Source organism: Xanthomonas sp. LMC-A-07, from assembly GCF_030208825.1.
GTDB classification, from domain to species: domain Bacteria; phylum Pseudomonadota; class Gammaproteobacteria; order Xanthomonadales; family Xanthomonadaceae; genus Xanthomonas; species Xanthomonas campestris.
The window spans coordinates 342,534-796,663 of record NZ_JARVTF010000005.1 but is presented as its reverse complement, the minus strand read 5'-3'; the positions used below and the strand labels follow the sequence as shown (position 1 = coordinate 796,663).

At 65.6% G+C, this 454,130-nt stretch carries 369 protein-coding genes, 1 tRNA gene, 10 other RNA genes and 9 pseudogenes (1 of these 389 only partly in view); 186 read left to right on the top strand and 203 right to left on the bottom strand.

Features of this window, described 5'->3' with window-relative positions:
• Positions 1 to 176 (top strand): transposase (locus tag QRM89_RS06440; protein WP_285447564.1); only part of this gene is annotated, 176 nt, incomplete at its 5' end.
• A 448-nt stretch (positions 177 to 624) separates the two neighbouring features.
• Here QRM89_RS06440 and QRM89_RS06435 read toward each other — a convergent pair.
• From QRM89_RS06435 to QRM89_RS06380, 12 genes are all read right to left on the bottom strand, one after another.
• A complete protein-coding gene (locus tag QRM89_RS06435; protein ID WP_285447551.1) occupies positions 625 to 1,236 on the bottom strand; it encodes a YbhB/YbcL family Raf kinase inhibitor-like protein in 612 nt (203 codons plus the stop codon).
• Between the two features lie 428 nt (positions 1,237 to 1,664).
• Positions 1,665 to 3,737: a tetratricopeptide repeat protein gene (locus QRM89_RS06430; protein ID WP_285447550.1), complete on the bottom strand. Its 2,073-nt coding sequence runs from the start codon at positions 3,735 to 3,737 to the stop codon at positions 1,665 to 1,667.
• 57 nt (positions 3,738 to 3,794) lie between these two features.
• On the bottom strand, positions 3,795 to 4,781 hold the full coding sequence (locus QRM89_RS06425; RefSeq protein ID WP_014509471.1) for an alpha/beta fold hydrolase: 987 nt from the start codon (positions 4,779 to 4,781) through the stop codon (positions 3,795 to 3,797).
• Positions 4,782 to 4,835: 54 nt separating this feature from the next.
• The gene (locus tag QRM89_RS06420) at positions 4,836 to 5,639 is read right to left on the bottom strand and encodes a 1-acyl-sn-glycerol-3-phosphate acyltransferase (RefSeq protein ID WP_019237116.1); all 804 of its coding nucleotides are present in this window, start codon (positions 5,637 to 5,639) and stop codon (positions 4,836 to 4,838) included.
• A gap of 116 nt (positions 5,640 to 5,755) precedes the next feature.
• Positions 5,756 to 6,184 (bottom strand): hotdog fold thioesterase, encoded by a 429-nt coding sequence (locus QRM89_RS06415; protein ID WP_011035435.1) that lies wholly within the window; start codon positions 6,182 to 6,184, stop codon positions 5,756 to 5,758.
• Positions 6,185 to 6,431: 247 nt separating this feature from the next.
• Complete coding sequence (locus tag QRM89_RS06410) at positions 6,432 to 8,414, bottom strand: phospholipase D family protein (protein WP_285447549.1); 1,983 nt, start codon at positions 8,412 to 8,414, stop codon at positions 6,432 to 6,434.
• Positions 8,411 to 8,983 (bottom strand): YceI family protein, encoded by a 573-nt coding sequence (locus QRM89_RS06405; RefSeq protein ID WP_042596682.1) that lies wholly within the window; start codon positions 8,981 to 8,983, stop codon positions 8,411 to 8,413. Before QRM89_RS06405 ends, QRM89_RS06410 begins: the two co-directional genes overlap by 4 nt.
• 3 nt (positions 8,984 to 8,986) lie before the next feature.
• Entirely contained in the window at positions 8,987 to 9,463 is a 477-nt protein-coding gene (locus tag QRM89_RS06400) for a histidine phosphatase family protein (protein WP_011035432.1), read from the bottom strand.
• Between the two features lie 15 nt (positions 9,464 to 9,478).
• The gene (locus tag QRM89_RS06395; protein WP_011035431.1) at positions 9,479 to 10,111 is read right to left on the bottom strand and encodes a ParA family protein; all 633 of its coding nucleotides are present in this window, start codon (positions 10,109 to 10,111) and stop codon (positions 9,479 to 9,481) included.
• A 381-nt stretch (positions 10,112 to 10,492) separates the two neighbouring features.
• The gene (locus tag QRM89_RS06390) at positions 10,493 to 11,557 is read right to left on the bottom strand and encodes a hypothetical protein (RefSeq protein ID WP_285447548.1); all 1,065 of its coding nucleotides are present in this window, start codon (positions 11,555 to 11,557) and stop codon (positions 10,493 to 10,495) included.
• A gap of 67 nt (positions 11,558 to 11,624) precedes the next feature.
• On the bottom strand, positions 11,625 to 12,542 hold the full coding sequence (locus tag QRM89_RS06385) for an AEC family transporter (RefSeq protein ID WP_103701208.1): 918 nt from the start codon (positions 12,540 to 12,542) through the stop codon (positions 11,625 to 11,627).
• A gap of 319 nt (positions 12,543 to 12,861) precedes the next feature.
• Positions 12,862 to 13,500, bottom strand: coding sequence for a hypothetical protein (locus QRM89_RS06380; protein WP_103701207.1), 639 nt, complete (start codon positions 13,498 to 13,500; stop codon positions 12,862 to 12,864).
• 161 nt (positions 13,501 to 13,661) lie between these two features.
• Between QRM89_RS06380 and QRM89_RS06375 the strand changes: the two genes are divergently transcribed.
• Positions 13,662 to 17,372, top strand: coding sequence for an indolepyruvate ferredoxin oxidoreductase family protein (locus tag QRM89_RS06375; protein ID WP_285447547.1), 3,711 nt, complete (start codon positions 13,662 to 13,664; stop codon positions 17,370 to 17,372).
• A gap of 186 nt (positions 17,373 to 17,558) precedes the next feature.
• Here the strand turns inward: QRM89_RS06375 and QRM89_RS06370 are convergent, their stop codons facing one another.
• From QRM89_RS06370 to egtB, 3 genes are read right to left on the bottom strand one after another with little or no spacing between them, the layout of a single operon-like run.
• Positions 17,559 to 17,831: a DUF3253 domain-containing protein gene (locus tag QRM89_RS06370; protein WP_228419745.1), complete on the bottom strand. Its 273-nt coding sequence runs from the start codon at positions 17,829 to 17,831 to the stop codon at positions 17,559 to 17,561.
• 17 nt (positions 17,832 to 17,848) lie between these two features.
• Positions 17,849 to 18,835, bottom strand: coding sequence for an L-histidine N(alpha)-methyltransferase (gene egtD / locus QRM89_RS06365; protein ID WP_040940342.1), 987 nt, complete (start codon positions 18,833 to 18,835; stop codon positions 17,849 to 17,851).
• Positions 18,832 to 20,121, bottom strand: a complete 1,290-nt coding sequence (gene egtB, locus QRM89_RS06360; RefSeq protein WP_070689302.1) for an ergothioneine biosynthesis protein EgtB — start codon at positions 20,119 to 20,121, stop codon at positions 18,832 to 18,834. The genes egtD and egtB overlap by 4 nt, the downstream gene beginning before the upstream one ends.
• Before the next feature lie 65 nt (positions 20,122 to 20,186).
• Between egtB and QRM89_RS06355 the strand changes: the two genes are divergently transcribed.
• Positions 20,187 to 21,368, top strand: coding sequence for an aminotransferase class V-fold PLP-dependent enzyme (locus QRM89_RS06355; protein ID WP_285447546.1), 1,182 nt, complete (start codon positions 20,187 to 20,189; stop codon positions 21,366 to 21,368).
• Positions 21,369 to 21,742: 374 nt separating this feature from the next.
• Here the strand turns inward: QRM89_RS06355 and QRM89_RS06350 are convergent, their stop codons facing one another.
• Genes QRM89_RS06350 through QRM89_RS06335 form a run of 4 tightly spaced genes read right to left on the bottom strand, consistent with a single transcriptional unit; the run spans position 21,743 to position 25,597 of the window.
• On the bottom strand, positions 21,743 to 23,215 hold the full coding sequence (locus tag QRM89_RS06350; protein WP_285447545.1) for a glycine betaine ABC transporter substrate-binding protein: 1,473 nt from the start codon (positions 23,213 to 23,215) through the stop codon (positions 21,743 to 21,745).
• A complete protein-coding gene (locus QRM89_RS06345) occupies positions 23,212 to 23,949 on the bottom strand; it encodes an ATP-binding cassette domain-containing protein (protein WP_103701201.1) in 738 nt (245 codons plus the stop codon). The genes QRM89_RS06350 and QRM89_RS06345 overlap by 4 nt, the downstream gene beginning before the upstream one ends.
• 60 nt (positions 23,950 to 24,009) lie before the next feature.
• A complete protein-coding gene (locus QRM89_RS06340) occupies positions 24,010 to 24,351 on the bottom strand; it encodes a calcium-dependent protein kinase 21 (protein WP_175611743.1) in 342 nt (113 codons plus the stop codon).
• Positions 24,352 to 24,391: 40 nt separating this feature from the next.
• Positions 24,392 to 25,597 (bottom strand): fatty acid desaturase, encoded by a 1,206-nt coding sequence (locus tag QRM89_RS06335; RefSeq protein ID WP_285447563.1) that lies wholly within the window; start codon positions 25,595 to 25,597, stop codon positions 24,392 to 24,394.
• A 154-nt stretch (positions 25,598 to 25,751) separates the two neighbouring features.
• Between QRM89_RS06335 and QRM89_RS06330 the strand changes: the two genes are divergently transcribed.
• The 3 genes from QRM89_RS06330 (at position 25,752) to QRM89_RS06320 (ending at position 29,267) form a co-directional block, all read left to right on the top strand.
• A complete protein-coding gene (locus tag QRM89_RS06330; protein ID WP_050911161.1) occupies positions 25,752 to 26,588 on the top strand; it encodes an ATP-binding cassette domain-containing protein in 837 nt (278 codons plus the stop codon).
• A 273-nt stretch (positions 26,589 to 26,861) separates the two neighbouring features.
• Positions 26,862 to 27,878 carry a TIGR00266 family protein gene (locus QRM89_RS06325; RefSeq protein WP_076053091.1) on the top strand — a complete coding sequence of 339 codons (1,017 nt, stop codon included), beginning with the start codon at positions 26,862 to 26,864 and terminating at the stop codon, positions 27,876 to 27,878.
• 351 nt (positions 27,879 to 28,229) lie between these two features.
• Positions 28,230 to 29,267, top strand: a complete 1,038-nt coding sequence (locus QRM89_RS06320; protein ID WP_011035416.1) for a patatin-like phospholipase family protein — start codon at positions 28,230 to 28,232, stop codon at positions 29,265 to 29,267.
• A gap of 287 nt (positions 29,268 to 29,554) precedes the next feature.
• Here QRM89_RS06320 and QRM89_RS06315 read toward each other — a convergent pair.
• From QRM89_RS06315 to QRM89_RS06305, 3 genes are all read right to left on the bottom strand, one after another.
• Positions 29,555 to 29,629, bottom strand: a non-coding RNA gene (locus QRM89_RS06315) — sX9 sRNA.
• Positions 29,630 to 29,802: 173 nt separating this feature from the next.
• Entirely contained in the window at positions 29,803 to 32,019 is a 2,217-nt protein-coding gene (locus QRM89_RS06310; RefSeq protein WP_285447544.1) for a TonB-dependent siderophore receptor, read from the bottom strand.
• A gap of 261 nt (positions 32,020 to 32,280) precedes the next feature.
• On the bottom strand, positions 32,281 to 32,763 hold the full coding sequence (locus QRM89_RS06305; protein ID WP_076053082.1) for an Lrp/AsnC family transcriptional regulator: 483 nt from the start codon (positions 32,761 to 32,763) through the stop codon (positions 32,281 to 32,283).
• 127 nt (positions 32,764 to 32,890) lie between these two features.
• On the opposite strand from QRM89_RS06305, the gene phhA reads away from it, so the two are divergent.
• Positions 32,891 to 33,781 (top strand): phenylalanine 4-monooxygenase, encoded by an 891-nt coding sequence (phhA, locus tag QRM89_RS06300; protein ID WP_285447543.1) that lies wholly within the window; start codon positions 32,891 to 32,893, stop codon positions 33,779 to 33,781.
• A gap of 426 nt (positions 33,782 to 34,207) precedes the next feature.
• Positions 34,208 to 34,852 carry a DUF4375 domain-containing protein gene (locus QRM89_RS06295; protein ID WP_285447542.1) on the top strand — a complete coding sequence of 215 codons (645 nt, stop codon included), beginning with the start codon at positions 34,208 to 34,210 and terminating at the stop codon, positions 34,850 to 34,852.
• Between the two features lie 265 nt (positions 34,853 to 35,117).
• Here QRM89_RS06295 and QRM89_RS06290 read toward each other — a convergent pair whose 3' ends face one another.
• From QRM89_RS06290 to QRM89_RS06245, 10 genes are all read right to left on the bottom strand, one after another.
• A complete protein-coding gene (locus QRM89_RS06290; protein WP_285447541.1) occupies positions 35,118 to 36,236 on the bottom strand; it encodes a GDSL-type esterase/lipase family protein in 1,119 nt (372 codons plus the stop codon).
• A gap of 212 nt (positions 36,237 to 36,448) precedes the next feature.
• Positions 36,449 to 37,111, bottom strand: coding sequence for an RpiB/LacA/LacB family sugar-phosphate isomerase (locus tag QRM89_RS06285; protein WP_042596644.1), 663 nt, complete (start codon positions 37,109 to 37,111; stop codon positions 36,449 to 36,451).
• A 159-nt stretch (positions 37,112 to 37,270) separates the two neighbouring features.
• Positions 37,271 to 38,026 carry a 2-dehydro-3-deoxy-D-gluconate 5-dehydrogenase KduD gene (gene kduD, locus QRM89_RS06280; RefSeq protein ID WP_011035409.1) on the bottom strand — a complete coding sequence of 252 codons (756 nt, stop codon included), beginning with the start codon at positions 38,024 to 38,026 and terminating at the stop codon, positions 37,271 to 37,273.
• Between the two features lie 75 nt (positions 38,027 to 38,101).
• Entirely contained in the window at positions 38,102 to 38,956 is an 855-nt protein-coding gene (kduI, locus tag QRM89_RS06275; RefSeq protein ID WP_011035408.1) for a 5-dehydro-4-deoxy-D-glucuronate isomerase, read from the bottom strand.
• A 778-nt stretch (positions 38,957 to 39,734) separates the two neighbouring features.
• Positions 39,735 to 40,793: a LacI family DNA-binding transcriptional regulator gene (locus QRM89_RS06270; protein WP_014509500.1), complete on the bottom strand. Its 1,059-nt coding sequence runs from the start codon at positions 40,791 to 40,793 to the stop codon at positions 39,735 to 39,737.
• 140 nt (positions 40,794 to 40,933) lie between these two features.
• Positions 40,934 to 42,514 carry a family 43 glycosylhydrolase gene (locus tag QRM89_RS06265; protein WP_285447540.1) on the bottom strand — a complete coding sequence of 527 codons (1,581 nt, stop codon included), beginning with the start codon at positions 42,512 to 42,514 and terminating at the stop codon, positions 40,934 to 40,936.
• A 98-nt stretch (positions 42,515 to 42,612) separates the two neighbouring features.
• The gene (locus QRM89_RS06260) at positions 42,613 to 43,896 is read right to left on the bottom strand and encodes a TRAP transporter large permease (RefSeq protein ID WP_005989684.1); all 1,284 of its coding nucleotides are present in this window, start codon (positions 43,894 to 43,896) and stop codon (positions 42,613 to 42,615) included.
• Positions 43,896 to 44,417, bottom strand: coding sequence for a TRAP transporter small permease (locus QRM89_RS06255; protein ID WP_161960236.1), 522 nt, complete (start codon positions 44,415 to 44,417; stop codon positions 43,896 to 43,898). Before QRM89_RS06255 ends, QRM89_RS06260 begins: the two co-directional genes overlap by 1 nt.
• A 10-nt stretch (positions 44,418 to 44,427) precedes the next feature.
• Positions 44,428 to 45,426 (bottom strand): TRAP transporter substrate-binding protein, encoded by a 999-nt coding sequence (locus tag QRM89_RS06250; protein WP_011035404.1) that lies wholly within the window; start codon positions 45,424 to 45,426, stop codon positions 44,428 to 44,430.
• A gap of 36 nt (positions 45,427 to 45,462) precedes the next feature.
• Positions 45,463 to 46,284: a 2-keto-4-pentenoate hydratase gene (locus QRM89_RS06245; RefSeq protein ID WP_285447539.1), complete on the bottom strand. Its 822-nt coding sequence runs from the start codon at positions 46,282 to 46,284 to the stop codon at positions 45,463 to 45,465.
• 140 nt (positions 46,285 to 46,424) lie between these two features.
• Here QRM89_RS06245 and QRM89_RS06240 point away from each other — a divergent pair, with 140 nt between their 5' ends.
• The 3 genes from QRM89_RS06240 to QRM89_RS06230 are packed head-to-tail and all read left to right on the top strand — an operon-like array spanning position 46,425 to position 50,060.
• Positions 46,425 to 47,480 carry an alpha/beta hydrolase gene (locus tag QRM89_RS06240; protein ID WP_285447538.1) on the top strand — a complete coding sequence of 352 codons (1,056 nt, stop codon included), beginning with the start codon at positions 46,425 to 46,427 and terminating at the stop codon, positions 47,478 to 47,480.
• On the top strand, positions 47,477 to 49,099 hold the full coding sequence (locus QRM89_RS06235) for a carboxylesterase/lipase family protein (RefSeq protein WP_285447537.1): 1,623 nt from the start codon (positions 47,477 to 47,479) through the stop codon (positions 49,097 to 49,099). Before QRM89_RS06240 ends, QRM89_RS06235 begins: the two co-directional genes overlap by 4 nt.
• A 22-nt stretch (positions 49,100 to 49,121) precedes the next feature.
• Positions 49,122 to 50,060 (top strand): rhamnogalacturonan acetylesterase, encoded by a 939-nt coding sequence (locus QRM89_RS06230; protein ID WP_285447536.1) that lies wholly within the window; start codon positions 49,122 to 49,124, stop codon positions 50,058 to 50,060.
• A gap of 202 nt (positions 50,061 to 50,262) precedes the next feature.
• Here QRM89_RS06230 and QRM89_RS06225 read toward each other — a convergent pair whose 3' ends face one another.
• The 12 genes from QRM89_RS06225 to QRM89_RS06170 all read right to left on the bottom strand — a co-directional run bounded on the left by QRM89_RS06225 (position 50,263) and on the right by QRM89_RS06170 (position 65,359).
• On the bottom strand, positions 50,263 to 51,411 hold the full coding sequence (locus tag QRM89_RS06225) for an aldo/keto reductase (protein ID WP_285447535.1): 1,149 nt from the start codon (positions 51,409 to 51,411) through the stop codon (positions 50,263 to 50,265).
• A gap of 129 nt (positions 51,412 to 51,540) precedes the next feature.
• Positions 51,541 to 52,005: a metallophosphoesterase family protein gene (locus tag QRM89_RS06220; RefSeq protein WP_285447534.1), complete on the bottom strand. Its 465-nt coding sequence runs from the start codon at positions 52,003 to 52,005 to the stop codon at positions 51,541 to 51,543.
• Positions 52,006 to 52,177: 172 nt separating this feature from the next.
• Positions 52,178 to 53,713, bottom strand: coding sequence for a PepSY-associated TM helix domain-containing protein (locus QRM89_RS06215; RefSeq protein ID WP_285447533.1), 1,536 nt, complete (start codon positions 53,711 to 53,713; stop codon positions 52,178 to 52,180).
• Positions 53,710 to 53,982: a hypothetical protein gene (locus QRM89_RS06210; RefSeq protein ID WP_057671043.1), complete on the bottom strand. Its 273-nt coding sequence runs from the start codon at positions 53,980 to 53,982 to the stop codon at positions 53,710 to 53,712. The genes QRM89_RS06215 and QRM89_RS06210 overlap by 4 nt, the downstream gene beginning before the upstream one ends.
• Positions 53,972 to 54,313: a hypothetical protein gene (locus QRM89_RS06205; RefSeq protein WP_285447562.1), complete on the bottom strand. Its 342-nt coding sequence runs from the start codon at positions 54,311 to 54,313 to the stop codon at positions 53,972 to 53,974. The genes QRM89_RS06210 and QRM89_RS06205 overlap by 11 nt, the downstream gene beginning before the upstream one ends.
• Positions 54,314 to 54,638: 325 nt before the next feature.
• Positions 54,639 to 54,710: non-coding RNA, sX9 sRNA (locus QRM89_RS06200), on the bottom strand.
• A 125-nt stretch (positions 54,711 to 54,835) separates the two neighbouring features.
• Positions 54,836 to 57,034 carry a 1,4-alpha-glucan branching protein GlgB gene (glgB, locus tag QRM89_RS06195; protein ID WP_285447532.1) on the bottom strand — a complete coding sequence of 733 codons (2,199 nt, stop codon included), beginning with the start codon at positions 57,032 to 57,034 and terminating at the stop codon, positions 54,836 to 54,838.
• A complete protein-coding gene (gene treS / locus QRM89_RS06190) occupies positions 57,031 to 60,381 on the bottom strand; it encodes a maltose alpha-D-glucosyltransferase (protein ID WP_076053058.1) in 3,351 nt (1,116 codons plus the stop codon). The genes glgB and treS overlap by 4 nt, the downstream gene beginning before the upstream one ends.
• The gene (locus QRM89_RS06185) at positions 60,378 to 63,494 is read right to left on the bottom strand and encodes a maltotransferase domain-containing protein (protein WP_285447531.1); all 3,117 of its coding nucleotides are present in this window, start codon (positions 63,492 to 63,494) and stop codon (positions 60,378 to 60,380) included. Before QRM89_RS06185 ends, treS begins: the two co-directional genes overlap by 4 nt.
• A gap of 528 nt (positions 63,495 to 64,022) precedes the next feature.
• The gene (locus QRM89_RS06180) at positions 64,023 to 64,310 is read right to left on the bottom strand and encodes a hypothetical protein (protein WP_285447530.1); all 288 of its coding nucleotides are present in this window, start codon (positions 64,308 to 64,310) and stop codon (positions 64,023 to 64,025) included.
• Between the two features lie 81 nt (positions 64,311 to 64,391).
• Positions 64,392 to 64,928 carry a hypothetical protein gene (locus QRM89_RS06175; protein WP_285447529.1) on the bottom strand — a complete coding sequence of 179 codons (537 nt, stop codon included), beginning with the start codon at positions 64,926 to 64,928 and terminating at the stop codon, positions 64,392 to 64,394.
• A gap of 11 nt (positions 64,929 to 64,939) precedes the next feature.
• Positions 64,940 to 65,359, bottom strand: a complete 420-nt coding sequence (locus QRM89_RS06170; RefSeq protein WP_285447528.1) for a hypothetical protein — start codon at positions 65,357 to 65,359, stop codon at positions 64,940 to 64,942.
• A 334-nt stretch (positions 65,360 to 65,693) separates the two neighbouring features.
• Between QRM89_RS06170 and QRM89_RS06165 the strand changes: the two genes are divergently transcribed.
• Complete coding sequence (locus QRM89_RS06165) at positions 65,694 to 66,404, top strand: glycosyltransferase (RefSeq protein WP_146049887.1); 711 nt, start codon at positions 65,694 to 65,696, stop codon at positions 66,402 to 66,404.
• A gap of 170 nt (positions 66,405 to 66,574) precedes the next feature.
• Positions 66,575 to 67,246, top strand: a complete 672-nt coding sequence (locus tag QRM89_RS06160) for a hypothetical protein (protein WP_103702406.1) — start codon at positions 66,575 to 66,577, stop codon at positions 67,244 to 67,246.
• A gap of 474 nt (positions 67,247 to 67,720) precedes the next feature.
• On the opposite strand, the gene QRM89_RS06155 is transcribed toward QRM89_RS06160, so the two are convergent.
• On the bottom strand, positions 67,721 to 68,287 hold the full coding sequence (locus QRM89_RS06155; protein ID WP_285447527.1) for a hypothetical protein: 567 nt from the start codon (positions 68,285 to 68,287) through the stop codon (positions 67,721 to 67,723).
• A 314-nt stretch (positions 68,288 to 68,601) separates the two neighbouring features.
• On the bottom strand, positions 68,602 to 68,955 hold the full coding sequence (locus QRM89_RS06150) for a SymE family type I addiction module toxin (protein ID WP_103702857.1): 354 nt from the start codon (positions 68,953 to 68,955) through the stop codon (positions 68,602 to 68,604).
• 517 nt (positions 68,956 to 69,472) lie between these two features.
• Here QRM89_RS06150 and QRM89_RS06145 point away from each other — a divergent pair.
• Positions 69,473 to 70,162, top strand: a complete 690-nt coding sequence (locus tag QRM89_RS06145) for a hypothetical protein (RefSeq protein ID WP_103702855.1) — start codon at positions 69,473 to 69,475, stop codon at positions 70,160 to 70,162.
• A complete protein-coding gene (locus QRM89_RS06140) occupies positions 70,159 to 71,610 on the top strand; it encodes an XVIPCD domain-containing protein (RefSeq protein WP_285447526.1) in 1,452 nt (483 codons plus the stop codon). Before QRM89_RS06145 ends, QRM89_RS06140 begins: the two co-directional genes overlap by 4 nt.
• Before the next feature lie 106 nt (positions 71,611 to 71,716).
• Here the strand turns inward: QRM89_RS06140 and QRM89_RS06135 are convergent, their stop codons facing one another.
• The 3 genes from QRM89_RS06135 to QRM89_RS06125 form a co-directional block, all read right to left on the bottom strand.
• On the bottom strand, positions 71,717 to 72,094 hold the full coding sequence (locus tag QRM89_RS06135) for a hypothetical protein (protein WP_146049906.1): 378 nt from the start codon (positions 72,092 to 72,094) through the stop codon (positions 71,717 to 71,719).
• Between the two features lie 984 nt (positions 72,095 to 73,078).
• Positions 73,079 to 73,303 carry a hypothetical protein gene (locus QRM89_RS06130; RefSeq protein WP_103702849.1) on the bottom strand — a complete coding sequence of 75 codons (225 nt, stop codon included), beginning with the start codon at positions 73,301 to 73,303 and terminating at the stop codon, positions 73,079 to 73,081.
• Positions 73,304 to 73,423: 120 nt separating this feature from the next.
• Complete coding sequence (locus QRM89_RS06125) at positions 73,424 to 73,774, bottom strand: SymE family type I addiction module toxin (protein WP_285447525.1); 351 nt, start codon at positions 73,772 to 73,774, stop codon at positions 73,424 to 73,426.
• Positions 73,775 to 74,421: 647 nt separating this feature from the next.
• On the opposite strand from QRM89_RS06125, the gene QRM89_RS06120 reads away from it, so the two are divergent.
• Together QRM89_RS06120 and QRM89_RS06115 are read left to right on the top strand one after the other, a co-directional pair.
• Positions 74,422 to 75,846: a TIR domain-containing protein gene (locus tag QRM89_RS06120; protein WP_285447524.1), complete on the top strand. Its 1,425-nt coding sequence runs from the start codon at positions 74,422 to 74,424 to the stop codon at positions 75,844 to 75,846.
• A gap of 190 nt (positions 75,847 to 76,036) precedes the next feature.
• Positions 76,037 to 76,330 (top strand): annotated as a pseudogene (locus tag QRM89_RS06115) (XVIPCD domain-containing protein); the annotation flags it as partial.
• Positions 76,331 to 76,628: 298 nt separating this feature from the next.
• Here the strand turns inward: QRM89_RS06115 and QRM89_RS06110 are convergent.
• From QRM89_RS06110 to QRM89_RS06055, 12 genes are all read right to left on the bottom strand, one after another.
• A complete protein-coding gene (locus tag QRM89_RS06110) occupies positions 76,629 to 77,339 on the bottom strand; it encodes a hypothetical protein (RefSeq protein WP_285447523.1) in 711 nt (236 codons plus the stop codon).
• 67 nt (positions 77,340 to 77,406) lie between these two features.
• Complete coding sequence (locus tag QRM89_RS06105; protein ID WP_168959223.1) at positions 77,407 to 78,150, bottom strand: abortive infection family protein; 744 nt, start codon at positions 78,148 to 78,150, stop codon at positions 77,407 to 77,409.
• A gap of 76 nt (positions 78,151 to 78,226) precedes the next feature.
• Complete coding sequence (locus tag QRM89_RS06100) at positions 78,227 to 78,622, bottom strand: toll/interleukin-1 receptor domain-containing protein (protein ID WP_251762189.1); 396 nt, start codon at positions 78,620 to 78,622, stop codon at positions 78,227 to 78,229.
• Between the two features lie 421 nt (positions 78,623 to 79,043).
• Entirely contained in the window at positions 79,044 to 79,568 is a 525-nt protein-coding gene (locus tag QRM89_RS06095; protein WP_285447522.1) for a pYEATS domain-containing protein, read from the bottom strand.
• Between the two features lie 347 nt (positions 79,569 to 79,915).
• The gene (locus QRM89_RS06090) at positions 79,916 to 80,116 is read right to left on the bottom strand and encodes a KTSC domain-containing protein (RefSeq protein WP_059030905.1); all 201 of its coding nucleotides are present in this window, start codon (positions 80,114 to 80,116) and stop codon (positions 79,916 to 79,918) included.
• Positions 80,117 to 80,169: 53 nt separating this feature from the next.
• A complete protein-coding gene (locus QRM89_RS06085) occupies positions 80,170 to 80,553 on the bottom strand; it encodes a hypothetical protein (RefSeq protein WP_059027529.1) in 384 nt (127 codons plus the stop codon).
• Positions 80,554 to 80,613: 60 nt separating this feature from the next.
• The gene (locus tag QRM89_RS06080; RefSeq protein ID WP_285447561.1) at positions 80,614 to 80,823 is read right to left on the bottom strand and encodes a hypothetical protein; all 210 of its coding nucleotides are present in this window, start codon (positions 80,821 to 80,823) and stop codon (positions 80,614 to 80,616) included.
• Between the two features lie 187 nt (positions 80,824 to 81,010).
• Positions 81,011 to 84,871: a LamG-like jellyroll fold domain-containing protein gene (locus tag QRM89_RS06075; RefSeq protein WP_285447560.1), complete on the bottom strand. Its 3,861-nt coding sequence runs from the start codon at positions 84,869 to 84,871 to the stop codon at positions 81,011 to 81,013.
• 113 nt (positions 84,872 to 84,984) lie between these two features.
• Positions 84,985 to 86,028: a pectate lyase gene (gene pelA / locus QRM89_RS06070; protein WP_115572191.1), complete on the bottom strand. Its 1,044-nt coding sequence runs from the start codon at positions 86,026 to 86,028 to the stop codon at positions 84,985 to 84,987.
• Positions 86,028 to 87,005 (bottom strand): pectinesterase family protein, encoded by a 978-nt coding sequence (locus tag QRM89_RS06065; RefSeq protein ID WP_285447521.1) that lies wholly within the window; start codon positions 87,003 to 87,005, stop codon positions 86,028 to 86,030. Before QRM89_RS06065 ends, pelA begins: the two co-directional genes overlap by 1 nt.
• A 12-nt stretch (positions 87,006 to 87,017) precedes the next feature.
• Complete coding sequence (locus QRM89_RS06060; protein ID WP_011035378.1) at positions 87,018 to 90,218, bottom strand: TonB-dependent receptor; 3,201 nt, start codon at positions 90,216 to 90,218, stop codon at positions 87,018 to 87,020.
• Between the two features lie 178 nt (positions 90,219 to 90,396).
• Positions 90,397 to 93,165 carry a TonB-dependent receptor gene (locus QRM89_RS06055; protein ID WP_019237087.1) on the bottom strand — a complete coding sequence of 923 codons (2,769 nt, stop codon included), beginning with the start codon at positions 93,163 to 93,165 and terminating at the stop codon, positions 90,397 to 90,399.
• Between the two features lie 286 nt (positions 93,166 to 93,451).
• On the opposite strand from QRM89_RS06055, the gene QRM89_RS06050 reads away from it, so the two are divergent.
• Positions 93,452 to 94,474 carry a sugar kinase gene (locus QRM89_RS06050; protein ID WP_042595547.1) on the top strand — a complete coding sequence of 341 codons (1,023 nt, stop codon included), beginning with the start codon at positions 93,452 to 93,454 and terminating at the stop codon, positions 94,472 to 94,474.
• 154 nt (positions 94,475 to 94,628) lie between these two features.
• Positions 94,629 to 95,882 carry an SGNH/GDSL hydrolase family protein gene (locus QRM89_RS06045; RefSeq protein WP_042595546.1) on the top strand — a complete coding sequence of 418 codons (1,254 nt, stop codon included), beginning with the start codon at positions 94,629 to 94,631 and terminating at the stop codon, positions 95,880 to 95,882.
• Between the two features lie 36 nt (positions 95,883 to 95,918).
• Here QRM89_RS06045 and QRM89_RS06040 read toward each other — a convergent pair whose 3' ends face one another.
• Together QRM89_RS06040 and fabV are read right to left on the bottom strand one after the other, a co-directional pair.
• On the bottom strand, positions 95,919 to 96,206 hold the full coding sequence (locus QRM89_RS06040; RefSeq protein WP_042595570.1) for a hypothetical protein: 288 nt from the start codon (positions 96,204 to 96,206) through the stop codon (positions 95,919 to 95,921).
• A 211-nt stretch (positions 96,207 to 96,417) separates the two neighbouring features.
• The gene (gene fabV / locus QRM89_RS06035; protein WP_042595545.1) at positions 96,418 to 97,626 is read right to left on the bottom strand and encodes an enoyl-ACP reductase FabV; all 1,209 of its coding nucleotides are present in this window, start codon (positions 97,624 to 97,626) and stop codon (positions 96,418 to 96,420) included.
• Between the two features lie 546 nt (positions 97,627 to 98,172).
• Between fabV and QRM89_RS06030 the strand changes: the two genes are divergently transcribed.
• Entirely contained in the window at positions 98,173 to 101,514 is a 3,342-nt protein-coding gene (locus tag QRM89_RS06030; protein WP_285447520.1) for a winged helix-turn-helix domain-containing protein, read from the top strand.
• On the top strand, positions 101,511 to 101,921 hold the full coding sequence (locus tag QRM89_RS06025) for a hypothetical protein (RefSeq protein ID WP_042595542.1): 411 nt from the start codon (positions 101,511 to 101,513) through the stop codon (positions 101,919 to 101,921). Before QRM89_RS06030 ends, QRM89_RS06025 begins: the two co-directional genes overlap by 4 nt.
• A 209-nt stretch (positions 101,922 to 102,130) precedes the next feature.
• Here the strand turns inward: QRM89_RS06025 and QRM89_RS06020 are convergent, their stop codons facing one another.
• From QRM89_RS06020 to QRM89_RS06010, 3 genes are all read right to left on the bottom strand, one after another.
• Complete coding sequence (locus QRM89_RS06020) at positions 102,131 to 102,514, bottom strand: hypothetical protein (protein WP_161963463.1); 384 nt, start codon at positions 102,512 to 102,514, stop codon at positions 102,131 to 102,133.
• A gap of 406 nt (positions 102,515 to 102,920) precedes the next feature.
• Positions 102,921 to 103,553: a response regulator transcription factor gene (locus QRM89_RS06015; RefSeq protein WP_042595540.1), complete on the bottom strand. Its 633-nt coding sequence runs from the start codon at positions 103,551 to 103,553 to the stop codon at positions 102,921 to 102,923.
• On the bottom strand, positions 103,550 to 104,653 hold the full coding sequence (locus QRM89_RS06010) for a sensor histidine kinase (protein ID WP_285447519.1): 1,104 nt from the start codon (positions 104,651 to 104,653) through the stop codon (positions 103,550 to 103,552). Before QRM89_RS06010 ends, QRM89_RS06015 begins: the two co-directional genes overlap by 4 nt.
• A gap of 281 nt (positions 104,654 to 104,934) precedes the next feature.
• Here QRM89_RS06010 and QRM89_RS06005 point away from each other — a divergent pair, with 281 nt between their 5' ends.
• The 4 genes from QRM89_RS06005 to lldD all read left to right on the top strand — a co-directional run bounded on the left by QRM89_RS06005 (position 104,935) and on the right by lldD (position 109,257).
• Positions 104,935 to 105,501: a PEMT/PEM2 methyltransferase family protein gene (locus tag QRM89_RS06005; RefSeq protein WP_285447518.1), complete on the top strand. Its 567-nt coding sequence runs from the start codon at positions 104,935 to 104,937 to the stop codon at positions 105,499 to 105,501.
• A gap of 228 nt (positions 105,502 to 105,729) precedes the next feature.
• Positions 105,730 to 106,155: a DUF2141 domain-containing protein gene (locus QRM89_RS06000; protein WP_285447517.1), complete on the top strand. Its 426-nt coding sequence runs from the start codon at positions 105,730 to 105,732 to the stop codon at positions 106,153 to 106,155.
• Between the two features lie 27 nt (positions 106,156 to 106,182).
• Positions 106,183 to 107,697, top strand: a complete 1,515-nt coding sequence (locus QRM89_RS05995; protein WP_285447516.1) for a carotenoid oxygenase family protein — start codon at positions 106,183 to 106,185, stop codon at positions 107,695 to 107,697.
• 399 nt (positions 107,698 to 108,096) lie between these two features.
• Complete coding sequence (gene lldD / locus QRM89_RS05990) at positions 108,097 to 109,257, top strand: FMN-dependent L-lactate dehydrogenase LldD (protein ID WP_285447515.1); 1,161 nt, start codon at positions 108,097 to 108,099, stop codon at positions 109,255 to 109,257.
• A 348-nt stretch (positions 109,258 to 109,605) separates the two neighbouring features.
• On the opposite strand, the gene ligD is transcribed toward lldD, so the two are convergent.
• The 3 genes from ligD to QRM89_RS05975 are packed head-to-tail and all read right to left on the bottom strand — an operon-like array spanning position 109,606 to position 113,789.
• The gene (gene ligD, locus QRM89_RS05985; protein WP_285447514.1) at positions 109,606 to 112,446 is read right to left on the bottom strand and encodes a non-homologous end-joining DNA ligase; all 2,841 of its coding nucleotides are present in this window, start codon (positions 112,444 to 112,446) and stop codon (positions 109,606 to 109,608) included.
• A gap of 6 nt (positions 112,447 to 112,452) precedes the next feature.
• The gene (locus QRM89_RS05980) at positions 112,453 to 113,394 is read right to left on the bottom strand and encodes a Ku protein (protein WP_285447513.1); all 942 of its coding nucleotides are present in this window, start codon (positions 113,392 to 113,394) and stop codon (positions 112,453 to 112,455) included.
• Complete coding sequence (locus QRM89_RS05975) at positions 113,394 to 113,789, bottom strand: hypothetical protein (protein WP_343237670.1); 396 nt, start codon at positions 113,787 to 113,789, stop codon at positions 113,394 to 113,396. The genes QRM89_RS05980 and QRM89_RS05975 overlap by 1 nt, the downstream gene beginning before the upstream one ends.
• 150 nt (positions 113,790 to 113,939) lie before the next feature.
• On the opposite strand from QRM89_RS05975, the gene QRM89_RS05970 reads away from it, so the two are divergent.
• Entirely contained in the window at positions 113,940 to 114,113 is a 174-nt protein-coding gene (locus QRM89_RS05970; RefSeq protein ID WP_285447512.1) for a hypothetical protein, read from the top strand.
• Between the two features lie 302 nt (positions 114,114 to 114,415).
• Here the strand turns inward: QRM89_RS05970 and QRM89_RS05965 are convergent, their stop codons facing one another.
• Entirely contained in the window at positions 114,416 to 114,769 is a 354-nt protein-coding gene (locus tag QRM89_RS05965; RefSeq protein ID WP_043877681.1) for a DUF779 domain-containing protein, read from the bottom strand.
• Positions 114,770 to 115,026: 257 nt separating this feature from the next.
• Between QRM89_RS05965 and QRM89_RS05960 the strand changes: the two genes are divergently transcribed.
• Positions 115,027 to 115,572, top strand: a complete 546-nt coding sequence (locus QRM89_RS05960) for a hypothetical protein (protein ID WP_285447511.1) — start codon at positions 115,027 to 115,029, stop codon at positions 115,570 to 115,572.
• A gap of 65 nt (positions 115,573 to 115,637) precedes the next feature.
• A complete protein-coding gene (locus tag QRM89_RS05955; RefSeq protein ID WP_115006558.1) occupies positions 115,638 to 116,972 on the top strand; it encodes a peptidoglycan-binding domain-containing protein in 1,335 nt (444 codons plus the stop codon).
• A gap of 133 nt (positions 116,973 to 117,105) precedes the next feature.
• Here the strand turns inward: QRM89_RS05955 and adh are convergent, their stop codons facing one another.
• The 4 genes from adh to QRM89_RS05935 all read right to left on the bottom strand — a co-directional run bounded on the left by adh (position 117,106) and on the right by QRM89_RS05935 (position 122,394).
• Positions 117,106 to 118,635, bottom strand: a complete 1,530-nt coding sequence (adh, locus tag QRM89_RS05950) for an aldehyde dehydrogenase (RefSeq protein WP_285447510.1) — start codon at positions 118,633 to 118,635, stop codon at positions 117,106 to 117,108.
• Positions 118,636 to 118,863: 228 nt separating this feature from the next.
• Positions 118,864 to 119,337, bottom strand: a complete 474-nt coding sequence (locus QRM89_RS05945) for a hypothetical protein (RefSeq protein ID WP_014506036.1) — start codon at positions 119,335 to 119,337, stop codon at positions 118,864 to 118,866.
• A gap of 365 nt (positions 119,338 to 119,702) precedes the next feature.
• Positions 119,703 to 119,993, bottom strand: a complete 291-nt coding sequence (locus QRM89_RS05940) for a hypothetical protein (protein WP_161960228.1) — start codon at positions 119,991 to 119,993, stop codon at positions 119,703 to 119,705.
• 274 nt (positions 119,994 to 120,267) lie between these two features.
• Positions 120,268 to 122,394: a TonB-dependent receptor gene (locus tag QRM89_RS05935; RefSeq protein WP_285447509.1), complete on the bottom strand. Its 2,127-nt coding sequence runs from the start codon at positions 122,392 to 122,394 to the stop codon at positions 120,268 to 120,270.
• A gap of 158 nt (positions 122,395 to 122,552) precedes the next feature.
• Between QRM89_RS05935 and QRM89_RS05930 the strand changes: the two genes are divergently transcribed.
• The 5 genes and pseudogenes from QRM89_RS05930 to QRM89_RS05910 all read left to right on the top strand — a co-directional run bounded on the left by QRM89_RS05930 (position 122,553) and on the right by QRM89_RS05910 (position 126,119).
• A complete protein-coding gene (locus QRM89_RS05930; protein WP_011035355.1) occupies positions 122,553 to 123,755 on the top strand; it encodes an amino acid aminotransferase in 1,203 nt (400 codons plus the stop codon).
• A gap of 176 nt (positions 123,756 to 123,931) precedes the next feature.
• A complete protein-coding gene (locus QRM89_RS05925) occupies positions 123,932 to 124,948 on the top strand; it encodes a class 1 fructose-bisphosphatase (RefSeq protein WP_014506031.1) in 1,017 nt (338 codons plus the stop codon).
• A 189-nt stretch (positions 124,949 to 125,137) separates the two neighbouring features.
• Positions 125,138 to 125,278 (top strand): annotated as a pseudogene (locus QRM89_RS05920) (LuxR family transcriptional regulator); the annotation flags it as partial.
• Between the two features lie 79 nt (positions 125,279 to 125,357).
• Complete coding sequence (locus QRM89_RS05915; RefSeq protein WP_103699774.1) at positions 125,358 to 125,744, top strand: hypothetical protein; 387 nt, start codon at positions 125,358 to 125,360, stop codon at positions 125,742 to 125,744.
• Between the two features lie 120 nt (positions 125,745 to 125,864).
• A complete protein-coding gene (locus QRM89_RS05910; RefSeq protein WP_042595526.1) occupies positions 125,865 to 126,119 on the top strand; it encodes a DUF2164 domain-containing protein in 255 nt (84 codons plus the stop codon).
• Between the two features lie 150 nt (positions 126,120 to 126,269).
• Here the strand turns inward: QRM89_RS05910 and QRM89_RS05905 are convergent, their stop codons facing one another.
• On the bottom strand, positions 126,270 to 126,911 hold the full coding sequence (locus tag QRM89_RS05905; RefSeq protein ID WP_285447508.1) for a TetR/AcrR family transcriptional regulator: 642 nt from the start codon (positions 126,909 to 126,911) through the stop codon (positions 126,270 to 126,272).
• 177 nt (positions 126,912 to 127,088) lie between these two features.
• Here QRM89_RS05905 and QRM89_RS05900 point away from each other — a divergent pair, with 177 nt between their 5' ends.
• The 11 genes from QRM89_RS05900 to QRM89_RS05850 all read left to right on the top strand — a co-directional run bounded on the left by QRM89_RS05900 (position 127,089) and on the right by QRM89_RS05850 (position 143,336).
• Positions 127,089 to 128,003: an NmrA family NAD(P)-binding protein gene (locus tag QRM89_RS05900; protein ID WP_115529599.1), complete on the top strand. Its 915-nt coding sequence runs from the start codon at positions 127,089 to 127,091 to the stop codon at positions 128,001 to 128,003.
• Position 128,004: 1 nt separating this feature from the next.
• The gene (locus QRM89_RS05895) at positions 128,005 to 129,159 is read left to right on the top strand and encodes an epoxide hydrolase (protein ID WP_285447507.1); all 1,155 of its coding nucleotides are present in this window, start codon (positions 128,005 to 128,007) and stop codon (positions 129,157 to 129,159) included.
• Positions 129,160 to 129,354: 195 nt separating this feature from the next.
• Complete coding sequence (locus QRM89_RS05890) at positions 129,355 to 130,983, top strand: TldD/PmbA family protein (RefSeq protein WP_285447506.1); 1,629 nt, start codon at positions 129,355 to 129,357, stop codon at positions 130,981 to 130,983.
• Positions 130,984 to 131,831: 848 nt separating this feature from the next.
• Positions 131,832 to 133,466, top strand: a complete 1,635-nt coding sequence (locus QRM89_RS05885) for a TldD/PmbA family protein (protein ID WP_019237062.1) — start codon at positions 131,832 to 131,834, stop codon at positions 133,464 to 133,466.
• A 14-nt stretch (positions 133,467 to 133,480) separates the two neighbouring features.
• On the top strand, positions 133,481 to 134,815 hold the full coding sequence (locus tag QRM89_RS05880; RefSeq protein ID WP_014506027.1) for a TldD/PmbA family protein: 1,335 nt from the start codon (positions 133,481 to 133,483) through the stop codon (positions 134,813 to 134,815).
• The gene (locus tag QRM89_RS05875) at positions 134,812 to 135,633 is read left to right on the top strand and encodes a DUF4159 domain-containing protein (protein WP_285447505.1); all 822 of its coding nucleotides are present in this window, start codon (positions 134,812 to 134,814) and stop codon (positions 135,631 to 135,633) included. Before QRM89_RS05880 ends, QRM89_RS05875 begins: the two co-directional genes overlap by 4 nt.
• A gap of 303 nt (positions 135,634 to 135,936) precedes the next feature.
• Positions 135,937 to 136,929 (top strand): MoxR family ATPase, encoded by a 993-nt coding sequence (locus QRM89_RS05870; RefSeq protein ID WP_285447504.1) that lies wholly within the window; start codon positions 135,937 to 135,939, stop codon positions 136,927 to 136,929.
• A gap of 13 nt (positions 136,930 to 136,942) precedes the next feature.
• On the top strand, positions 136,943 to 137,839 hold the full coding sequence (locus tag QRM89_RS05865; RefSeq protein ID WP_012436920.1) for a DUF58 domain-containing protein: 897 nt from the start codon (positions 136,943 to 136,945) through the stop codon (positions 137,837 to 137,839).
• A gap of 148 nt (positions 137,840 to 137,987) precedes the next feature.
• Positions 137,988 to 139,169 carry a BatA domain-containing protein gene (locus QRM89_RS05860; RefSeq protein ID WP_285447503.1) on the top strand — a complete coding sequence of 394 codons (1,182 nt, stop codon included), beginning with the start codon at positions 137,988 to 137,990 and terminating at the stop codon, positions 139,167 to 139,169.
• The gene (locus tag QRM89_RS05855) at positions 139,166 to 141,421 is read left to right on the top strand and encodes a hypothetical protein (protein ID WP_285447502.1); all 2,256 of its coding nucleotides are present in this window, start codon (positions 139,166 to 139,168) and stop codon (positions 141,419 to 141,421) included. The genes QRM89_RS05860 and QRM89_RS05855 overlap by 4 nt, the downstream gene beginning before the upstream one ends.
• Positions 141,422 to 141,569: 148 nt before the next feature.
• Positions 141,570 to 143,336 (top strand): carboxypeptidase regulatory-like domain-containing protein, encoded by a 1,767-nt coding sequence (locus QRM89_RS05850; protein ID WP_285447501.1) that lies wholly within the window; start codon positions 141,570 to 141,572, stop codon positions 143,334 to 143,336.
• Positions 143,337 to 143,413: 77 nt separating this feature from the next.
• Here QRM89_RS05850 and QRM89_RS05845 read toward each other — a convergent pair whose 3' ends face one another.
• Positions 143,414 to 144,052: a DUF938 domain-containing protein gene (locus QRM89_RS05845; RefSeq protein ID WP_228437274.1), complete on the bottom strand. Its 639-nt coding sequence runs from the start codon at positions 144,050 to 144,052 to the stop codon at positions 143,414 to 143,416.
• A gap of 181 nt (positions 144,053 to 144,233) precedes the next feature.
• On the opposite strand from QRM89_RS05845, the gene QRM89_RS05840 reads away from it, so the two are divergent.
• A complete protein-coding gene (locus QRM89_RS05840; protein ID WP_285447500.1) occupies positions 144,234 to 144,590 on the top strand; it encodes a hypothetical protein in 357 nt (118 codons plus the stop codon).
• Between the two features lie 83 nt (positions 144,591 to 144,673).
• Here QRM89_RS05840 and QRM89_RS05835 read toward each other — a convergent pair whose 3' ends face one another.
• Entirely contained in the window at positions 144,674 to 145,492 is an 819-nt protein-coding gene (locus QRM89_RS05835) for an EcsC family protein (RefSeq protein ID WP_162274428.1), read from the bottom strand.
• Between the two features lie 147 nt (positions 145,493 to 145,639).
• Here QRM89_RS05835 and QRM89_RS05830 point away from each other — a divergent pair, with 147 nt between their 5' ends.
• Positions 145,640 to 146,098, top strand: a complete 459-nt coding sequence (locus tag QRM89_RS05830; protein WP_228443220.1) for an SRPBCC domain-containing protein — start codon at positions 145,640 to 145,642, stop codon at positions 146,096 to 146,098.
• Between the two features lie 15 nt (positions 146,099 to 146,113).
• Here the strand turns inward: QRM89_RS05830 and proP are convergent, their stop codons facing one another.
• The 6 genes from proP to QRM89_RS05800 all read right to left on the bottom strand — a co-directional run bounded on the left by proP (position 146,114) and on the right by QRM89_RS05800 (position 152,556).
• A complete protein-coding gene (gene proP, locus QRM89_RS05825) occupies positions 146,114 to 147,604 on the bottom strand; it encodes a glycine betaine/L-proline transporter ProP (RefSeq protein WP_285447499.1) in 1,491 nt (496 codons plus the stop codon).
• 817 nt (positions 147,605 to 148,421) lie between these two features.
• Positions 148,422 to 148,754, bottom strand: a complete 333-nt coding sequence (locus QRM89_RS05820; protein WP_115006539.1) for a thioredoxin family protein — start codon at positions 148,752 to 148,754, stop codon at positions 148,422 to 148,424.
• Between the two features lie 15 nt (positions 148,755 to 148,769).
• Entirely contained in the window at positions 148,770 to 149,168 is a 399-nt protein-coding gene (locus QRM89_RS05815) for a host attachment family protein (protein WP_042595503.1), read from the bottom strand.
• A gap of 105 nt (positions 149,169 to 149,273) precedes the next feature.
• On the bottom strand, positions 149,274 to 150,389 hold the full coding sequence (locus QRM89_RS05810; RefSeq protein WP_161963522.1) for an alpha/beta hydrolase: 1,116 nt from the start codon (positions 150,387 to 150,389) through the stop codon (positions 149,274 to 149,276).
• Positions 150,390 to 150,598: 209 nt separating this feature from the next.
• Positions 150,599 to 151,639 (bottom strand): AI-2E family transporter, encoded by a 1,041-nt coding sequence (locus QRM89_RS05805; protein WP_285447498.1) that lies wholly within the window; start codon positions 151,637 to 151,639, stop codon positions 150,599 to 150,601.
• A gap of 482 nt (positions 151,640 to 152,121) precedes the next feature.
• The gene (locus QRM89_RS05800; RefSeq protein ID WP_119960686.1) at positions 152,122 to 152,556 is read right to left on the bottom strand and encodes an NUDIX domain-containing protein; all 435 of its coding nucleotides are present in this window, start codon (positions 152,554 to 152,556) and stop codon (positions 152,122 to 152,124) included.
• A 244-nt stretch (positions 152,557 to 152,800) separates the two neighbouring features.
• On the opposite strand from QRM89_RS05800, the gene QRM89_RS05795 reads away from it, so the two are divergent.
• From QRM89_RS05795 to QRM89_RS05785, 3 genes are all read left to right on the top strand, one after another.
• Positions 152,801 to 153,457: an SDR family oxidoreductase gene (locus tag QRM89_RS05795; RefSeq protein WP_285447497.1), complete on the top strand. Its 657-nt coding sequence runs from the start codon at positions 152,801 to 152,803 to the stop codon at positions 153,455 to 153,457.
• Positions 153,458 to 153,568: 111 nt separating this feature from the next.
• Positions 153,569 to 154,633 (top strand): M4 family metallopeptidase, encoded by a 1,065-nt coding sequence (locus QRM89_RS05790; RefSeq protein WP_285447496.1) that lies wholly within the window; start codon positions 153,569 to 153,571, stop codon positions 154,631 to 154,633.
• Positions 154,630 to 154,941 carry a protealysin inhibitor emfourin gene (locus tag QRM89_RS05785; protein WP_014506009.1) on the top strand — a complete coding sequence of 104 codons (312 nt, stop codon included), beginning with the start codon at positions 154,630 to 154,632 and terminating at the stop codon, positions 154,939 to 154,941. The genes QRM89_RS05790 and QRM89_RS05785 overlap by 4 nt, the downstream gene beginning before the upstream one ends.
• 863 nt (positions 154,942 to 155,804) lie before the next feature.
• Here QRM89_RS05785 and QRM89_RS05780 read toward each other — a convergent pair.
• Positions 155,805 to 156,245: an SRPBCC family protein gene (locus tag QRM89_RS05780; protein ID WP_014506007.1), complete on the bottom strand. Its 441-nt coding sequence runs from the start codon at positions 156,243 to 156,245 to the stop codon at positions 155,805 to 155,807.
• Between the two features lie 157 nt (positions 156,246 to 156,402).
• Here QRM89_RS05780 and QRM89_RS05775 point away from each other — a divergent pair, with 157 nt between their 5' ends.
• Positions 156,403 to 157,554: an HDOD domain-containing protein gene (locus QRM89_RS05775; RefSeq protein ID WP_285447495.1), complete on the top strand. Its 1,152-nt coding sequence runs from the start codon at positions 156,403 to 156,405 to the stop codon at positions 157,552 to 157,554.
• A 142-nt stretch (positions 157,555 to 157,696) separates the two neighbouring features.
• On the opposite strand, the gene QRM89_RS05770 is transcribed toward QRM89_RS05775, so the two are convergent.
• Together QRM89_RS05770 and QRM89_RS05765 are read right to left on the bottom strand one after the other, a co-directional pair.
• On the bottom strand, positions 157,697 to 158,560 hold the full coding sequence (locus tag QRM89_RS05770) for a PIN domain-containing protein (RefSeq protein ID WP_285447494.1): 864 nt from the start codon (positions 158,558 to 158,560) through the stop codon (positions 157,697 to 157,699).
• A gap of 380 nt (positions 158,561 to 158,940) precedes the next feature.
• Positions 158,941 to 159,906, bottom strand: coding sequence for a hypothetical protein (locus QRM89_RS05765; RefSeq protein ID WP_285447493.1), 966 nt, complete (start codon positions 159,904 to 159,906; stop codon positions 158,941 to 158,943).
• A 159-nt stretch (positions 159,907 to 160,065) separates the two neighbouring features.
• Between QRM89_RS05765 and QRM89_RS05760 the strand changes: the two genes are divergently transcribed.
• Together QRM89_RS05760 and QRM89_RS05755 are read left to right on the top strand one after the other, a co-directional pair.
• A complete protein-coding gene (locus tag QRM89_RS05760; protein WP_115006527.1) occupies positions 160,066 to 161,589 on the top strand; it encodes a helix-turn-helix transcriptional regulator in 1,524 nt (507 codons plus the stop codon).
• Between the two features lie 134 nt (positions 161,590 to 161,723).
• Positions 161,724 to 161,912, top strand: a complete 189-nt coding sequence (locus tag QRM89_RS05755) for a CsbD family protein (protein WP_285447492.1) — start codon at positions 161,724 to 161,726, stop codon at positions 161,910 to 161,912.
• A 398-nt stretch (positions 161,913 to 162,310) separates the two neighbouring features.
• Here QRM89_RS05755 and QRM89_RS05750 read toward each other — a convergent pair whose 3' ends face one another.
• Positions 162,311 to 162,937, bottom strand: coding sequence for a dihydrofolate reductase family protein (locus QRM89_RS05750; protein ID WP_285447491.1), 627 nt, complete (start codon positions 162,935 to 162,937; stop codon positions 162,311 to 162,313).
• Positions 162,938 to 163,100: 163 nt separating this feature from the next.
• Here QRM89_RS05750 and QRM89_RS05745 point away from each other — a divergent pair.
• From QRM89_RS05745 to QRM89_RS05730, 4 genes and pseudogenes are all read left to right on the top strand, one after another.
• Positions 163,101 to 163,463 (top strand): annotated as a pseudogene (locus tag QRM89_RS05745) (XVIPCD domain-containing protein); the annotation flags it as partial.
• A gap of 399 nt (positions 163,464 to 163,862) precedes the next feature.
• The gene (locus tag QRM89_RS05740; protein WP_161962875.1) at positions 163,863 to 164,084 is read left to right on the top strand and encodes a hypothetical protein; all 222 of its coding nucleotides are present in this window, start codon (positions 163,863 to 163,865) and stop codon (positions 164,082 to 164,084) included.
• 253 nt (positions 164,085 to 164,337) lie between these two features.
• Entirely contained in the window at positions 164,338 to 164,949 is a 612-nt protein-coding gene (locus QRM89_RS05735; RefSeq protein WP_285447490.1) for a hypothetical protein, read from the top strand.
• A gap of 4 nt (positions 164,950 to 164,953) precedes the next feature.
• Positions 164,954 to 166,762 carry an XVIPCD domain-containing protein gene (locus QRM89_RS05730; RefSeq protein WP_285447489.1) on the top strand — a complete coding sequence of 603 codons (1,809 nt, stop codon included), beginning with the start codon at positions 164,954 to 164,956 and terminating at the stop codon, positions 166,760 to 166,762.
• A gap of 471 nt (positions 166,763 to 167,233) precedes the next feature.
• On the opposite strand, the gene QRM89_RS05725 is transcribed toward QRM89_RS05730, so the two are convergent.
• Positions 167,234 to 167,989 carry a hypothetical protein gene (locus QRM89_RS05725; protein ID WP_285447488.1) on the bottom strand — a complete coding sequence of 252 codons (756 nt, stop codon included), beginning with the start codon at positions 167,987 to 167,989 and terminating at the stop codon, positions 167,234 to 167,236.
• 107 nt (positions 167,990 to 168,096) lie between these two features.
• Here QRM89_RS05725 and QRM89_RS05720 point away from each other — a divergent pair.
• Positions 168,097 to 168,303: pseudogene (locus QRM89_RS05720) on the top strand (oxidoreductase); the annotation flags it as partial.
• 265 nt (positions 168,304 to 168,568) lie between these two features.
• A complete protein-coding gene (locus QRM89_RS05715) occupies positions 168,569 to 169,087 on the top strand; it encodes a hypothetical protein (protein WP_285447487.1) in 519 nt (172 codons plus the stop codon).
• Positions 169,088 to 169,157: 70 nt separating this feature from the next.
• Here QRM89_RS05715 and QRM89_RS05710 read toward each other — a convergent pair.
• Positions 169,158 to 169,232: non-coding RNA, sX9 sRNA (locus QRM89_RS05710), on the bottom strand.
• Positions 169,233 to 169,316: 84 nt separating this feature from the next.
• Here QRM89_RS05710 and QRM89_RS05705 point away from each other — a divergent pair.
• Positions 169,317 to 170,015 carry a hypothetical protein gene (locus QRM89_RS05705; protein ID WP_285447486.1) on the top strand — a complete coding sequence of 233 codons (699 nt, stop codon included), beginning with the start codon at positions 169,317 to 169,319 and terminating at the stop codon, positions 170,013 to 170,015.
• Between the two features lie 155 nt (positions 170,016 to 170,170).
• Here the strand turns inward: QRM89_RS05705 and QRM89_RS05700 are convergent, their stop codons facing one another.
• Positions 170,171 to 170,833 carry a hemolysin III family protein gene (locus tag QRM89_RS05700; RefSeq protein WP_042595485.1) on the bottom strand — a complete coding sequence of 221 codons (663 nt, stop codon included), beginning with the start codon at positions 170,831 to 170,833 and terminating at the stop codon, positions 170,171 to 170,173.
• A 172-nt stretch (positions 170,834 to 171,005) separates the two neighbouring features.
• On the opposite strand from QRM89_RS05700, the gene QRM89_RS05695 reads away from it, so the two are divergent.
• Both QRM89_RS05695 and QRM89_RS05690 read left to right on the top strand, forming a co-directional pair.
• Positions 171,006 to 173,501 (top strand): DEAD/DEAH box helicase, encoded by a 2,496-nt coding sequence (locus tag QRM89_RS05695; RefSeq protein WP_161963454.1) that lies wholly within the window; start codon positions 171,006 to 171,008, stop codon positions 173,499 to 173,501.
• On the top strand, positions 173,498 to 175,282 hold the full coding sequence (locus QRM89_RS05690) for a ribonuclease H-like domain-containing protein (protein WP_285447485.1): 1,785 nt from the start codon (positions 173,498 to 173,500) through the stop codon (positions 175,280 to 175,282). The genes QRM89_RS05695 and QRM89_RS05690 overlap by 4 nt, the downstream gene beginning before the upstream one ends.
• 59 nt (positions 175,283 to 175,341) lie before the next feature.
• Here QRM89_RS05690 and QRM89_RS05685 read toward each other — a convergent pair whose 3' ends face one another.
• The gene (locus tag QRM89_RS05685; RefSeq protein WP_285447484.1) at positions 175,342 to 176,499 is read right to left on the bottom strand and encodes an ROK family protein; all 1,158 of its coding nucleotides are present in this window, start codon (positions 176,497 to 176,499) and stop codon (positions 175,342 to 175,344) included.
• Positions 176,500 to 176,597: 98 nt separating this feature from the next.
• Between QRM89_RS05685 and QRM89_RS05680 the strand changes: the two genes are divergently transcribed.
• Complete coding sequence (locus QRM89_RS05680) at positions 176,598 to 179,255, top strand: TonB-dependent receptor (RefSeq protein ID WP_285447483.1); 2,658 nt, start codon at positions 176,598 to 176,600, stop codon at positions 179,253 to 179,255.
• 10 nt (positions 179,256 to 179,265) lie between these two features.
• The gene (locus tag QRM89_RS05675) at positions 179,266 to 180,051 is read left to right on the top strand and encodes a DUF1868 domain-containing protein (protein ID WP_285447482.1); all 786 of its coding nucleotides are present in this window, start codon (positions 179,266 to 179,268) and stop codon (positions 180,049 to 180,051) included.
• A 50-nt stretch (positions 180,052 to 180,101) separates the two neighbouring features.
• On the opposite strand, the gene QRM89_RS05670 is transcribed toward QRM89_RS05675, so the two are convergent.
• The 3 genes from QRM89_RS05670 to QRM89_RS05660 form a co-directional block, all read right to left on the bottom strand.
• On the bottom strand, positions 180,102 to 181,217 hold the full coding sequence (locus QRM89_RS05670; protein WP_285447481.1) for a saccharopine dehydrogenase NADP-binding domain-containing protein: 1,116 nt from the start codon (positions 181,215 to 181,217) through the stop codon (positions 180,102 to 180,104).
• A gap of 56 nt (positions 181,218 to 181,273) precedes the next feature.
• Positions 181,274 to 182,140 (bottom strand): hypothetical protein, encoded by an 867-nt coding sequence (locus tag QRM89_RS05665; protein WP_285447480.1) that lies wholly within the window; start codon positions 182,138 to 182,140, stop codon positions 181,274 to 181,276.
• A gap of 138 nt (positions 182,141 to 182,278) precedes the next feature.
• Positions 182,279 to 182,737: a hypothetical protein gene (locus tag QRM89_RS05660; RefSeq protein ID WP_285447479.1), complete on the bottom strand. Its 459-nt coding sequence runs from the start codon at positions 182,735 to 182,737 to the stop codon at positions 182,279 to 182,281.
• A 140-nt stretch (positions 182,738 to 182,877) separates the two neighbouring features.
• Between QRM89_RS05660 and QRM89_RS05655 the strand changes: the two genes are divergently transcribed.
• The gene (locus QRM89_RS05655; RefSeq protein ID WP_285447478.1) at positions 182,878 to 183,216 is read left to right on the top strand and encodes a hypothetical protein; all 339 of its coding nucleotides are present in this window, start codon (positions 182,878 to 182,880) and stop codon (positions 183,214 to 183,216) included.
• 620 nt (positions 183,217 to 183,836) lie between these two features.
• Here the strand turns inward: QRM89_RS05655 and QRM89_RS05650 are convergent.
• From QRM89_RS05650 to QRM89_RS05635, 4 genes are all read right to left on the bottom strand, one after another.
• Positions 183,837 to 185,570: a M56 family metallopeptidase gene (locus QRM89_RS05650; RefSeq protein WP_285447477.1), complete on the bottom strand. Its 1,734-nt coding sequence runs from the start codon at positions 185,568 to 185,570 to the stop codon at positions 183,837 to 183,839.
• 3 nt (positions 185,571 to 185,573) lie between these two features.
• Positions 185,574 to 185,960, bottom strand: coding sequence for a BlaI/MecI/CopY family transcriptional regulator (locus QRM89_RS05645; RefSeq protein WP_042595475.1), 387 nt, complete (start codon positions 185,958 to 185,960; stop codon positions 185,574 to 185,576).
• A 510-nt stretch (positions 185,961 to 186,470) separates the two neighbouring features.
• Positions 186,471 to 186,545, bottom strand: a non-coding RNA gene (locus QRM89_RS05640) — sX9 sRNA.
• Positions 186,546 to 186,659: 114 nt separating this feature from the next.
• The gene (locus QRM89_RS05635; RefSeq protein ID WP_225042586.1) at positions 186,660 to 187,067 is read right to left on the bottom strand and encodes a helix-turn-helix domain-containing protein; all 408 of its coding nucleotides are present in this window, start codon (positions 187,065 to 187,067) and stop codon (positions 186,660 to 186,662) included.
• 164 nt (positions 187,068 to 187,231) lie between these two features.
• On the opposite strand from QRM89_RS05635, the gene QRM89_RS05630 reads away from it, so the two are divergent.
• Positions 187,232 to 187,987 carry an SDR family oxidoreductase gene (locus QRM89_RS05630; RefSeq protein WP_228441125.1) on the top strand — a complete coding sequence of 252 codons (756 nt, stop codon included), beginning with the start codon at positions 187,232 to 187,234 and terminating at the stop codon, positions 187,985 to 187,987.
• Between the two features lie 446 nt (positions 187,988 to 188,433).
• On the opposite strand, the gene QRM89_RS05625 is transcribed toward QRM89_RS05630, so the two are convergent.
• Positions 188,434 to 189,645 carry an MFS transporter gene (locus QRM89_RS05625; protein ID WP_343237669.1) on the bottom strand — a complete coding sequence of 404 codons (1,212 nt, stop codon included), beginning with the start codon at positions 189,643 to 189,645 and terminating at the stop codon, positions 188,434 to 188,436.
• Positions 189,646 to 189,775: 130 nt separating this feature from the next.
• On the opposite strand from QRM89_RS05625, the gene QRM89_RS05620 reads away from it, so the two are divergent.
• Positions 189,776 to 190,387 (top strand): TetR/AcrR family transcriptional regulator, encoded by a 612-nt coding sequence (locus tag QRM89_RS05620; protein WP_285447476.1) that lies wholly within the window; start codon positions 189,776 to 189,778, stop codon positions 190,385 to 190,387.
• 36 nt (positions 190,388 to 190,423) lie between these two features.
• Here the strand turns inward: QRM89_RS05620 and QRM89_RS05615 are convergent, their stop codons facing one another.
• Positions 190,424 to 191,314, bottom strand: a complete 891-nt coding sequence (locus tag QRM89_RS05615; protein WP_285447475.1) for a LysR family transcriptional regulator — start codon at positions 191,312 to 191,314, stop codon at positions 190,424 to 190,426.
• A gap of 134 nt (positions 191,315 to 191,448) precedes the next feature.
• On the opposite strand from QRM89_RS05615, the gene QRM89_RS05610 reads away from it, so the two are divergent.
• From QRM89_RS05610 to QRM89_RS05600, 3 genes are all read left to right on the top strand, one after another.
• On the top strand, positions 191,449 to 192,126 hold the full coding sequence (locus QRM89_RS05610; protein ID WP_285447474.1) for a type 1 glutamine amidotransferase domain-containing protein: 678 nt from the start codon (positions 191,449 to 191,451) through the stop codon (positions 192,124 to 192,126).
• A complete protein-coding gene (locus tag QRM89_RS05605) occupies positions 192,123 to 192,428 on the top strand; it encodes an antibiotic biosynthesis monooxygenase family protein (RefSeq protein WP_285447473.1) in 306 nt (101 codons plus the stop codon). The genes QRM89_RS05610 and QRM89_RS05605 overlap by 4 nt, the downstream gene beginning before the upstream one ends.
• A 298-nt stretch (positions 192,429 to 192,726) precedes the next feature.
• A complete protein-coding gene (locus QRM89_RS05600; protein WP_285447472.1) occupies positions 192,727 to 193,620 on the top strand; it encodes a LysR family transcriptional regulator in 894 nt (297 codons plus the stop codon).
• Positions 193,621 to 193,959: 339 nt separating this feature from the next.
• On the opposite strand, the gene QRM89_RS05595 is transcribed toward QRM89_RS05600, so the two are convergent.
• Together QRM89_RS05595 and QRM89_RS05590 are read right to left on the bottom strand one after the other, a co-directional pair.
• Positions 193,960 to 194,574 (bottom strand): NAD(P)H-dependent oxidoreductase, encoded by a 615-nt coding sequence (locus QRM89_RS05595; RefSeq protein WP_057670940.1) that lies wholly within the window; start codon positions 194,572 to 194,574, stop codon positions 193,960 to 193,962.
• A gap of 334 nt (positions 194,575 to 194,908) precedes the next feature.
• A complete protein-coding gene (locus QRM89_RS05590; protein ID WP_285447471.1) occupies positions 194,909 to 195,799 on the bottom strand; it encodes a pirin family protein in 891 nt (296 codons plus the stop codon).
• An 808-nt stretch (positions 195,800 to 196,607) separates the two neighbouring features.
• Here QRM89_RS05590 and QRM89_RS05585 point away from each other — a divergent pair.
• The 4 genes from QRM89_RS05585 to QRM89_RS05570 all read left to right on the top strand — a co-directional run bounded on the left by QRM89_RS05585 (position 196,608) and on the right by QRM89_RS05570 (position 200,222).
• On the top strand, positions 196,608 to 197,054 hold the full coding sequence (locus QRM89_RS05585) for an Rrf2 family transcriptional regulator (RefSeq protein WP_285447470.1): 447 nt from the start codon (positions 196,608 to 196,610) through the stop codon (positions 197,052 to 197,054).
• 67 nt (positions 197,055 to 197,121) lie between these two features.
• Positions 197,122 to 197,766 (top strand): NAD(P)-binding domain-containing protein, encoded by a 645-nt coding sequence (locus QRM89_RS05580; RefSeq protein WP_285447469.1) that lies wholly within the window; start codon positions 197,122 to 197,124, stop codon positions 197,764 to 197,766.
• 614 nt (positions 197,767 to 198,380) lie between these two features.
• Complete coding sequence (locus tag QRM89_RS05575) at positions 198,381 to 198,725, top strand: hypothetical protein (protein ID WP_012436881.1); 345 nt, start codon at positions 198,381 to 198,383, stop codon at positions 198,723 to 198,725.
• A 918-nt stretch (positions 198,726 to 199,643) separates the two neighbouring features.
• Complete coding sequence (locus QRM89_RS05570) at positions 199,644 to 200,222, top strand: methyltransferase domain-containing protein (protein ID WP_014505967.1); 579 nt, start codon at positions 199,644 to 199,646, stop codon at positions 200,220 to 200,222.
• A 118-nt stretch (positions 200,223 to 200,340) separates the two neighbouring features.
• Here the strand turns inward: QRM89_RS05570 and QRM89_RS05565 are convergent, their stop codons facing one another.
• The gene (locus QRM89_RS05565; RefSeq protein ID WP_228433620.1) at positions 200,341 to 201,696 is read right to left on the bottom strand and encodes a DNA topoisomerase IB; all 1,356 of its coding nucleotides are present in this window, start codon (positions 201,694 to 201,696) and stop codon (positions 200,341 to 200,343) included.
• Positions 201,697 to 201,752: 56 nt separating this feature from the next.
• Here QRM89_RS05565 and QRM89_RS05560 point away from each other — a divergent pair, with 56 nt between their 5' ends.
• The 5 genes from QRM89_RS05560 to QRM89_RS05540 all read left to right on the top strand — a co-directional run bounded on the left by QRM89_RS05560 (position 201,753) and on the right by QRM89_RS05540 (position 209,491).
• A complete protein-coding gene (locus tag QRM89_RS05560; protein WP_012436878.1) occupies positions 201,753 to 202,133 on the top strand; it encodes an I78 family peptidase inhibitor in 381 nt (126 codons plus the stop codon).
• 201 nt (positions 202,134 to 202,334) lie between these two features.
• Positions 202,335 to 206,807 carry a glutamate synthase large subunit gene (gene gltB / locus QRM89_RS05555; RefSeq protein WP_285447468.1) on the top strand — a complete coding sequence of 1,491 codons (4,473 nt, stop codon included), beginning with the start codon at positions 202,335 to 202,337 and terminating at the stop codon, positions 206,805 to 206,807.
• Positions 206,808 to 207,018: 211 nt separating this feature from the next.
• Positions 207,019 to 208,500, top strand: coding sequence for an FAD-dependent oxidoreductase (locus tag QRM89_RS05550; RefSeq protein WP_103699819.1), 1,482 nt, complete (start codon positions 207,019 to 207,021; stop codon positions 208,498 to 208,500).
• A 14-nt stretch (positions 208,501 to 208,514) separates the two neighbouring features.
• Positions 208,515 to 208,868 carry a hypothetical protein gene (locus tag QRM89_RS05545; RefSeq protein WP_103699862.1) on the top strand — a complete coding sequence of 118 codons (354 nt, stop codon included), beginning with the start codon at positions 208,515 to 208,517 and terminating at the stop codon, positions 208,866 to 208,868.
• Between the two features lie 194 nt (positions 208,869 to 209,062).
• The gene (locus QRM89_RS05540; protein WP_285447467.1) at positions 209,063 to 209,491 is read left to right on the top strand and encodes a hypothetical protein; all 429 of its coding nucleotides are present in this window, start codon (positions 209,063 to 209,065) and stop codon (positions 209,489 to 209,491) included.
• A gap of 588 nt (positions 209,492 to 210,079) precedes the next feature.
• On the opposite strand, the gene QRM89_RS05535 is transcribed toward QRM89_RS05540, so the two are convergent.
• Complete coding sequence (locus QRM89_RS05535) at positions 210,080 to 211,138, bottom strand: NAD(P)-dependent alcohol dehydrogenase (protein ID WP_011035287.1); 1,059 nt, start codon at positions 211,136 to 211,138, stop codon at positions 210,080 to 210,082.
• Positions 211,139 to 211,450: 312 nt separating this feature from the next.
• Here QRM89_RS05535 and QRM89_RS05530 point away from each other — a divergent pair, with 312 nt between their 5' ends.
• From QRM89_RS05530 to QRM89_RS05515, 4 genes are all read left to right on the top strand, one after another.
• Positions 211,451 to 212,515: a glycoside hydrolase family 5 protein gene (locus tag QRM89_RS05530; RefSeq protein WP_285447466.1), complete on the top strand. Its 1,065-nt coding sequence runs from the start codon at positions 211,451 to 211,453 to the stop codon at positions 212,513 to 212,515.
• 629 nt (positions 212,516 to 213,144) lie between these two features.
• Positions 213,145 to 214,197 (top strand): glycoside hydrolase family 5 protein, encoded by a 1,053-nt coding sequence (locus tag QRM89_RS05525; protein ID WP_285447465.1) that lies wholly within the window; start codon positions 213,145 to 213,147, stop codon positions 214,195 to 214,197.
• A 408-nt stretch (positions 214,198 to 214,605) separates the two neighbouring features.
• The gene (locus tag QRM89_RS05520) at positions 214,606 to 215,655 is read left to right on the top strand and encodes a glycoside hydrolase family 5 protein (RefSeq protein WP_285447464.1); all 1,050 of its coding nucleotides are present in this window, start codon (positions 214,606 to 214,608) and stop codon (positions 215,653 to 215,655) included.
• 417 nt (positions 215,656 to 216,072) lie between these two features.
• The gene (locus tag QRM89_RS05515; RefSeq protein WP_014505953.1) at positions 216,073 to 216,519 is read left to right on the top strand and encodes a PepSY domain-containing protein; all 447 of its coding nucleotides are present in this window, start codon (positions 216,073 to 216,075) and stop codon (positions 216,517 to 216,519) included.
• A 211-nt stretch (positions 216,520 to 216,730) separates the two neighbouring features.
• Here QRM89_RS05515 and QRM89_RS05510 read toward each other — a convergent pair whose 3' ends face one another.
• Entirely contained in the window at positions 216,731 to 218,515 is a 1,785-nt protein-coding gene (locus QRM89_RS05510) for a M28 family metallopeptidase (RefSeq protein ID WP_285447463.1), read from the bottom strand.
• Between the two features lie 57 nt (positions 218,516 to 218,572).
• Positions 218,573 to 219,229, bottom strand: coding sequence for a hypothetical protein (locus QRM89_RS05505; protein ID WP_042595442.1), 657 nt, complete (start codon positions 219,227 to 219,229; stop codon positions 218,573 to 218,575).
• A gap of 158 nt (positions 219,230 to 219,387) precedes the next feature.
• Here QRM89_RS05505 and QRM89_RS05500 point away from each other — a divergent pair, with 158 nt between their 5' ends.
• Complete coding sequence (locus QRM89_RS05500; protein WP_306310162.1) at positions 219,388 to 220,617, top strand: peptidoglycan DD-metalloendopeptidase family protein; 1,230 nt, start codon at positions 219,388 to 219,390, stop codon at positions 220,615 to 220,617.
• A 25-nt stretch (positions 220,618 to 220,642) separates the two neighbouring features.
• Here QRM89_RS05500 and QRM89_RS05495 read toward each other — a convergent pair.
• A non-coding RNA gene (locus tag QRM89_RS05495) (sX9 sRNA) lies at positions 220,643 to 220,716 on the bottom strand.
• A 300-nt stretch (positions 220,717 to 221,016) separates the two neighbouring features.
• Here QRM89_RS05495 and QRM89_RS05490 point away from each other — a divergent pair.
• The gene (locus tag QRM89_RS05490) at positions 221,017 to 222,504 is read left to right on the top strand and encodes a S41 family peptidase (protein WP_057670926.1); all 1,488 of its coding nucleotides are present in this window, start codon (positions 221,017 to 221,019) and stop codon (positions 222,502 to 222,504) included.
• 933 nt (positions 222,505 to 223,437) lie between these two features.
• Here the strand turns inward: QRM89_RS05490 and QRM89_RS05485 are convergent.
• From QRM89_RS05485 to QRM89_RS05475, 3 genes are read right to left on the bottom strand one after another with little or no spacing between them, the layout of a single operon-like run.
• Positions 223,438 to 224,424: a D-2-hydroxyacid dehydrogenase family protein gene (locus tag QRM89_RS05485; protein WP_228425577.1), complete on the bottom strand. Its 987-nt coding sequence runs from the start codon at positions 224,422 to 224,424 to the stop codon at positions 223,438 to 223,440.
• Positions 224,424 to 224,744, bottom strand: coding sequence for a DUF1820 family protein (locus QRM89_RS05480; RefSeq protein WP_042595434.1), 321 nt, complete (start codon positions 224,742 to 224,744; stop codon positions 224,424 to 224,426). The genes QRM89_RS05485 and QRM89_RS05480 overlap by 1 nt, the downstream gene beginning before the upstream one ends.
• 28 nt (positions 224,745 to 224,772) lie before the next feature.
• Positions 224,773 to 225,465, bottom strand: coding sequence for a rhomboid family intramembrane serine protease (locus QRM89_RS05475; protein WP_012436869.1), 693 nt, complete (start codon positions 225,463 to 225,465; stop codon positions 224,773 to 224,775).
• A gap of 219 nt (positions 225,466 to 225,684) precedes the next feature.
• Here QRM89_RS05475 and QRM89_RS05470 point away from each other — a divergent pair, with 219 nt between their 5' ends.
• Both QRM89_RS05470 and QRM89_RS05465 read left to right on the top strand, forming a co-directional pair.
• Positions 225,685 to 227,025, top strand: a complete 1,341-nt coding sequence (locus QRM89_RS05470; protein ID WP_068574604.1) for an outer membrane protein transport protein — start codon at positions 225,685 to 225,687, stop codon at positions 227,023 to 227,025.
• A gap of 638 nt (positions 227,026 to 227,663) precedes the next feature.
• A complete protein-coding gene (locus tag QRM89_RS05465; RefSeq protein WP_285447558.1) occupies positions 227,664 to 228,365 on the top strand; it encodes a 2OG-Fe(II) oxygenase in 702 nt (233 codons plus the stop codon).
• A 101-nt stretch (positions 228,366 to 228,466) separates the two neighbouring features.
• Here QRM89_RS05465 and QRM89_RS05460 read toward each other — a convergent pair whose 3' ends face one another.
• Positions 228,467 to 229,561: a PA0069 family radical SAM protein gene (locus tag QRM89_RS05460; protein ID WP_228433599.1), complete on the bottom strand. Its 1,095-nt coding sequence runs from the start codon at positions 229,559 to 229,561 to the stop codon at positions 228,467 to 228,469.
• A gap of 285 nt (positions 229,562 to 229,846) precedes the next feature.
• On the opposite strand from QRM89_RS05460, the gene cls reads away from it, so the two are divergent.
• From cls to QRM89_RS05445, 3 genes are all read left to right on the top strand, one after another.
• Complete coding sequence (cls, locus tag QRM89_RS05455) at positions 229,847 to 231,307, top strand: cardiolipin synthase (protein WP_011035272.1); 1,461 nt, start codon at positions 229,847 to 229,849, stop codon at positions 231,305 to 231,307.
• 74 nt (positions 231,308 to 231,381) lie between these two features.
• Positions 231,382 to 231,651 carry a hypothetical protein gene (locus QRM89_RS05450; RefSeq protein ID WP_042595429.1) on the top strand — a complete coding sequence of 90 codons (270 nt, stop codon included), beginning with the start codon at positions 231,382 to 231,384 and terminating at the stop codon, positions 231,649 to 231,651.
• Between the two features lie 7 nt (positions 231,652 to 231,658).
• Positions 231,659 to 232,429: a pyridoxine 5'-phosphate synthase gene (locus tag QRM89_RS05445; RefSeq protein WP_285447462.1), complete on the top strand. Its 771-nt coding sequence runs from the start codon at positions 231,659 to 231,661 to the stop codon at positions 232,427 to 232,429.
• A 77-nt stretch (positions 232,430 to 232,506) separates the two neighbouring features.
• On the opposite strand, the gene QRM89_RS05440 is transcribed toward QRM89_RS05445, so the two are convergent.
• The 12 genes from QRM89_RS05440 to dnaA form a co-directional block, all read right to left on the bottom strand.
• On the bottom strand, positions 232,507 to 232,917 hold the full coding sequence (locus QRM89_RS05440; RefSeq protein ID WP_285447461.1) for a biopolymer transporter ExbD: 411 nt from the start codon (positions 232,915 to 232,917) through the stop codon (positions 232,507 to 232,509).
• Between the two features lie 1,218 nt (positions 232,918 to 234,135).
• Positions 234,136 to 234,546 (bottom strand): biopolymer transporter ExbD, encoded by a 411-nt coding sequence (locus QRM89_RS05435; RefSeq protein WP_011035269.1) that lies wholly within the window; start codon positions 234,544 to 234,546, stop codon positions 234,136 to 234,138.
• A gap of 3 nt (positions 234,547 to 234,549) precedes the next feature.
• On the bottom strand, positions 234,550 to 234,972 hold the full coding sequence (locus QRM89_RS05430) for a biopolymer transporter ExbD (protein WP_011035268.1): 423 nt from the start codon (positions 234,970 to 234,972) through the stop codon (positions 234,550 to 234,552).
• A 46-nt stretch (positions 234,973 to 235,018) separates the two neighbouring features.
• A complete protein-coding gene (exbB, locus tag QRM89_RS05425) occupies positions 235,019 to 235,780 on the bottom strand; it encodes a TonB-system energizer ExbB (RefSeq protein ID WP_011035267.1) in 762 nt (253 codons plus the stop codon).
• An 85-nt stretch (positions 235,781 to 235,865) separates the two neighbouring features.
• Positions 235,866 to 236,423 carry an energy transducer TonB gene (locus tag QRM89_RS05420; protein WP_014505935.1) on the bottom strand — a complete coding sequence of 186 codons (558 nt, stop codon included), beginning with the start codon at positions 236,421 to 236,423 and terminating at the stop codon, positions 235,866 to 235,868.
• A 267-nt stretch (positions 236,424 to 236,690) separates the two neighbouring features.
• The gene (locus tag QRM89_RS05415) at positions 236,691 to 237,887 is read right to left on the bottom strand and encodes a tetratricopeptide repeat protein (protein WP_225042558.1); all 1,197 of its coding nucleotides are present in this window, start codon (positions 237,885 to 237,887) and stop codon (positions 236,691 to 236,693) included.
• A 138-nt stretch (positions 237,888 to 238,025) separates the two neighbouring features.
• Positions 238,026 to 238,832, bottom strand: coding sequence for a M48 family metallopeptidase (locus tag QRM89_RS05410; RefSeq protein WP_011035264.1), 807 nt, complete (start codon positions 238,830 to 238,832; stop codon positions 238,026 to 238,028).
• Between the two features lie 62 nt (positions 238,833 to 238,894).
• A complete protein-coding gene (locus QRM89_RS05405) occupies positions 238,895 to 239,731 on the bottom strand; it encodes a CPBP family intramembrane glutamic endopeptidase (RefSeq protein ID WP_012436860.1) in 837 nt (278 codons plus the stop codon).
• Positions 239,732 to 239,798: 67 nt separating this feature from the next.
• Entirely contained in the window at positions 239,799 to 242,243 is a 2,445-nt protein-coding gene (gyrB, locus tag QRM89_RS05400) for a DNA topoisomerase (ATP-hydrolyzing) subunit B (protein WP_011035262.1), read from the bottom strand.
• A gap of 94 nt (positions 242,244 to 242,337) precedes the next feature.
• On the bottom strand, positions 242,338 to 243,462 hold the full coding sequence (recF, locus tag QRM89_RS05395) for a DNA replication/repair protein RecF (RefSeq protein WP_285447460.1): 1,125 nt from the start codon (positions 243,460 to 243,462) through the stop codon (positions 242,338 to 242,340).
• An 881-nt stretch (positions 243,463 to 244,343) separates the two neighbouring features.
• Positions 244,344 to 245,444 (bottom strand): DNA polymerase III subunit beta, encoded by a 1,101-nt coding sequence (gene dnaN / locus QRM89_RS05390; protein ID WP_011035260.1) that lies wholly within the window; start codon positions 245,442 to 245,444, stop codon positions 244,344 to 244,346.
• A gap of 275 nt (positions 245,445 to 245,719) precedes the next feature.
• Positions 245,720 to 247,048: a chromosomal replication initiator protein DnaA gene (gene dnaA / locus QRM89_RS05385; RefSeq protein WP_011035259.1), complete on the bottom strand. Its 1,329-nt coding sequence runs from the start codon at positions 247,046 to 247,048 to the stop codon at positions 245,720 to 245,722.
• 242 nt (positions 247,049 to 247,290) lie between these two features.
• On the opposite strand from dnaA, the gene rpmH reads away from it, so the two are divergent.
• The 5 genes from rpmH to mnmE all read left to right on the top strand — a co-directional run bounded on the left by rpmH (position 247,291) and on the right by mnmE (position 253,811).
• Positions 247,291 to 247,431 (top strand): 50S ribosomal protein L34, encoded by a 141-nt coding sequence (rpmH, locus tag QRM89_RS05380; protein WP_002805908.1) that lies wholly within the window; start codon positions 247,291 to 247,293, stop codon positions 247,429 to 247,431.
• Positions 247,432 to 247,469: 38 nt separating this feature from the next.
• On the top strand, positions 247,470 to 247,916 hold the full coding sequence (gene rnpA / locus QRM89_RS05375) for a ribonuclease P protein component (RefSeq protein ID WP_285447557.1): 447 nt from the start codon (positions 247,470 to 247,472) through the stop codon (positions 247,914 to 247,916).
• A 15-nt stretch (positions 247,917 to 247,931) separates the two neighbouring features.
• On the top strand, positions 247,932 to 249,653 hold the full coding sequence (gene yidC, locus QRM89_RS05370; RefSeq protein ID WP_285447459.1) for a membrane protein insertase YidC: 1,722 nt from the start codon (positions 247,932 to 247,934) through the stop codon (positions 249,651 to 249,653).
• A gap of 89 nt (positions 249,654 to 249,742) precedes the next feature.
• Positions 249,743 to 252,448, top strand: coding sequence for a tetratricopeptide repeat protein (locus QRM89_RS05365; protein WP_285447556.1), 2,706 nt, complete (start codon positions 249,743 to 249,745; stop codon positions 252,446 to 252,448).
• Positions 252,449 to 252,470: 22 nt separating this feature from the next.
• Entirely contained in the window at positions 252,471 to 253,811 is a 1,341-nt protein-coding gene (gene mnmE / locus QRM89_RS05360; RefSeq protein ID WP_285447458.1) for a tRNA uridine-5-carboxymethylaminomethyl(34) synthesis GTPase MnmE, read from the top strand.
• A 91-nt stretch (positions 253,812 to 253,902) separates the two neighbouring features.
• Here the strand turns inward: mnmE and QRM89_RS05355 are convergent, their stop codons facing one another.
• A complete protein-coding gene (locus tag QRM89_RS05355; RefSeq protein WP_285447457.1) occupies positions 253,903 to 256,947 on the bottom strand; it encodes a carboxypeptidase regulatory-like domain-containing protein in 3,045 nt (1,014 codons plus the stop codon).
• Between the two features lie 773 nt (positions 256,948 to 257,720).
• Positions 257,721 to 258,563, bottom strand: coding sequence for a phosphatase PAP2 family protein (locus QRM89_RS05350; protein WP_285447456.1), 843 nt, complete (start codon positions 258,561 to 258,563; stop codon positions 257,721 to 257,723).
• Between the two features lie 195 nt (positions 258,564 to 258,758).
• Here QRM89_RS05350 and QRM89_RS05345 point away from each other — a divergent pair, with 195 nt between their 5' ends.
• Together QRM89_RS05345 and QRM89_RS05340 are read left to right on the top strand one after the other, a co-directional pair.
• Positions 258,759 to 261,074: a TonB-dependent receptor gene (locus QRM89_RS05345; protein WP_285447455.1), complete on the top strand. Its 2,316-nt coding sequence runs from the start codon at positions 258,759 to 258,761 to the stop codon at positions 261,072 to 261,074.
• A 173-nt stretch (positions 261,075 to 261,247) separates the two neighbouring features.
• A non-coding RNA gene (locus QRM89_RS05340) (sX9 sRNA) lies at positions 261,248 to 261,322 on the top strand.
• On the opposite strand, the gene QRM89_RS05335 is transcribed toward QRM89_RS05340, so the two are convergent.
• Positions 261,315 to 261,390: non-coding RNA, sX9 sRNA (locus QRM89_RS05335), on the bottom strand. The genes QRM89_RS05340 and QRM89_RS05335 overlap by 8 nt on opposite strands.
• A gap of 77 nt (positions 261,391 to 261,467) precedes the next feature.
• On the opposite strand from QRM89_RS05335, the gene QRM89_RS05330 reads away from it, so the two are divergent.
• From QRM89_RS05330 to QRM89_RS05320, 3 genes and pseudogenes are all read left to right on the top strand, one after another.
• Complete coding sequence (locus QRM89_RS05330; protein ID WP_285447454.1) at positions 261,468 to 262,568, top strand: glycerophosphodiester phosphodiesterase; 1,101 nt, start codon at positions 261,468 to 261,470, stop codon at positions 262,566 to 262,568.
• A gap of 141 nt (positions 262,569 to 262,709) precedes the next feature.
• Positions 262,710 to 262,818 (top strand): annotated as a pseudogene (locus tag QRM89_RS05325) (glycerophosphodiester phosphodiesterase); the annotation flags it as partial.
• A 153-nt stretch (positions 262,819 to 262,971) separates the two neighbouring features.
• Positions 262,972 to 263,064, top strand: a pseudogene (locus QRM89_RS05320) (glycerophosphodiester phosphodiesterase); the annotation flags it as partial.
• A 131-nt stretch (positions 263,065 to 263,195) separates the two neighbouring features.
• Here the strand turns inward: QRM89_RS05320 and QRM89_RS05315 are convergent.
• Positions 263,196 to 263,984 carry a rhomboid family intramembrane serine protease gene (locus QRM89_RS05315; protein ID WP_285447453.1) on the bottom strand — a complete coding sequence of 263 codons (789 nt, stop codon included), beginning with the start codon at positions 263,982 to 263,984 and terminating at the stop codon, positions 263,196 to 263,198.
• Positions 263,985 to 264,633: 649 nt separating this feature from the next.
• Positions 264,634 to 265,590, bottom strand: coding sequence for a TerC family protein (locus tag QRM89_RS05310; protein WP_285447452.1), 957 nt, complete (start codon positions 265,588 to 265,590; stop codon positions 264,634 to 264,636).
• 262 nt (positions 265,591 to 265,852) lie between these two features.
• Between QRM89_RS05310 and QRM89_RS05305 the strand changes: the two genes are divergently transcribed.
• The 3 genes from QRM89_RS05305 to QRM89_RS05295 all read left to right on the top strand — a co-directional run bounded on the left by QRM89_RS05305 (position 265,853) and on the right by QRM89_RS05295 (position 267,796).
• Positions 265,853 to 267,022 (top strand): class I SAM-dependent rRNA methyltransferase, encoded by a 1,170-nt coding sequence (locus QRM89_RS05305; RefSeq protein WP_011039292.1) that lies wholly within the window; start codon positions 265,853 to 265,855, stop codon positions 267,020 to 267,022.
• Positions 267,023 to 267,231: 209 nt separating this feature from the next.
• A complete protein-coding gene (locus QRM89_RS05300) occupies positions 267,232 to 267,549 on the top strand; it encodes a hypothetical protein (protein ID WP_116891478.1) in 318 nt (105 codons plus the stop codon).
• A gap of 172 nt (positions 267,550 to 267,721) precedes the next feature.
• A non-coding RNA gene (locus QRM89_RS05295) (sX9 sRNA) lies at positions 267,722 to 267,796 on the top strand.
• Between the two features lie 120 nt (positions 267,797 to 267,916).
• Here QRM89_RS05295 and QRM89_RS05290 read toward each other — a convergent pair.
• Positions 267,917 to 269,788, bottom strand: coding sequence for an Svx/AvrXca family virulence/avirulence protein (locus QRM89_RS05290; protein ID WP_285447451.1), 1,872 nt, complete (start codon positions 269,786 to 269,788; stop codon positions 267,917 to 267,919).
• Positions 269,789 to 270,099: 311 nt separating this feature from the next.
• On the opposite strand from QRM89_RS05290, the gene QRM89_RS05285 reads away from it, so the two are divergent.
• From QRM89_RS05285 to QRM89_RS05245, 9 genes and pseudogenes are all read left to right on the top strand, one after another.
• Positions 270,100 to 271,350: a dipeptidase gene (locus QRM89_RS05285; RefSeq protein WP_285447450.1), complete on the top strand. Its 1,251-nt coding sequence runs from the start codon at positions 270,100 to 270,102 to the stop codon at positions 271,348 to 271,350.
• A gap of 411 nt (positions 271,351 to 271,761) precedes the next feature.
• Positions 271,762 to 273,072, top strand: coding sequence for an MFS transporter (locus QRM89_RS05280; RefSeq protein ID WP_285447449.1), 1,311 nt, complete (start codon positions 271,762 to 271,764; stop codon positions 273,070 to 273,072).
• Between the two features lie 25 nt (positions 273,073 to 273,097).
• Positions 273,098 to 274,273 (top strand): glycerate kinase, encoded by a 1,176-nt coding sequence (locus tag QRM89_RS05275; RefSeq protein ID WP_285447448.1) that lies wholly within the window; start codon positions 273,098 to 273,100, stop codon positions 274,271 to 274,273.
• A 60-nt stretch (positions 274,274 to 274,333) separates the two neighbouring features.
• Positions 274,334 to 274,407, top strand: a non-coding RNA gene (locus tag QRM89_RS05270) — sX9 sRNA.
• Between the two features lie 58 nt (positions 274,408 to 274,465).
• Positions 274,466 to 275,644: a sugar diacid recognition domain-containing protein gene (locus QRM89_RS05265; protein WP_285447447.1), complete on the top strand. Its 1,179-nt coding sequence runs from the start codon at positions 274,466 to 274,468 to the stop codon at positions 275,642 to 275,644.
• Positions 275,645 to 275,827: 183 nt separating this feature from the next.
• Positions 275,828 to 277,624 carry a diguanylate cyclase gene (locus QRM89_RS05260; RefSeq protein ID WP_235438539.1) on the top strand — a complete coding sequence of 599 codons (1,797 nt, stop codon included), beginning with the start codon at positions 275,828 to 275,830 and terminating at the stop codon, positions 277,622 to 277,624.
• Between the two features lie 105 nt (positions 277,625 to 277,729).
• Positions 277,730 to 278,119 carry a DUF2628 domain-containing protein gene (locus QRM89_RS05255; protein WP_011039284.1) on the top strand — a complete coding sequence of 130 codons (390 nt, stop codon included), beginning with the start codon at positions 277,730 to 277,732 and terminating at the stop codon, positions 278,117 to 278,119.
• A 540-nt stretch (positions 278,120 to 278,659) separates the two neighbouring features.
• A pseudogene (locus QRM89_RS05250) lies at positions 278,660 to 281,533 on the top strand (TonB-dependent receptor).
• A 97-nt stretch (positions 281,534 to 281,630) separates the two neighbouring features.
• Positions 281,631 to 284,105: a GH92 family glycosyl hydrolase gene (locus QRM89_RS05245; RefSeq protein ID WP_285447446.1), complete on the top strand. Its 2,475-nt coding sequence runs from the start codon at positions 281,631 to 281,633 to the stop codon at positions 284,103 to 284,105.
• 431 nt (positions 284,106 to 284,536) lie between these two features.
• Here QRM89_RS05245 and QRM89_RS05240 read toward each other — a convergent pair whose 3' ends face one another.
• The 4 genes from QRM89_RS05240 to QRM89_RS05225 form a co-directional block, all read right to left on the bottom strand.
• Complete coding sequence (locus QRM89_RS05240; protein ID WP_012439724.1) at positions 284,537 to 285,952, bottom strand: amino acid permease; 1,416 nt, start codon at positions 285,950 to 285,952, stop codon at positions 284,537 to 284,539.
• Between the two features lie 352 nt (positions 285,953 to 286,304).
• On the bottom strand, positions 286,305 to 286,685 hold the full coding sequence (locus tag QRM89_RS05235) for a hypothetical protein (RefSeq protein WP_011039280.1): 381 nt from the start codon (positions 286,683 to 286,685) through the stop codon (positions 286,305 to 286,307).
• Positions 286,686 to 287,074: 389 nt separating this feature from the next.
• Positions 287,075 to 287,305, bottom strand: a complete 231-nt coding sequence (locus tag QRM89_RS05230) for a hypothetical protein (RefSeq protein ID WP_228880240.1) — start codon at positions 287,303 to 287,305, stop codon at positions 287,075 to 287,077.
• A 103-nt stretch (positions 287,306 to 287,408) separates the two neighbouring features.
• Positions 287,409 to 288,329 (bottom strand): LysR family transcriptional regulator, encoded by a 921-nt coding sequence (locus QRM89_RS05225; protein ID WP_285447445.1) that lies wholly within the window; start codon positions 288,327 to 288,329, stop codon positions 287,409 to 287,411.
• Between the two features lie 95 nt (positions 288,330 to 288,424).
• Between QRM89_RS05225 and QRM89_RS05220 the strand changes: the two genes are divergently transcribed.
• The 6 genes and pseudogenes from QRM89_RS05220 to QRM89_RS05195 all read left to right on the top strand — a co-directional run bounded on the left by QRM89_RS05220 (position 288,425) and on the right by QRM89_RS05195 (position 294,045).
• Positions 288,425 to 289,432 carry a zinc-binding alcohol dehydrogenase family protein gene (locus tag QRM89_RS05220; protein ID WP_103699846.1) on the top strand — a complete coding sequence of 336 codons (1,008 nt, stop codon included), beginning with the start codon at positions 288,425 to 288,427 and terminating at the stop codon, positions 289,430 to 289,432.
• A 33-nt stretch (positions 289,433 to 289,465) separates the two neighbouring features.
• Positions 289,466 to 289,663: pseudogene (locus tag QRM89_RS05215) on the top strand (zinc-binding alcohol dehydrogenase family protein); the annotation flags it as partial.
• 449 nt (positions 289,664 to 290,112) lie between these two features.
• Positions 290,113 to 291,645 carry a DNA recombination protein RmuC gene (rmuC, locus tag QRM89_RS05210; RefSeq protein ID WP_285447555.1) on the top strand — a complete coding sequence of 511 codons (1,533 nt, stop codon included), beginning with the start codon at positions 290,113 to 290,115 and terminating at the stop codon, positions 291,643 to 291,645.
• An 805-nt stretch (positions 291,646 to 292,450) separates the two neighbouring features.
• Positions 292,451 to 292,828, top strand: coding sequence for a hypothetical protein (locus tag QRM89_RS05205; RefSeq protein ID WP_285447444.1), 378 nt, complete (start codon positions 292,451 to 292,453; stop codon positions 292,826 to 292,828).
• 83 nt (positions 292,829 to 292,911) lie between these two features.
• A complete protein-coding gene (locus QRM89_RS05200; RefSeq protein WP_115529556.1) occupies positions 292,912 to 293,457 on the top strand; it encodes a glutathione peroxidase in 546 nt (181 codons plus the stop codon).
• A 234-nt stretch (positions 293,458 to 293,691) separates the two neighbouring features.
• Positions 293,692 to 294,045 (top strand): lysozyme inhibitor LprI family protein, encoded by a 354-nt coding sequence (locus QRM89_RS05195; RefSeq protein WP_285447443.1) that lies wholly within the window; start codon positions 293,692 to 293,694, stop codon positions 294,043 to 294,045.
• 152 nt (positions 294,046 to 294,197) lie between these two features.
• Here the strand turns inward: QRM89_RS05195 and QRM89_RS05190 are convergent, their stop codons facing one another.
• The 6 genes from QRM89_RS05190 to QRM89_RS05165 form a co-directional block, all read right to left on the bottom strand.
• Positions 294,198 to 295,253, bottom strand: coding sequence for a VacJ family lipoprotein (locus tag QRM89_RS05190; protein ID WP_285447442.1), 1,056 nt, complete (start codon positions 295,251 to 295,253; stop codon positions 294,198 to 294,200).
• An 11-nt stretch (positions 295,254 to 295,264) separates the two neighbouring features.
• Entirely contained in the window at positions 295,265 to 295,558 is a 294-nt protein-coding gene (locus QRM89_RS05185) for an STAS domain-containing protein (RefSeq protein WP_012439719.1), read from the bottom strand.
• Positions 295,548 to 296,213, bottom strand: a complete 666-nt coding sequence (locus QRM89_RS05180; protein WP_070694076.1) for an ABC transporter substrate-binding protein — start codon at positions 296,211 to 296,213, stop codon at positions 295,548 to 295,550. Before QRM89_RS05180 ends, QRM89_RS05185 begins: the two co-directional genes overlap by 11 nt.
• On the bottom strand, positions 296,210 to 296,752 hold the full coding sequence (gene mlaD / locus QRM89_RS05175; protein WP_014509648.1) for an outer membrane lipid asymmetry maintenance protein MlaD: 543 nt from the start codon (positions 296,750 to 296,752) through the stop codon (positions 296,210 to 296,212). The genes QRM89_RS05180 and mlaD overlap by 4 nt, the downstream gene beginning before the upstream one ends.
• A gap of 108 nt (positions 296,753 to 296,860) precedes the next feature.
• Positions 296,861 to 297,610, bottom strand: coding sequence for an MlaE family lipid ABC transporter permease subunit (locus QRM89_RS05170; protein ID WP_014509647.1), 750 nt, complete (start codon positions 297,608 to 297,610; stop codon positions 296,861 to 296,863).
• Positions 297,610 to 298,404, bottom strand: a complete 795-nt coding sequence (locus QRM89_RS05165) for an ABC transporter ATP-binding protein (protein ID WP_285447441.1) — start codon at positions 298,402 to 298,404, stop codon at positions 297,610 to 297,612. Before QRM89_RS05165 ends, QRM89_RS05170 begins: the two co-directional genes overlap by 1 nt.
• A gap of 239 nt (positions 298,405 to 298,643) precedes the next feature.
• Here QRM89_RS05165 and QRM89_RS05160 point away from each other — a divergent pair, with 239 nt between their 5' ends.
• Complete coding sequence (locus tag QRM89_RS05160; RefSeq protein ID WP_040942156.1) at positions 298,644 to 298,931, top strand: hypothetical protein; 288 nt, start codon at positions 298,644 to 298,646, stop codon at positions 298,929 to 298,931.
• Here QRM89_RS05160 and QRM89_RS05155 read toward each other — a convergent pair.
• The 4 genes from QRM89_RS05155 to QRM89_RS05140 form a co-directional block, all read right to left on the bottom strand.
• Positions 298,924 to 299,436: a GNAT family N-acetyltransferase gene (locus QRM89_RS05155; RefSeq protein ID WP_285447440.1), complete on the bottom strand. Its 513-nt coding sequence runs from the start codon at positions 299,434 to 299,436 to the stop codon at positions 298,924 to 298,926. The genes QRM89_RS05160 and QRM89_RS05155 overlap by 8 nt on opposite strands.
• Before the next feature lie 64 nt (positions 299,437 to 299,500).
• Positions 299,501 to 300,040, bottom strand: a complete 540-nt coding sequence (locus tag QRM89_RS05150; RefSeq protein WP_285447439.1) for a tail fiber protein — start codon at positions 300,038 to 300,040, stop codon at positions 299,501 to 299,503.
• Between the two features lie 60 nt (positions 300,041 to 300,100).
• Positions 300,101 to 300,628 carry a tail fiber protein gene (locus tag QRM89_RS05145; RefSeq protein ID WP_012439714.1) on the bottom strand — a complete coding sequence of 176 codons (528 nt, stop codon included), beginning with the start codon at positions 300,626 to 300,628 and terminating at the stop codon, positions 300,101 to 300,103.
• Positions 300,629 to 300,702: 74 nt separating this feature from the next.
• Positions 300,703 to 301,248 (bottom strand): tail fiber protein, encoded by a 546-nt coding sequence (locus QRM89_RS05140; RefSeq protein WP_014509642.1) that lies wholly within the window; start codon positions 301,246 to 301,248, stop codon positions 300,703 to 300,705.
• A gap of 316 nt (positions 301,249 to 301,564) precedes the next feature.
• Between QRM89_RS05140 and QRM89_RS05135 the strand changes: the two genes are divergently transcribed.
• The 5 genes from QRM89_RS05135 (at position 301,565) to QRM89_RS05115 (ending at position 316,928) form a co-directional block, all read left to right on the top strand.
• A complete protein-coding gene (locus tag QRM89_RS05135; RefSeq protein WP_285447438.1) occupies positions 301,565 to 306,184 on the top strand; it encodes a putative Ig domain-containing protein in 4,620 nt (1,539 codons plus the stop codon).
• Between the two features lie 298 nt (positions 306,185 to 306,482).
• Positions 306,483 to 309,887, top strand: coding sequence for an exodeoxyribonuclease V subunit gamma (gene recC, locus QRM89_RS05130; RefSeq protein WP_285447437.1), 3,405 nt, complete (start codon positions 306,483 to 306,485; stop codon positions 309,885 to 309,887).
• Positions 309,884 to 313,864 carry an exodeoxyribonuclease V subunit beta gene (gene recB / locus QRM89_RS05125; protein ID WP_285447436.1) on the top strand — a complete coding sequence of 1,327 codons (3,981 nt, stop codon included), beginning with the start codon at positions 309,884 to 309,886 and terminating at the stop codon, positions 313,862 to 313,864. Before recC ends, recB begins: the two co-directional genes overlap by 4 nt.
• Before the next feature lie 361 nt (positions 313,865 to 314,225).
• Entirely contained in the window at positions 314,226 to 316,469 is a 2,244-nt protein-coding gene (recD, locus tag QRM89_RS05120) for an exodeoxyribonuclease V subunit alpha (protein ID WP_285447435.1), read from the top strand.
• A 168-nt stretch (positions 316,470 to 316,637) separates the two neighbouring features.
• Positions 316,638 to 316,928, top strand: coding sequence for a HigA family addiction module antitoxin (locus QRM89_RS05115; RefSeq protein ID WP_070694053.1), 291 nt, complete (start codon positions 316,638 to 316,640; stop codon positions 316,926 to 316,928).
• 194 nt (positions 316,929 to 317,122) lie between these two features.
• Here QRM89_RS05115 and QRM89_RS05110 read toward each other — a convergent pair whose 3' ends face one another.
• On the bottom strand, positions 317,123 to 317,323 hold the full coding sequence (locus QRM89_RS05110; RefSeq protein WP_285447566.1) for a hypothetical protein: 201 nt from the start codon (positions 317,321 to 317,323) through the stop codon (positions 317,123 to 317,125).
• Positions 317,324 to 317,471: 148 nt separating this feature from the next.
• Entirely contained in the window at positions 317,472 to 317,804 is a 333-nt protein-coding gene (locus QRM89_RS05105; protein ID WP_285447434.1) for a hypothetical protein, read from the bottom strand.
• A 272-nt stretch (positions 317,805 to 318,076) separates the two neighbouring features.
• On the opposite strand from QRM89_RS05105, the gene QRM89_RS05100 reads away from it, so the two are divergent.
• The 6 genes from QRM89_RS05100 to QRM89_RS05075 all read left to right on the top strand — a co-directional run bounded on the left by QRM89_RS05100 (position 318,077) and on the right by QRM89_RS05075 (position 323,321).
• Positions 318,077 to 318,676, top strand: coding sequence for a hypothetical protein (locus QRM89_RS05100; protein WP_285447433.1), 600 nt, complete (start codon positions 318,077 to 318,079; stop codon positions 318,674 to 318,676).
• Positions 318,677 to 319,227: 551 nt separating this feature from the next.
• Positions 319,228 to 320,043, top strand: a complete 816-nt coding sequence (locus QRM89_RS21350; RefSeq protein WP_343237671.1) for a peptidoglycan-binding domain-containing protein — start codon at positions 319,228 to 319,230, stop codon at positions 320,041 to 320,043.
• A gap of 382 nt (positions 320,044 to 320,425) precedes the next feature.
• Positions 320,426 to 320,983 (top strand): hypothetical protein, encoded by a 558-nt coding sequence (locus QRM89_RS05090; protein WP_228425605.1) that lies wholly within the window; start codon positions 320,426 to 320,428, stop codon positions 320,981 to 320,983.
• A gap of 14 nt (positions 320,984 to 320,997) precedes the next feature.
• Positions 320,998 to 321,504, top strand: coding sequence for a hypothetical protein (locus QRM89_RS05085; RefSeq protein ID WP_285447431.1), 507 nt, complete (start codon positions 320,998 to 321,000; stop codon positions 321,502 to 321,504).
• A complete protein-coding gene (locus tag QRM89_RS05080) occupies positions 321,437 to 322,171 on the top strand; it encodes a peptidoglycan-binding domain-containing protein (protein WP_285447430.1) in 735 nt (244 codons plus the stop codon). Before QRM89_RS05085 ends, QRM89_RS05080 begins: the two co-directional genes overlap by 68 nt.
• A gap of 41 nt (positions 322,172 to 322,212) precedes the next feature.
• Positions 322,213 to 323,321, top strand: a protein-coding gene (locus tag QRM89_RS05075) for an IS3 family transposase (RefSeq protein WP_285447429.1) whose coding sequence is annotated in 2 segments (ribosomal slippage) — positions 322,213 to 322,474 and positions 322,474 to 323,321 — 1,110 coding nt in all. Because the reading frame shifts where the segments join, the coding sequence is not laid out codon by codon here.
• 147 nt (positions 323,322 to 323,468) lie between these two features.
• Here QRM89_RS05075 and ssrA read toward each other — a convergent pair.
• Positions 323,469 to 323,865, bottom strand: a transfer-messenger RNA (tmRNA) gene (ssrA, locus tag QRM89_RS05070).
• A gap of 133 nt (positions 323,866 to 323,998) precedes the next feature.
• Between ssrA and QRM89_RS05065 the strand changes: the two genes are divergently transcribed.
• Positions 323,999 to 326,458: a S8 family serine peptidase gene (locus QRM89_RS05065; RefSeq protein ID WP_285447428.1), complete on the top strand. Its 2,460-nt coding sequence runs from the start codon at positions 323,999 to 324,001 to the stop codon at positions 326,456 to 326,458.
• A 247-nt stretch (positions 326,459 to 326,705) separates the two neighbouring features.
• Here QRM89_RS05065 and smpB read toward each other — a convergent pair whose 3' ends face one another.
• Complete coding sequence (gene smpB, locus QRM89_RS05060) at positions 326,706 to 327,209, bottom strand: SsrA-binding protein SmpB (RefSeq protein WP_011036652.1); 504 nt, start codon at positions 327,207 to 327,209, stop codon at positions 326,706 to 326,708.
• 60 nt (positions 327,210 to 327,269) lie between these two features.
• Here smpB and QRM89_RS05055 point away from each other — a divergent pair, with 60 nt between their 5' ends.
• Both QRM89_RS05055 and QRM89_RS05050 read left to right on the top strand, forming a co-directional pair.
• Positions 327,270 to 327,701 (top strand): type II toxin-antitoxin system RatA family toxin, encoded by a 432-nt coding sequence (locus QRM89_RS05055; protein WP_011036653.1) that lies wholly within the window; start codon positions 327,270 to 327,272, stop codon positions 327,699 to 327,701.
• A 2-nt stretch (positions 327,702 to 327,703) separates the two neighbouring features.
• Positions 327,704 to 328,000 (top strand): RnfH family protein, encoded by a 297-nt coding sequence (locus QRM89_RS05050; RefSeq protein WP_115004310.1) that lies wholly within the window; start codon positions 327,704 to 327,706, stop codon positions 327,998 to 328,000.
• Between the two features lie 221 nt (positions 328,001 to 328,221).
• On the opposite strand, the gene bamE is transcribed toward QRM89_RS05050, so the two are convergent.
• Positions 328,222 to 328,617 carry an outer membrane protein assembly factor BamE gene (gene bamE / locus QRM89_RS05045; protein ID WP_011036655.1) on the bottom strand — a complete coding sequence of 132 codons (396 nt, stop codon included), beginning with the start codon at positions 328,615 to 328,617 and terminating at the stop codon, positions 328,222 to 328,224.
• Between the two features lie 103 nt (positions 328,618 to 328,720).
• On the opposite strand from bamE, the gene fur reads away from it, so the two are divergent.
• On the top strand, positions 328,721 to 329,131 hold the full coding sequence (fur, locus tag QRM89_RS05040) for a ferric iron uptake transcriptional regulator (protein ID WP_005988392.1): 411 nt from the start codon (positions 328,721 to 328,723) through the stop codon (positions 329,129 to 329,131).
• A 654-nt stretch (positions 329,132 to 329,785) separates the two neighbouring features.
• Here the strand turns inward: fur and recN are convergent.
• Complete coding sequence (gene recN, locus QRM89_RS05035; RefSeq protein WP_011036657.1) at positions 329,786 to 331,450, bottom strand: DNA repair protein RecN; 1,665 nt, start codon at positions 331,448 to 331,450, stop codon at positions 329,786 to 329,788.
• Positions 331,451 to 331,588: 138 nt separating this feature from the next.
• Here recN and hrcA point away from each other — a divergent pair, with 138 nt between their 5' ends.
• The 6 genes from hrcA to QRM89_RS05005 all read left to right on the top strand — a co-directional run bounded on the left by hrcA (position 331,589) and on the right by QRM89_RS05005 (position 338,858).
• Positions 331,589 to 332,620, top strand: coding sequence for a heat-inducible transcriptional repressor HrcA (hrcA, locus tag QRM89_RS05030; protein WP_029628994.1), 1,032 nt, complete (start codon positions 331,589 to 331,591; stop codon positions 332,618 to 332,620).
• 100 nt (positions 332,621 to 332,720) lie between these two features.
• Positions 332,721 to 333,239, top strand: coding sequence for a nucleotide exchange factor GrpE (gene grpE / locus QRM89_RS05025; protein WP_285447427.1), 519 nt, complete (start codon positions 332,721 to 332,723; stop codon positions 333,237 to 333,239).
• A gap of 141 nt (positions 333,240 to 333,380) precedes the next feature.
• Positions 333,381 to 335,306 carry a molecular chaperone DnaK gene (gene dnaK, locus QRM89_RS05020; protein ID WP_285445454.1) on the top strand — a complete coding sequence of 642 codons (1,926 nt, stop codon included), beginning with the start codon at positions 333,381 to 333,383 and terminating at the stop codon, positions 335,304 to 335,306.
• A 160-nt stretch (positions 335,307 to 335,466) separates the two neighbouring features.
• Entirely contained in the window at positions 335,467 to 336,597 is a 1,131-nt protein-coding gene (gene dnaJ / locus QRM89_RS05015) for a molecular chaperone DnaJ (RefSeq protein ID WP_014507316.1), read from the top strand.
• Positions 336,598 to 336,825: 228 nt separating this feature from the next.
• A complete protein-coding gene (gene pdxY, locus QRM89_RS05010) occupies positions 336,826 to 337,734 on the top strand; it encodes a pyridoxal kinase (protein ID WP_114997662.1) in 909 nt (302 codons plus the stop codon).
• Positions 337,731 to 338,858 (top strand): prephenate dehydrogenase, encoded by a 1,128-nt coding sequence (locus QRM89_RS05005; protein ID WP_285447426.1) that lies wholly within the window; start codon positions 337,731 to 337,733, stop codon positions 338,856 to 338,858. The genes pdxY and QRM89_RS05005 overlap by 4 nt, the downstream gene beginning before the upstream one ends.
• Before the next feature lie 378 nt (positions 338,859 to 339,236).
• On the opposite strand, the gene QRM89_RS05000 is transcribed toward QRM89_RS05005, so the two are convergent.
• The 16 genes and pseudogenes from QRM89_RS05000 to QRM89_RS04925 form a co-directional block, all read right to left on the bottom strand.
• Positions 339,237 to 339,434: a hypothetical protein gene (locus QRM89_RS05000; RefSeq protein ID WP_042598765.1), complete on the bottom strand. Its 198-nt coding sequence runs from the start codon at positions 339,432 to 339,434 to the stop codon at positions 339,237 to 339,239.
• Positions 339,435 to 339,706: 272 nt separating this feature from the next.
• A complete protein-coding gene (locus QRM89_RS04995; protein WP_115555735.1) occupies positions 339,707 to 341,110 on the bottom strand; it encodes a TolC family protein in 1,404 nt (467 codons plus the stop codon).
• Positions 341,107 to 342,192 carry an HlyD family efflux transporter periplasmic adaptor subunit gene (locus tag QRM89_RS04990; protein WP_228440412.1) on the bottom strand — a complete coding sequence of 362 codons (1,086 nt, stop codon included), beginning with the start codon at positions 342,190 to 342,192 and terminating at the stop codon, positions 341,107 to 341,109. The genes QRM89_RS04995 and QRM89_RS04990 overlap by 4 nt, the downstream gene beginning before the upstream one ends.
• Complete coding sequence (locus QRM89_RS04985) at positions 342,176 to 343,867, bottom strand: ABC transporter ATP-binding protein (RefSeq protein ID WP_115004320.1); 1,692 nt, start codon at positions 343,865 to 343,867, stop codon at positions 342,176 to 342,178. The genes QRM89_RS04990 and QRM89_RS04985 overlap by 17 nt, the downstream gene beginning before the upstream one ends.
• An 88-nt stretch (positions 343,868 to 343,955) precedes the next feature.
• On the bottom strand, positions 343,956 to 344,855 hold the full coding sequence (locus QRM89_RS04980; RefSeq protein WP_115004321.1) for a hydrogen peroxide-inducible genes activator: 900 nt from the start codon (positions 344,853 to 344,855) through the stop codon (positions 343,956 to 343,958).
• Between the two features lie 95 nt (positions 344,856 to 344,950).
• A complete protein-coding gene (locus QRM89_RS04975; protein ID WP_285447425.1) occupies positions 344,951 to 346,717 on the bottom strand; it encodes an ABC transporter transmembrane domain-containing protein in 1,767 nt (588 codons plus the stop codon).
• Positions 346,714 to 347,316, bottom strand: a complete 603-nt coding sequence (locus QRM89_RS04970) for a YigZ family protein (RefSeq protein WP_012438728.1) — start codon at positions 347,314 to 347,316, stop codon at positions 346,714 to 346,716. The genes QRM89_RS04975 and QRM89_RS04970 overlap by 4 nt, the downstream gene beginning before the upstream one ends.
• A 208-nt stretch (positions 347,317 to 347,524) precedes the next feature.
• The gene (locus tag QRM89_RS04965) at positions 347,525 to 348,118 is read right to left on the bottom strand and encodes a TIGR00730 family Rossman fold protein (protein WP_014507326.1); all 594 of its coding nucleotides are present in this window, start codon (positions 348,116 to 348,118) and stop codon (positions 347,525 to 347,527) included.
• Between the two features lie 219 nt (positions 348,119 to 348,337).
• A complete protein-coding gene (gene lpdA / locus QRM89_RS04960) occupies positions 348,338 to 349,780 on the bottom strand; it encodes a dihydrolipoyl dehydrogenase (RefSeq protein ID WP_115576814.1) in 1,443 nt (480 codons plus the stop codon).
• Between the two features lie 112 nt (positions 349,781 to 349,892).
• Positions 349,893 to 351,101, bottom strand: coding sequence for a dihydrolipoyllysine-residue succinyltransferase (sucB, locus tag QRM89_RS04955; protein ID WP_285447424.1), 1,209 nt, complete (start codon positions 351,099 to 351,101; stop codon positions 349,893 to 349,895).
• A 42-nt stretch (positions 351,102 to 351,143) separates the two neighbouring features.
• Positions 351,144 to 354,047: a 2-oxoglutarate dehydrogenase E1 component gene (locus QRM89_RS04950; protein WP_181921467.1), complete on the bottom strand. Its 2,904-nt coding sequence runs from the start codon at positions 354,045 to 354,047 to the stop codon at positions 351,144 to 351,146.
• A gap of 105 nt (positions 354,048 to 354,152) precedes the next feature.
• Positions 354,153 to 355,064, bottom strand: coding sequence for a GNAT family N-acetyltransferase (locus QRM89_RS04945; protein WP_285447423.1), 912 nt, complete (start codon positions 355,062 to 355,064; stop codon positions 354,153 to 354,155).
• A gap of 104 nt (positions 355,065 to 355,168) precedes the next feature.
• Positions 355,169 to 356,584: pseudogene (locus tag QRM89_RS04940) on the bottom strand (cupin domain-containing protein); the annotation flags it as partial.
• A gap of 309 nt (positions 356,585 to 356,893) precedes the next feature.
• Positions 356,894 to 357,394 (bottom strand): DUF3060 domain-containing protein, encoded by a 501-nt coding sequence (locus tag QRM89_RS04935; RefSeq protein ID WP_285447421.1) that lies wholly within the window; start codon positions 357,392 to 357,394, stop codon positions 356,894 to 356,896.
• An 88-nt stretch (positions 357,395 to 357,482) separates the two neighbouring features.
• Positions 357,483 to 358,850 carry an adenylosuccinate lyase gene (purB, locus tag QRM89_RS04930; protein WP_042598778.1) on the bottom strand — a complete coding sequence of 456 codons (1,368 nt, stop codon included), beginning with the start codon at positions 358,848 to 358,850 and terminating at the stop codon, positions 357,483 to 357,485.
• Between the two features lie 35 nt (positions 358,851 to 358,885).
• Positions 358,886 to 360,208 (bottom strand): hemolysin family protein, encoded by a 1,323-nt coding sequence (locus tag QRM89_RS04925; RefSeq protein ID WP_285447420.1) that lies wholly within the window; start codon positions 360,206 to 360,208, stop codon positions 358,886 to 358,888.
• Between the two features lie 286 nt (positions 360,209 to 360,494).
• Between QRM89_RS04925 and QRM89_RS04920 the strand changes: the two genes are divergently transcribed.
• Positions 360,495 to 361,898, top strand: coding sequence for a class II fumarate hydratase (locus QRM89_RS04920; protein WP_285447419.1), 1,404 nt, complete (start codon positions 360,495 to 360,497; stop codon positions 361,896 to 361,898).
• Between the two features lie 104 nt (positions 361,899 to 362,002).
• Here QRM89_RS04920 and QRM89_RS04915 read toward each other — a convergent pair whose 3' ends face one another.
• From QRM89_RS04915 to QRM89_RS04885, 7 genes are all read right to left on the bottom strand, one after another.
• Positions 362,003 to 362,425 carry a hypothetical protein gene (locus QRM89_RS04915; protein ID WP_119959883.1) on the bottom strand — a complete coding sequence of 141 codons (423 nt, stop codon included), beginning with the start codon at positions 362,423 to 362,425 and terminating at the stop codon, positions 362,003 to 362,005.
• A 98-nt stretch (positions 362,426 to 362,523) separates the two neighbouring features.
• The gene (locus QRM89_RS04910; RefSeq protein WP_014507341.1) at positions 362,524 to 363,057 is read right to left on the bottom strand and encodes a DUF2884 family protein; all 534 of its coding nucleotides are present in this window, start codon (positions 363,055 to 363,057) and stop codon (positions 362,524 to 362,526) included.
• A gap of 27 nt (positions 363,058 to 363,084) precedes the next feature.
• Positions 363,085 to 363,909, bottom strand: a complete 825-nt coding sequence (locus QRM89_RS04905; RefSeq protein ID WP_285447418.1) for a DUF2807 domain-containing protein — start codon at positions 363,907 to 363,909, stop codon at positions 363,085 to 363,087.
• A gap of 9 nt (positions 363,910 to 363,918) precedes the next feature.
• A complete protein-coding gene (locus QRM89_RS04900) occupies positions 363,919 to 364,905 on the bottom strand; it encodes an ABC transporter permease (protein WP_011036684.1) in 987 nt (328 codons plus the stop codon).
• The gene (locus tag QRM89_RS04895; protein ID WP_285447417.1) at positions 364,902 to 365,777 is read right to left on the bottom strand and encodes an ABC transporter ATP-binding protein; all 876 of its coding nucleotides are present in this window, start codon (positions 365,775 to 365,777) and stop codon (positions 364,902 to 364,904) included. The genes QRM89_RS04900 and QRM89_RS04895 overlap by 4 nt, the downstream gene beginning before the upstream one ends.
• Positions 365,774 to 366,136 carry a GntR family transcriptional regulator gene (locus tag QRM89_RS04890; RefSeq protein WP_011036686.1) on the bottom strand — a complete coding sequence of 121 codons (363 nt, stop codon included), beginning with the start codon at positions 366,134 to 366,136 and terminating at the stop codon, positions 365,774 to 365,776. Before QRM89_RS04890 ends, QRM89_RS04895 begins: the two co-directional genes overlap by 4 nt.
• 2 nt (positions 366,137 to 366,138) lie before the next feature.
• A complete protein-coding gene (locus tag QRM89_RS04885; RefSeq protein ID WP_012438718.1) occupies positions 366,139 to 366,387 on the bottom strand; it encodes a hypothetical protein in 249 nt (82 codons plus the stop codon).
• Between the two features lie 134 nt (positions 366,388 to 366,521).
• On the opposite strand from QRM89_RS04885, the gene QRM89_RS04880 reads away from it, so the two are divergent.
• The 11 genes from QRM89_RS04880 to QRM89_RS04830 all read left to right on the top strand — a co-directional run bounded on the left by QRM89_RS04880 (position 366,522) and on the right by QRM89_RS04830 (position 376,400).
• Entirely contained in the window at positions 366,522 to 367,079 is a 558-nt protein-coding gene (locus QRM89_RS04880; protein ID WP_012438717.1) for a glutathione peroxidase, read from the top strand.
• A gap of 21 nt (positions 367,080 to 367,100) precedes the next feature.
• Complete coding sequence (locus tag QRM89_RS04875) at positions 367,101 to 367,301, top strand: hypothetical protein (RefSeq protein WP_225041553.1); 201 nt, start codon at positions 367,101 to 367,103, stop codon at positions 367,299 to 367,301.
• The gene (locus QRM89_RS04870; RefSeq protein WP_225041547.1) at positions 367,231 to 368,133 is read left to right on the top strand and encodes an FKBP-type peptidyl-prolyl cis-trans isomerase; all 903 of its coding nucleotides are present in this window, start codon (positions 367,231 to 367,233) and stop codon (positions 368,131 to 368,133) included. The genes QRM89_RS04875 and QRM89_RS04870 overlap by 71 nt, the downstream gene beginning before the upstream one ends.
• A gap of 24 nt (positions 368,134 to 368,157) precedes the next feature.
• On the top strand, positions 368,158 to 369,504 hold the full coding sequence (locus QRM89_RS04865; RefSeq protein ID WP_014507346.1) for a UDP-glucose/GDP-mannose dehydrogenase family protein: 1,347 nt from the start codon (positions 368,158 to 368,160) through the stop codon (positions 369,502 to 369,504).
• Positions 369,497 to 369,733, top strand: a complete 237-nt coding sequence (locus tag QRM89_RS04860; protein WP_011036690.1) for a SlyX family protein — start codon at positions 369,497 to 369,499, stop codon at positions 369,731 to 369,733. Before QRM89_RS04865 ends, QRM89_RS04860 begins: the two co-directional genes overlap by 8 nt.
• Before the next feature lie 18 nt (positions 369,734 to 369,751).
• Positions 369,752 to 370,429, top strand: a complete 678-nt coding sequence (locus QRM89_RS04855) for a DUF2058 family protein (protein WP_343237668.1) — start codon at positions 369,752 to 369,754, stop codon at positions 370,427 to 370,429.
• A 254-nt stretch (positions 370,430 to 370,683) separates the two neighbouring features.
• Positions 370,684 to 371,538, top strand: coding sequence for a transporter (locus QRM89_RS04850; RefSeq protein WP_285447415.1), 855 nt, complete (start codon positions 370,684 to 370,686; stop codon positions 371,536 to 371,538).
• Positions 371,539 to 371,745: 207 nt separating this feature from the next.
• Positions 371,746 to 372,891: a LacI family DNA-binding transcriptional regulator gene (locus tag QRM89_RS04845; RefSeq protein WP_322634381.1), complete on the top strand. Its 1,146-nt coding sequence runs from the start codon at positions 371,746 to 371,748 to the stop codon at positions 372,889 to 372,891.
• Between the two features lie 13 nt (positions 372,892 to 372,904).
• A complete protein-coding gene (gene fucP / locus QRM89_RS04840; RefSeq protein ID WP_076055745.1) occupies positions 372,905 to 374,215 on the top strand; it encodes an L-fucose:H+ symporter permease in 1,311 nt (436 codons plus the stop codon).
• Positions 374,212 to 375,198: a carbohydrate kinase gene (locus QRM89_RS04835; RefSeq protein ID WP_285447414.1), complete on the top strand. Its 987-nt coding sequence runs from the start codon at positions 374,212 to 374,214 to the stop codon at positions 375,196 to 375,198. The genes fucP and QRM89_RS04835 overlap by 4 nt, the downstream gene beginning before the upstream one ends.
• On the top strand, positions 375,195 to 376,400 hold the full coding sequence (locus QRM89_RS04830; protein ID WP_285447413.1) for an AGE family epimerase/isomerase: 1,206 nt from the start codon (positions 375,195 to 375,197) through the stop codon (positions 376,398 to 376,400). Before QRM89_RS04835 ends, QRM89_RS04830 begins: the two co-directional genes overlap by 4 nt.
• A gap of 414 nt (positions 376,401 to 376,814) precedes the next feature.
• On the opposite strand, the gene metH is transcribed toward QRM89_RS04830, so the two are convergent.
• From metH to QRM89_RS04815, 3 genes are all read right to left on the bottom strand, one after another.
• Complete coding sequence (gene metH, locus QRM89_RS04825; RefSeq protein ID WP_285447412.1) at positions 376,815 to 379,571, bottom strand: methionine synthase; 2,757 nt, start codon at positions 379,569 to 379,571, stop codon at positions 376,815 to 376,817.
• Positions 379,572 to 379,653: 82 nt separating this feature from the next.
• Complete coding sequence (locus QRM89_RS04820; RefSeq protein ID WP_285447411.1) at positions 379,654 to 380,793, bottom strand: homocysteine S-methyltransferase family protein; 1,140 nt, start codon at positions 380,791 to 380,793, stop codon at positions 379,654 to 379,656.
• Positions 380,790 to 381,785: a metalloregulator ArsR/SmtB family transcription factor gene (locus QRM89_RS04815; RefSeq protein WP_285447410.1), complete on the bottom strand. Its 996-nt coding sequence runs from the start codon at positions 381,783 to 381,785 to the stop codon at positions 380,790 to 380,792. Before QRM89_RS04815 ends, QRM89_RS04820 begins: the two co-directional genes overlap by 4 nt.
• Positions 381,786 to 381,938: 153 nt before the next feature.
• On the opposite strand from QRM89_RS04815, the gene QRM89_RS04810 reads away from it, so the two are divergent.
• Positions 381,939 to 383,057, top strand: a complete 1,119-nt coding sequence (locus tag QRM89_RS04810) for an acyl-CoA dehydrogenase family protein (protein ID WP_238150632.1) — start codon at positions 381,939 to 381,941, stop codon at positions 383,055 to 383,057.
• A gap of 313 nt (positions 383,058 to 383,370) precedes the next feature.
• Positions 383,371 to 384,894, top strand: a complete 1,524-nt coding sequence (locus tag QRM89_RS04805; protein ID WP_285447409.1) for a platelet-activating factor acetylhydrolase IB subunit — start codon at positions 383,371 to 383,373, stop codon at positions 384,892 to 384,894.
• 551 nt (positions 384,895 to 385,445) lie between these two features.
• Here QRM89_RS04805 and QRM89_RS04800 read toward each other — a convergent pair.
• Positions 385,446 to 385,532 (bottom strand) — tRNA-Leu (locus QRM89_RS04800).
• 121 nt (positions 385,533 to 385,653) lie between these two features.
• Between QRM89_RS04800 and rnr the strand changes: the two genes are divergently transcribed.
• From rnr to QRM89_RS04780, 4 genes are all read left to right on the top strand, one after another.
• Positions 385,654 to 388,179: a ribonuclease R gene (gene rnr, locus QRM89_RS04795; protein WP_285447408.1), complete on the top strand. Its 2,526-nt coding sequence runs from the start codon at positions 385,654 to 385,656 to the stop codon at positions 388,177 to 388,179.
• Positions 388,180 to 388,305: 126 nt separating this feature from the next.
• The gene (locus QRM89_RS04790) at positions 388,306 to 388,779 is read left to right on the top strand and encodes a GFA family protein (protein WP_042598795.1); all 474 of its coding nucleotides are present in this window, start codon (positions 388,306 to 388,308) and stop codon (positions 388,777 to 388,779) included.
• 316 nt (positions 388,780 to 389,095) lie between these two features.
• Positions 389,096 to 389,845, top strand: coding sequence for a 23S rRNA (guanosine(2251)-2'-O)-methyltransferase RlmB (gene rlmB, locus QRM89_RS04785; protein ID WP_011036704.1), 750 nt, complete (start codon positions 389,096 to 389,098; stop codon positions 389,843 to 389,845).
• 246 nt (positions 389,846 to 390,091) lie between these two features.
• Positions 390,092 to 393,124 (top strand): ligand-binding sensor domain-containing diguanylate cyclase, encoded by a 3,033-nt coding sequence (locus QRM89_RS04780; RefSeq protein ID WP_285447407.1) that lies wholly within the window; start codon positions 390,092 to 390,094, stop codon positions 393,122 to 393,124.
• A 183-nt stretch (positions 393,125 to 393,307) separates the two neighbouring features.
• Here the strand turns inward: QRM89_RS04780 and rnt are convergent, their stop codons facing one another.
• The 9 genes from rnt to QRM89_RS04735 all read right to left on the bottom strand — a co-directional run bounded on the left by rnt (position 393,308) and on the right by QRM89_RS04735 (position 402,003).
• Positions 393,308 to 393,958, bottom strand: coding sequence for a ribonuclease T (gene rnt / locus QRM89_RS04775; RefSeq protein WP_223647782.1), 651 nt, complete (start codon positions 393,956 to 393,958; stop codon positions 393,308 to 393,310).
• A gap of 139 nt (positions 393,959 to 394,097) precedes the next feature.
• Complete coding sequence (locus QRM89_RS04770) at positions 394,098 to 394,502, bottom strand: RcnB family protein (RefSeq protein WP_285447406.1); 405 nt, start codon at positions 394,500 to 394,502, stop codon at positions 394,098 to 394,100.
• 135 nt (positions 394,503 to 394,637) lie between these two features.
• Positions 394,638 to 395,348: a phosphate signaling complex protein PhoU gene (phoU, locus tag QRM89_RS04765; RefSeq protein ID WP_042598798.1), complete on the bottom strand. Its 711-nt coding sequence runs from the start codon at positions 395,346 to 395,348 to the stop codon at positions 394,638 to 394,640.
• 120 nt (positions 395,349 to 395,468) lie between these two features.
• Positions 395,469 to 396,299: a phosphate ABC transporter ATP-binding protein PstB gene (gene pstB / locus QRM89_RS04760; RefSeq protein ID WP_011036709.1), complete on the bottom strand. Its 831-nt coding sequence runs from the start codon at positions 396,297 to 396,299 to the stop codon at positions 395,469 to 395,471.
• A 22-nt stretch (positions 396,300 to 396,321) separates the two neighbouring features.
• A complete protein-coding gene (pstA, locus tag QRM89_RS04755; protein ID WP_011036710.1) occupies positions 396,322 to 397,185 on the bottom strand; it encodes a phosphate ABC transporter permease PstA in 864 nt (287 codons plus the stop codon).
• A complete protein-coding gene (pstC, locus tag QRM89_RS04750) occupies positions 397,185 to 398,159 on the bottom strand; it encodes a phosphate ABC transporter permease subunit PstC (RefSeq protein ID WP_011036711.1) in 975 nt (324 codons plus the stop codon). The genes pstA and pstC overlap by 1 nt, the downstream gene beginning before the upstream one ends.
• 112 nt (positions 398,160 to 398,271) lie before the next feature.
• Positions 398,272 to 399,363, bottom strand: coding sequence for a phosphate ABC transporter substrate-binding protein PstS (pstS, locus tag QRM89_RS04745; protein WP_103699696.1), 1,092 nt, complete (start codon positions 399,361 to 399,363; stop codon positions 398,272 to 398,274).
• A gap of 177 nt (positions 399,364 to 399,540) precedes the next feature.
• The gene (gene pstS / locus QRM89_RS04740; RefSeq protein ID WP_285447405.1) at positions 399,541 to 400,560 is read right to left on the bottom strand and encodes a phosphate ABC transporter substrate-binding protein PstS; all 1,020 of its coding nucleotides are present in this window, start codon (positions 400,558 to 400,560) and stop codon (positions 399,541 to 399,543) included.
• Between the two features lie 192 nt (positions 400,561 to 400,752).
• Entirely contained in the window at positions 400,753 to 402,003 is a 1,251-nt protein-coding gene (locus QRM89_RS04735; protein ID WP_285447404.1) for an OprO/OprP family phosphate-selective porin, read from the bottom strand.
• A 339-nt stretch (positions 402,004 to 402,342) separates the two neighbouring features.
• On the opposite strand from QRM89_RS04735, the gene QRM89_RS04730 reads away from it, so the two are divergent.
• The 3 genes from QRM89_RS04730 to QRM89_RS04720 all read left to right on the top strand — a co-directional run bounded on the left by QRM89_RS04730 (position 402,343) and on the right by QRM89_RS04720 (position 405,027).
• Complete coding sequence (locus tag QRM89_RS04730) at positions 402,343 to 402,663, top strand: hypothetical protein (protein ID WP_192886189.1); 321 nt, start codon at positions 402,343 to 402,345, stop codon at positions 402,661 to 402,663.
• Positions 402,664 to 402,774: 111 nt separating this feature from the next.
• Positions 402,775 to 403,455 (top strand): carbonic anhydrase, encoded by a 681-nt coding sequence (locus QRM89_RS04725; protein WP_014507368.1) that lies wholly within the window; start codon positions 402,775 to 402,777, stop codon positions 403,453 to 403,455.
• 12 nt (positions 403,456 to 403,467) lie between these two features.
• Positions 403,468 to 405,027 carry a SulP family inorganic anion transporter gene (locus QRM89_RS04720; protein ID WP_070692868.1) on the top strand — a complete coding sequence of 520 codons (1,560 nt, stop codon included), beginning with the start codon at positions 403,468 to 403,470 and terminating at the stop codon, positions 405,025 to 405,027.
• A 201-nt stretch (positions 405,028 to 405,228) separates the two neighbouring features.
• Here QRM89_RS04720 and nth read toward each other — a convergent pair whose 3' ends face one another.
• From nth to QRM89_RS04705, 3 genes are read right to left on the bottom strand one after another with little or no spacing between them, the layout of a single operon-like run.
• Positions 405,229 to 405,912, bottom strand: a complete 684-nt coding sequence (nth, locus tag QRM89_RS04715) for an endonuclease III (RefSeq protein WP_115004347.1) — start codon at positions 405,910 to 405,912, stop codon at positions 405,229 to 405,231.
• Entirely contained in the window at positions 405,909 to 406,277 is a 369-nt protein-coding gene (locus QRM89_RS04710) for a hypothetical protein (protein WP_115004348.1), read from the bottom strand. Before QRM89_RS04710 ends, nth begins: the two co-directional genes overlap by 4 nt.
• Before the next feature lie 10 nt (positions 406,278 to 406,287).
• The gene (locus QRM89_RS04705) at positions 406,288 to 407,070 is read right to left on the bottom strand and encodes an enoyl-CoA hydratase-related protein (RefSeq protein ID WP_285447403.1); all 783 of its coding nucleotides are present in this window, start codon (positions 407,068 to 407,070) and stop codon (positions 406,288 to 406,290) included.
• A gap of 164 nt (positions 407,071 to 407,234) precedes the next feature.
• On the opposite strand from QRM89_RS04705, the gene QRM89_RS04700 reads away from it, so the two are divergent.
• From QRM89_RS04700 to QRM89_RS04685, 4 genes are all read left to right on the top strand, one after another.
• Positions 407,235 to 407,933: an FKBP-type peptidyl-prolyl cis-trans isomerase N-terminal domain-containing protein gene (locus QRM89_RS04700; protein ID WP_004429231.1), complete on the top strand. Its 699-nt coding sequence runs from the start codon at positions 407,235 to 407,237 to the stop codon at positions 407,931 to 407,933.
• A 90-nt stretch (positions 407,934 to 408,023) separates the two neighbouring features.
• The gene (locus tag QRM89_RS04695) at positions 408,024 to 408,821 is read left to right on the top strand and encodes a CoA pyrophosphatase (RefSeq protein ID WP_115004350.1); all 798 of its coding nucleotides are present in this window, start codon (positions 408,024 to 408,026) and stop codon (positions 408,819 to 408,821) included.
• Positions 408,818 to 409,705: a sulfurtransferase gene (locus QRM89_RS04690; RefSeq protein ID WP_115004351.1), complete on the top strand. Its 888-nt coding sequence runs from the start codon at positions 408,818 to 408,820 to the stop codon at positions 409,703 to 409,705. Before QRM89_RS04695 ends, QRM89_RS04690 begins: the two co-directional genes overlap by 4 nt.
• A gap of 73 nt (positions 409,706 to 409,778) precedes the next feature.
• Positions 409,779 to 410,729 carry a DUF1684 domain-containing protein gene (locus QRM89_RS04685; RefSeq protein ID WP_285447402.1) on the top strand — a complete coding sequence of 317 codons (951 nt, stop codon included), beginning with the start codon at positions 409,779 to 409,781 and terminating at the stop codon, positions 410,727 to 410,729.
• A gap of 9 nt (positions 410,730 to 410,738) precedes the next feature.
• Here the strand turns inward: QRM89_RS04685 and QRM89_RS04680 are convergent, their stop codons facing one another.
• A complete protein-coding gene (locus QRM89_RS04680; protein WP_042598805.1) occupies positions 410,739 to 411,314 on the bottom strand; it encodes an N-acetylmuramoyl-L-alanine amidase in 576 nt (191 codons plus the stop codon).
• Positions 411,315 to 411,337: 23 nt separating this feature from the next.
• Between QRM89_RS04680 and QRM89_RS04675 the strand changes: the two genes are divergently transcribed.
• The 9 genes from QRM89_RS04675 (at position 411,338) to QRM89_RS04635 (ending at position 421,191) form a co-directional block, all read left to right on the top strand.
• The gene (locus QRM89_RS04675) at positions 411,338 to 411,829 is read left to right on the top strand and encodes an MOSC domain-containing protein (RefSeq protein ID WP_042598806.1); all 492 of its coding nucleotides are present in this window, start codon (positions 411,338 to 411,340) and stop codon (positions 411,827 to 411,829) included.
• Positions 411,826 to 412,353: a hypothetical protein gene (locus tag QRM89_RS04670; protein WP_285447401.1), complete on the top strand. Its 528-nt coding sequence runs from the start codon at positions 411,826 to 411,828 to the stop codon at positions 412,351 to 412,353. Before QRM89_RS04675 ends, QRM89_RS04670 begins: the two co-directional genes overlap by 4 nt.
• 44 nt (positions 412,354 to 412,397) lie before the next feature.
• Complete coding sequence (locus QRM89_RS04665; protein ID WP_115005598.1) at positions 412,398 to 412,904, top strand: N-acetyltransferase; 507 nt, start codon at positions 412,398 to 412,400, stop codon at positions 412,902 to 412,904.
• Between the two features lie 174 nt (positions 412,905 to 413,078).
• Entirely contained in the window at positions 413,079 to 414,038 is a 960-nt protein-coding gene (locus QRM89_RS04660) for an SAM-dependent methyltransferase (protein WP_285447400.1), read from the top strand.
• Positions 414,039 to 414,403: 365 nt separating this feature from the next.
• On the top strand, positions 414,404 to 416,017 hold the full coding sequence (locus QRM89_RS04655; protein ID WP_285447399.1) for an ATP-binding cassette domain-containing protein: 1,614 nt from the start codon (positions 414,404 to 414,406) through the stop codon (positions 416,015 to 416,017).
• A 170-nt stretch (positions 416,018 to 416,187) separates the two neighbouring features.
• Positions 416,188 to 418,323, top strand: coding sequence for a bifunctional 23S rRNA (guanine(2069)-N(7))-methyltransferase RlmK/23S rRNA (guanine(2445)-N(2))-methyltransferase RlmL (gene rlmKL, locus QRM89_RS04650; RefSeq protein ID WP_285447398.1), 2,136 nt, complete (start codon positions 416,188 to 416,190; stop codon positions 418,321 to 418,323).
• Positions 418,324 to 418,534: 211 nt separating this feature from the next.
• Positions 418,535 to 419,311 carry an NAD kinase gene (locus QRM89_RS04645; RefSeq protein WP_011036730.1) on the top strand — a complete coding sequence of 259 codons (777 nt, stop codon included), beginning with the start codon at positions 418,535 to 418,537 and terminating at the stop codon, positions 419,309 to 419,311.
• A 174-nt stretch (positions 419,312 to 419,485) separates the two neighbouring features.
• A complete protein-coding gene (locus tag QRM89_RS04640; RefSeq protein ID WP_012438679.1) occupies positions 419,486 to 420,451 on the top strand; it encodes a 5'-nucleotidase in 966 nt (321 codons plus the stop codon).
• The gene (locus QRM89_RS04635; RefSeq protein ID WP_285447397.1) at positions 420,448 to 421,191 is read left to right on the top strand and encodes a transferase; all 744 of its coding nucleotides are present in this window, start codon (positions 420,448 to 420,450) and stop codon (positions 421,189 to 421,191) included. The genes QRM89_RS04640 and QRM89_RS04635 overlap by 4 nt, the downstream gene beginning before the upstream one ends.
• 36 nt (positions 421,192 to 421,227) lie before the next feature.
• On the opposite strand, the gene QRM89_RS04630 is transcribed toward QRM89_RS04635, so the two are convergent.
• The 13 genes from QRM89_RS04630 to asnS form a co-directional block, all read right to left on the bottom strand.
• Entirely contained in the window at positions 421,228 to 421,800 is a 573-nt protein-coding gene (locus QRM89_RS04630; protein ID WP_014507386.1) for a DUF2939 domain-containing protein, read from the bottom strand.
• 112 nt (positions 421,801 to 421,912) lie between these two features.
• On the bottom strand, positions 421,913 to 422,599 hold the full coding sequence (locus QRM89_RS04625; protein WP_115004364.1) for a DUF2461 domain-containing protein: 687 nt from the start codon (positions 422,597 to 422,599) through the stop codon (positions 421,913 to 421,915).
• Entirely contained in the window at positions 422,596 to 424,041 is a 1,446-nt protein-coding gene (gene sbcB / locus QRM89_RS04620) for an exodeoxyribonuclease I (RefSeq protein ID WP_115004366.1), read from the bottom strand. Before sbcB ends, QRM89_RS04625 begins: the two co-directional genes overlap by 4 nt.
• A gap of 369 nt (positions 424,042 to 424,410) precedes the next feature.
• Positions 424,411 to 425,781, bottom strand: coding sequence for an NAD(P)/FAD-dependent oxidoreductase (locus QRM89_RS04615; protein WP_285447396.1), 1,371 nt, complete (start codon positions 425,779 to 425,781; stop codon positions 424,411 to 424,413).
• A gap of 49 nt (positions 425,782 to 425,830) precedes the next feature.
• The gene (kynU, locus tag QRM89_RS04610) at positions 425,831 to 427,102 is read right to left on the bottom strand and encodes a kynureninase (protein WP_285447395.1); all 1,272 of its coding nucleotides are present in this window, start codon (positions 427,100 to 427,102) and stop codon (positions 425,831 to 425,833) included.
• Positions 427,103 to 427,134: 32 nt separating this feature from the next.
• Positions 427,135 to 429,264 (bottom strand): FUSC family protein, encoded by a 2,130-nt coding sequence (locus tag QRM89_RS04605; protein ID WP_285447394.1) that lies wholly within the window; start codon positions 429,262 to 429,264, stop codon positions 427,135 to 427,137.
• A 62-nt stretch (positions 429,265 to 429,326) separates the two neighbouring features.
• Positions 429,327 to 429,857, bottom strand: coding sequence for a 3-hydroxyanthranilate 3,4-dioxygenase (locus QRM89_RS04600; RefSeq protein ID WP_114997753.1), 531 nt, complete (start codon positions 429,855 to 429,857; stop codon positions 429,327 to 429,329).
• 75 nt (positions 429,858 to 429,932) lie between these two features.
• Positions 429,933 to 430,595 (bottom strand): carbonate dehydratase, encoded by a 663-nt coding sequence (can, locus tag QRM89_RS04595; RefSeq protein WP_011036740.1) that lies wholly within the window; start codon positions 430,593 to 430,595, stop codon positions 429,933 to 429,935.
• A 93-nt stretch (positions 430,596 to 430,688) separates the two neighbouring features.
• Positions 430,689 to 431,327 carry an FMN-binding negative transcriptional regulator gene (locus tag QRM89_RS04590; protein WP_285447393.1) on the bottom strand — a complete coding sequence of 213 codons (639 nt, stop codon included), beginning with the start codon at positions 431,325 to 431,327 and terminating at the stop codon, positions 430,689 to 430,691.
• A gap of 1 nt (position 431,328) precedes the next feature.
• A complete protein-coding gene (locus QRM89_RS04585; protein ID WP_012438669.1) occupies positions 431,329 to 431,664 on the bottom strand; it encodes a hypothetical protein in 336 nt (111 codons plus the stop codon).
• Positions 431,661 to 431,966 (bottom strand): hypothetical protein, encoded by a 306-nt coding sequence (locus QRM89_RS04580; RefSeq protein ID WP_011036743.1) that lies wholly within the window; start codon positions 431,964 to 431,966, stop codon positions 431,661 to 431,663. Before QRM89_RS04580 ends, QRM89_RS04585 begins: the two co-directional genes overlap by 4 nt.
• The gene (locus tag QRM89_RS04575; RefSeq protein ID WP_274348668.1) at positions 431,963 to 432,313 is read right to left on the bottom strand and encodes a hypothetical protein; all 351 of its coding nucleotides are present in this window, start codon (positions 432,311 to 432,313) and stop codon (positions 431,963 to 431,965) included. The genes QRM89_RS04580 and QRM89_RS04575 overlap by 4 nt, the downstream gene beginning before the upstream one ends.
• Before the next feature lie 28 nt (positions 432,314 to 432,341).
• Positions 432,342 to 433,736 (bottom strand): asparagine--tRNA ligase, encoded by a 1,395-nt coding sequence (gene asnS / locus QRM89_RS04570; protein ID WP_042598821.1) that lies wholly within the window; start codon positions 433,734 to 433,736, stop codon positions 432,342 to 432,344.
• 188 nt (positions 433,737 to 433,924) lie between these two features.
• Here asnS and QRM89_RS04565 point away from each other — a divergent pair, with 188 nt between their 5' ends.
• From QRM89_RS04565 to zipA, 7 genes are all read left to right on the top strand, one after another.
• Positions 433,925 to 434,263, top strand: a complete 339-nt coding sequence (locus QRM89_RS04565) for an iron-sulfur cluster assembly accessory protein (RefSeq protein WP_014507399.1) — start codon at positions 433,925 to 433,927, stop codon at positions 434,261 to 434,263.
• A 351-nt stretch (positions 434,264 to 434,614) separates the two neighbouring features.
• On the top strand, positions 434,615 to 435,049 hold the full coding sequence (gene rpsF / locus QRM89_RS04560) for a 30S ribosomal protein S6 (protein ID WP_011036747.1): 435 nt from the start codon (positions 434,615 to 434,617) through the stop codon (positions 435,047 to 435,049).
• 11 nt (positions 435,050 to 435,060) lie between these two features.
• Entirely contained in the window at positions 435,061 to 435,291 is a 231-nt protein-coding gene (gene rpsR / locus QRM89_RS04555; protein WP_005991243.1) for a 30S ribosomal protein S18, read from the top strand.
• 327 nt (positions 435,292 to 435,618) lie between these two features.
• Complete coding sequence (gene rplI / locus QRM89_RS04550) at positions 435,619 to 436,068, top strand: 50S ribosomal protein L9 (protein WP_005991240.1); 450 nt, start codon at positions 435,619 to 435,621, stop codon at positions 436,066 to 436,068.
• Positions 436,069 to 436,437: 369 nt separating this feature from the next.
• Entirely contained in the window at positions 436,438 to 437,391 is a 954-nt protein-coding gene (locus tag QRM89_RS04545) for an alpha/beta hydrolase-fold protein (protein ID WP_285447392.1), read from the top strand.
• 178 nt (positions 437,392 to 437,569) lie between these two features.
• Positions 437,570 to 441,073 carry a chromosome segregation protein SMC gene (smc, locus tag QRM89_RS04540; protein WP_285447391.1) on the top strand — a complete coding sequence of 1,168 codons (3,504 nt, stop codon included), beginning with the start codon at positions 437,570 to 437,572 and terminating at the stop codon, positions 441,071 to 441,073.
• Between the two features lie 56 nt (positions 441,074 to 441,129).
• The gene (gene zipA, locus QRM89_RS04535) at positions 441,130 to 441,864 is read left to right on the top strand and encodes a cell division protein ZipA (protein WP_285447390.1); all 735 of its coding nucleotides are present in this window, start codon (positions 441,130 to 441,132) and stop codon (positions 441,862 to 441,864) included.
• Positions 441,865 to 442,044: 180 nt separating this feature from the next.
• Here zipA and QRM89_RS04530 read toward each other — a convergent pair whose 3' ends face one another.
• Positions 442,045 to 443,169, bottom strand: a complete 1,125-nt coding sequence (locus QRM89_RS04530) for a pyridoxal phosphate-dependent aminotransferase (protein ID WP_285447389.1) — start codon at positions 443,167 to 443,169, stop codon at positions 442,045 to 442,047.
• Between the two features lie 187 nt (positions 443,170 to 443,356).
• Here QRM89_RS04530 and ligA point away from each other — a divergent pair, with 187 nt between their 5' ends.
• The 6 genes from ligA to QRM89_RS04500 form a co-directional block, all read left to right on the top strand.
• On the top strand, positions 443,357 to 445,858 hold the full coding sequence (gene ligA / locus QRM89_RS04525) for an NAD-dependent DNA ligase LigA (RefSeq protein WP_285447388.1): 2,502 nt from the start codon (positions 443,357 to 443,359) through the stop codon (positions 445,856 to 445,858).
• Positions 445,855 to 446,829 (top strand): EF-P lysine aminoacylase EpmA, encoded by a 975-nt coding sequence (gene epmA / locus QRM89_RS04520; RefSeq protein WP_285447387.1) that lies wholly within the window; start codon positions 445,855 to 445,857, stop codon positions 446,827 to 446,829. Before ligA ends, epmA begins: the two co-directional genes overlap by 4 nt.
• 111 nt (positions 446,830 to 446,940) lie before the next feature.
• A complete protein-coding gene (locus tag QRM89_RS04515; protein ID WP_012438660.1) occupies positions 446,941 to 447,627 on the top strand; it encodes a DUF3011 domain-containing protein in 687 nt (228 codons plus the stop codon).
• 47 nt (positions 447,628 to 447,674) lie between these two features.
• On the top strand, positions 447,675 to 448,739 hold the full coding sequence (mtnA, locus tag QRM89_RS04510; RefSeq protein ID WP_119959855.1) for an S-methyl-5-thioribose-1-phosphate isomerase: 1,065 nt from the start codon (positions 447,675 to 447,677) through the stop codon (positions 448,737 to 448,739).
• Positions 448,740 to 448,948: 209 nt separating this feature from the next.
• On the top strand, positions 448,949 to 451,648 hold the full coding sequence (gene gyrA, locus QRM89_RS04505) for a DNA gyrase subunit A (RefSeq protein WP_285447386.1): 2,700 nt from the start codon (positions 448,949 to 448,951) through the stop codon (positions 451,646 to 451,648).
• Between the two features lie 192 nt (positions 451,649 to 451,840).
• Positions 451,841 to 454,130 carry the 5' portion of a glucose/quinate/shikimate family membrane-bound PQQ-dependent dehydrogenase gene (locus QRM89_RS04500; protein ID WP_285447385.1) on the top strand. It continues 182 nt past the right edge of the window, so 2,290 of the gene's 2,472 nt are visible here — the first part of the coding sequence; the start codon lies at positions 451,841 to 451,843; its stop codon lies beyond the right edge, outside the window.

The window sequence follows — 454,130 nt, the reverse complement described above, 5'->3', positions numbered from 1 at the left end:
CCAAGCGCAGCGAACTGCACACCTTCAAGGTCATGCCCAAGCGATGGATCGTCGAGCGTAGTTTTGCTTGGCTGGAGAAGAACCGAAGGCTATGGAAGAACTGCGAGCGCAAACTCAACACCAGCCTGCAGTTCATCCATTTGGCCTTCTTGGCACTATTACTCAGAAGATCGTGAACAGGCTCTAAGACGTAGGAGCGCGCTTGCGCGCGAGGGGCGTTCACGGGGTTGCTGCCTAAGCGCACGATGTGGGGTGAGCTGCGCAGCAGATTCGCGCCTAGGCATCCCCATGGATGCCTTGCCGCGATCACGCGCTGCGGCTGAGGGATCCGCCAAGCGAATTGCTACGTCATCCAGGGGTCACGCACCGCTGAATTAAAGGCCATTTGCAGCAGCATCGGCTACTGCACGCCGATGCTGCTGGAGCCAACCAACACGATGGCTGTTGCTGCGCGATTGCAGCGCGGCACGATTGCTGGGAATGCCCTCGCGCGCAAGCGCGCTCCTACGTAAGGCGACGGGGCGTCCAAGCGACTTGTTTTCTCGGCGCGGGAGCGACGCTTGCCGACGCTTCCGGCCGCCGAGCAGAGTTACGGCGCGTGATTGGGAATGCTGTTTCCGTGGCTTAGCGCAGCGCAGGATTCAGCGTGTAGGTGCCGTGCAACGCCGCCTCGGCCAGCACGTGTCCCTGCATCGCGGCCAGCAAATCGGCGGCGGTGAACAGCGTCGGCAGTTCGAGTTGCGCCACGTCCAGCGCGAACACACGGAAGAAATAGCGGTGCATGCGCAGATCGTTGAACGGCGGATACGGGCCGTCGTAGCCCAGGTAGTTGCCGGCCATGTCGGGATTGCCGGCAAACCACTGGGTGTAGGAGTTCAGGCCCTGGCGCGCGCCGGCCGGGCCCGCCGGCTGCTGCTTGCCCTTGGCCACAAAGCCATCGCTGCAGCTGCCGGCCGCAATCTCACGCACGCTTGCGGGGATATCGGCCATGGCCCAATGCACGAAATCGGTGCGTGGCTGATCCACCGGGATCTGTACATCCTCGCGGCCCACCGTCTCCGGCACGGTGGGCACATCCGGGTCCAGGCACAGCAGCGCGAAGCCGCGCGTGCCTTCGGGCACCTCGCTCCAGGCCAGATGCGGGTTGCGGTTGGGCGCAAAGCCCTCCGGCGTGCCGGCGGCAAACTCGGTGGGGATCGGCTTGCCGTTGTCGATGCTGTGGCTGGTCAGACGCATGCAGGGTCTCCGTGGAATCGGGGTCACCAGGGTGCCTGGCTCGGCGCGGCAGCGAAAGCCATCGCGATGGAACCTTGTGTGGCGCAGCCGGGTGGGGTGTGACAGGCCAGGGCCAAGTTGGCTCAGTGCGCGTGTGATCCGGTCACAGCACTTCGGGAGCGAGCGAGACGATCTTCATGAATTTCCCGGAACGCGGTTCGCGCGTAGGAGCGGCCTTGGCCGCGAGGGCTTTACCGGTAACGCCTCATCGCGGCCAAGGCCGCTCCTACGAAAGCGAGGTGCGTGCCTGGCGGGCCGAGGCCGGCGCTATTCGTCCAGCACCGGCCGCATCCATCGCGGAGCGGCGGCAGGACGGCGGACGAGCAGGCGGCAAGCGGCAAGCGGCAAGCGGCAAGCGGAGCCAGTCTAGGCCCTGCCCGCCGCCGCGCTCAGTCCTGTGGGTATCCGAAGCGCACCGCGATCAGGGTGAGCAGGTCGAATTGCGCGCCCAGCACGCTGCGGTAATCGCGCCAGCGGCCGGCGGCCAGGCGGGCCGGGCCGCGCGGTTCGATCAGCGGGAAGGTCAGGCCGAATGCCTGTTCCAGCGCGGTCGAGATGCCCTGCGGGTCGCTTTCGATGCCGTCCAGGCGAATGATGCGATGCGGGTACAGGTCGCGTTCGTGCAGCACCGCCACCTGTTCCAGCATGGTCAGCAGCCAGTCGGTGGCCTGCTGTGGCGACTGCAACGCCAGCGGCGCGGGCGCGCCGGCCGAAAGCCAGTCCAGCAACATGTCGCGCGGGTCGCGCAGCGCGATTGCCAGACGGCCCTCGGGCAGGTGCGGGCGCAGCGCGGTCAGCAAGGTGTTGTCCCACCACAGCAGCCAGTCGATGACGTTGCCGTCGTCGATGCCACGGCGCGGCAGCTGCGCCTTCCAGCCTTCCACCAGCGCCAGCGGCGCCAGCTCGCCGTTGCCCAGTTGCTCGACGGTGCGGTAGCTCTGCAGCGCATCGGACGGCGGCGTGTTGCCGTAGCGGTCGCCACGCACCAGCGGAGTGGCGGCGTCCATGACCGCGATCAGGCGTTCGACATGCGAGCCGGGCGGGCCCCAGACGAACAGCGGGCGCGCGCTCACCGTGTCCGGAATGTTGCCCACCGGTGGCCACTGCATCGACGGCTTGGCGGCTTGCGGCGGCAACGGCAGGCGGTGCTGGGCCTGTTCGCGGTGGAACTGCATCCAGGTGGCCAGCGCGGCGTCGGGCTGGCCGGCGCGATCCTGCACGTTGCCCAGCCACGGCCGCAGCACGGTCTGCTGCGGGGCGGGCAACGATTCGATCAAGGATTCGACACAGGCGATCGCCGCCGGCGGGTCGCGCTGCAGCAGGGCTTCGACAATGCGCTGCTCGCCGCTGATGCGGCCCGGCTCCACCGCCACGATCTGCCGCGCCACCATTTCTGCCTCGTCGGCATGGCCTTGCATGTCGTGCACGCGCATCAGTGCCTCCAGCGCCGGCAGGTGCTCGGGCATGCCCAGCAGCCAGCGCTCGATCACCGCCTGCGCCTGCGGCCCGCCCACCGGCTCCACCGCCAGGCGCGCCAGCCACAGGTCGTGCGCATTGCTGGAGGTGGCCAGCGCCGCGTCCAGGGTGTCGCGGGCATCGTCCACCGCACCAAGCCGCTCCCAGGCGCTCAGCAGCGCGTGCAGGGTGCGACGATCGGCCGGCCAATGGGCCAGCGCCAGGCGCAGGTGCGCCACCGCCTGGTCCGGACGGCCGGCCTGCAATTCCATCTCGCCGGCCAGCCGGCGCATCGCCGGGATGTCGCCGCCGGGCTGGGCCAGCACGCCCTGCATTGCACTTAGCGCATCGTCCAGACGGCCCTGGCGCTGTGCCAGCTGGGCGATGAAGGCACGCAATGCGGTGCCCGGCGGATTCAGTTCGATCACCCGCTCGAACGCGCGCTCGGCAAAGGCAAAGTGTTCTTTTTGCAGATACGCAAAACCCAGCGCGAACATCACCCGTGCATCGTCGGGCAGCTGCTCGGCCGCACGCGTCAGCAGTGACAGCGCGCGATCACTCTGGCCGCGGCGCATCTCCACCACGCCATCGACCGCCAGCAACTGCGGATGCTCCGGTGCCAGGCGTGCGGCGGTGCGGCTGAGCCGCTCGGCCTCGTCCAGGTCGCCACGCGCCACGGCCAGATGCGCCTGCATCACGTAGGCATTGAACTGGTTGGGGTCCAGCGTGGTGCTGCGCGACAGCGCGGCATCGGCACCGGGCACATCGCGCACGGCCAGCAACAGCCCGGCGCGCAACAGGTGCAGGTCGGCGTCTTCCGGGGTGAGTTCCAACGCGGCCTCGATGCTGGCCAGCGCCAGCACCGGCTGCCCCTGCTGCTGCAACGACAGCCCCAGCCAGCGGTGCGCGGCCGACAGGTCCGGTGCACTGGTCACCCACTCGCGGGCCAGCGCCACGGCGTCATCGGCGGCATTGCGGCGCAGGGCTTGGAGAATGGCGTCTTGCATGGCGGCGGGGTGTCCAGGACAAACCGCTATTGTAACGATGCGCGCTGCGCTGCCGACCTAGGCGATGCCGCTCAAGCGTTCGGCCACCCAGCGCTCGGCAAAGCCGTCGCCGCGGGCATTTTCCAGGAAGCCGCAATGCCCGCCCCAGCGCGCGATTTCCAGGTGCGCGTGGGCCGGCAATTGCCAACCGGCGAAATCGGCAAACGGAATCACCGGGTCGTCTTCGGCCATCAGGATGTCGGCCGGCACCTGCAGCCCGGCCAGGCGGTCGCCGGCAATGGAATAACTGTCGAAATACGCTTCCAGCGAGCCATGCCCGGTGTGTTGCACCGCCAGCCACGCCATCAGGCCGCGCATGTCCAGCGCCAGGGTGGCGTCGTCGTAGCCGTGTTGTTCGGGAAACAGCTTGCGCTTGCGCAGCAGCGATTCACGCCATTTGCGGCGGAAATACCAATCGTAGAACTGCGGGCCGTCTTCCAGCGCCTGCATGGTCGCTGCCGGATCCAGCAGCGGGCACACCGCGGCTACCCGCGTCAGCGGGAGACCGGCCGCCGGCGCACGCAGGCCCAGCCGCAGCGCGAAATTGCCGCCCAGCGAATAGCCGGCCGCCAGCAGCTGCTGCGACGGAAAGCGCCGCCATAGATCGGCGGCCGCGTTGACCACTTCGTCCACCCGATCCGAATGGAACAGGTCCACGTTGAGGTGGTGGGTGCCGCCGTGGTCGCGGAAGTTCAGCCGGAACACCTGGTAGCCGAGCCCGAGCAGGCGCGCGGCGGTGAGCCGCATGTAGTTGGATTCGGCGCTGCCTTCCCAGCCATGCAGCAGCAACACGGTGCCACGTACCGGTGCATCGCCCGGCGGCACGCTCATCCAGCCCTGCAAGCGCACGCCGTCGCCGCCGTCGAGGATGTGCTCGCTGGTGCGCGCGCCGGCAGCGGCCAGCAACTGGCGGCTGCGGATGCGGCGCAATGCACTGCTGCCCAGCACCGATTGCACATGCGGATTACGCAGCCAGCGCGGCGGCTGATAGTCGGAGGCGTTCATGCGCGCGTTGGCGCAGCTGGCGCGACGGCTGGCAGCGGCAGGCGCATGGCCGCCTCAGGACTCCATCGCGGCAAGGATGCGCTGGCGCGAGGTGTCGGCCAGACGGCGCCGCCCGTCGATATCCAGCGCGCCGATCGGCTCGAGAAAATGCACTTCCGCCAGCCGTGAGCGCTCACCGAGCAGCCGCACGATATTGGCAAAGAAACTCTCGCGCTCGCCGAACGCCACAACGGCCTGTGCACTGCCGCGCTCGCCGTAGCGCAACGCCACCGGCTGCACCGGCACACCGGCTTCGACCGCCGCCTGGAAGATGCGTGCATGGAACGGGCCCACCTCGGTACCGCCGCGGGTGCGCCCTTCCGGGAACACACCCACCGGCTTGCCGCTGCGCAGGCGCAGCAGCATTTCCTGCAGCACCCCGCCCAACGACTCGGTGTTGCCGCGCTGGTGGAAGATGGTCTGCCCCTTGGTGGCCAGCCAGCCCACCAGCGGCCAGCCAGCGATTTCGCGCTTGGCCACAAAGCCCATCACCCGCTGGCTGTGCAGCATCGAGATGTCGACCCAGCTGACGTGATTGGCCACGAACAAGGTGGCGCCGGGCAACGGGGTGCCGAAACGGCGCAGGCGAAACCCGAAGATGCGCATCAGGGTGCCCTGCCACCAGCGGATCATGCGCTCGTCCAGGGTGTCGTCGCGGCCGGTGCGGATGCGCGCCAGCGGCGGCGCCACGACACACAGCATGGTAATCGGCAGGCAGACCGTCAGGTGCACGAGCAGCAATGGCACCCGATACAGATAACGGAACCAACGCAGCGCGCCGCCGGCATCGCGCGTGGCGGGCAGGGATGACTCGCTCATTCGAGGAACAGGACCGGAACGGGGAAGGAAGGCGCCACTATTGTGACAGCAGCACGGCCGCCGCGCAGTGCCGGGAGCGGGCGGCGCTGTTCCACCCATGCGCACGCCGGGCGCGCTCAGCCATTGGTGCGCGCCACCACCGCCAGGGTCAGGCGCGAGACACACACCCGTTTGCCGGCCGGGTTGTCGATGGTGATGTCCCAGACGTGGGTGCTGCGGCCCACATGTACCGGGCGCGCGGTGCCGATCACCACGTCCTGATAAGCCGCACGCAGGTGGTTGGCATTGATTTCCAGGCCCACGCACATCTGGGTCGTCATATCCACGCACAGGTTGCCGGCACTGCTGCCCAGGGTTTCGGCCAGCACCACCGAGGCGCCGCCGTGCAGCAGGCCATACGGCTGCTTGGTGCGCGTATCCACCGGCATGGTGGCGCGCAACCAGTCGTCGCCGGCTTCGGTGAACACGATGCCCAACTGCGCGATCAAGGTGTCGCGGCTGGAGGCGTTGAGGGCAGCGAGGTCGACGGGTTCACGAAAGCGCATGGGCATGGGATCGAGTTGGGGAATCGGGAATCGGGAATCGGGAATCGGGAATCGGGAATCGTAAGAGCATCCAGGAGCCCGCGCGATGATTCAACTGCCTGGTCATTTAGGCCACACGGTGCGATGCGATTGCCTGCACGCGCGCATGTGCGCTGCGTTTTTTCAGCGCATGCGGCGGCGCTGCTGCGTGATGCACGTGCGGGGCGCCTGCACGCGCAGTCCCATGTACTGCAGCGGGTACTGCCGATCAGAGGATCGGCACCAGCCCGGCGCCGAAGGCGGTCAGCATCCGCACCAGCAGCCACTTCGGGCCAACATTGACCTCGGGGAAATCGCCTACCGCCACGTAGCACTGGCGGAACTGCGGGTCCTGGCGCTTGAGCGGGAACGGGCAGCCCGGGCCCGGCTGGAATTCGTAGTTGGTGGCGTAGCGCCACGGCCAGAAATCCAGCACCGGCAACGCTTCGGACACCTTGCCCACGCTGTAGTTCAAGCCGCTGAGCACCGGCGGCTTTTCGCGCGGCGCTACCGTCCAGGCGTTGTCGGGGGCGATGTCACGCTCGATGCTGGCGGCCAGCGCCTGTGCAAAGCGCGGATCGTCGATCACCACCGCCGCCTCGGTGTTGTAGTTCTCGCTGCGCGGATCGAAGTTGTGCGTGCCGATCACGCCGATGCGGCGGTCCACCACCAACGATTTGGCGTGCAGCCCCATGCGCGCACCGGCGCGCGTCACCGGCAACGGCTTGTTGACCGCGCGGGTACCCAGGAACGAGGGCCGGGTCTCGGTGCGCAGCACGCGGCGGTCGACATCGCTGCCGCCGGGCGTACGCCCGCCACCACCACTACCACCGCTGCTGCCACGCACCGCATTGCCGGCCGCACTGCCGCCGATCAGGCGATTGCTGCGGTCGTTCTCGGCGGCCTCGCCCGCGGCGGCCGTCAGCGGGTCGGGCAGCAGGTTGGCGTAATCCACCGGCGCATCCAGCGGGAACGGCTTGAACTCATACACGTTGAAGCCCAGCTCGCGCATGTTGCGGCGTTTGAACTTGTACGACAGCGCATACACGATGGGGTTATCGGTGGCCGCCAGGCTATTGGTGGACACCACGATGCGCGGTGGCTGCGCGCGCTTGCGCAAGGTGCGGAAGATTTCCTGCGCGGGATCGGACAACACCAGATACGGCGTCTGCAGCAGCACTTCCTGCTGCGCTCCGGCGATCAGGCTGTCCAGCTCCGGCGCGGTGGACACCGCCTTGGCGCCGTGTTCCTTGCGGTGTTTCTGTGGCAAGTCGGCCACGTACAGCACACGCTGCACCGGCATTGCCGGGGCCACGAAGGCAGCCTGCACGAACTGCGGATCGTTGGCTTCGCGGTCCACCCGCGCCACCCGCTCGGGCCGGCGGAACTTGGCCGGCGGCATGGCCTGTGGGCCGTCGTCCAGCAACAGCCGCCCGACATCGTTGAGCCGCTCGGCCGGGACACTGCGGCGCGCGTTCCAGAATGCATCGAAGTTGACCGCCATCGCGCGCACTTCCGGCCCGGCCAGAATCACGTCGCGGTCGCGGAAGTTGTACTCGCTGTCCCAGTCGAAGTAGTCGTCCTGGTAGTTGCGTCCACCAACCACGCCGAGCACATCGTCCACCACAAGCAGCTTGTTGTGCATGCGCTGATTGAAGCGGCGGAAACAGCACACCACGCTGCCGGCGTAGTCGAAGTAGTTGAGCTTCACCTTGCCGAAGGTGGGGTTGTAGATGCGCAGCTGCAGGTTTTCGTGGCTGCTGGCCAGCGCGCCCAGGATCTGCAGATCGGCGATCGCCGAGAGCTGATCGATCAGGATCCGCACCTTGACCCCGCGTTGCGCGGCGGCGGTCAGCGCGTCCAGCACCATGCGGGCGCTGTCGTCCTTGTCGAAGATGTAGGTCTGCAGGTCGATGCTGCGGGTGGCGCTGCGGATCAGGTTCAAACGCGCAACCAGCGATTCCTCGCCGTGGTCCACGATGGTGGCGTAGTGGCGTGGCGCTGCAGCGGTGGAGGCGGCGATGGCGTCGCCACCCAGTGCGCGCAGCGGCGAGGGCTGGGCGCAGCGATCGGCCTGGGTGCAGGTGACCACGGTGCTGCGCGCGGCCACGGCAATGCCGGCGGCGCGGTGACGTTCGGTTTGCGACAGGCCGGCGCATCCGGTGCCGAGCAACAAGGTTGCCAGCACAAGGATCCTCAACAAGGACGTCACGGGCGCCGGACCTCCTGCAGCCGCCCACGTAGAATGAACGTCACCCTGTCGCCCAGGGCCATCTGCCACGCATTCATTCCGTAACGTCCACGCAGGACCGTACCTCGACTGATCACATCGCAATCATAGCCCGGCCGCGCGCATTCAGCCGGCACCACATGCAGGGTCTCCACATGGGTGATTCCGCGGATGGTCAGGTTGCCGGTGATCTCGCCGCCTTGCTTCACCACCTCGGCGGAGTACGGAAACGACTCGAATTCCACCACCGGATACTGCGCCACGTTGAAGAAATCCTCGCCGCGCATCCACGCGGTGTAGCGGTCCTTGCCAGGGATTTCCACCTGTGCGGCATCCAGACGGAAGCGCACCTGCTGGCGCCCGTCCGCCGATTCGGTCAGTTCACCCCGGAACCGCGGGAACAATCCCTCGATCTTCATCCCGAAGCGGGTTCTGATCTCGAACCCGAAGCGCGATTGCACCGGGTCGATGGCATGCACCTTCTGCTGGGCCACGCAGGGCAACGCGACCCACAGCGCGAGCCAGGCTACCCAGCGCAGCGACAGTGGCACGGATCAAGGCCACCAGAAGGCGGTCAGCCGGGCGATGCCAGGTTCGATGGCCGCATCCAGCGGCAAGGCCAGCAGGGCGATCGAAGCGGTGGGCATGCCGCGGTAGTCGCCGGTCTGGCCGCTGTGCATCAGCGCGGCCAGGCGTTCCAGGCCGGGGTTGTGGCCCACCAGCAGTAGCCGTTCGGCCTCGCGGTGCTCGTCCAGCACGCTGGCCAAGGTGCCCGGGGTGGCCTCGTAGATGCGCTCGTCCAGGCGTTGTTCGATATAGCCGGTGAGCTCGAGCACCGCCTCCAGGGTTTCGCGGGAACGCCGGGCCGGCGAGCAGAGCACGCGGTCGGGCACCAGGTGTTGTTCGCGCAGCCAGCGGCCGGCGGCTTCGGCCTCGGCAATGCCGTGCGGCGACAAGGGTCGGTCGAAATCTGCCTGGCCGGTGTCGGCCGGTTCGGCGTGGGCGTGTCGGAGCAAGATCAGTTCGCGCATAAGAGCTTTCCGGTCCTAGGCTTTCTTGAGCCACTTCAACAGCGGCTCCCAGTCCTGTTGATGGTCGCGCACCTGCGCAGAGCGGTAGTCGAACAAGCTGCGCCCCAGCCCGGCCATCACCACGTAGGCCTGGGTGTCGCGCAGCTGCGTCACCAGCGGATACGGCCAGCTGCCGATCATCTCGGCGGCCTGTTGCGAGGTCTGGGTCCACGGCCGGGCGCGGTTGAGCACCAGGCCCACGGGCAGCTTGCGCTGGTGCACGCGCGGCACCTTGGCCAGGGTGTTGAGGAAGCCGACCACCGCTTCGATATCCAGCGCAGAGGACAGCACCGGCACCACGATGGCGTCAACATGGTCCAGGAAGCCGCTCAGGTCATCGGCCATCGCGCCGGCCGGCGCATCGATGATCAGCTGGTCGGTGCCATCGGGCACGGCGGCCTGCCAGTTGCGGCGCCGGGTGGCGTCGATTGGCAGGACCGCGCTTTCCAGACTGGCGCGGCGTTCCGCCCAACGGGTGGACGAGCCCTGTGGATCGGCATCTGCCAGCACGGTGCGCTGGCCTTGCAATGCCGCGTGTGCGGCGAGGTTGGTGGCGATCGTGGTCTTGCCTACGCCGCCTTTGGAGCCGGCCACCAGGACTGTCTTCATGCACGCCTCGCTTCCGGGAGCAAGCCGGCAGCGTACACCGCGGCCGGGTGAGGAAGTAGTCGAAACACGTTAAACGCACCACGGCGTTGTCTATCGCAGTGCAGCATCGTGTGGGTGCGGGAATGCAGGCGTTGGCACCAGCCATCATGCGTAGCGCTTGCCCAGCGCTGCGGTGATACCTCCAAAATGCAACGCCCGAGCCAGCGAGATCAGCGGACACGGGCACAATGGTGTGGGTGTGGCTGATCGGCAGCGCACATGCGCACGCACGCGCAGCGCGCCCGAACCAGGCGCCCTGTCGATCGGTCTGCAGTTGAAGACCTGCTCAACCGCAAGACAACCGCGCTGCCTGCTGCTCCGACGCGCGTGCTGCGCGCGGCCTTACTGCACCGAAGCGCTCGGCTGCCAGCCGGCCGGCGGTTGCGTGGCAATGCCCTGGCGCTGCAGCAGCGCACGCAAGGCCGGCACTTCACCGTGCGCCAGCACCGCATCCCCATCGGACACCAGGCCTCTACCAGCGCCGGCAAGGCCCTGCTGTTGCTGCTGCAGCCATGCCAACTCACGTACCCGGGCCTGCCACCGCGTGGCATCGGCGCCACTGCTGAGGCTGGCCATGCGCTTGGCACCGATCAGTGCGGTGGCCAGCGTGGACTCGTCCTTGGCCACATTGCCCAGCACCGCCATGCATTCGTCGCGCAGCGCTGGAGTCACCGTGGCCGGATCGCAACGGCGTACCACCGGGCTCAATGCCGGCAATGCGTGCGCGGACCACGCCGCCATTGCAAACAGCATCGCGGTGTCTGCGCCGGTGGAGGGCAGGCCACGTGCATCGAGCTGCGAGCGCAGGCTGACCGAGGTCAGCACCGGCCATTGCACATCGGCATAAGCAGCGTGCAAGGCCTGGCCCAGGGCCAACGCGCCACTGTCGAAATGGTCTGCCTGCACCGCGGCCTGCCAGGCGCGCTCGGCGGCGGCGGCATCGCCACGCCGTTGCGCCGCTGCGTAGGCGCGCAGATGCACATCGGCGTTGCCGGCATCGGCCTGCTCCAGGAAGGCGAGCGCGGCGAGCGGGTCGCAGCGCAAGCCAGCGGGGCAGCCCAGCGCTTCCATCCGCGCCACCAGCAGGTCGCGCGGCCGCGCGTCCAGCGCGCGTTGCAGCCAGGCGCGCTGGAGCGGCGCGTAGCCGGCGCGCGCAGCGTCGGACTCGGCATCGGTTTCGGTGTCGATCCACAACAGGCCGGCCAGATAAAGCGGCCCGGGCTTGCCGCTGTCAGCCATGCTGCGCAGACGTGCCTGCAGCGTCTCGCCGACCTGCTGTCCCCACTGCTGCACCAGCGGATCGTTGGTGGGATCAGCCGTGGGAGTAGCGGCGGGCGCGGCGGAGGCCATGCACGCGCTGCCCAGCCAGAGCAGCACCGTGCTGCCAATCAATCGTGAAGTCCGCATCCGTGTGCCTTGTCCTGTGAGGGCGCGCATGCGCCGCCGGCCAGCATTTCATGCACAGGCACGCGCATCAAGCCGCCAGCCGCGCCAGCAGCCATGCCCAGGCCGGCAGGGTGAGCAGCGACAACAGGATGCTGTAGCCCACCATCGCCGCCGCCAGACGTGGCGCCAGGCGGTGCGAAATCGCCAGCGCCGCGGCGGTAATCATGGTCGGCATGGCCGATTCGAGCACATTGGTCTGCAGCATCTGGCCCTGCAGGCCGAGCGCCCACGACAGCGGCAATGCCAGCACCGGCATGACCGCCAGCTTGAACAGCAAGCCCAGCGCCAGTGGCTTGAGTTCCTGCGCCGGCAAGCGCAATTGCAGCGAAAACCCGACGGCCAGCATCACCAGCGGCAACATCGCATCGGCCAGGCTCTTCAGTCCCGAACCGATCCAGGCCGGCGGCTGTTCGGGCATCAGCGTCAACGCAAAGACCAGCGCCCACAGCGGCGGAAACCGCAGTACCCGCGCCAGGATCATCCGCGCGGTGGGTGGGGTGTCGCCGCTGTAGCGCGCCAGCACGTACAAACCAAAGGTGGACAGCAGCACGAAGGTGCCGAACTGGTCGTAGACCACCGCATACGGCAAGGCGTGGTCGCCGATCAGCGCGCGCACCATCGGAAAGCCGATGAAACTGGAGTTGGTGAATACCACGCACATCAGCAGCGCGGCGTATTCGTCGCGGCGCACGCCGAGCAGACGGCTGCAGCCCCACAGCATCGGCACGATCAGGGCGGTGAGCAGCCAGGGCGTGGCGATGACGCCGCCCAGCGAGGCATCCAGGTGCAGCCGCGGGACATAGGTCAGCACCGAGGCCGGCAGGCAGATGTACAACACGATGCGGTTGAGCACATCGGCGCTGTTGTCCGGCAGCACGCGCAGCCGCGCAAACACCAGCCCGAGCGCCAGCATCGCCAGGATCAACGCAAATGCATCCACCGCCATGGCGTGGTCATGTCTTCGAAACGGGTGTGCAGGATGGCATAGCGCGCGTGCCGGGCTTGCGACCGACTGCAGCGCGGAACGACGCACTTCACCTGGTCTGCGCGTTATTCAGCACAGAGCGCCGATGACACCGCCTGGATGACAACGCTGGCGTGCGCAAGCCACCTGCCCGGCGAGTGATGGCGCAACGAACGCCACCACGGCCTGCACGAATGCAGACGACGCACAGCGCGATTTCAGCGCCGGACTGCAGCGCCGCGCTGTATCGCCAATGCGGCGTTACCCGCGCGCTGCAGATTCACTGCCGCGCGCGTTTGGCTTACGGGAACGCGGGCGGGTTGGCCTGCCAGGCGGCGAAGACCTCGGCCAGGCTGGCGCGGTCGGCCTCGCGCCACTCCGGCAGCAGGCTTGCGTAGTTGGCGGTGCTGCCCCAACGGTCCGGCCAGGTGCGCACGGCAGCGGCGTACCACTCGACCGCTTCCTGCTTGCGTCCGGCGCGCCACAGCCCCAATGCCAGCGTGGTGGGCAACCATGCCGGCGTGGCCGGGCGGCCGTTGGCCAGGTTGGCCCAGTGCTGCAGGGCCTTGTCGGCCTGGTCGGCGCGCAACAGGTCCCAACCGTAGTTCCAGCTGATGGCGCGGTATTGCTGGCTGCCGTTGGACACCAGTGCCAGCGCGCCCTGGTAGAGCTCGTCGCCTAACTGTGTGCGGCCACCGGCATAGGCCAGCGCGGCAAGCTGTGCACGTGGCTCGGCGGCGCGTGCGTCACGCTGCACCATGCTGGCCAGCCGATCCACGACCGCATCGCCCTGCCCCTGCACGGCCACCACCGGTTTGGTCGTGGCACGGTCCTCGTCGAAATAGAACTCCTTGGGCTTGGGCAGGCTCTGCGCCTGCGCCATCGACCACACGCCCCCGAGCAGGGCCAACGCGGCGACCCATGCGTATTGCTTCTTCACTGGCTTTATCCCCTGACAGCAAACGACCCCTTCCCGTCCCCATCCTAACCGCAGCGCGGCGGCTGTGCATCCGCAGGCGGACGGGCGCGTGAAAGGCGACTGTTACAATTTGCACGCCGTTTTGGAATCCCCAGGTTCCAGCCACCCTTTCCGGGCACGCCATGACCAGTACCGCTGCACTTTCATCCCCCGCCTCTGCCAACACGCCGGAGATCGGCCGTGTGGATGCGGACTACACGCTGGAACACAAATACACGCGCGCCGACGGCCGCATTTATTTGTCCGGTGTGCAGGCGCTGGTGCGGCTGCCGCTGATGCAGCACCTGCGCGATGTGGCCGCCGGGCTGGATACCGCCGGGTTCGTCAGCGGCTACCGCGGCAGCCCGCTGGGCGGGCTGGACCTGGAACTGTGGCGGGCGCGTGCGCATCTGGAGGCGGCCAAGGTCACCTTCACCCCGGGCCTCAACGAGGACCTGGCCGCCACCATGGTGTGGGGCACGCAGCAGACCAACCTGTTCCCGGGCGCCACCGTCCAGGGCGTGTATGGCATGTGGTACGGCAAGGGCCCGGGCGTGGACCGCAGCGGCGACGTGTTCAAGCACGCCAATGCCGCCGGCACCTCACCGTTTGGTGGCGTGCTGGCCCTGGCCGCCGACGACCATGCCTGCCGCAGCTCCACCTTGCCGCATGGGTCCGAAGACGAATTCGTCAGCGCAATGATGCCCATCCTCAACCCGGCCGGCGTGCAGGACATCCTGGACATGGGCCTGCTCGGTTGGGCGATGAGCCGCTATACCGGGCGCTGGGTGGGCTTCAAGACCATCGCCGAAACGGTGGAATCCTCTGCCTCGGTGGACGTGGACCCGTTCGCACGCCAGATCGTGCTGCCGGACGACTTCGCGCTGCCGCCAGGCGGGCTGAGCATCCGCTGGCCGGATCCGCCGGTGGATCAGGAGATGCGCCTGCACCGCTATGCGGTGGCCGCCGCGCAGGCATTCGCGCGGGCCAACGGCATCGACAAGCTGGTGCTGGATTCGCCGCAGGCGCGGCTGGGCATCGTCACCACCGGCAAGAGCTATCTGGACGTGTTGCAGGCGCTGGAATACCTGGGCCTGGATGCGCAGGCCTGCGCGCAGATCGGCATCCGCGTCTACAAGGTGGGCATGACCTGGCCGCTGGAGCCGGTGGGGATCACCGCGTTCGCGCGCGGGCTGGACGACATCGTGGTGGTGGAAGAAAAGAAAGCCTTCATCGAGCGCCAGATGAAGGAGCTGTTCTACAACTGGCCGGCCAGCGCCGGCGCACGACCGAGCATCGTGGGCAAGTACGACGAACACGGCGCGTGGATCCTGCCCTCCACCGGTGAGCTCACCCCGGCCACCATCGCCGCGGTGATCGGCAAGCGCATCCAGCGCTTCCCACTGCCGTCGGCGGCCATTGCTGCATCGATCGAACAGCGCCTGCGCTGGATGGAGGCCAAGGAAGCGGAGATGGCGCTGCCGCGCGCGCTGTTCCCGCGCGTGCCGCATTACTGCTCGGGCTGCCCGCACAACACCTCCACGGTGGTGCCGGAGGGCTCGCGCGCGCTCGGCGGAATCGGTTGCCACTACATGGTGACCTGGATGAACCGCTCGACCGACACCTTCACCCACATGGGTGGCGAAGGCGTCACCTGGTCGGGGCAGGCGCCGTTCACCGCCACGCCGCACGTGTTCCAGAACCTGGGCGATGGCACCTATTTCCACAGTGGCTCGCTGGCGATCCGCCAGTCGGTGGCCACCGGCGTCAACATCACCTACAAGATCCTCTACAACGACGCGGTGGCAATGACCGGCGGGCAGCCGGTGGACGGCACGCTCACCGTGCCGGACATCGCGCACCAGCTGCGTGCCGAAGGCATCCACGAGATCGTGGTGGTGAGCGATGACATCGGCAAATGGACGCGCCGGCGCGAGCGGTTCCCCAGCGAGGTGGCCTTTCATGATCGCAGCGAACTGGATGCGGTGCAGCAGCGGCTGCGCACCATCAAGGGCGTGTCGATCCTGATCTTCGACCAGACCTGCGCCACCGAAAAACGTCGCCGTCGCAAGCGCGGCAAGCTGATCGATCCGCCCAAGCGGGTGATGATCAATTCGCTGGTCTGCGAAGGCTGCGGCGATTGCGGCGAGAAGAGTTTCTGCGTGTCGGTGCTGCCGAAGGACACCGAATTCGGGCGCAAGCGCGAGATCGACCAGTCCAACTGCAACAAGGATTATTCCTGCGTGTCGGGCTTCTGCCCGAGCTTTGTCACCGTGCATGGCGGCGCACCGCGCAAGGGCAAGAAGCGCGATGCCAGTACGTTGCTGGACGCCCTGCCCGAACCGCCACAACGCACCACGCTGGAGCAGCCCTGGAACATCCTGATCACCGGCGTCGGCGGCACCGGCGTGGTGACCATCGGCGCGTTGCTGGGCATGGCCGGCCATCTCGAAGGCAAGGGCGCCACGGTGCTGGACCAGACCGGCCTGGCGCAAAAGGGTGGCGCGGTCACCACGCATATCCGCATCGCGCGGCAGCCGGCCGACATTCACGCCGTGCGCATTGCCGCCGGCGAAGCAGACCTGGTGCTGGGCTGCGACATGGTGGTGGTCAACGATTACTGGGCCTTGTCCAAGGTGCGCGACGGCCGCACCCAGGTGGTGCTCAACACCTACGAAGCGATGCCGGGCAGTTTCACCACGCAGCCGGATCTGCAGTTCCCGGCAGCCGAGATCATTGCGGGGGTACGCACTGCTCTCGGCGGGCAGGAGCCCTTGCTGCTGGACGCCACGCAATTGGCCACCGCGCTGCTGGGCGATGCCATCGCCAGCAATCTGTTCGTGCTCGGCTATGCCTGGCAGCACGGCCTGGTGCCGTTGTCGCACGCGGCATTGATGCGCGCGATCGAGCTCAATGGCGCGGCGGTGGCGATGAATCAGCAGGCCTTCGCCTGGGGGCGTTTGGCCGCGGTCGATCTGCCGGCCGTACAACGCGCCGCAGGCCTGGCACCTGCGCTGGACACGGCCGCCCCCGCGCATGCCGCCACGCCGCCATCGCGCGGGCCGGGCAGCTGGGAAGACCACGACATGAGCGGCCAGAGTGCGCCGCGCGCGCTGGCGCAGACCAATGCCGACACCCTGCACGCTGACGGCGATGCGCCGGTGCATCCATTGGATGACGAGCAGCTGGCGCAGTCCCTGGACGAGGCGATCGCGCGGCGCGTGTACTTCCTCACCGACTACCAGGATGCCGCCTACGCCCAGCAGTACCGTGCGCTGGTGGAGCGCGTGCGCACGCACGAGGCGCAACGCGCACCGGGCAGCACCGCACTGAGCACGGCGGTGGCGCGCTACGCCTTCAAGCTGATGGCCTACAAGGACGAGTACGAGGTGGCGCGGCTGTATACGCGCGGCGACTTCCAGCGCCGTGTGCAGCAGCAGTTCGAAGGCGACTACCAGCTGCGCTTCCATCTGGCGCCGCCGTTGTTCGCCAAGAAGGATGCAAACGGGCAGCCCATCAAGCGCGAATATGGGCCGTGGATGTTCAGTGCGTTCAAATTGCTGGCACGGTTGAAGTTCCTGCGCGGCGGCAAACTGGACGTGTTCGGCTACACCGCCGAACGTCGCGGCGAGCGTCAGTTGATTGCCGATTATTTGGCAACGGTGGACACGCTGCTGCAGCGCCTGGACAACGACAACGTGGGCCTGGCCGCGCAGATCGCCAGCATCCCCGAACACATCCGCGGCTACGGGCACGTCAAGGACGCGCACCTGCACGAGGCCAAGGCGCGCGAAGCCGCCCTGTTGGCGCAATGGCGCAACCCCAAGGCACTGCATGTGGTGCAGGCGGCCTAAGCCGCTAACGCGTTACGGATGAGGGATGCGTGGCGTCGATCGTGCGCCACAGGCAGTGGCGGTTTGGCTGCGCGGTCAGCGGGTTTGCGTGACCGATGCGAGGTCTTGGGTTTGAGGTCGCGTTGGATCACGTCCTGGCTTCCAGACCGCGCGTGTACCGCCTGCACGCGATCGCAAGCGCATCAGTTATCGCGGGAAGCGTGGCCCGCGCATCAGGCGGATCGGGCCGCGTACCGTGTCCAGATCCACAGGCTGGCCACGCTGCGTGATGCGCACCACACCCTCGCCCACCAGTGCGGCCGCGGTGGCGCGCACCTGCGGCATCAGCGCGCGCCAGATCGTGGCATCCTCGCTGAGTGCGCGTGCCACCTCCGACGGGCAGATCGAGTGCTGCGGCTCACGCCGTGCGAGCAGGTCGACGATCAGCGCCGCCATCTGCGCGTCGTCAGGTGCCTGCACCGCGTGCGGCCGCGGCGTCAGAGCGGGCGTAGCAGCCGCAGGCCGAACCAATCCTTGGCATCGTTCCAGCCATGCGTCACCTTGAGGCCGGCCGCGGCGGCCAGTTCAGCGAAGCGGGCGTCGGTGTACTTGTAGCTGTATTCGACCTGCATCGCCTCGCCTTCGGTGAAGGTGAATTCCTGCCCGCCCACGTGCACACGTTGCGCGCGCTGGCTGACCAGGAAGGTTTCGATGCGGCCGCGTTCGCGCGCATACACCGCGCGATGGCGGAAACCCTCCAGGTCGAAATCACTGCCGATCTCGCGGTTGAGCCGTGCCAGCAGATTCACCGTGAATTCGGCGGTGACCCCGGCAGCATCGTTGTACGCCGCCTCGATCAGCGCGGCATCCTTGTCCAGATCGATACCGATCAAGGCGCAGCCATCGGCGCCCATGGTCTGGCGCATCGCATCCAGCAATTCAATCGCGGCGGTGTCGGTGAAATTGCCCAGCGTCGAGCCGGGGAAGAACACCACGTGCCGGCGTGCCGGGCGTTGTGCGGCCGGCAGCTGCAGCGGCCGGGTGAAGTCGGTGCACACCGGCAACATCTGGATCTGCGGAAATTGCTCGGCCAGGCGCGCGGTGCTTTCCAGCAGCGCGGTCCGCGAGATTTCCAGCGGCGTATAAGCCACCACATCGCGCAGGCCCTGCAACAGCAATTCGGTCTTGCGGCCACTGCCGCTGCCATACTCCACCACGTGCACGCCCGCGCCGATCGCCTGCGCGATCGAGCTCATGCTAGCCTCGAGCAGGCTCAGTTCGGTGGTGGTGAGGTAGTACTCGGGCTGGCGGGTGATCGCTTCAAACAACTGCGAGCCGCGCGCATCGTAGAAATATTTCGACGGCAGCGTCTTGGGCGTCTGCGACAGGCCGGCCAGGGCATCGGCGGTGATGTCGTCCGGCTGCGGGCGCAGGTCGGTCAGCGCGGCATGCGCGCGTTGGGTGGCGTGGGCGGCGGCGTTCACGGCAGATCCTTGGCTAGGCGCACGCCGGCAAATTGCCAACGCGCATCGGAGGGGAAAAAGTTGCGGTAGCTGGCGCGCACATGGCTGGCAGGCGTGGCACAACTGCCGCCGCGCAAGACCCATTGCGCGTTCATGAATTTACCGTTGTATTCGCCCAGTGAGCCGGGCCAGGGCGCGAAGCCGGGATACGGCAGATACGCGCTGCCGGTCCATTCCCACACATCGCCGAACAGCTGTTGCAGACCGGTGTCCACCGCATCGGCCGCGCGCGGATGCAGGGCATCGCTGTCGACGAAATTGCCGTGCACGGCAATGCCGGTGGCGGCCTGTTCCCATTCGGCTTCGGTGGGCAGGCGTGCGCCGGCCCAGCGCGCGAATGCGTCGGCTTCGAACAGGCTCAGATGGCACACCGGCGCATGCGCATCGCGCACGCGCCAGCCTTCGAGGGTGAACTCGCGCCCGTCCGCATCCCAGTACAGCGGATGCTGCCAGCCCTGCGCCTGCACCATTGCCCAGCCATCGCTGAGCCAGGCGCCGGCGCTGCGGTAGCCACCGTCATCGATGAACTGCTGGTATTCGGCATTACTGACCACACGGTGCGCCAGTGCATGCGCACCGACCAGCACGCGGTGGCGCGGCGATTCGTTGTCGTAGGCGAAGGCCTCGGCCTGCGGCCACGACGCTGCGCCAATCTCCACGATCTGCTCGTCGCGCGCATGCCAGCGCAAGGCGCTAGAGGCCGCCGCCGGCACGGGCTGGGCCTCGCGGTAAGCCGGCTGCAGCGGATTGCTCCACAGCGCATGTTTGATGTCGGTCAACAACAGTTCCTGGTGCTGCTGCTCGTGCTGGATGCCCAGCTGCACGATGGTGCAGGTGGCCTCGTCCAGCAGGCCATCGCGCAGGCGGCGCTGCATCTGCGCATCGACGGCCGCACGGTAGTCACGCACCTGTTGCAGCGATGGCCGCGACAACACACCCCGGCGCGCGCGCGCATGCATCGGGCCCACGCTTTGGTAGTAGCTGTTGAACAGGAAATCCCACGCCGGGTCGAACACCACGTACTGCGGGTCGGTCTGCAGCACGAAGCGCTCAAAGAACCAGGTGGTGTGTGCCAGGTGCCATTTGCTGGGGCTGGCATCGGGCATGCTCTGCACCATCGCGTCTTCCGCGCTCAAGGGTGCGGCAAGACGATCGCTGAGCGCGCGGGTCTGCGCGTAGCGTTCCAACAGCGTCAGCTGCTGTTGCTGGTGATCGACCAGCAGGGGTGATTGTGCAGACATCGCCATATGCTTGGGGAGCGACCGTGAACGCGCCGTGTGGGCGGCATGTCGCTGCGCGTTAAGCTGTGCGCATGAGCGCCGCGCCGTTGTCCCGTTCGCTACCCACACCCCTGGATTGGTCGCAGCGGGAGCAGGCATTCGTGCTGCCCCCGGCCGTGACGTATCTGGATGCCGCCGCACGCGGGCCCATGCTGCGGGCCGTGCAAACGGTGGCGCACCAGGCCATCGATGCGCTGGCCACGCCATGGCAGTTGTCGTTCGCTGCATGGGTGGAGCAGATCGAGCAACTGCGTGCGTTGGCCGCGGGCCTGTTCGATGGCGATACCGATGCGGTGGCGCTGGTGCCCTCGGCCGCACACGGGCTGGCCACGGCCGCGCGCAACCTGCACCTGCAACGCGGCGAGGCCGTGTTGGTGCTGGAAGGACAGTTCCCCTCCAACCTGCTGATCTGGCAGCGCCGCTGCGCCGAGGTGGGCGCGCAGATCGTCGCGGTGCCGATGGCAGCGGAGGAGCCCTTGACCGAGGCGGTGCTGCGGGCGATCACCGAGACTGCGGCGCTGCGCGTGGTGAGCCTGCCGCACGCCTATTGGCTGGATGGCCGGCAACTGGACCTGGACCGCATCAGTGACGCCGTGCACGCGCGCGGTGCGGCGCTGGTGCTGGACCTGAGCCAGAGCCTGGGGGTGTTGCCAACCGATCTGCCGCGCTGGCGGCCGGATTTTGTGGTCAGCGTGGGCCATAAATGGCTGCTGGGCCCGATGGGCCTGGCGTGGCTCTGGGTGGCGCCGCGCTGGCGCACACGCGGTGTGCCGATCGAAGAACACTGGAGTGGCCGCGATGCAGGTAGCAGTTGGGAATTTCCCATCGCCGCAGCGCCCGACTACCGCACCGGCGCGCGCCGCTACGACGCCGGTGGCGTGGCCGACCCGCTGCGCCTGGCCATGGCGACCGCCGCCTTGCAGCAGATCGCCGCCTGGCAACCGGCACGGATCGCGCACGCATTGGGCGCGCTCACCGCGCAGTGGGACGCCGCGCTGCAAGCGCAGGGGCTCGCCAGCTGGTGCACGCCAGGCCATGCGCCGCATCTGACCGCGCTGCAACCGCCGGCTACGCAGCTGGAGTCGGTAGCCGCCACGCTGCGTGCGCTGGGTGCGGTCTGCACCCAGCGACACGGGCGCTTGCGCATTGCCCCGCACCTGAGCGTGACCGGGCAGGCGCTTGCAGAGCTGGTGGCTGCGCTGCCGCGTGGGTGAATGGTGGGTTGCCGACGTGCGGCGCGGGTGGCCCAGGGGCCAGTAGGAGCGCGCTTGCGCGCGATGAGGCGTTATCGGTAACGCCTCATCGCGCGCAAGCGCGCTCCTACGTGGTTCATGCGGTAGTTCGGATTTGCTGAGTAGCGCACGCGGTGAGCGTTTTTTGCGGGTGCTTCTGTCTGTCATCATCCGCTGAGCTTTGATCGTGCCGGCATCCCACCTTTGTAGGAGCGGGCCTGACCGCGATGAGGCTTGCCCTGCAAACCGCTCCTGGGCGACTCATGCCCCGATGCGCGTAGGAGCGCGCTTGCGCGCGATGGGGCGTTACCGATCAAGCTCCGTCGCGCGCAAGCGCGCTCCTACCGTGCAGTTGCTCAACTGCGCTGACTCAGGCGTAGCCCGCGTGGGGTGACCCAGCGCTCCAGGCCTTCGAACAGCGCCTGCACCAGCAAGGCCAGCACGGCGGCGGGAATGGCGCCTTCCAGGATCAGGCCGATATCGTCCAGGCGGATGCCGGTGAGGATCGGCTGGCCGTAGCCGCCTGCGCCGATCAACGCGCCCAGGGTGGCGGTGCCCACATTGATCACCGCCGCGGTCTGGATGCCGGCCACGATCGTGCGGCGCGCGATCGGCAGTTCGATGCGCCACAAGCGCGTCCATGCCGGCAGCCCGATCGCTTCGGCGGTCTGGCGCAACTCGCGCGGGATCGAGGTCAGCCCGGCATGCGTGTTACGCACGATCGGCAGCAAGCTGTAGAGAAACAACGCCGCAATCGCCGGTTTGGCGCCGATGCCGAACAAAGGGATCATGAACACGAACACCGCCAGCGACGGCAAGGTCTGCAGTACGCCGGTCAGCGACAGCACCAACTGACCAAGCCGCGGCCGGCGCGCGGCCAGCACGCCGAGCGGCAATGCGATCACTAAGGCCAGCCCCAGCGAGATGCCCACCAGGGCCAGGTGCTCCCAGGTGTGCTGCAGCAAGCGCGCAACGCGGCCATCGGTGGCCGATACCGGCGCCACGCCCAGCCATTGCGCGGCCACTGCGGCTTCGCTCTTGCGCTCCAGCTTCACCTGCGCGTTGAGCCGCTGCATGGTGGCTTCGTCGATGCGCCCCTGCAGCCCCTGCAGCGTGGCCACCATCGTCGGCGCACGCTGGGCCAGATCCTTGCGATACAGGAACACCGCCTGGTATTCGGAGAAGTAATGGCGGTCGTCCTGCAACACCTGTAGCTGGTAGTACGCAATTTCCGCATCGGTGCTGTACAGATCGGTGACCTCGATGGCCCCGCTCTGCAGCGCGCGGTAGGCCAGGTCGTGATCCAGCCCGGTGGCGCGCTGCGGCAATGCATAGGCGCCGCGCACGCCGGGCCAGCCATCGGCACGGTGCATGAATTCATTGCTCAGGCCGATCTTCAGGTCCGGATGCCTGGCTAGATCGGACAGGCTGCGAATGCCCAATGCCTGCGCGCGCTCCCGGCGCATGCCGAACGCATAGGTATTTTCGAAGCCCAGCGAGTCGGTCATTGCCAGGCCGCGTGCATCCAGTGCGGCGCGCAGTTCGGCGTGGCTGGCCTTGGGCAGCTGCAGCAATTCCTGCGCCAGCGTGCCGGTGTAATCGGCGTACGCATCGATCTGCCCGGTCTCCAGTGCGCGCCAGAGAATGCGCGTGCCACCGAGCTGGGCGCGGTGCTGCACCTGCACGCCATCGCGCTGGCCAGCGGCGGTGGCGATCTCGCCCAGGATCACCGCTTCGGTGAAGTTCTTCGAGCCGATGGTGACCTGCGCGGCCTGCACCACAGCGCTGCAGTTCAATAACGCAAAAGCCATCAACAGCGCGCGCATCATGCGGCATCACCGATGCTGCGCTGCGCGGTGAGAAAGCGCTGCACGAACGCATCGGCCGGCTGTTCCAGCAGCGTGCGCGCACTGCCCTGCTGTACCACCTTGCCGGCGCGCATCAGCACCAGCGTGTCGGCCAGATACGCGGCCTCGGCAACGTCGTGGGTGACCAGCACCACGGTCTTGCCGAGCTGCGCGAACAACTCGCGCATCTGTGCCTGCAGGTCGTAGCGCACGATCGGGTCCAGTGCACCCAGTGGCTCGTCCAGCAGCAGCGCCGGCGGGTCCAGCATGAGGGCGCGGATCAGGCCCACGCGCTGGCGCTGACCACCGGACAACTCGGCCGGGTAGCGCGCCAGCAGCGCGGGCGGCAGCTGGCACAGCGCGCACAAGGTCTCCAGGCGTTGCGCAATGCGTTGCGGTGCCCAGCCCAGCGTCTGCGCCAGCAGCACCACATTGCTGCGTGCGTCCAGATGCGGGAACAGGCCGCCCTCCTGGATCACGTAACCAATGCGCTGCCGCTGCGCCTGCAGCGCGTCGCGCCGTAGCGGCGCGCCATCGAAGGTGACGCTGCCGCTGTCCGGCCATTCCAGGCCCACCAACATGCGCAGCACGGTGGACTTGCCGGCGCCGCTGGGGCCGATCAACGCAGTGGTGACACCGCTGGCGAACGACAGGCTGACCTGGTCGAGGGCGATGGCCTGGCCGTAGCGACGGCTGACCTGGTCGAGAGTGAACATGCGGCCGAGCTTGCCGGGCGCCGCGTCAGACGGGCGCGAAGGCGCACGTGCGTGCAGGTTTCACCGCGGCGGTGCCAGCAGCTCGCGCGCGCTCAAGTACCCATCGCCATTGGCATCCTGGCGTGCGAAACGCTCCACCAGCGTGGCACGGTGTGCGGCGCGGGTGATCGGCTTGCCGCGCCGGCCCGGCAGCTCCTCGCCTTGCAGCACCCCGTCGTGATCCAGGTCGCGCTGATCGAAGGCGTAGCTCATCCAGGCCAGATATTCATCGCGGCTGACCCGGCCATCGCCATCGGTGTCCATGCGTTGCAGATACTGCTGGCTGTCCTGCACCTGGGCCTGCGCGGCCAACGCCACTGCGCACAGTGCCCCACAGGCCAGCACACGAGGCAGCGCGTGCATCAGCGCACGCACGCAAACGCCCGCGCGCGCAACGCTCGTGTTACGTGCCACTCAGCGCATAACCCTTGAGCCGTGCCGCATACGCCTGCAATGCCGCGTTGCCGCTGGCTTCGGCTTCATGGCACCACTGCTGCAGCTGCTTGAGCCGCTCGGACGCATCGTGGCTGCGCGCTTCCAGCACGGCGGTGAGGCGCGCGCGGTATTCCACCAGCGTGCGCATGCGCGGGCGTTGCGCCACCCAGTGTTGCAATTGTTCGCGCGCATCGGGCTTGAGCCAGCGGCCATCGTCCACCAGGCCCTTGCGCAGGCGGCGCGGCAGCAACTGGCGCAGCTTGGCGCCGGTGGCGGCGGCCTCTTCGCGCAGGGCCGGCTTGAGCACGTTGCGCTGGTAGTCGGTCATGGCCTGGAAGCGGTGCGACAACAGCGCCTTGAGCGTATCGGCATCGGGCACGGCGATATTCGGGCGGATGTCCAGCGACGGCGCCACCCGCAGCACCTTGGCCAGGCCCAGCGCCTGCAGGCAGCGGATCGCGATCCAGCCGATGTCCAGCTCCCAGCGCCGCATCGAAAACCGCGCCGAACTCGGGAAGGCGTGGTGATTGTTGTGCAGTTCTTCGCCACCGATCCACAGCGCCCACGGGGTCAGGTTGGTGGAGGTGTCGGCGGACTCGAAATTGCGATAGCCCCACCAATGCCCCAGGCCATTGACCACGCCGGCGGCCCAGAACGGAATCCACGCCATCTGGATCGCCCACAGTGCGATACCGGGCAGCCCGAACAGCACGCTGTTCACCACCAACAGCGCGATCGGGCCGGCGTTGGCGTGCGGCGTGTACAGATGCCGCTCGATCCAGTCGTTGGGCGCGCCCTTGCCGTATTGCTCGATGTCGGCCTGCTGCGCGCGTGCTTCGCGGTACAGCTCCACGCCGCGCCAGAACACCTGGCCGATGCCCTTGGTCTGCGGGCTGTGCGGGTCTTCCTCGGTTTCCACCTTGGCGTGATGCTTGCGATGGATCGCCACCCACTCGCGGGTGATCATCGAGGTAGTGAGCCAGGTCCAGAAACGGAAGAAATGCGCAATGACCGGGTGGAAATCCACCCCGCGGTGCGCCTGGCTGCGATGCAGGTACAAGGTCACCGCGAAGATGGTGAGTTGGGTGAACACCAGCAGCACGGCCAGCATCCCCCACACGCCCAGGCCGGCGATGCCGGAGGTCAGAACGTCGATGATCGAATCGGACAACATCGGCATCTCCAGGCAGTGCGCCATCGTGTCGGTGGATACAGACATGATGGGGGCGATGGCGGCAAACTTCACCCTTCGGATGCGTAGGGTGCCTCCTACATTCCTAAAGCGGTTCACACGTCTCGTTTCCTTACCGTTACCCGATCCCACCTGCATGTCTGTTGCCGTCGACTCCTCCGCCACACCCGATGCCCCGCCACTGATCGAGCTCGACCAGGCCAGCGTGATCCGCGGCCAGGTGCGCGTGCTGCACGCCTTGCGCCTGCGCATTGCGCTGGGCCAGCACACCGCCATCCTGGGGCCGAACGGCTGCGGCAAATCCTCCTTCATCAAATTGATCACGCGCGAGCTGTATCCGCTGGCGCGTAGCGATGGCCAGCCCGCGGTGAAAGTGCTGGGGCAGACGCGCTGGCAGGTGGACCGCCTGCGCGCGCATCTGGGTATCGTCAGCGGCGATCTCAGCGGCAATCTGGCGCAGATGCCCGAGCTGGATGTGGAAAGCGCCGTGCTCTCCGGGTTTTTCGCCAGCTACGTGGTGCCGCCGCACCGCGAGATCAGCGACGACATGCGCGCACGCGCACGCGAAGCACTGGCGCTGGTGCGCGCATTGCCGTTGCTGGAGCGCCCGTACGCGGAGCTGTCGGCCGGCGAGACACGGCGCGTGCTGATCGCGCGTGCGCTGGTCAATCGGCCACAGGCGCTGTTGCTGGACGAACCCTCCACCGGCCTGGATCTGGTGGCGCGGCAGCACCTGCTCGACAGCATGCGTCACCTCGCCCAGCAAGGCATCACGCTGGTGCTGGTGACCCACCACATCGAGGAAATCGTGCCGGAGATCGATCGGGTGATCCTGCTGCGCGCCGGCAGTGTCCTGGCCGATGGCAGCCGCGCGGACATGCTCACCGACGACCGTTTGTCTGCAGCGTTCGATGGCCCGGTGCGGGTGCAACGCGATGGCGAGCGCTACTGGGCGACGGTGGGCGCTGGCTAAGCGCAGCGATCAAAACGACTGCGCAGCCGCCAGGCGGGCGTTACGTTTTGTTAGCCGCTCTAAGGTTTGCGGTGCAGTGCGATGCGCGGGCTGAGCTGGCGGCCGTGCCATGCGCATTGGCGGCGGCAATGTGCACGCGGCGGGTCGTGCATGTCTGCCCGAAGCGGCGCCCCAACCCTGCCCAACCGGTGCGCCGCGCCATGACGTTGGGCAGGGGACAGCGGGCCGGCCACTGCGCTTAGACTCGGCGCACCGCAGACAGGAGTCGTCCCGATGGCACAGTGGTATTTCCATATTCCCGGACAGGCCGACCGGATCGGCCCGCTCGATGACGCCAGCGCCCGCGCGCATGCGCAGCGCCAGCCCGACGCGCTGGCCTGGCGCGACGGCCTCGACGGCTGGACACCCGCCCGCCAGCTGGCCGAATTGCAGGGCGCCGGCAGCCTGCCGCCGCCGTTGAGCGGCACAGGCGCCGCACGCGCGGACGAGATCGATTACCGCATCGTCGGCAACGACATGCAGTTCGTCGAGGTCGAACTGGACCCGGGCGAGAGCGCGATCGCCGAAGCCGGTGCGCTGATGTACAAGGACGCCGCGGTGCAGATGGACACCGTGTTCGGCGATGGCTCGCACGACGGCCAGGGCGGCAGCAGCGGCGGGCTGATGGGCAAGTTGCTCTCGGCCGGTAAGCGCGTGGTGACCGGCGAAAGCATGTTCACCACCGTGTTCACGCACGCCGGCAGCGGCAAGGCCAAGGTGGCGTTCGCCGCGCCCTACCCCGGCACCGTGTTGGCGTTGCGGCTGTCCGAACACGGCGGCCGCCTGATCTGCCAGAAAGACAGCTTCCTGGCGGGTGCGCGCGGCGTATCGCTGGGTATCGCCTTCCAGCGCAAGATCCTCACCGGCCTGTTCGGCGGCGAGGGATTCATCATGCAGAAACTCGAAGGCGACGGCTGGGTGTTCGTGCATGCCGGCGGCACCGTGGTGGAACGCGACCTGGCGCCGGGCGAACGCATCGACGTGGACACCGGTTGCGTGGTCGCCTACCACGCCAGCGTGGACATGGACGTGCGCCGCATCGCCGGCCTGAAGAGCATGTTCTTCGGCGGCGAAGGCGTGTTCCTGGCCACCCTCACCGGCCCGGGCAAGGTGTGGATGCAATCGCTGCCGTTCTCGCGCATGGCCGGCCGCATGCTGCAGGCCGCCCCGCAGGCCGGTGGCCAACAACGCGGCGAAGGGTCGGTGCTGGGTGGACTGGGGCGCTTGCTGGATGGCGACAACCGGTTCTGATCGCAGCAGACTGGTTGACCGCGGCTGGTGCGACGCGTTGCCGTAAACGCACCAACCGCGGTTGACCGAAGCGCTCTGATGCGGCGCTGATGCGGCGCGGTCTACGCACCGTCGGCATGTGCACTCCAGAGCGCCTGCAGCGCACGCGCAGGCACGCACGCGACGCCGCGTGCGGGTGAAGGCACGCGGCGACACAGTGATTGCTCCCGAATGCGCATCGCCACGCAGGTGGCAGCGCGCTCCGTGCTACATCCCTGAGACAGCCCGGCTGCCGAGGGGACCAATGGGACGCGCGGCGTTAGGGGGTGCGCGTGTATTCTCCCTCGCCTTTCCAACTACGTTTCCGTCGCCATGACTGCGCTCCGTCGCCCACGCTCCCTTGCCTTGCTGTCGCTGATCGGCCTGCTTTCGGCCTGTGGTGGCGAACCGCGTCCCGCCACACCCGCGCCCGTGGTGCAGGCGCCGTCTGCCACTGCGCCCAAGCCGGTGAAGATCGGCGTCGCGCTCGGTGGCGGCGCGGCCAAGGGCTTTGCGCATATCGGCGTGATCAAGATGCTGGAAGCCAACGGGTTTGCACCGGTGGTGGTGTCGGGCACCAGCGCCGGCAGCGTGGTGGGCGCGCTGTACGCCAGCGGCATGGACGCGTTCCAGATGCAGGAAAAGGCCGTGGCGCTGGACCAGACCAGCATCCGCGACGTGCGCTTGTTCTCCGGTGGCCTGGTGCAGGGCCAGAAGCTGCAGGACTACGTCAACGAACAGCTCGGCGGCAAGCCGATCGACAAACTGCGCAAACCATTCGCCGCGGTCGCCACACGGCTGGAAGACGGTGAGCGCACGGTGTTCGTGCGTGGCAATGCCGGCCAGGCGGTGCGCGCGTCCAGCAGCATTCCCGGCGTGTTCGAGCCGGTGACCATCGGCCAGTACCACTATGTGGACGGCGGTGTGGTCAGCCCGGTGCCGGTGGATGCGGCGCGCCAGCTCGGCGCCGAATTCGTGGTGGCGGTGGATATTTCCAGCAAGGCCAGCGGCAAGAATCCCGGCGACCTGTTGGGCACGGTCAACCAGTCGATCTCGATCATGGGCCAGCGCCTGGGCGAGGCCGAACTCAAGCGCGCCGACGTGGTGATCCGCCCCAAGGTCAACGACATCGGCTCGGCCGATTTCAACCAGCGCGGCGCCGCAATCCTGGAAGGCGAACGCGCGGCAATGGCGGTGATGCCGCAGATCCGCGCCAAGATCGCGCAACTGCAGGCGCAGCGCAGCAGCGCCACCCGCAGTGCGGCCGAACAGGCCAAGGCGGCAAAGCAGGAGGCGTACAAGCGCTGCCTGGAAGAACGCTCGCGTTGGCAGAAGTTGCGCGGCAAGGATGAGGAATGCGTGGCGCCTTGATGCGCGTGTTGGTGCGGATGTAGATGCGCGCGGGTCGTACGTCACAGGTCGATCAGCGAAGTACGCGCAAGGTTGATGTGGGCGGTTTTGGCGAGAAGCGATAGACGTCTGTCGTGATAGGACGTGCGTGTGTGGGGATGCGCGTGAACGAACCGCGCGTGTGGCGGGACGTGGTCGCGGCCTAGGCCGCTCCTACAACGGCACGGCGGTTCCGGGTGTGGTGATGGTGTGTCGGGACGGCTTCGCGGCCTAGGCCGCTCCTACGACAGCCGGCGCGTTCTTAGAGCGGCTAACAAAACGTAGCGAGCAGTCGTCAGGTGGGTGCGGACGGCGCGGAGGAACCGGAGTGTACGTGGGTACATGCCGATTCCGAGCACCGGCCTCGCCCGCCTGGCGGCTGCGCAGTAGTTTTGATAGCTGCTCTTAGGGCAATGCGCGCCGTTGGCACACCTGCAACAGCCGCAAGGCCGCCCCTGTAGGAGCGGCCTTGGCCGCGATGCGTTACCGATGACCCCGCAACATCAACCGCAACGCCTCAATACCGCCAACGCAGCGACACGCTGACAAACCGCGGCTCGCCGTAGTTCTGGTAATCCAGGTTGGCCCAGTAGGTCTTGTCAAAGGCGTTGCGCACCGCCAGCGTGGCGGTCCATTGCTCGCTGATGCGGTAGTTGGCGTTGAAATGCACCAGCGCATACGGGTTCTGCACCACGGTCACCGGGGTGGTGGCGCCGCTGCCATCGCCGGTGGGGCGCGCAATGTTGAAGCCGCGGACCGCGCTCTGCCAGCTCACCCCGCCACCGATACTCAGCCGGTCCCACGCGCCTGGCAGGCGCACCTGGGTGGACAGCTGCAGGTAGTTTTCCGGCAGGTTGGCGTAGATCGCATCCGTAGGCGCGCGGGTGACCTTGACGTGGGTGTAGCCGGCATTGATGGTCCAGCCGGGCAGGATCTCGCCGTTGATATCCATTTCCCAGCCACGGCTCTTGGTGCCGTTGACACCGATATAGGCGGAATTGCCGTCCGGTAGCGAGGACTCCGGTTGGGTCATGTCGCGCACAGCAAAGTTGTCCTGCTTTGCCTCAAACACGGCGGCAGTGGCCATCGCATGGCCGTCGAGCAATTGCGCCTTGATGCCGGCTTCCAGGTTGGAACCTTCCACCGGCGCGAGCAGGTTGTTGTCCTTGTCGCGGAAATTCTGCGGGTTGAAGATTTCGGTGTAGCTGGCGTAGAGCGACACGTCCGGCACGATGTCGTACACCAGCCCGACGTACGGGGTGACTTCATCGCTTACTTCGTAGCGGCCGCTGGTGCCGGTGTAGGCGCCGCTGGTATTGAAGGCCTGGGTGCGGGTTTCCCACGAACTCAGGCGTGCGCCGGCGATCAGCGACAACGGGTCGGCCAGACGAAACCGTGTGGAGGCATACACGCCGCGCTGGGTGGTGCGCCCCTCGCTCCGCCGGCCGTTGCGTGCATAGGTCACTTCGGACGCATTGCCGTCCCAGTTGCGGATGTTGGGAATGAAATAGCAGCGCTCGGGCGGACCAAAGGCATTGGGGCAGGTGGCCCAGTCGTCCGGATAGGTCTGCGCCACGCCGTACGAGGTGGATTGGAGATCCTGCCAGCTGCCGCCCACCACCACATCGTGCTGCCGCCCGAACAGCGAGAAACCGCCGGACAGATACACATCCACGCTGTCGCGGGTGTCTTCGGTCTCGCCTACACCAGTGCGCAGGAACATGCCGCTGCCGTCGGCGGCCGGATACCCGGTGCCGTACACACGCAGGCTCTGCACGTTTCCCTTGGTGTGCGCGGCGTTGACGCGCAGCAACCAGTCCTCGCCGATGCGTTGTTCCAGGTTGGCGAACGCGGTGCTGGTTTCGCGCTGCCAGCGCGTCCACTCCGGTGCCAGATTGGTCGAGCGGGATAGATTGGCCAATGTGCCATCGGCCGCAAAGAACGGCACCGTGCCCCAGGTCGAACCGACCGGGGTGTTGTCCTGGCGCTGATAGCCGACGGTGAGGGTGGTGCTCTCGGTCAGGTCGCCTTCCAGCACCGCCATGCCGGACATTTTGGTGTCGTGGTAGCGGTCGTAGTAGTAATCGCGGTCCTGCCAGGCCGCCACCACGCGGCTGCGCCAGCGCCCGTCGCTGGTCAGCGGCGCGTTGACGTCGGCCTGCATGCGGCGGAAATCCCAGGTGCCGGCACTGACCGCGAACGAGGCATCGAACTCCTTGCCAGGGCGCTTGCGCAGCAGGTTGACCGTGGCCGAGGGAATGCCGGCGCCGGTGAGCAGGCCATTGGCGCCGCGGATCACCTCAATGCGGTCGTAGAAGACGGTGTCGTATTCCTGGTTGGTCGCACCGCTATAGGTGGGCAGGCCGTCCACCTGGAAGTCGGTGATCTGGAAGCCGCGCGCGAAATACAGCGGGCGCTGGGTGTCGTAGAAGGACACGTTGACGCCAGTGACGTTGCGCATCACATCGTCGATGCTGAAGAGCGATTCGTCTTCCAGCCGCTGCAGCCCGATCACACTCACCGACTGCGGGGTTTCCTGCAGGGTCAGCGGCAGGCGCGTGGTGGTGGCCGGCTGCGCGCGGCTCACCGTGCCGTTGACGCTCACCGCGTCCAGCGTCTTGGCGTTGGCATCGGCATCGGCCAGGTCGGCGGCACGCGCGGCGGCGGGCGTCATCGTCAATGCGCACAACAGCGCAGCGGACAGCGTGGCCAGAGGAAGGGTCTTGGCAGGCATCGGGGGTCTCATCGATCGGGCAGACGCAGCGCGTCAGTGACAGGAAGCGGCAGGCACGCGTCGGCATCCACCCGGACGACAAGCTGGCTGGCCCGGTGGGCTGGCGGTTCGACGGGGGACACGGCTGGACGCTGCCAGTGTTATGCAAATGTAAATCGTTATCGTTTGTTGGGCAAGCGCACGCAACCGGGTGCGGCGCTGTGCCGCGCTCGCTGGCGCGAGGACACCGCTGGCAACCCCGGCGGTCTAAGCCCCACGCGCTTACGCCAGATGCGAGAGCGGCAAGCCTTCCGGGGCCTTCACCGTGCGCAGTACGAAGCTGGAATTCACATCCGACACGCCGGTGGCGTTGAGCAGGCGGTCCAGCAAAAACCGCGAGAAATGCTCCAGATCGCGCACCTGCACCTGCAGCAGGTAATCCATGTCGCCGGTGAGTGCCCAGCAGGCCACCACCTCGTCCCAGCCGCGCACGCCGGCGGCGAAGTGCTCGATGTCCTGCTGGCCGTGCTGTTCTAGCTGTACCCGCACGAAGGCCTGCAGGCCCAGGCCCAGCGCGCGCGCATCCAGGCGCGCGCCGTAGCCGGCGATGATGCCGGCCGCTTCCAGCCGCTGGGTGCGCCGCAGGCAGGCCGAGGCCGAGAGATTGACCTGCGCGGCCAGCTCGGCGTTGCTGCTGCGCCCCTGCGTCTGCAGCAACGCGAGCAGGCGCAGATCGGTGCGGTCCAGGGCGATTGGTTGATCCATATGTTGTGCAGCAACAAGTGATGACGCACGAATCTTGCGTCTAACGGCCGCCGGTGCGCAACATTCGCAATCCCGTTGCGTGCCCATTTGGCTAAGGTGAAGCCATCCGTTTCGGGAACCACACCGCATGAACACTGCGCCGCGCCGCGTCGAGAACCAGCTCACCGACAAGGGCTATGTGCCGGTCTACACCACCGCGGTGGTAGAGCAGCCGTGGGATGGTTACAGCGCCGACGACCACGCCACCTGGGGCACCTTGTACCGGCGGCAGCGCGCGCTGCTGGTCGGGCGGGCCTGCGATGAGTTCCTGCAGGCGCAGGATGCGATGGGCATGGACGACACCCAGATTCCGCGCTTTGACGCGCTCAACGCGGTGCTGCAGGCGACCACCGGCTGGACGCTGGTCGGTGTGGAAGGGCTGCTGCCGGAGCTGGATTTCTTCGATCATCTGGCCAACCGGCGCTTCCCGGTGACCTGGTGGATCCGCCGCCCGGACCAGATCGACTACATCGCCGAACCGGACCTGTTCCATGACCTGTTCGGGCACGTGCCGCTGCTGATGAATCCCCTGTTTGCCGACTTCATGCAGGCCTATGGGCGCGGTGGCGTCAAGGCGCACGGGATTGGCCCGGACGCGTTGCAGAATCTTACCCGGCTGTACTGGTACACGGTGGAATTTGGGCTGATTGCCACGCCGCAGGGGCTGCGCATCTACGGCGCGGGCATCGTCTCGTCCAAGGGCGAATCGCTGCATTCGCTGGAATCGGCGGCGCCGAACCGGGTGGGCTTCGATCTGCAGCGGGTGATGCGCACGCGCTACCGCATCGACAGTTTCCAGAAGACCTACTTCGTCATCGACAGCTTTGCGCAGCTGATGGACGCCACCGCCCCGGACTTCACCCCGATCTATGCCGTGCTGGCGCAACAGCCGCAGGTGCCGGCCGGCGAGGTGCTGGCAAGCGACCACGTCCTGCAGCGCGGCAGCGGCGAAGGCTGGAGCCGCGACGGCGACGTGTGAGGGGCTGGTGGCGCTGGCGTGTTCGGCGTGGCGTGTTGGCGTCGGCGCCGCTTCGTCGACGATGAGGATGACGACGGTGCGCTAGCGCCTGCAATCTTGTGCGAAAGATGTCTTTCTGAGGTCTGTAGAGCGTTACCAACTTCGCTGGTACGCGCCGCATGCAGCATCACTGCATCACTGCAATCCCTACAGCCTTTAGGAACTACGTCGGCGAAGGTACTAGCAGGCGAATGCACCCGCATTGCTGTTCCTTGCGCCACGCGGCCGCTCCACCGCCGCTGCAGGGTTCGACCGTGGCGGATCGCCGGGCAGCCAAAGCGTCAGTCAGCGGGTCGAAACACCGCAAGCGCGCTCGACCTCGGCGCACCGACTCGACAGCACCCCCGGCCCGCACTAAGGTCGGGATTCCCCACACCGTTGCTGCCCATGGACCTGACGCACCTCCGCATCCGGCGCTTGGAGCTGGACGACACGCGCCTGCTGTTTACGCTGGACAACGGCATGCGCATCGACGAGCCGATCCAGGCGCAGCGGCTGCTGGCCAAGGCCACGCCAGCGCAGCGCGCGCAGTGGCAACTCACCGACGACAGCCATGGCGTGAACTGGCCGGCCGTGGCGCCGCCCAGCGCGCAGGGGCTGCTCAACATGCCGATGCTGTTGTGGCGCCGACGCACCGCACGCGCACAGGCGCGGCTGGTGGCGATGCGCGGGCGCTTCGATGCACTGACGCCGGGCGAGCGCGAGCTGGTGGCATTGGCCCGCCTGGACGCGGACATGAGCGACAGCGGCTACGCGCGCTACTTCGACCACTGGGATGCGCTGACCCGCAGCTGTGCGCTGCAGGCGCTCACCGCGATGGGTGCAAGCCAGGTGCGCCAGGCGATCGATGGCCTGGGCGCGGTGTTCGAGCGGCTGGAAGAAGACCCGGATCTGCTCAGCATCGAAGACATTCTCGATGCGATGAGCGAGACCGACCGTCAGCGCGTGGATGGCTGGGAAGAGGTGTATTACCGCCAGTCCAGCGCGCTGGCGCGATTGGGGTTGATCCACTACGGGGTGGACAAGGCCTGAGGCAGTTGCGTTGGTGGTTGAGCCGCGCCGCAGACCACTTCGATGTGGCAGTCCTGCGGCCGCACTGCACCGGACAGCCTGCGGTTGATGCACTCGGCTGCGCGACATGCAACTTGCAACTTGCAACTCGGTAACGCGGTAACGCGGTAACGCGGTAACAACGTACACGCGCTGCGTGCTCGGCGAACGGCGCATTCTTTTCGGCAACGCATCGCGACATCGAGCTATGCGTCGCACTGCACCGAGCCTCGGCACCGCAGGTGCCTCAGGATTTGGCAGCCAGATACGTCAGCAGGATCACCAGATCCTCCTCGCCCACTTGCTGCAGCGCATGCGTGCTGCCGGGGCGGGTGAGCAGTGCATCGCCGGCGCCCACTTCGTACTGTTGGCCATCCAGCGCGTACAGGCCGCGACCGCTGACGACGTAGTAGATCTCGTCCTTGTCGTGCAGATGCAGGCCGATGCCGGCGCCCTTGTGCAGCACGCGCTTGCGCAACACGAACTTCAGCTCCGGCGCGTCGGCAAAGAACGGATAGGCGGTGGTGGGGCCGGCGCCGCCGTGTGGGCCGGGTTGGCTGCGCGGCAGATCGCGCTCATGCACCACCAGCGAGGGATGCGCCTGCGCGGCGCGGCGCGCAGCGGTGTCCGGCGCCGCGCCGCAATCGGCATCGCGGCGGAGCTGAGGTTTCAGCGCCGGCTGCAGTTGCACCCAGCCGTGCACGACCAGGCACGCAATGGCGGTGGCGCCGGCCTGGCTGAAGTGGGTGCCATCGGTCTTGGCTTGTTCGGGCACGAACAGGAAATACGGTTTGGCCGCCTGTTCGCCGAGCGCGCGGATCCAGTCGCTGGAGCTGGCGTTGAGATCGATCAGGCCCACCTGCTCCTGCGCGGCCAGTTGCTGCATGGCCAGGGTGTAGCGGCCGTGGGTGTCGAGCAGCGCGCCGAAGTCGTAGAGCAAGCGTGCGGCCGGGGTGATCAGGATCGGCGTGGCGCCTTTGTCGCGCGCGGTGGCAATAAAGCGGCGCAGGAACTGCAGGTAGTCGCCTTGCGGATCGGTGTAACGCGTGGCGTCTTCGCGCTTGGCGTCGTTGTGGCCGAACTGGATCAGTAGCACGTCGCCGGCACGGATGTCCTTGGCGATGGCATCCAACCGCCCTTCGGCGATAAAACTACGTGTGCTGCGCCCGCCCTTGGCGTGGTTGTGGACCTGCCACTGCGCGGGGTCGAACCAGCCTTGCAGCATCTGGCCCCAGCCAGCTTGCGGTGCGCGATCCGGGCCGTACTCGGCGGCGGTGGAATCACCGGCGATGAAGATGTGGTGTGGATTGGCGCGGGCGATGTTTGCCAAGAGCAGCAGCAACGATGCGAAGAGAAGCAGACGCATGGTGGCTCCGGAAAAATGTTTAGGACAGCGCGGTGTCCCTTCTCCCATCGGGAGAAGGTGCCCGAAGGGCGGATGAGGGTGCGACTGCATTGGAAATGTTGGACGGTACTGCCGTCGTCTCAAGCTTTCTTCGTTTGGAGTTGCTGTCTTCCGCCGTACCCTCACCCCAACCCCTCTCCCGGCGGGAGAGGGGCTTTAGCGCAGCGGGCTGGTTAAGCAGCTGCTGCAGCGGCTTCGCTCTTGCCGAGCAGGCCGGCGACGAAGCTGCGGATCTCCGCGTCCTGGGCGTTGTCGAAGAAGCACTGCTGGAAGCGCGCACCGCCGATCGCCTGCTTGATCAGCTCCGGGTCGATCGCGCGCAGGCCGTCCAGGTAAGACTTGGCGGTGGCCTGCTTGACCTGGGTCAGGATGCCGGCGTTGGCGGCCTGCGATTCGCGACGCTCGGCCGGGTAGCCCAGGCCACGCTCGCCGCTGAAGGCCTTTTCGAAGATGTAGCGCACGTTGATTTCCGCGCCCCAGCCGTAGCCCTTGGCGAACGCCAGCGACAACGCGTTGCCGTTGTTGACCTGCGCGAACAGGTAGGCGTCGGTCGGCTCGATGCAGTAGCCGCAGAACACGCCCGGGTGTGCGTTGAGCGACATCATCGCGCCCTGGCCGGTGCCGCAGCCGGCGACCACGAAGTCCACGGCCTTGGCGTTGAGCAGCAGGCTGGCGACGATGCCCAGGTGGATGTAGGTCAGGCGGTGGTCGTTGTCGCCGTCCATGCCGACGTTGAACACGTCATGGCCCTGCTCACTGGCGACGTCGTTGAGCTGCTGCAGGATCACCGGGTTCTTGGCGGCCTGGCTAAACTCATTCATGAGTGCGATTTTCATGGGAATGCTCCGATTTCGTTGGGGAAGTTGGTTGGAATGTGGTTGATGCGTGCCTGCGTGGCGGACGTCATGCATGTCGGGCTCGTGCGCGTGCATACCGACCCTCATCCGCCCTGCGGGCACCTTCTCCCGGTGGGAGAAGGAAACGACGCATTTTTCTCAGCGCGCCAGCCAGCCGCCGTCGACCGGGATGATCGCGCCGTTGACGTAGTCCGAGGCGCTGCTGGCCAGGAACACCGCCGCGCCGCCGAGGTCGGCCGGCACACCCCAGCGCGCGGCCGGGATGCGGTCCAGGATGGACTTGTTGCGGTCCTGGTCGGCACGCAGCTGCGCGGTGTTGTCGGTGGCCATGTAGCCGGGGGCGATGGCGTTGGCGGTCACGCCCTTGCTGCCCCACTCGTTGGCCAGCAGGCGGGTGATGCCGGCGATGCCGGACTTGCTGGCGGTGTAGGACGGCACGCGGATGCCGCCCTGGAACGACAGCATCGAGGCGATGTTGATGATCTTGCCGCTGCCCTGCGTGATGAAGTGGCGGCCGGCGGCCTGCGACATGAAGAACGCCGATTTCAGGTTGACGTTCATCACGTCGTCCCAATCCTGCTCGCTGAAATCCACCGCATCGGTGCGGCGGATCAGGCCAGCATTGTTGACCAGGATGTCCAGGCGGCCCAGGCCGGCGAGGGTTTCATCGAGGATGCGCTGCACCGGCTCGATGCTGATCAGGTTGGCTTCGATGGCGACGAAACGGCGGCCCATCGCCTTGACCTTTTCTTCGGTCTCGGTCGGTGCCTGGATGCCGGCGGCGGCGATGTCGGCGCCCGCCTCTGCCAGTGCCAGCGCGATGCCCTGGCCCAGGCCAGTGTTGGCACCGGTGACCAGTGCGACCTTGCCTTCGAGACTGAACGGATTGCTCATTACCTTATCGCTCCAGATGCGGCATGCCGCGTTCGATGATGGAGCCGCCGCACCCGTTGGCGCGGCGGCGGGGCATTACTTGAGCTGGCAGATATCCAGCACGTGCATGTCGGTGTAATCGAGGTTTTCGCCGCCCATCGCCCAGATAAAGGCGTAGTTGCTGGTGCCGGCGCCCATGTGGATCGACCACGGCGGCGACACCACCGCTTCGTTGTTCTGCATCACGATGTGGCGCTGCGCGTCGGGCTCGCCCATGAAGTGATACACGCGGTCGTTGGCGCCCAGATCGAAGTAGAAATACACCTCGCTGCGGCGGTCGTGCAGATGCGGCGGCATGGTGTTCCAGACGCTGCCCGGCTTGAGCACGGTCAGGCCCAGCAGCAGCTGCGAAGACTGGCAGGTGGCCGGCACGATGTACTGGTAGATGGTGCGCTCGTTGCTGGTTTCCAGCGCGCCGCGCTCCAGTGCCACCGCGTCCTTGATCGACAGCTGCTTGGTCTCGAAGCGCGCATGCGCCGGGGTCGAGGCCAGGTAGAACTGCGCCGGGTTGGCGGCATCGGCAGACGCGAAACTCACCTCGGTGCTGCCCATCGCCACGTACAGGCCGTCCTTGGGCCCGAGCGTGTAGGCGGTGCCGTCCACGGTGACGGTGCCGGTGCCGGCGCCGACATTGATGACGCCCAGCTCGCGCCGTTCCAGGAACGGGTGGCCGGCCGCCGAGGCGGGCTCGGTCTGCTTGGGCAGTTCCAGCGTCTTGCCGACCGGGGCGGCGCCACCGAGCACGAAGCGCTCGTAATGGGTGTATTTGAGGGTCACCGCATCGGCGACGAACAGGCCGTCGAGCAGGTAGAGCTCGCGCAGGGTGTCGTTGCTGGCGCCCTTGAGGGCGTCCGGATGGGTGGCGTAATGGGTCTTGCAATAGAGGGACATGCGCATCTCCGGTGGCAAGCGAGGGGGAATGAAAGCCCGCACCGCGCCATTCTACCGGCTCTGGTAAACCGGTGTCATTGCGCAGTGCACGAAAGCGGCGCGTGGGGCTGGCAGCTGCCTGCTTCCCTCCGGGAGGGGGGCCACTTCCTTCTCCCCTCGGGAGAAGGTGGCGCGTAGCGCCGGATGAGGGTGCGAGGAAGCGCGCAGTGTTGGGGCGCGGCTTGGTTTGGTCGGGTGGAGGCTTATGCGCCTCCTACCTGAGCTCATGGCTGAGCTTTCTCAGATGGCGGTCTGCCGTCGTACCCTCACCCCAACCCCTCTCCCGGAGGGAGAGGGGTTTTGATTCCTTCTCCCCTCGGGAGAAGGTGGCGCGTAGCGCCGGATGAGGGTACGAGGCTGCGCGCGTTGTTGTGGCGCGCAGGTGGGTTGGCGCGAGTGAAGGCTTACATGCTCTCCACCTGAGCTCATGGCTGAGCTTTCGCAGATGGCGGTCTGCCGCCGTACCCTCACCCCAACCCCCGCTCCGCGCCCCGGCCCGCGCTTGCGGCGCGGGCGCTCCAAGGCACGCGCGCCCATGGCGCGTAAGCCGTGCCTTCTCGCCCCGGAGGGAGAGGGGCCCACTCCCTTCTCCCCTACGGGAGAAGGTGGCGCGTAGCGCCGGATGAGGGTGCGCCTCGGTGGATTGCCAACGCCTGCCCTGACCAGCGCGTCGCCACGCGCCGTCACAAGTGAATCGCCAGCGCTTTGCTTGGCGTCCCTCCCCAGGCTTTGACCTCCCTCAATCTTCCGGCGGTTGGCAGGAGTCGCGCACGATCAGGTGCGGGCGCACGCTGGCGGTGGGCAGCTGCGGGGCGTTGTCGGGCTGGATCAGCATGGCGGCGGCGGTGCGGCCGGTGTCGCGGGTGTGGCGGCGCACCGAAGTCAGCGGCGGCCACAGGCGCGAGGCCAGCGAGCTGTCGTCATAACCGATCACCGACAGCTGGCGCGGGATGTTGATGCCGGCGCGCAGGGCCACCTTGTAGATACCGGCGGCCATTTCGTCGTTACCGGTGAAGATGGCGGTGGGGCGCTTTTTGCCCAGCAGCAGCTTTTCGGCCGCGGCCACGCCCGATTCGAAGGTATAGCCGGCTTCCACGATGCGCTCGGGCGGCAGTTCGATGCCACGCCGGGTCAAGGCGTCGGCAAAGCCGGCGGTGCGCTCGATCGAGGAGCGATAGGCGCTGGGGCCGGTGACCAGGGCGATGTCGCGGTGGCCGAGCGAGAGCAGGTAGTCGGCCGCCTCGGCCGCGCCGTCGCGGTCGTGGGTGATCACCGTCTGCGAGGTGGTGTCCAGCGCGATCGAGGCGATGCGGGTGTAGCGGCAACCGATCTCGGCCAGCATGTCGGCCAGCGCCTGGTCCTCGGAGGCACGCGGCACCAGGATCACCCCGTGCAGCTTCTGCGCCTGGGCAAACCGACGCACGCCTTCGATATAGCCCGGGCTGCGGCTGTCGCAAGGGTGCACCACCAGCTCGAAGCTGGAGCCACGCAAGGCGTCCAGCGCGCCGTATTGCATGTCCACGATGTACTGCGCGGTGGGGTTGTCGTAGACCATGCCGATCAGGAACGAGCGCCGGAACGCCAGCCCGCGGGCGAGCGGGTCGGGCGCGTAGCCCACCTCGCGCATCAGCGCCTCGACCTTCTCGCGGGTGTCCTGCCGCACCAGCGGCGAGTTGTTGATGATCCGCGAGACGGTCTTCTTGGACACGCCCGACATCCGCGCGATGTCGTTGATCGTTGCTACCTTGCCCTTCGGCAGGCCGGGCATTCCCTCTTCGGGATTCTTGCGGGCGGGCATAGCGGTCAACCGTTCGAGTTGATTGGATTCTACCGGCCAGCGGGCCAGCAGGCCCTAGCGGAGCCTGCCGATGTCCCGTTTCGCACCCTGTGGCGGGCTGCGGCCAGTGGCGCCGCGGCATGCCTGGCAATGCAGAACGGTCAGTCCAGAGCGCGGTAGCGGAAGTTGCGGAACTCCACCTGGCCCTGTCCGGCGGCGTACAACGCCGGTTTCAGTGCCAGGAACTTGCCGGCCACGTTGTGGTGGTAGCCGGACACTTCCATCTGCACCGGGTACTTGGTCCACCTGGTGCCGTCGGTGCTGGTGTGGATGGTGACGATGTGGCGGTTGTTGGTGACGCGCAGCCACAGCGCGCCGCCCTTGCTGCTGGGCGGCAGCTTGGCCGGGCGTTCTTCGCCGTAGCGGTGCATGACGAAGTTTTCGCCATTGCTGCCCACCCCGGCGTAGAGCTTGTCGCTGTAGAACAGCAGCGCCCCGCCCTGCCCGCCCGGTGCCACGGTCATCTGCACCTCGAACTGGTAGGCCTGGTCGGTGGCGATCACCGTCAGCGGCGAGGCATCGCGCGGCGCGCTGCCCTTGCCCTGCAGGCGCAGCACGCCATCGCCCACCTGCAGGCGCTTGGCTTCATCGGCGGCCGGGTTGAAGAACGACCACTGCGGCCCGAGCGTTGCGGCGCGGAAGTCGTCCGACAATGCCAGGCCGTGCGGCAGGGCCTGGCCGCTGGGCTTCTTCAACGGCGTACCCAGGTCGCCGCCCTTGGCCACGAACCAGCCATCGGGCGTCCACTCGATGGGGTCGAGCAAGGCCTGCCGGCCCAGCGTCCAGAAGCCGTGCTCGTAGCCGTGGTAGAGCATCCACCAGCGCTGGTCGGTGCCTTCCACCAGGGTGGCGTGGCCACGCGACCACCACGGCTCGTCGGCGCTCTTGGTACGGGTGATCGGGTTGTTGGGTGCGTTCTGCCAGGGGCCGTGGATCGAGCGCGAGCGCGCGGTGATCACCATGTGCCCGGTCGGCGGGCCGGCGGTGCCGCCCACCGCGGTGGTCATGTAGTACCAGCCGTTATGGCGGGTGATCTTGGGGCCTTCCTGGGCATAGCCTTCCACGTCCCAGCTTTCCGGGTATTTCCAGCCGTCGTAGACGTGCTTGGGCGTGCCGACCACCTTCAGGCCGTCGTCGGACAGCTGCACATAGTCGCCGCCACTCAGAAACAGGTAGCGCTTGCCGTCCTCGCCCACTGCGTGGCCGGGGTCGATGTACTTGCCCAGACCGATGTCGATCGGCTTGCTCCACGGGCCCTTGATGTCATCGGCCCACACCACGAAGTTGCTGCGCTCGCCCTGGTCGCCACGCCGCGCCGGGAAATAGATGTAGTAGCGCTTGCCGTGCTTGATCAGGTCCGGTGCCCAGATCGCGCCGACGTTCTGGGTGATGGCATGGCCCAGCGGCTGCCAGTTGACCAGATCGCGCGAATGCCAGATCGGCAGGCCCGGGTAGGCGTCGAACGAAGACAGCGTGAGGTAGTAGTCCTGGCCGTCCTTGAGCACCGACGGGTCGGGATGGTCGCCGGCCAAGACCGGGTTGAGGAAGGTGCCATTGCCTTGATCGGCGATGCGCTGGTGCTCGATGCCGCGCTTCCAGTCGGCGGCGGTGGCCAGGCTGGCGCACAGCAGCAGCCCGGTGGTCAGCCAACGCAGGGCCAGGGGGGTGGTTCGAAACCGCATGCTCTCTCCTTGTCCCCGGTGTGCGGGGCGATGCAGCGGCCGGCATCTGGAGCGCCGGCCGCTGGATGAAGGCGGGAGACTCCCGCCGGCACTGGCGCTTACGCGCGCAGTGCCCTGGGCAACCAGAGCGACAGCTCCGGGAAGAACGCCACGATCAGCAACACGCACAACGCCGCCAGCCAGAACGGCCAGATGGTGCGCATGCTTTGGGCCACGGTGATTTCGCCGATCGAGGTACCAATGAACAACACCGAGCCGATCGGCGGAGTGATCAAGCCGATACCGCCGGCCAGCACCATCACCAGACCGAAGTGGATCGGGTCGATGCCGTAGGCCTTGACCACCGGCAGGAAGATCGGCGTGCAGATCAGGATCTTCGGTGCCAGGTCCATGAACATGCCCAGCAGCAGCAGCATCACCACGATCATCAGCAGCACGGTGTTCTTGCTGTCGGCAATGGCCTGCAGGAACTTCACCGCCGCCGCCGGCACTTGCAGGTACGCAAGCAACCAGCCGAATACTGCCGCGGTGGCGATCACGAACAGGATCACGCCGGTGGTGCGCGCGGCGTGCGTCACCGCCGCGAAGAACTCGGCCCAGCGCAACTGCCGATACAGCAATGCGGTGACGATCAACGCATACACCACGGCGATGGCCGCACTCTCCACCGCGGTGAAGATGCCGGCGCGGATACCGATGAAGATCAACGCCACCAGGCCCAGGCCCGGCAGTGCGCCGAACAGGCGCAAGGCCACCGCACGCCAGCCCGGGAACGGCTCGGTGCCATAGCCGCGATGGCGCGCCACCGCATAGCCAGTGACCATCATGGCGGCGGTCATCAGCAACGCAGGCACGATGCCGGCTGCGAACAGATCGGCGATCGACAAGCCACCGCCGGCCGCGGCCGAGAACAGGATCAGGTTGTGCGAAGGCGGCACCAGCAACGCCACCAGCGCGGCGGTCATGCTCACGTTCACCGCGTAATCGCGGTCGTAGCCGCGCTTGATCATCTGCGGAATCATCGTGCCGCCAACCGCCGAGACATCGGCAATCGCCGAGCCCGACACGCCGCCGAAGAACAGCGACGACAGCACGCTGACCTGGCCCAGGCCACCGCGCACACGCCCCACCAGCGATGACGCCAGCGCAATCAGGCGTTCGGAAATGCCACCACGCAGCATCAGCTCGCCGGCGAAGATAAACAACGGAATCGCGATCAACGACGCCGAGCCGCTACCGGCGGAAATCTGCTGCACCAGCACCACCGTAGGCAGGTCCAGATACAGCAACGTGGCCAGTGCGGCCGCGCCCAGGGCGTAGGCCACCGGCACGCCGATCAGCAGCAGCACCACAAAGGTTCCCAACAACATGGCGATGCCCATCAGCGCACTCCTCCGGTGTGGATCGGGCGCAGCACACGCCACAACTTGTACAAGGCAAACACCACCATCAGCGCACCGCCAATGGACAGCGGCAGGTAGTTGATGCTCTGCGGCATCTGCGCGCCGGCCATCTTGATGTCCAGCCCGTCCAGCAACAGGACCGCACTCCACCAGGCCAGCACCGCGCCGATGGCGATGATCATCACCGGGCGAATCACGTCGAACACGCGGCGCACCAGCGGCGGCATGTGTTCGCCGAGCAGATAGAAGCCGAAATGGCGGTTGGTATGCACCCCGGCGGCGGCGGCCAGGCTCAGCGCGGTGCTGAGCAACAGCAGCGTTACCGGCTCGGTCCAGCTGGGCGAGTCGTTGAGCACGTAGCGGGTGAACACCTGCCAGCCCTGCACGACCACCAGGCCAAGCAGCGCAATGGCTGCCACGCCGATGGCGAAGTTGGAAACGCGGTCCAGCGCGCGCTGCAATGGCGCGACCGGCACGTTGACGGATGCGGGTTCGGTCATCGGGTCACCTCTATGCAAAATCGCGGATGCGGCGGTACAGCGCTTCGATCTCCGGCTGGCGCCGGTACTCGGCCAGCAGCGGCGCGGCGGCGGCGCGGAACGCCGGCATGTCGACCTGATTGAGCTTGACGCCGTAATCGATCACCTGCTGCCGCGCGGTGGCCTCGGAGGCATCCCACAGCGTGCGCATCACCGGTACCGACGCACGCGCCAGTTCCACCACCAGGCCACGATCGGCCGGGCTCAGCGATTCGAAGCTCTTGCGCGACATCACCAGGATGTCCGGCGCATACGAATGCTCGCTCTGCGACCAGTAGCGCGCCGCTTCGAAATGGCGGCTGGACTGGAAGCTGCGCATGTTGTTTTCCGCACCGTCGATCATGTGCGTTTCCATCGCCGAGAACGTCTCGCCCAGCGACATCGGCGTGGGGTTGGCGCCCAGCATGCGCATCAGCTTGAGGAAGATGTCCGAAGAGGCCACGCGCAACTTCAGGCCCTTGAGATCTTCCGGGCGGTGCAGCGGATGCTTGGTGTTGTAGAAGCAGCGCGCGCCGGAATCGTAGATGGCCAGGCCGACCAGATCGCGCTGTTCGAAGCTGCGCAATACGCTGTCACCGACATGGCCGTCGATGGCGCGGCGCAGATGCGGCACCGAGTCGAACACGTATGGCAGGCACAGTGCCTGGGTCAGCGGAAAGGTGTTGTTCAACGCACCGGAGTAGACGCGGGTGATGTCGATGGCGCCGAAGCGCGCCATGTCGATCGCCTCGGACTCGCGGCCCAGCTGGCCGGAGTGGTACTGGCGCAGCTTCAGCCGGCCATTGGTGCGTGCTTCGAGCTGCTTGCCGAACCAGCGCACCGCTTCCACGGTGGGGTAGTCGCCCACGTGCACGTCGGTGGCGGTGAGCAGCTGCCCGCCGGGAATCGGTGTGGTGGCACCGGCGCCCAGCCAGGGACTGGCGGCGGCGGCGCCGAGCCCGGCACCGAGGAAATGTCTGCGAGTGATCATTGGCGCCCTCCCAAGCGTCTGGTCACTGCATCCGCGTTATTTAGCGGACACAGCCGTACAGGAAATGTCGCCGAAGCCGGCAAAGCGAATCAGGGCGCGCTGTCCCACTTCGATATCATGGATACCGGTGGCATTGCCCGTGGCGATGAGATCACCGCGCTTGAGCGGGCGCCCGCGCTGAGCCGAACGGCTGAGCGCAAAAGCGTAGGCCGCACGCAACCCGCCGGGCAGCGTGGTGGCGCCGCCCGTGCCTACCACCTGGTCGTCGATCAGGGTCTGCGCGGTCAGCGAGGCCTCGTCGCGGCCCAGCCAGTCGGTGATTTCCGGCCCCAGGATCAGCCCGTTGTTATTGCCGAAATCCGAGACCACCACGCGCGGGCCCAGCTTGTTGATGGTGGCCAGCGGGCTGCTGGCGATCTCCACGCCAATGAACAATGTGGCCGGCACCTGGGCGGCCTGCTCCGGGGTGAAGCGGGTCTGCTCGGCCGGGGCATCGGCGTCGAGCATCAGCACGTACTCCGCTTCCACCGCGCCAAAGCCGCCTTGGTAGATCGGGAATTCGGTTGTACCACCGGTGGCATTCCACAGCTTGTTGGCGAAGATCGGCCCCAGCAGGCGCTCGTCGCCGGAGTGGTCGCGGCGCTCGGCGGCGATATAGCCCACCTTCCAGCCGACCACCTGGTCGTCCCACTGGCTGATGGCGATGTCCTGCACCTGGTAGGCAGTCACCAGATCGTCGGGGATTTCTCCTGGAAAGTCGGGCAGCGACGCGCCTGCACGGCGGGCCTCCACGAAGCGCTGGGCAATCTTGGACAGCGTGGACGTGGACGAAGGCGGGGTGGCGGCGTCGTTGCTCAAGGGTGTCTCCCTGATGGATGTTTTGTTGCACTGCCAATCGACAGCGGCACGGTGTGCTGTATATGGTAAACCGGTGTCATTGGCAATGTGCAGTGCGGCAAACATGTGCACTGCAGCGAAGCAAACCCTGGGAGGGGTCTATGCAATACACCGATCGCAGGCACGCCCGGCGTGCCGTTTCCGTTGTCGTACAAGGCTGCCGGGGCATGCTACTCAGCCTAGCCTTGCTCAGCGCAGGCGCCGCCGCCGCGGCCCCCGACGAGCGCCCCAGTGCGGACAGCGCCGCCGAGCAGGCCAGCCGTATTCCGTTGTGGCCGGCCGGAATGGCACCGGGGGACACCGCGCTGCCGCAACCGCAGCGCATCGTGGAGCGCAGCAGCGATGCGGCCGTGCCGGACCGCTACATCCAGTCGATCAGCGCGCCGTACATGGTGGTGTACCGCCCTGCCCGGCCTAACGGCACCGCGCTGCTGGTCACGCCCGGCGGCGGCTACCAGCGCATCGTGCTGGACAACGAAGGCACCTCGCTGGTGTCGGGGTTTGTTGACCGGGCAGGCATCACCCTGTTCGTGCTGCGTTACCGCCTGCCCGGCGAGGGCCACCCCAACGGCGCCGACGTGCCGCTGGCCGACGCACAGCGCGCGCTCCGGCTGATCCGCGCCAATGCCGCGCGCTATGGCATCGATGCGCAGCGCGTTGGCGTGATGGGCTTCTCGGCCGGCGGGCATGTGGCGGCCAGCCTGGGCACCCGCTATGCCGCGCAGGTGTATCCGGCGGTGGACCGCGCCGACACGCTGAGCGCACGCCCGGATTTCCAGCTCTTGATCTACCCGGTGATCGACATGGACGCCGCCAACGCGCACATGGGCTCGCGCGAACGCCTGCTCGGCAACGCGCCCAGCGACGCCAAGCTGCGCGCGTATTCGCCGCAATGGCACGTGGATGCACGCACGCCGCCCACCTTCCTGCTGCATGCCCAGGACGACACCGTTGTTTCGGTACGCAACAGCCTACTCATGCACGATGCACTGCTGCGCGCCGGCGTGCCGAGCGAGCTGCATGTGTTCCCGCAGGGCGGCCATGGCTTCGGCACCCGCGGCACCACCGGCCTGACGCTGGCCGCGTGGCCGCAGCTGGCCCAGGCCTGGATCCAGCAGGTCAGCGCACCTGCCGCGCCGCAGGATGCGCCGCGGTGACGCGCGCCACCGGCGTTGATCCGCGCCGCCGCCTGCTGGTGTGTGGCGGCCTGCTGGCCGGCGCTGCCGCCGCAGTGCCCGGTCTGAGCGCCGCCGCCGCACCGGCACCGCCGCGCGACACCAGCACACCGGTGGCACGCGTGCGCAGCGGCCAGGTGCGCGGTGTGCGCAGCCAGGGCATCTGCGTGTTCAAGGGCATTCCGTATGGGGGCGACACCGGGCCACGGCGCTTTCAGGCCCCGGTGCTGGAAACGCCGTGGGACGGCATCCGCGACGCCACTGCCTACGGTGCGGCCGCGCCGCAGCCCAAGGCCAGCGAACCCACCAGCGAAGACTGCCTGTTCCTCAACGTGTGGACGCCGGCGCTGCGCGATGGTGGCAAGCGGCCGATCCTGGTCTACATCCACGGCGGCGGCTATACCACCGGCTCCGGCAGCGACCCGCTGTACGACGGTACCCGTCTGTGCACGCGCGGCGATGTGGTGGTGATCACCGTCAATCACCGCCTCAATGTGTTCGGGTATCTGTACCTGGCGCAGCTCGGCGACGCGACGTTTGCCGACTCCGGCAATGCCGGCCAGCTCGACCTGATCCAGGCCTTGCAGTGGGTGCGCGCGCATGCAGCGGAATTTGGCGGCGATGCGGGCAATGTCACCGTGTTCGGCCAGTCCGGCGGCGGTGCCAAGATCGCCACACTGATGGCGATGCCGGCCGCACGCGGGCTGTTCCACCGTGCCTGGACCATGAGCGGCCAGCAGGTCACCGCCGCCGGCCCGCGTGCGGCCACCCAGCGCGCGCAGCTGTTGCTGGATGCGCTGAAACTTGCACCCGACACGCTGGCGCGCATTCGCACCCTGCCGGCGGCACAGCTGCTGGCCGCCGCGCAGGTGCGCGACCCCTCGCGGGTGGAAAACAGCGCGCTGTATCTGGGTCCGGTGCTGGACGCACGCGCGTTACCGGTGCATCCGTTCTGGCCGACCGCACCGGTGCAGTCGGCGCGCATCCCGATGGTGATCGGCAATACACGCGATGAAACGCGTGCGTTTCTGGGCAACGATGCAGGCAACTTCGCGCTGACCTGGGACACGTTGCCGGCCAAGCTGGAAGCCCAGCAGTACGTGGACCTGCTGCCGCAGGTGGTGATTGCGCACTACCGCCGGCTGTATCCGCATTACACGCCGTCGCAAGTGTTTTTCGCGGCCACCACGGCGGGGCGTTCCTGGCGCGGCGCCATCGAAGAAGCCGAGGCACGCGCACGCCAGGGCGCACCGACCTGGGCATATCAACTCGACTGGGGCTCGCCACTGGACGGCGGCAAGTTCGGCGCCTTCCACACGCTGGATATTCCGCTGGTCTTCGACACCATTGCCCAGCCGGGATCGCGTACCGGCGATAGCCCCGCCGCGCAGCAGATGGCCGACCAGATGAGCACGGCCCTGCTCGCGTTCGCACGTCACGGCGACCCCAATCATCGCAGCCTGCCGCGCTGGAAACAGTACTCGCTGGAGCGCCGCGAGACGCTGCTGTTCGATGTGCCCAGCCAACTGGCGAACGACCCGCGCGGCGGCGAGCGGGAGCTGTATCAGCAAGCCCCCTTCATTCAACGCGGCACGTTCTGACCGCCCTGCTCTACGGTGATCCATGCGTATGTTTTCTTTCGCGGTGTTGACGCTATTGGCCATGTGCATGGCGTTGTCGGCGCAGGCGGCCGCTGCAGCAGTGGTGCAGGATCCCACCGTGCCCGTGCCCGTGCCCGCGACATCCACCACGCCGTTGGCCGCCAGCAAGATCGTGCTGGTGGGCGATTCCACCACCGCCGTACAAGGTGGCTGGGGCCCGAGTTTCTGCGCGCAGCATGTCACCTCGTTTCTGAGCTGCCTCAACCTGGCACGCGGTGGCCGCAGCACGTCCAACTACCGCGCCGAAGGCTCGTGGGAGATCGCGCTGAAGGAACTGCGCAGCGGCGGCTATCGGCAGGTGGTGGTGCTGATTCAGTTCGGCCATAACGATCAACCCGGCAAGCCGGGGCGCTCGACCGATCTGGCCACCGAATTCCCGGCCAACCTGCGTCGCTACGTCAACGAAGCGCGTGCGGCCGGAGCGCTGCCGGTGCTGGTGACGCCGCTGACGCGGCGGCAATTCGAACGCGGTCAGTTGATCGACGACCTGGCGCCGTGGGCAGCGGCCACGCGTGCGGTGGCGCGTGAGCTGCAGGTGCCACTCATCGACCTGCACGCGCGCAGCCGGGCGCTGGTGCAAGGCATGGGCCCGGTGCTGGCAATGCGGCTGGCGCAGCGCCCGGCAGAGCCGGCGCAACTGGTTGCCGCGCAATCGGGCACCACCATCGGCAAGACGCCGGCGCAGACGGCTGCGCCCTCCTCGGCGCCTGCGGCAGTGGCGAAGCCCACCACCACCGCTGCCACCGCGCAGGACAACGCCAGCGCAGAACCGATGGGCCAGGCCAAGCTCGCGTTCGACTACACGCATCTCGGCGCCGATGGTGCGGACCTGTTTGCGGCGATCGTGGCCGATGAGTTGGCGCAGCATGTGCCTGCGTTGCGGCCGTTGTTGATTCCGTGATGTTCTGCGTTATTGCTGCTGTAGTGCAACAGCTCACTGCAGATGGGCGCGCTGCCACGACTGCGGGCATGTCGCTTGAAGTTCGGTTGCTCCTTGCCGTGCTGCGACGACCTCGTCAGCACTGCAATGGAGACAGCGCGCTACATCTAACAGCGCGCCGCTAACCTTCTCCAAACCACCTCGCAGCAGCAGCGCGGTCAGATCACCCAGCCGCCGGCACCGGCGCATCCGCTTCGATCACCTGCGCGCGCTTGAGGTCTTCCCAGAGCGCGGCAGGAATCGCCACCCGCATCGAGGCCGCGTTGGCCTGCGCCTGTTCGGCCGTGCGTGCGCCGGGAATCACTGCCGACACCACCTCCGGTGCGGCAGCAAACTGCAGCGACACCGTGCGCAGATCCACGCCGTGTTTGTCGCAGATCGCCAGGGCCTTCTGGCGTTTGGCCGGCGCCCACTCCGGCACCGTGCCTTCGTACAGATAGCGGTCGCGCCCGGCCAGATAGCCGGCCAGCAGCGGCGCGCCCACCACCACCGACGCGCCGTGCCTGGCGATCTTCGGGAAGGTGTCATGCAAGGCCTGCGCGTGGTCGAGCAACGAGTACTGGCAGGCCAGCAAGAAGATATCCGGGTCGGCTTCTTCGATTGCACGCAAGGCCGGTTCCGGGCGATTGACGCCAAAGCCCCAGGCCTTGATCAGGCCCTCCTTGCGCATCCTGGTCAGCTCCGGCATCGCGCCCTTGGCCGCCTCGGCAAAGCGCTGTTCCCAGGGCATGCCGAGGTCTTTTTCGTTCTCCGGCGAGAGATCGTGGATGTACACGATGTCGATCTGCGACACCCCCAGCCGTTGCAGGCTGTCTTCGATCGAGCGGCGCACGCCGGCGGCGCTGTAGTCGTAGCGGTAATCGAACGGCGACGGTTGCTGCCACATGGTCTTCGGTGGCTTGTCGGTCGCGGTCAGCAAGCGCCCCACCTTGGTCGAGAGCACGTAGCTATCGGCGGCATGGTTATGCAGATGATGGCCGGTGCGGCGTTCGGACAGGCCCAGCCCGTACCACGGCGAGGTATCGAAATAGCGCACGCCCGAGTCCCACACCGCCGCCAGCGTCTGCTCGCTTTGCGCATCGGTGGCAGGGGCAAACCCATTGCCGATCGCAACGCCGCCAAAGCCCAGCCGCGTGGTCGGCCGATAACGTGCGCCCTTGGCTGGAGCGCTAGTTTGCACGGCAGAGGCCGCCGTGCGGCCGCGCGTGGGCATCACGCTTCCGGGTGCGGACGACTGTGCCAGCAATGGCGATGCGGCCAGCGCCGTGGTGCCGGCCGCGGCAGCAGACAGGAATTGGCGACGTGTATTCATGCTGATGTCCTCGCAACGAATCAGCGCACGAGGATGGGCGCGCCGGTGTGCAGGCCAGGTCATCGTTGCCGTGATTGCTGCGCGTGTGCGGCCACGCGCGTGGTGCACGTCACACACGCGGCAACTGCGTCAGCGCACGTCCAGCACGCATAGCTCCGCACGCGGTGCGCCATCGCCCAGCCACAACGTGCCCACGCTGATCGGCAGGCTGAAGCGGCGGCGCCCGGCACTGCCGGGATTGACGTACAGCACGCCAGCGCGCGTGTGCACCAGCGGCTTGTGCGAATGCCCGCTGACAATGACATCGGCCTGCACATCAGGCGCCAGCGTTTTCAGATCGTGCAGCATGTGGATGCGCACGCCGGCGATCACCAGATCGCGCGTGGGTGGCAGCGCGGCCGCCCAGGGCGCGATATCGATATTGCCGGCAATCGCATGCAGAGGCGCCAGCGCGGCCAGTGCCTGCAGAATCTCTGGCGCACCCACATCGCCGGCATGCAGGATCGCACTGCATCCCTGCAGTGCGGCCACCGCTTCGGGCCGCAACAGACCGTGCGTGTCGGAAATCAAACCAATGCGTTGGACAGCGGGCATCGTGATAAGGCAAGCGTTGCAAACAATGCCGCACAGCATGCGCCCTGCGGCGTCCAGCGGGTGTCAGTGTTCAACGCGATGACTGTTGCCGTTGACTGCTGCGACCCCATCCAATGGCACTACAGCCGTTGGCGAAGTCGCAAAGGCCGCACGCTGCACGACGCCACGGCCATCACCATGCCCACACACTGTTCGGGTCGCCCTGCGCGCCACGCCGCTTGCTGGCGCGCGCCAGTTGCCAGTAACTCCATGCCATGACCAGGGCGACCACGTCGACGGTCAGCACCAGGGTGTCGTGCCAGGGCAGCACCGGTCCCGCTGCGGAAAAACAGCTGGCCAGCGGAATTGCAGCGGTCAACGCCGCGCAGGCAAGCAGCACTTCATACGCGCCGCGTGCGGTGGGGCGCAGCGCAGCCCACAGCACGCAAGCGGCGAACACCGCGTAATAGACCACGCGCTCCTGACCCGGCGGCAGCACCCGTGCGGCACTGAACAACGCCGAGATCCCGGCCACGCTGCCCAGACAGACACCGACGGTGAGCCGTGCCATGGCATGGGTGCGACGCGGCTGCGCAAGCTGACGGCGCTTGCGGCGTGTCTCGATCCACAGCAGGTTGCCACTGTAGAACAGGAAGGCGCCGCCCAGGCCGAGCAGGAAATACAGCCACTGCAGCGGCGCATGCCCGAAGTTGCCGAAGTGCAGCCCTTGCAGGCCACGCAGGGCGGCAGTGCCGGCCCGCATCGTGCGCGGCGAGAGCACGCGCAGCACCTTGCCGGTGGCGCCTTCCAATGCCACACCGCCCAACGTGTTGAGCTGGCGCTGATCGTGATGGCCATAGACTTCCACGCGCGCGTTGGCATCGCCTGCGTCGTGGTAACTCACGCTTTCCGGCACGAAGCCGGGGCTGGCGGCGCGCGCCTTCTCCAGCAAGGTCGCCATCGGCAACACCGGCGCTACGCGGTTGGCCGGTGCCACATGCGGGGTGAGTTCGAAGTCCGGCTCCAGGATCTGCAACAACTTGCCGTCGAAGACCAGGAACTGGAACGGCGCCAGCAGCAGCACACCCAGGCACAACACCGCACCGGACCAAGCGAAGATCACATGGAACGGCAGCGACAGCATGCCCACCACATTGTGCGCGTCCTGCCACAGCCGCTTGAGGTTGGCACCGATGCGCAGCGCGAACAGGTCCTTGAAGAACACCGGCGCATACAGCACCACGCCACTGACCAGGGCCAGCCCGTACAGCACGCTCACCACGCCAAACAGATACGTGCCGAAGGTGCGTGGCAAGCCGGCAGTGAAATGCAGGTCGTAGAGAAAATCGGCAAAGCCCACGCGCTGCGGCAGTTCCAGCAGCGCACCGCTGCTGCTGAGCTGATACTGGCGCATGCCACCGCTGGCATCGGCCTGCGGGCCGTACCAATATACCCGTGCCAGCGGCCCATGCTCGCCGGGCAGCAGCACCAGGAACGACTCGGCCACCTGCGGGTGCGCGGCAATCACCGTATCCAGCAAGGTTTGCGCGGCGGCCACCGGGTCCGCCGGTACGGCCTGCGTGGCAGGCGGCGTGGTCTGCCAGTTGCTCAATGCGTGCGTAAACACGGTGATGGCACCGGCATAGAACGCGATGAACAAGGCCATGCCCGCCAGCAGACCCATCCAGCTGTGCACGGACAGAAACGCGCGCAAGGTTGCAGCCTTCATGCAATCACCTCGACCCAGCCCAGCGCCTTGATCGCTGCCAGCGCGAGATAGCACAGCACGGTCACCCCGCCCAACCACAGCCAGGCGCGCGCAGCGCTGCGAAACACGAACGGCAAGGCCATGGCGCCAATCCACACCGGGAACATCAGCAACAGCCAGGCCAGCGTATAGCTACGCTGCGGGCCGGGCAGCACCACCGCGCACAGGCCAACCACGCCCACTGCCAGCGGCAACCCGAGCAGCACCGCCGCCACCCATCTACTCCACATGGCGCACCTGCCGGCGTTGCGTGCGTGCCTGTTGCCAGGCGTCCAGAAATGGCAGGGCCACCGCGGCCAGCATCGCTGCCGTCAGTGCCGAGAAGACGCCGGCCCAGGTGCCTGATGCGGTAATGGCGCAGGCAACCGCCAGCACCAGCAGCACGCTGGCGCCTGCACGCAGCACGCGCGCGCGCGGGCGACCGCGCAGCCACAGGCGCTGATGCGCGGTGGCGAGATGAAAACCGCACGCCGCAGCGCCCGCGCACAACAGGTAAAGGCACGTCATCAGGCTATGCATGTGCGCGGCCTTGCAGTCCACCGCAGACGCGACTACGCACATGCGCCGCAGTGCCATGCCGTGCAGCCGAAGTCTCGACACCGCGCTGGCGCCGTTGCCTGCCAGCGCGCGGGATCGGCAACGCCCGCAGCAGTTCGCCGCCGCACCCACATAGGCACCCACGCGCTGGCCAATCGGCTCCACGCGCCCACCCACACCGAGTTCGACCCACCCTTTGTAAAACGCGCACGCACAGCTCTCCCGCGAAGACGGTCGACAAGAGGCATGGCGGCGGCTGTGCCCGGCAGCCCTCCCAGGGCTGCCTGTTCAACGATGACCAGCACGACTACCTCCAACGGAGGCGTGGCCGGTGTCACCCACTAAGAGCGGCTAACAAAACGTAGCGACCAGTCGTCAGGTGGGTGCGGACGGCGCGGAGGCGGAGTGTGCGTGGGTACATGCCGATTCCGAGCACCGGCCGCGCCCGCCTGGCGGCTGCGCAGTCGTGTTGATAGCTGCTCTAAGGCGCGCAATCTAGCAGCTGCCACCGCGCCCGGCCAGCAGGCCGGGCGCGGTGGCGGTCGATCAGCCCTGCGGGGTCAGCACGATGACGCCCAGCGGCGGCAGCAACAACGGCAGCGACTGCGCGTGGCCATGCATGGACTGCGGTTCGGCAGTCACTGCACCGCCGTTACCCAGGTTGGCACCGCCGTAGATGCCGGCGTCGCTGTTGAACACTTCGCGCCACAGCCCGCCCTGCGGCACCCCGAGGCGATACCCCTGCTGCACCACCGGGGTGTAGTTGATCACCACCAGCACCGGCGCATCGCCGCGTTTGCCCTTGCGCAGGAACGCCACCACGCTGTTGGCCGCGTCATCGCCTACCAGCCACGCGAAGCCCGATGGGTCGTCGTCGTGCGCGTGCAAGGCGGGGTATTGCGCGTACAGGTGGTTGAGGTCGCGCACCAGCGTCTGCACGCCGCGGTGGCGTGCGTCGTCGAGCAGATGCCACGGCAAGCCGGCGTCGTGGTTCCACTCGGTGGGCTGGCCGAACTCGCAGCCCATGAACAGCAACTTGCGCCCCGGATGAGTGAACATGAAACCGAGATAGGCGCGCAGGTTGGCGAAACGCTGCCAGTCGTCACCGGGCATGCGGCCCAGCAACGAGCCCTTTCCGTGCACCACTTCGTCGTGCGAGATCGGCAGCACAAAGCGCTCCGAGTACGCATACACCATGCTGAAAGTCAGCTCGCCATGGTGGTAGCGGCGATAGATCGGGTCCAGCCCGATGTAATGCAGCGTGTCGTGCATCCAGCCCATGTTCCACTTGTAATGGAAGCCCAGGCCGCCATGCGACACATCCGCGGTTACGCCCGGCCAGGCGGTGGATTCTTCGGCAATGGTCACCGCACCCGGCGCGTGCTCGCGCACCACCTCGTTGAGCCGACGCAGGAACGCGATGGTTTCGTAGTTCTCGCGGCCGCCATGGATGTTGGGCACCCACTCACCGGCATTGCGGCTGTAGTCGCGGTAGAGCATCGAGGCCACCGCATCCACGCGCAGGCCATCGACGTGATAGCGCTGCAGGAACTCCAGCGCGCTGGCGATCAGAAAGCCAGACACCTCGCGGCGGCCATGGTTGTAGATCAGCGTATTCCAGTCGCGGTGGAAGCCTTCGCGCGGGTCGGCGTGTTCGTACAGCGCGGTGCCGTCGAAGTGGGCCAGGCCGTGCGCGTCGGTGGGAAAGTGTGCCGGCACCCAGTCCACGATCACGCCGATGCCTTCGCGGTGGCAGCGGTCGACAAAGCGCGCAAAGCCATCCGGGCTGCCGAAGCGCGCGGTGGGCGCGAACAGGCCCAGCGGCTGGTAGCCCCATGAGCCGCCGAACGGATGCTCGGTCACCGGCATCAGCTCCACATGGGTGAAGCCCATGTCGGCCACGTACGGGATCAGGCGATCAGCCAGGCCGTCCCAATCCAGGTCCAGGCCTTCCTCGCGCAGCCAGGAGCCGGCATGGATCTCGTAGATGCTCATCGGTGCGTCGTGCGCCTGGCGGCGCGCACGGGTGGCCATCCAGCCGTCGTCGCTCCACTGGTGCGGCGTGGGGTCGGCCACGATCGAGGCAGTGCCCGGCGCCAATTCGGCGCGGCGTGCCACCGGGTCGGCCTTGGCCGGCAATTCGTGCCCATGCGGGCCACGCAGCTGATATTTGTAGTGCGCGCCGGGGCCCACGTCGGGCACGAACAGCTCCCACACCCCGGCCTGGTGGCGCAGCCGCATCGGGTGCCGGCGCGCGTCCCAGCTATTGAAATCGCCCACCACCGCCACGCGCGAGGCGTTCGGCGCCCACACCGCAAAGCGCGTACCGAGCACGCCGTCCACTTCCACCACATTGGCGCCCAGCGCATCGGCAAGTTGCAGATGGTGGCCTTCGCTGATCAGGTGCAGGTCGAAGTCGCTGAGCAGCGGCCCGAACGCGTACGGGTCTGCGGTGTCCTGGGTGCCGCCCGGCCAGCCGATCCGCAGGCGGTAGCCTCCCTCGGCCGGCAATTCGCCGGCAAACAGACCCGGTTCCGGGCCGGCTTCCAGCGGCACCTCGCGCCCATCGGCCAGCACGGCGGTGACGTGCTCGGCGCCGGGGTGGTAGGTGCGCAGCAGGCGGCCGTTGGTGCTGGGATGTGCGCCCAGCACGTCGAATGCATCGCCGTGCCGCGCTTCGGCCAGGGCGCGGGTCACGCCGGGGTCCCATCGATTCGTCACTGCAGTCATTACTCCACTCATCATGTGTCTCCCGCACCAGCGCGCGCGCGTTGCAGGATGCGTCGCAAGCCCTGGATGGGCACCATCAACCAGCCCGGCCGGTTCGCCGCTTCGTAGCGCACCTCGTAGCAGGCCTTCTCCACCAGGAACAGCAAGGTGGCCGCATTGAACGCCGCCGGCGCGATCCACGGATGCGCGCTGGCGTCGAGCACGGCATGGTAAGCGTCCAGGAACGCTTGCGTGGAGCGGCGGCGGAATTCCACCAGGAAGTCATCCAGGTGCGCATCCACGCCCACGCCGGCACGTGCGGCGGTGCCCTCTTCGCCACGCGCAGACACTTCGCTGGCGTAATCGAGCGAGCGCAGGAAACCGGCCACATCGCGCAACGGGCTGGCCTTGGCGCGGCGTTCGGCCAGCGGCTTGGCGGGCTCGCCTTCGAAGTCGATCAGCACCACGTCGTCGAACGCCACCAGGATCTGGCCCAGGTGGAAGTCGCCATGCACGCGGGTCAGCAGCGATTCGGCCAGCACGCTTGGCGCCCTGGCCAGCAGCGCGTCTAGCTGCGGGCGTTCGGCCAGCACTGATTCCAGCGCCTCGCGTTCGGCCGCATCGTCGGTGGCGCCCAGGCGGGCGTGCACCGTTTCCCACATTTCCTCCACCTGGCGTGCCACGCCGCCCACCACATCGTTGGCGGTAGGCAGGTCGATGCGTTGCGGTGCGAAGTCGGCATCGTCGGTGCTGCGCGAGAGCGCCTCGTGCAGCTCGGCCAGGCGCTTGCCCACCACTGCGGCAAATGCGTCGTAGCCGGCCACCGCTTCGTTGCGGGCTTCATCGGTCTGCGCGGTGGCGTATTCGTCGAAACTGCGCGCCAGGTGATCGAGCGTCCAACGCCAGGCATCGCCCTGGTTGCGGATGAAGCCCTGCAACAGCGCGATGGTGGTAATGGTGCCCTGCGCATCCACCCGGCTCACGCTACCCAGCAGCGGCGCCGCATTGGCGTAGCCCATCTCGGTGAGGCGGCGGCCAATCTCGATTTCCGGATTGGCACCGGTGGCCACATGGCGCAACAGCTTGAACACCGCCTTGTCCGCAACGACCAGCGAGCTGTTGCTCTGTTCGGCCGACAACCAGCGGATCTCCGGGTCGTCCGGAATCTCCAGCGCAGCCAGCGCCGGGGTCGATTCGAAACGCACCTGGCCTTGTTGCGAGGCATCGTCGCCGTCGTGGAAATCCAGCGCCGCATCGTGACGCAGTGCGTCGATCACGCCGCGCACCATCGGCTTGAGCGCAAACGCGTCGGTGAGGTACCCCACCTCGCGGCCCTGGCGCACGCGCGCCAGCGCCAGCTGCTCGGCCAGCGTGCTCGGGTGCTCGCGCTCCCAGACGATGCCCACTGGCAGCATGTAGCACTCGTGGTGGCCGTCTTCCAGCTCCACATCCAGCTCCAGCAGGCTCATCGGCTCATCGCCCGGCAACGGTGTGCGCCGCGAAATGCGCACGCTCTTGAGCGCCTGATCCTTGGCCGAAAACCAGCGCCGTGCCGACAACCACGCCGGCAGGATCTCGCCTTCCAGCGTGGCCAGATGCGGCAGCAGTGCGGCGCTCTCTTCGGTGTCGCTGCGCAGCACCAGCGTGCGGTAATCCGGCAACGGCACCGGGCTGGGCACATGCCAGTCTGGCAGCGTGCCTTCGCTGACCAGCTGGAACGCATAGAAACCAAATGGCGGCACAGTCAGCAGATAGGTCAGCCGGCCGATCGGCGGGAAGCTGCCACCGCCGATGATGTCCACCGGGACGCGGCCTTCGAACTCGGACAGGTCCAGCTCCACCGCCTGCAAGGTGTGCGAGAGGTTGGCCACGCACAGCACGGTTTCGTCCTGATAGCAGCGCAGGTACGCCAGCATGCGGCGGTTGCCCGGGTACAAAAAGCGCAGCGTGCCGCGCCCGAAGGCCTGGTAGCGCTTGCGCACGCTGAGCACGCGGCGGGTCCAGGTCAGCAGCGAATGCTGGTCGCGGATCTGCGCTTCCACATTCACGGCCTGGAAGCCGTACAGCGGGTCCATGACCGGCGGTAGCACCAGCGCGGCGGGGTCGGCACGCGAGAAGCCACCGTTGCGGTCGATCGACCACTGCATCGGGGTGCGCACACCATCGCGGTCGCCCAGATGGATGTTGTCGCCCATGCCGATCTCATCGCCGTAGTACAGCACCGGCGTGCCGGGCATGGTCAGCAGCAACGAGGTCATCAATTCGATGCGGCGGCGGTCGCGCTCCAGCAGCGGCGCCAGGCGGCGGCGGATGCCTAAGTTGATGCGCGCGCGGCGGTCCGAGGCGTAGGTCTGCCACAGGTAATCGCGCTCCGAGTCGGTGACCATTTCCAGCGTCAACTCGTCATGGTTGCGCAGGAAGATCGCCCACTGGCAGGTCTCCGGGATCTCCGGTGTCTGCCGCATGATGTCGGTGATGGGGAAGCGGTCTTCGCGCGCGATCGCCATGTACATGCGCGGCATCAGCGGGAAGTGGAACGCCATGTGGCATTCGTCGGCATTCTGGCCGAAGTATTGCTGGGTGTCTTCCGGCCACATGTTGGCCTCGGCCAGCAGCATGCGGTCCGGGTATTCGGCATCCAGCGTGGCGCGGATCTTGCGCAGGATGGCGTGGGTTTCCGGCAGGTTTTCGTTCGAGGTGCCGGAGCGCTCGATCAAATACGGCACCGCGTCCAGGCGCAGGCCATCCACGCCGCGGTCCAGCCAGAAGCGCATCACTTCCAGCACTGATTCCAGCACCGCCGGGTTGTCGAAGTTGAGATCGGGCTGGTGCGAATAGAATCGATGCCAGAAGTACTGGCCGGCCACCGGGTCCCAGGTCCAGTTGGACTTTTCGGTATCGCAAAAGATGATGCGCGTGCCTTCGTATTCCTGGTCGGTGTCCGACCAGACGTAGAAGTCGCGCTCCGGCGAGCCGGCCGGCGCGTTGCGGGCACGCTGGAACCACGGATGCTGATCGGAGGTGTGGTTGATCACCAACTCGGTGACGATGCGGATGCCGCGCGCATGCGCCTGCGCCACCAGCTGCTCGAAGTCGGCGATGGTGCCGTAGTCCGGATGCACCGCCATGTATTCGGCGATGTCGTAGCCGTCGTCGCGGCGCGGGCTGGGGTAGAACGGCAGCAGCCAGATCGTGTCCACGCCCAGTTCGGCGATGTAGTCGAGCTTGGAAATCAGGCCGGGGAAATCGCCAATGCCATCGTCATTGGAGTCGAAGAACGACTTGACGTGCACCTGGTAGATGATCGCGTCCTTGTACCAAAGCTGGTCAGCAACCACTGCCGATTGTTCTGCGTCAGCCTGAAGGGCTGGAACTGCATTCATGCGACCTCTCCTGCGCGGATGCGCCATAACGCGAACGGCCGCGTCGCCTCTAACCGGATGTGTTGCGTCTTGCCATGCCACGTGAAGCGATGGCCGTCCCACAGGTCTTCCACCGCCACGCTGGCGTGATCGGGCAGGCCCAACTCCCACAGCGGAATTTCAACTTCGGCATCCTGGCCCGCCTGCGGGTCCAGGTTGATCGCCACCAGCACCATGCTGCGGCTGCGCGACAGGTAGCCGGCGTCCAGGAACTTGCCGAAGTACAGCACCTGGTCGTTGTGCGCCTGGTAGAAGCGCGTGCCCAGATGCGACTGCAATTCCGGGTGCATGCGGCGCAGCTGGTTGAAGCGGGTGATCTCATCGACAATATCGCCGGGCGCCCGTTCGGGCCAGGCACGCAGCTGGTATTTCTCCGAGTCCAGATATTCTTCCTTGCCCGGCGCCAGCGGGGTGGCTTCGCACAATTCAAAGCCCTGGTACATGCCCCACAACCCGGAGAGGGTGGTGGCCAGTGCGGCGCGGATCAGGTGCCCGTTGCGCCCACTGGTCTGCAGGAACAATGGATTGATGTCCGGCGTATTGACGAAGAAATGCGGGCGGAAGCACTCGCGCGGTACGCCGTCGTTGAGCTCTTCGATGTACTCGCGCAGCTCGTGCTTGTGGTTGCGCCAGGTGAAGTAGGTGTACGACTGCGAGAAGCCGCACTTGGCCAGGCGGTACATCATCTTTGGCCGGGTGAAGGCTTCGGACAGGAACACCACGTCCGGGCGGCGCCCGCGCACATCGGCAATCAACCATTCCCAGAACGGGAACGGCTTGGTGTGCGGATTGTCCACGCGGAACAGGGTGACTCCTTCGTTGACCCAGAACAGCACCGCATCGCGCAGCGTGTTCCACAGATCCGGCACTGCACCGCTGGCGTAGAAGTCGACGTTGACGATGTCCTGGTATTTCTTCGGCGGGTTCTCCGCGTACGGGATCGAGCCATCTGCGCGCCAAGTGAACCAGTCCTTGTGCTCCTGCAGCCACGGGTGGTCGGGCGCGCACTGGATGGCAAAGTCCAGCGCTACTTCCAGGCCATGCGCGCGAGCTGCCTGGATCAGCCGGCGGAAGCCCTCCAGCCCACCGAGTTCGGCATGCACCTCGGTGTGCCCGCCATCGACTGCACCAATGGCGTACGGGCTGCCGGGTTCGCCGTCCTGCGCGGTGACCGCGTTGTTGCGGCCCTTGCGGTTCTTGGCGCCAATCGGATGGATCGGCGGCATGTACAGCACGTCGAAGTTCATCGCGCGGATATGCGCCAGCCGCCCGATCACATCATCGAAGGTGCCGTGGCGCTGCCCGTCACCACTCTGCGAGCGCGGGAACAGTTCGTACCAGCTGGAGAAATGCGCCGCGCGGCGTTCGGATTCCACCCGGAATGTCACCGGGTATTCGGAGCGGAACGGCTTGTCGTCGGCCAGCGCCATCGCTTGCGCGGTGTCGGGCTCCAGCACGATCGCCAATTGCTGCAACGGCTCGCTCTGCGCGCCGATGCGGGTGAGGATGTCCTGCAACTGGCTGGCCAGCGCGCCGTCGCTGCGTGCATGCGCAGCCTGCACCACCGCCACCGCTTCCTGCACGTCCACCGGCAGCACGGTGCTGGCGGCGCGCTTCTTTTCCAGATCCGCATGCAAGGTAGCGAACACGTCGCGCCACCCTTCCACGCGGAATTCGTAGGTGCCGATGCGCTCGAGCGGGAACTCCGCGCGCCAGCGGTCGTTGCCCAGCGCACGCATCGGCGCACTGGCCCAGGTCTTGGCATCGGCCGGGCGCCACAGCACCGCCACCGCAATGCGGTCATGCCCGTCGCAGAAGGCATCGGCCTCCACGCAGATACGGTCGCCCACGGTGCGCTTGACCGGGAAGCGGCCGTTGTCCACCGATGGCGTCACCGACTCGATGCATACCCGTGGCCACGCCGCCGCCGTCTGCGCACGCGGGCGCATGCGCGGCACTGCCAGCACATGCCGCGCCGGCACACTGCGGTACACACGCACTTCGCCGGGCTCCAGCGCCTCCAGCGTGGAGCCGGAGAGGGTGCGCCCGTCTTCGGCCACCAATGCCTCGGCGTCGCCGAGCAGGCGCAACAGATCCGGTGCCGGTACTGGCACCACATGATCGGGGTCGCCATTGATCAACAAGAGCGAGGGCAGCCCGCCAAGCGGCTCCACCGCCACCGCCGTCAGGCCCGTGCCTTCGCGCAACAGTGGCCGCAGCCGCAGGCCCGCATTGTCTGGCTGCGGGCCATCGGTGGCACGCACGCGCAACGGCAACGACTCCAGCTGATGGTCTTCCAGCACCCAGGCGCCACCGAGTGCGCTCGCCAGCTGCCAATGCTGCGCGCGGCGTGCGGCGCTGCTGCCGTCGGCAGCCTCGACAATCGCCACCACCCGCTTGGCCAGCGCACGCAGCGCGGCGTCTTCATCGAAGAACCAGCTGCCACGGCCATCCCACCAGGCGAGCGAGGAGAACGCCGCATCGAAGCCGGCACCGGCAAGCTGCTGCAGCGCTTCGCTACCCAACCCGGGTGTCCACGCCGCGAAGATCACCTCCGGCGCCTGTGCATGCACACGGGTGATCAGCTCACGCCAGCGCTGTGCGGGGATCTGCTGGGGCTGTAGCAAACGGAAGCCGCCCACGCCCTGGTTGACCCACTCCAGCAAGCGCGCGCTCCACCACTCCACGAGCGCCGCACCTTCCTGCGCATAGGCAAAGCGCGCCTCAGCCACCTCGGGCGTGGCACGCGGCTGGCGCGGATCCGGCACTGCGGTGCTGCGGGCGCGGAACCACTGCGGGTTATCGCGCACCACCGCGCTGGAGCCGCCCACCTCGTCCAGGCGCACATCCAGCAGCAGCTTGACGCCCGCCCGTTGCGCGGCCTGCACGCAGGTCTGCAGCTGCTGCGCCTGGGCATCGCCGGCGTTGGGTTCCACCAGGCGCCCCTGCGCGTCACGCGCAAACGGCGGCGCTACCACCACATAGTCGCAACCGGCTTCACGCGCCGCCACGCAGCGCGCTTCCAGCCTGGATGGGTCGGCAACCGCCGCTTCATTCACTACACACATCCGCATGGCGCGCCCCTTCAGCAGGCAGCGGTGCGCGAACGCACCGCGTTGCAGGGAACGACCTGGCCTACGCAGCGCTTGGCGCCTGCAACGACCCGCCCTGGACGCACCAGGCCCACTCCCGCCGAAACCGGCCCCTGGCCGATCCTGCCTACCGTGACTGCACTCATGCGCAACTCCGCAACGATTCTTGACCCCTACACCTAAACACTCCGCCTGCGAATACCGTGTGTCGGCCGTATTGACGAAAAACAAACAAGCGCGACGGTGGCGGCGTGTGGGGTGGCAATCGCACAGGCCTGTTGTAGATGGCGCCTCTCGCTGGAGATGGTGTGGTGCTTGCTTGGAAGCGGCGACGGCAACTCAGCGAGCCAAACAGCGCCGCTGGCCCGATGACTGCGGAGCCACGCAGTTATTCCTGACGGTGCCCGGCCGCCAGTCGTTGACTGGCCTTGGTTTTCACTGCTTTTCGTGTGGTCAGACCGACGAGCAGCAGCCCCGTCTCGCGTCACGCAGCGACGTAGCACGATCGCTTCACCGTGCCCCGCTGTTGAGCAACAGAACAGCGCCGACGACCATCATGCCGATTGGAAGTACACGCCCCCAACCAGAACGCGCGCAAATCAGTAGGACCGCCTGCAACGCAGCAACGGCGGCAAACAGCACAGCAGCGAAGACAACCTGATTGCCAGATCCGTTCTCGATCGCTTGGGCAGGGATCGACGGATCCATCTCATGGATCAATGCAGGCTCGCTGCCCGTGATGGCCATCATCACCAGGGCCGCCGCGCACGCAGCGTGGATCATGATCCGGACTAGCATGCTCAGCACCAGGCACCCGCTATTTCCATCGGCCAGGCTTGACGCGTCAGCCTACTGCTTGGCCATTGCCTCATCTATTTATCAACCCGTCTGTACTACCGGCTGCGGTATCAAGCAACCGGCGGGCAGGCGGACATTGGCTCCGATCCCTGAGCTGTTCTGGGCCACCCTGTCGATCTCGATGATCTGGGCAGTGCGGAGGTTGTACATGATGCGAAGGCCAGCAGCATCGGTAGACTCTGCGGCAGACCCCGCGTCATTGAAGGTCACCACCACATAGTACGGAAGCACAGCTTCGTCGTGGTACCAGGAGCCTGCGACACTCACATCGCTCGCACGTCGCGACGTGATGAGCTTTGCAATACATCCTGGCAGTGTGATGCGCCTGTTGCCCGAAATGAACTGGATCGTGGGCGTGGTGGTGCCCAAATTGGACATCTTCAAGAAGGTGTGGCCCAGCTGTGCTGGTAGTTCCGCGATACGACCGTCCGGCCGCAACGACAATGTCCGGTCCTCGTGTGCAGCTGCCGCGCCGGCGATGAATAACAAGCTCAGTGCAAACCACCGAGAGTAAAAGCGCCGGGCCAAGGGAGGCGCTATGGAGAAGTACTGGGTCATTAGCGCTTGCTCTATTCGAAGAGTCGGTCTGGAAGTCGCTGCCCACACCACGGGCAAAACTGCGCGAACACCGGCTGCCCGTCGATCGACCAGCACGGGTCGCTTCTGAACAACTCGAACGAAAAGCGCACTTCGGTCGCACTGTCTGTCACCGCATGGAACATGTGGATGCAGCAGTACTGAGCGCGGCGTTCGCGCTGCGCCACGCGCTCGGGCGATTGCGTATCCAGCCAGGCGCTGTGCCAGGCTTGGCAGGCTGCGCAGGACTCCAGGTGCACGAGCGCGTCGTAGCTCGCAGTGTCCGGCAAGAGGTCCGGCTCTGCGGCGATCATGCCTTCCAGCATCAGCTGCACTGCCGCGTCGTTCTCGGCCCGGTTGTGCAGCTCCTGGATGCGTTGCCGTGCAGCGGTGCAGGCGGGGTCGGTGGTCATGCGGGTCCATTCGGCAAGGTCATCGGCAGAGACGGCGCCGCCTCTGCAGCGGCCTGATGTTGCGGGCGCGCTGTGCGCCCAAGGCTACGGCCTGCCCGGCCGCAATGCCAACCACGGCTACTGCGCCCCGCTGAGTCTGCATTGCCTCGACAGCGCCGCAGAACACACGCCCTGGCGCCCTGGCCCGCAGCACGCTTTGCCCATGAGTGCGGCTCATAAACCCGTCCCGTTTTCGCATCTTTGTTGTCGCGCTCGCTGCAGGCACTGTCCGCCAGCGGTGACTGCATGCCTTCGGCAGCAGCCCCGCGCCTCCCCCGCTGCCGCCAGATCGCCTGTGTCCATTCCCCGTATTTTTCACCTCACCTCCCCGACCACTGCCCTGACCTGGGAAGAGCGGCGCATCGTGGCCCGGCTCCAGCGCACCCTGCCCGGGTGGACCTGCAAACATTGGGACGACACGGCCAACTCGGCGCTGATGCATCGCGCGTTCCCGCACCTGGCTGCACGCTTTGATGCGATCCGCTTTGGCGTGATGAAAGCCGACATCGCCCGCTACGCCTACATGCATGTGGACGGTGGCTTCTACTTCGATACCGACTACAAGCTGCTGGCCGCGCTTGCGCCTGCGCTGCTTGAACAGCCGTGCGTTCTACCGATCGAAGAAGGCGCGCTCGGGCAGCCGGACTTCAAACTTGGCAATGCCGTCTTCGGCTCAGAAGCCGGCCACCCATTCTGGGCATCGCTGATCGAACACATCTTCGTGGCGCACCTGCCGGAGCGCCTGACCGATCACCGGCAGATTCCGATGGTGTCCGGGCCCAGGGGGCTCACCAACTTCTACCTCTCACGCGACGGCGGCTTTCAAGGCATCCACTGTCCTGCACGCGATGCCTTCCATCCTGACCGCACCTGGTTCGGGCTGGGACATCGCGGCGGCCAGATCGCCGTGGGCTCGCACCTGTGCTGGGCCTCGTGGCGCGGCAAATCCACGCGGCGCGCCATCACCAACTACCTGCGCCGCAAGTTGAGCGCGTTGCCGATCTGAGCTGCACTAGGTAGCGGTGACTGCATGCGATAACCCGGCTGTACTCCTGCGACGCACGCGCGAATGGCGCCCATCGTGGCCGAAGAAGACACCGGTTCACGCCATGCGCGCTGATGCACAGCGCACGCCACGTTAGGCCACACTAGTGCCTTGCCCATGGAGTGATCGAGATGCACAAGGCCTGCTTGCTGTTCCTGTTGTCGGTGTCAGCCATGGCGCACGCCGCGCCACACGATGACGAAGCGGCCGACTGCCGCAACGGGTCATTCACCAATAGCCCGTCAGCGTTTACGCTGGCGCGCGTCGCAGTCCCCCGCCTGTACCTGCTCAACGACAGCGACGGCTGCCCCAGCAAGGGCGAGGCAGCCTGCCGGCAGCGCAGCTACGTGGTCAAGGGCGACGTGGTGGTGCTGGCCCAGCACCGTGGCGGCTACGCCTGCGCGTTCTATCCCAACAAGGTGGGCGTCAGTGCCGGCTGGGTCGCCGAGCGCAGCCTGCAGGCCATCGCCAGCACCGCCACGCCACCCGCAAGTGCGTGGAACGCCCACTGGTATGACGGCGACAACACGCTACAGCTGACCGCCAATGGCGACGGCAGCATCACCGTCAATGGCGACGCCTACTGGCCCAGCGCCAATCCCAGCCCGGAGCAGGTGCCCGGCGGCCCACACTTCGGCGCGGTCACCGCACGCAGCTTTGCGGAGGGCAACCGTCTGGAAGTGCGCGAGGATGACTGCACGGTACGTCTGCAGCTGCTTGGCGACCTATTGATCGTTGCAGACAACCTGCAATGCGGCGGCGCGAGTGTGAGTTTTAATGGGGTGTATCGGCGGGATAAGTGAAGCTTCACCGACACGCTGATTTGCTGCTGGATGCGCGGGCCTTCGTGGCACTGGATCACCGCCACGTGAGCGTACCGTAAGCTGACCCCGTTCTTGGGCCACGCCTGCGACTGCGCTTGGGCGGTGGTTGGTGTTTGGGTATGTATGAGCTTACGTGGCGGCGGCGACCTTGGCACTCAGGCGGTTGCCGGTGCCATCGTAGCTACAGCCATCCATTCCAGTGGTGGTGCCGTCGTTGGGGAGGAGTAATCCGGCCGAGAGCGCAAAACGGTGTCACTTATTAAGTGAATCCGACCCCGTTTACTGAGTAACCGCACTGCTTCCCGCTTGAACTCCGCCGTGAACCGCTGCCGCTTCTGCATCGAACACCTCCGTGCGAGGATTGTCCTCGCTTTCAGGTGTCCGAGTTATCAGGTGTGGCTCAACCTGAGGCCGTTCTTCCGCATTTGCTCGACCACCGCCTAACGTCAAAACTTAGCGTACCGGCGAGAGCGCACTTTTTGACGGGTTCGCGCGAATCCACTTTTTGTACTCAACTGCTTGCTTACTAGCCAGCCTCTCAACTTCTGACCTTTTGGCTATTGATTCATATCCGGAGTGCGCCTTTAACTGGTATCCGAAATCGCTTGGCTCAAGAAATACGATAAACTGCCTGTTTCTTGGCGCATTTGGCGCGGATGGAGTGTACATATTTGCCATGAAAGAAGCGCCGCTCGTCATATTTCCTTGGCGAAGAACGCAATCCTGATAGTACATGACGTTATTTCGGACGCGGATTTTTTGGTCGGGCTTTACATTGATTCCCGGGGTATTCTTGATAACTGCGATAACGGACAAATTCCATTCATAAGAAGCACACCCGTACTCTCTTTTCAAGATGGCTTCGGGGGCTTCTGCAGTAACAATCGCAATTAGTTCTGAGGAATAGGTTAGCCCCGAAAGAGAAAGTTCGCTAACTATTGGCCGACCGGCAAAGCACAGAGCTGGTGCTCCAAGACACACGACAAGAATGACTTTCTTCAAGCTTTCAAACGCAATCATTTTAATGCCCACCGCTAGAGTTAAGCCGAGTTTCGAATCACCTTTGGCTTAAATGACTTGTTAGGCAGTGAGTGGTCGCAAAGGTGGGATGATGAACCATGCTCCTCAGCACTGCCGCCTGCGCCGAGCATGCCACAACTTGCAAGATGGAGCTTGGCAATGACGGCGCCGTAGTTGATGCAGCGTTAGATGCAAGACAACACTGGGAGTACTCAATCTTTGTCCTTCTGTAAGCGGTAGCTGTAAGCGCTCAGAGCGTGGCAATAGGCACGTTGCGCTCAATACGGCTGTAGCGGTTGCCCGGCCCACCTCGTTTAGTCAATGGGCGCCACACTAACGACCAGCTCGCCGTTGTGTAGGCGGATGTGGAGTTTGCTGCCGATGGTGAAGCCGAGTTGTTCGAGCCAGCGGCCGCGTAGGCGCAGGGTGGGGATGCGTTGGTTGGTGGTGGGGTAGTAGCCGTAACCGACAGTGCATTGGTGGGGTGGGCGCGGGCGGCGTGGAGGGCGCTGTTGCTTGGCGAGGTCGGCGGCGTTGGCAGCGGCGACTTGCTCGGGGGTGAGCATGGGGGTGAGCGGTGGCTCGACGATGCGCCAGGCTGGGGTGCGCGGTGGTTGGCGCGGGGCGCGCTTGCGGGCGGTGGTGGGACGGGATGGCGGTTGACGCATGGCAAAGCCCTCCTTGACGAACAGGCCCCGCCGCCGGGTGGCGACGGGATGTCGGGAGGTTAGAAACCGAAGACAGACGGCGGGCGTATTTCCCCGAAGGGTGTTGTATTAGCCGCCCTCCCGACGCAGGCAACGCGTCGGTTGCGCCAGCAGGAAGCTGCAGGCACAAAAAACCCACCGGAATTTCGGAGGTGGGTACCGCTGTCTTAGGAGTTTCTACGCTCCGTGGCCAAAAGACTGCTACGCACTGCGTGACATGTCAACTGGCTGATGCTGGCAATCTGGAAAGCGTTGATGGAAGATCCCTTGTGTCAACGTTTGAAGCAGCAGCGTCAGAGTTGGATTGAACTTAGAGAGGTTGCTACTCCAAGCGCATCCCTACCCTCCCGCAAATAGCTTTCCGTCCCCTCGCTATCCGTCACCATCGCGTCACTCAGATTCGGGCTCGGTAGTGCAGGACACCAACGGCGCGAATGACAGTTGGCCAGCATCGCGATGTCGCGTGAGTAGGATTCCAGTGATCAAAGTTAGCTTCCGAAGTCTGTTCCCTTTGCTGCTGCTTTCACTAGCGCTGCCAAGTGCATGCGCTCGCGCGCCTGGTGAAGCAGGACAAGATGCAGGCACGCCATCTGCTGCCACAGCGACACCAGCCTCTCCAGAGAAAGGCAAGACCACCGATAGCCGTGCCGATGTCGTCTCTGCCAAGACCTCTCTGCATGAGCTGGAGCACCGGCTCTTGCGCTTCATCGATGGACTGACAGTACCAGCGGATCTGGACTACCCGCAGATGGAATCTGCACTTGGCGTCAAGCTTGGACCACCGTCTGATCCGGCATACCCGTGGCGTGAAGTAAAGGAAGTTCCTCTGGCCGATGGCTATGAGCTCTACGCGACGCATCGCCCAACGAAAGATGGATTCTCGCGGATAGAGGTTGCAGTGACCCTACCTGACCATAGCGACCCCACGCGCGTGCCTACGTCGACCTGCATCTGGCAAGCAGAAGCACTCTCCAAAGCGCTCGAAGGGATGGGATACACGCGTGGAGGGCAGCGGCCTTTTCAGGGTGGATGGCTACGCCAGCATTGGCGCGCGATCAACGGCGGAAGTCAGATTTTTTCGGTCTCATTGCTTCTTTATCGAACCAATGAACAAGGCAGTCCACAAGAGTGCGCTTATAGCGTAAAGATCGATGGAGGCAAGCCATGACCCGGGTTGACCCACGTATCGAGCCTCAACTTGCCCAGATGGCAAAAGACCCTGGACTTCCGGCTGGTGCAGAGGACAGCATTCGCCAGACAATCGCCGAATCACCCTATCTGTCGAACCTGCTAGGTGATGCCATTGAGAAAGGTCGAATTGGCGCGATTGCTGTTTCGCATGGACAGAACAACGGGGGCCACTTCCAGGATGGTAAGGACGGCAAGGCGGGCACACTCAATATCAGTGAAGCAGCGTTCAAGGACTTCGCAGGATCGGAGCGCATTGACTATCTGACCGAGGTGATGGGCCATGAAACGATGCACGGCGTGTTGGCCCAGCATCGTGCCGACGCCCTTGCCGAGTTCGGCAAAAGCATGGGTGACCGGATGCAGGAAGCTTACGAAAATCGGGAGAATCAGGTCGACCTGACTGGCCCTACGCGTGTTTACCTGGATTCGACTCGCGCAGACGAAGCACTATCGGAAATCTCGGGAATGCGTGCCCTGCATGACAGAATCAAACATCTGAACCCTCAGATGCCTGACGGCATGGTTGAGCGGGAATTGCTCGACCGGTCTAGCAACCGCTGCGTAGAGCGACAAGCGAACGGCGCTCCGCAGTTTGCAGACGGACTGACCTACGATGCACTCACCAAGCACCCTTTTACCCGCAACGATGCGCTGACCAAGTCGGTTGAGCACTGTTTTTACGACAGCAGTGGCACGCTAGGCCCACATGGCGATTCCGACTACCGCAACTACTATGGCGTCAACCCGATCAGTCACATCGCGCAGAACTACGCGCATCTGGCGCATGACCGCCAGCCTCCGGAAATCCGCATTGATTTCAAATCGCTGGGCCTGGACCCAAAGCAGCTAGAGCGCAACGGGCTGGACCTAGGGCCTGCAAAGACGTTCAACGTCTTGGACCTAGGCAAAGACGGCTATTGCATGGTCCAGCTCAAGGACACCGGCGCACGTGGCATCAGCGCCCCTAACCTTGCGGCACCGAATGAACCGAGCCGCGCATTGACACCTGTAGATGCTGGGCACCCCGACCATGCCATGCATCAACAGATTCGAGGCAAAGTGGAGCAGCTAGACACTACAAATGGCCGTGCCTTTGATGCCATCAGTGAACGGATCACGGCCAGCCTGCTTACGCTAGCCAAGGACAACGGGCTAACGCGTGTAGATCACGTGCTGCTCAGCGACAAAACCAAAGACCTGCCTGCGGCGCAGACGCTGTTTGTCGTGCAAGGCGACCCGAAGGATCCCGCAATGTTGCGCGCTCATATGCCAACGGCCGAAGCCGCACAGCGGCCTGTTCAAGACAGCTTCGCGCAACTGGAATCTATCAACCAACGACTAGCGCAGGACCGCACGCAAGAGCAGGCAGTGGAACAACAGCGCTCGCAGGAACAACAACAGCGCGGCCCTGTTCCGTCGCTTTGAGACAATGACGTGCCCGCAACTGCCAGCAGACAGCGAGCCGGCCCTCGCTTCTGAACAAGCAACGACTAAGGCTGCTGTTTAAGTGCACCTGACCCAGTTCTTCTCATCACCAAATCTCAAATGTTCCGCTCCTGGCGAAATCAATAAAATCCCCTATAAATTCATCGTCAGAGCTAGGGGCGGTTACAGAAATACCTGCTTCCTCAAATTTTTTCGCAATGCTCAATGCTCGCTCACTGCCATGTGGGTCCGCTACGTAGCGTCCCAGCGCAGCAGCCAACTCCCTTGCGTCTGAGTCAGCGACAGATTGCCCCGCGTTCCAATCATAATGCGCCCCCCAAGGTTCTCTATCGATCCAGTCGATGGGGGGCGATGTCCCTTCTGGCTTCCATCCATAAACCGATGCCAAGTTCAAGTAAAAAGACCATCCTATTGTTGAGAAATGAAATTCCGTGCCAGCTTTATTTTTAAGGTCTACACCCATATCAATCAATTAGTCCTTACATTGAGACGACCCAGGCTGCGGGCTCGGCCCGGCTAAAAATCGATTCACGGGCATGGAAATAAGGGGTCAGGATGCCCTTATAAGTGAACCTGACCCCGTTCTTGACCCCGCCCGAATAGACCAAGCAGCATGCGGCTAGCATTAGCTGTTAGACAGCATGTTCGGGCTCCCAGCGAAGGTAGGCAACGTGGGCCAACGCAGAAAGCTTATGTGGATATGCCATGGCAATATGCTGCTCATCTAAGTTCCATGGCGCCGGGAAGTCAGCAATTACTTCCGTTGCAACGCATGAGCAGCTCTCAAGTACAGTCGTGGAAGGCTCTCCGTCATACTCAAATCGTAGGCGAACAAACCTTGTCTCGGGATCAGCCTCAACGGACACTTGTCTAAGTTGTGGATGGACCTCACCGAGCAACGCACGCTGGAGAGATAACAGAAGAGATGGACGATCGTAAATTTCGCTCATGCTGCCTAATGCCTCAGTTAAGCCGAGCCGCGAGAATGAATTGCTAGGGACGTTGCCGGTGCCATTGACCACCTGCACCCATGTCCACCAAAATCTCTGCGCCCAAAGCCTCAAGTACATGCATCATCGATTGAACGTGATCTACAGATACGTCATGGATCTCAACATGCTCGCGCGCGAGTACTGATCTTTCGATTTTCCGGCGCTGTGCTGGCGACGCACTTATCCCTCGCCGGAGGCGGCGTGAGAACTCAGCAGCGGCATGCACGCCTTCAGCTCGCCATTGAACATCATCTACTCGCCACCCAACCACTGAGATCGTTGCCATACGCGCCTAGCTGCTATCAGACCGCCTAAGCGCGGTATAGCGCGATCCTCGCCGAGTCGTTCACCGCAGTCAATCGCCCCACGCCTGCGTAACCACCGCCCGACCCGCAGCACGGTCACGTGCCTTATCGAATTTCGATTCCAGGCTCGCCGGTTATCGCACGGTGCTTTTATGGGTCGCCGCGGCTGTGCTCCATTCGCCGGTCAAGAAGTGCGCGCACGGCGTGGGCGGCGTCAAAGATGGCTTGCCCGAGCGTGGGCAGGGTCTGCGCCTCCAGGCACTCCGGTTTGCTCGTGGCGATGACGTCGCCATGAGCGATGAGGGTGCGTAGCAGGCGGTCGAGCTGGTCGCGTTGGTCCAGCGTGAGATGCAAGACGGCGGCGGGGTGCTCCATCTGTGTCCTCCTCTGCGCGGTGAGCGGGGAGCGCGCACGGTGCGGCGATTGGCGCGTTGCGCTCGGCGCGGGGCGTGCGGGGGCGTGCGGGGGCGTGCTGCGCGTGCGCTGCGCACCTGGTTAGTCCGTAGGTGCGACGCTGACGACCAGCTCGCCATCGCGCAGGCGGATGTGGAGTTTGCTGCCGATGGTGAAGCCCAGTTGTTCCAGCCAACGGCCGCGTAGGCGTAGCGTGGGGATGCGTTGGTCGCTGGCGGGGTAGTAGCCGTAGCCGACGGTGCAGTGGTGCGGGGCACGCGGGTGGCCGGGGCGTGGGGGGCGGGGTTCGGTGCGGGGTTGGGGGATGGGCGTGCGCTCGACGTAGGGCCGCGGCTTGATCGTTGGGTCGAGCGAGCGCCAGACGATCTCGGTGGACGGTGGCACCGTGGCGCGCTTGCGTGCGGATGTGGGACGGGACGTGGGTCGACGCATGGCAAAGCCCTCCTTGACGAACAGGCCCCGCCGCCGGGTGCGACGGGATGTCGGGAGGTTAGAAACCGCAGAGAGCCGGCGGGCGTATTTCCCCGAAGGGTGTTGTATTAGCCGCCCTCCCGACGCAGGCATCGCGTCGGTTGCGCCCGCAAGACGCTGCAGGCACAAAAAACCCACCGGTTTGACGGAGGTGGGTACCGCTCTCTGAGGAGTTTCTACGCTCCTTATGGTAGAGATTGCTGCGGGTTTGTTGGGATGTCAACTGCTCGTGGTTGCAGAGCGCTACTAAGGATCGGAGAGCGCCGCCCTGCCGATGAGACACGCGGAAGATATCCCTGAGCCCCCTATCCGAACACTTATCTCACGAAGTGAACCTGACACCGTTCGTGTCCCCGTTCGTGTCGGAGAATTCGTACCATGGCCTACTTGCTTCAAGTGTTGTAGCGTCGGAAGCAATATGCGGCTGGGGACGATGACGATTAGACTGAGCTTCCCGCGCGCCTCGGTGGCTGAGGTCCGGCCGAAGTTAGTGAGAACTCAGATGCGATTCAATTAATAAGTCCGTGATTTATTACTGGGTCTCGGCTGCATTGACAGTACGATCAACTCAACTTTTTGCTTGGTAGCAAACCATAAGGAAGCGGACAGTGAATCCGAGTGCTCCGAAGCTCTTCATATCCTATAGCTGGTCCTCAATTGACCATCAAGCGTGGGTGCTTGATTTGGCCGAGAGACTCCGCGGCAATGGTGTCGATGTGATCTTAGACAAATGGGACCTGTTGGAGGGGCAGGACTCCATTGCCTTCATGGAGCAGATGGTGACTGACCCCGAGGTCACCCATGTCGCAATGATCTCAGACGAGACATACGCCAAGAAGGCCGATGGACGAGAAGGTGGGGTTGGTACTGAGACCACCATCATTTCGCAAAGGGTCTATCAGTCGCAGAGTCAAAGCAAGTTCGTGTTAGTGGTGCCTAGTCGCGATGACAGGGGCAACGCGTACATACCTGCCTACTACGCTGGAAGGATTTATATCGACCTTAGCGATGAGGCGACAAGTGCCGGCGAGTTCGAACGGCTTCTGCGCTGGGTTTTCGGTAAGCCATTGAACCCGAAGCCCCCTCTGGGCAGCCGGCCAGCATTTCTCACTGAAGATACGGAGTCTTCGCTAGGTACGGAAGTGCAGAGACACCGCGCGGAAGAGGCAATTCGTAATGGAAAAGTCTTTTCGGTAGCGGCTACAGAAGAGTACTTTGAAAAGTACACTGCCGCAGTAGAGAAGTTCGAGGTTGCGGAAGGCGCAGATTTGGATATGGACGCCCTCCTTGATTCCATTGAAAGAACGATTCCGGCTCGAAATGAGCTAGTAAGAATGTTCCACCTCATTGCGCAGTACGACGCTGGCGAAGATATGATCGCTTGCGTGAGGCGCTTCTTCGAAGCATGCATGGAGCCCACCATGCGCCAAAGCGTATCTCAAGGTCGCTTGGACGACAGACGCGACCCAATCCGCTTCCTCGTGGGCGAGCTCTTCTTATACTTTGTTGCCGCATTGCTGGATCGTGGGAGGATCGAAGCGGTCCGGGAGTTCATTAGCCCAGTTTTCTTCGCTCGTGCATCTGGCCGAGACCGCCAGCCACTCGAGGGCTACTGGCAGCTATATGGGCATATGGAGTCGGAGCGCCGGCTCTCTCAACATCTCCGTAAGGTGTCAGCTAGAGCGTATCTTCTCAACTCGCGCAGTAAAGACTCCGGGGTGAAGTTCGACTCACTTGCTCAAGCAGATGTAATCGTTTGGCTCAGAACCGTGGGTATCCTTGATCACTCCGCCTGGTGGCTTGCCGTAACTCCAGTGTACGTGTCGAGACATGCGCCTCTTGAAGTATTTGCTCGCAGCGCATCTTCCATATACTTTTCTCGGATCATGCCATTAATTGGTGCCGAGTCAAAAGATGAGTTTTTGGATGGTGCCAGACCATGGAGGAAGGCCATGTCTGAATGGCGGATTGGCATGGACCACGTCGACTTCAGCTCTATCCTTAACTTCTCCAACCTTTCCACTCGACCCTAGCGTTTGCTGATCGGCACGGAACAGCCGCTGTTCCTGGATCGTCTTGCTTGTTTCTCGGCAAGGCCCAGGTTTTCCAGCTGGTAATAGCTGCGGTGCGACCGGCCTATGGCCCAACGGGAACGGGAACGGGAACGGGAACGGGAACGGGGTCAGGTTGACTTCTTTAAGTGAATCTGACCCCGTTTTTCAGACGTTAGCAAAAGACAACGGATTAACCCGGGTGGATCACGTGCTGCTCAGCGAAAAGACCAAAGACTCGCCCACTGCGCAGACCCTGTTCGTAGTGCAAGGCGATCCAAAGGATCCGGCCATGCTGCGCGCTCATATGCCGACGGCCGATGCAGCGCAGCGGCCTGTTCAAGAGAGCTTTATGCAACTGGAATCTGTCAACCAGCGGCTAGTACAGGAGCGCACACAAGAGCTGGCGGTGGAACAGCAGCGCTCGCAGGAGCAACAACAGCGGGGTCCCGTTCCGTCGCTTTGAGGCGATGACGCGACGCACCTATCATCAAACGGTTGGCAGCCCCTCGCTCTCGACAAGGAACGGGGGCTGATGCCTAAATGAATCTGACCCCGTTATTCGAATTCACCTTACCTCATTCTCCACTTATTAAAAGAATACTTTGATCCCTTACCTTTCTTCTCATCTGGTCGATTTATCTCAGGAAGTGAGCCTGGCCCGCTTGTGCCCGACCCCACCTTTAAAACCCCGTTTCTGGCACTAACGTTTGAGATTAGAGGCGTCGTCCAGCTTGCCAGGCGACGTCGTCTCGATTGAAAGGTTAGGCCTCAACCAGCGTGGCGATGACCTCTTGAATGAGAACTTCAAAAGCCGCTTTATATGGCTCCAACTGATTTTTTGTTGGCAAATATTCACTGCGGCGCATAAGCAGATGCGTATGAAGATCGGCAATTGGACGCGCATCGTCGTTGAGGCGCGCCAGGATCGCTTTGATGCTGCGTCCTGATTGAGCAACGACCTGAGAAAATGTGTCGACACCAAATACGGTCGGAACGTGGTTGATACATGCGCGAATCAATAGTGCAGCGGAGATAAAGTTTGCTCGTGCGTAGGCATCATTTAGCTCTTCACAGATGCGCACCAACTTTGCCGGATCGAGGTTCGTGGCCGGGATTGCTTTGAGACGAAGTAGTACCTCTGAGCTTAGGAATGCACCATTCGTGGCAGCAATTGCCGAGTAGTTTGGGTCCCGCGCAGCCTCTCGAAGTGCGTCGATAGCGACGTATAGATCAGCCCGCAAGTCGTGCGCTTCCGAGATGTAGCTTGGTGAGGTGTTTAGCTCAGAGACCAAAAGTGAAAGATCCGGGTCACCGATTCGCTTCACCGCTGCAACGAACCTTTTCGCAGTATCTCGGAACGCCGCGCAGTACGCGTACTGTTTGTCTGGGTCATCGCTCGGACCGCACTCACCGAGAGGGAACTGATCGATCTGATCGGCAAGCTGGACAGCAAGTTCGAAAGCGGTAGTCATGAGGATTTCTGAGGCCTAACGCCTGAGTTAAGCCAACCCGCCAAGCGGGTTCGCCTTGGACAAATTGTTAGGCGGCTGCTTCATTGCGCGCCTCCCATGTGGCGAGAAGAAATGTTGCCATGGCACCCGAAAGGTTGACCGCCAGCTCCGCGTGCCTCGGGGCCGGCTTAGAACCTACCTTGCCCTTTCCGTGTGCATCGCTGAGACGATTTCGGAGCGAGCCAAGGCCCTCAACAACGGAAGTGCACCCTCCGAGCACTTGCTTGAAGACAGCCTCGGTATGCTGAGAAGGCGCCAGTTGGAGTGTCTCCGCCGTTAGCTTGTAAAGCTTCGGCAGATCTGTGCCATCGTCGTACGTAGTGCCAGCGGCATCAAGGATGTGCTTACACACTGACTCGATGAGTGTCCGGGCCGACGTGATAGCCCCCTCGGGGTCTGCTGCCCGCCGTTCGAGCGCCTTTGACCAGGCAGCCTGAACATGCGACGCATCAAACTTTTCTAGCTTTTCAGAAACAATTTGATCCGCTGGCGACAGCGGACCTCGCTCCAAAGTTTCAAGGAGCGGGTGGAACTCTCCCCAGATGAAGTCGCGGCGCTCGGCATAGGTCGAATACTTGAACTTTATAAACTGCCAGAATTGCGACAGGTTCCTGCAGGTTCGTATGAAACGCGGAATTAGAGGATCCAGAGCCTGGTTAGAGAGCAGCATCTGGCGCAGCCGGACGAACTCTGCATCGTCTTCGCTACCGCCTGTAGCCTGCGAGATAAGCAGGTTCTGAAGCGCTTCTGTTTGATTGAGTAGTTCGTGCACTGGGTCAGCCGCCTAACGTCTGAATTAAGCCGCGCCGCGAAGCGGCGTGGGCTTTAATGAATTGTTAGGGTGCGCCCTAGAACGTAACGAGCTCAGCGATTTTTGCAGCTACTTCGGACATCGAGTCTTCTGCAGTGTCAAGACCCGTTCTTGAAGCGAGCATTGGACTCACCTCGCGAAGCGCCTCGTATGTTGTCTTGTGAACGATAGGCACAAGTCGATTTCCAGCAAGCAGCGTTGAGAGTTCCTTGTCTGCCACACTTTCTTTTGGAAGACGTGCCAAAAGTGCCGGTGTCACAAGCACGAGGCCGACTTTGGAGTTGGCTAGGCCCTTATCAATTGCGCGCATCATAGGGACGCCAAGTCCAAGGTCCTTCTCACTGAACCAGACTTTTACCCCTGCAGCTTCAAGAAGATCATGCAGCTCTTTCGCAGCTCCCTGACGATCATCCCAGGCGTGGCAAAGAAACACATCTCGTTTGTCTGGGTGCCGCGCGACCTGGACCTCCACAGCCTCGCGGACCGGTGTAAGTGATTGCACCTCAGTCGGTGTATAGAGAATAGTCGATCCCGTCTTTGACCAGCGCGGCTTTGAGTTCTTGCGCCCACTGCCGCTGCTTGAGCTGGTATAGCTAGGGCTACTCGTTGACGGGTAGTAAGAACCGCCACTTCCGCTGCTGTAACGCGAGCTGCTGCGGTAGCGACAGGCAGGACAAGCGGCGGCTGCCGCTGCTGAACTGTGACCACGAACTGGTGCCGTGCATCTAGCCATGAATCAGCCTTCCTTTTTTATATAATATTCATCTACAGGAAAATATTATTAAAGTCGCTTCGATACTTAATCAATCCTACATACAGATCATTTTCGGCTTGAATAAAAATTAGAGCACACCTTAGAAATTTAAGTACCGCTCAATGCGCCAGACGGTTCCGTCTTTAAAGCTTACATCGGCGAAGAGCAGGAACGACCCCCAGGCTCCCGTGTCTAATGCGAATGCTGTCAAATGATCTGAGACGACGCGAACAGGATTTTCAAAGGTCTCATGAAGGTGGTAGGTAATAGAATTAACCGTTCCTAGATCGATACCATCCGACTCGACCCAAATATTGAGTCGATAGTATCTGCGACCATTTTTGTCCATAGATTTTGCGCGGGTGTATCTGTGCAGCAAATAAATCTCGTGAGGCGCGCCCGGGTCAGCTTTCGCCGGTGGGCTGGACGCAGGAAGTGCAGCAGCGGATGTGTCGGGAGGTAGTTTCGGTTGCGAAGAGCCAAGCTTTACCCCAAAAGCTTCAGCTGAGTCGCCCTTTTCCACGCGGTCGACCAAGGCGCCAAAAAGACGTGGAATATCTTTGCGCAGCCACCATAGAACAGCGCCTATGAAGACAGGCCAGATAAGTGCGGCGATGAGATCCATGGAAACTCCCTGTGCAGCCTAATGCTTGGATTAAATCACATTGCGAAACAACGTCGACTTGGATGAATTGTTAGGCACCTGATGCATCTGATACCTTTCTGTTCCAGTCCAAGCCCTCTTTTTCCTCTCCGCACTGTGTACAAACATACTCGCCGGTTTTGGAGCCAAGGCGATACTCCTTCTCAATGTGCGAGTGGTCGCAAGGCTTATCTCCCCATGCCTGACGAAATTTTATGCGGCCAACATCTGCATACATACCCCGTCGATGCCTAACGCTGGAATTAAGCCGACTGGCGATGCCATCTCGGTGTGAATTAATTGCTAGGCCACGTCCCAAAGCCAGGCAGTTAACACTGATAGCGGTCACGGATATGATCGTTGTAGTAACTGCCTTTTGAGCCCGCATTAAGAAGCCCCTGAAACACGTGCGAGGGCACACCGCAGAAGTCGTATGTGTGGCCCTGCACGAATTGAATTTTCATACGCATACCAGCCGGGTCGTAGCCAATAGCGCTGATGGCTGACGAGGCTACGCGAATCATGTCCATCGATTTTCCTATCGCTTGAATTAATTGGGACCACATCGGGGCTGCTGTTTGAATCAATTGTCAGTACTAAGCTTCGTCATCTTGCTGCGGCGAGCTAGAAGCAACCGGAACATCAAGAGCAACGGAAACGCAAGTACAGCGGCTCGCAGGTGTAGCGTCGGCGTAACGCCCTCCTTCGGCCAGAAGCAAAGCCAGATCGCGAGTGCGGCAAGGCAGCACAATGTCAGCATCAGCAATCGCTTGGCAGCTCGGACAGAAAACGGCATTGCTAACGCAGGACCGGCCATCACCAGAAATCCAATTCCGCTGATCAATGCGCCCGTCTGTCCCTCACGTACCTGGCCTACTGCAACCAGCGCCACCAGCAGTGCGCCTGTCGCCGCGAGCATGACGCCGGCAAGGCCGGCGAGCAGCTTCAGGAGTTTTTGATAATGCATTCTTCGCGTCCTAGTTCCAGCATTACGCAGCACTTCCGAGTGGAGTTGGCTTGAGGCCTGCTAGGACTTGTGACGCCGATAGTGGTTTTTGGTACTGGTGCTGCGGTAGCTGCCACCCTTGTGCGAAGCACCGTGGCCTGCGCTGTAGTGACCGCCGTGACTGGTGGTGTGGTGCGTACCGGCGGCCCTGACGCGCGCTTGCGCTGTTGCGGTAAACAAACCGAGTGCGGCCACGCTAAGTGCCACGATGCTCCATGCCTCGCTCAACATTGTTTCTTCCCCCTGAAGAAATGTGTGGCTTTGCGGCTGCATTAAGTCCTGCGTGCCTTGATCCTCGCCGAGTTTTTGGGTTGCGTCAATGCGTTTGCGAGAGTGGTCGCTGGCTTTATCGGCTTTGCCCTCATCCGCCCTTCGGGCACCTTCTCCCGCGTGCGGGAGAACGGCTTGGTGCCTCGGGTTATTGGCGGTTTTCTGCGGTTGTCGGCGCAACCGGTGCGGGTATAGCGAGATTATTGTTGAGTTCGGTAATCTCCGGCACCTTGCCTTCGGCAACCACATGCAAATGCGCGGTTTTTAGATTTGCCGCGTTGGTTAGCGGCAGGCGCACCTGCGTGGTGATTGGCTGCAGATTGCGTGGCGCGGCAAGTGCCGGGAATGGGGCTCTTGCCAGCTCCTTCCCACGCCCATCCTCCAACACCACAAACCCCGCCGGTGCATCGGCATGGCCGAGGCTGTGCACGGTCACTTCGATGGCATCTGCAGTCACGCGCACATCGCCGTGGCCGATGCCCAAGTCCGGGCGTAGCTCGACCGGGGTGGTGGCTGCAATACGTTCGAGCTGCAGGACGGTGGTGCGGCCTGCGGGGAAGTCGATGTCGATGGATACGCTTTTTTCGAAAGCGACCTCTTGCGTCTTGGCGTTGCTGTCGAGCTTGCCGTCATTGCCTTTGCTCACGCCTTGGGTGATGCGCCATTGGCCCGGGGCGACGTTCCAGCCGGTCATGCTGGCGCGCTGGTTTTTATTCGATGTGTTGTAGGCGATGACGGTAAAGCGGTCTTGCTGGGGTGCGGGGATGGCGATGGCCACTTGGGTTGCTGCCTCCGGGTCGTTGAAGCGCCAGCTCACGGTGTGGCCGGGGTAGGTCTGGTTGCGCTTGAGGGCCACGCCCCCTAAGCGGGCGCGTTGCAGGTTGACCGTGGGGGATTCCACGCGGTCGCTCCACCAGTGGCCTTCGGTGTTCATGTAGAAGTTCTGCAGTTTCTCTCTTGCCTCGCTGCGGTAAATGGCGGCGAGATAATCGAGGTTGCCGGTCTGCTCCCAGGCTACGTGGTGTGGGAAGTCCGGGGCGCTGCCGTCGTCCTTGTTGGCGGCGTCGATGAGCTTGCCGCTCCAGTCGCTGCGCTTGCCCATGACGTCGAGGAAGTTTTCGTTGAGCAGCGACAGGCCATTGGGGCCGCTGTTGGCGACGCGGTAGTTGATGGGTTTGAGATAACGCGCATCGCCGGTGAAGCGGTAGGCGGCCCAGAAGGTGTGCAAGGTGTCGGCGCCGCCGCTGCCTTCGAACAGTTCGCCGCCGCGGGTTTTGCCGGTTTGCCAGTTGATCTCGTTAGGCAGCGCCCAGTTGCCCTTGGCGTTGGTGTAGGCGTGGGCGAGATAGCCGTCTGCTAACCCTGTGACGATGCGGCGGCTGCTGGGGTCGGCGTTATAGGCGCCCAGGATGATGGCCGGGTGCACCACCGGGAACGAATACGGTTTTTGCCATTGCCAGTTGGGTTCGCGGTAGACCTTGCGGCCGCCGAACCAGTTGCTGGCGAACAGCAGGTGGCCTTGCGGGTTGACCTGGATGATGTTGTCGAAGGCCTTGACGGTTTCCATCAGGCGTTCGACGGTGCGCGGATCGCCCCAGTTGAGATACAGCAGGGCGCTGTTGAGGTTGATGCCTTCTTCGTAGGCATGCAGCTCGTCGGTTTCGATGGTGGACAGGCCGTTGGTGAACATGCCGTTGCGGTAGTTGGCATCGGACAGCGCGAGCATGGAGGCGTTGAGCATGTCCGGGTCCACGCCCATCAGGGCGACGCCGGGCCATTGCTGCACCAGGTCCGAATCATCCGAGATGCCGCCGCCGAAATCGCCGTACGGCACCTGGCGCTGCTCGATCCACCAGCGGATGTAGCGGCGCGTGGCGCTGAGGTCTTGCAGCTGCCAGAACGCCCAGGCGGGCACGCCCTTGGGCACGCTGGGCATGTCCACGGGCAGCGTTCCTTGGTTGGCGTAGCTGATGTCGTTCCAGTACTGGCGGCCGAGGGCGTGGTCCGGGTCCACGCGCAGCAGGTCGGTGATGTCGGCATCCAGCCGCTTGTAGAGCAGCTGGCGCTTGGAGGTGGTGTGTTCTTCCACCAAAAAGCCCCAGTTGTCCTTGACCTGGTTGAAGCGGTCGGCGACGTGCTCTTTGAGGGCCTCGTTGCGTGGCTTGAACACCAGCTGCAACTGGGTGCCATCGAGCGCGTTGGCATCGAAGCCGGGTGCGGCGGCGGCGATGCTGAGCATCAGGCTGTCGTTGCTCAGGATGCGATCGCGCAGATCCAGCCACAACGTGCGGGGCTGGCCGGGGGTGACCGCGACCGAGACATCGATCATGTCGCGTGCGGGCCAGATGGGGTCCTTGATGCGGATGTTGAGCGGGATGCTGCCGTTATGGGTGGCCGGCAGGTTGAGCGCGGGCAGCGTGATGGCGATGCCATCGAGGCCGTCGTGCATGTTTTCCCAGCCGTAGGACCAGCTGCGCATCAGCGGCTGGTCTGGCGGCGGGTCGCCCAGGCTGGACGGCACCAGGATGTGCACGATGGGGTGCTGCGCGCTGCTGGCGGCGGTCTTGTCGCTGGGGCGCTTGCGGGCCGGCGCCTTGGTGGGCAGCGCAACCACGGTCTCGCGCTCGCCCAGCGGGTAGCGGCCGGCGATGACGTCGCGCAGCGTGGCGAGGTTGTCGTAGTCGGGCTGGATGTCGCTGCGCACGGTGTAGCTGAGCTGCGCGCTGCCGGCGGGTACCTCGCCTGGCTGCACGTTGTAGGCCCAGATTTCCTGGATGGGGGTTTCCTGCGCGGTGTTGGCAAAGCGCAGCGTGCCGCCGCGGCGCTCGGCAAACGTATCGACGCTGCGCACCACGCCTTGCTTGCGGTCGAACAGCGGCTGCGCTTGCGCGTTGGCTGCACCGGTGGCGGTGGGCGCGGTGTAGCTGGCCTGGCCGTAGGCGGCGCCGCGCAGCTCGATGCGGTTGACCGGCTCGTCTGGCAGGGTGAGGTCCAGCGCCTTGCCGCCTTCGACGTAGGTGTTCCAGTCGGGCAGCTGGAAGTAGTCGTTGCGGCCGGGCAGGCGCGAACGGTTATAGACGCCGGGCCAGGTGGTTTCGGCGATGCCGTCGGTGGCCTTCCACATCCATTGCTTGAGATCGCGCGCGTCGGTGAATTCCACCTTGCGGATGCGGGTGGCCGGTGCGGTGAGTGCGGGCGGTGCGTGGCCGTTGTCCCAGCCGAAGCGGTGCAGGAAGGCGGCGTGTTGCGCATCGCTGGTGGGTGCTTCAGCGCTGGTGGGCTCCTGCAGGCGCGCCAGTGCGGCGGCGCCGGCGCCATCGAGCATGCGGTCGTAGATGCGGATCTCGTCGAAGTCGCTGCCGCGCAGGAAGTTGTAGCGGCTCTGCACCTGGTGCGGCGACATCACGCGGCCGGCCAGGCCGAACTGGTCGAGCGCGGCGTCGAAGTCGAGCGAGCCACCGCTGGCGCACGGTTGGCCGCAGTCCACGCGCGCGGCTTCCTTGCCATCCACGTACAGGCGCACGCCGCGGGTTTCATCCCAGGCAAACGCAATGTGGGTCCAGTCGCTGGCAGTGGGATGTTTATCCAGCTTGAAGGAGACGCGGGTGCGCGCCAGGTTGGCGTCGGTGACGAAGGCATCGAAGCCGTGGCCGTTCCAGTCGATGCGCAGCCAAGCCATGTCCCAGCTGGTGTGGTCGGCGTAGCCGACACGGAAGATCACGAATGGTGCTTCGCCAACGGCATAGCGCGCGCGCCAGAAGAAGCTCAGCGTGCCGCGCTGGGTGTAGAGGTTGCCGGGCGCATTCCACGACAGCACGCCGTCGTCGGCCCATTCGATGGCGTTGCCGCGTTTGCCGGTGGGCACCAGCGCGATCTTGTCGCGGAAGTTGGGCACGCCATCGCCGCGGGCAACATCGGCCTCCAGGCTGCGGTCGGCCGAGACACGGAACAACAGTTCCGGCGCGGTGGGGGTGGCCGCGCTCAGCGGCAGCGCGATCATGCACAGCATTCCCAACAAAACCTTCGACACGCTCACCTCGTACTGTTCACCACGTACTGTTCACCATGTAAAACAGCCACCGCCTGGTTGGCGGTGGCGGCGACGCACTTGCTCAGCCCACCTTACAGGCCATTGGCGGCGCGCCACTTGGGCACGTCCTCCTTCAACAACTTGTCCGGCCAGGTGCCATGCCAGGCGTAGCCGACGCGGCGCTCGTTGGGCACTTTCATGTAGTCGGTCAATGCAACGCCTTCGCGGTTGGCATACAGCGGACGTTGATTCTGCAGGTCGTAGAAGCGCGCCCATAATGACGCACCCGGTTGCGCGACGAGGATCACATCCTTGCCGGTTTCCTGGGTGGGGTCGTCGATCTTCTTGGTGGCCAGATCGCGCATGCGATGGGTGTCGAACCAGGTGGCGGCCGCTTGCACCGCGGTCTTGATCTTGGCCGAGGGGTTGGGCTGGCGCATCAAGAACCGCACGATGCTCACCGACTCACTGGACGACAGCGAAGCGAGCTCATACGCACGCGCCTTGGCCGGCTTGAGCGTGACTTCGTCGTACTGCGCGCCCCAGATGGTGAGCGTGCCGCCGATCTTGACCTGGGTGGCCAGCACGCATTCCAGGCCCTTGGTCACCGCCTGCTGCGCGCGTGCGCCGTGGCTGCCACGCAGCTGCGCGCCGGTGTCGCCCTTGCCCTCGCCGATGTCCTGCAACAGGTTGAGCACGCGCACCATGGCGTCGTCGTTGTAGGTGATCTGGTGGTGGTAGGACGACAGGTCCGGGTAGAACTGCGGCCAGCCGCCGTTGGCGTATTGCGCCTTGAGCAGGTAGTCCACGCCGCGCTTGGCGGCGGCCAGGTACGTGGCGTTCTTTTCGTTCTTGAAGGCGGTGGACAAGTACGTGATTTCGTACGTGGTCGCCTTGTTGTCGATGGTGGCGTCGTCCTTGCGCCCGGGTTGCTTGAGCTCGGCGATTTCGGCGGCGGTGAAGGTACGGGTGTAGTCCACCGCCACGCCCTTGTACTGCTTGGACCAACCACCGGAGGCGGTCTGCAGCAGCAGCATGTTGTCGGCGATGTGGTCGGCCATGGCCGCCAGTGGTGCAAGCAACAGGGCGCCGGCGAAGGCGAGCGTGGACAGGTGCAGCGTGCGCGAACGGTTCATCAGAACGGCCTCCAGGAGCCCAGCACGGTGGAGCGGTCCAGCGCAGCGGCCTGTGCGGCGGTGAGCTGGCGTGACCATTTCACGCGGCGCGACGGGTTGGCCCCGGCGCCGGTGTTCTGGTATTCGCTGTAGCGGGCGGTGGCCTCGTTGGCCGCGTTGCCCCAGTTGTTCCAGCCTTCGGGCACGATGTGCGCGCCGAGCTGGCTAGTGATGAAACTCACGCTGGCGTACGGCCGCCACGGCCGGCCCAGGAACACGCGCGAGACACCGCTGGCGGCGGTGATGCGTGCATTGCGAAACACAAAGCCGCGTGCGCTCTCCTGCGGCGTGGAGGCAGCGGTGAGATAGCCATCGCCCAGCGAATGCAGCTGCACGTTTTCGAACAGGGCAGTGCCGGCGCCGAAGACGAAATCCACGGTGCCTTCGACATAGCAGTCGAGGAAATACGAGAGCTTGGCGCCGCGCAGGTACAGCGTGTCCTGGTAGCCGAGGAAGCGCACATTGCGGAACGCCGCGCGGTCGCCATCCACACGCACCGCCACCGCCTGCCCCACCGGGCCTGCGTGGTTGCCGAAGCTCAGTTGCTCGGCGGTGAAGTCATTGCCGGCGATGATGACGCTAGACGAGCCGGAGGTGCCGTACGCAGCGCCGGTGGCCGGATTGATGCGCGCGGCGTAGTTGTCGTAGGTGATGACGGTTTGGGTGGCGCCGGCGCCGGTGAGCTTGAGCGCGGGTGCGTTGGACGGCACCACGATCAGTTCCTGATAGGTGCCGGCGCCGATGTTGATCTGCGCGCGTTTGCCGCCCTGTACGGCGGCGTCGATGGCGGCCTGCACGGTGCGGTAGCCGGCGCTGCCCTGCTTGGCCACGGTGTAAACCGGGTCGGCAGCGATGGCCGCGGAGCTGCCGAGCGACAGTCCGGCCAGCAAGGCGGCGGCAGCGAGAGTACGTAACACGATCCTGCGATGCGGTTGCATGCGTTGCTCCTGTCAGAACTTGTAGCGCGCGCCGACGTAGTACTGGCGCCCGGTGACGGTGTATTTGTCGGGCAGTTCCAGTGCGGAATCGACGTAGCGGCGGTCGGGGGTATCGAGCAGGTTGATGGCCTCGAAGGTCAGCGACAGGTGGTCGCTGATCTTGTAGGACATGTTGAAATCGACGTTTTCCACGCTGTATTTGCCGGTGACATCGGCGGTGGCCAGGCGCTGGCCATCGAGGTTGTAGACGTCTTCCTGGGCGAGGATGTTGTTGATGTAGCCATCGCGGTAACTGGTGGACACGCGCGCACTGAAGCGGCCGTCGTCGTAGTAGACGGTGGCGTTGTAGGACTGCGGAGAGAGGTTGAGCAGGTCGCGCTCGGTGGTGGTGGTGGTGATGCTGGTATTGCTGTTGCCGGCGGTGCTGAACAGGTAATTGATCTTGGAATCGACCTGCGTGTAGTTGAGCTGGATGCCGAAGTTGCGCCAGAAGCCGGGCAGGAAATCGAACGCCTGTTGGTAGGTCAGCTCGAAGCCCTTGAGCGGGCCACCGGGCGTGTTGAAGTAGCTCTGCACATTGAAAATGGTGTCCGGCGTAAAGCCTGCGGGCAGCAGATCCAGCGAGTAGCCCATCGCTTCCCAGGTGGTGAGCACGCGGGTGCGCTGCACGTAGCTGTCGATGTCCTTGTAGAACACCGCCGCCGACAACAGCGAGCCTTCGCGGAAATACCATTCGGCGCTGAGGTCGTAGTTGGTGGAGCGGAACGGGTCGAGCTTGGGGTTGCCCAGGTTGATCGAGAAAAAGCGCCCGTCATCGAAGAACTGGGTGGGGCCGCCGCTGACGCTGGGCGACAGGTACGCCAGCGTGGGCCGCGCCATGGTCTTTGCCGCGCCGAAGCGCAGCACCACCTCATCGCTGACATCCCAGGAGAGGTTCAACGAAGGCAGGATGTCGCGGTAGTTGTGGTTGACGGTGGTGGGCACCAGCAGGCGCTCACCGGCCGCGGCAGTGGCGCTGGCCACGCCAAAGAACGATTCGCAGGCTGGCGAAATCGCACCGCTGGCGGTGGCCGTGCACGGTGCATAGCCGCTGGCGGCGATCTGCGTCTGCACATAGCGCACGCCCAGGTTGCCGCGTAGCGCGCGGCCCCACAGGTCGGTGTTGAAGTCCAGCTGCAGGTAGGTGCCCAGGCTCTTTTCGTTGACCTGGAAGTTGTTGTTGGACGAACCGAAGTGGCCGACATCGGCCAACCGGTAATCGCCGCCCGGCACGCCGGTGTCGCAATTGCAATTGATGTTGAGCAGGTCGGCGACTTTCTGGAAATCCGGAATCACCCAACTGGTGGGGAAGTTGCCGTTCAAGCTGCGGCCAAAGCCATCCAGCGTGGTGCTCAGGTCACCCACGCCCACGCCGGCAGGCAAGCCCTGCGCCAGGCGCCCGTAGGAGACGTGCCGCGACTCCGACGTCTCCATGTCGTAGTCCTTGTAGGCCAGCCCGGTGCGGAAGGTGAAGGTGGGGCTGATGTTGAATTCCAGGTCCACCTTGGCGGTATCGAAGGTGTTGCTCACCGACTGCGGGTTGAGGCGCACCTCGCTGATGTTGGTGCCGCGCGCAGTGCCATTGCTGTTCACCGGCACCGCGCCATAGCCCAGCCATTGCCAGTTATTGGCATCGGCGGCGTTGAACGGGAAGGTCATGCTCGGGTAGTCGCCACCACCGCGCCGGTCCAGCACGAAGCCATCCAGGTTGGTGTTGTCGAAGCTCACCAGCGAGAACACCGGCCGCTCGTAATCGGAGGTGGAATGGCCGACCAGCGCGGTCATGCGCACCTGGTCATTGAAGCGGTGCTGCAGGTCCAGGCTGAATTGCTTGAACTCGGTGGATTCTTCGATGCTGCTGGATTCGGTGCGGTAGTCGACGTTGTCGAATACGCCGTAAACCAGGCGGTTTTGCTCGTCCACCTGCGCTTCGCGCACTGCAATCTGGGTCTTGCCGCCGAAGTTGGCGGTGCGGTGCAGATTGGCGCCGACCGAGTCTTCGCGCTGGTCCTTGTCCAGCTTGGAATACAGCATGTCGAAATTCAGCAGCGTGTCGTCGCTGACCTTGAACTGCAGCGCGCCGGTGACGCCCAGGCGCTTGATCTCGTGATCGGTGCGGATGTAGCGCGGGTAGCGCGGAATCCACGCATCGGTGGCCGTTTCGTAGGCCTGGATGTTTTCCGGTGTGTTGGCCGGGCGCGCGATGCCGGTGCCGCAGGTGGTGGCGCTGATGCCGTAGCTGCCCCAGCCGTTGTTGCGGTCCTGGTTGGCCTGCGAGCCCACGCCGGCGCGCGTTTCGTTCGACAACGGGTTGCGCGGGGTCTGCGGGTTGTAGCCCACCGGCGAGCAGAAGCCGTAGGTGCCGTTGTTGGTGGCGGTGCTCTGGTTGGAGTTGCGGTAGTTGCCGTGCTCCCAGCGCACCGGGTTGTAGCCTTCTTCGCGCAGATGCCGCTCGCTGTAGGACACCGACATCAATGCGCCGAAGCGGCCATCGGCCCAGATGTTGCTGATCAGGCCGGAAAAGCGCGGGTCTTGTTCGCGCGAGAGATCGTTGTAGCCGTACTGGGTGGAGGCGGCCGCTTCGAAGCCGTCGAAGTCGAACGGGCGCGAGCCGCGCAGATCCACCGTGGCGCCCAGCGAGCCTTCGTCGGTCTGCGCCGATTGGGTCTTGCTGATGGTGACGCGGCTGAAGAGTTCCGAGGCGAAAGTATTGAAGTCGAAGCCGCGGCTGCGGTTGACGCCATCGCTGCCGCTGCCGGCGGTGGCCAATGCTTCCAGGCCGTTGATGCGTACGCGGGTGAAATCCGAGCCCAGGCCGCGCACCGAAATCTGCTTGCCCTCGCCGCCTTCGCGGTCAATGGACACACCGGCGATGCGCTGCATCGATTCGGCCAGATTCAGATCGGGAAACTTGCCGATGTCTTCGGCGTAAATCGCATCCACCTGCTCCACGCTGTAGCGCTTGGCGTCCAGCGATTGCTGCAGGCTTTCACGATAAGTGGCCTTGACCTGCACGCGGTCCAGGTCCACCGCATCGGCCGGGGTGGCCGGCGGGCCCACGGTTTGCGCGGCAGCGCCGACACCGTGCAGGGCCAGAACGATGGCCACCGACAAACGCGCGGCGGACAGGCGGGCGCCCGCCTCTTGGGCAGGACGACACGAACGGGCTTGCATGATGCGGCTCTCTCCAGGGCACTGAGGTGCAATGACGCGCTCAGCCCCCCTAGGCCACCGGCGTCGAACGAAACATCACGCCCACCGCGTTGCATGCGTGCACATCGGCAGCGCATGCACGGCGATCAAGCGTTTGGAATGGGGCTCGCTGCGCGTGTGCGCAGCGGGCGGGTGACACTCAGAACTTGTAGCGCAGGCCCAGCAGGTACTGGCGGCCGGTTTCACCGTATTGCAGCGGCAGCTGGCCGGTGCGCGGCGACGACACCCACTCGTCGGAGGCTTCGTTGGTGAGGTTGATGCCTTCCAGGCTCAGTTCCAGCTGCTTGCTGATCTTGTAGCGCAGCGACGCATCGAGGATGGTGGTGCCGGTCATGCCGTGCACACCGTCCACGTTGAAGCCGGCTTCCGCACCCGGTGCCTGGGTGAGGTAGTCGTCGCGGTTGGTGGCGGAGATGCGGCCTGCGAAGGTGTCGCCTTCGTAGAACAGCGTGGCATTCCACGACGAGCGCGACAGGCCGAGCAGGTCGTTCTTCATCACCGGCGCGCCACTGCTGGCCAGGTACTGGATCTGCGAATCCACCCAGGTGTAGTTGAGCTGCACGCCCAGGTTGGCCCACTTGCCCGGCAGGAACGTAAACGGCTGCACGTAGTTGGCTTCCACGCCCTTCAATTCGCCGCCCGGGGTATTGAGCGGGATGCTGAAGGCGAAGTCGTCATTGACGCTGGCGCCGGTGCCTTCCAGCAAAGAGGCCGGCAGGCCGCTGCTGGAATACGGACGCACTTCGCGCGCGGTCTGGATGAAGCTTTCGATGTCCTTGTAGAACAGGCCCACACCGACCATCGCGCCTTCGTTGAAGTACCACTCCAGGCCGAGGTCGACGTTGGTGGCTTCGATCGGGTCCAGATCCGGGTTGCCGCCGGCCACGGTGCGCGCACCGCCGGCCACGGCCACGGTCACGCCGGGCGTGAGGCTGCCCAGGCCGGGACGCGACATCACCTTGGCCGCGCCAAGACGCAGCAGCAGGTCCGGTGCCAGTTCGGCGACCAGGTTGAACGAGGGCAGCGTGTTGTTGTACTTGCGGCCCACGGTGGTCAGCGCCGGTGCGTTGTTGATCAACGCATAGCCGGTGGATTCCTGCTCGGTGCGCACGTAACGCACGCCGAAATTACCGGAGAACGGAATCGAGCCCAGGTCGGTGGAGAACTCGCCCATCAACCACACGCCGCGGTCTTTTTCTTCGACGCTACGGCTGTTGTTGACGCGCGGGGCCACAGCAAAGGTGCCGCTGTTGCTGTAGATGCCGAACTGGTCGGCCACGGCGTCCAGGTTGGGCACGACCCACGCAGCGGGACTGCCGTTGATGCCCTTGAGCCCGGCCTGTTCGGTGAGATCGGCCGGCACGATGCGCGTGCCATTGGCGAAGGTCGGCACCGACAACTCGTTGGCGCGGCGCAACTCCACCGTGCTGAAGGTGTAGTTCTTGGCCAGCACACCGCCCTTGAGGCGGAAGCCGGGGCTGATGTTCCAGTTGAAGTCGATCTGGCCGGTGTCGAAGTCGTTGTCCACCGTCTGCGGACGCAGGCGGATTTCCGCCAGTTCCCAGCCGGTGGGATCGGTCGGATTGATACCGTAGTTCAGCACCGGCGCGCGGTTGTTGCCGCGGTAGTCGTAGCTGTACCCGTCGACGTCGTACTTGTCCATGATGATGGTGGTCTGCACCGGGTTCTCGTGCGCGGAGCGCGAGGTGCCGATGCGCGCGTTCATGCTGAAGTCGTCGCTGAAGCGGTGCTCCACGTCGAAACTGATCTGCTTGAACTCGGTGTTCCACTCGTCGTGGCGGTTTTCGGTACGGATATCGACGTTGTCGAATTCGCCATACACCAGCGCGTTGTTGCGGATCTCGCCGTTGCGCACAACGGTGGCCGGCTTGCCGACCAGCACCGGGCGCGCATTGCCGCCGCGACTGAAGGAGATCGCTTCGATGTAGTGCTCATCGCGCTTGGCATCGATCTTGGAATACAGCATGTCCAGCGACAGCGTGGTGCGGTCGGAGGGCTTCCACTGCAGCGAGCCGGTGACGCCCAGGCGCTGCTGGTCGTGGATCTGCTGGGTGTAGCGCGGGAAGCGCGGGTGATACACATCCGCCGAACGTGCCGCGGCAAACGGCGAGGTGGCGCTGAAGCCGCCGTTGCTCGGCCCATTGGCCCAACGGCCGGTGTTGGAGCCTTCTTCCAGCACTTCGCGCTCGGTGTAGGCCACCGACAGCAAGGCGCCGAAGGTGTTGTCGGCCCAGGTGTTGGAGATCAGCGCGGCCACGCGCGGATTGGCCTTTTCGGCCATCGCGTTGTAGCCGGCCTGGCCGCTGGCGGCGAAGGTGAAGCCGCTGTAGTCGAACGGGCGCGCGGTGCGCAGGTCGACGGTGGCGCCCAGCGAGCCCTCTTCCACATCGGCCGAGGCCGTCTTGCGGGCGATCAGCTGCGAGAACAGGTCCGAGGCGAACACGTTGAAGTCGAAGCCACGGCCGCGGTTGGTGCCGCCGCTCTGGTCGCCGGCGCCTACGGTGGTGAGCGCTTCCATGCCGTTGATGCGCACGCGGGTGAACTCCGGGCCCAGGCCGCGGACCGAGATGGCGCGGCCTTCGCCGGCTTCACGGGTGATCACCACGCCGGGGATGCGCTGCAGCGACTCGGCCAGGTTGAGGTCGGGGAACTTGCCAATGTCCTCGGCGACAATCGCATCGACCACGCCGGCTTCGCCGCGCTTGATGTCCAGGGCCTTTTCCACGCTGGCGCGGTAACCGGTCACCGTGACGGTGTCCAGGTCCACGGCGGGTTCGGCAGGGGTTTGTGCTGCATCTTGTGCGGCCACGTGGCCGCTCAGTGCCAGGCCGATCGACAGCGCCAGCAAGGTAACCGGTGTCTTCCGGTTGGTGGTCCGAAATTGCATGTCCTCCCCTCCCAAGGGTCCATGAACAATGTGAAATGTCTGGTTGTGAGCGGCAATGACACCGCTGGTCAAAACGACGTTACCAGCTGAATCGCCCCGCAACATCTTGCAGCGCAGCAGAAAACGTCACCAAATTCGCCCCAAAGGGATGCAAGCCGTCACTGAGCGTCGCATCATGGTCATCGCCGGACGTGTCAGGCGACAGCTAGAATGACACCGATGGTCATCCTAACGCGCGCGGAATCCCCCACCCCGTGACGCACCACACAGCCGAGGTAATTGCCGTATGAGTCGTGCCCGCATCCTGTGCTTTGGTGAGTTGTTGCTGCGCCTGGGGGCGCCCGGTCACGAGCTGCTGTTGCAGCAACCGCGACTGGAGGTGCACTGCGGTGGCGCCGAGGCGAACGTGGGCGTGTCGCTGGCGCACTTCGGCCACGACGTGGCGATGGTGAGCACGGTGGCCGACAACCCGCTGGGCGCGGCGGTGCTGGGCGAGCTGCGCCGGCACGACGTCGATACCCGCCACGTGCGGCGGGTGGATGGCCGCATGGGGCTGTACTTCCTCACCACCGGTGCGATCCACCGGCCCAGCGAGGTGGTGTACGACCGCGCCGATTCGGCCTTTGCGCTGGCGCCGGCCGATGCCTACGACTGGCCGCGCCTGCTTGACGGTGCGCAGTGGCTGCACCTGTCCGGGGTCAGCCCCGCGTTGGGCGCCGATGTGGCCCAGGCCACGCTGGCCGCCGCCCGCGCCGCGCGCGCGGCCGGGGTGAAGGTGTCGTTCGACGGCAACTACCGGCCCAAATTGTGGCAGCGCTGGCAAGGCGATGCGCGCGGCATCCTGCACGACCTGTTCGCGTGTGCGGACGTGGTGTTTGCGGACTATCGCGACATCGGCGTGGTGCTGGGCGGCGAGTTTCCGCAGGACACGCTGGAAGCACGTGTGGAAGCGGCCGCGCAGCAGGCATTTGCGGCCTTCCCGCAGCTGCAGCTGATGGCCTGCACCCAGCGCACCACCCACAACGTGGACCACCACAGCCTGGGCGCAATGCTGGTGCCGCGCGATGGCGAGGTGGCACGTGCGCCGAGCGAGGAACTCACCCCGATCATCGACCGCATCGGCGGTGGCGATGCGTTTGCAGCTGGTGTGTTGCACGGCCTGATCGAAGGCTGGTCGCTGGACGACACGGTGCGCTTCGGCCTGGCCGCCGGCTGCTTAAAGCACTCAATTCCGGGCGATTTCAATCCGCTCTCGGTGGCAGATGTGCAGGCGTGTGTGGGCGATGCGCGGTTTGATGTGAAGCGGTGAATCGGGAGTGGGGAATCTGACGTGGGGATGCGCGGCGTCCCCTGCCCATGCTGCCTTCCCTGCAATCGGGGACCGGCGCTTCTCGATAGACTGCAGGCCTTTCCGGATTTTCCGAGATATCTATGGATGCTTCCCATCAGACCGTGATGCTGCCATGAGCGGCATCGCGATCGCCGCCGCCCTCGTCGCCGCACTGATGGGCGGCGCATGCCCCTGCCCGTCCTACGCACAGACGCCGTCAGCCCAGCCGGGATGGATTGCCAGCTGGGCCACCAGCCCACAGGCCGGGGAGGCCGATGCGGAAGAGCCGCTGGCAAACATCGACGGGCAGACGGTACGGCAGCGTGTTCGCATGTCCATCGGCGGTACCCAGCTGCGTGTGCGCCTGTCCAACGAACTGAGTGCATCACCGCTGACCATTGGGTCGGCCTCCATCGCCGTGGCGAAGGATGCTTCGACCGTGGAACCAGCTTCGCTGCGTCAGCTCACCTTCGGCGGGCAGTCCTCCGTCAGCATCCCCGCAGGCGCTCCCATCCTCAGCGACCCGGTCGATCTGCAGGTTGCGCAGGGTGCACAGGTCGGCATCAGCCTGTTCTTTCCGGAGCGGGTCACGTCCAACACGCTGCACTCCCTGGCGCTCAAGCGCGCGGTGGTGAGCACACCCGGCGACCACACGCGAGAGACGTCCATCGCGCCGGCCGCGACGTCCACCTCGTCCATCGCGATCAGTGCGGTGTTGGTACCGCAGGCACGTGCGCAGCGGTTGCTGGTGGCATTCGGAGACTCGATCACCGACGGTGCGGGGTCCACGACCGACGCTGACCGCAGCTGGCCAGCCCAATTCGCACAGCGCGTGGCAGCGACCGACCCTGGCCTGTCCGTGGTGAATGCCGGGATCGCCGGCAATCAGTTGTCGCATGAGGGGTACGGCGCAAGCGGCTTGGCCCGCTTCGACCGGGATGTCCTGGCGCTGCCGGGCGTGACGCACATCGTGCTGCTGGAAGGGATCAACGACATCGCCGCGCCGGGGGTCAAGATCGGTTCGCGTTACTTTGCGCCGCCGACAGAGGTGAGAACCGCGGAGCACGTGATCAGCGCCTACCGGCAGCTCATCGCACGCGCGCACGACCATGGGATCAAGGTAATCGGCGCGACCTTGACGCCGTTCGCCGGCAATACAGTCCCCGGCTTTTACTCGCCGCAGAAAGAGGCGGCTCGGCAGACGGTCAACGCATGGATCCGCAACAGCCACGCGTTCGATGCAGTGATCGATTTCGATGCGGTGCTGCGCGATGCCGAGCATCCGCTCCAGCTTCAAGCCCGCTTTGCATCCCGCGACCGGCTCCACCCCAACGATGCCGGCTATGCGGCCATGGCGGACGCGATCGACGTGACGCTTTTCCGCTGAGCGCGCGCTACCTGTTATTCGCTGCGCTGACGCGTATCAGGCGGGCGCGCGGGCGCGGCGTTTGTTGGTGAACCATTTCAGCGTCGCGCTCAGCAGGACCACGCACAGCGAGGCCGGTACGCTGAAAAAAAGCGTGATCATCAGTGCGAACTGAAGCGGTGGCGCCGAGCCGTCTTGCATGACCACCGCACAGACAACGGCGGTAGTGATCACCAGATTGATGATGGCCTTGAGTGACCAGTGCAGCGTGGCGAACCGCAACAGCACGGCACAAATCACGCTGACCAACAGGGCCAGCAGCAGAAAAATGATTAATTTGTCCAACACGTCGTGCGCTCCATGCTGTGCGGATGAGATTCAAGGACGACGCTGCTTTTTAGCGATGTACAGACACGTCAGCGATTCGTCGCAACGCCTTGGCTGGCAGGCCAAAGCGTATGCGTCAAAGACACTGCGTGCTGCACAAGAGCCGTGACATGACGCCACGGCTCTTGCGAATCCCTAATCCCTAATCCCTAATCCCTAATCTCGGCAATCACCCCAACTCGATGCAATCGAACTTCACGTCCGGATCCACATCGGCGTCGTAATCCACGTCGTCGCGCTCGAAGCCGAACAGCTTGAGGAACTCGTGCTTGTAGCCGACGTAGTCGGTGAGGGCAAACAGGTTCTCGGTGGTGACCTGCGGCCACAGCGCCTTGCAGGCGTCCTGTACGTCGTCGCGCAGTTCCCAGTCGTCCAGGCGCAGGCGGTTCTGCTCATCCACTTCGGCGCGCTGGCCGTCTTCGCGGTACAGGCGCTCGCGGAACAGGCGGTCAAGCTGTTCGATGGTGCCTTCGTGCAGGCCCTTTTCCTTCATGATCTTGTAGACCATGGAGATGTACAGCGGCATCACCGGGATGGCCGCGCTGGCCTGGGTCACCACCGACTTGAGCACGGCCACATTGGCGCCGCCGCCACTGGCCTGCAGGCGCGCATCCAGCCGCTGAGCGGTGTGGTCCAGGTCGACCTTGGCCTTGCCCAGCGCGCCGTGCCAGTAGATCGGCCAGGTGATCTCGGTGCCGATGTAGCTGAAGGCCACGCTGCGCGCGCCCTTGGCGAGCACGCCGGCGCCGTCCAGCGCGTCGATCCACAACTCCCAATCCTGCCCGCCCATCACGGTGATGGTGTCTTCGATCTCCTGCTCGGTGGCCGGCTCGATCGAGGCCTGGATGATGGTGTCCTTGTTGGTGTCGATGGCGGTGGCGGTGTAGGTGTTGCCGATCGGCTTGAGCGCCGAACGCTTCACTTCCCCGGTGCTCGGCAGCTTGCGGACCGGCGAGGCCAGCGAATACACCACCAGGTCCACCTGCCCGCCCATCTCGGTCTTGATCAGCTCGATGACCTTGGCACGTGCTTCATCGGAGAACGCATCGCCATTGATCGATTTGCTGTACAGGCCGGCGGCCTTGGCATGCGTGTCGAAGGCAGCCGAGTTGTACCAGCCGGCGGTGCCGGCCTTCTTGTCGCTGCCGGGTTTTTCGAAGAACACGCCCAGCGTGTCCGCGCCGAAACCGAAGGCCGCGGTGATCCGCGAGGCCAGGCCGTAGCCGCTGGATGCGCCGATCACCAGCACCTTCTTCGGGCCGTCGTTGCGCACGCCGCGCGCACGCGTGGCGGCAATCTGGTCGAGCACGTTGCGCTCGCAGCCGAGGGGATGCGTGGTGGTGCAGATGAAGCCGCGCACTTTGGGATGGATGATCAACGTGGACTCCTGGTCAGCAAGATGCTGGCGGCATCTTAGGGCCTGACAGCGCGCTGGGGTAGGTCGCACGCGCCACCCAGGCGGTGCCTGCACACCCACGCGACGGGTGAATCGCTTGTGCGCCAATGCACCTCGCGCACGGGCATCGCGTGCGCATGCAGCGCGCGGACGTGCAACGGCGCGGCACTGAATGCGCTGGCTGGCGTGACGGCCAGTGCCTGCATCGCACTACGCGCGCTTCCACACGCTGCTGTATGGAAGCGTATCGGTCGGCAGCGCTGCGCACGCAACCGGTGCCTGTGCCTCAGGTGCAACATGCGCGCCGATGCCGAGGCAGCGCACCTTCACCTCAGTGCGTGGGCGCCCGCAATGCACCTTCACAGCACACCTTGGCGTGACCCCAGACGCCGCGCCGCGAACAGAGACCATGGTCGAATTTCGGCACCAGTGGCTGTGCTATGTTCCGGCCCTGCCGTGCCGTGCCTGTCCGCGCCCTATTGGCGATCGTCAAGGCCCCTTTCAGCTGTACGACCGGTAGTCAAGCGAATGTCCCTCCGAAGCGAGCGCGTCACGCAGCTGGGCTCTGTCCCGCGGTTCCGCCTTGGGCCATTGCTGGTCGAGCCGGAGCGGCTCACGCTGATTGGCGACGGCGAAAACATCACGCTGGAGCCGCGCATGATGGAGGTACTGGTGGCGCTGGCCGAGCGCGCCGGCGAGGTGATCAGCGCCGAGCAATTGCTGATCGATGTCTGGCACGGCAGCTTTTACGGCGACAACCCGGTGCACAAGACCATCGCCCAGCTGCGCCGCAAGCTGGGCGACGACAGCCGCCAGCCACGCTTCATCGAAACCATCCGCAAACGTGGTTACCGACTGCTGCCGAAGGTGATCTTTCCCGAGGATTACCGCGGTGCGTTGCCGGGCATGGGTGCGTGGGGGCACGGCAGCCCGTACGTGGGCCTGCGCGCGTTCGACCCGGACCATGCGGAGGTGTTCTTCGGCCGCAGCCACGCCATTGCGCAGGTGCTTGCCGCAGTGCGCGCGCAGTTGCAGAGCCAGCGCGCGCTGGTGCTGCTCAGCGGGGCCAGCGGCTGCGGCAAGACCTCGTTGCTGCGCGCCGGTGTGGTGCCGTTGCTGGCGCAGCCCGGCGGGCTGGATGGCCTGCAGGCGGTGGCGGTGGCGTATTGCAGCCTGGCGGCGTGCCGCGGCGGCGATGTGGCCGACACCCTGACGCGTGCACTGGCCGAGTGGGCAGCGGACGGGCGCGCGGTGTTTTCTGCCGCGCAGATGGCCACCTGCACGCAGTGGCTGACGCAGCCGGCGGCGTTGCATGCGGCCATTGCCGAGGCGATGCGCCACGCCGCCCCCGCCCGCGAGACCGTGCAGACACACCGCCATCTGTTGCTGGTCATCGACCATGCCGAAGCGCTGGTGGCCACGCCCGGCATCACCGCGCAGGACCGCGCGGCTTGCACGGCGTTGCTGCAGGCGCTCTGCGCCAGCACGCACGTGGCGGTGTTGATGGTGACCCGCAGCGATTTCTATCCGCGGCTGATCGAAGCGGTGCCGGAGCTGGTGGAACTCAAACGTGGCGACGGCCATGTGGATCTGCTGCCGCCACGCGACGGCGAGATCGGCCAGATCATCCGCGTGCCCGCGGCGATGGCCGGGCTGCGTTTCGAAGAAGACCACGACAGCGCCAGCCGCCTGGACGATGTGCTGCGCGACGCCACCGCGCGCCAACCCGATGCATTGCCGCTGCTGCAGCATCTGCTGCAGGCGCTGCACGAACGCCGCAGCGACGATGGTTTGCTCACCTTTGCCGCGTATCGCGCACTGGGTGGGCTGGAAGGCGCACTGGCGCACCATGCCGAACAGACCTTCCGCGCCCTGCCCACCCCTGCGCAGGCTCACCTGGGCGACGTACTGACCCAGGTGAGCGTGATCCACCCCGACAGCGCAGCCGTTACGGCGCGGCGGGCGGTGTGGTCGGCATTGCCCGATGCCAGCGGCGCGCGCGCACTGGTGGATGCCTTCGTGCAGGCGCGCCTGTTCGTCAGCGAACTGGTTGCCGGCGAGCCGGGCTTTGCGGTGGCGCACGAAGCCTTGCTGCGGCAATGGCCGCGCGCCAGCGAATGGATCCATGAAAACCGCCGCCTGCTGCAGGCACGCAAGCGCCTGCAACTGGCCGCGCAGCGCTGGGCCAGCGAGGGCCGCCGTGACGATCACCTGCTCAACAGCGGCCGCCCCCTGAGCGAGGCGCGCGAAGCGGCGCGGCGCATGCCGCAGGACCTGGACGCGCTGGACCTGGCGTTCCTGCACGCCTGCGAGCGCGCGCACCGGCAACGGCGCGGACTGTATGCCGCGGCCGCCGCCTTGCTGGTGGTGCTGGCCAGCGCGTCGCTGCTGCTGGGCTGGCAGGCGCGGCAGGCGCAGCAAGTGGCCGAACAACGCCGCGACGAAGCGCAACAACTGGTGGGCTACATGCTGGGCGATCTGGCCGAGCAATTGCGCACCGTGGGCAACCTCAAACTGCTCGACAGCGTGGGCACGCGCGCACTGCGGTATCTGGAAGAACTGCCCAATGCCAGCATGCAGGCCGGCGATCTGATCAACCACGCCCGCGCCCTGCGTACCACCGGCGAAGTGCTGATGAATCAGGGCAAGCTGGACCAGGCGCATGCGGCCTTCACCCGCGCCGCAGCCACCGCCGCGCAGGCACGTACGCTTGCCCCGGATGTCTTGGAGGCGCATGCGGAAACCGGCCAGGCGGCGTATTGGCTGGGCGCCATGGCCTACCGCAACAAGCAGTTCCCGTTGGCGCGCCGGCACTGGGCGCAGTATCTGGCCGCGAGCGAATGGCTGGTGCGCGCCAAACCGGACGATCCGCGCTGGCAGCTGGAGTTGTCGTACGCACTCAACAACCTGGCGATGCTCGCCACCACGCAAGGCAATGCCACAACAGCGATTGGATTCTTTGCGCGCGACATCGCACTCAAGCGCGTGCTGGTAGCGCGCACGCCGGACAACGCATCGCTGCGTTATGAATTGATCGACAGCCTCTCGGGGCTGAGCCTTGCACAGGAAAACCAGGGCCTGCTGGCGCCGGCCGAGCAGGGCTATCGCGAGCAACTCGCCATGCTGCGGGTGCTGGTGGATAAAGACCCGGATGCACATGCGTGGCGGCGGCGCCTGGCCGGCTCGTTGATTCGCACGTCCAACCTGGCGCTGGCGCGTGGCCAGCTGGTGCAGGCGCAGCAAGATGCGCGCGAAAGTCTGCGTCTGCTGCAGCCGCTGGCGGCGCTGCAGCCGGACAATGTGGCGTGGCGGCGCGACCTGGCGCACGCCTATGCGCAGGCCGGCTGGGTGGCCGCGCTGGATGGGCACGCAGGGGACGCCGCGCAGCAGCTGGCACGCGCGCAGCAGACCATGGCCGAGCTGCTGCAACAGGCGCAGCCACTGCCGGAATGGCAATGGCTGGATGCCATCATCGCGCTGCGCATGCAGGCCGCGCGCACACCGCCGCTGGCGCAGGACTTCGCCCCGATCGTGGCCCGGCTGGAAACCCTGCACCGCGCAAAACCCGATGAAGTGGTCGGTATTTCAGCGCTGGCCCAGGCGCTGGTCTGGCACGGCGAACAACGCGCCGCCGCCGGCGATGACGCCGGTGCGCGCACGGCGTGGCAACGCGCACTGGCGGTGCTCGGCAAGGACGCGGGCAACAGCCGCGACAAGAATTTGCTTGACCCCTGGATCCGCGCACACGTGCATCTGGGGCAACGCATCGCCGTTACGCAACAGCTCGGATGGCTGTACCAAGCGGGCTACCGCCACCCGGGATTCGTCTCCCTCTATGCCCCGCTTTTCAAAGGACAGGACAAGTCATGACGGAATTGAAGGCAAAAGAAAAAGGCAAAGCGAAACCGACCGTGATCATCACATTGACCGTGGCTCGCGTGGAGTTTGGCGGCAATACCGGAAAGGGCGAGTACTTCTACAGTTTCTCACCGGATCTGCTGCTAGTCGGCAAGGGACAACAGGACGTGACCCTGGTGTACCGCTTCGACGATGAGGTGCCTTATCAGTTCCGCATTCGTAGCCTGCTTAGCTCCGATGCGCATGATCAGATCAAGAAGCCTCACATTGCCGAAGATGGCCGCAGTGTTTCGGTCATGAACAAAAACAACAAGGCAACGCTGATCTTTTTCACCGTGATCATCGAAGATGAAAAACGCAAATTGCTGTTCAGCTGCGACCCGCAGGTAGGAAACGACCCGCAAATCTCCCCGCAGTAAGGCATGGCCGCACCTGTCTGGCGGCCGGCCGCTGGACAGGTGTTTGTGTTGCCGCCGATGGCGCATCACAGGTGGATGAGATGTACCGACTGAGCGCGTGATGCTGCAACGGCGCCTTGTCGGGGTGTTCGCTGGACCATGCCCGCAAGACGGGCGCATCGCTCGGACAGATCCCACGCTGCCCGATATTCAGGGCGCTGCCAGCACTTTCAGATCGCCCCTGCGCGCACCCATGCGTGCGGCTGCAACCGTACGCCCGGCTCGGGCTCGTTGCTGAAAGCCACGTTGATCTGGCCGCGGATGGCCAGACCGCCCGGTACCCCGCCGTGGCCGTTCCAAGGCGGACAGCGGCGGTTACGCGCGCAGGCCATTGAGCCCAAGGCGATCGCCAGGCTGGCGCAAGGCCGGGGCGCCGCCGCCCCCGGTGCCACCGCGCAGGGGGTGATCAGCACCTTGAGGTCGCGCTCGCTTGGAGGCAGGGTGTGCAGCGCGGCGCGTGCCCAGGCGCCGGGGAGTTCGGGCTGGGTGGGTGCCGCCCAGGCGCTGGTGGAGAGCAGGACGATCAACACGATGAGGTATCGGACCAGGCGCATGACGGACTCCGCAGCGGACCGGAGCGCGACGCGTCCCCGAGCGGCTCCCGTGGCCGCCGGACGACCTTCGTGGCTGGCAAGGCGCATGACCTGACGGCAACCTTACGGTTGCTGCTGGAAACTGCCGAAGCGTGGAAATGCTTGCTGAAACAACCACATGCGCAGATCACGCGTTGGTCGCAACGGGCCTGTTCCGCAGCCCACCGCAGCCGTTTGGAGACGGACTAGCCGCCGGATTCTGTCCATGAACTCCGTTCTAGCTCGACCGGCCAGACCGAGCTCAACCAATAACCCGACGTCAACACCGCAAGGCCAACGCAAAGCCCCCTCCACTCACCGGGCCAGGGAATAGCTCTTCCGATTCCCGATTCCCGATTCCCGATTCCCAACTCCCCATTCCCCGCCCTCAAATCACCCGCAACGTAATCGCCTTCAGCACCGCACGGGTGCGGTCGCGGGTGCCGAGCTTGTCCAGGATGGTGGAGACATAGTTCTTCACCGTGCCTTCGGCCAGGAACAGGGTGCGGGCAATTTCCTTGTTGGAGTAGCCGCCGGCGAGCAGGCGCAGGATCGCCACCTCGCGCTCGTTGAAGGTCTCGCGCGGGGCCTGCTGGTCGCGGAACTGGTAGCGGGCGCGTACCGGGTCGGTGCTGACCGGCTGCAGCAGGGTCTCGCCGGCGGCCACGCGGGCGATGGCTTCGTGCAGGTCGTCCGGGGCAGCGTCCTTGAGCAGGAACCCCTGCGCGCCGGCCTCGCAGGCACGCAGCAGCAGGTCGCTGTCGTCGAAGGTGGTGAGCAGCAGCACCGGGGTGCGGTCGCCGCGCGCGCGCAATTGTTCCAGCGCGGCAATGCCGTCAAGGCCGGGCATGCGGATGTCGCTGAGCACCACGTCCACGTGGTGCGTGGCCAGCGCATCGAGCAGGGCCTGGCCGTCGTCGGCCTCGCAAACCACGGTAATGCCCTGCTGCTGCAACAGCGCGCGCAAGGCCGCACGCACCAGCACCTGGTCATCGGCCAGGGCGATCCGGAGCGCGCTCATGCCGGCAGCCTGGCGGTGAGGTGCAGGCCGCCGTGGGCGGCGCGGCGCAGGTCGAGCTGACCGCTCAGCGCGGCCAGGCGTTCGCGCATGCCGGCGATGCCGTTGCCTTCGTGGATCTGCTCGGCGCAGCGGCCATCGTCCTGGATGTCCACACACAATGCGCCGGCGTCGCAGCGCACCGCCACGGTCACCGTGTCGGCATCGCCGTGGCGGGCGGCGTTGGTCAGCGCTTCCTGCACCAGCCGCACCAGCGCTTCGGCCACCTGCGGGTCGCTCACGCGTACCTGCGCATCGATCTGCAGCCGCAATGCTGGCCGCGGGAACGGCGCGGCCAACGCGTGCAGTGCGGTGTGCAGATCCAGCCCGGCATCGTCGCGCAAGGACTGCACCACGCTGCGGATATCGCCCAGCAGCTCGCCGGACAACTGCTCCAGCATGCGCAGGTCCTCGCGCGGGGCCAGCGCCGGTTCGGCCCGCAGCAGGCGCAGGTGGATGCGCATGGCGGTGAGTTTGTGGCCGGCCACATCGTGCAGCTCGCGGGCCAGGCGCAGCCGCTCGGCGTCGCGGGCGCTGTCGGCCAGCAGCGCACGGGTGGCCAGCAGATCGGCATTGACGTAGACCAGCGCATCGCGGGCGCGCTCGGCGCTGCGTGCGTAGTTGGCGGTGAGCGCGGCAAACGCCTGGAAGCTGGTGTAGATGGCCACCAGCAGGAAGGGACGCGGCACACCCGCCTGCACGAACACCGCGTACATGGCCGCGTTCAACACCAGCATCAGCGCCAGCACCTGCGGCGGCTGCCAGCGCATGGCCGCCTGCGCGGCCACCAGCACCAGCAGCACCGGCGAGGTGCCGGTGCGTGGTTCCAGCCAGATCAGTGCCACCGCCAGCAGGGCCTGCAGCAGCAGCGCCGCATGCTGTGGCAGCGGCCGTGGCGGCAGCAACGCGCGAAACAGGAACAGGGCGGTGAAGCCGATCACCGTGGCCCAGCGCCACAGCCCGTGCGGCGCGAGATCCTGGCCGAACGACAGGGCGACCGCGGCGATGGTGAACACGCCGGCCAGGTTCAGGGGTTTGAGCAGATCACGCAGGAGAGTTGTCATGCGGCGATGCTGACCGCCGCACCCGCCAACAGCAATGGCGGCGATGCAGAAAGTGACTTCCGGCAGGTGGGATCGATGACCTGCGGCCACTGTGGCCGGTGCCGCGCCTGGGCAGACTGGGGTCACTGGCCGAGTGACGGTTCTGCCAGGTGATGCAGGCGCTGGAAACACGCTGCAGGGCACCGGCAGCACCGGCCTTGCAGATGCGGCCCTTCTCCACCGTGCACCCCGTCGCCCTGGCGCATCGCCCCTCACCACCGCCCTCATTCCCGGAGTCACCCATGTCTGCATCTCATCTGCTCACCGCGCTCAGCCTGCTTTGGGTGGGCTACGAACTCTGGCTGCGCCGGCAACGTCGCGCCGCCGATGGCGGGGTGCACGACCAAGGCACGCTGGGACAGTTGTGGCGGGTGTTGTCGCTGTCAATCGCGGTGGCGGTGGGGCTGGCCTTCGCCGGCATCAGCCACTGGCCGCCGGCCTGGCAGGAGCCGCTGCGCTGGGGTGCCTGCGCGCTGATCGCCGGCGGCCTGGGGCTGCGGGTGTGGGCGATCCAGGTGCTGGCGCGCTGGTTCACGGTGGATGTCACCATCCAGGCCGACCACCAACTGGTGCGGAGCGGCCCATACCGCTGGTTGCGCCACCCCTCCTACACCGGCGCGTTGCTGTGCTTCTACGGGATGGCACTGGGCATGGGCAATGCGCTGTCGCTGCTGGTGATCGTGCTGCCGGTGACCTGGGTCTTCCTGCGCCGCATCCGCGTGGAAGAAGCCGCGCTGCGCCGCGCCTTCCCCACCCGCTACGCCGACTACGCCACCCAGAGCTGGCGCCTGCTGCCACTGGTGTGGTGAATACGCACGCGGTCACAGCGGCAGATCCCCGCGTGGCGGCGCTTCGTCAGGCTGGACAGAGATTCGGTGTGCATGGCGCAGACAGTGCCGCCGCCGCGCACTGTGGCACTCTCGCAGACGCGTTGGCGCAACGCTGTGCGGCCCGTGCCGATGCGCCTTCGTCCAAGGCGTGCGGCAACCACCTCCCTCGATGCAGGCGACGCGCCAGCCGCCACCTCGGAGACAGCGATGCCACACCCCATCCGTGCACTGCTTTGCGCCCTCGGCCTGCTGCTCGGCAGCAGCCAGCTCCACGCCGCCGACCTGACCGTGAACCTGAGCGGGCTGCGCTCGCAACAGGGGCAGATCCGCATCGCGGTGGTTGCCTCGCCCGCACAGCTCGACAGCACCCAGCCACCAGTGCAGGCGCAGACCAAGCCGATCACCGGCAGCGCGCCGAGCTTCGTGTTCAAGGATCTGCCACCAGGGCGCTACGCGGTGATGGTCAACCATGACGAAAACGCCAACGGGAAGCTGGATACCAACCTGATCGGCATGCCGGTGGAGGGCTACGGCTTCAGCAACAATCCGCGGGCGATGCGCAAACCCACCTTCGACGAAGCCGCGTTCGATCTGCCGGCCGGCGGCAAGCGCATCGGCATCGAGCTGCGCTGACCCACCCGCCCGACGCGAGGACACCCGATGCAACGACGCCGTTTTCTGCAGTCATTGCTGGCCACCGCCAGCACGACGGCGCTGGCAGGTTGGTCGCTGCGCAGCCTGCCGGCCCAGGCCATGGAGGCAGCGCAATTCCACGCCGGCCTGCAATGCGCGCCGTGGTTGCTGGGCTGGCGCAGCGTCACCCAGGCCAGCTTCGGCCCCACCCGCGTGGCGCTGCAGGGCACGCTGCCCGACGGCCTGGCCGGCAGCCTGTACCGCAATGGCCCGGCCTGGACCGAGCGCGCCGGTTTCCGTTACGACCATTGGTTCGACGGCGATGGCATGGTGCACCGCTGGCAGCTGGGCGGCCGCCAGGTGCAGCATCACGCGCGCATGGTGGCCACGCACAAATTCACCCAAGAACAGCAGGCCGGCCGCTTTTTGTACCGCGCAGCCGGCACCGCAGTGCCGGACCAGCAAGCGGCGCGCAACAACGACGACGTCAATACCGCCAACACCTCGGTGGCCATGCTCAACGGCCGCCTGTTCGCGCTCTGGGAAGCCGGCTCGGCGATCGAACTGGATCCCGATGCACTGAGCACGCTCGGCCCGGTGACCTGGCGCGATGATCTGGCCGCGCTGCCGTTCTCGGCGCACCCGCTGATCGATCGCGACGGCAGCGCCTGGAACTTCGGCTCGATCGGCGTGGTTGGTGCCACCGGCGTGCTGATCTGGCATATCGGCGCCGATGCGGTACTGCGCACAGCGCAGCTGCTGCACACCGATGCGCCGGGCTACCTGCACAGCTTTGCGATGACGCAGCGGCACCTGATCTTCGTGCTGGCGCCGTACCGCCGGCTGGAGGGCGATGGCCCGTTCTTCGAGCAGATGCGCTTCACCCCCGAGGCGCCATGCCGCATCGCGGTGGTGCCGAAGGATGCGCTGGACCAGCCGCGCTGGTTCGAAGCCGACTTCGGCGTGGCGTATCACTTTGCCGATGCCTACGAACACCGCCAGCGCATCGTGGTGCGTGCGCTGGTGCACACCGATCCGGAAGAAGCACGCTCACCGCTGCGCGCAGCGATGCACGGCGATCCGGCGGCCACACCGTCACCGGTGCAGGTGCGCAGCCTGCATCTGGAACTACGCAGCGGCAACGCGCATTGGCAGGCGCATGCGGTGGACAACCTGGAACTACCCACCTTCGATGCGCGCACACCCGGCACACGCGGCGCGCGTCTGTACGCACCGTGCCGCGACGGCTCCACCCCCTCGCCGTTCCTCAACGCGGTGGCCAGCTACGACCTGGAACGCGACCGCCGGCAAGTGCATCGCTACGGTCCGGACATGCTGGCCGAAGAACACGTGTTCGTGCCGCGCCCCGGCAGCGACCGCCCGGACGATGGCTGGCTGGTCGGCACCGTGCTCGACACCACCCGTGCGCGCACCGGCCTGATGGTGCTGGATGCACGCCACGTGGATGCCGGGCCCATCGCCCAGGCCTGGCTGCCGTATGCGCTACCGCTGGGATTCCATGGGCAGTTTGCGGCTGCGTGAGTCAGTGCAGTGGCGCGGTTGGTGCGTGCGCTGGTGAGTGCGCGATGCGGTGCCGGCGCGCTGGTGCGGCAGCGGTTCTGACTGTGCACAGAGGTTATTGAATACTTCCACGGTCCAGTGTGTTGGGTGATCCCTGTAAATGACGTCTGCCTGGTGGTTGGGGCTGGTTCGTTGGCGCCGCACCCTCTGCCTTCGCAGCGCAACCGCACGCTCGCACAAGCCTGCAGGCGCTCGCCAGCGCGGAGCAACCAAATCGCGCAGATGCATACAAAGCCGGTACATGCGCGGATCACGCCACCACCGTTCCGATACCGGAGGCCTTGCGCCGCGCGCTCTGACGTTCGCTGGCGCGGCGATCGTCTTACACTCTGAGGCTGCCCCCGCCGCTCCCCGCCTTCGATGATCATTTCTGCCGCTTCCGATTACCGCGCCGCCGCCGAAGCCCGTTTGCCGCCGTTCCTGTTCCATTACATCGATGGCGGCGCGTATGCCGAACACACCTTGCGGCGCAATGTCTCGGACCTGGCGGATATCGCGTTGCGTCAGCGCGTGCTGCGCAACATGTCCAATCTCAGCCTGAGCACCGAGCTGTTCGGCGAAACGCTGGCGATGCCGGTGGCGCTGGCACCGGTGGGGCTCACCGGCATGTATGCACGCCGCGGCGAAGTGCAGGCCGCGCGTGCAGCCGCTGCGCGTGGCATTCCGTTCACGCTGTCCACGGTGTCGGTGTGCCCGATCGAGGAAGTGGCACCGGCGATCGACCGCCCGATGTGGTTCCAGCTGTATGTGCTCAAGGACCGCGGCTTCATGCGCAACGCGCTGGAGCGCGCCAAGGCCGCCGGGGTGACCACGCTGGTGTTCACTGTGGACATGCCCACGCCGGGCGCGCGCTACCGCGATGCGCATTCGGGCATGAGTGGGCCCAATGCGTCGCTGCGGCGCATGCTGCAGGCGATGACGCACCCGCGCTGGGCGTGGGACGTGGGCCTGCTCGGCAAGCCGCATGACCTGGGCAACATCTCCACCTACCGCGGCAGCCCCACCGGATTGCAGGATTACATCGGTTGGCTGGCGGCCAACTTCGACCCTTCCATCTCGTGGAAGGACCTGGAATGGATCCGCGAGTTCTGGACCGGGCCGATGGTGATCAAGGGCATCCTCGACCCGGAGGACGCACGCGACGCGGTGCGCTTCGGCGCCGACGGCATCGTGGTGTCCAACCATGGCGGGCGCCAGCTCGATGGCGTGCTGTCCAGCGCGCGCGCATTGCCGGCGATTGCCGATGCAGTGAAGGGCGAGCTGAAGATCCTGGCCGACTCGGGCATCCGCAGTGGGTTAGATGTGGTGCGCATGCTGGCGCTGGGTGCCGATGCCGTATTGCTCGGCCGCGCGTTCGTCTACGCACTGGCCGCCGGCGGCCAGGCCGGCGTGGAAAACCTGCTAACCCTGATCGAGCGCGAAATACGCGTGGCGATGATCCTCACCGGCACACATTCGGTGGCCGAGATCAGCGGCGACGCATTGAGCCGGGTAACGCGCGAGGCGGCGGTTGTGCCTTGAGGCTGGGAATTGGGAATTGGGAATTGGGAATTGGGAATTGGGAATTGGGAATCGTTAGAGCATCGCGCGCGTACGGTTTTCGATGTCCTGGGCTTGCTGCTGTTGGTTGAGCTAGCAACAGGCATGGTTGCCTCACAGCGACCAACTCTGCGCCTTTCGTAGGAGCGCGCTTGCGCGCGATGGGGCGTTACCGGGAAGGCCTCATCGCGCGCGAGCGCGCTCCTACGTGAGAGGTGCTGCCCTCAGCTATTCCGATCATATCTAGCGCACGCCACCGGCAAAGTGCCGCAGGCCCATCATGCATGATCTGCACCCGGCACCTAGCCGGGCAAAATCTGCACCCAGCACCTAGCTAGGCAACACCTGCTTCAACGCCAGCACATCCGCCCAGGGATCATTGCGCTGACGCTTGGCACGTTGCACGGCCTTGTCCAGCGGGAACGCATCCGGGCCGCTGAGTTTGCCCAGTTCTTCCCAGCGCAGCGGCACCGCCACGGTGGCGTGCGCGCGCGCGCGTAGCGACCACGAACACACGCTGGTGTTGCCGCGCCCGTTGCGCAGCCAATCAATAAAAATCACGCCGTGGCGCTTGGCCTTGCTCATGGTGGCCACGTAGCGCTCCGGGGCCTGGCTGGCCAAGGCCTGTGCAAAGGCTTCGCAGAAATCACGTGCCTGGTCCCAGCTGGCTTGCGGCATGATCGGCACCACCACGTGCAGCCCCTTGCCGCCCGACAGGCGCACGGCGCTTTCGAGCCCGGCCGCACGCAACTTGCTGCGGATCTCGCGCGCGGCGGCTACCACCTGCGTCCAGGCCACGCCGTCACCCGGATCCAGGTCGAACACCAACCGGTCGGGGTGCTCGGGGTCATCCACCCGCGCGCCCCAGGGATGCAACTCCAGGGTGTTCATCTGCACCAGTTCCAACAGCCCGGACACATCCTCGATGTACAGATAATCTTCGGTGCCGCTCTTCTGCTTGAGCGGGATGGCCTTGATGTGCGCACCAAGATGGTGGCCTTCGTGCTTCTGGAAAAAGCACATGCCTGCAGCGCCATCGGGGCAGCGCAACAACGACAACGGCCGGCGCGCGATCTCCGGCAACACCAGCGGTGCCACCGCGCGGTAATACGCGGCCACATCGCTCTTGCTGATGCCGGCGGCAGGGAACACCACGCGCTCGGGATGCGTAATGGCAACGCCATCTGGCGCGGCGGAGGCCAATGCCTTCGCTTTCCGTGTGGACGGCGCTGCCGGTGCTGTTGACGTTTCCTTTGCCGACGACATACCTGGCGCGCGTGCCGTCTTGGACGATGCGTCCTTATTCGGCGCGGCCGGCTTGCCGGACGCCGCAGACTCGCTGGAAACGCTGCGCTTGCCCGACTTCGCCGCAGACGATGCGCTGGCGGCAGACACCGCACCTCGTTTAGCCACACGTGGCGATGCACTGCCCGTGGCCGCTGCGGACGACTTGCCCGGCTTTCCTGGCTTGGCAGCGGAACTGGCTGCAGATGCCACACGTCGTTTGGCGGCACGCGACCGTGTGCTGACCTCGGCCGCAGTGGAAGACTTGCCCGCCTTCCCCGGCTTTGCAGCCGAACCGCCAGCCGATACCGTCGCAGTGCGCGTCGCTGCAGCACGTGAGGCCTTGCCCGCAGCAGCTGCAGCCGTCCGCGTGCGTGCTCCCCGCGCCTTGCCCGGCGTGGCGCGGTCGCCGCCCAGATCGCTCATTGGTTTGTCCTCGCGTAAACGCTTGAAGGCCGCCTGCCGCAGCAGGCCCTGCTTGGCCCAACCGCGAAACGCCACCTCGGCAATCAACACCGGGCGTACCCAGTGCACATCGCGCGGCCGGCCGGGAATGTGCGCGGGCAATTCCAGCGTGGGCTGCGGGCTGTGCAATGCCTGCAATTGCGCGGTGATCTCGCCGAGCAGGGCACTGTCGAAACCGGTCCCGACCCGGCCCACGTAGCGCAGCTGCGTGCCCACCAGCTGTGCTAGCAACAGGGCGCCAAACCCGCTGCGTGCGCCCTTGGGGTCGGTGTACCCCACCACCACGAACTCGTCGCTGTCGAGCAACGCACGCAACAACTGCTTGCGCTCCAGCAGCGGGGTGGCGCGCAGATCCACGCCGGCAACGCCGAGCAGATCGAACACCAAGTAGCGCAACGGTTGACGCGCAGTGCCGTCGATGGCGCGTTGCAGCGCGGAGAAATCGCTGCGGCCTTGCGCGTCGAGCACCACCAGTTCGCCATCCAGGCGCGCATCGCGCACCGGCAATGCCTGCACGGCTTTGGCAACTTCCGGAAAGCTGTCCGTCCAGGCCTGATCGTTGCGCGAGCGCAGCTGCGCCTGGCCATCGACCAGATCGGCCAGCAACCGGTAACCATCCCACTTGATCTCGTGCAGCCACTGCGCACCATCCGGCGCCTCAGCGCGTAGCAACGTCAGTTGTGCGCGCAAGCCGGTAGGGCAGGCCGCATCGCGCGCGCCCGGCAAGGCCAGTGCACGCGTGCGCCAGTGGGCCTGTGTGGCTGCGGAAGCACGCGGGCGGCTGGCGGATGCGGATTTTTCTGTCACCAACGCCTCGGCCGGCGTGCGTCGACGACGGCTGGCCTTGGCACGGCGCGCCGGCACGGCGGCGGCCGATGGAGTCTCAATCGCCCGCGCTGTGGCGTCGGAATCGGCCACCAACGCATCGGCATCCAGATCGGCGGCATGGGCGTCGTCGCGCTTGATCAACAACCACTGCGGCTGGCGTCCACGCAAGCGGGTGCGTACCAGTGCAAACCCACCGCGCAGCTTGTCGCCCTGCAGGTCAAAGTCCAGCTTGCCGGCATCCAGCGCCGCCAACGCATCGCCGTCGCAGTGCCAGGTGCCGTGGTCGAATACCTGCACGTGTCCCGCCCCGTACTGCCCTTGCGGGATGTCGCCTTCGAAGCCCGCGTATGCGAGCGGGTGATCGTCCACCTGCACCGCCAGGCGTTTTTCGCCAGCACGCAGCGACGGGCCCTTGGGCACCGCCCAACTCTTGAGCACGCCATCGGCTTCCAGGCGAAAGTCGTAATGGCGCGAACTGGCGTGATGCAGTTGCACCACGAAGATCGGCTGCCGATGCGCTGTCGCCGCGGCGTCCTCGGCCGGCTCCGGGGTCTGGTCGAAGCGGCGCTTGCGGGTGTAGTCGCGCAACGACATCGGCGCTTACCCGGCCTTGCGCCGCGACGCCGCCTTCTTGGTGGCTTTCGTGGCGGTTTTCTTGGTCGCTTTCTTTGCCGCCTTCTTGGTGGCGGCTTTCTTGGCCGACGCCGTGTCAGCCGCGGCCGTGGTTTTTTTTGCCGGGGTACGCGTGTTGGCTTGCAGGCTCTTTTGCAACAACGACATGAAGTCCACCACGTTGGTGGTGGCGTCTTCGTGCGAGGCCGGTTCGTCGTCCACCTGCGTGGTGCCGCCCTTGGCCTGGATGCGCTTGCGCAAGATCTGCTCGAGCTTGCCGCGGAACTCGTCGTGGTAGTCCTCCGGCTGCCACTTTCCGGACATCGACTCGATCAGCTGCTTGGCCATCTCCTGCTCCTTGGCGGTGATGCGGTACTCGCTCACCGCCCCGGACGGCAGCTTGAAATCTTCCGGGTCCACCACTTCCTGCTGATAGCGCAGCAGCAGCAGGATCAACGCATCGCCCTGCGGCATCACGGCGGCCAGGTATTCGCGGGTGCGGATCACCACCTTGGCAATGCCCACCTTGCCGGTATCGCGCAAGGTCTCGCGCAGCAGCACATAGCCTTTTTCAGCCTTCTTGCCGGGCACCAGGATGTAGGGCTTTTCGAAGTAGCGCGGGTCGATGTCAGCGGCATCGACAAAGGTCTCGACTTCCACCGTCTCGTGACTTTCCGGCGCTGCGGAGCGGATGTCCTGCTCCTCGACGATCACATAGCTGCCCTTGTCGTACTCGAAGGCCTTGACGATTTCCTTCCACGGCACTTCGTCGCCGGTGTCGGCGTTGACGCGCTCGAAGCGGATGGGCTTCTTGTCGCGCGAATCGAGCATGCGGAAATGCAGGTCCACCTTGCGCTCGCCCGACATCAGCGAGACCGGCACGTTGAGCAGGCCGAACGACAGCGTTCCGGTCCAGATCGGTCGTGCCATTAGTGCGCCACTCCGTGCACGGCCGCATCGGGAATATGGTCCAGCGCCAGCCAAGCGTCCTCGACCACATCGCGGGCATGCGGCCAGTCCAAGCGCGAGTCGCCACGCATGCTTTCCCACTGTGCGGCCAGTGCCTGCTCGCATTGCAGATCGGCACCGCGTGGCCAGTCGGCAGCGTGGGTGACGCGGGCGAATGCATACGCAGGAGAGAGATCGCGCCAGGTGGGCCCGCCGCGCCGGCGACGGCGCTGGAAATCGGCCACGCTGTAACAGTGGAAATCCTGCGCAACACCTACCGCATCGCTCTGCGGCGTACGGCGCTTGCGCTCGGTTAGTGCCGGCGCAGCGTGCGCGCTGAACAGGCGACGATTGGGGCGACGGTCCAGGGGGCGCATGGCGGACTCCACGTGCTGGCGTTCGGGGGAGCACAGCAGTAACGCGCGCGCCGTGAGCCATGCGTGAGAAATTCGCTTGCAAGCTGCGATTTGCGTCGCCTTCACCACCGACGCGGTGAACTGCGTATCCGACCCTGCTGGAGACCCACCATGTCCCGTGACCCCCTGCGCGATCAGCCAACGCACCCCGGCGAACAGCACGGCAAGCGTGACGCCGAACATTACGAAGACCGTGGCGCTGGCGATGCCCCCGAGACCGTCATTCCCGCCGATGACGATACGCCCGCCAAGACGCCCGCCAAGACGCCGGGCACTGCGCCGTAAGCGGGGCGCGTTGGACTGCATGCGGCATGTTGCAGGCGCCGGGAGGCTGCGGTGGGAAGGCTTCATCGCGCGCAAGCGCGCTCCTACCAGGGCGTGTTAACTGCGCAAGAGTGTCGTGAGCGCGAGCGCTAGGTATTTGAGGCTTTTGGCGCATTGAGAATCTGGATGCGCTCTGCCTTGGCGTTTTTTTTCGGAGAAGCCGTGACGAGTGATCCGGGAGCGTGGTTGATCTTGGTCCTGCGCGCTGTTGGTATTCAGCCAACAAGCGAGGTCGTTACACGTCTGCCAGCACCCGCGCAGGGCTACACCCGCTTGGCCAGTTGCAGCTGCGCGAATTCGTCGTCGCTAAACAGGCGCGAGCGCACCAAAAAACGCACGCCCTCGCCGTTTTCCAGCGAAAACATCCCGCCGCGCCCGGGCACCACATCGATGATCAGCTGCGTGTGCTTCCAGTATTCAAACTGCGGCGCGCTGATATAAAACGGCGCACCACCGATCTCGCCGAGCAGCACATCGCGGTCGCCCACGATGAAGTCGCCCACCGGGAAGCACATCGGCGACGACCCGTCGCAGCAGCCGCCAGATTGATGAAACAGCACATCACCGTGGCGCGCACGCAAGGTGTCGATCAGCTGCAGTGCGGGTAGTGTCGCCATGACCTGCAGCGGTAGCGTGGTTGTGGTCTCGGTCACTGCCCACCTCATTTGGCCAGGTGCGGCCTCCTGGCGGAAAGAATACGCGTTGAACTACAACCGAATCGATAGGTTTACGGATGACTCCTGGCACCAAGCGGGATCAGACGCCATGTGACGGCCATGGATCACCGATGCGATCCGACAGGAGGCAGCGAGCTGGGCAGACACAGCCCCCCTTCTGGACGTACGCTTGCGCTCCGGAACCAAGGACTGACTCCATGAAACACGCGACGTTGGGCACCGCCCTGCTTGTCCTGATGCTGCAAGGCTGCCAAGCCTCGACATCGACTCCAGCACCGGCGGCACCGGAACCGGCGGCGGCCAGCACACCACGGCCCGCACCGGCCGCGCCGCAAGTCGCCAGGCCGGCGTTGCCGCCAGAGGCTTGCCAAAGGACAGCAGACGGGTTTGCGGTGTTCCTCGAGGCGATCGCCACAGATCCCGCGCTACGCGCCGCCTACAGTGCACCGCAGCTCGCCGAATACGACTTCGCCACACCACCGAAGCCAGTCGAACGTGCGGCCGAGCCATTCCGGCTGGCGCTGATCGATTCGCGCTGGTCCTACGACGAACCAGACAAGAATGCCGAAGACCTGTCACGGGTGGACCTGAAAATCACCCAGCAAGGCGATCAGATGCGTGCCAGCTTCGTCAGAGCAGAATTTTCCGCAGATGATGAGGTGGTCAAAACGCTTGGCGCCCCCGAGGCGTATGTCTTCGATTACACAAAAGATTGCTGGCAGCTGAGCCAGCATGTGCGTTGATGTAGCTGCCGGCAGCGGGTCGGCACGCCTTCGCAATTGGCAGCATCTACCCAAGGAACGCAACGATGCCCAAATATACGATTCTTGAGTCGGTTGGACGCGGCGTCCAGCATGTCCACGATTTTGAGGACATCGAGCGCCATCACCCGACGCGCGGCAACGAACGCGGGCGTGTCTATGGCACGGTCAATGGCGAACGCGAAGAGCTGCTCGGCAACTACAGAGGGTCTGCCACCGTCTCGCGCGATGGCGACCATTACGTTTCCAAGGATTTTGTCCTACAGGCCGGCGGCTCCAGCGTGGTGCCGGTGCCTGCCATGGCCAGTGGCTACATTGGGCGCGTCGACCGCAGCGATGGCATCGTGCAGATCTATGACAAGCCGGCCAACGATGCCAGCCGCGAGATGATCGCGCAGTACCGGCATCTGGATTTACGCAATACGCAGCTGGAACCGGGCGCCCGTATCGAGTACGGCCAGCCGATCGGCATCCAGGGCGGCTTCAATAATGGCAACCCCAGTGCGTTTGGCAAGCACGTGCATGTGGACATCAACACCAGTTATCTGCCGCAGGCAGAGCGCTACGTGCGGGATCTGGATAGCGGTGTGATCACCACCGATCAGCACCCGCAAACGGCGCAACCCAATCTGACCGGCCAGGCACTGGTGGCTGAGCTGTCGAGTAGCGGGCGCACGGTTGCCACCGCCGCGAGTGCTGCAAGCGCCGCGGCGACGGCCGACAGCGTACTCCGCAAGGACGAACATGGCCCCGCAGTCAAGGCGTTGCAGGAGCGACTCAATCAGCTGGGCTATACCGACGCACATGGCCAGCCATTGGGTACCGACGGAAAATTTGGAGACCGCACCAAGCAGGCCGTGGAAGCATTTCAACGCGATCACCATCTGGAGGCCGACGGCATTGCCGGCCGACACACGCTGGATGCGTTGAAGACGGCGCACACACGGCAGCCGGAACATTCTGCGCCCGTCGCAGCAGAGTCGGCCAGCCGGCACAGCGCTGCGCACAGTGCGCCGCTGCTCTCGGACCAGGCACACCCGCAGCACGTCATGTATCAGCAGGCGGTCGGTGCGTTGGAAAAGCTTGGGTCATCGGCAAGTTTCAAGAACCGTACCGAGCTGGAACAAGCCGCAGGGACGCTGACCCACGACGCCAGCATCAGCGGGCTGACCCGCATCGATCACGTCGTGGCAAGCAAGAATGGGCAAGGGTTGTTCGGCGTGGAAGGAAAGCTGGACGATCCCTCGCATCGGCGAGTGTTTGTCGACCGCGAACAAGCCTCACACCAGAGTCTCGAACAATCGACGCAGAAGCTTCGCCAGGATCTGCCCGCTGCAGAGCAGGAACCCACCCGCGAACCGGCACGCGCCATGTCGATGTAATTCGGGCGCCCTGCAGCCGCACAACAACTAAAACAGTTGTGCGACTACAGGTCTGTCGAAGTGTTAGCCACCGCGCGCGCTGCGCAATGACAGTCAGCAATGTTCCATCATGCGCTACACCGCTCGCCTTGCATCAGAAGAACCCAAGCGCCTTTGGCGAATAGCTCACCAGCAGGTTCTTGGTCTGCTGGTAGTGGTCGAGCATCATCTTGTGGTTTTCGCGGCCGATGCCCGACTGCTTGTAGCCACCGAAGGCGGCGTGCGCGGGATAGGCGTGGTAGCAGTTGGTCCACACGCGGCCGGCCTGGATCGCGCGGCCCATGCGGTACAGGCGCGAGGCATCGCGGCTCCACACGCCGGCGCCCAGGCCGTACAAGGTGTCGTTGGCGATCGCCAGCGCGTCGGCCTCGTCCTTGAAGGTGGTCACCGACACCACCGGGCCGAAGATTTCTTCCTGGAACACGCGCATCTTGTTGTGGCCCTTGAACACCGTGGGCTTGACATAGAAACCGTCGGATAGCTCCCCGTCGAGCATGTTGCGCTCGCCACCGATCAGGATTTCGGCGCCCTCCTGCTTGCCGATGTCGATGTAGGACAGAATCTTTTCCAGCTGCTCGCTGGAAGCCTGCGCGCCGACCATGGTGTTGGGATCGAGCGGGTTGCCCTGCTTGATCGCCGCCACGCGTGCGAGCACTTTTTCCATGAACTTGTCGTAGATCGATTCCTGGATCAGCGCGCGCGAGGGACAGGTGCACACCTCGCCCTGGTTGAAGGCAAACAGCACGAAGCCTTCCACCGCCTTGTCGAGAAAATCGTCGTCTTCGGCCATGACATCGGCAAAGAAGATGTTGGGCGATTTACCACCCAGCTCCAGCGTCACCGGAATCAGGTTCTGACTGGCGTACTGCATGATCAGCCGGCCGGTGGTGGTTTCGCCGGTGAAGGCGATCTTGGCGATGCGCGGATTGCTGGCCAGCGGCTTGCCGGCCTCAAGCCCGAAGCCGTTCACTACGTTGAGCACGCCCGGCGGCAGCAGATCGCCGATGACCTCCATCAGCACCAGGATCGAGGCCGGGGTCTGCTCGGCCGGCTTCATCACCACGCAGTTGCCGGCCGCCAGTGCAGGCGCGAGTTTCCAGCAGGCCATCAGCAGCGGAAAGTTCCACGGGATGATCTGCCCCACCACGCCGAGTGGCTCGTGGAAATGATAGGCAATGGTGTCGCTGTCGATCTCGGAGATGCCGCCTTCCTGCGCGCGGATGGCACCGGCGAAATAGCGGAAGTGATCCACGCACAGCGGCACGTCCGCATTGAGCGTTTCGCGTACCGGTTTGCCGTTGTCCCAGGTCTCGGCGTAGGCCAGCAATTCCAGGTTCTGCTCGATACGGTCGGCGATCTTGAGCAGCACGTTGGAGCGGTCGGTGGTGGAGGTCTTGCCCCACGCCTCCTTGGCCGCGTGCGCGGCATCCAATGCGGCTTCGATATCTGGCGCGGTAGAGCGCGCGATCGAGGTGAAGACCTTGCCGGTGATCGGCGTGGTGTTGTCGAAATACTGACCACCCTGCGGCGCCACCCATGCCCCGCCGATGAAGTTGTCGTAGCGTGGTTTGAAGATGGATTGCGGGTCGGTGTTGAGGGACTTGGCGGAAGGAAGTGCATTCATCGGAGTCTCCTGCAGGGGGGGCGAATCCGCACGTGTATACCCAAGCGCCATTAGCACGCAATGGTGCGCGCGACGCTGTTGCATTGCGTCATCGCCGCGCAGTTGCCGTAGTGCGCATCGCGCTGCAATTGCGCTGCAGCGCGTCATTGCCGAACGCCCCCGTGCAATCTTCAGCCGGCGTGAAATCCACGCCGGTGCGTGCGCGGGCGTGCCTGGCTCATGCGCGACTCAACCCTGCGATGCGGCGCCAGGCAGTGCAGCCATCGCGGCCGTGCAGTCCGGCACGCGCTCCAGCTCCGAGGCCTGCAGCTGCCAGCCGGCCTGCGCTGACGTGGCGTCCCAGCGATAGGTCCAGTGCAGGCGTGTGTCGCCGGCACAGCTGTCGATACTCACTGCATCGCCGGTCTGCCCCCGTTCCGGGAATGCCACATCGGTCCTGGTCAGCAGTGCGCGGCGTGCAGGGTCGGACGCGTGCATGACGTAGCTGGTGCGCACCTGGCCCAACGCGGCGGCCGTCGCCGGTGGCCGCATCTTTGCAGGCTGCTCAAGCAACCAGCGATGCACCTGCGACACGGCCGGGCTGTCTGCGGGAAACGTGCGGATCACCCGCAGTTGCGCCTGTTCAGTGGCAGGTGCAGCCGCAACCGCTTGCGCGCCGATGACGCACAGGGCTGCAGAGAAAACCACAATCGTCGAATGCATCACATGCTCCGTGCGGTGTGCCTGGCCGCAGCTTAGCATCACGATTCCGGCGGGCACTATGGCGTTATCGCTTCCGCAGATCCAGATGGCATTGCCGGTGGTGTGGAGCTCAGCCATGTCGCGAGCTGCCTACGTGGCTCGACCAGCAACATGCCGTCATCGTGCTCAGCCATCGCATACGGCATGCCCACGCCCGGGACCATGAACACCCTCTTGCAGGACGGTGTCACCTGCGTGCCGAAGACGTTCTCACCGCAACGCATGCGCTGTGCGCCAAATAGTGTCCGTTACCATGCTTGCCGCGCCACGCGCGGAACGCGTGCGGTGGACTGTGGTGCATGCGCCCTGCCTGCCGACAGCCGTGACTATGCCGAACCTGCCGCACGCCAGGCGCGCACCGCTGCGGTCACGCGCGCGCCATGCACCGAGGAGATGTCACGCGCGGCAAAATCCCGCGGGCACTGCTGTACCTGCGCTGCAAGCTGCAGGCAAGCGGCGTGACCATGCGCTACTACGGTGTCACGCTCACCGGCATCCAACGCCAGCAAGATCGAGAAGCCCGTTGCAGACATGTTGCAGTTCACGTCCAGCCAATACCCATCGTCTGCATCGCGCAGCAGAAACCAGTCGGCCGGTGCGTGGTCTACGACGATCATGCGGGGCTCTCGTGTATGCAGGCGATAGCAGTCAGTGGGTGGGAGCGCGCTTGCGCGCGATGCGGTGTTGTCTGATGCATCTGCATGCGTGCCAAGCCGCGCCAATCAAGTGCCAGGTGACGCTCTAAGGCGGCGCTCTACACACTTGAGACATTCAGCACATGAAGCACAAGCGCGCGCGTGGCCAGGCGTCATGGGAATGCCTCATTGCGCGCGAGCGCGCTCCGTTACGAGGCAACGCGCAGTCGGGCGCGTGCTTCATGGCGAGCGCCCGTCAGCTGCCAAAATCCCATTGCAGGCCTACGGTGTAAGTGCGATCCGGGCCGGGTTCGTAATAGCGGCCGTTGCCGTCGTTGACGATCACCGAGCCCACGTACGCGCGGTCCAGCGCGTTGTCGATGCGGGCGAAGGTGCGCAGTGCGCCGTGGGCGGTGGCCCAGCGCCGTGAGGCTTCCAGGTTCACCAGTGCGTAGCCGGCGGCGCGCTCGGTGGCCAGGTCATTGACCACGGTGGCATCGGAGACCACCGATTCGGCGGCGAACTGCCACTGCAACGGCTGCCATTGCCAGCGTGCAAACAGCTGCTGCCGCGGCACGCCCGGCAGCCGCGCGCCGCTGGCCACCGGTGCGGTGGGCGTGGCGCAACCGCTACTGGCGCAGGTGAGGTAGCCATCGCGCACTGTGGCGTCGACGAAGGTGTAGGCCAGTTGCACTTGCTGGGTCTGGCCGATCGGCTGCTGCCAGCTCAGCTCCGCGCCCTGGCGCCGGGTGGCGCCGATGTTGCGGAAGGTGCTGCGGCCGTTGGTGTTGCTGGCCACTGCCAGTTCGTCGTCGGTGTCGGCGCGGAACAGCGCCAATTCCAGCGCCGCACCGCTTTGCGAACGCCACTTGGTGCCCACTTCGACGTTGCGGCTTTTCGCCGCGCCCAGATCCAGCGCCAGGCCGGCGCCGCCGTCGCTGCGGTAGCCCAGTTCGTTGAAGGTGGGCGTTTCGAACCCGCGTCCCACCGAGGCATACACCCGCAGGTCGTCGCTGGCGCGGAACACGATGCCGGCCACCGGCGTGGTCGCCGAATAATCACGCTGGCCGCTGTCGTCCGGGTTGCGCCCGACGATGTAGTTGTCGTCAGAGCGGAAGCGCACCTCGCTGTGGCGCACGCCCAGCAGCGCCGACCAGCGGTCGCTCCACTGCCACCACGCCTGCGCGAACTGGTCCACGTTCTCGACCTGATCGCGCTGGTTGCGGCGCAGCGCGCCCTTCACCCCGAGCGTGGTGCCGACGAAGTTTTCGTAACCGGTGCGGTGCTGGCGCTGGCGGTCGACGTTGGCCCCCACGGTGAGCTGCAGCGGCCGCCCCAGCGCCTGGCCTTGCCAGGCCCAGCGCACGTCGGCGCCTTCATAATTGCTGTCCAGGTCGATCACCCCGCCCGAGTGCAGCGGATTGCGCTGCACCGCCACCGGAATCGCCAGGAACTGCTCCACGCTGCGCTGGCCGCCGTAGGCCATCAGGCGCAGCGTCTGGGTATCGAATTGCTGGGTGAAAATCGCTCCGGCCTGCGACTGCCGCACCGACTTGCGGGTGTTGAACTGCGTGGCCACCGCGGTGGCCTGGCGCGGGTCGGCGGTGACCTGTGCGCGGGTCAGGCCCAACGGGTCCTGTGCGTCCGGGGCATCCAGATAGTTGAGCACCAGGTCCAGCCGGCTGCCGGGCGCCAGGTCGAAGCCGAGCTTGGCGTTGACCGACTCACGCTTGGCGCGGCTGTGGTCGCGAAAACCATCGGTTTCGAAGTGGTTCGCGGCCAGGTTGTAGTGCACCGCACCCTGCTGGCCGAGTAACTGCGCCCCGGTATTGACGGTGGCATTACTGCCGTAGGTGGCACGCAGCCGCCATGGGTCGCCGGGCTTGCCGTCGGCGCTCCACAGCTGCAGCACGCCGCCCGAGGAGTTGCCGTAAAGCGCCGAGAACGGCCCGCGCAGCACTTCCACCCGCTGCGCGCCCAGTACGTTGAAGTGCGAGAGCTGGCCCTGGCCGTCGGGCATGCTGGCCGGGATGCCGTCCACCAGCAGGCGCACGCCGCGCACGCCGAAGGTGGAGCGCGCACCGAAGCCGCGGATCGACAGCTGGGTGTCCTGCGCGTAGTTCTGGCGGTCACGCGCCACCAACCCGGGAATGCCGTCCAGCAGTTCGGACACCTGCGCGCCGCGGCGGTTGTCGTCGTCGGCCGCCACCACCGTGAAGGAGGCCGGCAAGTCGAAGTCGTCCACGCCGTGCACGCGCGCGGCATCCACCTGCACGGCGGGCAACGCGGCAATCGGCGGGGCCGCGTCGGCGGCCAGGGCGAGCGACGACGCGCTCGCTACGAACAGGCCGCACGCGGCGGCCAACAGGGTCAGTCTGGGCATGGCGCTAGTGTCCCTCATCCGTACTGTGGCCGCATCGTTTCGTACGGAACGAAGCATGCTACCCCGCGCCGTGCCCTGTTAGGATGAGGCGGTTTGGCCGTGCCGCGGCCCCGACGCCCGGCAGTATCCCCACCTTCCGTCCTCCAGCGAGTCATGCCGTGTCCTTCTTTGCAAATGTAGAACAGGTTCCAGGCGACCCCATCCTGGGCCTGACCGAGGCCTACAACGCCGATAGCCGCCCCAACAAGGTTAATCTGGGTGTTGGCATCTATTACGACGAAAACGGGCGCATCCCGCTGTTGCGTGCCGTGCAGAAGATCGAGCAGCAGCTCGCGCTGGATGCCAAACCGCGCGGCTACCTGCCCATCGACGGCCTGGCCGCCTACGACAAGGCCACCCAGGAGCTGCTGTTCGGCGCCGAGTCGGCGCTGGTGGCCTCCGGCCGCGTGGCGACCTCGCAGACCGTCGGCGGCAGCGGTGCGCTGCGCGTGGGCGCGGACCTGCTCAAGAAGCTGCTGCCCACCTCCACCATCGCCATCAGCAACCCCAGCTGGGAAAACCACCGCGCAGTGTTCGGCGCGGCCGGCTTCGAGGTGGTGGATTACACCTATTTCGATGCCGCCAGCCACGGGCTGAACTTCGACGGCATGCTGGCCGACCTGGCCAAGCTGGAGCCGGGCACGGTGGTGCTGCTGCATGCCTGCTGCCACAACCCCACCGGTGCCGACCTCAGCCGCGAGCAGTGGAAGCAGCTGGCCGGCCTGTTGAAAGAACGCAACCTCTTCCCGTTCGTGGACATCGCCTACCAGGGCTTCGACAAGGGCATTGAAGCCGACGCCTACGCGGTGCGCCTGCTGGCGGCCGAAGGCATCGACACCTACGTGGTGGCGAGCTCGTACTCCAAGTCGTTCTCGCTGTATGGCGAGCGCGTGGGCGCGCTGTCGGTGGTCTCGGCCACGGCCGCCGAAGCCAAGGCGGTGCAGTCGCAGGTCAAGCGCATCATCCGCACGATCTACTCCAGCCCGTCCACGCACGGCGCCGCATTGGTGGCCGGCGTGCTGACCAGCCCGGAGCTGCGCGATGTGTGGGAGCAGGAACTCACCGAAATGCGCGAGCGCATCCACGCGTTGCGTGCCGGCCTGGTCGCCAAGCTGGCCGCGCTGGGCGCACCGGAGTTCGAGTTTATCCAGCGCCAGGCCGGCATGTTTTCGTACTCGGGCCTGACCAAGTCGCAGGTGGACCGCCTGCGGGATGAGTTCGCAATCTATGCGGTCGGCACCGGCCGCATCTGCGTGGCCGCGCTGAGCCAGCGCAATCTGGACTACGTGGCCCAGGCCGTGGCCACGGTCAGCCGCGGCTGATCCTGCGCCGCCGCTTGCGCGATGAAGAGCCGGGAGCGCTAATGCCTCCCGGCTTTTTTGTGGGCGATGCGCAGTGCAGTGGCCGCGCAAAGACGCAAAGCGCGCAGCCGGTGATCGAAATCTAACGGCGCAATGGCGACAATGGCGGCCCACTTCCTGCACAGGCTGCCCGCTCCATGTCGCGTCCCTCGCTGACCCGCTTCCTGATCGAAGAGCAACACGCCGGCCGTATCGACCCGGAATTGCGCCAGCTGATCACCATCGTCTCGCGCGCCTGCAAGCGCATCTCCATCGCCGTGAGCAAGGGCGCCCTGGGCGGCGTGCTGGGCGATGCCGGCACCGGCAACGTGCAGGGCGAGGCGCAGAAGAAGCTCGACGTGCTGAGCAACGACATCCTGCTCGAAGCCAATGCCTGGGGCGGCCACCTCGCCGCCTGCGCATCGGAAGAGATGGACCACAGCCAGCCAGTGCCGGACCAATACCCCAGCGGCGATTTCCTGCTGCTGTTCGACCCGCTCGATGGCAGCTCCAATATCGACGTCAACGTCTCGGTCGGCACCATCTTCTCGGTGCTGCGCGCGCCCAAGGGCACCGAAAAGCCCGGCGACGAACACTTCCTGCAGCCGGGCACGCAACAGGTGGCCGCCGGCTATTGCATCTACGGACCCAGCACCATGCTGGTACTCACGCTGGGCCACGGCACCCACGCCTTCACCCTGGAGCGCGAGGAAGGCAGCTTCCTGCTGACCCAGGCCGACATGCGCGTGCCAGAAGACACCGCAGAATTCGCCATCAACATGTCCAACCAGCGCCACTGGGAGCCGGCCATGCAGGCCTATGTGGGCGACCTGCTGGCCGGCAAGGACGGCGCGCGCGGCAAGGATTTCAACATGCGCTGGATCGCCAGCATGGTGGCCGACGTGCACCGCATCCTGACCCGCGGCGGCATCTTCATCTACCCCTGGGACAAGAAGGACGCGTCCAAGCCCGGCAAGCTGCGCCTGATGTACGAAGCCAACCCGATGGGCATGCTGGTGGAACAGGCCGGCGGCGCCGCCACCACGGGGCGCGAGCGCATCCTGGATATTCAACCGACGCAACTGCATCAGCGTGTGCCGGTGTTTTTGGGCTCAAAGAACGAAGTGGCCGAGGCGACGCGGTATCACGTGGAGTTCGACAAGGCGCAGGGTTGAGGGTTGGGCTCGCGCGACAAGCAAGATTGATCGATGCAAGACACCCGTCTAGTGCGGGTGTCTTTTTATGCAACGCATGCCGATAGCGTCGCTGGCGATGGGCTGGGGCGCGAGACCTGCGCCAACGCCCCGCTCCGTGCCGTGAGTTGACTCACCAGCGCCCGGCGGTGAGTATCGCCCTCGGGCCGGAAAGGTGTCCCGGCATCCACACGCACCTATACAGTCAGCGCCGACGGCAAGGTCATGACCGAGATCGAAGCGTACTTCAAGGACGGCAACCCGGTGATGCGCACGGCGTATTTCAAACGCGCGGCAAGTCAGTCCAAGTGAATACTGGCGAGCCGACGCTGCATCGCGGCGCGGCTCGCTTTATTTGATGAGCAGCGGCAGTTGAAGGCAGGGAGCCTGTATGCGATATCTTTCACCGATCGATATTCCAGCCACATTACGGCGCGGCGCGTCGGTCGAGCAGTTTCTCGGAAGAAGTCCAGTCGATGCGACATACATTCGCCATGTCGAGTTGCGGCCGGCAAATGATTGCATCGAGGTATGGATGTATGACGTCGAGGACGTTGGCAGCGAAGACTATTCGGATCTGTATGACTTCGCATATATCGAACCAGACGGATCCCATGCCCCCGCTGCCATTTTTGCGGACGCTGCCTCTGCCGTAACGTATGCCAGCACGTTCCTGGCGGCGGACCCTACTCGCTGGACCAACCGCGGGATTGCCGAGTCCGAATACCTTGACTACCTTCGCGCAGGCCGGCCTTCCCATTGGCCGGTTGCCATCTGACCCTCCATCTCGAGGGCGACCGGGCAAGCGGTTGGGTTCAACTGCCAGGAATCGCTCAAAGTTGCCTGTGTCGCAGGCACATCGTCCCGCTACCGTCGTTGAGCCGACCACAAAGCCCCCATGACCGAGATCAAATTCACCGAAGGCGAGCGGGCGGCGATCACCCACAAGATCCAGCTGTACTTCAGCGAGGAACTGAAGCAGCAGATCGGCCGCTTCGATGCGGAGTTTCTGCTGGATTTCTTCGCCGAAGAGGTGGGGCCCTATTTCTACAATCGGGGCGTCTACGATGCGCAGGCCATCGTTGCCGGCAAGCTGGATGACCTGGGTGAGGCGATCTACCAGCTGGAACGTCCGACCGACTTCAGAAAGTAATCAGCCACCTCACGATGCCACAGCATTGAGACGTTCCACTTCTCTGCTGCGAGTAACGACAACATGCGCGTGCCCGAGGACACCGCCGAAGACGCCATCAAGTCGCGTAGTTCCGCTGCATCGTTCAATGAGTCCTGCAACGCAAGGGTGTCACTGCGCTATTCCGGTTTCCAGCTGGCCAGCATCCTTGAGAAGTGCAAGCGCCCACTCCACACGGGCCGATGCGGTGGCGATCAGGTCATCCGGGTGCTCGCCCAGCAGCGCGCGCAGTTGATGCGGGGCGAAGACCAGGTCGACGAAGTGACTTGCCAACGCAGACGGATTGGCCGGTTGATCCGGGCCGTCCAGGATCGTCATCTGCACGCGCCGCAGCCCGCCTTCCCAGCCGATGCGGTTGACTTCAGCGGCAAGCGCTGGCGCGCGAATGGAGGTGCCGACAACCAGGCGCATCATGGCCACCGTCTGGGGCTGTAATGCATGCGCAAGCATCCCTTGTCCTGCGTGTCTGAGGCGCCCCTCCAGATCCATGGGGACGCTGACTGCGGCAGGCAGGGGCTGGGTGTCGACATCGCGACGGACCACCGCCTCAAAAATGGCGTCTTTATTGGCATAGCGCGCATAAAGGCTTGCCTTGCCCGCGCCTGCCAGCCGCGCGATGTCCTCGCACGAGGTGTCCTCGAACCCGCGTTCCAGGAAGAGCTGCAGTGCCGCATCGAGTAAGCGTCGTTCGACATCACCGGCTTTATCGAGTGGCGGCCGTCCGCCTTTTGATTTTTGCTTGACCGCTTTCATACACGAAAAGTTACACGCCGCTTGCACTTCCATCAACTGAACGTTATCGTTCAGTTACTCGCTGCATGGCCTGCCAAGCCAGCGAATGGCCTGGGTGCTGCGTGACAGACAGCCTGCGTCTTCTGTTGCAGTTCCCGTTGCCGTTGTTGGCGCAAAGACCCAAGCGAGAGGCAAGTCGTGACTCCAGATGTGAGATCCCAAATCGTGATTGCAGGCGCCACCGGCGACCTGGGTTGCCGAATCGCCTTTGCCCTGCAGGAACAGGGCGCCGCGGTGGTCGCGCTTGTTCGGCAAGGCGCAGGCAAGGACCGCATTGCGGCCTTGCAACGCAGCAACATCAAGATCCGCTACGTCGAGATGGAAGACGCCACATCGTTGCGTGAAGCGGTCGGGAATGCGGCATGTGTCGTTTCTGCGCTCAACGGCCTGGAAAACGTCATGCTGGGTCAACAGGGAAAGCTGCTGCATGCAGCTGTCAGCGCCGGCGTGCCTCGCTTCATCCCGTCTGATTTCTCGCTGGACTATACGAAAACACGGCCGGGCGACAATCGAAACCTGGATTTTCGGCGCCGGTTCAGAGACCAGCTGGACGCCGCGCCGATCGCGGCCACCTCGGTTCTGTGTGGCGGTTTTCTGGAACTTCTTGAGGGCAGTGCGCGCCTAGTGGTCCCGGGCCGTCGTGTCATGCATTTTGGCGACGCACACCAGCAGCTCGATTTCACCGCCAAAGATGATGTCGCCAGTTACACGGCGGCGGCCGCACTGGATCCCACGACCCCACGGGACCTGCGCATTGCCGGCAATTGCATTTCGCCCAACGACATCGCGCAACTACTCACCCAACTCACCGGGCAGCGCTATCGCACGCTCAGGCCCGGCGGGCTCGGGACGATGTCGGCAATCATCAGTACGGTGCGTGCACTCACGCCCGCAAGCGATGATCCCTTCCCTCCCTGGCAGGGCATGCAATATCTGCGCGACATGATGAGCGGGCGCGGCAAGTTGGTCCCATTGGATAACGATCGCTACGGTGCGCGCGCCTGGCAAACAGCCCGCCAGGCACTGGCCAACACGTATGTACGGGAGTCTTGAGATGCGCGATGACATTGCAGCGTTCCACATCCAGGTTGCAGAAGCGGAGCTGGATGACATCGCACACCGGCTTAGGCAAGCGCGTTGGCCAAGTAGGGAAACCGTAGAGGACCACAGCCAAGGCCCACAGAGCGAGCGCATCCGGCGCCTGGTGGACCGCTGGCAGTCTGGCTACGACTGGCGTGCGACAGAGCAGTTATTGAACGGCTGGAACAGCAGTCGTACCACGATTGATGGACTGGAGATCCAGTTCCTGCATGTGCGCTCGCCGGAGCCAGATGCGCTTGCTTTGCTGCTGACGCATGGGTGGCCCGGATCGGTGCTCGAATTCCGCGAAGTGATCGGCCCCTTGAGTGACCCGGTGGCCCATGGCGGGCAGGCGTCGGACGCCTTTCATCTCATCATCCCATCCTTGCCTGGTTTTGGTTTCTCTGCAAAGCCAATCGACCGTGGCTGGGGAGTCGGGCGCACGGCTGCCGCATGGGTCGAACTGATGCGCCGTTTGGGTTATGGCGAGCGTTGGGCCGCACAGGGCGGCGATTGGGGCAGTGCGATCACCACCGCGCTTGGATTCATGCAGCCACCAGGCTTGCGGGGTATCCATCTGAACATGGTGATGTTCGAACCCAGCACGCAGGAAATCGCCGAAGCCACACCGGCCGAGCAGAAAATGCTGGAAGACGCCAAGCGCTACTACACGGAATTTTCCGGCTACATGAAGCTGCAAAGCACACGGCCGCAGTCGGTGGGCTTCAGTTTGGCGGACTCCCCGGTGGGCCTGGCTGCATGGATCTATGCACTCTTTCAGGACGTCTCACAAAGCGATGGCGAGCCGGAGAACGTGTTCGGGTTAGACCACCTCATCGATAACATCATGCTGTACTGGCTCCCGAACGCAGGGCCCAGCTCTGTACGCCTGTATTGGGAAGCCGCGCATGACGCCAGCGCGGAGATGCCTTCGCATCCCCTGCCCACGCCAACCGGCATCAGCATGTTTCCTGGCGAGCAGGTGCGCGTTTCCCAGCGCTGGGCACAGCGACGCTTTGCCGATCTACGCTTTTTCGGCGAAGCGGAGCGGGGTGGACATTTTGCGGCGATGGAGAATCCGCCGGTCTTTATCGATCATCTGCGAACGACGTTTCGGTCTCTTCGGTGACGGCGACCGAGCATTGCGTGCCCGCACTGCCTTCGGGCCACGGCCATGCCGACAGCGCCGACGTATCCGCTTTGCAGTTGGAGCCGCCTGACGCCATGCCGGCACCGCCCCCTTGACCGCTGTCGCCTACACGGGCGAGTCTCGGGGGCTGGCGCGGCGGGGAGTCGTGCCGCTCGCCTTCAACGGAGAACCGCTGTGGACCGTCGTACCTTCCTCACCTTGTCCGGCATCGGTGCTGCCGGGTTGCTGCTGCCGAACACGCGCCTGATCGCTGCCGAGCAGTTGCTCAGCCCGGTGGATGCAGCGCGCAATCGGCGCCTGGCCGACACCGCGCTCACCACCGCCAAAGGCGCGGGCGCCAGCTATTGCGATGTGCGCGTGGGCCGGTATCTGCGCCAGTTCGTGATCACCCGCGAAGCGCAGGTGGAGAACGTGGTCAATGCCGAATCCAGCGGCGTGGGCGTGCGCGTGCTGGCCGATGGCGCGTGGGGTTTTGCAGCGACCAATACGCTGACCAGCGATGGCGTGGCCACCGCCACGCGGCAGGCAGTGGCGATCGCCAAGGCCAACGCCCGCCTGGGCGGCACGCCGGTGCAGCTGGCGCCGGTGACACCGGCCGGGCAGGTCAGCTGGAAGACACCGATCAAAAAGAACGCAATGGAAGTGCCGCTGCAAGACAAGGTGGCGCTGTTGATGGACGTCAACGCCGCTGCATTGAATGCCGGCGCCACGTTCGTGGCTTCACGCATGTTTGCGATCAACGAGCAGAAGTATTTCGCCAGCAGCGATGGCTCCTATATCGACCAGGACGTGCACCGGCTGTGGTTGCCATTCACGGTGACCGCGGTGGACAAGGCCAGCGGCAAGTTCCGCACCCGCGATGGATTGTCCTCCCCGATGGGCATGGGCTACGAATACCTGGATGGCGACGCAGGCGAGAAGCATCGCCTGCCTGGCGGGCTCATCGGCTACGGGCGCAGCTACGATGCGCGCGAGGATGCAATCGCTGCGGCCAAGCAGGCGCGCGAAAAGCTCACCGCGCCGTCGGTGAAGGCCGGCAAGTACGATCTGGTGATCGACCCGAGCAATTTGTTCCTCACCATCCACGAATCGGTGGGCCACCCGCTCGAGCTCGATCGCGTGTTGGGCTACGAGGCCAATTACGCCGGCACCAGCTTCGCCACGCTGGACAAGCGCGATGCCGGTTACCGCTGGGGCAGCGATGCGGTGACCTTCGTTGCCGACCGCACCCAACCCGGCAGCCTGGGCGCGGTGGGGTACGACGATGAGGGCGTCAAGAGCAAGCAATGGGAGCTGGTGAAGGACGGCATCCTGGTCGACTACCAATGCACGCGCGATCAGGCGCACCTGCTCGGCAAGACCGCCTCCGACGGCTGCAGCTACGCCGATTCATGGTCGAACGTGCAGTTCCAGCGCATGCCCAATGTGTCGCTGGCCCCGGGCAAGACGCCACTGGCGGTGGCGGACATGATCAAGAACGTCGAGCGTGGGCTGTACATCCATGGCCGCGGTTCGTACTCGATCGACCAGCAGCGCTACAACGCGCAATTCGGCGGGCAGTTGTTCTACGAGATCGAGAACGGCCAGGTCACGCGGTTGGTCGAAGACGGCGCGTATCAGATCCGCACGCCGGAATTCTGGAACGCCTGCAGCGCGGTCTGCGACGAACGTGACTTCCGTTTGGGAGGCTCGTTCTTTGATGGCAAGGGCCAACCCAGCCAGGTCTCGGCGGTGTCGCATGGGTCATCCACGGCGCGCTTCGATGGCATCAACGTAATCAATACCGCGCGTTCGTTGGGCTGAGAGCTGCCAACAAACGGTTTGTAGGTCACTTTGTTAGAGCTGTCCTGGTTGCAAGTAGACACACCCACAATCTCAGCAGGTCGTTGCGTCGTTTAGGTGCGATCAAAAGCTTGGTCAGTCGAGTGCGCGGTGCCCTCGCCGCTCGCGGGACACGCCGCAAGTACGCCCATGTAGACTCGGTGGCGGCATCCATGCCGCCACACGGTCCCGCAATCGGCGAGGACACCGCACCAGAAAGTGAGTCGCTTGCTTTGTTGAAAGACTGCGTGTTACTCGGTTTGCCCTGCGACACTGATCGGACGCGCCGTTATCCGAACAACGCACGTCGTGCACTGCTTGCACCACGCAAACCGACACGCTCCACTGGTCCTTGCCCGCCCACCGTCGCGGGACCTTACGCGGCGTGGATGCCGCGTAAGAGCTTACAGGGACGTACTTGCAGCGTGTCCTGCGAGGGGTGGGCGGGCAAGGGCCCTGCAGCCACGCGGCAGACGATCTCTTCGTCTTTAGCCTCTCTGAGCTATAAGCAGCAGGCACTGCGCACGAGGGCGTGCGCGTCGCGCATTGCACGACCGCCAATAAGAGCATGCACGCCTTTCAGCGATCCCATCGCGTGCCGACACGATGACGCATCAAGCGCACGCAACCAGCCCCGCTCGCCACAGTTGCATGCAGTCAGCGTGTGCCGCTCGACTCACGCGAGCACAGCGATTGCCGCTACACCCCTGCCGAAAGTCATTTGACGCGGGATTCACCGTCCAGCAAGAATCGGGGTCGACACGCGTGGGCAGCGATCCGCGCGTCAAATGGATACCCGCGCACCGCGCGGGACTAGTGGGGAGTTCGCCGTGCAGCGACGTGATTTCCTGGCCCTGACCGGGCTGACCATGGGTGGGCTGATCGTGCCCGCCTACTTCGGCAAGGCCATTGCCGCCGAGCAGTTGTTGACACCCTTCGATGTGGGCCGCAAGAAGCGCCTGGCCGATGCCGGCCTCACCGCGGCGCGTCAGGGTGGTGCGAGCTATTGCGATGTGCGCATCGGCCGGTATCTGCGCCAGTTCGTGATCACCCGCGAAGACAAGGTGCAGAACGTGGTCAACACCGAGTCCATCGGTGCCGGCATCCGCGTGATCGTGGCGGGCGCGTGGGGCTTTGCGGCCACCAACGATCTCACCGAGCAAGGCGTGGCCAAGGCCGCGCAACAGGCAACTGCAATTGCCAAGGCCAATGCCAAGGTGCAGGGCACACCGGTCCAGCTCGCTCCCACACCCGGCGTGGGCGAAGTCAGCTGGAAAACGCCGATCAAGAAGAACGCGATGGAAGTGCCGATCAAGGACAAGGTGGACTTGCTGCTCGGCGTCAATGCCGCGGCCACTGCCGCCGGTGCCAACTTCGTCAATTCGATGCTGTTCGTGGTCAACGAACAGAAGTATTTCGCCAGCACCGATGGCTCCTACATCGACCAGGACGTGCACCGCATCTGGGCACCGATGAGCGTGACCGCCATCGACAAGGCCAGCGGCAAGTTCCGCACCCGCGATGGGCTGTCCGCACCGATGGGGCTGGGCTACGAGTATCTGGATGGTGCGGCCTCGGGCAAGTTCGTTTCGCCCAACGGCGTGGTGAATTACGGTTTGTCTTACGACATGAAGGAAGACGCCATCGCCGCGGCCAAGCAGGCGCAGGAAAAACTCAAGGCGCCGTCGGTGAAGCCGGGCAAATACGACCTGGTGCTGGACCCCTCGCACACCTGGCTCACCATCCACGAGTCGGTGGGCCACCCGCTGGAACTGGACCGCGTGCTCGGCTACGAGGCCAACTTCGCCGGCACCAGTTTCGCCACGCTCGACAAGCTCAAGGCCGGCTTCCAGTACGGCAGCGACAAGGTGCATATCCTGGCCGACAAAACCCAGCCCGGCAGCCTGGGCGCGGTGGGTTACGACGATGAAGGCGTCAAGACCAAGCAGTGGGATCTGATCCGCGACGGCAAGCTGGTGGACTACCAGGCCATCCGCGACCAGGCGCATATTCTCGGCAAGACCGCCTCCGATGGCTGCTGCTATGCGGACTCGTGGTCGAGCGTGCAGTTCCAGCGCATGGCCAATGTCTCGCTGGCGGCCGGCAAGACGCCACTGAGCGTCAGCGATTTGATCAAGAACGTGGAAAACGGCATCTACATCATCGGCGATGGCTCGTTCTCCATCGACCAGCAGCGCTACAACGCGCAGTTCGGCGGCCAGCTGTTCTACGAAATCAAGAACGGCGCCATCACCCGCATGCTCGAAGACGTGGCCTACCAGATCCGCACCCCGGAATTCTGGAATGCCTGCAGCGCCGTGGCTGATCAACGCGACTACCGCCTCGGCGGTTCGTTCTTCGACGGCAAGGGCCAGCCGAGCCAATCGTCGGCGGTGTCGCATGGTTCGTCCACCGCCCGTTTCGACGGCATCAACGTCATCAACACCGCCCGCTCGCTCGGCTGACAGGAGAAAACTAGATGAGCATCCTTACCGAAGCGCAGGCCAAGGCCATCCTGGACAAGGTCATCAAATTGTCCAAGGCCGATGAGTGCACCGCACAGCTCACCGGCTCGATCGACGGCAATATCCGTTTTGCGCTCAATAACGTGTCCACCAGCGGCATCGTCGACAACACCGACCTGCAGGTGCAGGTGGCGTTCGGCAAGCGCGTGGGCGTGGCCACCATCAACGAGTTCGACGATGCCTCGCTGGAACGCGTGGTACGCCGTGCCGAGGACTTGGCACGGCTGGCACCGGAGAACCCGGAATTCATGCCGGCCGTCGACAAGCAGACCTACACCGCCAGCCCCACCTTCAGCGAATCCACTGCAGCCATCGACCCGGCGTTTCGTGCGCAGGTGGCGGCCGATTCGATCGCGCCGTGCAAAGGCAAGGGCCTGATCGCCGCCGGCTTTCTGGAAGATGGCCAGAGCTTCACCGCGTTCGCCAATAGCAAGGGCAACTTCGGCTATCAGCGCGGCGCCCGCTTCGACTACACCTGCACCGTGCGCACCGAAGACGGCCGCGGCTCGGGCTGGGTGGGGCGCAACCTGAAAGACGCCGCCGATTTCAAGGCCGAGCAGGACGTGCGCATTGCGATGCGCAAGGCCAGCGATTCGGCCGAGGCCAAGGCGCTGGAACCGGGCAAATACACGGTGATTCTGGAGCCCGCTGCGGCCGCTGGCCTGATCTCGTTCATGATGCGCTACTTCGATGCGCGCATGGCCGATGAAGGCCGCAGCTTCCTGTCCAAGAAGGGTGGCGGCAACAAGCTCGGCGAGCAGGTCTACGACCCGCGCGTGAACATCACCGCCGACCCGTGGGACCCGCGTGCGGCGGTCATGCCGTGGGATGAAGAAGGCCTGCCGCGCGAGAAGATGCCGATCGTGGAAAACGGCAAGATCGCCAACCTGCAGTATTCGCGCTTCTGGGCGCAGAAAAACGGCAAGCGTGCGATCGGCGAGCCGGGCAACCTGTTGATGGCAGGTGGCGAGAAGAACATTGCCGAGCTGGTGCGCGGCACCGAGAAGGGCATCCTGGTCACGCGCACCTGGTACATCCGCATGGTCGACCCGCAGACGGTGCTGCTCACCGGCTTGACCCGCGATGGCACGTTCTACATCGAGAACGGGCAGATCAAATACCCGGTGAAGAATTTTCGTTTCAACGAATCGCCGATCATCATGCTCAACAACATCGACGAGCTGGGCAAGCCGGTGCGCGTGGCCGGTGACGAGTCCAGCTACGTGATGATGATTCCGCCGATGCGGCTGCGTGATTTCACGTTTACCTCGTTGTCGGACGCGGTGTGAGTCGGAGCCGGGAATCGGAAGTGGGGCTTCGGGAATCGGAGAGCAGAAACCGCTCTTTGCAGACGGATACCTTGCAGGCGCTCGCGCCTGTGGCTCCCCTTCACGGTCTCCCGGCTCCCATTTCGCGGCGCCACGTCCTCGGCCTGCTGCTCGGTAGCGTCGCTACCCTGGCGCTGCCGTTGCGCGCGCGCGCGGCGGGCAACTACGATTTCTGGTTTACACGTTTGCGCTACGACTCCGGTGACTGGGATGTGGATGCGCGCATGCCGTCCAACCTGATCACCTCGCTGATCGATTACACGCAGCTGCGTGTGGACCCGCAGGAACATGTGATTGCCTTGTCCGATCCGCGCATATTGCAGGCGCCGTTCTGCTACCTGGCCGGGCACAAGTTGGTGGAATTCAATCCGGCCGAGCGGCGCAATTTCGAACGCTACGTGCGCAATGGCGGGTTCGTGTTTGTGGACGACTGCAATCACGACATCGATGGCCTGTTCGCCACCTCGTTCGAAGCGCAGATGGCTTCGATCTTCGGCAAAAGCGCGCTGCAGAAACTGCCAAAGAACCACCGCCTGTACAACGCGTTCTTCAAGTTTCCGGACGGCCCGCCGGCCACGAGCTTCGAGCTCAATGGCTGGGGCGACGACCTGGTGCACGACTACCTCAAGGGCATCGCCATCGACGGCCGGCTCGGGGTGCTCTACAGCAACAAGGACTATGGCTGCGAATGGGATTACGACTGGCGCAACAAGCGCTTCCTGGCCGAAGACAACACCAAGTTTGCAGTGAACATCGTCATGTATGCATTGACCAATTGATGAACCAGGTGGGCGCGTGTTTTTGTTGCATCGGTAAGGCATCGCGCACGAGTGCGCTCCTACCAAGTCAGAGAGAACATTGCAGGGCCGAGTTGGAGATGCACAGAGCGATAGATGCAATGACAAGCCACCATCCCCGTAGGGGCGCGCCTGCGCGCGATGCGGCGTCACCGGTCACCCATCGCGCCCAAGCACGCTCCTGCATCGCCACATCCACACGCATCGCACCCTTGCCCTTGTCCTTGCGATGACATGCACCACACGCACCACGCTAAGCACACTGCCCACGACGAGACTTCCCGCATGAGCTCCCCCAATGACGACCTCCTCACCGCACAGCTCTCCAAACTCGGCGCGCTGCGTGCAGCGTTGGCGCAGGCGGTGGTGGGCCAGGAGGCGGTGGTCGAACAACTGCTGATCGGCCTGCTGGCCGGCGGCCACTGCCTGCTCGAAGGCGCGCCCGGGTTGGGCAAGACGCTGCTGGTGCGCTCGCTAGGCCAGGCGCTAGAGCTGCAGTTCCGGCGCGTGCAGTTCACTCCGGACCTGATGCCCAGCGACATCCTGGGCACCGAACTGCTGGAAGAAGATCACGGCACTGGGCACCGGCATTTCCGCTTCCAGCAAGGCCCCATCTTCACCAACCTGCTGCTGGCCGACGAACTCAATCGCACTCCGCCCAAGACCCAGGCCGCGTTGCTGGAAGCGATGAGCGAGCGCACCGTCAGCTACGCCGGCACCACCTATGCATTGCCGGTGCCGTTCTTCGTGCTGGCCACGCAGAATCCGATCGAACAGGCCGGCACCTATCCACTGCCGGAAGCGCAGCTGGACCGTTTTCTGCTGCATGTGCGCGTGGATTACCCCAGCGAGCAGGAAGAGCGCGACATCCTCGCCCAGACCACCGGCACTGCCAGCGCACAGGTGCCCAAGGTGATGGATGCGGCCAGCGTGCAGGCGCTGCAGCAGCATGTTCGCGAGGTGCACGTGGGTGCGGATCTGCTGACCTGGATCAACCGCTTGGTGCGCGCAAGCCGGCCTGGTCCGCAGGCCAGCGAGGAGGTGCGCCAGTGGATCAAGTGGGGCGCCGGCCCGCGTGCCGGGCAGTCGCTGGTGCTCGCGTCCAAGGCGCGTGCGTTGCTGCATGGCCGCCTGGCGGCCACGCGCGAGGACGTCACCGCACTGGCCGCGCCGGTGATGCGCCACCGCCTGCTGCTGTCGTTCGCCGCCGAGGCCGAACAACGCAGCGCCGATGATGTCATCGCCGCGCTGCTGCGCGCCGTGCCGTACCCCGCGTAAGGCATCCACACGCGTGAGTATCGACGTGCCGGCCCTGATTCCCGCCGCGCTGCGCAGCCGCCTGCGTGGCCTGCAGTTGCACGCGCGCAACGCGCAGGGCCAGCAGGGCATCGGCCAGCACGCCAGCCGCAGCCGCGGGGCCGGGCTGGAATTTGCCCAGTACCGCGCCTACGAACCCGGCGATGCGCTGCGCCAGATCGACTGGAAACTCTACGCACGCTCGGACCGTTTCTTTGTGCGCGAAGCCGAGCGCGAGAGCCCGCTCACGCTCTGGCTCTTGCTCGACGCCACCGCCTCCGCCGGCCAGGCCGATCAGGCGCGCCCCGGCAGCACGCGCCTGCAGGCGATGGCCACACTGGCCGCCTGCGCAGCCGAAGTGGCGCTGCGCCAAGGCGACCAGGTCGGCCTGTTTGCGGTGCATGGCGGCGGGCTGGTGGCGGTGCCGGCCGGCGGCGGGCCGCGTCAGCGCGACCGGCTGTGGCTGGCCCTGCACGGGCTGCGGGCCGGCGGCGCCTGGCCGGGCATGGATGCGCTGCGCCCGCTGTGGGAACGCATCGCCGCGCATGCGCTGGTGCTGTCGATCGGCGATGGCTTCGACGATGCCTTGCTGGAGGCGCTGGAAAAACTCGCCGCCGCGCGCCGCGACGTGCTGCAGCTGCAGGTGCTGACCTGCGACGAGCGCGACTTCCCCTTCAACGGCGGGCACCGCTTCCGCGACCCGGAGACCGGCGAGGAACTGCTGGGCGATGGCGCGGCCATGCGCGCGGACTACCTGCAGCGCTTCGATCAGGCACAGCGCGCGCGGCAGGCGCGCTGGCACGCCGCCGGCATTGCGCACGCCGTGCATTACCTGGATGCGCCGCCGGACATGGCCCTGCGGCAGTTGTTCGCGCGCGAGGCGCGGCGATGAGGGGCCGGTGCGTTCTCGCCAGTGCAATGCGGCGGCGTGGTGCGGCATGCGTCAACGCTGCCGGTACGCATGACATGCATGACGTCCGCACGCCATCCGCACGCATGCAGGCATCGCCGCATCCATCCGCACCCACGGCAGCGGCGCGATGATGCTGTTGCTCTTTCCCGCCGGCCTGGCCGCCCTTGCCGCCCTGGTGCTGCCGTTGCTGATCCATCTGGCGCGGCGCAGCGAGCACCGCCCCACCGACTTCGCTGCGCTGCGTTGGTTGCGTGCCCTGCCGCGCCCGCGTCACCGCGTGCGTTTCGACGAATGGCCGCTGCTGCTGGTGCGCCTGGTGTTGCTGGCGGCGCTGGCCGTGTTGCTGGCCGAGCCGGCGCTGCGTGATCACGACGATGCACGCCCGCGCATTGCGGTGAGCCCGGGGGTGGATCTGGCCACCGTGCGCCTGCGCGCGCGCGCAGCCGATGCGCAGTGGGTGTGGTTGGCGCCTGGCTTTCCGCCGATCAATGCGCAGACGCGCGCGCCTGCGGTGCCGGCCGGCAGCACTGCCGCGGCCACCAGCCTGCTGCGCGAGCTCGACGCCAGCCTGCCCGCCGCCAGCACGCTTGGCGTGATCGTGCCGGCGCAGTGGGGCCGGCTGGATGCGCAGCGCCTGCAGCTGGGTCGCCATGTGGAGTGGCAGGTGGCGCCCGGGCGCTCGCCCGTGCCCGCGGACGCGCCCCCCGCACCACTGCGCCTGCAGGTGATTGCCGGTGATGCCGCCGCACCGGCACTGCGCTATCTGCGCGCGGTGCATGCCGCCTGGGCCACGCCTGGGGCGCTGCCGGTCAGCACGCCGGAGACGGCGGTGCCTAGCCGCTGGGCACCGGGCACGCTGGTGGTGTGGTTGCCGCAGCGCGCGCCGCCGGCGTCGGTCATTGCCTGGGCCACGGCCGGCGGCCAGCTGCTGCTCGCTGCCGGCACGCCGTTGCCGTCCTCGCTCAGCGCGCCGCTGCAGCCGCTGTTGCGTGATGCCCAGGGCGCGCGCGTGCTGGACGCCGCTGCGCTCGGGCGCGGCCAGGTGCTGCGCTGGGCCGCACCGCTGCAACCGCAGCCGCTGCCGGCGCTGCTGGACGCCGACTTCCCCACCCGCCTGCAGGAGGCCCTGCAACCGCGTCCCACCCCGCAGCGCGCGGTGGCGCAGGCCGTGCGCCCCGTGCGTGGCCCGGCCATCCGCCTGAGCATCGATCCACAGCCACTGGCGCCCTGGCTGATCGGCCTGGTGCTGCTGCTGTTCGGTATCGAACGCTGGCTGGCCACCGGTCCGCGCCGGGGGAGGGCGGCATGAGCACGCCCGCACTGCAACGCGCCTGGCAGGCGGCGCGGCGGCGGCGCGCGGCAGCGGTGCTGCTGTTCTGGCTGCCGTTGGCGCTGCTGCCGGCGCTGCTGAGCTGGCGGCTGGGCGCGGGCACAGCTGCTTGGCTGGTGCTGCTGGCGAGCCTGGTCGCGTTGGCCGTGGCGGCCTGGCAAGCCGCGCGTCGGCTGGACCAGGCCTGGCTGATCCGCCGCCTGAACCAGGCACCGGACCTGGACGACAGCAGCGACCTGCTATTTGCCACACCCGCCGCGCTGGGCCCCTTGCAGACCTTGCAACGCCAGCGCCTGGAGCAGCGCCTGCACGCCAGCCCGCGCAACCTGCGCCCGGCCTGGCCCTGGCATTGGTGGCCGTGGACCCTGCTCGGCGTGCTGGCCGGCGTCGCGGTGCTGGTGTGGCCACAGCCCAGCGCACCCGCCGCGCCCACCACCGACCCAGTCGCCACCGCGCGCGCCGCAGCCGGCAAACCCGCCCTGCGCCAGGCCCGGCTGCGCAGCACACCGCCGGCCTACACCGGGTTGCCGCCGGCCGAGCTGCCGGAGCTGGATGGCCGGGTCCCGGCTGGCACCCGGCTGCAGTGGCAGCTGCAGGTGCAGCCGGCGCCGCGCACGGTGGCGCTGCGTCTCAACGACGGCCGCGTGCTCCCGCTGACCCGGCAGCCAGACGGCGAGCAGTGGCACGGCCAGCTGCTGGCCGAGCGCCCCACGCTGTACCGCATCCTCATCGACGGCCAGCCGGCCGACCGTCGCCTGCACCGGCTCGACGTGCTACCCGACCGCCCACCGCAGGTGCGCGTGCTCGCGCCCGAACAGAGCCTGGTGCTGTGGACGCCGGCCAACGGTGCCTGGACGCTGCGCTTCGAGGCCAGCGACGACTACGCCGTGGCCGCCGGCGCCGAGCTGCGCCTGACCCTGGCCCAGGGCAGCGGCGAGAACATCACCTTCCGCACCGAGCGCCGCCCGCTCACCGGCAGTGGCCCGGCCACCCGGCGCAGCTTCGTGGCCACGCTGCAGCCGCAGGCGCTGGGCATGGCCGCCGGCGATGACCTGATCGCCCAGCTGGTGGTGCGCGACACCCGCCAACCCGCCCCGCAGGAAGGCCGCAGCGCCAGCGTCATCCTGCGCTGGCCGCCGCCCCAGCAGACCCAGGCCGCCGGGCTGGAGGCCAGCGTCAAGCAGACCTTGCCCGCGTATTTCCGCAGCCAGCGCCAGATCATCATCGACGCCGAGGCGCTGCTGAAAGACAAACCCCGCCTGGATGCGGCCACCTACCTCAAGCGCTCGGACGCCATCGGCGTGGACCAGCGCCTGCTGCGGCTGCGCTATGGCCAGTTCCTGGGCGAAGAGAGCGAAGGCGCGCCCAAGGGGCCACCCACTGCCGATGAGCCGCCCACCAGCGACGCGCCAGCCGACGACCTGCCCACGGCCGACATGCCCACCGCCGATGCACCGGCACCGCCCCCCGAGCACGCACATGCCGAGCACACAGCCAAGGCCACCGGTGATGATCACGACCATCCACCCGGCGCAGCCGCGCTGGACCCGCACGACCATGACCACGACGACGCGCAGCCGGCGCGCGGTGGGTTTGGTCAGGAACAGGACGTGCTGACCGAGTTCGGCCACACCCACGACCACGCCGAAGCAGCCACGTTGCTCGACCCACAGACCCGCGCCCTGCTGCGCGCCGCGCTGGACCAGATGTGGCAATCCGAAGGCGAGCTGCGCCAGGGCCACCCCGAGCGCGCATTGCCGTACGCCAACAAGGCATTGGGTTTCATCAAGCAGGTGCAGCAGGCCGAGCGCATCTACCTGGCGCGGGTGGGGCCGGAGTTGCCACCGATCGACCCGAGCCGGCGCATGACCGGCAAGCGCGATGGCCTGGGCGACCGCCCCGCCGCGCTCGACACCCGCCCGCCAACGGACCCCACCGCGTTGGCACTGTGGAGCGCCTTGGACGAAGACGGCGCGGTGCCCGATGCGCTGCTCGACCGGTACGCGCGCTGGCTGCAGACCGCACAGGACCAGCTGCCCGACCCGCTCAGCCTGGCCGCCGCGGTGGAGACCCTGCGCAGCGAACCGGCCTGCCGCGCGTGCCGGGCGCAGCTGCGCGCCCTGGTGTGGCGCACGGTCACCGCGCCGCCGGCCCCGGTGCACCGCCGCCCGGCCGCGGACGCGCGCGGCCAGCGGTACCTGGATGCCCTGCGCGAGGCGCCACAGCCATGACCGCTGCCGTGCCGCCGATGCTTGCCGCATCCCGTTCTCCCGGGTCCTGGTCCTGCCGATCAGAAGCCGGCCACCGGCAGCGCGCGCTGGCCCGCCCGCTGCGTCCGCCAGCATCGGTGCTTCGTGATGCGGCTCAGAGGGGGCGGTCATGACCGTCGCCCTGCCCTGGATCGTCGGCGCGGCCTTGCTGCTGGTAGTGGTGCTGGGCTGGCTGCGGTTGCTGCGCGCGCACGCACGCCACCCGCTGCCGCGCGGCAGGCTATGGCTGTTGCTTGCGGCCCAACCCGTGCTGGCTGCCCTGCTCTACCCGGTGCTGTTGCCGCCGCCGCATCTGCAGGACGGTGGCCCGCTGCACGTGGCCACGGCCGGCACCCAACCCGCGCAGGTGGGCCAGGCCGCGCAGTGGGTGGCGTTGCCGGAAGCCCCGCGCTTGCCGGGTGTCGCCCGCATGCCGGACCTGGCCACCGCGCTGCGCCGCGCGCCCGGCACCACCACCGTGATCGTGCATGGCGACGGCCTGCCCGCGCGCGACCGCGACGCCGTGCGCGTGCCGGTGCGGATGCAGCCGAGCCCGGCACCGGCCGGTCTGGTCGCCGCCTGGGCACCGCCGTCGGTGGCGCCCGGCGAAGTCTTGACCATCGCCGCGCAGGTGCAGGGCCTGCCGGGCGCACAAGTCGAACTGCTCGACCCGGCCGGCCAACGCGTCGACCGCGCCTCGCCGGATGCGCACGGCCAGGTGCGCCTGCACGGCCTGGCGCGCGCGCCCGGGCAGGTGCTGTTCGGCCTGCGCCTGCGCGATGCGGCCGGCGCCGAGCGCGGGCATCTGGCGGTGCCGGTGCAGGTGGTCCCGGTGCCGCCGGTCCGGCTGCTGTTGCTAGCCGGCGCCCCGCAGCCGGAGGTCAAATACCTGCGCCGCTGGGCCAGCGATGCCGGCCTGACCGTACGTAGCCAGGTGACCGTGAGCGCCGGCCTGCAGCTGGGCGATGCGGCCAGCCTGGACGCCGCCAGCCTCGACCAGCTGGATGTGCTGGTGCTCGACACCCGCCGCCTGCTGGCCTTGAGCGCAGCACAACGCCAGCTGCTGGGCGCCGCCATCGCACGCGGCCTGGGCGTGCTGGTGCGGGTGACCGGCCCGGTGGATGCGGCCACCCGCAGCGCGCTCGCCGCGCTCGGCCTGCCGGTGAGCGGCGGCGACACCAGCACCGCGGTGACCGTGGCAGCGGCGCCGGCCGACGCCGGCACCGACACCACTACCAACACCGGCAGCACAACCACCGACACCGCCGTGCCGCCCCTGCAACGCCGCACGCTGCAACCACAGGTTCAAGACGCCATCGTCGCCGCACTCGCCAGCGATGGCACCGCACTGGGCTGGTGGCGCAGCGCCGGCCGCGGGCGCATCGGCGTGAGCGTGGTCGACGACAGCTACGCGCTGGTATTGGCAGGCCGCAGCGACCTGCATGCACAGCTGTGGGCGCAACTGCTCGGCGCGGTGGCACGCCCAGGCGCCGCACTTCCCGCGCCAGTGCAGGACGGCTGGGTGCAGCAACGCATGACCTTGTGCGATGTGGGCGCAGACGCCCACGTGATTGCGCCCGATGGCAGCCGCCAGCCGCTGCTGCCCGAACGCAGCGGCAGCGCGCCGCCTTGCGCCGGCTACTGGCCGGCCGCCACCGGCTGGCATCGCCTGCAGACCGGCACCACCCAACGCTGGCTGTTTGTGCGCGCGCCCACCGACGCGCCCGCGCGGTATCGCCAACAGCTGCGCGAGGCCACCGCTGCACTGGCGGCCAGCGGCTCCAGCCGCGCGAGCGCTGCCACACCAACAGCGCACCCCGGCGCACGCTGGCCGTGGCTGCTCGCCTGGCTTACCGTGGCTGCGGGGGTGTGGTGGTTGGAACGGCGGCGCACCTGACAGGGCAGTGCCGCGTTGCCAACGGCGCAAATGAGTTCCTTCCAACGCAAAAGCGCGGCGTCATCGCCACCAAAGGATCAAGCGCGCTGCCACACCCGGCAACGGTTGTTCGCCGGCATGTCCACATCGTCCACCAGCTGCAAGCCCACCTGCGCGGCCAGTACATCCACCTCCGCGGCATCGCGAATACCCGACGCCGCATCGCGGGCGCGCAACATCGCATCGAAGTCGCGATTGCTATCGCTGGTGAATTCACCGTTGCGGTTGAACGGCCCATAGATCACCAGCACCGCCTGCGGCGCCATCACCGCAGGCAAGCCGGCAAACAACGCCTGCACCTGTGGCCAGCCCATGATGTGCAAGGTGTTGGCGCTGTAGATGGCGTCGTAACCGGCGGGCATGCCTGCCTGCACCGGCGGCAACGGTGGCGCCGGTGCCAGACCCGGCGCGGGCGTCAACACCGCCTGCAGTGCAACCGGCGGCGGCGTATTCGGCAACGCGGCTTCGTCCAGCCACTGCCGCATCCCCGGCAAATGGTCCGGGTGGTCGCTGGCCTGCCAGCGCAACCACGGCATCGCAGCAGCGAAGTGCACCGCATGCTGCCCGGTGCCCGCACCGATCTCCAACACATGCTGCCGGTCAGCGAAGTACCGCTGCAGCACGCTCAGAATCGGATCGCGGTTGCGTGCGGAGGCGGGGGCAAAGGGTTTGGTCATGGCAACAGCGCCTTGGAAATCGTCATGCAATATGCATGGCGAGATAATACGAGGTCATGCGACTGGGTTGTCATTCGTCATCTCGCTCCGTGGATATCCACAAAACGGAGATGTCTATCGCAGATGTAGATTCTTCGCTTGGGCACTATCACATGGGGGACTTACTCACGAGGATATGTGCATGAACAAGGCTGTTGCTTTTTGCACCGGGAGTCTTTTATTGGTCGTTGTTGGAATGACCGCCTCGCCCAGCGCGGCAGCGCAGTCATCTACGGTCATGCTCGACTGTAACGGAAGCGATTACTGCTGGGCGGGCGTCGAAAGCCCCAGCTCGCCCAGGCCACTTAAATACGCATGGAGTTTCAGCAATACCGCAGGTGCCATTTTCCCCAGGAATTGCAGCAATAGTTCTGAGTGCTCTTTTTACTGTCCACGCGGCAGCATGTTCATCAATGCCACCGTCACGGTGAGCGACGCAAACAACCAATTCATCGGCTCCGCTACGGCACGCGCACTGTGCACGCCACAACCACTGTGATCGACGCCTGACATCCCGTCCGGGCTGCATCGGATCGGACAGACTACGTTCCCCATCTGATCGATCCGATGCTCAGCCTGCACTCAGCGCGGCGCAGGCAACGCGTCATACGCGCGGCGCACCGCCTCGGCGCCGAAGCGGCGTTCCAGCCGGCGCACGATGAAGTGCCCGCGCGCCATCGCCTGAAAGTGGCGCATGAATAAGGTGTTGAGCGTGGCGCCGCTCACCGCGCCCACCAGCGGTACGGCCTGCACGGCGAGTTTTTCGCCCACGTTGACCGAGAACTTGGCGGCAATGCGCGAGACCAGCGACACCAATGCCGGCGCGCCCTTGCTGGCGAAGCCGTGCGCGGCCACGTAGTGCGCGGCGGCGCTGAGCTGCTGCGCCATCGCAGTGCGCACCGCGAAGTAGCCCGACTCGGCGCCGTCGTCGCTGACGCTGCGGCCGCCGTGCGCCAGCACTTCCAGACAGGCCAGCGCGGTCTCCGGGTCGTGCAGGGACTCGCCTTCCGAGCGCGCAATGTCGGCGATGGAACGCAGCATCACCGTAGTGGTCACCGGCAATTCCACCATCAGCCCAGGCAGGCCGAAAAAGCCGCCAGCGCCGCCGGCCACAGCCACCGCCAGGGTGTGCCGCGCGGTGGCGGCCGGCGCGTGCGCCACGGTCTTGCCGCGCAGGCTCAGCAGCGCGGATTTCATCGCCACCTGCAGCGCGCGCCGGGTGACGCCGTCGATGCTGCGCGTCACTACCTTGGGCAGCCGCTTGGCCACCAGGCTTTCGATGGGCGCGCCGAGTGTATTTGCGATCTGTGCGGCCACACCGGGGTTTTCCAGCAGCGCGTGCGCTGTGGCCAGATCGTGCTGCGCTGCGGCATCCATCACCGGGATCGGGAGCGTCGTCATGGCGGTCGTCATCGTCTTGGGGCCTGTGGCGATGGTACTCAGCCGCATGTGAGCGGAGCACAAGCGGGCACAACCTTCGCGGCGAAAACTGCATGTTGCGCGCAAGATGCGCGATCATCGGCCTCCGCGCAGGCAACACCGTGACCGATGAACCGCGAGATCCGCCATAGCTTCGTCATTGCCGCCGCCCCGGAGGTGGTCTCCGCCGCGTTGTCCGAGCCCGCGCAGCTGGCGCGCTGGTGGACGCGCGAGGTGCGGCAGGTAGGCGAGCGCGTGTGCCTGGACTGGAGCGGCCACGGCTGGCAGGTAGAACTGCACATCGATGGCGGTGCCGACCACCGGCAGGTGTGCTGGCGCTGCGAGCGCTCCAACATGCTCGACACCACCGCGTGGGAGGGCACGGTGATGCGCTTTGATCTGCTGTCCACCAGCGATGGCACGCGGCTGGACTTCGTGCAGTCCGGTTACCGCGATTCGCCGTGCTTCGAGGTGTGTGCGCAGGGCTGGCAGTTCTTCCTGGGCAGCAGCCTCAAACGCTACGTGGAAACCGGGCAGGGCATGCCCTACCCGGACATGCCCGACACCCGCGACCCGGCCTTGCGCTGAGCGCGCCGCCGGGCCTTACGCCGGGCGCGGCTGGCCGATCGACGGCGTGCCGCTCAGCGGCAACTGCGCGTCCACCGTGACCGGGCTGTCGCCCTGCAGCAGCGCGCGCGCTTCGGCGTCGCTGGCCACCGCCGGCGGCGAACCACGCAGCGGCAGCCCGGCGGTTTCGCGCACGAACAGCATCGTCACCAAACCGATCGCCGCCGCACCCATCAGGTAATACGCCGGCACCAATGGGTCGCCGGTGCGCTCCACCAGCCACGCAGTGACCAACGGCGTGGTGCCACCGAACAACGACACCGACACGTTGAAGGCGATCGACAGCGCGCTATAGCGCACCGGGGTGTAGAACAGCGCCGGCAGTGTCGAAGGCATCGAGCTGGTGAAACACACCAGCGCCAGGCCAAGCAGCATCAACCCGGTGAAGATCAGCACGTCCGAGCCGCTGCCGATCAGCAACAGGCACGGGATCGCCAGTGCGAATAACGCCGCGCACGCGCCGATGATCATCGGGCGCCGGCCCAGCTTGTCGCTGAACATGCCACCGACCACGTTGAGCGGCATCATCACCAGCATCACCAGGATGATCAGCAGCAAGCCCTTGCTCTCGGCGTAGCCCATGGTGACGCTGAGATAGCTGGGCATGTAGGTCAGCAGCATGTAGTCGGTGACGTTGAACACCAGCACCAGGCCCACGCATTTGAGCAGCTGCGGCCAATGCAGGCGCAGCAGGGTCATCAGGCCCTGGCCTGCGGTTTCGCGTTCGCGCTGTTCGGATTGTTCGGTATAGGCGCGAAACGCCGGGGTTTCTTCCAGCTTCATGCGCATGTACAGGCCGAGCAACCCCAGCGGCCCGGCCACCAGGAATGGCACCCGCCAACCCCAGTCCAGCATCTGCGCCTTGCTCAGCGCAATGTGCAGCGCGGTGACAGTCGCCGCACCGGCGATATAGCCGCCCAATGTGCCAAATTCCAGCCAACTGCCCATCAAGCCGCGATTGCGGTCGGTGGCATATTCGGCGATGAAGGTCGCCGCGCCGCCGTATTCGCCGCCGGTGGAAAACCCTTGCAGCAACCGCGCCAGCAACAACAGCGCCGGCGCCCACAGGCCGATCTGCGCGTACGAGGGAATCAGGCCGATGCTGAAGGTGCCCAGCGCCATCAGGATCATGGTGGCCGCTAGCACCTTTTGCCGGCCATAGCGATCACCGAGCGGGCCGAACACCATGCCGCCGATCGGGCGCACCAAAAACGCCACGGTGAAGGTCGCAAAGGTGGCGATCAACTGCGCGGTGGGATTGCTGGACGGAAAGAACACCTGGCCCAGCGTCACCGCCAGATAGCCATAGACGCCGAAGTCGAACCATTCCATTGCATTTCCCAGCGCGGCCGCGCCCACGGCCTTGCGCAGCATGCCGCGGTCCACCACGGTGACCTCGTCGAGTTGCAATTGGCGGCGGCGTTTGAACCAACCGAAATGCGAGCGGATCGCGCGCGTGTCGTGCATATGCGGAAGTCTCCTGGTGCGGCCATCGCTGCCTGCTCGCCCTGACACTACGCAAGGCACGGCACATCACGCGCTGCACGGCTAAGGCACATGCAGTGGACGACGCCGGAGGCATTCCCGGACGGCCGCGTAAACTCAGCGACGCTGCGGGACAGACGACCAAGGGGTGGGCAGTGCCCAAGGGCTTGATCAGCTCGACATGTTACACCAGCGTGCACAGCGTTGCAGGCGCGAGCGTGGGACGCTGCGGTAAATGGCCTGATTTCAGGGGTTTTCCTGAATGTGTCTTCAGCAAGTGCGCGTGGCTTTGCCGACATGAATCATCCGCGCCCGCTTGTCGCAGGAGCGCGCTTGCGCGCGATGAGGCGTTACCGGTAGAGCTTCATCGCGCGCAAGCGCGCACCTACGGAGCTATCGTTTTCTGCATGGTGCGGGCTTGCGTTATTGATGCTGCAAAGACCCTCGCTCTGGAGGCTAACGAGTGCTGCACGGCCCGCCTTTCGTAGGAGCGCGCTTGCGCGCGATCGGGCTTTACCGGTAGAGCTTCATCGCGTGCAAGCGCGCTCCTACGGAGCTATCGATCTCTGCATGGTGCGCGCTTGCGTTATTGATGCTGCAAACACCCTCGCTCTGGAGGCTAACGAGTGCTGCACGGCCCGCCTTTCGTAGGAGCGCCCTTGGGCGCGATCGGGCTTTACCGGTAACGCCCCATCGCGCGTCAGCGCGCCCCTACATGGATTTGCGCGGTGTGCGACGGCGCCGCGGTGGCACTTTCATACCAGTAGAACAGCAGACCGCGCCGACCGCAGCAGCGGATTCACCCCACCGCCTCCAAGGCCGATAACACTGCCTGCAAATCCTCACGCGTCTGCGGCCTGACGGCGCGGGCGACTTCTTCGCCATCGCGCAGCAGGACGATGGTGGGCCACAGCTTCACGCGAAACGAGCGGCCCAGCGGCCGCCCTTTTCCGTCTTCGATCTTGCGGTACTCGATATCCGCGTAACCGCCCAGCAGCTTCTGCAACAGCGGTTGCGCGGCCATGCAGTGGCCGCACCAGTCGGTGCCGAACTCCAGCACCTGCAGCCCCGGTTGCGCATCGACCGCGCTACGGTCCGGCGCCTGCGCCGCGTACTCCCGCACGAACGCCATCGCTGCGTGCGCTCCTTAGGACAGCGCGCGCTGGATATCTTCCAGCGGCAAGTTGGTGAAGTCCTTCGCCAAATCGCCCACCAGGCGCTGCTGAGTTTCCTTGTGCAGCAGCGGGCGCACCCGGCCCAGTGTGGTCGGGTCGGCCACCAGTACCAAGTGGTTGTACTCGTGCTTGAGCGCCCCGTCGTTCAAGGCCTGCGACAGCTGCTTGGCGAAGGTCATTTCGTCGAGTTCCGCCTCTGCGGTGCGGGGCGGAACTTTGCCGGCCGGGCCCTCGTCATCGACGTTCTGCACATCGGTGCGGGCATGCTGGCGCAACACCACCTTGGCTTCGTCGCCGGTATTGGTGAACCACCGCGCTTCGCCGCCATCGGCCACCACCACCAACGCACCTTGGGGAATTTGCAGACTCATCCGTAATTTCTCCTGTTTCAGTGTCAGCGATGCAATTGCAGCGCCATCGACCTCAACCTAAGCAAGCCGATGTAAGCACCGCGGGTAGCCGGTGTGTGTGCCGCGTTAGCGCGCCGCCGGTAGCGGCGGCGGCGGCAGGCCCAGATGCTTGCTGAAAAAGCGCGCCATCACCCGCAGGGCCTGCTGGCTCTCGGGCAGCGTGTCGGTGAGATGGAAGGCATGGCCCAAGCCGTCCCAGACATGCAGGTCCGACTCGCGCCCCAGATCCACCAGCCGCGCGTGCGTGTAGGACGCATTGCTCAACTCGGCCGCGCGTGTGGCGGTGATTAGCAAGGTGGGCGGGAACTGGCGCAGCACCGCATCGGAGAACACCGGTGATACCAGCGGGTCGCGGAAATTCACATCCGGCCCGTAGTACAGGTCCTCCATGATCGGCAGGGCGCCTGCCGCATCGGGCAGCAGGGCATCGTTCACCGCCGCGACCACGCGCTGCGAATCGCCGCGGTAACGCGCGTCGCCAGCAGCGCAGAACAGGCCCGCCGCCGCCGGCATCGGCAATTGTTCCTTGGCAAACCACGCCAGCGCCTCGCCGGTGAGCACGCCACCGGCCGAACAGCCGAACAGGCCCACCTGCGCCGGGGTGTAGGTGTTGAGGGCGGCGCGATACACCGCGGCCACGTCCTCGCTGGCCGCGGGGAACTGGTGCTCCGGGCCCATGCGGTAATCCACCGCCACCACGGTGATGCCGGTCATCGCCGCCACCGGAATGGCTTCCATCAACCCGAACGAGGCCGCACTGCCCATCACAAAGCCGCCGCCATGCAATTCGATCAGCAACCGCTTGGCCTGCTCGGGCGTGCGCGTGCGCGGCTGCACACGCAGCACCGGTACACCGTTCCACTGCTCGGGCGTGATCTCCACCGCGTAGCGCGTGCGCATCTGCGCGATGACGCCTGCGGCCCAACGTTCGGTATCGGAGCGAATGGTGGGCAGCTGGCGCAGCAGCGTGGCGTTGTCGGCCTTGGCCAGCGGGTCGCCGCGGTCCACGTCGCCACTGACCTGCGCACGGGCCGCAGGGCTCAGGTACTCAGACACGGGCAGATCGAACGCGGGCACATGTCGAACGCCCAGCGTTGCGGCCGGCTCCGATGCGGCTGCAGCTGCAGGCGCAGCCGCACTCGCGCTCGCCGCACTTAGCAACGCCAGGCACCCCAGCAGCATGCGTCGTGTCCATCGATGGTGTGTCATGCAATGCCCTCCCAGGCGTCGATCAACGCACGAGCATAGCCTGCGCACTGCGGCATGCCATGTGTACGGCTGCCATGGGAGACGGCGCTGCAGTGATCGCGTCGCGCAGCGCACAAGCAGGCACATCCATGCTTGAAAAAATTACTTGCATTGCAGCGGTGCCGCTTACGCAGACGCCTTGCTCAGTCGTGCTTCTGCCCGGGGATGGAGGTGGGTGTATGCAGTGCTTCCTGCACATACAGGCGCTTGACCAGCACGAAGGCCACCACCGTCAACGGTGCAGCGAGCAAGACACCTGCGGGCCCCAGCAACGTGCCGATGCCGAATAGCGAAAACAGCAGCAACACCGGCGGTAGATCCACAGTGCGTTGCTGGATCAACGGCAGCAGAATGTTGCCTTCGATCTGCTGCACGACGACGAACAACGCCGCCGTGGCCAGCGCCATCTGCGGACTCACCGTAAAGCCCAGCAGGATGGCCGGAATGGCGGCCAGGATCGGCCCGACGATCGGCACGAAATCCAGCAGGCCGGCGATGATGCCCAGGGCAAGTGCGCCGGGAATGCCCAGTGCCCACAGGCCCAGCCCGGTGAGTGCGCCCACCACCACCATCGCCAGCAATTGCCCGCGCAGCCATAGCCGCAACGCGGTGCCGCTGGCACGCACGGCATCGTCCATGGTGGCGCGCGCCTGCACGGGAAACAGCAACAACAGCCCGCGCCGATACAACTGCGGTTGCGCGGCCAGATAGACCGCACCGGCCAGCACCAGGAACAGGTTCGCCACACCACCGGTGATGCTGAGCGCGAAGGCGCCGGCACGCGGCGCCAGATTGGACACGCGCGCCGGTGCCTGGCGGGTGAGTTCTTCCAGCGCTGGCCCCAACGGCCCGGCCGTAACCCAATCATGGAAGCGCGCCCAGGCCTGCGGCAAGGTGCGCTGCAGGGCGCCGAGCTCTGTCGCCAATTGCGAGCCGAACAACCACAGCAACGCCGTGAATCCCACCGCCACCACGACCACCACCAGCCCCAAAGCCATGCCATCCGACAGCGGCGTATAGCGGGTGACCCAACTGGCCAGCGCGCGCAGCAGCACCGCCACCACCACCGCACCGAACACCATCAGCAGCAGGCCCGACAGCGCCCACAGCAACCACGCGCAGGCCACCAGGGCCAGCACGATGACCACACGGACGACGAAGGCACGCAGATCGGAGGACGGCATGGACAACAGCTCGCAACGCGGAAACAGCACTCAGCCTAGCGAGGCGTGCGAGAAGATTTTGTGCCCGTGCTGGCGGGGCTGCATCCGTTGCGCTTGCGGTGTGCGCGACGTGCGACTTGCGCATTCGCTGACGCGTCCTCCGGGCCACACACCCAAGCACGCGTCGCGCCGCCACATCAGTGCCTCAGACAGCACCACCGCTTGGCGGCAGCGTACCGAATGCCGGAGGTGTCTTACTGCGTTCCTGATCAGGCCACACGTCTGCATCGAGCGCGCCAGTCGAGCCACGTCAGCTAACGACGCCGGTCGCGCCGTTGCACCGTCTCTTCAAGCAGGGGCCGCCGCTTGGCGGCAACCTGCCGCAATGCCGGGGTGTATCCCCGCGCCCGCTTCAGTGTAGACACCTCTGGATCCAACGTGGCCCGCGTGTCGCGCGGTTGCACCACTACCCGCGCAGCACTTGCAGCATCCGTATGTCTCAATCAAGCCGCGGCATCATGCGCCAGCTGCTGTACCGCCAGCGTTGCCGAGCGGGTCAGTGGCGTGGGCAATGCATCCAGTGCGAACCAGCCCAGGTCGTGCAGTGCGTCGGGTTCGCGCAGCACGGCGGTTTCGCTGCCGTCGATCGCGGCCAGGTACACCGGTGCCACCCAGTGCTGCGGCGGTGACAGCGCCCGCTCGAACTGGCTCACCACGCACAGCACGCGCTGCAGGCGAATGTGCAGACCGGTTTCTTCCAGGGTTTCGCGCACTACTGCATCTTCCGCTGTTTCCATCCAGTCCACCTTGCCGCCGGGCAATCCCCAGTGACCTTGTTCGGGCGCGCGTGCCCGCAGCACCAGCAACAGGCGGCCGTCGCTGCGACGGATGAAGGCGCCGCAACCAACGCGGGCGTGGGAATCAGACGGAGCGGTCATCGGTGGGCCTGGTACGCCACGGTGCGTGGCGGGCGCATTGTCCGGCAGCGCTGCGGGCGCGGGCAAACTGCGTAAATGCCGTGGCCACCCTGCGTCACCGCGGCGGCTGCATCAGGGCATCGCATGCATTCGTTGCCAACGCCCTGCGAAACGCCTTGCGAACGCAACCAATGACATCGCCTTAGCGCCGCAGCCGTCACGCTAGGTCATCACGCCTCGCAGCAGGCGCATTGGTTGGAATTCCATGTCTCGCATTCTGTTGATCGGTGGCCACGGCAAGGTGGCGCGACTGCTCACCCCGCTGCTGCTGGCCGGTGGCCACCACGTCACCGCGCTATTCCGTAATCCCGACCACGCAAGCGATGTGATCGCCGATGGCGCCAAACCCGCGCTGTTCGATATCGAACATGCCGACACCGCGGCCATCGCCGCGCACATCACCGGCCATGATGCAGTTGTTTGGTCGGCCGGTGCCGGCGGTGGCGATGCCGCACGCACCTATGCGGTGGACCGCGATGCCGCGATCCGCTCGATGCACGCGGCCGAGCAGGCGCGTGTGCGGCGCTACGTGATGGTGTCCTACCTGGGCGCGGGGCTGGAACACGGGGTGAGCCCGGACGATGGCTTCTTCGCTTATGCGCAGGCCAAGGCAGCTGCCGATGCGCACCTGCGCGGCACCACGCTGGACTGGACCGTGCTTGGGCCGGGCCGGCTCACCCTGGGCCCACCCAGCGGCTGCATCGCCCGCGACCCGGGAAGCGACACCAGCGAGGGCGTATCGCGCGCCAATGTCGCGCAGGTGATCGCCGCCACCCTGGTCACGCCGGCCACCATCGGCAAGACCGTGGGATTCGTGGATGGGCCCACCCCCATCACGCAGGCGCTCGCGCAGCTGGCATGAACGCCAGCCGGTCCGCAGCGCGCTGCCATGGCAAGGACCGCTGGCAGCTAACGATTTCCTAAAGTCGCACCGCGCATAGTCGCCGGCGCAGCCCCCACTGTGGAGATCGCTATGTCTGCGTCTGTTGCGCCCCGCCGCGCCGGCATCCTGCCGCCGTATCTGCTGGACCACGTGGCGCAGGCCGCACCGGAGCGCGCACGGCACTGCGCGCAGCTCACCCGCCACATTACCGCGCAGCTGCGCCAGCGCCGCGCGCAGGGGTTGCTGGCGCGCGACAGCGCCGACGATGCGCCCACCGCCACCACTGACACCGCGGTGCGGCGGCATCTCTACGACGCCCAGCAAGGCACCGCCCTGCCTGGCGTGCTGGTGCGCGAGGAAGGTGCGCCGCCCACCGACGATGTCGCCGTGACCGAGGCTTACGATTACCTCGGCGCCACCCATGCCTTCTTCCAGCAGGTGTATGCGCGCAACTCGATCGACGATGCCGGCATGCCGCTGCTTGGTACCGTGCACTACGAGCGCAACTACGACAACGCGTTCTGGACCGGCGAGCAGATGGTGTTCGGCGATGGCGACGGCGAGATCTTCACCCGCTTCACCATCGCCATCGACGTGGTGGCCCATGAGCTCACCCACGGTGTTACCGAGCGCACCGCCAACCTGATCTACCAGGGCCAGTCCGGTGCCTTGAACGAATCGGTCTCCGACGTGTTCGGCGTGCTCGTCAAGCAATACGCGCTGCGCCAGGACGCCGCGCAAGCCGATTGGCTGGTGGGTGCCGGCATGTTCCTGCCCGGCGTGCAGGGCGTGGCGCTACGCTCGATGCAGGCGCCAGGCACCGCCTACGACGACCCGGCCTTAGGCAAGGACCCGCAACCGGCGCATATGGACGCCTACGTGGACACGCAAGAAGACGACGGCGGCGTGCACTACAACTCCGGCATTCCCAACCGCGCCTTCCAACGCGCCGCGGTTGCCATCGGCGGTTACGCCTGGGAAAAGGCCGGGCGCATCTGGTACCGCGCCCTCACCGGCGGCGCGCTGTCGGCCAGTGCGGACTTCGCCACCTTCGCCGCACTCACCGTGCGCGTGGCCAGCACCGATTACGGCGCGGGCAGTGCCGAGGCCAGTGCGGTGGAACAGGCCTGGCGCGACGTAGGCGTGCTCGCATGACCGTGCAACTGCCGCCCTTGCAACCGGGTGTCGTGTTGCGGCTGGCACGCGAAGGTGGCGTGGCCGCATTCCCGGCCATGCGCCGCGAGCGCCAGCTGGTGCTGGAAGAGCTGGACGAGGTGCAACGCCAACACCTGGGCGCGCTGCTGGATCAGTGCTTGGCGCATGCACTCCCCGCCCCGCAAGCCGGCGGCGGCGACCGCCGCTATTTCAGCATCATCTGGGACGGCGCCAGCGAACCGCTGCGCATCCCCGAAGAACACGCCCCCGCGGAAATCGTACGGCTGTGGAAGCAGGGCACGTTGTAGATGAGTTGCACGCGAGCGCGTAGCTCAGAGACGCCGCTCAACGTCCGCTTGATCGATGCCTCGTAGGAGCGCGCTTGCGTGCGATGAGGCTTCCCCGGTAACGCCCCATCGCGCGCAAGCGCGCTCCTACAAAGGCAGCCTGGTCGCGGGTGCCGCAGGGCGGCCCAAAATCATTACGCCAGGGCTGCACGCTCCACCACATTCGACATTGGGACAGAACCCGCGGCTCAGGACAGATGTTGTAGCGGCGATGACACGCAAGCGATCGCAGCACGTAACGCGCCAAGCAAATGCAACGTAGGAGCGCGCTCGCGCGCGATGAGGCTTCACCGGTAACCCCCCATCGCGCGCAAGCGCACTCCTACAAAGGCAGCTTGGTCGCGGTTGCCAAAGCATCAACGTAGACAAGACTGGTGCGCTTATTCGGCGTACAGCCGCCACAGAGCGTGCGACTACAGCTCGGAAACCTTGGAGCGGCCAGCACGCAAACGATCAGAATACGTAACCGCGCAAACAGCCGCGTAGGAGCGCGCTCGCTCGCGAAGAAGCTCTACCGGTAACGCTCCATCGCGCGCAAGCGCGCTCCTACGGATACCGCCGGCGGCGTCGACCAGCACATCCAGCAAACGCCACACACGGCGCGACAGACCTCCATGCCTGCACGGGGTCTGTCGAAGAAAGTGGTCCAACTGCGGATGCCTGCACCCTTTAAGCTGCCTAGATGCTCTAGGGCTGCACAGCTGGTGACGCATAGTCGCGGTGTCCCCGTTAGCATCGCGTGCAGCGCAGCGGTCAACCTGAAGACAGCCCGCTCATCGCTGCACCGCCGCATCGATCGTGCAGCAGTCGCTGTGGCGCCAGGTTCACTCAGCGCGCTGCGCTTCCACCAACAACGCCAGCAGCGTCAACGACTCCTGCCAGCCCAGGTAGCAGGCGTGCTGCGGGATCTGTTCGGGAATCCCCTCCTGCACCACGTGCAGGTCGGTGCCGCACGGCAACGGCAGCAGCCGCACCGTGGTCAGCAGCGTACCGGGCAGTGACGGGTCGTCGAAGACATCGTCGTAGCGCAGCAGCGCGTTGGGCACCAGCTCCCGGTAGGTGCCACCGAAGGCGTGCCGCTGGCCGCTGCCAAACTGCGTGAACGCCATGCGGAAGGTACCGCCGACGCGGGCATCCAGATGCTCCACCGTGTTGGTAAACCCATGCGGCGGCAACCACTTGCTCAACGCAGCGGCATCCAGGAAGGCGCGGTAGACCCGCTCGGGGCTGGCACGCAGAACACGGTGCAGGGTGACGGTGGACATGGCACTCGCAGATGGCAGAGGACGACCCTCTGCCCGACGACGCACCAGGCCGCCGGAAATCGACACGACCGCGCCAGGCAGTGCCCGCGCGCGTGCCACGTTGCCGGCACGGCCCGCTTCGCGGATAGTCGCGCCACTGATCAAACGATTTCCCAAGATGCTTGTGATTGTGCTGTTGGCTGTTGTGGGCGTGCTTGCCATCGTGCTCGGCGTGGTCGCCGCCTCGCGTCGTGGGGACCCGCCCGCCGTCTCCACCACCGACCCCGCACCGTTGCCCGAGTCCGCGCCAGCGGCACCGGCCGCGGGCGCCACCGCGGCACCCGATGGCGCTGCCACCGCCATGCCTGCAAGCACACCCGAGCCGCGCGCGGTGATGGCCGAGCCGCCGCCGATGCGCCCGTTGTTGCGGCGCATGTATGCCGCGGTGATGGACACCCCCTCGCTGGCCGATGCCGACGCCGCCATCGACCCCGCCCAGGCCGCCGTGCTGTCCAGTGCGGTCAGCGCGCTCGACCACGTGGACATGCGCCCGCAGCTGCTGCCGCGGCGCCCACACCTGTTGCCGCAGCTGATGCGTGCGGTCAACGACCCGGATGCGTCCGGCCGCGGCATCGCCGCGATCATCGCGCAGGACCCGGCGCTGGCCGCCAACCTGCTGCGCATCGCCAACAGTGCCCTGTATCGCCCGCAAGGCGGCCCGCTGGAAAGCCTGGAGCGCGCGGTGGTGCACATCGGCACCGAAGGCGTGCGCCAGATCGTGGCCGCCGCGGTGATGCAACCAGTGCTCAGCCTGGAAGGTGGCCTGTACGCCCGCCTGCCGGCGGCGGTCTGGGACTACGCGCTGCGCACGGCCACCGCCGCGGCCGCCTATGTGCGCGAGCGCGGTGGCGACACCTTGTCGGCGCAACTGGCCGGCCTGCTGCAAGGCCTGGGCGCGGTGGTGATCCTGCGCGTGCTGCGCGACGCCTACGCCGAGCAGCCGTCGGTGCCGTACAGCCTGGAGGTGGCCGCCACCCTGGTCGACCGCCACACCGCCGCGGTGGCCAAGACCATCGCCACGGCCTGGGAGCTGCCCGCCCAACTCGGCACCGCGCTGGACGAACAACGCCCCGAGCACGACAGCACCTTGCTGGCCACATCGCTCGGGCGCGCATTGCGCTACGGGCGCCTGGCCGCCGCCCTGGCCATGCTCGCCCGCCACGGCGCCGAAACCGAGGCCCACGCCCTGAGCGTGCTCGCCACGCTGGAACCGGACGAGGCGGCCAATGCCGCGCTGTGGCAGCGGCTGGTGGCGGCGAGCGTGGAGTGACTGGCATCAGCAGCGCACGGTAAGCGCGCCAGATCTACGACGTACCTGTGCAGCCTGATGTTCGCCACTCCCATTATTTGTAGTGCGCACACTGCAGTTGCGCGCAACCATGTGCAGCCGAGCCAGCCCGCGCGTTGCGCGATCAGCAGTAGCGCACTTTGCTTTCGCTGACCTGCAACACGCCGGCCTTCTGTAGCCCGGCGATCACGGCGCTGACCTCTGCGGCGCTGATCGCTTTCTGGAAATGCGCGGCGATGTGATTCTGCAGCGAGGTCAATTTGATGGGGCGCGCACGCGCCGGCATCTTGGCCAACGAGGCGCGGATCTTCTGCAGACGCTCGGCCGCTGTTGGCGGCTTGGTGCCTTTGGCCGGATGTGTAGCGGCGGTGGATTTGACCGGTGGTACGGGTGTCTTCGCGCTGGCTGGCGTGGTTGAGACCTGCGCAGGGTGCAGCGTTACTGGGGCTAGTTCGTTGGCCGCCGCAGGCGCCGATGCCTTGGAGGCAGGAACCGAAATCAGCGCGCGCGGCATCAACGGTGGCGTTGCAGATGCAGGCAATGGCTGCGGTGCGGTAGTCGCCATATGCCCCGAAGCGGCCATCGGCTTGAACAGCGGCATCTGCGAGATGCTGGCAGCACGTGCGCCGAAGATCTTCTGCTGTTTCAGGTAAGCGATCAGCGGATCGAAGCCGGTGTCTTTCGAGATGATATGGAAGAAGCCGGCCGGGTCGTCGCGCGAGAGTTGCCCCAGCACATACGCGATATGGAAATCCAGCGCGTTGAAGCCGTTGCCGGAGCAACGCTCATACCTGGCGCGCGTGCCCAGCACCTGCAGCTCGGTGACCAGATCGGTCAAGACGCTTTTCTGGTTTGCGCCCACGAACACCCACACCCGCACATCATCGCGATTGAGCAAGCGTGCGTCGGTGGGTTGCACGTTTTCGTAGTCGATCAAGACGTAGTTGGTGCGCGCACCATGCGCGCCTGTTGCAGCGTCCGCTTGCATTGCCATTCCCTGGAATCCCCGCTCCGGATCATCGCCGGAAGCACGCCACACGTGCCAGCCCCGCAGCTGCCGCTCGTCTGAAGGCAACGCGCACCGCGCAGAGCGGTCAACCTCACACGCAGCGCTTCACCGCTGTCATATGCACGACCTAACGCATACGTGAGGTCTGCGGCCCACTGCCGGCGTTTCTGCACGCCAGCATCCGATGACCCACAGCACCGAACCCCCTCGTTGCTCGCAGCGCTCCACAGCATCCCGCCACGCAACACGCCGTGCGGCGGGAGACACCACAAAAAAAGCCGGGCCACCCCTAGATGGCCCGGCTCGCACGCGCATGCCGTCAGTGCTGGTCGGCAGGTGACGTCATCGCCGCCAAGGGCTCACCCCTCCACCACCGGATCGGTACGGCGGCCCACCCGGCCGGCGGCGAATGACACGGCGGCGCCCAACAGCAGCAGCACCAGCGTGGTCCAGGCGGCGCGCGAGACACCGCGTGCGGCGGTGTCGCCGGCTTCGCGTGCCTTCTGCTCGGCGGTGCGCTTGAGCGCGTCGTACTGGGCCACGGCCTTCTGGTAGGTCTGCGCGTAGTTGTCGGCCATCTGCTCGGCCTCGGCGCGTGGCTTGCCGGTGCGGGCGACGATCAGGTTGATCAGCGCGTCGCGGTCGGCGGCATCAATGGCCGGCTTGGCCTGCGCGCGGACGCGGTCGAACCAGGCGGCCAACGCATCACCGGCCACCTGCGGGGTCTGTGCGGCGTCGCTGGCGGCGGCCTTGCCTTCGGTGGCCGCGTCCTGGGCCTGGTCCTTCAGCCGCTGCGGGTCCAGTTCGGCCTTGCCGGTTTGGCGCAGCGCAGTGTCCAGCTGGCCGCGCAGGTCGGCCCAATCCAGGTCGATGCCCTGCTGCTTGAGTTCCTGCTGTACGCCATTGCTCAGCGACGGCGCGGCCGCGGCAATGCCCTGGCCGGTCAACGACAGGCCCTTGCCGGCCACATCGGACACCGCGCCCACCGCACTGCTGGCCAGCGCGGCCACCAGCCAGGTGGTGATCAGCGAGGTCACCGCCCAGCTCAGCAGGCCATGCAGCCCGCCACGCGCGGTGGCCAGGCGGCCGGCCACGAACGCGCCGAGGGCAATGGACACCAGCGTGCTCAGCGCAAGCCAGATGCCGGCACCGGTGCCCAGCCCGCTGACCGGGTTGGCCTCGCGCAGCGGGTCGATGGTGGAGGCGCCAATGGCGGTACCCAGCACGCTCAAGGTGAGATAGGTGACCAGTGCGAAGGTGCAGCCGGCAAGGACCGCGCCCCAGGACATGCGGGGCGCGTAGGAAGAACGGACGACGTGGGCCATGGAATGCCTCGTGGAGGGAACGTGCCGCCAGTGTGTGAGCCGGCCAGCGGCGATGCCTGAGCCGAATGCACCAGGCCGGCTAGTGCATTCGCGTCAGGCAGCCGCTACCGTTGCGCGCCACGCTTGGTGTGGCCTGCCGCCGTCCTCAGGAGTTAGTGCATGTCGTCCGCGTGTGAACCCACGGCGCCGCTCGCGCCGCCGCCGCAGTCCACCAATCGCCGCCAGTTGCAGCAGATCATCACCGGCCTGAGCGAAGGCGTGATCCTGGTGGAGCCCGACCAGACCATCACCTGGGCCAACGAGGCCGCACTGGCCATGCATGGCGCCAGCGACCTGGCCGAACTCGGCGCAACGGTGAGCGACTACCGCGCGCGCTTCCAGCTGCGTTACCGCAACAACCACCGCCTCAACGCCGGCAATTACCCCATCGACCGCGTCATCGCCGGTGAAGTGTTCAACGACGTGGTGGTGGAAGTGGTCCGCGCCGACACCGACGCGCAATGGGTGCACCGCGTGCGCAGCCTGGTGCTCACCGACGCGCAGGGCGCGCCCGACTGCCTGGTGCTCATCGTCGCCGACGCCAGCGACTGGGCCAGCGCCGAGCAGCGGTTCGAACGCACCTTCAATGCGAACCCGGCACCGGCGGTGATCTGTCGGCTCGCCGATCAGCGCTACATCAAGGTCAACCAGGGCTTTGTGGAAATGACCGGCTACACCCGCGAGGCAGTGGTGGGCAAGAGCGTATTCGAGGTGGATGTGCTGGAGCTGGCCGAGCGCCGCGAGCTGGCACTGGAGCGACTCAACGAAGGCGCCACCATTCCGCAGATGCAGGCAGAACTCAGCCTGCCCGATGGCAGCACCAAGATGGTGGTGGTGGCCGGCCAGCCGATCGAGATCGGCGAAGAGGCCTGCATGCTGTTTACCTTCATGGACCTGGAACCGCGTCGCCGCGCCGAGGTGGCGCTGCGCCAGAGCGAGGAGCGTTTTGCCAAGGCATTTCGCATCACGCCAGTGCCCACCTTGATCTGCAACGCAGAGAGCCTGCAGATCGTGGAGATCAACGATGCCGTCTCGCAAACCACGCAGTACGCCAGCGAAGACATCATGGGCAAATCCATCGATGAAATCGGCCTGTTTGCCACGCGCCAGGCGTACCAGCAGTTCTGCCATGCGCTGGCCGAAAGCGGCAGCATGCTCAATGTCGAATATGCCATTGCGCGCAAGGACGGCGAACCCCTGGATTGCCTGGTGTCGGCCGAGACGGTGAGCATCCACGGCGTGCAGTGCTATCTGGTGTCGCTGATGGACATCACCGACCGCAAACGCACCGAGATGGAACTGGTCACCGCCATTGAAGCGGTGATGCAGGATGCCTCCTGGTTCAGCCAGACCTTGCTGGAAAAACTAGCCAACGTGCGCCGTGCCAACCGCCCCAGCCAGGCGCACGGCTGTGGCGTGGCCGACCTCACGGGCCGCGAGCGCGATGTGCTGGGCCTGCTCGCCGAAGGCCTGGCCGACAAGGAGATCGCCCAGCAACTGGGTGTGTCGCCCAACACGGTGCGCAACCATGTGGCCGCGCTGTATTCCAAGATCGATGTGCATAGCCGCGGCGAAGCCATTGTCTGGGCGCGTGAGCGTGGTTTTGCCGGCCGCCCGGCAAAGAAACCTGCACGCAAGCCATGAGCGCGGGGTAGATGACGCGAATGCACCAGTCCAGCTAGTGCATTCGCATGTGGGCAGCGCCGCAACAGACGCACACCATGCTCACACCGGCCCAGACAGACTGGACTGGTTCCCCAAACTACGAGAAACGTCCCATGGATAAGAACCGTATCGAAGGCGCCGCCAAGCAGCTCAAGGGCTCGGTGAAGGAAGCCATCGGCCGTGTCACCGGCGACAAGAGCACCGAACTGGAAGGCGCCGCCGAAAAGAATATCGGCAAGGTGCAGCGCAAGGCCGGCGAACTCGCCGACGACGTGCGCGACGCGACCAAGCCCACCAAGTAACTCCTTCGCTCCAGCGCTGCTGTTGCAGGTTTGGCAGGTGGTGCTCATGTCAGGTTGGTTTGGTGCGCAGTGCTGCAGCCTGCGGGTAGTGCACAGCCGATGGAAGGCGGAATGCGTTGAGGGCCATCGCCGTTGAATGGTCCACGCGCACTACGCCAATGAGTTAAACGCCAAACGCCCCGGCTTGTCCGGGGCGTTTGGCGTTTAAGGCTCTGCGCACGCATTTTGTGCACAACGCCCCGCTCACACGTATCAATGCCGCGTCGGCATGATCACCTGCCTGCATGCAAGACGGCGCGTGGATGATGTCGGGAAGGCAGGCCCTGCTATGCACGACTCAGATGTCTTGTGTCCAGCAGCCACCGCGCTGCTGACAACACACACGGCACCAGGCACTTCTACGCAGGCCGATACGTTTGCGCCATGAAGCCGCTGGGGAAGGTGTGGGTGCTCACCAGCGTGAGCGGCCTGGGGGCCGGCAGGTCGTTGAAGATCGGCACGCCCTTGCCCAGCAGGATCGGGTAAACGCCCAACACATATTCGTCTGCGAGGTTGTGGGCGATGAGGCTGCGCGCGAAGGCGGCGCCGCCGTGGGCAATGATCGGTTTGCCGTCCTGGGCCTTGAGCGCGGCGATTGCATCGGCCAACGGGCCGCTGGCGACCGTGGCATTGGCCCAGCTGTCCGCGCCGGCCTGCAGCTGCGCGCCCGGCAGGGTACTCAGTTGCGCGCGCGCAGCGGCGAGTGATGCGCGGGCCACCTCCAGCACTGCCGGGCCCTGTGCCGAACACACTGCCTTGGGGATCTGGTTCATCGGCACGGCAAACGGCGAGGTGGCCGTCGGCCAGAAGCTGGCCATGCCCTGGAATGTACGGCTGCCCATCAGGTGCAGGCTGGCATTCCACGCGGTTTCAACCTTCCAGGCAATGGCTGCCTGGTCGCCACTGAACATCCAGTCGATCTCGCCCGCCGGGCCGCTGACAAACCCATCCAGCGACACCGACATCATCAATTTCAACTCACGCATTGCGGGTTCCTTGTGCGCCCCGGCGGGAGCACGACGCGGCAGGCAGGATGCCGGCCTTCGTAACAACGACGAATGGGCCGCACGGAATTCGACATGCGCCTGCACGGCGTTACCGGCAAGCAGCACAGGCCCATCAACAGCGGACCCGGCTGCACCTCGTGCGGGCAAGCCGTACGACGCCATGAGCGAACGAATCAGCCGGAGTCTGTTGGCCGTGTGCAAGGACAACCGCGATGCGTATCCGGGCGCCGGTGACCGGTCGCTGGCAGAGAACGCACTGACGCGTGTGGACCACGTAGTGATGGGCAAAACCGGCAATGTGTTCGCAGTTGAGGGCCGCCTGGATGACCCTGCACACAAGCGGGTGCATGTGGACGTGGAGCAGGCCATCCAGACACCGGTCGAACAGTCCGACCAGCAACTGCTGGCCGCCAATCAGGCGCTGGCGCAGGAACGCGCGCTCACCCAGCAACCCGAGGGGTCGCGGAGCATGAACGAGCCAAGCCAGACGGCGCCTGTCCGGTAGGTCCTGCAGCCGCGGCGTGCCTGCATGGCGACAACGCCAGCATTGCGGCGGCAGGGGACGTCCTCTGCCTTCTTTTTCATGCAGGCCGTCGTACACGAGCACAAGCCATCGTTGGGCAATCGCACGCGAGCTGCATCTGGCATGACCCTGAGAAGCCCTAGCAGCACACTCCCGAACGGAGCCTAGAAACTCCTCACAAAGCGGCACCCACCTCCGACAACTTGGTGGGTTTTTTGTGTCCGGTCGCAAGATCGGGCATGGCTCGGCGTTCCTGCGCCGGGAGGGCGGCGAATACAACACCCGCAAGGGGAATAAGCCCGCCGGCTTTGTGCGGTTTCTAGCCTCCCGGCATCCCGCTGCGTTGTGCAGCGGGAGCTGCCTGATGGCAAGGAGAGCGGCATGCACGACGAACCCGGTTACTGGATGTCCGAAGGCACGCAATACCACCTGCTGCGCGTGCGCGACCAACTGCGCCTGCTCGCCACCCTGGCCAGCCCACGCACACGCGACGAAGGCGCCATGGGCATGCCCGCCATTCCCCTGCAGCAGTGGGCGCGCTGTCTGCAGCATCTGGCCGAGCAGGTGGAGGACGTGCTGGAGGATTTGGGTGGTGCGCGGTAGCGGCGTGTGTCTGGTTCGTGCGTGAGCTGCCTGGCCGGCGGACTGGCCGGAACGATGACTAGGTTTTGCTAACTAGTGCGGCTTGAGCATCCAGCGCCACGGGTTGTATCGCGTGATCAGCTGTCGCTTTAGACAAAAGGCCGATGACGACAGGTGCTTTCTCACCACTCCTTCTGTCCGCACTGGCTTGGAATATTGCTCGGCCTCCGCTGAGCCGGCACACTTAGCCTCGAATGCCAGAAGGACCATGAACATGAAAGAACATTGGAAACTGCTACTGGCGTTGACACTAACCTTCTCCTCCACGTCCTGTGCAACGGATGGTGTGGCAACTGCGACCAAGGAAAGAGCAATCATGAGCGAGAGCAACCAGATCACACCCAACGAGCTGGGAAAGCGATTTTTGGTATTGATCAAGAATACCGATGGCGTTGACACGCTTTCGCCGACAGTCGTACAGACGTCGATGGGGGTTACATTTCAAGCTGATGAAGATAAGAAGTCTGGCTTCTACACGTCAAAAGTGCCTGGAGGCGACTGGCAGTACAGCATGATTTACAATCTTCATGAGAGTTCGTCAGCGCAGTCCAGTATTGCACTTGAATTAATTCAATCGAATCCCTCCGCAGATGCAAGCACTTTGCCCTGCGAGCTGAAGCTAGAAGACTTTCAGCGATCGCTGGTAGACATGGGGTTCTCACCGGCGCCCACGTCTCATAACGAGATTGGCTTGGTTGTGGATTACAGCTATACGCGCCGCAATCTGCTTGTCCGAATAAATCCATATCAGAAAGGCGCAGAGGCTTCGGGGGAAAAGGCAACTGGTTGCGTCAAAAGGATCAGCGCTCATAGATTTGAGGACTGAGTAGATGGCCAGTGCAAACACCCAACTGCAAGCTGCGTTGGCTCAGTTCGCTGGGCAGCCAGGAGTCAGTGCCGATCAAGTGTCGCAGTTGAGAGCGACGCTTGCTGCTGACCAAGATCTCACTCAACGCCTGAATAGCGAAGCAGCAAACGGTCATTTGACCGGGTTTGCCCTAGGGGCAAGCGGCTCCGAGCCGCTGACTGGATCATATGAAAAATCCACTGGCGTCATAACGCTTCCGGCTCTTGACCCGGGCAGTGGCCCGAGTACGGACCTGCGTGCTGCGCTGCGCCTGCAAGAAATGAGCGTGCGCTTTGCAAACAGCACCTATTTGGACGCAAACCAACAAAGCCAACCGGTGACGCAGAACATGGTCACCAACCTTCAAGCCACCATCAATGGTTCGCCTGCATTAGCACGCGAAATGAAGACAGCGGTCACTACCGTTGATACCAGCGCAAGGCAACCGCACATGCTGTTGGAAAACTTCGCGCCGTTGAGTGGAACTGTTGCTGGCGGAACGTTCAATCCGGCAACTAACACGATGAGCCTTCCCCCAACCACGCTTTCCCAGCCGCCAAGCCGGTTCAATCAGATCAGTGCCAATGATCTGACTTTTGTTCTTGGGCACGAGACGCAACATGCCTTCAACCAGATCGACACAGCGGCTGCATACCGCAGGTTTGATCAGGCAGCCACTGCAATTGCCAAAGATAACAATCCGATAAATGATTACACAGTCCCTATCGAGAACTTGATTGCCAGTAACCGGCAGGACGAAGCGAAAGCGCAGATTGCTGGATGGAACGCCTTGGCAGACAGGGTACGACAAAGCAATCCTCATGTTGACGCAACGGCAATGAAGTCACTGGGGAACGGGCGAATCGACGATTTTGTGGAACTCAATCCTTCTAATCCTCTACAAGCTCAGGCACGGCAGGGAATTACATTCAATGCCGACGGATCGCTGCCGATGACGCCGCAGAATGTTGCCGCCCAAGAGACTTACTATTTCAACAAGCAACCGCGAGGAACACCAGGCCTACCCACAGCTCAGACCACCGGCATCGGATTTCATGGCGACTCCGATTACCCAAACTACTACGGTGCAGGGGCGGTCAGTCGGGCGATCTATATCGAGAGGACGCACGCTCATCCGGTGGGCGGCATTGCACCCCAGATGCATCTTGATATGCAGCGCCTCCGCTTCAAGGAACCGTTGCTGGAACATAACGGGATTGATCTTTCCCAAACCGGTGCGGCTAACCCTCAGCCATACTGGGATACCAGCACGACCCCACCCACACGTGGGCTATTCCAGCATACGCAGGGTACGCACCAACATGTCAGCCCGGCGTTTGATCTTGCTGCTCCAAGCGACGAAAGAAGCGGCCGCAGTCAACATCCGTCCATCGACAGGGCCTTGCTTGAAAAAGTACGCCAAGGCGTCAGTGAGCTAGACCGCCAGGCCGGAAAGCCCTGGGATGACAATAGTGAGCGGCTCAGTGCCAGCTTGATGCTGATGGCAGCTGAGAAAGGCTTCACTGCGAAAGACGACTTGAAGTTTGCATTCAACACACCTACCCCAAATCTGGGCAGCGGCGAAGTGTTGCATATGTGGCGCGCGAGCAATGCTTCCCCTGATCCAGCTGCGAATAGGGCGCACATGCCGACACAGGAAGCCCTGTCTGTTCCGGCGGAGCAACGTCTGACGCAGGTGGAGACACTGCAGCAGGCGAAAGCTGAGGAAATACAGAGAAGCCAGCAACAGGATGTTGTGCAGCAGCAATCGGGGCAGGCTCGCTCGCTCTGAGGGTTACATCTCGGCAGCGGGCAGCTCAGCAAACTCAGTGCTTCGCGAAACCACGCCCTTCAGCTAGGAGCAGTAGCGCGCGCACCAACATCCGGGATTGGCGCGTTACTGCCAGGGAATCGAGAACGTGACCCTGCGCAGCGAAGCAAAGCGCCAAGGGCGCCCTGCGACGTCGGATTCCATCACTACGCTATATAGCCAGGGCAATCGATACCATGTGGCGAATACCATACTGTCATTATATTGGTCGTCCGGCAGTAGTCATCAGGATCACCATGAACGCCGAACCAAGTCGTAAATCGCGCGGTCGGTTCAAACGACATGTCAACATATGGCGGAACATCGAAGGTCTGAACTTTCGTCTGCTGGCCGTATTCAGTAAGAGCTTCGTAAGCGATCGCGGTTGATTGCGGTATAACATTTTGTCCAACATGCTGGACCTGAGCTGCGCTGCAAGATGCGAATTCCGCCTCAGTTATCTTGTGATGACTCGTCTTTAGAGATGTTATTCAGTCTTAGCTGATCGCCAGCAAAAATTCTAACTTCATTTGATGACGCTTCAAGCCACGATGCCCGAAGTGAGTCTCGGGATGCATCCTTATAAGTCAGTTTAGGCCTGTTCAAATAAAGAGAAGGACTTCTTAAGCTAACAGTGTAGTGCCGCCCTGGCTTGAGACGATAATTCAATTGAATATTTACGTCCACCACCTTCTTCTGCTTTGGACCCACTTTGACATATACATCTTCTGGCGCGCCGTCCATGTTGACATAGATGCCAAAATAGGGAGCTTCACTTCCATCATCTGCCAAGACACGAAAAACATTGTTCATCAAAAGACCACTTTTGTTGGTCTTTGGAAACCACTGATCTACGACTTCGATGTCCTGGCCACCTAGATTAGTAGCAACGACGCGTATACCTGTTTCATCTTGCTTGTTACTTACAGGCTTATCGCTATTAACAGCTTTAACTGCTTGTTCAATCTTAATACTCAATCGCCCCGCCGCTAATGCCGAGTGAGACCAGATTATTAAGCCCACTATTGCCGTTACTCTCCATGCATGCATTGCCAACTCCTTGTTAGTAAGCAAACTTTGTCGATTTTTAATGTTGCGATGGTACTTGAACACAAAATCATACTTATAGCGTAGCGTCAACGGAGCCCGATTTATCAAAACACAAATATAGGTGGCCTCCTGGATAGGGACAGCAAAATTCTTTGCCACCTTGCGTGGATGAAAACGGCTTCCTGCGTGACTAAGCTAGCCGGTGTGATCGCCTAGTGCATTCGTCGAAATGGTCGTGACGCACTACCAACTGCCGTTGGCGGCGCGTGCCGGAGCATGCGGACGTGGCCGAGGTGGCGCAGGCCATCGTGCAGGTGGTGGATGCGCCGTTCGGCAAGCGCCCGTTCCGCGTGCATATCGACCCGGCTGGCGATGGTGCCGACGTGGGCTTCGGCGTGCTCGATCGCCTGCGTGCGGAGATGCTGCACCGGGTGGGGTTGGGCGATCTGTTGGCACCGCGCGTGGTGGGCTGATGGAAAGCGGCAGGCGTTTTGGGCGCCTGCCGGCTATGCTGTTGTGCTGACTGCGCGGGTGCATACGCGCGTGGTGGTGGTTGGGAGGCGGCGTGGTGGTGTTAGCGCCACGCAGGTATTCACGCAGCAGCGTTGTGGTGCGCTTGTTGTTGCGCGCACCGGCTTTTGGCCATGCTGGCCTGACGTTAGGTCGCGCCCAGGTGCGCTCCTACGCCCAGGTCCAAACTTGGTATGTGTTTTCTCAACTCTTACAAGGACGTCGCCGTTGTTGACCGTTTCCTTCCGCATCCTCTGGCCCGTGGCCCTGGTTGGCCTGATGGCGTCCTGCAACGGCAGCCACACCGCTGACCCGCCGCGCCCGGAATCCGAGCACTTCACTCTGGCCGAGTTGCAGCAGCTTGGCTGCACCGTCAACGCCACGCCCAAGCGCAGCCAGAGCAGCATCCCGTTGGTGGGCACGGTCGATGGCTATGGCATGACCAGCGCCACGCCGTGTGCCACGCAATTGGTGAGCCTGCTGCAGCCCATCAACTATGAAGATGCCGTCTGGGAAGGCGCGCGCTCGGCCGCCAAGAACTTCGCCAAGGAGCACGGCTACACGCAGGAACGCTTCGAGGGCGAGATCGGCGAGTACAGCGAGATCGAGGTGTTCAGCCGCAACGGCAAGCAGGTGGGCTTCGAATACAGCGTGCAGGCGCGGGGCACGCTGCATTCGGTGATCGTGCTCTCCGATAGCCTTGAGCCGGACGCGGCGTTCGAGGCGGTGCTGAAGACCAAGCTGTGAGGGTGCGAGCCTGACCGACAGCCGTTAGCTGGCGCCCCTGATCAATGGCAAGGTGAATGCCATTTAGAGCGGCTAACAAAACGTAGCGAGCAGCCGTCAGGTGGGTGCGGGCGGCGCGGAGGAACCGGAATGTACGTGGGTACATGAGGATTCCGAGCACCGGCCGCGCCCGCCTGGCGGCTGCGCAGTAGTTTTGATAGCTGCTCTTAATCGTTAACTGGATAGCGCCATGACGAATCTGGTCAAGCTGGCGACCGCACGCGCCCTGGTCGACGCCAGTGCGGTCAGGCAGGCGTCGGTCATCGGGGAAGCCGGTGCCTGGACCGTGCGGTTGCAGACCCATAACCAGACCCGTGTGCTGGCCACCAAGGCGAATGCGCCGCGCCGGTTTGGCAGCTTCGAAAGTGCGTTGAAGGTCTTGCGCGAGATGGGCATGCCATTGGACGTGCTTCATGTGGACGCTGCGCAGTGGGACGCCGAGAGCGGCAAGACGAAGCGCCGGCCTGACCGCTCCGAGGCGATGAAGGTCAAGGAGTTGGACGCACGCTATGCGGTGTCGCTACGCACCCAGACCGAGCATGCCCTGGCCGACCCCCGCCCCGCACTCTCCAGCGCGCAGGCGAAGCAGCAGATGGAGACGCTCAAGACGCAACAACGTGCGGCGCTTGAGGCAGCACTGGCTGCAAAGGACACGCGTGCGCGAGCGTGGCCTGGAAGCAGAGCGCGCTGGATGCGCGCACCGCATTGCTCGCCTCAGCACTGGCGCGCGCGATCGAAATCTCCGACCCGCAGATGTATTCCGCCGCATGTGAACAGGACGACCGGATCGAAACCGAGGGCGACGCGCTGGATGGTGCCGCCATCTATCACTCTGGGCCACTGCCGGGAACGCGTTTGTCTACCTGCCAGCACGGCAGATATGTCTTGATCTACACACGCGACGGCGACGACGTGCTGATCCTTGTACTTGTACCTGCGCGCTCTGATTGGAAGCCGACGTCGTCAGGCGATCAATAGATCCATGACGTGTCGATGCTAGCGAGCGAGGGGCATACGCGACTGCTCGACGACATCGACAGCGCGCTACACCTCGCCCATCGGCCGCAGGCACAGCCAGATGGCGCACCAGTGCGACAGTGCGCCGCCCAGCACGTGGGCGTGCCAGATGGCGCGGTTGTAGACCATGGACTTGCGCACGTAGAAGCCAACGCCCACCGTGTAGAACGCGCCGCCGGCGGCGATGAGCCACAGCACGGTGCTGTCCAACCCGGCGACGATCTGCTTGATCACCACGATGCCGGCCCAGCCCAGCAGCAGGTAGATGGCGACCCAGAAGCCCTTGGCGATGCCGGGCAGGAACAATTTGGCGAACACCCCGAACAGGGCCACACCCCACACGCTCAGGATCATGGCCCAGCGCCAGCTGCCATCCAGCGCCAGCAGGAAGAACGGCGTGTAGGAGCCGGCGATCATCACGAAGATGCCGGCGTGGTCGAACTTGCGCAGCATCGGCTGGCGCTGCGGCGGGGCGAAGTTGTAGGCCGCCGAGCAGGCAAACATCACCAGCAGCCCCAGCGCGTAGACGCAGGTGGCCAGCACCATCGTGCCGTTGGCATGCGCGCGCCAGATCATCCAGGCGCCGCCAACGATGGCCAGGAACAACCCGGCGGCGTGCACCACAACGTCGGCACGGCGGGCGGAAGGGGTCTTGTAGTGCGGGGCGAGAGCGCTGGGGGGCACGGGCACGGCAGGTCTTCGAGGTGGGGGAGCCCGCCGGCGCCGCATGGCGCGGCCCGGTGGGGCCCGACAGGATACCCGCTTGCTGAATCCGCTCAGTGACACAGGCTCGCCGGTTTGGCCGCGGTCTCATACCCTGAGACACCTCCCCTGTCTCATGCCCCTCTTTGGGAGCCGCCGTATGCCTCCGTTTGCCCTCGCTCCCCGCACCGAAACCGCCGAACGCGCCCTGGCCACCACTGATGGCCGGCCCAGCCGCGACGGCGCATTGCTCACCGAGCGCCTGGAGCGGCGCTACCACGACCGCATCACCGGCAGCTTCACCATCCCCGGGCGCGAAGGCCATTACGCGCCCATTCCCGACGACGTGCCGGCGGCCCTGGCCGATGCGCTGCGCGCGCGCGGCATCAGCCAGCTCTACAGCCACCAGGCCGATGCCTGGGCGGCGAGCCAGCGCGGCGAGCATGTGGCGATTGTGACGCCCACCGCCTCGGGCAAGTCGCTGTGCTACACGCTGCCGGTGGTAAGCGCGGCGATGACCGCCGGCGCCAAGGCGCTGTATCTGTTCCCGACCAAGGCGCTGGCGCAGGACCAGGTGGCCGAGTTGCTGGAGCTCAACCGCGCCGGCGAGCTGGGGGTGAAAGCCTTCACCTTCGATGGCGATACGCCTGGCGATGCACGCCAGGCGATCCGCCTGCATGGCGACATCGTGGTGAGCAACCCGGACATGCTGCACCAGGCGATCCTGCCGCATCACACCAAGTGGGCGCAGTTCTTCGAAAACCTGCGCTATGTGGTGATCGATGAGATCCACACCTACCGCGGTGTGTTCGGCAGCCACGTCACCAACGTGCTGCGCCGGCTCAAGCGCATCTGCGCGTTCTATGGCGCCAACCCGCAGTTCATCCTGTGCTCGGCCACCATCGGCAACCCGCATGCGCACGCGCAGGCCTTGATCGAAGAACGCGTGCATGCCATCACCGAATCCGGCGCGCCTACCGGCGACAAGCACGTGCTGCTGTGGAACCCGCCGGTGGTCAATGCCGACCTGGGCCTGCGCGCCTCGGCACGGTCGCAGAGCAACCGCATCGCGCGCATCGCGATCAAGAGCGGGCTGAAGACGCTGGTGTTTGCGCAGACGCGGCTGATGGTGGAAGTGCTGACCAAGTATTTGAAGGACATCTTCGACCACGACCCGCGCAAGCCGGCGCGCATCCGTGCGTACCGTGGCGGCTATCTACCCACCGAGCGCCGCGAAGTGGAACGCGCGATGCGCGCGGGCACCATCGACGGCATCGTGTCCACCTCGGCGCTGGAACTGGGTGTTGATATCGGCGCGCTGGACGTGGTGATCCTCAATGGCTACCCCGGCAGCGTGGCGGCCACCTGGCAGCGGTTTGGCCGCGCCGGGCGGCGGCAGCAACCGGCACTGGGTGTGCTGGTGGCCAGCTCGCAGCCGCTGGACCAGTACGTGGTGCGGCACCCGGATTTCTTCGCCGATGCCTCGCCCGAACATGCACGCATTGCGCCGGATCAGCCGCTGATCCTGTTCGACCACATCCGCTGCGCGGCATTCGAATTGCCGTTCATTGCCGATGAACCGTTCGGCCCGATCGACCCGCTGGTGTTCCTGGAAGCCTTGGCCGAAAGCGAAGTGATCCACCAGGAAGGCGACCGCTGGGAATGGATCGCCGACAGCTACCCGGCCAACGCGGTGAGCCTGCGCTCGGTGGCCGATGGCAACTTCGTGGTGGTGGACAAGACCGACGGCAAGCAGCAGATCATCGCCGAGGTGGATTATTCGGCCGCTGCGCTCACCTTGTACGAAGGCGCCATCCACATGGTGCAGAGTACGCCGTATCAAGTGGAGCGGCTGGATTGGGAAGGCCGCAAGGCGTACGTGACGCGTACGCATGTGGACTACTACACCGACAGCATCGACTACACCAAGCTGAAGGTACTGGACCGCTTCGATGGCGGCGTGGCCGGGCGTGGCGATTCCCACCATGGCGAAGTGCATGTGGTGCGGCGTGTGTCCGGCTACAAGAAGATCCGTTACTACACGCATGAAAACATCGGCTACGGCCCGGTGAACCTGCCCGACCAGGAACTGCACACCACCGCGGTGTGGTGGCAGCTGCCACAGGCCACCTTGGGCAAGGCATTCGCGTCCAAGCAGGATGCGCTGGATGGGTTTCTCGGCGCGGCCTATGCGTTGCACGTGGTGGCCACGGTGGCGGTGATGGCCGACGCGCGCGACCTGCAAAAGGCCGTGGGCAATGGCGACGGCGCGTGGTTTGCGGTGGCCGACCAGACCGGCCGCGGGCAACTGCGCGGCGTGGAAGAAGGCGAGGAAGGCACGGTGGAGTTACAGCAGGCCTTCGTGCCCACCGTGTACCTGTACGACAACTTCCCCGGCGGTGTGGGCCTGAGTGAACCACTGTGGTTGCGCCAGGCCGAGCTGTTGCAGCGCGCCGACGAGCTGGTGCGCCGCTGCGATTGCACCGCCGGCTGCCCGGCCTGCGTGGGCCCGGTGCTGGCTGCGCACGAAGAAGGCAAGGGTGAATCGCCGAAGTCACTGGCGCTGACGGTGCTGGCGCTGTTGTTCGACCCGGATGCGCCACTGCGCCACGCCACGCACGTGGATGACGACCTGGCGCTGGACGTGCTTGCATGAGTGTGAGTGCGGACCGCCTGCGGCTGTTGCGCCGCCAGGCGGGGCAGACGGATGTGCGCGGGCCGGTGGGTGGAGAGGCTGCTACGTCGGCGCGTGTGGAGGCGGCCGATGCGTTGCGCGTGGATGATGGTGCGTGCGCGGGCGCGGGGACAGCTGTAGAGGCGGACACGCCCGTTGCTGTTGGTTCCGGTGCACAGGCCGGTGTCGATGGCACCGCAGCTTTGCATCGGGCCGCAGTTGCCGTGGACGGCACGCGCGCTGACAGCGCCGCAGCGAACGCCACGGCTGGTGAACGGCTCGATGTGCCCTCGAACGCCGTCAGTGCGCGCGATCTTGCGACCTATGCCGATGACCTGCAGCCGTTGAGCATGCGCCGCGATGCCGGGACGGTGCAGCGTGGCGGGCACCGTGCAGCGTCGCGTTCCGTAACATCGGCGCCGCCCGTCCCTGTGGAAACAGATGCGCCTGTTGCCGTGCCAACTGCGGCTGGCAACACGACCGGTGTCAGTGCAGAGCGGCTGCGGTTATTGCGCCGCCAGGTGGGTGGCATGACGCCTGCGCCACGGAAGGACGCCGCAGCAGTGCCGACGCGCGCACAACGGCAAGCGGCGGCCGGCGATGGTGTGGCGACATCGGGAGCAACGGTGCGCGGATTGTCAGATCACGCTGCGCGTGCGCGGCCGTCAGCCATGCGCGATAACGGCGCGTTGTCGCCTGACGCGAACGCAGGTACGCGAAGCGCTCACGTGATGCGCCCCACCCGCACGTCCGGCGCAAGCAGCATGGATGCGGCCCAGCAGCAACCCAGCCCATCGGGAATGATGCGCCGCGCACTCCAGTCACCGGCAGTACCGCCGGCACGCGATGCCTCGGTGTTTGCCTGGGTGGAACACGATGTGCGGCACAAACCCGCGGTAACACCCAGTGCCGTAGCCGCGCCTGCGTTGCCAACAGTGCAAACGCCAGCAGCGGCGCCAGCCATGCAACGGCGCGCCGACATCGGTGCGTTGCGCAAGATGATTGGTGTGCGAGAGCGCGCGGTGTCCGCCACCATGCCGGTGCGTGCACCGTCCCTTGATCGGCATCTGCCAGGCGACGAAATCGCGCCCGGCCTGCACCTGATCGAAGCCTTCCTGCCGCAGGCCATCCCGCGCGAGGCGCTGTCGCTGGCTTTCGCCAAACGCGAGGATGCGGTGGAACCGGAGCACCTGCTGTTCTTCGATACCGAAACCACCGGCCTGGCCGGCGGCACCGGCACGCGCGCCTTCATGATTGGCGTGGCCGATTGGCGCGTGGATGCCACGCGCGGCAGCGGGCTGCGCGTGCGTCAGTTGATGATGTCCACGATGGCCGCCGAAAGCGCGATGCTGGACCTGTTCCGCAGCTGGCTCACTCCGCAGACGGTGCTGTCCAGCTACAACGGCCGTTGCTACGACGCGCCGCTGTTGAAGACGCGCTACCGGCTGGCACGGCGTGGCGATCCGATTTCCGCACTGGACCACGTCGACTTGCTGTTCCCCACCCGCCGCCGCTATCGCGGCACCTGGGAGAACTGCAAGCTCTCCACCATCGAGCGGCAGCTGCTGCGCGTGGTGCGCGAAGACGACCTGCCCGGCTCCGAGGCGCCGGCCGCGTGGCTGAGTTACCTGCGCGGTGGCAGCGCACGCAACCTGCGCCGCGTGGCCGACCACAACCACCAGGACGTGGTGACGTTGTCGCTGTTGATGCAGCGCCTGGTGGCGGTGCAGGCGCAAGACAGCGAGGAAATCACAGCAACCTGAGCCGCTGCGATGCGATGCCGCTGCGCTGTTGGTCCCTCATCGCACACGCAGCGTCTGGCTTAAAACAGCGTTTCCTTGAACGGCAGCATGGCTGCACCCAGCACCGTGGCGTTGGCCTGCACCTGCCCGACCAGCAACGCCGGATACGGCGATGCAACGCCGCGCCGCGGTGCCGATTCGAAGCGGACGCGGGCGATTAGCCGCTGCGCAAGGTCGGTAGGCAGGCGCGCGCCAAACACGATGACGGGGGGATCGATCAAGGCGATGACAGCCGCCACCGCCAGGGTCACGGTGGCCTGCACGGTGTCCAGCCAAGCATCGATCTGCGGCCATGCCGGATCGTAGTGCTGCAGCATCGCGTGCAGATCTGGCAGCACATGACCCTCGGCCACCAACGCCTGGCGCAGGTTTTCCAGCGTGGGCCGTGCGGTGCCGGTGATGGCCGAGATGCGGCCCAGTTCACCCGCGTTTGCATGCGCGCCGCGGCGGACGTCACCTGCGGCAATCACACCGGCGGCAAAACCATCGGCGATGTACAGGTACACCAGGTCGGGCGACTGGCGGCCGATCCCGTACACCGCCTCCGCCAGCGCCGCGCAGTGTGCGTCGTTGTCCATCCACACCGGCAGCTGCAGGCAGTCGGCAACGAGCGCGTCCAGCTCAACCTGCATCCATTCCGCGTCCAGTGACAGCGGCGGATTGACCCGCGTGCCGTCGCCGATGCGCGGCCCGGTCATGCTCAGGCCCACGCCAAACAGCCGTTGCCGCTCCACGCCGGTGTCCTGCAGCAGCGCCTCCACCAGTGCAGGCAGGTGCGTACGCACCGCCGCCAGCGTTAGCGGGAAGGCGGTGAACTGGCGCATGCCGCGAACCTGGCCGGCGAAGTCGATCAGCAGCACTGCGATGCCGTCCACCATCAACGACACGCCCAGGCTGTACGCATAGTCGGGTGCCAGGCGCACCTGCACGCTGGGCTGGCCCCGTCCGCGCCGCAGCGATGGCCCCAGCTGCAGCAGCCCGCTGGCCACCAGCGGATCGATGATGCCCTTGGTGCCGGGCACGCTGAGACCCGTGGCCCGCGGCAGATCGGCGCGGGCGATCTGCCCGGCACAACGGACCAGATCCAGCAGCATGCGCTCGCTGGCACCGGCGGCCTGCCCATCGCTGCGACGACGGTAGTGCGAACGGATCGCCGCATTTACGAAGAAAGATGGCATGCGCAGCGAAAGCTCCGGCGTTGTCACAAAGGTTTTAATTAAGCAGCTTAATTTAACTCACCTGCGGCCCGCGTTGGGTCTCGCTGCTGGAGCGTGCCATGCGCCTGTTGCACCCGGATTCCCGCCCCACCTGCCCGCCACGGCGCGCTTTGCCCTCGCGACGCGTGGTGCCGCTCGCGCTCGGGCTGGCGGTGACTGGCTGCCTACCCCGGTTCGCCAGCGCCATCGAGGCGCCGGTGGCGGCCGACGCGCAGACCCTGGATGCCGTGCAGGTGCGCAACCCGTTCCAGTCGCAGAACACGCGTGCCATCGCCACCAAGCAGGCCGCACCTACCATCGTTGATTCGGTTGCCGCCGACAGCATCGGGCAATTGCCCGATTTCAACATCGGCGATGCGTTACGGCGCGTCACCGGCGTGAGCACCGTCGAATACCAGGGCGAACCGCGCTACGTGACCGTGCGCGGCCTCAATGGCAACTACAACAGCATGCTCATCGATGGCTTTGCGTTTGCCAGTAATGACATCGGTAGTCGGCAGGCCTTGATGGATGTGCTGCCGGCGAATTTTGTCGACCGCATCGATGTGGTGAAGTCGCTGCTGCCGGAGAACGACGGTGCTGCCATTGGCGGTGTCACCAACCTGGTCACCGCGACCGGCTTCGCGCGACCGGACGGCCTGCTGACGGCCTCGGCCAAGGGCGGTGCCAACCTGATGGGGCAGCGCTACGGCGGCCGCACCCCGGTGGGCGAAGGCGAACTGAAATGGAGCAAACGCTTCGGGCGTGAGGGCGAATTTGCCTTCCTCGGCGCGGCCAGCGTGTGGCGCCGTGAGATCTCGGTGCCGCAGCAGGAAAACGGCGGCGGCTTGAATTGGTACGACGCCGACGGCGCACGTGCGCCGCTCGCCTATGCCGGCGTGGGTGCTGCCGTGCCCAGCGAACGGCGTTGGTACAACTACGACAACACCCGCGAACGCCGCGGCGTCACCCTGCGCGTGGACTGGCAGCCGGACGGCCCGCTCAGTGGCCATATCTCCGGATACGCGTTTCGCCAGCGCGAGGCATCGGACCGCAACACCCAGGCCGCACAAGTGCAAAACAGCGCGCGCCTGACCCGCACCGGCGCGCAAAGCGGCACGTTGGACAACGTCAATCAGCTCGTCGAGCTGGGGCAATTGCGCTGGAAGCGTGGGCTCTCCGGGCTCAATGGCGAGCTGCTGGCCGAGCTACCGGCCCAGTGGCGCGGCGCGCTGCGGGCAAGCACCTCGCGCGCCACGGTGGACAACCCGCAGACCTGGGATCGCTTCCAGCAAAACCGCCTGGCCTACGCGTTCGACTGGACCGGCAACCTACCTGCCTTCGCTGCGTTGAACCCCACGCAGGCCGACGACCCCGCGCGTTATGCCAACCTCAACCACCAGCAGGAGCGCACGACCTACGCCGAGCGGGTCAGCGACCTGCAGCTGGACCTGCGGCGCAACATGGACGAGGACAGCCGCGGCCTGGGCCTGGCCTGGGGCCTGCGGCAGGTGCGCACGCACATGCAGACCGCGTTTGCGCGCACCACCTGGAGCGGCTTGCCGTATGCGCTGGACGACGTGCTGGGCAGCCCGATCTGCGCACTGGGCTGCACGATGCCGATGATGACCATCGACCCGGCCCTGGCCGACGTACGCTGGGATGCGGCTGCCGGCCAAGCGCGCGGCGTGGTGGACACCAGCGCCCAGAACAGCGGCAGTTACAGCGTGGACGAGCAGGTCCGCGCCGGCTTTGCCCAGGCGCAATGGCGCGGGGAGCGCTGGCAGGTGGCCGGGGGTGTCCGCCTGGAACAGACACGCTTCGGTAGCGCCGGCCTGCAGGCGAGCGGCGCCACCTGGACGCCGGTCAACGCGGTGCGGACCTATCGCAACTGGTTGCCGTCGTTTGCCGCGCAACTGCAGACCAGTGCCAACGGCACGCTGCGCATTGGCGCATCGCGCTCGATCGGCCGACCACGCCTGGACCAGATGGCATTGAACGGCGGTGTGCTCACCCTCGGCAGCACCCCACCCACGCTCAACCAGGGCAACCCGGACCTGCAACCGCGCCGCTCGCAGAATCTGGACCTGGGCCACGACTGGACCTTCGACGATGGCGGCAGCCTGCTGTCGGTCGCGCTGTTCCACAAGACGATATCCAACGAGATCTTCCGCTACGGCCAGCTGCAGGACATCGACGGCCAGCAGGTGCTGGTCACCCAACCGCGCAACACCGACCGCCCGGTGCGCCTGCGCGGCGCCGAACTCGGCGCCATCAAGGAGCTGGGCCCGTGGTTGCCTGCACTGAACGGCCTGTCGGTGGGTGCCAACATCACGTTGCTGGACGTGGCGTATCCGGTGGTGCTGGGCGATGGCACCCGCACCTCGCTCACCGTGCTGCCACAGCAACCCAAACAGCTGTGGAATCTGAGCATGAATTACGCGCGCGGCCCGCTGCGCGCATCGCTGGCCTGGAACCACACCGGCGAGCTGTGGGACGACCGCTACCCCAACTACAGCAACGCGCTGGAGTTCTACCGCAACCGCTACCAGCAGCCGCTGGATCGCATCGACCTGAAACTGGGCTGGGACGTGTCACCCACGGTGGCGGTGAGCCTGGATGTGCTCAACCTGGCCGGGCAAGGCTATCAATACCGCATCGGCCGCCAGCAGGAATACGTGCAGTCGGCGTGGAAGATGGCGCCAACGGTGATGCTTGGCGTCAATGTCAAACTCTGAGGAACTGCATATGCCCCCGCTTCCACCTCCACGCATCAGCCGACGCGCCCTGCTTGCCGCCGCCGGCGCATCGGCATTGGCCGCTACAGTGCCGGCATTCGCCACTACAACAGCGCCCTCAGACGTAGGCCGCAAATTTGCGCGCTCCCGCCGCCCGCTGCCGTTTGCGGGCAACACCTTCGTTGGCCATCTGCCGCAACAGGGCGATGGCTACGACAGCTTCGACCGCGTGCTGGATATCTATCGCCAATTGCCGGAGCAGCGCTTTGGCAACAAGTTCGCGCTGCTGCCGCCCAGCAGTTATCACGTGACCCTGCTGGGCGGCGTTAACGAGACCGATCGCGCACGTGGGCCATGGCCAAGCGATGTGGCACGCGATGTGCCGCTGGGCGAGATCAATGCCAGCTTCCTGTCGCGGCTGAAGCAGCGCGCTGCCGCCCCGTTGGGGGCATGCCGGTTCATCGTCGACCCGTCTGTGGCCAAGACCGGCAGCAACGACAACCTGCTGATTCCGCTGCTGCCGGCCGATGCCGCAACCACGCAGCGGCTGGACGCTGCACGCGCGGGGCTCATGGCACTGACCCGTTTGCAGCGGCCGGACTACGTCAACTTCCGCTTCCATATTTCGTTGGCGTATCTGTGCGCCACACTCGATGCTGCGGAGCAGGCGGCGTATCGCAGCGTGGTGACGTCGTGGCTGAAGCGGCTTGCAGACACTGGGCCAATTACCATCCCGCACTTTCACTTCTGCACGTTTGCCGACATGTATGCGTTTCGTACCGAATACGAAGTGTGAGCGTGGCTGATGGTGACCAGCGCTGTCACTGACAGCTTCGCGCGGCACGCTTATGCCCGCGCCTCAGACACCTCGGTGGTCATCTGCCACGCGGCGAACGCCTGCTCGAACTCGGCCAGCGTCAGCAAGCCCATGCATGCATGGGCACCGCTGGGCAATGCAGCGCCGGCGGCGAGCTTACGTACCAACAGAATCGCGGCCAGGCAGGGAATTTCCGGGCCGTGCAGCATCGGGGCAGTGAGATCCCAGTGCACGGTCAGTGGCTGGCCGTCGCGCTCGCCGCGCAGCGTCACGCGCATCCCGCCCAGGTCGGTACCGAAGCGATCAAACCAGCGCCCGGCGCGTGCGAGTAGCTGCGCCACGCGCGCCATCGGTAGCGGCACCCCGCGTTGGCGCAGCCAGGCGAGTGCGGCCAGGCAACGCTGCAGGAAACCCACTTCCAGCGCGGCGCGGAACTGCACGCTGCGGACGCCGGGATAGCGTTGCGGCAACAGGTCGTGGTCGGGCACATCGCAGGGGGATGCCAGGCGCGGTGCTAGCTTTGCGAAGTGCACACGTTGCGGCGCGGCCCATCCCACCACGGTCTGCCAACGCCCCTCGCTCCACCACGTAAACGGTGTGCCGCAGTACGACAGCACCGCGCGCACGGTGGCCAGCCCCAGCGGCGTGCCCTGCGCTGGCGCGATCACCATGCCGATGTCGTGCAAGGCCGAAAACCGTGGCAGCAGTGCGTCGATGACCGCGCTCGACAGCGCGGGCAAGGTGCTGGCCCCGCTGATCGCCACACGCCCGGCCTGCTGCGCAAGCGCGTTCATGGCGCCTGGGAAATCGCGCACGAAGCTACGGCCGTCGGCCAGGTCGATGTAGTGCACGCCCGCCTGCAGACAACTGCGCGCCACTGCGTAGTCCTGGCCCTGGAACGGCCCGGCGGTGTGCACCACCACGTCGGCCGCGGTGGCAGCCAACTGCGCCGCGAAGTCGTCAGCGGCCATGTCCAGGCGGCATGCCGAAATATGCCCGGGCGCGGCATCGGGCCAGGTAGCGGCGATCGCGCCCGGGTGACGCCCCGCCGCGATGACATGCACCTGCGGCGCCGCCGCCAGCGCACGCACGATACGTGCGCCGAAGTGCCCGTAACCGCCCAACACCATCACCCGATACGTCATTGCCTGCTCGCCGCCTGCCGATAGCGCACAGTATCGGCGAACAGGCAGTGCGGCGATCAACGCTCGACCAGGGTTGCCAGCCCGTGCTGGATTGCTTCGCGCATCAGGCTTCGCGCCTGCGCCTCTGCGCGCGCACTGGCCACTGCTTGCTGCTCGGCAAGGTCGGCCTGCTGGCCGGCCAGTGCGGCCTGTTGCGTGGCCAGCGCCTCCATCTGCTGTTGCTTGCTGCGCTGCTGCGCCGCATTGGCTTGCTGGGCGGCATGCTCGGCCTTGCTTGAGGCAGAGGGACCACCTGCGATTGCTGCATGCGCCTGTGCGGCAGCAGCGGCTGCATCGTGCTCGGCCAGGGCGGCCATCTGTTCGCCCAGTGCACCTTGCTGCTCGCCCAGCCTGCCTTGCCGCTCGCCCAGCGCCCCCTGCGCATCGCCCAACCGCGCCACCGGTGCATAGAGTGCATGCAGGCGATCGAGCGTTGCCGGGTCGCGCACCACGTAGCTCTTGCTGCCACTGCGGAACCACAGCACTGCGTTGCTGTTGCCGGCCAGGCGCTGGGCGCGCTTGAGATCATCGAGCGTGCCATGCATGACGTTCTCGCCGTTGTGGATCAGCACATAGGCGTCCTGGTCGGCGCTGGCCGAGAGCCTGAGCTGGCCGTGCGTGGTTACGCCGCTTGTTGCCGGGCGGGTTGGTGCCGACGTCGGTGCCGTGGGGCGCGGGGTATTGGCTGCCTGGGCTGCGGTCCGTGCGGTGTCGGCGCGCACTGTTGCCGTGCGTGCAACCTCAGGCGCAGCTACAGTGGCGGTGTTGCGTGCTGCCTGTGCAACAGGCATCACGCTCAGGCAGAGCGGCAGCATGGCGGTGAGCGCAACGCGCTGGATCGCGTGAGTGCCAGCGCGCGGAAGCAGACGAGTGATGTACGACATAAGAATCTCCACGGATGAGTGAGTTGGTGCGGATGGTGTTGGGTTGATGGCAGGCCCGGGCATTGCGTGACGTTGCTGACAGCGTTTGGGAACACACGCAGCACGATGCAGCGCGACACGCGTTACCTGCCTTGGCTGCTAACCCGCCACCCGCGTTGCCCGGCCACTGGCCAGCGCCTCGCGCAGAACGCCCAGCGCCTGACGTGTGGCCAGACGCGTGGCGCCCGCCTGTTTCCTTGCCAGCGCGGCCTGCTGTTCGGTCAATGCGTGTCGCTGGGCGTCCAGGACCTGCGTGCTGGTGGGAGGCACCTTCGACGACGGCGCACGAGGTGCGGCAGTGCCTGCCTCGGGCGCTGCAGCGAGCTGTGCATCGAGCGCCTGCTGACGCGCATCCAGCCGCTCCTGCGCCGCGCGCAATTGCAGGCTGCGTGCATAGCCGGTGCGCAGCCGATGGATCAAACCGGGGTCGCGCACCACGTACTGCACACCGCTGGCACGGAACCACAACACCCAGCCGTTGGCGTTGGTATGCCGGCGCGCGGCCTGCAGATCGTCGGCCGTGCCGTGCATCAGCTCGCGTTCGCCCTGCAGCAACACATAGGCATCGCCATCGTCTTGCGTGCTTGGCGTCGCGGTGCCGCAGGCGCGGCTGGCTGGTAGCGCGTGCCGTGCAACCTGGCGCGGCCGCGAAACGATGAAGGGGTGCGCCGCTTGCGTCGCAGATGAGACAGGCGCGGGTGGCGCCGGCGGATGCGGATGCGGATGCGGATGCGGTGATGCTGCGGGTGCGATGGGTGCGGCCGGTACAGAAGGCGCAACAGGTTGGGCGGGGCGTGCGCGCGCCGAAGGTCCTGGCGATGCAGCGCGAACTGCTGGTTCCGGAGCAGCCGGTGCTGCAGTTCGCGCTGTGGCGCTGGGCGACACTGCCGACGCTGGCGGCAACGGCGCGGCGGCGGCGGCGGGTGCCGCGCTTGCCAACGACGCAGGCGCAAGCGGTGTCGCCATCGCTGCAGGTGCGGCGAACGCACCGAGTGCCAGTAGCACTGCATCACGCAGGTACCGCCGTAGAAGGTTGATCTGGCGCATGTGCAATTTCCTTGAAAGGTTGGTTCCGCCTGCACGCATGCGCCGGCGGATTGGGGAACAACAAACGCGCGCCCACGGCGTTGCCGACGCTGTGGGCGTCGAAACTCGGTTCATCGGTGGATCGGCGGGCAAGCCGGTGGCGTGGCCTGCCTTGACTTCAGGTGGTGCGTGTAACGCTCTGCGTTAGAGCGCTACGCAGCGACGTGACACTGTGACTTGATGCATCTGCGATCTCCTCAACGTGCAACGGGTGCCTGCTTGACTGCGCAGGCGGATCAAGAACTGCGAATACACGGCCACGGCGTTGCCGACGCTGCAGGCGTCCAGACTCAGGAAATGCCGGGCTGTGGCGGGCCCGTGGTGAAGCAGGTACTACCTTGACCGATGCGATACCAGCCCATTGCGCCGGCAGGTGCTTGGCGTCAGGCACTGCGCTGAAGCGCAATGAAGAAGACTGCGCTCACCGCGCGGTGGGTGCGCAGTCGTTTTGATAGCTGCTCTTAGCAGGCTATGAAGGGATTCGTCGCCAAAACCTGCGCCAGGTCCATGCCGGCTCCTGGTACCGACCGCACCCGCCTGACGGTAAGCGCAGTCGTGTCGTCGATGGCTCCTAGCTGTTCTTCGCCCGTTCTGCTTCTGCTTGCGCGTGGTCTGCCTCGACTTGCGCTTTTTCGGCCTCTACCTGCGCCTGCGCTGCCTCGCGTTGCGCTTGTGCCGCTTCCCGTTGCCCGCGTTCGGCTTCAGCGCGGCCCTGACGCGCGGCCTGCTTGGCCATTTCGACCTGCTGCCGCGACAGCGCGTCTGCTTGGCGCATCGCAGCGGCATACGCGTATTGCGCCTGACGATGCTGCTGCGCCACTTCGCGAATCTGTTGCTCGGCTTCGCGTGCTTGCTGTTGCGCGTCCTGTTTGGCTTGGGCCAATTCCGGGCCCAACGAGGCCAGTTGTTCGCGTGCTTCCTGTAATGCGTCCTGTGCTTCCTGCATCCGCTCGTGCTGCATCTCAAGGTCCTGGTTGTTGGCAGCGAGCGCGTCGTGCACCGCGGCTTGCGCGCCACGGGTGGCATCGCGGCGGATGCGGTCCAGGTCGAGATTCCAGCCGCTGTCCGCTGGGTCCGCATCCGCGTCATGCAGCGGCTCGGCACCCAGCACATCGGCGATGACACCGTGCGTGGCAGGGGCGGCCGCTTCCGCGGGCGCAGCCGGCAGCGCCGGTGCAGGCAACGCGGTCATCGGTGCTGCAGCGTCTGCAGTGGTGACCTGTGCGCGTGCAGCGCGTGCTGCTGCCGGGGCAGTGACCACAACCGGCTGCATGCGCGGAGACGTCACCGGTACCGGCTTGGCCACCAGACGCAGCGGCAGCACACCGCACACCGCTACTGTGGCCAAAATCACCGCGGCGGCCAGCCGTGGAAACGCGCGGGTGTCCTGCAACATCGACAGCCTGCGCTTCAAACTGATAAACGAGGGCGACGCGCTCGCCACGCCACCGCGTGGGCGCGGCGCCACACCCAGTTGCAGCAACAAGCGGCCGTACTCGTGGCGGCAATGGCGGTGCCCGGCGACCACGGCAGCATCGCAAGCGGCTTCGCGGGCGATGCCATATTCGCGCGCGGCCAGATGCACCAGCGGGTGGAAGAAGAACAGGTGCTGCGCCAATGCCGGTAGCAAGCCCCACCACAGATCGCCACGGCGCAGATGGATCAACTCGTGGGTCAGCGCCATGTCCAGATCGTCATCGGCCATGTGCGGCAGACGTGCAGCAGGCAACAGCAACACCGGTTGCCACGGGCCGATCAACTGCGGCGAATCGATCTGCGATGACAACCGCAGGGCCGGCGGGCGCGATAAGCCATGCGCTTCGGAGGCCATCTGCAACGCCTGCACCAAGGCGTGGTCGGTGCAGGGCTCGGCCGCACGCACCAATGCACGGCTGCGCAGATAGGCGCGCGCCGTGCCGGCAGCCAGCACCAGCACGCCCGCCACCCACAGCGCCAGCAATGCCATCGCAACGGTGGGCCAGGCGCCGACCTGCATCACCTGCGCGGTGGCGCTAGCATGTGCGGCCGTGGATGCCGCGGCGGCGGTTGCCATCGGGGCCAGGCTGTCGGCCGAACCCAGCGCAGTGGTCAGGTGATGCGCTGGCAGCACCGGCAGCTGCACCGGGCTGCTCCATACCAAGCCAACCAGCGCCTGCACACCCACCAACCACCACAACCAGGTTTGCGTGGCCGCCGGCAGACGGCGCACGCCGCGACACAGCGCCCACACCACCAACACCAGCACCGCGGTCTGCACGCTGGTGGCGCCAAGCTTCCATAACACCGCTTCGATCAGGGGCGACATGACTCAATCCTCCTTGCGCTGCGATTGCAGCTTGGCAACCAATGCTTCGAGTTCAGCCAGTTCGGCATCGCTGACTTCGGCGCGTTGCGACATCCACGCCACGAACGGCGATACCGACCCCTGCAGGGTCTTTTCCACAAACTGCCCCACCGCCCCGCGCACCACATCGTCCTGGCCAGCGGTGGCGCTGTAGCGGTACATCCCGTCGACCTGCTTGCGCCGCAGGAACCCCTTGGTGCGCAGTCGCTCCATCATGGTCAACACGGTCGAGCGCGCCAGCCCACGCGGCTCGCCGAACGCCGCAGCCACCTCACCGACACTGGCGTGCCGCTGCTCCTCGATGTATTGCAGCAGGGCCAGCTCCTGGTCCCCGATGGTCTTGCCGCGCATGTCCGACTCCCTGACTACAGTTGTCGCTACGCTAGGCCTGACGACAGCTGTAGTCAATAGGTCGGATGGCAGGGTGCCGTTGGTGGGTTGGGCAGGAGATGACAGCAAGGTCGACCGGCGTTGCTGTGCGCGAGCCTGCGGGCGTAAGTGGCGCAACGACTGCTCAGTGGCAGTGCAAAGCGACTGCTACGGTCTTAAGTTCCCCTAGCCTCGGCCAATACGGCTGGATGGGCGAGTACAAGTCACGCGCGAGTCAAAGATGCCCTGCAGCGTGTGCGCGCGCGAAAGAAACCACGGGTTCGATGCCTGCCTGTTTTGCAAAGGCTCTCTAACTGGAAGGCACTATTTGCTACATCCACTGCGGGCTTGCTGCGTTGCCCGCGTGCAAATATTCATCAGGTCAGCGCTTCACCACCGCGCTGTCGGCGGATGTTCCCTGCCACCGTTCAATTCAATCGCTGACGTGATGTCGTAGCCGCCGCACTCTGGTCGCCACGTCGCACTAAGAGCGGCTAACAAAACGTAGCGAGCAGCCGTCAGGTGGGTGCGGACGGCGCGGAGGAACCGGAGTGTACGGGGGTACATGCCGATTCCGAGCACCGGCCGCGCCCGCCTGGCGGCTGCGCAGTAGTTCTGATAGCTGCTCTAAGGTCTGCTGCAACGCTGCCTGGTCATACCATGCAATCAACGTGCTGCGCATCAGTAGTCGGCCACTGGCTCCGCATTTTCGATGACTGCCTCGTTGGATACATAACGTGCCTCTGCTGCAGCGATGTCGTCCGCGTGCACGTCGCACCAATGCAGCAAGCCGAGAAGTGGGCCTTCGAGAGTTTTCCCAAGCTCGGTACGTTCGTATTGAACAGCCACTGGCGAGGAAGAAATCACTTGACGCTTGATCAGACCCACGCGCTGGAGCCGACGCAGCGAATCGGTCAGCGACTTATGGGTCACACCGCCCAGGCGCCGTTTGATGTCATTGAAGCGCGTGGGACCCATACAAAGAACGGTGAGGATCATGATCGACCATTTGTTAGCGATCGGATCCAGGGCAACACGGATGTCCTCGACTCTGCCGAGGCTACAGACCCTGTCGGTATCGTCGACCATATCTAGTACCTTCAAGGTGCGTAATTGAAACCTAGTATAGAACAGATATTCTCTGTCACCTCGGGCGCTCAGTTATGCCATGACGTTAGAACCGCATGCCGACATTGCCCGTTACTTCCCCGGAAGCGTTACTCAGGCTATTTACCTCTCCAGAGACTATCTAAATGACGAATATCGAGATCAGCGGAAAAGTTGCACTCATCACTGGCGCATCCAGTGGCATCGGCAGCGCGACTGCACTCAGGCTGGCCAAGGCAGGCGTCAAGGTGGGACTTGCAGCGCGGCGCGCAGATCGGCTGGAGGCTCTGAAAACCGAGATCGAGAGCCAGGGTGGGCACGCATTGGTATTGGAAATGGATGTTGCCAACAAGCACTCCGTCGACGCGGGCGTCAAAGCATTGCTGGATGCGTATGGTGCGATCGATATCGTGTTCAATAATGCCGGGCTCATGCCGCTGTCCAACGTCGAAGATCTGCTGACCGACGAATGGAACCAGATGGTCGACGTTAACCTCAAGGGCGTACTGCATGTCACCGCAGCGGTGCTTCCACAGTTAATCAAGCAGCATTCCGGCCATATCATCAATACCTCGTCGGTCGCAGGGCGCAAGCTGCTGGGGCCTGGATTTGCGGTTTATTCCGCAACCAAGTATGCCGTGACCGCCTTTACCGAAAGCCTGAGAACCGAGGTCGGCAAGAAGCACAATATTCGGGTGACCAGCATTCAACCCGGGGCAGTGGCGACTGAACTGTTTGCCCAGACCAGCAGCGAGGAATACCAGGCCATGATGGCGGGATTTGCAGGATCGCTGCGCGCCCTGGACCCCTCCGATATTGCGGAAACCGTGCTGTTTGCGGTGCAGGCGCCGGCCCACGTGAATATTGCCGAGCTATATGTCGTGCCGACCGAGCAGGCGTAACCAACGCTAGTTTGTACGTGAATGCCGTGATGCTGTGTAGTGCACAGCGCGGCAGATGGCTCCGCCGGCCACACACCGGCGGAGCCATCTGCTATCGCAACAGCCTGGGACGAACCACGCGCTGATATGCGACCAAGCAGAGCCGTGTTGTCGATGATGGCGAGCGCACACGGCGGCGGCCGGCGACCAGCAGCCTCTACGCGCAAGGCCTTGGTATTTGGACAACTGCATTCCCACGCCGAGTCCGATGCCGCGATGCTGCGCCGCTGCACGACCACGCAGCTGGAGAAACACCCGCATACCGTCGACGAACAAGTGCCTGCGCGACTCCAACCGACGGTGGCAATACTGATGCCTCTGCGTCACCAGCTTCTGCGCGCCAACGCCCAGTCCGCTGCGCGGACGCTCCTCGCTACTTCGCGGATGCCCTCACTCACAGCGGAACCTCAATGGCCCGCAACCGCTGAACGCGTGCCCGCAGCAAAGCCGTGGCGCCGCGCGCGCCAGGCAATGCACCATCCAATCGCCAGCACCACGGCCATGGCCGCGGGAAAGCTCTGCGCGCCCCAGTGGTTCAGCAGCACGCCGCCCATCACACCGCCGCCGGCGATGACGCTGTTCCAGGCCACGACATTGAGCGACAACGCAACATCGGCCCCCTCACCCGCGCTGTCGGCAAGCGCGGTCTGCAACAGGGTTGCCGCACCGCCGAAGGTCAGCCCCCAGACCGCCACGCAGGCGTAGACCACCGGCTGCATGTCCTGCAGCACGATCAACACCACGCAGATGGCGAAGAACGTCGCCAACGAAATCAGCACGGTGCGGCGCAGGTGGCGTTCCACCAGCTTGCCGGTCACCGCGATGCCCAGCAGTGCCGCCACGCCGAAGATCAGCAGCAGCACATCGACACGATCGCCCAAACCCACGTGCGCCGCGAATGGAGCGACATAGGTGTACAGAATATTGTGTGCCAGCATCCATGCCATCACGGTGGCGAGCACCGGCCGGACACCCGGTGTGGCGAGCACCTTGCGCAGCGGCACGCGCTGCGATGCCGCTTGGCCGGGGTAATCGGGCACTTTCAGCAGCACCCAGGCGATCAGGATTACCGTCAACCCCGACATGCTGCCGAACGCGGTGCGCCACCCCAACAGGCCGCCCATCCACGTGCCCAGCGGAACACCGAGCGAGAGCGCAATGGGGGTGCCCACCATCGCAATCGCCATGGCCCTGCCCTGCTGTTCCGGCGCAACCATGCGCCGCGCGTAACCGGCCAGCAGGCTCCACGCTAGTCCTGCCGCTGCGCCGGCAAAGAAGCGCGCCACCAGAGTCAGGCTGTAGCTGTTGGACAGTGCAGTGACCGAATTGAACACCAGGAAGCCGACGATGGTGAGCAACAGCACATGACGTCGCCGCCATTGCTGGGTGGCAATGGTCAGCGGGATCGCCGCCAGCACCGAACCCAGCGCGTAGGCGGTGACCGTCTGCCCGGCAAGCGCTGCAGTAATACCAAGGCCTGCGGACATCTGCGGCAGCAGCCCGGCCGGCAGGGTCTCCGTCACGATGCAGATGAAACCGGTCATGGCCAGTGCCAACAGGGCCGCGATGGGCAGCGGCGCGGGCACCGCGTCTACCGATGATGCGTTTGAAGAAGCCACAGGGTTTTCCTTGGTGACGGACCGTGGAGGTCACAGATATATACCGATCGATACATATTTGGCCGGGCACAGTTGCGTTTGTCAACCATATCTGTATCGACTAGTATTGATGTCAGTCTTGGAGGGTGCCATGGCACAGATGGGTAGACCACGCAGCTTCGACCGCGACGCCGCGGTCGAGCAGGCGCTTCATCTGTTTTGGGAGCAGGGCTACGAGTCCACTTCCTTGAGCCAGCTCAAGGAGGCCATCGGCGGCGGCATCAGTGCGCCCAGCTTCTACGCCGCATTTGGCTCCAAGGAAGCACTCTTCACAGAATGCGTGCAGCGCTACCTGGCGACTTACGCACAAGTGACCCACTGCCTGTGGGACACCTCGCTTGAGCCAAAGCAGGCCGTGGAGCTTGCGCTGCGCCGTTCGGCCAGGATGCAGTGCGAACGCGGCCATCCCAGGGGCTGCATGGTGACGCTTGGCGTCATGAGCACGCCGTCGCAGGAGTTCTCCGCGCTCTCTGCCCCGCTGACGCGCTCGCGTGCGCACACACGCGCCGGCATCCGCGCGTGCGTGGACCGCGCCATCGCCAATGGAAGCCTTGCAGCGGACGTCGACGCGGCCGCGCTGACGTGCGTGTTCGACAGCTTCATGCTCGGGCTATCCACGCTCGCCAGGGACGGCAAAACCTTCAAGGCGATGGATGCGGCCATTACGCAACTCATGCAGCTGTGGGACATGCACGCCCGCTAGCGGGCTCTTGGCGCACGGCTTGTTTCCGCTAGCCCACTACCAGCCACCCTCGCGCGCCACCTCCAGCAGAAAGTCGCGCAGCAATCGGGCGCTGGGGCCGATCTTTTTCGAATGCACCAGGTAGATCTCCAGCGGCGCGGTCTGTGCCTGCGGCAGCACCTGCACCAGCTCGCCTGCGGCCAGCGGAGCAGCGGCGTCGTAGCCGGGCAGGCGCGCGATGCCTTCGCCGGCAAGCACGAAGGCCAGCCGTGACACCGCGCTGTCGGTGACGATGTCGCCCTGCACCGGGATGTCGATGCGTTCGCCGTCGATCTGAATCTGCGTCTGCCGCTGACTGGGTGGGTAGATCACCCAGCGGTGTTCCTTGAGCGCGGCGGCCGTGGTGGGCATGCCGTAGCGTTTGACATACGCCGGTGACGCGCACAGCAAGGTGGCTTCACGCACCAATGGCCGCGCGTACAGCGTGGAATCCGGCAGCGGGCCGGCGCGCACTGCCAGATCCACACCCTGCTGCACCAGATCCACGTTGGCATCGCCCATCGCGATATGCAGGCGGATCGCCGGGTAGCGGCGGCGAAAGGCCAATAGCGCGGGCAGGATGCGTTTGTTGCCGAAATGGTGCGAGCAGGTGAGCCGCACTTCGCCCTGCGGTTCGGCGCGCAACAGCTCCATGCCGCGCAAACCATCCGAGGCTTCGTCGAGCAAGCGCTCGCAATGCACGCGAAACGCCTCGCCCGCCGGGGTCAGGCTGAAACTGCGCGTGCTGCGGTACGCGAGCGGCACGCCCAAGCGCGCTTCCAATGCGCCCACGTGATGGCTGACCACTGCGCGCGTCAGCGCAAGTTCGCGCGCGGCCGCGGCGAAGCTGCCACAGCGCACCACCGTGGCGAAGATCGCCATGGCGCGCAGTTCGTCCAGCACAGCCATGGCAGCCTCAAGTGCGTTTGTCTTACTGAATTTTACAATCTGTCAGCCGCCCGCTGTCTACTGCCCGCGCCGTGCGCCTTCTATCGTCTCTCCACCGGCTGCTGCCGGACTCAATCACCCTCAAGGAGAGCGCGATGCACACCAAGCATGTCTTGTTCGTACTGACAAACGCCGGCCAGATCGGCCCCCATCAGCGCCCCACCGGCTACTTTTTCCCGGAAGTGGCGCACCCGGTCGAAGTGCTGGAGCAGGCTGGCATCGCGATCGAATTCGCCTCGCCTGCCGGTGGCGCGGCACCGGAGGATGGCTACGACGCATCTGATGCGGCGCAGCTGGCGTTTCGCCACAGCAAGGCCTTCGGCCGCATGGCGCATAGCCGCAAGTTGTCCGAAGTGGACGTGCGCGATTACGACGCGGTGTTCGTGCCCGGCGGGCTGGGCCCGATGGTGGACATCAGCGGGAACCGCGATGTGCAGGCGTTGATCAAGCAGGCGTGGGAGGCCGACATGCTGGTCGCCGCCGTCTGCCACGGCCCGTCCGCGCTGCTGGGCATCACGCTGGACGATGGCACCGCGTTGGTCCAGGGCCGCCGCGTCACCGGTTTTTCCACCGCCGAAGAAGATGGCTACGCGCGCGCCGATGTGCCGTTCGACCTTGAATCCGCCTTGCGCGAGGAAGGCGCGCTGTATTCCGCCGGCGCAGACTGGCAGCCGCATGTAGTGGTGGACGGCACGCTGATCACCGGCCAGAACCCCGCCTCTGCCGGCCCGCTTGCGCACGCACTGGTGGCCGCACTGCAGGTGCAGGCATGAGCGCGCCGGCCCGCCCCATCGTGGTGGTGGCGCGCTGGAGCGTGCCTGCCAGCGCGCGCGCCACGGTGGTGGCGCTGCTGCCAGAGCTGCAGCGGCACTCGCTGCAGGAACCCGGCTGTCTCGGATACGAGGTGCTGCATGCACCGCAGGCCCCGGAGTGCATCGTGCTGATCGAACGCTACCGCGACAGCGCCGCCATCGAAGCGCACCGCAGCACCACGCACTACCGCAGCCTGGTGGTCGGACGCATCGTGCCGCTGCTGAGCAGCCGGCAGGTGGATCTGCTGGAAACGCTGGACTGAGCCGTTGTCATGCGGGCTGTCAGGGATGATGGCCCGTGGCTTTTGTAGGAGCGCGCTTGCGCGCGAGGGGCGTTCCCGAGAAGGCTTCATCGCGCGAAAGTGCGCTCTTACTCGGCATTGCGCGCTCCGTGCTCGACGTTGGCACTTATGCGTAATTGGCTGTTTGCTTGCCTGCACACCGGTTCAACCGCATCCATGCAGGGACGCGTCGGGCCTGATCAGCGCCTGCCGTCCGACGCACAACACCTGATCCCCGGCGCGCTTAAACTCACCGCAGACCGACAAAGGTGTGCCTGCCGTGATCGACCTCAATGACATTGCGCTGTATGTGCAGGTCGTGCGTAGCGGCAGTTTTGCCGAGGCCGCGCGCCGGCTGGGCACCGCGCCCAATAGCGTGAGCCGGCGCGTGCAGCAGCTCGAAGCGCAGCTGGATACGCGGCTGATGCAGCGCTCCACCCGCAAGCTCACCCTGACCGATGCTGGGCAGGCGTTCTACGAACGTTGCGCCGATGCGGTGGACGGGCTGACCGATGCCGGGCAGTCGCTGATGGCCGGTGGCGAGGAGGTCGCGGGCCTGGTCCGGGTGGCGGCGCCGGCGGATTTCCTGGATTTCTTTCGGGTCGAATGGGTGGCCGACTTCCTGGCCGCGCATCCGCGCGTGCGCCTGGAATTCTTGCTCAGCGATGCGCGTGCGGACCTGATTGCCGAGCGCATCGACGTGGCATTTCGCGCCGGCACCCTGGCCGACTCCAGTTACGTGGGGCGGCCGATCCTGGCCGACAACCGCGATGTGCTAGTGGCGAGCCCAGACTATCTGCAGGCACGTGGCAGGCCGCTGCGCCTGGATGAGCTGCCGCAGCACGATTGCCTGGGCATTCCGCATCCCAGCGGGCACGTCAGCTGGACGCTGGTAGGTCCGTCCGGGCTTGCCGAAACAGTGCAGGTGCCCACCCGTTTTGCCGCAAATACAGCGCGCGCGCTACGCTTGGCGTCCGTGGCTGGGCTGGGGATCGCCTTGTTGCCGCAGGCACTGACCTGGCCGGATGTGGCCGAAGGCCGCCTGATCACGGTGTTGCCGGATTTCCAGCGCAATGGCCAGGGCGTGCATGCGCTGTATCCCAGCCGGCGGCATCAGCCGCGCGCGGTGACAGCGTTTATCGAGGCGGTCAGCGCGCGCTTGAATGCGATGTAGTGCGGTGCGCTGGCATTGGTTGATTAGGTGATCGATGATTTGCTGCGCGTGTTTTGCGACCAAGAGCGGCTCACAAAATGTAGCGGCAATCTTCAGACGGGCGTGCGGAACCGGAGTGTACGAGTACATGTTGATTCCAAGCGCCAGCCACGCTCGCCTGGCGGCTGCGCAATCGTGTTGATCGCTGCGCTAAGGCGTATAAATTCGGTGTTTGCACGGGTTTTTTAAAACACATGAGCGATGCAATCGCTCGATGTGTCTGCCTGAAGATCATGCCGGCGCAGATACCTCACCGCGCCAACCGGTTGCTGCGAGCGGCATGCAGCCGCCCGCACCCGATCACACCGGCAAGGCGTCGATCTGTGCCTGCGCAGCGGCCATGCCGGCAGCGCGCGCCTCCGGGCCCAGGGCCAGGCCTTCGGCAACCACCACTTCCGGTTGATGCAGACCAACGAACCCCAGCGCGGCGCGCATGTAGGTTTCCGCATGCTCCAGTGCCGCCGTCGGCGAGCCTTCGCCATACCGGCCACCGCGCGCCACCGCCAGGATCACCCGCTTGTTGCCGGCCAGCCCTTCGAGCGCGCCTTCGGCGGTGTAGCGGAAGGTCTTGCCGGCCACCAGTACACGGTCGATCCACGCCTTGAGCTGGGTGGAGATGGTGAAGTTGTACAGCGCCACGCCGATCACCACGGTGTCGGCATCCAGGAATTCCTGCAGCACCTGCGCGCCTAGCGCCAGGTCGTTGGCCAGCTCCGGCGTCTGGTCGCCGGTGGGGTTTTGCGCGGCCGCCAGATGTGCGCCGGACAGATGGCCGATCGGATTAGCCGCCAGGTCGCGGTAGGTGTACTGCAGCGCCGGATCGGCGGCCTGCAACTTGGCCACGATGCTGGCGGTGAGTTGGCGGCTGGCGGAATAGTCGCCCAGGATGCTGGAATCGAGATGGAGCAGTTTCATGGTGATGTCTCTGATGGAAGTGATTGAAGTGGTTGAAGTGATGCGTGGGGTGCGGCAACGCGCGAAGGCGTTGCTGCGGTGGTCTGGCGGTGAGTCATGGAGCGCTGTGCACACACGGGTGATGGTCACAGCACCCTGTTGAAAGCGGAGAGCAGCGCAAGCTGCAGCGCGTCAGGCCGTTGCTACATCGTGCGAAGACGCATCTGCACTGCAGCGCACGGCTGAGATGCGTGGCGTGACGCAATTCCTGCGGGCGATGGCATCAGCACGGTGCGCTGCTCCGTCCTGGGTGCAGCGCAGTGATCGGCGGCACGCATGCCGCCGATCGCGTTGCTCAACCCAGGCGCCCCTGGCTGCGCAGCTGCGCGCCGATGCGGCGGATCTCCGCTTCGCCCTGGGCCAGGCTGGCCGCGTTGGTGTGCACCGAGTAATGGCCCATCACCAGATCGTGCGGATGCTTGACCGCCGAGCCGAGCACGAAGGTGGTCGGGCCAACCGCGGTCACCTCGATCGCCTGCTCGCCGTCCTTGAACACCGCCATGTGCCCGCTGGCGATGGTTTCGGCCGCCTCCAGCTGCCCGCCGTGCACCGCGATCCAGGCCACGTCGTGGCCGGCCGGCGGCACGTAGCGCCAACGCTCGCCGTCGGCCAACTGCACACTGAGGTAGGTCATGTCGGCCGGTGCCGGGATCAGGCTCTGCGCCTGGCCATAGCGCCCCAGCAACACCCGCGCCGGGCCCACGCTGGGCACCTGCTCGGGCGACAGATACAGGCTCTGCGCCGGGGCGTTCTCCTCGGCGGCCGGCAGCGCCACCCAGAGCTGGAAACCCACCGCCGACGCGCCGCCCACCGGCATGCCGTCGTGCCAGACGCCGTTGCCGGCGCGCATCCACTCCACTCCGCCGCTGGGCAGGGTGCCGTGCTTGCCGGTGCTGTCTTCGTAGCCCACCTCGCCCTCCATCAGGTAGGTCAGCGTGGCGATACCCGAATGCGGATGCATGCCCATCGGCGCCCCGCCAATCGTCGGCTTGACGGTGAACAGGTCCAGGAACACGAACGGCTTGACCAGCTGGCCCAGGTCGCCCGGGCTCATCAGCCGGGTGATCGGGCCGCGGCGGGTGCCGCTGGTACGGAACACCACCGGGCGCGGCCGGGCGATGGACGGCACGGTCGGCGCGCCCTGCGACAGAGGATCGGCGTGGAAGGAGGCCAGTTGTGCGTTCATGTCGGTTCCCCTCGGGGTGTTGGTGGAGCGGTCTGCTCCGGTGAGGGAAAGACTAGGCGCCGCCGCATTGATCGACTAGACGGAAGATTTGGAGTGGAGTCGTCCACTATTCGAAGTAATCGACTGGTTGCTGGCAGTGGCCAACCGGCTTGGCGCTGGGAAGCCCGGATTGCAGCGCGTGTTGCATCGCTGCCTGCTGCGCGTCGCAAACGTGTGCATCCATTCGCACTGCAAAGGGTTTCTTGCGACTGGTCACGGGCTGTCATCGCAGCGTGCTGATCGCGGTATGGCACTCCGGAATGCACGGCAGGAAAGCGTATGCATGGGTTCGAGTGCGAAGCGGTTCCATGACGGCGGATCGCTGATTGCGGCCTGGCGCCAACCGGGTGCATTGCAGCCAAGCACGCGTATCTGCTCGAATTGCCGGGGATTGGTCGCCGCTGATTGCTGATCGCACATCGCACTACCGGAGCACAGCAGCAAAGCAGGTGCATCCGCTCGCAGCGCGAAGGGGTTCCAGCGATGCTAGTCGCCGATCACCGCACGCTCGCCCTCACTGACTTGCGACAGCAGTACACGCTGCTGAGCTCCAAGGCGTCTGTAAGCGAGGCATCCCATTTGCACCGTGGATTATGCCCTGTGCGATGAAAAACCCACCTAACAGCACGCATCAACGCCTCACTGCCAGACACTGGCGGCAGCGCCCCGCACGCCGGGGAGACATGGACCCACGGCAGAGATTTCAGAAAAGCGTTGACAGGCATTGAATCAAGTGTAATTGTGTCGCCAACACATCAACTTGACCGCCATGACCACCAGTACCCGCTTCGTCGTCGCAACCCATCTCCTGACCGCCCTGGCGGTCGTGGGCGGCAAGCCGATGCGCTCGGAAGACCTGGCTTACAGCGCCAACACCGGCGCGGTGGTGGTCCGCGGTCTGCTCTCGCGGCTGACGGCTGCCGGGCTGACCACCTCGCAGCTCGGTGCCGGCGGTGGCGCGCTGCTGGCCAAGCCGGCCGAGCAGATCACCCTGCTGGACATCTACCGTGCGGTGGAGAACACCGAGCTGTTTGCGGTGCACCGCACCCCGCCGTGCGAAAACTGCGCGGTGGGCGGCCACATCCTGCCGGCCCTGCAGCCGGTGCTGCAACGCGCGCAGCAGGCAATGGAAGCGCAACTGGCCGCCGTCAGCGTGGCCCAGCTCGCGACCGACGTGGCCCGGCTGGGCAAGTTCACCCTACCGCTGGAACAGTAGTCCAATCCCACCCCTTCATTTCACTTTAAATGTCGTCATGTCGACGACATACATTAGGAGAGTCACCATGAGCATTGGCATCATCGGCGCAGGCGCCATCGGCAGTGGTTTCGCACGCATCCTGGCCAGCAAGCACATCCCGGCCATGATTTCCAACAGCCGCGGCCCGGACTCGCTGCAGGCATTGGCGGCCGAACTCGGCCCCTCGATCACCCCGGCCACTGCCCATCAGGCCGCCCAGGCCGACATCGTGCTGGTGGCGGTGCGCTGGCACAGCCTGTCCGCCGCTCTGGCTGGCTTGCCCGACTGGAACGGCCGCATCGTCATCGATGCCAACAACGCGCTGATGGACGTGGCACCCGATTCGCCGGACGCCACCGACCCGTCCAACCCGCTCGGCGGCTATGGGCTGAAGGCGATCGATCTCGGCGGCCGGCCCTCCAGCGTGGTGTTCTCCGAGCTGGTCCCGGGCGCCCGCGTGGTCAAGGCGTTCAACCACCTGGACGCGCAGCTGCTGGCCAAGCTCGACGTCGCCGAAGGCAAACGCGCGTTCTTCCTGGCTGGCGACGATGCCGATGCCAAGGCGCAGGTCGCCGCGCTGATCACGCAGCTGGACCTGGCCAGCGTCGACCTGGGCGGCCTGGCCAGCGGCGGCAGCTTGTTCGACCTGCCGTTTGGCCCGCTGTCGGTGGCCAGCTTCGTCAAGCTCTGAGTTGGAAGGCTGGCAGCGGCAGTGCGACGGTGGCAACTTGCAACCGTCGCGGCTGCGGAAGTCACAGCCACGCCATCGCCGCAGCTCTCTGTGGCACCGCACGTCTGCGTGGTGCCGCGATAAGGCAACCCCTCCATCTGGCCCGGGTCGAGCAGTGCTCGGCGCCAAGCCATATGCGATGGGCATTGCGGTGGCTGCGTTGCAGCCGGAACTGATGAGTAGTGGAGTTGCGGTTGCTGATACGGTTGTTGCCGGTGCCGTTGGTTGCTGTCGCCGGTATCGATGCGGTTGCTCGTGCATCACTGCCTTCGGCAGTCAGCGTCCTGTTTCGTCTCGATCCTGACGCTTGGACCGGCGACATGCGCACCAGACCTTCAAAACCAGCTCGCTGAGCGACGCACCAGGCGTTGGGCGTCCCGGGCGTAGGAGCTTGGCTTTCGGCCTGACCAAACGCTGCGCACTGGTTGGCGGCCTACTCCTGCAAACCGATGCCCCAACCAGCGCGCGACATCCGCTCAGCGATTCGCTACACGCGTCGCAAGCACCGGCGTCTTCATCCGATCCCCACAGCGCGGCCTTCACGCTTGCGGCCATTCTTCCCGCTGGAGATCGCCATGGTCCGCACCCTCGCCCCGCTTGCCGCCGTCCTGCTGCTGTCGGCATGCAGCACCAACCAGGTTGCGCAGGTGCAGCCGATCGATGGCGTGATCTCCGGCCAGTGCCATACCGACAAGGTGCGCGGCGCCGTTGGTTTGGCCGCCGCGGCGCAGACCGTAGAACGCGCCCGCGTGGATAGCGACAGCCTGCAGGTCAGCGTGCGCCGTGGCGAGCGCAGCACCGGCGGCACCACTGCCAGCGGCCTGGCCGACCCGGCCCAAGGCGCAAGCGAAACCGGCGGCGATCACCTCACCATCGAGACCGGCCCGAACGACAACATCACCGCCATCTATTGCGGCTGAGCAGTCCCGCACGCGCTTCGGCGCGCCATCGCCGCATGGCGTCTCGCCAGCGCGGCGCATTCGCATACGTCTGCTGGGCGCCGATGGCATTGGATAAAGCCATGCGGCACAACGCGCGGACCATACGCATCGCGCATCGGTCCGAATGCCTTGAAGCCACGCCGATGCGCGCAGGTTGCGGCCCTGCAGTTCGCCTGATGCCGATACGTTGAAGTGCTCTCCAAACGACCGTCGCGCACAGCAACGCTGTGCCACACGATCCGACAGGCGAAAATTGGCGCAGCGCCAGCGAGGCTGGGCGGCTGCATCAGCAAGCAGCAGCATCCGCATGCGCGCAAGACGGCGTGTCGCCCAACATGAGCAAGTTCTGGCTGCGAGCCGTTGTGGCAGCCGCTTGGCTCTTCCCGGTGTCTCCGGCAGCCACCCGATCCTTACCGATGGTCCCGACCGTTGCCGGTCGCTGATGCGTCGCGCCGACATGCAAAGCCACGCAATGCCTATGCACATGCGACGGTGCGGCGTTGCCGGCGGAGCTGTCGTCCAACTGGCGGCACCTGTCTTCTGCTTGCCATCCACACTGCACATCCTTTTATGACCGAGCGTTCGCATCGCCCCGCAGTGCCCGTTGCCGCTCGCTCTGAAGCCCTGTCAGCAACCGCGCACAGGAAGCGCCGTGACCAATGCGCGGATGCATTTCGCGACGTTGCTAATCTATAAAGACATCGCGCGCGCACTGAACGCACGCACCACCGCGAACACCCGTCCAGCCACAAACGGTTGAAAACATCCCGCCGCCCGCGACAGACTGCCGGCGGACTCATCCTTGCGGGGATGCCTTGCGTGGCGTGCTGGCACACTGCATCCACAAGGTAGGCGGCAGGTGCCTGAGCCAGACTCTGCAACCGGGTGTGAGGATTGATGGCGCGTTCGTACAGGACTTCATTTTTTCGCGAATGGATCACTGCGCCCGCATCGGTTGCGGCGATCCTTCCCTCTGGGCGCGCGCTGGCCGCGGTGATCACCTCCGAGCTCTCGCATAATACCGAGCGGGTGCTCGAACTCGGCCCCGGCACCGGTGTGTTCACCGAAGCGATGCTCGACAGGGGCGTGCAGGAAAACAATCTGGTGCTGCTGGAGTACAACGCGGCGTTTTCCGCATTGCTCAAACAGCGATTCCCCCGCGCCAACCTGCTGCAGATGGATGTGACCGGCTTGGAAGCACTGCCGCGCATCGACGGCGGGCGCGTGGATGCGGTGATCTGTGGCCTGGGCTTGCTGACCATGCCCATGCACCAGGTGGCGGCGATCGTGCGCGGTGCCTTCCTGCATCTCAAGGATGATGGCCGGATGTATCTGTTTACCTACGGATTGAAGTGCTCGGTGCCCGACTGCATTCTCGACCAGCTCGATCTGGAAGCGGTCAAGATCGGGCGCACGTATCGCAACCTGCCGCCGGCGACTACCTACCGCCTGCAGCGCCGTTCGTACGCCTGCTGATTCGCGCAATCCGGTCGCGCACCGCGCACACAACAGGTCGCGCGACAAACGCACAAGGCACCTGCCGAAGCGATGCACACCGCCATTGCCTCGGCACCACGCCAGGACACGCACCGCATCACGCCGCCTTGCGTGCGCCCACCTTCGCCGTCGTCGGCCGCTTGATGGCACGCTTGCTCGCGCGCTTGGCTGGCTTGACCGATGTGGCCGAAGACTTTGCGGCTTTCACCACCTTGCGCACCTTGGCGCGCGAGGCGCTCAAGAACCGCAGCGTGGCCGCTTCCCATTGCCGTTCGCCGCGCACACCGGTGGCCAGGGTCTGCAACTCACCGGCGCGCCAGCCTTCGAACACGCAGGGGTCGATGTAAGCCTTGCGGCAGACCGACGGCGTGTTGCCCAGTGCATCGGCCACCTCGCGAATGACATCGTTCTGCACCTGCTTGAGCGCCCGCTCGCTGCTGCGCTCGGGCAAGGGCAGCCGCGCCAGGCGCTGCAATGCCGCCAGCGTGCCGCCCCAGGTGCGGAAGTCCTTTGCGGTGAAGTCCTCGCCCATCGCCTCGCGCAGATAGTCGTTGACCTCGCCCGAATCCACCGGCTGCAGCTGGCCGTCATCGTCCTTGTACTGAAACAACGACTGCCCCGGCAGCTGCTGACATTCGCGGATCAGTTTGACCAGGTGCTTGTCGTCGACCTCGATCTCATGTTCCTGGCCACTCTTGCCGCGGAACTTGAGCCGCGCGCGGCCGCCTTTCAGAAACTCCATGTGCCGGTTGCGCAGCGTGGTCAGCCCGTAGGAGCGGTTACTGCGCGCATATTCGGCATTGCCCACACGCACCAGCGTGTCGGCCAGCAACGCCACCACGATGGCCAGTACCTTTTCGCGCGGGAAGCCCGGCAGCAGCAGATCGCGGCGCAGCCGGCGGCGCAACTTCGGCAGTGCTTCGCCGAAGGCGATCACGCGCTCGAACTTGCCTTCGCCCCGCACCTGCGCCCAATCGGCGTGGTAGCGGTACTGCTTGCGCCGGCGTGCATCGCGGCCGGTGGCCTGCAGATGGCCGTTGGGCTTGGCGCAGATCCACACCTCGGTATACGCCGGCGGAATGGCCAACGCGCGGATCCGCTGCAGGGTGTCGGCATCGGTCACCCGCTGCCCGTCCGCGTCCCGGTAGCTGAAGCTCTTGCCAGCCTTGCGGCGGCTGATGCCGGGCTGCTGGTCGTTGACATAGACCAGGCCGGCCGCACGCGCGGTGGCCTTGGCCTGGGCCACCGCAGCAGCGGTGGTGACGGCGGCGGTGGCGGCCACCGCAGTGGTGGCGACGGTGGCCAGCTTGCCTGCGGTGCTGGCAGCGACGGCGGCATTGCGAAGAACACGGTTGGCTTTCATTGCGCACACATCGGAAGGCTGGCGCCGATTGTTGGGCCGGGCCGGACTAGGCCGCGTCAACGTCATGGCAACGCAGCGTGCGCAAGCAATGCCTGCGGCGGCGTTTGTGCTTATGCTTGGGCCATCCCCCTGTGCTGGAGTCATCGATGAGGTTTGTCCTGCCTACCGCCCGCCTGGCCTGCACGCTGGTTGTGCTGGCCGCACTCAGCGCCTGTAACAAGCCGCAACCGGACGAGCAGGAAGCCGTCTCCGCCAAGGCGCAGCAAGCCGCCGAACAAGCCTCCGCCCCGGCACCGGCTGCCGCACCGGACGCACCGCCCATCGGCACCTGCGATGCCACTCAAGTGCAATCGCTGGTGGGCCAGCCCTTGACCGAAACCGTGAGCGAACAAGCCCGCAACGACGCCGGTGCCAAGGCGGTGCGTGTGCTCAAACCCGGCCAGATGACCACGATGGAGTTCAACGGCGAACGGCTCAATCTTGAAGTGGACGCCAAGAACATGATCACCTCGGTCCGCTGCGGCTGAGCACGCAGCAGGCCTGGCGCTCCCATCGGGCGCCAAGCCTGCTGGCACAAGGGATTCAGGCCGCTCTCGTTGCAGCTGTAACGGTGTATTGCGGCACCGCATCAACTGTGTTTTAGTCGATGATCCGGTGATCTCTTGCACCGCTCCATGGTCGAGCGGTGCAACGTCGTCGCCGTTTTCCCGGATCGCAAAGAGGCAGACATGGCCCCCCGCACTCGCCAAGGGCTCGACGACTACGGTCTCTACAACAGCGCGCGCGACGAACGCGACGCCTGTGGTTTTGGCATGGTCGCGCAGTTGGACGACCAGCCTTCCCGTTCGCTGGTCGATACCGCGATCGCTGCGCTGTCGCGCATGACCCACCGTGGCGGCGTGGCCGCCGACGGACTCACCGGCGATGGCTGCGGCCTGCTGATCCGCAAACCCGACGCCTTCCTGCGCGGGCTGGCCCGCGACGCCGGTATCACGCTGGGCACGCGCTATGCGGCCGGCGTGGTGTTCCTGCCGCTGGACGAGGCCGATGCGGCGCGCTGTCGCAGCGAACTGGAAACCCAGCTGCAGATTGCCGGCGTGCAGTTCCGCGGCTGGCGCGTGGTGCCCACCGATGACAGCGTGTGCGGCCAGCTGGCCCGCGACACCCTGCCGCGCATCGAGCAAGTGTTTGTTGATGCCGGCGCCGAGCAGACCGAAGACGGCTTCACCCTGGCGCTGTTTCTGGCGCGCCGCCGCGCCGAGCAGGCCTTGCGCGAGGTGGACAACTTCTACGTCACCACGCTGTCGCCCAATGGCATCAGCTACAAGGGCATGGTGCTGCCGGACAAGCTGAGCACGTTCTACCCGGACCTGCAGCGCAGCGATCTGTCGTCCAGCGCGATTGTCTTTCACCAACGTTTTTCCACCAACACGCTGCCGCGCTGGCCGCTGGCGCATCCGTTCCGCCTGCTCGCCCACAACGGCGAGATCAACACCATCGAAGGCAACCGGCGCTGGGCGCAGGCGCGTAGCAAGGTGTGGCAGACGCCGCGCTTTGACATCGCCGAGTTCGACCCGGTGATCTCCATGCATGGCTCCGATTCGCAGAGCCTGGACAACATGCTGGAGCTGCTGATCGCCGGTGGCATGGACCTGCTGCAGGCGCTGCGCATCCTGGTGCCGCCGGCGACCCAGTCGCTGGAGTTCAAGGACGCCGATCTGGCCGCGTTCTACGAGTTCTACGGCCTCAACACCGAGCCGTGGGACGGCCCGGCCGGCATCGTGGCCTGCGACAGCCGTTACGCGGCCTGCATGCTCGACCGCAACGGCCTGCGTCCGGCGCGCTGGATGCTGACCTCCGACCGCCATTTCCTGGTGGCCTCCGAGGCGGGCGTGTGGGAATTGCCGGCCGAGCGCATCACCCGCAAGGGCAAGCTGGGCCCGGGCGAGATGATGGCGATCGATCTCAAGCGCGGCGATCTGCTCGATTCCGATGCCATCGACCGCATCAACCGTGCGCGTGCGCCCTACAAGCAATGGCTGCAGCAGGGCGTGACTTACCTGCAGACCGAGTTGATCGACCCCTCGCTGGTGGAAGAACCCTTCAGCGAGCAGACCCTGCGCAGCTACCACAAGCTGTTCCAGCTCAGCACCGAGGAAGTGGAGCAGATCCTGCGACCGCTGGCCGAGACCGAGCAGGAAGCCACCGGCTCGATGGGCGACGACACCCCGATGGCGGTGCTCAGCCGCCAGACCCGGCCGCTGTACGACTACTTCCGCCAGGCGTTCGCGCAGGTCACCAACCCGCCGATCGACCCGCTGCGCGAAGGCATCGCGATGTCGCTCACCACCCAGCTCGGCAAGGAGACCAACATCTTCCATGCCGGCGCGGAGACGGTGAACCACGTCATCCTGAATTCGCCGGTGCTCAGCCAGCGCAAGCTGCGCCAGCTGCTGAAGATGGAGCAGTACGTTGCGCGCAATCGCCTGATCGACCTGTCCTATAGCGTGGAAGAAGGCCTGAAGGCCGGCCTGGAACGCATCTGCCAGGAAGTGGAAGCCGCCGCCCGCGATGGCGCGGTGATGCTGCTGCTGTCCGACCGCTACCCGGTGCCGGACCGCCCGATGGCGCATGCGTTGCTGGCCACCGGCGCGGTGCATCACCACCTGTGCAAGGTGGGCCTGCGCTGCGACGTCAACCTGATCATCGAAACCGGCACCGCGCGCGACCCGCACCACATGGCCTGCCTGCTCGGCTTCGGCGCCACCGCGGTGTACCCGTACCTGGCCTACCAGACCCTGTTCGACCTGGGCCGGCGCGGCATCCTGCAACTGAGCAAGGGCGGCGAGCAGTCGCAGATCGGCCGCCGTTACCGCAAGGGCATCTACAAGGGCCTGTCCAAGATCATCTCCAAGATGGGCATCTGCACCATCGCCAGTTACCGCGGCGCGCAGTTGTTCGAGATCGTCGGGCTGGACCCGGACGTGGTGGAGCTGTGCTTTGCCGAAACGCCGGCGCGCATCGGCGGGGTAAGCCTGTCGCGGCTGGACACCGAAACACGCGAGCTCACCGCACGCGCCTGGAACGACCAGCTCAAGCCGGAAGTGGGCGGCCTGCTCAAGTATGTGCACGGCGGCGAATACCACATGTACAACCCGGACGTGGTCATGACGCTGCAGCGCGCCACCCGCACCGGCGATGCCAGCGATTGGCAGAAGTACGTGGATGCGGTGCATTCGCGCCCGGCCTCCACGCTGCGCGATCTGGTGCAGCTCAAGCGCGCCGACACCCCCACGCCGCTGGACGAAGTCGCCCCGGCCGCCGATGTGCTGCGCCGGTTCGACACCGCCGCGATCAGCCTGGGCGCGTTGTCGCCGGAAGCGCACGAAGCACTCGCCATTGCGATGAACCGCCTGGGCGGGCGCAGCAATTCCGGCGAAGGCGGCGAAGACCCGGCCCGCTACGGCACCGAGAAGCGCTCCAAGATCAAGCAGGTGGCCTCCGGCCGTTTCGGCGTGACCCCGGAATATCTGGTCAACGCCGAGGTGCTGCAGATCAAGGTCGCCCAGGGCGCCAAGCCCGGCGAAGGCGGCCAGCTGCCCGGCCACAAGGTCAACGAACTGATCGCCCGGCTGCGCTACGCCAAGCCCGGCATCGGCCTGATCAGCCCGCCGCCGCATCACGACATCTATTCGATCGAAGACCTGGCCCAGCTGATCTACGACCTCAAGCAGGTCAACCCGACCGCACTGGTGTCGGTGAAGCTGGTGGCGCATGCCGGCGTCGGCACCATTGCCGCCGGCGTGGTCAAGGCCGGCGCCGATCTGATCACCGTGTCCGGCCATGACGGCGGCACCGGCGCCAGCCCGGTCAGCTCGATCCGCTATGCCGGCGTGCCGTGGGAGCTGGGCGTCGCCGAGTCGCACCAGGCGCTGGTGGCCAACGACCTGCGCGATCGCACCATCCTGCAGACCGACGGCGGCCTGAAGACCGGCCTGGACGTGGTCAAGGCCGCGTTGCTGGGCGCCGACAGCTTCGGCTTCGGCACCGCGCCGATGATCGTGCTGGGCTGCAAGTACCTGCGCATCTGCCACCTCAACAACTGCGCCACCGGCGTGGCCACGCAGGACGAGCGCCTGCGCGCGAACTACTTCACCGGCCTGCCCGAACGCGTGGAGCATTTCTTCCGCCTGCTGGCCGAAGAAGTGCGCCAGTGGTTGTCGTACCTGGGCGTGCGTTCGCTGGACGAGATCGTTGGCCGCACCGACCTGCTGGAACAGCTCGAGGTCTCGCCGCGTCCGGGCGTCAAGGTCGATCTGTCACGCCTGCTCACCCATGCGCAGTACGACGGCAGCCATTGCGCGGCCCAGCGCCTGTACGAATCGCCGGACAGCCTGGCCACGCAGATGGACGGCCTGCTGGCCGATGCGATCGCCAACAAGACCGGCGGCGACCATCGCTTCCTGATCCACAACACCGACCGTTCGATCGGCGCGCGTCTGTCCGGCACCATTGCGCGGGCGCACGGCAACCACGGCATGAGCGATGCGCCGTTGAACCTGCGCTTCCGCGGCACCGCTGGGCAAAGCTTCGGCGCGTTCAACGCCGGTGGCCTGCAGCTGGAGCTGGAAGGCGAAGCCAACGACTACGTCGGCAAGGGCATGGCCGGCGGCCGGCTGGTGGTGCGCCCACCACGCGGCGCACGCTTTGAAGCGCGCAACACGCCGATCGTGGGCAACACCTGCCTGTATGGCGCCACCGGCGGCGAGCTGTTCGCAGCCGGCCGCGCGGGCGAACGTTTTGCGGTGCGTAATTCCGGCGCACTGGCGGTGGTGGAAGGCGCCGGCGATCACTGCTGCGAATACATGACCGACGGCGTGGTGCTGGTGCTAGGCAAGGTGGGCCTGAACTTCGGCGCCGGCTTCACTGGCGGCCTGGCCTATGTGCTGGATATCGAACGCGACTTCGTGGACCGCTACAACCACGAGCTGATCGACATCCACCGCGTCTCCGCCGAAGGCTTCGAGAACCATCGCCAGCACCTGCACACCCTGATCAGCCGCCACCGCGAGCTGACCGGCAGCATCTGGGCGCAGCAGATCCTCGACGAGTTCCGCGACTACATCGGCAAGTTCTGGCTGGTCAAACCCAAGGCCGCCAGCATTGAGTCGTTGACCGAGTCGCTGCGGCGCGCCGCCTGATGGCGGCACGGCGCAGCGACGGGATTGGAGATTTGGGATTTGGGATTCGCTCGATCCCTGCGACCTGCCGTCGCATTGGCGAATTCCGATTCCCGGATCTCCATCCCCTGCGCTCAAGCGTCGAGATGCTTTGTTCAAGGTTCGCACTGCGTCAGAGCCAGGTCGCCCGCTCTAGCGAATCCCCAATCCCAACTCCCGAATCCCAGCCCCTATGAGCCGCAAGCAAGCCTTCCAATTCCTTGACCTGCCGCGGACCATGCCCACGCGCATCCCGGTGGAGCTGCGTACGTCCGGTGACTGGGGCGAGTTGTACGGCAAGTTCGACAAGGCCGACGCGCAGTACCAGTCCGGCCGCTGTCTGGACTGCGGCAACCCGTATTGCAGCTGGAAGTGCCCGGTGCACAACGCCATTCCGCAGTGGCTGCAGCTGGTGCAGGAAGATCGCATCATCGAGGCCGCCGCGCTGTGCCATTCCACCAATCCGCTGCCGGAAGTGTGCGGGCGCGTGTGTCCGCAGGACCGCCTGTGCGAAGGCAGCTGCACGCTGGAGGAATTCGGCGCGGTCACCATCGGCGCGGTGGAAAAGTACATCGTCGATACCGCCTTCAGCATGGGCTGGCGCCCGGACCTGGGCAACGTGCAGCCCAGCGGCCACCGCGTGGCCGTGGTCGGCGCCGGCCCGGCAGGCCTGTCCTGCGCGGACCGCCTGGTGCGCGCCGGCATCGAAGCGGTGGTGTATGACCGCTACGAACAGATCGGCGGGCTGCTGCAGTTCGGCATTCCCAGCTTCAAGCTGGACAAGTCGGTGATCGGCAAGCGCCGCGAGATCCTGGAAGGCATGGGCGTGCAGTTCCGCCTGGGTGTGGAGATCGGCAAGGACGTCAGCATCGAACAGTTGCTCTGCGAATACGACGCCGTGTTCCTGGGCACCGGCGCGTACCGCTACACCGACGGCGGGCTGGACGGCCAGGATCTGAAGAACGTGCTGCCGGCGTTGCCGTTTCTGGTGCAGAACAGCCGCATCGTCAGCGGCAACGACCCGCACGGCCGGCCGATCGCCGGCTGGGAAGACCAGATCGCCCTGCCCGACCTCAACGGCAAGCGCGTGGTGGTACTGGGCGGCGGCGACACCGGCATGGACTGCGTGCGCAGCGCCATCCGCCTGGGCGCGGCCAAAGTCACCTGTGCCTACCGCCGCGACGAATCCAGCATGCCCGGCTCGGCGCGCGAAGTGGCCAACGCGCGCGAAGAAGGCGTGCGCTTCCTGTTCAACCGCCAGCCGCTGTCGATCGAATCCGGCGCCGACGACGAAGCCATCGGCGTGACCGTGGTGGAAACCAAACTCGGCGAGCCCGACGCCAGCGGCCGCCGCAACGCGGTGCCGGTGGAGGGCAGCGAATCCCTGCTGGAAGCGGACGTGGTGATCATTGCTTTCGGCTTCTCGCCGACGGTGCCGGAGTGGCTGTCTGCGCAAGGCGTGGAAGCCGGCAGCAACGGTCGCATCGTGGCGCCATCCGACGACAACGGCCGCCTGCCCTACCAGACCAGCAACCCGCGCCTGTTCGCCGGTGGCGACTGCGTACGCGGCGCCGACCTGGTGGTCACCGCCGTCGCCGAAGGCCGCGACGCGGCCGGCAGCATCGTGCAGCTGCTGGGTGTGAAAGCGCAGGTCAAGGAGCCGGCTGCGGCGTGAGGATGCTAGGCCGCATGCTCAGGTCACTCGTTGCCGGTTTGCTGATCTTGACTGCCGGTAGCGTGGCTGCGGCGCAGACCGCCATATGCCAGGAATCGGACAAACTGCGTCTTGATGGCTTACCTCTTTCCATCGTGCAGATGGAAGAGATTGGTCTCAAGTACGCGGCGGCAAATAAGAAGGCGCCTCAGGTGCCATTTGCTTACGGCAACAAAGATTGGCTGTGGCTCAAGAAGCAGTACCGCTCCGGCGATTACTTCATGGCTTATGAGCAACTTTGGCCTGCAAGTGGGAAGCGGTTTGCCTGGGGTTATGCGCTTGTTCGAGGGAAATGTGTGCTGGGCGTGCTGAGCACTCAAGTCTCATAGGCCCAACAAATCTTCTGATCCACGCACGTTCGCGGCTCAGTTTGTTTCGGGCGGTTTCTACTCCGCGCTGCAATCCCTGGGTCGCTGGGTCGCGGGGTCGCTGGTGTGGATAATGCCCGTGACGATTCGTCCGGCCGACCCAGCTTCGCGGGTTGGCTCAACTCAGCTGCTATGCCACGAGATCAACACGCTTTATGCGCAAATTCCTGAAGTACGCTACGTTGTCCTTCATGGAGTTTTGCACGCTTTTTGTCATTTTTGGCGTCGGTAGAGGCGTGGTAACAGGCTGGAAGAAATCAGCGGCAGATCGCCAGTCAGCAGCAGGTATGCCACGCGATATTTGGCTTGCGCGATTCAAGTCGGTCGCGTTATCCGCCTTATGTACGGATTCTCCTTTGCAACGGTCTTTGAATGGAAGCCACAAGGAGTGTCTTGTCGCCTTCGAGCCGCTGTTTGAGCACTGCGCTACCAGTAAGCTGATCGTGATTCCCGCCGTGATCGCTTCGCGCGAAGACGCGCAAAGGTATGGGTCGCTGATTGGCGAGTGCATCGCAGCCAACCATTTTGGCGGCAGCTATCTAGAGGCGTTCAACCGCTCATTGCAAATGACCAAACAACCCTAGCCAATGAAAGCCTCACGACGTTGCGAAGCGCAGTGATGACATTGGGCGTTAGACCAGCATGGACATTATGTCGCTAAATTCCGTTTGGTTCTTCGGGGCGGCATTGCCACCGATTATTTGGGCCGCATATCGATTTTTCTGGAGCAGGTATGCACGGCCCAAGGCCCGTTCTCGTGTCGTTCTCGGAGCCGTCCTGGCATTTTCCCTTGGGGCAACACCAGCATTACTGGTCTGGGAAGCTTTGGTGACTGGTACGGTCTCGTGTCGCCGCTGTAGTGACGGTTTTTTCTCGGTTTACGACGCGCCGTTTGGTTATTGGCTTAATGTTGCCATTCTTTATCTCGTCGCAATCGCATTCTTGTCTGGCCTGGTGTTCAGTATCTCTTTCCTCGCCCGCGGGTCGCGGCATTCTGACAAGAATCCGTCCAATCATTAGGCCGAAAAAAAATAGTCCGCTGCGCATAAAGGTTGGGACGTCAACCCTTTTTCATGGCCGATAGCCGCGCCAGTGACACAACGCACCCGGCCACCGCTTGCGTCATACAAAACAACGCAAGCGGTGACTTCACAGCCTGACGCAATAACCGATCAGGCCGCCTTGGCCAGCGTGTCCATATCGATTACGAAGCGGTACTTCACGTCGCCCTTGAGCATGCGCTCGTAGGCCTCGTTGATCTGGTCGGCGCGGATGGTTTCGATGTCGGAGACGATGTTGTGCTTGGCGCAGAAATCGAGCATTTCCTGGGTCTGGCGGATGCCGCCGATCAGCGAACCGGCCAGCGTGCGGCGCTTCATCACCAGGTTGAACACCGCCGGTGACGGATGCGAATGTTCGGGCACGCCCACCAGCACCATCGCGCCGTCGCGCTTGAGCGCATTGAGGAACGGGTCCAGGTTGTGCGGCGCAGCCACGGTGTTGAGGATGAAGTCCAGGGTGTTGTACTGCGCCGCCATCTGCGCCTCGTCCTTGGAAATCACCACTTCGCTGGCGCCCAGGCGCAGCGCGTCGGCGCGCTTGCTTTCAGAGGTGGTGAACAGCACCACGGTGGCGCCCATGGCCTTGGCGATCTTCACCGCCATGTGGCCCAGGCCACCCAGGCCGACCACGCCCACCTTCTGCCCGGGGCCAACCTTCCAATGCGCCAGTGGCGAATAGGTGGTGATGCCGGCGCACAACAACGGGGCCACGGCGGCCAGGTTGTCGCTGTGGGAAATGTGCAGCACATATTTCTGGTCCACCACGATATGGTCGGAGTACCCGCCATAGGTGTTCTCGCCACCGCCAAACATCGGGCCGTTATAGGTGCCGGTGAAGCCCTGTTCGCAATATTGCTCCTCGCCTTCCTGGCAGGAGGCGCAGCTGCGGCAGCTGTCGACCATGCAACCCACACCGGCCAGGTCACCGACCTTGAAGTTGGTCACGGCGCTGCCGACGGCAGTGACGCGGCCCACGATCTCGTGGCCCGGCACCGAGGGATACACCGTGTTGTGCCATTCGTTGCGGGCGGTGTGCAGGTCCGAGTGGCACACACCGCAGTAGGCGATGTCGATCTGCACATCGTCGGGACCGGGCGCGCGACGTTCGAAGACGAACGGCGCCAGCGGCTGGTCGGCGGTTTGGGCGGCGTAGGCGTGGGCTTTGCTCATGGGGATACTCCAGGGGACGGAAACGCCGCCCGCGCAGGGCGCAGACAGCAAAAAAGTAGGTGCGTTAGCTTAGGACACCGCTCCGTCGCACTCCTGCGACAGTGCGTCTTGCCAGTCGGCTTGCGAACTCGACCGTGGAGCCAACATGGCGCTTTGGACGTTCGCGCATCATCAAATCAGCGTTGCCCGCGTGAATGGCGCGCTAACGCCGGGGCCCCTAGGCTGACCATCGATGGTGTGGCGCTGCACCATCCTCGCTGGCCGTGCCCTCCCCCTGCGGCCGCCTACGTCGACTGCCGAAGGAGGCTCCCCATGTTCCCATCTTCCCCCCGCTCCACCCGCACCCACGCTGCCGCACTGGCGCTGGCCCTGCTCGCCACGTTGCCGTTGGCGCATGCCAAGGAGGCAGACAACGCCCGCGGCGGATTGAAGTACGTAGGCGTCAACATCTCCGGCGCCGAGTTCAACTCGCGCAAGAAGCCCGGCACGCTCTACAAGGACTACACCTACCCGGCGGCTGCGGATTTCAGCTATTTCGCCAGCAAGGGTATGAACACCATTCGCTTGCCGTTCCTGTGGGAACGCCTGCAGCCAACCCTCAATGGCGAGCTGGATGCGGCGCAACTGGCGTTGATCAAGAAATCCGTGGCCGCCGCCAAGGCCAACAAGCAGTTCCTGATCCTGGACCTGCACAACTACGCCAAGTACAACGGCAAGCGCATCGGCACCGACGAGGTGCCGCCTGCAGCACTGGCCGATCTGTGGCGCCGCCTGGCGCTGGAGTTCAAGGACGACAAGCAGGTGATCTTCGGGCTGATGAACGAGCCCAATGGCATCTCCTCCACCGACTGGGCCGCGGCCGCACAAGCGGCGATCAACACCATCCGCAAGACCGGCGCGAACAATTTGATTCTGGTGCCTGGCACGGCCTACACCGGCGCGCACAGCTGGCGCAGCACCAGCTACGGCGTCTCCAATGCCAAGGCCCTGCAGATTCTCAAGGACCCGGGCAACAATCTGGCCTTCGAAGCGCATCAATACCTGGACGGCGACTACAGCGGCACCAAGCCCGAATGCACCAGTGCCACGGTGGGTGCAGACAAGTTGCGCGGCTTTACCGACTGGCTGCGCGAGAACAAGCAGAAAGGCTTCCTGGGCGAGTTCGGCACAGCCAACAATGCGGTCTGCAACGACGCGCTGAAAGGCATGCTGAGCTACATGGAAAAGAACAGCGACGTGTGGCTGGGCTGGACCTGGTGGGCAGCCGGCGCGTGGTGGAAGCCGGATTACCCGTTCAATGTGCAGCCGGGCAAGGACGGCAGCGAGAAGCCGCAGATGTCGATCCTGAGCGAGCACGCGCGCCGCGCCGGCAAGTAAGCGCCCCAAGCACCATGTAGCGAGCAAACGCCAGGCAGGCGCATGCACGGAGCCGTTCGCGTGGACACACAGTCCATACCGATGCATCTCCACGCTCGCGCCTGCCTGGCGTCTGCGTCTCTGCTTGCTGGCCGCTTTAGCGCAGCCGAATGCCAACGCCGCACGTGCGACGTTGGAGGTGTCTGTCACCTGGCGCGCCGTTTGTGCGGCGTGTATGTAGAGCTGCCACGTGCGCGTGCAACGGCTCACAACCACATAGGCAAACGTAATCACGCGGGCGCACCACGGTCGTTGCGGTGTGGCTGCCCGTGCTGCAGTGATCCCGGCATGCCGTGTTTTTAGCCAGGCAGTTTTTTCGCCACAGGTCTCTTGGCCGACGCGCCACGCGCGCCGTTGCAAGCTGCGCGCATGCTTCCATACATGGGCATGACAAAGTGCCTCTGTCGCGGATGCGTCGACCAGATCCTGCCGTCACTGCGAAACACCGCACAGCTTGGAAGAGTGATACCTCGCATCTGTAGTTTCAGCGTGCCGTTGCGCCTAGGGTAGAGACAGATGCGCTGTTGGCCGCGTCGCGCGGCATGACGTTGCGGGCAGCGTATCTCCCCCGCAACTGCAAGGAACACCCCATGTCTGCCTCCCCCTCCTGGCCACGCCAGCTGCTGCGCTGCGCGTTGATCATGCTGTGCATCGCCACGATGTCCATCGCACAGGCGCAAAGCCCCAATCGTCTGAAATACGCAGGCGTCAACATCTCCGGTGCGGAGATCCAGTCGTCCAAAAAACCGGGCGTGCTCAATATCGACTACCGCTATCCAACCGCGTCCGAGTACGGGTACTTCGCGGGCAAGCAGATGAACATCGTGCGCCTGCCGATCCTGTGGGAGCGCATGCAGCCCAAAGCTCAAGGTCCGCTGGATCAGGCACAACTGGCATTGCTGAAGCAGGCAGTGGCCAACGCCAAGGCCGCCAATCAATACCTGATTATCGATGTGCACAACTACGCCAAGTATTACGGCCAGAAGATTGGCAGTAAGCCGGTGCCAGTGCGCACGTTCACCGACCTCTGGCGCCGCCTGGCCATTGCGTTCAAGAGCGACAACGCCGTGATTTTCGGGCTGATGAACGAGCCGTACGACATCTCGCCAGAGAGTTGGGCCGCCGCCGCGCAGGCGTCCATCGACAGCATTCGTGCCACCGGTGCCACCAACCTGATTCTGGTGCCCGGTGCATTGTGGTCGGGCGCACACAGCTGGTATTCCACCGTGGCCGGGCAGTCCAATGCAGTGGCGCTTGCGAACATCCGCGACCCACTGAATCGCTATGCGATCGAAGTCCATCAATACCTGGATACCGACTCCAGCGGCACCAGTGCCGGTTGTGTGAGCCGCACGATCGGTGCGGAGCGCTTGCGCAGTTTCACCGGCTGGCTGCGCGCGCAAGGCAAGCGTGGCTTTCTTGGCGAATTCGGCACCGCCAATAACGCAACCTGCAATGCGGCGCTGGACGGCATGCTCGGTTATCTCGAAACCAACCACGATGTGTGGATCGGTTGGACGTTCTGGGCGGCAGGCGCGTGGTGGAAAACCAGCTATCCGTTCAATGTGCAGCCCGATGCGCAAGGCCGCGACAAGCCGCAGATGAAAACCTTGAGCGCACGCGCGCATCGCGTCACCCGATAACGGCAATCGATCAGTTCGCTTGTGTACAACCGCAGCAGCCGACGCACGCAGTAGACCTGTACTGCTGGTGCGTCGGTTGCATGCGTAGCCGGAGATTTGGCGTCACGCTTTCGTCGCCTAGCAAATCGCATGTCGAGATTTCGTCGCGGTCGCGTCACGCGTGAAAGCGCAATCTCCCTTGAAAGCAGGCACAACCGCACGATCCCGGTGCCAGCTCCTCCCACGCCGCATAAAGTGCAGGCCACAACGCAGTTTGTTTGTGAGCCCCTGCGCACATCATCTTTAACCACCGCGCGATGCGCGGCTGGCACGCGTGATGCATTGAACGGGCAGATGCAGCGTAACGAACGTCGATCGCACGCCATGGGGCTGCGATGCATCTTTTCCGTCGTCGAAGGAGTGGTTTCCATGTCGTGTTCTCTGTGGTTGCGCAGGCTAATGTCCTGCGCGGTGTTCTTCCTGCTGCTCGGTGTTCTGCCGATGGGCCATGCACAAACGCGTGCACTCAAGTACGCCGGCGTCAATTTGTCGGGTGCGGAATTTGCGTCATCGAAAAAACCTGGCGTCCTCAACAAGGACTACATGTATCCCGCCAGCACCGATTACAGCTATTTCGCTGGGACCGGAATGAACGTGATTCGCCTGCCGATCCTTTGGGAACGTCTGCAACCTGCCGCACGCGGCGAGCTGGATTCGGCGCAGCTGGCACTGGTGCAGCAAGCGGTGGCACGCGCCAAGGCATCGGGCATGTATCTGGTGCTGGATATCCACAACTACAGCAAGTACTACGGTTATAAAGTGGGTGGGCCGGAAGTGCCGCTCGCCACCTTTGCCGATCTGTGGCGGCGCCTGGCGGTGATATTCAACAGCGATAACGCCGTGATCTTCGGGCTGATGAATGAGCCCAACAACATCTCTGCCAGCGAATGGGCCGGTGCAGCGCAGGCAGGCATCGATGCGATCCGTGCCACCGGCGCCAACAATCTGATCCTGGTCCCGGGCGCGCTGTGGACCGGCGCACACAGCTGGCACTCGCTGACCAGCGATGGGTTTTCCAATGCAACCGCGTTGGCATCGATCAGCGACCCGCTCAATCGCTATGCGTTCGAAGTGCATCAGTATCTGGATGCCGATTCCAGCGGCACCTCCAGTGTCTGCGTTAGTGAAACCGTCGGCGCCGATCGCCTGCGTGCCTTCACCGAATGGCTGCGCGCCAACAACAAGCGTGGCTTCCTCGGTGAGTTCGGCACCGCCAACAACGCCGTCTGCAATACCGCGCTGCAAGGCATGCTGGCCTACATGGAAAACAACGCCGATGTCTGGCTGGGCTGGACATGGTGGGCAGCGGGCGCATGGTGGAACACCAGCTACGCCTACAACGTGCATCCGAACAAGGACGGCACCGACAAGCCGCAGATGGTCATCCTCTCGCCGCAGGCCGCACGCGCTACACGCTGACACGATGTCGCATGCCCGCCTTTCGTAGGAGCGCCCCTGGGCGCGATGGAGCGTTACCGTGATCGGTAGGGCTTCATCGCGCCCAAGGGCGCTCCTACGGATTTTTCTGCTGAATTGCGACGATGACGTCCGCGTAGCTGCCGTGGCAGGCGTGGCAATCGATTACCGCTAGTGCACAGCGGCTCTCTGCTTGCTCGCTCACACGGTCGTGCGCTTTCGCGGTCAACGACGGCGCTAGGCTGCAATGACCGTTATGAGCGGCCTCATGCGCAGATGTAAACGCCACGTGCAGCACGGGTGAACAGGCGCCCCGGTTGTCAGCTAACTGAACTTTTGCAATGCATAAGGTCGCTTTTTCACCACGCCGCGATCTGCCAGCGCCCAGCATGGACGCACTTCACTGCTAGGAGCACTCTCATGGCACAGCGTTTGATGACCACCGCGCTGGTTGGCGCACTTGCCCTTACCGCACACGGTGCGTTTGCGCAGGACGCCGCCAAGCCGGCAAAGGCACTCACTTCCGCCGAAGTCAGCAGCATGTTGACGGCCAAGGGCTACACGAAGGTGCACGACATCAAGTTCGAGCACGGCGTGTGGACGGCCGATGCGCGCAGCGGCGACGGCAAGGATGTGGATGTGCGGATCGACCCGACCACCGGCCGCGTGTATGGCGACCAGACCACATCCAAGATGAGCGAGGCCGACATTCGTGCAGCGCTCTCCACCAAGGGCTATTCCAAGGTGCACGACCTCAAGTTCGAAGATGGCCTGTGGAAGGCCGATGCCGAACAAAGCGGTGGGCAGAAGGTAGACCTGCACGTTGACCCGGAAGATGGGCACGTGGTGAGCGTGGATAACGATTGATCGCTCCCGCCTACGCGCAGCGGCCGCGCGGGATGTACGTTGCGATTTAAACGAGCCACAAATGAGAGGGCCTCCATGCGGAGGCCCTTTTTTGTTCGGCGCTAAGTGCGTCAGACGTTGGACTCAACGTGCCAACATTTCGCACGGGTTGTAGCAAACCGCTGCAGCCCCTGTCGCAACGCAGCGCGCGGTCACAGGGGCTGCCCGCACCTCAGCGCGACGGTGCAGGCGCAGGCTTGTCGTCTTCCTTGGCCGCTGGCGCCGGCGCAGCGGCCGCACCCGGCTTGCCGGCCATCATGCGGTCGCGCGCGGCCTTGAACGGATTGCCCGCATACCAGTTGGGCCACTGCTGATCAGCCGCCACCTGCTTGCCCACGCCATACACGGCCTGCAGGTCCTCGATGGTGCCATCAAGCTTCCAGGTAGCCGCATCGTACTGATCGCCAGGCGCGTGGTAGCGATTGCGGCCGTAGTCCTCGGCGGCTGCGCGGCCGGCAGCGGTGCCGCCCTCGCGCAGGTCTTCGCCGCCGTCGGCGTACAGCGCCGGCACGCCGGCCTTGGCGAAGTTGAAGTGGTCCGAGCGGAAGTACGAGCCGCTCTCCGGCGTAGCCTCACCGTGCAGCGTGCGCCCCTGCATGGCGGCGATCGGCTTGAGGATGTCTTCCAGCTCCGAGCTGCCCATGCCCACCACCGTGACATCGCGTGCGCGCCCGGCCACCGACATCGCATCCAGGTTGATTACTGCCGCGATCTTGTCCAGCGGAAAGCTCGGGTTGGCCACGTAGTACTTGGAGCCCAGCAAGCCGGATTCTTCCAGCGTCACCGCCACGAACACCACCGACCGCGCCGGCTTGGGATCCTGATGCGCGAAGGCATCGGCGATTTCCAGAATGCCTGCCACGCCAGTGGCGTTGTCCACCGCGCCGTTGTAGATGTTGTCGCCGGTTTCGCCGTCGTGCTTGCCCAGGTGATCCCAGTGCGCCATGTACAGCACCGCCTCGTCGGCATGCGTGCTGCCGGGCAGCACGCCAACCACGTTGCGCGAGGACTTCTGGGCGATCGTGCTCTTCAGGTCCACCGACCAGCTGGCCTTCAACGGCACCGGCTTGAAGCCGCGCTTGCCGGCGTCCTTGTAGGCCTGCGCCAGGTCCAGCCCGGCGTCGGCGAACAGCTGCTTAGCCGTGTCGGCGCTGATCCAGCCCTGCACCGGCAGGCGCGGGTCCGGGTCGTCCTTGGCCGGCAGGTCGTACTGCGGGCCGGACCAGGAATTCTTCACCACGTCCCAGCCATAGCTGGCGCCGGGCGTGTCGTGCACGATCAGCGCGGCGGCCGCACCCTTGCGCGCGGCTTCTTCGAACTTGTAGGTCCAGCGGCCGTAGTAGGTCATGCGCTTGCCGTCGAACAACTTGGCGTCGTTGCTGTGGAAGCCCGGGTCGTTGACGAACATCACTACCGTCTTGCCCTTCCAGTCCTGCCCGGCGTAGTCGTTCCACTGCTGCTCCGGCGCATCCACGCCGTAGCCGACGAACACCAGTTCGCTGTTGTCGAGCTTGACCTCGGCCTGGCCGGTGCGCGTGCCCACCACGATGTCGGTGCCGAAGGTGAGCGGGCGGCTCTGCGCGCCACTGCGCAGGCTGGGCGCGGTGGCCGGGTCTGCGGTGGTTTCCACCATCGGCACATCCTGGAACCAGCTGTCGCCATTGCCCGGCTGCAGCCCGATGCGCTGCATCTGGTCGCGGATGTAGGTGACCGTTTTTTCTTCGCCCGGCGTGCCCGGCCCGCGGCCTTCGAAGGCGTCCGAGGCCAGCGTCTTGACCAGCTCGGCAAAGTCGCCGGTGGTCAGTTCCGGCGAGAAGGCGTGGCTGCTGACCGGTGCGCTGGGGGCGCTGTCGGCAGGTGCCTGCGCGCTGGGCGCGGTGGTGGGGTCGGCGGACTCACGCTTGCAGCCCGCCAACGCAACGGCGGCGGCCAGGCACAACACGATCTTGCGGGGCATCGGGACTCCTCGGTGCGCGGGGGTTCCCGATTCTAGGCGCAGCCGGTGGTGAGCGCGTCAGTCCTCCGGCGCCACATCGCCATCGAAGCTGCGCGCGGTGGCCCCGGTGACCGCGCCGATCTTGGCGCTGCGGTGCACGTACAAGGTGACCTCGCGTTCGAACTTCAGCGGGCCATCGACCACCGCATTCGGGCCGATGATCACGCGCGGCTTGCGGTTCGGCTTGAACGAGAAGCCGAAATTGGGCTTGGTGACCAGGATGCCGCCACGCACATGCGAACCCACGCCCACGGTGATGTCGCCGTTGACGGTCTCGATGCCGTTGCCCAGCTCGGTTTCCACCAGGCCGATACTGCCGTTGACGGTTTCCACGCCACCGCTGATCTGGCTGCCGCGCTCGGCCAGCACCGAGCCGTTGACGGTTTCCAGATTGCCCGACACCACCACCTTGCTGCCCAGGCGGATGCCGCCGTTGACGGTGGAGACACCGCCGGTGCGGGCGTGCTCGCCAACCTGGATACTGCCATTGACGGTTTCCACGTTCTTGGTCTGCGTCGCGGCGCCGATCTCGATGGAACCGTTGACCGTTTCCAGGTCGCCGTAGGTCTTGCCGGCCTCGGCGCTGATGCGGCCATTGACCTTGCTGATGTCCTCATCGGCCCAGGCGCTGCCGCAGGCCAGGGAGAACACGAGGATCCAATGCGCGTGCTTCATGCTGAACCTCCCGCCGCGGCGGATATCGGTAACGTGGCAGCGATCACACCATGCTTGGCTACAATCGCGCACCTGCCTGAAGTCACTGGAACTTTCGTTTGCCTCCTGCCGCCGCGCCATTGCCGCACCCGACCCGCAGCCCGCCCGCACGCGCATGGCTGGCCGCGGCCGTGTTCGCCTGCACGCTGCTGGCCGGCACCAGCGCCGGGGCGCAGAGCCAACGCGAGGCCGAGCGCAAGCTGCAGCAATTGCGCGATGAATTGAAAACCATCAGCGCCGACCGCCGCGACCTGGAAGGCAAGCGCGGTACCGCCGCCCAGCAGCTGCGCCAGGCCGATGAAAAAGTCGCCAAGACCGCACGTGCGCTGAGCGAGACCGAAACCGCGCTGCGTACGCACGAACAGAAACTCTCCGAACTGCAGCAGCAGCGCGCGCAGCTGCAGCGTGGCCTGCGCGAGCAACGCGTGCAGTTGGCCGCACTGCTGCGCGCCGCCGACCATGTAGGCCGCAACGCGCCGCTGAAAGTGCTGTTGTCGCAAGACACCGTGGGCGATGCCACGCGCATGCTGGCCGACCACCGCTACGTGCAGAACGCGCGCGCGCAGCGCATCCAGGGGCTCACCACGCAGCTGGAGGCACTGACCCAGGTCGAGCAGCAGATCACCGAGCGGCGCCAGGCGCTGGACGCCGCACGCGCACAACAAAAAGCACAGGCCTCGTCGCTGCTGAAAGACCGCTCGCAGCAGGCCGCCACCGTTGCGCAACTGGACACCCGCTATCAACAGCGCGCCGAGCGCGAGAAAGCCCTGGGCCAGGATGCCAAGGCGCTGGAGCAGTTGCTCGCCAATCTGCGTGCAGCCGCGGCCAAGGCAGAAGCCGAGCGCCGCGCGGCGGCCAAGCGTGCAGCCGCCGAAGCCGCCGCGCAGGCCAAGCGCGGCAAAACCGATCGCCCGGAACGCCCCGGCAAGACACCGCCCAAGGTCGTGGCCAACGCACCGGCGCCAAAGGTCGGTGGCCTGAGTTGGCCGGTGTCGGGCAACCTGCTGGCGCGCTTCAACGCCACGCTGCCGGATGGCCATACCAGCAAGGGCGTGCTGATCGGCGCGCCCAAGGGCAGCACGGTCACCGCGGTGGCCGATGGCACGGTGGTGTTTTCCGACTGGATGACCGGCTACGGCATGATCCTGATCGTGGATCACGGCAACGGCTACATGAGCCTGTACGCGCACAACGACACCTTGCTGCGCGATGCCGGCGCCAGCATCAAGCGTGGCGAGGCCGTGGCCAAGGTCGGTAGTTCGGGCGGGCAGGGTGTGCCGGCGCTGTACTTCGAGCTGCGTCGCAACGGCCAGCCAGTGGATCCTTCGAGCTGGCTGCAGCGCCGCTGAGTGCATGGGGCGCCGCACTTAGAGCGGCTAACAAAACGTAGCGAGCAGCCGTCAGGTGGGTGCGGACGGCGCGGAGGAACTGGAGTGTACGGGGTACATGACGATTCCGAGCACTGGCCGCGCCCGCCTGGCGGCTGCGCAGTCGTTTTGATCGCTGCTCTTGTCCGGCGTCTGCTTACTGGATCGTGTTGGCGCTCGCATGCCGGCAGCTCACGGCACCAGAGTGTCGCTGCGGACCGTCCCGACGGCAGCACCGCAGCAGGTCTCATCGCGCAGCCTTGCCGGTGCTTCGCACATACACCGGCGTTGACGGCGATTCAACGCGGATTTACCGCTGCTTCGCGCATAATCCAGCCAGCGCCGCGCTGTGGGGCGTCTTCTCTCTTTTCGGAGTGCTTCATGCGCGTAGCCGTCCTGTCCGTTGCCCTGTCGCTGGCCCTGTTCGCGTCGCCCGGTTGGGCACAGCAGGCCAGCCCCGCTGCCGCACCGGCCACCGCGGACGACCCGGAAGCCAACGAAGCCGCCGTCTCCAAGGTGCCGCTGGACGAGATCCGCCGCTTCGTGGCCGTGTACAACGCGGTCAAGCAGGCCTACGTGGACCCGGTCGAGGACAAGAAGCTGATGCACGCGGCCGTGCGCGGCCTGCTGTCGGACCTGGATCCGCACAGCACCTACTTCGACAAGGAAGACGCCGAGGCCTTCGACGAACAGGCCACCGGCGCCTATGACGGCATCGGCGTGGAATTGCTGCAGCAGCAGGACAACACGCTCAAGGTGATTGCGCCGATCGACGACACGCCGGCTGCACGCGCCGGTGTCAAGGCGGGCGATGTGATCGTGGCCATCGACGGCAAGCCGATCGACGCCAGCAAGGCAATGGAGCCGCTGCGTGGCGAATCCGGCAGCAAGGTCACGCTGACCATCGTGCGTGACAAGGTCGCCAAACCGTTCGACATCACCCTGCAGCGCGAAACCATTCGCGTGGCCAGCGTGCGCAGCAAGCTGCTCGAACCTGGTTACGGCTACATCCGCATCAGCACCTTCCAGGCCGACACCGGCGCCGACTTCCAGAAGAACCTCAAGCAACTGCAGGCCGGCGGCAAGCTGCGTGGCCTGGTGCTGGATCTGCGCAGCAACCCGGGCGGCCTGCTGACCTCGGCCGTGCAGGTGGCCGACGATCTGCTCGACAAGGGCAACATCGTCAGCACCCGCGGGCGCATCTCCATCAGCGACGCCAAGTTCGACGCAACCCCGGGCGACCTGCTCGGCGGTGCGCCGGTGGTGGTGCTGGTGGACGCCGGTTCGGCAAGCGCGTCAGAAGTGTTGGCCGGCGCGCTGCGCGACAACCAGCGCGCGCGCATCATCGGCAGCCGCACCTTCGGCAAGGGCTCGGTGCAGACCGTGTTGCCGCTGGACAACGGCGACTCGGTCAAGCTCACCACCGCGCGCTATTACACGCCCAGCGGCAAGTCGATCCAGGCCAGCGGCATCGTGCCCGAAGTGATGCTCACCCCCGAACCGCAGCCCGGCGACGCCGACGTGCCGGCCAGCCTCACAGACTTCAGCGAGGCGACCCTGCCGGGCCACCTGCGCGGCGATGCGGAAGGCGAGGAGGGCTATAGCGCCGGCGACGTGCTGCCGGGCGATGGCCCGATCAACGAGGCGCTGGCCGAACTCAAGCAACCTGGCTCGGTCGCCAAGGCACAGGCCGCCCGCAAGGCCAAGGCGCAAGCGCAAAAGCCCAAGGCCATCAAGCCAACGCCCGAGCCCAAGCCGGCCGCACCACGCCCGCCCGCCAGCGAGCAGACCACGCCGGCCGAGCCGACGGACAAGGCCAAGCCAGCGGCGCCAGTACCGGCAGCTGTGCCGGCCGAGCCGGTCAAGTAAAGGGCAGTGCTGCGGGTGCCACGTGCACCCGCAGTGCGCAGCCGGCGCTGGTGTGCATGCGCACGTCGTGCGTTGTAAGTCGTGCCGCGAATTTACATGCAGCAGTTGTTAGCCACGCATGCGGTGATTGGACGCAGACGTTGCGGAATAGAGGCACGTCTCGTAGGCATCGCCGGTCGCCAGGCGACGGCTATTTGCTTTGAAAAACTCTCTGCAAGATGTCGGCGCTTTTTTGCAGGTGGTCTTCCACGTTTGGTCGCACTCACTTGCTGATGTGCGCGATACGTAAGGACTCCGCGCACTGCACGTCATTAAACGTGTAGAACGTCTTTAGCACGTCTTCGCCAGCAGCCTAGACGCTGGGCGAGGGCACCTAGCCTAAGCACTCTCCCAGCGACGCAGTTGCGCGTTGAGGTTGCGCGTTGAAAACACCACTTCATCACTAACGATGCTCTGCCGGCTTTTTGCGGGTGCCGCGCTGCTCGATGCATTGATTCGCGCTCACCACCTAAGCTGGGTGACATGTAGTGCACGCACTGCATATCGCGCGAATGCGTCACCGAAATCGATGCGCAGCGCAGCGCAGCAGCACACGACCAGTCCGGATAACGCAGGCCGCAGGTGCGCGTGATGCGTGCCACGCTGCCACCAATACGGCGGGTTTGAAAACCTGGCCGTTGTGTCGGTCATGCGTGCTCCCTGCACGTCATTGCAGGTGGCCAGCAAGACATGCGGTCGTGCCTCTTGGGCGCACGGTGCATCGCAGGACCACGACGCGTGCTTGCGGGAAGCCGTATGGACACATGCGGATTTGCTGCAGCTGTTTTCGCTACATCGTTCTAGAAGAGCAGGTGATGACGAGCCGTTCGCGCATCAGACATCGGCAGCGGCAGCGCAGCAGCAATCCGCAACGCAACCACGCAACCTCACACCCTAACGCGCAACCAGCAATGCCTCAGGATTGACCAGATTGCGCGGTGTGCCAGCAGCGAACGCCAGCACGTTGTCGAATGCGGCCTCGAAGTAGGCCGCGTAGCTGTCGCGTTCCACGTAACCAAGATGCGGGGTGGCCAGCACGCGCGGGTGTTGCAGCAGCGGGTCGCGCGCATCCAGGACCGGTTCGCGCTCGAACACGTCCACGGCGGCGTGCCCGGGCCGGCCGGCGTCCAGGGCCGCGATCAACGCGCCGGGTGCAATCAGTTCGGCGCGGCTGGTGTTGACCAGCAACGCATCGGGACGCATGCGCAGCAGGTCGGCGGCGGTCACGTCATGCCGGGTCTGCGTGCTCAGGCGCCGGTGCAACGACAGCACATCGCTACGTTCGAACAAGGCCGCGCGGTTGTCGGCGATTGCATAGCCATCGCGCGCCGCCTGCGCGCACGACGCCTCGCCGCCCCATACCAGCACCTGCATGCCAAACGCCCGCCCGAATGCGGCCACGCGTTGGCCGATGCGGCCGTAGCTCCAGATGCCCAGCGTGCGCCCATGCAAGGTGCGCCCCAACCCGGAATCGCCCAGCGCCTGCCAGCGGCCTTGATGCAGGGCGCGCTGGTACTCGGTCAGGCGCCGGCTGGCGGACAGGATCAACGCCCAGGTCAACTCGGCCGGCGCGACCGGCGAGCCCACGCCCTCGGTGACCGCCACGCCAAACTCGGTGCAGGCCGCCACATCCACATGCGGGCCGATGCGGCCGGTCTGGCTGATCAGCTTCAACCGCGGCAGGCGCCGCAATAAGGTGGCGTCCACGCGGGTACGTTCGCGGATCAATACCAGCGCATCGGCTTCCACCAGCCGCTCGGCCCATTCGTTGGGATCGGTGGCCAGCGCGCCCAACACCTGCACTTCATGGCCCTGCAGTCGCTGCAGGCAGGGCAGCGCGCGCACGGCGCCCTGGTAATCGTCCGGCACCAGGATGCGCATCAGCGTGGCTTGGTCGACAGCGGGAACGGGGTGACCACCTTGTCGCCGGTGGCGGCATCGCGGATCACCGACTGCCCCTTCTTTTCCACTTCCTCGATGCGCACGATGCTCTGCATCGGCAGGTGCAGCACCTTGGTGTTGCCGAACTCTTCGCGCAGGCGCTCTTCTGTGGGGTCGACCACCAACCCGTCATGCACGTCGAACACCAGCTCGCTGATCTGGTTGAAGCCCCACAGATGGCTGCCGGTGACGTGCTGGGCGTAGAGCTCGTACACCTTGCCGTGATTGAGGAAGGTGACTTTGTACAAGGGCTTGGACATGCGGCGATTATAGGCGCAGGGCAGGGCGCTAGAACCCGTGGCGCTTGCGCAGCCGCCGCGCGATCGCCGCGCGCACATACAACCCATAGACGATGCCGAACACGAAACCGGCGATGTGCGCCGACCACGCCACCATGCCGAAGGCCGGGCCGATATAGGCAAACACCACCTGCAACACCGCCCACGCACCGATCAACAGCGGCGCCGGCACGCGGATGAATTCCAGGAACACGCCCAGCGGCAGCACCACGCCAAGCTTGGCGCCAGGAAACAGCGCCAGATAGGTGCCGATCAACGCGGACACCGCACCGGAGGCGCCGATGATCACCCGGTCCGGCGTGCCGATGGCGAAGATCGCCGCCAGGTTGGAGGCCGCGCCGCCCAGCAGGAACAGCAGCAACAACCGCCAGGGCCCGAGGATGCGCTCGGCCGGCAGCCCGAAGATCAGCAGGAACACCAGGTTCCCCAACAGGTGCGACCAGTCCGCGTGCAGGAACAATGCGGTGAACAGGCGCAGCACGCTGCCGTCGCGCAAGGTGGCCCACCAGTCGCCCAGATTGGAGACGCCGCTGGACAGCGCGCCCCAGTCCAGCCACAGCGTATTGCGCGCCTCGGTCGGGCGGCTGATCGACCACAGATAGGCCAGCCAGACGGCCGCGAACAGCAGCGGCACCGCCCAGCGCGGCGCGGATTTCTTGCGGGAGGGGATCGAGACAAACATCGGAGTGGCACAATAGCGGGTTCACCGTCCTGAACCCACCCCTAACCTGACCGGGCTAATAACGCGCACTTCGTTATTGTTCGGTTAATCGTCGTGGTTATACTGCGTACGGCGTCGTATGTCGGGGGGGGGTCTCCGGCGCGCTCCAGGGCCATGTTGGCCACTGGGCGCGGGCGCTGTACCGACCACTGCAGTCTTTATTCCGGAGAGCAACAACTCATGTCTACCGCTTCCACTCTCAGCCGCGCCACCCTGCTGGCCGTTGGTATTGCCGGCGTGCTGGCCGTTGGCCAGGCACACGGTGCCGCCTTCCAGCTGAAGGAAAACAGCGCCAAGGGCCTCGGCCGCGCCTTCGCAGGTTCGGGCAGCGCCCCGGACGACGCATCGATCATCGCCAACAACCCGGCCGGCATGCGCCAGCTGGACGGCCGCCTGTTCCAGGCCGACGTCAGCGCCATCAGCTTTTCGGCGAAGTTTCAGCCTGAGACCGCGACGTACGCAAACGGCGCGCCCGTTTCCGGCGGCAACGGCGGCGATGCCGGTATGATCGCGCCCGTTCCGGCGATGTATTTCCATATGCCGTTCGGTGAGAACGACAACATGCATCTGGGTACCTCGCTGACCGTGCCGTTCGGCTTCAAGACCGAATATGACAATGACTGGGTTGGTCGCTATCACGGCACCAAGACCGAGCTGCAGGCGATCGATTTCAACGTCGCGTTCTCGTACGACGTGAACCCGTACGTGTCGTTCGGTGCGTCGGTGTTCGCCGAGCGTCTGGACATCGAGTTGGGCAATGCAGTGGATGCCGGCTCGATCCTGGCGCGCTCGCGCGTTCCGGGCTTTGCACCGGGCAACGCCGACGGCTCGCTGCGGATGAAGGGCAACAGCACCGAAGTCGGATTCACGCTCGGTGGCTTGTTCAGCATCGATGAGAACACCCACATCGGCTTCAGCTACCGCTCCGAAGTGGAACACAAGATCACCGGCGCAGACGTCGATTTCAACATTCCCGGTCCTGCCGCGGCCGTGTTCTCACGTGCGGCGCCCGGTACCTTCATCGACACCAGCGGCCGTGCCACGGTGACCCTGCCCGCCAGCGCCACCGCCAGCTTCACCCACAATGTGAACGAGCAGTGGTCGATCATGGCCGACGTCACCCGCACCGCCTGGAGCAAGTTCGACCAGGTAACGCTGGACTTCGCCTCCAACCAGCCCAACACCGTGCTGGACTTCTCCTACCGCGATACCACCTTCGCTTCGCTGGGCGCCGACTACCGCATGAGCGAGACGCTGACCCTACGTGGCGGTGTGGCGTATGACCAGACCCCGACCACCGCCGAGCACCGTGACGTGCGCGTGCCGGACGCGAGCCGCAAGTGGGTGTCGCTGGGTCTGAGCTGGCGTCCGTCGCAGCAGGCCGAATACAACTTCGGCTACACGCACCTGTTCACCAGCGACCCGACCAGCGATACCGTCAGCGCCACCGGCGACCGTCTGGCTGGCAGCTACAAGGTGAAGGGCGACGTGCTGGCCGCATCGATCAACTACAAGTTCTGATCGCCGCTGCTGCATGACGTACGAAAAACCCCGCTTCGGCGGGGTTTTTTTTGGGGCGCAGGTATCTCCATGGCATGGATTCGAGGCGCCGGGGCACGCTGCATCTGAACTGGCGGAGGCGCAGGGCGTCGCCTCAATGGAGGTTTCGCATTGAGGCGCGGCTGCGGATGCGCTGCAAACATCGAGGAAACGCAGGCAAGGTTTTTCTGGGTGTGCCAGCAGTACATCGCGCTAAGCATGGAAGTTAGCGACTCGCGCACCAGCAAATCTGGGAAGCCTGCCGAGGCAAAGTGCAGGGCCTCTCCATGTCGGCGCGAAGATCCCGGCCGAAGTTCAGGGCAGCGCCACCGCACCGCCGACCTTGCGCGCATGCGCAACAGCCACTTTGCTTTTACGGAACAGGCGAGTTGCGCGACCTCGCCTTGCAGCCAGTGATGCATCGTCGCCTGCATGTTCGTCGCTGATTGCGGTGCGCCGCCGCGGGCATCAACACCACGACCAATGGCACGACATCGCTCTGGCCTCGTCGTTGCGCAGCGCGGTGATCATCGACGCTGCGCAGACGCCGCGTGCGTGAGCGTGCCTCACCGCCACCCAGGGCTGTGCAGCACAGCGACGACGTTGCTATGGTCCTGCGTATGGACCAACCCGACTTCATCCAGATCACCGACGATGCCGTTTCGCGCGACGACTGCGCGGCGATCGTGCAACGCATGCGCGACAGCCAGCAGCTGCAGCCGGGCCGCATCGGCAGCGGCGTGTTCCCGGACCTCAAGCACAGCCGCGATCTACGCATCAGCGGCCTGGCCGACTGGGCGGCGGTGGAAAACCGCCTGCAACAGGCCGTCTTCGAGGGCCTGCTCCGTTACCTGCGGCAGTATCCGCAGGCGTTGATTTCGCCATTGATGCTGCAGGTCACCACCGCAGACGGCACTCCGCACCGATTGGTCGCCGAGGACATCGCGCAGATGAGCGATGCGGCCTTGAGCGACCTGGCGCGCACCTGCCTGCGCCCGGGCGCCATTAACCTGCAGTGGTATCTGGCCGACCGGGGCGGCTACCCGTACTGGCACTGCGAACTGTATCCGCGCGACGCCGGCGCGGAGACCCTGCACCGCCATTTGCTGTGGACGCTGTATCTCAACGAGGAGTTCGAACAGGGCGAGACCGAATTCCTGTTCCAGCACCGCAAGGCGCGCCCACGCACCGGCAGCCTGCTGATCGCCCCCACCGCCTTCACCCACACCCACCGCGGCAACCGCCCGGTCGGTGGCGACAAGTTCATCGCCACCAGCTGGATTTTGTTTCAGTCCGCGCAGGCGCTGTACGGCGGGGAATAGGGAATCGGCAATGGAGAATCGCACCAGCAGACCTGCGCTGTTGCGGTGGCTCTCGCCGTTGCGAATCCCCAATCCCCAATCCCCACTCCCGATTCCCCGCTCTAAAACAGCTGCCCCTGCGGCGAGTCCTTGACCGGTTTGGGCGGCGGTGCCGGGCGGCGGAATTGTTCGGTATCCAATGGCGGGGTGCGGCGGGTGTCGAAGCCGGCGCGGCGATGCGCCAGCGCGAAGCGGCGCGCCAGCAGGTCCGCGTACACGCCCTGGCCGCGCATGCGGGTGCCGAAGGTGCTGTCGTAGTCCTTGCCGCCGCGCAGTTGGGCGATGGTGCTCATCACGTGCTCGGCGCGCTGCGGGTGGTGGGTCTGTAGCCACTCGCGGAACAGCGGTGCCACCTCGTGCGGCAGGCGCAGCAGCACGTAACCGGCACTGCTGGCGCCGGCATCGGCGGCGGCCTGCAGGATCGCTTCCAGCTCGTGATCGTTGATCCACGGGATCACCGGCGCGGCCATCACCCCAACCGGCACGCCGGCCTCGTGCAGGCTGCGCATCGCGCGCAGGCGCGCATGCGGCGCGGACGCACGCGGTTCCAGCCTGGCCGACAGATGCGGATCCAGCGTGGTCACCGAGAAGTGCACATTGACCAAGCGCGCGCGCGCCAGCGGGGCCAGCAAATCCAGATCCCGCGTGACCAGGGCGTTCTTGGTGATCAGCGTGAACGGGTGCCGCGCCTCCCACAGCACTTCGATCAACTGCCGGGTCAACCCGCGCTTGCGCTCGATCGGCTGGTAGGCGTCGGTGTTGATGCCCAGTGCGATCGGGCTGGGCACGTAACTGGGCCGCGCCAGTTCGCGGCGCAGCAGCTCCGGCGCATTGGTCTTGGCGAACAGCCGCGTTTCGAAGTCCAGCCCCGGCGAGAGGTTGAGGTAGGCATGCGAGGGCCGAGCGAAACAGTAGCTGCAGCCATGCTCGCAGCCACGGTATGGATTGACCGACTGCGAGAACCCGATGTCCGGCGACTGGTTGCGGCTGATGATGCTGCGCGCGGTCTCGTCGGTGACCTGGGTGCGCAATGCGGGCGGCGCGAACTCGTCGCTATCGTCCACGTGCCAGCCATCGTCCACCGCCTGCGGCGTGGTGACCTCGAACCGTCCGGGCAGATGGCCGGTCGCACCCCGGCCCTTGATCGCGCTTGCCATGCCGGCATGCTACGGCGGCCGCGTCTCACCTGCTGGGATCAGCCCGCTGGCATGGATGAAGGTTTCAGCCTTCGTGGTCGATGTAATGCCCCCATGTCTGGGCAGAACGCTCGCCTCGGCAACGGGCACTGCAGCGCGACGTTCGGTAGGCCCCATACCGAACGCAAGACGTGTCTTCGCTCATTGAGCCCTAATCCGCAGCTCGCCCGTGCATGTGCTGCCAGGGTCGCCAGTGCAGCAGCCGGCAGTCATCGCAGCAGAGCGTGTGCGCCGTAGAATCCGCGCATGCTCGCACTTGCACAGGGCGCGTGGGATTGGCTGGCCGACATTCCCCACCTCAAAGCGCTCCTCTTCGCCGCCTACGTGCTGTATCTGCTGTGGATCGTCAGCTGGATCATCCTGCAGAAGCGCGAGCCGGTGGCCACGCTGAGCTGGGTGCTGTCGCTGGCCGCGCTGCCGTATCTGGGCCTGCTGATCTACTACTGGCTGGGCCCCCAGAAGGTCAAACGCCAGCGTCTACGCCGCGGGCGGTCGCGTTCGGGCATGGAAAGCTACAGCAGCGTGTGTCCGCCCGATGCCGATTGCACCGAGCTGGCCAAGATCGCCCAATCCACCACCGGCCTGGCCCCAAGCAGCGCCACCGAAGCGCTGTGGCTGGTGGATGGCGCGTCCACCTATGCGGCGATCATCGAGGCGATCACACAGGCGCGCGACCATATCCACCTGGAGTACTACATCTTCCAGCCCGACCGCAGCGGCATGCCGATCTGCGAGGCCTTGATGGAGCGCGCGCGGGCGGGGGTCAAGGTGCGGCTGTTGATGGATGCGGTCGGCTCCTCGGCGATGACCCGGCGCACGTTGCGCACGCTGCGTGCGGCCGGCGTGGAGACCGCCTGGTTCCATCCCACCCAGCTGCTCAAGCCGTTCAAGCGCCCGTGGTTGAACCTGCGCACGCACCGCAAGTTGATCGTCATCGACGGCCGCATCGCCTTCACCGGCGGCATCAATGTCACCGACGAAGAGAACGAACAGGTTCGCCCCGACGCGTTTCGCGACCTGCATGTGCGTCTGCAAGGCCACGTGGTGCGCAGCCTGCAGCTGGTGTTCCTGGAGGACTGGCTCTACGCCACCCGCCAGGCCCAGGGCGCCTTCCATGGCCAGCAGCTGTGGCCGGAGGATGTGCCCACCCGCAAGCAGGGCAGCATCGATGCGCAGGTGCTGGTGTCCGGCCCCGATTCGTCCTGGGAAGCGATCCACCGGCTGATGGTGGCCGCCATCCACGAAGCCAGGCATCGGGTCTGGCTGGTCACGCCGTACTTCGTGCCGGGCGAGGCCGCGCGCATGGCGCTCACCTCTGCGGCGCTGGGCGGGCTGGACGTGCGCCTGCTGATTCCGCGCGTCAGCGACTCGCGCCTGGTCACCTATGCTGCGCGTTCGTATTTCGATGAACTGCTGGAGGCCGGCGTGCGTATCTACGAGTACGGCCCGCGCATGTTGCACACCAAGGCGCTGATCGCCGACGACGATGTCTGCATCGTCGGCAGCGCCAATTTCGACAGCCGCAGTTTCCGGCTGAACTTCGAGCTATCGATGCTGTTCCGAGACCAGGCAGTGGCCGCCGAGCTCGCCGGCATGATCGGCACCGACATGGCCCAGGCACAGGAAGTGCGCTTCAACCTGCGCCGGCCGTTTTGGCGATCGCGCCTGCCGGAAGCCTTCGCGCGGCTGCTGTCGCCGCTGCTCTGACCACCGCGCCGCGCCCCACGTGGAACCACGCCGGGCGCAGCGCTACACTGCCGCCACTCAACGGGGAGCTCGTCATGCACTGGCTGTTTCTGCTTATGGCACTGGGTGCGCTGGTGCTGGCCTTCAGCACGCCGCATGTGTGGTTGCTGGTGGTGTCGCTGCTGGTGGCACTGCTGCTGTTGCTGCTTTGGACCCGCGGCTGGTTCGCCGCACGCATGGGCGATACCCAGCGCGACACCGGTAGCATGATCGACCCAGCCGAACTGCGCCGGCTGCGCGAGCTGGCCGAAGCCCGCAAGGCCGCTGCACTGGCTGCCGCGCGCGACGGCGAGCCGCAGGCCTAAGCAGCGCGTGAGCACTCACCTCAGCGTCAACGTCAACAAGATCGCGGTGCTGCGCAATTCGCGCGGCGGTCAGGACCCGGATGTAGTGCAGGCCGCGCGCAGCTGCATTGCAGCCGGCGCCCAGGGCATCACCGTGCATCCGCGCCCGGACCAACGGCATATCCGCGCTGACGACGTGTATACGCTCAGCACACTGACGCGCACGCACGGTGTGGAATTCAACATCGAAGGCAATCCGTTTGCCCCGCCGCGCGCCGGCTATCCGGGCTTGCTGCAACTCTGCCAGGCCACGCGCCCGCAACAGGTCACCCTGGTGCCGGATGGCGACGGCCAACTCACCTCCGACCATGGCGTGGACTTCGCCCGCGATGGCGCGCGGCTGGCGCCGTTGATTGCCGCCTTCAAGGCTCTCGGCTGCCGCGTGAGCCTGTTCGTGGATGCCGGTAATCCGGAGATTGCGCAGGCGGCCGCGCTGGGTGCCGATCGCATCGAGCTGTACACCGGCCCGTACGCCGAGGCCCATCACCACGGCCAAGCGCAACCGTCCCTGGCCCTGTTCGCCGATGCTGCCAGGCGTGCCCACGCGGCCGGCCTGGGGATCAATGCCGGTCACGATCTGTCGCAGCACAACCTGGCCGATTTTCTGGCCGGGGTTCCCGGCGTCCTGGAGGTCTCGATCGGCCACGCCTTGATCGGCGAGGCGCTGTATCAGGGCCTGGAACCGACCGTGCGCGCCTACCTGGCGATCATAGCTAACGGCGCAACCACAGCCGCCTAGGCACGGGATTTAGCGAGCCGCGCGCAGTCCACGCAACATGCAGCTGCGCGTCCGTCACGGACGCGCAGCTGCATGACTTACTGCACGAAACTGATCCGGCTGACCTGCGCGTTCTTGGCCGCCGCCAGCACCTTGGCAAGCACCGCGTACTGCGCGTCAGGGCTGGCAGTGATGTGCAATTCCGGCTGCTGCTGGCTGCTTGTCACCTGCATTTCTTCGCTCAAGCGGGCCTGCAGTTGCTGCAGCGGCAATGGGCTGGCGTTCCAGAACACCTGGCCGTCGGCGTCCAGCCGCAGGGCGATCGGCTCGGGCGGCACGGCCTGCACCAACTGTTGCGGCGTGCGCTGTGGCAGACCCACCACGATCGGCCGGGCCAGCATGGGCGCGGTCACGATAAAAATAATCAACAACACCAACATGACATCGACCAATGGCGTGACGTTGATGTCCGCCAGTGGCTCCCGGTTCCCTGTCGTACTGAAAGCCATGACCTGCCTCCTGTGCTGTGGTTGTGGGTGCTGCACGATCGAGCATACACCCGGGATTGCGGGTGGGAAGGGCGGGGCAGCTGTGGCTCACATAGCGCATCGGCCGCGCAGTCGAGCTTGCGATGCGTGCAATCGCGCTTCGCCCAAGCACTTTCGTACCCACTCAGCCCGTGCCTCTCCGTACTCGAAATGGCCATGAGCGTTTGGAGGCGGCAACACGATGTTGCCAGCATTGATGGACTCAGCGCCGACTAGGCATCAGATTCGATGTTCAAGAAGAGGTTGCCCGAAAGGCGGATGCGCTTGGGTGGAGTGGAAGTGCGTTTCTAGATGGATGTCAGGTTTGAATGTATGAGCGTCCGCAGATCGCATGCGAATGCCGCTCGGCATGTCGTCCATCGCTTCACTATTTACATATTGGATGGCGCTTGCCGCTTGGGGTTGCCACAGCCGACGCCAGCAGGTGGCGCGCGTTGGGCGGAATCAGGTCCTAACGAAGCTGCATGCTCCGCACTTCGGGAGAAGATATACCCAAGACGAATGACGATGAGACGTGGACCGGAATGTGCAGACATGCACGTCAGGTTTGCATGTGCGAGCGTTCGTCGATCTCAGGCGAACGTCGCTCTGCATGTCAGCTCATCAAGGCATCCCATCAAGCCACTGCACACGCGTTCGAATGCACGTGTCAGCTGTTTGGTTGGTCACGGAAATCGCAAGCACGAGTCACAAGCTCGTTGCGTATGCGCGGCACTACTTAGCGCATCTCTGTGTGCATCTCTGTGTGCATCTCTGTATGCATCTCGGCGATAAGGCATCGCGTTCGATGCGATGCGATAGAAGCGATCTGCAGCTAGTGCGATTGCTTGCCAACCCATCGCAACGCACGCCTTTTCCCAAGACTCGCTTGATAGGTACGCAGCGCAAGATGCCTTGAGTATGGCCCGGATCACTGGCACCGATGTACCTGCAGAACGTCAGCGACGTGCTAGTGACTGCCAATCAACTCTTCATCAGCGAGGCCGTTTCAACATCGCATCGCTGCCGTCCGCACGCGTGGATCAACAACGACTCACCGATTGCATCCACTATTTGATCGGCAGCATCGAATGCGCATGCGCGGCACCCTCGCGTCATCACCGCACACAAAAAAACGCCACCGTTTCCGGTGGCGTTTGCAGTCGCGTCATGACTGTTGTGTTGCGGTCGTGCGATGTCTTACTGCATGAAGCCGATTTTCTTCATCTGCGAGTTCTTCGCCGCGGCGAGGACCTTGGCCATCACCTCGTACTCAGCATCCTCGTTGGCATCGATGCGCAGCTCCGGCTGATTGGTCGGATCGGCCTGCACCACTTCTTCCATCTTCTGCTGCAACTGCGCGACCGGGGTCGGGCTGTTGTTCCAGAACACCTGGTTGCTGGCGTCGATCCGCAATTCGATCGGCGGCGGCGGTTCGGTCGTCTGCGGTGGCGGGTTGAGCACCCGCTGCGGCAGATCCACGGCGATCGGGTAGGTCATGATCGGCGCGGTCACGATGAAGATGATCAGCAGCACCAACATCACGTCCACGAGGGGCGTGACATTGATGTCGGCCATTGGGCCGCGGTTTCCACCGGTACTGAATGCCATGGCTTACTGCCCCTTCTCTTTGGTTGCAACGAAGCCGACGTCCAACATGCCCTGACCCTGCGCGATCTTGGTGATCTCGTTGATCGTACGCATCTTGGTGGTGCGGTCGCCGCGCAAGTTGAGCGGCGGTTGCGGGGTCTGCTGTGCGGCGGTGGACAGGCGCGACTCCAGGGCTTCCTTGGAGATCGGCTCGTCGTTCCAGTACAGCGACCCGTCTTCCTTGACGGCCAGGGTGATCGGTGCGGCGCGCTTCTCCGCATCTTCCTTCTGGATCAAGTTGGCCTCTGGCAGCTCCACCTTGACCTTGTGGGACATCAGCGGTGCCGTAATGATGAAGATGATCAGCAGCACCAACATGACGTCCACGAGGGGCGTCACATTGATGTCGGCCATCGGGCCGCCGCTGTTTCCACTACTGAAGGCCATAACGGGCTCCGTCTAAATCGTTGCGAAGGCGTTCTTTACTACCGGATTAGCGAACGCGCGAACCGGTGGCGAAGAAGTCGTGCAGGTCGTGGGCAAAGGTGTCGAACTTGGCGATCACCGAGCTGTTGACCTTGGAGAAGAAGTTGAACGCGAACACGGCCGGGATTGCGACGAACAGACCGATCGCGGTCATGATCAGCGCTTCACCCACCGGGCCGGCAACGGCGTCGATGGAGGCCGAGCCGGTTGCACCGATCTTGATCAGCGCACCGTAGATGCCCCACACGGTACCGAGCAGACCGACGAACGGCGCGGTTGCACCGACGGTCGCCAGCAGGGTCATGCCCGACTGCAGCTTGGTGCTTTCGCGGGTCACGGCCTGACGCAGAGCGCGGTCGACGAACTCCGAACGGCTCAGGCTCTCGCCCATACCGCCGGTGCTGCCTTCGGCACGCTGGTGGTGCGCAGCAGCCTGGGCTGCATCCAGTGCGATCTTGGAGAACGGCTCGGAAGCCGGCTGCTCTTCCATGGCGCGGATGGCGTCCTGTGCATTCGGGGCATCCCAGAACGCGGTGGTGACGCGGTCAGCCGCGCTCTTCAGACGGGTGGCGCGGAAGATGTTGATGACAGTCCAGTACCAGGAGGCAGCGGACATGGCGATCAGGGTGATCAGAACGACCCAGGACACGGCGAAGTCGCCGGGGCTGGAGGTCATTTCGGTGATCAGGTGCTCAAAGCCCATCTGCGAAAGAGCGGCCGACGGATTGGAGCCCCCTGCAGCGGCGGCGATAACGAATTCCTGCAGCATGACGCTTACCTTTGTTGTGTGTGGTGATGAAGGGTGGAGCGAAAGGAAGACAGGATCCTGGGCCGGCCGCAGCCGGCCCGTGGGATCAGTTCAGAGCAAAGTTGACCGGGACGCGGACGCGGCCGGCGGCTTTCTGCCCATTGACAGTGGAGGCGTTGAACTTCCACTTGCGTGCTGCGTCCATCGCGGCACGGTCAAGGTCGCGGTTGCGGCTGGACTTTTCGACCGACACATTGGTCACGTTGCCGTTGGCATCCACATCCACGATCAGGATGACCTCACCTTGGACACCGGCACGGAATGCGGCCGGCGGGTACTTCGGTGGGTTCATGTTCTTGGACGAGATATCGACGCTGGCACCGATGTCACTCGGTGGAGCCGGCGGAGCTGGCGGGCTCGGCGGCGTGACGATATCGCTCGGACGCGGTTCGGGAACGTCGACCACCGGAGCTTCCGGCGGCGGCGGAACCGGTGACGGTTTCGGCGGCGACAGATTCTTGACCGGCGGTGGCGGCTTGTCTTCCGGCGGCGGCGGCGGCGGCGGCGGCGGGGGAGGAGGCGGTGCATCCACCAAGGTGACCATGGTGGTGCGCTCCTTCTCGGCCGGAGCCTTCGGCGCGACTGCAGGGATCAGCAACATCATCAATGCAGTAAGGTGCAGGGCAATTACGAAAGCAATGCCGATAATGCGGGCCCAGCTCAGACCCTGGTTCCCGGCATCATAGTCATGCCTGTGGATAACGAGTTGTTCCGTCATGCGCCAATGGCTCTTTCAGTGGGGGCCCGGATCACTGTGATGATCCCCAGGTTTTCGGACGGCTTTGACACCGCAGGAACTCCCAAGCTTATACCAATCCCGAGTCCTGTAACCACTAAAAACACAGGGATTTCGGGGGTTTATTTTCTTTTTTTACTTCAGATTGATGATCTTCTTGGCGTCTTCGGGTTTTTTAACACCCTTGGCGATCGCCTGCTGTGCGGCCTGCTTGGCCTCGGGGATGCGTCCTTCCGAATGCAGCACCTTGGCCAGATTCAGATAGGTCTCGCCGTCCTTGGAGAGGGGGGCGGCCTTCTGCCAATTCTCGATCGCCTTCGGCACGTCTTCGCTGTAGTAGTACGACTGCGCCAACGCGAGGTAGGTCTGGTAGTCAGGCTTGAGAATGCCCTTCTGCATGCCCTCGGTGATGACGGCGATGACGTCCTTTTCCTTGTTCTCGGTGTTGGCGTAGATCGAGTACAGCTGCTTGTATTCCTTCTCTTCGGTCAGCTGACCGGACGCGCGCAGCTTGTCCATCACCCCGGCGGCCTTGTCCATCTGGTCGGCCTGCATGTACATGCTGGCCAGATTGAGCTGGGCCTTCTTGTCGTTGGGTGTCTTGGCGGCCAGCGCTTCGGCGGCGGCCACGGCTTCACCGGTCTGCCCGGCTTCGGCGTAGGACGCCATCAACAGCTGGTTCCACGTGTCCTTGGGCTCGGGCGAGGCGGCGATGGCCTGCTTGAGCACCGGAATGGCTTCCTTGTAGCGCTCGGCCTGGTACAGCGCCTGGCCCTTGAGGATCAGATCTTCCGGGCGCTGCGACTTGCTCTCGTCCAGGTACTTGTCCAGCGTGGCCAGACCTTCGGCCTGCTGGTCATCCTGCAACTGCAGCTGCGCCAGCATCAGCATCGACTGGAACTGGCCGTTGTTGTCCAGCGCGTTCAGTGCGATGGCCTGCTGCAGATAGGTCTTGGCAGCGGCGGTGTCGTCCATGTTGTACGCCGCCTGGGCGGCCAGCTGGCCGGCCAGCGCTTTGTCGGCTTCGTTGGCCGAACCATTGGCCAGGATCTCGTCGGCCTGGGTGCGCACCGCCGGGAAATCCTCGCCCTTGTTGAAGGTTTCGATCAGCTTCTGCAGCTTGCTGCCCAGCTTGGACGACGGCTTGATGGTCGGCGCGGTGCGGGTGGACTGCGGGTACAGCTCTTCGGCCTTGCCGCTGTTCTTGGACTTGCGGTTGGCCCGCTCGGTCGAGCGGTCCGACTGCGCGACCGCATCGGTAACGACAGCCCCGCCCAGCGATGCGGCGATGATCAGGGACAACAGGGCGTGCTTGCGGTTGAGCAGTTTCATGATTCACCTCGGACGAGCCGCCGTTGGGCGGTACGAAAAGCGGAATGGAAGCTGTACGAAAATTCTGAGCCGGCAAACTTAGCAGAAAGTCTCAGTTCCCGAAAACGGTTTCCGTGCTGTGGTGCAGCATCGACGCGATTACCCACAACGGGGCACTCGCCCGTCCTGTCGGGCCTGCTGATACACCGGTTGCAGGGCATTGACGTCGGCCTGCAACTCACGGATGCGGTTGGCCGGGTCCGGATGGGTGGACAACCACTGCGGCTGACGGTTGCCGCTGGCGGCCATCATGTTCTGCCACAGGCTCACCGCCTGGGCCGGGTCGAAGCCGGCTTGCGCCATCAGGCGCTGGCCGACCACGTCGGCCTCGCTTTCCTGGGTGCGTGAGCCAGGCAACAGGAACACGGTTTGCGCGGTCATGCCGCCCACCTGGTTCACCGCACTGGCGGCGCCATCGCCATAGGCAGCGCCGGCCAGCGCGCCGATGATGCCAAGGCCGGTCTGGGCGCCTAGCTGGCGGGTGATGCGTTCTTCGTGGTGGCGAGAGATTACGTGCCCGATTTCATGCCCGAGCACGGCGGCCAGCTGATCCTGGGTCTTGGCCACAGTGAAGATGCCGGTATTCACACCGACCTTGCCACCGGGCAGGGCGAAGGCATTGGCTTCGTCGTCAACAAACAGCGCGGTCTCCCAACGAGTCTCGCGCCATTGCGGCGGCAACTGCGCGACCAGGGCATTGACCACGCACTGAACATAGGCGTTCTGCTTGCCGTCGGTGCTGACTTTTTCCTTGGCCTTGGTCTGCGCGAAGGACTCCGCGCCAAGCTTGTCGAGCTGGTCTTGCGTCACGCCACCTACCACCTGACGGCGGCCGGTTGGCGAAGTAGTGGTGGCGCACGCCGTCAACGCGAGGACGGCAACAACGATCAACAACCTGGCTTTCATTCAATCCCCCTTGAACCCTGGGGGCATTTTGGCAGGGTCGTCTTAACTTTTCGTCAAGCGGGTCAGCCAAGACCGAAAAAGTACAGGGCTGCCAAGGCGGTCGCGTTGTTGATCCCATGCGCCAGGATCGGCGCCCACAGCGTGCCGGTGCGCCAATACAGCCATGCAAACGCCGCGCCCATGCCGCCGTAGACCAGCCACAGTTGGGCGATGGCGACCACGCCATTGCCGCTGATGCCGGGCACCTCGTGTACCAGGGCGAAGGTCAGGCTGCTGAGCACCACGCCCAGCCACGGCCGCCCGGCCGCCAGCAGACGCCCGAACAACACGCGCCGGAACAGCAGTTCTTCGTAGGCCGGCGCAATGGCGACCGCAAAGACGACCAGCGCCAGCGGCCATTGCTTGATGGCCTCTTCCATCAGCGGCAGGTTGGTCGGCACCGGCTTGATGCCCAGCGCCGAGGCCAGAACGCTGACCAGATTGCTGAGCATGAATACGCCGGCGGCCACGGCCGCAATCCAGCCCCAGGTCGACCGGCGCCGGATCGCGGCACGCGACGTGGCCTGTTCGGCGGGCGTGGCACGGCGACGCCAGAAGTAGAGCAGCACCGCCGGAGTCGCCGTGCTGACCAACGCGATCAGCAGCTGCACCATGACGCCCGGTTGGCCGATGGCGGCCATGATCGCGGCCGGGGAGGGGCTGCCGCCCTGCGCACGCACGGCCTGCACCTCGCCCATGCTGCGCAGAAAGCCCCACACCGCAAAGCCGGCCACGCTCAACAGCAGCAACAGGCCGATGGCAATCAGCAGATCGATGCAGAAACCGAGCACGGCGGACCGCAGTGACGGTGGACCGGGCACCGACACCGGCGCCGGGGAAGGCGGAAGAACTGCGCTCATCGTCATCCCTGCAGGGCGGCGCACACCGCCACATCGCGCGTGGCGATGCGGCGGTGCAGGCGGCGGATCAGATATCCAGGTTGGAAACCTTCAGCGCGTTGTCCTCGATGAAGTCGCGGCGCGGTTCCACCACATCGCCCATCAAGGTGCTGAAGATCTGGTCAGCCGCCACGGCGTCTTCAATGCGCACCTGCAGCAGGCGCCGCGTGTCCGGATTGACCGTGGTTTCCCACAACTGCTCGGCGTTCATTTCGCCCAGGCCCTTGAAGCGCTGCACCTGGCGGCCCCGTTTGGCCTCCTCCAGCAGCCAGGCTTGCGCCTGCGCAAAGCTGGTGATCGGGTGGCTCTTGTTGCCACGCAGGATCTGCGCGCCTTCGCGCACCAAGCCATGCAGGGCCAGCGCAACCTCGCGCAGCGGACGCAGTTCGCCACTTTCAAACGCGCCCATCGGCAGCACCTGGGTGAATTCCTCGCCCATGTGCTTGCGCACCGACACCAGCGAGGCGGCGGCACTGTCGGTGGCCGGATCGAAGCGCAAGTGATAGCGCGCCGTGCCCAGGGTGCCGCGATTGAGCACTGCCTGCAGCGCATCCAGCGTGGGATGCACGTCGCCTTCGGCCTGCAGCTGCACCACGTCCAGCGGCGGCAGGTCGATCAACGCGGTCAACAGCGCCGGGTCGTAGCGGTGGGCGTTGCGGGCAATGGCCTCCTTGGCGCCAGCGAACAGCAGCAGCAGTTTTTCCAGCGCCTCGCCGGTGATCGGCGGCTCGTCGCTGGCCGGGATCAGCGCTGCACCTTCGACCGCGCTGCTGGCCAGGTAGGCGTTGAGCGCGGCATCGTCCTTGAGATACAGCTCGCTCTTGCCCTGCTTGAGCTTGTACAGCGGCGGCAGGCCGATGTAGATGTAGCCGCGCTCGATCAGCTCCGGCATCTGCCGGTAGAAGAACGTGAGCAGCAGCGTGCGGATGTGCGAGCCGTCCACGTCGGCGTCGGTCATCAGGATGATGCGGTGGTAGCGCAGCTTGTCCGGGTTGTACTCGTCGCGGCCGATGCCGGTGCCCAGCGCGGTGATCAGCGTGCCTACCTGGTCGGAGGCCAGCATGCGATCGAAACGCGCGCGTTCGACGTTGAGGATCTTGCCGCGCAGCGGCAGCACCGCCTGGTTCTTGCGGTTGCGGCCCTGCTTGGCCGAGCCACCTGCCGAGTCACCCTCGACGATGAACAGCTCGGACAGTGCCGGATCCTTTTCCTGGCAATCGGCCAGCTTGCCCGGCAGGCCGGCGATATCCAGCGCGCCCTTGCGGCGGGTCAGATCGCGCGCCTTGCGGGCAGCTTCACGGGCCCGGGCGGCATCGACGATCTTGCCGGTGATGGCCTTGGCTTCGTTCGGGTTTTCCTGCAGGAATTCCTGCAGGCGCGCACCGAAGGCGTTTTCCACCGCCGGGCGCACGTCCGAGCTGACCAGTTTCTCCTTGGTCTGCGAGGAGAAGCTGGGGTCGGGCACCTTCACCGACAGCACTGCGATCATGCCTTCGCGCATGTCGTCGCCGGTCAGGGTGATCTTGGCCTGTTTGGCGATGCCGTTCTGCTCGATGTAGTTGCTCAGCACGCGCGTCAACGCGCCGCGGAAGCCGGCCAGATGCGTACCGCCATCCTTCTGCGGGATGTTGTTGGTGAAGCAGTACATGGTTTCCTGATAGGCGTCGGTCCATTGCAGGGCCACGTCCACCACGATGCCATTGTGCTCGCCGGTCACCGAGATCACGTTCGGGTGCAGCGGGGTCTTGAGCTGGGCCAGATGCTCCACGAAGCTGCGGATGCCGCCTTCGTAGTGGAAATCGTCGCGCCGGCCTTCGCCGCGCTCGTCGATCAGCGCAATCTTGACACCGGAATTGAGGAACGAGAGCTCGCGCAGGCGGCGCGCCAGGATGTCGTAATGGAACTCGACGTCGCTGAAGATCTCCACCGCCGGCTTGAAGCGTAGCGTGGTGCCGCGCTTGGTCGAGGCCTCCAGCTGCTTGAGCGGGTACTGCGGCTCGCCCAGCGCGTATTCCTGCTGGTAGTGGAAGCCGTCGCGCCAGATATCCAGCCACAGGTGCTCGGACAGGGCATTGACCACCGAGACGCCCACGCCGTGAAGGCCGCCGGACACTTTGTAGCTGTTGTCGTCGAACTTGCCGCCGGCGTGCAGCACGGTGAGGATCACCTCGGCTGCGGAGACGCCTTCTTCCTTGTGGATGTCCACCGGAACGCCGCGGCCGTTGTCCGACACCGCTACCGAGCCATCCACGTGGATCTTGACCACGATGTCATCGGCGTGGCCCGCCAGGGCCTCGTCGACCGAGTTATCGACCACCTCGAACACCATATGGTGCAGGCCGGTGCCGTCGTGCACATCGCCGATGTACATGCCGGGGCGCTTGCGGACGGCTTCGAGGCCACGCAGCACAGTGATCTTGCTGGAGTCGTAGGTGCCGTTGGGTGTTGGCGGTGTGGTTTGTTCGTCGGTCATGCGCGTGCCGTTGGCTCCACAACACGCACGAGGACGGCGGAAGCCGTATCGCGCGTGGGAAAAGGGGGATAGCGCGGCAATTATACCAGCCGGCTCATGCCAGCCGCGGCGGATCAGTCGCGCCGGCCGTGGGCACAAGCTGACCGTGTTCCACGTGGAACCGGTGCAGGGTCTTGCCGGCGTCGGCTAGTCCTGGGGGAAGTTCAGTTGCGGTGATCAGCACCTGCGCCGGCGCGCTGGCCAAACGCTGGATCACCCGGGCCTGATGATGACGATCCAGCTCGGAACCCAGATCATCCAGCGCCATGACGGGCCATTCGCCACGCTCGTGCGCGAAATCCTCCGCTTGGGCAAGCAGGCAGGCCAGTGCCGTGAGCTTGGCCTGCCCCCGTGACAGCGCGTCCTTGCCGGGTAGGGCGTCGAACACCGGCGCCCAGTCAGCGCGGTGCGGGCCCTGCGAGGTGTAGCCGTTCTGGCGGTCGCGTTCGCGGGCGAGCAGCAGGGCATCCGCCAACGAAACCTCGTGGCGGCGCCAGCCGGGTGCGAACGTCAGTGCAGACAGGCCGAGGGACGGGGCAATGGCCGTTGCGACCGGGAGTAGGCGTTCCTGCAGCCGCTCCAAGTACTGCAGGCGCCGCGAGGTGAGGGTTTCGCCGGATTCCGCTAGTTCGTGATCCCAGGCATCCAGCATGCGCGGCTGTGCGCCCTGCTTGAGTAAGGCGTTGCGCTGCTTGAGTGCGCGCGCGTACCGGCGCCACAGCGCCAGAAAGTCAGGTTCCACGTGGAACAAGCCCCAATCCAGGAAACGCCGCCTTGGTTCGCCGCCACCGCTGATCAGCACATGGCTGCCAGGCTCGAAAGTCACCACCGCAAGTGCGGCACACAGCGACCCGAGTTGGGCCACGTCCTCGCCATCCAGGCGGCCGGTCCATTCCTGCCCGCTGTGCCGCAGGCCGGCACGGCGTGTGCGCTCGGTGTTGTCGCCCGCACGTTCGCGCCATTCGACGAATATTTCCAGATCCTGCCCACCCTGGCGGATCAACCCATCCCGCACCCGGCCACGAAAGCTGCGCCCGTAGGCCATGACATGCAGGGCTTCAAGCACGCTGGTCTTGCCGGCACCGTTGTCGCCGGTCAACAGATTCAACGTACTGGCTGGATGAAACTCGACTGCTTCGAAGCGACGAAGTCGATGGATGGACAACCGCGCTACATGCATCGATCGGTCTGCTTGGCCTTGAAGTCCGGCATCGGACGGGGCGGAGCATACGTGATCGGCAGTGGACGTGCTTCGGCAAACATTTCCGTCACGCGGCAACAAACTGGGGACAAGTTGTGGACAGTTTTGGCGCCCACGGTGGTCGTTTCGCTTATCCACAGGTAATCAGGTCGTTTGAGCGGGTCTAGACACAGGGTTTCAAGGCGACAAAAGCGTTTAAGAACAGATGCTTAACCTACTTTTCGGCGCAATCTGGCCCTACCATCACCACCAAGCCTTTAAGATTTATCTAGATTTAAAAGCTTTGAGCGTTATGCATAACTCAAAAACTACTTGAGAAGCCTTGCTCCAATCGCATAAAGACCTCCCCAGGAGACCTGGTCTCCTACAGGGGCGCTGATTCTTTCTGCTTCGGATGTTTATAGATCAATTGACGCCGTCAGTTGTTTTACGGAGCGGGGCGAACTGGAGCGGATAGCGTATGCCGATAGCCGCAACGTGCTATGCCCACGAAACCGCAAGCGCTTTCGAGCCTTGATCGGAAGAGGGCAAATAATTGTTTCTGTGATTGCTCAAGATGGCTCTTGCGGCGCTCAGAGCCGGCCCAGGCCAAGCGCGCGTAACATCCGCCCATTGCCACGGGACACAAGTCAGCAGTTGATCCGCCTGCGCGGAAGCTCGCTGCCTCAGCCAATCCGCATGACTTCGCACCACCGGTCGGTCACGACATCTCAGGTCGAACCAAGGCACGTTGGCTCGAGAAACATCGAGTACGCCGTCAGGCACGTCGATGGCAGAGAGCCATCTGTCTCAATGTTCCTCGGCCCACAAAAAAGGCCCGGCTTACGCCGGGCCCTTCGTGTTCCACGTGGAACGCAGCGTCAGAGACGCAACGGCATCACGACGTGGCGGGACTTCTCGCTGCTAGCCTCACGTACCAACGCCGACGAATTGGCATCGCGCAGCTGGATCACCACATGCTCGTCGCGCAGTGCAGAGAGCGCATCCAGCAGATAGTTCACGTTGAAGCCGATGGCCAGATCATCGACCTTGGTATCGGCCTCGATCTCTTCCTGCGCTTCTTCCTGCTCCGGGTTGTGCGCGCTGATCTTCAGCTGGCCGGGCGATACTTCGACGCGAACGCCGCGGTACTTTTCGTTCGACAGAATCGCCGCACGCTGCAGTGACGCACGCAGCGCCTCGCGGTCCACCTTGACCTCACGGTCTGCGCCAATCGGAATCACCGCCTCGTAATCCGGAAAACGGCCGTCGATCAGCTTCGAGGTGAAGGTGACATCGCCGCGCTTGACGCGGATATGGCTACGGCCCAGTTCCAGCTCGACATCGCGATCAGCCGCCTCCAGCAAGCGCAGCAGCTCGGTCACGCCCTTGCGCGGCACGATGATCTGGCGCTTCGCGCTACCGGACTTTTCCAGCTCGGTCTCGCACAGTGCCAAGCGGTGACCGTCGGTCGCCACGCAGCGCAGCAGGCCATCGCGCAGGTCGAACAGCAGGCCGTTGAGGTAATAACGCACGTCCTGCTGGGCCATCGCGAACGCCGTGCGCTCCATCAGCTCCTTCAGCCCGGCTTCCGGCACGGCTACACGCTCGGTGGCCTCGACTTCGTCCACCGACGGGAAGTCGTTGGCCGGTAGCGTGGCGAGCGTAAAGCGGCTGCGCCCGGCCTGCACCGTGACCTTGTCACCGGTCTGCGAGACGGTTACGCGGCTGCCGTCAGGCAGGGCCCGCAGGATGTCGAACAGCTTGCGCGCGGGGATCGTGGTTTCGCCGTCCTGGGCGTCCTCGACCATAGTGCGCGAGATCATTTCGACTTCCAGGTCGGTCCCCGTCAGCGACAGCTGACCGTTGTTCACCTGCACCAGCAAGTTCGCCAGTACCGGCAATGTCTGACGCCGTTCGACGACATTGACCACCTGGGCCAACGGCTTGAGGAAGGCTTCGCGCTGCAGTGTGAAACGCATGTGGTTCCGTGCCCCTATGCTTTAAAGATGTGGAATAAATCAAAAGCTTGGTGGTGATGGTAGGGCCGTTTTCGGCGGACAACCACGCTAACGTATTGTTTCCAAGGACATTTTTGAGCTTGAAAGTCTATGGACTAGTGCCCCTGGAGCGGTGGGAAAACCTGTGGATAGTTTTCGCCTCAACGCTGCAGCCGCATTTATCCACAGATTCTCCCGCATTTGGCCCCAACTCATCCACGCTTTTTTCCAAGCCGAGCGAGAAGGGCGCCGAACGCTCACTCGCTCAGCTTGCGAATCAGCTTTTCCCAGTCCTCGCGCAGCTTGCCGTCGGCCTCCATCAGCGTGCGGATCTGCCGGCAGGCGTGCAGCACGGTGGTGTGGTCGCGGCCGGCAAACGCATCGCCGATCTCGGGAAGGCTGTGCTCGGTCAACTCCTTGGCGAGCGCCATCGCCACCTGGCGCGGGCGCGCCAATGAGCGGGTGCGGCGCTTGGAAAGCAGGTCCTTCATCTGCAGGCCGTAGTAGTCCGCCACGGTCTTCTGGATGTTGGGAATGCCGATCGCCTGCTGCTGCGCACGCAACAGGTCACGCAGCGTCTCCTGTGCGAACTCCACAGTGATCGAGCGGCCAGTGAAGTTGGCGCGGGCCACCAACGTGTTGAGCGCCCCTTCCAGGTCGCGCACGTTCGAGCGCATCTTCTTGGCGATCAGAAACGCCACGTCGTCGGGAATCTCGGCGCCGCGCTCGCGCGCCTTGGCCAGCACGATCGCCGCACGCGTCTCGAAATCCGGCGGGTCGATCGCCACCGACAGGCCCCAGGCCAAGCGCGACTTCAGCCGCGGCTCCAGGCCCTCGACTTCGCGCGGATAGCGGTCGCAGGTCAGGATGATCTGCTGGCGGCCGTCGAACAGCGCGTTGAAGGTGTGGAAAAACTCTTCCTGCGTGCGGTCTTTGCCGGCGAAAAACTGGATGTCGTCGATCAGCAGCGCATCGATCTGCTGGAACTGGCGCTTGAACTGGTCCATCGCCTTGTCCTGCAACGCGCGGATCATCGCGCTGAAGAACTGTTCCGAGCGCAGGTACATCACCTTGGCGGCCGGATTGGCCTGGCGCAGCGCGTTGCCGGCCGCGAACATCAGATGGGTCTTGCCCAGCCCGGTGCTGCCGTACAGCAGCAACGGGTTGTGCGCCCGGTCGCCCGGCTTCTGCGCGGCCTGGATCGCCGCGGCCAGACCGAGCTGGTTGCTGCGGCCTTCCACGAAGTTGGCGAAGGTGTAGTGCGAATCCAGGTTGCCGGCGAAGGGCACGATCGGCGCGGCCGCCGGCGCACTGGCGACGGCTTGCGGTGCCGGCAGCGGCTCCGGCGCACGCGGACGGGAGCCGACCGCCAGCGCCACCTCGCCATTACCGGCGAAATACGCCAGCAACTCGCGGATGCGCGGCAGGTATCGCTCGCGGACCTGCTCAACGATGAAGGCATTCGGCGCATACAGCACGATGCTGTCGCCGCGGTCTTCGGCCTGCAGGGGTTTCAACCAGGTGTGGACATCTTCGGGCGGGAATTCAGCTTCGAGACGTTCCAGACAGCGGGGCCAAGCATCCATCAAAGTGTGATCATCTGTTGCTGGCTGCGGCGCGCAGAAAAGCGCCGTGCTCGCAGCCCGGTCGTGACAAGAGGATGGACCAGACTAGCACCCGGGGCAGGCTTTTCCCAGGGTTATTCACAGGTCCATCCACAGGCCATGCACACCGTCACTTGCGGTAAAGCCAGCAGGGAGTTGACCCGGCCCCGACAGCTCCTATAGAATTTCCGGTTCTATTCGTCTCCATCCATGCAGAGGGCCCCATGGCCACCAAGCGTACTTTCCAACCCAGCAACCTGAAGCGAGCACGCGACCATGGCTTCCGCGCACGTATGGCAACCGCCGACGGCCGCAAGATCCTGGCTCGCCGCCGCGCCAAGGGCCGCAAGCGCCTGAGCGCTTGATTGCCGCGCCGCTCCCTGCGGCCGAGGCAATCCCTTCAGTGAACGCATCGAACCCGTGCAGGCGATTTCCTCGCTCTGCGCGGGTTCGTACGCGTGCGCAATATACGGTCGTCTTCGATATCGCGCGCCGCACCTCGGACCCGTTGCTGAGCCTGCACTGGCGCAGTGGCGAGACGCCGCCGCGCCTGGGCATGGCGGTGTCGCGCAAGGTCGATACGCGTGCGGTGGGGCGCAACCGCATCAAGCGGGTGCTGCGCGATGCCATGCGCCACCTGCTGCCGGAGCTTGCCGGCGGTGACTACGTCATCGTGGCCCGTTCGGCGGCCGCGAAAGCGACCAATCCACAGATCCGCGACGCCTTCGTACGTCTGCTGCGCCGTGCCGGCGCATTGCCCCTGCCTGCCGCGCCCGGCACAATGCCGCCCGCCAGGGCACCGCGCCCATCCTCCCTTTCCCCGACAGAGCCGGACCCCCGTTCCGACTGAGCGAGTTGCTGCCCGATGAACCAGACCCGTGTTTTCCTGATTTTTGCCTGGCTGATGGTCGCGGCACTGCTGTGGATGGAGTGGGGCAAGGACAAGGCGGCCGCCAATGCGCCGACGCCGATCGCCTCGCAGGCGGTCCCGGCGGCGCGCGATCCGGACGCCACGGCCCCTGCGGCGAACGTGCCGTCGGCACAGGCGATCCCGCAAGCCGGCAGCCCTGCCGCGGTGCCTGCGACCAGCACCACCACGGCCACGCCCGTGGCGGCAGGTGCCGCGCCGGCAATCACCCTGACCTCGGACGTGCTGCGCCTGAAGCTGGACGGCCGCAGCGTGCTGGACGCCGAGCTGTTGCAGTTCCCGCAGACCAAGGACGGCACCGAGCCGGTCAAGTTGCTGACCGAAGATGCCGCGCATCCGTATAACGCCACCAGCGGCTGGGCCAGCGAGCGCTCGCCGGTGCCGGGCGTGGGCGGCTTCCGTGCCGAGCAGCCGGGCACCACGTTTGAACTGGCCAAGGGCCAGAACACCCTGGTGGTGCCGTTCGTGTGGAACGGCCCCAATGGCGTATCGATCCGCCGCACTTTCACCTTGCAGCGCGGCAGCTACGCGATCTCGATCAAGGATGAGGTGATCAACAAGAGCGATGCGGCGTGGAACGGCTATGTGTTCCGCAAGCTGAGCCGGGTGCCGACCATCCTCAGCCGCGGCATGACCAACCCGGATTCCTTCAGCTTCAACGGCGCGACCTGGTACAGCCCGCAGGAAGGGTACGAGCGCCGCGCGTTCAAGGACTACATGGACGACGGTGGCCTGAATCGCCAGATCACCGGCGGCTGGGTGGCCCTGCTGCAGCATCACTTCTTCACCGCGTGGATCCCCCAGAAGGACCAGGCCTCGCTGTACGTGCTGGCGCAGGATGGCCCGCGTGACGTGGCTGAACTGCGTGGCCCGGCCTTCACCGTGGCACCGGGCCAGAGCGCCAGCACCGAGGCGCGCCTGTGGGTGGGCCCGAAGCTGGTCAGCCTGCTCGCCAAGGAAGACGTGAAGGGTCTGGACCGCGTGGTCGACTACAGCCGCTTCTCGATCATGGCCATCATCGGCCAGGGCCTGTTCTGGGTGCTGAGCCATCTGCACAGCTTCCTGCACAACTGGGGCTGGGCGATCATTGGCCTGGTGGTGCTGTTGCGACTGGCGCTGTATCCGCTGTCGGCCGCGCAGTACAAGTCCGGTGCAAAGATGCGCCGCTTCCAGCCGCGCCTGGCGCAGCTGAAGGAGCGCTACGGCGACGATCGCCAGAAGTACCAGCAGGCGACGATGGAGCTGTTCAAGAAGGAAAAGATCAACCCAATGGGTGGCTGCCTGCCGCTGCTGATCCAGATGCCGATCTTCTTCGCGCTGTACTGGGTGTTGGTGGAATCGGTGGAACTGCGCCAGGCGCCGTGGCTGGGCTGGATCCAGGACCTGACCGCACGCGATCCGTACTTCATCCTGCCGATTTTGAACATTTCGATCATGTGGGCGACGCAGAAGCTGACCCCGACCCCGGGCATGGACCCGATGCAGGCCAAGATGATGCAGTTCATGCCGCTGGTGTTCGGCGTCATGATGGCCTTCATGCCGGCCGGCCTGGTGCTGTACTGGGTCGTCAACGGCGGTCTGGGTTTGTTGATCCAGTGGTGGATGATCCGCCAGCACGGCGAGAAGCCGAGCAAGATCATCCAGGCCAACGCCAAGTAAGTGGAACAAGGCCCGCCGCAAGGCGGGCTTTGTACATGTGCCCCCGCAGTGCACCACCGCACGTGCTGACCATTGCCAAGGATGCGTTCGTGATGTCATCGCCGCTGCACCGCCTGTTGCTGTGCGCCAGTTATGTGGGGCTGTTGCTGCTGGCTGGCTGCGGCAAACCGCAGGACGGGCGCGATGGGCAGGAGGCTGCCAAGCCAGCCGCATCCGCCACATCTGCCGCGCAAAACGATCCCGCTGCCGAAGCTGCGCGCGCCCTGATCGTGCAGTTGCGCGAACAACTGGACCGGCATCGCCGCATCATCGTGTTGCTGGCCGATGAGGCCGCGCAATCGCCGCGCGACCGTGCCACCTCCAGCAGCGTGGGCCAGCAGTTGTTCCATGAGAACCTCGAGCAGCGCGAGCGTATTGCTGCACGGTTCGAGACCGTGCTGGCCTCCAAGGCGTCCACCCGCTTCGCTACCCTTGCCACGGTGTTGGACGACGTCGAGTCGGCGCCCGATCTCTACGATGCCGATCGCCTGGCCTTTCGCGAAGTGCTGTGCGATTTGCACGCGCGTATTGGCCGCGATTCGGCATTGCCGGCGGTGAAACTGCACCAACGCATTGGCGAAGACCTGGAGGCGCTGGATGAAATCGAGCGCACCTACAACACCGAGCTGACCCAGATCTTCTCCCGCTTCGATCGCAGCCGCGCCATCACGCCCAAGCGCGAGAAATGGGACGACTACGTGGCGCATCTGCGCACGCTGTACACGCGCGAAAAGATCCTGCGCGACCACGGCGTGGTGGAGCCGTATCCGTTCTCCGCGCGCGACAGCGAGAGCGAGATCTTCGGCCGCGATCTGCCGCCCAAGACGGTGGTGCTGACCTTCGACGATGGCCCGCACAAGGCGTATACCGAAGAGATCGTGGCCATCCTCAAACGCTACGACGTGCCCGGCGTGTTCTTCGAAGTGGGCCGCAATCTGGGCAACCTGGATGCGCAAGGCAAGCCGACCCTGGCGCCGCTGGCCAAGATTAGCCACAGCCTGATGGAAGAAGGCTATGCGGTGGGCAATCACAGCCTCACCCATGCACAGCTATCCAAGACCACCGGTGCGGCCTTGCGCAGCCAGGTGCTGGATACCGACACGCTGTTGCGTGCGGTGGACAACAAGCGCGCGCCACTGTTTCGGTTTCCGTATGGCGCACGCAATGCCGAAGGGCTGCAGTTGCTCGGCGAAGCGGGCCTGAAATCGATCATGTGGAACATCGATTCGATGGACTGGGCCGACCCGGTGCCGGAATCGATCGTGCAGCGCGTGCTGGACCAGGTGAACAAGGAGCAGCGCGGCATCGTGCTGTTCCACGATATCCACGACCGCGCCGTGAAAGCGTTGCCGCAGATCCTGGATCGCCTGATTGCCGATGGCTACCAGTTTGCCGGCTGGAACGGGCGCGATTTCTCGGTGGCGCGCGCACCCAGCGCGACCGCGGCCGCAACGGTGACCACCGGTTATGCCAAGTCGTGGGCGATCGTGATCGGCATCGACGACTACGCGCGCTGGCCCAAGCTCGAATACGCCGCCAACGATGCGCAGGCGATTGCCAACACCTTGACCGGCCCGTTGGGGTTTCCGTCGTCGCAGGTGATCGTGCTCAAGAATGCCGAAGCCACCCGCAACAATATCCTGGCCGCGTTCCATGACCGGCTCGGCGATGGTCGCGCGCAGACCAACGACCGCGTGTTCGTGTTCTTCGCCGGGCATGGCGCCACGCGCCGGCTCGCCTCCGGGCGCGACCTGGGCTACATCATCCCGGTGGATTCGGACCCGGAGCATCTGGCCAATGATGCGATCGCGATGAGCGACCTGCAGAACATCGCCGAAAGCCTGCAGGCCAAGCACGTGCTGTTCGTGATGGATGCCTGCTACAGCGGTTTGGGATTGACCCGTGGTGGTCCAAGTTCCAGCGCCTACCTGCGTGAGAACGCCCGCCGCATCGCGCGCCAGATGCTCACCGCCGGCGGCGCCGATCAACAGGTGGCCGACAGTGGCCCGAATGGGCATTCGGTATTTACCTGGGTGGTGTTGCAGGCACTGGCCGGCAAAGGCGATCTCAATGGCGATGGCTTGATCACCGGAACCGAGCTGGCCGCGTATGTCGCGCCGGCCGTGTCTGCGGTGTCGGCGCAGACGCCGGCATTCGGCAGTTTGCCGGGATCGCAGGGCGGTGAGTTTGTGTTTCAGGTGCCGAGTGGCGAAGAATTCCTCACCGCCGACACCGCGCAGTTGTCGGCGGCGGCGATCGCGCTCAATGGCCGCGTGGATGCAGTGCGCCCGGCGGCGGTGAGCGCCGGCGTACCGGCAAACGCGACGCCGGTGACGGTCAAGACCTTGCAGGGCGGCGAAGCCACATTGGTGTTGCCGACCGCGGTGAAGAGCAGCGACCGTCAGCGTGCGCAATTGGCCAACGAACGTGGTCTGCAGCTGTACAAGGAAAAACGCTACGCCGATGCCGCCGAGCAGTTCGCCGAAGCCCTGAAGCTGCGGCCGGACTTTGCATTGGCTGCCAATAACCTGGGGTTTGTGTACTACCGCCAGGAGCGCTATGCCGAAGCCGCACGCTGGCTGGAAAACACCTTGAAAATCGATCCCTCGCGCGCGGTGGCCTATCTCAACCTCGGCGATGCCTATGCCAAGGCAGGCGATCACGAGAAGGCACGCAAGGCCTACACCACCTATCTCGCCTTGCAGCCGCAAGGTGCCGGTGCCGAGCAGGCACGCGCACAGTTGCAGACTCTGTGATTTCTCTTCGTTCTCTCTTCGCATGAATGCTTCGCCTTCCACCATCGTTGCCATCGCCACTGCTGCCGGAATTGGCGGTATCGGTATCGTGCGGCTGTCTGGCCCGCAGTCTGTACAGATCGCCACCGCGCTGGGCATCGCCGGACTGCAACCGCGGCATGCGCGTTACGCGCGGTTTCGTGATGCGCAGGGCGAGGTCATCGATGACGGCATCGCGGTGTGGTTCCCCGCGCCGCATAGTTTCACCGGCGAAGAGGTGGTGGAGCTGCAGGGCCACGGCAGCCCGGTGCTGCTACGGCAATTGGTGGCCCGCTGCATCGCGCTGGGTGCACGCCAGGCGCGTGCGGGTGAGTTCAGCGAGCGGGCCTTCCTCAACGGCAAACTCGATTTGGCTCAGGCCGAAGCCATTGCCGACCTGATCGCCGCCGGCGATCTGCGCGCAGCGCGTGCGGCACGCAGATCGCTCGACGGTGTGTTCTCGCGACGCGTGGATGCGGTGAGTGAGAGCCTCACGCGGTTGCGCATCCATGTGGAAGCGGCGATCGACTTCGCCGATGAGCCCCTGGACACGCTGGGCGGCGCGCAGGTGCGCGAGGAGCTCAGCCGCACGCGCGCACTGCTTGCGCAGCTGTTGCGCGATGCCGAACGTGGACGCAAGTTGCGCGATGGTTTGCACGCAGTACTCATCGGCCCGCCCAACGCCGGCAAGAGTTCCTTGCTCAACGCCTTGGCCGGCAGCGAGCGGGCGATCGTCACCGATGTCGCCGGTACCACGCGCGATACCTTGCACGAGGCGATCCAGCTCGATGGCTTCGAACTGACCCTGGTCGATACCGCAGGCCTGCGCGAGGGCGGCGATGCCATCGAGCGCGAAGGCATGCGCCGCGCGCGCGCCGAACTGCAGCGTGCCGACCTGGCGCTGGTCGTGCTGGATGCACGTGACCCGCAGGCCGCGCGCGATGCCCTCGGCGATGCCATTGATGCGGTACCGCGCCGGTTGTGGATCCACAACAAATGCGACCTGCTGGCTGTGGCTGGGCCAATGGACGCCGATGCGATCGCGGTGTCTGCGGTGACCGGGCAGGGGCTGGAGCACCTGCACACCCGCCTGCGCGAACTGGCGCTGGGCGATGGCATAGAAAGCGTGGATGGCGAATTTTCAGCGCGCACGCGGCATGTCGATGCATTGCACCGCGCCGAACAACATGCCGACGCCGCAGATCTGGAGCTGCGCTACGAGCAGCTCGAACTGGCCGCCGAAGAACTGCGTCTGGCGCATGAAGCCCTCGGCGAAATCACCGGAAAGCTCAGCGCGGACGATTTACTCGGCAAGATCTTTTCGAGTTTTTGTATCGGGAAGTGATGCGGTGGCCGCGACCTCGCTCATGCGCCACCCATCAAAAATCCGGCCTCTTGCGAGGCCGGATGCTGTGGTCACTTCATCATGCGCACGCTCAGAAGTCGTAGCGTGCCGTCAGCCGGAACGAGCGCGGTGTTTGGTAATTGCCATCGTTCAAATAGTTCGGGCTGATCACATCACGCGAGGCCTCACTGAATTCGTTGTACTCGGTGACGCGATCGTTGTTGAACAGGTTGAAGACGTCGAGCTTGATGCGCAGCTTGTTGTCGGCCCAATTGGGGATGTAGGCCGCTGCCAGATCGAAGGTCCAGGTCCATGGTGTGCGGCCTTCGTCGCCACGTTGGCGTAGCTCGCGTGTGCCTTCAGCGTTCAAGCAATAAAAGCTTGAGCCGCTGTAACCGCTGAGATTGCCCTGGTCAGGCTGCGGAATATCGTCCAGTGGGATATAGCCCTGGCAGTTGATCGGGCGGCCGGACTGCAGCACCAGATTTCCGCCGAACTGCCATTCGGGCGTGAGGTTGTATGCCCCGAACAGCTTGAGCGTGTGCTGACGATCGTTCGGGGTCGGCCCATAGGTGCCATCGGTGAACAGACGGTGGTCGAAGTCCTGGGTGAGGCCGGCATCTTCCTGCTCCAGTGTGGAATTGACGTAGCCCTCGACGTTGCCGCGTGTCCTGGCAAACGTATAGGAGCCCTGGAAGTTGAACTTCTCGCCGGTCCGTTCCCAGAAGAATTCCAGCGCGGTGTGGAGGCGACGGTACTCGGGTAGTCCAAGGTACGAGGCAGGCAAGGTGGCCAGTTCGACTTCGCCATCACCGTTCAAATCGACATTGAGGGTGACATCGCTTCCTGGATTGAGGAAGTAGCAGCTCGGCACGGATCCTGGATCGAAATCGGGATAGCCGTTGTCTGCGGCCCAATCAATCCAGGGGTTGGTTGTGCAGGTGTCGTCCATGCCGGACTTCACTTCGCGGCGGATCATGCGCACACCCGCCATCCAGTTCTCGGTCAGCTGCAATTGGCCACCCAGGATCACTTCGTCCTGGTACATCGGCGACAGGTTGGTCGATGCGACAGAGGCCGGATTCGGCGCAGTGAGCGAGCCGTTGGCCTGGGTCTGGCCGATCTGCGCACCTTGACCCACCGGCGTGCCATCGGCTTCGCTCCAGCCATTGACGAAGTACCAGTTGGACACGGTCGATTCGGCACCGGTGGCACGGATACTCGAGTTGGTTGCCACCGGAATGTAGTAGCGGCCGGCGGTACCGAATAGCTTAAGGCTGGCGTCGCCGAGCACATCCCAGGAGAAGCCAAGGCGCGGCGCCATTTTGTAATCGGACTCGATCCAGGCGATGCCATCACCGTTCTTGTTTTCGAACTTTTCACCACGCAGGCCGAGCACGGCAAGGAAGTTCTCGGTGACCTGCCAGTTGTCTTCCAGATAGAACGCGCTATTGGTGTTCTCGTAGCTGGAGCTGCTGGTCTGATACACGCGTGAGCGTGCGTACAGCGCACCGCGCGGCACGAGCTGACCGTTGACCGTACGCCCCGGCTGTCCGGCAAACGCGCCGGTTGCGACAGCATTGCCCGGCACGGTGTAGTACGCCCAGTTGATGCCGCCGGCGTAGGTCTGGCCACGGTGGCTGGATTCGTATTTTTCCTGATCCACACCAAAGCGCAGTCGGTGCTCGCCCAGCACCCATTCGCCATCCACGCGGAAGGCTTTGCGGATGTCTTCATCGGGTTCGGCATCCAGATCAGCGATGGTCGTGATCGTGCCCGGGTTGCAGCCGATATAGCGGTCGACCACGCTGGTGGTCAGGCCGAAGCTGTACGCCCATGGGCACTCTCCGCCGGCGGGATTGGCAGGTAAGCGGGAATCGATCAGGTTGCTCAAATAGCCGTATTGCGCCGACAGGGTGAAATTGTCGGTGAAGTAGCCGGTGTACTTAAGGATGCCGACCTTGCCGCCGTTTTCCATCTCGTACTGCTCGATCGGCACTTCGTGCCTGCCAACGTTGTAGCGGTTATCGCCGTTGGCGTCGGTGTCGTATTCGTAGGTGCGGTACTTGGTCTTGGCCTGGTTGTAGATGCCGGTGAATTCGACCAGGTTGCTGTCGTTGATGTACCAGTCGAGTTTGACCAGGCCCTGCGGCGTCGTGTCACTGACACGCCGGCTGGTCAGCGCGTAAAAGTTGTCTTCCGTCTCCTGGCGGCCTTCCACCATTGCAAAGAAGAACAAGCGGTCCTTTATGATCGGGCCGCTGGCGTAAGCCGAATAGATGGTGCTGTCGAACTGGTCATCGCTACGGTATTGGTACAGCGGGTCCGACGCATCGGGATCGCGCTCGCGTACGTTCTTGGCTGCTGCAGCGCCCCAGTCCGGTGCCCATTCAACGCTGGCGCCGTAATGCCAGTCGTTGGAGCCGGACTTGGTCACGATGCTGACGATGCCGCCCAGCGAGCGCCCGTACTCGGCACCGTAGCCGCCGGTCTTGATCTGCAGCTGGCCGATGCCCTGGAACGGGATGTTGGCGAAGGACAGGAACGTGCGCATGTTGGTCACGTCGAAGCCGTTGATGTAGTAGCCGTTCTCGGCCACCGAGGAGCCGCCGAACGAGGCCAGATTGCCCGCGCCCAGGCCGCTGTCGCCGCGAACGGCGCCCGGTGCCAGCAGCGCCACCGACGACACATCACTGGCTACCGGCAGCGAGACCATCTGCTCGGCCGTGAACACCGTGGTCGATTCCACTGACGACACGTCGATCGGATTGAAGGCCTGTACGCCCACGACCTCCACACGGTCCAGCGTCTTGGCATCGCTGCCGAGCAATACCTGCGAGCCGCTACCGACCTTGACGTCCACCTCGCGCGTCACCCCATCGGCGGTGATCACGTACTTGCCCGGTGGCAATTGACTGAAGGTGAAACGCCCGTCCGCGCCCGCGGTGATCGAGCGGCTGACGCCGGTCTGCGGGCTCTGGATGGCGATCGTGCTTCCTGGCTGGCCGCTACCGAAGATCGAGCCGACTGCGCTCTGCGCCTGCACCCCACCGACGACGCACATCCCCAACGCAAGACTCAAGGCACTGCGCTTGATGTTCCTGGACAACACACTACGGACCCCTGGACGCGTCATTCCTCTCTCTCCTGATGAATTCGGTCACGGACACTGCAGACGTGGGACTCGACTGCGATCGCAGTCGAGGGGAACTGCACTTCGGGGATCGCCTGAACAACCTGAATGGAGGTCAGCTTCCTGAAGCCTGTCTGAAGATTAACCCAGGATTTACAGAGATGTCATCTTCCGGGAACCTTTGACGAGATCGGTGCTTTCGGGCCGGGATTCGCAAGGCCAAATGCTGTATGCGAATGAAGTATTTGCCGCTGCTGCGGATGCCCCCAAGGGCGCCAGGGGTTCAGGCGAACGCCGGAAGAAGCAAGCCAGTGCGCGCACGTCTTTCGGCCACAGCGAGGCGGTGCGACAGCTGGGCGAGTCAGTGCCGGGAGAACACGCCCGCAGATCGACCAAGCGGGTCTCTCGCATCTCTTGCGGAAGCATTACCTGCCAAGAGGCCGCCCACTGCTGTGCTCGGCGGATGGTGGGTGGCCGGCGCCTATGTCAGGCCAACGCTCTGTGATCGCTGATGCCGCGCATGACCAGCATCTCGGCGGCTATGCGCCAAGGCAGCGGTCAACAGGCTGGTAGTGGAAACGGCACCATTGCCAGCGTTCGAGCGGGCAACGCACTGCTGCACGAATGCGCCAGGTAGCCTGCCCGTCGACTCAGAACCCAGGCATCCCCATGCCTTCATGCCTGCATGCGCCAATCGACGAATGCTGCGAGCCGCAGTGTTCGGTTGCATGCCTGCGACCTGCACATCGCGCAGGCACGCATCACCGCGATCTGGCCTACAGCACGCCCGGCAACACCGTCTGCAGGGCGGCGGCTTCTGCCGCGCATGTCGTGGAGTTCGCCGGCGTGGCCTTGGCGATCTCGCGGCGGGCGGCGGCCAGGTCGTTCTGGAAATCGGCGTTGCCATGCAGTGCCGCGACGGTGGCGGCGCCCATGATGCGGCCCTGCAGGACGTCGCTTTGCCAGTGCACGTTGCAGACCAGGCGGCTGTCGCCGAAGGCGCGGCCGCGGGCGAGCAGGGCATCGCGCCTGGCCGGTGCCAGTTCGGCCAGGATCAGGCCCCAGCTCCAGCCGATGGCGGTGTGACCGGACGGATAGGAGCCGTTCTTGCGCAGGCTGTCGTCGTCGGCCGGGGTACACATCGGTTGATCGTTGCGCATGAACGGGCGCGGGCGTTGATAGCGCGCCTTGGCCGCACTGGTGCTGGTGCTGGCATCGCGCAGGCTGCGTTCGAGCAGGCGCAGCAGATGTGGCGTCGTGGCCTGGTCGATCTGCACGCCCAATGCGCAACTGAAGTGGCCAGCCGCCGCCGGGAAGCCCAGCGCGGCGTCGCGCGTGGCCAGGTCCCAGCGTGGTGTGCCGCGTAGTTGCAGCATCGCCTTGGCCACTGCTTCGTCGTTGGCAAGCGCGGCGCTGCCATCCTGCGGCGGTGGCGGGACCAGCTGCAGGCTGTCGGGCAATTGCTCTTTCTGCAGATAACCACGCGCGTCGGTAGCAATCACCGAACCTGCGGAAGCTGGCGTCTCCCGCGCACCCGCCAGGCCGCTGTCGATCAGCAACGTGGCAATGGCGGCGCCAGTCAGCGTCCGACGGAACGAGCGAGCACGGCGCTGCGGCATGGAACACTCCTCAAACGGCACAACGGGAAGAACGCGCACATTACGACGCGCAGATGACAGCTGCATGCCGGCGCCACGCAGTGACGGCGCGCGCAACGCAGCGACTGTCGCCGCACTGTCATGCGGCCGTCGCATCGGCGCAAGACAGCTGTCGCACGCTTGCCGCCATCTTTTGACTCTTCCCCCACGCCGCTCATGCCCAAGACCCATCTCCTCAGTGCCGCTGTCCTTACCGCGCTCGTGCTGTCACCGGCCGTGCGCGCCGCCGATACGCCTACCGAGGCAGGTGCCGACGCGTCTGCCGCAACGGGAACCGTGCAGCAACTCGATGCGGTGTCGGTGATCGGTCAGGGCGAAACCCGTCAGGTGCAGCGCATCACCCAGCAGGACATTCCGGTGCTGCCGCCGGGCACCAGCATCCAGAAGCTGCTCAACCGCATGCCGGGCGTCAACGTCCAGTCCAACGATGCCTTCGGCGCGAACGAAGAGTCGCAAACAATCAGCCTGCGTGGCTTCAACGGCACGCGTCTGGGCTACACGCTCGATGGGTTGCCGCTGGGCGATAACGCGTACGGCAACTACAACGGCCTCAACATCAGCCGCGCGCTGATCGCCGAGAATTTCGGCGGCGTGGAGCTGGCTTCGGGTATCGGTGCGCTCGGTACCGCGTCGACCAGCAACCTCGGCGGCACCATCCAGTACTACTCGGCCGATCCGTCCAGCGTATTTGGCGGCCAGGTGTCGCAGACGGTGGGCTCCGATGCCAACCGCCGCACCTTCCTGCGTATTGATACCGGTGATTACAACGGGTTCTCGGCGTATGTGTCCGGCATCAATGCCGAAGCCGACATGTGGGCGCGCCCCGAGTCGCCGACCACCACCCGGCAGTTCAATGCCAAGGGCGTGTATCAGTTCGACGGCGGCAAGCTGACCGCATTTGCCGATACCTCGCGCACCTCGCAAGCCGATTATTCCTACCTGTCCAAGAGCGGCATGGCGCGTGGCCTGGGTTGGGATTGGAACCTGTATGCGCCGGACTGGAACCGCGCACTGGCGGCGGCGTACTGCGCACCGGCCACGCGCAATGCGGCGCGCTGCGGCTTCAGTGGTGGCGTGGATAACGTGGACGACGCGTATTACCAGAGCCGCGCGCTGCGCGACGACGACCTGTTCTACGTGGCCGGCGACTTCCAGCCCAACGATGCGATCAGCCTGCACACGCAGGTGTATCACCATGAAAACAAGGGCCAGGGCCACTGGTGGTCACCGGGTCAAGCGTCCAACCCGGGTACGCCGCAGGCACTGCCGATCTCGATCCGCAGCACCAATTACTGGATCAATCGCACTGGCGGTATCGCCTCACTCGGTTGGGATCTGGGCCCGCATCATCTGGAAGCCGGACTGTGGTACGAGCGCAATCACCACGATGTGGAGCGCAATTTCTACTGGATCGATGGTCCGGTCAGCGATGACAAGTTCCTGCAGGATCCCGACCGCCGGCTGTTCTCGCAGAACTACATCATCACCACGCGGCAGTTCTACGTGCAGGGCAACTTCAAGTTTCTCGACGACCGCCTGAGCGTGGATCTGGGCATCAAGAGCCCAAGCACCGAAATGACCGCGCGCGAGACGCCGGGCATCGCAGTGGAAGCGCCGGTGGCCACCGGCTCGATCAAGGCCAGCGAGTCGGTGCTGCCGCAGATCGGGTTGGGATATCGCCTTGCCGAAGGGCAGGAAGTGTTCGCCTCGTACGCGGAAAACATCGCCGCATTCCAGGGCGGTGGCGCCGGTGGCCCGCTGCTGGTGACGCAGGCCTCGTTCGATGCCAGCGTGGGCACGCTGGAGCCGGAAAAGTCGCGCACGCTGGAAGCCGGCTATCGCTTCGTGCGTGACCGCTTCGAAGCCTCGTTGGTCGGTTATGACGTCACCTTCGACAACCGCCTGCTCTCGCTCAACCCCTGCGCCAGCATCCAGCAGGGCACCACGCCGGCCTGCACCACACGCTTCTTCAACGTGGGTTCGGTGAGCAGCCGCGGTGGCGAACTGACGGTGATCTGGAAGCCCACCAGCTACCTGCAGTGGTACAACTCGGCCTCGATCAACCGCTCCACCTACGACGACAACTATGTGCAGAACGGGGTGACCATTCCCACCGCGGGCAAGACCACAGTGGATACGCCCAAGCGCATGCTCGCCAGCGAAATCGCCTTCAACTACGCTGGCTGGAACGTCAACCTGCGTGGCAAGTACACCGGTGAGCGCTTCTACACCTACACCAATGATCAGGGCTTTGGCGGCTACACCTCGTTCGATGCCGGCGCCGGCTATGAGTTTGGCCAGGTCAGCATGCTGCAGTCGCTGAAGCTCTCGCTCAACGTGACCAACCTCACCGACAAGCGCTACGCCTCCAACCTCACCGCGTTCGCCAACAGCGATCCGAATGGCCGCCAGCTCGCGTTTCACGCCAGTGCACCGCGGCAGGTGTTTTTGACGTTGGATGCGAAGTTCTGAGTTAGGGATTGGGGAATCGGGATTGGGGATTCGTAACGGCGGGTCTTGCTGCTGCTTACGGATTTCCGATGCTGATGGACGCTGTTAGTTTTAGAGTGGCTGACAAGACTTAGAGCAGCTATCAAAACTACTGCGCAGCCGTCAGGCGGGCGCGGCCGGTGCTCGGAATCGGCATGTACCCACGTGCATTCCGGTTCCTCCGCGCCGTCCGCAACCACCTGACGACTGCTCGCTACGTTTTGTTAGCCGCTCTTAGCGCGTGGTTGCCAGGCGGGTACGGACGCTGCGGAGAAAGCGAGGTGTACGTGTCGTACATGCCGTACCACCAATCGGCCGCGTTCGCCTGGCGATCATGCTTTGGTTTTGATGGCTGCTTTTTCGTTGGAGAAAGGCATGATGCAGTTCCACCGTGTTCTAGTCTTGGGAGCGATGATGGCCGGCATGAGCGGTCCCGCCGTTGCAGAGGCGCCGCTGGCCAAGACGGTGCAGATCTTTGCGCACCGAGGTGCCAGCGCATTGCGCCCGGAACATACCTTGGCGTCCTACGCCAAGGCCATCGTCGATGGCGCTGATTTCGTCGAGCCGGATCTGGTGTCGACCAAGGATGGCGTGCTGGTGGCGCGCCACGAGAACGAGATCGGCGGCACCACCGACGTGGCCAGCCATCCGGAGTTTGCCGCGCGCAAAACGCGCAAGACCATCGATGGCCAGGCGCTGGAAGGCTGGTTCACCGAAGACTTCACCCTGGCCGAGTTGAAGACCCTGCGCGCGCGTGAGCGGTTGCCGCAGTTGCGTGGCACGCAGTGGGATGGCCATTTTCAGATCGTGACGCTGGACGAGATCATCGACTTCGTTGCGGCGGAGTCGGCCGCCACAGGGCGCACGATCGGGCTGATTCCTGAGATCAAGCACCCGAGCTATTTCAGCGGCCTGGGCCTGGCGATGGAAGACAAGGTGCTGGCCACCCTGCAAGCGCACGCGTATACGCGCACGGCGCCGGTGGTGATCCAGTCGTTCGAGACCACCAACCTGCGCTACCTGCGCGGCAAGATCGGGCGGCAGAGCAACATCCGGCTGCTGCAATTGCTCAGTGGCGCGCAGATGGCGCTGCCCGATGCGGGCAAGGGCGCTGCGCCAGCCACCTATGCGCAACTGATGACCCCGGCCGGGCTCACGCAGGTTGCCACCTATGCCGACGCGATCGGCCCGGACATCCGCGCGATCATTCCGCTGGATGCGCAGCAGCGCCTGGGTCAACCGACCAGTCTGGTGCGCGATGCGCATGCGGCGGGATTGCAGGTGCAGCCGTACACCTTTCGTCCGGAAAACTACTTTCTCGCTGCCGACAACCGCAGTGGCGGTGCGCCGACCCAACGTAACGAAGCGGGTGCGCTGGCGGAATTGAAGCGCTATCTGGCCACCGGCATCGATGCGTTTTTCGCCGACGACCCGGGCCTGGCGCGGCGTGCGTTGAACGAGCAGACACCGCGGTAAGCAACGCATACGTAGGAGCGCGCTTGCGCGCGATGGAACGTTACCGGTGACGCTTCGTCGCGCGCAAGCGCGCTCTTACGTGGGGCGGGGCAGCGACGTCGATTGGTCGGTGGTTTGTTTGAAGAATGGTTGTACGTGCGTGGCGCACTGGCGGAATTGAAGCGCTATCTCTGCAACGGCATCGACGCGTTTTTTCGCCGACGACCCGGGCCTGGCACGGCGTGCGTTGAACGAGCAGACACCGTGGTAGGTAACGCCTGCGTAGGAGCGCGCTTGCGCGCGATGGGGCGTTACCGGTGACGCTTCATCGCGCGCAAGCGCGCTCCTACGTGAGGCGGGCGGCGACGTGGATTGGTCGGCGGTTGTTTGAAGAATGGTGTTACGTGCCTGGTGCACTGGCGCAATTCAACGCTATCTCTGCACCGGCATCGACGCATTCTTCGCCGGCAAGACGGGCTTGGCGCGACGCGCGTTGAGCGGGCAGACACCGTGGTAGGTAACGCGGAGTGCGTAGGAGCGCGCTTGCGCGCGATGGGGCGTTACCCGTGACGCTTCATCGCGCGCAAGCGCGCTCCTACAAACGCGGCACAGCACTGATTACTTGGTTAGTCGCCTGCAGAACGCCCACTACGCGCCCGGTGGGCGCTCGCGTGGCGGGAAATGCAGCACCACGTTTTCCGAGCCATCGTCCTGCCGTTGCCACAGCACCGGCACCTGACGCGGTGGCGGCGGTTCCAGCATGGCGTGCTCGGCGTTGCTGACCTCCCAGGCAGCGTCTTCGTCCTCGTCGTCCCAGCTGTAGCGCGGCTTGGCCTGTTGCGGGTCGCGCAGTCGCAGGAGCAGCGCGGCAATCAGGCCGGCCACCGCGCCGCCCAGATGCGATTGCCAGGACACGCCGGATTCGTGCGGCAGGATGGTCATCAGCATGCCGCCGTAGAACAGGAACGCGATCATGCTGGTGGCGATCGCCGGGCGGTCGCGGCGGAGCAGGCCCAGCACGAACACCAGGAACATCAGCCCGTGGGTGACACCGCTCGCCCCCAGGTGGCGGCTGCCGGGGTCGCCCAGCAGCCATGCACCCAGGCCCGAGCCCAGCCACAGCAGCGGCAACGCCATCGCGGTGGCACGCGGATACACGCTGCCGGCGAGGGTGCCCAGGATCAGCAGCGCGGCCGCATTGGCGCCCAGATGCGCGAGCGAGCCGTGCAACAGTGGCGCGGTGAGGATGCCGATCAGCCCGTCGGCCTGCAGGGGCGCCACCGCCCACGCACGCCAGTCGAACATGCCCTGGGCGGTGAACACGGCCACCAGCAGCAGCACGGCAGCCAGGCTGAGGTTGAAGGCACGCAGCACCCGGGAGCGATCCAGGCGGTCTTGCGTGGTGGCGTCGGCGGTGGCAGCAGGATGCGAGGTCATGCCTTCACGGATGGCGTCGCACGGGTTTTTTTACAAGCCTACCCAGCTCGGGATAAGCAGGCCCGGCGACGGGACAATCCACTCCCGGCTCCGATCGTTGGCGCATCAGCCTGGACGATCTACGGCTTGGCTGCAGGGCCCTTGCCCGCCCATTATCGCGGGACACGCTGCAAGTACCTCCCTGTAAGCGCTGACGCGGCATCCCTGCCGCGTAAGGTCCCGCGACGGTAGGCGGGCAAGGACCATCGGAGATGGTCGGTGTTTATGGCTTTCAACAAAGCAACCAGCAGACTTTCTGGTGCGGTGTCCTCGCCGCTTGCGGGACCGTGTGGCGGCATGGATGCCGCCACCGAGCCCCCAGGGACGGGTTCACGGCGTGTCCCGCGAGCGGTGAGGGCACCGCGCCCTCGACTCACCTAGCTTCTGATTGTTGATCTGTCGCTTGGCTGCAGGGCCCTTGCCCGCGCACCATCGCGGGACACGCCGCAAGTCCATCCTTGTAAGCGCTGACGCGGCATCCATACCGCGTCAGGGCCCGCGATGGTGGGCGGGCAGGGACCCCTCAAGATGGCCGGTGCGCCAGAGACGAGCAGCGCACGCGGCGCTGCCATTCACGAATCCCCAATCCCGATTCCCCAATCCCAGCCCCTTAGTGCCCAGCCGGCTTCGCCGGGCGCAGCAGGCTCAGCACGATGGTGGCGATGAGGATGGCGACCACGACGGCCAGTGAGACCAGCACCGGGATCTTGTAGAGATCGATGATCATCATCTTGGTGCCGATGAACACCAGGATCACCGCCAGGCCGTACGGCAGCAGGTGGAAGCGGTCGGCCATGCCGGCCAGCAGGAAGAACATCGCGCGCAGGCCCAGCACCGCGAAGACGTTGGAGGTCAGCACGATGAACGGGTCGGTGGTGATCGCAAAGATCGCCGGGATGCTGTCCACCGCAAAGATCACGTCGATCACCGCGATCAGGATCAACACCACAAACAGCGGGGTGAACCAGCGTTTGCCATCCTTGATCACGCTGAGCAGGTTGCCGTGATACTGCGGGCTCAGGCGCAGGTGGCTGCGCATCCAGCGCAACACCGGGTTGGTTTCCAGATCCGGCTCCTTGCCGGCGGAGAACCACATCTTGATACCGGTCAGCAGCAGGAACGCGCCGAACACGTACAGCAGCCAATGGAACTTGGCCAGCAACATCGAGCCGGCGAAAATCATGATCGCGCGCAGCACGATGGCGCCCAGCACACCGATGATCAGCACGCGCTGGCGCTGTTCCTCCGGCACGCCGAAGTAGGTCATGACCATCAGGAACACGAAGATGTTGTCGACCGCCAGCGATTTCTCGACCAGGTAACCGGTCAGAAACTGCAGCCCGATCTGGTCGGCCTGCGCGTCGCCCAGCGTGCCCTGCAGGTACCACCACAGCCCGGCGTTGAAGGCCAGCGCCAGCAGCACCCAACCGATGCTCCACCAGGTGGCTTCCTTGAAGGTGACCTTGTGGGCGCCGCCATGGCGCATCAGCACCAGATCGATCAGCAGCGCGGCGATCACCACGACCCCGAAGCCGCCCCATAACCAGACATTGCCAATGGTTTGCATAAAGAATCCCGAAAAGTGAAACGACCTGGACAGCCGGTGGGCTGAGGCCTTGTGACACGGAAATCGTGGATTCCGGGTGACGGACCTTCGCCTGCGCGGCGAAGGTCTCGCTCGCAACCGGCCGGGCCGGTTGCCGTTGCACCGGAGCGCCTGACGGACAGGACTCGTAATGACGGCGACAACGCTGGGAGCTACTCCCCTTCTGGCGCCGATTCTGCGGGCAGGGGCCGGGCACGTCAATCCGGCCGGATACAATGGGCGGATGAATACTCCTGTCCCCGTCGTCCGACTCAAGAATGCGTGGCGCTCCAGCCACCCGTGGATCTTCCAGAAGCTGGTGGAAAAGCCCGCCGCCAAGCCCAAACCCGGCACCATCGTCGATGTGGTCGGCGTCGATGGGGAATGGATCGGCCGCGGCTTCTATAACGGCCACTCGCGCATCGCCGTGCGCATCCTGGAAACCGACCAGTCGGTGCCGGTGGATGCGGGCTGGTTCTCGCGCAAGATCGCCGCGGCAGTGAGCCTGCGCCGCGACTGGCTGCAGCTCGATGGCGTGTCCGATGCCTGGCGCGTGGTGCATAGCGAAGGCGATGGCCTGTCCGGGCTAGTGGTGGACCGCTATGGCGACCTGGTGGTGGTGGAATTCTTCGCCGCCGGTATGTTCCGCCACCGCGAGTGGATCTACGAGGCCTTGCGCGAGCAGTTCCCCGGCTGCCGTTTCCACAGCTTTGCCGATGAGCATGTGCAGAAGCAGGAAAGCTTCGATTTCCACAGCAACACCACCACCGAAGCGTCGGTGATCACCGAGTACGGCATCAAGTTCCGTGCCGACCCGGCCGGTGCGCACAAGACCGGTTTCTTTGCCGACCAGCGCGAGAACCGCCAGTGGCTGAGCGAGCAGGTCAAGGACAAGACCGTGCTGGACCTGTGCTGCAACACCGGCGGGTTTGCGGTGTATGCGGCTGCGCGCGGCGCCACCGAGGTGCTGGGCGTGGACATCGACGAAGACGTGATCGCCATTGCCAAGGGCAACGCCAAGCTCAACAACGTGCGCCCGAAGTTCGTGCAGGCCGACATCTTTCCGTGGCTGCGCGATGCGGCCAACCGCGGCGAGAAATACGACGTGGTGATCCTGGACCCCGCAAAGATGACCCGCGACCGCGAGCAGGTGATTCCGGCGCTGAAGAAGTACCTGGACATGAACAAACTGGCGCTGGGCGTGGTCAAGCCGGGCGGCCTGTTTGCGACCTTCTCGTGCACCGGTCTGGTGGCCGAGCAGGAGTTTTTGGACATGCTGCGGCGCGCTTCGTATTTCTCCGGGCGCACCATCCAGATCCTCAAGGTGGCCGGTGCCGGCCCGGACCATCCGTTCATGGCGCACGTACAGGAATCGCGTTATCTCAAGGCGGTGTTCTGCCGCGTGGTCGACTGACAACGTCCTTAGCTCCCTGCCGGTGCCGTGGGTATCGGCGGGGGCGATGAGGCGGGCCGCAGTACGATCGAGGCGTGATGCCCGCGCCATGCCCTGGCACCATGCAAGGGGCTCATGGCTACACGCTGCCGCGCTGCACGTGCGCCATCACCGCGCGCCTGGCAGCCAGTGGGTTGCCGCCCTCCACATCCCGCAGCAGAGGCCTGGCGATGACCATCCACGACGACGAACGCAAGGCGCTGCGCCGGTTGTTGCGCCAGATTGAGCGCCCCAACACCAGCCTGCTGGCCAGCAATTGGCCGGTGTTCGGTGTGTGGCTGCTGTTCGCCGGGGCCTTCATGTATCTGTTCAAGACCGGCGTGCAGTCGCCGCTGCATCCGCTGATCCTGGCACTGGGTTCGACCTGCCTGGGCGTGTTTGGCGCCTGGATCGTGTTCCTGTCGGTGTGGGCACGGCAGTGGCCGCACCTGCGCGACCACATCGATGCCGACAGCGTGCGTGCGCGGCTGGCCGAACTCGACGACTGAGTGGTTCGGCGCGCGCTGCAGTGTGAGCGCAGGCTGTTGATCAGCACGCGATGTGTGTCCGATGCGCGCGTTGCTGGGCTACTCACGCGTGTCACCGCACGCGCAAACTAAGAGCAGCTATCAAAACGACTGCGCAGCCGTCAGGCGGGCGCGGCCGGTACTCGCAATCGGCATGTACCCCCGTACACTCCGGTTCCTCCGCGCCGTCCGCACCCACCTGACGGCTGCTCGCTACGTTTTGTTAGCCGCTCTAAAGACATGCGTGCTGCGCGATCCACGGCCGTGATCGCGCCAGCACCGCACGCACGGCCTTCCTGGCCAGCGCGCGCTGTCTGCGGGGCAGACAACGCTCAGCGCAACAGCTTGATTACCAGCCCGCCGGCCGCGCAGTGATCTCCGGCACCGCCTGGCGCAGGTCTGCACCGAACTCGGGGTTGCGCATCGTCTCGGTGTCGGCATAGCCGTAGAACACGCCCTGGCTAGGTGTGGTGCCTTCGCGTAGCTCCAGGTCGCCGCGCACCTGGGTGGTGCCGGCCACGGTGACCGCACCGAAGGCGCCCGGGCCCATGAACACGGTCTGGGCCTGCGCGGTGTTGCCGATCACCGCGCCGGGGTGCCACACGGTCAGCCCGCCGAGCACCGCGTTGCCCTGCACGGTGCCGCCCATCACCGTGGCGTGGCCGTCGATGCGCGCATTGCCCAGCACGTTGCCGGCCAGCACGCGCGCAAACGGCCCCACATAGGCGGTGGAGGCGACATTGGCGGTGTTGGCCACCCAGCCGCCGCCGTTGGCATGCCGGCGGCCCACCGGCGTGGGCGTGGGCGCGCCGGGCTGGCTGCCGGCCGCGGCCGCGTTGCTCAGGGTCACGCTCCACGGGTAGCGATAGATCGCGTAATAGGACTGGTCCCACTTGATCTTGTGCATGGTGGTGGGCGCGCCCATCACCATCAGGTACACCGCGCGGTCGCCGCTGCGCAGGGCCACGGTGACGCTGGCTTTGGCGCCGCGCTGCAGGGCGCTGTAGCGCGCGCGGCCGCTGCTGTCGATGCTGACCACCCCCCAGCGCCAGTCCGAATCCGGGGCTGGAATGCTGGCCGGGTCGGTCACCAGGCCGGGCAATGCGGTGACCGCGGGCGCAGCCTGCACCTGGCCCTCGAAGCTCACGCCGATGCTGGTGGCGCCGGCAGCGGGGATCAGCTGCACCAGGTTGTAGCCCCAGCGCTGTGGCGCCCATTCGAATGGCACGCGGTAGCGGTTGGCCTGGCCGGCGACCGGGTCGAGCACGGTCATGCGCAGCGCGCGGTCGCGGTTGTCCCAGTCCTGGGTGCGTTGCGGATCGAACGCCAGGTTGCTGCCGTAGCGCGCGCGGTACAGCGCGCCCTGATCGCTGCCATCGGGGTTGGTGTAGTCCCAGTTGACGTTGCGCAGCGCCCAGTCGCCGAACACATCGTTCAACTGCGCCTGCGTCCAGCCCATGTTGGTGCGGAGTACCGAAAACGGGTCGGCACTGCGTTGCGCCGGATCGCCCGGCTTGGGCGCCTTGGCCCACAGGTCGTTGACGATGGCGTAGCCGTAGCGGTTCTTGAGGTACTCCAGGAACTGCCAGTTGCAGTAACGGTCGCGGGTGGAGCCCAGATACAGGTGCGGGTAGTTCACCAGCATGCTGGAGCAATGCACGTCGCTGGCGTGGAATTCCGGCAGCTGGTGGGTCATCCAGTTGGCGTGCGATTCCCAGATCCAGCCGGTGTAGTCGGAGTCGCGCAGGCTTTGCGTCTGCCCCTGCAGTGCGTGCGTGAGTTCGTGTGCTAGGCCCCAGTGATCGCGCAGGCCGCCCGGTGCCATCCACATGCCCATGTTGCCGCTGCCGGTGACCCCACCGCTCAGCCCGAAGCTCGGATCCAGGTGGATGCTGGCCTTGGTCTTGGTGGCACTGGTGCAGGCCGGCTCGGGGAATTGCAGGCGATTGATGAAGGTATCCCAGACCATCTCCAGGTGCTCGCCAGCCGCGCGGACGTCGGCGCTGGACACGCCGTCGCCATTCCAGCGGAACGCAAAGTGCGTGGTTTCATAACGCACCGGTGGCATGCCGGCTTCGTTGGCGCGCGCAGTCCAGGTACCGGCCGTGCAGGCCGCACTGGCGGTGGAGGCGGCACCCAGCAGCCCGGTGGCGATCAGGGCGGCGGCCAGTAGACGGCGGGCGGACAGGCGGCGGGGCAATGCAGGCGATGCGTTGGGCATGAGGGCGCTCGGGCATGAGTGAAGGCGCGCACGCCACCGCACACACGCGCTGGGGCGGTGTGGCGAAGCGAGGGCGGTGGCAGGCCGTTGGAGGGGCGGCGGCGCAAGTGTGCGCAGCGCGCGCGGGTCTGCAATTGGTTTGAAGATGGATTATTCGGTTCTGCAACGCGGTCGGCGTTCGTGCTGTGGCACCGGTGGACATTGCGCCGCTGCGCCCGCCCGATGACGGCCAGCCGATGACGCAATGCGGGTGCCCGCCGCGCCGACACCTGCGGCTATGATCCGGTGACCCCCCCTCCAAGCGAGACCGCATGAAACTGCACACGCTGTATTTGTCGTTGTTGCTGGCCGCCACCTCCTCGGCGCAGGCGATGGAGTTTTCCGCCGCCGAGCTGGCCCGCGCCAGCGCACTGCAAAAGCGCCTGGTCACGCTGGATTCGCACCTGGACACGCCGGCCAATCTGGAGCGCGGCGATTTCGATGTGATGCAGGGCCATGCCGGCAATCGGCTGTCGCAGGTGGACTACCCGCGCATGCTCGAAGGCGCGCTCGATGGCGGCTTCTGGGCGGTCTATACCGGGCAAGGCAATCGCAGTGCGGCCGCGCATCTGGATGACCGCGACGCTGGCCTGCAGCGGCTGATGAAGATCCACAACCTGCTGGCCGCCCAGCCGCAACGCTTCGCGCTGGCCACCACGCCCACCGATGCCGCGCGCATCAAGGCCGCCGGCAAGCGCGTGGTCTACATCAGCATGGAAAACGCCAGCCCGCTGGTGGCCGACCCGTCGCTGCTGCGCTTTTATTACGCGCAGGGCCTGCGGCTGATGAGCACGGTGCATTTTCTCAACAACGAGTTCGCCGATTCGGCCACCGACCCGAAAGGGGCCGAGTGGAAAGGCCTGAGCCCGGCCGGCAAGCAACTGGTGCAGCAGGCGCAGGCACTGGGCATCGTGATCGATCAATCGCATGCCTCCGATGCGGTGTTCGACCAGTTGATCGCGTTGTCGCCGGTGCCGATCGTGCTCTCGCACAGCGGCGCGCGGGCGGTCTACAACCACCCGCGCAACATCGACGACGCACGCCTGAAGGTGCTGGCCGCGCATGGCGGGGTGATCCAGGTGAATTCGTATGGCGGCTATCTCATCGACAGCGGCGCCAGCCCCGAGCGCAAGGCCGCCGAGAAGGCGCTGGCCGACCAATACGGCGGCTGGGAGCATTTGAAGATGTCTGACGGCACCGCCCTGAGTGAAGCGCTCAAGGCACTGGATGCGCGCTACCCGGTCAAGCGCGCGACCGAAGAGGATTTCTTCGCGCATCTGGAGCACGTGCTCAAGATCGCCGGGCCCGCGCATGTGGGAATCGGCATGGACTGGGATGGCGGCGGTGGCGTGGTCGGGCTGGAAGATGTCTCCAAGCTCCCGCGTATCACCGCCTGGCTGCTGCGCAAGGGCTACACCGAACAGCAGATCGCCGGCATCTGGGGCGGCAACCTGCTGCGGGTGATGGGGCAGGCGCAGGCCTATGCGGCTGGGAATCGGGAATCGGGAGTGGGGAATCGTTGAAGCGGTTGGTCGTGCGCGGTGGGGGCAGGGCGCTGTGCAGGGAGAGCGGTGGGGCTGGATGGCTTGTGGGTGGATGGGGTGATGGCTGCGGCGTGATTCGGCTCGGGGTGCCTGCGTCCGTGCTCTGAGGTAGCGGGCAGCGCTCGCCGCGTCTGATGGTGGGGGTTGTCTGGCAGCGGTCGGGCCCGCGGCGGCAGTGGCTGGCTCGGCTAGGTAGGCTGCCCGGGCTGATAAGGCCGAAGCGCTCCGTTTGGGTGTTTGCACGAAAACCGGCGTTTGCAAGCGCCACTACAGGCAACGCTCTGCCGAAGATTTCAGGAAAAAGCGCCAATTAGAATGCGTTCACCCCTTCCGCGGTGCGGGCGCTGCGGCGTCCGGTTCGCCTGGACGACCCCTGAGTTGGAGCGTGCGATGACCCCAGCCTCCCGGCCCCTGCCGCACCCTGACGGCATGGCCGCCACCTACCGCAAGATCCTGCTGCGGCTGATCCCGTTCCTGTTCGTCTGCTACCTGTTCAACTATCTGGACCGGGTCAATGTCGGCTTCGCCAAGCTGCAGATGTTGGGCGATCTGGGCATGAGCGAGACCGTGTACGGGCTGGGTGCGGGCATCTTCTTCATCGGCTACCTGGCGTGCGGGGTGCCCAGCAACCTGATCCTGCAGCGGCTGGGCGCGCGCCGCTGGGTGGCGATCATGATGATCAGCTGGGGCCTGCTCTCCACCGGCCTAATGTTCGTGCGCACCCCGGCCGGGTTCTACACCCTGCGCCTGCTCACCGGCGCGGCCGAGGCCGGCTTTTTCCCGGGCATCGTGCTGTACCTGACGCGCTGGTTCCCTCGCGCGCAGCATGGCCGGGTCATGACCATCTTCATGTCGGCCATTCCCATTTCCGGGGTGCTGGGCGGGCCGTTGTCGGGCTGGATCCTGAGCCATTTTTCGGCCGGGCAGGGCGGGCTGGCCGGCTGGCAGTGGATGTTCCTGCTGCAGGGCGTGCCCACCGTGCTGCTGGGCGTTGGCGTGTGGTTCCTGCTCAGCGATGGCGTGCAGCAGGCCCGCTGGCTGACCCCGAGCGAGAAGCAGGCGCTGACCCGCGCGCTGGACGCCGATGAAGCGGGCAAGCCGGCCGGGGCGTCCACCTCGCTGGCGGCCGTGCTGCGCAACCCGGCGGTGTGGATGCTGGGCACGGTGTACTTCTGCATCCAGAGCGGGGTGTATGCGATCAACTTCTGGCTGCCGTCGATCATCCAGGGCAGCGGCGTCACCGACCCGACCCGGATCGGCCTGATGAGCGCCATCCCCTACCTGGCCGCGGCGGTGTTCATGGTGCTGATGGGGCGTTCGGCCGACCGCCGCCGCGAGCGCCGCTGGCATCTGGTGATCCCGCTGCTGATGGGCGCCGCCGGCCTGTGCCTGGCCGCCGCGCTCACCGACCACCTGTGGCTGGCCTTGCTGGGCATGAGCCTGGCCACGATGGGCGCGGTCAGCGGGCTGCCGCTGTTCTGGCCGCTGACCAACGGCTTTTTGACTGCCGCCGCGGCCGCCGGTGGGCTGGCGCTGATCAATTCCACCGGGCAGGTTGCCGGCTTCGTCAGCCCTTATCTGGTGGGCTGGATCAAGGACACCACCCACAGCACCGAGCTGGCCCTGTACGTGCTGGCCGCGGCCATGGTGCTGGGCGCCGCGCTGGTGCTGCGGGTGCCGGCGCGCGCGGTGAACCAGTGATGCGTCCGTCCAAGCGAGTGCCCTCATGAAGATCGTCATCGCCCCCGATTCCTACAAGGAAAGCCTGTCCGCGCTGCAGGTGGCCACCCAGATCGAGGCCGGCTTCCGCGAGGTGTTCCCTAACTGGCACTACACCAAGGTGCCGGTCGCCGATGGCGGCGAAGGCACGGTCGACGCGCTGGTGGCCGCCACCGGCGGGCGGGTGATCGCCTGCACGGTCAGCGGCCCGCTCGGCAGCCCGGTGCCGGCGTTCTTCGGCCTGACCGGCGACGGCCGCACCGCCGTGATCGAAATGGCCGCCGCCAGCGGCCTGGCGCTGCTGCCACCGGCCGAACGCGCGCCGCTGCGTACCAGCACCGCGGGGGTGGGCGAATTGATCCTGGCCGCGCTGGATGCTGGCGCGCGGCGCTTCATCATCGGCATCGGCGGCAGCGCCACCAACGACGGCGGCGCCGGCCTGGCGCAGGCCTTGGGCGTGCGGTTGCTGGATGCGCAAGGCGCGCCGATCGGCCCAGGCGGCGGCGCGCTGGCCGCGTTGGCGCGCATCGAGACCGACGGCCTGGACGTGCGCCTGCAGGACTGCCACTTCGAAGTGGCCTGCGATGTGGACAACCCGCTGATCGGCCCGACCGGCGCCTCGGCGGTGTTCGGCCCGCAGAAAGGCGCCACGCCCAGCATGGTGCGCCAGCTCGATACCAACCTGCAGCACTACGCCAACCTCCTGCAGCGCGACCTGGGCGTGCAGCTGCACGAACTGCCCGGCGGCGGTGCGGCCGGCGGCCTGGGCGCGGCGTTGGTGGCCTATCTGGGCGCGCAGCTGCGGCCCGGCGTGGAGATCGTGGCGCAGGCGCTGGGGCTGGACGCGCTGGTCGCCGACGCCGATCTGGTCATCACCGGCGAAGGCCGTCTCGACAGCCAGAGCCTGCACGGCAAGACCCCGGTGGGGGTGGCGCGGGTGGCGCAGCGGCACGGCAAACCGGTGATCGCCATTGCCGGCTGCCTGGGCAACGGCGCCGGCCTGCTGCATGCGCACGGCATCGCAGCGATGTTCGCGGTGGTGCACCGCGCCTGCACCGTGGAGCAGGCCCTGGCCGAGGCGGCCAGCAACGTGCGCATCGCCGCGCGGAACGTGGCCGCTGCGTTGCAGGTGGGCATGGCGCTGGCGCAACCGGCCTTTCCGGTCCCGGCGCGCTCGCCTTAGAGCAGCGATCAAAACGACTGCGCAGCCGCCAGGCGGGCGCGGCCGGTACACGAAATCCGCATGTCCCCCGTGCCTGCCGGTTCCTCCGCGCCGTCCGCACTCACCTGACGGCTGCTCGCTACGTTTTGTTGGCCGCACTTAGTGGTGCGCCGCGCACTGCGGCCGGCGCCGGGTTTCCCCTAGCATAGGGCGATGCTTACGCTCGACCGCACCCTGGCGCAGTCCATCGTCGACCGTTCGATGACCATCATCGACGGCAACGTCAACGTGATGGACCACACCGGCGTGATCGTTGCCAGCGGCGACCCCGCGCGCATCGGCCAGCTGCATGAAGGCGCGCTGCTGGTGCTGTCGCGGCAGGGGCGGGTGGAGATCGACGCGGCGCTGGCGCAGCAGCTCGACGCAGTACGTCCCGGCGTCAACCTGCCGCTGATCGTCGATGGCCGCGTGCTCGGCTGCGTGGGCCTGACCGGCGACCCTGCGCGCATCGGGCAACAGGCCGAACTGGTGCGCATGGCCGCCGAGGCCATGCTCGAACAGGCCGGGCTGCTGCGCCTGCTGGCCCGCGATGCGCGCCTGCGCGAGGAAGTCACACTGGGGCTGATCCGCACCGACGGGCCGACCCCGGCGCTGGCCGGCTGGGCCGAGCGGCTAGGCATCGCGCTCGATCTGCCGCGCGTGGCCGCGGTGATCGAAGTGGAAAGCGACACCCTGGATCTGGACGCCATGCTGGTGGAGCTGCAGCGCCTGCATACGCTGCTGTCCACGCCCGAGCGCGGCAACCTGATCGCCGCCACCGCGCTCAACGAGCTGGTGGTGCTGAAACCGGCGCTGGACCGGCGCGGGCAATGGAATGTGGACGAACAACGCCGGCGTGCACACACCTTGCTCGAGCGCATGCGTGCCAGCAGCCCGCTGCGCATCCGCCTGGCACTGGGCCAGTATTTTCCGCAGCCCAACGGGCTGGCGCTGTCGCACCAGATCGCGCGCACCACCATGCGCATCGGCAAGGCGCGCACGCCGGGCGCCGATGCCTTCTTCTTCGACGACTACCGCCTGCCAGTGCTGGTGGACGACCTGCGCCAGGCCTGGCAAGCCGAGGAACTGCGTAAGCCGCTGCAGGCGCTGCTGACGCAGGACCGCCGTGGCCAGTTGCTGCAGACCTTGTCGTGCTGGTTCGCCAACGGCATGCGCATGGCGCCCACCGCCAAGGCGCTGGGCATTCACCGCAATACGCTGGACTACCGCATGCGGCGCATCCAGGACCTGTGCGCGGTGGACCTCGGTACCACCGACGATTGCATGCACCTGTATCTGGCACTGCAGATGCGCCAGGACAGCGCCGCGGCCGAGCCCGACAGCGCCCAGTAGGCCTGCGCAGGACAGTCACTGTGTGTGCCACGACGCGGGCGACGCCGTGCAGATTCCACGCGCACGCGGCACTGCTGCATCAGTTGCCGCGCACTGCTGCCGGATGCAGCCGCACCTGCCGTTGCGCCCCTCTGCCAGCGACACATCTGCGTGACAGCGCACGGATTTGCTGCGCGGGCTGTTATGCCTGCTCCGCTAGACTGCGCGGATGACATCGGGCGAGCGACCACGTTGAAACAGCGTCACGTAGCAGCGCCGCTTGCGGCCAACGAGACCGACCGCCTGGCGCGGCTGGCGTTGCTGCAGGTGGTCGATAGCGAAGCCGAACCGTTCTTCGACGCCCTGGCCGCCGCCGCGCAGGCAATCGCCGGCACGCCGATTGCACTGGTGTCGCTGGTGGACGAGCACCGCCAATGGTGGAAGGCCAACGTCGGCCTGCCGGGCGTGTCGCAGACCCCGCGCGAACTGGCGTTCTGCGCGCACGCCATCCTCGATGACGCGGTGATGGAAGTGCCCAATGCGTCGGACGACCCGCGTTTCAGCGGCAACGAACTGGTCACCGACGCACCCGGCATCCGCTACTACGCCGGTGCCCCGATCGTGCTCTCCGATGGCCTGCGCATGGGCACGGTGTGCGTGATCGACCAGCGCCCGCGGCAGCTGCAACCGGCCCAGCTGGAGGCCCTGCGGCATCTGGCACGGGTGGCGGCCGAAGGCCTGGAGCAGCGCCGCCTGATGCTGGAGCGTGCCGAGACCAACGCCCAGCTGCAGCAGCGCCTGCGCGAGAGCGAAGCGTTCCTGGAGCGCACCGGGCGGGTGGCCGGCGTGGGCGGCTGGGAAGTGGATGTGGCCAGCGGCACCTTGAGCTGGTCTGACCAGACCTGCCGCCTGCACGATCTGCCACCGGGCTACCGGCCCAGTCTGGGCGAGGCGATCGCGTTCTATCCGCTGGATGCGCGCGCGGTGATCACCGAGGCGGTGGAAGCCTGTGCGCGCGACGGCACGCCCTGGGACCTGGAGCTGCCGCTGATCAGCAGCACCGGACGCCACTTATGGGTGCAGAGCACCGGTGCGATGGACATGACCGACGGGCGCATGCGCCTGATCGGTGCCGTCCAGGACGTCACCGACCGCCACCGCGCGGTGGACGCCCTGGCCACCAGCGAGCGCAAGTTCCGCAAGATGTTCCAGTACAGCCTGGGGCTGATCTGCACCCACGACATGGACGGCCGCCTGATCAGCGTGAACCCGGCCGCCGCGCGCTCGCTCGGGCGTAGCGTCGAGGACATGGAAGGCCGCGCGCTGGTGGAATTGGTGCGCCCAGAACGGCACGCCGCCTTGCACGGATATCTGTCACGGATGGTGCTCGATGGCCAGGATTCGGGCGTGATCGAGCTGGTCGCCGGCGATGGCAGCCTGCGCCACTGGCAGTACCACAACGTGCTCGACGTGGAAGCCGATGGCACCGTGGTGCTGGCGCACGCGCAGGACGTGACCAACCAGTACAAGCAGGAAAAGCAGCTGCTGGAATGGTCCTTCACCGACCCGTTGACCAACTGCTTCAACCGCCGCTATCTGGACGAGCTGGACAAGCGCGACCCCAGCGTGCGGTGGGGCTGCATCGTGGTGGACCTGGATAAGTTCAAGCTGGTCAACGACACCCACGGCCACCAGCGCGGCGACGAAGTGCTGGTGCAGATGGCCTGGTTCCTCAACCAGCCGCTGCGCACCCAGGACCGCCTGGTGCGACTGGGCGGCGACGAGTTTTTGGTGCTGCTGCATCAGCCCACACCTGCGCAGCTGAGCGCGCTGGCGCGCGACTATCTGGACGCGGCGGACGATGCGCCGATCCGCTTCACCCTGGGCAGCGCGCTGCGCCAGGACGGCGAGGCGCTGGCGGCGGTGGTCGACCGTGCCGACAAGTCGTTGTATGCGCTGCGGCGCTCCCGCCGTGGCAGCAGCCCTACCGACCAGCGCTGACCCCGTAGCGCCCAAGTTCCTAGTGATGTCCCGAGTGGCGAAAAAGCGTGCTCATGAATACGCGATCGCCTATCATGTAAACGTTTTCAATCATATTGGTACGGAATGGACACCTTCGATCGCACCCAGCTCAGCCCCAAGTGGCAGTTCCGCTTCGATTTCTTCGACCGTCATGGCGGCCCGAAGGATCCTGCCTACAAGGAAACGCTGAAGACGCTGCCGTTCGGCGAGAAGCTCAAGGTCGGCATGAACTTCTACGCGCTGTTCTTCGGCTTCATCTACTTCTTCATCCTGGGCCTGTGGCGCAAGGCGCTGGGCCTGATCGGCATCGGCCTGGTGGTGGGCATCATTGCCTCGTTCCTGCCCGGCTCGCTGGGCAACGCCTTGAGCATCCCGCTGGCCCTGCTGGCCGGCATGAGTGCCAACTACGCCTACTACCTGGACAAGGTGAAGGGCAGCACCAGCTTCAACCCGTTCGAAGGCATGCGCTGGTAAGTCAAGGCATGGCCGCGCCGGCCCCTCCCGCCGCTGCGCAGCGTTGCCAAGCCCGGTCTCGACCGGGCTTTTTTATGCCTGTGGCTTGCTGAGCCTGCGCAGCGAGTCGGTGAGCGGTTGCTTGCTCATACGCGGAATAAGCGGGATTCAAAACGCTAATGCCGGACGATCAAGCCAGTTGACTGCTTTTAAAGAGACTACAAGCGGGCGAAACCGTTAGCGGCGCTTGCGTACCCTCAGCAGTCCGCACTGCGCCCACGGCAACTGCCTGAATTCGCAACAGATCCGGGTTCACCCTTCCGCTTGAGTCCGTACGGTCTGCTGCGCCGCAGTATGGCGCCGCGGTTTAGCCTTGCTTAATCTTTGCCACACCGTGACACACGTCGCGCCAGATTTGGATCGATCCAAAGCACACTGTCCCCCGCAAGTGTTTGAAAAGACGAAGTCTTTCCGTCGCACCACCACCCCCGACGAGACGCTTGAATGACCGATTCCCGTTGTCACCGCCCGCGTATGCTCTCCCAGGCCCTGTTGCTCGCCATGCTGTCGCCGTTGCCTGCGCTGGCGCAGCAGGCCGATCCGCAACAACTCGATGCCGTCACCGTGACCGGCTCGCGCATCAAGCGTGTTCAGGCCGAAGGGCCGGCGCCGGTGCAGATCATCGGCTCGGAGGAGATCCGCGCCCAGGGCTTCACCACCGTCTACGACATGCTCGGCACGTTGAACCAGGCGATCGGCACGGTGGAGGCGGATGTCAGCTGGGGCTCGCACACGCCCAACGCCAGCCCGCTCAACCTGCGCAACCTCGGCCCCAACCGCAGCCTGCTGCTGGTCAACGGCCGCCGCGTGGCCGATTACCCGCTGCCGTACAACGGGCAGAGCAACGTCTCCAACTACAGCAACATTCCCGCCGCGGCGGTGGACCGGGTGGAAGTGCTCACCGGTGGTGCCTCGGCCATCTACGGCTCGGACGCGATCGCCGGCGTGGTCAACGTGATCCTCAAGCAGAACTACAGCGGCGACCAGTTCCGCATGCGCGGCGGCACCTCCACCGAGGGCGGGCGCGATACCGCGGATGTGTCCTGGGCCGGCGGGCGCACCGGCGACAACTGGAGCGTGACCTACGCGCTGCAGTACACCAGCCGCGACCCGCTGTTCGGCCGCGACCGCCCGCAGATGGACGACGCCAGCGACGCGCCCTACAGCGCCTGGACCACCGAGCAGCGCCGGGTCGGGTTTCGCCCCAGCAGCGGCATTGCCTTGATCGACAACGCCACCGGCACCCGGTAGGCGCCGCCACCGGGTGCGTGCGAACAGTTTGGCGGCGCCTATTACCGCGCTGATCGGCTGCTCTACAACCGCAATACCGACACCACCACCAACACCGGCCAGCTGTGCGGGCTGAGCGCCGACTACGCCGACTGGCTGCTGCGCAGCGGCAGCAAGGACCTGTCCGGGTATCTGTACGGCACCTGGGAATTCGGCAACGGCGTGCAAGCCTGGACCAACCTGGCGGTGTTCGATTCCGAAGCGCAGTGGGGCACCTCGCCGCCGTATGTGCAGCTGCCGGCGGGGCTGGATTACCCGGCCTTCTACGACGTCACCAGCGGCCAGCAGTTGATTGGCGTGCGCCAGTTCACCGCCAACGAAGTCGGCAGCCAGGCCGGCCTGCGCAACCGCAACCGCGAGCGTTCCTGGGACATCAGCGCCGGCCTGCGCGGCACCCTGGGCGACGGCCGCTTCGACTGGGATGCCTCGCTGGGCCGCTCCTACTACCGCGTGCAGGAACGCATCTCTACCGTGGACTGGCAACGCGCCAATGACTATTTCCTCGGCCCGCAGCTGGGCACCGTGGACGGCCTGCCGGCCTACGCCCTGGACCGCGCGCGCTGGTGGACCCCGCTGACCCCGGGCCAATACGCGCAGATCGGTGCGCATTCGGTGAACCGCGCCGCGTCCTGGGTCAATCAGGGCGCGTTGAGCCTGAGCGGCACCTTGTTCGACGGCTGGGCTGGGCCGATCGAATTTGCCGCCGTGGTCGAAGCCGCGCAGCAGGGCTACCGGCTCAACCCCGACCCGCGCGCCAACCTCGATTACGAAGTGCAGAACGTGGACCGCGGCGGTGGCGAGCGCACCCGTTACTCGGGCGGTCTGGAGTTCAGCGTGCCGCTGACCACCACGCTCACCGCCACGTTGGCTGGCCGCTACGACCGCTATGGCGACTACGAGGCGTTCAACGATGACGCCAACCTGCTGGACATCGGCACGCAGAAGGAATCCACCTGGAGCGCCGGCCTGCAATGGCGGCCAATCGACAGCCTGCTGCTGCGCGGCAGCTACGCCACCAGCTTCCGTGCCCCGGACATGCATTACCTGCTCGGCCAGCCCAGCTCGGCGCAGGTGCGCACGCTGGACCAGTACCGCTGCATCGCCAGCGGCGCCTACCAGACCAACAACTGCACCGGCGACAACACCGCGGTGACCTATCCGTTTGCGATCAACCGCCGCGGCACGCCGGACCTGGAGTCGGAACTGGGCGACTCGTGGACGGTGGGCTTTGTCTGGGATGCGTTCGAGAACTTCTCCTTCACCGCCGACTACTGGCGCATCCACCTGGACGAAGAAATCCGCGATATCGACGAGACCACCATCCTGCGCGACGAGGCCGGCTGCCGCACCGGGCTGACCATCACGCCCGGGCAGGCCTGGTCCAACCCGGGCGGCGCCGATTACTGCGCCTCGATCCTGGCGCGCGTGCAGCGCGATGCAGGCGGCGCGATCACCGCGATCGAGCGCGGCCCGATCAACTTGGCCCAGCGCGATGTCAGCGGCATCGACCTGTCGGCGCGCTACCAGCTCAAGACCGGTTTCGGCGATTTCCAGATGGGGCTCGACTACACCAACCTGCGCTCGATGCGCGAGCAGACCTACCGCACCGACCCCAACCCCGAGCGCCGCGACCGCGACATCCGCAGCAAGCTGCGCGGCAGCGTGAGCTGGCTGTATGGCAACTGGAACGCCACCGTCTACGGCGACCGCGTCGGTGCGGTGCCCAGCGTGCGCTCGCACTGGGGCCTGGACCGGCTGGACAACCCCGGCGGCTGCGTGCCGTTTGCCGATGGCGGGGTGCCAGACGACCGCGCCAACTGCACCGACACCGATCCCAACAGCCCCACTTTCGGCCAGAGCACGCGCAAGTACTTCGGCCGCGTGGGCCCGGCGATCACCTGGAACGTCAATGTCGGCTACCGCATCACCCCGGCGATGAAGCTCAACCTGTACGTCAACAACGTCTTCAACAGCACCGGCTACAACCACAAGGACCCGTACAAGCTGGACTACGAGTTCTACAACAGCCGCCTGTTCAGCCCGGTTGGCCGCGAGATCGCGGCAGAATACGTGTTCGATTTCTAGAACGCGGTTGCGCGCGTGCCTGCCGGCGCTCTGGTGCGGCAGGCACGCTTCCTACCTGCGACGTCCGCGTCGCCCTCTCCCCCGAGGTGATTCCCGCATGTTGTCTGTCGTGCCCAGCGCCACCCCTGCCGTATCCGCTGCCTGCCCCTGGTGGCGCCGCGCCGCCGCCGGCCTGTGCCTGCTCGGCCTCTCGCTGACCGGGCCGCTGGCCGCGCAGGACCCGGCGCAGGTCAACACCTTCATCGGCAGCAAGGACGACGGCAATACCTTTCCCGGCGCGTCGGCGCCGTTCGGCCTGATCCAGGTCAGCCCGATCGGTGCGCATTACGCCGGCTGGCGCTACGACGACCCCAGCATCCGCGGCTTCGGGCATTCGTTCCTGTCCGGGGCAGGCTGCTGGGAGCAGGGCGGGCAGGTCTCCATCCTGCCGGTAACCGGCAGCATCGGCCCCGGTGGTGATTTCGATACCGGCGACGCCAAGGCCTTCGACCAGAAGCGCTATGCCGCGCGCTACACCCACGACGGCGAAGTGGGCCAGGCCGGCTACTACAAGGTGCGCCTGACCGATTACGGCGGCATCGACGCCGAGGCCACCGCGCTCACCCGCGCCGCCGCCGAGCGCTACACCTTCGCACCCGGCGCCGACACCGGCCATGTGCTGATCAACGTGGCCCAGGCCAACGACCGCCACGTGGTGATCGGCAGCCAGGTGCAACTGGTGGGTGACCGCGTGGTGGAAGGCAAGCTGACCACGCAGAGCTTCTGCGGCGGCCAGGAATACACCACCTGGTTCCGGCTGGAATTCGACCGCCCGTTCACCGCGTTCGGGGTGTGGGGCGAAGACGGCGGCGTGCCCGGCGCGCGCCACAGCATGGGCGGCGAACTCAAACCCAACGGCGCCTGGCTGAGCTTTCCGCTGGGCAAGGGCAAGAACGCGCGCGCGGTGACCGTGGTCAGCGCCATCTCGCACGTGGACGCCGAGGGCGCGCGCACCAATCTGCGCGCCGACGGCATGCAGGGCGGGGCGCTGCTGGGGCTGGAGCAGATGCGCCAGCGCGCGCAGCAGACCTGGCGCACCGAACTGGCCAGCGTGCAGGTGGAGGGCGCCGGCCGCGACGACCGCACCGTGCTGTACACCGCGCTGTACCACGCCCTGTTGCAGCCGCTCACCGGCAGCGATGCCGACGGCCGCTACCGCGGCTACGACGATGCGATCCACCGCGCCGATGGCTGGACCTACTACGAGTATTTCTCGCTGTGGGACACCTACCGCTCGCAGAACCAGTTGCTGGCCCTGCTGCGCCCGCAGCGCGCGCGCGACATCGGCCGCTCGCTGCTGGCCATCCACCAGCAGGGCGGCTGGCTGCCGCGCTGGGGCTACGCCAACTACGACACCAACATCATGACCGGCGACCCGGTGACGCCCTTCCTGGTCGACATGTGGCGCTTCGGCGCGCTGCAGGGCAACGAAGCCGAGGCCTACGCCGCGCTGCGCCAGAACGCCTTCGGTCAGCCGCCCACCAATTCGCGCCACGCCGGCCGCTCCGGCAACGCGAGTTACCTGGCCAACGGCTACGTGCAATACGACCGCGCCTTTCCCTCCAAGGGCATGGATGTGGACCCGCACCACGGCGGTTCGGCCACGCTGGAATACGCGCTGGCCGATTGCGCCCTGGCGCAGATGGCCGGTGCGCTGGGCCATGCACAGGACAGCGCGCAGTTGCGCCAACGCGGCGGCAACTGGCACCGCGTCTGGGATGCGGACGTGCGCGATGCCGACACCGGCTTCAGCGGTTTTCCGCGCCCGCGGCTGGAAGACGGCAGCTGGTACGCACCCTCCGACGATCACTACAGCCCGCGCTCGCAGCACGGCTTCCACGAAGGCACCGCCTGGCAATACCAGTGGCTGTTGCAGCAGGACATCCCCGGCATGCTGCAGGCCATGCACGGCAGCGAACAGGCAGGCAAACGCCTGGACACCTTCTTCGCCTACGACGACCTGTTGAAGGACCTCGGCAACGGCGCACGCACGCATTGGGTGGTGGGCCCGTACAGCTACTACAACCAGTACCGCTACAACCCCAACAACGAACCGGACCTGCACGCCCCGTGGATGTACACGCTGATCGGCCAGCCGTGGAAGACCGCCACCGTGGTGCGCGCCGCGCAGCAGTTGTTCACTAATGCGCCCAACGGCGTCACCGGCAACGATGACCTGGGCACGATGTCGGCGTGGTACCTGTTCAGTGCCTTCGGCCTGTATCCGGCGGTGCCGGGCAGCGGCGAATTCCTGTTGCATGCGCCGCGCTTCAAGCGGGTCACGCTGGACCTGGGTAACGGCAAGCGCCTGCGCATCGACGCGCCCGGCGCCGATGGCCGCACGCTGCAGTACGTCGATGGCGTCCGCGTCAACGGCAAGCCGCAGCCGCAGGTATTCCTGGACTGGGCCCAGCTGCAGCAAGGCGGCACGCTGTCGTTTGCGCTGACCAAGCAGCCGCCCACTCAGGGCTGGGGCACGCAAGCGGACGCATTGCCCACCTCGTTCTGCGCCACGCCTGCTGCCGCGCAGTGACCGCAAGCATCAGGCTGACGGATGAAAGCCCCTCTCCCGCAGGGAGAGGGGTTGGGGTGAGGGTACGAGGCAAAGCCACTGACTCACGCGCGGCAGCAGACTTCCACCGCTAAACCTTCGCCATCGATGATGCAGGGTTGAAGGCGCGTGGCGACGCGTTCCTCATCGCTAATCGTCGGTGGATACCTGAGGCGCACCCTCATCCGCCCTACGGGCACCTTCTCCCGGTGGGAGAAGGGCACAGCTCACCTGCATTTGGCGGCTGAGTACTCATAGCACCGCGCAGCACAGTACTGCTACCGCCAAGACCGTCCCATCGATGATTCACTCTTGAAGGCGCGTGGCGACGCGTTCGTCATCGTTGGCACTGAAAGATATTTGAGGCGCCCCTCATCCGCCCTACGGATACCTTCTCCCGGCGGGAGAGGTAACTACCCAACCTTCCCCAAGCGACTATTCCGCCGCCCGTAGGCCAGGTAGACCACCACGCCCAGCGCGTTCCACACCAGGAACCAGCCCTGCGTGGTGCTCGGCAGGCTCCAGAACAGATACAGGCAGCCCAGGATCGCCACTGGCCCCACCACCCAGGCCAGCGGCGTGCGGAACGCCCGCGCACGGGTGGGTTCGCGCACGCGCAACACCAGCAGACACGCCGCCACCGCCGTGAATGCGGCCAACGTACCGGCATTGGCCAACGCGGCAATTTCGTCCAGCCGCGCCACACCCGCCAACGCGGCCACCAGCACCGCGGTGAACAAGGTGATCGCCACGGGCGTGCCGGTGCGTGCGTTGACCTTGGACAAGCCGCGCGGCAACAGACCGTCGCGCGACATCACAAAGAAGATGCGGCTCTGCCCATACAGGAACGCCAGCAGCACCGTCGGCAGCGCGATGATCGCCACCGCGCCGATCACCAGCGCCGCCTTGCCATGGCCCAGTTCGCGCAGGATCAACGCCAACGGCTCCGGGCTCTTGCCGAACACGGTGAAGCTCATCGCACCCACCGCCGACAACGCCACCAGCACATAGATCAACGTGCAACCGATCATCGAACCGACGATGCCGATCGACAGATCGCGCCCCGGGTTCTTGGTCTCTTCTGCCGCAGTGGAGATCGCATCGAACCCGTAGAACGCGAAGAAGATGATCGCCGCTGCCGCCATCACCCCGCGCTCCACGCCATCCGGGCCCATTGCCTTGGAGAAGCCATACGGCATGAAGGGCTGCAGGTTGGCGCTGTTGAACGCCGGCAAGGCGATCGCCACGAACACGCCCAGCGCAATGATCTTCAGCACCACCAGCACCGCGTTGAGCGTGGCGCTTTCCTTGGTGCCGGCCATCAGCATGCCGGCCACCAGGAAGGTGATCACCACCGCCGGCAGGTTCACGATGCCGCCGGCGTGCGGCCCGGCAATCAATGCATGCGGCAGGTTGACCCCCAACCACTGCAGGAACCCGACGAAATAGCCCGACCAGCCCACCGCCACCGTGCTCACCACCAGCGAATATTCCAGCACCAGGCTCCAGCCCACCACCCAGGCGATGCTCTCGCCCAGCGCGGTGTAGCTGTAGGTGTAGGCGCTGCCGGCGGCCGGCATCATCGTGGCCATCTCCGCATACGCCAGCGCCGCGCAGGCGCACACGATGCCGGCGGCCACAAACGAGAGCAGCACCGCCGGGCCGGCCTTGTCCGCGCCCACGCCGATCAACGTGTAGATGCCGGTGCCGACGATCGCGCCAATGCCCAGTGCGATCAGATGCGGCCAACTCAGGCTGCGTACCAGCTGCCGCCCGGCCTCGTGCACGGTGACCTGATCGATGGATTTGCGCCTGAGCCAAGACGACATGGGGACCTCGCAGGAACCAAAAGAATTCCCGAGTGTCGCCCAACGCGGCGCAGCAAAGCTATCGGTCCAAGGTCACGCGACGCCGTGCGCGGGCTGCGGCAGCGCGGCGCTAAAGGGATCGATGTGCTAGAAACGCAGCCGCTGGCGGCGATGCAGATGCGCGTCAGGCGTTGCGGCGTGGCCAGCGCTGGCGCGTCATCGGTGGTGCGAGCTATCTGGCGACGGATGGCGGCGGCCGTTCCCACGGCATGCTCTGCCGACGCGGGTGATCGCCATCAACAGTGACGACCGGATTGGTTGGTGATGCGCGCGCTGCAAGACACCGGCCAACACTGGCGAAGGTCGGCCACCCTCAATCGATCGACGGACGATGCGGCGGACGTGCGCGCCGATACAGCAACTGCACCGCCCAGGCGCTGGCCAGGCCGATCGCGCCGGCGGCAAAGTGGCTCCAGTCGAGCACGCGTGGCGCCGCGCCATTGGCATCGTGGCCCCAGAAGTTGAACCACAGCAGCACGATCGCAGTGACGATCATGCCCAGCCAGAACCACAGCCGGGTTGCGCCGATGGCATAGATCAAGAACGGCAGCGCCGCACCGATCAGGAAATGCACCGGGAAGAAATACGCGGTGCCGTACGGCCGCATCAGATACCAGATGATCGCCCCAAACAGCCCCAAAAAGGCGAACAGGCCCAGGGCAAGCAAACGGGTTTGGGTCTTGACGGTGGTCATCAGGCAGCCTCGCAGGTGAGAACGTCAGCCTACCCACGCGCAGGTCACGTTGAGGTCAATGCGCGTGCGCCTGTATGCCGCGCCTTCGCAGCATTGCTTCGGGCCGCTTGTGCTGCTGCGATGCAGTCGGCGCTACATGTGCCGAAAAAACAGGCGGTTGCTTTATCAAGTGCCATCGCGCTGGTGGCCGGTTGATGCGTCACTGAAGTTTGGCCAATCCCGATGGGATGCAGGTTGTTGTGTACTGCCGATGCGATGGACCCGCAAACATCGCGATGGCGGCGGTGTCGTACGTGTTGCGATGTGACACTGCTGTCGCGTTGCCGCGCGATGTTGCCACGTGCGTAACGATGCGAGATGGCAATGTGCATGACACGCGTCGAACCGCGTTACGGCTCGAGTTTGCCGGCGTAATGCTCGCGCACATGCTGGCTGATGTAGGTGCTCAGCCCGCGTCCGTCCGCGGCCAGGCGTTGCATGGTGGCGATCGCCTCGGCGCCGGCACTGGCCTCGGTGTACACGTAAGTCTCGCCACTGCGAAATTGCACCGCGATCGCGCCGGTGGTGATCGCATAGGCCACCACGCCGGAGTCGCCATCGCGGTTGCCGTAGCGCTGCAGCGAGGGAGGACGGCGCGTGACCATGCACACAGGCTAGGGCGGCCACGGTGAGGATGCCTTCAACGGACGCGGCCGCGTGCGCCACTGTGCGCGGAGCGGTGGATCAGCCTGCCGGCACCTCGGGCAACAGCGCAGTCAACGCCTGGCAGCGCTGCGCGAAGTCCGCATGCAGCTGGCGAATGGCCGGCGAGAACTGCTTGCGATGCGGGCACACCAGTTGCAATGGCAGCCGGTCGCCGTAGGCCGGCAGCAGCACTTCCAGGCGCCCGGCCTGCACATCGGCGCAGACATCCAGCCACGACTTGTAGGCGATGCCTTCGCCCGCCACCGCCCAGCGCCGCACGACATCGGCGTCGTCGCACAGCATCGCCCCACGCACCGGCACCGTCTGGCGGCGGCCATCACCCTCGAACTGCCAGCGGTCGTACGGGCGCCCGGCCAGCACGTACAGCAGACAGGCGTGCTCGCGCAGTGCCTCCAGCGTGCCCGGCCGCCCATGCCGGTGCAGATAATCCGGTGCGGCCACCAGCACGCGGCGATTGTCCGGCGCCAGCGGCAGTGCCACGTGGTCGGCGTCATCGATGCGCCCCAGCCGGAACGCCACATCCACCGGCGCGCGGTACAGGTCGGCCACCTGGTCGGACAAGTGCAGGCGCAGCGTCAGCCGTGGATGCGCGGCGCGGAACGCGGTCAGCCACGGCAGCAGCACGTTGCGGCCCAGGTCCGACGGCGCGGTCACCTGCAGCAGCCCGTGCAGCGCCTGGTCGCCGCCGCGCACCTGCTCGCGGCCATCGCGCAGCAACTCCAGCACCTGGCGCGCGTACGGCAGGTACTGCTCGCCCTCGGCGGTGAGCCGCAGGCTGCGGGTGGAGCGAGCAAACAGGCGCAGGTCCAGCGCCCGTTCCAGCCGGGCCACTGCGGCACTGGCCTGGCCCGGCAACAGGTCGGCCTCGCGCGCGGCACTGGAAAAACTGCCCAGCGCCGCGGTGCGCACGAACAGCGCCAGATCATCGAATCGGACCATCTTCTCTCCAACAGTGAAACTGCTTGCGCAGTTTGCCGGTTTTTCCGGAAATGGCGATGGCGCACGCTGCAGCTCCTCGCCCCACGGCCACCGCCATGAAAGCCATCGCCTACCCGCAACACGGCCTGCCCATCGACGACCCGCGCGCGCTGGTCGCGCTCGACCTGCCGCTGCCCACGCCCGGCCCGCGCGATCTGCGCGTGCGCATCCACGCCATTTCGGTCAACCCGGTCGACACCAAGGTGCGCGCCACCGCGCCGGTGGAGGCGCCGCGCGTGCTCGGCTGGGACGCCAGCGGCGTGGTCGACGCGGTCGGTGACGAGGTGACCCTGTTCCAGCCGGGCGACGCGGTGTACTACGCCGGCGCGTTGACCCGCCCCGGCACCAATGCCGAATACCACCTGGTAGACGAGCGCCTGGTCGGCCGCAAGCCCGCCACGCTCGACGACGCATCCGCCGCCGCGTTGCCGCTGACGGCCATCACCGCCTGGGAACTGCTGTTCGACCGGCTCGGCATTGCCGAAGGCGGCGGTGCAGGCCAGACCCTGCTGGTGGTCGGCGCGGCCGGCGGGGTCGGCTCGATCCTGGTGCAACTGGCGCGCGCGCTGACCCAGCTCACCGTGGTGGGCACCGCCTCGCGCCCGCAGACGCAGGACTGGGTCTACGCGCTCGGCGCCCACCACGTGATCGACCACACCGAGCCGCTGGCCGCCGGCCTGCAGCGCATCGGCATCGCCCATGTGCAACATGTGGCCAGCCTCACCCATACCGACCAGCACTTCGCGCAATTGGTCGAGGTGCTCGCCCCGCAAGGCCAGCTGGCGCTGATCGACGACCCGGCCACGCTCGACGCGCTGCCGCTCAAGCGCAAGAGTCTGTCGCTGCACTGGGAACTGATGTTCACCCGCTCGCTGTTCGCCACCGACGACATGATCGCCCAGCACCACCTGCTCAACCGTGTCGCCGCGCTGGTGGAGTCCGGCGTGCTGCGCACCACGCTGGGCGAGCACTACGGCCGCATCACCGTGGACAACCTGCGCCGCGCACACGCCGCGCTGGAATCGCACCGCACCCGCGGCAAGCTGGTGCTGGAAGGATTCTGAGCGAGCGATAGGTGCTGCACGGGGCGTTGATGTTTCACCGGCTCGCTGTTCGCCACCGACGACATGATCGCCCCGCATCACTTGCTCAACCGTGTCGCTGGGCTGGTGGAGTCCGGCGTGCTGCGCACGACGCTGGGCGAGCACGACGGCCGCATCACCGTGGACAACCCGCGCCGCGCTGGAATCGCACCGCACCGCACCCGCGGCAAAGTGGTGCTGGAGGGATTTTGAGCGAGCGGTAGTGGTGATGGCGGTGGCCGCTGCGGGACATGGCGCCACAGCGCGTCTCGCGTCCGCGCGCGATGCAGGGCGGGCACGAAGTCGGCGGCGGCGGCTGCGCTGCGGTGACAAGGCCTGGATCGCGAGTGATGGCACGCGCTGTGTGGATGGCGGCATCGGTCTGTGCGTGTTGTCGTGATCAATCCGGCTAAGGACCGACCGCGCCTTGCCCACGGCCGCGCAGTCGGTCGTTGCAGTGCGGCGCAGGTCGCAGTGCACCGCCAGCGCGCGCCACGCAGTTCACCCCGAACCAGCACGCGCGCCCTCCCGACCATCAGGCAGCCACCGTGCCGACCCTGCAGCCGGCCACCCACTGACGCAGCTGCTGCGACCGGCACCGCTACACTGCGCGCATGTCATCCGAATCCCTCATCCTCATCGGGCTGCTGTGCGCAGTCTTCGTGCTGCAGCTGGCCATGCTGCTGCGGCGCTCTTCCACCACCGGGCTGGAGCAGGCGCTGCGCGCCGAACAACGCGACGGCCGCGGTGAACTACGCGAACAACTCGAAGGCCTGGCGCGGCAGCAGGATGGCCGCCTGGAAACCTTTGCGCGCAATCTCACCGAGCTCTCCACCCGCACCGACCAGCGCCTGGACCTGCTGCGCGACGCGCTCGGCGAAGATGCCCGCAAGGCACGCGAAGAAAGTACCCAGGCGCAGCTGCGCACCGGCGAGCTGCTCACCGGGCGCCTGACTGAATTGCGCACCCAGCTCGATGGCTTCGGCCAGCAGCAAGAAGCCCGCATCCACGTGTTCGGGCAGCAACTCACCGAGCTGATCGCACGCACCGACACCCACATGGCCGCGCTGCGTGAAGCGCTCGCCGAGGACGCGCGCAAGGGCCGCGCCGAAGCGGGCGAGTCGCAGCAGCGCTTCACCGAAGCGCTGGGCCAACGCCTGACCGAGCTGACCCAGCGCAACGAACTGCGCATCGGCGAGATGCGCGCCACGCTCGAGCAACAGCTGGCCAGCCTGCAGAGCGACAACGCCAGCAAGCTGGAACTGATGCGCGCCACCGTCGACGAGAAACTGCAGACCACCCTCAACACGCGCCTGGACGCCTCCTTCAAGCTAGTGTCCGAGCGGCTGGAGCAGGTGCAGCGCGGCCTGGGCGAAATGCAGCAGCTGGCCACCGGCGTGGGCGACCTCAAGCGCGTGCTCACCAACGTCAAGGACCGCGGCGGCTGGGGCGAAGTGCAGCTGGAGAACATCCTGGAGCAGACGCTGACGATGGAGCAGTACGCGCGCAGCGTCCGGGTCAAGCCCGATAGCGCGGAAGCGGTGGATTTCGCGATCCGCCTGCCAGGGCGCGGCGACGACACGGTGGTGTGGCTGCCGGTCGATGCCAAGTTCCCGCGCGAGGACTACGAACGCCTGATCGACGCGCAGGAAAAAGGCGACCTCGACGCAATCAAGAGTTCGACTGCGCAGCTGGAACGCGCCATCCGCATCCAGGCCAAATCCATCAGCGACAAGTACGTCTGCCCGCCGCACACCACCGACTTCGCGGTGATGTTCCTGCCCACCGAAGGCCTGTACGCCGAAGTGATCCGCCGTGCCGGGCTGGTCGACCTGCTGCAGCGCGAACATCGCGTGGTGCTGGCCGGGCCGACCACCTTTACCGCCCTGCTCAACAGCCTGCAGATGGGCTTCCGGACCCTGGCGATCGAAAAGCGCTCCAGCGAGGTCTGGCAGGTGCTGGGCGCGGTGAAGAGCGAATTCGGCAAGTTCGCCGGCATCCTCGAAAAGGCCGAGCGGCAGATCACCACGGTCAGCAAGAGCCTGGGCGAAGCCAGCCGCAAGACCCGCACCATCGAGCGCCGCCTGCGCGGCGTGGAAACCCTGGCCGGCGAGCAATCGCAGGCGCTGCTCGACGACGCCGGCAATGACGACACCGGCAGCAGTGATGACGAGGCCGGTGACGAGCAGGAATGAGTATGGCGCGCCGGTGCGAATCGTTTACTCGCGCGCCCAACGGTGAGCCGGCCACACCGTAACCAGCGCGGGCAAGCCATTCACCTCACAGCCGCACCCAGTGCATCGAACCGCCTTCGGTAGGAGCGCCCTCGGGCGCGATGAGGCATTCCCGATAACGCCCCACCGCGCCCAAGGGCGCTCCTACACGGCCGAAGCCATCTCACAGCCGTCGCGGGTTTAGTCGTGATCCACCCCGCTGCAAATCGATGCACAGGCCACGTGATCGGCAAGCTCTCAAATCGCAACTGACCTCACATAGGAGCGCCCTCGGGCGCGACGATGCGTTCCCGCTAACGCTTGATCGCGCCCAGGTGCGCTCCTACACAGTTGAAGGCATCTCACATCAACGGGTTAGCTGGTGATCCACGCTGGCGCAACCGACGCATAGGCCGTGGGTCGGCAACCCGGCTGCATCCCAACCGATCTCCCGTAGGAGCGCCCTCGGGCGCGACGAGGCCTTCCCGGTAACGCCCCATCGCGCCCAAGGGCGCTCCTACACGGCCGAAGCCATCTGGTAGCCGCCGTGCATTTGGTACCGATCCACCCCGCTGCAAATCGACGCACACGCCACGTGATCGACAAGCTCTCACTCGCAACCGATCTCACGTAGGAGCGCCCTCGGGCGCGATGAAGCCTTCCCTGTAACGCCGCAGCGCTCCCAGCTACGCCCAACGCCGCAGCCGCAGACACCGCCCACCCCGAGCACGCCACGCAGACACACCAGCCGCGATGCTTGCCTCACCTTGTTCAAGAAGAAGCCCGCATGTCGAGCCGATGGATGTACGCGACACTGTCCGCACTGCTGCTGGCCGCCTGCAGCAACACGCCCACCACGCAACCGTCCCAGGCGGCGGCTGTGACACCTGCACCATCAACATCCACAGACGCTGCTGCCTGCACCGCCAAAGGCGGTCAGATGCGTCCGGTAGGCCGCATGCAGGCGCCGCGGTGCGTGGTGCCCTACGCCGATGCCGGCAAGACCTGCACCGATAACGCGGATTGCAGCGGTGACTGCCTGGCCACCAGCATCGTGCCCACCGGCACCGCCACCAGCGGCACCTGCCAGCGCGACAGCGATCGCTTCGGCTGCCGCCAGGAAGTGGTCGGCGGCATGGGCCAGGCAGCGCTGTGCATCGATTGATCCGCTGACCTCGGCGCACCGGGTGCAGCGCTCGCGCTCGCCCGGCGGTTATGCTCTGGCGCTTCCTCCAACAGGACGCACCGATGAGCCAGAGCATCCACGACATTCCCGTGACCGACATCAACGGTGGCGCCACCAGCCTGGCCGCGCATCGCGGCAAGGTGCTGCTGGTGGTCAACGTCGCCTCCAAGTGCGGGCTGACCCCGCAGTACGAAGGCCTGGAAGCGCTGTACCGCGACAAGCAGGCCCAAGGCCTGGAAGTGCTGGGTTTCCCGGCCAACGACTTCAATGGGCAGGAGCCCGGCAGCGAGGCGGAGATCGCCCAGTTCTGCCAGCTCACCTATGACGTCACCTTCCCGCTGTTCTCCAAGATCGCCGTCACCGGCGCCGAGATCCATCCGCTGTACCAGGCGCTGACCAGCGCACAGCCGCAGGCCACCGGCGATGGCCCGATGCGCGAAAAGCTGGCCGGCTACGGCATCGCGGCCAATCCGGCACCGGGCGTGCTGTGGAACTTCGAAAAATTCCTGATCGGCCGCGATGGCCAGGTCATCGAACGCTTCGCACCCGACGTCGCCGCCGATGACGCCCGCCTGCGTCAGGCCGTGGATGCGGCGTTGGCGCACTAACCGGCGTTGCTTGGACAAAGACATATTGCGACTCGTCATCCAGTCAGCTACCTGTTCGATTTCGGTCGAACAGGGCGCTGCTACGCGGGCGGTCTCAGCAGTTGCATTCCACGTTGACTGACCGTGCAGACGTAGAGAAGAGCAATGCGTGAAAGCCAAAGAGGCACCGTGAGGCACCTACTTCCACTCCTGAGCCTTCTTTGCTGCGTTTCAGCATATGCATCTGATCTATGTGTGGACCTGGCGACAACTGCGCAGAGCAATGCTTGCTGGACCAAAGAGGCTGCGCAGTCGCAGGCACACCTCGATGACTATTTGCAGGCAGCACGCACAAGGGCGCTGACAGATTTCGGTCTGTCAGCCGATGCGTTCGATGCAGCGCAAGCTGCCTGGCGGACTTATAGCGAAAGGCAATGCGGCAATGTGCGTGTGTTGTGGGGCACCGCATCAGTCGCGCTGGCGAAAGCGGCGAGCTGTCGCGTCGATCTCAACGATCAGCGCTCCTATGATCTATGGAAGAGCTACCTCACCTACGCCGATCGCACTCCTTCCGTTATGCCCGAACCGGCGCTGCGGTCCGGTAAATAACAGTGCCATCGGACGAACGCTTGCCTGACGCAAAGGCATCGGTACCAAAACGCTGCACGTATCACGCGGAGCAGGGCGGCATGCGCCGCAACAAAAAAGCCCGGGATCGCTCCCGGGCTTTCACATTTTCCAGCAAACCACTCACCCACCCATCAGCGAATCCACTGCGGGATCGGCATGGCGTCCACCGGGACCGTGCTGTCCTTGTCTTCGCGCAGGTAGTCCGGCAACTCGCCGTCTTCCTTGCGCTGGCTGCGCAGGTCGCGGGTGATCTGGTAGTTGCGGCGCTGCATCCAGGCATCGCGGGTCAGGGCGTATTCGTCCGGGGCCTGGTCGCGTAGCGAATCCAGAGACATCAGCTGCGCGCGGGTGTCCACCAGCTGCAGGCCCTGCAGGGCGAAGCGTGCGCCGCTGTCGTCGAGCTGGCGCAGCGGCGAGAGCGGAATGTCGCCGCCCAGGCCGAAGGTGTCGCGCACCGTGCGTGGCCCGAACAGCGGCAGCTCGAAGTAGCGCGAGTTGCGCCAGCCCCACACGCCCAGCGTCTGGCCGAAGTCTTCGCTGCGGCGCGGGATGCCGGCGGCGCTGGCCGGGTCGAACAGGCCGGCCACGCCCAGCGTGGAGTTCATCACGAAGCGGCCCAGGGTCTGCACCGCGTAGACCGGGTGGCCCTGCAGCAGCTGGTTGACCATGGTCAGCGGCGAACCCAGGTTGTCGAAGAAGTTGGTCACGCCCAGGCGCGCCGGGCGCGGCACCACCTTGGTGTAGCCGGTCGCCAGTGGCCGGGCCACGCCGCGGTCCACCGTCAGGTTGAAGCGGTGCATGCCGCGGTTGTAGCGCTCCCACGGGTCGTAGGCCGGGGCCCCGCCTGGCAGGGCCGGGCCTGCGGCTGCGCCGCCGGCTTGCGGCGTGGTGGAGCCGTACAAGGCATCGAAATCATCTTCGGCCGTGGTCGGCGCGCCAGGCGTGCCGCTGTCGGCAGCGCTGCTGGCCGGCTCGGCCGGCGCAGTCGCCGCAGTGGCCGGCAGGGCGTCGAGTGCGGCGAAACCGGCCGCGGCCGGCTGCGCGGTCACCCCGGCATCGTCGCGCACGGCGGTGTCGGAGGCGCTGGCAGCAGAATCGGCGGCGGGAGGGGCAGACTTGGGCGTCTGGCTCGCGCAGGCGCCCAGCAGCAGGCAGGTCAACAGGGAAAGGGAGCGGAACTGATTCATGGGGGTGGCACTCAGGCCTGAAAATCGAGAGAGGGCGACAAACGGTAGGCAGCGCACAATTCGTCCAGACCGGACGCCTTGCCCACCACCGTGCCATTGCCATTGCTGCGCAGGCGCGCGGCCAGTTCGGCCAGCATCGCCACGCCGGCGCTGTCCAGGCGTTGTACACCGGAAAGATCCAGCGTGCGGGCGCCAGCGAGTTGCGCGAGCGCCCGCGGCCACAGATCCGTGACCGCGGCCCGGTCGAGCACGCCGCTTACCGCCAGCGTGTCGCCGTTGCGCTGCAGTTGGTCGTTACTGGCCATTGGCCGGTGCCGCACCCACCTGCAGGTTGCCGCTGCGCAGGTCGGCCGCGACCTTGGCGATGCCCTTTTCGCGCAGCGGGCCGTCGAACTGGGTCTTGAAGGTCTGCACGTAGGAGATGCCTTCGATCATCACGTCGAAGATCTTCCACTGGCCGCCGCTGTTGCGCATCAGGTAGTCGACCGGGGTCGGGTCGTTGCCGGCGCGCAGCAGGTCGGTGGAAACCTTGACGCCGCGGTTGCCCGGCAGCGCGCTTTCAGACTTGGCGCGGAAGGTCGGCTTGCCTTCGAAGTTCAGCAGCGCGGTGCCGTAGCGCTGCATCAGGTTCTCGGCCAGCGCATCGGCAAACAGCTTGACGTCCGCATCGGAGGCACCGCGGCCGTGCACGCCCAGCACCAGGCGGGCCGAGTAATCACGATCGAAGGCCTTGTTCAATTCGCCATTGATGTACTGGCGCAGGGCAGCCGGGTTGCCGCGGAATTCGGCGCGGCGCTGGTCCAGCGTGGACAGGATGCGGGTGCTGCTGTCGATGACGGTCTTGGTGGCCGCGCCCTGGGCAGCAGGCGCGCTGGCGGTGGCCGGCTGTGCCAGCACCGTGGCCGGTGCGCACACCAGCAGGGTCGAGGCCAGGACAGCGGAGAGCAGGGTGGTCTTCATGGGGTTGGTTCCGTAGAGGGGGAGGCGGGCTGCGCAGGCGCGGGCGCCTGGCCGTTGGCAGCGGGGGCATTACTGCTGCCGCCGCCACCACTGAACATGTATTTGCCGACCAGCTGCAGCAGATCCACCGCCGGTTGGGTGAAGCCGATTTCGTCGCCCGGCTTGAGCGTCTCCGGGTCGCCGCCCGGCTGCAGCCCGATATAGCTTTCGCCCAGCAGGCCGCTGGTGAAGATGCCGGCCGAGGTGTCGGCGGGCAGATCCTTGTATTTGGTGTCCAGCGACAGGGTCACCACCGAATCGAACTTGGTCGGATCCAGGCTGATGTCGGAGACCTTGCCAATGGTGACGCCGCCGATCTTCACCGGCGCCTGCGGGCGCAGCTGGCCGATCTGGCTGAAGCGCGCAATCAGGGTGTACTGGCTGGAGCCAAAGCCCCAGCGCTGGTTGGTCGAGGCCACCGCCAGTACCAGCAGCGAGGCCAGGGTCAGCAGCAGAAACGCGCCGACGGCGAATTCGAGTCGTGGTCCACGCATGGCCATGGGGTTATCTCACTCCTGGTGGTGCAGGTGCCCCGATGCGGATCGGAGCGGATGGTTCGGTGGGTCCACACACCGCAGGTTGCGGGCGGGTGCGAGAAGAGCGGCGGATCATCGGAACAACATGGCCGACAGCACAAAATTGAACATCAGCACCAGCAGCGAGGCGTTGACCACCGCGCGCGTGGTGGCGATCGAGGTGCCTTCGATGGTGGGCTCGGCATGGAAACCCACGTAGGCGGCCACCAGCGCAGCAGTGCCGCCGAAGATCGCCGACTTGAGCATCGCCACGCCGAAGTCATCCCAGAAATCCACGCTGTTGCTCAGCCCCGACCAGAAGGTGCCGTTGTCGATGCCCAGCACGTGGACGGCTTCAAAATAGCCGCCGGTAATGGCCAGCGAGCAGAACACGCCGGTCAACAACGGCACCGTCAGCACCGCAGCCCAGAAGCGCGGCGCCACTGCCTTGGCCACCGGGTCGATGGCCATCAGCTCCAGCGCCTTGATCTGGTCGGTGGCGCGCATCAGGCCCAGCTCGGCGGCGATCGAACTGCCGGCGCGGCCGATGAACAACAACGCGGTGAGCACCGGCGCCAGCTCGCGGTACAGCGACAGGCCAAGCAAGGTGGACAGCGCATCGGAGGCGCCATAAGTGGTGAGCGTGCGGTAGCCCTGCAGCGTCAGCACCAGGCCGACGAAGGCGCCACCCACGGCGATGATCGGCAGCGAGCGCGCGCCGACCTTGTAGATCTCGCGCACCAGCTCGGCAATGAAGTCGCGTGTGGGCATCGAGCCGCGCAGCACGGTCAGCGAGAACAGCCCGGCGCGGCCGAAGGCACGGATCGATTCGGCAATGGCCATCAGGCAGCACTCCGGTCGCGGCGCGGCGCCGCATCGAACGGGATCGGGCCGTCCGGCTGCCCGTGCAGGAACTGCTGCACCAGCGGGTCGGTGCTGTCCTGCAACTGCTCGGGGGTGCCGGCGAACACGATGCCGCCATTGGCGATCACCACGGCCTGGTCGCAGATCGGCAGCGTCTCATGCACGTGGTGGCTGACGATGATGCTGGTCAGTCCCAGGCTGTCGTTGAGGCGCTGGATCAGGCTCATGATCACGCCTGAGGCGATCGGGTCCAGCCCGGTCAGCGGCTCGTCGTAGATCATCAGCGGCGGGTCCAGCGCCAGGGCGCGCGCCAATGCCACGCGCCGCGCCATGCCGCCGGACAACTCGCGTGGCCAGGCATCGGCCGCGGCCAGCAGGCCGACCGCGTGCAGCTTCATCTGCACCAGGCGCTGCAGCACCGGCGCCTGCAGGCGCGTATGCGTGCGCAGCGGCAGCGCGACGTTGTCGGCCACGCTCAGGTCGGTCAACAAGCCATTGCCCTGCAGCAGCACGCCGACATTGCGGCGCATCTCCAGCAGCGCCCGGCTACCGCGCGGAATCTCCTGGCCGAACAAGGTCACGCGGCCGGCCACCGGGCGCAATTCGCCGGTCAGTGCCGCCAGCAAGGTGGACTTGCCGCTGCCGGAGGGACCGAGCACGGCCGTGATGCTGCCGCGTGGGACATCCAGCGACACGTCGCGCAGGATCGCGCGTCCGCCGCGATCGATGCGGACACCGGACAATTGCACGACAGGGGATTCGGACGCCGTCATTGCAGCCTTTAACAGAATTCCAACGCGATAGAGTAACCGTCACACGGCTGAACATAACCGAACCGGTGCGTGCAGTATTGTCGCATGCGCCTGTACCGCAGGCAGATGGCCAACGTCCCCACAACTGCAACGCCCCGTCTCACGAGCGTGACGCAGCACGGGGTTCCTACATGGCTACGTTGTGTGAGGTATGCCTGCACGTGGATGATGGAGCCGCCTTAGCCAGCCCGAGCGTGCAGATGGATTTGCTGACCCTGGAACACTTCGCAGGAAGCGTTAACGACACCTTCTCTGCTGCCTTGAATGACGGCGAGATTCCCTTCGTGCTGGTCGAGGCACGCCCGCTGCCGACCACGCAGGCGGTGCACCGGGCGCCGTTCTCGCTGCTGTTCCGCAACAGTTCGGCGTTTCTGTTTCCACAGCAGATCTATCAGCTGCGACACAGCCGGCTGGGCGAGGTCGGGGTGTTTCTTGTGCCGGTAGCACGCGAGCGCGACGGCTTTTTGTATCAGGCGATCTTCAACTGAGCGGCGTGGCCGCCCTCCCGGCGGGCTGCCAGTGCATCGCAAGGTGGGTACTGCTGGCGTCGCCTGCGAGAAAGCCCAGGCGCGCATAAAGCCGGCGCGCCGCAGGATTGGCATGCAAGACGTGCAATGCCACGCCACAGCCTGCGGCCTGCGCCAACGCCTGCGCATGCATGATCAATGCGGTGCCCACGCCCCTGCCGCGCCAATGCGGTAACAGACTGATATCGACCAGCACGTGCTGCACGGCTGCGCGTTGAAGATACAGCCGGCCGATGCGTTCGTTGGGCGTCTGTACGATCAGAAAATCGGCGTCGGGATAATGCTGCCGATAATGCGTGCGTTGCAGTGCGAACTGCTGATCCACAAACGCGCGCTTGGTCGCCTCCGGCCAGGGGACGTGCGCCAGTTCGTCGCTGCGTGTGCCGGCATAGAGATAGCGTAGCCAAGGCACATCGGTGTCGTGTTCGGCGCGCAGTGCGATGCGGTGCGCAAGCAGTGCAGGCATGCGCTCGCACGCTGCTTGCGGATACACGCTCGTTGGAGTCGCGGAAGCATCGCCTTGCATGGCGTCAATCGAACTGTGGATAGCTGCCAGACAACGCAATGCAGAAATTCACCGCCAGATACGGTTGCTGGTTCTGATGGGCCAGGCCGTTGCCGGTTGACAGCAGCGCCGTCGGCGAGAACTGGGTGTCGGGTTGTGTCACCGTCACGAACGGGCGTGCTGTGCTGCCGCCCAGCGCTGAAAGCGCTGCGCCATTGGCGGGCGTGCCGCTTTTCTTGGTCGAATCCGGTTGCGTGAACGCGCTGACGCCATGCTGGTGCGGCGGGATCTGCGCGGGCAACAGGCTCACGGCGGCCGTGCCGAAGCTATTGCCCAACTGCCGGCTGCTCAGTCCCGGGCCCTGCCCCTGCTCGCAGCCGGCGCGTCCACAGAAGTTCGGCAGTTGAAACGTGGTCGTGCCGTTACCGCCATAGACGATGCCGAGCAGCGAGTACAGCGTGGTGTTCTGCTGCAGCGGCAGCGTGGCGCCGTTGCACAACGCCCAGCCGACGGGATTGAAATCGAAGCCGAACAGCTGGATTTCGCCGATATAGGGTTCGGTCATGAACGAGGTCCTTCTGTAGAACGTGCAGGCACCGCACCGAGCGCGGCGCGGTGAATGGGCTCAGCTCTGCTGCGGGAAAATGCCGACAGTGGAAATGCAGTACTGCACCGTCAAGGTCGGCATGGTGTTCTCGTGCGCCAGGCCACCGCCGGTGATCGTGGTCGACTGCGTGGCCATCGGCGCTGCCGTGGCACCGGTGGTGTCGGTCGCGTAGAACACGTCGCCGGTGACTGTGCCAGGCAATAGGCCGGACGGCGCGGTGGCCGTCGCGGCAGCGGTTGTGGCCACCAACGTATGCGTGTGCGCCGGCAACTGCAGTCCGGTCAGTGCAACTGTCTCGGTGCCAGCCGTCTGGGCGATCACGTAGTTGCTCAGGCCCGGGCCCTGGCCCTGATGCAGCGGCACGCGCCCGCGCAGATCCGGTACCGCGAAGGTGTTCTGCCCATCGCCGCCGTAGGTGGTGCCGATTAGCATGAACAGCACCTCGTAGTCGGAGATCGATAACAGGCTGCCGTCGCAGGCCTGCCAGCCTTGCGGAGTACGCCCGAAGCCGAACATGCGGATCTCGCCGATGAATGGAGTGGCCATGGTGTCCTTTCTGGTCGATGGGCGCGCTGCCCCGCGGCGGTGGCACGCTGCGTTTATGAAATGCAGCCCCCGCGCTAGCTGCGCGAGGGAAAGATGCCGGACAGCGCGATGCAGAAATTGAGCGTGGTGTACGGCTGCAGGTTCGGATGCGGCTGGCTGCCACCGGCCTGAGCCACGGTTGCTGGATTCATTGCCACCAGGGGGCCCGGCGCCGCATACAGCGCGGTGGCCGGACCGGTCGTGCTGGCATTGGTGCCGAAAGAGCGGCCGCTGGGACTACGGTTGTTGCCCGCAGCGCTGGAACCCTCCAGCAAATGGTTGTGCGCTGGCAGGTTGTCGGGCAGCAGCGAAACGTTCTCGGCGCCGGAGTTCTGGCCCATCGGTAGCGGCGACGGTTGCCAGGCCGGATCTGCAGATGGCGCAAAGCCGACCGGTGTGCGCCCGCGCATGTCCGGCAGCGCGAAGGTGGTACTTCCATTGCCGCCGAAGCGCGTACCAAGCAAGCTGAAGAGCGCCTGGTTCTGGTTGACCGGCAGCAACTGCCCATTGCACTGCGCGAAATATTTTGGCGCGAAAACGAAGCCGGTCATCATGATCTGACCCATGAAAAACTCGCTCATGCGGATTTCCTTCCCGTAAGTGCAACACCGACCGCGTGTCGGGGTTATTCGTACAGATACTTGTCCAGTTCTGATTGAGCAAGCCTGGAATATCTGGAACTGGAATGAAGTATTAAGTTTTCATTGTTTATTCGTCAGTCAGTTCCTGTTCAAATACGCTCGCAATGCCGAAGGAGAAAATCTCTAGGGCGGCGTTGCCTTCAGGCACGAGGATCGTTGCCGGCGCCGGGGATGGCGCGCTCCAGGGGTGTGGACAGTGAACAAGCAGCGTAGGTTTCTAGCGGACGCCACCGGCGGCCGCGCACGTTTGGTCGTGATGTTTGTCCTGTTCGCCATGACGCTCTTGGCACCAGGCTGGGCGATGGCGCAAGCCTCGACCTACTGCCCGACCTTGAACGCCACTGTGGTGCAGGGCGGTTCGGTACAGATCGACGTAACGACCTGCGATGGCACGGGCGTAGACGATATCGGCGTTGGCTGGAACGGTGTGCAACCTGCGCACGGCACGATCGTGGTCCCCAATCCGAGTGGCGCGCAGGGCACGCAGATCGTCACCTACACCCACAACGGTGACAGCGCCACCAGCGACACGTTCCCGCTAGAAGATGGCCGGGGCGACATCATCACTGTCAACATCACCATCACCCCGAGCCAGCCGACGCTGTCGATCAACGACGTCTCGGTGAATGAAGGCAATGCCGGCACGAGCAATGCCACCTTCACCGTCTCGCTCAGCCAGCCGGCCGGTGCCGGCGGCGTCAGCTTCGATATCGCCACCGCCGATGGCTCCGCCACCGCAGGCGTGGACTACGTCGCCTCCAGCCTCACCGGGCAGACCATCCCCGCTGGTAGTAGCAGCGCGACTTTCACCGTGCTGGTCAACGGCGACACGCTCAGCGAACCCAACGAGACCTTCTTCGTCAACGTCAGCAACGTCAGCGGCGCCGGGGTCAGCGACGCCCAAGGCCAGGGCACCATCGTCAACGACGATGCGCTGCCTTCGCTGTCGATCGACGACGTCAGCGTCAACGAAGGCAACAGCGGCACCACCACGGCCACCTTCACGGTGACCCTGAGCGCGGCCAGCGGCCAGACCGTGTCGGTCAATTACGCCAGCGCCGACGGTACTGCCACCGCCGGCAGCGACTATGTCGCGCGTTCCGGCACCATGACGTTCGCGCCCGGCACCACCGCGCAAGGCGTGGCCATCACCGTTAACGGCGATACCGCGGTCGAGCCGAACGAGACCTTCAGTGTCGCCCTGTCCGGCGTCAGCAACGCGTCCATCGCCCGCGCCACCGGCACCGGCACCATCCTCAACGACGACGTGGTGGTGACGGTCGGGCCGGCATCGCTGCCGGCGGCGACCGCGGGCAGCGCCTACAGCCAGAACCTGAGCGCCAGCGGCGGCACCGCGCCGTACAGCTTCGCCGTCACTGCCGGTGCGTTGCCGGCCGGGCTGACCCTGAGCGCTGCCGGCGTGCTGTCCGGCACGCCCACGGCCACCGGCAGCTTCAACTTCACCGCCACCGCTACCGATAGCGGCGGCAGTCCCACCAGCGGCAACCGTGCCTACACGTTGACCGTGGCCGGCGCGACGGTGACCTTGCCGGCGGCCAGCTTGCCGGCCGGCACTGCAGGCCAGGCCTATTCGGGGGCGCTCAACCCAGCGACCGGCGGCATTCCGCCGTATACCTACGCCGTCACTGCCGGCGCCCTGCCGGCGGGCATCACGCTCAATGGCAGCAGCGGCGCCTTGACCGGCACCCCCGGCAGCGTGGGCAGCTTTGCCTTCAGCGTGACTGCCACCGACAGCACCAGCGGCACGCCCTCGCAGGGCACACGCGGTTACACCTTGAACATCGCCGCGCCGCCGATTGTGGTTGCGCCGTCCACGCTGCCGGCAGCCACGCGTGGCACTGCCTACAGCCAGACGCTGAGCGCCAGTGGCGGCACCGCGCCGTACACCTACGCACTCGCCAGTGGCGCATTGCCGGCCGGCCTCACCCTGGCCAGCAACGGCACGCTGTCGGGTACCGCAACGGTGGAAGGCAGCTTCAACTTCACCGTGACCGCCACCGATGCGGGGAGCTTCACCGCCAATCAGGCCTACAGCCTGACCGTGGCTGGCCCGAACCTGGTGTTGCCGGCAAGCAGCTTGCCGGCAGGTACCGCCGGGCAGGCGTACTCCGCGTCGATCACGCCCGCCACGGGCGGCACCGCGCCTTACAGCTATGCACTGACCGCCGGTGCGTTGCCGACGGGTGTGGTCGTGGACGTGGCGACCGGTGGACTCAGCGGCACGCCGACCGTGGCGGGCACGTTCAACTTCACCCTGACCGTGTCCGACAGCACGCCCAGCCCGGCGGCGCAGGCCAGCCGCAGCTACACGCTGACCATCGCAGCACCTGTCATCGTGGTCGCGCCCACTGCGCTGCCGGCGGCCACGCGCGGCACGGCCTACAGCCAGACGCTCAGCGCCAGCGGCGGCACCGCGCCATACACGTATGCCGTCAGCGCGGGCAACGTGCCGGCTGGCCTCACCCTGGCCAGCAACGGCACGCTGTCCGGCACCGCGACGGTGGAAGGCAGCTTCAACTTCACCGTGACTGCGACCGATGCAAACACCTTCACCGCTTCGCAGGCCTATGCAGTGACGGTGGCCGGCCCGAACCTGGCGTTGCCGGCGAGCAGCTTGCCGGCAGGTACGGCGGGGCAGGCCTACGCGGCGACGATTGCTCCTGCCACCGGCGGCACCGCGCCTTACAGCTATGCACTGACCGCGGGCGCATTGCCGAGCGGTGTGGTGCTGGACGCTGCGACCGGCACGCTCAGCGGTACGCCAACGGTGTCTGGCACGTTCAACTTCACCCTGACCGTCACCGACAGCACGCCCAGCCCGGCCGCGCAGGCGAGCCAGAGCTACACGCTGAGCATTGCCGGCGCCACGTTGGTGCCGGGTCAACCCACGCTGCCGCCAGCGGTGCGCGGTACGCCGTACAGCCAGGTGTTGACTGCCACCGGTGGTGTTGCGCCGTATACCTACAGCCTTGCCAGCGGCACCTTGCCGGCCGGACTGACGCTGGCCAGCAACGGCGTGTTGTCAGGCACGCCCACCGCCGAGGGCAGCACGTCCTTCACCATCGCGGTGGCCGATGCCGGCAACGCTACTGCGACGCAGGCGTATACCTTCATGGTGAGCACGGCGGCCCCGGTTGCCGTGGCCGATACCGCGGCCACCATGAGCGATGCGGCGGTGACGGTGCCGGTGACCGCCAACGACACCGGCAACATCACTGCGATCGCCATTGCGACCGCGCCGACCAACGGCACCGCCGTGGTCAATGGGCTAGAGCTGGTGTACACGCCGGCGGCCGGGTTTGTCGGCACCGATGTGGTCAGCTACACGGTCACCGGCAGCGGTGGAACCTCGGCCGCAGCAACGGTGACCATCGCCGTCAATGCGCGCCCGATCGCCGTGTCGGTCACCGCCGAGGCGGTGCCGGGTGCGGCGTCGCAGGTCGATCTGACCCGTAATGCCACCGGCGGGCCGTTCGTGGCCGCCGCGGTGGTCGCAGTGCTGCCGGCCTCGGCCGGGACCGCCACCATCACCCAGGTGGGTGCAGCGGCGGCAGCGGCGCGCACTTCCGGCTTTGCGCCTGCGGCCACTGCGCAGGCTTCTTCACCCAGCTTCATGCTGACCTTCGTGGCGAACCCGGCCTTCGTCGGTCAGGCCACCGTGCAGTTCACCTTGTCCAACGCGTTCGCCACCTCGGCGGCGGCAAGCGTGATCTTCACCGTGGCGCCGCGGCGCGACCCGAGTGTGGATGCGGAAGTGCGTGGCCTGATCGATGCGCAGTCCGAGTCGACGCGGCGCTTCGCTAAGGCGCAGATCGACAACTTCCAGCGCCGTCTGGAAGCCACCCACCGTGGCGGCAGCACGCTGAGCAATGCAGTGACCTTCCAGCCGACCTCGCATTGCCGCCAGGCCGATCGCGGCATCAGCGCGCAGCCGTGCAGCCCGGACACCCAGGATGCCGACAACGAGTTCCGCGATGCGCCGGCGATGGCGAGCGGCGGCACCGGCGGTGCGCAGGGCCAGGGCGACCTGGGCCTGTGGGTGGGCGGTGCGATCCGCTCCGGCAGCCTGGACAGGCAGGCCAACACCAACGGCGTGGATTTCCAGACCGATGGCTTGAGCGTGGGTGCGGACTACCGGCTGGCACCGTCGCTTGCGGTGGGTGCGGGCCTGGGTTGGGGCCGCGACGACAGCGATGTAGGCAGGAACGGCAGCCACTCCAAGGCCACCGCCTACACCATGGCGCTGTATGCCAGCTTCCACCCGGGCAAGGCGTTTTTCTTCGACACCCTGGTGGGCTATCAGCTGCTGTCCTACGACCTGCGTCGTTTCGTCACCGACGACGCTTCGATGGCCGAAGGCAGCCGCGACGGCAAGCAGTGGATCGCCTCGCTGTCCAGCGGTGCAGACCTGCAACGCGGCAATCTGCAGATCACCCCGTATGCGCGGGTGGATGTGGCGCGGGCAACCCTGGATGGGTACGTCGAAGATGGCATCGCGCCGTTCGCGCTGCGCTATGACGACATGGATGTGGCCACCACCACCGGCAACCTGGGCCTGCGCCTGGAATGGCGCCGCGATGTGGCCTGGGGACGCCTGACCCCGCAGGTCCGCGTGGAATACCAGCGCGACTTCCAGGGCCGCGGCGACGCAACGCTGGGCTATGCCGACATCATCGGTGGCCCGGTGTATCGCACCGGTCAGAACGCGTTCGATCGCAACCGCCTGATGGTCGGTATCGGTGCGGCCCTGCTGACCGAACAAGGCCTGTCGACGCGGCTGGAATACCGCGGCATAACCGACGGCGACAGCGGCAACGATCAGACCTGGATGATCAACCTGGAAAAGAAATACTGATCGCGTCTGTCGACAGGCAGTGAGCAATGCGAGGGGCCGTGCAGATGTACGGCCCTTCGCGTTTGTCGGGTGCGTCGCTTAGGAGCGTGCAGCCGGCGAGTGGGTGTGCGCTTCGCCGGGAGTAGCGGTGCAGCGCTGCAGGTCCATAGAGAGGGCATGACAGCGGTCATTGCAGTGGCGATGCAGCGATCGCACCAGGCAACGCGCAGCGCCGCTCTGCAGCGTGCAGTGCGCAATGCACGCATACGCCTCACCCAGACTGCGCATCTCGCCTGCATCCGGCACAATGCGCCCACGCATGCATGCCACGTCCGCGCCCGATTTCCGTCTGTACCCGTCCAATGCGCTGGATACCCTGGCCGCCTTGCTCGCCGAAGAACTGCGCCGGCCGGTGCCCGAGCAACCGGTGTTGCAGCCGGAGGTGGTGCTGATTCCGCAGGTGGCGATGCGGCGCTGGCTGCAGTCCACGCTGGCGGCCGAGCACGGGGTGGCGGCGAATCTGGAATTCCTCACGCCCGGCGAATTCGTCGCGCGCGCGCTGGAGCGCAATCTCGGCCCGGCCGACGACGACCTGGACATGGCCACCACGCAGTGGCGCCTATACCAGACCCTGCAAGGCGAGCTGGGCAGCGACGCGGCGTTGGCGCCGCTGGCCGGGTATCTGGCCGATGGCGACGCGCTCAAGCCGTGGGCGCTGGCCGGCGAGCTGGGCAGCGTGTTCGAGAAATACCAGGCCTGGCGGCGCGACTGGTTGCTGCGCTGGGAAAGCGGTGCCGACGCGGACGACCCGCAGGCGCGGCTGTGGCGCAGCATCGCCGGCGGGCGGCAATACCGTGCGCGCCGCATCGGCCAGTATCTGGACCGTTATGCGCGCCCGGACGGCCCGCTGCCGCAGGGTTTGCCGAAGCGGTTGTTCGCCTTCGCCATCCTCAATGTGTCCCCGGACGTGCTGCGCGTGCTGGCCACGCAGGCGCGGGTGGGCACGCTGCATTTCTATCTGCCCACGCCCACGCAAGGCTATTGGGGCGATTTGCAGACACTGTGGCAGCGCCGCCGCGAGGGCGGGGCGGTGGCGTTGTTCGCCGAGCAGGTGCAGGAAAACCCGTTGCTGCAGGCCTGGGGCGCGGCCGGGCGCGATTTCATGGCATTGGTCGGCGATTACGAAGTGGTGCACCCGCTGGCCGAGATCGCCGCCTACGCCGACCCGCTGGACGCCGGCCGCCGCACGCTGGCCGAGGGTGGCCTGGGCGACAGCCTGCTGCGGCGCATGCAGAGCGACCTGTTCCATCGCCACGCCCCGGCCGTGCCGCCCGTGTTGCCGGCGGTGAACCTGCACGACCCCAGCCTGCAGGTGCACGCCTGCCACACGCGATTGCGCGAGCTGCAGGTGCTGCATGATCAACTGCGCGCCTTGCTGGACGATGCGCGCTTCGACCCGCCGCTGCAGCCGCGCGAGATCGCCGTGCTGTCGCCGGACATCGACCCGTACGTGCCGTATCTGGACGCGGTGTTCGGCGGCCATGGCAGCGATGACGGGCTGCCGTACGCACTGGCCGACGCCAGCCCGCTGGCCAGCGAGCCGTTGGCCGATGTGTTCCTCACCTTGCTGGGCCTGCCGATTTCGCGCTTTGGCCTGCACGAGATCCTGGACCTGCTGGCGAGTGCACCGATCGCCGAGGCCGCCGGGCTGGACGAAGCCGGGCTGGAGCGCCTGCGTGGCTGGCTGCACGGCGCCGGCGCGCGCTGGGGGCTGGATGCGGTGCACCGGCGCCAGCACCAGGCGCCCGGCGACGATGCCTACACCTGGCGCTTTGCGCTGGACCGCCTGCTGCTCGGCCACGCCAGTGGTGCCGAGGACGACATCGACGGCGTGGCGCCCTGGCCGCAGCTGGAAGGCAGCGCGCTAGCCGCGCTGGACACCTTGTTGCGGCTGCTGCGCGTGCTCGATCGCCACCAGGCCGCGCTGGCCGAGGCGATGACGCCGGTGCAGTGGCGCGAATGCCTGCTCGGCCTGCTGGAGGCGCTGATCCCGGCCGCCCCCTCGGCGCCGCGGGCGCAGCGCGCGCTGGAGCGGCTGCGTACCTTGATCGACCAGTTCGCCCGCGACGCGGTGCGCGCCGAGTACGCCGGCAAAGTGCCAGCCGAGGTGGTGCGTGCGCACTTTGCCGCGGTGCTGGGCGAGTCGGACACGCGCGCGCCGCTGCTCACCGGTGGCATCAGCTTCGGCCGCATGGTGCCGATGCGCCTGCTGCCGTTCCGCGCCATCTGCCTGCTGGGCATGAACGATGGCGACTTCCCGCGCCGCGACCCGGCTGCCGGGCTCAATCGCCTCACCGCCGAACTGGGCACCGAGCGCCGCCGCCATGGCGACCGCTCCACCCGCGAGGACGACCGCTTTTTGTTCCTGCAGTTGTTCGCCTCCGCGCAGGAGGTGTTCTATCTCAGCTATCTCGGTGCCGATGCGCGCGATGGCACGGTGCGCGAACCCTCGGTGCTGGTGAGCGAGCTGCTGGGCAGCGCCGCGCAGTACCACGCCGATCCAAAGGCGACCGATGCGCTGGTGGTGCGCCACCCGTTGCAGCCGTTCGCCGCCGCCGCGTTTGGTGCGGTGGGCGAAGACGGCGCCGACCCGCGCCGTTTCAGCTACCGCCGGCAATGGCGGCCGGCGGTGGACAGCCTGGCCGGGCAACGCCAGCCGCTGGCGCCGTGGGTGGCCGGGGCGTTACCGGCCGACCCCAGCGTATTGCCGGCCAGTGTCTCGATCGACGACCTGCGCCGCCTGTTCGCCGACCCGGCCGGGCAGTTCCTGCGCCATCGCCTGGGCATGCGCTTGCCAGACCCGGCCGGCGAAGACAGCGATCTGGAGCCGTTGCTGGCACCCACCCGCGGGCTGGAGCAGTACGGCTTGCAGCAGCAGGTGTTCGAAGCCGCCTTGGCCGGCGATGCCGATGGCCTGTACGAGCGCCTGCGCGCGCGCGCACTGCTTCCATCGGGCCCATTGGGGCGGCGCCAGCTCGATGAGCGCCTGCGTCAGCTGCGCCCGTATGCCGACGTGTTTCGGCAGTGGCGAGGCGATGAACCGGCGCAGTCGCACCGGCTGCAGGTGGAGATCGACGGTACCAACGTCCACGGCCGCGTGCCCGGGTGGTATGCGAACGGGGTAGGGCGTGTGCAGGTGGGCGCGCTCAGTGGCCGCAGCGCAATTCGCGACGGGCTGGAATGGCTGCTGCTACGCGCGGCCGGCGAGCGCGTGCCGTTCGTGCGCTTCTTCGAGCACGACGACAGCCTGGGCCCGCACCCGATCGACCCCGAGCCGCTGTCGCAGACGCAGGCACGCGCCGCCCTGGCCGAGTTGCTGCAGCTGTACCGGCACGGCCTGCAGACGCCGCTGGCGTTCGCGCCATACAGCAGTTGGAAATACCACCAGGCCGCCCGCAACGACGAACTGGACAAGGCCATCAAGGACGCGCACGGCCAGTGGCAATCGAGTTTCGGCTGGAGCGAATCGCACAGCCCGGAGCTGCGCCTGGTCACCCGTGGCCGCGACCCGTTCGGGGATGCGCAGCAGTTCGCCGACTTCGCCCGCACCAGCCATCAGCTGTTCGCGCTGCTTGAACAGGGCAGCGCGCCGGCACCGCTGGATCCCGCGCGCGTGACCGAGAGCTGGCGCCAGTGGCGTGGCGCACAGGACGACGCCGAATGAGCGACAGCCCCGTGACCGACCCGTACCTGCACCTGCCGCTGCACGGCGTGCGCCTGATCGAGGCCAGCGCCGGCACCGGCAAGACCTTCACCCTGGCCACGCTGTTCACGCGGCTGGTGGTGGAGCGGCAACTGCGCATCGGCCAGATCCTGGCGGTGACCTTTACCGAAGCCGCCACCCAGGAGCTGCGCCGCCGCATCCGCGAGCGCCTGGCCCTGGCCGCCACCCTGGTCCCAGACGCCCGCGCAGGCGCGGCCGCAACCGAAGCGCAGACAACGCTGCTGCACGATGCCTCATCGGCTGGTGTAGGAGTGGCCTTGGCCGCGACCGAACCCACCCAGACCCAGGCGAGCGATGCGCCATCGTCTGCGATCAACATGGCCCCGCCCGCGCCCGCGCCCGCCGACCACCCATCGCACCCGCCAGCGCAGACACCCCCGCAGCCACACGCACAAGACGCACCCGACGCCGTCCTCACCCGCGCCATCCTCACCGCACACCTGGCCACCGGCACCGAAACGCCCGCCGCGCTACGCCGCCGCCTGCAGCAGGCGGTGGAAGAAATCGACCTGGCGGCCATCTTCACCATCCACGGCTTCTGCGCGCGGGTGCTGCGCGAACACGCGCTGGAAAGTGGCCAGGCCTTCGCCGCACCGCAACTGCTGGCCAACGACCGCGAACTGCTCGGCGAGGTGGCCGCCGACCTGTGGCGGCAGCGCGCTGCCGATGCCGCCATGGCCGACGATCTGGTGGCGCTGTGGCCGGCCGGCCCCACCGCCCTGGCCAGCGACCTGCGCGCGCTGGTGCAGCAGCCCGAACTGCTGCCCGCCGTCGCTGCACCAACGCCGGACCCGCAGCCCGCGCGCCAGGCCGCCGCGCAGGCCGTGGTGGCCGCATTGCGTGCGCATGGCGATGCCGCCTACGACGCGGTGGCCGCTGCGTTCGAGCACAAGATCTTCGATGGCCGCCGCGCGCGCCGCCCCAGTTTCGACAAGGCCTTCGAGCAACTGTGGCAGGGCAGTGCCGAGGCGCATTGGGTGCTGGACGACGGCGGCCATCTGGACAAATTGCTGCCGCAGCGGCTGCGCGAATTCTGCAAGGACGGCGCGCACGACCGCGTGCCGTGCTCGCCGCTGTTCGACGCGCTCGCCGTGTGGCAACAGGCCGATGCAGTGGTGCGCCAGTGGGAAGGGCAGCGCCGCATCCGCCTGCTGCATGCATTGCGCGACGATGCCGTGCTGCAGCTGGCGCAGCGCAAGCGCCAGCGCCGCGTGCAGACCTACGACGACCTGGTCGATGGCGTCGCCTGCGCATTGCAGGGCCCGCAGGCCGAGGCGCTGGTGCAGCGGCTGCGCGCGCAATACGCCATTGCGCTGGTGGACGAATTTCAGGACACCGACGACCGCCAGTGGCAGATCTTCTCGCGTGTGTTCGGGCCTGAGCACGCTGCCTCCGGCGAGGCATTCGCGTCAGACGATGATGCGGATTTCGACAACGCTGCCGGCGCCCCGCCGCCGCGCCTGCTCGCCTTGATCGGCGACCCCAAGCAGGCCATCTACGGCTTCCGCGGTGGCGACGTGCAGACCTATCTGGCCGCGGCCACCACCGCACAACGCGCGCCGCCGCTGGAGCACAACTTCCGCTCGCGTCCCGGCGTGCTGGCGGCGATCGACGCGCTGTACGCGCAGGCCGGCTATGCCGAGGCCTTCCTCACCGAGGGCATCGCGTTTCATCCGGTGCAGCCGGGCACCAAACGCAGCGACGCCGATCTGCAGCGCGATGGCGCCGCCGCCCCGGCACTGACGCTGTGGCGCGCGCCTGCGCCGCCGCCGCCGGCAAAAGGCAAACCCAAACCCTGGAGCGCCGGCCGCGCGCGCGAGCTGTGCACCGCTGCCTGTGTGGCGGCCATCCGCGATTGGCTGGCCGGTGGCCGCGACGGTAGCGCCAGCGTCAATGGCCGCCCGGTGCAGGCCGGCGACATCGCGGTGCTGGTGCGCAGCCACGGCGAGGCCACGCGCATCCAGCAAGCGCTGGGCGCGGTGGGCATTCCTGCGGTGGCCGCCGGCAAGCAGAGCCTGTTCGCCACCGACGAAGCACTGGAACTGCTCGCCTTGCTGCAGGCCTTGCTCGACCCGGGCGACGACAGCCGCCTGCGTGCCGCGCTGGCCACCGTGCTGATCGGCGAAGACGCCGCCGCCATTGCCGCCCTCGAACACGACGGCGAGCGTCATCGCCGCTGGCAGCAGCAGGCGCTGGACTGGCGCGAACGCTGGCAGCGCGGCGGCCCGTTGGCCCTGGTCGGCGATCTGGGTGCCACGCATGGGCAACGCCTGCTGGCCCTGGTCGATGGCGAACGCCGCCTCACCAACTACCTGCAACTGGCCGAGCTGCTGCAGGAAGCCGACACCCGCGCGCTCGGCCCGCACGGCCTGGTCGACTGGCTGGCGCGCCGCATCGCCAATGCCGACGACAACGACGAAACCCAGCAGCTGCGGCTGGAATCGGACGCGCGCCGCGTGCAGATCGTCACCCTGCACAAGAGCAAGGGCCTGGAATACCCCTTGGTGTTCCTGCCGTACATCGGCATCGGCCGCGCCGATAAAAGCCCTGGCCGCCATTGCGTGGTGCACGCGCCGCCGCATGGCCGCCAGCTGCACTGGAACACCTCCAAGTGGAGCGCCGACGACACCGCCAGCTGGAGCACCGCCGAGACGGCGTGGAAGCACGAACAGCGCGCCGAAGACGCACGCCTGCTCTACGTCGGCCTGACCCGCGCCGAGCACGCGCTGTGGATCGCCACCGGTGCTTTCCACCAGCACGAGCGCACCGCGCTGGCGCCGATGCTGCGCGACCCGGCCGCACTGCAGGCCAGCGCCGGTGCAGGGGTGATCGCCCTCGACGACACCGCGCCGCCGGCCACGCTGCCGCGCCTGCCCGCCGACGACGCGGTGCAGGTGCCCGCCGCGCGCGTGGCGCAGCGCCACGTGGTGCCGGACTGGTGGGTCTACAGCTTCACCCAGCTGGCCAATGCCGACGCCGGTAGCGACCCGATGGCCAGCGCCACGCTCGCCAGCAGCGGCGGCAGCGACGAGCCGCCGGCCAGCGAGCCGGTGAGCGCGCCCGCCGAAGTGGAGGCGTTCGACCCCCGCTTTGCCGGCAACCGCTTCGGCGTGGCCATGCACGATGTGTTCGAGCGCTGCGACTTCGCCGCCTGGCGCAACTGGCGCCCCGGCCAACCCGCGCCCGAGGGCCAGGCCGCGGCCATTCTCGAAGCGCTGCAACGCGGCGGCTACGCCCAGGACGAACTGGACGACGGCCTGGCCATGCTTACCCGCCTGGTCGGCCACACCCTCACCGTGACCCTGCCCGAGGGCACCTGCCTGGCCGCGGTGCCCGAGCCGCAGCGCCGCAACGAGATGGAATTCCACTTCGCCATGCGGCCCACCCGCGTGGACTCCCTGCTGGCGTTGCTGCACCGCTTTGGCGTGGTCACCGAGCGCCAGGCCTTCGGCGCGCGCCAGCGCCTGGAAGGCCTGATGACCGGCCTGATCGACCTCACCTACTGCGCGGACGGGCGCTGGTACGTGCTCGACTACAAATCCAACCGCCTGCCGGCCTACGCCCCCGACGCCCTGGCGCGCGCCATGGCGCACAGCGAGTACGAACTGCAAGCGCTGATCTACACCATCGCCTTGCACCGCTGGCTGCGCTTCCGCCTGGGTGCCAGCTACGACTACGCCCGCGACTTCGGCGGCGTGCGCTACCTGTTCTGCCGCGGCCTGGACGCCGCCCGCCCGGCCGCCGACGGCCAGCCTGCGCCCGGCATCCACGCCTGGCGCTTCGACCCCGCCCTGGTCACCGCCCTGGATGCCCTGTTCGCCGGCACGCCAGAGGCTTCGGACGCATCAGCGCCTCTGGCCAACCGGGAGACGCAGCGCGGCGAGGGCGCGCCCGCGCCGGGAAGGACCGCACCATGATCAACCAGGTTTCATTCCTCTCCAGCGCCGCATCGAATTCCCTCTCCCCCCTGGGCGAGCATGCACCGCGTACGCGCCATGGCGGGCTTGCCTCGGAGCGCACACGCGGTCACGTGCGGGCAGGGGCGCGGAACGGCGGCTGGGGCGAGCGCCCGTCAGGTCTTGGGAAGGACAGCACCATGATCAACCAGGCGTCATTCCTCTCCAGCGCCGCATCGAATTCCCTCTCCCCCCTGGGCGAGCGGGCACCGCGTACGCGCCATGGTGGGCTTGCCTCGGAGCGCACACGCGGCCATGCGCGGGCAGGGGCGCCGAGCGGACGCAGGGGCGAGCGCACGTCGACCTCGGCAGGCACCGCGCCATGACCCAACCCACCTCCCTGCTCGACGCCCTGCAACGTGCCGGCACCCTGCGCACCATCGACCTGGCGCTGGCGCAAAGCCTGCAGCGGCTGGAACCCGACTCCCACGGCGACGTGCTGGGCGCCGCCGCGCTGGCCTCGCTCGCGGTGGCCAGCGGCCATGCCGGCCTGGACCCGGCGCGCGCCAGCGTGCTGCTCGACCCCCGCGACGGCCCGCCGCCCACGCTGCCCACCCCGGCCGACTGGCAACGCACCCTGGCCGCCTCACGCTGGGTGGCCGAGCCCACGCCGGACGAGCCAGCTGCCGCCGACTGCCCGCTGGTGCTCGAACACGGCCTGCTCTACCTGCGCCGCTACCGCGAGTACGAACGCCGCCTGGCGCAGGGCCTGCGCCGCATCGCCGCCCACCCGCAGCCGGCCTTCGACGCGGCCGCGCTGGCCCCGCTGTTCGCGCAATTGTTCCCCCAAGCGTCCCCGCTCTCTTCGGAAGAGGGTGCCCGAAGCGCGGGTGAGGGCACGGACCTGCCAGCGCCCTCCACCGACCGCCAGGCCCAGGCCGCCGCGCTCGCACTGCGCCGCGCGCTGCTGCTGGTCACCGGCGGGCCCGGCACCGGCAAGACCACCACCATCGCCCGGCTGTTGCTGCTGCGAATCGCCCAAGCGCTGCACGCCGGGCACTCCGGCGTGGCCACTGCGGCCGGCGTCGGCAACACATCTGCCGGTGAAGCCACGCAGCAGCCCGCCTCAACGGGTGCCAGCGCACCATCACCAAGCGCATCCATCACCCACGCCGCCGCACCCCTGCGCATCGCCCTGGCCGCACCCACCGGCCGCGCCGCCGAGCGCATGGCCGAGAGCCTGCGCGGCGCCGTGGCGCGTGCCATCGCCAGCGGTGTCGCCCCCAGCCTGGCCGACGCCCTGCCCACCGGCGCCAGCACCCTGCATCGCCTGCTCGGTGTCATCACGGATTCGCCGCACTTCCGCCACGACGCCGACAACCCGCTGCCGTTCGACCTGATCGTGGTCGACGAGGCCTCCATGGTCGACCTGCCGCTGATGTGCAAGCTGGTCGACGCCGTGGCCGATGGCACCCAGCTCATCCTGCTCGGCGACGCCGACCAGCTGCCCTCGGTGGAAGCCGGCGATGTGCTCGCCGCCATCCTGCAGGCCGCCGGCCCCGGCGATGCCCTGCAACAAGACGATGCCCAGGCGCTGCAGCCACTGCTCGGCAACCTGTCTGGTGACGTCACACCCAAAGCGGCCACGCCGGCCACCACCCACAGCGGCGGTCTTGCCGGCCACCGCGTGCACCTGCTGCGCGGCTACCGGCAGGCGGAAGACTTCGCGCTCGCCCCGCTGGCCGACGCCGTGCGCGCCGGCGACGCCGACACCGCCCTGGCCCTGCTGCGTAGCGGCACCCTGGCCGGCGTGCATTTCCACGAAGACGGCGAAGACCCGCTGGCACTCGGCCGCGACGCACTGCTCGCCCACTGGCGCGCCCTGGCCGACGCACACGACCCCGCCGCCGCCCTGCGTGAGGCGGGTCGCCTACGCCTGCTCACCGCCGTACGCGCCGGCCCGCAGGGCGCCCGCGGCCTCAACGCCCGCATCGAGCAACTGCTGGCCGAATCCGGCTCCGGCGCCCGCCGCCTCGGCAGCGCCTCGCCCTGGTTCCAGGGCCGCCTGCTGCTGATCACCGAAAACAGCTACCGCCACGGCCTGTTCAACGGCGACGTCGGCATCTGCCTGCGCAGCGAAGCAAGTCCCTTCCCGGGGCGCAGCGACGCACCGCCGTCGTCAGGGCCAAGCCAATCCGGCGCTGCCGCGCACCGCCACGACCCACCCACCGACAGCCGTGCCCAAGGCCCGTTGGTCGCCTGGTTCGAAGGCGACGGCGACGGCCAGGTGCGCGGCTTCCACCCGGCCGCCTTGCCCGCCCACGAAAGCGCCTTCGCCATGACTGTGCACAAAGCCCAAGGCAGCGAATTCGACACCGTCTGGCTGCAATTGCCCACCCGCGACGCCCGCGTGCTCAGCCGCGAACTGCTCTACACCGGCATCACCCGCGCCCGCCGCGCCCTGCACCTGGCCGGCAGCGAGGCAGTGCTGCGCGCAGCGCTCGCACGGCACGCCGCACGGATCTCGGGCCTGGCGTGGCGGCTGGGTGCGCAGCAGCAGGCGGCACCCGCCAAGCCAGCAACAGAACCATCCACTGCGTTGCCCGTGCAGGGGTCGTTGTTCTGATGGACGCGAGCCGGCGCAATGGCGGCAGGGAAAAGTGTTCTCAGGCAAAGAGCTGTAGCAAAAGACAGTTATTCGAAACTTTCGAATAACTGCCGCCGACAGCAATAGCTGCGACACCAAGCATTAAAATCGCGGCGATCATTGCCAATGAGCACGAGGCATCTGTCTATGACAGTCCTACCCAACATCCACTCCGGCGAAATCCTGCTTGAGGAGTTCCTCGAGCCGATGGGCATCAGCCAGAACGCACTGGCGCGGGCCACCGATGTACCGCCGCGCCGCATCAACGAGATCGTGCTGGGCAAGCGTGGCATCACCGCCGACACCGCCGTGCGTCTGGCCGCAGCGTTAGGCACGACCGAGCGCTTCTGGCTGGGCCTGCAAGCCGATTACGAGCTCGAAGAGGCGCACCGCGCGCTGGGCGATCTGCCGTCACGGATCAAGCGGCTGGCGGCTTGAGGGGAAGGGTGTCCCGCACGTCACGCTGACAACGGAGCACGCCCAGTGACCTGTAAGGCCTGTCGATCGCGGAGCAGCGCAGCGCAGCGTGAGCGTGCACAGGCAGGAACGCGCACACTGATGCCTGGTGTCACCCTAAACGCGAGGTCAGGCGATCCACCTGACCTCGTTTGCCAGGTAGCAGGCCGGGCGGCTTACTTGCCCTTCTTTTCCTGCTTGGCCGCGCGCTTTTCCTTCAGCGTCTTGGTCGGCTCTTTTTTCTGGCTCTTCTTCTGGTCCATCCCCTTGCTCATGACACCCTCGTAGTTGTTGGATTGATCGGTGGGCAGCGCCATGGCCTGGCGTGCCTGCGCACTGTACGACGTGCGCGTGGCGGAGGGCAGGGGGATCGGCACGCCGGGCGAAGAGTGGCCTCAGGCGCGGTGTTTGGGGGGGCAGGCCCAGCTGCCCATCGGCGCGGCCGGTAAGGCCCCAAAACGCAAAGCGCCCACGTGCGACCGCCAGGGTCTACACGCGGGCGCTGGCGAGCGCTGCGCTGCGGCCTTACTTGGCCGGCACGCGCTGGTACTGATCGCTGCCGGTGTTGAGGTGACCGTTGGCCTCGTCGATGGCGAAGTTCACCGTCTCGCCATCGTTGGTGACCTGCAGCGCCCCGTCCTTGTAGACCGCCGGGTAGCTCTCGGTCTTGGGCTTGCGGCTGAAGAACTTCGGCGTGGTGCTGCGGACCATGAAGGTCTCGCCATTGCGCTCGATGTCCATCGTCTCTTCCTGCGTCTGCACGTTGACCCAGTGGCCGACGAACTTCTCGCCCTCCACCTTGGCGCAACCGCTCAGCAGCAGTGCCGCGGCCAGCGCGGTGCCCATCCACTTCATCATCGTGTGTTCTCCCGTTGAGTCTGGAGGCGAGGATGGCGGGTGGGGGATGTATGGGAGGTCAAGGACCAAGAATGCTTCCGGGGACAAAAAAACCGCTGCCGCCTCGGATGCATAATTGGAACAACGCGCTGCCACGTCTGATGAGGTTCCAAGCCCGATTTGACTTGCCAACCGCTCAGGGACGAGCAAAAGCTAGTGATGCCATCGCCAGCCCTTGTGACGTTCCGCTTGAGCTATGGGTAAGCTGAGTTGGTCTTGAAGCAGCCGTTAAGATGGGCCTTTCAGATGCCACCGCAATCAATAAAGGAAGAATGATGAGCATGGGTGCCTGTCGCTTGAATCCATATATCGCCTTTGCTGCGGTGCTTTGTATTTCTATGGCGGGATGCGCTTCGCCCGCCCAGGCAGTCGCCCCACAGCGTGAGCATCCCAGGCAGAACAACGAGCAAGCATCGGTCGCTTGTCCCTCGAAGGAGTTCACCATATTTCTTCAGCGCTATGCCGATGTTGCAAACGATGGCGTACGTCTCCGTTTCACCAATGATCCGCTGGAGTATGAGGTCCCGACTTACACTGTCGAAGACGTAACGCCATCATCGCCGGCCACGCACATTTCCAAGCGGAAAGGACCTTCTCGCCTCGACCTATTCCCCTTTCGTTATTTCAAGGATGCAAAAGTCTTTGATCAAACTATTCCAGGGGCAAAGGGGCCTGAGCGACAAAGTGAGGTTGGATATCCAATCTCCATTGAGTCGACAGCCGACGATGGGCGCAGGGTGGACTTTGGTATGGAGTATGAGATGGATACTTATGTCTTCAAGCGAAGCAGGGGCTGCTGGTACTTGACTCGCGTAATCAACCTCAGAGACTGACAAGGAGTTAGTCCATGGCAACATCAGACGCTACCCAGCAGGTCCCGTATCGCGTCATCCAACTCGAATGGGAAGCTAAGAAGGGATACACCAACGAGCCTGTCGAGAACTTCGACGGCTTAGTGACTCACCACCCAAATAGCAACAGATTCGCTCGTCTGGTCAACGGCAGCGCTGTTGGCGGTGAGCCAGGTCGCACGATGGGGCTGATTGGTGGCGAGATGCAGGAAATTGAGGTTGCCAAACCAGGCAGGTCGTATGGCCTTCGTGCTGACCAGGTGTTGTTGAAGAAGGACTTCATACTTGAAGATTCCAGGTCGCCTACAGGGCCGGCTTCAAGAGTGCTCGATGTTCCATCACCGGTTGCGGGAGTAGTAGGCGCCGTCGATACGACCGGGGGACTGGTTGAGGTTCTGGATAGGAAAGATGGTGACGTCATCCTGCGTGTCCGGCACATGTCTCCACTTCACGTAAAGGTTGGTGATCAGGTCGAGTACGGTCAGGCACTAGGAGTGCAGAGCAAGCAATCAACTGCAAAAATCCACGTACACATGGAAGTTGATACTCGCTACTACCAACACTACGAGAACTATGTAGGCGATCTGGTCAGCGGTCGCCTGTCCATCGATGCAGAAAGGCGCGATCGTGGCATTGGACCCAGGCCGTTCGTGGAGGATGGAACAATCCGCCTCGGTGAATCGTCCGAGATGGTTCAAAAGGTGCAGCAAACATTGAATGCCGAAGGGTATCGCGGCGCAGACAATCAGTCACTTCAAGAAGATGGTGTCTACCGTCTTTCGATGCAGGCAGCAGTGATCAACTACCAGCAGGCGCATGGCCTTTCTCAAACAGGCGACATCGACCCCGCGACATTGCAGCAGATTGCTCCGCGTACCTTCCCGCCCGAGTTGAATCGGGAAGATCACAACGCCACGCCAACCTACCGCAATCTCCAGGGCGCCGTGCCCTCGCAAGACCCACTACATCGTCAGGCCGAAGAGGCCGTGCGCCGACTAGAGCAGAGCCTTGGCCGCGACTATGACGACAACAGCGCGCGGCTGGCGGCCAGCAGCGCCCACTTGGCCAAAGCGAACGGACTAACGCAGATCGACCACGTTGTGTTGAGCAATCAAACAGCTGCCGTGGGGAAAGGCGAGAACGTGTTTGTGGTCCAGGGCGCACTGGATAACCCCGCTCATCTGATGGCGCACATGAAGACGAGCGATGCTATCGCTCAGCCTGTAGAACAATCTCTATCGCAGCTGCAGACGCTTAGCGAAACGCAGCGGCAGCAACAGGCCCAGCAGCAAAGTCAGCAGCAGGATCAACAACAGCAGCTGAGCGCGCCCCAGCATCGCATGGTCTGAACAGCTGAAGCTTTCGTCTGGCAGTTTGGCTCAGTGGCCGACGAACTTCTCGCCCTCCACCTTGGCGCAACCGCTCACCAGCAGTGCCGCGGCCAGCGCGGTGCCCATCCACTTCATCATCGTGTGTTCTCCCGTTGAGGCTGGGGCGAGGATGGCGGGTTGGGGATGTATGGGAGGTCAAGGCCGAACAATAGCAGGCCGAATATGAGCGCCCCTCATACCCTGAAAAAACACAACCTCACCGTTACCCGCTACTTCCCTGCGCGCACAGAAAAAGGCTGGAAGATCACCAAACAGCTTGAGCTATGGGTAAGCTGAGGTCGTCTTGCAGCCCCGCAAAGGGGGGCTTTCAGATGCCTCCGCCATGAAGTAAGGAGAAATAATGAGTATGGGCGCCTATCATCTGAATCCATATCTCGCCTTTGCTGCAGTGATTTGTATCTCGACGGCGGGATGTACTTCGCCTGCGCAGGCAGTTGCGTCGCAGCGCGAGCATCCGAGCCAGCACAACGAGCAAGCGCCGGTCGCGTGTCCTTCCAAGGATTTCACTACCTTTCTTCAACGCTATGCGGATGTCGCAAACGATGAAGTGCGTCTCCGCTTCACTGATGATCCGCTGGAGTATGAGGTTCCTACGCATACCGTTGAAGAAGCAACTGCGTCATCGCCAATCACGCATATCTCAAAGCACACTGGCCCATCTCGTCTTGAATTATTCTCCTACCGGTATTTCAAGCATGCAAAAATTTTTGATCAAATAGCCGCAGGAGAAGGCGCGCCTGAGCCAATGAGTAAGGTTGGCTCCAAGCTCTCTGTAGAACTAACTGCTAATGAGGGGCGCAGGGTAAATTTCGGCATGGAATACGAAGTAGATACTTACGTGTTCGAGAAGCGTGAAGGCTGTTGGCACCTAACGCGCGCGATTAATCTCAGGGACTGACAAGGAGTTGGGAGATGGCAACACAGGATGCTAAACAGCAGACACCCTATCGTGTCATTCAACTTGAGTGGGATGCGGAACAAGGTGAGCGCAACGAGGCTGTCGGAAACTTCGACGAGTTGGTTACGCACCATCCCAAAAGCAACAGTGATGCTCATCTGGTCAACGGCAAAGTCGTAGGTGGTCAAGCAGGTCGGACGCTGGGAGTGGTTGGTGGCGAAATCCAGGAGATCGAAGTCTCCAAGGCAGGTAAGGACTATGGCCTTCGTCCTGATCAGGTTTTGCTGAAGAAGGACTTCATGCTTGAGGATTCCAGGTTGCCTTCTGGGCCTGCTTCCAGGTCGCTCGATGTTCCGTCGCCTGTTACTGGAGTTGTTGGTACGGTCAATCCGTCACAGGGCTTGGTCGATGCTGGATCGGGAAGGCGGCGACGTCATCCTGCTTGTCCGGCACATGTCGCCACTCCATGTAAAAGCTGGCGATCAGGTCGAGTATGGCCAGGCGTTAGGCGTGCAGGGTAAGCAGGCAACAGGAGCAATTCATGTGCACATGGAGGTCGATAGTCGCTACTACCAACACTACGAGAACTACGTAGGCGATTTGGTCAGCGGTCGCCTGTCGATCGATGCAGAAAGGCGCGATCGTGGCATTGAACCCAGGCCGTTCGTGGATGACGGAACAATCCGCATCGGTGAATCGTCCGAGATGGTTCAGAAGGTGCAGCAAATATTGAATGCCGAAGGCTATCGCGGCGCAGACAATCAGCCACTTCAAGAAGATGGTGTCTACCGTCTTTCGATGCAGGCAGCAGTGATCAACTACCAGCAGGCGCATGGCCTCTCTCAAACAGGCGACATCGACCCCGCGACATTGCAGCAGATTGCTCCGCGTACCTTCCCGCCCGAGCTGAATCGGGAAGATCACAAAGCCACGCCAACCTATCGCAATCTCCAGGGCGCCGTGCCCTCGCAAGACCCACTACATCGTCAGGCCGAAGAGGCCGTGCGGCGCTTGGAACAGAACCTTGGCCGCGACTATGACGACAACAGCGCGCGGCTGGCGGCCAGTAGCGCCCACCTGGCTAAAGCGAACGGACTGACGCAGATCGACCATGTAGTGTTGAGCAATCAAACAGCGTCCGTGGGGAGGGGCGAGTGTCGACTCCCCGTAAAATTGATCCATCCATAGTTAGAGGTCTCCGGGCACACTAGCCACCCAGGAGACCAACGATGCGCAAGAGCAAGTTCACCGAGAGCCAGATTGTCTCCACGCTGAAGCAGGTCGAGGGCGGTCGCCAGGTCAAAGATGTATGCCGTGAGCTGGGCATTTCCGACGCGACGTACTACGTCTGGAGGTCCAAGTACGGTGGCATGGAGGCAGCTGATGTGCAGCGCCTTCGCGACCTGGAGACCGAGCACAGCAAGCTCAAGCGCATGTATGCCGAGCTCGCGATGGAAAACCATGCACTCAAGGATGTCATCGCAAAAAAGCTGTAGACCCGGCGCATAAGCGCCCGCTTCTGGCCTGGCTCATCGAGCAGCATGGCTGGAGCGAGCGCCGGGCCTGTTCGGTGGTTGGCGTGGCGCGCTCGACAGTGCGCTATCGGCGTCGTCCAGATCGGGATGAGGAGGTCATTGCGCTGTTGTCCGAATTGGCCGAACGCTTTCCCGAGCGTGGTTTTGGAAAGCTCTTTCAGATCATCCGCCGTCGCGGACATGTGTGGAATCACAAAAGGGTGTGGCGCGTGTATTGCCTGATGAAGCTCAATCAACGTCGTCGCAGCAGGCGCCGGGTTCCGGCCCGTCATCCACAACCGTTGGCATGCGGAGCACACCCCAATGCCGGATGGTCGATCGACTTCATGTCCGATGCGTTGTGGGATGGTCGACGCTTCCGCACGTTCAATGTCATCGACGATTTCAGTCGGGAAGCCTTGGCGATCGAAGTGGACTTGAATCTTCCGGCCGCCCGCGTCATCCGCACCTTGGAGCGCATCGCAGCCTGGCGCGGCTACCCTGGCAAACTTCGCCTGGACAATGGCCCGGAGTTTGTCGCGTTGGCCTTGGCCGAGTGGGCCGAGCGCAAAGGTATCGCATTGGATTTCATCGAGCCGGGACGGCCGATGCAAAACGGTTTCATCGAACGCTTCAACGGCAGCTACCGGCGCGGCGTGCTGGACATGCACATCTTCCGCACGCTGAGCGAGGTTCGCGAACAGACCGAACACTGGCTGGCCGACTACAACCAGCAGATCCCGCACGACAGCCTGGGCGGGCTAACGCCCGCCGAGTTCCGCGATCAACATCAACCGCAGACCTCTAGTTTTGGCTGGCACTGAATTACGGGGAGTCGACACCCCCAAATATGCCCCAACGTCTCCCAGCCTACGACGTTCACGTGCGCACTGCAGTGCACATGAAAAAGGCCAGGAGCCTTGTGTCACAAGGGATTCCTGGCCTTTCATGGTCTTTCTAGGACCTTCATATGGTGGAGGTGGGCGGAATCGAACCGCCGTCCGGAAGCACTCCATCCCCAGCACTACATGCTTATCCCTCCGTTAGATCTCGTTCCCAGGCAGCACGGCGGGCAAAGCGCACCTGAAAACCAGCCTGCTTGATCTAACCGGTAGCTGACAGGCAGCCACTACCGGCGGTTCCGTGATAATGACCCTACATCTACGAGCACGGGCACAAGTAGTTTCGGGGGTTCGCCTTAGGCGGCTGTAGAACTACAACTAAAGCCAATTAAGCGGCGATAGCGAAGTCCGAACCGTAGTTGTCGTCGTTGGCAACTAAAAGTTTGCTGCTGGATTAACGAGGAAAGCTGCCCCCTCGGCATGCGCCAAGCGACTTCGCGACCCCCGTCGAAACCAGTGCACCCCCGGGGAAAGCATCAAAACGCTGACGTGACCAGTGTAGGGATCGGCGCGCCCGGTCACAAGTAGTGAGATAGGCAGCGCTTACAGTGGCTTCAGTTGCACAGACCGGAACTATCCGGAACTGAAGGAGCCACTGGATGAGCACAGGCAAGCGCCCCACCGGCCCGCGCACGACGCGCGCCGCAACCAAGAAAATCGCCAAGACCGCCCCGCCGGCCAAGCGCCGTCCGGCGCGTCAGGCCGCCGCCAAGGCGGAAACGCAAGAGGAAAACGGCCATCGCACGCGGGTGCAGGGCAAGGCCCGCACCGTCATCTACATCCATGGCATTGGCAACAAGCCGCCGGCTGAGGTGTTGCGCTGCCAGTGGGACAAGGCCTTGTTCGGCCGCCCGATGGGTGAGCGAACACGGCTGGCGTACTGGGTCAACCGCGAGCGCTACCCGGTGCCCGAGCCCGGCAGTTGCGATGGCCGCGATGTGGGGCCGGCGTTGAACCAGAGCGTGCAGCGGGCATTGAGCACGCTGGGGTTGGTGCCGGGCGAGCAGGACCTGCACGCGCTGGCCGATGCGCTGGCACAGAGCGAGCAGGAGCGTGCTGACCTGCACCAGATGCTGGACGAGCTGCAGGCCGCGCCACTCGCTGGCGGCGTGCAGGCGAAGGGGCCGATCGATGCGATCAACCGGGTGCTGCTGAGGCTGATTTCCGCGGCGCTGCTGCAGGACGTGCACGATCTGTTCTTTGTCCCGGAGCGGGCCACGCAGATGCGCGAGAGCCTGGCGCAACGGTTGCGCGCCGGTGGCGGGCCGTTCGTGGTGGTGGCGCACAGCCAGGGCTCGATGATTGCCTACGACGTGCTGCGGCAGTTGCAGGCCGATGGCTGCGAGGTGGCGCTGTTTCTGACCCTGGGCTCGCCGCTGGGCTTGCCGCAGGTGCGCAGCATGTTCAAGCGCTGGACCGGGACGCGCAAACTGCCGTTCCCCGACTGCGTGCGGCGCTGGGTCAACGTGGCCGAAACGCGCGATCCGATCGCGCTGGATCCAGACCTGACCGACGACATCGCCAATGCCAAGGGGCGGTTCGAGAACATCGCCGCCGCGCGGCTCAACCCGGACTGGGAGCACAACCCGCATTCGGGCTCGGGGTATCTGGCCATTGCGCAGGTGCGTGCAGCGGTGCGACAGGCGGTGGGTGTGGGCTTCGATCAACCGGTCTCCAATGCGGTGCTGATCAAGGACCTCAGTGAGCAGCTCGAAGCGCACAGCGCAGACTACCGGCACGAGGTGTTGATCGAACTGGACCGTCGCGTCCTGGGTGCGGACCCGGCCGGCGTGCGTGCGCAGTTGATCACCCACATGCGCCAGATTGCCGGGCAGAGCACCGGCCTGGACGGCGATGCATTGGACGACGCGATCGAACTCGAAGACAGCCTGCAGCGCTTCATTTCGGCGCGGCTGACGCGGTTCGAGATCGAAACGCTGCAGAGCCGCTACCGCGCGCTGGGTTTCCGGCGCGTCTGGCGCGATGCCGGCAAGCGCGCGCTGATCCACGTCTCGGGCAATGTGCTGCATGTGGATGCAGCACGCACGGCGTATCGCGCACGTGGCCAGCAGATCGGCTGGGCGGTCCTGGATACCGGCATTGCGGCCGCGCATCCGCATTTCTTCGTGCCGGGCGAACGCGACAACGTGGTGGCGCAGTGGGATTGCACGCGGCGCGGCGCGCCCAAGCGGCTGACGCGGGCCGATGGCAAACGGTTCACCGCACTCGACGGGCACGGCCATGGCACGCACATCGCCGGCATCATCGCCGGCTGTTGCCGGGCGGCGGTGCCCGATGCCAGTGGCAAGTCGGGCGAACTGCTGGAATTTGCCGGCATGGCGCCGGAGACGCAGCTCTATGGCTTCAAAGTGCTGGACGACGCCGGCAACGGGCGTGATTCGTGGATGATCAAGGCGGTGCAGCACGTGGCCGACCTCAACGAGCGTGCCGGTGAGCTGGTGATCCACGGCGCCAATCTGAGCCTGGGCGGGTGCTTCGATCCGGAAAGCTACGGCTGTGGCTTCACGCCGTTATGCAACGAGTTGCGGCGGTTGTGGCGGCAGGGCGTACTGGTAGTGGTGGCGGCTGGCAACGAAGGCCTGGCCTGGCTGATGCAGAACGACGGCGGCACCTATCCGGCGAACATGGATCTGTCGATCAGCGATCCGGGCAATCTGGAGGACGCGATCGTGGTGGGATCGGTGCACAAGAGCAGCCCGCACAACTACGGCGTGTCGTATTTTTCATCCCGCGGGCCGACCGCCGATGGCCGCTCCAAACCCGATGTGGTCGCCCCGGGCGAAAAGATCCTGTCCGCCTACTACGGCTTCGACCCGCGCGACCCGTCCAGCCTGATGGTCGAAATGAGCGGCACCAGCATGGCCGCACCGCATGTGTCCGGCGTGCTGGCCGGTTTTTTATCCGCACGCCGCGAGTTCATCGGCTTTCCGGACCGGGTCAAGCAACTGCTGCTGGACACCTGCACCGACCTGCAGCGCGATCGTTACGTGCAGGGCAGGGGGGTGCCGAATTTGATGCGGATGCTTGGAGAGACGTGATTTCGCGGGAATTGGGAGTAGGGAATCGGGAATCGCAAAAGCGAAGGTTGGTCGGTGAGAGCCGGTACCACGCAGCGTGATCAGCTCGAGTTCGGCTAGCGACGCGTTGCGCCGCGAAAACGGGCAGGAGTCCTCGTCAGCGCACTGCCCGGATGTCCGCTACCCAGCTGGCGATGCCAACCATCACCAAGCTCGGGCGATGCCTGCCTTTACGATTCCCGATTCCCCAATCCCGATTCCCCGCTAATCACGCATCCCGATTATGCCGCCGCATCACGCGCTGCTTGTCGCGCTGCCAGTCGCGTTCCTTGGCGGCATCGCGCTTGTCGTGCGATTGCTTGCCCTTGGCCAATGCGATCTCCAGCTTGACCTTGTTGCTGCTCCAGTACAGCGCGGTGGGCACCAATGTGTAGCCTTCGCGCTCCACGCGGGTCAGCACCTTGTCGATCTCGGCCCGGTGCAGCAGCAGCTTGCGGTCGCGGCGTTCCACCGGAATCACGTGGGTGGAAGCCTGGATCAACGGGGTGATCTGCGCGCCGATCAGGTAAATCTCGCCCGACCGCACGTAGGCGTAGCCGTCGACGATGTTCGCGCGCCCGGCGCGGATGGCCTTGACCTCCCAGCCCTGCAGGGCCAGGCCGGCTTCATAGCGCTCCTCGAGGTGGTACTCGTGGCGCGCACGTTTGTTCAGGGCGATGGTTTTCGTGGCCGTCGCGCTCTTTGCTTTATCCTTGGCAGGTTTCTTGCTCATGCCGCTATTGTCGCCGATTCGGCGTCGCCAAACGATCGCCCGTCTTTCACAAGTCAGAGAATGCCTACCATCCGTCGCAGCGCCCTTGTCGAACACAGCGCCACCCGCATGTTCGATCTGGTCAATGATGTCGCCGCCTATCCGCGCCGCTTCGGCTGGTGCGACGCTGCGCATGTGCTTGAAGAGGACGACGCCCACATCGTGGCGCGGCTGGACCTGGGGCTCGGTTCGTTCCGCACCTGGTTCACCACCGAAAACATCCTGGAGCGGCCCGAACGCATCGTGATGCATCTGCGCGACGGGCCGTTCAAGCGCCTGGAAGGCCTGTGGGAATTTCAATCGCTGGGTGACAACGCGTGCAAGGTGAGCCTGACCCTTGAAGTGGAAACCAGCTCGCGGCTGCTGGGCCCGGCGCTGGCGCTGGGCTTCCAGGGCCTGGCCGACCGCATGGTCAACGATTTCGTGCGGGTCGCCGATCGCGGCGACGTCTAGTCATGCGGGTGGAGGTCATCGTCGCCTGGCCGGACCGCTACAGCGCGGTCCAGCTGGAACTTGCCGAGGGCGCCACCGTGGCCGAGGCCGTTGCCGCCTCCGGGTTTGCCGGTGATCAAGCGCTGGTCGCCCAGGCGGTGCATGGCGTAATTGCCACGCCGGCCCAGGTGTTGCGCGACGGCGATCGTGTCGAATTGCTCAGGCCGCTGCTGCTGGACCCGAAGGAGGCGCGCCGGCGTCGTGCCGTGCCGGCCAAACAGGCGCCAGGCATGCAAAAGAAGCGCAATGCTTCGCCGTAAGGTGCGTTTGATGCGCGTGGAGAGATGAGTTGCCTTACGCCCCGAGTACGAGGCGGGCGTCGAAAGAACAGGGTGCTAAGGGGCATCGCCTCGGAGCTCGCGCATGGCAGCAACAGGCGCAGCATCCTGTGGGGGCTTCGAGACAAGCGGGGCTGGCCGTTGACCAGCGATACCCCGATCAAGCAGCAGCGCGCGGTGATCCACTCGCCGCGCTAGCGTCCTCAGCGGCCGCGCTGCTTCTTCTTGTCGCGGGCCAGGTTGCGGCCGAACTGCTTGGGCGCCGACTTGGCCAGCTGCTCGTCCTGGGCCGGGAAATAATCGCCTTCCCAACGCACGACCTGCTCATTTTCGAAGAACACGGTGAAGTTCTTGACGTCGGTCCGCGCCAGACGATCGACGCGCTGCGTGGACGTGTAGTCCCAACGCTGGGCATGGAACGGATCGGGGATGGACGGTGTTCCCAGCAACGCGCTGACCTGCTGCTTGCTCTGGCCTACCTGCAGTTGCTCCACGGCGGTCTGTTTGATCAGATTGCCCTGGTAGATCGGCTGCTTGTAGATGATGCCGCAGCCAGCGGTGGAGAGTGCAACGGCGGCGACCAGCAGGAGATTGCGCATCGGGGATTAAGTGCTGAGGAAATCACGCCGATGATACACTCCCGGCGGTCGCCGCGACCCGTCTCAGGCAGCTGGCGCTAAATCGCCAATGAACGGAGAACGTATGGAAACCCACGACCTGCGCAAAGTCGGGCTCAAGGTGACCCATCCGCGCATGCGGATCCTGGAGCTGCTCGAACAGAAGAGCAACCAGCACCACCTCAGCGCAGAAGACATCTATCGCCAGCTGCTGGACCATGGCGACGAAATCGGCCTGGCCACGGTTTACCGCGTGCTGACCCAATTCGAGGCTGCAGGCCTGGTGTTGAAGCACAATTTCGAAGGCGGCCAGGCCGTGTACGAGCTGGACCGCGGCGGCCATCACGACCACATGGTCGATGTGGACACCGGCCACGTGATCGAGTTCGAGAGCGAAGAAATTGAAGCGCTGCAGCGACAGATTGCGGCGAAGCATGGCTACGAGCTCGAAGAGCATTCGCTGGTGCTGTACGTGCGCAAGAAGCGCCCGCGCTGACGCCACGTTGCCCCAGGTAACACTGACAAGGCGGCTTCGGCCGCCTTGTGCATGTTTGGGAGAAGCGCATCGCTGATGTGCTGCGCGCGACATGCTATCCGTCGTGACCCTTGATGAAACAGTGGTCAGCGTTCTGGCGCGTAAGTGCGTTTTGGTGCGCCGCACAGCGCGTGCCCGCCGCTGCGCATGCACGCGACGATTGAGTACGGCCGTGCCACGACTCAACTGCCGATGCAGGAGGTCTGCAGTGATGCGTGGATTGCGCATGTCACGTGTGGCTAGGGCGTTGTGCAGTGCGCGTGCGCAGCAATTGCAGCGCGCGCCGCAATCGAGACGTCCGTGGTCAAGCGCGATGTACGCCTGCCGCTCGACGGGAGCAAGCGCCCCAGCTTCAGTCTGGAATTGGCCGCAGATAAGGCACTGGCGCCGCGTTGTCGCGATGCGCCGCAAATACCGCCTCAGGTGCCGGCTTACCGAATCACCAGGCTTGCGCTATCGAACAGGCCAATCGCACTAAGAGTCGGGGCTCAGCAGGCATGCCGCTCTGCCGATTGCAGCGAAATCCCCCCCCGCAAGCGCGGAGGGAAAGTCAGTGCTAACTCGGGCGGGTGCATCGCGCCGCGAGCCCGCAGCACGCGGGACCCGCCCGGTAACTCAGGCGCTCTGCAGCAGCTTGCGCGCCGCAGCGCGGGCTTCCTTGCTGACTTCCACGCCGCCGAGCATGCGCGCCAGTTCTTCCTGGCGTGCCTGCGGGCCGAGCAGTTCCACCGCGCTCTGGGTCATGCCATCCACCGGCGCCTTGCTCACGCGGTAATGCGCGTGGCCCTTGGCGGCGACCTGTGGCAAGTGGGTAACGCACAGCACCTGGCGTTCTTCGCCCAGGGCACGCAGCTTCTGGCCGACGATGTCGGCCACCGCGCCGCCGATACCGGAATCCACTTCGTCGAACACCATGGTCGGCACGCTGTCCAGGCCAAGCGCTGCCACTTCGATCGCCAGCGAGATACGCGACAGTTCGCCGCCGGAGGCCACCTTGCGCAGGGCGCGCGGCGGCTGCCCGGCGTTGGCGGCGACCAGGAATTCCACCCGCTCGGCGCCATTGGGATCCGGGCGCAGGGTCTCTTGCGGCTGCAACTGGATCAAAAATTGCCCGCCGCCCATGCCCAGTTCGCCGATCAGCGTGGTGGTGGCAGCGGACAGCGCCTGCGCGGCGCTCTGGCGGCTGGCGCTGAGGACGCTGGCGGCGCCTTGCCAGACGCCGATGGCCGCCTCGATGTGCTTGTCCAGCTGCTGCAGGCGCTCGTCGGCGCCGCGCAGGCTCTCAACCTCGGCGGTCAGGTGGTCGCGATGCGCGGCCAGCTCGTCAGGCGAAACGCGGTGCTTGCGGGCCAGGTCATGCAGGCGGCCGAGACGGCGCTCCATGGCCTCGAATTGGGTGGGGTCCGCATCCAGGTCGTCGCGCACGCGGTCGAGCAGGGCGAGCGCTTCTTCGATCTGGATCGCGGCGCTGTCCAGCAGCGCATCCACTTCGCCCAGCCGCGGCTCGTGCTCGGCCACCCGCGCCAGGTCGTGCCGGCTGTCCTGCAGCAGGCCCAGCGCCGAAGGGCCTTCGTCGCCATTGAGCTGCTGGACCACGCTCTCGCAGGCACCGATCAGGGCAGTGGCGTGCGCCTGGCGGCGATGGTTGGTGTCCAGCGCGGCGATGGCCGCCGGGTCCAGGTCCTCGCGCTCCAGTTCGGCCAGTTGGTGCTCCAGAAAGCCGATGCGGTCGGAGACATCGCCTTGCGCAGACAAGGCGTCGCGCTCGTCCAGCAGCGCCTGCCAGCGCTGGCTGGCCTGGCGCACCTGCTCGCGCTGGGCGCTGTTGCGGGCGTAGGCATCGAGCAGGGCCAGCTGGCTGTTGCGGGCCATCAGCGCCTGGTGCTCATGCTGGCCGTGGATTTCCACCAGCCGCGCGGCCAGGTCCGACAGCTGCGAGGAGGTCACCGGACGGCCGTTGATCCAGGCGCGCGAGCCGCCGTCGGCGCGAATGATCCGGCGCAGCTGGCATTGGGCATCGTCATCGAGCTCGTTGTCGGCCAGCCAGGTCAGGCCAGGGTGCTCGGCCGGCAGCTGGAATTCGGCCGACAGCTCGGCGCGGTCGGCGCCGTGGCGGACCACGCCGCTGTCGGCGCGCAGGCCGGACAAAAAGCCCAGCGCATCCACCATCAGCGACTTGCCGGCGCCGGTTTCGCCCGAGACCACGGTCATGCCCGGCCCGAATTCGAGTTCGGTGGCGCGGACAACGGCGAAATCCTTGATTGAGAGGTGTCTGAGCATGGGATCGAGTGTGAACGCTTTGGGGAAGCTTAGGGCCGATGGGGACGCTGGGGGAATGGGATGCTTGCCAACCCCGGGGCCAGACATTATCTATGCCCAGTCTCACCGGATGATCCCATGCGCGCGTCCCAGTCCCCAATGCTCGACCCCCGCGCACGCCACCTGCTGCGCACGCTGATCGCGCGTTACATCCGCGATGGCGAACCGGTGGGCTCCAAGACGCTGGCCCAGCATGCCGGCCTGGATGTCAGCCCGGCGACGATCCGTAATATTTTGGCCGACCTGGAAGACATCGGGTTGCTCAGTTCTCCGCACACCTCGGCCGGGCGGGTGCCCACCGCGCACGGCTACCGGGTGTTCGTCGACAGCCTGGTGCAGATGCAGCCGCCCGGCGAAGAGGAGGTGCGCCGGCTGCGCGCCGAGCTGGCCAGCAGCAACGGGACGCAGTCGCTGCTGGGTAGCGCCTCGCAGATGCTGTCGGCGATGAGCCACTTCGTGGGCGTGGTGAGCGCGCCGCGCCGCGAGCAGTTTGCGTTCCGGCATATCGATTTCGTGCCGCTGGACGCGCGCCGGGTGCTGGCGATCCTGGTATTTGCCGACAACGAGGTGCAGAACAGGGTGATCGAGCCGCGCCGCGCCTACGAGCCGGCCGAGCTGGAACGGGTGGCCAACTACCTCAACGCGCAGTTCGCCGGGCGCGCGCTGTCGGACATCCGCGCTTCGCTGCTGCGCGAGCTGCGGCTGGCCAAGAACGAGATGGAGCAGTTGCTGGCGCACAGCGTGGACCTGGCCAGCGAGGCGCTGGTGCCGGCCGATGCCGACGACATGGTGATGGCCGGGCAGACCCGCCTGATGGGTGTGCAGGACCTGTCAGACCTGGACCGGCTGCGCGAGCTGTTCGAGGCTTTCGCCAGCAAGCGCGAGATCCTGCAGTTGCTCGAACGCACCATCCAGGCGCCGGGCGTGCGCATCTTCATCGGCGAGGAAACTGGCATGGTGTCGCTGGACGACGTCTCGCTGGTCACCGCGCCGTATACCGCCGGCGGCCAGGTGCTGGGCGTGCTGGGGGTGATCGGGCCCAAACGCATGGCCTACGACCGGGTGATTCCGCTGGTGCAGACCGCCGCGCAGATGCTGGGCGCGGCCATGGAGCCGCCCGGCACGCGATAACCGCGCTCGATCGGCGTGATGGAATTTGCTTGAAACGCGCGCGAGCGCCCACATACGGGGTGACGTTGGGGCGGGCGTTCCGCTTGCCCGGGAACTGCACATGAACCAAGACCACCCCGAATTCGACTCCGAAGACCTGTCCCAGAACCCGCCCGAGACCGATCCGCTCAAGGCCGAGATCGAGTCCTTGCGCAGCGAGATCGCCCTGGTCAAGGCCGACGCCCTGCGCGAGCGCGCCGACCTGGAGAACCAGCGCAAGCGCATCGCCCGCGATGTGGAGAACGCGCGCAAGTTCGCCAACGAGAAGCTGCTCGGCGAACTGCTGCCGGTGTTCGACAGCCTGGACGCGGGCCTCACCGCCGCCGGCACCGAGCCCAGCCCGCTGCGCGATGGCCTGGACCTGACCTACAAGCAGCTGCTCAAGGTGGCTGCCGACAACGGCCTGACCCTGCTCCACCCGGTCGGCCAGCCGTTCAACCCCGACCAGCACCAGGCGATCAGCCAGGGCGAGGCCGAGGGCATCGCGCCGGGCCACGTCGTACAGGTGTTCCAGAAGGGTTACCTGCTCAACGAGCGCCTGCTGCGCCCGGCCCTGGTGGTCGTGGCCAAGCACGACTGAGCACTGCTGCCGGCTGAACCGGCTGGCGCAGACGCGGAACGCAGATTCGTACAGGTGGCTTGAACACCTGCGCACCACCCCCACATCTCAGCCAGACCCGGCGTCGCCGGACACAGCTAAAGACTCATCAGGAGCGTATCCATGGGCAAGATCATTGGTATTGACCTCGGCACCACGAACTCGTGCGTGGCGATCATGGACGGCGGCAAGGCCCGCGTCATCGAAAATTCCGAGGGCGATCGCACCACGCCCTCGATCGTCGCCTACACCAAGGACGGCGAAGTGCTGGTCGGTGCCTCGGCCAAGCGCCAGGCGGTGACCAACCCGAAGAACACCTTCTACGCGGTGAAGCGCCTGATCGGCCGCAAGTTCACCGACGGCGAAGTGCAGAAGGACATCTCCCACGTGCCGTACGGCATCCTGGCGCACGACAACGGCGATGCCTGGGTGCAGACCAGCGATTCCAAGCGCATGGCGCCGCAGGAAATCTCCGCACGCGTGCTGGAAAAGATGAAGAAGACCGCCGAGGACTTCCTGGGCGAAAAGGTCACCGAAGCGGTGATCACGGTGCCGGCGTACTTCAACGACAGCCAGCGCCAGGCCACCAAGGACGCGGGCCGCATCGCTGGTCTGGACGTCAAGCGCATCATCAACGAGCCGACTGCGGCTGCCCTGGCCTATGGCCTGGACAAGAACGGCGGTGACCGCAAGATTGCCGTGTACGACCTGGGCGGCGGCACCTTCGACGTGTCGATCATCGAAATCGCCGAAGTCGATGGCGAGAAGCAGTTCGAAGTGCTGGCCACCAACGGTGACACCTTCCTGGGCGGCGAAGACTTCGACAACCGCGTCATCGAGTATCTGGTCGACGAATTCAACAAGGATCAGGGCATCGATCTGCGTAAGGATCCGTTGGCGCTGCAGCGCCTCAAGGACGCCGCAGAGCGCGCCAAGATCGAGCTGTCGACCTCGCAGCAGACCGAAGTGAACCTGCCGTACGTCACCGCCGATGCCTCGGGCCCGAAGCACCTCAACATCAAGTTGACCCGTGCCAAGCTCGAAGCGCTGGTGGAAGACCTGGTCAAGAAGTCGATCGAGCCGTGCCGCACCGCGTTGAACGACGCCGGCCTGCGCGCCAGCGACATCAACGAAGTGATCCTGGTCGGCGGTCAGACCCGCATGCCGAAGGTGCAGCAGGCGGTTGCCGATTTCTTCGGCAAGGAACCGCGCAAGGACGTCAACCCGGACGAAGCCGTGGCCGTGGGCGCCGCGATCCAGGGCGGCGTGCTGGCAGGCGACGTCAAGGACGTGCTGCTGCTGGACGTGACCCCGCTGTCGCTGGGTATCGAAACCATGGGCGGCGTGTTCACCAAGATCATCGAAAAGAACACCACCATCCCGACCAAGGCCTCGCAGACCTTCTCCACTGCCGAAGACAACCAGTCGGCCGTGACCGTGCACGTGCTGCAGGGTGAGCGCGAGCAGGCCCGCTTCAACAAGTCGCTGGCCAAGTTCGACCTCTCCGGCATCGAGCCGGCGCCGCGCGGCATGCCGCAGGTGGAGGTGTCCTTCGACATCGACGCCAACGGCATCCTGCATGTGTCGGCCAAGGACAAGAAGACCAACAAGGAACAGAAGGTCGAGATCAAGGCCGGTTCGGGCCTGTCGGATGAAGAGATCCAGCGCATGGTCGCCGACGCGGAAGCCAACCGCGAAGAAGACAAGAAGTTCCAGGAGCTGGTGCAAACCCGCAACCAGGCCGATGGCTTGATCCATGCCACCCGCACCGCGATCACCGAGCATGGCAGCAAGGTGGGTGGCGATGTGATCGGCAAGGTGGAAGCGGCGCTGGCCGATCTGGAAACCGCCATGAAGGGCGACGACAAGGCGCAGATCGAAGCACGCAGCAAGACCCTGGAAGAAGCCGGCCAGTCGCTGTACGCAGCGGCCGCCGCAGCAGAACAGGGCGGCGGCGCCGATGCGGCCAGCGGCAATGCGCAGGCCTCCAAGGCCGCCGATGACGTGGTGGACGCCGAGTTCACCGAGGTCAAGGACGATAAGAAGTAAGCCGTGATTCGGGAGTCGGGAATGGGGATTCGCACGCCGCCGTGCGGGTGAGTCCCCACCCCGATATCCTCAACGCGTCGCGTCGCCAAGGCGGACCAGCATGTGCTGTCCGCTTTCGCGTTTCAACGAATCTCAAATCACGAATCCCGAATCCCGGCTTATGAGCAAACGCGATTACTACGAAGTTCTGGGCGTGGCCCGTGGCGCCAGCGACGAGGAGCTGAAGAAGGCTTATCGGCGTTGTGCCATGAAGTACCACCCGGACCGCAATCCCGGCGACGCTGCTGCAGAGGCAACGTTCAAGGAATGCAAGGAAGCCTATGAAGTGCTGTCGGATGGCAACAAGCGCCGTGCCTACGACGCGCACGGCCATGCGGCGTTCGAGCACGGCATGGGCGGCGGCGGTGGCGGGCCTGGTGGTCCGGACATGGGAGATATCTTTGGCGATATCTTCGGCAATATTTTTGGCGGTGGCGCCGCCGGTCCGCGCGCTGCGCGACGTGGTGCCGACGTCGGCTACGTGTTGGAACTGGATCTGGAAGAAGCCGTCGCCGGTATCGAGCGGCGCATCGAGATCCCCACGCTGATCGAGTGCGACCCCTGCCACGGCAGCGGCTCGGAAGACGGCAAGGTGGAAGTCTGCGCAACTTGCCATGGGCGCGGCCAGGTCCGCATCCAGCGCGGCATCTTCGCCATGCAACAGAGCTGCCCGCATTGCGACGGCCGCGGCACGCTGATCCAGAACCCGTGCAAGACCTGCCACGGCGCTGGTCGCGTGGAAGAAGACAAGGTGCTGTCGATCAAGGTGCCGGCAGGCGTGGACACCGGCGACCGTATCCGCTTGGCAGGCGAGGGCGAAGCCGGCCCGGCCGGTACGCCACCGGGCGATCTGTATGTGGAAGTGCGCGTGCGCGAGCATGCGATCTTCCAGCGGGATGGCGACGACCTGCATTGCGAGGTGCCGATCCGCATTTCGCAGGCCGCGCTCGGCGACACCGTGCGGGTGGCCACGCTGGGCGGCGAGGCGGAAATTCGCATCCCGGCCGAAACGCAGACCGGCAAGCTGTTCCGGCTGCGTGGCAAGGGCGTGCGCTCGGTGCGCAGCCGCAGCGAGGGCGATCTGTACTGCCGCGTGGTGGTGGAAACGCCGGTCAACCTCACCGCCGATCAGCGCGAATTGCTCAAGCAGTTCGAGGCCACGTTCACCGGTGAGGACGCGCGCAAGCACTCGCCCAAGTCGGCGACCTTCATCGATGGGGTGAAGGGTTTCTGGGATCGGATGACGTCCTGATCCAGGGACGCCGATCCAGCTGATGTGATCCAGCAATGTCCGGCGTGCAGCGATGCACGCCGGATTTTTTTGTGGGATCGCCTGCGCGGGTTGCGTGCCCAACTCGGCATAACCAAGCAGTCACCAGGCGCAGCGTTGTCTGCACGGGTGTGCCATCCCTGCTGTTTCGACAGCACGCTTGCCGGCTTGCGCGGATAATGGGACATCTCTTTCGAAGATGGTGCCTGCATGAGCGACGCAACCGACAGCCACCTCGTCCACGGCCGCCGTCAGCGCCCGGATGGTCCTGCACCGGTCGATGTGATCTCGGTGCAATCGCAATTGGTCTACGGGCATGCCGGCAATAGCGCGGCGGTGCCACCGTTGCGCGCGCTGGGCTTGCGCGTGGCGGAAGTGCCCACCACCTTGCTGAGCAATGCGCCGTTCTACGCCACTTTGCGCGGGCGTATCCTGCCGGCCGACTGGCTCGCGGATCTGTTGCTGGGCGCGACCGAGCGCGGCCTGCCGCAGCGTGCACGCATGCTGGTCTCCGGTTACTTCGGCAGCCTGGCCAATGGCGAGGCGTTTGCGGACTGGCTGGAGCAGACCCTGCCGCAGGCGCCACAGTTGCGCTATTGCCTGGACCCGGTGATTGGCGACACCCACACCGGCCCCTACGTGGAGCCCGGGTTGGAGCGCGTGTTTGCCGAGCGGCTGTTGCCGCATGCCTGGTTGGTGACGCCCAATGCCTTCGAGCTTGGTCGCCTGACCGGGCTGCCGAGTCTGGAACAGGACGATGCCATCGTCGCCGCACGCGCCTTGCTTGCGCGTGGCCCGCAATGGGTGCTTGCGCACAGCGTGGCGGGCGGCACCGGCGAGCTGGTGACCCTGGCCGTGAGCGCTGAGGCAGTCTATCGCTGGGCCAGCCCGCACCTGCCGGTGGACGTGGCCGGCACCGGTGATGTGCTGATGGCGTTGCTGATCGGCCTACTGCTGCGCGATGTGCCATTCGAGCAGGCGGTGGGGCACGCGCTGACCGGCGTGCATGCGGCGCTGGAGGCCACCCTGGCTGCCGGCTTCGAGGAATTCGATGTGCTGGCCGCCGCGCCGGCCGCGCTTGGCACCGCGCCGCGCTTTGCGGTCGAGCGACTGGCGTGATCGCGCATCCGGTCGTTGGCATTGTCGGGATCGCCGGCGCCTACGGGCGCTGGCTCGCCCAATTCCTGCGCACGCGCATGGGGCTGGAGGTGATCGGCGTGGATCCGGCGTTACCGGACGGGCTGGACGACGCCACGCTGGTGGCGCGCGCCGATGTGCTGATTTTTTCGGCGCCAATCCGGTATACCGCCGCGCTGATCGAACGCTATGCCGCTCTTGCTGGCGCGCGTGCGGCGGAGCAACTTTGGTTGGATGTCACCTCGATCAAGCAGGCGCCAGTCGCGGCGATGCTGGCGTCGCAGGCCGAGGTGGTGGGCCTGCACCCGATGACCGCACCGCCCAAGTCGCCCACCTTGAAGGGGCGGGTGATGGTGGTCTGCCGCGCACGTGTGCAGCGCTGGTCCGGCTGGGTGGATGCGCTGTGCAGCGCGTTGCAGGCCGAGTGCGTCTACGCCACACCCGAACACCACGACCGCGTGATGGCGCTGGTGCAGGCCATGGTGCATGCCACCCATCTGGCGCAGGCTGGCACCTTGCGCGACTACGCCCCCTTGCTCGGCGAGTTGCGCACCTTGATGCCGTACCGCTCGGCCTCGTTCGAACTGGATACTGCGGTGATCGCGCGCATCCTCTCGCTCAACCCGTCCATCTACGAAGACATCCAGTTCGGCAATCCTTACGTTACCGAAATGCTCGACCGTCTACTCGCGCAGTTGCAAGAACTGCGCGGCCTGGTGGTGCAGGGCGATGATGCGGCACGCCTGCGATTTCGGCAGGCCTTTCTCGACGCCAACGCGCAGGCCCTGCAAGGCGACTCATTGGCAGCCGGCAATTACACCTATGAGCGGGTGGGCTACCTGCTGGCCGATCTCACCGAGCCGCTGGCCTTGAGCGTGTATTTGCCCGAAGACCAGCCGGGCTCGTTACGCGTGTTGCTGCATGTATTCGAGAAGCACGGCGTCAATCTGTCCTCGATCCATTCCTCGCGCACGCCCGGCGGCGAGCTGCACTTTCGGATGGGGTTCGAGCCGGAGAGCGACCGCGCTGCATTGAGCCGCGCCGCAGCGCAGATCGATGCCGACCGGATCGGGCGGGTGCTGGAGCGGGTTGATCGGGAACGTTGAGTTTTTCAACTCATTCGTCGTGCACGGGAGTCTGCAAAACCTGACTCATCAGCGGCAGCGATGTAGTCGTGTATCTGACGTCTGCCCACGCCTGTTCCGCATCACGAGTAGGCAGGCTTTAAGGTGCTTTGCTTCTGTCAATCGAGTGGCCTCTGGACGCACCACATCTGCGGCAGCAACGCAGTGGCAAGTGGAAACGGACTCGCCGGTTGAGTAATTCGAATCATTGTGAAAGCGGCCCCGAGCACTGGCGCTGACGCATGGCAGATTCATCCACACAGGGTGTGGATGAATCTTGGACAAGCATGTGGATAACTCGCGTCTGCCCTTGCAGCGCAACGGCCGGGTTTGCCCTGGTCAAAAAATGACCAGCTGGCGTTATGCCGCTTGCAGGCTCAGTTCGCCACCGCTGGTGACGAAGCGTTGGCCCTGCCGCAGCAGATGGCGACCGTCGGGGAGCTCATAGCGTGGTGTAGTGTGTGTCTGCGCGCGCCCCTGCGGTTGGTCGTCGCGGAACTCGATAATCACGTAGGGCTCGCCGTCTGCACCGACGGCCGGAAATTGCCGAAAAGACATCTCGCACCTCCTCAGTTTCAAGGTTGCAATGCGACCGTCAACGATCGCGCGACCGGCGCTGTTGCCGGTGTCGCGAGCATGCGCAGCGCCGTGTTACCGATGCGTCGTCAAGCGATGAAGCACACAATGATGGCGCCGGTTGTGGCTGCTTTTTAGCTTCTCGCGCTACGCGCGCGACACTTCGAGGGCATGGCAGTGGTGCGTTGCACGCTGCCCAGCGGCGGGCCTGTTGTGCTGGATGCACGGACAAATCCGGCCAGCGCCAGCGTGCGCTACTGGCGCAGCATCAAAGCGTCACGGTCCGCGGTGGCGGCAGCAAGTTCGGCACGTGCGGAGGCGATCCGCGCCTGCGCGTCGATCAGCCGCACGCGGGCATCGTTGGCAGTTTCTTCGCGTTGATTAACGAGGAAAAAATCGCCCGAGCCCAGTTCGAAACGGCGCCGCTCCGCCGCAGCGAGCCGGTCTGCCAGGCTGCGCTCCTCATCTGCGATGCCGGCCAGCCGCTCGGCGGCATTGAGCGAGATGACGATGGATTCCACTTCCACTGAAATCTGGTCGCGCAGGAAGCGGCTACGTTGATCCAGCGCCTCGATCTCCGCGCGTGCCTCGGCCACGCGGCCCTTGGCGGAACGGTTTTCCAGCGGCACGCTGAAACGGAAGCCGATGATCGCATCGGTTGGCGAACGGTTTGGGCCACCCACGCCGGGCGCGCCCAGATCCTTGCTGACCTCGAAACTCACGTCCAGGCGTGGCTTCAGATCGTTCTGCGCCAGCATCAGGCGGGCGGTGGCCTGATCGATGCGGGTCAGCACGGCGCGGTAATCGGGGCGTTCCACCGGCGCGGTGATCTTGCTGGCGCCGGCCAGGCCTTCGAGCGCGGAGGTATCGGCGGGCAGCCGCTCGGCGGACACGATCAGCGGCATGCCGGCGTCGTCGCGCAGATACAAGGACAACGCATTGGCCGCATTGGCGAAGTCCTGCTCCGAGCGCACCACGAGCGCACGGCGGCGCACCAGATTCTGGTCGTTTTCGGTCAACAGAATGGTTGGCCGTGCGCCGAGCGTCACTTGCCGGGAAATGGCGTTGCGGCGGCGTTCGGCCAGCTCCAGCAGGTCCTTGTAGGCCCGCAGCTTCAGCCCGGCCGCGACCCAGCTCTGGTAGGCATCCACCGCGCGGCGCTGCACGCCAATCGCCACCATCTCCGCTTCGTATTGCGCCACGTCGATGTCGCCGCTGGCCACGCTGCGGCGGGTGCGGCGCTCATCCACCACGCGGTCGCGCAGCAGCGCATACAGCGCACCGACTTTCACTTCGCCGCCGCGGTCGGTGTAGGACTTGTCTTCGTAGACCGGAAACGACCCGCGCGAGGACCGATACCCGCCGTAGTAGTAGCCGCCGTTTTCCTCGAAGGGCCGCTTGACCGTGCTCTCGATCGAACTGCCGTCGTAATAGCCGGCTTCGCGCGAGCGGCCATCGATATCGAACACCGTATCGAACGCGCCATTGGCCGATAGCCCCTTGCCTTCGGCCTGGCGCACCTTGGCCAGCGATTCGACGATCTGCGGCGCCGAGCGGGCAGAGGACTGCAATACCTCGTCCAGGGTCAGGGCAGCGGTCTGGGCGAATGCCGCACCGGGGCAGAGTGCGATCAGCAGGGCAACAAGACGGCGCATCATTTCTTGCCCGTCGCGTCGTCTTCGGCCTTGTACGCCGCCGGCTTGGCCTTGCCGTCATCCTGCTGCGTGGCCGTCGGGCGGCGGCCGAATTCCAGCGGGAAGTTGTTGAGTTGGCGCCACAGTTCGTAGCCGACCCGCACGGTTTCGCCCTGCACCCAGCCGCGCACCTTGCCGCCCTGGCGCGCGAATTCCTGCGCCGGCCACGCCGGCTTGCCCGGCATGGGCTCGACCAGGATGCGGAACAATCCGTCGGGCGCGGCGTTGGGGTCGATGGCACGCACGCGACCATCGAACATGCCGTGTGCCACCGACGGCCAGCCGCTGAACTGGATTGCCGGCCAGCCTTCGAACTCCAGCCGCACCGGCCGTCCGGGGCGGATCAACGGCACGTCGCGGCCGTCGATATACAGCTCGACCGCACGCTCCACGCGTTCGGGCGCGATCACCGCGAGCACCGTGCCCGGCGACACCATCGCGCTGCCGCTGGCGGCGTTGAGCTGTTGCACGCGGCCGTCGCGCGGCGCACGCACCAACTGCGCAGATTGGCGATTCAACTGGATGTCGATGCGGGTCAACTTGGCGCGCGACTCGGCCAGCTTGGCATCGGCTTCGGCGACCTTGATCTGGGTCAGCTCGTAGTCGCGGCGCCCGGCCAGGCCCTCGGCGAGCAATTGCCGGCTGCGCTCCACATCGATGCCGGCCACCGCGCGTGATTGCTGGATGGCGGTGATCTCGGCCTGCACCTGCGCCCGTTCGCTGGCCAGGCGGGTCAGCAGGTCCGGATCCAGATCGCCGACGCGCGCGATGGGGTCGCCACGCGAGACATGCTGGCCGTCGTGCACGTACCACGTCTCGACGCGGCCGGGAACGAAGGCGGTGACCTGCTGCTGGCGGTCGCCCGGGTCCAGCGAGACCACTTGTCCCTTGCCGCTGGCGGTCTGCACCCATGGCGCCAGCGCCAGGATCGCCACGGCAATGGCCACGCCGATCAGCAGCATCCAGGCCAGTGCCTTGGCGATGCTGGGCGGCCGCATCGCCGCCAGGGTGGGGAAGTGCGCGTTGCGATCAGCGGCCTGGCGCATCGTCTGCCTCCTGCATGGATGCGATCAGGGCATCGCGCGTGGCGTAGCGCTGCTGCTGCTCGGGCTGCAGGCGGAACCAGCCGTCCAGGGTGATGTCCTCCGGCCGGCCGGTGCACAACAAGGCGGTGGTGCCGGTGGCTTTCAAACGGCGCAGGATCTTGGTCAGGCGTTCGGCCGGAATCAGGTCGTACAGCTGCGACAGCATCAGCACACGCGGTTGCACCAGCAGCGCATTGGCCAGCTTCAGCGCCATCACCTCGCCGATCCACAACGGGTAGCCGGAGGCAGCCAGGCGCGTGTCCAGCCCCTTGGGAAGCGAAGCAATGCGGCTGCGCAAGCCGACCGCGTCGATGGCTTCCAGCATCGCTTCGGAGCTCACATCACTGGAGGCCAGCGCCAGGTATTCGCGAATGGTGACCTCCACGATGGTGGGGCGGTCGAGCACCGTGACTTCCGAACGCAGCAGATACATGTCGAAGGTGGCCATGTCGGCACCGCCCACCATCACCAACCCGCGATCGGGCACCACGTGCCGTTTCAACACCATGGCCAGCAGCCGCTCGGCACCGCCATCGGCCAGCGTCACCAGCTGTTCGCCGGCGGCCAGCGAAAAGTCGAACCGCGCGCCATCGATCACCACCCCATCCAGGCGGACCGCGCTGTTGCCCGGGGTCTTGCCCGGCGCCACCACGGCGCGTTCCTGCGGGATCGCGAACAGCAACGAAAGTTCCTCGGAGCTGGCGACCAGGTCGTAGAACGCATCCAGGTAGGTGCCTAGCTGGGAGATACCGTAGAACACCGCGCTCAGGATCAGCTCGGCCGCCACCAGCTGGCCGATCGACAACTCACCGCGCAGGATCAGGTTGCCGCCCAGTGCCAGCAACGCGGCGCTGGCCACCGCGTAGACCAGCAGGAAGGAGGCGGTCTGGGTGAAGCTGTAGCTGAAGTGGCGCCGATGCCGATCGATATAGGCGGCCGTGACCGCCTCGGAGCGATCCATCGCGAAATCGAGATGGCGGCTGGACTTGTAGAACCCGTTGGAGCCGCCGACGCTTTCCAGCCAGCGCGCCGCCTCGTGCTTGGCGTGGCTCAGATCCACCGCGGTGCGGATCGACCCGCGCGACCAGAGCATCCAGATGCTGAAGATCACCAGCAGCAGCAAGGCGTTGAAGCCCAGGAAAAACGGGTGGTAGAAGCTGGTGACGATCAGTCCCACCGCCGACTGCAGCACGATGGTGAACGCACCGATGGCCAGACTCGGCACGGCCTTCTGCACCACCACCAGATCGAAGTAGCGGTTGAACATGTCGCCGCGGTTCTGGTCGGCGAAGAACGGGTTTTGCGCATGCACGGCGCGCACCGTGATCTCGGCCACCACGCGTGCGAACAAGCGGCGTTCGAACAGCGCCATGACCCACACCCGCATCGCACTCAGGCCGGCGACCAGCAGCAACAGGCCGAGCAACAATCCCGACAGGGTCCATAGCGGCGTGGGCAGCGCGGTGTTGGCCACGCTGTTGATCAGCAACTGCACCGAGATTGGCGTGGCCAGTGACAACAGACTGATCGCCACGCCGTAGACGATGGCCAGACGCACATAGGGCATGTCCGGCCCGACGATCTCCGCCAGCCAGCTTGCCGCTTCCCGCCATCCGATCTGTTTGCCCGCCGCCATTGCACTTCCGCTGATGAGTTCAGTGCAGCATTGACGAGTTCGTGCTTACGAACAAGGTCGGCGAGCTTATTTGCCGCATAGGATTTTCCTATGCGGCGGCGGCACGCAGTAAATCGGCGATAAGCCCGAACGCCGGCGCACGGCCGGCACCTTGTCGCCAGAGCAGGCCGATGTCGCGGTAATAGCGCCCACCCTTGACCGGCCGCACCACCACATCATCGCCTTCGCGGATCTCCTGGCGCACGTACAGATCCGGCAGCAGCGCCAGGCCCATGCCCATGCCGGCCATCTGCCGGATCGCATCCAGACTGGTGCCTTCGTAATCACGCAGCACGTTGGCGCCGACTTCCGCCGCAATCGCGGCCACCTGCTCGGCCAGGCGATATTCCGGCATCAGGGTCAGCAAGCTGGCGCCGCGCAGATCGGCGGGGGTGATGCAGGCCTTGGTCCGCAGCGGATGGTCGGCAGCCATGGTCACGTGCAGCGGTTCGCGGAACAGGCGTTCGCTATGCAAGCCGCGCCCGGCCACCGGCAACTGCGCCAGGATCACGTCGTGCACGCCAGTGGCCAGGTCGCTGGCCAGCACTGTTGGCAATCCTTCGCGCACATGCACGCGCAGCGCCGGATGCTCACGGTGCAGCCGCGCCACCAGGCTGGGCATCAGGTACGCGCCCAGCGTGGGCGACACGCCGAGCCGAATGGTGCCGATCAGCGAATCCGCCGAGGTGGCGCGCACGTCTTCCAGGTCGGCCAGATCGAGCAGGATGCTGCGTGCACGCGCCAGCAGTTCGCGCCCCAATGGGGTGAGGATCGCCGGCCCGCCGCGTTCGAACAACGGCGCGCCGATGATGGTTTCCAACCCGCGGATCTGCTGCGACAGCGAGGGTTGCGAAACACCCATCTGCTCGGCGGCACGGGTGAAGCTGCCGGTGTCTGCCAGCGCGACGAAATAACTGAGTTGGCGGATGGTGGTTCTGGGGCGGGGCATGGGTCAGCTCCTGGCCTCAGCGCGTGCGGGCGTGCATGCCGAGGTGGCCGTACGCGCGTGCCGCGTGATTGCAGCGGTCGGCGAGCGTGTGGCGGTCACTGATCGATGAACTGCAGCTTCGCCAACTCCGCGTACAGCCCGCCTTCGGCCACCAGTTGCGCATGCGTGCCCTGCGCCACGATGCGGCCGGCGTCCATCACCACAATGCGATCGGCCTTGAGCACGGTTGCCAGGCGATGCGCGATGACCAGCGTGGTGCGGCCCTGCATCAAGCGGTCCAGCGCCTGCTGCACGGCGCGCTCGCTTTGTGCATCCAGCGCGCTGGTGGCCTCGTCCAGCAACAGGATCGGGGCATCCTTGAGCAGCGCCCGTGCAATCGCCACGCGCTGCTGCTGGCCGCCGGACAGGCGCGTGCCGCGCTCGCCCAGTTCGCTGGCGTAGCCCTGCGGCAATGCGCGCAGGAAGACGTCGGCCTCGGCAGCCGTGGCGGCGGCTTCCACCTGCGCGTCGCTGGCATCCAGGCGGCCATACCGAATGTTGTCGGTGGCACTGGCGGCGAACAAGGTCGGCTGCTGCGGGACTAGTGCGATCTGTTCGCGCAGCAGTACTGGATCGGTCTGGCGCAGATCCACCTCATCGATCCGCACGCTGCCGCTCAGCGGGTCGTGGAAACGCAACAGCATCGCCAGCACCGTGCTCTTGCCGGCGCCGGAGGGGCCGACCAGCGCGACGGTTTCGCCCGGCTGCACATGCAGGTCGAAGCCACCTAACGCCGGCATGTCCGGGCGCTGCGGGTAGTGAAAGACCACCTGGTCGAAATGGATCGCGCCGCGCACCGGCACGGGCAAGGGCTGCGGGGTCGCGGGCGCGACAATTGCCGACTGCTCGTCGAGCAACTCGCCGATCCGCCCCATGCCACCGGCTGCGCGTTGCAGCTCGTTCCACACTTCGGCCAGCGCACCCACCGAACCACCGCCAATCAATGCATACAGCACGAACTGGCCCAGCGTGCCCGGCGTCATCTGCCCTGCGATGACATCGTGCGCGCCCAACCAGAGCACCGCGACGATGGCCCCGAAGATCAGCATGATCGCCACCGCGGTGACGGTGGCCTGGGTGCGGATGCGCACGCGCGCGGTCCCGATGGCTGCCTGCAAGGCTTGGCTGAAGCGGTTGCTCTCATAGCCCTCGCGCGCATGTGCCTGCACCGTGCGCACCGCTCCCAGCGTTTCGGCGGCAAGCGTGTTGGCGTCGGCCACGCGGTCCTGGCTGGCCCGCGAGATCTTCTGCAGGCGACGCGCGCCGAGCACGATCGGCAGCACCGCCAGCGGAATGCCGATCAAGGTGAAGCCGGCCAGCCGCGGGCTGGTGACGAACAGCATCACCAGGCTGCCGATCACCGTGACCGAACTGCGCAAGGCCACCGACATGGTGGTGCCGACCACGCCGCGCAGCAGTTCGCTGTCGGCCGACAGGCGCGACACCAGCTCGCCGCTGCGGCTGCGATCGTGGAAGCCGGCATCCAGGCCAATCAGATGGGCATACAGGCGGCCGCGCAGGTCGGCGACCACTTTTTCGCCCAGCAGCGCCACGAAATAAAAGCGCGCCGCCGTGGCCAGTGCCAGCACCACCGCCACCGCGAATAGAAGCGCGAAGGCCTGGTTGATCTGCGTTCCGCCGGAGAAGCCGTGGTCGATCATGCGCTTGACCGCAGCCGGCAGGCTCAGCGTGGCCGCCGAGGAGACCGCCAACGCGACCAGCCAGGCCGCGAACAGGCCGCGCTGGCGCTGCACGAAGGGCCACAGGGTGCGCAGGTTGCCAAGCTTGCGGAGTGGGGCAGGCTTGGCGGGGGGCTGGCTCATGCGGCTTCCGGTGTTGAGAGATGGACCCTGTTGCGAGTGGCGTCGCACAGGCGGGTTTTCAAGCCGGCGAGCTGATCCGCGGCCACTTGCACACGCAATGCGGCGCCCTCGGCGTCGAATTGCTCGTCCAGCTTGTCGGCGTGGAAGGTCGATAGCGCGGCGTGGACCACGCCCAGGTCGTCGAACGGGCAGCGCAGGGCCAGCAGCGACATCGCCACCAGTGGCCGGCGCGTGGCCAACCGCAGGCATTCGGCGGCCGTACCGCCATACGCGCGCACCAGGCCGCCGGCGCCGAGCTTGATGCCGCCATACCAGCGCGTCACCACCACCACGACGCGGTCGTAGCCCTGGCCATCGATCGCAGCTAGGATCGGCCGGCCAGCGGTGCCGCTGGGCTCGCCGTCGTCGCTGGAGCGGTATTCCTGCCCGTAGCGGTAGGCCCAGCAATTGTGCGTGGCATCCACGGCCGCAAAGCGCCGCACCTGCTCCAGTGCCTGCTCGGGCGATGCCAGCGCGCAGGCCTGTGCGACAAAGCGACTGTGCTTGATCTCCAGGCTGTGGTGCGCGTCGGCGGCAAGGGTGTCTGGCATCGCGTGCATTCTATGCGAGCTGGTCGCGCGCGGCCGGGCGTGCGTCTCTGTGCGAGCAGGTGCGGGCGCCAAGATGTTGCGGCGCGGATGTGCAGCGCGCTATCCGCATGGTCACTGATCAGCGTGGTGCTAGACCACTACAGCATCTGCGCGGGGTTCGCGCCCTACTACAAGCCGCTGCGCTGGTCCGCAGCGACTGTTGCTGCCGCCGTGAGGATCACACCAGGGTGGAGCGGCGCTTCTCGTCGATCCACTTCGACGCCTGTGCCGGCGTGTAGTGCTGCATCCACTCCAGCATCTGCTCGATGTCGGCGCCGTACCACAGGTCGCTGCGCTGATCCGGATGCAGGAAGCGTTCCTCGACCATGCGATCGATCATGCCGATCAGCGGCGCGTAGAAGCCTTCGATGTCCAGGAAGGCGCACGGCTTGTTGCCGATGCCCAGCTGCCGCCAGGTCAGCATCTCGAAGATCTCCTCCATGGTGCCAAAGCCGCCGGGCAGGGCGACGAACGCATCCGACAGCTCGAACATGCGCATCTTGCGCTCATGCATGGAGCCGACGATTTCCAGCGTGGTCAGCCCGCGATGCGCCACTTCCCAATCGGCCAGCTGCTGCGGAATCACGCCGGTCACTTCGCCACCTGCGGCCAGCACCGCGTTGGCCACCGTGCCCATCAGCCCGACATTGCCACCGCCATACACCAGGCGCAGCCCCTGTTTGGCGATGCGGTCACCCAGCGCAATGGCGCGCTCGGCATAGGCAGGCTTGTTGCCGGCATTGGAACCACAGTAGACGCAGATGCTTTTCATGAGATTTGGGATTTGGGATTTGGGATTCGCAACAGCGGAGTTGGACGCATCGATCAGGTAGACGCTATGCCTGAGGACTGCCTGTGAGGTCTTGCGTGTTGCGGGACTTAAACGCATAACGCCGGGTTTTCGCCCGGCGTTACGTGATTGCCGGGTTGGGAGAAGGGATCAGGAGCCGCTGTTGCGAATCCCCAATCCCAAATCCTCAATCCCAGCGCGTCAGTTCGCCTTATGAATGGCGCGCTTGCTCACCGCCATGGCGGCGTCGTGGATCGCTTCGGACAGGGTCGGGTGCGCATGGCAGATGCGTGCCAGATCGTCGGCCGAGCCGCTGAACTCCATCGTCAGCACACCTTCGTGCACTAGCTCCGAGACACCGACGCCCACCAGGTGCATCCCCAGCACGCGGTCGGTTTCGGCATCGGCGATCACCTTGACGAAGCCAGCCGGCTCGCCCATGGCCACCGCACGGCCGATCGCCGCGAACGGGAAGCTGCCGGCCTTGTAGGCAACGCCTTCGGCCTTGAGCTGCTGCTCGGTCTTGCCGACCCAGGCAATTTCCGGCTCGGTGTAGATGACCCACGGAATGGTGTCGAAGTTGACGTGGCCGGGCAGGCCGGCGATCAGCTCGGCCACTGCGATGCCTTCCTCGAAGCCCTTGTGCGCCAGCATCGGGCCGCGCACGCAGTCGCCGATCGCCCACACACCGTCGACGCCGGTGTGGCAATGCCCATCGACCTCGATCTGGCCACGCTCGGTCACCTTGACGCCGGTGCCCTCGGCCAGCAGGTTCTTGGTCGCGGCCTTGCGGCCCACGGCCACCAGCAACTTGTCCACGGTCAAGGTCTGCTCGCCGGCGGCGTCGGTGTAGCTGAGCACCACCTGCTTGGCGTCGCCGCTGCCGGTGATCTCGGTCTTGCTGACCTTGGCGCCCAGCTTGATGTCCAGACCCTGCTTCTTGAATTCCTTCAGCGCGGTCTTGGCCACTTCGGCATCGGCCAGCGCCAGGAAATCCGGCAGCGCTTCGAGAATGGTGACCTCGGCGCCCAGACGCTTCCACACGCTGCCCAGTTCCAGGCCGATGACGCCGGCACCGATCACTGCCATGCGCTTGGGCACCGCGGTGAAGTCCAGGCCGCCGACGTTATCGACGATGGTGTCGCCGTCGAACTTGGCGAACGGCAGTTCGATCGATTCCGAACCGGCCGCCAGGATCACGTTGGTGCCCTTGAGCTCGATCTCGCCGCCTTCGTGCTGGGCGACCTTGACGATGTTGCCCGGCAGCAGCTGGCCGAAGCCGTAGTACGGGGTGATCTTGTTCGCCTTGAACAGCATGGCGATGCCGCCGGTGAACTGCTTCACGATCTTGTCCTTGCGGCCGATCATGGTGGGCACGTCCATCTTGGCGTCGTTGAAGCTGATGCCGTGGTCGCCGAACAGGTGGCCCATGTTCCAGAACTGGCGCGAGGAATCCAGCAGCGCCTTGGACGGGATGCAGCCCACGCGCAGGCAGGTGCCGCCCAGGGCAGGCTTGCCGTCCTTGCCGATGGCTGCGTCGATGCAGGCGACCTTCATGCCGAGCTGCGCTGCACGAATCGCAGCGTGATAACCGGCCGGGCCGGCACCGATGACGACGACGTCGAATTGTTCTTGTTCGCTCATTCTTCGCTCACGAGATTGGGGATTGGAGATTGGGGATTCGCAAAAAGCACGATGCTCTGAATCGGGGCGCTCTCGCTAATCCCCAATCCCGAATCACCAATCCCGGCTTTCATCACAGACCAAACAACATCCGGCCCGGGTTTTCCAGCTGATTCTTGATGTCGACCAGGAACTGCACCGAATCCTTGCCGTCGATGATGCGGTGGTCGTAGGACAGCGCCAGGTACATCATCGGCGCGATCACGACCTGTCCGTTCTCGGCGATCGGACGTTCCTTGATTGCGTGCATGCCCAGGATGGCGCTCTGCGGCGGGTTGATGATCGGGGTCGACAACAGCGAGCCGAAGGTGCCGCCATTGGTGATGGTGAAGGTGCCACCCTGCAGGTCGTCCAGGCCCAGCTTGCCGGCACGCGCCTTGGCGGCGTAGTCGGCGATGCCCTGTTCGACTTCGGCGAACGACTGGCGCTCGACGTTACGCAGCACCGGCGTCACCAGGCCCTTCTCGGTCGAGACGGCGATCGAGATGTCGCTGTAGCCGTGATAGATGATGTCGTCGCCGTCGATCGAGGCGTTGACCAGCGGGAAGCGCTGCAGTGCGTTGGCCGCGGCCTTTACGAAGAAGCTCATGAAACCGAGCTTGATGCCGTGCGCCTTCTGGAATTCGTCCTGCAGTTCCTTGCGCGCGGCCGACACCTTGGCGAGGTTGACCTCGTTGAAGGTGGTCAGCATCGCGGTGGAGTTCTTGGACTCCATCAGGCGCTTGGCGATCGTCTTGCGCACACGGGTCATCGCCACGCGCTCTTCCGGACGGGCGCCAGACGCCTTGCCCACGCCGCCGGCCTTGGCGAAGTTGACGATATCTTCCTTGGTCACCGCGCCACGACGGCCGGTGCCCTCGACCTGCGACGGATCCACGCCCTGGGTGATGGCGGAAAAACGCGCACCCGGCGGCAGGCTGTCAGCAGACGACTTCGATGCAACCGGCGCGGCAGCGGCAGCCGGTGCCGGCGCAGCAGCAGGCGCAGCGGCGGCAACCGGGGCTTCGGCCTTCTTCTCTTCGGCCGGTGCGGCCGCGGCCACGGCGCCTTCTTCGATGATCGCCAGGATCTGGTTGCTGGTGACCGTGCTGCCGGCTTCGAACTTGATTTCCTTCAGTACGCCGTCGACCGGCGAAGGAACTTCCAACACGACCTTGTCGGTTTCCAGATCGACCAGATTCTCGTCGCGCTTGACCGCTTCACCGGCCTTCTTGTGCCAGCTGGCGATGGTGGCGTCGGAAACGGATTCGGGCAGTACCGGAACTTTGACTTCGGTGGCCATTCGGGGAGCGTCCTAGGGTTTTCGTTCTTTGGGGAAGAGGAGTTATTCAGCGACTTGGTCGTTGAACGGATTGAGCAGCGCATCGGCGACCAGCTTCTGCTGTTCGGCGATGTGGTCGGCCATGTGGCCGGCAGCAGGCGAGGGCGAACGGGCACGGCCGGCGTAGTGCAGGCTCTGACCGCTGGCCAGGCAGAAATTCAGGTGATGGCGGATCTGGTACCACGCACCCTGGTTCTGCGGCTCTTCCTGACACCACACCACGTCGGCAGCATTGCCGAAGCGCTTGAGTTCTGCAGCCAGCTGCGCACGCGGGAACGGGTACAGCTGTTCCACACGCAGGATGGCAACGTCGTCCTGGCCACGCTTGGTCTGGTCTTCGAGCAGGTCGTAATAGACCTTGCCCGAGCACAGCACCACGCGCTTAACCTTGCTCGCGTCGGCCTTGGCGTCGGGGATCAGATGCTGGAACTGCCCATCGGCCAGTTCTTCCAGCGTCGACACCGCCAGCTTGTGGCGCAACAACGACTTCGGGGTCATCACCACCAGCGGCTTGCGGGTGGTCATGCGCATCTGACGACGGATCATGTGGAAGCACTGCGCCGGGGTCGTCGGCACGCAGACCAGCATGTTCTCCAGCGCGCACAGCTGCAGGAAACGCTCAAGACGTGCGGAGCTGTGCTCCGGACCCTGGCCTTCGTAGCCGTGCGGCAGGAACAGCGACAAACCCGCGATGCGGCCCCACTTGGCTTCGCCGGCAGCGATGAACTGATCGATCACTACCTGCGCGCCATTGGCGAAGTCGCCGAACTGCGCTTCCCAGACGCACAGCGCGTTCGGGTCGGTGGTGGAGTAGCCGTACTCGAAGCCCATCACCGCTTCTTCGCTCAGCAGCGAGTCGATGATGGTGGCGTCTTCGGGGTTTTCCACCAGCTGGCGCAGCGGCAGGTAATAGCTGTCGGTCTTCTGGTCATGCAGAATCGCGTGACGGTGGAAGAACGTACCGCGGCCCGCATCCTGCCCGACCAGGCGCAGCTTGTGGCCTTCGGCCAGCAAGGTGGCGTAGGCCAGATTCTCGGCAAAGCCCCAGTCACCGGCCTGATTGCCGGCGGCCATCTTGACGCGGTCTTCGTAGATCTTCGCCACACGGGCGTGCAGTTCAACACCGGCCGGGATGGTGGTGATCAACTTGGCCAGACGGTCCAGCTCATCGCGCTTGACGCGCGTATCGACCGGATCGGCCGCAGTGCCGACCAGATACTTGGACCAGTCGATGGCGAATTCGTCCGGCTTGCGCTTGGCCAATTCGGTGGTGTATTCGCCCGAATCCAGCTTGTTGCGGTAGCCATCCACCAGCGCCTTGGCCTCGTCGGCGCTCAGCACACCATCGCTTTCCAGCTTGGTGGCGTAGAGCTCGCGGGTGGTCTTGTGCTTGCGGATGGTCTGGTACATCACCGGCTGCGTGGCGGCCGGCTCGTCGGCCTCGTTATGGCCCCAACGGCGGTAGCAGACCAGGTCGATCACCACGTCCTTCTTGAACTGCTGGCGGAACTCATAGGCCAGCTTGGACACGAACATCACCGCGTCCGGGTCGTCGCCGTTCACGTGGAAGACCGGCGCGCCGATCATCTTGGCAACGTCGGTGCAGTACAGCGTGGAACGGGCATCGTCTCGTGCGCTGGTGGTGAAGCCGATCTGGTTGTTCACCACGATATGCACGGTGCCGCCGACCGCGAAACCGCGCGCCTGCGACATCTGGAACAGCTCCATCACCACGCCCTGGCCGGCGAATGCGGCGTCGCCGTGGATCAGGATCGGCAGCACGGTCTTACGATCCGCATCACCGAAACGCTCCTGACGCGACCGCACGCTGCCGACCACGACCGGGTCGACGATTTCCAGGTGCGAGGGGTTGAACGCCAGCGCCAGGTGGACCTGCTTGTCGTCGCCGACCGCGATGTCCGCCGAGAAGCCCATGTGGTACTTGACGTCGCCGGTGTGCGCGCGGTCGTCGTGGGCGTGCTCGAACTTGCCTTCGAACTCGTCGAACAGCTTGCGCGGGTTCTTGCCCAGCGTATTGACCAGCACGTTGAGGCGGCCGCGGTGGGCCATGCCGATCACGATGTCCTTGACCTGGTCATTGCCGGACTGGCGAATGATGGTGTCCATCATCGGGATCAGTGCGTCGCCGCCTTCCAGCGAGAAGCGCTTCTGGCCGACGTACTTGGTGTGCAGGTAGCGCTCCAGGCCTTCGGCGGCGGTGAGCCGCTCCAGCGTGCGCTTGCGGCTGGCCGCATCGGCAGCGATCTTGCCGCCGGCATCTTCCAGGCGCTTGTAGATCCACTGGCGCTGGTCGAATTCGGGGATATGCATGAATTCGGCGCCGATCGTGCTGGCGTAGGTCGCCTTCAGGCGCGCCAGCAGATCCTTCAGTTTCATCCGCGGCTGGCCGCCGACGCCGCCGGTGCTGAACTCGCTGTCCAGATCAGCCTGCGAGAGGCTATGGAACGGCAGGTCCAGGTCGGGCGGGTTGACCGGCGGGGTCAGACCCAGCGGATCGAGCTGCGCGCCGAGATGACCACGCGAACGGTAGGCGGTGATCAGACGACCGACATTGCGCTCGCGCTCGTCGCTGGCGCCCACGCCGGTACCGGCATTGGCAGCCTGTTTTGAGGCGCTGAGAATGTGGGCAATTGCCGCCGAGTGCGGCACATCACCGGCATCGCGACCGTTGAAGCCGTCGAAATACGCCTTCCACTTCGGATCGACACTGTCGGGGGCGACGAGGTACTGCTCGTACAGATCCTCGATATAGGCGGCATTGCCGCCGGCGAGCTGCGATGACTGCGCGAACTGCTTTAGGAGATTATCCACGATGGTAAGTCGGGTCTGCTGTGGGGATGATTGTGCGGAAGCGGCAGGGCGAGTTGCCCTATCGGTCGATCTCAAATCTCGAAAAATTATACCCCCTTGCGCTTGTGAGGGGGCGTCTGCGAGCTGACCGGCGGGGTAGACCAATTGGCCAGACGCCTACGCGCAAGGGGCGCTGCGACGTCAGATGCCAAGCGCGCGCGGTTCGTTCCAAAGTGCGCTGCGCTCCCATATCTGCGCGAATTCGCGCTCAAGCTGCCGGCTGCGTGCCGCGCCGGTCAGCCAGGTTTCGCCGTCGTCGAAGCGGTGCCCTGTTGGACGAAAGTAGTAGGCGTCGTCGCCGATCACGTAGGCCGATGCATAGCTGGTATCGACCGGATCGCTGATCGCACGGAACCGGAACACGCTGGGCAGCCGTTGCGCCAGCCGCAGCAGTGCGCTGCCGCTGGCGCTGGCTGCAGCGGGCTCCTGCACCAGCACGTGCACACGCTTGTCGTGGCGAGCGGTGGCAAAGCGACGCAGTGCGTCGAGCACGGCCGGGGCATCGAACAACGCCACGTCCAGGGCGCGCGTGTAGATCAATACCTGCCGGCGCGCGGTGCCGAGCAGGGCGCTGGTGGCGGTGTGTGCCGCTGCCAGGGTTTCGACCGCCATCGGGCCGTCCAGGCGGCGATACAGCGCCTGGCCTGCTGGCACCTCCTCTGCGGTTGTCGAGAGCGCAGCGGGAGGCACAGGCAGGAAACCGAGCCGGCCGAACAGGGCGGCGGCTTCTGCGCTGACATGCGTGCTCAGGGTGGGCCAGCCGCGCTGGCGGGCGCTGTCCACGGCGGCGGCAAGCAGGCGAGCGGCCAGACCGCGCCGGCGCCAGGCCGGCAGGACGCCCAGGCGGTCGATGCGCCGATCCGGTGTGAGCCGGACGGCGGCGACCAGCTCGCCATCCGCATCGCGTGCGGCCAGGTGCAGACTGAGCGGGTCGAGGGCATCCCAGGAGTCCTCGGTAGCGCTGGCCGCCCAGCCCGCACGCAGCGCACGCAAGGTCCCGGCCTGCGTGGCCGGGTCCAGGGTGACGATCTGCGCCGGGCCGGCGGGGGTCATGCGCGCTGCGGATCCTCATCGTCGTGCAACGCGTCGTCGTCGGCCGGGTTGGCGTCGTCGTCTTCCTGCGTGGCAGAAGCGTCGCTTGCCGTGCCGTTCTCGGCGGCCGCGTCGGCGGTGTCGTCCCCGTCTTCCGCTTCCTCGAGCGCATCCGGCTGGTCGGCCTCGTCTGCGATTGCTTCCACGTCGGCGTCCGCATCGATCTGCGTGGCGTCGGTGTCCGTATCCAGATCAGCGTCTTCGTCGTTGTCGAGGTGGTCGGCCGACAGGCTCAGCGTGTGCGCATCGTCGTCGTCGAGGTCTTCGTACTGATCCTCATGCGCGCGCTGGTAATGGCCCTGCGCCAGCAGTTCGAGCACCACCTCGCGGCCACGCACGGACAGCTGCCCGTAGAGCGCGCCGTCGATCTCCTCGGCGGCGGCCAGGCGGCTGGCGTCCTTGACCGACAGCGCAAATTCCAGGCCGCTGCAGAACAGGGTGGCGCCGCGCTTGGCACGTCGCCAGGCCAGCCGCGACCACGGGTGGCGATGCAGCAGCACGCCTTCGTCCAGGGCCTGCTCCACGGCCTCGCGCGGGATCGGTTCCGGTGCCGGCACCACGTCGCCGGAGGCGCGGTAGGTGGTCATGAAGCGGCCAAACCAGTCGCCCAGGCGGTCCGGGTCGTTCATGCGCAGGGCGTTGAGCGCGGCGACCACGCGGTTCATCGCGGTGACATCGATCTCGTATGGATCGGCCGGCACCTTGAGGTCTTCGTCGTGATAGCGCACGGCCTCGTCGGCATCGGCGATCAAGGTGTCCAGGTAGTCACCGATCAGCTCGGCAGAGGAGGGCGCGCGGGTGCCGATGGAAAAGGTCAGGCAAGCGTCCTGGGCCACGCCGTGGTGCGGCACCAGCGGCGGCAGGTACAGCATGTCGCCCGGGCCCAGCACCCAGTCATGGGTGGGCTTGAATTCGCGCAGGAGCTTGATGTCCACATCGTCGCGGAACGCCAGCGGCGAGGGCTTGCGGCCCTGCGAGGTGCGTGCGTCGACCTGCCAGCGGCGGTGGCCCAGGCCCTGCAGCAGGAACACGTCGTAATGGTCGACATGCGCGCCCACCGAGCCGCCGGTGGCGGCGAAGCTGATCATGATGTCGTCGATGCGCCAGCGCGGCAGGAAGCGGAACTGTTCCAGCAGCGCACGCACGTCGGCGTCCCACTTGTCCACGTCCTGCACCAGCAGGGTCCAGTCGTGGTCGGGCAGGCCGGGGAAGTCGGTTTCCTGGAACGGGCCGGTGCGCACGGTCCAGTCGTCGGCGGCGCGGTCGTGGCTGATCAGCCGCGCCAGCACGCCGTCTTCGCAGGCCAGGCCGGCCAGGTCTTCCGGCTGCAGCGGCGACTGGAAATCCGGGAAGGCGTTGCGGATCAGTAGCGGATGCTTGTGCCAGTAATTGCGCAGGAAGCGCTCGACCGGCATGCCCAACGGCAACCCTGGACGGGCCTGGACTTCGATGACGGGAGGGGTCGCTTTGCGTGCAGCCATGGAGGAAATCCTTGCAAGGTGTAGACGGGAGTGCGCGGGCGCGGGCTGGCCGCGCGAAGGCGCCTATTGTCCGATGCTTGCGCCGGATGTGCACCTGCGCCGCGTGCACGGGGCGGCCCTCCTTCAGCAATGTGCGTGACGGTGCGTGTGTTGCGGCGTGCAGGCCGCACGATCAGGGCAAGCCAGTGGCAGGCATGCGAATTGGCGGTTGCGGCGCTGCAGTACGCGCGGTCGGCTTCGCAATGGTGGCGACCGCGTCGAGCGGTTTTAAGCGGATCTGCAACCGGATCCGCCAAGCGCTGCCGGCATTCACATCACCTTGTTGCCACGGCCGCGGTCGTCCAGCGTGGGCTTGCTGGACGGGTTGACGGTGTTGTCGTTGCCGGAAAAACGCACCTGCTTCACCTCGCGCGCCAGCACCAGATTCTGGTTGCCCTGGATGTCCACACTGTCGACGTTGGTGAGGTTCAAGGTGTTGTTCTGGCCGGTGACGCTGAGCTCGCCGAGCTGTTTGTTGAGAACAGTGAAATTGCTGCCTTCCAGCCGGATCGCGCGCGCCTTATCGACGTTCAGTGCGCCGCGCGAGGCGGTGATGGTGATCGAGGCGCACGCGCCATGAATCAGCCATTCGGTGTCATCGCGGGTCAAGCGCAGATCCTTGCCGTTGCAATCGGCGCCGCTGGCCGGGTCGGTGAGCGTCGAAGACACCGCCGAGACCGCCTGCGCGGCGGGGCCATCGCCGCCGCAGCTGCTCAGCAGGGCAATGGTGGCAAGGGACAGCAGAGGAGCGTTGATCCGGACTGCGCGCATGGTCGATCCTTCAATGGATGAGGCAGGTCGATGAGGCCGGCACCATACCAGCCTCACCCGTGCGCGCTGTTGACGCCGGACCGACGCGTCAGATGGCGCGCGCCAGTTGCTCGGCCAGGCCGGTGTAGCCACCGGGCGTCAACGCACGCAGGCGCTGCTTGTCCTCTTCGGGCAGTTGCAGGCTTTCCACGAACGCCTGCATCGAGGCGGCGGTGATGCCCTGCCCGCGGGTCAGTGCCTTGAGTTGCTCGTAGGGATTGGGCAGGCCATGGCGGCGCATCACCGTCTGCACGGCCTCGGCCAATACTTCCCAGGCGGCGTCCAGATCGGCATCCAGGCGCTCGGGATTGACGGTCAGCTTGCCCAGGCCTTTGGCCAGCGAGTCGAGTGCCACCTGGGTATGGCCGAACGCGGTGCCGAGGGCGCGCAGCACGGTGGAGTCGGTGAGGTCGCGCTGCCAGCGGCTGATCGGCAACTTGGCGCTGAAATGCTCGAACAGCGCATTGGCGACGCCGAAATTGCCTTCGGCGTTCTCGAAGTCGATCGGGTTGACCTTGTGCGGCATGGTCGAGGAACCGACTTCGCCTTCTTTCAATTTTTGCTTGAAATAGCCGAGCGAAATGTAGCCCCAGATGTCACGCGCCAGGTCGATGAGGATGGTGTTGGCGCGGCGAGTGGCATCGCCGATTTCGGCCACGTTGTCGTGCGGCTCGATCTGCGTGGTGTAGGGGTTGAAGACCAGCCCCAGGCCTTCGACAAAGCGCTGCGCGAACTGCGGCCAGTCCACCGACGGGTAGGACGCCACGTGTGCGTTGTAGTTGCCCACCGCGCCATTGATCTTGCCGGTCAGCTCGACCGCGGCGATCTGCTTGCGCTGGCGCTCCAGCCGCGCCACCACGTTGGCGATCTCCTTGCCGAGCGTGGTGGGCGAGGCGGTCTGGCCATGCGTGCGCGAGAGCATCGGCTGCGCGGCCTGAGCGTGCGCAAGCGTGCGCAGCGAGGCGGCGACGCCGTCCAGGGTGGGCAGCAGCACCTCGCGGCGCGCCTGCTCCAGCATCAGGCCATAGCTGAGGTTGTTGATGTCTTCGCTGGTGCAGGCGAAATGCACGAATTCCAGCGCCGGGCCCAGCTCGGCATCGTCCTTGAGCTGTTCCTTGATGAAGTACTCCACCGCCTTGACGTCATGGTTGGTGGTGCGTTCGATCTCCTTGACGCGTGCGGCGTGCGTCACGCTGAACTGCTCGGCCAGGGCGCGCAAGCGCTGCGTGGCGGCGGCCGAGAAGGCCGGCAGTTCGGCGATGCCCGGCTCGGCGGCCAGTGCCAGCAGCCACTCGATCTCCACTTTCACCCGCGCCTTGATCAGGCCGTATTCGGAAAAGATCGGGCGCAGCGCGTCCACCTTGGAGGCGTAGCGGCCATCGAGCGGGGACAGGGCGAGCAGGGCGGAATCCGACATGGGCAGGGCACTGGGAAGCAGGCGGGGCGGCTATTCTACGCCGCCCCGGCGCCGGCTTCGCCGACCGGGCGCACCGTCACCGCCTGGATGCGATGGCCGACCATCCGCCGGACCGTGAGCAGGTGCCCGTCCAGTTCCAGGGTCTCGCCTTCTTCCGGCAGCCGCTGCAGCTGGTGCACGATCAGGCCGCCAACCGAATTGATCTGGTCGGGCGCGCTGAGATCGCGGCCCAGCAGGCGTTCCAGGCGAAAGATCGAGGTGCTGCCGGCCACCAGCAGCGAGCCGTCCTGGCCGCGCACTGGCGCGTCGCGCACCACGTGGCGGTGCTCGTCCTCGATCTCGCCCACCACCACCTCCAGCAGGTCCTCCAGGGTAAAGAACCCCAGGATGCGGCCGTGCTCGTCCACGCACAGCGCCAGATGGGTGGCGCCGCTGCGGAACTGCTCCAGCGCCCGCGGGATCGGGCTTTCCAGCGCCAGCACGGTGGCCGGGCGCAGCAGGGTGCGCAGCGCATCAAGGGGCTGGCCGTGCGCCATCGCCACCAGGATGTCCTTGGTGTGCAGGATGCCGAGTACCTGCTCGCCCTCGGCGTCGAACCAGGGATAACGGCTGTAACGCGATGTGCTGAATTCCACCAGCACCGTCTGCAGCGTCATGCCTTCCCGCAGGCTGCGCAGGTGCTCACGTGGGCGCATCAGGTCGCCAGCCACCAGGTCGGGCAGCTCCAGCACATGGCTCATCAGTGCCATTCCGTGATCGGGCGCGACCGCGTTGGGGTCCTGGCGGCCCACGATCAGCTTGAGTTCCTCGCGCGAATAGCGGTGCGATTGGTGCTCCAGCTCGCCCCAGCCCAGCACGCGTAGCAGCCGGTTGGCACTGGTGTTGAGCACCCAGATCGCCGGATACATGACCCAGTAGAACGCGTACAGCGGTGCGGCCGTCCACAGCGACATGCGCTCCGGGCGGCGAATGGCCATCGATTTGGGCGCCAGTTCGCCGAGCACGATGTGCAGAAACGAGATCAGGCTGAAGGCGATCGCCAGCGCGGTGAACTGCGCGGCTTCCGGCGATAGACCCAGCGTGTCGAACACTGGCTGCAGCAGGTGCGCGAAGGCCGGCTCGCCGACCCAGCCCAGGCCAAGCGAGGCCAGCGTGATCCCGAGCTGGCAGGCCGATAGATACGCGTCCAGGTGTGCATGCACGCCCAGCAGCAGGCGCCCGCGCCAGCCGTGATGTTCGGCCAGGCCCACCGCCTGGGTATGCCGCAATTTGACCAGTGCAAATTCAGCGGCGACAAAAAACCCGTTCAACAGCACCAGCAACAGCGCGATCAGCAACAGCCCGACGTTAGCCCACATGGCGTGCTTCACGCGGTGCGGTCACCGGAATGCGCTGCGTAACGTCTGCGAGGCTGGGGCGGCGGTGTGGCGTGGCGAAACACGCGATCAACAGTTGGGTTCTACAGTCAGGCGCGTCGCCCATGGCAGCGAAAGATCTCCAGCAAACACAGGCAACAGTCTAGCCGCAGTGCTGCGATGACATCGCGGCAACGGTGCGGGCGCGTATCGTATGGCGTCGCCAGCCCGGGTGCGCCCCGCTGCCAGCCTTCCTTCACCACCAATCAACGATGTGCGGAGAGTGCAGATGAGCGAGAGTTTCAGGATCGAACACGACAGCATGGGCGAATTGCAGGTGCCTGCCGATGCGTTGTGGGGTGCGCAGACCCAGCGCGCCGTGCAGAACTTCCCGATTTCCGGCCAGCCGATGCCGCGCGGTTTCATTCGCGCGCTGGGGTTGATCAAGGCCGCGGCCGCGGGCGTCAACGCCGATCTCGGGCTGCTGTCCAAATCGGTGGCCAAGGTGGTGCAGGAAGCCGCCTTGCAGGTGGCGCAGGGCACGCACGATGCGCATTTCCCGATCGATGTGTATCAGACCGGCTCTGGCACGTCGTCGAACATGAATGCCAACGAGGTGATTGCCACGTTGGCCACGCGCGCCGGCAAGGATGCGGTGCATCCCAATGACCACGTCAATCTCGGGCAGAGTTCCAACGACGTGGTGCCCACCGCGATTCGCGTCTCGGCATTGCTGGCGGTGCAGGAGCAACTGCAGCCGGCGCTCAAGCACCTGCGCAAGACCATCGACAAGCGCGCCAAGGGTCTGGACAAGATCGTTAAGACCGGCCGCACGCATCTGATGGATGCGATGCCGCTGACCTTTGGGCAGGAGTTCGGCGCGTGGTCTGCGCAGCTCAGTTCAGCGCAGGAGCGCATCGACGACAGCCTGAAGCGGCTGCGCCGGTTGCCGCTGGGCGGCACTGCAATTGGCACCGGCATCAACGCCGATCCGCGCTTCGGCGGCAAGGTGGCCAAGGCCTTGTCCACACTGAGCAGCGTCAAGTTCGAAAGTGCCGAGAACAAGTTCGAAGGCCTGGCGGCGCAGGATGATGCGGTGGAATTGTCGGGCCAGCTCAATGCGCTGGCGGTGGCCTTGATCAAGATTGCCAACGACCTGCGCTGGATGAATGCCGGGCCGCTGGCAGGGCTGGGCGAGATCGAATTGCCGGCGCTGCAGCCAGGCAGTTCGATCATGCCGGGCAAGGTGAATCCGGTGATTCCCGAAGCGACCGTGATGGTGTGCGCGCAGGTCATCGGGCACCACACCGCGATCACGGTGGCCGGGCAGACCGGCAATTTTCAGTTGAACGTGGCGTTGCCGCTGATCGCCGCGAACCTGCTGGATTCGATCAACCTGCTCAGCAACGTCTCGCGCCTGCTGGCCGATACCGCCATTGCCGGATTGAAGGTGCGCCAGGAGCGCGTGCGCGAGGCCCTGGACCGCAACCCGATCCTGGTGACCGCGCTCAACCCGATCATCGGCTACGAAAAGGCTGCCGCGATCGCCAAGCGCGCCTACAAGGAGCAGCGCCCGGTGTTGGATGTGGCCAAGGAAGATAGCGGTCTGAGCGAGACAGAGTTGCGCCGTTTGCTGGACCCGGCGGCGTTGACACGCGGTGGCATCCAGGCGGGCGGCGGTGGTGGCGGCTGACCGCAGTCAGCTGTTGTAGGAGCGCACTGGTGCGCGATGGGCTTTATCGATAACGCCTCATCGCGCGCAAGCGCTCTCCTACGGATTGCCGCGGTTATGCAGACTCAATGCCGCTCGGCCTGCACATTGCCGAAGCTTTCGCGATACGGCTGCAGCGGCGGGATGTCGTTGAGCAATTCGCCACTCAGGCGCTGGATTTCCGGCGTTGCGGTGAGCTTGATCGACTTGTACTCGGGGTCCGGGCCCGCATCGGCGATGGCCTGCTGGCGCAACATCTGCAGGTGACCGAACAGCAGCTGCAACTTGAGCCGGGTCGGCTCGGCCTGCGGCAGGGCGATATCGTCGATCTTCAGCGTGCCGTCCGGAGTGATTTCCGCATTGGCTGCGGGGGGGCGGCGAATCATCACCGACTGGGTGGTCACCGCGACACGTGGCTTGCCACGTTCAGCGCGGCGGGACGATTGGTCACCGCAGGCGGCCAGGGTGCACAGCAGTAGCGCCATGCAGAGCATCACGAACTTGTTCATGGGGTCGGTGGGTCGTGGGAAGACAAGTAGTGTAATCCCGCGTCCGTCAACGCTGCCCCGATCAATCGACCGGGGCGGCGCATCCCTGCACAGTGGCGTTACTTACGGCAATCCTCGACGTCGTGCTGGGTGAGGCTGGCGTAGGGCGCAAAGGCCGGAATCAGGCTGGCGGCCGCATCCTGCGCCGTGCGCAGGCCGACCAGGCGGTCGCAGATCTGCAGTGCGTGTTGCTTGAAGGTGTCGGCCTCGGCTTCGATCTTCTCGCCGATCTGGTCGGGGTTGCCGCTCAGTACGCCCTTGAGCGCTTCGCCGGCCGCGTGCGCACCGAACGCCGCGCCCTTGGTGCCGATCTCGATGCCTTGCTTGGCCACGGCCTGCAACTGCGCGTAATAGCCGCGCATGGCCTGCTGCTGCGCAGCGTTCAGCGCCACTGGCTTGCCAGCGATGCGCAAGCTGCCGTCTGCACCAATCCTGGCTGCCGGCAAGCCGCTACGGTTGAGCGTGACGCTGTTGTTGTCAAACGTCACGCCGCTGCCGTTGACCTGCGCCGAGCCGCTGGTCGTGCTTTCCGAGTGCCCGCCGCACCCCACCAGCAACGCCCCCATCAGTAATGCCGAAGCAAGCACTTTCATCTGTAGTCTCCCCATGTTGGACGTTGATCAGTGGTCGGCCGGCACACGCGTGGTGCCGGAGATATCGCTGGCGCTGATATCGCCGCTGCCCTTGTGCGCCAACGTCAGATCCCCCCGCACCTTGCGCACCTCCGCGGCACCGGAGGCGATCGATTCGATGTTGACGCTGCCTTGTACATCGCTGACTTCGAGATCGCCCGAGCCAATGCTGCCGACCTGCACGTTGCCGGCGACGCCATGCAGCTTCACGTCGCCCGAGCCGATCTTGCCGACCTCGGCCGCGCCACGGATCTGGCGCGCCTTGATATCGCCAGAGCCCACGGCCAGCACCTGCAAGGTGCCCGCGTCCTCCAGTTCGATATCGCCTGAACCCACCTTGGCGGTCACGCGGCCCTTGGTGCGGCGCACGGTCATGTCGCCGGAGCCCACGTCGGCGCTGACGGCTGCGGCGCCGCTGATCTCGGCATCGCCGGAACCGATGTCGAACTGCACCAGCAGCGTATTCGGCACGCTGCCACGCAGGTCCAGATAGGCGTAGCTCTCGCCAATGGAGATGCGCAGCGGGCGGTCGTCTTCCAGCGTGACTACCAGTTTGGTGCCCACCCGTTTCTGGGTGACAGTGAGGTTGCGCAGCAACTCTGGCCGGGCAGCGCAGGCACGCCCGCTCACGCGCCCGCTGGTGCCCGGGATCGCCTCCAGGCGCAGGTCATTGGAGGCGATCTCGAACAACACCGTCTTGACCCCGGACAGCTGCAACTCCAGGCTGCGCGGGTCGGAAAACTTGCACTGCTCTTCGGCCACGGCAGCGCCGGGCAGACCAAGCAGCAGGAGCAGACTCAGTGGCAGGCGCATGGCGCGACCTCAGGCTTCGGAGCGCCGGCGGCGCAGGTAGATGGAGGCAGCGATCAGGGCAACGCCGATGGCCGCACCGATCCAGATGTCCGGGTTGCCGTAGACGCGTGCGCTGTCGGTGTGTTGCAGCACCCATTGCACCAGGTCGCTGGGGTTCTGCATCGCACTGCTGTCCAGGGTGCCGCTGACCGCGCGCGGCGACCAGGTGCCGGGCAGGGCGCTCAGCAGGCCGCGGTAGCCGACGATGTACCAGACCCAGCCGATCGGCAGCGACACACCGGGCATGGCCGAGAGAATGCTCAGCATCACGCAGGCCAGCAGCGGGAACAGCACCGCCCACAGGAACGGCTTGGACGTGGCCCATGCCGAGCAGAACATCAGCCAGCCCACCGTCGGCAGCGACCACAACAGGCTCATCGGCACGGTCATCAACAGCCGTCCAACCAGGGCGAACGGATGCGAATGCGTGGCCATGGCCCACGGGCTGGGGACGCCGGCGATCAACGCGCCACCGATGGCGATCAACCACAGGGCAAGGCCGACCACCAGGCCGATTGCAATCGCGATCAGCGGCGCCAGCAACAACGCCCATGCGGCCTTGGACAGCACTGTCTGCGTGTCCGACACCGGCAAGGATTTCCAGAACAGCACGCTGCGATCGCGGCGGTCGTCGTAGAGGCTGCCCAGCGCATAGAAGAACACCACGAAGGCCAGTACGACCGAGGCGATGCCGATGCCGCCCAGCAGCAGGCCGTCGCCCACCTGGCCCAGGGTGCGGGTGTATTCGGCCAGGTCGTCCATCCTCATGCTGTCGCCGGACATGTTGCCGCGCGCGCTGACTGCGCCGATCACCGCGCCCAGCAGCGCGAAGAACACCGCGATGCCGCCGGTGATCACCTGCGACCAGACGAAACCGCCACGGTGCTCCCAGTACTCGCGCTTGAGCAGCCAGGTGAACGTGCGTGCGGGAGATGCTTGGTGGGTCATTGCATTCATGCGTAGGTCCCCTTCATGACAGCAACAAACAGATCGGCCAGGCCGGGATTGCGGGTTTCACCGAAGCGGGCGAGTTGCTCCTTGGGCGCGCCGTCGAACAGCATCACGGTCTTGCCGAACGGCAGGCTGCGCTCGTCGATGGGGCCCAGTGCGCGCGCGCTGTCCAGGTGCTCGGCGTTGACCAGTACTTCGGTGTAGCGCTCGGCGACGTGTTCCATATCGGCCGTGAGCACGATCCGGCCATCGCGGATGAACATCACATCGGTGAGGATGTGCTCGATCTCTTCCACCTGGTGGGTGGTGACGATGATGGTCTTCTGCTCGTCGAAGTAGTCTTCCAGCAGGCGCTGGTAGAACTGCTTGCGGTACAGGATGTCCAGGCCCAGCGTGGGTTCGTCCAGCACCAGGATGCGCGCATCGATGGCCATCACCAGGGCCAGGTGCAGCTGCACGATCATGCCCTTGGAGAGTTCGCGTACCCGCGATTTGCGATTGAGCTGGGTGTTGGCCAGAAAACGCTCGCACTTGGCACGGTCAAAGCGCGGGTGCACGCCGGCGACGAAGTCGATGGCCTCGCCGACACGCAGCCAGCGCGGCAGCACCGCTACATCGGCAATGAAGCAGACCTCGTTCATCAGCGCGTTACGCTGCGTGCGCGGGTCCATGCCCAGCACCTGCAGCTCGCCGTCGAAATCGGTCAGGCCCAGCACGGCCTTGAGCGCGGTGGTCTTGCCGGCGCCGTTGGGGCCGATCAGCCCGATGATGCGGCCGGCGGCGATGGTGAACCTGGTGTTGTCCAGCGCAAGTCGGTGCTTGTAGGCCTTGCGCAGGCCACGAGCGTCGACCACGTGGTCGGTGGAGACGGCGGTCATGGTGTTTTCCCCTGTGGCAGCAGATCGTCGATGGTCAGTCCCAGGCGCTGGATGCGTTCCAGCACCGCAGGCCATTCTTCATTGAGGAAGCGCTCGCGTTCGCTTCCGCGCAATTTCTGTGCGGCTTCCGGGGTCATGAACATGCCCAGGCCGCGGCGCTTCTCCACCAGGTTCTCGTCGGCCAGTTCCTGATAGGCGCGCGAAACGGTGATGGGGTTCAATTGATAGTCGGCCGCCACTTGCCGCACCGAGGGCAGGGCGTCGCCAGGCTTGAGGATTCCATCGAGCATCATGGCAATCACACGTTCCTTGAGTTGGCGATAGATGGGAGCGCCGTCGCTCCACTGGATGTCAGTCATGATCAGCTCCGTGGGCGCAGGACTTGCGCGAAGGAGAAATAGGGCATCGACAGCGAGGCGCGCAGGTGCCGGCTGGGCCGGGTGCGTGTCTCGGGGGGAGTTGTCGCGTTTTCCGTAACCGCCTCCGACGCGCCATAATCGGCGCCGGTATCCGTGACCTGACTGGAAGCGGCTCCCAGGCAACCAATGGCGAACAGGGTGCTGCCGAACAGCAGCAGCGGAACTGGTCGCGTAAAGCGTGTGCTGTTCATGCTTTCCCCTGCGTTGGATGACTGGTGTTGTATTCAACTATAACACCGACACGCAGGCAGTCAACTGCCTGTCATACCCAACTGATGGCACCCCGCCGCTGGCGCGCGTGTCCTCACCACCTAGGGCACCGCTCATGTCGCTCAATCGTCTGTTGGTCCTTGTATTTGCTGGACTTTTTTCCACTGCTGCGGTGGCGGCCGGTACCTCGGTGCTGGATCTGGACTACCGCCCGCTGGCCGGCAAGGCCCCAATCAACCTGAACCGTAGTTACGGCGGCAAGGTGGTGATGGTGGTCAACACCGCCAGCAAGTGCGGCTTCACCCCGCAGTACGAAGGCCTGGAGGCGCTCAATCAGCGCTTCGGCAGCCGCGGGTTCACGGTGCTCGGCTTCCCGTCCAACGATTTCCAGGGACAGGAACCCGGATCTGAGAAACAGATCCAGGAATTCTGCACGCTGACCTATGGCGTCAAGTTCCCGATGTTTGAGAAGGTGCATGTGCTGGGCGCGCAGGCGACCCCGCTGTATCAGCGACTGACGCGCGAGACCGGCGTGGCGCCGGGTTGGAACTTCCACAAGTATTTGATCGGTCGCAATGGACAGGTGGTGGCGCAGTTCCCGAGCAAGGTCAAGCCGGACGATCCGCAGGTGCTGGCGGCGATCGAGCGCGAGCTCAAGGCGCCGGCACGCTGAGCGCGGCGCGCGCAACGTCGCGTGCACATGCGACAATGCGCATTCAGCGCCGGCGTCGGCGTGATCTTTTCACTTTCGGGAAGTGCATCGAATGAAGATGGGAAAGCGCGGCGCGGCGGCGTCGCTACTGATGGTGGCAATGTCGGCAACGATGCCTGCGATGTCGCAACAACCGGCCGCAGCGGCCACCAAGGAGAAGCCGGCTTTGAATGCATCGTCTGAAAAGAGCAACGTGAGTTACGCCATCGGTATGGACGTGGCACGTTCGTTCGAGCCGATCGCGCAGGACATCGATGTGAGCGCCATGCAGCGCGCCATCGAGAACGCCTTCAAGGGCGGCAAGCCGCTGTTGTCCGACGAGCAGACCCAGGCCACCGACACCGCACTGCGCACCGCGCTGGCGGCACGCAACGGCCAGCAGATGCCGGGCATGGCACCGGGCAGCGCCCCGGCGGCGCCGTCCAAGGAAAATGTCGGCCTGATGCTGGGTGACCGCGCGGTTGGCCCGTCGCTGGCCGGCATCAAGGACGAGATCGATCTGTCGATCCTGATGGAAGCCGTCCGCACCGTGTTCGCCAAGGGCACCACGCGGTTGACCCAGCAGGAAGCGGCCGCAACGATGCAGGCGTTCGCCACTGCCAAGCAGGGCGCAGCCGGTGCCAAGAATCGCGAAGAAGGCAATGCGTTCCTGGCCAAGAACAAGACCGAAAAAGGCGTGATCACCACGGCCTCGGGTCTGCAGTACATGGTGCTGCGCCAGGGCAGCGGCGAGCGCCCGATGCCCACCAACACGGTGCGCGTCAACTACGAAGGCAAGCTGCTCGACGGGAAGGTCTTCGACAGCTCTTACCAGCGCGGCCAGCCGGCCGAGTTCGGTCTGAATCAAGTGATTGCTGGATGGACCGAGGGTGTCGCCTTGATGCCGGTCGGTTCGAAATATCGTTTCTGGATTCCATCCAACTTGGCCTATGGCCCGAACGGCACGCAGGGGGGGCCGATCGGACCGGACGCAACGTTGACGTTCGATGTCGAACTGATGGGTATCCTTCCCTGATCCCCCACAGGAGTACCCCCACCCATGCGAGTTGCGATCTTTGGTACCGGCTATGTTGGTCTTGTCACCGGTACCTGTCTGGCGGAAGTAGGTCATCACGTTATCTGCGTGGATATCGACCAGGCGAAAGTTGATGGTCTCAATCGTGGGGTGATTCCCATCTATGAACCCGGCCTGGAGCCGATGGTGAAAGCCAACCACGCCTCTGGCCGGTTGCGCTTCACCACCGACGCGGCCGAGGCGATTGCGCACGGCGAAATCACCTTCATCGCCGTGGGCACGCCGCCTGACGAGGACGGCAGCGCCGACCTGCAGTACGTGCTGGCGGTTGCGCGCACCGTGGGCCGTCATATCGACGGGCCGTCGGTGATCGTCAATAAGTCCACGGTGCCGGTCGGTACCGCTGACAAGGTGCGCGCGGCCATCCAGGAAGAACTGGATGCACGCGGCGTGGACCATGAGTTCGACGTGGTTTCCAACCCTGAGTTCCTCAAGGAAGGCGACGCGGTGGCTGACTGCATGCGCCCGGACCGGATCGTGATCGGTGCCAAGAAGCCGGCAGCGATTGCACGCATGCGCCGTCTGTATGCACCGTTCAACCGCAACCGCGATCGCATCGTGGAAATGGACGTGCGTTCGGCCGAGCTGACCAAGTACGCGGCCAACGCGATGCTGGCGACCAAGATCAGTTTCATGAACGAGATCGCCAACATTGCCGAACGTGTCGGTGCGGACGTCGAGCATGTGCGTAACGGCATTGGTTCGGATCCGCGCATTGGCTGGCACTTCATCTACCCCGGTGCCGGCTACGGCGGCTCGTGCTTCCCGAAGGATGTGCAGGCGCTTGCCAAGACCGCGCAGCAGTACGGCATGCAGCCGACCCTGCTCAATGCGGTGGAAAGCGTCAACAACGCGCAGAAGGGGCATCTATTTGAGCTTGTGCAGCGTCACTATGCCGATGGCAACGGCAGCATCGCCGGCAAGACCTTTGCAGTGTGGGGTCTGGCGTTCAAGCCCAATACCGATGACATGCGTGCAGCCTCCAGCCGTCGCCTGATGGCGCAGTTGTGGGAAGCCGGTGCCAAGGTGCGCGCGTATGACCCCGAAGCCACGCACGAAGCCAAGCGCATCTTCGGCGAGCGTGACGACCTGACGTTCTGCGACGACGCCTTCGCCGCACTGGAAGGCGCCGACGCGCTGGTCGTGGTCACCGAGTGGAAGCAGTTCCGCAGCCCGGATTTCGGCAAGATCAAGCAGGCTCTGAAGGACGACGTCGTGTTCGACGGCCGCAACCTGTACGACCCGCAGGAGATCGAAGCCGCAGGTCTGGCGTACTACGCCATCGGACGAGGCCGTTCGCTGCATGCATGAGCAACTCTCGCCGCGCGACCAGGAACTGGAAGCGCGGTTGGTGGAACTGGAAACGCGCCTCTCCTTTCAGGAGCAGGCGCTGACCGAACTGAGTGAAGCGCTTGCGGACGCCCGTTTGACGGGCGCCCGCAATGCCGAATTGATCCGCCACCTGCTCGAGGATCTGGGCAAGGTGCGCTCCACGTTGTTTGCGGATGCGGCGGACGAACCGCCACCGCCGCACTATTGATTGCAGATTGCCACCGCCATGAGCGATACCCTACGTGACCAGTTGCTTGGGTTGGGCTTCAAGCCCGCCCCCAAGCCCGAACGCAAACCCGACGCACGGCCTGCCGCGCGTCCGCATGGCAAGGGTGGCAAGCTTGCGCCCGGCAAGCCGGGACAGGGCAGGGGACCGCAGCGGCCGCATGCCGCTGCGGCACCCGACGGCAAGCCCGCGCCCTCCGCCAGGCCGCATCCGAACGCAGACCGTCGTGGGCCCCGGCCTGCGCGTACCCGTGAAGACATCGATCTGGCCAAGGCCTACGCGATCCGCGCGCAACGCGAGAAGGACGAGCGTATCGAAGCCGAGCGCGTGAAGCAGGAAGAAGCACGCCTGCGGCGCGAAGCCAAGGCCAAGCTGGAAGAACTGCTCAAGGACAAGAGCCTCAATCACGCGGAAGCGGACATCGCCCGCCACTTTCCGTATGGCGGCAAGATCAAGCGCATCTACGTCACCGCCGATCAGCTCAAGGCACTCAATGCCGGCGAGTTGGGCGTGCTGCAACTCAACGGCCGCTATCTGCTGGTGACAGCGCAGGTGCTGGCCGAAGCCGAAGCCGTGTTTGCACCATCGGTGGCGTTGAAGGTGGACCCCAATGCACCGGCCGGTGACGACCCGTACGCCGACCCGAAGTATCAGGTGCCGGACGACCTGGTCTGGTGAGTCGGGGCTTGTTTTTCCGGCACATTGAAGGCAACAAATCAGGCACCTGAGCGGTGCCTTTTTGTTGGCCCATCGCTGTCTTTGTTGGCTCGTAGGCCTAACGAATGCCTGGCTTCCAGCGCTTCGGTTCTGTTGCGCCGCGATACACAGGCCAATCACGGCCAGCACCCCACCATCGCAGCGCTCGCGGATGGCGGCTTCGCGGATGATGACGCGACTGATGCGCCGCCGCTTCTTCATTGGAAGGTCTTGCCATGTCCACACTGTCACGTTTTCGCTCTGCCTCTTCCTCTTCCTCTTCCTCTTCCTCTGCGGCTGAAGCAACGTATTGCGCGCAATCACGTCACCGATCATTTGCACGCCGTCTCGGTACATCCGCCGCAGTGCTGCTCGCACTGACTCTGCTCAGCCAGTGCGCTTTCGCGCAGGCCGACGATGCGCCGGCGTTCGATCGCCCGGGGATCCCGTTCGCGGCCGAGACGCTGCGCCCCGGCGCGTTTGCCTGGGAGCAGGGGCTTCCCGATGCCAGCACCGACCGCAGCGGCGGGCAGCGCACCACGCTGTATACGGCCGATACCGTGCTGCGCCTGGGCCTGTTTGAGAACGTCGAGCTGCAGCTGGGCAGTGACAGTTACAACTGGCAGCATGGCGGTGGTAAGCGCGTGCGGGGTGGTGGCGACAGCCACGTTGCGCTCAAGGTGGCGCTGCCGTCGCGCGTGGAGAGCTTTCATTGGGCCGTGCTCGGCAGCTACAGCGTGCCGACCGGCAGTGCGGCCTTCAGCGACGGCTATTCGCGCGAACTGGGCGTCACCGCCTCGTGGGACCTACCGCAGGAGCGCGCATTGGCGTTGTACGTCAACTACGCCCGCGATAGCGATGGCCACCAATGGACCTTCGCACCGAACTACACCTTCTTTTCCAGCGAGCACTTCAGCAGCTATGTGGAGGCCGGTATCGACTCGGGGGGTGACCACGCACGGGTGGCGGGCGCGGGCGGTGCCTGGCAGCTGCCGCACGCGATGCAGTTGGATGTCTCGGTGTTGCGGGGGCTGACCTCCGAGAGCCCGGACTGGCAGGGCGGGCTAGGGCTGTCGATCGCCTTCCAGTGACGGTGAGCTGCGGATACGCTGGGGCCAGCACACAGGCGCTGCGCTTGGAGCCAGGGCACTTGCTCTGGTCGTCGCGGGGCAGAGACAGTCCTTAGCACCATCCAACCAACCAACGCACGCTCCAGCCCGTCCCCACGGAAATGCTGCACTGCCGCATGCATTGAATGCAGGGAAGAGGCCTAATTGGATCGATCCAATCAGCGTCGAGTGCATGCCTCTTCCTTACCACTCCAGGTCTGCTGCGTGACCGGCGCCACGCCGACGCCTCCGTCGCCTGAGGACGACGCAGCGGGCGGCACCCGCCGCGGCGCGGTGACCTTGCGCGATATCGCCAACGCCATCGGCGTCTCGCGCGCGACGGTGTCGTTGGTGCTGCGCGGCAGCCCGCTCGTGCATGCGAGCACGCGCGCGCGGGTCGAGGCCGAGCTGGATCGCCAACATTATGTCTATAACCGTGCCGCCGCCAATCTGCGCCGCCGCACGTCATCCAGCATCGCGCTGGTGATCAATGATCTGTCCAATCCGTTCTTTGCCGAATTCGCTGCTGGCGTGGACGAGGCGCTAGGCGCAGCCGGGTACGTGACCTTGCTCGGTAGCACCGGCGAATCCACGCAGCGTCAGCAGGCGGTGCTGAGCTCGCTGATGGAGCACACGCCCGCCGGCATCATCCTCTCGCCGGCCGAAGGCAGCCAGGCGCAGGCACTGACCCAGGCGTTGGGACGACAGCGCAACGTGCTGCTGTTCAATCGCGAGGTCGCCGATGCCGAGTGGGATCTGCTGGCGCTGGACAACGAGCAGGGCGCGTTCGAGGCCTGCTCGCATCTCATCGCGCAGGGCCATCGGCACATTGTCTTTTTCGGTGGGCATGCCGCATCCAGTTCCTGCCGGCAACGGCGCGCCGGTTACGCGCGCGCAATGGCGGCCGCCGGTCTGGCAGTGCAGTGGGTGGAGTCGGCGCCCAACCGCCAGGACGCCGCGGTGTGTGCAACCCAGATGCTTGCGCATCCCGACCGCACTGCCAGTGCCGCGGTTTGCTACAACGACAGCGTTGCACTCGGATTGATGGCCGCGTTGGCCATGCGCGGTATTGTGCCCGGCCGCGACTTCGCGGTGACCGGCTTTGACGATATCGCCGAAGCCGGCTTGTTCACCCCCGCACTCACCACCTTGGCGGCCGACCCACGCGCGCGTGGCCAGCAGGCCGCACGGCTGATGCTGCAGCGCATTGAACACCCCGACCATGCGCCGCAGCGGCTTACCGCCGCGGTGGCATTGAAGATTCGCGCGAGCAGCGCATGTGCACCGTCCCCCGCAGTGTCCACCCATCCTCCCACCAAGGCCCCAGGCCGCTGACCAGGCAACTCCTATGGTTTCCCTTTCCACGCAATCCACTGTGCCAAGCGGCAACAAGGCGCCCGTCAACAACGGCGTCGCATTGTCGGTGGCCACCACGATCTTTTTCATGTGGGGCTTTCTTACCTGCCTCAACGACATCCTGATCCCGCATCTGAAAGCGGTGTTCGAGCTCAACTTCGCGCAGGCGATGCTGGTGCAGTTCACCTTCTTCGGCGCGTATTTCCTGATGTCGCTGCCGGCCGGCTGGCTGGTGGCGCGGTTGGGCTACAAGCAGGGCATCGTGGCCGGCCTGGCGGTGGCGGCGATCGGCGCGCTGGGCTTCTGGCCGGCGGCGGAATTGCGCGTGTATGGCGCCTTCCTCGGTGCATTGTTCGTGCTGGCCACCGGCATCACCATCCTGCAGGTGGCGGCTAATCCGTACGTGGCGCTGCTCGGTCCCGAGCGCAGCGCATCGAGCCGGCTGACCCTGGCACAGGCGCTTAATTCGCTTGGTACCGCGATCGCGCCGCTGTTCGGTGGCTGGCTGATCCTGTCCAACACCGTGATGACGGGCGACCAGCTCAAGGTGCTGCCGGACGCCGAGCAGTTGGCCTATCGCGTGCAGGAAGCGCAGGCAGTGCAGGGGCCGTATATCGGCCTGGCGGTGGTGTTGTTCCTGCTGGCGATCTTCGTGTTCCTGTTCCGCCTGCCGGCGCTCACCGATGCGAGTGCGCAGAAGGACGAAAGCGCGCATTCGCTGCTGGATGCCTTGCGCCATCCGCATGTGCGTTTCGGCGTGCTGGCGATCTTCTTCTACGTGGGGGCGGAAGTCGCCATCGGCAGCCTGATGGTCAACTACTTCTCGCTGCCGCAGATCGGCGGCTTCACCGAGCGTCAGGCAACCAACTACGTCTCCGCGTACTGGACGCTGGCGATGATCGGGCGCTTCATTGGCTCGGCGCTGCTGGCCAAGTTGTCGCCGCGCGTGTTGTTGTCGGTATTCGCAGGTATCAATGCGCTGCTGCTGGGCCTGACCATGGCCAGTGGTGGCATGCTGGCGGTGTATGCGCTGGTGGCGATCGGGCTGTTCAACTCGATCATGTTCCCGACCATTTTCACCTTGGGCATCGAGCGTCTTGGCCCGCTGACCGGGCGTGCGTCGAGCCTGCTGATCATGGCCATTGTGGGTGGCGCGATCGTGCCGTACCTGCAGGGCCTGCTGGCAGACCGCATCGGCTTGCATGAGTCGTTCGTGTTGCCGCTGCTGTGCTACCTGTACATCGTGTTTTACGGCATCTGGGGCTCGCGTCTGCGCGGCGCACTGGCGGAGGCGCGCGCATGAGTGCTACCAAGAACCAGGTGGTGTGTTTCGGCGAAGCGCTGATCGACATGCTGGCGCTGCCGCCGGCCGGCCCCAACGAGGCTCGCACCTTCGCCCAGTATGCGGGTGGCGCTCCGGCCAACGTCGCTGTTGCGGTGGCGCGGCTGGGCGGCGCGGCGCACTTTGTAGGCATGCTCGGGCGCGACATGTTTGGCGATTTTCTGCTGCAGAGCCTGCAGCAGGCGGGCGTCGTGACCGATGGCATCGTGCGCACCGATGAGGCCAAGACGGCGCTGGCATTCGTCGCGCTGGACGCGGCCGGCGAACGCAGTTTCAGTTTCTATCGCCCACCTGCGGCGGACCTGTTGTTCCGTGCCGAACATTTCGCCGCCGATGGCTTTGCGCAGGCAGCCGTGTTGCACGTGTGCTCCAACAGCATGACCGAGCCGGCCATCGCGCGGTGCACGCTCGACGGCATGCGCCGCGCGCGTGCCGATGGCGCCATCGTCAGCCTGGATCTCAATCTGCGCCCGATGCTGTGGCCGCAGGATGTCGACCCGGCACCGCTGTTGTGGGAAGCGCTCGCGCTTGCCGACGTGGTGAAACTGTCGCGCGAAGAGCTCGACTATCTCGCCGGTACGCTCGACAGCGATGCCAGCGCGGTGACGCAGAAGCTGTGGCAAGGCCACGCCCGTTGGTTGCTTGTCACCGATGGCGGCGGGCCGGTGCATTGGCAGACGCGTGTGGATTCCGGGCAGGTGCCCGCGTTCCATGTGCAGGTGCGCGACAGCACGGCGGCCGGCGATGCCTTCGTGGGCGGCCTGTTGTTCCAGCTGGCAGCGCGCGCGAGCACGCTTGAGCAGCTGTGTGCCGACCCGGCGGCCATTGCCGAGGTGATTCGCTTCGCCGCCGCGGTTGGTGCGCTGGCGGTGACACGCAAGGGCGCGTTTGCCGCGATGCCCAGCGTTGACGAGGTCCATTCTTTGACCCAGGAACAATCATGAGCCCATTGCCCGCGACCCCCGCACCGGATTTCCGTTCGGCCGATGTCCTGCGCCAGCACATCGCCGACACCATGGCCTTCTACCACCCGCGCGCGATCGACCCGGCCGGTGGCTTTTTCCAGTATTTCCGCGACGACGGCTCCATCTACGACGCCGGGCACCGGCATCTGGTGAGCAGCACGCGCTTTGTCTTCAACTATGCGATGGCCTACCGCGAATTCGGCAATGCCGACTATCTGGACGCGGTGCGGCATGGCCTGGCCTATTTGCGTAACGTGCACCGTAATGCCGCCACCGGCGGTTATGCGTGGACGCTGCGCGATGGCGTGGTGGAAGACGACATGAACCACTGCTACGGCGTCGCGTTCGTGTTGCTGGCGTATTCGTGCGGCCTGAAGGCCGGCGTGGACGAAGCACGCGCGTGGATGCACGAGACCTGGCAGCTACTGGAGAAACATTTCTGGGAGCCGGGTTTTGGTTTGTACCGTGACGAAGCCGATGCGCAGTTCAACTTCACCACGTATCGCGGCCAGAACGCCAACATGCACATGTGCGAGGCGATGATCGCCGCCTACGAAGCCAGCGGTGAGCAACGCTATCTCGACCGCGCGCTGCTGCTCGCCGACAACATGACCCGGCGCCAGGCCGCCAAGGCCGATGGCCTGGTGTGGGAGCACTACGATCTGCAGTGGAATATCGATTGGGACTACAACCGCGAAAATCCCAAGCACCTGTTCCGCCCGTGGGGATTCCAGCCCGGGCACCAGACCGAATGGGCCAAGTTGCTGATGTTGCTCGATCGCTATGCGCCGGCCGACTGGTTGCTGCCGACTGCGCAGCACCTGTTCGATGTGGCGGTGGAGCGGTCGTGGGACGCCCAGCGTGGCGGGCTGTATTACGGCTTCGACCCCGACGGCAAGGTCTGCGACGACGACAAGTATTTCTGGGTGCAGGCCGAGTCGCTGGCTGCCGCCGCGTTGCTGGCGCAGCGCAGCGGTGAGGCGCGCTACTGGCAGTGGTACGACAAGCTCTGGGATTACTCCTGGACGCACATGATCGATCACCGTTACGGCGCGTGGTACCGCATCCTGGATGCGGACAATCGCAAGTACAGCGACGAGAAGAGCCCGGCCGGCAAGACCGATTACCACACCATGGGTGCGTGCTATGAAGTCTTGAACGTGTTGCGGCCGGCTGCGTGATGCGACACGGTCAGCGAGGTGTGCCGACCTTTCACTGACTTCAAGATGCCGAGATATCGACTCGTAGCGGCGTTTAGACGCAGTCAGACGTTGAGGTCAGAAGCCTAGTCGGTCGAGGGCGCGATGTCCTCACCGCTCGCGGGACACGCCGTGAACCCATCCCTGGGGGCTCGGTGGCGGCATCCATGCCGCCACACGGTCCCGCAAGCGGCGAGGACACCACGCCAGAGAGTGTTCTGGTTGCTTTGTTGAAAACCATGCACACCGCCCATCGCGACTGGTCCTTGTCCGCCCACTGTCGCGGGATCTTACGCGGCATGGATGCCGCGTAAGCGCTTACAAGGACGTACTTGCAGCGTGTCGCGTGATGGGGGCGGGCAGGGGCCCTGCAGCCAGGCGGCAGATCAGCTGCCCTCACTCCGGGTCGTAATCCAGATTCGATGCCAACCAGCGTTCGGCCAGCGCCAGCGTGATGCCCTTGCGCTTGGCGTAGTCGGCAACCTGTTCCTTGCCCAGGCGCCCCACCACGAAATACTGGCTCTTGGGGTGGCTGAAGTAGTAGCCCGACACGGCCGCGGTGGGCAGCATGGCGAAGCTTTCGGTCAGCGACATCGCCGCGTTGCGCTCGGCATGCAACAGATTGAACAAGGTGCGTTTTTCGCTGTGCTCCGGGCAGGCCGGATAACCGGGCGCCGGGCGGATACCTTGATAGCGCTCTGCAATCAGCGCCTCGTTGTCCAGCGTCTCATCGGCGATATAGCCCCAGAACTCGGTACGCACGCGCTGATGCAGGCGTTCGGCCAAGGCCTCGGCCAGGCGGTCGGCCAACGCCTTGAGCAGGATGGAGTTGTAGTCGTCGTGGGCCGCTTCGAAACGCGCCACATGCGGGTCGATGCCGATCCCGGCGGTGACCGCGAACGCACCAATCCAGTCCTGCTTGCCGCTGCTCTTGGGCGCGACGAAGTCGGCCAGACAGAAGTCCGGGCGGTCGACGGGTTTGTCGACTTGCTGGCGCAAAAAATGCAGGGAATGGGGAATGGAGAATCGGGAATGGTCGAGCGCTTCCGAGGCGCTGTGCGATTCGCCATGGGGGTTTGCCGAGTCCGCCGGCTCAGTGAGGACAACAATATCGTCGCCCACACTGTTCGCCGGCCACAGGCCGAAGACGGCTTTGGCGGTCAGCCATTTCTCTTCGACGATGCGCTTGAGCATGCGCCGGGCATCGCGATACAGCTCGCTGGCCTGGGGGCCGACGATCTCGTCGCTGAGGATGGCCGGGAACTTGCCGGCCAGTTCCCAGGCCTGGAAGAACGGGGTCCAGTCGATCAGCTCGATCAGCTCGTCCAGCGGGTAGTCGTCGAACACGTGCAGGCCGGGCTGGCGCGGCGCGGGGGGCGTGTAGCTGTCCCAGCCACCATCGAACTTTTGCGCGCGTGCCTTTTCCAGCGACACCAGTCGCTTGGCATCGCCACGGTTGCGATGCCGCGCGCGAATCTCTGCGTAATCGGCATCATTCGCGGCGACGAAGGCCTGGCGCAGATCGCGCGAGATCAACGATTGCGCCACACCCACCGCGCGCGAGGCATCCTTCACCCACACGGTGGGCGCGGTGTAATGCGGGTCGATCTTCAGCGCCGTGTGCGCACGCGAGGTGGTGGCGCCGCCGATCAAGAGCGGAATCTCGAAGCCCTGCCGCTGCATCTCGCGCGCTACGTGCGACATCTCTTCCAGCGAGGGCGTGATCAGGCCCGATAGCCCGATAAGGTCTGCGTTTTCTTCGCGCGCACGATCCAGGATGACCTGCGCGCTGACCATCACGCCCAGGTCGACCACATCGAAGTTGTTGCACGCCAGTACCACGCCGACGATGTTCTTGCCGATGTCGTGCACGTCACCCTTGACCGTGGCCATGATGATCTTGCCGTTGGACTTGCCGACATCGCCGGTACGCAGTTTTTCCGCCTCGATGAAGGGCAGCAGATAGGCCACGGCTTTCTTCATGACACGTGCGGATTTGACCACCTGCGGAAGGAACATCTTGCCGGCGCCGAACAGATCACCGACCACGTTCATGCCATCCATTAACGGCCCTTCGATCACGTCCAGCGGGCGCGTGGAGAGTTGCCGGGCTTCTTCGGTGTCGGTTTCCACGAACGCATCGATGCCGTGCACCAGCGCATGCGCCAGGCGTGCACGCACGGGTTTTTCGCGCCAGGCCAGATCCTCGGTCCTGGCGGCGCCCTTGGTGCCCTTGTAGCGCTCAGCGATTTCCAGCAGCCGCTCGGTGCCGTCCTTGCGGCGGTTGAGGATCACATCCTCCACGCGCTCGCGCAGCTCCGGGTCGAGCTCGTCGTAGATCGGCATGCCGCCGGCGTTGACGATGCCCATGTCCATGCCGGCCTTGATTGCATGGAACAGGAACACCGAGTGGATCGCCTGACGCACGCTTTCATTGCCGCGGAACGAGAACGACACATTGGAGACGCCGCCGGAGATATGGCAATGCGGCAGGGTGCGTTTGATCTCGCGCGTCGCCTCGATGAAGTCCACCGCGTAGTTGTCGTGCTCCTCGATGCCGGTGGCCACCGCAAAGATGTTCGGGTCGAAGATGATGTCTTCCGGCGGAAAGCCCACTTTTTCAGTCAGCACCTTGTAGGCGCGTGTGCAGATCTCCACCTTGCGCGCGCAGGTGTCGGCCTGGCCCACTTCATCGAACGCCATTACCACCGCGGCGGCACCGTAGCGCAGCACCTTGCGCGCCTGTTCGATGAACACCGCTTCGCCTTCCTTGAGCGAGATCGAGTTGACGATGCTCTTGCCCTGCAGGCACTTCAGGCCCGCTTCAATCACGGTCCATTTGGACGAATCCACCATCACCGGGATGCGCGCGATATCCGGCTCGGACATGATCAGGTTGAGAAAGCGCGTCATTGCCTTCTCGGAATCGATCAGGCCCTCGTCCATGTTGACGTCGAGAATCTGCGCGCCGTTGGCAACCTGTTGGCGCGCCACCTCCACCGCTTCCTCGTAGCGCTCTTCCTTGATCAGCTTGCGGAACTGCGCGCTGCCGGTGACGTTGGTGCGCTCGCCCACGTTGACGAACAGCAGGTCCGGGGTGATGACCAGCGGTTCCAGGCCGGACAGACGGGTGTAGCGGGGCTGTGCGTTCATGCGGGCATCTGCAAGGTGACGGGTCGGCCAGAGCACGCGTGCGTGTCAGGCCGGCAACGAAGACGGCGCGCGCAGTCCGTAGTCATGCGGCTTGCTCCAGCGCGTTGGGCAGCTGGCGCGGCGGCAGGTCGGCCACGGCCTCGGCAATCGCACGGATATGGTCCGGCGTGGTGCCGCAGCAACCGCCCACCAGGTTGAGCAGGCCAGATTTAGCGAACTCGCGCAGCGTTTCGGCCATTTCTTCCGGCGTCTCGTCGTATTCGCCGAACGCATTGGGCAGCCCGGCGTTGGGATGCGCGCTGACGTAGGCATCGGCGATCTGCGAGAGCGTCTCCACGTGCGGGCGCAACTCCTTGGCGCCCAGCGCGCAGTTCAGGCCCACCGACAACGGCTTGCCGTGTGCGACCGAGGCGTAGAACGCTTCGGCGGTCTGCCCGGACAGCGTGCGCCCGGAGGCATCGGTGATGGTGCCGGAGATCATCACCGGCAGGCGGCCGCCACGCGCTTCGAAGACTTCTTCAATCGCATACAGCGCAGCCTTGGCGTTGAGCGTGTCGAAGATGGTTTCCACCATCAAGGTATCGGCGCCGCCATCGATCAGGCCGTCGATGGCTTCGCGATAGGTTTCGCGCAGCGCATCGAAGCTGGTATTGCGGTAGCCGGGGTCGTTGACGTCCGGGCTGATCGAGGCGGTGCGGCTGGTGGGGCCGAGCACGCCGATCACAAACCGCGGCTTCTGCGGTGTCAGCGCTTCGACGGCATCGCAACAGGCGCGTGCGACCTGGGCACCGGCCTTGTTCAACTCGTACACCAGATGTTCGAGGTGATAGTCGGCCTGACTGACCGAGGTGGCGTTGAAGGTATTGGTTTCCAGCAGATCCGCACCGGCATCCAGGTAGGCGCGATGAATGCCGGCGATGATCTCCGGGCTGGACAGCAGCAGCAGATCGTTGTTGCCCTTCAGGTCATGCCCTTGCGGCGCGTGATCGCAGCCGGCGCCGTGCACGTGCCCCTGTGCGCTGTCGTACCCCTCGGCAAACCGCGTGCCGCGGTAATCGGATTCCTGCAGATCGTGGCGCTGGATCATGGTGCCCATCGCACCGTCGATGATGAGGATGCGCTCGCGTAGCGCCGCGGTGAGCTTGGCCGCGCGCTCCGGGTGCAGCCATGGCAGCGAAAACGGAGTGGGGGATTCGGCATTGGGGATTGGCAGGTGTGTCATGCGTTGGCCCTCCGCGACGCGTTGCTCTCGTCTTCAACCAATCCCGACTCCCGATTCCCAATTCCCGGCTTCATCGCAATCAAGGAGATCACTTCGAAATGCGGTGGGCGTTTCTCGCGCGTCACCGACTCCAGGTTGGACACGTCCAGGCCGGCTTTCTCGACGAACTTGCGCAGCTCCTTGGCTGCAAAGCCCAGGTTGACGTGGCCGTAGGCCTGCACCGCTGCGCGGTGCTCGTGCTTGGCCAGGCTGCACAGCAACAGCCGGCCGCCGGGGCGCAGTACGCGCGCCGACTCGGCCACCGCCTGCGCAGGCTTGGCCGCATAGGTGAGGGCATGCATCAGCACCACCAGGTCGAAGCTGGCATCGGGGAAGGGCAGTGCATGCATGTCGCCTTCGCGCACTTCCACGTTGCGCAGCTTGCGCAGGCGCTCGCTGGCCGCAGCGACCACGCGTGCGCTGGTGTCGATGCAGATGTAACGGGTGGCGTGCGGCGCCACCAGCTCGGCGAGTACGCCGTCGCCGGAGGCGATATCGAGCACGTCGCCGGTTTCCAATAGCGGCAGCGCGGTGCGTGCCAGCGCTTCCCAGGTGCGCCCGGGCGAGTAGTGGCGCTCCATGTCGCCGGCCACCGAATCGGCCCAGTTCTGGTCGGCGGCGCGGTTGGCGAGCACGGCGGCCACGCGCTCGGCATCCTGGCGCAGCAGCGGGTCGTCGCTGCCGGTGCTCAGCGCCAGCCACAGCGCACGCTGGGCCGGGTCCAGCGACACTTCGTCAAACCGGTAGTACGCCGACACGCCGGCGCGGCGGTCGCGCACCAGGCCGGCCTCCTTGAGCTTGGCCAGATGGGTGGACACGCGCGGCTGGGCGAGGCGGGTGATGGCCGACAGCTCGGCCACGGTGAGTTCTTCCTGTTCCAGCAAGGCCAGCAGGCGTACCCGGGTGGCGTCGGCAAACACTTTCAGGCGGGCCGACCAGTCTTCCAGATCCATGAATATCTCTATATCGCGATATGGAGATATTTTCGGCCGGGCGGGGTGTGGGGTCAACTACATACGCATGCGAATGGTTGTGGCTACAATGGCCGCTCAGCCAATACCCGGGAGGGGTCGAACGTGGATTTCAGCTTTACCGAAGAACAACTGATGATCCAGGACGTGGCCCGTCGGATCGCGCAGGAAAAGATCGCCCCCAGCGCCGAGCAGTTCGACCGCAGCGGCGAGTTCCCGCTGGAGAACATCCAGCTGCTGGGCGAGAACGGCCTGATGGGCATCGAGGTGCCGGCCGAGTACGGCGGCGCCGGCATGGACCCGATCAGCTATGCGCTGGCGATGATCGAGATCGCCGCCGCCGATGGCGCGCATTCCACCATCATGTCGGTCAACAATTCGCTGTTCTGCACGGGCATCCTGAAGAACGGCACCGAGGCGCAGAAGCAGCTGTACGTGCGCGCAATCGCCGAAGGCACGCACATCGGCGCATTTGCGCTGACCGAGCCGCAGTCCGGTTCGGATGCCTCGGCCATGCGTTGCCGTGCGATCAAGCAGGGCGATGGCAGCTTCGTCATCAACGGCAAGAAGAGCTGGATCACCTCTGGCCCGGTGGCCAAGTACATCGTGTTGTTCGCGGTGACCGAGCCGGACAAGGGCTCGCGCGGCATCACTGCCTTCATGGTCGATACCGCGCGTGCCGGCTTCCATCGCGGTAAGACCGAGCCCAAGCTCGGCATCCGCGCCTCGGCCACCTGCGAGATCGAGTTCGCCGATTACGTGGCGCAGCCGGAGGAGGTGCTGGGCGCGGAAGGCGAGGGCTTCAAGACCGCGATGAGTGTGCTCGATGCCGGCCGGATCGGCATTGCTTCGCAGGCGGTGGGCATTGCGCGTGCGGCCTATGAGGCCACGCTGGCGTATGTGAAGGAGCGCAAGGCGTTTGGCGCGGCGATCGGCACCTTCCAGATGACCCAGGCCAAGATCGCCGACATGAAGTGCAAGCTCGACGCAGCCTTGCTGCTCACCTTGCGCGCGGCCTGGCTCAAGGGGCAGGGGCAGAAGTTCGGCACCGAAGCGGCGGTGGCCAAGCTCACCGCCTCCGAAGCGGCGATGTGGATCACCCATCAGGCGGTGCAAATCCACGGCGGCATGGGCTATTCCAAGGAAATGCCGCTGGAGCGCTACTTCCGCGATGCCAAGATCACCGAGATCTACGAAGGCACCTCGGAGATTCAACGCCTGGTGATCGCGCGCGGCGAAACCGGGCTGCGCTGAGATGGCGTTCCGTTAGCGTCACCGGGAGAGGCCTATCAACATCAGGCGCGTAATAGTTTTGCTGGAATCGTGGTGTATCAGATCGCGATCAGGCTCCTCGTAAGGAGCGCGCTTGCGCGCGATGAAGCGTTACCGGGAACGCTTCATCGCGCGCAAGCGTGCTCCTACGATGTCTAGGCTGCTCAGCCTGCACGACATCAGGTACCGAGCCACCACCACAGCAGCACCGAACCGCAGCCTCGCCGCATTCACGGCTTGTCGTACGCCGCGCGCGCAGACCACAATCGCCGGATCTCCTGTCTCTGGTGCGCGCATGTTCCGGTCTTTGCACGCGGTGGTTTCCCGCCTTTCGCTGTCTGCCATTGCGCCCGCGCTGGTGTGCTGTGGGCTATTGCTAGTCTGCACCGCGGCCACTGCACAGACGCCGCCACCGTCGATCGTGCCGACCGACCGGCTGCAGGAGCCCTGGTGGGCGCAGCGGCATGCGCAGGTGCTGGAGCAGGCGAAGCAACACGCCGACACGCCGCTGCTGCTGATCGGCGATTCGATCACCCAGAACTACGACAAGGCCCAGGCGCCCGACGAGAATTTCCAGCCCACCTGGCAGACTTTTTACGGCAGCCGTGGTGCGCTCAACTTAGGCTTCAGCGGCGACGGCACCGAGCACGTGCTGTGGCGCCTGGCCAACGGTGAAGTGGATGGCCTGCATCCCAAGGTGGCCGTGGTGTTGATCGGCACCAACAACACCGGGCACCTGCAGCACACCGCAGAGCAGACCCAGCTGGGCATCGATGCGGTGGTCGCGGCGATCGAACAGAAGCTGCCGCGCACGCATATCCTGTTGCTGGGTGTGCTGCCAAGTGCGGTCTCGGCCGAAAAGTCGCGCCGCGACGCGCAGGTCAACCAGGCCCTGGCGGTGCGTTATGGCGACAATCCGCGCGTGACCTGCCTGGATGTGGGATCGATCTTCCTGCGCGACGGCGCGCTGCGCACCGAGCTGTTCTACGACACCCGCTTCCGCCCGCCGGCCGGTGCCCTGCATCCGGACACGCAGGGCCAGCGCATGCTGGCGGAGGCCATCGAGCCGACCCTGGCGAAGCTGCTGGGCGAGTCGCCGGTCAAGCCGGTCGCCGAGCTCGGCCGCGACGTGGCAACCTCGCTGATCCCGGTCGATTGGCTGGAACAGGACTCCTACGACTGGTATGCGCGTCACCACGCCGCACTGGCCACCGCGCGCAGCCTCAAGCCGGAGGTGGTAATGATTGGTGATTCGATCACGCATTTCTGGGCCGGCCCGCCGCAGGCCACGCGCGTCAGCGGGCCTGCGTCCTGGGCCTGGCTGTATGGCAAGCGGCCGGTGTTGAATCTGGGCTTTGGCTGGGACCGCACCCAGAACGTGCTGTGGCGCATTCGCCAGGGCGAACTCGATGGGCTGGATCCGCGTTGGGTGGTGCTGCATATCGGCACCAACAATCTCACCGGCACCGCGCAATCGCGTGCCAGCACGCCCGCCGAGACCGCGCAGGGGGTAGAAGCCGTAGTTGCCGAAGTGCGCCAGCGCCTGCCCAACAGCAAGTTGATCCTGATGGCGATCATGCCCCGCGGCCATCGCCCCGACAGCCCGCAGCGAGCGCCGATCGCCGAAACCAACCGCCTGCTTGCTGCACGCTTTGCCGGTGGCCCGGCGGTGCGGCTGGTGGATATCGGGCCGCAAATGCTGCAACCCGACGGTGCCTTGCCCGAGGCGCTGATGCCCGACGGTACCCACCCCAGCGAGGCCGGCTATCAGATCTGGGCACAGGCCCTGCGCGCGGCAGGCATTACTGCCGCGCCTTGAGCTGCGGTGTTCAGGGGCGGCGTCGCCTGCGCCTGTGATCGTCGCTGCGATGCGGTTGCGATGAGGTGGGTCGAGTTGCTTAGGTCGAGTTGCTGTTGCGTCGCAGCTGGCGCGCGGCGCGTCCGGTTTCGTCGACGCCAATCGCATGACGTCTATCGCCCTGATGCTCGACCCTTGCGATTGAGCAGCACTTCTACGCGCGCGGCGCACACATGAGTTCGTTCGGAAAGGCTGGGAGCAAGCAAGCCGTGGGGCAGGGCAGAAACCACGCAGTTGCCGTGCTTGTCAGAGTCCGTTGAACTGCATGGTCATGCAGTCAACAGGCAGGCTGAGGCTGCCTGTATCGAGGGCGCAAGCGCCAACGCATCGAGCAGGAACAAACAGGCCGGGTTAGGCGCTTTCGCCGCAAGCCGAGCACAGCCGCGCCCTTCCGGCGCAAGGCCTACATCACCGATCTCGCGCAGCGTGCAGTGCCCACGTCGCAGCACCTACCCGAAAAACCCAACCCCAGAAACCAGAAGACCCCCGATCGCTCGGAGGTCTTTTTAAACTGGTGCCCAGAAGAGGACTCGAACCTCCACGAAGTTGCCCCCGCTAGCACCTGAAGCTAGTGCGTCTACCAATTCCGCCACCTGGGCAGGTGAGCCGCGAATTTTGCAGACTCCTGGCGGGCTTGTCAACGGGTGATGTGGAGCAATTGCCAAGGGCCTGGCTGGCATTGCCGCCCACGTCAGGACCGCAAGGGGTACCATTAGGGTAATGACAAAGAAAAATACCCCCGATTCCGACCGGCCCAGCCGCCGTAAATCCGCCAGCCCGGGCGAGTCCAGCACCGCCGAGCAACAGAAACTGCCGGGCTGGATGCCGGACTTCCTTGTCCGCGCTGCGGCAGGTGCGTCCACCAAATCCGCCAACAAGCGCGCTGCGGCAAAGGCTTCGTCCGACCAGCCGGCACCTCCCGTCGAGCCTGCTGCGCCCCGCGCACCGCATCCTCGCAAGAGTGGCCCGCCTGCGCCGCCGCCGGAACGATTCCAGAAAGACGCCGTCCAGGCTGTTGCGGACGCCGGATTCAAGGACCCGCACGCCGACCGCGAAGCGCTGCGCTACGCCGAGCCGATTGCCAGCCGCGAAGCCATCCTGCAATTGCTGGAAGAGTGCGACGGCCCGCAGACCGCTGAAGAAATCGCCGAACAGCTGGGCTTGAGCGATCGCATCGATGCGCTGGGCAAGCGCCTGGCCGCGATGGTGCGCGAAGCGCAGCTGGTGCAGAACCGCCGTGGCGGCTATGCACCGGTGCAGCAGACCAGCCTGATTGCCGGCGTGGTGATCGCCAATCCAGAAGGCTTCGGGTTCCTCAAGCCGGACGAAGGTGGCGACGACCTGTTCCTGCCGCCGTTCGAAATGCGCAAGGTGATGCACGGTGATCGCGCACTGGCCAACGTCACCGGCATCGACCGCCGTGGTCGCCGCGAAGGCGCCATTGCGCGGGTGCTGGAACGGCGCATGTCGCGCATGATCGGGCGCTTCTTCTACGAGCACGGTGTGGCCTACGTCGACCCCGACGACAAGCGCGTGCAGCGCAATGTGCAGATCGCCCCGGACGGCATCGGCGAGGCCCGCGAAGGCCAGCTGGTGGTGTGCGAGCTGATCGCACCGCCGGACGCGCGCCGCCCGGCGATCGGCAAGATCATCGCGGTGCTTGGCGACAAGCTGACGCCGTCGCTGGTGGTGGAAATGGCCATCCATGGCCACGAGCTGCCGCATGAATTCCCGCAGGAAGTGCTCGACGAAGCCGCGGCGGTGCCGTTGGTGGTCGAGCCGCAGATGATCGGCGGGCGCGTGGATCTGCGGCAGATGCCGCTGGTCACCATCGATGGCGAAGACGCCAAGGATTTCGACGACGCGGTGTATTGCGAGCCCAATGCGGACGGTTTCCGTCTGGTGGTGGCGATCGCCGACGTGTCCAACTATGTGCGTCCCGGCACGCCGCTGGACGACGAAGCGCAAAAGCGCGCCACCTCGGTGTATTTCCCCGGGTTCGTGGTGCCGATGCTGCCGGAGACCTTGTCCAACGGCATCTGTTCGCTGATGCCCAAGGTCGACCGCATGTGTTTCGTCTGCGACATGCAGGTCGGACGCGATGGCGAAGTGACCGGCTCGCGTTTCTACGAAGCGGTGATGAATTCGCACGCGCGCCTGACCTACAACCAGGTCTGGAAGGCGGTTGGCGAAGACGATGCCGATACCAAGGCGTTTATCGGCCCGTTGTTGCCGCAGGTGCAGCGTCTGCATCAGCTTTACAACGTGTTGTCGAAGGCGCGCACGCATCGCGGCGCGATCGAATTCGAAACCTCCGAAGTGCGCTTCGTCCTCGATAACACCGGCGAAGTCACCCAGGCCGGCATGCTGGTACGCAACGACGCGCACAAGCTGATCGAGGAATGCATGATCGCCGCCAACGTCGAGGCAGCGCGTTATTTGTTGAGCATGCATGTGCCTGCGCCGTACCGCGTGCATGAGCGGCCGCCGGAGAGCAAGTACGAAGACCTGCTGGAGTTCCTCAAGGAATTCCAGCTGAGCCTGCCGGCATGGAGCAAGGTGCGCCCAGGTGACTACACCAAGTTGCTGAAGAAGGTGCGTGCGCGTCCGGATGCCGCACTGCTGGAATCGGTGCTGCTGCGCAGCCAGAGCCTGGCGGTGTACTCGCCGGAGAACAACGGGCACTTCGGTCTGGCACTGGAGGCGTACGCGCACTTCACCTCGCCGATCCGCCGTTATCCGGATCTGCTGGTGCACCGTGCGATCAAGCACGCGCTGACCGGCGCCAGCCCGGAAAAATACATCTACACCCCGCGTCAGATGGCCGCGTTGTCGCTGCAGTGTTCCGAGCGTGGTCGCCGTGCCGATGAGGCCGAGCGCGAAGTGGACGAACGTTATCGCGCCGCCTGGATGGAAAAGCATGTCGGCGGCCAGTTCGACGGCGTGATCAGCGGCGTGACCAGCTTCGGCTTGTTCGTGGAATTGACCCAGTCCAAGGTCAACGGCCTGGTGCACGTCACCCAGCTGCCCCAGGACTATTACCAGTTCGATCCGATCCGCAAGACGATGACCGGCGAACGTCGCGGTCGCGAATTCCGTCTGGGCGACCCGGTGCGCGTGTTGGTGCTCAAGGCGAGCATGGAAGAACGCAAGATCGACTTCCGTCTGGCCGAAGATGGTGCGCCTGCAGAAGCACCGCTGCCGCCGCGTGAGAAGCCGGCCAAGCGCAAGAAAAAGCCGTATTGATGCTGCGCGGTAGTGCGGGTGGCCGGCATGGCGGCCCGCACTGCTGAGCCGGACAGTGCGGAGTGAGTGCCACCGCGCCGTGATGACGCGGTGGCTTGCCTAATACGCCGATCTGCGAGGCAAACGATGAGCGCATCTTCCGAGTACAGCGGCGGCTGCCAATGCGGCGCCGTGCGCTTTCATGTGCGCGGCGTGCTGGACCACGCATCCATCTGTCACTGCCGCATGTGTCAGAAAGCGTTTGGGGCGTATTACGCGCCGCTGGTGTCGGTGCGTGGCGCCGCGTTCCGCTGGACCCGCGGTGAGCCCAAGCGCTTCGCGTCGTCGACGCTGGTGCAGCGCGGTTTTTGCGCCGAGTGCGGCACGCCGTTGACCTATGAAGCACCCGATGGCGTGGCGATTGCCGCTGGTGCATTCGATACGCCAGAGCGGTTGCCCCCACATATTCAGTACGGGCTGGAGCGCAAGGTGCCGTTCGTCGATACCCTGACGCAGCTGCCGACACGCCCGAGCGAGGATGACGCGGCGGCATTGGCATTCCAGGCCGCGCTCGTATCGCATCAGCATCCGGATCACGACACCGAGCGGTGGCCGGTGTAAGCAGCGAGGAGACCCTGCCTTGCAGTTCCTCGCTGTGGTCAATCAGGCTGATGTCGGTGCACTGCGGTTTGTTGCCGACGTCGGCGCGACAAGCGTTCAAGCGCTTGTCCACAGCGGTTCACGTCGCGCGAAAACAGTCCGGCGCACGGTTGCCGTTGCGGCGCGCGCGCGGCGGCCAGCGACGCATGACTCCCGCAGGTGCCAGCAGCAGTGTTGCAATGCCTCTACCTGCTTTATCAGGCGATCCATGCCCCGGCCGTGACGTAGCAGGCCGCAGGCCCTACCATTCCCCCTCATTTCTTCGTATGCCCGCGCAATGAGCAAGCAGAACCAGTGGATCGTCGGCGTCAATGCTGTCGCCTCGTCCGTCGAGAACGACGCCGACAACGTGCGCGAGGTCCTGATCGAGGCCGGTAGCAAGAACCCGCGCCTGACCGAGATCGAAGAACAGGCGCGCCGCAAGGGCATCGACGTGCGCCGCGTCAACACCCAGGCGCTGGACGGCGTGGGCGGGCAGGTGCGCCATCAGGGCGTGGCTGCGCGCTACGCTGCGGCGCGACTCTGGGCCGAGAACGAACTGGAAGGCCTGGTGGAGGCTGCGCAAGGGCGCGCGCTGGTGCTGATCCTGGACGGCGTGCAGGACCCGCACAACCTGGGGGCCTGCCTGCGCAGCGCCGCTGCTGCCGGCGTCACCGCGGTGGTGATTCCCAAGGACAAGTCCGCCACGGTCAACGCCACCGTGCGCAAGACCTCGGCCGGCGCGGCCGACCGCATCCCGGTGGTGGCGGTGACCAACCTGGCGCGCTGCCTGCGCGATCTGCAGAAGCAGGGCGTATGGTTGTATGGCCTGGCGGGCGAAGCAGAGGCTTCGCTGTACAGCGTGGACCTGCGCGGCAATGTCGGCCTGGTTCTGGGCGGCGAGGGCGATGGCTTGCGTCGGCTCACCCGCGAGCATTGCGATGGCCTGGTCAAGATCCCGATGCCCGGTGACATCGAAAGCCTCAATGTCTCGGTGGCCACCGGCGTGACCTTGTTCGAGGCCGTGCGCCAGCGTCTGGGCGCCTGAGTCATGCGGTGCGCCGGCGCCGCAGTGCGCGGGCCGGGCACTGCCGCAGCGAGTTTATAAGCGCGCAGCGCCCATCGGTGGCTGCCGGCAACTCCGTACTCCTGCGCAATTGCAGCGCATCGCGCGGTGCGCTGGCCTTGTCCATGCACCGGCAAGCCCATTACACCAGGCCCTGGCATCGCGGCAGCGGCACTGGCGCGCGTTTTTGCCTACCATATCCGCAGCGAACGGCGTGTCGTGTGGGTAATGAAGCTTGGGGTGGGCGCTCGCAGCGCGGGCGATAGTGGGGATGGCGCAACGGCGTCGACACGAGGGTGGGGGCAGTGGCAATGCTGGCTCGCGGCCTGCGCGTGCGCGCTGTTGTGGATGTGCTCGCTTGCAGCACACGCGGCCCCGGGCATGAGCGCACGCCTGCGCGACTACGCCATCGACAGCTGGAGTTCGCGCAACGGACTGCCGCATAACTCGCTGCGCGACATCGCCCAGACCGCGGATGGCTACCTGTGGTTCGCCACCTGGGAGGGCCTGGTCCGCTACAACGGCCTGGAATTCACCGTCATCGATCGCAGCACGCGGCCCGGCTTGCCCGACAACGGCGTCGGCGCGCTGTACGTGGATCACGACGACGCCCTGTGGCTGAGTGATGCACGCGGCAATCTGGTGCGCCACGGTGCCGATGGTCACTGGCGGCAGTGGCCGCGCCGTGCCGATTGGCCACAGGCGCTGATCCACGGCATGACCATGGATGCCGATGGCCGGATGTGGCTGCTGTTCGAAGGCCATGGCCTGGGCTGCCTGTGGCCGGATGGGCGCTTCGACTATTTCCCGCCGCAGGCAGGCGTGCCGTTGCAAAGCAGCTTCCCGCGGATGGTGTTCGACGGCCGGGGACGGCTGCTGATCGGCACCTTGGATGGGCTGATCTACCGCGAGCCGGATGGCCGCATGCATCGCGCACCCGCAGCGTTCGGCCTGCCGCCGGGTCTGGCCTGGCCGTATCGGGCACCGGACGGCACCGTGTGGGTGGTGGCCGGCGAGCAGTTGTATCGCCTGCAGGGCGAACGTGCGCAGCTGGTGCACCAGGTGCCGGGGCAGGGCCACTTCACTGCGATGCTGCAGGATCGCCATGGCGACCTGTGGCTGGGCAGCGAGAGCCAGGGCCTGCTGCGCATTGGCAGCCACGGCGTGGAGCATCTGGAGGCTGGCCGTGCGCTGCCCACCGGGCGCATCGTCAGCCTGCGCGAGGATGCCGAAGGCAGCATCTGGGTGGGCGCCAACGGTGGCCTGTTCCGCCTGCGCGAAACCTTGTTCAGCAGCTACAGCCAGCGCGACGGGCTCAGTGGCGACTACGCGCGCGCGCTGCTGGAAGACCGCGACGGCAGCCTGTGGGTGGCCACCACCGCAGGCCTGGACCGCCTGCTGCCCGACGGCCGCATCGTGCCTGTGCCGGTGGCCACGCCGTCCGGGCGGCGGCTGTCGGTGCTCAGCCTGGCGCTGGATCGGCGCGGCGACCTGTGGGTGGGCACCTACGCCGATGGCGTGTTCGTGCTGCGCAACGGGCGTGTGCTGCGCCACTTCGGTGAGGCCGACGGCATTCCCAACGGGCACATTCGCGCAATCGTGATCGACGATGCCGACACCGTCTGGCTGGCGACCCAGCGTGGGGTGGTGCATCTGGTCGATGGGCGGCGTGCGCCGCTGGCCATCAACGGCCTGCCCGATGGTGTGGTGACTGCGCTGGCCAGCATCGATGGTGCGCTGTGGGTCGGTTCGGTCGATGGCGCGGCCGTGGTCCGTGACGGTGTGCTGCAGCAATTGCCACTGGAGCGGCTGGGCGGTGCGCGCAGCGTGTTTGGTTTCCAGCGCATTGGCGAAGATGTCTGGATCTCCACCGATCGTGGGCTGTACCGGGCACGTCATAGCGCGCTGGCGCGCGTGGGGCTCGAGCAGGGCATGCCGGTGGATACGGTGTTCCAGCTGGTCGCCGACCGCCTGGGCAATGCCTGGATCAGCAGCAACCGCGGCGTGCTGCGAACTGAACTCAATACACTCAATGCAGTGGCCGAGGGGCGCGGCCGGCTCGGCATCGAACGCTACAGTGAGATCGATGGCATGGGCAACGCGCAGGCCAATGGCAGCTCTGGCCCGAGCATGATCGAACGTGCCGATGGCAGCGTGTGGGTGGTGACGGCCGGTGGCGTGAGCACCGTGGACCCGGCACGCCTGCAGCGCTTCCGCGAACGGCCCGCGCCGCCGCCGTTGATCGAAAACGTGCAGCAAGGCGGCCGGCCGGTGCCATGGCGGCAGCAGACCAAGCTGCCGGGCGGGCAGCGGCTGACGGTGTCCTATGTCGGCATGAGTTTCCTGCTGCCCGAACGCATCGAGTACCGCACGCGCCTGGATGGTCTGGACAACACCTGGATCGAGCGTGGCCGGCAGCGCAGCGTGGAATTCATCGGCCTGCCGCCGGGGCGTTACAGCTTGCGCGTGGCCGCGCGCCACCCGGGTGGTGCCTGGAGTCCGCACGAGGCGGTCTGGGCGTTCGAGGTGCTGCCGCTGTGGTGGCAACGCCAGGACGTGCGGCTGGCCGGCGTGCTGGGCGCGCTGCTGCTGCTGGCGTTGCTGTATCGCTTTCTGTTGCGGCGCTACAAGACCCACAACGCGCGGCTGGCCGAACTGGTGCGCAAGCGCACCGAAGACCTGCAACGGCAGGCGCAACGGCTGTTGCAGGCCAACCAGGAAAAGAGCGAGTTGCTGACGCGTTTGCGCATCAAGTCCGATGCGTTCGAACGCCAGGCCCACGAAGATGCGTTGACTGGTTTGCCGAACCGGCGGCATTTCGACGAGGCGCTGGCACGTGATCTAAGTCGTGCCCGCCGTAGCGGGCGGCCGCTGGTGCTGGCGATTCTGGACATCGACCATTTCAAACGCATCAACGACCAGTATTCGCATGCCAGCGGCGATGCGGTGCTGCATGACGTGGGCGTACTGCTCACGGCGGCGGCGCGTGCCTCGGACCTGCCCGCGCGCCTGGGCGGTGAGGAATTCGCACTACTGCTAAGCGACACCACGCTTGAGCAGGCGCACGCCCTATGCCTGCGCATCCGCGCGCAGTTTCATGCACGGCACGACTGGGGCGGCGTGGAAGGCCTGCAGGTGACCTTCAGTGCGGGGCTGGCCGAACTGGGCGAGGAAGAGTCGGGTTCATCGCTGATGCAACGCGCCGACCATGCGCTGTACGAAGCCAAGAGCGCCGGGCGCGACCGGATCTGTATTGGTTAGGACGTGAGTGGGGATTGGGGATTTGGGATTCGCAAGAGCGCGCTGTCTGGCGCTGTGCTGGTTACCACAAACGGCGCAATGATTGATCGCGTGCATGCAGCACTGCTGCCACCGACGTTGTCTCAGAAGCCGGGAACGCCGCTTTTGCGAATCCCTAATCCCGACTGCCAAATCCCCACCCACTCACCCCGCGCTAGCCGGGCCCGGCCACGCGTTGGCAATCTTGCAGAACAGGCGCGCGGTCTGTTCGGTGTCGTACACCGCGCTGTGCGCATCGGCGCTGTTCCAGTCCAGGCCGGCGGCCTGGGCGGCGCGCGCCAGCACGGTCTGGCCGTATGCCACGCCGGCCAGGGTCACCGTGTCGAACACGCTGAACGGATGGAAGGGGTTGCGCTTGTGGCCAACGCGTGCAACCGCGGCGTTGAGGAAATTCAGATCGAAATGCGCGTTATGGCCCACCAGGATCGCGCGCTGGCAGCCGTACTTCTTGACCGCTGCGCGCACCGGCGCGAACACATGGTCGAGCGCGTCCTTTTCCTGCTTGGCGAAACGGAACGGATGGTCGAGCACGATGCCGGTGATCTCCAGCGACTTCGGGTCGATCTCCAGCCCCGGCGCCGGCACCAGATGCGCACTGGCGGTTTCGCCCGGGAAGAAATGCCCCTGCGCGTCCATCTCGATCGGCACGCAGGCGATTTCCAGCAAAGCGTGCTTGTTCCAGTCGAACCCGCCGGTTTCCACGTCCACCACCACCGGCAGATAGCCGCGAAAACGCCGCGACATGGGCAGCAGGGAGGGGGAGGGGTGCAGGTCGACCGGTTCGTTCATCGGCATAGCCTAGCAGGTCGCATGGCCGGCCCGATCGGTCGCATGGCCGCCGTGTATGCGCATGAGAAAGACGGCCAGACACGAAAGTGCCCGACCCGTGCGTGCACGGATCGGGCCTGGTGACGTCAGCTGCGGAGCGCAGGTATCAGCGGCCGGCGACCACGCTGGCAATCAGGCCGGTCGCAACCGCGATCAACACGTAGGTGTTGTCCACACGGCGCCACTCGTGGCCACGCGGCGGCGTGTTCAGATGATGCTTGCGGTAGTCGGCCACGCGGTGGCCGCGATGGTCCGGTGCCAGCCGTTCGCCGCGGCGGTAGGGCGGGCCGTGGCGATCGTTGCGGTGGTCGTTGGCGCGCGCATTGCGGTGGTCGTCGCGGTGATCATCGCGGCGGTCGTCGTGACGGTCAGGGCCACGGTCGTCATGGCGTTGTGCAAACCGGTTGCGATCGTCGTCGTGGCCGCGCTTGTCGTGCTGCTGAGGTGCGGCAAACGCGCCGCCGGATGCCAGCAGCGACAGGGCCATGAAGGAACCAATGATGCGTTTCATCTGCGCGACTCCTGAGGTCACAGGGACTGCCTGTGTGATTTGACCCTAGGCGTCTTAAGATGAATACGTAATGAAATAAGGCTTTGCGGACGATCTCCCGGTCATCCCCAGCGCCGCTGGGGCCGGGCGCTGGCCTCAGATGACACCGGTAGTGCTGGTCTCGTCGCGCTTCAGTCGCGGCGGCAGCGGCTGCTCGCCATGCACCAGGAACCAGACGTTCTCGGCGATGTTGGTGGCGTGGTCGCCGATCCGCTCCAGGTTCTTGGCCATGAACAGCAGATGCGTGCACGGGGTAATGTTGCGCGGGTCTTCCATCATGTAGGTGAGCAGCTCGCGGAACAGCGCGGTGTACTGCGCATCCAGGCGTGCATCTTCGTCGCGCACACGGATCGCCGCATCGGCATCCTTGTTGCGGTAGGCCTGCACGGCTTCGCGCACGGCCTGCGCGGCCATCTGGCCGAGCGCGCGCAAGCCCACCGTCTGCGGCAGCGGCGGCGCGGAATTGAGTGCGATCGAGCGCTTGGCCACGTTGGCGGCGTAGTCGCCGATGCGCTCGATATCCGCAGGAATCCGCAGGCCGGCCAGGATCTCGCGCAGGTCGCGCGCCATCGGCCCGCGCAATGCCAGCCGCATCACGTCGTGGCTGATTGCATGTTCCAGCGCGTCGATGGCTTCGTCGTTGACCACGATACGGTGCGCGGCATTGTCATCACGGCGTTCCACCACATCCAGCGCCGCTTCCAGCTGCGCCACTGCGGTATCACCCATGCGCACGATTTCGGCGACAAGACGGTGCTGCTCCTCGTCGTAGCTTTTGACGATGTGGTCGTTGAGGTGCTGGTTCATCGTGTTCTCGATTCGTGGCAGTGGTGGATGTCCGTCCCTGCCCAGGCACGCGCATGCAGGTGGCGTCGCACGCGGCGGGGTGGCGGAGCTGCTTCAATGCGGTGATACGGCAGGCCTACATCAGCCGAAGCGGCCGGTGATGTAGTCCTCGGTCTGCTGCTTGGACGGCTGCGAGAAAATGGTTTCGGTGCGATCGTGTTCGATCAGGTCGCCCAGATACATGAAGGCGGTGTAATCGGAGACGCGCGCAGCCTGCTGCATGTTGTGGGTCACGATCACGATGGTGTAATCGCGCTTGAGTTCTTCCACCAGTTGCTCGATACGGCTGGTAGAAATCGGATCCAGCGCGGAGGTCGGTTCGTCCAGCAGCAGCACGTCCGGCCGCAGCGCCACCGCACGCGCGATACACAGGCGCTGCTGCTGGCCACCGGACAGACCCAGTGCGCTTTGGCCAAGCTTGTCCTTGACCTCGTCCCACAGCGCGCCCTGGCGCAGCGCGTGCTCGACGCGGTTCTGCATGTCGGCCTTGGACAGTTTCTCGTGGTGACGGATGCCGTAGGCCACGTTCTCGAAGATGGTCATCGGAAACGGCACCGGCTTCTGGAACACCATGCCGACCTTGCTGCGCAGGCGGTTCATCGGATATTTCGGCGACAGGATATTTTCGCCATCCAGCAGCACTTCGCCACGCGCTTCCAGCTTCGGGTACAGCGCATAGATGCGGTTGAAGATGCGCAGCAGCGTGGACTTGCCGCAACCGGATGGCCCGATCAGCGCGGTGACGCGCTTTTCCGGGATTTCGATATTGATGCCCTTGAGCGCGTGGTACTTGTCGTAATAGAAGTCCAGATTGCGTGCGGCCACCTTCACCGGCGCCTGCGCCGTCGGCGCCCCCTTGGCGGCCGGAACAGCGATGCGATGCATCGGCTTGGCGTTTTGGAGATCGTTCATGTCGGGCGTCCGGAAAGAAAGGTCAGTCATTGGAAATCTTGTTACGCAACAGCAGCGCACGTGCGCCCAGGCTCACCAACAAGACGAACACGGTCAGTACCAGTGCACCTGACCAGGCCAGGGTCTGCCACGACTCATACGGGCTGCCGGCAAACTGGTTCATGATCACCGGCACGCTGGCCATCGGCTGGAAGATGTTGCTGTTCCAGTACTGGTTGCCGAAGGCGGTGAACAGCAGTGGTGCGGTTTCGCCGCTGATGCGCGCCAGCGCCAGCAGCACGCCGGTGACGATGCCGGCAGACGCGCTGCGATACAGCACCTGCACGGTCACCTTCCAATGCGGAATGCCCAGCGACAGCGCTGCTTCGCGCATTTGCGAAGGCACCAGGCGCAGCATTTCGTCGGTGGTGCGCACCACCACCGGCAGCACGATGAAGGCCAGCGACAGCGCACCGGCAAACGCGGAGAAGCGCCCGCCGGTCTGCATCACGTACAGCGTGTACACGAACAGGCCCAGCACAATGGACGGTGCCGACAACAGGATGTCGTTGACGAAGCGCACCACCACGCCGGTCTTGCGCGCATTTCCGTATTCGGCCAGCCAGGTACCGGCCGCCACGCCCAGCGGCGTGCCGATCGCGATTGCCAGGCCACACATCACCGCGCTGCCGAAGAAGGCATTGAGCAAGCCGCCTTCCTGCATCGGCGGCGGGGTCATCTTGGTAAACAGGTTGACGTCGATGCCGGGCACGCCCTTGGACAGCAACGTCCACAGGATCCAGCCGAGGAAGAACAGCCCGAACAACGCCGTGACGCAGGACAGCAGCAGCGCCACCACGTTGGTGATGCGGCGCCGCGTGTAGAGGTGTTGCGAGACCGACGACATCAGTTGCCCTCCCGACGCGAGAGCTGCATCAGCATGAAGCGCGCAATGGCCAGCACGATGAAGGTCACGATGAACAACACGAAGCCCAGCAACAGCAGCGCGGAGCGATAGGTTTCGGTTGCCTCACCGAAATCGTTGGCGATCAATGCCGCAATGGTGGTGCCGGGTTCCAGCAGCGACGGCGACAGGCGCACCGTGTTGCCGACCACGAAGGCCACCGCCATGGTTTCACCCAGTGCGCGGCCCAAGCCCAGGAACACGCCGCCAATCACTGCAGACCGCGTGTAGGGCAGCACGATGTCCCAGCTGACTTCCCACTTGGTCGATCCCAGCGCGTACGCCGATTCCTTCAGGCGCGTCGGCACGGTCAGGAACACTTCGCGCATCACCGAGGAAATGAACGGGATCACCATGATCGCCAGCACAAAGCCTGCGGTCAGCAGGCCGATGCCCAGCGGCGGGCCCTGAAACAACTTGCCGATCAGCGGCAGCGTGCCCAGGTTGTCGTTGAGCCATGGCGTCACGTGCTCGGTCATCACCGGCACCAGCACGAACAGGCCCCACATGCCGTAGATGATCGAAGGAATGCCGGCGAGCAACTCGATTGCCGTGCCGACCGGGCCGCGCAACCAGCGCGGCGCCACTTCGGTGAGGAAGAAGGCGATGCCGAAACTCACCGGCACTGCAATCACCATCGCGATCAACGCAGTGACCAAGGTGCCGTAGATCGGTGCCAGCGCACCGTATTTGTTCTCGACCGGATTCCAGTCGGCGGAATAGAAGAAGCTCAGGCCCTGCATCTGCAGCGCGTGGCGTCCGCCCCACAACATCGACAGCGCAGCGCTGCCCAGGGCCAACAGGACGAAGACGACGGTTGCCGCCAATGCCAGTTTGAACAGGCGATCGGCACGCGCATCGCGCAGATCGCGGCCGCGCGGTGCGGTCATCGCTTCGGGAATGGCGGTGGCATTCATTCGATTGGGCTCGTCACCCGCGCAATCGCGGGAGCGTGAGATAGCAGGATCGACGCGGCGCCCTCAGGCACCGCGTCGCAGCGCAACCCGCCACAGCGGCGGGAGGCGAACATCACTTGAACTCGCTGCCCCAGTAGGCTTCGATCTGCTTCACCAGCTCCGGCGGCAACGGCACATAGTGCAGTTCGCTGGCCTGGGCCTGGCCGTTTTCCAGCGCCCACTTGAAGAAATCCAGCGTGGCCTTGCTGCGGGCCGCGTCCTTGGGCTGCTTGTGCATCAGCATGAAGTTGGTCGCGGTGATCGGCCAGGCCTTCTCGCCCGGTGCATTGGTGATCACCAGGTTGAAGTCCTTGGCATTGGTCCAGTCGGCGCTGGCCGCAGCGGCGCCGAAGCTTTCAGCGTTCGGCTCCACCCACTGGCCGGCAGCGTTCTGCATCGACGCGTACGGCATCTTGTTCTGCAGCGCGTAGGCCAGTTCGACATAGCCGATCGAGCCCTTGATCTGCTGCACATACGAGGCCACGCCTTCGTTGCCCTTGCCGCCCACGCCGCCCGGCCATTGCACCGAGGTGCCTTCGCCGACCTTGGTCTTCCACTCCGGGCTGACCTTGGACAGGTAGTTGGAGAAGTTGAACGTGGTGCCCGAACCGTCGGAGCGATGCACCAGGTTGATCTTGGTCGCCGGCAGGGTCACGCCCGGGTTGGCCGCAGCAATCGCCGCGTCGTTCCACATGGTGACCTTGCCCAGGAAGATGTCGCCGAGCAGGGCGCCGGTCAGGCGCAGCTTGCCGGGCGCCATGCCTTCGATGTTCACCACCGGCACCACGCCGCCAATGGCCGAGGGGAACTGGCCCAGGCCGGCCTGCTGCAGCTCGGCGCTATCGAGCGGCTTGTCGGAGGAGCCGAAATCCACGGTGCCGGCCTTGATCTGCGCAATGCCGCCGCCCGAACCGATCGACTGGTAATTGACCTTGTTGCCGGTGGCGGCGTTGTAGTCGGCCGACCACTTGGACACCAGCGGGTAGATGAAGGACGCACCGGCGCCGGCGATCTCCGCGGTCTTGCTCTCGCCGGCCGCCGCGCCTGCGTTGGCACCGCCTTGTGCGGGATCGCCGGACTGCGCGTCCTTGCCGGGCGAGCAGGCCGCCAGGGCGAGGGCGATGGTGAGGGACAGGGCGGTCAGGCTGGCCGACTGCAGTTTCATGGTGGCTCCGAGGCAGGATTGGCCGGGTGTCCGGCAGACGCAGCTATGAAATGATGTTTTTGTTACACGTGCATGACAGCGCCATCCGGGCACTGGCATCACAAAAAAAGACGCGGACCCGAAAGTCCGCGTCCCGGTCCGGACGCCGGGGAGAGAGACGGCGTCGGTCCTGTGCACTTAGCGGGGCAGGGTCTTGGCCCAGTAGGCCTCGATCTGGCTGACCAGCGTGTCCGGCAGCGGCACGTAGTCCAGCGCCTTGGCCTGCGCATCGCCCTTGCTGTAGACCCAGCGGAAGAACTCCAGGGTGTTCTTCAGGCCGGCCGGATTCTTCGGCTTCTTCTGCACCAGGATGAAATTGGTGGCGGTGATCGGCCAGGCGTTGTCGCCGGCGGCATTGGTCATCACCAGGTAGAAGTCCTTGCTGCTGCCCCAGTCGGCACTGTTGGCGGCCGCGGCGAAGGTCTCATCGGACGGCTGTACGAACTTGCCGGCCGCATTCTTCATCGCGGTGTAGGCCATCTTGTTCTGCAGCGCGTACGACAGCTCGACATAGCCGATGCCGCCCTTGATCTGCTTCACGTAGGCGGCCACGCCTTCGTTGCCCTTGCCGCCGATGCCGGTCGGCCACTGCACCGCGGTGCCTTCGCCGACCTTGCTCTTCCAGTCCGGATTGACCTTGGATAGGTAGTTGGTGAAGTTGAAGCTGGTGCCCGAACCGTCGGAGCGATGCACCACGGTGATCTTGCTGTCGGGCAGCTTCACGCCCGGGTTCAGCGCAACGATGGCCGCATCGTTCCAGGTGGTGACCTTGCCCAGGAAGATATCGCCCAGGGTCTTGCCGTCCAGCTTGACCGCACCGGCAGCGATGCCCGGCACGTTGATCACCGGCACCACGCCGCCGATCACCGACGGAAACTGCGCCAGCCCGGCGGCAGCCAACTCTTCGGGCTTGAGCGGGGCATCGGAAGAACCGAAATCCACGCTGGCGGCCTTGATCTGCGCAATGCCGCCACCGGAGCCGATCGACTGATAGTTGACCTGCTTCTTGGTGGCGGTGTTGTAGTCGGACGACCACTTCGACATGACCGGGTAAATGAACGATGCGCCGGCGCCGGTGACATCGGCAGCCTGGGCGCCCATGGCCAGTGCGGCAGCGAGCACGCCGACAGCCAGACGGGATTTGATGGAAGAGATCACGGAACAGCTCCTTGTAGCGATAGGGATGACGTCCCGCAGGGCGCCATTGCAGGGCAATGGCGTGACTGCGCAATGTCGGGGAGATGACACGAAGATGACGGGGCGGAAGTGGCACCTGTCACAGCGACGCACAGGGCCACGTGCCGTCAGTGCCGGCGGCAGGCGTCAGCAGACGCCTGCCGCAGCGATGGCTTACCAATAGAACTGCGCGCGTGCCTCGATGATCGACGGGTTGTCGTCGACCAGCCCGCGGGTGGCGCTGTTGTAGCGGGTGCTTTCGACCTTGGCGTAGTCGAGTGCGAACTTGAAGTTGGAGCGCCAGTACCAGTTGGCGCCGATGGTCCACACATCCATCTTGCCGCCCAGCACGCCATCGACGAACGGCGTGTTGCCGTTGGCGATCAGGTGGCCGTCGTTGAGGTCCAGGGTGTCGTAGCGCACTGCCAGCTGCCACATGCCGGATGCCGGTTCGTTGGGCAGCGGGGTGGTCGGCACGCCGGCCTTGTAGCCCCAGGTTTCGCCGGTAATGTTCCAGACCCCGCTGACGTACCAGCCGTCACTCTTATAGTTGTTTGCGTTGGCGCCGATGCGGTTGGCGTTTTCCTGGAAGTACTCGCTCTGCAGCTTGAATGGCCCGGTGATCCACATCGCTTCAGCGCCGGCCACGCCCACGTTGTCGACATTGGTGATGGCACCGCTGTCGATCAGGCGCACGGTGGTGAGGTCGGCGTCGGGGCGCGCGCGCAGGCGCAGGGTGTCGTCGTCGGTGTCGTAGGCCAGATAGCTGAGGCCGAAGTGCAGCACATTGCCGGTCTCATTGATCGGCGCCCAGGTGCCGCGTGCGCCGTAGCCGCTGCCGTGGGCCTGGTTGCGGGTCAGTTCGCGGCCGAACGCGCTGGCGGTCAGGCTCCAGTTGTTGTCGCCCATGCCGTACGCCACACCGAGCCGGCGCGAGATGCCGTAGGTATTGGTGACCGCGGCCTTGGACACAAAGTCATTGTTCTTGGTGCTGGACAGCTCTTCCAGGCTGTTGGGCTGCTTGAACTGGCCGAACTGCAGGTAGTTGTTGGCGTTGCCGCCGAACTTGTACTTGATGTTGTTGTCCAGGAAGCGCCCGGTGCTGCGGATAGTGGTGCCGCGCACAGTGACTTCCTTCAGCACGCTGGGGTCGTAGCCGGCGACCCATTCGAAGTTGCCCGGCCCCTTGCCCTTGAGCACCAACTCGGCGCGACGAATGCTGAATTCGGAATTGTCGCCGTTGGCGCCGATCGGGCCGTTGAGATCCTGCACGTCGTTGTGGAACCAGTTGCCATCGGCCTGGACCAGGCCTTCCAGCGACATTTCCGAGCCGCCGATCACATCGATGGCGATTTCGGCGTGGGCTGCCGGCGCGGCGAGCGCCATCAGCAATGCGGAGCCGAGCAGGGTAGGAGAAAGTTTCATGGTGCCTTGCGACCTGACGAGAAAGTGGGCGCAGGCTAGGTCGTGAAAGTTGCGTTAATGTGACAATTCCGCAACCATTCGTCGGAACACTTTTTGTCAATCAAGACAAAGATTTACGCGTGTTTTGTTTTTGTCAGTGTGTGTCATGAGTCTGAACGAAGTCGCGCTTATGACAGTTTTGATAGGCGCCGAAACCCGGCAATTTGCGTGGCTTAGTTAATGGCGAGCTGAACCGCAGCCCGCAAGTGGCGCTTTCCATCGCACTTTGTGCATCGCACCACTTGCGCTGTCGGGTTCTAAATTGTTAGTTTCGAGGCCATGTTTCCGCGATTCCTCCAATTGCTGTTGGTTTGCCTGCTCGCGCTCACCGCGTGGTCGGCAGCCAATGCGCACACCCGCATCCAGAATGCGTTAGTGGGCGACGGCTTGGCGGTGATGGTGGATGCTGGCGAAGAACGCGATGCCACCGAAGATCCGCAGGACGATGGGGACTCCCAGACCCAAGTCGATACACAGCCTGCAGACGATATCCCCTTGCTCTCCCAAGCATGGCCGGTGCTGGCGCGGTATTCACCCTCTTGGTACGCGCATCACGCGCCGGCAAATCACAAACGCGACCTGATCCCGCAACTGCGTCCTCCAAACGCCCTGCGCGCCTGATCCCAGCTGTCGCTGTACCCGGTGTGTCCGCCGGATTCTCTTGATTTGTTCAATTTCGCAATTCGCGGTTTGCGCCGCGGATCGCTATCCGTTGCCTAGAGGTTATCTCCCATGGAAAGTTTGCTTGAAGGTTTTCGTCATTTCCGTAAGGAAGTGTATCCGCGCCAGAGTGCGCGCTTTCATGAACTCGCTGCCGGCCAGAAGCCGCACACGCTGTTCATCACCTGCGCCGACTCGCGCGTCATGCCGGAGCTGATCTTCTCCGCGCAGCCCGGCGAATTGTTCGTCTACCGCAACATCGGCAATGTGGTGCCGCCTTACTCGCAGCACGTCAGTGGCGTGGTTGCGGCGATCGAATACGCCATCGCTGTGTTGGGTGTGCGCCACATCGTGGTCTGCGGCCATACCGACTGCGGCGCCATGAAGGCCGTGCTCAAGCCCGAGTCGCTGGAAGATGTGCCGTCCGTGGCTGCCTGGTTGAAGCACACCGACGCAGCGCGTCACGTCACCGCCCACCATGGCCATGATCCGGCCAGCCAGGAGGCGCTGAGCTGCATGACCGAAGAGAACGTGGTCTCGCAGCTGGACCATCTGCGGACGCAACCGGTCGTGGCAGCACGCCTGGCGGCAGGCACGTTGCGGATCCATGGCTGGATCTACGATATCGCCCACGGAGAGATCCGCGCCTTCGATGCCGAAAAGGGGGGCTTCCGCCCGCTCCTGGGCGAGAAGACTCCCGAAGCCACTCCTCGCCCGCGCTTGCAGCAAGCGGTGCGGGCTGAACTCGTCTGACGGAGCACACTCATGAACACAGCAGGTATCGGCGGATATTTCCGTCAGGGGCTGTTCGGGCGTGATTTGCTCGCGTCAGTGGTGGTCTTCCTTGTTGCGTTGCCCTTGTGTATGGGCATCGCGATCGCATCCGGCATGCCGCCGGCAACGGGTCTGATCACCGGCATCATCGGCGGACTGGTTGTTGGTTTTCTGGCGGGCTCACCGTTGCAGGTGAGCGGCCCGGCCGCCGGCCTGGCTGTGTTGGTGTTCGAACTGGTGCGCGAGCATGGCGCTGCCGCGCTCGGTCCGGTGATTCTGGTGGCTGGCGCGATCCAGCTGGTCGCCGGTCTGTGCCGGGCAGGAGTGTGGTTCCGGATGACGTCGCCGGCCGTGGTGGCCGGGATGTTGTCGGGCATCGGCATCCTGATCGTGGCCTCGCAGGCGCACGTGCTGATGGATGCAGCGCCCAAGGCGCGTGGTCTGGAGAACTTCGCTGCACTGCCTGCCGTGTTGTGGCAGGCGATCAGCGAAGGCACCGGCCGCACCGCCTTGTTCGTGGGCCTGGCGACCATCGGCATCATCCTGGCGTGGGACAAGCTGCGTCCGCAGCGCTTGCGCTTCCTGCCGGGTGCATTGATCGCGGTGGTGGTGGTGACGGCGACCGTGCAGCTGCAGGGACTGAACGTCAACAAGGTCGATGTGCCGACCAACCTGTTCTCGGCGATCAGTATTCCCAGCCTTTCCGACATCTTCGGGGTGTTCAATCACACCTTGCTGGTGTCGGCGGTGACCTTCGCCTTCATCGCCAGTGCCGAGACCTTGTTGTCGGCAGCGGCGGTGGATCGGATGCACCAGGGCGCACGGACGCAGTACGACCGTGAGCTGGCGGCGCAGGGCGTGGGCAACATGCTGTGCGGTTTCCTGGGTGCATTGCCGATGACCGGCGTGATCGTGCGCAGTGCGGCCAATGTGCAGGCCGGTGCTGCCACGCGTGCGTCGACCATCCTGCACGGCAGCTGGTTGCTGGTGTTCGCGATGCTGCTGCCGTGGCTGTTGCGGATGACGCCGGTGGCCTGTCTGGCCGGCATCCTGGTCTACACCGGCGTGAAGATGATCAAGATCGGTCAGGTCAAGGAACTGGCGACCTATGGCCGCGGCACTGCCGCGATCTATCTGGCCACCACGTTTGCGATCGTGGCCACCGACCTGCTGACCGGTGTGCTGATCGGTTTCGGTCTGTCGCTGTTCCGTCTGGCCCTGCATTCCTCGCGCCTGAAGGTCGAGGTGCGCGAGCACGCCGACAAGAAGGACGAAATGCATCTGACCCTGCAGGGTTCTGCAACGTTCCTGAAGGTGCCGGCGATGGCGCGCACGCTGGAAAGCGTTCCGCCGAACACGGTGCTGCATCTGGACGTGGCCAAGCTGCATCACGTCGACCATGCGTGCATCGAGTTGCTGCGCGACTGGAGCCGCAACGCAGCGTCGCGCGGCTGTGAGCTGGCCGTGGACTGGAATGAGCTGGATCGTCGCGTGGAGGGCCAGCGCAAGGTGGATCCTGTGCCGACGCAGGAACCGCGCAAAGCGGCCTGACCCTGATAGCCACCCGGCGTTCGCGCCGGGTGTGTCCTGTCGTGACCGGATGATGCATGGCGCCGATAAGACGCATCATCCGGTCGCGATTTTTTTTGGGCCGGATTGGGGATTTGCAGATAGGGGATTTGCACTGGCGGCTTTCGACTGGCGGTTACTGCGCGCAGCCCGATCCTTGCTTCCCCGGTCTTTCGTTCGCGATCAGGCAGCCACCGTCTTGTCGCGGTAGCGGCATAGATCGTGGATCACGCAATTCGGGCAATCCGGTTTGCGTGCCTTGCAGACGTAGCGCCCGTGCAGGATCAGCCAGTGGTGGGCGTCGTGCAGGAATTCGGCCGGAATCACCTTGACCAACTTGTCTTCGACCACGCGCACGTCTTTGCCGGGTGCTAGGCCGGTGCGGTTGGCGACGCGAAAGATGTGGGTGTCCACGGCCATGGTGGGTTCGCCGAACGCGGTGTTGAGCACCACGTTGGCGGTCTTGCGGCCCACGCCAGGTAGCGCCTCGAGCGCGGCCCGATCATGTGGCACCTCGCCGCCGTAACGCTCCAGCAGGATGCGGCAGGTGGTGATGACGTTCTTGGCCTTGGCGTTGAACAATCCAATCGTCGAGATGTAGCGCTTCAGGCCTTCTTCGCCCAGGTCCAGGATGTCGCGTGGCGTATTGGCGACCGGGTACAGCTTGCGCGTGGCCTTGTTGACGCCAACATCGGTGGCTTGTGCGGACAACAGCACCGCAATCAGCAATTCGAACGGCGTGGTGTATTCCAGCTCGGTGGTGGGATGCGGGTTGAGTTCGCGCAGCCGCGCAAACAGCTCCTGTATCTCCGGCTTACGCAGGGTGCTGCCGCGACGCGGGGGCGGTGCGGAAAGTGCGCTGCTCATGTGGACGCTCCACCGCTGGCTTTGGCTTTCGCGCGCGCCAGGATCGCGGCGGCGAGCGGGGGCAAGGCTGGCGCTGTGGGTTGCGCAGGCGTGGGCGCAGGCGCGCGGCGCGCGTCACGTTCGGCCGCGCGTCGTTGCAAGCGCGCGGTGCGTGCTTGATAGCGTTGACGCGCGGCCCATGCGGTCTGTAGGCGTTGCTGTGCGGCAAGCAGGGTGGCGGTCACAGCGGGATCCACTGCGTCGTGCTGTTCAGGGCAGTACTCCATCAGCCCGAGCGCCAGCGCGCCATCGAGATCGTCGGCCAGCACGCGTTCGAACAACTGCAAAGGCAGTGCATGCGGCGAGGAAACTACATCGGGGTTCATGGCGATGCGCTCAGCGATTGCGGAACTGCGCGGGGCGCTTGTCGAGAAACGCACGTGTGCCTTCGCGCATGTCGTCGGTCGCAAACAGCAGGGAAAATTGCGCGGTTTCCAGCTGCAGGCCTTCTTCCATGCCGCATTCGCCGCCCACCACCACCGCATCCAGGATGCCGCGCAGCGCGAGCGGTGCGGAGCCGGCCAGGCGCTCGGCCAGTGCGGTGGTTTCTGCCTGCAAGGCCTCCGGTTCGACCACGCGATTGACCAGGCCCAGTTGCAGGGCGCGCGCGGCATCGATCGGCGTGCCGAGCAGGCACAGCTCCAATGCGGCGGCGCGGCCGGTGAGGCGGAGCAGGCGTTGCGTGCCGCCGAAGCCCGGGATCAGGCCCAGATTGATTTCCGGTTGCGCGATCCGTGCAGTGGCGGCGGCAATGCGCAGGTGGCAGGCCATCGCCAGTTCCAGCCCGCCGCCCAACGCGAACCCGTTGACCATGGCGATCACCGGCTTGGGCATCCGTTCGATCCTGCGCATCAGCCGCTGCCCCAGCAGCGAAAACTCGCGGCCCTGCATTGCGGAGAGCTCGCTCATCTCGGCGATGTCCGCGCCGGCCACGAAGGCCTTGGGGCCGGCGCCGGTCAGCACGACCACGCGCACGTCTTCGGCCGCTGCCGCCTCTGCAAATGCCGCATCCAGCGCCTGCATGGTCTGCTGGTTCAAGGCGTTCAGCTTGTCCGGGCGATTGACCGTAATGGTCCGGACATTGGCGTGGTCTGCGATCAGAATGACGTGATTGGACATCGAACTTCCTGGCTAACGTAAAAAAAAAGTAAATGCGGAACTTCTGAAACCCTTGCTGGTCATAGGTTTCGTGATAAGTAGCGGTTCGCTATCGCGGCCGCTATCCTAGCGCGTCATCTCAGGCGGCAGACCCGTCCTGTGCCACCACCCTGGAGAATTGTTTGATGAAGTTGCGTTCGATCGCGGTCGCTGTGGCGGCCCTGGCCCTGACGGGCAATGCGCTGGCCCAGGACACAACGTCCGAGAAGGGCAAGCTGAGCTACTACTTTGGTTATGACTACGGCAACAATCTTGCCGAGCTCACCGGACGTGGTGAACAGCTGGATATCAACTCGGTGGTGAAGGGTCTGCAGGACGCCTATGCCAAGAAGCAGCCGGCCATCACTGCCGACCAGCTGAAGCCGGCCGTGGAAGCGTTCCAGAAGCGTGAGCAGGGCCGTGCCCAGCAGGCCAAGGCCGAGTACGACAAGGCCGCTGCCGCCAACAAGACCAAGAGCGATGCGTTCCTGGCCAAGAACAAGAGCACCGCTGGCGTGCAGACGCTGCCGAGCGGCGTGCAGTACCGCGTGATCGAAGCCGGCAAGGGCGCCAAGCCGACCCAGGCCAGCACCGTGCAGCTCGAAGTCGCCGGTCCGTTCCCCTTCGGCGACCGCGAGAAGGCACGTCCTGCGCAGCAGATCCCGGCCATCAAGGTCAGCGAAGTCGAGATGCAGGCCATGCGCGATACGCTGCTGCAGATGCCGGCCGGCTCCAAGTGGGAAGTGACCCTGCCGCCGGAAAAGGCCTACGGTGCCGACCCGCGTACCCCGTTCCCGCCGAACGTGGCCGTGCAGTTCGAGATCAAGCTGGTCAGCGTCAAGTAATTGCGTTTGCTGTTGCTGTGACAACGCCGGCCACCAGGCCGGCGTTGTCGTTTCAGGTATCGGAAGGACATCACGCGCGGAGGCCGCACGATGCAGGGCGAGGATTCGAACGGCGGTAGCCTGGCCAGCCCGTGTATCGGTGTATGTTCGCTGGACGCGCAGGGGAGCTGTGTCGGTTGCCTGCGGAGCCTGGATGAAATTGCACGCTGGATGAGCATGAGTGACGGTGAACGCCTGGAATATCTGCAGACGGTGCTGCCCGCGCGCGCGTTGGCGGCGCAGCTGCCCGAGTGCGCGGCCTTGCAGCGTGCGCTGTATCCGCTGCACACCGCGCCGGACGGGCCCGGCTGGAACCATGCCGAGTTGATCGATCTCACCGAAGGCGGCGCCTCGGCGGAAGCTGCGGTGTTATGCGGACTGGTGCCGCGCACGCAGGGCACGATGGTGTTGCTGACGCGGCGCACCGACAGCCTGCGCCATCACGCCGGGCAGGTGAGTTTCCCCGGTGGCCGGATCGAGCCGTCCGATGCCGATGCGGCAGCGGCGGCGTTGCGCGAAAGCTGCGAGGAAATCGCCCTGGGCGCGCAGCAGGTGCACGCACTGGGCTACCTGGACCCGTTTCTGACCGTCAGTGGGTTCCGTGTGACTCCGGTGGTGGCGGTGATCGACCCGGCCTTTGTGGCCGTACCGCAGCCGGACGAGGTGGCCGACGTCTTCGAGGTGCCTCTGGCCTATCTGATGGACCCGGACAATCTGCGCAGCGTGGAGCTGGAGTACCGCGGCCGGCCACGTCGCGTGCTCGAATACGACTGGCCCGGTCACCGGATCTGGGGTGCCACCGCGGCCATTCTTCTCAATCTTCGCCGTCGTCTGGAGCAGAGTGCATGAGTGCCGAACCCGACTGGACCACGCTGGTGGACAGCGCCATCCTGGCAGCAGCGCTGCAGCACCCGCAGCTGCGTCTGCTGGATGCGCGGGCGGCACCGCCCACTGTGCCGGACCCGGGCGCCGCACAGCGCGACTACGCACGAGGACATCTGCCGGGTGCGCATTTCGCCGATCTGCACGACGCGCTGGCGGATGTGTCGCGCCCTGGGCAAGGGCGTCATCCGCTGCCGCACAGTGATGTCTTCGCGGCCCAGCTCGGCCGCTGGGGGATCACGCCCGACAGCCAGGTGGTGGTCTATGACGCGGCCGACGGCAGCATGGCGGCCGCACGTGCGTGGTGGATGCTGCGGCTGATGGGCCATCGCCGCGTGGCGGTACTGGATGGCGGTCTGGCCGCCTGGCGTGCGGCCGGGTTGCCCGAGACCACGGCAGTGCCTTCGCCGGCCGACAGCGGCGCGTACCCGGGCAGTTTCGATGCGGATGCGGTGGTGGACGCCGAGGCGATCCTGGCGCGCCTGGATGCGGCGCCGGGCTGGCTGCTCGACGCACGCGCCGGTGAGCGCTTTCGTGGCGAGGTGGAGCCCATCGACCCGGTGGCCGGGCATGTGCCGGGCGCGGTGAGTCGCCCGCTCGGCATGAGCCTGCGTGATGGGCGGTTCAAGCCGGCGGCGGAGTTGCGCGCCGAGCTGGGCGCGCTGCTGGGCGACTACGCGCCGGAGCAGGCCGTGGTGATGTGTGGCTCGGGTGTGACCGCCTGCCATCTGCTGCTCGCGCTGGAGGTGGCAGGGCTCTCCGGTGCGCGCGTGTATGCCGGATCGTGGAGCGGCTGGTTGCAGGATCGCAGCCGCCCGGTCGCGGTCGCTAGCCAATTGCAGGCACAATAGACGCAGGAAAGGTGGCCTGTGGGGACGCAGGCTCGCTGCGCGGAGCGCAGTTCTCGCAGTGTTGGGTGTGCTGATGCGGTGGCAGTTGCAGCGTGGCGCGATAGGCGTCGTGGGAATCGTGCTGGTGGTTGCATGTTCGGCCGGGTCGACCTCGCAGGGCAGTGGTGCAGCGGCTGAGCCATCGAGCGCGCGCGCCGATCGTGACGGCTACGCTGCAGCGCTTGCGCAGGCACGTGCGGCGCGCCGTGCCCAATTGCATGCTCCGGATGGCTGGTTGAGCTACACCGGCTCCGGCCGCGTGCGCCCGGGCCGCTATCGGGTGGGGGCCGACCCGCATGCCGATATCGTGCTGCCGGCGGGGCCTGCGCAGCTGGGCAACCTGACGCTGGATCCCGAAGGACAGCTGCGTTTCCAGGCCGCGGCCGGCACCGGAGTGACGCTGCACGGCAAGCCCGTGACAGAGGTGGTGCTCGCGCCCGAGCGGGCAGGGCAGCCGGGCGACCGTCTGCGTATCGATGCGCGCGAGTTCTATGTGGTGCAGACCGGCGCCTTGTACGGGTGGCGGTTTCGCGACCCGGCAGCGCTGGCGCAGTTCGGTGAGCTGGACTATTTCCCTACGGATGCGCACTGGCGTATCGACGCGCAGTGGCAGCCGTATGACGCGCCACGTGCCACCACGTTATTGACCTCGATCGGCACACCGTTGACGGTGCAGGTGCCGGGCGAAGCGGTGTTCACCCGCAACGGCCAGCGTTATCGCCTGCGTCCGATCGCGCAGGACGGGGATGCGCGGCTGTTCTTCGTGTTCGCCGACCGTACCAGCGGCAAGGAAAGCTACGGCGGCGCGCGCTATCTCTACACAGACGCGCCGCGCGACGGCCGCGTTGTGCTGGATTTCAATCTGGCCGAGAACCCGCCGTGCGCGCTGACGCCGCATGTAGTGTGCCCGATTGCACCGCCGGACAATCGCCTGGATCTGGCGGTCAACGCCGGCGAGAAGACCTATCGCCCATCCGGTCGCTGAGCGCGGCGCTCAGCGCGGCGCGTGCACCCAGCGCACGGCAGTTTCGATGCGCTCCCACGGAAACAAGGGCCCGGGGTCGCGCTTGCGCTGGATCTTGCGCGACGGGTCGTCGCTGGCCGCTTCCTGGGTGGTGTCCAATGCCTCGTGGCCGGCAATCCGCCGTACCGACGGCAGCTGTTGCTGCAACCATTGCAGCAAGGTCACCAGCGCGTTGATTTGCGCGTCGGGGTAGGGCTCGTGCATCTGCTGATGGCGCGAATCCAGCCAATGCGGATAACGCCCGCTGTTGACCAGTTCGATGCCCAGCGTGTGCGGATTGTGGCCGCGCACGTGGTGGGCGACGCGCTCCAGCGCCACGTATTGCTGAATGCTGCCATTGCGGTCGATGTAGTAGTGGCCGCTGTTGCCGGTGCCGCTGTCGTAGAGCACGCGTTCGCCGTATTCGCGCGCCATCGCCATGTCCGGCAACTCGGTGCAATGGATGACCACCATGTCGATGTTGCGCAGCGTGCGCCGGGCCAGCCGCGATTCGTAGGACAACGGCGCGTAGGTGATCGGGGGCGACGGCAGGACGGCATCGGACATGGTGCGGATGCTAGCATTCGACGATGGCTTTGAATCCCGACAGCCCGCTGGGCAAATTGATGGCGACGCTGCCGCAGACCGGGCAGGTGACCTGGATCGGCGTGCGTCCTGCGCGTGATGTGGCAATGCTGGAAGTGGATGCGGCGCAGGCCACCACCGGCATTGGCTTGGTGGGCGATCGCTACAAGGGCGGCAGCGGCAAGCGCGGCATCACCCTGATGCAGGCCGAGCACCTACCGGTGATTGCCGCATTGGCCGGCCAGGCGGCACTGGCGCCGGCAACCTTGCGCCGCAACCTGGTGGTGGCCGGAATACCGTTGATTGCATTGAAAGGGCGGCGGTTCCGCATCGGTGAGGTGGAGCTGGAAGGCACCGACCCTTGCGACCCGTGTTCGCGCATGGAAGAGGCGCTGGGGCCGGGCGGCTATAACGCGATGCGCGGCCACGGCGGGCTGTGCGCGCGCATCCTGCGCGGCGGCGTGCTGCGCATCGGCGATACGGTGCAGGCGCTATGAGTCGCGGCCATTGCATCCTGGCGCATGGGTTCGAAAGCGGGCCCGATGCGCTCAAGGTCACCGCGCTGGCAGAAGTGGCCGAGCGCCTGGGATGGACGCATGAGCGGCCCGACTTCACCGACCTGGACGCGCGCCGCGACCTGGGCCAGCTGGGCGACGTGCGCGGCCGGCTGCAGCGTTTGCTGGAGATTGCGCGCGCCGCCGCCGAGAAAGGCCCGGTGGTGCTGGCGGGCTCCAGCCTGGGCTCCTACATCGCCGCACAGGTCTCGCTGCAGGTGCCGACGCGCGCGCTGTTCCTGATGGTGCCGCCGACCAAGATGGGGCCGTTGCCGGCGCTGGACGCCGCAGCGGTGCCGATCTCCATCGTGCATGCCTGGCACGATGAACTGATTCCGGCCGCCGACGTCATTGCCTGGGCGCAGGCCCGTTCGGCGCGGCTGCTGTTGGTCGATGACGGGCATCGCCTGGGTGCGCATGTGCAGGCCGCTTCGCGCGCCTTCGCCGAACTGCTGCAGAGCCTGTGATGCACGACGACCACGACATGCCATCGGCGCAGACCGATGCGCCGATGAGTGTGCTGATCCGCGAGGCGAGCGACGGCGACGCCGCTGCCATCGAGGTGCTGACGATGGTGGCCTTCATGCGCGCCGAGCACAGCCGGCATGACGAGCAGCATGTGATCGCCGCGCTGCGTAACGACGATGCGCTGGCGCTGTCGTTGGTCGCCGATCACGACGGCTATGTGGTCGGCCATCTGGCGGTGTCGCCGGTGGCGCTATCCGATGGTTCTACCGGCTGGTTCGCACTCGGCCCGCTGGCAGTGGGGCCAGGCCATCAACGTCAGGGGCTCGGCACGCGCCTGGTGCAGGCGGCCCTGGCCACCTTGCGCGAGCGCGGTGCGGCTGGGTGCGTGGCCTACGGCGAACCCGGCTTTTTCCGGCGGTTGGGATTTGCGGTGGAGCCGGGGTTGAGCGTGCCCGACGCGCCCGCATCGGAATTGCAGGCGCTGGCCTTCGGCGACCGGCTGCTGCCGCTGGCCGATGTGGCCTATCACCCGGCCTTCGGGCTGGGCTGAGCTCTTCGCGTTCGCTGCGCTGTGGTCGCTGCGCACGAGTAATGGCGCAGCCGCGCTGCGCTCGCATCGTGCGCATTCGCTCGCCGGCATCTTGCCTCGCCCTTCGGGCCGCATCGCGGCGCCGCACGCGCCACCATGGCGGCAGACAGCGATTGGCGCTTGCCGAGGTGAACGATGCAACGGGACGAGCAACCACTGCCGCAGACGGCACCGCACGGCCAGGTGGTTTCGCATCTGGGCGAGACGGACACCGATGACGCGACCTTGCTCGCGTCGATCAAGACGCGGCTGCGTCAACAAAACGATCGCTCTGCTGCAGACGTGGAGCATCTACTGCAATTGGTCGATGCGCTGTGGGCGATGGAACTGGGCCGGTTCCTGCTGCGCAACCGCGGGCTCAATGCGTATTGGACGCATCAGCTGGTGACGTATCAGGCAGGAACCCTGATGCAGCAGACGACGCCTGCGCTGGAGTACGAACTCTTCGAAAACACGCCCGCCGTGCTCGCAACGCGCGAGCGCTTTGGCATCTTCCGTACGCAGTTGCAGGCGTTGCTGCGGCCCGGCATGACGTTGGCCTCGCTGCCGTGCGGCTGGATGGGCGACGTGCTGAGCCTGGACTACGGGCCGTGCCCGGATGTGCGGCTGATTGGTATCGATCTCGACCCGCAGGCGTTGGACGGTGCATTGCGGCTTGCGCAGCAGTACGGCCTGGAAGGCCAGTTGACGCTGCGGCTTGAGGATGCCTGGGCGCCGGGCGAGCCGAACAGCGTGGATGTGTTGACCAGCAACGGCCTCAATCTCTATGAGCCGGACGATGCGCGCGTGATTGCCTTGTACCGCGCATTTTTTGACAGGCTGCTGCCGGGCGGCACGCTGGTTGCGAGCTTCCTGACGCCGCCACCGAGCCTGTGTGCCGAGTCGCCCTGGAAACTGGACCTGATCGACGGCGCTGCGTTGGTGCTGCAGAGCCAGGTATTCATCGATGTAATGCAGGCGCGCTGGGCGTCCTTCCGTACGCATGCGCAGACTCGCACGCAGCTGGAGAGCGCAGGGTTTGCCGATGTGCGTTTTATCGATGATCGCGCAAGCATTTTTCCGACGGTGATTGCGCAGAAACCGATGGGTCATTGAGATGTAACTCCCGAGTGCAGGCCTGGTTGCAACTGCTTGATCGTGTGCAACGTGGCTCTCGGTGGGTGCATTGTCATCAGGCGGCGCGCGCTGATCTGCCAGATGCATCGCGTTGCGCATCCAACGCCGGGCGTTGGAGACGACGCGCACTAGCCGCTCTCACATGACGCACAAGTTGAACGGAATCAGCGGCGTAAACGTGCCAGAGGGTTCCGTCACGCCCACGCACCGGCCTACACTTGCACCATTGCTCACCGCTTGAGGGTTGGTCCAATGCGCCATTGATGCCGCCGTCGTGATGACGGCCGAACCCGCTGCCGTTCCGGTTGGATCGGCGCGCGTGCTGGCATGCAATGGAGTAACCGATGACCTGTCCTTCGCTGACGCTGGAAAGCGTTACGTATCTGCTGCCTGATGGCAGCCCTTTGTTTTCTGATCTCACCACGCAGATCGATCAGCGCCGCACCGGCCTGGTCGGTCGCAATGGCGTGGGCAAGAGTGTGCTTGGCCGCATCCTGGCCGGTGCGCTGGCGCCCAGTGGCGGGCGCTGCGTCCGTACCGGCAGCGTGCATTACCTGCCGCAGCGGGTGAGCGCCGCGCCCGGGCAAAGCATCGCCGCGCTGGCCGGCGTGGCGCCGCTCCTGGATGCGTTGGACCGCATTGCGAACGGCAGCGTGGAAGCGGCTGATTTCGAACGGGTGGGTGAGCGCTGGACTGCGCATCAGACATTCGCCGCTGCCCTGGAACAGCACGGCCTGGGCGGGCGCGATGCGCGTGCGCCGGCGGACACGCTCAGCGGTGGCGAGGCGATGCGGGTGGCACTGGCGGGCGCATGGCTGGCGCAGCCAGACTTTTTGATCCTGGACGAGCCGAGCAATCATCTGGATGGCGTGCAGCGCGCGCGCTTGCTGGCGCAGTTGCAGGCCTGGACCGGCGGGCTGCTGGTGATCAGCCATGACCGCGCGTTGCTGGAGACGATGCAGCGCATCCTGGAGCTGTCGCCGCAGGGGCTGCGCAGCTACGGCGGCAACTACAGCGCTTATGCCGCGCAGCGGGCGCTGGAACGGCAGGCCGCCTGCGACCTGCTGGCCTGCCGCAAGCTGGAGCGGCAGCGGGGCGAGCAGGCCCTGCGCAGCCAGCAGCAACGGCAGCAGCAGCGCCAGGCACGTGGCAGCCGTGCCGCCAGCCAGGCCAATCAGGCGCCGATCCTGCTTGGCCGGCAGAAGCAGCGAAGCGAGGCCAGCGCCGGGCGCCTGCACCAGCAGCGCAGCGCCGAGCGCGCACGCCTGGCCACTGCCGTCACCGATGCGGCAGTGCAGGTGGATCACGCGCAGGCGGTCGCGCTGCTGCCGCCGTTCTCGCCGGCCACCGCGGCGCACCGGCTTGCCACGTTGCAGCAGGTGGCGCTGGCGGATGGGCGGCTGGGTGGGCGGCGGCTGGACCTGCTGCTGCACGGCCAACCACGCATCGGGGTGGTCGGGCCCAATGGCAGTGGCAAGTCGTCGTTGCTGCGGCTGCTGGCCGGGCAACTGCTGCCGTCAGCCGGGCAGTGCGCCATCCACGTGCCAGTGGCCTATCTGGAGCAGGACCTGGCGCAGCTGGACCCGGCGCGTTCGGCCGCGCAGCACCTGCACGCTGCCGACCCCGATGGCCAGGCCCATTCGCAACGCTTGCGGCTTGCGCTGCTGGGCCTGGACCAGGCCCGTGCCGACCTGCCCACCGGCCAGCTCAGCGGCGGCCAACGGCTGAAGGTGGCGCTGGCCTGTGCGCTATACCGGGCCCGGCCGGCGCAGTTGCTGCTGCTGGACGAGCCAACCAACCATCTGGACCTGGCCTCGGTGGAGGCGGTGGAAGCGCTGCTGCAGGACTATCGGGGCGCCCTGATGGTGGTCTCGCACGACGCCGCCTTCCTGCAACGGCTGGGTCTGCAGCAGCGCCTGGACACGGCCCAGTCGCAGTGGCGGCTGGCGCCGTGGTGAACCGCGCACTGGCAGGGCAGGCCGTCGGGCTGGTAATGCCGGCCCTGATGGCCGACCATTTGCCCCCGCCCGCGGCGGCCACGGCAGCGCTTCACCGCCACCGGCCCGCTGTCCTGCTTCCACGGTCGCCGCCAGCTGCGCGGTCATCGTCTCCATCGATACCTGCCTACGTGAAATTCTTCGCATCCTGTGCCAAGGGCCTGGAATACCTGCTCGCCGACGAGTTGCTCGCGCTCGGTGCCAGCAAGGCCACCGCCACCATTTCCGGCGTCAACGTCGAGGGCGCCTTGCGCGATGCCCAGCGCGCCGTGCTGTGGTCGCGGCTGGCCAGCCGGGTGCTGTGGCCGCTGACCGAGTTCGAGTGCCCGGACGAAGACGCCCTGTATGCCGGCGTTGCCGAGCTGCCCTGGCATGAGCATTTGTCTACCGGGCACACGCTGTCGGTCGACGCGCACGTCTCCGGCACCGCCATTACGCATGCCCGTTATGCGGCGCAGCGCATCAAGGACGCGGTGGTGGACACCATCCGCCGGCAGGGGCTGGAGCGCCCGTCGGTGGACGTGGAAAGCCCGGATCTGCGCCTGAACCTGTCGCTGCGCAAGGGCCGCGCCACTATTTCGGTGGATCTGGGCGGCGGGCCGCTGCACCGGCGTGGCTGGCGCATGGCGCAGAACGAAGCGCCGTTGAAGGAAAACCTGGCCGCTGCCGTGCTGCTGCGCGCCGGCTGGCCACGCGCCTATGCCGATGGCGGCGGCTTGCTGGACCCGATGTGTGGCAGCGGCACCTTGTTGATCGAAGGCGCGCTGATGGCGGCCGATGTCGCGCCCGGCCTGCAGCGCTACGGCAGCGACATTCCCAGCCGCTGGCGCGGGTTCGACCGCGACAGCTGGCAGCAGCTGGTGACCGAGGCACGCGAGCGCGACAGCGTTGGCCGTGCCGCGCTCAAGCAGGTGATCCATGGCAGCGACATGGACCCGCATGCGATCCGCGCTGCCAAGGAAAATGCCCAGGTGGCCGGCGTGGCCGAGGCCATCTGGTTCGGCGTGCGCGAGGTCAGCGATCTGCAGACCCCGCCGCAGGCCACCGGCGTGGTGGTGTGCAACCCGCCGTACGACGAGCGCCTGGCCGCCGATGCCGCCTTGTATCGCAAACTTGGCGACACCCTGCAGCGCGTGGTGCCGCAGTGGCGGGCGAGCCTGCTGTGCGGCAATGCCGAGCTGGCGTACGCCACCGGCCTGCGTGCGGGCAAGAAATACCAGTTGTTCAATGGCGCGATCGAGTGCGCGTTGATCGTCTGCGACCCGATCGCGGTACCGCGCCGGACGCCGTTGGCGGCACCGACGGCGCTCAGCGAAGGCGCGCAGATGGTGGCCAACCGCCTGCGCAAGAACCTGCAGAAATTCAAGAAGTGGCGCGCCCGCGAAGGCATCGAGTGCTTCCGCGTCTACGATGCCGACCTGCCGGAATATTCCGCTGCCATCGACGTGTATCAGCAAGCCGATGGCGACCGCCGCATCTTCCTGCATGTGCAGGAATACGCCGCGCCGGCGACCATTCCCGAGGCGGATGTGCGCCGTCGCCTGGGCGAATTGTTGGCCGCGGCGCGCGAGGTGTTCGAGGTGCCGGCCGAGCGTGTCGCGTTGAAGTCGCGCGAACGTGGCAAGGGCGGCAGCAAGTACGGCCGCTTCGAGCAGCGTAACGAAATCGTCAACGTGCGCGAGCACGGCGCGCTGTTGCGGGTGAATCTGTTCGATTATCTGGACACCGGCCTGTTTCTGGATCACCGCCCGTTGCGCGGCACCATGGCGCAGCAGTCCAAGGGGCGACGCTTCCTCAACCTGTTCTGCTACACCGGCGTGGCCAGCGTGCAGGCGGCGGTGGCCGGCGCCAGCGCCACGACCAGCGTGGATCTGTCCGGTACCTATCTGCAGTGGTGCGCCGACAACCTGGCCTTGAACGGCCAGGCTGGCAGCAAGCACAAGCTGGTGCAGGCCGACGCGCTGGCCTGGCTGGAAGCCGAGCGTGCGCACTTCGACGTGATCTTCTGCGACCCGCCGACGTTCTCCAACTCCGCACGCGCCGAGGATTTCGATATCCAGCGTGAGCATGTGCGCTTGCTGCGCGCGGCAGTGGCGCGCCTGGCGCCGGGCGGCGTGCTGTATTTCTCCAACAATTTCCGCCGGTTCAAGCTGGATGAAGAGGCGGTGGCCGAGTTTGCGCAATGCGAGGAGATCAGCCCGCGCACCATCGACCCGGATTTCGAGCGGCATGCACGCATCCACCGCGCCTGGCGTTTGACAGCGTGATGACACGCCGCGCCAGCGGCGGATGACGGCGCAGCACAGGGCTTGGACGACCTGCGGCGGATCCATGCACCTTGGCGGCGCGGCGGCCTGCCGCACGCAGCGGATGCCGCGCAGCAACGCATCCGCTGCGGCGCGCGCGCCATGACAGCGGTCTGCGCACAAGCCCACCACGGCGCTGCGGTATGCTGATTCGCATGCCCTGGAGTCAACGATGACCGCAATGCCCCGCATCGCTTTTCTTGCCAGCCCCGCCGAGCCGGCAGTGGCCGCACGCGCGCGCCTGGTACAGCGCTACGGCGACCATGCCTTGCACGATGCCGACATCGTCTGCGCGCTGGGCGGCGACGGATTCATGCTGCAGACCCTGCACCGGCACGGTGCCGCCGATAAGCCGGTGTTCGGCATGAAGCTGGGCTCGGTCGGGTTTTTGATGAACCAGTACCGCGACGACGAGGACGACCTGCTGGCGCGCCTGCAACGCGCCGAGCCGGCCCACCTGCGTCCGCTGGAAATGCTGGTGCAGACCGAGTCCGGCACCAGTGCCGGTTCGCTGGCCTACAACGAGGTCTCCTTGCTGCGGCAGACGCGCCAGGCCGCGCATCTGAGCGTGGATCTCAATGGCCAGACCCGCATTGCCGAGCTGATCGGCGACGGGGTGATGGTGGCAACCCCGGCCGGCAGCACCGCCTACAATTACTCCGCGCACGGCCCGATCCTGCCGCTGGGCTCGCACACGCTGGCCCTGACCCCGATCGCGCCATACCGGCCGCGGCGCTGGCGCGGCGCCATCCTCAAGGCCGATACCGAAGTGCGCTTTCGCGTGCTGGATCCGTACAAGCGCCCGGTCAGCGTGACCGCCGATTCGCATGAAATCCGCGACGTGGTCGAAGTGACCATCCGCGAATCCACCGAACGCCGCGTGACCTTGCTGTTCGACCCCGAACACAACTTGGAAGAACGCATCTTCAGCGAGCAGTTTGCGGTGTGAGGGGCGGGGATTGGGCAGTCGGGATGCGGGATTGGCAACAGCAACGGCGCGGCACGTGTGCTTTAGACGTGTACGCACACGCTACGATGCTGCACGGATGCCCGAGGCACTCCCGATCTGCCGTTCCTGCTTCTACCTATTCCCGATTCCCCACTCCCCAATCCCGGCATTCAAATGGCTGACAACTCCCCCAGACTGCTGACCGTCGCGGTGACCTCCCGCGCATTGTTCGATCTCGAAGAAGGCCACGCGCTGTTCGAGGCCGACGGGGTGGAGGCGTATTCCGCATTCCAGCGCGAGCACGAGGACGACATCCTGGAGCCGGGCGTGGCGTTTCCGGTGGTGCGCAAGTTGCTGGCGCTCAACCACGACACGCCCGAAGAAACGCCGCGCGTTGAAGTGATCCTGCTGTCGCGCAATTCCGCCGACACCGGCTTGCGCATCTTCAATTCCATCCAGCATTACAACCTGGGCATCGTGCGCGCCACCTTTACCTCTGGTCAGCCGACCTGGCCTTATGTCAAACCGTTCGGCACCGATCTGTTCCTGTCGGCCAATCCCGAGTCGGTGCGGCGCGCGCTCACCCATGGCATCGCAGCGGCCACCATCATGCCGCGCGCACCGGGCGAACGGGCCGAGGCGGCTGCGGCCATCGTCGACAACGACGACACCCGCTTGTCCACGCAGCTGCGGATCGCTTTCGACGGCGATGCGGTGATCTTCGGCGACGAGAGCGAGCGCATCTCGCGCGAACAGGGCGTGGAAGCCTTTGGCCGCCACGAGCGCGAGCGCGCACGCGAGCCGTTGTCGGTGGGGCCGTTTCGTAATTTTCTCTCCGCCCTGCATGCGCTGCAGGCGGCGTTCCCGCCGGGCGAGGCCTCGCCGATCCGCACCGCGCTGGTCACCGCGCGCTCGGCGCCCGCGCACGAGCGGGTGATCCGCACCCTGCGCGAGTGGGGTGTGCGGCTGGACGAAGCACTGTTCCTGGGCGGGCGCCACAAGGGGCCGTTCCTGGAAGCGTTTGGCGCGGACATCTTCTTCGATGATTCGCAACACAACATCGATAGCGCACGTCAGCACCAGCATGTGGCCGCCGGCCACGTGCCGCACGGCGTAGCCAACGACCCTCCGATCGGATGAGTGGGCCGCAGCGCACGCCGGTCCGCGCCGCGCTGCGGATGAGCTGGCGCGCGGTGGAGCTGTCCTTCGCCGAGGACACCATCCAGACACGCATGGCGCGCTGGGCGCCGCACCGGCTGGTGGTGCCCTATACGCGCGGCATGTTGGCGGCGTTGTGGCTGCAGCCGCGCCCGCAGTGCATCGGCATCATCGGTCTGGGCGGCGGCGCGCAGGCCAAGTTCTGTCACCGGTATCTGCCCTGGGCACGTGTCGAAGCAGTGGAGGCCGATCCGCAGGTGCTGGCCTTGCGCGATGTGTTTCGCCTGCCGCGCGATGACGCACGCCTGGAGGTCAGCCTGGACGATGGCGCGGCCTGGATCGCCCATCGTCCGCAACGTTATGACCTGTTATTGCTGGATGCCTACGACGCCGACGGCATTCCGCCGGCGCTGTGCACTCCCGCGTTCTACGCGGTGTGCCAGGCGGCGCTGCGGCCCGGCGGTGTGCTGGTGTTGAACCTGTTCCAGGTGGCGACCGCCGAGCATCTGGGCACGCTGCGCGCGCTGTTCGATGGACACATGCTGGTGCTGCCCGAGCCGGATCTGCGTAACCAGATCGTGTTTTGCTGGGACGGTAAACGCACGCCCGGCAGCGTCGCCGATGCACTGCGGTCACTTCCGTGGTCAGCGGCGCGGCAACTGCGGCCCTCCATGCAGCGCCTGCAGGCGGCGTGGACGGAGCGGGCCTGGCGATTCAGCTAAATGCTGCGTGCTGACCAATGTGCATGCTGGCGCGACTCAGCCGCCGGCAGGGGCACTGCCGGCGGCATCGCGCAGCGGTAGTTGGATGTCGGTGAGCCGCCAACGCAGGCCCTGGCGACTCAGCACGAACACCACCGGCGCACCACTTGCAGTGTGCGTGGTGGCGGTGAATCGGCGGGTCGATTCGAAGCGTTGCTCGGCGCCGTCCAGCGGTCGCGCAGGCGAGGGCGCGGCGTATGTGTCCGGGCTGACGGTGTCGCCGGTCACGCGGTTCCAGACCTGATGGCCTTGCAGCAACGCGCTGATGCCTAACGGCGTCACCAGCGTATCCACGCCGGCGCCGCCGAGACGGCTGGCAAGCTGCAATGCAAAACCACCCAGCAGGCTCGATTGCAGGCCGCTGCCGGCCTCGCGCACCACGTAGTCGTCCAGTTGCGCTTTCAGGTTGACCCGCAGCGTCGGGAAGTCCACGTGCCGCGCCAGTTGCGCGGTGTCGCGATTGGCCACCGCCTGGCTGATGCCGCGGATTGCCAGATACGGCCCACCGACCACATAGCCGGCCAGTGCCAGCACGATCAACAGCGGGAGCAACCACCACCATTTTTTCATTGCCGCCACTCCTGGATTGATAGGCGCGTTACTGCGGGTGCACGTGTTGGAAGGCGTAGCGGATGTGCGCACCGCAGCAAGCAGTGCGCGGGCATGCGTGGCGTGCCTGCGCTCAGAATTCCAGATCCAGCGCGGCACACAGGTAGTCAACGAACGGCGCCAACACCACCAGATCAGCCGCAATGGTCTGGCGTAGCCGATTGCCGGTCATGGTGGCGTCGTCGAGCGGACGCAGATAAGCCCAGTTGCGGTGCTTGAGATCGTCGATGAACTCGAAGTCGGCAGGGAAACCGCGCGGCGCACGCACCAGTTTTTCGCTGTCGTCGAGTGCGAATTTACGGGTCAGCTTGGGCGCGTGCGCGGCGGCTTTCCAGCTGCCCGGGTTATCGAAGATGAACTGCCGCAGCTTGCGTTGCGTCTCCGGCTCCGGATGCCATAACCCTGCGCCAACGAAACTCTCGCCGGGTTGCAGATGGATGTAGAACGACGGTGCCTGCAGCTCGCGCCGCCGCGCATGGAACAGCCGCGCGCCTTGCCAGTTTTTATAGGGCGATTTGTCGTTGGAAAAGCGTGCGTCGCGATAGATGCGAAACAGCGAGCCGCCCTGCGTTTTGGGATCGGCGCGATAGTGCTCGCTGATCTGCGCAAGGTCCGGTTGCAGGTCGGTGATGAGCTGCAGGAACGGCTGGCGCACATGCGCCTCGTACTGATGCCGATGGTCGTTGAACCAGGTCTTGTCGTTGTGGCGGGCCAGGGCGCGCAGGAACTTGAAGCTGGCGTCGGAAAAATAGGTGGTCATAGCGTGCGTTGGAGGTCCGAACCCCAGGCGGCGAGCTGGTCGAGCAGGGATTGCTTGGTAGCATCGTCGGAGTGAGCAAGCCGTAAATCGGCGATCTGCGCGTAGAACTGCTCCAGCGTGACTTCGCCCAGGCCGCGGTCTTCCAGCAGACGTTGCCGGCGATAATCGTTCCAGCGTTGGTGCTCGTCTGGGGAGAGTGTCTGCGGCCAGTTGCGCGCCCGGTAGCGGAACAGCAGTTCGATCAGGCGTGGGTCGCGGAAGCGCGCTTCCAGTGCGGCCAGTTCGGCCGGCGCGCTGCTGCGCACCTGCGCAAGCAGGCGCTTGTCGCCTTCTGCCAGGAAGCCGTCATACAGCGAGGCGTCGGCGTCGTTGACGGCCGCCGCCCCGGCGCGCTCGGTGCCGTAGACCTGGCGTACTTTTTCCGCCAGCTCCGGGCCCAGTTCGCGCAACCGCGCGGCCTTGGCTTCCACCGCGGCGCGGTCCATGCCCAGGCGCTGGAAGTCATCGCTACGCAGATGCTGCCAGGCCACCAGGGCAGGTGCCTTGTTCAGATGCACTTCCTTGAGCGGGACGCGCTGCTCGCCTTCGGGCAGATCGGCGGCGCGAATGTACAGGCGGTCGGCGATCTCGTCCGGGCTCAGGCGCAACAACGCATCCGGGTCGCCGTCCAGATCGAACACGATCACGCGGCTGTCGATGCGCGGGTGACGGGTCAGCGGCAACACCGCCGCCGCGCACAGGCGCGTGGCCGGGTAGCGCTGCGAGATGTGCAGCACCGGCTGCATCGCAATCACATCCAGCAAGCTGGCAGCAAAGCGCTTGTCGCGCAGACGCAGCGCGTAGTCCCATAGTTTGGGTTGGCTTTGCTGGAACTTGCGCGCCATGCCGATGGTGGCGTACACGTCCGACAGTGCTTCATGTGCATCGCCTTCGCGCACGGCATTGGCATCGGCCAGATGTTCCAGTTTGAACGAGGTGGCGCCATCCTCGCGCTGCGGCCACACGATGCCGTCCGGGCGCAGTGCATGCACCAACCGCAGCACGTCGAGCAGGTCCCAACGCGAGTTGCCGCCACGCCACTCACGCTCATAGGGATCGTAAAAATTACGGAACAGGCCGCAGCGGACGAACTCATCATCGAAGCGGATCGAGTTGTAGCCCAGCGTGCAGGTCTGCGGGCGGCCCATCTGCTCGGCAATGCGTGCGAATGCCTCGGCCTCGTTCACGCCCTCGCGCAGCGCGTGCTGCGGGGTGATGCCGGTGACCATGGTGGCGTAGGGCGAGGGCAACAGATCGTCAGCCGGCTGCACGAAGAAACTGATCGGCTCTTCGATCACGCGCAGTTGCGCATCGGTGCGCACCGCGGCGAACTGCGCGATGCGGGTGCGGCGCGGATCCTGGCCGAAGGTTTCCAGGTCGTAGAAGAGAAAGCTGTCAGGCATGCCGTATCACAATCCAAAGCTGCGGCGCGCTGCAAGGCGCCGCCGGTGCTGGTTAGTATCTCTCATCCTCCCGCCGCCTCGCTGAGGCGCGGCTGTGCGGGGGCGCTGTGAGGTGCCGTGAAATACGCCGCTGCGCTTCAGGGGCGGCAGAGAGGCGCTGTGCGCTCGTCGATGCCAGCGGGCGCGGGCAAACGGCTGACGTCATGGCCCAGCGCTGCTGCCCGTGCGCCGCACGCGAGATAGCAACCACGCGCGCATACATGCGATTCATGCGGCGACTGACAGCGAGGCGTCGCTCGGGTCGTGGCCGCCTGCGCGCCACCACGGTCCTGCCACTACGTCATCGGCAACGCCGCCGCATCCCTGCGTTCAGTGCGCGCCTTCCAGCGGCTCCAGGCGGGTATGCACCACCGTTTCGAGTGCCGCCCAGTCGATCCGCGATAGATCGGTGTGGCCTTGGGTGGCTTCGACCAGGATCTCGCGCTGGATCTCGCTGCGTGCCAGGGCGATCGCGTAGCGCGTGCGCAGGAAGGTGACCATGGTGTAGTGCGGGACGAAGCGGGTGGGCCAGCGTGCCTGCAGTTCCTGTTCGAGCGTGCGCTGCAGCAGGAATTGCGCATCGCCCACGCGATCGCGCATCTCCAGATAGTTTTCCAGTGCCATCTGCTGGATCGCGGCCGCATCGTCGCGGCGCGCGGCTTCGAAGGCCGCGAACGCCTCGCCCAGGTCGCTGTGTGCATCCAGCTGTTCGGCCAGCGCCACGCAATCTTCGAACGCGCAGTTCATGCCCTGGCCGTGGAACGGCACCATCGCATGCGCGGCATCGCCCAGCAGCACGGCGCGGCCATCCAGATGCCAGCGCTCGCGGGTCAGCGTGCCCAACAGGCCGGGCGGGTGCTCTTCCCAGTGTTCCTTGAGCTGCGGGATCAGCGGCAATGCATCGGGGAAGTCGCGGGCAAACAAGGCCAGCGCTTCGTCGCCGCTGCGGGTGGTGGCAAAGCTCGGCGTGCCTTCGTTGGGCAGGAACAAGGTCACCGTGAAGGTGCCGCCGTCGTTGGGCAGGGCGATGCACATGTAGCGCCCGCGTGGCCAGATGTGCAGCGCATTGCGTTCGATGCGGAAACCGCCATCCGCCCGCGGCGGAATCTCCAGTTCCTTGTAGGAATGATCGAGAAAGGCGATGTGTTCGCCCACCGGCGCCTTGCGCTGCATGGCCGCGCGCAAGGCCGAGCCGGCGCCATCGCTGCCGACCAGTGCCTGGAAGTGGATCTCGTGCGGCTGGTCGTCGCGGTCGTCGATGAAGCGCGCGTAGCCGGCATCGAAATCCACCGTGTGCAGGCGCCGATAGAAATGCACGCGCGCACCAGCCTGTTCGGCCAGATCGAGCAGGGTGACGTTCAAGGCGGCGCGGTGGATCGACCAGATCACCTCGCTGTCGTCACGCCCGTAGCGCTGCAGCTGCGGCTCGCCGCTGACCGGGTGGATCATGCGCCCGCGCATCATCACCGCCTTGGCCATCACCGCGTCTTCCGCGCCGGCCTGGCGCAGGGCATGCCGGCCACGTTCGGCCAAGGCGAGGTTGATCGAACGCCCGGACTCGTAGCCCTTGATGCGCGGGTCGCCACGGCGTTCGTACAAGGTGATCTGCCAGCCGCGCCGCGACAGCAGGATGGCGAGCAGGCAACCGGCCAAACCGGCGCCGATCAGGGTCAGGGAACGAGGGGAGGCAGCAGCGCTCAATGCGGTATCCGGCAGCGGCCGGACAGGGGCGCCGGCAAGGAGGAAGGGCTCAGGCAGCGGCCCAGGTTTCCACGTGCTCCACCAACTGGTGCAGATCGCAGAAGCGGTTGTACAGCGGTACCGGCGCGATGCGGATCACATCCGGCTCGCGCCAGTCGCCCAGCACACCCACCGATTGCAGGTGCTCGAACAGGGCACGGCCCTGCGTGCGGCCACCGGCCACGCGCAGCGACAGCTGGCAGCCACGCTGTGCGGGATCGGCCGGAGTGACGATCTGCAGCACCTGCGGCACGCGCGCTTGGATCAGCTGTTCCAGATGCCCGGTGAGCTGCTCGGATTTGGCACGCAGCGCCGGCATGCCGGCCTGGTCGAACAATTCCAGCGACGCGCGCAGCGGGGCGAGTGCCAGCACCGGCGGATTGCTTAGCTGCCAGCCTTCGGCACCGGGCGAAGGCACGAACTGCGGTTCCATGCGGAAGCGCGTCGGTTGTTCATGGCCCCACCAGCCGGCCATGCGCGGCAGGTTGCTATGTGCATGCCGCGCATGCACGAAGCACCCACCCACCGCACCCGGGCCGGCGTTGAGATATTTGTAGTGGCACCACACGGCGAAATCGACGCCATCGTCGTGCAGGCTGAGCGGGATGTTGCCCACCGCGTGCGCCAGGTCGAAACCCACCGCTGCGCCCTGGGAGCGCGCCAGCCGCGCAATCTCGCCCAGCGCGAACGCCTGGCCGGTGCGGTACTGGATCCCTGGCCACAGCACCAGCGCCAGCCGCGGGCCGTGCTGCGCAATTGCTTCAGCGATCGCGTCCATCGACAGCGTGCCGTCGGGTGCGTCGGGCTCCACTTCGATCAGGTGGGTGTCCGGGTCCAGCCCGTGCAGGCGCAGCTGCGACTCCACGGCGTGGCGATCGGACGGAAACGCACCGGCTTCGATCAGGATCGCGGCACGCTCGGCGCTGGGCCGGTAGAAGCTGGCCATCATCAGGTGTAGGTTGACGGTGAGCGTGTTCATCGCCACCACCTCGTCCGGCTGTGCGCCGACCACCCGTGCCAGCCCGTCGCGCACCAGCTGGTGATAGGTGAGCCATTGGGTCGGGCCGGTGAAGTGGCCTTCCACCGCGAGCGCGCCCCACTGGTCGAGCACTTCGGACACCATCGCACGCGCCTGGCGCGGTTGCAGGCCCAGCGAATTGCCGACGAAATAGGTCTGATCCTGGCCGCCATGTTGCGGAAACACGAACGCATCGCGGAGCGCGCGCAGCGGGTCGGCAGCGTCCAGTGCGGCAGCATGGGAGCGGGACAGTGGATCGGTCATCATCGGCTCGCGGCGCAGGTCAATGCCGCAGTTTACCTGCCGGCGCCCTGCGCGCCGTCATGCACGGCCGGGGCCTCGGCAGTGGCGGGGCGGGCGGGGCGCAACAGGTGGGTCAGGGTGCCGATGCTGTCGGTGATACGGTCGATGGTGTCGGCCAGCGCCGCCGCTGCGGGCAGGCCATCAGGTAGGGCCGCCAGCGCATCGGACACCCCGCGCTCGGCGGTGCGCAGCGTGGCCGGCGCCGGCACGCGGCCTTCGCGCAGACAGGCGCTCAACTCGGCCAGGGCCTGGTCGGCCTGCTCGGCAAACGCAGGCAATCCATCCAGTGCCGGCAGCGGGTGACCATCGCGCAGCACCGCTTCCAGTGACAGCGTGGCGCGGATCAAGCGGTTGCCATTGGCCAACAATGATTCGGCGCGCTTGAGCTCGTCCAGGTTGCGTCGGCTGCGGGGTTCTCCGCGCAGCCGTTCGATCGAGGCCTGGGTATTGGTGCGCGCTACCCGCGCGGCAGCACGGCTGTCGCTCAAGGCATCGAGCTGGCCGAGCAGCAGGTTGCGCAGGTGCGCGCGATAGGCATCTAGCAATTGCGCCAGCGAGGCGCGGATCTGCCGGCGTTCGCGCGTGGGCCACAGTGCGTAGGCAATCAGCGCCAGTGCGCTGCCGGCCACGGTGGCCTGCAGACGCGCGCCGACTGCCTCGCCCGGCGACAGCCCTTCGAACGACAGCAGCAGCACCAGCATGCCGGTCAAAAACGCCACGCCGATGCCGTAGTTGACCTGCGTCAACAGGCGAAATCCCAGGCAAAACAATGCCAGCAGGCTGAGGCGGATGCCGGCACCGTCCATCGCCAGATGCGCAAGCAGCGTGGCCAGCAACAAGCCGATGAAGGTGCCGGCAACCCGCAAGGCGCCAAAGCTGAAAGTACCGCCGAAATCCGGCTTGAGCACGATCGCGGTGGTCATCGGGATCCAGAAGCCGTGCGGAATCTGCTGCCAGCGCTGGAAGGCGATCGCCAGTGCCAGGCACACGCCGCAGCGCAACGCATGACGAAACGCCACCGAAGACAGGTCCAGGTTCGCCCGCAGCGTGGCCCAGGTGGCGGCCGGGCGCAGCGCCGCGGGCAGCCGCGCTTCGGCCAGCTGCGCCTGGATCTCGCCGCGGCTGCTGGCCCAGTGCGCATTGCGGACCAGGGCGCGCAGCTGGCCGCCGAGGCCTTGCGCGCGCGCCACCGCCACGCGCACCAGGCGGCGCTCGCGGGTATCGGCGTTGTCGTGCTGGAACTGCGCCAGCGCCGCCACCAGATCGTCGAAGCCGGTCATCGAGGCGGTGGCGGCAGCAGGGTCTTCCCCCACGGTCATCGCGTGGGCAAGTTGTTCCAGCACGATGGCGCTGCGCTCCAGCACGCGTTCGATCGCCGGCCGCGCCTGTGACTGACCCAGGCGGGTGTCGGCATCGGCCAGCGACAGCAGCTCCAGGCGCACGCGGTCGCACAGCTCGGCAATGATGCGGAAGCTCTGCACCGCGATTGCGCGCGAACGGTGCTCGCCATGCAGCATGACCATGGCATCGAGCACTTCCTGCGTGGCCGGCGGCGGCGCACTGGCTTCCGGGCGTTGCCGCGCAATGCCGGCCAGCTGCCGCATCAGCTCTGCCAATGCGAAGCGCTCGGGCCGGTAACGCTGCAGGGGCCATGCAGCCAGCGCCAGCAGGACCTGCAGCACGCCGCCGGCAAAGATCAGCAGCGCAACGCCTGGCGCCTGCGCCACTGGCAGGCGCATGTCGGCGCTGACCACCAACAGGATCATGCTGGTCAGGCCCACCCGCGCCGCCACCGGGCCCAGTGCGACCAGCAAGCCGCCGCCCAGGCCGAGCACCAGCCCGGCGAGCACCAGGGCGGGGGTGTTGTGGCCGACCCAGATGCCCAGCAGCGCGGCGCCGCCGGCCGCCAGCGCCGCCATCAGCATGCGCTGCAGGCGCGCCCGATACGGGCCGGGCTGATCGGAGAACATGGTGTTCAACGCGCCGCTGCACACCGCCAGGCCGGCCGCAACATGCCCCGTCGCCACGCCGATCAGCAGCGGCAACACCACCGCGGCGGTATTGCGCAGCGCAACGCGCAATGGCACGTCGCGCGGCTTGAGGTCGATCAGTGCGCGCAGCATGGCGTGGAGATCAGCAGAAGCAAGGTGGTTGGCAGATGCGGGTGCAACCCACGGCCCGCGGCTCAGGCCTCGGCGGCGGCATAGCGTTCCGGCGCAGGGTGCACATGCCCGCACTGCGTACAGGTGCGCAGCGCAAGCGAGCGATAGAAATGATCGAACACCGGCGGGAAGTCGGTTTCGATATTTTCCAGGGGAAACATCGCTTCATACAGCTTGTGGTTGCACTGCGGGCAATACCACTGCAGACCGTCCTGCTCATGCGGCAGGCGCTCACGCTCGATCACCAGGCCGATCGACCCGGCGGCGCGTTGTGGCGAATGCGGCACCTTGGGCGGGAGCAGAAAGATCTCGCCGGCACGGATCGGGATGTCGCGTGCGGTGCCGTCGTCCTGCACCTTCAGCACCATTTCGCCTTCGAGCTGGAAAAACCACTCCGGGCCTTCGTCATAGTGATAGTCGGTGCGCGCGTTCGGCCCGCCGACGATCATGATGATGAAGCCGTCCTGCTGGATGCACTTGTTGCCGACCGGCGGCTTGAGCAGGTGGCGGTGCTGCTCGACCCAGGCGTGCAGGTTGATCGGCGGGACCAGCATCGGCGTTCCTTGGCGAAGAAGACGCCCAGCATAGCCAACCGGCGGCACCGATGGGTGCCGCGCGGCCGGCTGCGCTCAGCGTTCGCTATGGTCGGCCTGGATCTGCGCCAGCGCCGCGTCGTAGCGCTCTTGCAGGATGTCCGCACGATCGACCGACATGCGCAGATCGTGCGCCCGCCCGTCGCGCAGGCTGTAGACCCAACCGTGCACGCGCAGGTCCTGGCCGCGGTCCCAGGCGTCGCGCACGATGGTGGTGCGGCAGACGTTGACTACTTGTTCCAGCACATTGAGCTCGCACAGGCGTGCGTGCTGCACCGACAGGTCGCCAGCCTGATGCAGGCAGGCCTCGTGCTTGTCGGCCACATCGGTGACGTGGCGGATCCAGTTGTCCACCAGGCCCATGCGCTTCTGGGTCAGGCTGGCGAACACGCCGCCGCAGCCGTAATGGCCGACGACCAGAATGTGCTTGACCTTGAGGACGTCGACGGCGAACTGGATCACCGACAGGCAATTCAGATCGGTATGCACCACCACATTGGCGATGTTGCGGTGGACGAACACTTCGCCCGGCGCCATGTCGATGATCTGGTTGGCCGGAACGCGTGAATCCGAACAGCCGATCCACAGATATTCCGGGGATTGCTGGGTGGACAGCTTGGCAAAGAATTCCGGGTCTTCGCGATTGATGCGATCGGCCCAGGCGCGGTTGTTTTCAAGCAAATGGTTGAGCTCGTTCATGCGCGCAGTATTCCAGAACGTGGGGAAGGGAGCGTAGGTGCCACCGCAGTGGCGTAAAGCCGTGGTGCAGGAACGCCAAGCCGACGGCGCTGCTCAGTCATGGCTGCTGCGCGCCTGCAGTGCATCGCGCATCAGCGCGGCCACCGCCTGCGTCTCGGCCGAGGCCTGGGCGGCCAGCGCAGCGCTGACGGCACGCACATTGGCCACCGGGTGATTCTGACTGAGCTTGAAGGTGAGTTCGATGCGGCTGGGTACGAAGCGGAAGGCCACCAGCCCGCGCAGCTGGCGCCGATGGCTGTCACGGTCCATCTCGAACAGCCAGTCGCTGCCGATGCTGTGTTCGAACTGCGCGCTCATGCGCCCGATCAAGTCGACGACCGCCGCCTCGTCCTCGACCACGCTGCACTGGCCATGCAGATGCGCCACCGCGTAGTTCCAGGTGGGCACGCGGGCGCCGGCTTCCTTGTCCGGATACCAGGTGGGCGACACATAGGCATGCGGGCCATGCACGAGCATCACTGCATCGCCATGGTGGCGCGCCTGCGGATTGGGGCGGGCCCAATGCCCTTCGATGACGATCGCCTCTGCATCGCGCCGATAGATCACCGGCAGATGCGAGATGACCGGTTGCCCGGTCTCGCCCGGCGTGATCAAGGTGACGAACGGGTCATGCGCGATCAGGCCGTCCAGCAACGCCAGATCGGTCTGTGCGAACGCGCGCGGTGCGTACATCTCAGGCGCGGCCGCCCATCGTCACCACCATGCGCTCACGCAGGTCGGCATCGCTGTCGCCGCGCGGTGGCGACACCTCATGCAGCGAAAAGCCGCGCATCAGCGCGTCTTCTTCGTCCAGCCCGTCCAGTGCCACGAATTCGGCATCGAACAAGGCCGCGCGTGCGGTGTCCTCACTGTCGTAGGCCAACGTCTTGCCATCGCTGTCCAGCACTTCGGCAGTGCCGGCTTCCTTGATGCGCAGGCGCGCCCAGATCAGGGTGCGGCCGATGGTGGCCAGCCACCACTGATCGTGGCTGCCAGAGCTGTGCGCTGCGTCGATGTCGATGATGTTCATGCCAGTACCTTGGAAAGCAGCCCGAGCAGGGCCGCCATGCCCAGGCCGAAGAAAATGGTCAGCAGCGAGAGCCAGGCGGGTGTGGCCAGACCGGACAGCGCACTGTCGCGGTAGCTGCGGTAGCGGCGCGCCAACAACCAGCGCCACGCGGTGGGACTGATGAAGGCCGGCTCGCCGAAGCTGTCCAGCGCATCCGGGTGGCGGTCGCGCAGGTGCACCAGGGTGAGTGGCCAGAAGATCAGCAGGGCGGTCAGCCCGGCGACTGCAACACCCACGAAACATAGCGCGAAGAACAGGGTCATGTGCGGGGCTCGGCAGGCGGAGCATCGAAGCGGGCAATGATCGTGATGAGGCCGACGATCGCCTCGTTCAACGTGTCCAAGTCTTCGGCCGGAATCCACCACTCGGTGTGATGTGCGCCGCCGACTTTTTGAATGGCGTATTGGTCGACGAACGCAGCGAGCACATCGAACTGCGCCACGTAGCCAACGCCGCTGTCCTTGACGTTCCAGCGCGATGCGATTTCCTCGGCATAGCGCTGATTGGTGACCGGATAGAAGATTGGCTGCTCCGGCAATCGCGGCGGCCAGCGTCGGAAGCCGGAGTCACGCACCAAGGCGTATTCCTCCGGTCCCAAGGGGCGATACATCGTGACGGTGGCCGCCCCCGTGCTCACATCAGAACTCCGCGCTGCCCGGCGCGCGCGGGTAGGGGATCGCGTCGCGGATATTGCTCAAGCCGCACACGTAAACCACCAGGCGTTCGAACCCCAAGCCGAAGCCGGCATGCGGCACCGAGCCATACCGGCGGAAATCGCGGTACCAGCTGTAGTGCTCCTTATCCAGGCCGAACTGCGCCATGCGCGCGTCGAGCACGTCCAGGCGCTCTTCGCGCTGGCTGCCGCCGATGATCTCGCCGATGCCCGGCGCCAGCACGTCCATCGCCGCAACCGTCTTGCCGTCGTCGTTCAGGCGCATGTAGAACGCCTTGATGTGCTCAGGATAGTTGGTCACCACCACGGGGCGGCCGATGTGTTCTTCGGTCAGCCAGCGCTCGTGCTCGGTTTGCAGGTCCAGGCCCCATTCGACCGGGAAGTCGAACTTTTTGCCGGAGTTCTGCAGCAGCTTTACCGCCTCTGTGTAGTCGATCTGCTCGAACGGCGCATTGATGAAGGCTTCCAGCTTGCTGATGGCGTTCTTGTCCACGCGCTCGGCCAGGAAGGCCAGATCGTCGCCACGTTCGTCCAGCACCGCGCGGAACAGGTACTTGAGGAACTGTTCGGCCAGGCGCGCGTCTTCGGCCAGATCGGCGAAGGCGATTTCCGGCTCGATCATCCAGAACTCGGCCAGATGGCGGGTGGTGTGGCTGTTTTCGGCGCGGAAGGTCGGCCCGAAGGTGTAGACCTTGCTCAGTGCCAGGCAGTAGGCCTCCACGTTGAGCTGGCCGGACACGGTCAGGAAGGTTTCCTTGCCGAAGAAGTCGCGGCTGAAATCCACCTCGCCCTGCGCGGTGCGCGGCAGGTTCACCATGTCCAGCGTGGAGACGCGGAACATCTGCCCGGCGCCTTCGGCGTCGGAGGTGGTGATGATCGGCGTGCTGATCCAGTTAAAGCCGTTCTGGTGGAAGAAGCGGTGCACCGCCTGCGCCAGGCAGTTGCGGATACGCGTGACCGCGCCGAACAGGTTGGTGCGCGGACGCAGATGCGCCACTTCGCGCAGGAACTCCGGCGACATCGGCTTGGGCTGGATCGGGTAGGTGAGCGGGTCTTCGACCCAGCCGACGATCTCCACGCCGCTGGCCTGGATCTCGAACGATTGCCCCTTGCCTTGCGACTTCACCAGCACGCCCTTGGCGATCAGCGAACAGCCACTGGTCAGCCGCTTGATCTCGTCGAAATTCGGCAGCGACTCGGTGGCCACGACCTGGATCGGCGCGAAGCAGGAGCCATCGGTGACGTTGATGAAGGCCAGTCCGGCAGACCCGCGCAGCGTGCGCACCCACCCGCGTACCGTAACTTCGCCGCCTTCCGGGATCTTCCCCGCAAGCGCATGTTCAACGCTGACCACCGTCATGACTATTCCTCGCCGTAGCGACCTTGGAGTGACCTGCGAGTTTACTGGCTGCGACCGTGCCGGCGCGAGCACCTGAACAGGCGCTCGCGCGCTGTGCTTGTCTACCCGCAACGCTGGCCCCATCTGGCCTGCATGCCGATCGCGCCGGTCGGCCTCTATACTTGCCGCTATTGTGTTGGAGTGCCCGTATGACCATCAGCCTCACCCCCGCCGCGCTGGAGCGCGTGCAGCGTTTCGTGCAGCAGACCCCGGGTGCGCTGGGGCTGCGCTTTGGCGTGACCAAGACCGGCTGCTCCGGCTGGGGCCACATCACCGACCTGGCGCGCGAAAAGCGTGACGACGACGCGGTATTCGAGCAGGGCGGGGTCAGCATCTTTGTCGACCCGACCAGCCTGCCGCTGGTGGATGGCACCTGCATCGACTTCGGCAAGCACGGCCTGAGCGAGACCTTCACCTTCAGCAACCCCAATGCCACGGCCGAGTGCGGCTGCGGCGAGAGCTTCACTACCGAAGCCGAGCACCGCTGAGCTAGAGAGTGAGCCACACAGCGTCGGAGTGTTTTTCCTTCTCCCATCGGGAGAAGGTGCCCCAAAGGGGCGGATGAGGGTACGGGCGAAGCTCGCGTGGCTGAACGATACGAGTGGCTTTGCCCCGTACCCTCACCCCAACCCCTCTCCCGGCGGGAGAGGGGCTTAAGCGGTCGCCGCACTCGTTAGCTTGGCTGTTGGGATGGCCCGGTTGCGGCTAAGCGCTTGGACTGCCATACTTTCCGGCTTCCTGCCCGTTTGGGCGGGAAACCCTTGCTCCACCGGCCGCCTTGTGCGGGTTCCCCGGGGAGCTGTCCGGCCCACGTGGCCACATCCGAAAGGTAAAACAACATGAGTCGTCATTACGAAGTCGTGTTCCTGGTCCATCCGGACCAGAGCGAGCAGGTCCCGGCCATGATCGAGCGCTACAAGTCGCTGATCGAGGGCGGTAACGGCACCATCCACCGTCTGGAAGACTGGGGCCGTCGTCAGCTGGCCTACCCGATCCAGAACCTGGTGAAGGCGCACTACGTGCTGCTCAACATCGAAGTCGACCAGGCCGTGCTGAGCGAGCTGGTGGAAAGCTTCCGCTTCAACGATGCGGTGCTGCGTCACCTGGTGATCAAGCGCGATGGCCCGGATACCGAGCAGTCGCTGATCATGAAGAGCAAGGACGAGAAGGGCGACAAGCCCGAGCGTAGCGAGCGTCGTCGTCGTGACGACGAGGAAGGCGATGCTGCACCTGCCGCCACCGATACCGACGGCGACAACGCCGAAGCCGCTTAAGGAGCGCTGTCATGTCCAAGTTCTTCCGTCGTCGCAAGTTCTGCAAGTTCACCGCCGAGGGCGTCAAAGAGATCGATTACAAGGATCTCAACACCCTGCGTCAGTACCTCACCGAGAACGGCAAGATCGTGCCGAGCCGCGTGACCGGTACCAAGTCCAAGTACCAGCGTCAGCTGGCAACGGCCGTCAAGCGCTCGCGTTTCCTGGCGCTGATCCCGTACACGGATAATCACGACGTCTAAAGTAGTGCTGCGTAGGAGCCCGCCACTGGCGCGGCTCCTTTCGCAAGGCCCACACGGTTTTTCTGTGTGAGTCGCTCACATGAGCCTGCACGGTCTGATGTGAGCCCCTCACGAAAAGCCCGCACGGTCTGATGTGAGTCCTTCACAAAAGCCCGCACATCCATGTGCGGGTTGATAAATTGATAGAAGCCGGTAGTTCGAGTGTGCGGTGTTGGTCGGGGTTCTTACGATTCCCGATTCCCCAATCCCGATTCCCGGCTTCTCCTATTCGGACAGCACCCGTTGCGGCGGCCACAGGCCGGCGCTAACGAATAACGGAGCACCACCATGGATCTGATTCTTCTGCAGAAAGTGACCAACCTGGGCAACCTGGGCGACAAGGTCAGCGTCAAGCCGGGCTACGGCCGTAACTTCCTCGTGCCGCAGGGCAAGGCCGTACCGGCCACCGCTGCGAACGTCGAAGCGTTCGAAACCAAGCGCGCCGAGTACGAAGCCAAGGCCAACACCATCCTGGCCGATGCACAGAGCCGCGCCACCAAGTTCGAAGGCGCCAGCGTCACCATCGGCGCGCACGCGTCGACGGAAGGCAAGCTGTACGGTTCGGTCGGCCCGCGCGACATCGCCGAGGCATTCACCGCCGCCGGCCTGCCGCTGGAAAAGAGCGAAGTGATCCTGGGCGAAGGCGCATTCCGCAATGTCGGCGAGTACGACGTTGTGCTGCACCTGCACGCCGATGTGGAAACCACCGTCAAGGTCATCGTCGAATCCGACGCCTGATTGCGATACGTGTCTGCATCAAGAAGGGCGCCTCACGGCGCCCTTTTTTTATGGGCGGAAAATAGGCAGCGCAAGGCGGTGACGGGCGCTGGTTGCATCAACGGTGCGATCAGGCTTGTCTGCTGACGCGTTGAACAGGCCAGGTGCAGGCGGACCTGTCTGATTCGCGGCCAAACCGGCGTGACGCTTGACCTTGCCGCGTTGCGTGTTGCATCAACGGTGCGATCAGGCTTGTCTGCTGACGCGTCGAACAGACCAGGCGCAGGCGAGCTGTCTGATTCGCGACCAAACCGGTGCGACGCCTGTGCTTGCCGCGTGGCGTGCTGCGTTGCAGGCTCGGCGTTCCTTGCATGATTCGAGGCGCAGTGCATGCGGTCGCATCGATACGCTGTCTCCGGAACGCGGCCGCACGGTGGTCGGCCGTCGGCACGGCTTGGCCGCTCGGTTCTCGATGCGCGCTCGCCGTTCTACCGGTTCGAAACTTTCGAGGTCGGTGACGGTCACGGCGGCCGCTGGCGCATGCGCATCGGAATTCCGCGGACCCGGCCACCGCGGCGCGGATTCCCTGCGTTGTGGATGCTGGACGGTAACCGGGCGCTGGCGCAGTTCGATCACGCATGGCTGCAGGGCCTGGCCGCTGCGCCGACCCCGCGGGTGCTGGTGTTCGTCGCACCCGACAACGACCTGCTGGTGGATCTGCCCAGGCGTGCCCATGACTACACATTCCAACCAGCGGACCATTCGTTCCTGGCCCCGCCCACGGCGCCGCCCGGGCCGGTGGGCGGCGGCGCCAACGCGCTGTTGGAAGTGTTGACGGGGCAGGCCATGCCCGCGCTGGCGCGGCGTGTGCCGCTGGATCGTGAGCGGCAGGCGCTCTGGGGGCATTCGTTGGCCGGGCTGCTCGTGCTGCACGCGCTCTATTCCGGGCGTGGGCCGTTCACCGAATACGCGGCCGCGAGCCCATCGCTGTGGTGGTCACAGGGAGCGTTGCTGGGCGATCCGGAGCAACGTTTCAGCCGTGAGGGGCCGGCGCGCGCCATGCGCCTGTGGCTGTTTCTCGGCGGTGCCGAACGGGCAGGGCACATCGATCCGCATGCCCGGCAGGATCCACACCGTGCCGCGTTGTTGGAGGCCATTGCCGGCGCGCCCGCAGATGCCGCTGCACGCTTGGCCGAGCGCCTGGCAACGGTGCCGCGGTTGGCGGTGCGCTACCAGGAATTTCTCGCATTGCAGCATGCGGCAGTGTTCCGCGCCGCACTGCGGGCCGCGCTGCAACACCTTGCGGGCCTGCCGGTGCGTGGCCGCCGGCCGCGCCGGTCCTGAACCGCGCCGGCCGCCATGGCCTGCGCGGCGGCCATGCCGGCCGTGCCTGCCCGGCTATACTCGCCATCAATCGTTCGCTTCGTGTACTGCCGCCGGCGCCTTGCCAGCCAGGGGCGAAGCCCTCGCAAACCCGTCCCGACGGCGCCTGTTGCGCCGTTGACCGAGATCCCTAGCGTCCATGCGTCTTTCCACGATCAAACTGTCCGGTTTCAAGTCGTTCGTCGACCCGACCACGTTGCACCTGCCCACCAACATGACCGGCATCGTCGGCCCCAATGGCTGCGGCAAGTCCAACATCATCGATGCGGTGCGCTGGGTGATGGGCGAAAGCTCGGCCAGCCGCCTGCGCGGCGACTCGCTGACCGACGTGATCTTTTCCGGCTCTTCGGCGCGCAAGCCGGTGTCGCAGGCGACGGTGGAGCTGATCTTCGACAATTCCGATCACACCATCTCCGGCGAGTTCGCCTCGTTCAACGAGATCTCGGTCAAGCGCCTGGTCAGCCGCGACGGCACCAGCGCGTATTACCTCAACGGCACCAAGTGCCGGCGCCGCGACATCACTGACCTGTTCCTGGGCACCGGCCTGGGGCCGCGCAGCTACTCGATCATCGAGCAGGGCATGATCAGCCAGATCATCGAGGCGCGCCCGGAAGATCTGCGCGTCTACCTGGAAGAAGCCGCCGGCATTTCCAAGTACAAGGAACGCCGCAAGGAAACCGAAACGCGCATCCGCCATACGCGCGAAAACCTCGATCGCCTGGGTGACCTGCGCGAGGAGATCACCAAGCAGCTGGCGCATCTGCAGCGCCAGGCGCGGCAGGCCGAGCAGTACCAGGCGTTGCAGGAAGAACGCCGCATCAAGGATGCGGAGTGGAAAGCCTTGGAGTACCGCGGCCTGGATGGCCAGCTGCAAGGCCTGCGCGAAAAGTTGAATCAGGAAGAAACCCGCCTGCAGCAGCTGATCGCCGAGCAGCGCGATGCCGAAGCGCGCATCGAAACCGGCCGTGTGCGCCGCGAAGAGGCCGCCGAAGCGGTGGCCAAGGCGCAGGCCGATGTCTACCAGGTCGGTGGCGCACTGGCGCGTATCGAGCAGCAGATCCAGCACCAGCGCGAACTCTCGCACCGCCTGCACAAGGCGCGCGACGAAGCGCAGAGCCAGCTGCAGGAGCTCACCCAGCACATCAGCGGCGACTCCGCCAAGCTGGCGGTGTTGCGCGAGGCGGTGGCCGATGCCGAACCGCAGCTGGAGCAATTGCGCGAAGATCACGAATTCCGCCAGGACGCACTGCGCGAGGCCGAAGCCCGCCTGGCCGACTGGCAGCAGCGCTGGGAAACCCATAACCGCGACACCGGCGAAGCCTCGCGCGCCGGCGAAGTGGAGCGCACCCGCGTCGATTATCTGGACCGGCAATCGCTGGAAGCCGACCGCCGCCGCGAGGCGCTGGTCAACGAACGCGCCGGGCTGGATCTGGACGCGTTGGCCGAAGCGTTCGAGCAGATCGAATTGCGGCATGAAACGCAAAAGGCCTCGCTGGACGGACTGACCGAGCAGGTCGAAGCGCGCAAGCACGCGCTGGGTGGCTTGCAGGAACAGCAACGCGCCAGCCAGGGCGAACTGGCCGAAGTCCGCAAGCAGGCGCAGGCCGCACGCGGCCGGCTGTCGTCATTGGAAACGCTGCAGCAGGCAGCGCTGGGTCAGGAGCAGGGCGCCGCCGTGGCCTGGCTCAAGGCGCGCGGGCTGGATTCGGCCGCGCGCGTGGGCGAGCGCATCAGCGTGGAAAGCGGCTGGGAAAACGCGGTGGAAGGCGCGTTGGGTCAGTTGATCGAAGGCGTGCTGGTGGAGGCGCCGGAGCAATTGGTCGATGCGCTGGGCGAGTTGGGCGACGGGCGCATCGCGCTGGTGTCGTCGGCCACCGACAACGTGCAGTTCGCGCCGACCTCGCTTGCCGCCAAGGTGCAGGGGCCGACTGCGATCCGCCGCTTGCTGGCGCGCCTGCATGCCGCCGAAGACCTGGATGCCGCGCGCAGCCTGCAGCGCAACCTGCCGGACGGCGATTCGGTGATCACCCGCAGCGGCGAGCGGCTGGGCGAGGGCTGGGTGCGCGTGTCGCGCTCCGGCGCGGCCAAGCAGGGCGCGTTGCTGCGCGAGCGCGAGATCCAGGAGCTGCGCTCGCAGATCGACACGCTGCAGGAGCGCGAGGGCGACCTGGAAGAACAACTGGCCAGCTTCCGCGAGCAACTGCTGGCCGCCGAACAACAGCGCGAAGACGCGCAGCGCCAGCTGTACATGGCGCACCGCAGCGCGTCCGAACTGGCCGGCCAGCTGCAGAGCCAGCAGGGCAAGGTGGACGCGGCACGTGGGCGCATCGAGCGGATCGAGGCCGAGCTGGGGCAGTTGCTGGAAACCCTGGACACCAGCCGCGAGCAGGCCCGCGAAGCGCGCGCCAAGCTCGAGGACGCGGTGGTGCGCATGGGCGACCTGCAAGGCACCCGCGAAGCACTGGAAAGCGAACGCCGCCAGCTCACCGATGCACGCGACCAGGCGCGTGATGCCGCGCGTGGCGTACGCGATGCGATGCATGCCTTGGCACTCACGCTGGAATCCCAGCGCACCCAGATCACCTCGCTGAGCCAGACCCTGGAGCGCATGGACAGCCAGCGTGGCCAGCTCGACACGCGTCTGGAAGATCTGGTGGCGCAGTTGAGCGAAGGCGATTCGCCGGTCGAAACGCTTGAACACGAACATCAGGCCGCCTTGAGCGAGCGCGTGCGCACCGAGCGCGTGCTCGGCGAGGCGCGCACCATGCTGGACAGCATCGACGGCGAACTGCGCAGCTTCGAACAGACCCGCCAGCAGCGCGACGAGCAGGCCCTGGCGCAACGCGAGCGCATCTCCCAGCGCAAGCTCGACCAGCAGGCGCTGGTGCTCAACGCCGAACAACTCGCTGCCGCGGTGGTCAAGGCCGGCTTCATGCTCGAAGACGTGGTCAATGGGTTGGACGAGGCCGCCAACCCGGCCGAGTGGGAAGCGGCGGTGGGGCAGATCGATGCCCGCATGCGCCGGCTGGAGCCGGTCAACCTGGCCGCGATCCAGGAATACGGCGAAGCCGCGCAGCGTTCCGAGTATCTGGACGCGCAGAACGTGGACCTGACGACGGCGCTGGAAACGCTCGAAGAAGCGATCCGCAAGATCGACCGCGAAACCCGTGGCCGCTTCAAGGACACTTTCGACCGCGTCAACTCGGGTGTGCAGGCCTTGTATCCGCGCCTGTTCGGCGGCGGCCACGCGTATCTGGAGCTCACCGGCGAAGATCTGCTCGACACCGGCGTGACCATCATGGCGCGCCCGCCGGGCAAGCGCGTGTCGAGCATTTCGCTGCTGTCCGGTGGCGAAAAGGCGATGACCGCGGTGGCGCTGGTGTTTGCGATCTTCCAGCTCAACCCGGCGCCGTTCTGCCTGCTTGATGAGGTGGACGCACCGCTGGACGAGGCCAACGTCGGCCGCCTGGCCAACATGGTCAAGGAGATGAGCGAGAAGGTGCAGTTCCTGTTCGTCAGCCACAACAAGGCGACCATGGAAGCGGCGCGCCAGCTCTCCGGCGTGACCATGCGCGAACCCGGCGTCAGCCGCCTGGTGAGCGTGGACCTGGAAGAGGCCGCACGTTTGGCGGGCGCGGCATGACGTGCCATGCTTGCTGGAATGATTACACCTGTCACTCTTGCGCGGAGGCACGCTGAATGTCCGACATGGCCATGATCCGGATCGGGATCCTGATCGCTGGACTGCTGCTGGTCGCGGCCATTTTCCTGTTTGGCCGCCCGAAGAAATCGCCGCAGGGGCGACGGGTGGACAAGGACGACACCCAGCCGCGCGAACGCCGCGAGCCGGTCATTTCCAGCGGCGTGGACGCGGACGGAACGCCCTTCGAGCGCAGCGACACCAGCGCCGAGCAGAGCGAACTGGAACTCGATGACCAGGACGGCGCTGGCGGCAACGATGTCGGCAAGCGTCCGAATCAGGATTTCGACAAGATCGTGTCGCTGTTCGTGGCGGCCAAGGCCGGCCAGGTGCTGCGTGGCGAAGACGTGGTGGTTGCCGCCGAAAAGACCGGCCTGGTGTTTGGCCACATGAATGTCTTTCACCGCTTGGTGGAAGGGCATCCCGAGCGCGGCCCGATCTTCAGCATGGCCAGCATTCTCAAGCCGGGCAGCTTCGACATGGCCAACATTCGCGAGATGCAGACGCCGGCGATCGCCTTCTTCCTGACCTTGCCGGCACCGATGACCGCGCTCGATGCCTGGGAAAAGATGTTGCCCACCGTGCAACGCATGGCCGAACTGCTCGACGGCGTGGTGCTGGACGACAGCCGCAACGCGCTGGGCCGCCAGCGCGTTGCGCATATCCGCGACGAACTGCGTGCTTACGACCGCCAGCATCAGGCCCCGCCGCTGACCAAGTCGCCGCGCTGGTGATTCCCCTCTCCCGCAGGAGAGGGAATCAAAGCCCCTCTCCTGCGGGAGAGGGATTGGGGTGAGGGTACGGGGCGAAGCCCCGGCGCGGCTGGGCGGCACGAGGCTTCGCTCACACCCTCATCCGCCCCTTCGGGCACCTTCTCCCGAGGGGAGAAGGGATTGCCACTCAGTGCTTAGTGCTCAACGCTTCGCTTTAGCAAACGCCTCGCGAAAACGCACCATCTCTGCCTCGCTGCCTACGGTGACACGCACCCGCTTGGGCCAGATCGGCCAGCTGCGGCCGACGATGACGCCCTGCTTCTGCATCGAGTCGGCGAACACCTTGCCGTCGCGCTTGACGTCGACCATGAAGCAATTGGCCTGCGATGGCAGGCAGGTGTATCCCTTGGATTTCAGCCAGGCGATGGTGTCGTCGCGGACGCGGGCGTTGTCGGCGCGGCGGCTGGGCACCAGCATCGGATCGCGCAGGCTGGCGATGCCTGCGGCCATCGCCGGGACGGGCAGGGGGTTGCCACCCAGGCTGGCCAGCTTGGTCAGCAGGCCCGGGGGCGCCAGCGCAGCACCGAGCCGCATGCCGGCCATGCCGTAGAGCTTGGAGAACGTGCGCAACACGATCAGGTCCTGGCGCTGGCGCACCAGATCGGCCACCGATGGCTCGGTGCTGTAGTGGATGTAGGCTTCGTCCACCACCAGCACGGCGCTGGCAGGTTTGTTGGCGAGCAGCCATTCGATCTCCGCGCGCGGGGTGATCGAGCCGGTCGGGTTGTTGGGGTTGCACAGATAGATCAGCCCGGCGCTCGGGTCGGCCTTGGCCATGGCCTTGACGTCGTGCGCGCCGTCGGCACGCAGCGGCACCTTGCGGACCGGCACGCCTTGCGCCGCTGCGAGGTCGGCCAGCGCTTCGAAGGTTGGGTCGGCCATGACCAGGCCGGCGCGCGGTGACGTGAACAAGGTGCCGGCGCGATTGAGCGGGTCGCTGGAGCCGGGAAAGAACGCAAGGTGGTCGTGCGGCAGCTGCAGTTCGCCGGCCATCAGGTTGCGCAGGTCCTGTTCCATTTCGAACAGATAGCGGCCCGAGCGTGCCAGCGAGCGGCTCGCCGCATCCAGTGCAGCCGGCGACAGCCCGGTGGGATGCTCGTTGAAGTTGAGGTACACCGTGCCGGCCGCAAGCGCCACGCTCGGCGCCGCGGGTGCGGCGGCGCGCTTGCGGGCCGCCTCTGCCGCAGGCGTCAGCCCCAGGGCGGACACCGCCAGGCCGGACGTGGCAAGGCTGAGGAAGGAACGGCGCGAGACGGGCAACGACACGGGTGAGCTCCGGAGGGGTTGGGCGAAGAGGGCGCAACGCTAGCGGTTTTGCGACCGTCTGCCTATCGGGAATCACGCTGCCGCGTCCGCTTCCGACGGACGGTGCTCCGCAGCGCTCTGCCTGCACCACGTCCGGCACCGGCGGCGGCCGTTAGAATGGGCGGCCCAGCATCCTTTCTGCGATCGCATGACTGCCAGCCCGGATCCCGCACAGCGCATCGATGCCCTGCGTCAGCGCATCGAAGACGCCAATTACCGCTACCACGTGCTCGACGAGCCGCAGATCGCCGATGTCGAGTACGACCGGCTGCTGCGCGAGCTGGAGACACTGGAAGCGGCGCATCCGGAACTCGCCACTGCCGATTCGCCGACCCAGCGCGTGGGCTATCTGGCCGCTTCGCGGTTTGCCGAAGTACGGCATGCGTTGCCAATGTTATCGCTGGGCAATGCCTTCAGCGACGAGGAAGTGGCCGAGTTCGTGCGCCGCATCAGCGAACGGCTGGAGCGCAAGCAGCCGGTGTTTTGCGCCGAACCCAAGCTCGACGGCCTGGCGATCAGCCTGCGCTACGAACAGGGCGAATTCGTGCAGGGCGCCACCCGCGGCGATGGCGCCACCGGCGAGGATGTGAGCGCCAATCTGCGCACCGTCAAGGCCATTCCGCTGCGCTTGCGTGGCACGGGCTGGCCCGAGGTGCTGGAGGTGCGTGGCGAGGTTTACATGCCGCGTGCCGCGTTCGAGGCCTACAACGCGCAGATGCGCCTGCAGGGCGGCAAGGTGCTGGCTAATCCGCGCAATGGTGCGGCCGGTTCGTTGCGACAGCTCGATGCCCGCATCACCGCGCAACGGCCGTTGAGTTTTTTTGCCTACGGCGTGGGCGAGGTGGCGGAAGGTGCGTTGCCGCCGACCCACTCGGCGATGTTGGCGCAGCTGCGCGAATGGGGCTTCCCGGTCAGCCAGTTGGTGGAGGTGGTGCAGGGCAGCGAGGGTTTGCTGACCTACTACCGGCGCATCGGTGAAGCACGCGACGGCCTGCCATTCGATATCGATGGCGTGGTGTACAAGCTGGACGATCTAGCTGGCCAGCGCGAGATGGGCTTTGTCTCGCGCGCACCGCGCTGGGCGCTGGCGCACAAGTTCCCGGCCCAGGAGCAATCCACCACGGTGGAGGCGATCGAAATCCAGATCGGCCGCACCGGTGCGGCAACACCGGTGGCGCGCTTGAAGCCGGTGCACGTGGCCGGCGTGGTGGTGACCAACGCGACCTTGCACAACGCCGACCAGATCGCGCGCCTGGATGTGCGCGTGGGTGACACGGTGATCGTGCGACGCGCTGGTGATGTGATTCCGGAGGTGGCCGGTGTGGTCGCCGAGCAGCGCCCTGCCGGCACCCAGGCCTGGCAGATGCCGACCCAATGCCCGGTATGCGGCTCGGAGATCGTGCGCGAAGAAGGCCAGGCGGTGTGGCGCTGTTCGGGCGAGCTCACGTGCCCGGCGCAGCGCAAGGAAGCCTTTCGCCATTTTGTGTCGCGCCGCGCGATGGACGTGGACGGGCTGGGCGAAAAATTCATTGAAGTATTGGTCGACAGTGGCGTGGTGCAGGGTGTGGCCGACCTGTATCTGCTCAACGTCGACCAGCTGCTGCAGCTGCGTTTGATCAGCACCGCCGACAGCCCGCATGCGTTCTTGCGTGAAGCACGCGAGCACCTGGCTGCCGGTGCGTATGCGCAGGTCGAGCAAACCTTGGTCGGCATCGGTGTGGATCTTGACGGCGTGCAGCCGGCGCCGCAGACCTGGCAGGCCGATCTGTTGCGCGCGGGCTTGCCGGCGTTCGACTGGAACCGCAGGAAAATCGCCACCAAGTGGGCCGAAAACCTGATCGAGGCGATCGAGACCTCGCGCGACACCACGCTGGAGCGCTTCCTGTTTGCGCTGGGCATCGAGCATGTGGGCGAGAGCACCGCCAAGGCGTTGTCGGCGTGGTTTGGCGAGCTGGAGGTGATCCGTCATCTGCCCTGGCCGCTGTTCAAGCGCGTGCCGGACATCGGCGGTGAAGTCGCGCGCTCGCTCGGGCATTTCTTCGATCAGGCCGGCAACCAGCAGGCGATCGATGACCTGCTGCAGCGTGGTGTGCGCATCGGCGATGCGCATCCGCCTTCGCCCAAGCTGCGCGGCGCGCTGAGTTTTGCGGTGCTGCTCGAAGACCTGGATATTCCCAAGGTCACCCCGGTGCGTGCGCAGCAACTAGCCGCCGCGACGTCCTCGTTCGATGCGTTGATCGCCTCCGAGGCCGACCCGCTGCTGCAAGCCGGTGTGCCGGCGCCGGTGATCGCCTCGCTACAGCAGTGGTTGGCTCGCCCGGAAAACGCGGCACTGGCAACGGCCGCGCAACGCGCCATGGACGCGTTGCTGGCGCAATTGCCGCAGGCCGATGTGGTGCAGGCCGGGCCGCTGGACGGGCAGACCGTGGTCATCACCGGCACGCTGGCCGCGCTGACGCGCGATGCCGCCAAGCAGCGCCTGGAATCGCTGGGCGCCAAGGTGGCCGGTAGCGTCTCCAAAAAAACCGCGTTCCTGGTGGCGGGCGAAGAAGCCGGCTCCAAGCTGGACAAGGCGCAGAGCCTGGGCGTGGAGATCTGGGACGAAGCGCGGCTGCTGGCGTTCCTGAGTGAGCACGGTCAAGCGGTATGAGCACGCTGTCCGACGAACTGCCGGTGGACCTGGAGGCGTTGCGCCTGCGCGCGCGCCTGAATGCCCTGATTCGCGGCTTTTTCGCCGAGCGCGCCGTGCTGGAAGTGGAAACCCCGGTGCTCTCGGTGGCAGGCAATACCGAGCCGAACATCGAGAGTTTCAGCACCCGCTTCAGTGGCCATGTCGATGCGGGTGCGCCCACGCGCTGGCTTCGGACCTCGCCTGAGTACCCACTCAAGCGGTTGCTCGCCGCCGGCGTCGGCGATTGCTATGAGCTGGGGCGCGTGTTTCGCAACGGCGAAGCCGGTGGCCGCCACAATCCCGAGTTCAGCATGCTCGAGTGGTACCGGGTGGGCTGGGATCATCGCGCGCTGGCGAATGAAACCATCGCGCTGATCGAACGGGCCTTGGCGCTGGTCGGGCGCAGCGCGTCGGTCAACGTGCTCACGTATCGCGAACTGTTTTTGCACCACCTGGGAATCGACCCCTTGCTGGCGCCACTGGACGTATTACGCGCGCCACTGGCCGATGTGGCGATCGCTGCCGACGGGCTGACCCGCGACGATTGGCTGGATCTGCTGATGACCCACCACATCCAGCCAGGCTTTGCGCGCGACACGCTGACCGTGGTGCACGACTGGCCGGCCAGCCAATGCGCGCTGGCACGTATTCGCAACGACACCCCGCCGGTAGCCGAACGCTTCGAGCTGTACCTGGGCGCGTATGAAGTGGCCAATGGCTATCACGAACTGAACGACGCGCACGAGCAACGCATGCGCTTCGAACGCGACAACCAACGGCGTGCGGCGCGTGGCCTGCCACTGTTGCCGTTGGATGAGCGCCTGCTGCAGGCATTGCCGCAGCTGCCCGACTGCGCGGGCGTGGCGGTCGGCGTGGACCGCCTGTTGATGGCCATGCGCGGCACCACGCAGATTGCCGATGTGCTGGCATTTGCGTTCGCGCACGCCTGAGCCGCCACCGCACTGTCATCGGCGTCGTATTGCTTTCTTCACATCGATGGTGCTCTCATCGTCACGTCCACGGGGGCGCGGCGTTGATCGTTTCGGGTGAGGATTCTCAGCATGAAGTGGCTGATCGGCTTATGCGGTTTGTGGGGCTTGCCGCTGCTGATGCTGGCCGATGTGCAGGCGGCGGAGCGTGGCTCCGGCGTGGTGCGTTGCGAATCCAAGGACATGGCGCGCGTGCATTGCGACATGGACACCGAACACGGCGTGCAACTGGTGCGCCAACTGTCCGAGACCAGCTGCATTCGCGGCAGCGAGTGGGATATCGAACGCGATGGCGTGTGGGTGGAGCAGGGCTGCCGTGCGGAATTCGCCTCGGCCCGCGTGCTGACCGCCCCGCAGATGCGCCGTGTGGTGCGCTGTGATTCCAATGGCAGCAAGGTGGCGTGCCCGGTGATCCTGCGCGGCGCGCCGGTGCGCCTGTTGCGGCAACGCTCGGTGTGGCCGTGCAAGGAAGGCCGCAGCTGGGGCACCCGCCGCAATGAAATTTGGGTCTCGCGTGGGTGCGATGGCGAATTCGAAGTGGGCGCCGAGGATGGCTCCGGCTTCGTCGACATGCCGCGCACCCTCACCTGTGAATCCAAGAGCCGCTCGCGCCGCATGTGCGGGGTGTCGGTGGAGCGCAGCGTGCGCCTGCGCAAGCAGATCTCCGGCTCGCCGTGCGTGGAAGGGCAGACCTGGGGCTGGAGCCGCGATGGCGTGTGGGTCAACGACGGCTGCCGGGCCGAGTTCATCGTCGACTGACGGGCCCGTCCACTGACTGCCCGGCGCACGCGCCTTACAATGGCGGCATGAACGACAGCGCCCATATCGATTACGCCCGCTACGACCACATCCGTCCGCTGCTGTGGACCGGTGATGCCCTGGAATTGCTCGACCAGCGCAAGCTGCCCTTCGTGGTGGAGCACGTGCGTTGCGACAGCAGCGATGCGGTGGCCGAGGCCATCCATTCGCTGGCCGTGCGCGGCGCGCCTGCGATCGGCATTGCGGCCGGCTGGGGCGTGGTGCTGGCAGCGCGCGAGATCGCCGCCGACAGCGGCAGCGAGGCACTGCAGAAGCTGGAACCGGCGCTGTTGCGGCTCAATGCCGCGCGCCCGACCGCGGTCAACCTGGCCTGGGCGCTGATGCGCATGCGGCGCGTGCTTGCCGCCGCAGGGCCGGACTGGCGCGATGTGCTGGCCCGCGAGGCGCAGGCCATCGCCGACGAGGACCTGGCCGCCAACCGCCATATGGGCGCGCTCGGCGCCGCCCTGATCGCTCCCGGCAGCGGTGTGCTGACCCACTGCAACACCGGCTCGCTGGCCACCGCTGGCTTCGGCACCGCGCTGGGCGTGATCCGTGCCGGCATGGCGCAGCAGCGCATCAGCAAGGTCTTTGCCGGCGAGACCCGGCCCTGGCTGCAGGGTGCGCGCCTGACGGTGTGGGAGCTGCAGCAGGATGGCATCGACGCCACCCTGATCGCCGATTCGGCCGCCTCGCACCTGATGAAATCGGGCCTGGTGCAATGGGTGATCGTCGGCGCCGACCGCATCTGCGCCAATGGCGACACTGCCAACAAGATCGGCACCTACCAGCTGGCGATCGCCGCCCGCCACCACGGCGTCAAGTTCATGGTGGTGGCGCCGTCGTCCACGGTGGACATGGCCACCGCCGATGGCGATCAGATCGAGATCGAACAGCGCGATCCGGGCGAATTGTTCGGCGTGGGCGGCGTACGCACCGTGGCCGACGGCATCCATGCCTGGAATCCGGTGTTCGATGTCACCCCGGGCCATTTGATCGATGCCATCGTCACCGAACGTGGCGTCATCGCGCAGCCGCACCTGGCGCGTATGCAGGCTGCCTTCGGTAACTGAGCCTGCACACGGGCGCGGGGCCGGCAAGTGCCCCGCAAAGTCCTGCAAGTGCTTGTTTCTGGCTGGTAAACCGGCGGCATTGGGTTGCCCCTTCATGCTACAATCCGGCGCTTGAATCGATCGGCGGGAGCGTGGGGTCGGCAGCCTGTCTCTGAGGCGCCCCCGACGCGGCTTTCCGGCTCGCCCGCCACCTCACTTACGGAACCCGAATGGCAGAAACCGCCAAGGAAATCATCCAGGTCAACCTGGAAGACGAGATGCGCAAGAGCTACCTCGATTACGCGATGAGCGTGATCGTGGGGCGCGCACTCCCCGATGCGCGCGACGGCCTCAAACCCGTGCATCGCCGTGTGCTGTTCGCGATGAACGAGTTGGGCGCGCACAGCAACAAGGCCTACTTCAAGTCGGCGCGTATCGTCGGCGACGTCATCGGTAAGTACCACCCGCACGGCGACCAGTCGGTCTACGACACGCTGGTGCGCATGGCGCAGCCGTTCTCGCTGCGCTACATGATGGTGGACGGCCAGGGTAACTTCGGTTCGGTCGACGGCGACTCCGCCGCGGCGATGCGTTACACCGAGTCGCGCATGTCGCGGCTGGCGCATGAGCTGATGGCCGACATCGAGAAGGAAACCGTCGATTTCCAGCCCAATTACGATGAAAAGGAACTCGAGCCGACGGTCATGCCGACCCGGTTCCCGAGCCTGCTCGTCAACGGGTCGGCCGGTATCGCGGTGGGTATGGCCACCAATATCCCGCCGCACAATCTGACCGAAGCGATCAACGCGTGCATCGCGCTGATCGACACGCCGGAGCTGGATATCGAAGGGCTGATGGAGTACATCCCGGGCCCGGATTTCCCCACTGCCGGCATCATCAACGGCACCGCCGGCATTGCCGCCGGCTACCGCACCGGCCGTGGCCGGGTGCGCATCCGTGCCAAGGCCGACGTGGAAGTGGCCGACAACGGCCGCGAAGCGATCGTGGTCACCGAGATTCCGTACCAGGTCAACAAGGCGCGGCTGATCGAAAAGATCGCCGAGCTGGTGAAGGAAAAGAAGCTCGAAGGCATCAGCGAGCTGCGCGATGAGTCCGACAAGGACGGCATGCGCATCTACATCGAAATCAAGCGCGGCGAGTCGGCCGAGGTTGTGCTCAACAACCTGTACCAACAGACCCAGATGGAGTCGGTGTTCGGCATCAACATGGTTGCGCTGGTCGATGGCCGCCCGCAGTTGATGAACCTCAAGCAGATGCTGGAGGCGTTCATCCGCCACCGGCGCGAGGTGGTCACCCGTCGCACCATCTTCGAACTGCGCAAGGCACGCGCACGTGCGCATGTGCTGGAAGGTCTGACCGTCGCGTTGGCCAACATCGACGAGATGATTGAGCTGATCAAGACCTCGGCCAATCCGCAGGAAGCGCGCGAGCGCATGCTGGCCAAGACCTGGGAACCGGGCCTGGTGGGCGCGCTGCTCGGCGCTGCCGGTGCCGAGGCGTCCAAGCCGGAAGATCTGGCGCCGGGCGTGGGCCTGTCCAACGGCTTCTACCAGCTCAGCGAAGTGCAGGCCTCGCAGATTCTGGAAATGCGTCTGCATCGCCTGACCGGGTTGGAGCAGGAAAAGCTCACCGACGAATACAAGCAGTTGCTCGAAGTCATCCAGGGCCTGATCCGTATCTTGGAAAACCCCGACGTGCTGTTGCAGGTGATCCGCGACGAGCTGATCAACATCCGCGAAGAGTATGGCGATGCGCGCCGCACCGAAATCCGTCACAGCGAAGAAGACCTGGACATCCTGGATCTGATCGCGCCGGAAGACGTGGTGGTGACGCTGTCGCACGCGGGCTATGCCAAGCGCCAGCCGGTGAGCGCGTATCGCGCGCAGCGCCGCGGTGGCCGTGGTCGTTCGGCGGCGTCGACCAAGGAAGAAGATTTCATCGATCAGCTGTGGCTGGTCAACACGCACGACACGCTGTTGACCTTCACCAGCAGCGGCAAGGTGTTCTGGCTGCCGGTGCATCAGTTGCCGGAGGCCGGCTCCAATGCACGCGGTCGTCCGATCATCAACTGGATTCCGCTGGAATCGGGCGAGCGTGTGCAGGCGGTGTTGCCGGTGCGCGAATACGCCGACAACCGTTACGTGTTCTTCGCCACCCGCAACGGCACGGTCAAGAAGACCCCGCTGAGCGAGTTCGCGTTCCGTCTGGCGCGCGGCAAGATCGCCATCAATCTCGATGAAGGCGATGCGCTGGTGGGTGTGGCGCTGACCGATGGCGACCGCGATGTGCTGCTGTTTGCCTCCAACGGCAAAACCGTGCGCTTTGGCGAGTCGACCGTGCGCTCGATGGGCCGTACCGCCACCGGCGTGCGCGGTATCCGTCTGGCCAAGGGCGAGGAGGTAGTCAGCCTGATCGTTTCCGAGCGTGCCGGCGGGGTGGAAGACGAGGTCGAGGACGAGAGTGCCGAGGAGGTCGTGGAGACCACCGACGGCGCCGAGCCGGCAGTGATCGATGTCGCCGACAACGGCGATGTGGCCTACATCCTGACTGCCACCGAGAACGGGTATGGCAAGCGCACGCCGCTGGCCGAATACCCGCGCAAGGGACGCGGCACGCAAGGCGTGATCGGTATCCAGACCACCGAGCGCAACGGCAAGTTGGTGCGTGCGGTGCTGCTGGGTTCCACCGATGAAGTGCTGCTGATTTCCGATGGTGGCACCTTGGTGCGCACGCGTGGTTCGGAGATTTCGCGCGTGGGCCGCAACACCCAGGGCGTGACGCTGATTCGGCTGTCCAAGGGCGAGAAACTGCAGGCCGTCGAACGCCTGGATGCCTCGCTGGAAGAGCCCGAGGATGTGGCGGACGAGGCGGTTGCAATCACCAGCGATGCGCCGCCTGCCGAGGGCTGATCGCGCGGTGTGATGTGCACAGTCATGAAAAACGCCGGCGCATTGCCGGCGTTTTTTTTTGCGGTATTTGGCTGTAACGCATTGTTGACAGAACATGTCAGCAAAGAACGCAGGTCTTTCACAAAAACGGGTCGAAGGTAGTTCGCGGTGCGGCAACGTTGCGTTGGCCGCAGATGCAAAGAGGAACTACTGATGTCGACATTGCTTCGTCCCTCCCGTCGCGGCCATTGGGCCCTGGCGATTTTGGGAGGCGTGATTGTGCTGCTGGGGCTGGTGCTGCTGGCAGGTGGTGCGTGGCTCGCCGCGCTGGGCGGATCCTGGTATTACGCACCGGCAGGCCTGGCGATGCTGATCGCTGGCGTGTTGCTGTTCCGCGGCCGCAATGCCGGCGCGTGGTGGTTTGCCGCCGTCGTGGTCGCCACGCTGCTGTGGACGTGGTGGGAATCGGGCAGTGATTACTGGCGCTGGGTGCCGCGGCTCGGATTGATCGTGGGCCTGGCGTTTGTGCTGGCGCTGCTGTTGCCCAAGCTCGAGCGCCCGGTGTCGCGCGCCGTCTCGCGCAGCGTGGCTGGCGGACTGGCGGTGGTGTTTGTGGTGGCCTTTGCGTTGGCCTTCGTGCCGTTCGGAATCACCGAGGCCGAGGGTGCATTGACGCAGGTGGCAGGCATCGCCGCAGGTGTGGTCAATCGCCCCGCCGATGGCGCGCAGCCGGCACAGCCCGCCAATGCGCCGGCCGATGACGACTGGGCCGCATATGGACGCAGCCAGGCTGGGCAGCGCTATTCGCCGTTGACGCAGATCAATCGCGACAATGTCAGCCAGCTGCAGCAGGCGTGGGTGTTCCATACCGGCGATGTGCCGACCAAGCGCTGGGGCGCCGAAACCACACCGTTGAAGGTTGGCGACAGCCTGTATCTGTGTAGCGCGCGCAATCAGGTGATCGCGCTGGACGCCTCCACCGGCAAGCAGCGCTGGCGCTACGACCCCAAGGTCAAGGACGAGGCCATTCCATACACCGCGGCCTGCCGCGGGGTGTCGTATTACGAAGTGTCAACGTCGGCGCCGGTCGCGAATCACGCAGCCGCGGCGCAGGCGGCGACAGCGCCTGCGCTGTGCCGTACGCGCGTGATCGAAGGCACGCTGGATGGGCGCCTGATCGCATTGGATGCGCGCACCGGGACGCCATGCGCGGACTTCGGCACGAACGGCCAGGTCGACATCACCGTCGGCATGGGCGAGACGCCACCGGGCTACATCTCGATCAACTCGCCGCCGGCCATCGTGCGCGGCGTGGTGGTCACCGGGCATCAGGTCCTTGACGGGCAGAAGCGTTACGAGCCCTCGGGCGTGATCCAGGGCTTTGACGCGGTCACCGGACAGTTGCGCTGGGCCTGGGACATGACCCACCCCGAATGGAATGGTGCACCGCCGCCGGGCCAGACCTGGACGCGCGGCACGCCCAACATGTGGACCACCGCAGCGGCCGATGAGCAGCTGGGTTACGTGTATCTGCCGATGGGCAATTCCACCGCGGACTACTGGAGCAGCTCGCGCACGCCGCCGGAAAACCGCTACGCCACCTCGCTGGTGGCGCTGGACGTGACCACCGGCAAGCCGGTGTGGAATTTCCAGACCACGCATATCGACGCATGGGATTACGACCTCGGCTCGCAGCCGAGCCTGATCGATTTCCCCAAGGATGGCGTCAACGTGCCGGCCGTGTTGCTGCCGAGCAAGCAGGGCGAGTTGTACGTGCTGGACCGCCGCACCGGCGAGCCGCTGGTTGGCGTGGAAGAGCGCGCCGTGCCCGGCGGTGGTGTTGAGCCGCAAATGCGCTCCAAGACCCAGCCGTTCTCGCTGTATCACACGCTGCGCAAGCCGGATCTGACCGAGCGCGACATGTGGGGCATGACCCCGATCGATCAGCTGGTGTGCCGTATCCAGTTCCGCAAGGCCAGCTACAAGGGCATCTACACGCCGCCCGAAGCCGACCGGCATTCCATCGAATATCCCGGCTATAACGGCGGCTCGGACTGGGGCAGCGTGGCGGTGGATCCGCACCGTGGCGTGATCGTGGCCAACTACAACGACATGCCCAACTACAACATCCTGGTGCCGCGCGCCAAGGCGGACAAGCTGGGCTGGGCTCCGCGCGATCAGGTGCGTGGCGATGCCGGTGGTGCCGAAGGCGCCGGCGACCCGCAGGCCGGCACGCCCTACGCGGTAAACGTCAATGCCGGCTGGCGTTTGCCGTTCACCAAGCTGCTATGCAAGCAGCCCCCCTATGGCGGCATTCGCGCCATCGATCTGAAGAGCGGCAAGACGCTGTGGGATCGTCCCTTCGGTAGTGCGCGCGGCAACGGGCCGTTCGGGATTCGCTCGGGCCTGCCGATCGAAATCGGCACGCCGAACAACGGTGGCTCGGTGGTCACCGCGGGCGGTCTGATCTTCATTGCCGCCGCAACCGATGACCTGATCCGTG

What these genes read in the sequence shown, in the direction of transcription:
- QRM89_RS06435 (WP_285447551.1), bottom strand. Translation starts at nt 1,236, where the DNA reads ATGCGTCTGACCAGCCACAGCATCGACAACGGCAAGCCGATCCCCACC.
- QRM89_RS06430 (WP_285447550.1), bottom strand. Translation starts at nt 3,737, where the DNA reads ATGCAAGACGCCATTCTCCAAGCCCTGCGCCGCAATGCCGCCGATGAC.
- QRM89_RS06425 (WP_014509471.1), bottom strand. Translation starts at nt 4,781, where the DNA reads ATGAACGCCTCCGACTATCAGCCGCCGCGCTGGCTGCGTAATCCGCAT.
- QRM89_RS06420 (WP_019237116.1), bottom strand. Translation starts at nt 5,639, where the DNA reads ATGAGCGAGTCATCCCTGCCCGCCACGCGCGATGCCGGCGGCGCGCTG.
- QRM89_RS06415 (WP_011035435.1), bottom strand. Translation starts at nt 6,184, where the DNA reads ATGCGCTTTCGTGAACCCGTCGACCTCGCTGCCCTCAACGCCTCCAGC.
- QRM89_RS06400 (WP_011035432.1), bottom strand. Translation starts at nt 9,463, where the DNA reads ATGCGCGAACTGATCTTGCTCCGACACGCCCACGCCGAACCGGCCGAC.
- QRM89_RS06395 (WP_011035431.1), bottom strand. Translation starts at nt 10,111, where the DNA reads ATGAAGACAGTCCTGGTGGCCGGCTCCAAAGGCGGCGTAGGCAAGACC.
- QRM89_RS06390 (WP_285447548.1), bottom strand. Translation starts at nt 11,557, where the DNA reads ATGCGGACTTCACGATTGATTGGCAGCACGGTGCTGCTCTGGCTGGGC.
- QRM89_RS06385 (WP_103701208.1), bottom strand. Translation starts at nt 12,542, where the DNA reads ATGGCGGTGGATGCATTTGCGTTGATCCTGGCGATGCTGGCGCTCGGG.
- QRM89_RS06375 (WP_285447547.1), top strand. Translation starts at nt 13,662, where the DNA reads ATGACCAGTACCGCTGCACTTTCATCCCCCGCCTCTGCCAACACGCCG.
- egtB (WP_070689302.1), bottom strand. Translation starts at nt 20,121, where the DNA reads ATGGCGATGTCTGCACAATCACCCCTGCTGGTCGATCACCAGCAACAG.
- QRM89_RS06355 (WP_285447546.1), top strand. Translation starts at nt 20,187, where the DNA reads ATGAGCGCCGCGCCGTTGTCCCGTTCGCTACCCACACCCCTGGATTGG.
- QRM89_RS06350 (WP_285447545.1), bottom strand. Translation starts at nt 23,215, where the DNA reads ATGATGCGCGCGCTGTTGATGGCTTTTGCGTTATTGAACTGCAGCGCT.
- QRM89_RS06345 (WP_103701201.1), bottom strand. Translation starts at nt 23,949, where the DNA reads ATGTTCACTCTCGACCAGGTCAGCCGTCGCTACGGCCAGGCCATCGCC.
- QRM89_RS06340 (WP_175611743.1), bottom strand. Translation starts at nt 24,351, where the DNA reads ATGCACGCGCTGCCTCGTGTGCTGGCCTGTGGGGCACTGTGCGCAGTG.
- QRM89_RS06335 (WP_285447563.1), bottom strand. Translation starts at nt 25,597, where the DNA reads ATGTTGTCCGATTCGATCATCGACGTTCTGACCTCCGGCATCGCCGGC.
- QRM89_RS06330 (WP_050911161.1), top strand. Translation starts at nt 25,752, where the DNA reads ATGTCTGTTGCCGTCGACTCCTCCGCCACACCCGATGCCCCGCCACTG.
- QRM89_RS06325 (WP_076053091.1), top strand. Translation starts at nt 26,862, where the DNA reads ATGGCACAGTGGTATTTCCATATTCCCGGACAGGCCGACCGGATCGGC.
- QRM89_RS06320 (WP_011035416.1), top strand. Translation starts at nt 28,230, where the DNA reads ATGACTGCGCTCCGTCGCCCACGCTCCCTTGCCTTGCTGTCGCTGATC.
- QRM89_RS06310 (WP_285447544.1), bottom strand. Translation starts at nt 32,019, where the DNA reads ATGCCTGCCAAGACCCTTCCTCTGGCCACGCTGTCCGCTGCGCTGTTG.
- QRM89_RS06305 (WP_076053082.1), bottom strand. Translation starts at nt 32,763, where the DNA reads ATGGATCAACCAATCGCCCTGGACCGCACCGATCTGCGCCTGCTCGCG.
- phhA (WP_285447543.1), top strand. Translation starts at nt 32,891, where the DNA reads ATGAACACTGCGCCGCGCCGCGTCGAGAACCAGCTCACCGACAAGGGC.
- QRM89_RS06295 (WP_285447542.1), top strand. Translation starts at nt 34,208, where the DNA reads ATGGACCTGACGCACCTCCGCATCCGGCGCTTGGAGCTGGACGACACG.
- QRM89_RS06290 (WP_285447541.1), bottom strand. Translation starts at nt 36,236, where the DNA reads ATGCGTCTGCTTCTCTTCGCATCGTTGCTGCTGCTCTTGGCAAACATC.
- QRM89_RS06285 (WP_042596644.1), bottom strand. Translation starts at nt 37,111, where the DNA reads ATGAAAATCGCACTCATGAATGAGTTTAGCCAGGCCGCCAAGAACCCG.
- kduD (WP_011035409.1), bottom strand. Translation starts at nt 38,026, where the DNA reads ATGAGCAATCCGTTCAGTCTCGAAGGCAAGGTCGCACTGGTCACCGGT.
- kduI (WP_011035408.1), bottom strand. Translation starts at nt 38,956, where the DNA reads ATGTCCCTCTATTGCAAGACCCATTACGCCACCCATCCGGACGCCCTC.
- QRM89_RS06270 (WP_014509500.1), bottom strand. Translation starts at nt 40,793, where the DNA reads ATGCCCGCCCGCAAGAATCCCGAAGAGGGAATGCCCGGCCTGCCGAAG.
- QRM89_RS06265 (WP_285447540.1), bottom strand. Translation starts at nt 42,514, where the DNA reads ATGCGGTTTCGAACCACCCCCCTGGCCCTGCGTTGGCTGACCACCGGG.
- QRM89_RS06260 (WP_005989684.1), bottom strand. Translation starts at nt 43,896, where the DNA reads ATGGGCATCGCCATGTTGTTGGGAACCTTTGTGGTGCTGCTGCTGATC.
- QRM89_RS06255 (WP_161960236.1), bottom strand. Translation starts at nt 44,417, where the DNA reads ATGACCGAACCCGCATCCGTCAACGTGCCGGTCGCGCCATTGCAGCGC.
- QRM89_RS06250 (WP_011035404.1), bottom strand. Translation starts at nt 45,426, where the DNA reads ATGATCACTCGCAGACATTTCCTCGGTGCCGGGCTCGGCGCCGCCGCC.
- QRM89_RS06240 (WP_285447538.1), top strand. Translation starts at nt 46,425, where the DNA reads ATGCAATACACCGATCGCAGGCACGCCCGGCGTGCCGTTTCCGTTGTC.
- QRM89_RS06230 (WP_285447536.1), top strand. Translation starts at nt 49,122, where the DNA reads ATGCGTATGTTTTCTTTCGCGGTGTTGACGCTATTGGCCATGTGCATG.
- QRM89_RS06225 (WP_285447535.1), bottom strand. Translation starts at nt 51,411, where the DNA reads ATGAATACACGTCGCCAATTCCTGTCTGCTGCCGCGGCCGGCACCACG.
- QRM89_RS06220 (WP_285447534.1), bottom strand. Translation starts at nt 52,005, where the DNA reads ATGCCCGCTGTCCAACGCATTGGTTTGATTTCCGACACGCACGGTCTG.
- QRM89_RS06215 (WP_285447533.1), bottom strand. Translation starts at nt 53,713, where the DNA reads ATGAAGGCTGCAACCTTGCGCGCGTTTCTGTCCGTGCACAGCTGGATG.
- QRM89_RS06210 (WP_057671043.1), bottom strand. Translation starts at nt 53,982, where the DNA reads ATGTGGAGTAGATGGGTGGCGGCGGTGCTGCTCGGGTTGCCGCTGGCA.
- QRM89_RS06205 (WP_285447562.1), bottom strand. Translation starts at nt 54,313, where the DNA reads ATGTGCGTAGTCGCGTCTGCGGTGGACTGCAAGGCCGCGCACATGCAT.
- glgB (WP_285447532.1), bottom strand. Translation starts at nt 57,034, where the DNA reads ATGATGAGTGGAGTAATGACTGCAGTGACGAATCGATGGGACCCCGGC.
- treS (WP_076053058.1), bottom strand. Translation starts at nt 60,381, where the DNA reads ATGAATGCAGTTCCAGCCCTTCAGGCTGACGCAGAACAATCGGCAGTG.
- QRM89_RS06185 (WP_285447531.1), bottom strand. Translation starts at nt 63,494, where the DNA reads ATGCGGATGTGTGTAGTGAATGAAGCGGCGGTTGCCGACCCATCCAGG.
- QRM89_RS06180 (WP_285447530.1), bottom strand. Translation starts at nt 64,310, where the DNA reads ATGCTAGTCCGGATCATGATCCACGCTGCGTGCGCGGCGGCCCTGGTG.
- QRM89_RS06175 (WP_285447529.1), bottom strand. Translation starts at nt 64,928, where the DNA reads ATGACCCAGTACTTCTCCATAGCGCCTCCCTTGGCCCGGCGCTTTTAC.
- QRM89_RS06170 (WP_285447528.1), bottom strand. Translation starts at nt 65,359, where the DNA reads ATGACCACCGACCCCGCCTGCACCGCTGCACGGCAACGCATCCAGGAG.
- QRM89_RS06160 (WP_103702406.1), top strand. Translation starts at nt 66,575, where the DNA reads ATGCACAAGGCCTGCTTGCTGTTCCTGTTGTCGGTGTCAGCCATGGCG.
- QRM89_RS06155 (WP_285447527.1), bottom strand. Translation starts at nt 68,287, where the DNA reads ATGATTGCGTTTGAAAGCTTGAAGAAAGTCATTCTTGTCGTGTGTCTT.
- QRM89_RS06150 (WP_103702857.1), bottom strand. Translation starts at nt 68,955, where the DNA reads ATGCGTCAACCGCCATCCCGTCCCACCACCGCCCGCAAGCGCGCCCCG.
- QRM89_RS06140 (WP_285447526.1), top strand. Translation starts at nt 70,159, where the DNA reads ATGACCCGGGTTGACCCACGTATCGAGCCTCAACTTGCCCAGATGGCA.
- QRM89_RS06135 (WP_146049906.1), bottom strand. Translation starts at nt 72,094, where the DNA reads ATGGGTGTAGACCTTAAAAATAAAGCTGGCACGGAATTTCATTTCTCA.
- QRM89_RS06130 (WP_103702849.1), bottom strand. Translation starts at nt 73,303, where the DNA reads ATGGAGCACCCCGCCGCCGTCTTGCATCTCACGCTGGACCAACGCGAC.
- QRM89_RS06125 (WP_285447525.1), bottom strand. Translation starts at nt 73,774, where the DNA reads ATGCGTCGACCCACGTCCCGTCCCACATCCGCACGCAAGCGCGCCACG.
- QRM89_RS06110 (WP_285447523.1), bottom strand. Translation starts at nt 77,339, where the DNA reads ATGACTACCGCTTTCGAACTTGCTGTCCAGCTTGCCGATCAGATCGAT.
- QRM89_RS06095 (WP_285447522.1), bottom strand. Translation starts at nt 79,568, where the DNA reads ATGGATCTCATCGCCGCACTTATCTGGCCTGTCTTCATAGGCGCTGTT.
- QRM89_RS06090 (WP_059030905.1), bottom strand. Translation starts at nt 80,116, where the DNA reads ATGGACATGATTCGCGTAGCCTCGTCAGCCATCAGCGCTATTGGCTAC.
- QRM89_RS06085 (WP_059027529.1), bottom strand. Translation starts at nt 80,553, where the DNA reads ATGCATTATCAAAAACTCCTGAAGCTGCTCGCCGGCCTTGCCGGCGTC.
- QRM89_RS06080 (WP_285447561.1), bottom strand. Translation starts at nt 80,823, where the DNA reads ATGTTGAGCGAGGCATGGAGCATCGTGGCACTTAGCGTGGCCGCACTC.
- QRM89_RS06075 (WP_285447560.1), bottom strand. Translation starts at nt 84,871, where the DNA reads ATGCTGTGCATGATCGCGCTGCCGCTGAGCGCGGCCACCCCCACCGCG.
- pelA (WP_115572191.1), bottom strand. Translation starts at nt 86,028, where the DNA reads ATGAACCGTTCGCGCACGCTGCACCTGTCCACGCTCGCCTTCGCCGGC.
- QRM89_RS06065 (WP_285447521.1), bottom strand. Translation starts at nt 87,005, where the DNA reads ATGCAACCGCATCGCAGGATCGTGTTACGTACTCTCGCTGCCGCCGCC.
- QRM89_RS06060 (WP_011035378.1), bottom strand. Translation starts at nt 90,218, where the DNA reads ATGCAAGCCCGTTCGTGTCGTCCTGCCCAAGAGGCGGGCGCCCGCCTG.
- QRM89_RS06055 (WP_019237087.1), bottom strand. Translation starts at nt 93,165, where the DNA reads ATGCAATTTCGGACCACCAACCGGAAGACACCGGTTACCTTGCTGGCG.
- QRM89_RS06050 (WP_042595547.1), top strand. Translation starts at nt 93,452, where the DNA reads ATGAGTCGTGCCCGCATCCTGTGCTTTGGTGAGTTGTTGCTGCGCCTG.
- QRM89_RS06045 (WP_042595546.1), top strand. Translation starts at nt 94,629, where the DNA reads ATGAGCGGCATCGCGATCGCCGCCGCCCTCGTCGCCGCACTGATGGGC.
- QRM89_RS06030 (WP_285447520.1), top strand. Translation starts at nt 98,173, where the DNA reads ATGTCCCTCCGAAGCGAGCGCGTCACGCAGCTGGGCTCTGTCCCGCGG.
- QRM89_RS06025 (WP_042595542.1), top strand. Translation starts at nt 101,511, where the DNA reads ATGACGGAATTGAAGGCAAAAGAAAAAGGCAAAGCGAAACCGACCGTG.
- QRM89_RS06020 (WP_161963463.1), bottom strand. Translation starts at nt 102,514, where the DNA reads ATGCGCCTGGTCCGATACCTCATCGTGTTGATCGTCCTGCTCTCCACC.
- QRM89_RS06015 (WP_042595540.1), bottom strand. Translation starts at nt 103,553, where the DNA reads ATGAGCGCGCTCCGGATCGCCCTGGCCGATGACCAGGTGCTGGTGCGT.
- QRM89_RS06010 (WP_285447519.1), bottom strand. Translation starts at nt 104,653, where the DNA reads ATGACAACTCTCCTGCGTGATCTGCTCAAACCCCTGAACCTGGCCGGC.
- QRM89_RS06005 (WP_285447518.1), top strand. Translation starts at nt 104,935, where the DNA reads ATGTCTGCATCTCATCTGCTCACCGCGCTCAGCCTGCTTTGGGTGGGC.
- QRM89_RS06000 (WP_285447517.1), top strand. Translation starts at nt 105,730, where the DNA reads ATGCCACACCCCATCCGTGCACTGCTTTGCGCCCTCGGCCTGCTGCTC.
- QRM89_RS05995 (WP_285447516.1), top strand. Translation starts at nt 106,183, where the DNA reads ATGCAACGACGCCGTTTTCTGCAGTCATTGCTGGCCACCGCCAGCACG.
- lldD (WP_285447515.1), top strand. Translation starts at nt 108,097, where the DNA reads ATGATCATTTCTGCCGCTTCCGATTACCGCGCCGCCGCCGAAGCCCGT.
- ligD (WP_285447514.1), bottom strand. Translation starts at nt 112,446, where the DNA reads ATGTCGTTGCGCGACTACACCCGCAAGCGCCGCTTCGACCAGACCCCG.
- QRM89_RS05980 (WP_285447513.1), bottom strand. Translation starts at nt 113,394, where the DNA reads ATGGCACGACCGATCTGGACCGGAACGCTGTCGTTCGGCCTGCTCAAC.
- QRM89_RS05975 (WP_343237670.1), bottom strand. Translation starts at nt 113,789, where the DNA reads ATGCGCCCCCTGGACCGTCGCCCCAATCGTCGCCTGTTCAGCGCGCAC.
- QRM89_RS05970 (WP_285447512.1), top strand. Translation starts at nt 113,940, where the DNA reads ATGTCCCGTGACCCCCTGCGCGATCAGCCAACGCACCCCGGCGAACAG.
- QRM89_RS05965 (WP_043877681.1), bottom strand. Translation starts at nt 114,769, where the DNA reads ATGGCGACACTACCCGCACTGCAGCTGATCGACACCTTGCGTGCGCGC.
- QRM89_RS05960 (WP_285447511.1), top strand. Translation starts at nt 115,027, where the DNA reads ATGAAACACGCGACGTTGGGCACCGCCCTGCTTGTCCTGATGCTGCAA.
- QRM89_RS05955 (WP_115006558.1), top strand. Translation starts at nt 115,638, where the DNA reads ATGCCCAAATATACGATTCTTGAGTCGGTTGGACGCGGCGTCCAGCAT.
- adh (WP_285447510.1), bottom strand. Translation starts at nt 118,635, where the DNA reads ATGAATGCACTTCCTTCCGCCAAGTCCCTCAACACCGACCCGCAATCC.
- QRM89_RS05945 (WP_014506036.1), bottom strand. Translation starts at nt 119,337, where the DNA reads ATGCATTCGACGATTGTGGTTTTCTCTGCAGCCCTGTGCGTCATCGGC.
- QRM89_RS05940 (WP_161960228.1), bottom strand. Translation starts at nt 119,993, where the DNA reads ATGATCGTCGTAGACCACGCACCGGCCGACTGGTTTCTGCTGCGCGAT.
- QRM89_RS05935 (WP_285447509.1), bottom strand. Translation starts at nt 122,394, where the DNA reads ATGCCCAGACTGACCCTGTTGGCCGCCGCGTGCGGCCTGTTCGTAGCG.
- QRM89_RS05925 (WP_014506031.1), top strand. Translation starts at nt 123,932, where the DNA reads ATGTCGCGTCCCTCGCTGACCCGCTTCCTGATCGAAGAGCAACACGCC.
- QRM89_RS05915 (WP_103699774.1), top strand. Translation starts at nt 125,358, where the DNA reads ATGCGATATCTTTCACCGATCGATATTCCAGCCACATTACGGCGCGGC.
- QRM89_RS05910 (WP_042595526.1), top strand. Translation starts at nt 125,865, where the DNA reads ATGACCGAGATCAAATTCACCGAAGGCGAGCGGGCGGCGATCACCCAC.
- QRM89_RS05905 (WP_285447508.1), bottom strand. Translation starts at nt 126,911, where the DNA reads ATGAAAGCGGTCAAGCAAAAATCAAAAGGCGGACGGCCGCCACTCGAT.
- QRM89_RS05895 (WP_285447507.1), top strand. Translation starts at nt 128,005, where the DNA reads ATGCGCGATGACATTGCAGCGTTCCACATCCAGGTTGCAGAAGCGGAG.
- QRM89_RS05880 (WP_014506027.1), top strand. Translation starts at nt 133,481, where the DNA reads ATGAGCATCCTTACCGAAGCGCAGGCCAAGGCCATCCTGGACAAGGTC.
- QRM89_RS05870 (WP_285447504.1), top strand. Translation starts at nt 135,937, where the DNA reads ATGAGCTCCCCCAATGACGACCTCCTCACCGCACAGCTCTCCAAACTC.
- QRM89_RS05860 (WP_285447503.1), top strand. Translation starts at nt 137,988, where the DNA reads ATGATGCTGTTGCTCTTTCCCGCCGGCCTGGCCGCCCTTGCCGCCCTG.
- QRM89_RS05855 (WP_285447502.1), top strand. Translation starts at nt 139,166, where the DNA reads ATGAGCACGCCCGCACTGCAACGCGCCTGGCAGGCGGCGCGGCGGCGG.
- QRM89_RS05850 (WP_285447501.1), top strand. Translation starts at nt 141,570, where the DNA reads ATGACCGTCGCCCTGCCCTGGATCGTCGGCGCGGCCTTGCTGCTGGTA.
- QRM89_RS05845 (WP_228437274.1), bottom strand. Translation starts at nt 144,052, where the DNA reads ATGACCAAACCCTTTGCCCCCGCCTCCGCACGCAACCGCGATCCGATT.
- QRM89_RS05840 (WP_285447500.1), top strand. Translation starts at nt 144,234, where the DNA reads ATGAACAAGGCTGTTGCTTTTTGCACCGGGAGTCTTTTATTGGTCGTT.
- QRM89_RS05835 (WP_162274428.1), bottom strand. Translation starts at nt 145,492, where the DNA reads ATGACGACGCTCCCGATCCCGGTGATGGATGCCGCAGCGCAGCACGAT.
- QRM89_RS05830 (WP_228443220.1), top strand. Translation starts at nt 145,640, where the DNA reads ATGAACCGCGAGATCCGCCATAGCTTCGTCATTGCCGCCGCCCCGGAG.
- proP (WP_285447499.1), bottom strand. Translation starts at nt 147,604, where the DNA reads ATGCACGACACGCGCGCGATCCGCTCGCATTTCGGTTGGTTCAAACGC.
- QRM89_RS05820 (WP_115006539.1), bottom strand. Translation starts at nt 148,754, where the DNA reads ATGGCGTTCGTGCGGGAGTACGCGGCGCAGGCGCCGGACCGTAGCGCG.
- QRM89_RS05815 (WP_042595503.1), bottom strand. Translation starts at nt 149,168, where the DNA reads ATGAGTCTGCAAATTCCCCAAGGTGCGTTGGTGGTGGTGGCCGATGGC.
- QRM89_RS05810 (WP_161963522.1), bottom strand. Translation starts at nt 150,389, where the DNA reads ATGCTGCTGGGGTGCCTGGCGTTGCTAAGTGCGGCGAGCGCGAGTGCG.
- QRM89_RS05805 (WP_285447498.1), bottom strand. Translation starts at nt 151,639, where the DNA reads ATGCCGTCCTCCGATCTGCGTGCCTTCGTCGTCCGTGTGGTCATCGTG.
- QRM89_RS05800 (WP_119960686.1), bottom strand. Translation starts at nt 152,556, where the DNA reads ATGACCGCTCCGTCTGATTCCCACGCCCGCGTTGGTTGCGGCGCCTTC.
- QRM89_RS05795 (WP_285447497.1), top strand. Translation starts at nt 152,801, where the DNA reads ATGTCTCGCATTCTGTTGATCGGTGGCCACGGCAAGGTGGCGCGACTG.
- QRM89_RS05790 (WP_285447496.1), top strand. Translation starts at nt 153,569, where the DNA reads ATGTCTGCGTCTGTTGCGCCCCGCCGCGCCGGCATCCTGCCGCCGTAT.
- QRM89_RS05785 (WP_014506009.1), top strand. Translation starts at nt 154,630, where the DNA reads ATGACCGTGCAACTGCCGCCCTTGCAACCGGGTGTCGTGTTGCGGCTG.
- QRM89_RS05780 (WP_014506007.1), bottom strand. Translation starts at nt 156,245, where the DNA reads ATGTCCACCGTCACCCTGCACCGTGTTCTGCGTGCCAGCCCCGAGCGG.
- QRM89_RS05775 (WP_285447495.1), top strand. Translation starts at nt 156,403, where the DNA reads ATGCTTGTGATTGTGCTGTTGGCTGTTGTGGGCGTGCTTGCCATCGTG.
- QRM89_RS05770 (WP_285447494.1), bottom strand. Translation starts at nt 158,560, where the DNA reads ATGCAAGCGGACGCTGCAACAGGCGCGCATGGTGCGCGCACCAACTAC.
- QRM89_RS05765 (WP_285447493.1), bottom strand. Translation starts at nt 159,906, where the DNA reads ATGGCCCACGTCGTCCGTTCTTCCTACGCGCCCCGCATGTCCTGGGGC.
- QRM89_RS05760 (WP_115006527.1), top strand. Translation starts at nt 160,066, where the DNA reads ATGTCGTCCGCGTGTGAACCCACGGCGCCGCTCGCGCCGCCGCCGCAG.
- QRM89_RS05755 (WP_285447492.1), top strand. Translation starts at nt 161,724, where the DNA reads ATGGATAAGAACCGTATCGAAGGCGCCGCCAAGCAGCTCAAGGGCTCG.
- QRM89_RS05750 (WP_285447491.1), bottom strand. Translation starts at nt 162,937, where the DNA reads ATGCGTGAGTTGAAATTGATGATGTCGGTGTCGCTGGATGGGTTTGTC.
- QRM89_RS05740 (WP_161962875.1), top strand. Translation starts at nt 163,863, where the DNA reads ATGCACGACGAACCCGGTTACTGGATGTCCGAAGGCACGCAATACCAC.
- QRM89_RS05735 (WP_285447490.1), top strand. Translation starts at nt 164,338, where the DNA reads ATGAAAGAACATTGGAAACTGCTACTGGCGTTGACACTAACCTTCTCC.
- QRM89_RS05730 (WP_285447489.1), top strand. Translation starts at nt 164,954, where the DNA reads ATGGCCAGTGCAAACACCCAACTGCAAGCTGCGTTGGCTCAGTTCGCT.
- QRM89_RS05705 (WP_285447486.1), top strand. Translation starts at nt 169,317, where the DNA reads ATGACGAATCTGGTCAAGCTGGCGACCGCACGCGCCCTGGTCGACGCC.
- QRM89_RS05695 (WP_161963454.1), top strand. Translation starts at nt 171,006, where the DNA reads ATGCCTCCGTTTGCCCTCGCTCCCCGCACCGAAACCGCCGAACGCGCC.
- QRM89_RS05690 (WP_285447485.1), top strand. Translation starts at nt 173,498, where the DNA reads ATGAGTGTGAGTGCGGACCGCCTGCGGCTGTTGCGCCGCCAGGCGGGG.
- QRM89_RS05685 (WP_285447484.1), bottom strand. Translation starts at nt 176,499, where the DNA reads ATGCCATCTTTCTTCGTAAATGCGGCGATCCGTTCGCACTACCGTCGT.
- QRM89_RS05680 (WP_285447483.1), top strand. Translation starts at nt 176,598, where the DNA reads ATGCGCCTGTTGCACCCGGATTCCCGCCCCACCTGCCCGCCACGGCGC.
- QRM89_RS05675 (WP_285447482.1), top strand. Translation starts at nt 179,266, where the DNA reads ATGCCCCCGCTTCCACCTCCACGCATCAGCCGACGCGCCCTGCTTGCC.
- QRM89_RS05670 (WP_285447481.1), bottom strand. Translation starts at nt 181,217, where the DNA reads ATGACGTATCGGGTGATGGTGTTGGGCGGTTACGGGCACTTCGGCGCA.
- QRM89_RS05665 (WP_285447480.1), bottom strand. Translation starts at nt 182,140, where the DNA reads ATGTCGTACATCACTCGTCTGCTTCCGCGCGCTGGCACTCACGCGATC.
- QRM89_RS05650 (WP_285447477.1), bottom strand. Translation starts at nt 185,570, where the DNA reads ATGTCGCCCCTGATCGAAGCGGTGTTATGGAAGCTTGGCGCCACCAGC.
- QRM89_RS05645 (WP_042595475.1), bottom strand. Translation starts at nt 185,960, where the DNA reads ATGCGCGGCAAGACCATCGGGGACCAGGAGCTGGCCCTGCTGCAATAC.
- QRM89_RS05635 (WP_225042586.1), bottom strand. Translation starts at nt 187,067, where the DNA reads ATGGTCGACGATACCGACAGGGTCTGTAGCCTCGGCAGAGTCGAGGAC.
- QRM89_RS05630 (WP_228441125.1), top strand. Translation starts at nt 187,232, where the DNA reads ATGACGAATATCGAGATCAGCGGAAAAGTTGCACTCATCACTGGCGCA.
- QRM89_RS05620 (WP_285447476.1), top strand. Translation starts at nt 189,776, where the DNA reads ATGGCACAGATGGGTAGACCACGCAGCTTCGACCGCGACGCCGCGGTC.
- QRM89_RS05615 (WP_285447475.1), bottom strand. Translation starts at nt 191,314, where the DNA reads ATGGCTGTGCTGGACGAACTGCGCGCCATGGCGATCTTCGCCACGGTG.
- QRM89_RS05610 (WP_285447474.1), top strand. Translation starts at nt 191,449, where the DNA reads ATGCACACCAAGCATGTCTTGTTCGTACTGACAAACGCCGGCCAGATC.
- QRM89_RS05605 (WP_285447473.1), top strand. Translation starts at nt 192,123, where the DNA reads ATGAGCGCGCCGGCCCGCCCCATCGTGGTGGTGGCGCGCTGGAGCGTG.
- QRM89_RS05595 (WP_057670940.1), bottom strand. Translation starts at nt 194,574, where the DNA reads ATGAAACTGCTCCATCTCGATTCCAGCATCCTGGGCGACTATTCCGCC.
- QRM89_RS05590 (WP_285447471.1), bottom strand. Translation starts at nt 195,799, where the DNA reads ATGAACGCACAACTGGCCTCCTTCCACGCCGATCCTCTGTCGCAGGGC.
- QRM89_RS05585 (WP_285447470.1), top strand. Translation starts at nt 196,608, where the DNA reads ATGACCACCAGTACCCGCTTCGTCGTCGCAACCCATCTCCTGACCGCC.
- QRM89_RS05580 (WP_285447469.1), top strand. Translation starts at nt 197,122, where the DNA reads ATGAGCATTGGCATCATCGGCGCAGGCGCCATCGGCAGTGGTTTCGCA.
- QRM89_RS05575 (WP_012436881.1), top strand. Translation starts at nt 198,381, where the DNA reads ATGGTCCGCACCCTCGCCCCGCTTGCCGCCGTCCTGCTGCTGTCGGCA.
- QRM89_RS05570 (WP_014505967.1), top strand. Translation starts at nt 199,644, where the DNA reads ATGGCGCGTTCGTACAGGACTTCATTTTTTCGCGAATGGATCACTGCG.
- QRM89_RS05560 (WP_012436878.1), top strand. Translation starts at nt 201,753, where the DNA reads ATGAGGTTTGTCCTGCCTACCGCCCGCCTGGCCTGCACGCTGGTTGTG.
- gltB (WP_285447468.1), top strand. Translation starts at nt 202,335, where the DNA reads ATGGCCCCCCGCACTCGCCAAGGGCTCGACGACTACGGTCTCTACAAC.
- QRM89_RS05550 (WP_103699819.1), top strand. Translation starts at nt 207,019, where the DNA reads ATGAGCCGCAAGCAAGCCTTCCAATTCCTTGACCTGCCGCGGACCATG.
- QRM89_RS05545 (WP_103699862.1), top strand. Translation starts at nt 208,515, where the DNA reads ATGCTCAGGTCACTCGTTGCCGGTTTGCTGATCTTGACTGCCGGTAGC.
- QRM89_RS05540 (WP_285447467.1), top strand. Translation starts at nt 209,063, where the DNA reads ATGCGCAAATTCCTGAAGTACGCTACGTTGTCCTTCATGGAGTTTTGC.
- QRM89_RS05535 (WP_011035287.1), bottom strand. Translation starts at nt 211,138, where the DNA reads ATGAGCAAAGCCCACGCCTACGCCGCCCAAACCGCCGACCAGCCGCTG.
- QRM89_RS05530 (WP_285447466.1), top strand. Translation starts at nt 211,451, where the DNA reads ATGTTCCCATCTTCCCCCCGCTCCACCCGCACCCACGCTGCCGCACTG.
- QRM89_RS05525 (WP_285447465.1), top strand. Translation starts at nt 213,145, where the DNA reads ATGTCTGCCTCCCCCTCCTGGCCACGCCAGCTGCTGCGCTGCGCGTTG.
- QRM89_RS05520 (WP_285447464.1), top strand. Translation starts at nt 214,606, where the DNA reads ATGTCGTGTTCTCTGTGGTTGCGCAGGCTAATGTCCTGCGCGGTGTTC.
- QRM89_RS05515 (WP_014505953.1), top strand. Translation starts at nt 216,073, where the DNA reads ATGGCACAGCGTTTGATGACCACCGCGCTGGTTGGCGCACTTGCCCTT.
- QRM89_RS05510 (WP_285447463.1), bottom strand. Translation starts at nt 218,515, where the DNA reads ATGCCCCGCAAGATCGTGTTGTGCCTGGCCGCCGCCGTTGCGTTGGCG.
- QRM89_RS05505 (WP_042595442.1), bottom strand. Translation starts at nt 219,229, where the DNA reads ATGAAGCACGCGCATTGGATCCTCGTGTTCTCCCTGGCCTGCGGCAGC.
- QRM89_RS05490 (WP_057670926.1), top strand. Translation starts at nt 221,017, where the DNA reads ATGCGCGTAGCCGTCCTGTCCGTTGCCCTGTCGCTGGCCCTGTTCGCG.
- QRM89_RS05485 (WP_228425577.1), bottom strand. Translation starts at nt 224,424, where the DNA reads ATGCGCATCCTGGTGCCGGACGATTACCAGGGCGCCGTGCGCGCGCTG.
- QRM89_RS05480 (WP_042595434.1), bottom strand. Translation starts at nt 224,744, where the DNA reads ATGTCCAAGCCCTTGTACAAAGTCACCTTCCTCAATCACGGCAAGGTG.
- QRM89_RS05475 (WP_012436869.1), bottom strand. Translation starts at nt 225,465, where the DNA reads ATGTTTGTCTCGATCCCCTCCCGCAAGAAATCCGCGCCGCGCTGGGCG.
- QRM89_RS05470 (WP_068574604.1), top strand. Translation starts at nt 225,685, where the DNA reads ATGTCTACCGCTTCCACTCTCAGCCGCGCCACCCTGCTGGCCGTTGGT.
- QRM89_RS05465 (WP_285447558.1), top strand. Translation starts at nt 227,664, where the DNA reads ATGGACCAACCCGACTTCATCCAGATCACCGACGATGCCGTTTCGCGC.
- QRM89_RS05460 (WP_228433599.1), bottom strand. Translation starts at nt 229,561, where the DNA reads ATGGCAAGCGCGATCAAGGGCCGGGGTGCGACCGGCCATCTGCCCGGA.
- cls (WP_011035272.1), top strand. Translation starts at nt 229,847, where the DNA reads ATGCTCGCACTTGCACAGGGCGCGTGGGATTGGCTGGCCGACATTCCC.
- QRM89_RS05450 (WP_042595429.1), top strand. Translation starts at nt 231,382, where the DNA reads ATGCACTGGCTGTTTCTGCTTATGGCACTGGGTGCGCTGGTGCTGGCC.
- QRM89_RS05440 (WP_285447461.1), bottom strand. Translation starts at nt 232,917, where the DNA reads ATGGCTTTCAGTACGACAGGGAACCGGGAGCCACTGGCGGACATCAAC.
- QRM89_RS05435 (WP_011035269.1), bottom strand. Translation starts at nt 234,546, where the DNA reads ATGGCATTCAGTACCGGTGGAAACCGCGGCCCAATGGCCGACATCAAT.
- QRM89_RS05430 (WP_011035268.1), bottom strand. Translation starts at nt 234,972, where the DNA reads ATGGCCTTCAGTAGTGGAAACAGCGGCGGCCCGATGGCCGACATCAAT.
- exbB (WP_011035267.1), bottom strand. Translation starts at nt 235,780, where the DNA reads ATGCTGCAGGAATTCGTTATCGCCGCCGCTGCAGGGGGCTCCAATCCG.
- QRM89_RS05420 (WP_014505935.1), bottom strand. Translation starts at nt 236,423, where the DNA reads ATGATGTTGCTGATCCCTGCAGTCGCGCCGAAGGCTCCGGCCGAGAAG.
- QRM89_RS05415 (WP_225042558.1), bottom strand. Translation starts at nt 237,887, where the DNA reads ATGAAACTGCTCAACCGCAAGCACGCCCTGTTGTCCCTGATCATCGCC.
- QRM89_RS05410 (WP_011035264.1), bottom strand. Translation starts at nt 238,832, where the DNA reads ATGAAAGCCAGGTTGTTGATCGTTGTTGCCGTCCTCGCGTTGACGGCG.
- QRM89_RS05405 (WP_012436860.1), bottom strand. Translation starts at nt 239,731, where the DNA reads ATGAGCGCAGTTCTTCCGCCTTCCCCGGCGCCGGTGTCGGTGCCCGGT.
- gyrB (WP_011035262.1), bottom strand. Translation starts at nt 242,243, where the DNA reads ATGACCGACGAACAAACCACACCGCCAACACCCAACGGCACCTACGAC.
- recF (WP_285447460.1), bottom strand. Translation starts at nt 243,462, where the DNA reads ATGCATGTAGCGCGGTTGTCCATCCATCGACTTCGTCGCTTCGAAGCA.
- dnaN (WP_011035260.1), bottom strand. Translation starts at nt 245,444, where the DNA reads ATGCGTTTCACACTGCAGCGCGAAGCCTTCCTCAAGCCGTTGGCCCAG.
- dnaA (WP_011035259.1), bottom strand. Translation starts at nt 247,048, where the DNA reads ATGGATGCTTGGCCCCGCTGTCTGGAACGTCTCGAAGCTGAATTCCCG.
- rpmH (WP_002805908.1), top strand. Translation starts at nt 247,291, where the DNA reads ATGGCCACCAAGCGTACTTTCCAACCCAGCAACCTGAAGCGAGCACGC.
- yidC (WP_285447459.1), top strand. Translation starts at nt 247,932, where the DNA reads ATGAACCAGACCCGTGTTTTCCTGATTTTTGCCTGGCTGATGGTCGCG.
- mnmE (WP_285447458.1), top strand. Translation starts at nt 252,471, where the DNA reads ATGAATGCTTCGCCTTCCACCATCGTTGCCATCGCCACTGCTGCCGGA.
- QRM89_RS05355 (WP_285447457.1), bottom strand. Translation starts at nt 256,947, where the DNA reads ATGACGCGTCCAGGGGTCCGTAGTGTGTTGTCCAGGAACATCAAGCGC.
- QRM89_RS05350 (WP_285447456.1), bottom strand. Translation starts at nt 258,563, where the DNA reads ATGCCGCAGCGCCGTGCTCGCTCGTTCCGTCGGACGCTGACTGGCGCC.
- QRM89_RS05345 (WP_285447455.1), top strand. Translation starts at nt 258,759, where the DNA reads ATGCCCAAGACCCATCTCCTCAGTGCCGCTGTCCTTACCGCGCTCGTG.
- QRM89_RS05330 (WP_285447454.1), top strand. Translation starts at nt 261,468, where the DNA reads ATGATGCAGTTCCACCGTGTTCTAGTCTTGGGAGCGATGATGGCCGGC.
- QRM89_RS05315 (WP_285447453.1), bottom strand. Translation starts at nt 263,984, where the DNA reads ATGACCTCGCATCCTGCTGCCACCGCCGACGCCACCACGCAAGACCGC.
- QRM89_RS05310 (WP_285447452.1), bottom strand. Translation starts at nt 265,590, where the DNA reads ATGCAAACCATTGGCAATGTCTGGTTATGGGGCGGCTTCGGGGTCGTG.
- QRM89_RS05305 (WP_011039292.1), top strand. Translation starts at nt 265,853, where the DNA reads ATGAATACTCCTGTCCCCGTCGTCCGACTCAAGAATGCGTGGCGCTCC.
- QRM89_RS05300 (WP_116891478.1), top strand. Translation starts at nt 267,232, where the DNA reads ATGACCATCCACGACGACGAACGCAAGGCGCTGCGCCGGTTGTTGCGC.
- QRM89_RS05290 (WP_285447451.1), bottom strand. Translation starts at nt 269,788, where the DNA reads ATGCCCAACGCATCGCCTGCATTGCCCCGCCGCCTGTCCGCCCGCCGT.
- QRM89_RS05285 (WP_285447450.1), top strand. Translation starts at nt 270,100, where the DNA reads ATGAAACTGCACACGCTGTATTTGTCGTTGTTGCTGGCCGCCACCTCC.
- QRM89_RS05280 (WP_285447449.1), top strand. Translation starts at nt 271,762, where the DNA reads ATGACCCCAGCCTCCCGGCCCCTGCCGCACCCTGACGGCATGGCCGCC.
- QRM89_RS05275 (WP_285447448.1), top strand. Translation starts at nt 273,098, where the DNA reads ATGAAGATCGTCATCGCCCCCGATTCCTACAAGGAAAGCCTGTCCGCG.
- QRM89_RS05265 (WP_285447447.1), top strand. Translation starts at nt 274,466, where the DNA reads ATGCTTACGCTCGACCGCACCCTGGCGCAGTCCATCGTCGACCGTTCG.
- QRM89_RS05260 (WP_235438539.1), top strand. Translation starts at nt 275,828, where the DNA reads ATGCCTGCTCCGCTAGACTGCGCGGATGACATCGGGCGAGCGACCACG.
- QRM89_RS05255 (WP_011039284.1), top strand. Translation starts at nt 277,730, where the DNA reads ATGGACACCTTCGATCGCACCCAGCTCAGCCCCAAGTGGCAGTTCCGC.
- QRM89_RS05245 (WP_285447446.1), top strand. Translation starts at nt 281,631, where the DNA reads ATGTTGTCTGTCGTGCCCAGCGCCACCCCTGCCGTATCCGCTGCCTGC.
- QRM89_RS05240 (WP_012439724.1), bottom strand. Translation starts at nt 285,952, where the DNA reads ATGTCGTCTTGGCTCAGGCGCAAATCCATCGATCAGGTCACCGTGCAC.
- QRM89_RS05235 (WP_011039280.1), bottom strand. Translation starts at nt 286,685, where the DNA reads ATGACCACCGTCAAGACCCAAACCCGTTTGCTTGCCCTGGGCCTGTTC.
- QRM89_RS05225 (WP_285447445.1), bottom strand. Translation starts at nt 288,329, where the DNA reads ATGGTCCGATTCGATGATCTGGCGCTGTTCGTGCGCACCGCGGCGCTG.
- QRM89_RS05220 (WP_103699846.1), top strand. Translation starts at nt 288,425, where the DNA reads ATGAAAGCCATCGCCTACCCGCAACACGGCCTGCCCATCGACGACCCG.
- QRM89_RS05205 (WP_285447444.1), top strand. Translation starts at nt 292,451, where the DNA reads ATGTCGAGCCGATGGATGTACGCGACACTGTCCGCACTGCTGCTGGCC.
- QRM89_RS05200 (WP_115529556.1), top strand. Translation starts at nt 292,912, where the DNA reads ATGAGCCAGAGCATCCACGACATTCCCGTGACCGACATCAACGGTGGC.
- QRM89_RS05190 (WP_285447442.1), bottom strand. Translation starts at nt 295,253, where the DNA reads ATGAATCAGTTCCGCTCCCTTTCCCTGTTGACCTGCCTGCTGCTGGGC.
- QRM89_RS05185 (WP_012439719.1), bottom strand. Translation starts at nt 295,558, where the DNA reads ATGGCCAGTAACGACCAACTGCAGCGCAACGGCGACACGCTGGCGGTA.
- QRM89_RS05180 (WP_070694076.1), bottom strand. Translation starts at nt 296,213, where the DNA reads ATGAAGACCACCCTGCTCTCCGCTGTCCTGGCCTCGACCCTGCTGGTG.
- mlaD (WP_014509648.1), bottom strand. Translation starts at nt 296,752, where the DNA reads ATGGCCATGCGTGGACCACGACTCGAATTCGCCGTCGGCGCGTTTCTG.
- QRM89_RS05170 (WP_014509647.1), bottom strand. Translation starts at nt 297,610, where the DNA reads ATGGCCATTGCCGAATCGATCCGTGCCTTCGGCCGCGCCGGGCTGTTC.
- QRM89_RS05165 (WP_285447441.1), bottom strand. Translation starts at nt 298,404, where the DNA reads ATGACGGCGTCCGAATCCCCTGTCGTGCAATTGTCCGGTGTCCGCATC.
- QRM89_RS05160 (WP_040942156.1), top strand. Translation starts at nt 298,644, where the DNA reads ATGGATTTGCTGACCCTGGAACACTTCGCAGGAAGCGTTAACGACACC.
- QRM89_RS05155 (WP_285447440.1), bottom strand. Translation starts at nt 299,436, where the DNA reads ATGCCTGCACTGCTTGCGCACCGCATCGCACTGCGCGCCGAACACGAC.
- QRM89_RS05150 (WP_285447439.1), bottom strand. Translation starts at nt 300,040, where the DNA reads ATGACCGAACCCTATATCGGCGAAATCCAGCTGTTCGGCTTCGATTTC.
- QRM89_RS05145 (WP_012439714.1), bottom strand. Translation starts at nt 300,628, where the DNA reads ATGGCCACTCCATTCATCGGCGAGATCCGCATGTTCGGCTTCGGGCGT.
- QRM89_RS05140 (WP_014509642.1), bottom strand. Translation starts at nt 301,248, where the DNA reads ATGAGCGAGTTTTTCATGGGTCAGATCATGATGACCGGCTTCGTTTTC.
- QRM89_RS05135 (WP_285447438.1), top strand. Translation starts at nt 301,565, where the DNA reads ATGTTTGTCCTGTTCGCCATGACGCTCTTGGCACCAGGCTGGGCGATG.
- recC (WP_285447437.1), top strand. Translation starts at nt 306,483, where the DNA reads ATGCATGCCACGTCCGCGCCCGATTTCCGTCTGTACCCGTCCAATGCG.
- recB (WP_285447436.1), top strand. Translation starts at nt 309,884, where the DNA reads ATGAGCGACAGCCCCGTGACCGACCCGTACCTGCACCTGCCGCTGCAC.
- recD (WP_285447435.1), top strand. Translation starts at nt 314,226, where the DNA reads ATGACCCAACCCACCTCCCTGCTCGACGCCCTGCAACGTGCCGGCACC.
- QRM89_RS05115 (WP_070694053.1), top strand. Translation starts at nt 316,638, where the DNA reads ATGACAGTCCTACCCAACATCCACTCCGGCGAAATCCTGCTTGAGGAG.
- QRM89_RS05105 (WP_285447434.1), bottom strand. Translation starts at nt 317,804, where the DNA reads ATGATGAAGTGGATGGGCACCGCGCTGGCCGCGGCACTGCTGCTGAGC.
- QRM89_RS05100 (WP_285447433.1), top strand. Translation starts at nt 318,077, where the DNA reads ATGGGCCTTTCAGATGCCACCGCAATCAATAAAGGAAGAATGATGAGC.
- QRM89_RS21350 (WP_343237671.1), top strand. Translation starts at nt 319,228, where the DNA reads ATGGAAGTTGATACTCGCTACTACCAACACTACGAGAACTATGTAGGC.
- QRM89_RS05090 (WP_228425605.1), top strand. Translation starts at nt 320,426, where the DNA reads ATGAGTATGGGCGCCTATCATCTGAATCCATATCTCGCCTTTGCTGCA.
- QRM89_RS05085 (WP_285447431.1), top strand. Translation starts at nt 320,998, where the DNA reads ATGGCAACACAGGATGCTAAACAGCAGACACCCTATCGTGTCATTCAA.
- QRM89_RS05080 (WP_285447430.1), top strand. Translation starts at nt 321,437, where the DNA reads ATGTCGCCACTCCATGTAAAAGCTGGCGATCAGGTCGAGTATGGCCAG.
- QRM89_RS05065 (WP_285447428.1), top strand. Translation starts at nt 323,999, where the DNA reads ATGAGCACAGGCAAGCGCCCCACCGGCCCGCGCACGACGCGCGCCGCA.
- smpB (WP_011036652.1), bottom strand. Translation starts at nt 327,209, where the DNA reads ATGAGCAAGAAACCTGCCAAGGATAAAGCAAAGAGCGCGACGGCCACG.
- QRM89_RS05055 (WP_011036653.1), top strand. Translation starts at nt 327,270, where the DNA reads ATGCCTACCATCCGTCGCAGCGCCCTTGTCGAACACAGCGCCACCCGC.
- QRM89_RS05050 (WP_115004310.1), top strand. Translation starts at nt 327,704, where the DNA reads ATGCGGGTGGAGGTCATCGTCGCCTGGCCGGACCGCTACAGCGCGGTC.
- bamE (WP_011036655.1), bottom strand. Translation starts at nt 328,617, where the DNA reads ATGCGCAATCTCCTGCTGGTCGCCGCCGTTGCACTCTCCACCGCTGGC.
- fur (WP_005988392.1), top strand. Translation starts at nt 328,721, where the DNA reads ATGGAAACCCACGACCTGCGCAAAGTCGGGCTCAAGGTGACCCATCCG.
- recN (WP_011036657.1), bottom strand. Translation starts at nt 331,450, where the DNA reads ATGCTCAGACACCTCTCAATCAAGGATTTCGCCGTTGTCCGCGCCACC.
- hrcA (WP_029628994.1), top strand. Translation starts at nt 331,589, where the DNA reads ATGCTCGACCCCCGCGCACGCCACCTGCTGCGCACGCTGATCGCGCGT.
- grpE (WP_285447427.1), top strand. Translation starts at nt 332,721, where the DNA reads ATGAACCAAGACCACCCCGAATTCGACTCCGAAGACCTGTCCCAGAAC.
- dnaK (WP_285445454.1), top strand. Translation starts at nt 333,381, where the DNA reads ATGGGCAAGATCATTGGTATTGACCTCGGCACCACGAACTCGTGCGTG.
- dnaJ (WP_014507316.1), top strand. Translation starts at nt 335,467, where the DNA reads ATGAGCAAACGCGATTACTACGAAGTTCTGGGCGTGGCCCGTGGCGCC.
- pdxY (WP_114997662.1), top strand. Translation starts at nt 336,826, where the DNA reads ATGAGCGACGCAACCGACAGCCACCTCGTCCACGGCCGCCGTCAGCGC.
- QRM89_RS05000 (WP_042598765.1), bottom strand. Translation starts at nt 339,434, where the DNA reads ATGTCTTTTCGGCAATTTCCGGCCGTCGGTGCAGACGGCGAGCCCTAC.
- QRM89_RS04995 (WP_115555735.1), bottom strand. Translation starts at nt 341,110, where the DNA reads ATGATGCGCCGTCTTGTTGCCCTGCTGATCGCACTCTGCCCCGGTGCG.
- QRM89_RS04990 (WP_228440412.1), bottom strand. Translation starts at nt 342,192, where the DNA reads ATGCGCCAGGCCGCTGATCGCAACGCGCACTTCCCCACCCTGGCGGCG.
- QRM89_RS04985 (WP_115004320.1), bottom strand. Translation starts at nt 343,867, where the DNA reads ATGGCGGCGGGCAAACAGATCGGATGGCGGGAAGCGGCAAGCTGGCTG.
- QRM89_RS04980 (WP_115004321.1), bottom strand. Translation starts at nt 344,855, where the DNA reads ATGCCCCGCCCCAGAACCACCATCCGCCAACTCAGTTATTTCGTCGCG.
- QRM89_RS04975 (WP_285447425.1), bottom strand. Translation starts at nt 346,717, where the DNA reads ATGAGCCAGCCCCCCGCCAAGCCTGCCCCACTCCGCAAGCTTGGCAAC.
- QRM89_RS04970 (WP_012438728.1), bottom strand. Translation starts at nt 347,316, where the DNA reads ATGCACGCGATGCCAGACACCCTTGCCGCCGACGCGCACCACAGCCTG.
- QRM89_RS04965 (WP_014507326.1), bottom strand. Translation starts at nt 348,118, where the DNA reads ATGAAAAGCATCTGCGTCTACTGTGGTTCCAATGCCGGCAACAAGCCT.
- lpdA (WP_115576814.1), bottom strand. Translation starts at nt 349,780, where the DNA reads ATGAGCGAACAAGAACAATTCGACGTCGTCGTCATCGGTGCCGGCCCG.
- sucB (WP_285447424.1), bottom strand. Translation starts at nt 351,101, where the DNA reads ATGGCCACCGAAGTCAAAGTTCCGGTACTGCCCGAATCCGTTTCCGAC.
- QRM89_RS04945 (WP_285447423.1), bottom strand. Translation starts at nt 355,064, where the DNA reads ATGACCCCCGCCGGCCCGGCGCAGATCGTCACCCTGGACCCGGCCACG.
- QRM89_RS04935 (WP_285447421.1), bottom strand. Translation starts at nt 357,394, where the DNA reads ATGCGCGCAGTCCGGATCAACGCTCCTCTGCTGTCCCTTGCCACCATT.
- purB (WP_042598778.1), bottom strand. Translation starts at nt 358,850, where the DNA reads ATGTCGGATTCCGCCCTGCTCGCCCTGTCCCCGCTCGATGGCCGCTAC.
- QRM89_RS04925 (WP_285447420.1), bottom strand. Translation starts at nt 360,208, where the DNA reads ATGTGGGCTAACGTCGGGCTGTTGCTGATCGCGCTGTTGCTGGTGCTG.
- QRM89_RS04920 (WP_285447419.1), top strand. Translation starts at nt 360,495, where the DNA reads ATGAGCGAGAGTTTCAGGATCGAACACGACAGCATGGGCGAATTGCAG.
- QRM89_RS04915 (WP_119959883.1), bottom strand. Translation starts at nt 362,425, where the DNA reads ATGAACAAGTTCGTGATGCTCTGCATGGCGCTACTGCTGTGCACCCTG.
- QRM89_RS04910 (WP_014507341.1), bottom strand. Translation starts at nt 363,057, where the DNA reads ATGAAAGTGCTTGCTTCGGCATTACTGATGGGGGCGTTGCTGGTGGGG.
- QRM89_RS04905 (WP_285447418.1), bottom strand. Translation starts at nt 363,909, where the DNA reads ATGCGCCTGCCACTGAGTCTGCTCCTGCTGCTTGGTCTGCCCGGCGCT.
- QRM89_RS04900 (WP_011036684.1), bottom strand. Translation starts at nt 364,905, where the DNA reads ATGAATGCAATGACCCACCAAGCATCTCCCGCACGCACGTTCACCTGG.
- QRM89_RS04895 (WP_285447417.1), bottom strand. Translation starts at nt 365,777, where the DNA reads ATGACCGCCGTCTCCACCGACCACGTGGTCGACGCTCGTGGCCTGCGC.
- QRM89_RS04890 (WP_011036686.1), bottom strand. Translation starts at nt 366,136, where the DNA reads ATGACTGACATCCAGTGGAGCGACGGCGCTCCCATCTATCGCCAACTC.
- QRM89_RS04885 (WP_012438718.1), bottom strand. Translation starts at nt 366,387, where the DNA reads ATGAACAGCACACGCTTTACGCGACCAGTTCCGCTGCTGCTGTTCGGC.
- QRM89_RS04880 (WP_012438717.1), top strand. Translation starts at nt 366,522, where the DNA reads ATGTCGCTCAATCGTCTGTTGGTCCTTGTATTTGCTGGACTTTTTTCC.
- QRM89_RS04870 (WP_225041547.1), top strand. Translation starts at nt 367,231, where the DNA reads ATGCCTGCGATGTCGCAACAACCGGCCGCAGCGGCCACCAAGGAGAAG.
- QRM89_RS04865 (WP_014507346.1), top strand. Translation starts at nt 368,158, where the DNA reads ATGCGAGTTGCGATCTTTGGTACCGGCTATGTTGGTCTTGTCACCGGT.
- QRM89_RS04860 (WP_011036690.1), top strand. Translation starts at nt 369,497, where the DNA reads ATGCATGAGCAACTCTCGCCGCGCGACCAGGAACTGGAAGCGCGGTTG.
- QRM89_RS04855 (WP_343237668.1), top strand. Translation starts at nt 369,752, where the DNA reads ATGAGCGATACCCTACGTGACCAGTTGCTTGGGTTGGGCTTCAAGCCC.
- QRM89_RS04850 (WP_285447415.1), top strand. Translation starts at nt 370,684, where the DNA reads ATGTCCACACTGTCACGTTTTCGCTCTGCCTCTTCCTCTTCCTCTTCC.
- fucP (WP_076055745.1), top strand. Translation starts at nt 372,905, where the DNA reads ATGGTTTCCCTTTCCACGCAATCCACTGTGCCAAGCGGCAACAAGGCG.
- QRM89_RS04835 (WP_285447414.1), top strand. Translation starts at nt 374,212, where the DNA reads ATGAGTGCTACCAAGAACCAGGTGGTGTGTTTCGGCGAAGCGCTGATC.
- QRM89_RS04830 (WP_285447413.1), top strand. Translation starts at nt 375,195, where the DNA reads ATGAGCCCATTGCCCGCGACCCCCGCACCGGATTTCCGTTCGGCCGAT.
- metH (WP_285447412.1), bottom strand. Translation starts at nt 379,571, where the DNA reads ATGAACGCACAGCCCCGCTACACCCGTCTGTCCGGCCTGGAACCGCTG.
- QRM89_RS04820 (WP_285447411.1), bottom strand. Translation starts at nt 380,793, where the DNA reads ATGACACACCTGCCAATCCCCAATGCCGAATCCCCCACTCCGTTTTCG.
- QRM89_RS04815 (WP_285447410.1), bottom strand. Translation starts at nt 381,785, where the DNA reads ATGGATCTGGAAGACTGGTCGGCCCGCCTGAAAGTGTTTGCCGACGCC.
- QRM89_RS04810 (WP_238150632.1), top strand. Translation starts at nt 381,939, where the DNA reads ATGATCCAGGACGTGGCCCGTCGGATCGCGCAGGAAAAGATCGCCCCC.
- QRM89_RS04805 (WP_285447409.1), top strand. Translation starts at nt 383,371, where the DNA reads ATGTTCCGGTCTTTGCACGCGGTGGTTTCCCGCCTTTCGCTGTCTGCC.
- rnr (WP_285447408.1), top strand. Translation starts at nt 385,654, where the DNA reads ATGACAAAGAAAAATACCCCCGATTCCGACCGGCCCAGCCGCCGTAAA.
- QRM89_RS04790 (WP_042598795.1), top strand. Translation starts at nt 388,306, where the DNA reads ATGAGCGCATCTTCCGAGTACAGCGGCGGCTGCCAATGCGGCGCCGTG.
- rlmB (WP_011036704.1), top strand. Translation starts at nt 389,096, where the DNA reads ATGAGCAAGCAGAACCAGTGGATCGTCGGCGTCAATGCTGTCGCCTCG.
- QRM89_RS04780 (WP_285447407.1), top strand. Translation starts at nt 390,092, where the DNA reads ATGAAGCTTGGGGTGGGCGCTCGCAGCGCGGGCGATAGTGGGGATGGC.
- rnt (WP_223647782.1), bottom strand. Translation starts at nt 393,958, where the DNA reads ATGCCGATGAACGAACCGGTCGACCTGCACCCCTCCCCCTCCCTGCTG.
- QRM89_RS04770 (WP_285447406.1), bottom strand. Translation starts at nt 394,502, where the DNA reads ATGAAACGCATCATTGGTTCCTTCATGGCCCTGTCGCTGCTGGCATCC.
- phoU (WP_042598798.1), bottom strand. Translation starts at nt 395,348, where the DNA reads ATGAACCAGCACCTCAACGACCACATCGTCAAAAGCTACGACGAGGAG.
- pstB (WP_011036709.1), bottom strand. Translation starts at nt 396,299, where the DNA reads ATGAACGATCTCCAAAACGCCAAGCCGATGCATCGCATCGCTGTTCCG.
- pstA (WP_011036710.1), bottom strand. Translation starts at nt 397,185, where the DNA reads ATGTCGTCGGTCTCGCAACACCTCTACACGCGGCGCCGCATCACCAAC.
- pstC (WP_011036711.1), bottom strand. Translation starts at nt 398,159, where the DNA reads ATGAATGCCACCGCCATTCCCGAAGCGATGACCGCACCGCGCGGCCGC.
- pstS (WP_103699696.1), bottom strand. Translation starts at nt 399,363, where the DNA reads ATGAAACTGCAGTCGGCCAGCCTGACCGCCCTGTCCCTCACCATCGCC.
- QRM89_RS04735 (WP_285447404.1), bottom strand. Translation starts at nt 402,003, where the DNA reads ATGAAACTTTCTCCTACCCTGCTCGGCTCCGCATTGCTGATGGCGCTC.
- QRM89_RS04725 (WP_014507368.1), top strand. Translation starts at nt 402,775, where the DNA reads ATGGAAAGTTTGCTTGAAGGTTTTCGTCATTTCCGTAAGGAAGTGTAT.
- QRM89_RS04720 (WP_070692868.1), top strand. Translation starts at nt 403,468, where the DNA reads ATGAACACAGCAGGTATCGGCGGATATTTCCGTCAGGGGCTGTTCGGG.
- nth (WP_115004347.1), bottom strand. Translation starts at nt 405,912, where the DNA reads ATGAGCAGCGCACTTTCCGCACCGCCCCCGCGTCGCGGCAGCACCCTG.
- QRM89_RS04710 (WP_115004348.1), bottom strand. Translation starts at nt 406,277, where the DNA reads ATGAACCCCGATGTAGTTTCCTCGCCGCATGCACTGCCTTTGCAGTTG.
- QRM89_RS04705 (WP_285447403.1), bottom strand. Translation starts at nt 407,070, where the DNA reads ATGTCCAATCACGTCATTCTGATCGCAGACCACGCCAATGTCCGGACC.
- QRM89_RS04700 (WP_004429231.1), top strand. Translation starts at nt 407,235, where the DNA reads ATGAAGTTGCGTTCGATCGCGGTCGCTGTGGCGGCCCTGGCCCTGACG.
- QRM89_RS04695 (WP_115004350.1), top strand. Translation starts at nt 408,024, where the DNA reads ATGCAGGGCGAGGATTCGAACGGCGGTAGCCTGGCCAGCCCGTGTATC.
- QRM89_RS04690 (WP_115004351.1), top strand. Translation starts at nt 408,818, where the DNA reads ATGAGTGCCGAACCCGACTGGACCACGCTGGTGGACAGCGCCATCCTG.
- QRM89_RS04685 (WP_285447402.1), top strand. Translation starts at nt 409,779, where the DNA reads ATGCGGTGGCAGTTGCAGCGTGGCGCGATAGGCGTCGTGGGAATCGTG.
- QRM89_RS04680 (WP_042598805.1), bottom strand. Translation starts at nt 411,314, where the DNA reads ATGTCCGATGCCGTCCTGCCGTCGCCCCCGATCACCTACGCGCCGTTG.
- QRM89_RS04675 (WP_042598806.1), top strand. Translation starts at nt 411,338, where the DNA reads ATGGCTTTGAATCCCGACAGCCCGCTGGGCAAATTGATGGCGACGCTG.
- QRM89_RS04670 (WP_285447401.1), top strand. Translation starts at nt 411,826, where the DNA reads ATGAGTCGCGGCCATTGCATCCTGGCGCATGGGTTCGAAAGCGGGCCC.
- QRM89_RS04665 (WP_115005598.1), top strand. Translation starts at nt 412,398, where the DNA reads ATGAGTGTGCTGATCCGCGAGGCGAGCGACGGCGACGCCGCTGCCATC.
- QRM89_RS04660 (WP_285447400.1), top strand. Translation starts at nt 413,079, where the DNA reads ATGCAACGGGACGAGCAACCACTGCCGCAGACGGCACCGCACGGCCAG.
- QRM89_RS04655 (WP_285447399.1), top strand. Translation starts at nt 414,404, where the DNA reads ATGACCTGTCCTTCGCTGACGCTGGAAAGCGTTACGTATCTGCTGCCT.
- QRM89_RS04645 (WP_011036730.1), top strand. Translation starts at nt 418,535, where the DNA reads ATGACCGCAATGCCCCGCATCGCTTTTCTTGCCAGCCCCGCCGAGCCG.
- QRM89_RS04640 (WP_012438679.1), top strand. Translation starts at nt 419,486, where the DNA reads ATGGCTGACAACTCCCCCAGACTGCTGACCGTCGCGGTGACCTCCCGC.
- QRM89_RS04635 (WP_285447397.1), top strand. Translation starts at nt 420,448, where the DNA reads ATGAGTGGGCCGCAGCGCACGCCGGTCCGCGCCGCGCTGCGGATGAGC.
- QRM89_RS04630 (WP_014507386.1), bottom strand. Translation starts at nt 421,800, where the DNA reads ATGAAAAAATGGTGGTGGTTGCTCCCGCTGTTGATCGTGCTGGCACTG.
- QRM89_RS04625 (WP_115004364.1), bottom strand. Translation starts at nt 422,599, where the DNA reads ATGACCACCTATTTTTCCGACGCCAGCTTCAAGTTCCTGCGCGCCCTG.
- sbcB (WP_115004366.1), bottom strand. Translation starts at nt 424,041, where the DNA reads ATGCCTGACAGCTTTCTCTTCTACGACCTGGAAACCTTCGGCCAGGAT.
- kynU (WP_285447395.1), bottom strand. Translation starts at nt 427,102, where the DNA reads ATGACCGATCCACTGTCCCGCTCCCATGCTGCCGCACTGGACGCTGCC.
- QRM89_RS04605 (WP_285447394.1), bottom strand. Translation starts at nt 429,264, where the DNA reads ATGCTGCGCGCACTGATCGACCTCAAGCCGCGCGACGTGCCATTGCGC.
- QRM89_RS04600 (WP_114997753.1), bottom strand. Translation starts at nt 429,857, where the DNA reads ATGCTGGTCCCGCCGATCAACCTGCACGCCTGGGTCGAGCAGCACCGC.
- can (WP_011036740.1), bottom strand. Translation starts at nt 430,595, where the DNA reads ATGAACGAGCTCAACCATTTGCTTGAAAACAACCGCGCCTGGGCCGAT.
- QRM89_RS04590 (WP_285447393.1), bottom strand. Translation starts at nt 431,327, where the DNA reads ATGTACGCACCGCGCGCGTTCGCACAGACCGATCTGGCGTTGCTGGAC.
- QRM89_RS04585 (WP_012438669.1), bottom strand. Translation starts at nt 431,664, where the DNA reads ATGAACATCATCGACATCGACGCAGCGCACAGCTCTGGCAGCCACGAT.
- QRM89_RS04580 (WP_011036743.1), bottom strand. Translation starts at nt 431,966, where the DNA reads ATGACCCTGTTCTTCGCGCTATGTTTCGTGGGTGTTGCAGTCGCCGGG.
- QRM89_RS04575 (WP_274348668.1), bottom strand. Translation starts at nt 432,313, where the DNA reads ATGTATCGCCCCTTGGGACCGGAGGAATACGCCTTGGTGCGTGACTCC.
- asnS (WP_042598821.1), bottom strand. Translation starts at nt 433,736, where the DNA reads ATGACGGTGGTCAGCGTTGAACATGCGCTTGCGGGGAAGATCCCGGAA.
- QRM89_RS04565 (WP_014507399.1), top strand. Translation starts at nt 433,925, where the DNA reads ATGACCATCAGCCTCACCCCCGCCGCGCTGGAGCGCGTGCAGCGTTTC.
- rpsF (WP_011036747.1), top strand. Translation starts at nt 434,615, where the DNA reads ATGAGTCGTCATTACGAAGTCGTGTTCCTGGTCCATCCGGACCAGAGC.
- rpsR (WP_005991243.1), top strand. Translation starts at nt 435,061, where the DNA reads ATGTCCAAGTTCTTCCGTCGTCGCAAGTTCTGCAAGTTCACCGCCGAG.
- rplI (WP_005991240.1), top strand. Translation starts at nt 435,619, where the DNA reads ATGGATCTGATTCTTCTGCAGAAAGTGACCAACCTGGGCAACCTGGGC.
- QRM89_RS04545 (WP_285447392.1), top strand. Translation starts at nt 436,438, where the DNA reads ATGCGGTCGCATCGATACGCTGTCTCCGGAACGCGGCCGCACGGTGGT.
- smc (WP_285447391.1), top strand. Translation starts at nt 437,570, where the DNA reads ATGCGTCTTTCCACGATCAAACTGTCCGGTTTCAAGTCGTTCGTCGAC.
- zipA (WP_285447390.1), top strand. Translation starts at nt 441,130, where the DNA reads ATGTCCGACATGGCCATGATCCGGATCGGGATCCTGATCGCTGGACTG.
- ligA (WP_285447388.1), top strand. Translation starts at nt 443,357, where the DNA reads ATGACTGCCAGCCCGGATCCCGCACAGCGCATCGATGCCCTGCGTCAG.
- epmA (WP_285447387.1), top strand. Translation starts at nt 445,855, where the DNA reads ATGAGCACGCTGTCCGACGAACTGCCGGTGGACCTGGAGGCGTTGCGC.
- QRM89_RS04515 (WP_012438660.1), top strand. Translation starts at nt 446,941, where the DNA reads ATGAAGTGGCTGATCGGCTTATGCGGTTTGTGGGGCTTGCCGCTGCTG.
- mtnA (WP_119959855.1), top strand. Translation starts at nt 447,675, where the DNA reads ATGAACGACAGCGCCCATATCGATTACGCCCGCTACGACCACATCCGT.
- gyrA (WP_285447386.1), top strand. Translation starts at nt 448,949, where the DNA reads ATGGCAGAAACCGCCAAGGAAATCATCCAGGTCAACCTGGAAGACGAG.